This is a genomic window from Gardnerella sp. DNF01151, from assembly GCF_049244235.1.
GTDB lineage: Bacteria > Actinomycetota > Actinomycetes > Actinomycetales > Bifidobacteriaceae > Bifidobacterium > Bifidobacterium swidsinskii.
Map to the genome: position 1 here is coordinate 807,399 of NZ_CP058389.1, position 461,373 is coordinate 1,268,771.

Sequence of the window (461,373 nt, forward strand, 5' to 3'; positions counted from 1 at the left end):
AGCAGATGGTGCTGATGCTGCAGAAAGTATTATTTTCCATGGATTAGTAGCAACGCAGGAGAAGTTTAATGGCCGCTGATAGCAGGTCTAATATCAAAAATAACAAGAATGATAAGACTGATGATATTTCAGTAATAAGCTTGAGAGATATTCTTAATGATTTATCAACTAAGGACTCACTTTTTAAAGCTTTATCTGAATATGATCTTGATGCGATATCTGATTATTGTTGCGAAAGTGCAAATAAAAATCGTAAAGATTTAGATTCAATAAGTGAAGATTTAACAATTTCTTCTCCTATTGGAATTCGTTCTGCTATTGTTGCTGCATTAGCTAAGAAAAAGCCAGTTGTTGTTATTGTTCCATCGAGTAGAGATGCTGAAGATTTTATTGCGTCTGTGCGTGATTGGTACGATGGTGATGCTCAAGACGTTGCTAAATTAGAAGCGTGGGAAACGTTACCTCATGAAAGGCTTTCGCCTAGGGCAGATACTGTTGCTAGCAGGATTGCAGTGTTTCGTAGGCTTTGCCATCCTGAAAATAACACATCACTTTTTGGTCCGATTCGCGTGTTGGTTATGCCTGTGCGATCGCTTATTCAGCCTATAGTTGAAGGCATTGGTGATATAGATCCTCTGTTATTTGAGTGCGGAAAAGAATTAACTCTTGAATATGCTGTGAAACGTTTGGTAGAAAACGCATATACTCGTGTTGATTTGGTTATGGAACGCGGAGAGTTTGCTGTTCGCGGTGGAATTATTGACGTTTTTGCGCCAACGATGACACATCCTGTGAGAATTGAATTTTTTGGTGATGAAATTGATACTATAAAGCAATTTCATGCTTCTGATCAGCGCACTTATGGCAATAATATTGCAAGTATTTGGGCTACGCCTTGTCGTGAGCTTCAGATTACAGAAAAAATTTGCAAGCGTGCGCGTTCTCTTATTGGCTCAATTCCAAATGCTGACGATATGCTTGAATCAATCGCAAATTCTATACCTGTAGAAGGTATGGAGTCTTTGTTGCCTGCACTAGTTGATCGCATGGAATCAGTGCAAAATATGCTTCCAAAGGAATCTGTTATTATTCTATCTGATCCCGAAAAATGCCGTAGAGCTGCAGATGATGTAACTGCTACAGCTAACGAATTCTTAGCAGCTAGTTGGCATGTTGCTGCTTCTGGTCACGGTTCTGGAGCTCCAATAACATTCGATCAAGCTAATTTCTTGGATTTTGATGAAACGATTTCATCGTTAGAATTGTCTAATCATGACGTATGGAAATTAACATCTTTTGGTGTTGACAATCAAATTTATGGAAATATTACTTTGCCAGCATCGGCGCCACAAGAGTTTCGAGGAGATGAATCGAAAGTTTCTGGCGGCATCACTTCTCTTGTTGACAATGGTTTTGCTGTAACTATTACTGCAGCTGCTTCTGGTACTCTTGCACGCTTGAGGCGCGCTATATATGCGACTGGTGTACATGAATTTACTACAGTGCGCTCAAGTATTTCGGATGGCTTCATTGATAATGTTGCGCGTATCGCGATTCTTACAGAGCGTGATCTGACAGGTAAATCTTCTGCATCAGCTCAACTAAAAACTCCAAAACGCAGGCGCAAAGCAATCGACCTAATGGAACTAAAGCCTGGTGATTTCGTTGTGCACGAGCAGCATGGTATTGGACGTTTTGTTGGCATGAAACAACGTAATATTGCTGTTTCGGGTGGCAGTGCAACTCGCGAATATTTAGTCATTGAATATGCTCCTAGCAAACGTAACGCTCCTAACGATAAGCTTTTTATTCCAACTGATCAGCTTGATTTAGTGAGTAAATATATAGGTGCAGAAATACCAAAGCTTAACAAGCTCGGAGGTTCCGACTGGGCTCAAACTAAAGCAAAGGCTAAAAAGCATGTTCATGAAATTGCTGAAAATCTTATTAAACTTTATTCAGCACGGCAGCAATCTCGCGGATTTGCATTTAGTAAAGATACTCCTTGGCAAAAAGAGTTGGAAGACGCATTTCCTTATCAAGAAACTGCTGATCAGCTTACAACTATTGATGAAGTAAAAGCAGATATGGAAAACCCAATCCCAATGGATCGCTTAATTTGTGGAGATGTTGGTTTTGGTAAAACTGAAATTGCGTTACGTGCAGCTTTTAAAGCTGTGCAGGATTCCAAGCAAGTTGTTGTTTTAGTTCCAACGACCTTGCTTGTTCAGCAGCATTACGAGACTTTTACAAATCGCTTTGAAGGATTCCCTGTAAAAGTTGCTGCAATGAGTAGATTCCAAACTTCTAAAGAGATTGAAGAAACTTTAGCTGGATTGCAAGATGGAAGCATTGACGTTGTTATTGGAACGCATAAGCTTTTGAATCCTAGTATAAAGTTCAAAGATTTAGGTTTGGTTATTATTGACGAAGAGCAGCGTTTTGGTGTGGAACATAAGGAAACGCTTAAAGCTTTGCGCACAAACGTTGACGTATTAAGTCTTTCGGCAACGCCAATTCCTAGAACTCTTGAAATGGCTGTAACTGGGATTCGTGAAATGTCTACTCTTGCAACTCCTCCAGAAGATAGGCTTCCAGTGCTTACATACGTTGGTGCGTATGATAATTCTCAAGTTGCTGCATGCATTAAGCGTGAATTGTTGCGTGGGGGTCAGGTTTTTTACGTCCATAATCGCGTTGAAGATATTAGTTCTGTTGCAAGTAAGATTCAGGAGCTTGTGCCAGATGTTCGTGTTGCTATTGCTCATGGAAAAATGGGTGAGAAGCAGCTCGATGCTGTTATTCGTGATTTTTGGCATAGAGATATTGATGTGCTTGTTTGTACAACGATTATTGAAACAGGTCTTGATATTTCTAATGCGAATACACTTATTGTCGATCACGCAGATAGATTCGGTTTAAGCCAGTTGCATCAGCTTCGTGGTCGAGTAGGTAGAGGTCATGAGCGTGCTTACGCTTACTTTTTGTATGATCCGTCTAAGCCTATGACACAACAATCTCACGATAGGCTCTCAACAATTGCTCAGCATACTGCGCTTGGTTCTGGTTTTGATGTTGCGATGAAAGATTTGGAATTGCGCGGAACTGGAAATTTGCTTGGAGATGAGCAAAGTGGACACATTGAGGGTGTTGGATTTGATTTGTATGTTCGTATGGTTTCTGAAGCTGTTGAAAAATATAAGGAACCTGAAAGAGTTGAGCCTGTTTGCGTAACTATTGATCTTCCTGTTGAAGCTTCTCTTCCAGTTGATTATATTGCCTCTGACAAGCTTCGTTTGGAAGCGTACAGGAAGCTTGCTGCTGCTAAGGATAATAGTGATTTGCAAGAACTTCACGATGAGCTTCTTGATCGCTTTGGTAATCCACCTGAAGAGTTTGAGTCTTTGTGTGATGTTGCTCGTTTGCGTTTTAAAGCACGCGAGATTGGTATTACGCAAATCAGCTCTCAAGGAAAATCAGTGCGAGTTGTTGGCATCGATCCAAAAGAGTCTGTGATGATGCGTTTGAAGCGTATTTATAAAGGATTGCAGTATCGTCCTCTTACTCATATGCTTATTGTTCCAGCTCCTTTTGAATCTTCACTCGGGTCTGGTTCAATGAGTGAATCAGATATTCTTAAGTGGTCTAAGCAATTACTTGAAGACTTAGCGTGGTGATTTGTAATATCTGTTGCAATATAAGTGTTAAAAATATTTATTGCAATGCCATGCGTAGTTCGTCTTCTATTTCAACGTGATTATTTGGACGCTTTTGTGCATCAAGTTGGCTTCGATCAATATTCCAGTTTTTCTCAATAATTCCGTCTTTGATCATAAGAATTCTGTCAGAAAGTCTTACTGCTTCGGAAATATCGTGCGTGACCATTATCGTGGTCCAGCCATGTTTTTGCCTTAGATTATCAAGCAAATCTTGCATGTCTAAACGAGTTAAAGCGTCTAATGCTCCGAAAGGCTCGTCTAAAAGTAGTAATTCAGGATTATGAACTAAAGCTCTAGCTAATGAGACTCGTTGGGCTTGACCACCTGAAAGTTCTGATGGCCATTTCGAACCATAATTATTAAGTTGCATATCGTTAAGAGCTTTTTCTGCAATAGATTTTAGTTCTGATTTGTTTCCTTGCATGCCGAAAACTACGTTCTTACTTACTGTTAGCCATGGTATTAATCTTGCATCTTGGAAACCTATTGCTTGATGTTGTGTGACGTTTATTGTTCCAGAATCAGGTTTGATTAATCCTGAAATAACTTTAAGAAGAGTGGTTTTTCCGCATCCTGAGCGTCCTATTAGAGATACGAATTCGCCTTTTTTAATATTTAGATTTATATCTCGTAATATTTTAGCGTTATTTTTAAAAGTCACGCCAATATGTTCTAGAGTAACGCAGTAAGAGTTATCTTTAGTCTCATAGTTTTCTTCTATTTGAGTGTTCATATTTACTCCTACTGCGTTGCTTTAAATCATGTTTATATAATCTTGTTATATAACTTTGTTTTAATTTTGATTAATCAGTTATATATTATTTTATTTTGATATTTAATTTTGTTTTTTATGAATATGTGTTTTATGGATAAATGATAAATGAATTAATTTACTTTGCGCAATCCATTACAGAATCTTTCAAATTCTTTGGAGCTTGCTTAATTAAACCATATTTCACGTATTCTTTAGCCTGAGTTTCCATCATTTTCAAACCTTTTTCATCGATTGGACGAATAGTTGGATTGTCAAACTTTTCAATTTGCTTAATAATAGTTTCGCTTGCTCCGAGCTGCTTGTATGCGTTTCCAATAACATTGTTTTCTTTATGAGACTTTTCTGCTTCGCGAACAAGAGCCTTGTACATCTTCTTAACAAGATCTGGATGCTTTTTGGCAAAGCTCTTAGAAACAATGTGAATAGTAACGTTCATATTGCCGTACTTTTTAGCATTTACAAGCAATTTTGCGCCTGGAGTTGTCATTGCTGCAGCAAGATTCTGATCGAATGAGGAAATTGCGTCAATCTGTCCAGAAGTAAATGCTGCCTGGAAGTTCTTAGGGCTCATCTCAACTTTGTTAACTTTAGAAACGTCTAAACCGCTTTTATCAAATGCGCGGTGAAGCATGTAATCGCCAGTGTCGCCGTTGTGAATAATAGCAACTTTCTTACCATATAAGTCTTTTAGTGTTTTCACTCCGCTTTTTGCGGATGCAACGATTCCTTGAGAATCACCATTGTAATATTCGAGCGCAAAAGCTACCCATGGCTGTCCTTCAGCAATCAAATCAATGAAGCGTCCAGTTCCAGTAGTTGTAGCATCTGCATTTCCGCTCATCACAGCAGTAAGACCGTCAACTGGAGTGTAAGGACCAGTGTAAGTTACTTTAGATTTTCCAAATTCTTCTTGAAGGAATTTCTCATTTTTCAAAGTAGTTAGATAATTTGCTGTAGAAAGATAAGCAACTCTCATAGTTCCAGCATCTTCTTTTGAAGAAGCGTTTGATGATTTTTGTGAGCTTCCGCAAGCTGCAAGAGATACAGTTGCACAAGCAGCGCAGATTAACGCAATAATGCTCTTTTTAGAAAATCGCATTTTTAAATTGGCCATGATATACAGCTCCTTTTGTTTGTTGTTTTGTTTGTTGTTTTGTTTATCTGTTGTTTGTTTGGTTGTTATTGTTTGGTTGTTGAATCTAAATATTGACTAATTCTTAAAAAGCAATTTAATGCATTTTAAAAAGTAGTTAACTTTAGAAAAATGTTGATATTACTAGATTATTGGCGTGATTTTTTATTTAATCTGCGTTCAGGTATAAGAAGATACTCTAATATGTTTGCAGTAAGCTCAGATCCAAGACCTGCAATTGCGTACATAATAACGCATGCCATCATTTGATCTGGTCTAAAGAATTCTTGTGCTCTTGAAAGAATGTATCCAATTCCAATAGAAGAATTAACTGTTTCGCAAGTCACTAATGCAACCCATGCTACAGATATTGCAAATCGCAAACCTGTCATAAAACTTGGAAGTGTGCCGCGAAGCAAAATAGATATAAAAATAGTAGATTTTTTAACGTGATAAACCTGCGCTAATTCAAGAAGTTTTGAATCAATATTACGAACTCCGTCGCGAATATTAACGTACATAGGTCCAAAAACACCGACAGCTATAAGTGCTATTTTCATCGTTTCATCTATTCCGAGGAAAATTATTAATATTGGAGCTAAAGCCGGGAATGGGATTGACCTCAACATGTGGCTTGGTTTATCAACTACAATATTGCCAAGCTTACTGCCTCCTGCAAGTATTCCTGCTGGAACAGCAAAAATAATTCCTAACAAAAGTCCTAAAAGAACTCGTAAAATACTTATTCCTAAGGATTTTAATAATATGCCTTCGTTGTTTAAATCAATAAAAGCTTGTATTACTTCATATGGGGATGGCAAAGAACGGTCTTCGGTTGGAGAAAGAGTTGTGAAAAACCACAAAACCAAAATGAGGATAGTTGAAATCCACACTTTACATGAAGATACCGCTTTAAATGCAATCTTCAATATGTTCTTCGCTTTATTAGGCGAACTGTAAGTCATGCGACAATCCCTTCGATAGTTTTAGCTATATCAGGTTCAACGAGTGTATTCTCAGCGCAACACTATATGTATTGTTGTTTGGCACGATGTAGTTGCGCACCCCGTGTCTGAGGTCATTATCACTTAAGGGTATGGACAAGTATATTTTAAATCGATATTTATAAACAATATTGCTTAAAAATATACAATTGGCTCATATGACTCGAGTTGAATCAAAATATTGTGAACGTTCACGGCATAAATACGCTGGTATTCAATATAACGTCCATAAAACGCACTAATCTTAAAAGAGTCATCACAACCCATAGGTATAAAGGAGTAGTTGTGGCAGCTATTGAAAGCGTATATGCACGCGAAATTTTGGATTCTCGTGGAAATCCTACTGTTCAGGTTTATTTGGAGACCGAAGATGGCGCTCAGGGTATTGGTTTAGTGCCTTCTGGTGCTTCTACTGGTGAGGCTGAAGCTTGGGAACGTCGCGATGGCGACAAGTCCCGTTATCAAGGCAAGGGCACGTTGGAAGCTGTTAAGGCTGTCAACGAGGTAATTGCACCTAAGGTTATTGGCATGGATGCCACCGATCAGCGCGCTCTTGATGAGACGATGATTGAGCTTGATGGCACGCCAAACAAGGGCAAGCTTGGTGCTAACGCAATTCTCGGCGTTTCCCTCGCTGCTCTCTACGCTGCTGCTGAATCCGCTCAGCTTCCGTTGTACCGCTACATTGGCGGCACCAATGGTCACATTCTTCCAGTTCCAAACATGAACATCATGAACGGTGGTGCTCACGCTGATTTCGCAACCGATATTCAGGAGTACATGATTTCTCCTTACGGTTTCGCAACCTACAGCGATGCTTTGCGCGCTGGTGTTGAGGTTTATCACACCTTGAAGAATGTTTTGAAGAAGGAAGGCTTGGCTACTGGTCTTGGCGACGAAGGTGGCTTCGCTCCAAAGATGAAGTCCAATGAGGATTCCTTGAAGTACATCATGGATGCAATTGCAGCCGCTGGCTACGAGCCAGGCAAGCAGATTGGTATTTCTCTTGACGTTGCTTCTTCTGAGTTCTACAACAAGGAAACTGGTAAGTATCGTTTCGATGGCGAAGAGCGCGAATCTGCTTACATGCTTGATTACTACGAGAAGCTCATCAACGAGTATCCAATCGTTTCCATTGAAGATCCATTCCAGGAAGAAGGATGGGATGATTGGGCAGAAATCACCAAGCGTCTTGGTGATCGCTTGCAGTTCGTTGGCGATGACTTGCTCGTCACCAATCCAAAGCGTTTGGCTAAGGGTATTGAGCTTGGTGCAGCTAACTCCTTGCTCGTGAAGTTGAACCAGATTGGTTCCGTTACCGAAACCCTCGACGCTATTGAGCTTGCAACTAAGAACGGCTTCACTTCTATGGTTTCCCATCGTTCTGGCGAGACTCCAGATACCACCATTTCTGATCTTGCTGTTGCTAAGAACACTGGCCAAATCAAGACTGGTGCTCCTGCTCGTGGCGAGCGTATTGCTAAGTACAACCGCTTGCTTGAGATTGAGGAAGAGCTTGGTTCTACCGCTCAGTATGCTGGTTACAGCGCATTCAAGGCTTGCAAGAAGTATATGAAGTAACTTTTAGTTTTAAGTAACTTAGTGGCTTCTTGAGTCTTTGAGTTTTAACGGTCAGTCGTGTTTATGGCTGACCGTTTTTCGTATATTTTAGCGATTTTTTGAAAAAATATATAAATTTTTCTAACATTACTTTTATTCTCATCAAAATAGTGCTATTTTTTATGGAAAACTAAAAACGGAAGGAGATGTTTCATATGAGAAAAGTCGCAGTTATAGGCATGGGAAACGTTGGTGCAGCAGTAGCGCATCAACTTGTTGTTGGCGGTCACGCTGATGATTTGTACCTTTATGATACAAACGAGGCAAAGGTGAATGCCGACGCATTGGATTTTGAAGATTCAATGGATAATGTGCCTTTTAACGTTAATATTACGGTTAATGATTATGAAGCATTAAAAGACGTAGAGGTAATCGTAAGCGCCTTGGGTCACATAAAGCTTTTGGACGTTCCTCATCCAGATCGTTTTGCAGAGCTTAAGTATAATCGTAAGGAAGTTGCAGAAGTTGGTGCAAAGATTAAGGCTTCTGGATTCCACGGTGTTTTAATCGACATAACAAATCCTTGCGACGCTATTTGCCAGCTTTACAAGGAAGCTACTGGTCTTCCTTACGAAAAGATTATTGGAACTGGCACTTTGCTTGATTCTGCGCGCTTGCATCGTGCAGTAGGCAAGTTCTTTGGCGTGCATCCAAAGGCTGTTAAGGGATATAGCTTAGGAGAGCACGGTGATTCGCAATTCGTTGCGTGGTCTACTGTTAAAGTCTTTGAGCAGCCTATAACAGAGCTTATTAAAGAAAAGAACATGAATTTAGACGCTATTGATGAGGAAACTCGTGAAGGCGGTTTTACTGTGTTCTACGGAAAGAAGTACACAAACTACGGTATTGCTGCTGCTGCAGTTCGTTTAGTGGATGCAGTTCTTTCGGATTCTAAAGAGCAAATGCCTGTTTCAAACTATCGCGAAGAATACCATTCTTATCTTTCTTACCCAGCAATTGTTGGTAGAGAAGGAATTGTTAAACAATGCCAGCTTGATTTGACTCAAGAAGAGTTGCAAAAATTGCAACATTCTGCAGATACAATTTTGAGTAAAGCTCAAGCAGAATAGATAAGTCAAAAAATAAAATAACTAAAAAATACTACTTTTGAATCTAAAATATTTTACAGATTTTAGATAAAAGCGTATTGGAAAATGTCGTTGTAGGTTTGATTGCTCTTCAAGAGTATTGAATTTACAGCGACATTTTTGTTATAAAAATTTTTGATATTAGATTATTTATTGTTTGAATTCATAAAGTTGGCTAGTCCTAACTGTTCATGATATATACTTTTAACTATAAATTGAATTATTTTTTTTGGGGGAAATATGATTTCTAGTGCATACATAAGTGTTGGAAGTAATATAGGTGATAGATTACTTAATTTGCGTCAAGCTGTTTCGCTATTGAAGCAAAATTCGCATATAAGCAATATTATCGTTTCTTCAGTGTATGAAACTGAACCAGTTGGTGACGTAGTGCAAGACAGTTTTTATAACATTGCTTTACGCTTGGACACTGATTTAACAGCTTTTGAATTGCTTGATTTTATTCATGATATTGAACAGCGTCTTCACAGAAAGCGCATAGTTCGTTGGGGTCCTCGAACAATCGATTTAGATATTATTGATTTTGGTGGTCAAACTATAAAAAGTGAAAATCTTACGATTCCGCACAAAGAAAGAGATAATCGCAGATTCGTATTAGTTCCTTTGCTTGAAATAAGCGCAGACGATGCTAATTATCATGAGCTTATCCAAGATAAGCTTAATAAAACTAGCGACACTAATTGGATTAATATTATTGAAAGTAGCGAAGTTTTTAATTAGTTTGGAATATAAATTTAGTTTTAAATATGAGGTTTTAGAAAGAAAGAATACAAATGCGAATTATTGAAAGTAATTTGGAGAATGTATCTTCTAAAAATATTGCAGATATAGCGTTACTGCAGGATCTTTGCGTAAATCAAAAAATTTTATGCACGTGGGAAAATATTAGTGAAAACGATTTAAACAAAGTAGCTGATTTTCTCGATCATTTTGATACAGCTATCAAAGTTTCCGAGTCTTCTATTGACTTTATTTTGCCGCTTATTGCTCTTAAACCTTTTATGCAAGAGTGCGAAAAAGCATGGTACGAAGATCAAGAATTACTTGCAAGTTTGCGCTCGCTATTAAAGCAAAAAGCAATTGTGTGGAATGCAGGGCGATTCTGCTTTGATACACTTGACAAGCCGATAGTTTACGCGATTTTGAATATTACTCCTGACTCATTCTATGATGGTGGCAAGTACCAAAGTGAAGACGAGGTAAATAGCCATATTAAAGAAATAGTTGAAGCTGGTGCTGCTGTTATAGAAGTAGGCGGTCAAACTACAAAACCTGGCGGTTATTTAGAAATTACTCCAGAAGAGGAAATAAGGCGCGTTATACCTGCTATTAAGTATATTCACAAAAATTATCCTCAAATTGCTGTAGCAGTAGACACTTACAAGTTACCTGTAATGGAAGCTGCAATTGAAGCTGGCGTAGATATTATAAATGATGTTCGTGCGTTTGATTCTCCAGAAAAAGTAAAGCTTATGGCAGATTCTAACGTTGGATTAGTAACAATGCATAGCAATAGAGATACAGAATATGACAATTTAACAAAGGTTATGTGTCAATTCTTTAGTGATAATTTAAAAATGCTTGTTGATGGAGGAGTTGACTTAAATAGGATTATTCTTGATCAAGGAATTGGCTATGCAAAGGTTGCTGATGGTGAACAAGATTATGCAATGATGCGCAATATTAATCAATTGCATCGTTTTGGTCGACCAATACTGGTTGCGATTTCTAGAAAAGGCTTTGGTAAGAAGCTTTTTAATTTAGATAAAGAAGATCGTTTGCCTGTCACTTTAGTTGCAGAAACAGCGATGTTTATGGCTGGTGGACGTGTAATACGTGCTCATGATATTGCAGAAACAAAGCAATTAGTTGAAATGATCGATGTTATTAATAGAAATTACTGGTTTAAGTAGAAAAATTTGAATATTTTTTTTGCAGTTTTGTTCGTCAGTTTTTTTAATTTTAATAACGAATAAATGTGAGTTACTGTAAATGTAGCGTGACTGTAAATGTGGCACAACAGCATTTTGCATCTAAAAGCGCGTAAGATATTAGCGGAATGTATGATGTTTTCACGTCGAATACATCAAGTAATTTAGAGAGTATGGTTATGAAAAAGCGTCGTAAAACAGCATTAGGTGAAGATGTAGCACCATTGCAACAGCGTCGACTACTTTCAGGACCGCTCGTGTTTTTATTTATGGTTTTTGTAGTTACCGTTAGTTCAATTGAATGCATTTCAACAGTTAGAAATTATGCGTTAAGCTTGTCTGAGCTTCATGCACTTCAGCGTGAAGAAAGTGATTTACGTGAACAAAAACGTACGTTGGATAATAATATTGACCGATGGAAAGACAAAGCATACGTTACCGCTCAAGCTAGAGATCGTCTCGGCTTTATTTTTCCCGGTGAGCAGGCTGTTCGCGTAGAGCATCCTGAAGCAGTAACTGGAAAAGTTCCGAATGAATTTGCTCAAGAAAATAGCGAAACTAAGACTCATTCAGTCTTGCCTTGGTATAGTGACTTAATGTATGCAATACATAAAGCAGACAAACCAGATACTGTGCCATCCTTATAACATATAAACTGATAAAGTAAAAGATTATTTATTTGTAAAACAGCTTTAACAGGAGTAGAAACGCATGGCTAGCAGCCAAGAAAGTTCAGATAAAATGCAGAACAGTAATAAGAAATATATTCCAGAAGAAGCTGTGAAACGTTTATTTACTACACCTGCAAGTGATGCTGAGCGTACAATTGTTGAAAAGCAACTTGGAAGATTCCCTAGAGGAATGGTAGCTGTTGGTGCGCGTTGCGTTTGTGGTAGACCTCTTGCTGTTATTACTAGACCATGTTTAGAAGATGGCACACCATTCCCAACTACATGCTACCTTACCTGTCCTGAAGCTGTAAAAGCGGTGTCTCGCGTAGAAGCAGACGGTATTATGCGAGAATATAACGAGCTATTGCAATCGGACGAAGATCTGAAGAAACAATATGAGCGTGCGCATAAGTATTATTTGGAATTCCGTCATGAATTAGCTGTGTCTTTGGGGGATAGTGAAGAGCATATTAGTCAGATGAGCGCTGGTGGAATGCCAGTTCGTGCTAAATGCTTGCATGCTTTGCTTGCGCAAACATTGGTAATGGGCAAAGGTGTAAATCCTATTGGTGATATGGTGTTAGAGCGCATTAAAGATGAGTTTGATCCTAGCGTGTGCCGCTGTACTACTCCGTGGAGCGATGATGCATATGCTACTGAAACGGAAGTTGTTGTGGAAGACGAAACGGTTGCAAAAGATAAAACTGCAGAGGGCGAAGCTGTGAAAAGTGACACGACTACTTGTGCAGAAAAAACAGTACAGGTTGCCGCAATTGACTGTGGTACGAATTCTATTCGACTAAAAATTGCGCAAGTTTCTGAGCATGGAATGAAAGATATTGTGCCTCGTATGCTTCGCGTCGTTAGACTAGGTCAGGGAATTGACGAAACTCATCGTTTCGCAGATGACGCTTTGGAACGAGTGAGGGAGGCTGCGCACGAATTTGCGCAAGTTTTGAAAGAACATCCAGTTGATGCGATTCGTTTTGTGGCAACTTCAGCTACACGAGATGCTGAAAATCGTGAGATTTTTGAACAAATGATGATTGATGAGCTTGGTGTTCGTCCTGAAGTTATTAGTGGTACTGAAGAGGCAGCTCTTAGCTTCCTTGGTGCAACAAGCGTTGTGTCTCGCGATGAGTTGCAGCCACCGTATCTCGTAGTTGATTTAGGTGGAGGTTCTACTGAGTTAGTGCTTGGAGGGGATGGGGACTGCTTGCCAACGCACAAGGTTTCTGCGGCGTACTCCATGAATGTTGGTTCCGTTAGAATGACGGAAAGGCATTTGCATACTGATCCTCCTACTGAAGAGGAAATTCAAGCTGCGATTGAAGATATTGACAAGCATATTGATGATGCTTTCAAAGTTGTCCCTGCAGGGCGAGCTCGTACTATTATTGGCGTTTCTGGAACTGTGACAACTATGGCTGCTTTGACTATGGGATTACAGCATTATGATCATACTGCTGTCGATGGTGTGCGTATTGGGTTAGAGCAGGCTTATGCTGTTAATAATCGATTTTTGCGTATGCCTAGGGACTGCAGGCGCACGTATGCGACGATTCACCCAGGGCGTGTGGATGTTGTCGGCGGTGGAGCAGTGATTTGGAGCCGTGTGTTGGAGAGATTAGCAAAAGCTGCGTATGAGGATCACGGTGGGGTTTTGGATACGTTTGTTGCAAGTGAGCATGGTTTGCTTGACGGAATTACGATTGATTTGGGAAGAAAGTTACTCGCCACACGCTGAGCTTGTTCTTTGCTTAGATATATGGCATAATAAGTGATTGCTGCCTCTGTGGCGGAATTGGCATACGCATCAGACTTAAAATCTGACGCCCTTACGGGCTTGTGGGTCCGAGTCCCACCGGAGGCACAAACAAAGCGCTGCACAGTTTTTAGCTGTGTGGCGCTTTTGCTTTTCTGTTGGTTTTACCTATAACTCATAATGCATGCATGTTGACAGCTTGTGATTACATAGTCATAGACAAAGTAATTGATAATAGTGAACCCCGGCTTAGGCTGGGGTTCATTACGTATAAGGCAAAATGCGAATGATATTGAGAAACAATATCGTCCAAATATTTTAATATTTTAGGAGACTGGAAAGTGCATAATCATAACGATGTAATTCGAACTAGTGACACTGATTCACACTCAAGCAGTGCGAATGCAAATGCCAACTCTTTCGATACTAATTACAACAATGCCAACGCAGCTTCCCAAGCAGAAGCAATTCACGCAAGTCATGCGCATCAGCATCGTTTGCTTCTTACGCTTTCTCTTACTGCAATTGTGTTTTTTGCTGAGGTAATTGGTTCTTTCATAACCAATTCTTTGTCGCTGCTTATAGACGCAGGTCATATGCTTACAGACATTTCCGTTCTTGCAGCTTCAACAGTTACTGCAATTCTTATGCGTCGTCGTCCAAATAGTAAGCGCACGTGGGGTTGGGCGCGTCTTGAAGTTATTACAGCTGCTGCGGGAGCTCTTATTTTACTGCTTGTAGGAGTGTATGCTCTTGTTGAAGCTGGAATGCGTCTTTTTGGTAGTGGTCATCAAGGCATTCACGATGTAAATCAGCTGCTATTCTTTGGTATACTTGGTTTAGCTGCGAATTTAGGTTCTCTTGTAATTCTTATGTCTCAATCGCAAGACAATATGAATATGCGTGCTGCTTTTCTTGAGGTTATGAACGATGCTCTTGGATCTGTTGCAGTTGTAGTCTCAGCTATTGTAATGATGAGTACAGGTTGGGCAGGTTTTGATGCTTTAGCTGGCGGTATTATTGCGCTTCTTATGATTCCTCGTGCGTTAAAGCTTCTTAAGAATGCTGTTAAGGTTCTTCTTGAGCAGACTCCTGAAGGTCTTGATTTAAACAAAGTTCGTGAACATCTAGAGCATGTTCCTCATGTTCTTGCAGTTCATGATTTGCACGCTAGTACTGTCTCTACTGGTATGCCGATTTTTATGGCACATGTTGTTGTGGATCCTAATATGACAATGTCTCAATGCTCTCAGGTGCTTTCCCAGCTTCAGGACTGCTTGCGCGAGCATTTTCCTGTTTCTGTGTCTCACACTACTTTCCAGCTTGAGCCTAAGGGTTATACCACTTCTAGTGCTTCAGAGCATCATGAATAGAGTTTATAAGGTTTTGCTTATAAGTCTTGTTGCAAAGAACGTGACAAGTTTGCATAAATACGTGAATGCGTATTTCCTGTGTCGTAATTGTTTTTGAAGTAAAGTTATATTTATGCCGTTAAAAGAACTAATTGATAATACTCACAGTGAGCGCGTGCGCAGACTCGTTTCTTTAGGTCGCGCAAAGTCGCATGATTTGCAGCGTTTTTTAGTTGAAGGTCCGCAAAGTGTGCGCGAAGCTGTACGTTATGTAACAGATTCGTTATGTGATATTTATGTTACTAAAGATGCTTGTGAAGGTAATGAAAAGGAAAGTTCACAATTTTCTTCTTTGCGGGAAATAGTTAAAGAAGCTTTATCCCGATCTTGTTATGTTCATCCTGTTGAGTCGAATATTATGCAAAAAATTAGTGCTGATTCACAGGGAATTGTTGCGGTTGCTAATTCGAAATCTTTGGACGATATTTATTTTAGTGAGTTTAAAAATTTACAGCAATCAGCACAAGTAAAAGTAAAAAACGATTTTAAGCCTCTTCGTATTGCAGCTTGCTGGCAGGTAAGAGATCCTGGCAACGCTGGTGCTATTATTCGTGTTGCAGATGTTGCTGGATGCGATGCTGTTGTTTTTGTTGATGATTGCGTAAGTCGTTGGAATGCTAAGCTTGTGCGTTCGACTGCTGGCTCACTATTTCATCTTCCTGTAGTGCAATTAAGCGTTCAAGACTGGTTCGAATGCGCTGCAAAAGCAAATATTCGAGTTATTGCAGCTGATATTTACGGAACTGACAAGATTAAACCTGTGCCATTTCCAAAAATTTTAGTCAATTCCGAGGTTATTAGCAGTTCTTTGGCTATTTTATTTGGTAATGAAGCTAGAGGCTTACCTAAAGAAGTATTACAGCAGGTTGACGATATTTCAATAATTCCAATATATGGAAAAGCGGAATCAATGAACCTTGCAACAAGTGCAGCAGTAATGCTTATGGGCTTGGCTATGTCGAGTCATGAGCGAAAAATATAGCTTTGGGCAATATTTTGCAATAGCGTATATAAACAATGAATATACGTATAACACAGATAGGAAAGGTGCTGTGACCGATAATAAGCCATTCGATATTAAAGCTGTAAGTAAAGCAGTAAAAGAAGGTATTGCTAGCGTTACAGCTGCTCAAACTATGGAAGAGCTGAAGGCTGTTAAAACTAAGTATGCTGGCGCGCAGTCAGTGATGACTGTTGCAAGTAAAGCAATTGGTTCTTTGCTTGCGGATCAAAAGAAGGAAGTTGGCAAGGTGATGTCAACTTTGCGAGCTGATTTTGGTCGAGCTTTTGCAGAAGCTACAGAGCGAATTAAAGCTGTTGAAGAGGCTAACATGCTTTCTGCAGAAACTGTAGATATGACTCTTCCAATTAATCGTAAGCCTTTAGGTGCTCGTCATCCTATTGCTCGTATTATTGAGGATTTTGAAGACTTCTTTGTGTCTATGGGTTGGCAGATTTCTGCAGGTCCAGAAGTTGAAACTGAATGGTTTGATTTCGATGCATTGAACTTTGGTCCGGATCATCCTGCGCGTCAAATGCAAGATACTTTCTACGTTCAGGGTAATCAAGCCAAGGATGCTGCAGGCTTTGTCGGTTCAAATATGGTTTTGCGCACGCAAACTTCTTCTGATCAAGTACGTGCGTTAATTGAGCGTGGAGTTCCTCTGTATATTGCTTCTCCTGGTAGAGTGTTCCGCACTGATGAACTGGATGCAACGCATACTCCAGTTTTCCATCAATGTGAAGCTTTGGCTGTAGATAAGCATTTAACAATGGCTGATTTAAAGGGTGTTCTCGATCGTTTAGCTGTTGCGATGTTTGGTCCAGATGCAAAGAGCCGCTTGCGACCAAGCTACTTCCCATTTACTGAGCCTAGTGCTGAGCTGGATCTTTGGTTCCCAGATAAAAAGGGCGGTCCAGGCTGGATTGAATGGGGCGGTTGCGGAATGGTTAACCCTAATGTGTTGAAGTCTGCAGGTTTAGATCCACAAGTGTATACCGGTTTTGCTTTTGGTGTCGGCTTGGAGAGGACTCTGCTTCTTCGTCACGATATTAACGATATGCATGATTTGGTTGAAGGCGATAAGCGCTTCAGTGAACAGTTTGTAATGGGGGAGTAAAACTCATGCCAATGGTAGATATTGACTGGCTCAAAGATCATGTTGAAGTGCCAGAAGGTTTAACTTACGAACAGCTTGCTAAAGATTTAGTTCGTGTTGGTTTAGAGGAAGAAGAAATTCATACTTCTCAAGTTACCGGTCCAATTGTTGTCGGTTACGTAGTTGATGCAACTCCTGAACCGCAGAAAAATGGCAAAACTATTAATTGGTGCCATGTTGATGTTGGAGATAAATACAACGATGTTGACGAGAACGGCAAGAAAGTTCCTCGTGGCATTGTTTGCGGTGCTCCTAATATGGCTGCTGGTGAAAAGGTTGTTGTAACTCTTCCTGGTGCTGTTCTGCCTGGAGATTTTAAGATTGAGCCGCGTAAGACTTACGGTCATATTTCTGACGGTATGTGTGCTTCAGAGCGTGAGCTTGGTTTGGGAGATAGCCACAATGGCATTATTTTGTTGCGTGAATATGGCTTCTCTAAGGCTGAATACGATGAGTTGAAGTCTGGCGACGACGTAATGGAGTTGTTGCATCTTAATAAGCCGATTTTGGAGATTAACATAACACCTGATCGTGGATATGCTTTCTCTTATCGTGGTGTTGCTCGCGAATATCATCATTCAACTGGTGCTGTTTATACGGATCCTGTTTCAAAGTTGAATGAGCAGGTATCGCAAATTAATGATGAAGGTCACAAGACTTCAGATATTGACGTGAGTATTGAAGATACTAATCCAATTCATGGTGTACCTGGTTGTGATCGATATTATGCGCGTGCTGTACACGGTTTTGACTCCACTTGTGCAAGCCCACGTTGGATGCAGCGTCGTTTAACGCGTGCAGGTATGCGCAGTATCTCTCTTGCTGTTGATATCACTAATTATGTCATGCTTGATTTGGGTCAACCTCTTCATGCTTATGATTTAGACAAAATTGAAGGTCCAATTGTAGTTCGTCGTGCACATGAGGGCGAACATCTTACGACTTTGGATGGCAAAGATCATGAATTGCATGTTGAGGATTTAGTTATTTGCGATTCTCCTCGTGGAAACCATGGTTCACGCGTGCTTGGCTTGGCAGGTGTTATGGGCGGCATGTATGGCGAAGTTACGAGTGAAACGAAAAATATTTTGATTGAGGCAGCTCACTTTGATCCCGTTTCAATTGCTCGTACTGCTCGTCGTCATAAGATTCCTTCTGAGGCTTCTCGTCGTTTTGAGCGTGGCGTTGATACTCAATTGCAGCCAGCAGCTGCACAAATGGCTGCAAATCTTTTGGAACAGTTTGGTGGAGCTAAGTCATCTACATCGCCGTGTGATGTCAATAATACTCAGTCGCGAAATGTGATTGTGTTTAAAGCTAATGAAGTGCAGCGAGTTGCCGGTTTGGATGTTGATTTGAATCGCATTAGCGATATTCTTACCGATATTGGTTGCTCTGTTGCTGGTGGTGGAAATGGATCCTTCTCCGTTCTTCCTCCAACTTGGCGTCCTGATTTGAATGAGCCTTGCGATCTAGTAGAGGAAATTGCTCGACTTGTTGGATATGATGAGATTCCTGTTAAGGTTCCTGCTGTTCCTGTTACTGGTCGAACTGGCTTAACTGCGCAACAGCAAACTAGACGAGCTATTGCTTATGAGTTAGCGGAAACTGGTTTTGTTGAATCTTTAAGCTATCCATTTGTTGGTGAGGAAGATATTAAAGCTTTCCGTCAAAATGTGGATGAAGTTGCTGAAGTAAGTGTTCGTATTGCTAATCCTTTAGCTGGAGACAGGCCTTGGCTTCGTCGTTCTGTTTTGATGACTTTGGCTGGTACTGTTCGACGCAATCTTCATCGTGGTTTAACAGATATTTCCATGTATGAGCTTGGTCATGTGTACTTTAGCGATCCAAATGCTCCTGCAATTCCTGCATTACCTGGTTCTGTTAGACCTTCTAATGCTGAGCTTGCTGCGTTGGATGCTGGATTACCGGAACAACCTTTGCATGTTGCTGCTTTGCTAACTGGTCATGCTGAAGAAACTGGTTGGCTTGGTACTCATAGAGATGTTGATTGGAGCGATGCTGTTGAAGCACTCCAGCGAGTTGGTAAGAGAATTGGTGTTAAGTTCATTCTCGAACAGTTTAAAGCTCAAGATGCTCCATCTTCTTGGCATCCTGGTCGTAGTGCTCAAGTTTGTGTTCTTGCTGAAGATGGTTCAAGCGTCAATCTCGGTGTTGTTGGCGAATTGCATCCACATGTTTGTGAAGCATTAGATTTACCTAAGCATTCTGCAGCATTCGAGCTTGATTTAACTGAATTGTTTAAGAATATGCTTATGAAGCCTGTTCAAGCTAAACCAATTTCGACTTTCCCTCCTGTAAAGCAAGATTTCGCTTTCACTGCACCAATTGAGTTGAAAGCGAATGAATTGCAGTCTGCTATTGAAAAGTCTGCTGGAGATTTGCTTGAATCTGTTGAGTTGTTCGATGTGTATGAGGGTGAGCAGCTTGGAGAAGGCTTGCGTTCTCTTGCTTATTCCGTAACGTTCCGAGCAAATGATAGAACACTTTCTGGCGAAGAGATGGAAGAAGTTCGTAAGAAGATTACGGATGCTGCTGAAGTCTTGCACGCAACTTTGCGAGTGTAAAACATAATATATTTTAGTTAATGCGATTGTGCATACGTTCTAATAATAGTATGCATAATCGCATTTATTGTATTATTAACTCTTTTTCTTTTTATGTAAAGTAACATCTATTTTTTAAATAAAATATAGCATTTTCATGCATAATAGATATGTGTGACGAAGAACACACAAATAATTTTTTATGCATGTAGATATGTATACACATATTCGTATATATTTAATTGAAAATATGTTTATGAAAGGTTTTGATAAAACTATGATGAATCCAGAAACGGATGCAGAATCAAATAACGAAGTGTCAATAAAACAGCAACGTCCTGCAACAAAAGCAGCGCGTTTAAACGCTATTGAACAAGCGTTACTGGCAGAAGTGATTACTTCTCAATCTCAACTCGCTAAAGTGTTGGCGCGTCATGGTTTTAATGTTACTCAAGCTACTTTGAGCCGAGATTTAGATGAGTTAAATGCTGTTAAAATTCGATTAACGGATGGCAGGATTGCGTATGTGCTTGGCGATGGTACTGGCAATCGTCATGCTATGGATACTGTGCGAATTGATCAGCAAGTTGCTCGCACTTTAGCGGGTCTTGTCACTGAAGTTGGGCATGCAAATAATATTGTTGTTATTCATACTCCATCTGGTGCAGCACAGTACGTTGCAAGTGTTATAGATCGTCAGCCTTTGAAAGGTATTTTAGGATCAGTTGCTGGAGATGATACAGTTATTATGGTTTGCGTTTCAAATGAAGAAGCTGAAAATCGAGCAAATTGGATGCTTTCAGTAGCTTCTCGTTAAACAATTTATTAAAAAATATTGTGGCTATTTAATTAAATATTGTATTAAAAAAATAATTTTGCAGTAACGAAAAGATTTATACGCGTGCAGTGCATTGTTGAGCTGCGCGCGTTTTTATATGTATAACTATAATTGATATATTTTTTATATTTTATAATAACTCTTCGAAGATGGTAAAAATATAATAATTTTTTGGCGCATCTGTTGATTTTATTTTAGATGTATAATATGCTCTTTATTGTTTATTTATTCAATACATGACCTGGGAGGTCACAATGACTAATAAAAAACGTATTGTCTTGGCGTATTCAGGTGGTCTCGATACTTCGGTAGCAATTCCATACCTTAAAGAGCAAACAGGTCAAGACGTTGTAGCTGTGTCGCTAAACGTTGGTCAAGGCGGTGAAGCGCTTGAAGTAATTAAGAATCGTGCTTTGGCTTGTGGTGCAGTTGAAGCATATGTTGTCGATGCTCGCGAAGAATTCGCAGATAACTATTGCATGCTTGCATTAAAAGCTAACGCAATGTATGAAGACGTGTATCCATTGGTTTCTGCTCTTTCTAGGCCTTTGATTACTCGCCACTTAGTGAATGCAGCTCATCAATTTGATGCAGACACAATTGCGCATGGTTGCACCGGCAAAGGAAACGATCAGGTTCGTTTTGAAGTTGCAATCCAATCTTTGGATCCAGAATTAAAAGCTATTAGCCCAATTCGAGACTTGTCACTTACTCGTGATGTTGAAATAGAATTCGCTAACGAGCACAAGCTTCCAATTGAACAAAGCAAGAAAAGCCCATATTCGATTGACCAAAACGTGTGGGGTCGTGCAATTGAAACCGGTTTCCTAGAAGATCCATGGAATGCTCCGACTGAAGAGTGCTATTCTTATACGCAAAATCCTCTTGAATCTCAAGAACCGGATGAAGTTACAATTACTTTTGAAAAAGGTATTCCAGTCGCAATTGACGGTCATAGCGTAACGCCTTTGCAAGCAATTGAAGAAATGAATGCAAGAGCTGGAGCGCAAGGAATTGGACGAATCGATATTATTGAAGATCGTCTTGTAGGAATTAAATCTCGTGAATTGTACGAAGTTCCAGGTGCTCAAGCTTTAATTGTTGCACACCAAGAGCTTGAAAATTGCTGCCTGGAGCGTGAGCAGCATAGGTTAAAGCGTGCTCTTGATAAAAAGTGGGCTGAATTTGTCTATGATGGTCAGTGGTTCTCTCCAGTTGTGCGTTCTCTTAACGCATTTATTAATGAAACTCAAGAGCATGTTTCTGGAGAGATTCGAATGACTATGTATGCTGGCAAAGCTGTAGTTACTGGACGTCGTTCTGAGGAATCATTGTATGACTTTAATTTAGCAACGTATGATTCTTCAGATACATTTGATCAGCGTGCTTCCAATGGATTCATTGAAATCTACGGATTGTCTAGCAAGGTTGCAGCAGCAAGAGATATGCGCGTTGCAGACAACAACTAATACGATATATATAAAAAAGATATAAAGGTAATAAACTATGCACGATGCAACAAAAGCAGCAGCCGCAGAACTAGAAAATAATGAAAGTAATAATACTAATCACCCTATTGCATTGTGGGGTGGACGATTTAGTTCAGGTCCTTCAGCAGAGCTGGCGAAACTAAGCAAGTCCACACAATTTGATTGGCGATTAGCGGATGATGATATTGCTGGTTCTAGAGCTCATGCGCATGCGTTGCATCGTGCAGGTCTTCTTAACGAAAAAGAGTATGCTGATTTATCTTGTGCATTAGATGAATTGCAAAAGCGTGTAGATGATGAAACTTTTGCACCCATTGAGGAAGATGAAGATGAAGCTACAGCATTAGAGCGCGGTTTACTTGAAATTGCTGGAAATGAGCTTGGTGGAAAGCTTCGTGCAGGTCGATCTAGGAATGATCAAATTGCAGCTTTAATACGTATGTTTTTGCGTAGGCATGCGCGCGTTATTGCATCATTATTGTTGTCAGTTTGCCAAGCGTTGCTGAATCAATCAAAAAATGCAAAAGACGCGGTGATGCCGGGTCGCACTCACATGCAACATGCTCAACCAATTTTGCTTGCGCATCAGTTAATGGCACATGTTTGGCCGCTTTTACGAGATGTAAATCGCTTCATAGATTGGGATTTGCGTGCAGATGAAAGCCCTTATGGAGCAGGAGCTTTGGCAGGCAATACTCTTGGTCTTAATCCAGAAGAAGTAGCTAAAGAGCTTGGTTTTTCTAAAGTTTGCGCTAATTCTATAGACGCAACTGCAAGTAGAGACTTAGTCGCAGAATTTTCATTCATCGCAGCAATGATTGGCGTTGATATATCACGATTAAGTGAAGAAATTATTATTTGGAATACTCAAGAATTTGCATTTGTTCGTTTAGATGATGCTTATTCAACTGGCTCATCGATTATGCCTCAAAAAAAGAATCCAGATATTGCTGAACTTGCTCGCGGTAAAGCTGGTAGATTAATAGGCGATTTAACTGGTTTAATGGCAACTCTTAAAGGTCTTCCTACTGCTTATGCTCGCGATTTGCAAGAAGATAAAGAAGCTGTTTTTGATCAAATTAACACTTTAGAAGTGCTTCTTCCAGCTTTTGCTGGAATGGTAGAAACTATGAAATTTGATCTAAATAGACTTTATGAACAGTCTTCTACTGGTTTCGCTCTTGCTACAGATATTGCAGAATGGCTTGTAAAAAAGGGCGTTCCATTCCGTAACGCTCATACTTTGTCTGGTTTGTGTGTAAAGCGAGCTGAGGGAATTGGGGGAGATCTTGCTGATTTAAGCGATGATGATTTTTCAAATATTCTAAGCGGTTTTGTTGATAGCGCAGAAATTGCGAATATCAGAACAATATTGACTAGTGCTGGATCTGTGTCTGCCAGATGCGGTCGTGGCGGTACAGCCTTCGCGCGAGTTAAAGAGCAAATTGTAGAGGCTGAAAATGCAATGGATAATTATTATAAATTTGCAAATTCAAAAAGCGATGGTTCTGCTTATATCTCGCCTATAAAATAATTTTAAAATTAGATTATTAGCTGTCACGTTATAGTGCCAAATATTGTACTTTATAATATTTGGCACTTTTTTATTATGCGTGTCGCCATGTGCTGCAAAAATTGAAAGGCTTGTGGACGCGCAAAGCGCCCGATATTTATCGGTATTCTGTATTAAGGAGATACGAATGGCTCAGGTCAGGAACTACAAGGAAGCAGGTTTTGCTTCTTTGTTTGAAGAGCTTAAGTGGCGTGGATTAATTTCACAATCTACTGATGAGCAGCAGCTTGCTCAAGCGCTTGACGGAGAACCATTAACGTATTATTGCGGTTACGATCCTACTGCTGCTTCATTGCATATTGGTAATCTTGTGCAGCTTATTAATATGCGTCACTTGCAGGCTGCAGGTCATCATCCTATTGCTTTAGTTGGTGGTGCTACTGGTTTGATTGGTGACCCTCGTCAAAGCGGAGAACGCACTCTTAATTCTAAGGATATTGTGGCTGGCTGGGCTGAACGCTTGCGTAAGCAGATTGGTCGAATCTTGCCTCTTGATGGTGAAAATCCTGTTCGTTTTGTCAGCAATTACGACTGGGTTTCTAAGATGTCTGCTATCGACTTTTTGCGCGATGTTGGTAAGAACTTCCGAGTTGGAACAATGCTTTCTAAGGATATTGTGGCTCGTCGCTTAAATTCCGATGAAGGTATTTCTTTTGCTGAGTTTAGTTATCAAGTTTTGCAAGGCAACGACTTCTTGTACTTGTTTGATAATTACAACGTAACTTTGCAACTTGGCGGTTCGGATCAGTGGGGTAATCTCACTTCCGGCATGGATTTGATTCGTAAGGTTCGTGGCACATCCGTAAACGTGTTTACTAGCCCGATTATTACAGATAATCAAGGTCGTAAGTTTGGTAAGTCAGAAGGTAATGCCATGTGGCTTGATCCTTCTATGCTTAGCCCTTATCGCTTCTACCAGTTCTGGTTCAATCAGCCTGATGATGAAGTTGTTAAGTTGCTTAAGGTGTTCACTTTCTTGCCAAAAGATGAAATTGAGCGTTTAGCTCAGCAAATTCAGGATGATCCTGGAAGTCGTGAAGCTCAGCGCGTGCTTGCGTGGGAAGTTACAAGTTTCGTTCACGGTGAAGATTTAACAAACCAGGCTATTGAAGCTTCTTCCGCTTTGTTTGGACGTGGTGATCTTTGCAATATTGATGAGCAGACTCTTGAAGCTGCTTTAGATGGTGTTAAGGTTAAGGCTGAAGACGGTAGTTTAGATTTCGCTAAGGCTAAAGTTGCAGATCGTGTTGTTGAGGCTGCAGTTGCCGCTGGTCTGTTCCGCACTGTTTCTGAAGCTCGTCGTGCTATTGAAGCAGGCGGTTTGTATCTGAATAATGAACGTGTAAGTGGTGTCGACGATGTGTTAAGTGAGGGCTCTTTCTTGCACGGTCGTTTCGCTTTGCTTCGCCGTGGCAAGAAAGCTATCGGTGCCGTAGAGCGCGCTTAATAAATGTTTGTGATTTATTAAAAAATACATCTGTTGTAAGCTTGCTGCTTGATGTATGCTATAGCTTGCTTCAGCAGATGTTTAGTTGTTTTATGAATATAATTAAAATGTGATTTTGTAATAAAATTGCACATAGATGAGAGGTATGCCAGAATGGGCGAAGAACGCGAACACTCGCGGAGTGGTAAGAAATCTTTTGGTGAACGTGGTGGATTTGGTCATCGCAATGGTGGTAAAAGTAGCGAGCGTCGCGGTGGTTTCCATAAGGATGGTTTCCATAAAGGCGGTTTTAAGAAGGGTGGTTTCCGCCGTAATGATGATGACCGTGAAGAGAGCTTCCACTCTGGCGTAAAGCGTGATGGTGATCGTCGTTTTAACCGTCATGACGATCGTAAAGATGACCGTCGCGGTGGTTTTAAGAAGAATGGTTTTAAGAAGGACGGATTCCGCTCAGAGAATCGCGATAATGATCGTCGCTTTGATCGTAACCGTCATTTTGATCGTATAGATGATCGTAAAGATGACCGTCGCTCTAGAGATTTTGAACATTCTGGTGAAGAAGGTGGCAACCCACGCTACAAGAAGTTTGATGGTGAACATCGTTTTGATCGTCGTGACGATCGCAGGGATAGTCGTCGTGAGAACCATCGCAATGGCGATTTCCATAAAGATTTCCATAAAGGCTCTAAGGGTGGCTTCCGTGATGACCGCAGAGACGATCGTCGCGATGAGCGCAGAGATAATGAGCGTCGTTTTGATCGTCGTGACGATCGCAGAGATGATCGTCACGCAAATTCGCGTAGTAACTTCCGCTTTGAAGATGGTCCACGCCGCAATTCTGACGGAACTGTTTCTTATCCATCTCAAAATCCTTATACAGCACGTCGCCCTGGTGAACCTAAGATGCCAAAAGGTTTGGAATGGGCAATGCTTTCTAAAGAAGATCGCGAGCGTTTGCGCGGTCTTTCAAAGGAACACGCTGAAAATATTGGTCTTCATATTCTTGCAGCTTATACTTTGCAAGAAGAAAATCCTGAACTTGCATTAGAACATGCAAAGTGGGCTGCTAAGCAAGCTTCTCGTATTGATTTTGCTCGCGAAACTTTAGCTTTTGTGGCCTATCGTCAGGGCGATTACAAGCTTGCTTCTAAGGAATTCCGCACTGCAATGCGAATGAATGGTTACCTTGATTATTTGCCATTTATTGCCGATTGCGAGCGCGGTATGGGCAATCTAGATAAGGCTTTAGAAATTTGCATGTCAGATGAAGCAAAAACCTTAAGGGGAGAAGTAAAAGCCGAAATGTTCCTCGTTTATGCAGGCGTTTTGGCTGATACTGGTCATGCTGATAAGGCTATTGAATTGGTTCATGCAATGGGTCGTTCAAAGGGTCTTCCTGGGGAGTATCGTATGCGTGCAGTTCAAGCAGAACAATACTTCTTGGAAGAAGCTGGTCGTAGTGACGAAGCAATTGAATTAGAGTCTTTGCTTGATAAGCTTGAGCAACAGTATGCTGATGTTGATGACGAAGATATAAATCCTGATGATATTGTTATCGACTATGATTTAGAGCATTTGAATGATGACATGATGGATGAAATTGGCATGAGTGAAGATGATGCTCAATTTGCTCCTGATGAAGAATCTGATGAATATGCTGATGAAGAATCTGAAGCAACTGAAGATTCTGAAGATTTAGAAGACTCAGAAGACTCAGAAGAGACAAGTAACTCTGAGAATGCGGATAATACGGATACAATCGAGATGAGTGCTGTTCACGCTGACGAAGAGTAGTTCGTAACATTTGAATATTTGCGCCCGGCTGCTTTTAAGTAAGCCGGGCACTTGCTGCTTTGAGAGTTGATATTTATAAAATATATTTGAAAAATTTGAATCTAAATTAAGTGCAGTGTTTAGCAAACTTAAATGAGGTATAGTATGCAAGTTGAAACGAAAAAGAATTTTTCTTCATGTAATCGTCCGTTAAGCGATGCATTTCGTTTAGCACTGCTTGATTTAGATGGTGTTGTATATCGTGGTGGAAATGCTGTTGAATATGCGTCTGATTCCATTTTGTTTGCGCAAAAAAATGGAATGGCAATTGAATATACAACTAATAATTCTTCGCGTTTCCAATCTGTTGTTGCAAAACAACTGGAAAGTTTTGGCTTAAAAGTAGAACCATGGCAGATTATAACGTCTTCTGTTGTTGCAGCAAGGATGGTAGCTCGCAATGTTGAGAAAGGATCTCAAGTTCTTGTTCTCGGCACTGAACATTTGCGTCAAGAAGTGCAACGCGTAGGATTACAACTCGTAGATTCGTGCGAAGATAATCCTAAAGCTGTTATTCAAGGCTGGTATCCTCAAATGACTTGGCAAGAAATGGCGGAAGTTTCTTTCGCTGTTGAGCATGGTGCAAAATATTTCGTTACTAACCGCGACTTAACTATTCCAAGAGAGCATGGTATTGCTCCTGGATGCGGTTCCATGATTCAAGCTGTTATTAATGCTACGGGTGTAGAGCCTATTTCGTCTGCTGGAAAACCAGAATCTGCAATGTATGATGAAGCAAGGTTTTTGGTTGCTGCTAATGCTAAGCATGATGATTCTGAATGTGAAGAATACACTGAAAAAGACGAGTATGGGAATCCTGTAATTAGTATTGAGCATTCATTAGCAGTTGGAGATCGTTTAGATACTGATATTGAGGCTGGAACAAGAGGAGGCTATGCTTCATTACTTGTTCTTACTGGAGTTACAGATCCTCGCATGCTTATGCTTGCGCCAAAACATTTGCGTCCAAGTTTTGTTTCTAAAGACTTGCGAGGATTAAACGAATCTCATAACGCTCCTGAACGCGTTAACGGTAGTACTTTTACTTGTGAAGATGCTATAGCAAGAGTTGTGAATAATAATATTATTGAAGTTAATAACACTAACGATTGCAATGCTTTAAGAGCTGCTTGCGCGCTGGCATGGAGCTTGCAAGATTGCGGTGAAAATATGGGAAATTATACTCTTCCGGAGTTTTCCTTATGACTTTGAATGAGGATTTAAGTAAACTTTCAAATAGCAATATTTCACAACGCTTAGATTGCGCTTTGGTTAGTCGTGGTTTAGCAGAAAGTAGGACAACTGCTCAGCGTTTAATTCATGCTGGCGTAGTGAGTGTTGACAGTCGGAATATTACGAAATCCTCATTTTTAGTAAACGATTCACATACAATAACAATCGACGAATCAAAAAATACGCAATCTTGTATTAGATACGTTTCTCGTGGAGCACTTAAGTTAGAAGGTGCTTTCGAAGCGTTTTCTAAAAATGGTTTAACTACTTCCAAATCAACTAAAGCTCTAGATATAGGTGCATCAACGGGTGGTTTTTGCGACGTTCTTTTGCAAAGAGGTGTTCATTCTGTAATAGCTTTAGATGTTGGTCATGGTCAATTGCATCCAAAAATAGCTAACAATTCACATGTAATTGAAATGAGTGGCGTAAATATTCGAGATGTGTACGAAGAGAACTTGCCATATAAGCCAAATCTTATAGTTTCGGATGTTTCTTTTATTTCTCTAACGTTTGTTATTCCAGTAATTTCTAGAATAGCTCAATTGCATGCAGATATTGTGCTTTTAGTTAAGCCGCAATTTGAAGTAGGAAAAGGAAACCTTGGAAAAGGTGGAATAGTAACTGACGAGACTTTAAGAATTAAAGCTTTAGAAACAATAAAAAGTTGTGCAAATCAAAACGGTCTAAAGGTTATCTCCTCTTGCGAATCTCCTATTGAAGGAACGCATGGCAATACGGAGTATCTTCTTTATGTGCGTTACGAGAAGTAAGTTAATTATTGAATGTTTAGCATTTTTCAATATGTATCCTAACAATTACAATAGTAGTAGTTGTGTTTAAACAGTACGAAGGGGCTGTATATGCAGGAACATTTCGATACTAATTCCGCTTCGTCGGCTCGTCGTGCTCTTGTAGTTACTCACGCTAGAATCGATGTTCATAGTGATGTGGTAAATCAAGTCAAGACTCAACTTATTAAAGCTGGATTCGTTGTTGACGTATTCAACAGTGCTTCTGTGTCTGATTTTGCTAAAAAAACTACTCGTATAGTTGATGAAAATACGGAAATAGTTGTGGTGCTTGGGGGAGATGGCACCATGCTTCAGGCTGCTGAGTTAGTGCATTGTACTACTGTTCCAATTATCGGCATAAATCTTGGTCATGTTGGTTTTTTGGCAGAATTTGAAAGTTTTCAAATTAATGATGCTATTCGTAGGATTGCAAACAAGGATTACACTATTGACAGGAGAATGGAAGCTCATGTAGATGTGTGGCTTCCTGGCGAAAGTGAGCCTTTAAGTGATTGGGCGTTGAACGATATAACTCTTGATCGCGAAGACAGAGGTCGAATGGTAGAACTTTCAATACGAGTAGACGATGTTGAAATGTCATCTTTTGGTTGCGATGGTGTAATAGTTTCAACTCCTACTGGTTCCACAGCTTACGCATTTTCAGCAGGTGGATCAATCATGTGGCCAAATGTAGAGGCATTGCAATTAGTGCCATTAGCTGCTCATGCTCTTTTTGCGCGTCCTCTAATTATTGGTGCCGGTTCTACTTTTACTATTGACATTCTTAATGAATCGTCTTCTGGAGGTTGGATTTGTTGCGACGGTAGAAGACAGCGCGCTCTTCCTCAAGGATCAAGGATTCAAGTTCGTCAATCAAAAGATGAGCTATTATTAGCTAGACTTTCTGGTGCTCCTTTTACGAAGCGTTTAGTTACAAAATTTGATTTGCCAATAGTTGGGTGGCGTGAGCACAATAATAATTCTTTAAACTGAATTATTTAAGTAGAAAATAATATTAAATATAGCATTTATAAAACGAGGTACAGCGTGCTTGAAGAGTTAGAAATACGTAATCTTGGGCCAATTTCACATGCGCTTATTACTCCTTCGTCTCACATGACAGCTATTACGGGCGAAACAGGCGCTGGAAAGTCAATGCTTTTAAGTGCTATCAAGCTTATTTCTGGATCCAAAGCAGAAGTTGCAAGGATTTCTCCAAATGCTAAAGAAGCATGGGTTCAAGGCATATTTAGTATCCCTAAAACAAGTGAATTGATAGATGCTGTTGGAAAATCCGGTATTGAATTAGAGCCTTCAGAAAATGACGAAAATAAATCAGATATGTATGTTTCTAGAACAGTACCACAAGAAGGTCGTTCAAGAGCAACAATTTCTGGTTTCGCAGTACCAAAAACAGTTCTTGAACAAGTATGCTCACGATTGATAGTTATTCATGGACAAAGTGACCAATTACGTATAGCAACAAATTCAAAACAACGCGAATTGCTTGATACTGTATCTAAAAATAGTGAATTACTTAAGCAATACGCATGTGCGTATCAAGCGTGGAAAGATGCTAAAGAAACATGTAATCGACTAGAAAATCAAGCGTCTTCTTCGCGACAACGTGCAGATTACCTTAGAGAATCGTTAGCGAGAATACGAGATGTGAATCCGCTGCCTAATGAAGATAAGGAATTGCGTGCAAAAAGAGAAAGAATTGAGAATTCTGCTCAAATTGTTAAAGCAGTGAGCATTGCGCTCGCATCCCTTGATTCCAGTCAAATAGATTATGGTGCTTCAGAATCATCTGAAGATGCTTGTTTTCTTGTAGATAAAGCTTCTCAAGCATTACGAAATATTCGTGTAGATGATTCTTTCAATTCTATTGCAAATCAACTTGACGATATTCATGCTCAACTTGACGATATTGTAATGCAGCTTGCTCAACAGTTGGATATCGATGTAAGTGAAAAAGATTTAGATGATTTAAATTCTCGTATTCATGATCTTACTGATTTAACTCGTAGGTGGGGTCCAACATTAGATGACGTACTTGATTGGTCCGAAAAAGCTCAGTTTGAACTTGAAGATTTAGATGATTCTCCTGAAGCTATTGCCAAAGCGCGTGCTAAGTGTGCTCAACGATATGATGATGCTCTTAAACTTGCTGAAGAATTATATAAAACTCGTTTAAATGCAGCTCATGATTTTGGCACTTTAGTTAGTGAAGAATTACATTCTTTGGCTATGCCAGGTGCTCAATTAATTATCAGTGTAAATAGGCGTTGCGAAGATTTATCTGGTTCTATTCCGCTTGATTCTAACGGATGTGATGATGTAGAGTTTTTGTTCCGACCATTTCCTGCTTCTTCAGATTTGCCGATGAGCAAAAGTGCTTCTGGTGGTGAATTAAGTAGGCTTATGCTTGCAATTGAGCTTGTTGTTGCGAAGTTGACAGATTGCGACGAAGAAAATATGACATTTGTTTTCGACGAAGTAGATTCTGGTGTTGGTGGTGTTGCGGCAGTAGAACTCGGTAAACGTTTGGCTCAACTTTCTCAACATGCTCAAGTTATTGTTGTTACTCATTTAGCTCAGGTTGCTTCTTTTGCAGATGCACAATTTGCAGTACAAAAAAATCTTGTTGAGAATAGTGAGAATAGTTCTTCTGCTATAGTTGCGGATACTTCTGTTATTGAGCTTAATGATTTGATGCGTGAGCAAGAGATTGCTAGGATGCTTGATGGAAGTGAATCAAAAACTTCATTAGAACATGCTCGTGAGCTATTGAGTGCAAGTAGGAAGATCATTGATGGATTTACAAAATAATTCGTCTATTGTTGCAGCGATTTTTGATTTTGACGGCACATTACTTGATTCTTTAAGTGTTTGGGATGATATTGATCGAGTAAGTTTTGCGAAACGTGGTATGAGCGTTCCTTCAATTTTTGCGAATACGACTGCAATAATGAATCCTAGACAAATTGCAGAATATGTTATTAAAAATTACGGATTTACTGATGCTCCTGAAGATTTGATGAAGGAGTGGTCAGATATGGCTTTTGACGCTTATGCTAATCATCTTCCGCTAAGAAAAGGCGCGTATGAATATGTGTATTATTTGCGTTCTAATGGTATAAAGCTTTTTCTTGTTACAACTCTTTCTAAACGCTTGTGTATTCCAGCTTTAAAAAGAGTTGGCATTTTTAATTGTTTTGATTTTATTCATTTTGGAGAAGATTTATCTGAAAAAGGTAAGCATAGTCCTAAAACGTATATCGATATTGCTAATCAACTTAAAGTAGATCCAGCTAAATGTGTAGTTTTTGAAGATTCTGCTACAGCTTTATGTTCAGCTCAGCAAGCTGGTATGCAAACATGTGGGGTAGTTGATAATTCAAACGTAAAAATTGATTTAGATTCGTCGTTTAATAAATGCTTAGCAGTATTTTCTGATTTTTCTTTCGCTCCAAGAATCAGCGATATAAGTTGAAAATATGCTATTGGTTGAGTTGATGAGGTTTCACATACCCCGGGTTTTGTCGCATACACAAGTGCATGCGGATGGCCATCCATCTCGATTTGACGTTACCGCCAAACTCTAGCAGTCTACCCGAAGACTTGAGCGAGCAGCTCTAAAGCGTCTTCTGCTTGACCTTGCTCCCAATGAGGCTTGCCATGCGGCTTACTGTTACCAGAAGTCCGGTGGTCTCTTACACCGCCGTTTCACCCTTACCCGAACGAAACGTTCAGGCGGTCTATTCTCTGTTGCGCTATCTCTCAGGTCGCCCTGGGCGGACGTTATCCGCCATTGTGCTCTGTGGAGCCCGGAAGTTCCTCAGCCACTCCGAATGAACATTGTGACCGCGGCCATCGTGAAACCTCAACCTTCCCAATTATAGCAGATGATATTAATATCGTAAAAAATTCGTTATTTTATAAGAAATTCCGTAATAAACGTTAATTTTTTTATTTTAATTTAATAAATCGCTAGGTTTGTATGGATTTAGCAGATATAATAGAAGAACCGACGGCATCGTGGCAGTCGGGTTGTACAAATCGAGCTTAAGGTTCGAGTCTATATGGGGAGGTTTCGCATGGAAATCGTCATTACTGGTCGTCGTACGCAGATTAATCAAAGGTTCCGTGACGTTGTAGAAAGTAAGATGAATCGTGTGACCGCCATTGCGCCTGATGCGCAGCGCGTGCAAATCGTGTTGACTCATGAAGGCAATCCAAGGCAGGCTGACACAGCAAAGCGAGTTGAAATTACTGTTGTTGCAGGAAGCACAGTGATTCGCGCAGAAGCTTCTAGCACTGATCAATTTAGTGCATTAGATATGGCGCTTGATAAGTTGACGCTTCGTTTGCGTCGCACTCGCGATCGTCGTAAGGATCATCGTCGTGGATATACGGAAATGACTCCTGTAGACATGGGTGCTGTAGAGCCTGAGATTGAGACTACTGTTGAAGAGCCAGAAGAAAATGAGGTTAATAGCGCAGATGCTGCTGTTGCTTCCGATTTAGGTCCTGGTGAATCTGTGGAAGTAAGTGTTGGCGACACTCCTATTGTGATTCGTCGTAAGTTACATATTGCAGAGCCTATGAGCATAGATGAGGCTTTGTATGAGATGGAGCTTATCGGGCATGATTTCTTCTTGTTCGTAAACAAAGAAACTATGAGACCATCTGTAGTATATCGCAGACATGGTTGGAGCTATGGCGTATTTGAAATTGATACACCTGAAAATGTTGCTAAGCAAAAGTAATAATTAAAACACATCTAAAATGCGCGAATAAGTGCGCATGCCCGTCTAGCACAATGTTGGGCGGGCATTTTTATGTAGTAATCAGACTCGCTAACTTATAAAAATCGTAGCCGTCGCGTAATATAGGCACAGTTTACGTCTATGTTGGCTAGGCCGTCGTCATAGACATGACCTAAGGGAGCAAAACGTGGTAGATATCGTCGATAAAGCCTTGCGTATGGGTGAAGGCCATCAATTGAAGCGCCTTGAGAACGTAGCAAAGGCTGTGAATGCGTTGGAAGATGAAATTTCCGCGCTTTCCGATGAAGAATTGAAGGGTCAAACTGCTAAATTCAAGCAGCGTTTAGACAATGGTGCAAAGCTTGATGATTTGATGCCTGAAGCCTTCGCTACTGTGCGAGAGGTTTCAAAGCGTACGCTTGGCCAGCGTCATTTTGATGTGCAGCTTATGGGTGGCGCTGCATTGCATTGGGGCAATATTGCAGAAATGAAAACTGGTGAAGGTAAAACATTGGTTGCTACTTTGCCAAGCTATCTGAATGCTTTGGAAGGCAAAGGTGTGCACGTTGTCACAGTCAACGATTACCTTGCTAGCTACCAGAGCGAGCTTATGGGTCGTATTTATAGATTCCTTGGCATGAGTGTTGGATGCATTATTACAGACCAGCAGCCGCCAGAGCGTCGTAAGCAATACAATGCTGATATTACTTACGGTACAAATAATGAGTTTGGCTTCGATTACTTGCGTGATAACATGGCGTGGGAAAAGAGCGAGCTTGTGCAGCGCGGTCATCACTATGCAATTGTCGATGAGGTCGATTCCATTCTTATCGATGAGGCTCGTACGCCACTTATTATTTCAGGTCCTGCTGAAGGTGATGTAACTCATTGGTATCGTGAATTTGCAAAGCTTGTTTTGAAGCTTACTCGCGATGTTGATTACGAGATTGATGAAAAGAAGAAAACCGCAGGTATTCTTGATCCTGGCATCGCAAAAATTGAGGATTACTTGGGCATCGATAACCTTTATGAGCCAAGCAATACAGCTCTTATTGGTTATTTGAATAACGCTTTGAAAGCTAAGGAGCTTTTCCTTCTAGATCGTGACTATGTTGTTACAAACGGCGAAGTTTTGATTGTCGATGAGCATACTGGTCGTGTTCTTCCAGGTCGTCGTTATAGCGAGGGCTTGCATCAAGCAATTGAAGCTAAGGAAAACGTGGAAGTCAAGGCAGAAAATCAGACTTTTGCTACTATTACTTTGCAAAACTACTTCCGCATGTACGACAAGATTGCTGGTATGACTGGTACTGCTGAGACTGAAGCTGCAGAGTTCATGGGAACTTACAAGCTTGGTGTTCTTCCAATCCCTTCCAACCGTCCAGTAATTCGTAAAGATAAGGACGATTTGATCTTCCGCACAAAGAAAGAAAAGCTTACTGCTATTGTGCGAGATGTTGCTGAGCGTCATGCAAAGGGTCAGCCTGTGTTGCTTGGTACAGCTTCTGTTGAATCTTCTGAGATTCTTTCTTCGCTTCTTGACGTTGCTCGCATTCCTCACCAGGTTTTGAATGCTAAGCAGAATGCTAAGGAAGCTGCTGTTGTTGCTGTTGCAGGTCGTAAGGGTGCTGTAACTGTTGCTACTAACATGGCAGGTCGTGGTACCGATATTATGCTTGGCGGCAATGTTGAGTTCCTTGCAGATGCTAAGTTGAAGGCTGAAGGATATTCTCCAGACGATACTCCTGAAGAGTATGAGAAGCGTTGGCCAGGCGTTTTAGCTGAAGTTAAAGAGCAAGTTAAGGACGAGCACGAAGAAGTTAAGAATCTTGGTGGCTTGTATGTGCTTGGTACTGAGCGTCACGAATCTCGTCGTATTGATAACCAGCTTCGAGGTCGTTCTGGTCGCCAGGGTGATCCTGGCGAGTCCCGCTTCTACTTAAGTTTGGAAGATGATTTGATGCGCCTGTTCAACACTCAGCTTGTTGCTCGTGTTATGGCTAAGGGATTGCCAGAAGGCGAACCAATTGAGTCTAAGTACGTTTCTAACGGTGTGCGCACGGCACAGAAGACTGTTGAAGCTCGTAACTTTGAAATGCGTAAGAACGTTTTGAAGTATGACGATGTTATGAATAAGCAGCGTACTGTGATTTATGCAGAGCGTCAGATGGTTCTTAAGGGTGAAGATATTCACGAGGACATCTTGAAGTTCATCAGTGACACCGTAGAAAGTTATGTGCGTGGCGCAATGAACGGTTCTGATAAGCCAAAGAATTGGGATTTGGACGGCTTAAAAGATGCTCTTAACTCTGTAATGCCTGTACTTCTTGATTGGGATCAGGTGCGTGAAACGATTATCAATCTTAAGGGCGAAAAAGCTGTTTCTGCTTTGCGTGATTTGATTGTCGACAGTGTAGTAAAGGTTTACTCTCTCATCGAAGATCGTCTCGGCGCTGATCCACTTCGTCAAATTGAACGTCGCGTTGTTCTTTCTGTTCTCGATCGCAAGTGGCGTGAACATCTTTATGAGATGGATTATTTGAAGGATGGTATTGGTCTGCGTGGTATGGGTCAGCGTGATCCGCTCGTTGAATATCAGCGTGAAGGCTACCAGATGTACAATTCGATGATTGAGGCAATTAAGGAAGAAAGCATTCAGCTTCTATTCCACATTGATATCAATCAGATTGCTTCTACTGAAGATATTTCTTCTGACGATGAGCTTGATGAAGATGTTGCACAAGCTTCGTCTGAGGTAGATGCTGAAGATCAGGCTGCTGGTATTGTTGGTCCTGCACCTTTGAGTCATGCTGAGGGAGATGTTCCGTTGAGCATGCGACCAAAGAATGAAGAATGGAAGACTCCATGGTCTGATGGTCGTACATTCCCAGGAACAAATAAGAATGACGAGTGCCCATGTGGTTCTGGTCGTAAGTACAAGCTTTGCCATGGTCAAAACGAATCTGAAAATGAAGCTGAGTAACTTGAAAGCTTGCTAAGTAAAATAAATAAAAGGCGGTGTGATTATAATCATGCCGCCTTTTTATTATATTCGATTGATTATTAGCTATACTCGAGCACCATCTCCATAATCGCTGTAATCTTCTTTATACGGATCAGGTTTTTTGCGATTCATAAGTAATCCTGCTCCACTAAGTAGCATTAATAGGCCGCATATAATACCAACAATGTTTGCTATAGCAGGAATAAAAGCACTTACAATAACACCGAAGATACCTATAACAAATAGAATCCACAAAACCACATTAACTAAAGATACGTTATAAAATTGTGGATTTGGGGGCACAAAATCATCTCCATAGTCTTCCATAGTCTTATCTAAATCAAGCCAACTTGTGCGTGTATTATCCCGAGGACCTTTAGCAGTTATGATCGTGTGAGGGTCTTGCATTCTAGTAGGAATAATATAGGATTTATGGCTGCTTAGATTGTTTAAGCTAAATTTATTTTTTATAGCATTTTTTTGATTTTTAGAATTATTATCGCTTGCTATGCTGTTGTGATTTTTCTTTTTTTCTTCTTTCTGAGCGTGCTTTTCAAAGCTTTTTGCGCTACGTGAATTAGCAATATCATTCATATCGTCAGAATGCTCTGCAATAAAAGATGACCAATCGTCATCAAAATTTCTATTGTTTTGTTTTTGATTATTCTTTAATGATTCTGACGTTAACTCGTCATCACGGCGAGGGTCGTTGGTATTCTTAGAAGAAGTCATGAACTATACTGTAGCAAGTCTTCCTGATTCTATGCTTAAAATGTTCGAAATTGGACTTGCAAGAAAGGATATGGTATGTTGTACTGGTTCTTCGTGAAGGGACTTGGGGGTATTGCCTGCATGAGGATTCATCCATCAGCGCAAGGTGTTAAAAATGTTCCTAAAAAGGGTGGAGCTATTATTGCTGCAAATCATCTTGCTGTTATTGATGACGCGCTTCTGCCATTGACTTGTCCTCGTATGATTCACTTTATGGGTAAAGCAGAATATTTTGAAGGCAAAGGTTTAAAGGGTCGTTTCAAGAAGTGGTGGTTTACTTCTGTTGGCGTTTTTCCTGTAGATCGTTCTGGAGGCGCAAAATCGCTTGGCGCCTTGAATCATGCTCGTGAAATATTAGAAAAAGGTCAGCTTTTTGGTATTCATATTGAAGGTACAAGAAGTCCAGACGGTCGTTTATATCGCGGTCATACTGGTGCTGCACGTCTTGCTCTTGAAACAGGTTGCCCGATTATACCAGTTGCAATTATTGGAACTAGAGAATTGCAAGTGCATGGTCAAGTTATTCCTGCAAAAGGTAAAACTAAGGCGATTTATGGCGAGCCTATTCAAGTAGAGCGTGTTTGTGACGAAAGCGAGATTACCCACGAGCGTTTACGTGAAATTACAGATAAAGTAACTAAGTCTATTCAGCAAATGAGTGGTCAAGAATACGTTGATGAATATGCTCAAACTGTAAAAGAACGTATGCGTAAAAAACGTGAAGAAAGTAATGAAAATAAATAATATAATTCTAATGCTATTAGGCTAGCGTTATTAGATATTTAAATTTTATTTATATTCAAATATGTAAGTGGCGAAAGTCATTTAGCTTCCGCCGCTTTTATAATACTTAAAACACGCTTATATTACTGTAAGAGTGATAATAGAAGGATTTCCATTAGAATCCTTCAATGGTACTTCACTTCCAGCTCCAGGGGATTGGAAGCGCACTACGTGCATTAAATCACCAAGTGGAGCAGAAATACGAACTTTTAGCCCTAGATTTTCAATAATCCTTTTAGCTTCATTACTGTTCTTTCCGCAAACGTTTGGCAATGTAACAGTTTTTGGACCTTTTGAAACAACAACTTTAACACTATCGCCCCAATGTAAGTCAGAACCAGCTTCAACGGAAGCGCGGATAATCTTACCCTTTGCTACAGTATCGCTATTTTCTTCTTCGTACTTTACATCCAGCTTAGCGTCAGTTAAAGCTAAGTCAGCTTCACTCTTTGTTTTCCCAACAATATCTGGCATTTGCACAGGCTTAGGTCCCTTGGAAAGTAAAACACTTACTTCTTCGTTATGGTTCATGCGTGTGCCAGGTTTAGGGTTAATATCAATTAAGCTGCCAGCTGGTATGTCTATAGAATACGTGTCTCCTGACTTATCGTGAACAATGTTAGTAAATCCTGCTTTACGCAATGTTTTCAAAGGATTTTTGCCATTGTAAGTCTTTGGATCTGTAATATCGTCCGGGATTGTAGCCTTACGAATTCCACGCGAAATCACAACATTAAGAGTGCTATTATTGTGCTTTTGAATATGGCTGCCGACGACATCAGGATTTGTTGAAACTACTTTTCCTTCTGGCACATCGTCACTATAATCTTTTGAAACTTTGTAAGGAATTCCAGCAATTTTAAGCGTGTGCTCATATTGTTGCCAATTGACATCAGTTATTTTGCAAGATGCATAATTTTTGCATTGAAGGTCGTCGGGCTTAGGCAGCGTCCAATAACTGCCAGGACCTAAGAAATACCAAAAACCACCAATAGCAGCAATTGTCAATACTCCAGCTGCGCTTAAACCTACAATAAGGAAAACACGCTTTTTAGAAGAACGATTAGGCTTGTTTCCTAAGTTTTTTTCCTTATTTGACATGCCAAACGGTTTTGCTGCATTTAAGTTGTTGTTAAAATTGCGAGAGCTAATAGCAATTGTTGGCATATTGCTATCGTCAAATTCTTCTAAAGGATTATCTTGCGAATTGTATGACACATCTTCTGTATTAGTAGCATGCCATTGCATAGCTTGTGTTTTTTGAAGATTATTCGCATCGAAAGCACTGTCGGACTTCGCTAGTGAATTGTCTATTGCTACATTATTGACTTCAGGATTATGTAGATCATTATTTGTGTGTGAATCGAGTTCACTTACAGAATTATCTCTAGGTATTGCAACAGTTTCGTCTGTAGCATTTTGCAATAAAGAGTTGGAATTAGCAGAAAAATTAGAGCCTGAAGTATTTATTGCTCGTGTAGCATCTGAGTCATTATTAGGATTCAATTTGTCCGAATAATTTGCTTCAGGGGAAACACGCAAATTATTAATAGGAGAAAAGTCTGTTTCTTCTGAAAACTCTTGTGGTTCTTCTGCTTTGTATTGCCAATCTTCAGAGTTTAATTGTGTAGAAAGTGCACGTAATTTTGCTAATGCTTCACTTGCATCTTTAGGTCGTTCGTTCATGTCGCGAGCAGTGAGGTTTGCTATGAATTGTGCAACTTTTTCGCTAATTCCAGGGCAAGCTGTAGCAATTGAAGGAGTGTTTTCATGCACATGCTTGAAAACAAGCGTAACAGGATTATCTGCAGTAAAAGGCACTCTTCCTGCAAGCATTTCCCAAGCCATCATGCCTGCTGAATACAAATCACCTTGAGGAGTCGCAAGATTATGCTCAATAAGTTCAGGAGCAAGATAAGCTGCTGTGCCAAGAAGTAATCCTGTAGAAGATAGTGTTGCTTGCGAAATTGCTCTAGCTAAACCGAAATCAGTAATTTGAACATGACCTCGATCGTTAATTAAAATATTTTCCGGCTTAATATCTCTATGTACAACTCCAGCATTATGTGCAGAAGCGAGACCATCCAAAGTTTCTGCAAGTAGACGCAGCGTATCTCGCACACTGAATGTGCCTTGCATATTCATTTCATAACGCAAATTAACGCCATGAACATATTCCATTACGAGATAATCGAGCCCGTCATATTCGCCTGTATCATAAACTTGTACAATATGTGGATTTGCAATTGCTGCAGCAGAAGTCGCTTCTCTGCGGAATCTAGCAATAAATTGCTGGCGATGCACCCCTTGAGCAAGTTGAGTGTGCATGATTTTAATTGCTACAGGTCTATCAAGGCGTTCATCTTCTGCTTGATACACAGTAGCCATGCCACCCTGAGCTATTTTGCGCACAATGCGATAGCGATTTTCAATGCGCATACCTGGCTGCGCCTGCGTAGCTTCATCCATTGTCACAATCCTTATACGCGTAAAACCATTTTTACTACTTACGAGTGTACAAGCAAGATAGTAAAGAAAGCTAATTTCGAGCGTTATTTGCTAAATATTATTGTACATTACGCCATGCTTCAGGTATAAATCGTTTGCTAATTTCATGCAAAATAGCTTTTCCACTGTCGCTCAATGTACTTGATTCGATTGCTTGTTGTGAATCATTCCACAGATTCTCAATTCGCTTTTTTGATTTTTCAATAGCACCAGAAGTATGGTAAATCTGTATTATTTTATTTACATCATCTTCGCTTCGAGTACTACTCGTGTAAGCTTTTAATAGTATTTCTCTTTCATTATCGTTTCCGTATTGCAAAGCATCTGCAAGAAGAACCGCACGCTTACCTTCTCTAATATCACCGCCAATAGGCTTACCTGTAATCTTGCTATCCGAAACAATATCAAGCAAATCATCAGCAATTTGGAAAGCAACACCTAACGAATTGCCAATAGAATTAGCAAGATTGTATGCTTCAGTTGGTTGCATATTTGCTGCAAGAAAGCCGAGAGTTAATGGAGCAACAGTAGTGTAACTGGCTGTTTTCCATCTAAAAACATTCAAAGATGATTCCGCAAGTTGTATTGGATTATCTAGTTGCATCATTTCTATTGACAAATCCAATACTTGACCAATACCAACATTTCTTTGCATAGACGCAAATGCTGCTAACAATTCCTCGCCATAAGTAAAATTCTTCGCACGATTTCTTGCAATATCGAAACTTTCTGTGGCAAGTAGATCTCCCAGCATTAAACCTAAGCCTGTGCCAATATGCTTATTATTGCAAGCTTTACTTAATGCACAATACGCACTAGGCTTTCCACGTCTTAAATAAGATTCGTCAATAATATCATCATGAATTAATGCAGCTGTTTGAAATACTTCTAGAGCACAAGCTATGTCAAATACAGACTGTTCATGGATTTTTTGAATATTGGTTTCTTTTGATGCAGCGCAAAATGCTGAAATCGTAAGAAGAGCTCTAAGACGTTTTCCGCCTTCGCTTGAAACAATAGCTTGCTTTATTACTTGCTGTAGTATTTGCGCACATGTGGATGAAAGATTATTTTCTAATCCCGTATTAAATTGCTGAGAAATTAAAAAAGTAATTCTAGATTCAATATCGTTAAGACTGTAATTGTTGCCTATAAATGTGCTCATATTATGAAAGTTATCCACAGGGCTGAACATTACAAAACGCAGTTATTATTATGGTTTAATAAGCTTTTCACCGCGGAAATAGTTTTTTATTGAATGCTGACTCATATCTTGAGAAACTTCAATATATCAAAAATGCTATTGCATAGTTTGATTATCAAAATAAAAAATCATGTAAAAAATGAGGGGGAGTATGCATGGAAATTGTAGAGGATGATTTGAAAACGAAGATATCGCATAATTGTATTGATGACTTTGATATGCAAAGTCTTATGCAAATTTATGGTGAAAGTGCTAATTCTTTTAATGGTTGTTTAGATTTTGCAGGTTCAGAAGATTTTGAAAGTTTTGCTGGAAGAGAAATTTCAGATATTAATGGGACTATATATCCTTCCAAAGAGTGCAGCTTTTTTATGACTTTTTCTAAGGAATATATTTACAACAACTGTAGTGATAGTGCGCAATGGATTAAAGGATTAGAATATTGGGTTCCGGCAGTTTCGGAAGCTTTTATAGAAAATGTTGATCAAAATGGCAAGCAATATGCTATTAGAGATATTGCAAGCAGAGCACTTATGCGATGGTACAACATGTTTGCTTACGATGAAAAAATGTTTGGATATGATTTAGTAAATCTGCCAATAGCAATGTTGCATAATATTAATGTTCGTGATGCAATGCTTATTTCTATTCTGGATGAAAATCAAGAATGGTATGACGAAAAAACTTTGTCGGAATTTGCTTGGTGCCCTCATACACCTGAAGTATCTCGTAATTTGCGGCATTGTTTAGAAGCAAAATTCACTCAAACAAATAATAAGCCTGATATAAAGAGAGCTATTTTCGCGTGCAAAATTTTAAAATCTATGGCTATTATTACTAGAAGCATTCCAAAATTATCTGTGCAAGTTTACGCTTTGTTAGCTTATATCAGCTGGTGGTTTAGGCTCGGAGAAGTAAAATATTATTGTGATTGTGCATTGCGCATTGATCCTGATTGTTCTATGGCAAAAATAGTGTGTGGAGCATTCGAAAATGGTCTTGAGCCAGCATGGATTGAATAATTCGCCACGCCGCAAAAATTAGTTGTGGAATAATCGTCTTGCTTAAATGGTTTACTACTTAAGGTAAAACTTGCCCTTGCATGAACTATGCCTATATGCGTTACAAGGGGATAATACAGGAGGAACAGTTTGACGAGTGAAGTTGGATTAACGGTCGACAGCGACGAAATGCAAGATGATACTAAGCCTGTAAAAACTCGCAAGGCTAGCGCTGCGCGTAAAACCAGTACTCGAACTTCGTCAGCTGATAGCAAGACGCGCAGTTCTCGCTCAAAGAAAACTGAAGACAACAAGATTGATACTGAATCAGTATCGGCTGATGCTGAACATGACGAAACTGAAGATAGCGTAGACATTGAATCTCAAGATCAATTATCTATTCACGATCCTTTAGATGACGATTCACATCTTGATGTTGATGATGAACATTTGAATCTTGATGATTTGGACGATATTCAGCCAGAAGATATATCTGATGTTGACGATTTAAGCGATATTGACGTTGCAGATGATCTTGATGATGAAGAGTCTGAAGATCTTGATGAAATTGATGATCACGACGAAATTAAGCATGATGCTCCGCAAGTGCCACAAGCAAAAGGCGCATTTGTTGTACGTGATGATGACGATGACGATAATCTAACTCCATCTGGTAATCCTAAGCGTCGTGTAATTGCTACAGGTGCTACTGCGGATCCTGTTAAGGATTATTTAAAGCAGATAGGTAGAGTTAGTTTGCTTAATGCTGAGCAAGAAGTTGATTTGTCAGAGCGTATTGAAGCTGGATTGTATGCTCAGCATTTGCTTGATACTCAAATTGATCAAATGGAGTTTAAGCGTAAACGTGAGCTTAAGTGGGCTGCAGCAGATGGCAAGAAAGCTAAAGATCATCTTCTTGAAGCAAACTTGCGTCTTGTTGTTTCTCTTGCTAAGCGTTATACCGGTCGAGGCATGCTTTTCCTTGATTTAATTCAGGAAGGTAACCTTGGTTTGATTCGTGCAGTTGAAAAGTTCGACTGGAAGAAGGGCTTTAAGTTCTCAACCTACGCAACTTGGTGGATTCGCCAGGCTATTACGCGTGCTATGGCAGATCAGGCTCGTACTATTCGAGTTCCAGTGCATATGGTTGAGGTTATTAATAAGCTTTCTAGGGTTCAGCGTCAAATGCTTCAAGATTTAGGTCGTGAACCTACGCCGGATGAGCTTGCTCGCGAACTAGATATGCCAGTAGAAAAGGTTCAGGAAGTACAAAAATACGGTCGTGAGCCAATTTCTTTGCACACTCCTCTGGGCGAGGATGGCGATTCCGAGTTCGGTGATTTGATTGAAGATACTGACGCAATCGCACCGTCTGATGCTGTTGCGTTCTCGCTCCTTCAAGAACAGTTCAGGCAAGTTTTGGAAACTTTGGCTCCTAGGGAGGCTGGAGTTATTAAGATGCGCTACGGCTTGGAAGATGGTCAGCCAAAAACTTTAGACGATATTGGTCGCGTTTATGGTGTTACTCGTGAACGTATCCGTCAAATTGAGTCTAAAACAATGTCTAAGCTGCGTCATCCTTCTAGATCGCAAACTTTGCGTGACTTCTTAGATCAGTGATTGTGTGAAGTTATATTACAAAGTGTCGTATTGTTGCTTTTGCGATAGTACGACACTTATTGCTTAAAATAATCGGTTGTACGTTTAATAAGTGCAAGGGGTAGAAGTGGTCTCTCATAAAGAGCAATATGATGCTGATAGCTTGACTGTGCTTGAAGGCTTGGATGCTGTAAGAAAGCGTCCAGGCATGTATATTGGCACTACAGACAGTCAAGGCTTAATGCATTGCCTTTGGGAGATTATTGATAATGCGGTTGACGAGGCTTTGGCTGGTGCTTGTGACCATATTATTGTTACTCTTCACGATGATGGATCTATTGAAGTTGCAGATAACGGTCGTGGTATTCCAGTAGATGTTGAGCCAAAAACAAAGCTCACTGGCGTTGAAGTTGTTCTAACTAAGCTTCACGCTGGAGCAAAGTTTGGTAACGCTTCTTATAATGCTGCAGGCGGTTTGCATGGTGTTGGATCTTCTGTTGTAAACGCTTTAAGCTTGCGTTTAGATGTTGAAGTTGATAGAGACGGTAAAACGCATCATATGGCGTTCCATCAAGGGCATCCTGGTGTGTATAGCGATGCTGATCCAGAGCATCCATCTCCAGCCTCTCCATTTAAGCGTACGCGTAAGAACAAGCCTACTGAGCTTGAAATTATCGGCACTGTTTCGCCAAAAACTACCGGAACTCGTGTACGCTACTGGGCGGATCCAGAAATTTTTAATTCGACTGCGCATTTCAGCTATGAGCAGCTTATTGCTCGCGTGCGTCAAACAAGTTTCCTGGTTCCAGGCTTAAAAATTACTGTTATTGACGAGCATGTTCCTGAAGGCGAATCTGCAAATATTGAAGAAATTGATTCTACTAAAGATGATGTTGCAGAAGATAATCTTCTTGAAAACCAGTCTGATAATAGCGATAACTCTGTGTCTGAATTTGAAGAATTAGAATCTGAAACAACATTAGAAGATGAAGATGATTCTGAAGATAAGACTGAAAATATCGCGAATGAAGATGAGACTGAAGATGAGGTTGAAGATGCTGAATCTGAAGAATCAGTTGCACAATCTGTTGCAAATGCTCAGTCTGCTAACTCAATGCAAAATAAGCATCATCCTCGAGTAGTTGAATTTTTGCATAATGGTGGCGTTAAAGATTTCGTTGATTTTCTTTCAAAAGGTGAAGCAGTATCGGATATTTGGCGTATTTCTGGCGAAGATACATATGTAGAAGAAACGCAAGCTGTTGATTCTGCAGGAGATTTACACGCGCAGCAAGTAACTCGAAAATGCGGCGTTGACATTGCAATGCGTTGGGTAAACGGCTACGATTCAACGATTATTAGTTTCGTAAACGTTGTTGAAACTCCTGGCGGAGGTATGCACGTAGACGGATTCTTGCAAGGATTGACTAAGCAAATTCGTAAAGCTGTTGAAGACAACGCGCGCAAACTAAAAGTAAATCTTAAAGATTCGAATACGAAAATTGAGCGCGATGATATTACAGCAGGATTGGTAGCAGTCGTAACTGTTCGCATTGCTGAGCCTCAATTCCAAGGTCAAACTAAGGATGTTCTTGGAACTGCTCAAGTTAAGCCAATCGTTACCAAAATGACTGACGCTCAATTCGGTGAGATGATTACCGGTTCTAAGAGAGGATTCAAAGAGCAGTCTTCTAGAGTTTTGGAAAAAATTGTTTCCGAAATGCATGCGCGTATTCAAGCGCGTAAAACTAAGGAAGTTACCCGCAGAAAGAACGCTCTTGAGTCTGCTTCAATGCCGCCGAAACTTTCTGACTGCCAGCCTGGAAACGACGATGTTGCAGAACTTTTCATCGTCGAGGGCGATTCTGCACTTGGCACTGCAAAAGCTGCTAGAAACTCTGCTTTCCAAGCTCTTCTTCCAATTCGCGGTAAGATTTTGAACGTGCAAAAGGCAAGTCTTGCACAAATGCTTTCCAACAAAGAGTGCGCTGCAATTATTCAGGTTGTTGGAGCAGGATCTGGCGCAAGTTTCGATATTTCGCAAGCGCGTTATAACAAGATTGTTATGATGACTGATGCCGATGTTGACGGCGCGCACATTCGTATTTTGCTGCTGACGCTGTTCTATCGTTATATGCGTCCGCTTATTGAGCACGGTCATGTTTATGCTGCAGTGCCGCCTCTTCACAGAATTGCGCTCGCTGGAAAGCGCAAGGGCGAGTATATTTACACGTATTCAGACGACGAATTGGCTGGAAAGCTTGATGATTTGCAAGCTAAGGGCATTGATTTTAACAGCGATATTCAGCGTTACAAGGGCTTGGGTGAGATGGATGCAGATCAGCTTGCAGACACAACCATGGATCCTAGAACTCGCATGCTTCGAAGGATTCGTATGGAAGATGCTCAGCAAGCGAGTGAAGTATTTGATTTGCTAATGGGCGATGATGTTCCTCCGCGCAAGCAGTTTATTGTTGATAACGCAGACGACTTCGATCGTTCCAAAATCGATACCTGATATCGGCATGTTGTTTGCATTGCTTTATGTTGCCTTGTATATTTATATTCCTTTATATTGCTTTATAAAGTCGCGTTGGTATTACAAATATGAAGTACTAAGGTTGGGGAATTTTTATGGTTAACCTTCTTCTTGCTGTTATTTATCTTGCTTTTATAAGCTTGGGTTTGCCTGATGCTCTTCTTGGAGCTGCGTGGCCTACGATGAGTCATGATGTTGGTGCGCAAATTTCTTGGGCTGGCGGAATATCAATGGTTATTTCTGCAGGAACAATTGTTTCTGCGCTGCTATCTAATAGGTTTACGCATAAGTTTGGCCCTGGGAAGGTTACGCTTATTTCAGTTGCTTTAACAGCTTTAGCGTTACTAGGTTTTTCTTTTGCTCCGAATTATCTTGTGCTTATTTTTCTAGCTATACCATACGGTTTAGGTGCTGGAGGAGTGGATGCGGCTCTTAATAATTACGTTGCAATTCACTATGAAAGCTGGCACATGAGCTGGCTTCACTGCATGTGGGGAATTGGTGCTTCCGCAGGTCCTTATGTTATGGGTTTCGCACTTTCTCACGGTCAGTGTTGGCCTGCAGGCTACCAGTATATTGCTGTTATACAAATTGCTCTCACTCTTGTGTTATTCATAAGTTTGCCGCTGTGGAAAAATAATAATAAAAAGGCAGAGACGCATAATCTTACTGAGGTAAAGAAACAATCTTCTGGGATGCTATCTTATAAGGAAGTTTTGCGCATTCCAGGAGCTAAGAATATTCTTATTATGTTCTTTTGCTATTGTGCGTTGGAACAAACTGCAGGATTGTGGGCTAGTAGTTACATGGTTTTGCATGGAGGAGTTAGCCGCATTGTTGCGGCAGGTTGGGCAAGCTTGTTTTATGTTGGCATTACAGTTGGTCGTTTTATAAGCGGATTTCTTACTATGCGTTTTAACGATGCAACGATGATTCGTATTGGGCAGTGCGTAATGCTTATGGGCATTCTGGTATTGTTGCTGCCTTTGCCGAATCATATTGAGCTTATTGCAGGATTTGTAATTATTGGACTAGGCTGCGCTCCAGTTTACCCATGCATTATTCATTCCACGCCGCATTATTTTGGTGCAGATAAGTCTCAAGCTATTGTTGGCATGCAAATGGCAAGCGCATATATTGGGTCTATGGTAATGCCTGCGATTTTTGGACTAATTGCGCAGAATGTTTCTATGGTGCTTCTTCCGGCTTATTTGCTTATTCTTCTCGCTGTAATGACTTTTATGCACGTGCGCTTGCTTCGAACTTGCGTAACTCGAGTCTGAAAGTATTTGTGTGCGCGATTGCTTATATTTTTTTGATGTAGACTTGTGTTAGATGTGTTATGTGTGCTAGGTGTGTTAGAACTTGTTGTATACGCATTATCTAGTAGATGTATTTCTAATAATGTTTTTACAAAAGGAGGGGTTATGAATGATATTAAGCAAGAAGTCTTTGACAAAGATAAGCTTGATTTTGCAATATTTTGTATTGAAAATGTTGCTAAGAAGCTTAATCAAAACCCTCGCGATACGTATGATGCTTTGACTAAGAAGAGTAATATTCTTATGTCTTATATTGTTCCATCTTATGACGTTTTGCACACTCAAGGCAAAGAGTATATTACAAACGATATTATTTCCTTCATGCGCGAAAAAGGTGTAAAAGTATGATTGTTTATCACGGTTCTTTTATGCCTGTTGAATTTCCAGATGTATTGCATTCGCGTAAAGATGTTGATTTTGGCGCAGGATTCTACGTTACATCAATATGTAGCCAGGCTGATAATTGGGCGAAGAAATTTATTCGCAAGGACAAAGATGCTTTTGTTTCTTCTTATAATTTTGACAATAATGTTCTTAATGAATTATCTGTTCTTAAGTTTGATTCATATTCTGAAGAATGGCTTAATTTCATACTTAATGCTCGTTCTGGAAATGATGCAAGCAGTTTTGATGTAGTAATTGGCGGTGTAGCAAACGATAAGGTTTATAACACACTTGAATTGTTTTTTGATGATTTAATTACTAAGTCTGAAGCTTTAGGCAGACTAAAATATGAAAAACCTAATAATCAAATATGTTTTAGAAGTCAAAAAGCTATTGATTTGTGTCTTACATACATAAAAAGCGAGTGTGTAAATAGTAAGTTTTTAGGGGAGTGATGGATTTTGAAGGCGAATCCTATTTTGTTGCAAAAGAAGTATGCTAGGGTTGTAAGTCTTCTGGCTGAGCGTGCTGGGTTGAGTTATGAGCAGGCGCTTGACGTGTTTTACCATTCTGTTACTTACGATTTGATGCGTAATGGTATTTCGGATATGCATTGTATGAGCGACGGATATTTGGTTCAAGATTTGCTTGATGAGATGCATAATTCTAAAATGTGTGTTAATGCATGACTTTTGTAATAAATTAAACGATTGTGTGATATACCATGCTTGCATTTGTATTTCGACTATAAAGCGTACAATGTGTATACGTTTTTACATTATCTCGTTATCTATTTTTTAAGAGGGTAAATGAATAAGAGAACTGGTCTTATGTTGACTGCCACTATGATGGGTATTGCTACGGCTGCTTGTGCTTTCTGCATGGCGCAAAGTGCGAATGCTGCCGAAACTTCAGCTTCTTCTGGTGTTAATACGACTGTAAATTCTTCTACAAATAATTCTTTTACCACAGCTTCTAATACAGAAACTTCCTCTACAGAAGGTTCTTCTTCCGTAACTTCTTATAACGCAGCTTCTAATACACCCAATGGGGGGGTCTGCTTTAGATAGCACTTCCGCAAAACCTTCTGGAAATACTGTACCTTCCAAGTCTAGCGAAACTGCAAAAACTGCCGAAACCACAAAATCTACTAAATCTTCTAAAGCTTCTGAATCTGTAACTGATGCTGAAAATTCTGAAAATGCTAGACTTACACAAACTCTTATAGATGTAAGCAATACTAATCTTCAAACAAATAATCGTGAAGATAGAAGCGTACACGCATCTGCAGAATCTAAAGCAGCATCAACTGATTCGGGTACTACAGATGATGCATCTTTAACTTGGACGAAGGACGACTTTAACATTTCTGACGATGGTAAAACTATTGGAGGTAGGAAAAATGTTTATTATCCGGAGACCGGTCAAACGGTAAATGAGTATGTGGACGGACTTAGTGCCAAAGGCAAGGAGAAACTTAAGAAAAATCATCATGTTGTGATTCCTGAGGGTATTGAGGTAATTCATGAATGTGCTTTTACCGGTCAGGCTGACAAAGTCGGGAATAAGCATAAACACGTTGACGGCAAGACTTATATTGAGGGTGTCACTCTTCCGCAATCTCTTAGAATAATAGAATATGGAGCTTTTGGTTGGAATAAAATTAAAGGAACCGTTGTTATTCCAAAAAATGTGGCTTCAGTAAGCGATGCAGCCTTTGTTGCTAATGAAATTGAAAAAGTTGTGTTTGAAGGCGTGCTTGATGATAAGGGAAAAGAGCACGATACAGATACTAATCCGTATTATCTTGCTGGAGTTGGTAGTGTTGCTTTCCAAGGTAATAAAATTTCTGAAATTGTCGTAAAAGGTAATTTAGGACAATATAAGTTTCGCTCAGGGGAAAATGATTCACCGTTTGACAATCAAAATCCTGGACCTTTCACTATTGAAGTGGGAGAGGAATACAAAAGTCCTATCAAAATTACGCAAGAAAGCGCTGGTCATACAATCAGTGTTATGGAGGGTTTTGAGGAGAATGGAAATCCTGTAACGATTGACCTCTCACCATATTTTAAGAAAAATGCTGATGGCAAATATGTAGCTGTAAAAACTGGCACACTTGAAGGTCAGTGCATTTTTTATGACTTTGTTCAGCGTGTGCCTAGGATGATTGGTAGATCGCATTTTACGTACAACATTGTTCCTAAAGCTACGATTTACACAGTTACTTTTGTAAATGGCGCTAATTCTCATTATGCTTCTGTGCAAGTTAAGGAAGGCAAAAGCATAAACGATAAGAGTGTTGATAGTCAGTCTATGCCTAAAGATCCTACGAAGATTGGGTACACTTTTGAAGGGTGGAATGAAGATCAAGACGGTACTGGTGCAGTGTTCCTTGCCAGCACTAGTGTAAACAAAAATTTGAAAGTTTACTCTATTTTTAAGAATTACTTACCAGTTATTACAGTTCAGAATAAGACTATTACTGAGGGTGATTCACTCGATTTGAATAGTCTTGTTGTGTCTGTTAGTGATATTGAGGATAATTCTATAGCAACTAAGGTTAAGCGTATTAGTGACGGTGGTTTTAATAACAATGTTCCAGGTGTTTACACTATCACGTTTAGCGTAACGGACAATGGCGGTGCTACTGCAACAACAGTTGCAACAGTAACTGTTAATAAGAAGCCAACGCCTCTAATTCCACCAGCTCCTGCGCCGGAGCCGGAGCTAACTCCAACTCCTGTTCCACTTCCTGAGTCGTCGGCCCCTGTCGCTCCAGGTCCGATTCTGACACCCTCTGAGTCTGAGACAGAACCTGAGTCAGCTCCAGCTCTTTCGCAACCCGAGCAACCGGAAGCTAAGCGCGTTGTTAAGCATCTTCCTAAAACTGGCTCTTCAGTAGCTATGGTAATAAATTATTTGTTTGCATCTGTGACTGCAGGAATTTTTGCACTTGTAGAAGCTAGAAAATCACTTCGCAGATATTCCAAGCATGCTCGCAAAAACTAGCTTTAAAAAGTGTAAAACTAGCAAGCAAAAACATTACTACCCAATGTGCGCAATTGGGGAAACGAGTTCAGTTCCAGAAGCATCCCTACGCATATCTGGCTTAGGTAACTCAACATTGCTTCCGCCTTCTGTAACGGCTTGCAATGGATAGTATCCAACGTACGCGTGTATCAACGTATCTTGACCTTTAAGGAATCTTTGCGAGCGCACGCCACCAGTTGCGCGACCTTTTGTTGGGTACATGTCAAATGGAGTAATCTTTGCAGAACCGTTTTCGGTTCCAGGAAGAGCTTCACTGTCTCCAGCAACGGTGAATACAACTGTTCCAGAAGCGGAGAATAAACCATTTTCACCTTCTTCGTAATGCCACTCTATTGATTTTTCTGGCACTACTGCGAAGGTTGCAACTTTAGCACCTTCTGCTAAACGAATGCCTGCCATTCCGCCTGCTGTGCGCCCTTGAGGTCTAACTTGTTTAGCGTCAAAGGTAAGTAATGAAGAATCACTACTAATGAACACGAGTCTGTCGTTGTCTTTTGCTGGAGCTGCGGCAATAACGGTGTCGTCGTCTTTTAAGTCAATTATGCTCCATGAATCCATGGTAGTTGGAGCTTCAAAATTCCATCTTTTAACTACACCGTTTCGTGTTCCAATTGCAAGTGGAGTAGCGTTTTGTGAGGCATCAAATGCTATTGCTGAAACTACGCGTTCTCCTCTTACTGGATCCGTGCTTTGCGTGGAAGTTAGCAGTTCTTGTGCTTTTACTCCGTGGTTGAGCAGCGCAGGTTTTCCTTCTTCATAGTTAAGTTGTGGCAAATCTGCAACATGAGCTAGAACTAGTCGACCAGATGAAGTAACAAGAGCACAAGTTGAACGCGTTGTTGTTGCAAACATTGTTTTACAAGGAGTGTTAAATACGTTGTTGTTGTGCGAATTCCAATGTTCTAACACTGCAATGCTTGTTCTGGCAATTAACCCTGAAGTGCTTAATGCTACTGCGCAAGGTTCGTCACTTAATTGCATTGCAACAGAAGATGCGTCAGCTTCTCCAGTTTTACGAGCTGCATTAGCTGCTGCAGCCAAATCTGCTTGAGTTGAAGTAATTTTATTTGCTGATTGCACAGCTTTAATCGCAATATCCTCACTGTTTTTATTTATGCTGGAGGCTACTGGAGTAAAACTACCATCTTCATTTTCGTCAAGCAAAATTGTTCTGCGTGGAGTATCCCATTGTTTAACTGCAGAATCCATATCTGCTATTACGACGTTGTCGAGTTTAGCTTCAGAACTTAATATTTGATTTAGCTCTTCAATTTTTTTGAGCAAATCGTCGCGTTCAGCTTCGAGCTCTATTCGGCTCATTTTAGTAAGTCTGCGAAGACGTAAGTCAAGAATATACTGTGCTTGAATTTCATCAAGATCGAATACTTTAATTAACTTAGTTTTTGCACTATCTGCATCTTCAGATGAACGAATGACCTGAATTACTTCATCAATATCAAGAAGTGCAAGAAGCAAGCCATCAACCAAATGTAAGCGTTCTTGAGCTTTTTTGCGCCTAAATTCGCTGCGTCTGCGTACCACGGTTCTGCGGTGAGAAATCCAAACGTCTAATAGCTCTCGCAAGCCCATTGTGTGAGGTCTACCGTCAACAAGTGCAACATTGTTAATAGTAAAGCTCTCTTGCAAAGGAGTGTGCTTAAAAAGTTGAGCAAGCACAGCGTTAGGATCAAAACCTGTCTTAATCTCAATAACAATACGAGTTCCGTTATGTCGATCTGTTAAATCAATAGCACCTGAAATACCGTCTAATTTTCTTGATTTAACTCCTTGAGAAATTCTTTCCAAAACGCGCTCTGGGCCAACCATAAACGGAAGTTCTGTAACAATAATAGCTTTTTTGCGAGCAGTAATATTTTCGATATGTGTTGTAGATCTTGTAGTGAATGCTCCGCGACCTGTTGCGTAAGCTTCGCGAATGCCACTTCGACCAATGATAATTCCTCCGCTAGGCCAGTCAGGTCCTGGAACTAGTTTCATAAGATCATCTAGGGTTGCATCAGGATGTTTCATAACATATTTTGCTGCAGCAACTACTTCGCCTAGATTATGCGTTGCCATATTTGTTGCCATGCCTACAGCAATTCCAGAAGCGCCATTTACTAAAAGATTTGGAATAGCTGCAGGAAGCACAGTAGGTTCTTTTAGTTTATTGTCGTAATTTGGTACAAAATCAACTGTGTCTTCGTTGATATCCGCGTTCATACCTAGTGATGCAGGAGCTAAACGCGCTTCGGTGTATCGAGAAGCTGCTGGACCGTCGTCAAGAGAGCCAAAATTACCGTGTCCGTCAACAAGTGGCAAGCGTAGGGAAAATGGTTGAGCTAGACGAACCATTGCCTCATAGATTGCAGAATCACCGTGAGGATGAAGTTTACCCATTACTTCACCAACAACACGCGCTGATTTCATATAAGCATGATCAGGACTCAAATTCATATTGCCCATTTGATACACAATGCGTCGCTGCACTGGTTTCATTCCGTCTCGTGCGTCCGGTAAAGCTCGAGCATAAATAACTGAATAAGCATATTCCAAGAAGGATTTGCTCATTTCTTCGTTTAATGGTGTTTCAACAATATGCTCTTTAACTTTTCTTGGGTCGAAAGCTTGCTGTGTTGAGTGATGGCGTGAGGGCATATTTAGAACTCCTTGAATGACATTACGGCTATCAATCTTACCAATTTATATGCACAAACAGCATGTTTTTGCTGAATTTTTCAGCAATTTGACTAGTTATTTATATAAATATTTGTTATTCGCGTTTTGTTCAATGCAATATAAGTGGTTCAATAGTAAGTATGAGTGCTGAAATACCGTCTGAAAATGATCTTTTGCAATTTGTTGGTAATGTTAAGTACGGTGATTTTTCTAATTCCGCAGTTAATGAAAATTTTTCTTACGATTTTAATGAAAAAAATCTTGGTGGAGCGTTACATATATCTTCGGTTCTTCCAGCTTTAAGTGATGCAATAGATGCTCCTGTTAAAACAGCTATTCATAACGATCCACACGCTTTGCGAGAAAGTCTTGGTTTCCCTAAATCTAATTCTGCAATTGTAGTGTTAATAGATGGTTTAGGATACTGGAATATTCTTATGCGCAAAGGTCACGCTCCTTATTTACGATCCTTGCTTAACGAATCAATAAATCAACGACCAATTAGCACGTGCGTTCCAAGCACAACTGTTGCTGCAATGGCTACTTTTGGAACAGGCACATGTCCTGGTCTTACTTGCATGACCGGTTACACGCAAAAGAATTCTCAAACTGGTAAACTTGCGCAGCTTATTCAATTTAATGATGCGCCTGATCCGCTAGTTTTGCAGCAAGAGCCGACTATATTTGAAAGTTTAGTTTCTAATGGAGTCCGTGCAGATAGCGTGGGATTACCAAAGTTTGAAAATACTCCTCTTACCAAAGCTGCTTTTCGTGGAGCAAATTATATTACTGCTGGAACTCCTAGAGCTCGCATTCTTAAGGCTGCTAATAACAGTAAAACTCCAGGTTTAACTTATATGTATTTACGTGACGCTGATAAAACCGGTCATAATTATGGTTGGGATTCTCAGCAGTGGGTTTCTGTTTTTGAGCAAATTGACGAGCAGTTGCGTCTTTTGCGAGCAAATTGTGCTCCTGGAACATTAATTGTTATTACTGCAGATCATGGGATGATTAAATCCGATCCCAATAAGCGAATTGATATTGCTAAACATGATGAGCTGATAAAAGGCGTATCGATGGTTGGCGGTGAACCTCGTTCTGTAATGTTGTATGCTAACAGTGACGCAAATCCTGAAGATATTATTTACCGTTGGCGTGAATATTTTGGAACTAATGCAATTGTACGCAGTAAAAAACAAGCCATTGACGATGGTATTTTTGGTTTAGTAAACAACAGGGCAGAGGATGTTATTGGCGATGTTATTGTGCAAGCTTGTGGAGCTTACACAATTGTTGATTCTCGCATTCAATCTGATAAAGCTATGAGTTTACCTAGCGTTCATGGATCGATGACTCATATGGAAATGGATATTCCGTGCCTCATAGATTTAGTGTAAGCGATTTTTGCTTCTATTATTGAAAATATTTTATAAATCGTAACTTAGCAAATAAAATGTGTGACACTCAAATTTTACTAAGAGTGTCACACATATTGTTAATAAGCGAAAAATTTATTTTTAAACTTCTTATTTAGCTTTCGCCAAATAATATTTCATCCCAGCTTGGTACTGCTGCTCTTCCAGCTTTACGTTTATTGTGCTCAGAAGATGATTTTTCTTGGCCATTAGTATTAATTTCTTGATTATTTTTAGCAGAATTTTGATTACTTTCAGCAGCATTTTTTTGCAAATTCGTACTAACAATATCTGCTTTTTCAGCATTTTGAACTTTCGCAGCCAATGATTTTTGTGCTTCATTAGACGCATTGACGATTTTGCTATTCGTTTCGTTTCTATTAATAAATTCAGCATCTGGTTGTATTAGCGAAGTCTGCTGAGGATTATCTTCTTTAATAAATTGCGTATTTGTTTCAGTAGAACGCTTAGAATAGCCTTTTTCTAATACTTGCTGTATGTCAGAATTATTGTCCTGATTTTCGAAGGAAGATTGGGCTTGTGCATCTGCAAGTTTGTCACTGTTTCTAAGTTCCCATTGAGAAACAGCTCGTTCGATTCTGGCAGAACGAATAGAATTTCCTGGAAGCTCTTCAGTGTTGAATGGGAAATTAATGCTTACAGTGTCTCTATAAGCTCCACCATATGGAGATTGTTTAGAAGTATCCGCTGCATTAACATCTTCACCAAGCAATAATCTAGACGAAGGGTTCGCGCATGTAACAGAGTTGTCATGCATGTTCCATGTCCACTCAGCTTTAATAGTGCGAGTAGCAGTTTTGAAAGTAGCAGTAATTCGCCATGGCTCTAATCCTCTGCGCGTTGCTTTCCATTGCACTGTTTCCATGCCAATATGTGCTTTAGCTAATGTTCTTTCAATTAAATCTGCAATAGTGCGCATATTGCTTTGTTTAGGAGCAGGTACTAGAAGGAACTGCTCAATTGCATACTGCTTTTCGGTTTCAACGCCTGCAGAAAAACGCCTAACTTGTGCTTCACTAACGTTGTATCTTTGCGCCACATGTGAAGGTGCAACTCCTGCGCGAATCAATGCCTGAATTTGCGAAATAGGCAATGTTGCATTAGATTGTATAGAATTTGTGCCAGCATCTGCTGAGTTATGTTCATCGCTGTTTTTACTCGTAATTTTATGTGAACCAGCGATGGCGCGTTCCAGCGTGTCGTCCACTTGAATACGTAACGGCGTGTTTTCACAAATGAAAATCAAATTACCGTCTGCGTCAATATGGTCGAAACTCGCCTCTTTTGGCGGATTTTCAAGCATTATGCACCACTTTCTTCGCTTTTAACAATACTATTTATATACTTTAGTCCATACACTGCATTCTTTACCATTTTATTTAAAATAAAAAATGTGTAATATACGGGGTAGCATTCGTGTATGCTATGCGCGTAAGTAGCTTTAAAAACGAAAGGACCATAATGGCACAGGATTATGATTCTCCTCGTAGCAAAGATGAGGACGAAGAGTCGTTGGAAGCTTTGAGTAAAGGTTCTCAAAATTCAAACAGCGATATTGACGATGATGAAAATGCTATTGCTGAAGACTACGAGTTGCCAGGTGCTGATTTAAGTAACGAAGATGCATCCGTAACTGTTATCCCTATGCAAGGCGATGAATTTATTTGTTCTGAATGCTTCTTAGTTAAGCATCGCAGCCAGTTAGCTGAAACTAATGCTGATGGTCAGCCTGTTTGCAAGGAGTGCGCAGCTTAAATGGCATATGACGAGACCTATACTGGCCCCGAACAGGTTGAGGTATTAATTAAGTATCTCGATGATGAAACATCTACATTACAGCCGCTTTGCTACGCGCATGCAGGTGATGCAGGTGCCGATTTAAGAACTACCCAAGATTTTACTTTGCGTCCTTTCCAGAGAGCGCTTGTTCCTACTGGAGTTGCTATAGCTTTACCTGCAGGTTATGTTGCTTTAGTGCATCCTCGTTCTGGTTTAGCAGCAAAACAGGGTGTGACTGTGCTAAATGCACCTGGAACAGTTGATGCCGGGTATCGTGGTGAAATTAAGGTTCCTCTTATTAATTTAGATCCTGAGAACACAGTGCAATTCCATAAAGGTGATCGTATCGCTCAAATGGTTATACAACGTTATGTAGAAGCACGATTTATTCCCGCATCTAAATTACCTGAATCTGATCGCTCTGATAAAGGTTTTGGCTCCACTGGCGTACAATAATCTTTTTATAAATATCCGACCGGTTTTTAAAACTGAGTCGGATTTATTGTATGTATTTTTTGTTTTGGTAGTGTATTGAGCGAATTGCAGGTAGGATAGTAAAAAGTACCAGGAGGTGCCAAATGGGTGAACTTCAAGAGGATATAAAAGGATCCAATAGGCTCGGATGTGAAATCAGCGAAGATTCTCAAAATCCATTATTGCCAATATTGAGCATGTGCAAATGGCATCATCCTAATGAGGATATGAGCATTCTTCATAGAGCTTATGATCGTGCTGTAAAGCAGCATACAGGTCAAAGACGCAAATCTGGTGAGCCATACATTATTCATCCTCTTGCTGTAGCTCAAATTCTTGCAGATCTTGGAATGGGACCAATTGTTGTTGCTTCAGGATTATTACACGACACTGTAGAAGATACAGATTACACGCTAGAAGAATGTCGAGCTGAATTTGGCGATACTGTAGCAGGTCTTGTAGATGGTGTTACAAAAATATCCAACATGGAATATGGCGAAAGTGCTCAAGCAGAAACTATTCGTAAGATGGTTGTTGCAATGAGCCGCGATGTGCGAGTGCTTGTAGTAAAGCTTGCGGATCGTTTGCATAATGCTCGTACTTGGAGGTATGTTAAGCCATCAAGTTCACATAAAAAAGCAAGAGAAACTCTTGACGTATATGCGCCTCTTGCTAACCGTTTAGGCATGAATGCAATTAAAACTGAACTTGAAGAGCTGAGTTTTAAAGTATTGTATCCAAAAATTTATAATGAAATTGTTGTTTTAGTTGCTCGTAGAGCAGGTCAGCGTGAAGTTTATTTACGACAAATTCTCGAAGAAATTAATGCAGATCTTGCAGAACAACATGTTAAAGCATCGGTAAAAGGTCGACCAAAAGATTATTTCTCTATTTACCAAAAGATGATCGTTCGAGGTCATGATTTTGCTAATATTTACGATTTAGTTGGTGTGAGAATAATAGTCGATTCTATTCGTGACTGTTATGCAGCATTAGGTGCAGTGCATGCTCGATGGAGCCCTGTTCCAGGACGTTTTAAGGATTACATTGCAACTCCAAAGTTGAATATGTATCAAAGCTTGCATACTACAGTTGTAGGCCCTGGTGGAAAGCCAGTAGAGATTCAAATACGCACATGGGATATGCATAGGCGTGCTGAATTCGGCATCGCAGCTCATTGGAAGTACAAAGCTAATGGTCAGGCTGGTCGCGCTTTAAGTAAGCCTGATAATGATGATTTAAAACGCGAAAATAATATTGATGACAAAAAAGAGCTTAGCGAAGCAGATAATCTTAAGTGGATTCAACAGCTTGCTGATTGGACTAGTGAGACTCCAGATTCAGATGAATTCTTAGGTTCATTAAAACAAGATCTTGGTGCTTCTGAAGTTTATGTTTTTACTCCAAAGGGGAGTATTGTTGCGCTTCCGCAGGATGCAACTCCTGTTGATTTTGCATATTCTGTGCATACTGAAGTTGGTCACCGCATGATGGGTGCGCGTGTAAATGGACGCTTGGTTCCTCTTGATACGAAACTTTCAAACGGTGACACTGTAGAGGTGCTTACTTCAAAGTCGGATACAGCTGGACCATCTCGCGATTGGCTGAGTTTTGTAAAATCTCCTCGTGCTCGAAATAAAATACGTCAATGGTTTAGCAAGGAACGCCGCTCTGAGGCGATTGAAGAGGGCAAGGATGAGCTAACTCGCGCTATGCGTAAACGTAACTTGCCTTTAACTACTTTGATGACGCAGCAGGCATTAATTGGCGTTGCTGATGAATTGAATTTGCCTACTAATGTTGAGTCTTTATATGCGGCTATTGGCGAAGGTCAAGTTTCTACACAGAATGTTATTTCGCGTTTAGTAAAAGATGCGGGCGCTGATGAAGTTGCAGAAGAAGTAGAACAAGAAGCATTGCCTTTACGCCATGTTGAGCGCAGCCATAAGTCTAACGGTGCTTTGGGAGTATCAGTTAAGGGTGTTGGAGACGTTTGGGTCAAGCTTGCAAAATGTTGCATGCCAGTTCCAGGAGATATGATTATTGGTTTTATAACACGAAACCAAGGTGTGTCTGTGCATAGGACTGACTGCCAGAACATGCTCGATTTGCAAAAAACTCAATCAGAGCGCGTTATTCCTGTTCAATGGACTAGCGATAAAGGCTTGTTCTTGGTTAAGGTCCAAGTTGAAGCATTGGATCGACAACATCTTCTTTCGGATGTTACTCGCGTTCTTTCAGATCATGGAGTAAATATTCTTTCCGGAACTATTGCTACAGGCGATGACCGTGTTGCAACAAGTCAATTTACCTTTGAAATGGCAGATCCTCAGCACTTAGCAACTCTACTTGCTGCTATCCGTAAAATTGAAGGCGTTTTTGACGTTTACCGCATTACGGGAGCAAAAGATAGCGCAGAGCCGCGTTTGCGAAAAATGGAACGAGGAAATCTATAAAAGATGGGCACCCCAGCTTTGGAGTGCCCATCTTTGTTTTTGCGCAAATAGTATTTGTTTAATGTAATAAATACGAAAAACGCTTAATTTCAGGCAGTAACAGCCTTCTTCAACAAGGAGCCAGCGGAAATACGTACACCGTAAGAAGCTGGAATCTTGATGGTTTCACCGGTACGCGGGTTGCGGCCAGTGCGCTCAGCACGCTTTACGCGTTCTGCGGAGAACAGACCAGTAAGCTTCAAACCTTCACCGGACTGTAAAGCCTCAACGAACACATCCTGGAATGCGTTGACGGCGGCTTCGGCCTGTGCCTTGGTCAGGTTGGACTTCTGTGCGATCTTAGAAACGAGATCAGACTTGTTGTATGCCATGCAGCATCCTTTGTGTCAGGGGACCTTCTCTTCAAAGGTCACGTTCATACTAGATATTAGTACATTTTCCCTACAAATGTAGCCATTTTTGCATTTTTTCTTAATATTTTTTATTTATTTTTTGCTGTTTTTTATTTAAAACGCACTTGCATAGAAACAGATACGATATTTGCTAATAAAAATACACAAATGTTTGTAAATCTCACTTATATAAGCTCATTATTGCTGAGCCACTTCATTGCAAACGCGCCTAACGGAATTCTCAACCAGTAGAACATAAGCCTATACAGAAGAGTGGCAGACAAAGCAACTGTTGGAGGAACACCTACAGATGTAAATGCGAAAGTAAGAGAAGCTTCAACAGCACCCAAGCCGCCTGGCGTAGGCACTGCCGATCCAGCAGCGTTAGCAAGTAAGAATAGTAAGATTGTTTCCCAAGGATTTGCGTAATATCCAAATGCAAGCAAAGAAATCCAATAACCCAATCCAATGCATGAAACAAGCACAATAGCACCAAAAGAGCCTGCAATAAGTTGCATAGGATGTGAAATAAGTTCCTTAATTTGATGGCCGTAATCAGATAATATTGGCAAATAATGCTTTCGAATTGCTTTACGAGCGGACGGAATAACCATTAAAACACAAACTATAAGTGTGATTATTCCAATGAAAGTAATGAGCATATGAGTAGGAATCATTCCAGAAAGCACATTTTTACCAGTGAAAACGCCTATAGAAAGTAATACTAAAGTTGTCATTAATGCTTGAATAAGCCATACTGCACTAGTAATTGCTGTAGCTTGAGCTGAAGTGTACCCGCTTTTCTTTAATAATTGCATATTTACAAATGCAGGACCAACACCAGCAGGCATAGAAACTGCTGTGAAACCAGTAGCTGCTTGAGATGCAAACAAAACATGTGCAGAAGGTTTTTGATCATCCATGAATGAGCCGAGAGTAATTGCAGATCCAATCCAAGCAAACATGCTGCAAGCAAAGCACATAAATACCATTACATTATCTGCGTGACGCAAGGCAGCAAATACTTCCTGAGGATGCCACTGTGTAGCAATAACAGCGACAGCAACAATCGAAAGAACCAAGCTAACAAAGAAACGTATATTGAAGCGCGCTAAACGCACAGTATCATAATCTTCTTCATCTGTGTGTAAAGCAACTATTTGACTTAACTTATTGCAAAGATTTTGGAAAACTTTTTTATTCCAAGATGGCAAAGATCTCGTGGAAGCAGGAATAGCAGCTTTCTGCATAAAAGGCAATAGTGCAGATAACTTTTCTGCACCCCATGTGTTAATAGCAGCTTTAAGAGCAGTGTCAATATCTGTGCAAGATGCAATAAGCGTTAAAAGCTGAACTTTATCAAGTGCAATATTTGTATCATCGCTGGCAACGTCGCCGTTTTGCCAACCTGCAATAACTGGTGTTCCGTCTTCAAGCCTAGCAATAGTTTCAGGAGTGATGCGTCTATGCGTAATACCGCGAGTGTTAGCAGCATCTACATAACGCATTAATTTTGCTGCATCATCAATAGTTAAAGTGTTCAAATTGCAAGGCAGTAGAGCGTTAGAAGCGTGAAAAACCATTATTGAAGATTTATCACTGTCGCTTACTCCATAAACATTCGCTGTTGGCAAATGCATATTTCGTAAAACAAGAAGCATAGAAAGGTGGTGATGAACAGAATGTCTAGCAGAACGATCTCTACGAGTTGGTATATCTACTAAACGCACCCACTGCCATAATTGATTTAAATAACCTGGTAAATGAACTTGATTATCTAATACTGAAATTACATAACGTATGCCGTGGATGTCTGTTGCATCATACAATCTTGAATTTTCAATTAAATCGTCATCAAGACTTGAACGAAGAACTCCAGTATGATCAGCTTGCTGAGTTCTACGAGTTAATTGAGTAAGATTATCTATGCCAATATTTTTTAAAGCAAGAACAATATCGTCACCCCAAGCACCCTTACTGCGTGTGCCTTTTGCGAAACGAATAAGCGTACCAATTGCTCTTCCTAAGCAACATGATACAAGAATAGCAGAGTAGGAATCCCAAGATGAAAATAGAAGTATTGCTGTAACAATGAATAAAGCATTCCAGCCCCACATTACATGCTTATATTCGCGTCTAGGACCACTAACTGTAAGAAAAGCAACCAGAACAGCATACATGTCTGGAAGCAAATCAGCCCAAGTGTTATTAGACCGCATTTGTAAAGATTCAATCAAAGCTATATTGTGTGTAGAAAATATCGCAATAGATAACAGCCATACTGAACCATAACTTATAAACAGCGTAATAACAGAAATAGCGGTATCAATCCAACGCCTGTCAGAAACCGTGTGTGCAATAACTTCTGCAACAACAATAAGAGTAAGACCTTGCTGTATCAGAACAAATGAAAGATTATTAAAAGATAATCCTATAATTTGAGTAGCACTTCGTGCATCAATCTTCATAGCATCAGCCGTTGCTGATAAACACATTGACGACAACAAAGTAAAAACGCCAATTACAACTGATGATATTGCATACAACAAATCAGCCCAACTACGTACTAAGCTAGGCTGAGTATCTTCAATAACAAGATTTGGATTTATGCTAGATTGCATGGCTTTACCGTCTACTTAATCAATAAAGTCCACCAATTGTGAAGCAAATCCAGTGTAAGATTCTGGTGTCATTGCTTGCAAACGAGCTGCAGTATTGGCATCAAAGTTACGAGATTTAATGAATTCTTCTACGTCACTTTGTGAAATATGGTGACCACGCATTAATTCTTTTACTTGCTCATATGGTCGTTCCATACCAGGTACGCCAGCAATTTCTTCAGCACGCATTGCTGTTTGAATTGGCTCTCCAAGAACTTCCCAATTTTCGTCTAATTCTTTTGCCATAAATTCTTTATTAGGATGAATAGACTTCAAACCGCCTAAAAGATTATTCAAAGCAAGAAGAGCATAACCGAAAGCTGAGCCAACATTCCTTTGAGTAGTAGAATCTGTAAGATCACGCTGCCAGCGGCTTTCAGTAAGAGTTGCACATAATGTGTCAAACAGTGAGCAAGAAATCTCAAGATTAGCTTCAGCGTTCTCAAAACGAATAGGATTAACCTTATGAGGCATAGTAGAAGATCCTGTAGCTCCCTTCACAGGAACTTGCACAAAAATACCTCTAGAAATATACATCCATACGTCAACTGCAAGATTATGCAGAATATGGTTTATGTGACTTACAGTGCTATAAAGTTCAGCCTGCCAATCGTGGCTTTCAATTTGAGTCGTTAATGGATTCCATTGAAGACCCATTCTATTTTCAACAAACTCTTGAGATACGCTAATCCAATCAACTTCTGGGAAAGCAGCTAAATGAGCTCCAAAAGTTCCTGTAGCACCATTCAACTTTCCTAAATACTCTTGAGTATCAAGATGACGAAGTTGACGACGCAAACGATATGCAAACACTGCCAATTCCTTACCTAAAGTAGTTGGAGTAGCAGGCTGGCCATGAGTTAACGAAAGCATAGATAAATCTCTATATTCGTTAGCATTCTTAACTAAATAATCAACTATCGCTTCTAAATTCGGACGATAAACGTTTAAAACAGCTTGCTTTACGCAACGCGCAATAGAAAGATTATTAATATCTTCACTTGTGCATGAAAAATGTACTAAAGTTTTTAAATTTGAAAGCTCAGTAGCACGACCAAGCTTATTTTCTGCTTCGTCTAACGCATCGTCAATGTAGTATTCAACAGCTTTAACATCGTGATGAGTAATAGCCTCATGCGCAGCATGACGAGCAATTCCTTCAGCATCAAAATTTTCAGGAATAGAACGCAAATATGAGCATTCTTCATCAGTTAAAGGATTAACACCCTTAACAATTGGCTGGAATTGATTAGCTTCATAACCATTTGCGAGAAGAATCATCCACTCAACTTCTACACGCATGCGCTCGCGATTTAACGCAGGTTCGCTTAAATATTCAACGAGTGCGGATGTTTGATTATGATAACGCCCATCGAGAGGAGTCAGAGCTATTGCAGGAGAAATATCGGTAAGCTTCATAGTTTTAAGGTTACATCATGCTGCGAATTAGCTTAATTTTACTCAATAAGAATTTAATTATTTTATTTTTTCATTACTCCTTGCCACAATGTAGTACTTTGCAATTTGCCATTAATAGTATTCTGAAAATGTCGATCTTGCTCGCGCACACTTTTAGATCCGAGTTGAAGAGCATCTTCATAAGCTGCAGTATGGTAATGCAAATCATGAGTTAAAGTTCCTTCTTCTGGAACGTCATTAACGAATATTCCGTCATTATCGAATTTTTTAGTCGAATATTGTTTGCCAGAAAAACGCGTGACTCCAGGAGGTAAAGAACACTTAGATTCTTTAACATGAATTGCATGACCGTGAATAGTCACCCAATTATTTCTACGAGGATTCTCTTTGCCATCTAAAGAAGGCACAATCTCATCGTCCATCTCAATACTAGTAACCCAAGTTTTCTTAGGAATTGGATGATTTGCAATAGGAGATCCAGCAGTAACAACATGCTGTATGTTGTATTGCTTAGCGTAATCGCTTGCAATGCTTGCTGCAACAATACCTCCTTGAGAATGTCCTACTAAAGCAACAGGCTCGTTAGATTTAATTCCAGAACGTTTCATAGCTTCTACAACCATTCGAGTGCTATCAGCTTGTTTTCTAACTAAAGAACTATGACTCATTACTTCTGCGTTTTGTGCCCAACCAAAAGGAGAGTGTGCTTTACCGTCAGTTCCTGGAATTATTACTAACCATGACGAACTGCCATCGCTGCGCCTAAAACGTTGAATTGCAATAGTAGCAGCATCTGGATTAACAAGTGGTGGTCTAACGCCCAAATTTTCGCTTCCAAGTTCCGTTAAATTTTCTAAAGTTTCAAGCAGATTACGTCCAGGTCTAGCAAGAACAGATTCAGGTTTTCTCCACATCTCATTTACTTTAGTGAGAAGTAAATTATTACCTTGCTTTCGATCATTAATAGGCGCGCTTACGAAGCTAAGAGCACTAGAAATAAATGGAATAGCTTGTGATAAATATTTTTGAGCATTGGATAAAAAGTTTAGTGAGGTTTCACGCTCTTTTTTATTTATGGGGCCTTTCGCATTTCCGGCAATAAATATTGGCAAACTTGTAATAGGATTTAAAATAAGGTGCTGCGATAGACCTCGAATAATTCCTTGTTGTATATTCTTAGTTGCGTAGGACCATCTAGCAAGATTTTGGAAACCTGAATGATTTTTATTATCTTGATTAACGGCGAGACCTGCGGAGAATAAAACATGTAAAGCAAAAATAGGGTTTGCAAGAGCCAAGAAAGAAATTTTATTGTCTAACTCGTCTTTTGCACGAAATTCTGCATCTTCATACAAATTATTTGCTCTTGCAATAAGAAAAGCAAGATTTTCTAAATTTTGAGACATTAAATAACATTTATGAGCATATTCATGACATATGCTTTCAGTTAAAAATGATTGCGAAGAATCATGAATATATGCTCCTGATTCTTTTTGTATACCATAATTTTGACCGGCAATAACCATCGCTGCATTAAGCCATAAATTTTTTAGCGTAAGTAATTCTTTAGCAATATTATTGAGTTTTCTGGAAAAACTAATATACGCTTCTCTATCAGCAACGCTAAGCGTCATTCCACCTACAACAGAGGACTTAACTTTCCAAGACATACTATATTCCTCCGCGAATGTTATATAACGCATACGCTTGTGCAGAAATATTTTTCATACTATGACGAAAATGTTCGGCTGCAAGCCCTTGCCAATCTTCTAATTCAGTCGCTGCGGATTCTGCCATAACGCAGCGAACGCACTCTTGAGTGCGTTGTATAAGCCATTGCCATTCGTAATATGTGTGCATAATCGTTATTACACACGTTTATTAATGAAAAGTCACTAAAAAATATTCAATGTGGTTAAAAGGTTATTAATGCTTATTGCTTCGCTTATAGATAATCGTTGAAGATTTAATTACCAAGGCTTATTGCTGCTTTCATCAGTTTTAGTACGTTTTTCTGTCTTTTCTAAACCTTGCTGGTCTTCTTGATTCTGTGAAGATTGAGAATCCACATGATCGTTCTGTTTTAGCAAGTTTTCAACTTTATTGCGCTGAGTATTGTCCAACTGAGGCTTAGACGAATCTGACTGCTTTTTATCTTTAGAAGAATTGTTAGAATTATCGTTTTTAAAATGATTGTTATGCTTTTTCGGTTTCTGCTGCTTATTAGTATTGTTTTGATTCTGCTTTAATTTTTCTGTTAACTTTCGTGATAATTCAGCATTTTTGTCAATACTATTTCGAAGTTGAGGAAGCAGTATCATTTCTTGAGATTTAGCATCATCAAATTGCGCATCAGTTTGCTGTTGCTGAGTTAAAAGCACATTCTTGTCGCTATCTATACTCTTGGAAGATTTTATGTTGGAAATAAGGCTATCAGTAGCAGCATTATATGTGTATTGTGCTCTCCAATTTACGATAGCAAAATACGCTACGAATATCGCAATAATCAAGAATAAGAATGTAACAATGCGAATAATTGTGCGACTAGACATGTGCTTCATACTAATTTCCTTGAAGTTATAAACCACGACATTAATTCCCAAATTAAAAGTATCGACGCAAATATTGCAAACGGCCAAATAATTGGTTCAGGTCTCAAACGAGGTTTTGCTGTCTCGTTCATTCTCCATTGGTGTGAAAGAATTGGTTTTGCTTCGTCTCCAAATGTTACGTTTAAAGATGAGTGCATATACTTGCCGCTAAGCTCATCGGCAATATTTCGCAAGTTCTTTTCATCAAGCTTTGAAATTCCAGGATTTCCTGTAGCAGGATCAATAACCCATTGATTAGAGGTATTGTCTTCGCTGTAGTCGTCAAGTTGCAGCTGTGTTTTTTCCAAAGGTATTTTAGCTCCTTTAGATGAGCCTATTCCAATAACAAATGCGTTAGTAATATAAGCTCTGAGCGATGAAAATGTGCGGCGCTTTCGTTGTGTTGTTTCCTCACCATCGCTTAAAACATACAAAACTGTTGTATCATCTGGATGAGCATCATGTATAGCTTTTGCAGTAAGCAAAGTTTGATCTATAGGAGCGTCAAGACTAGTTCCAGTAGCTACGCTAGTTGGTTCAGTTCGTAAAGTATTTATCCAATTGTCAACTGCTCTAGCATCAGGCGTTAATGGAACATCGACAGACGTAGAAGCACCAAAAGAAATAGCAGCAAAACTTGAGTTAGCATAGGATTTTGTTATTTGACGAATAATATTCCTTGCTGCATCAATACGCTCAATCTTACTATTTTTTGCATAATCAGCGTCTTTTGCTCTCATTGAACCTGTTATATCTAGAGCAATAATCACGTTTGTTGCATTTACTGCTCTTTGTAAAGTTGAACGCATAATACTTGGAGATAGCACGCAAATTATTAGCATTATGCATATGCCAATACGTCTTAATCTCATGCAAAAAGTTTCATCACTTGATCCTGGTTTCCTACGTATAGGCACAATTTCAAAAAACATTGCTGCCAACAAAACTAATATTGCAATAATCGCAATAATCCAGCCATATGATGGAGAAAAAACCAACTGACCTGCTTGAGAAGTGTCAGAAGCTTCAATTTTAGCGTGTGCAAACAGTAGGGTAGTAGCAGAAAATAGTGTTGTTGTCATCGCTTCATCCTCTTTGCAATAGCTAGCCAAATCACAACGCTAAACACAGTAAGCAAAACCCAAAGACCAGGATCGTCGCTAAATGCAGACTGAGCAGCGCCTTGAGGAATTGCAGTATGTCTTTTTTCAATTTCTTTTACTAAATTAATAACAGAATCAGAATTGCGTTGAGAAAGGAAAATTCCGCCATGAGATTCAATAAGCTGTTTCATTTCTAACGTAGCATCATCATTCTCATTCTGTTTTGCGCCAGAATATAACCCGTCGACAGTAATTTTAGCTTGCTTTGTTAAATCTAAAGCTTGCTTTAATGAGTAAGTTTGTTTTCCAGAAACAACATTATCTGTAGCAAGAACAATGGAAGAACTTCTATTAAAACGGCTTTGTATTTTATGGTTATTATGAGCAGAACCATAAATAAAACCTGGAAGCATTGCTGCGCAACTAACTAAACCGTCTCCAATAAGAGATGTTGCGTTTTTGCGATTTTGAGTTCCTTCAAGCCAGTCAGAAATTTCCTGATATTGGCGTTGTTGTAAACGATTAATACGACTTTGCGATTGAACTCCGCCAAGCAAATTTGCAGCATATTGCAATTGTTTTTTAGCTAGTCGATAATCGTCAGTCAGTGGAAAAACTGTTCTAGATGTGGAGTTAAAAATGCTTAATCCAATGCGTTCACCCTGAAAATGCTCAATAAAATTAAGATACGCTTGAATTACTTCGCGATCATATGGTAAAGCAGAACCTGAAACGTCTAAGCATAAAACAATGTCTCTAGAACTAACTTGCTCGTTCGCATTAAACACTCGGGCTGGTCTAGAAGCAACAGCAAGCGAACTGCATAAAGATACTACCAATGCAGCCGCAGCAAACCTTCTAAACATTCGCCACATATACCATGAATGACTAGTAGTAGTTCCTTGTAGATCATTGTCAAAAGTAAAAGTATAGAATTTTCGCGTAATATTACTAGTTTGACTCTTATACTTCTTTTTTAAAATATTGCTACGAATGGAATCTAAAATTAGTAAGATAGCAAAAATTGATGCAGAAACAACAACGCCTGCAACAAAAAGCAAAGGCCATTGCCATCTCCATGGCCATATGTATTCCCAAACATTATTACTCATCAACGTTTGTCCTTCGTTTGCCAGCCTTCAAGCAATACTAAAACCCATTCAGCAGCCTGCTCAACAGTAGTATTTCGCGCTTGCTCGTTTGCTTTGCGATCAGCAAATTCTGGAGGATACAAAGCAGATATTGTTTGGCGTAACATATCAGCACCTTTTTTATTGCGCCATTTCAAACGCAAAGAAGCCAATTCTCCCAAAGTGTGAGTTTGAATATCTTCACCGCTCATCTTCGAAACATAAGATCTAGCAATAGAAGCCAATTCTGCACAAGCCTGATCTTTAGTAAGTTCATTGTTATGATACTTCTCAACAATCGCATCAATATCTTTACGCCAAGCTTGTTTGTTTACATTATGAACGTGAACTGCTTCTGTAGAGTTGCTACTTTCAGTTAATTTTTTTGGCTTTTTAAAAGAAAAATATAAAACCGCAAAAGCAATAAAGATAACAACAAGCGATGCAGAAAGTAGTATTAAAAAAAGCGTTTCATCATGTAAAGGCTTTTGAATATCTTCCAGGCTCATTCTATTCAACCTCCTTGTTAAATGAGTCAGCAAGATAATTTGTACGGCTCACTTTTTGTGCAGAAATATGGAAAACTTCTTCACTTGAAGAACCATAAATTATTGAAGATTGAACACCAAGCAGCATATCGTATAAAGCGTTTATTCTAAAATTTCTACGAGCTTCGACTTCATTTTTATTTGATTCTTTTTTCAAAAACGCCGGTACTTTACGTAAAGTAATTCCATCAAATATTTGCAAATCAATTGCAGAATCAAAAGGATTAATAGGAGAGACAACAATAACTACAAGCTTATGATTTTGCGTAATTTTACGCAAAGATTCAGAGTTATGAGCTTGTAATGCATACTCATCAGTTATTAAAACTACCAGACCATTATTGTCAATATTTTTTAGTAACGAAGTAAGCAACGCATCAATGTCTCTGGTATTCCTACGAGTATTAAGCAACGTATAATCTAGATTTCGCTCAAAATCAGAAAGATTACTAGCAGAATGAACATTGATAACGTTTTTTCCATCTGCACACAACAAAGAAACAGCATCATGACGTTTTAAACTCAAAGATGCAAAAAAGCATGCAGAGTTAGACGCAACTTCATACAGAGATTCTCCAGAAACACAAGCTCCATTCATATTGATGCTTGTATCTAAAGCAATCCAAGTATGAGAAGACGAAGTACGCTCTCTAGAAGACACCATAGGTTGTCCAGTTCGAGCACTCGCAGACCAATTCATCATGCGAGCTTCATCTCCTGGCTGCCACGCGTGTATGTCAATAACATCACCTGTGCCAAAACGTCTGTGCGAAGGATGGTCTCCCTCTAATAAGCCTAAAGCTTTACGCGCAATAGGCAAATCAATTCGCTGATCCAAAAGCTCAATTTTGCGACGCACGGCTTTAGCAGGTTCAGATAATACTAACCGCTTCGTACGCATCATGGCACAGGAACCGTCTTAACTAATGCATCAATTACTTGATCTGTAGTAATAGAATCAGCTAAAGCTTCAAAAGTTAAAAGTATGCGATGCCTTAACACTTCATGCGCAAACAATTTAATATCTTCAGGTATCACATAATCGCGTCCAGAAAGTAAAGCGTGAGCTTGAGCAATACGAATAAGTGCAATTGATGCACGCGGGCTAGCTCCCATACGAACCAATGAATTAATTGTAGGAAGTGGATGCGTACCTTCACCGCGAGAAGTTGCAACAAAATCAACTACATATTTCATAACTGCTTCAGAAACGTGTATGCGACGCGCTGCAGTACGCATAAAAACAACATCCTGCAAACTTATGCGTTGAGTATTTAGCTTTGAAGGATCAACGACATCCAATCCGCGTTGAGTAAGTAATTGCAGCATACGAACTTCCTCTTCAGGATTAGGGTAAGTCATAACTGCCTTTACCATAAAACGATCCATTTGGGCTTCTGGAAGATTAAATGTTCCTTCTTCCTCAATTGGATTTTGCGTAGCAATAACCATAAATGGTTGAGGCAGAGGAATTCTTTCGCCTCCAATAGTTGTTGCTCCTTCTGCCATAGCTTCAAGCATTGCAGATTGAGTTTTTGCATTTGAGCGATTAATCTCATCCAACAAAATAACATTTGCATGGATAGGACCAATTTGCGTAGTAAAATGTTGAGAAGCAAAATCAAAAACTTGAGTACCAACTAAATCTGCTGGCATTAAATCCGGAGTACACTGCACACGACGGAAACTACCTGACATAGCTGTTGCAAGAGTTTGAGCAGCAGTAGTTTTTGCGAGACCTGGTACTGATTCAATAAGAATGTGTCCGCCTGCAATAAGAGTAAGAATAAGAGACTCTCGTAAAGCGTCTTGACCGACTAAAGTTTGTGCAAAACGTGCGCGCAAAATATTTGCAATTTGCTGACAACGACGTATGTCATCACTCGAAATAGTTGCAGTGACTTGCGCACTTGCATTAGAAACAGCAGACGGTTGAGGTACAGCTGATCCAATGCCAAGCTTAGAAGCAATTGAAGTTTTATCGGTTAACGGTTTCTTCTGTGGTTGCGGTGGAAATAATGCCATAAGAGACATTTTAACCGATATGCAGTACTGACATGTTCAAAAATGGCATTTTTATTGTCTTTATAAGATAATTTGCAATATTTAAGACAATTAGATTTCTTGAGAATCTAGGGACCAATTAATTGGCGAAACTCCCATATTAATTAAGGCCTGATTAGCTCTTGAAAATGGATGCGATCCAAAGAATCCTCGCATTGCAGAAAGAGGACTTGGGTGCGCTGAAGTAATAAGAGTTGCATTCGTCAGCAAAGGAGCCAAACTTTGCGCATTACGACCCCATAAAATAGCTACAAGCGGCAATGGATTACCATTGCAATCAGTTCTATTGTTTAATGCTCGAATAGCTGCATCGGTTACAGGCTCCCAACCTTTTCCTTGGTGGCTATTTGCCTTACCGGCCTCAACAGTTAAACATCTGTTAAGAAGCATCACACCCTGCCTGGTCCACGGTGTTAGATCTCCACTTTTTGGAGTTTCTACACCTAAATCGTTTACTAATTCTTTATAAATGTTTATGAGACTTTTTGGCAGTGGGCGCACTTTTGCAGCTGTGCAAAAACTTAAGCCTACTGGATGGCCCGGCGTTGGATATGGATCCTGGCCAACAATTAAAACTTTAATGCTTTTTAGTGGAATAGAAAAAGCACGCAAAATGTTGTGGCTAGCAGGAAGAATATGATGTCCGCTTTCTATCTGCTCTCGCAAAAATACTCCCATTGCGCGTATTTGTGGCTCAACTGGCTTTAATGCTTCAGCCCAATCAGGATCCATTAGCTCGTTTAAAGGTTTAATATTTTGAGGATTCATATTGCTACTGTATGTCAAGGCATACCATAAAAGGAAACCAATCAAATTTTCTAAATTTGTGCTTTGTGCTAAGCATTAGATAGTATAGATTCATTATTGTTTAAATGATTTTATAAGGAGTGCAATTATGGCGCGAAATAATCAGAACGTGTCGTATACGCCTGATGCTTTTGATGAGCCACCAGAGGGACCGATTGGAGTTCATCGTGGAAATCCTGCGTGGTATGCCGTAATACTTCCTTATTTTGTTGCATTAATTGTTGCAGCGGTTGTTGGTGTTTTGGTTTGGGCTATCGCTTCTGGCGAAATCTCACATCTTCCGTTGCCTTGGAATCATCAGCAACAATCATCTCAATCAGCATCGCCTTCTAAGACTTCTGAAAACAAAAAGTCGGTTAAAAGCGACGAAGATAAATCTTCTGAAGGCGAAGATGACGACGATAATAAATCTGAAGAAAATAAATCAGATAGGAAAGATGCTGGTGACTCTAAGGATAATTCAGCAAATGATTCTAAGACGCAAACTTCACTAGATAAATCAGTTGCTGTGAAAGTTCTTAACGCAACCAAGATAAGCGGTCATGCTGCTGCTGGCGCAGATAAGTTAAAGCAAGCGGGATACGCAAATGTGACAGCTGGAAATCCAACTGGTAAAGTCCCAGGCGAGTCTGTTGTTTGGTATAAAGACGATTCACAAAAAGCTGCAGCTGAAGATATTGCAAAGACTTTAGGTATTAGTGCTGTCGAAAATGAAAAACAAATCGTTTCTCCGATTGTAGTTGTGCTTTGCAAGTAATATTTTTCGCATAAAAATAACCGGTTAGAATTATTTTCTAACCGGTTTTTATGTATAAACGCCAAAAAAGTTGGCACTCGGGTACATAGAGTGCTAATCTTCAAATTAGCACTCAAGCCTTGAGAGTGATAATAAGCAGCTGACGGCTTATTACTCAAGATTGCAGTGAAAAGTTCATAAATAACGTATGTGGAGGAACTATGGCAAAGATTATTGCCTACCAGGAAGACGCCCGCCAGGGTATGCTCGCCGGTTTGGATAAGCTTGCAGACACTGTTAAAGTTACACTTGGTCCAAAGGGTCGCAACGTTGTATTAGATAAGACTTACGGTGCACCAACTATCACAAATGATGGCGTTTCTATCGCTAAGGAAATCGATCTTGAAGATCCATACGAGCGTATTGGCGCCGAACTTGTTAAGGAAGTAGCTAAGAAGACTGATGATGTTGCAGGCGACGGTACTACAACTGCTACTGTTTTGGCACAGTCTTTGGTGCATGAAGGTTTGAAGAATGTTGTTGCAGGAAGCAACCCAATCGCTCTTCGCCGCGGCATCGAAAAGGCTGCTGAAGCAATCGTCAAGGAATTGCTTGCTTCTGCAAAGGATGTTGAGACCAAGGAACAGATTGCTGCTACTGCTACGATTTCTGCAGCTGATCCTGAAGTTGGCGAAAAGATTGCTGAAGCTTTGGATAAGGTCGGTCAGGATGGTGTTGTCACAGTTGAAGACAACAACAAGTTTGGTCTTGACTTGGACTTCACTGAAGGTATGCGCTTTGATAAGGGCTATATTTCCCCTTACTTCGTCACTAACGCTGACGATCAAACTGCTGTTCTTGAAGATCCATACATTTTGCTCACTTCTGGCAAGGTTTCAAGCCAGCAGGATATCGTCCACATCGCTGAGCTTGTTATGAAGTCTGGCAAGCCATTGCTTATTATTGCTGAAGATGTTGATGGTGAAGCATTGCCAACACTTGTTTTGAACAAGATTCGTGGCACTTTCAACACTGTTGCTGTTAAGGCTCCAGGATTCGGCGATCGTCGTAAGGCTATGCTTCAAGATATGGCTATTTTGACCGGTGCACAGGTTGTTTCTGACGACCTTGGCTTAAAGCTCGATTCTATCGACGCTTCTGTGTTTGGTCACGCAGCTAAGGTTATTGTTTCTAAGGATGAAACAACTATCGTTTCTGGTGCTGGATCTAAGGAAGATGTTGATGCTCGCGTGGCTCAGATTCGCGCAGAAATCGAGAACACTGATTCCGATTACGATCGCGAAAAGCTTCAGGAGCGTCTTGCTAAGCTTGCTGGCGGCGTTGCTGTTATTAAGGTTGGCGCTGCTACTGAAGTTGAAGCTAAGGAGCGTAAGCATCGTATTGAAGATGCAGTTCGTAACGCTAAGGCTGCTATTGAGGAAGGTTTGCTTCCAGGCGGTGGCGTAGCTTTGGTTCAGGCTGCTGCAAAGATTGAAAAGTCTCAAGCAATCACAGAGCTTAAGGGCGAAGAAGCGACGGGTGCTGCAATCGTGTTCCGCGCTGTAGAAGCTCCAATCAAGCAGATTGCTCAGAACTCTGGCGTTTCTGGAGATGTTGTGCTCAACAAGGTGCGTGAGCTTCCAGAAGGCGAAGGCTTCAACGCTGCAACCAACACTTACGAAGATTTGATGGCTGCTGGCGTTACTGACCCAGTTAAGGTAACTCGTTCTGCTCTACAGAACGCTGCTTCTATTGCAGGTTTGTTCTTAACCACTGAAGCTGTGGTTGCTAACAAGCCAGAAAAACCAGCTGCAGCACCACAAGCTGGTGCCGACATGGGCTACTAAATTAAAAGTTGTAAAAATTTTATAGCTGAATAGCTCATAGTAAATGGCGGTATGCTCACAAGTAAAGTATACCGCCATTTATATTTCATTAGATTATTCAGACTATTCAGCCCATTCCAAATAGGGAAGTAGCTTGAGCTTCCGCATCAAGATACACTCCTGACGCATGTTGCATAGCTTGCTGAATTGCTTCTAATGATTGTTCCATTTGTTGTTGCGCCGCTCGCCACTGCTGAGCGGTCGACGCAAATTGTGTAGCCGCCGATCCAGTCCACACGCTCTGCAATTGCTGTAAATTGGTATACATCCCGTTGACTGCATCTCTAATTGCACTAACCGAGGTTCCAACGGCTGCCGCAGCCTGCTGAATTTGCTCTGAATCAACTCGAAATTGTGCCATATTTCCCCTCCATTTGTTTTGCGTCTAAATAAACGCTTTTTATAAATTATTTTGCGAAACATTCCAAATAAATTAAGCAAGGATTTTTATAATGCTACTTTTACTTGTGTGATGTCACGCTATTATGAATATATGCCATCAAAAAACTACGAAAAAGATTCATGCACCAATGTGGTTAAAAGCTTAACTTGCACGCGTATTGCAAATTTTAACTACCAGCATTCTCATTCAAAACTATTTTTAGCTAAACGCGTATTGCTTTTATTAATGGCATTTTTATTTAGTTTTTCTTTTATTCTTCCAACTCTTCCAATAAATTCGCTCATATTTTTACCTTTAAATAGAGTAAATACAATTAATGCATATGCTGAAAGTAATGAGCAAAATTCTGGAATAGTTGCAACAGACTCAATAACAGACACAGAAAATTTGCTTGGGGATTCTGTCAGTAAAGTTGCTGACATGATTGAGACAACAAAAAAGCGTACAGGAGTAAATGTTAGGCTCTTATATTTGTCTACTTTTGGAAATACAAAAAATCCATCAAAATGGGCTAGTGATTTGTTGATTAGTACGCTTCCAGCTAAAAATACTGTGCTGCTTGCAGTAGCAACTCATGATGGAAGATTAGTTGTAGCTGTTTCGCCTAATTCCGATGAATGGCTCAAAAATAAAAATACTGTAGACTCGTTATCCGATGCAGCTTATAAGCCATTAGTAAGCACAACTGGAACGCATTGGGATCAATCTGCAATAATGATGATGAAACAAATAATGCGTGCAAAACGTACGTCAACAACTTCTTCTGCAAGTCTTATTTCTACAATTATTATGCTATTAATATTGTTGGCATTATTCTCAATAGTCGCGATTATTCTGTTTAGAAAGAATCGCATACAACGTCAAATACTTGCTGGTGTTAGAAAAGCTCGTAGAAGGCACGCTCGTCACAGGTAGACAAAAATATTCGATAACTTGTTTTATTTTCAGCAATTATTCAGGAAACATTCAGCTTGATAAGTGATGCTAATCAATATGAGTAAGAACGTTGAAGCATCTATTGTCGTGGTCGATGACGAGCCATCAATCCGTGAACTTTTGGTAGCATCTTTGCATTTTGCTGGGTTTGAAGTAGAAACTGCTGCATCCGGCTCAGAAGCTGTTGAAGTAATTGAACGAGTAAATCCAAATCTTATCGTTATGGATGTTATGCTCCCAGATATTGATGGTTTTACTGTTACGAGGCGTATTCGTCAAAATGGAATTAAAGTTCCTGTATTGTTCCTAACTGCAAGAGACGATACACAAGATAAAATTATGGGTCTAACCGTTGGTGGAGATGACTACGTTACAAAGCCATTCAGCTTGGAAGAAGTAGTGGCAAGAATACGAGCAATTCTTCGCAGAACACAAGAACCTGATGAAGAAACTCATATTATAAAAGTTGCGGATCTTGAGATTAACGAGGATTCTCATGACGTGACTCGATGTGGCGTGCCAATCGAACTTAGCCCAACTGAATACAAACTACTTCATTATCTTATGGACAATGAAGGTCGAGTTCTGTCAAAAAGCCAGATTTTGAATCACGTATGGCAGTACGATTGGGGCGGAGACGCAGCAATCGTTGAATCTTATATTTCTTATTTAAGAAAGAAGATTGATGGCATTGAAATTACTGATGATTCAGGAAAACAGCAAAAAGTAGTTCCTCTTATTGAAACTAAACGTGGCATCGGTTATATGATTCGAGAGCCTAAGGCAGGTCAAGCCTGATCATGCAATCTAGTAATAATAACTACAATAACGCTGAATCAACTATTAGCAACAGCACAAATAATAACTCTAAAGATGATTCAGATGTTAGAACTGCTGGAAAAAGTGTTGCGATAGAGCTAAGTGAAAATAACAAAAAAAACAAAAAGCCTCGTAAAACCTGCTGGCTACGTCGTCGCATAAATGCAATACCACTGAGTACGCGTTTAGTTGCATGTACTCTCGCTATTTTAACTGTAGCCGCTTTTTGCATATCACTATCAATTCAGCAGCTCGTAGGAAATTATTTGCTAGAAAAAACTGATGTACAATTAGCAAGTCAAGCGCAATTTGTTTATGACAATGTTGATTCATTGCGCATGAAAAACTCAAATCAATCTTCAGTAGGTCCAAATAATTACTTTATGCAAGTTAGAGATACGCATAATAAAATTATTTCTACTCCATTAATACCAATTAAAGGATCGGTTGTTTCGGTTCCTAAACTTCCTGCAGACGGTTTTGATAGTAAAAAAATTGTTACCCACAAGCCTTACACAGCACCTGCAATCGTCAAGGGGAATGCTAATAAAGTCGATGCAATCACTAAAAAGGCTGCAACAGCTCCATGGAGAGTTTTAGTATTAACGTGGGGTCAAAAAAATAGCTATAATTCAGAGTTAAGTGTTAGCGGTTATGTCTATATTGCTTTATCTCTTAGCGATCAAATTGATACCGTTAGCACACTTACTCGTTACTGTATAATGGTGAGTATTGCAGTTATTTTGTTTGGAGCAGTATTTTCAGCAATTATTATTCAATCAGCTTTAAGACCGTTAAAACGAATTGAAAAAACAGCTTCAAAAATTGCTTCTGGAGATTTAAGCAAACGAGTTCCATCTGCTCCTGAAAATACTGAGGTTGGATCTTTAGCAGCTTCTCTTAACTCTATGCTTGCTCGTATTGAAAGAGGATTTAATGAGCAAGAAGATATGACAGAAAAAATGAAGCGATTCGTTTCAGATGCAAGTCATGAATTACGTACTCCATTAGCTGCAATTCATGGATATGCTGAGTTATATACAATGTGGCGCAACATGCCAGGAGAGCAGGAGAGAGCAGATGACTCTATTGCCCACATTAAGGCTTCTAGCGAGAGAATGACTGAACTAGTAGAAGATTTGCTTTCTTTGGCGCGTTTTGATGAGGGTCGTGGAATTAATATTTCACAGCAAGTTAGCTTATCTCCAATACTTTCTGACGCGGCTAATGATCTACATGCTCTTGATCCTGCTAGATCCGTTCAACAAGGCTATTTAACTATTTCGGATGAGTGGAAGCTTATGAGTTGCACAAATTGCGATTTTGAGCGTAAGCTCCAATTCCATGTTGGTACACTTCCAACTGTTACGCTACTCGGTGATGGTGCTAGATTACGCCAAGTAATGACAAATATCGTAGGAAATATTCATAGATACACCCCTGTTGATTCTCCTGTAGAAATTGCAGTAGGAGTTATGAAGGCGTCTATAACTCCAAATGAATTATCTAAATTACCTTCTGTAAAAGAATCACTGAAGGAGTTTTTGGAAGCAGCGGAAGTCAGCCAATCTACTGATACGGGTCATAAGTATGCTGTAATTCGAGTTGTTGACCATGGCCCTGGAGTTCCAGAAGAATCATTGTCTAGAATTTTCGAGCGTTTCTATATTGCTGACCCATCAAGAGCTAGAGAAAAAGGTGGAACTGGCTTGGGTATGGCAATTGCGCAATCTGTAGTAAAAGCACATCATGGTTTTATTTGCGCAACTATATCTTCTCCATTAGAAGCATCGACCAATTCTAAAACTAATCTTGATGACACTATGGATGGGTCTGAGCAAATAGATGTTAAAGCTCATGGCCTAACTCTTACTGTAGTTCTGCCAGTTAATGAAATCGATGAGCCTTCTAAAATTGTTAGCGATTAAAATATTGGCATTAGCAACACTTGCGTAGGTTAAAAAATTTTATTGCCCGCGTGTATGCGCTACAATGTAATAAGGAAACAAGTAATAACAATATTTGGTACACTATCTATAAACCTATCGCATATGCTGATACTTTATGCCTTGTGCACTTCAGCGTGCGAAATGAGAATTATTTGGAGTGAGGTGTGTTATGCCCAATGGGCGCGTGCGTTGGTACGATACGCAGAAGGGGTACGGCTTTATTGTTGGAGATGATGGTAAGGATGTTTTCTTGCCAGCAGCAGCATTGCCAGTTACTGTAAAAAGTTTACACAAGGGTACACGAGTTGAGTTTTCTGTAATTGAAGGTCGCAAAGGACCACAGGCTATGGGCTTGAATGTTATTGCAACAGCACCATCGCTTGTAAAGGCTACTCGTCCTAAAGCCGAAGATATGGCAGCTATTGTAGAAGATCTTATTAAGCTTCTTGATTCTGCTGGTAATGGTTTGCGTCGACGTCATTACCCATCAACTGCTGAAAGCAAAAAACTTGCTACATTGTTGCGTGCAGTGGCAGATAATTTTGACGTTCAGGAATAGTGTCTGGAATATTATTTATGACTGATGAAGTGATGGATCCACAAGAACTAGCTAGAAGTATAGCTGTGGAAACTTCAGAACGTACTGATGCAGTAGGAGATTTTGTATCTTCTATAGAGCTTGGCAACGGAGTTACAGACTTTCGTTTCGTAAGCAATTTAGTTGGGTATGAAGGCTGGCAGTGGTCAGTTACGTTGTATCATGATGAAGAAACGCAACGTTGGACCGTGAACGAATCAACGCTTGTTCCTACTGAAAATTCTTTGCTTTCACCACCATGGATTCCGTGGAAAGACCGCTTGAAACCAAGTGATCTTTCTGTAATGGACTCTATTGGCACATCTGAAGACGATTCTCGACTAGAAGATGGCTTCCGTCAAGTAAATAATATTGATGATAATAATTCTGAAAAGAATATAGAATCAGCAAATTCAGATGATTATTCTGAGTCTAAAACTGAAGATGACGCTAAAGCTAATACTAGCGAAGAAGATGCAGACACAAACGCAAACGCAGAAAAAGATATTAATCAAAATCAAGAATCTTGCGATGCAAATAATGATTTTGACGAAGATCTTGAAGAAGCTGTTTCAACGCTAAGACTGTCTCGCAGACGAGTAATGACTGCGGAAGCAATTTCGCAAACAGCTAAACGCTGGTACGCAGGTCAACATGGCCCAAAGTCGTTATCTACAAAAATTGCCGATGGCAAAGCATGTTCATCATGCGGATTCCTCATTCCTCTAGCTGGAAGTTTAGGCTCTATGTTTGGCGTATGCGCAAACATGTGGAGCCCAGACGATGGGCGAGTTGTATCGCTTGATCATGCTTGTGGTGAGCATTCTGACATTGAACCACCTGAGCCATCGCAGCTTTGGATTCAATCTGAACCTGCATACGACGATTATCATATTGACATTTTGCAACAAGCTCCACGAGATGAGCGAGCAGACGTTGAGCTTATTGAGGAAGCAATCGAAGACAGTAAGATGCATCGTCGTAAGCGCAGAAAATTAGATTCAAAATTGCGCAACAAAAAAGAAGCCTCAACAGACAAAGATGAACAAAATAATTTATCTGAATCTGATTTAATAAACAATTCAACTATTGACGAAAAATCATATGAAAATAATGATGACAAAAATCGCGAAATTGAAGTTGAAAATCAAACTGAAAAAATTGAAGAGACTGTAGCTAATGAATCTGAAAAATTTGAAAAATCCCAAAAAGATACAGATTATCCTGATTCTTCAGAAGTAAACTTAGTAGACGAAAATTCTGTTACAGAAGAAATACCGTTAACAGGAAAAGTGGAAGAGTCACAAGAATCTGAAGACACTTCAAAAACTACAGCATCCACATCAATGCGATTATATAAAAGAAAATCTCGCAGACAACATAAGTAATTATGCAAGAAACGAGAATATGAATATTTAGGTTCATCATTCATGATTATTGTGATGCTATGGAATGCTGTACGAATGAATAAATATATACGACGCTTCGCGTCATGGCGACTCGTTACCATGGAATGAAAGAAAAGAACGGAAGGTAGTTATGTTTGAACGGTTCACTGATCGCGCACGACGCGTGATTGTGCTAGCTCAGGAAGAGGCTCGCTCACTTCAGCACAATTATATTGGTACTGAGCATATTTTGCTCGGGCTTATTCGCGAAGGTGAGGGCATTGCCGCGAAAGCGTTAAGCTCAAAAGGCGTAGGCCTAGAAGGCACTCGCAAACAGGTTGAAGAGATGATCGGCAAAGGCACTGTTTCGCCTGCTGGTCATATTCCTTTTACGCCTCACGCTAAGCAAGTGCTTGAACTGAGTTTGCGCGAAGCTCTTCAGCTTGGTCACAGTTATATTGGTACTGAGCATATTTTGCTAGGGCTTATACGCGAAGGCGAAGGTGTGGGCACGCAAGTACTTATAAAGATGGAAGTTGATCTTGGAGACTTGCGAAGCACTACTGTTGATTTAATTCGTGGAGATAATGCTCCTAATGGTAGCGAGAAGGGCGAGTTAGCTAATGCTGGAAGTGTGCAAGATAAGCGAAATCAATCCGGCTCTGCTCTTCTTGATCAATTTGGACGCAATTTAACATTTGAAGCTCAAGAAGGAAAGCTTGATCCTGTTATAGGTCGTTCTGAAGAAATTGAACGCGTTATGGTTGTACTTAGCCGACGCACGAAGAATAATCCTGTGCTTATTGGAGAGCCTGGAGTTGGTAAGACTGCAGTTGTAGAAGGTCTCGCACAGAAAATCGTTGAAGGCGATGTGCCGGAAACGTTAAAAAATAAGCAAGTTTATTCTCTAGACTTAGGTTCAATGATTGCAGGATCTCGCTACCGTGGCGATTTCGAAGAGCGCTTGAAAAAAGTGCTTAAAGAAATTAAAACACGCGGCGATATTGTGCTTTTTATTGATGAGATTCACACTATTGTTGGAGCAGGTTCTGCTGATGGAGCTCTTGGTGCATCCGATATGCTTAAACCAATGCTTGCGCGTGGAGAGCTACAGACAATTGGTGCTACTACTACTGACGAGTATCGCAAGTATATTGAAAAAGATGCTGCTTTGGAGCGTCGTTTCCAGCCGATTCAAGTTCCAGAACCTACAATTGCTGAAACTATCGAGATTCTTAAAGGATTGCGTTCTCGCTACGAAAATCACCATCATGTAACTATTACCGATGGAGCTTTACAGTCTTCTGCTGAGCTTTCTGATCGTTACATTCAAGATCGTCACCTTCCAGATAAGGCTATTGATCTTATTGATGAAGCTGGTGCGCGCTTGCGTATTAAGCGCTTGACTCAGCCGCCTGAGCTCAAAGAATTAAACCATAAGATTGCTAAGATTTCTGAAAAGAAAGATGAAGCAATCAAGCAGCAAGATTTTGAAGAAGCTGCCAATCTTCGCGACGATCAAGAAAAGCTTGAGAATGAAGCTGCAGAGAAGGAAAAGGCTTGGCGCGAAGGCGAGTCTAATGTCAAGATGGTTGTTGATGAAGACATGATTGCTTCCGTTGTTTCAAGCACTACAGGCATTCCTGTAGTAAAGCTTACTCAAGCGGAATCACAGAAGCTTCTTCAAATGGAATCTGAACTTCACAAGCGTATTGTTGGTCAAGATGAAGCTGTGTCTGCTTTAGCTCGCTCGATTCGTCGTGCTCGAGTTGGTTTGAAGGATCCTAAACGTCCTTCTGGATCGTTTATTTTTGCTGGTCCTACTGGAGTTGGTAAAACTGAGCTTGCCAAGGCGCTTGCAAACTTCTTGTTTGATGACGATAATGCCTTAATCAGAGTTGACATGTCAGAGTTTGCAGAAAAGTATGCTGCGTCTAGGCTTTTCGGTGCTCCTCCTGGATATGTTGGATATGAAGAAGGTGGCGAGCTTACTGAAAAAGTTCGCAGAAAGCCATTCTCTGTGGTGCTTTTCGACGAGATTGAAAAAGCTCATCCAGATATTTTCAACACGCTTTTGCAAGTACTCGATGACGGTCACTTAACAGACGGTCAGGGTAGAAAAGTGGACTTTAAGAATACGATTATTATTCTTACCACCAATCTTGGTACTCGCGATATTGCGAAGGCTGCAAATACTGGCTTTACACTTGGAAATAACGCTGATTCCACGTATCAGCGCATGAAAGATCAGGTTAATTCTGAGCTTAAGCGTCATTTCCGTCCAGAGTTCTTAAACCGTTTGGACGACACTATTGTGTTCCGTCAGCTTACGGAGCCAGAAGTTCGTCAAATTGTTGACATGGACGTGAAGTTGCTTAACGACAGGCTGTTTGATCGTCACATGTCTCTAGAAATTACGGATGCCGCTAAGAATTTGCTTGCACAGAAAGGCTTCGATCCTTTGCTTGGTGCACGTCCGTTGCGTCGCGTAATTCAGCGAGATATTGAGGATACTATTTCTGAAAAGATTTTGCTTGGTGAACTTTCTGACGGCGAACACATTAAGGTGGATGCTGAAGGCGAAGGATTGCTGGGGGAGTTCACAATTAAAGGCGAAAAGTTTGAGACAATAGACACAACTGCTGCTGTTGCTACTGAAGAAAATAAATCTGAGGATAATAAGTCTGAAGATAGCGAAAAAGAAGATAGCGCAGCTAAAGAAGATAGCAATAAGAATAAGTAAAGTTACACAATAACTAACTGAATACACTAAAAGCCCGGCGCGTAAACTCGTCGGGCTTTTGTTTGAATAAATTTTATAAAAACGTATAAATTACTTAGCAGTTATGTCAGACGCAGTGCACATTACATTAGCAGAAGTTCCAGTTGCGCTCTTATGAGACACTTCTTTGCCATCAACAGTAATTGAACATTCAACTTTGTAATTGTCTGCCGTTGGATTATCAACGTCTATTTTTGGCGATGCCATGATTGTCCAATCCTTTTGAGCATCCTTGCCAGTAAAGACTTTCTCCCAAACACCATTATTTGTGCTTTCATTGCTGTTAGAACCAGAAACTAATAAGTTAATATCAGTTGGAGCAGTGCCCTTAACTTGAATCTTCATCTCTTTAGCATTCTCATTGGCAATACCTTTTGCCATATTGTCTAGCTTTTTACTTGCTTTATCTAAGCCAGACTTAGCTTTATCTATAGAAGCACTAAAACTTGCTTGCATAGATAAAGTAATTACTATTGAAAGGATACCTAGAACAAGACCAGCGATTACCATTCCATGACCACGCTTGTGTCCTTTTTTACCAGTTGATTTCCAAGAGCATCCAGCAAAAACTATTGCTAGAACTCCCAACACTATGCACAAATTGTTAATAATTGGAACTACAGAAAATACAATGCTAATAATACCCAATACAAGCGCAGATACTCCAAGCCCACTCAAATGCTTGTTATTGTTATCATTATTCACTGGAGGCATTTCCATATTCTCCCCATTCATCTTTCTTCCTTTCTTAATTCGATTTGAAAATTATGCAAAATTAGAGTCAGCCCCAAAATTTGCATACATCACAATAAAGTTTATTCACTTAAAAAAAAAAGCAATATTTTTTTCGAACTATGAGGATAAAAGGTTCAGTTACGAGTTTCACAATTCAACTGCGTATTGTTTCAGAAGAATGAATATGCTAGAAGGTCACACAAAACTTGTGACCCTCTGCTAACAGCAATCAACACTTCTTAATATAAATCCTGACTTGTAGAAACTACAGATTTGTTTTTAGTTTTGTGGGTTTGTTTATATTAAATTCATTCCTTAGTCATGTGAATATAGGATTTGAAGAGAATTTCTAGGCGCTCGTCGTTATTAGTGCAAGGCTTTGTAGCACCAAAAGCAACATCTACTATTTTATCTAGCTCGTTGTGAGCTTTGCGCAAATCTGGAGGCATGTATGTTTGGTCTAGTTTCTTAACTCTTGTGTGCAATGAAACTTTTCTTTTTGTACTCTGAAACTATTGCTTTCTGTGTTATATATCCCAACACTCACCACGTCGAGACTGTCGTATTGATGTCAAAGGCTGATTAGGTGGGTGCATTTTTGCCCTTGTGTAGCAAGGCTTAGCGAGGGCTATCGTTAAAAGGTTTAATGCGTGGCAGTTTTAAGCTGGGTTCTTGCGGTCTTTGAGCGCAGTTTGGCTGTATGAGGGAAGATATCAACGCTCTGGGGTCGAGTGCACAGGATGTTAACGTTAAAAGGTGCACACACTTTGCACCCAGGGTGTGAAGTGGGAAAATAAGGTTTAGGCTAATTATCGAAGTGGTTCAATTACGATAATTATGCAAAACTATAGATCTGTTCTATCAGTCCACAGTTCACACTGAGTCATTACTGTTTTGACAGCATCCTTCATACCCTCAGGAGGATAGTGGTGCTGTTTAAGAAGTCTTTTAATCATCATGCGCATTTTAGCACGTGCGGAATCACGCTTTTGCCAATCAATCGTACGATTCTTACGAAGTGCTTCAGTAAGTTCTTTAGCGATGGCAATCAGTTCATCATTTTCATAGAAATCCTTAACAGCTTGTGGTCTAGTTAATGCGTCATAAAAGGCTAGCTCATCTTCAGAAAGGCCAAGTTCATCTCCAGCTTTGCGGGCATCTTGAATTTGCTGTGCCATTTTCAAAAGCTCTTCAATAACCTCTTCATTTGTCAGCATCCCATTAAGATATCGATTCATCACGCCTTGAATAATTTCGCTGAACTTCTCGGATTTGACTATATTTGATCGTCTATAGATTTGTATCTGCTCAGCAATCAACTTTTTCAAAAGTTCAACAGCAAGGTTTTTCTCCTTCATCTTTGAAATTTCCTCAAGAAATTTAGGATCAAATAGGGAGAATTCTTCTTTAACATCAGAGAACAAATTGATAACACCATCGCTCTTGATGCTGGATTTCAGAAGTTCATTGATACGAGCATTCATTTCAGGTAGAGATATTTTTTTACCTTCGCCCTGATTCATTAGGCGCATAACAAGCACGCGGACAGATTCAAAGAATGCTGCCTCTACTCGAAGGTCTCTTTCTACAAGTGATGAGCAGAGAGACAAAGCCTGATGCAATAGCAGTGCCTCTTTGATGAAGTCTTCACGTTCTCTTTCCTTGTCAGTGCCTACAATAAAGTTAACTGCACCGGTGATAGTCTTTGAGCGTTCAAGATCGGTACCATTTGTAAACTTGGAATAATCATATCCATGGAATAGATCACGGCAAATGGAAAGCTTTTCAAGGAACTTGGGATATGCAACTTTAGCAATATCGGTATCACCATAGTTCTTTTTATCGCGAGCTGTATAGTCATTCATTGCTTGCTTCAATGCTGACGCTATGCCCACGTAGTCAACAATCAAACCACCTTCTTTATCTTTAAAGACACGATTGACGCGGGCAATAGCTTGCATCAAGTTATAACCCTGCATTGGCTTATAGACATACATAGTTGCAAGCGAAGGAACATCAAATCCTGTAAGCCACATATCAACAACTATGGCGATTTTCATCTCGCTATTATTATCTTTGAATTCTTTAGCAAGCTCATCCCTGTGATGCTTATTTCCAATAACAGCACGCCACTCTTCAGGATCCTTATTACTCTCGGTCATTACGACCTTAACCTTTTTTTGCCAGCTTGGGCGGACCTCAAGCATACGCTTGTAAATTTTCATCGCTATTTCGCGAGAGTAGGCAACTATCATTGCTTTTCCGGTCAGCAGATTTTCTCGATAGTTTTCATAGTGGCTGATAATGTCATTAGTAAGAGAATCAATAGTAGCGTCATTGCCTAGAACAGCATCCATCTGGCTAAGCTCTTTCTTGCTTTTCTCAATCACTTCAGGGTCAGCATTATTTGCCATAATGTCGTATTCTTGATCGATTAGATGGAGTGTAGGCTCATCAAATTTCAGCTTAATAACACGGCTTTCGTAATAGACTGGTCTCGTAGCACCGTCTTCTACAGCTTGCGTCATATCGTAAATATCGATGTAGTCACCGAAAACTTCGCGGGTATTTCTATCCTTTGCGGCAATAGGTGTTCCAGTAAAACCAATATATGTAGCATTTGGAAGACTGTCACGGATGATACGTGCCGTTCCTGTTTTTATCTCACCAGTCTTAGCGTCAATTTTTTCTTTCAACCCATACTGGCTACGATGCGCTTCATCGGCCATAACGATGATGTTACGGCGCTTAGAAAGTGGCTCTGATGATTCTTCAAATTTTTGCATCGTTGTAAAAATGATGCCGTTTGCCTGCCTGCCTTCCAGCCAGTCCTTCAATCCGATATCATTCTTACTGGAAGTCTCTGTCAATTTCCTACAGGTAGCATGTACCGGATTCTGACGTAGAAAATCTTTGCACTTAGCAAACTGTCCGTAAAGCTGATCATCAAGATCGTTACGGTCTGTAATTACTACGATAGTTGGGCTATCCAATACTTCCTGCAGAAGATGAGCATAAAAAACCATAGATAGAGATTTTCCGCTGCCCTGTGTATGCCAGAATACGCCACCTTTACCATCGGTGACTGTTGCGTTTTTTGTAGATTCGATAGCCTTTCGAACTGCAAAATATTGGTGATAACCTGCCAGAATCTTAAATTTATTCAATCCGTCATTGGAGAAACAAATAAAGTTTTTGATGATGTCAAGTAAGCGCTCTTTTTCAAACATTCCCTCAAAGAATGTGTCAAACTGAGCGTATTGCGTATTCTCATAACTACCGTCTTTTGTTTTCCATTCCATGAAGCGATCTTCACCGGAAGTGATGGTTCCAGCTTTGCTAGTAAGATGATCGCTAATTACACAAATGCAGTTATAAATAAACATCGATGGTATTTCCTGCATGTAATTTCTAATCTGGAGATATCCCTCTGAAGCATCGGTTTCTTCACGAGATGGTGACTTCAGCTCAACAAGTACAACCGGCATGCCATTTAAGAACAGAATTACATCCGGGCGTTTATTGCTGTTTTCAATAAACGTCCACTGATTTGCTACAACAAAGGAGTTATTATCAGGGTTTTTATAGTCGACAACATATACGAGGCCGAAGCGTTCCTCGCCATCCACGAAGTACCTAACTTCAATTCCGTGTTGAAGATAGTCCATAAAGAGTTCATTCTTCTGGACAAGTTCAGCGTTTTCAAAATTTTTCAATTTGAACAGTGCATCAGTGATAGCATCTTCCGGCATTTTTGGATTTAGCCTATGTAACGCTGACAGTAATTCCTCTTCATATAATGGGCTACGAAAGTCACGCTCCAAATCTGGTGCATAAATATACCTGTATCCCATGTTTTGGAATAATTCTATTATCGAACTTTCATAGTCCGCTTCTGTATAAAATCCTGGCATGAGTTTTACTCCTTTATTTATCTCTTACATTATCCTCCTATTCGGAGTATTTTTCACTCATCTATACTCTGGTTCAAACAAGAATTTAGTGGCTTAAAGGTCGATATCTGAAACGTCTAGTTCGCCAGACATGAGGCGAGGAAGTAAAGAGTCTCGTACCGCCTGCAAACGGCAAATTTCATCATAATTATTGCGAATTGTAGCGTCCATAGGGGCAACTATCAGTTCAAATTTCTCAATTTGCTCATCGTCGGGAATAAGAATTGGCGTATCATTCAGCGAATTGCGATTGATAGAACCGAAAACTGTACCTTCGCCATTGAATACATCCAACTGCTTTTTGAGCGAGAACATCGTGTAAAGCACAAAAGACTGATGGTTAGTTTTAGAGTGAATAGCGGCAAGCCCGCGACCAATACAACAGTCGTTATGAGAAACATTAAGATCGCCAACCGGTGCTCGAACACTCATTAAGATGTCATTTGCATAAGCCATTCGCTTTGGCTCGGTGGTATAAAGGCGGATAGTTGGAAATCTGAAACCAAATTCAGCACGACCTTGAAAGAAGATTGTGCCTATTCCGTCCTCATTATAGCTACTGCCACTTGGAGATTGCCCCATAGTAATATTAGCGATGTCGCTTAGAGAGCCTTCAATACAATCAGGGTCAGGATTGTCGATAAACATTTGTTGATAAATTGCCTGAGCTTGTTGCTCTAAATTCTTGTTTATTGACTTATTAGCATCTATTTTTTGCTCAATGCTTGATAAAATACTTACTATCTGCTTTTGAGTTTTCTTATCAGGTAAATTTACTTTCATAGGAGCAAGTTCCGATGTGAAAGTTATCTGAGGGAAAGTCCCAGAACGAGTTTCGGCTAAATGTTGTAACTCTGCCAATATGTAATTTGATTTTAATATTGCATACAAATATTCTGGCAAAACTTTTTCATTATGTCGCAACACCATTAACTTTGTAGATGCAATATAATTTGATGTGTTCTCAAAATCAATAAATGCAAACCTCTTATTTGCTGGCCGAATTTCTGAAAACAGAATGTCATTTTTCCTAAATTTCTTTTTGAACTGACCTTTTAAATTTTTGTTCGGTACTTTGATATGATTTAATACTTTTCCTTCGAGAACATCAGATGTATTTACAAGGATAACCTTTTCATCATTTCCGTTATATGTGTCCGAAATAGTATCGCATAAATCTCCAATAGTGCATTCAACCCATTCAGTCATATTTTCACCGTCCTAACCTACATATTTCCTATGTGCTAATTTTACATTGCTTTGTTTTACCATTGCGTATTGCAGTGTAGTATCAATCCGCTTATGGCCAAGCAGTTGTTGCAATTGTTCGATCGGCATACCTTTGTCAATCGCCATCGTAGCAAGCGTGCGGCGGAACTTATGCGGATGAACTTTCGGAATACCCAGATGTTTACCCATTTCTCGCAGGCGTGATTCTATACCACCAATTTTAATTCTCTCATGCGGAGAACGCAAAGTGACGAATAGTGCCGGATTATCATCAGTGCGTTCTTGCAAGTAGTTAAGCAAATGAATCTTCGTTCGTGCATCAAAGTACACCATTCGCTCCTTACTACCTTTGCCGAACACCACACATTCCCGTTCCTCAAAGTTGATATCATTCCTGTTAAGGAGAACCAGCTCACCAACACGCATTCCCGTTGAGGCAAGCATATCTATTAGTGCCAGATCTCTTGCTTCTTCGCAATTATCGCGCATTTTCTCCAAGGCTTCATCGGTATATGTTTCTTTGATGGTCAAAGCCGCTTTAACCTTATGGATACGACGTGCTGGACTCTTTAGAATATAATTCTCATCCTCCAACCAAGAGAAGAAGCTCGATAGAATTCTTCTAATATTGTCCACAGTAACCTTGCTTGAGTTTTTCTCATGCTGATATTCTGTCAAATATGTACGCAGATCATCTGTTTCAATCTCTCGGACATTCTTTTTAATTCTTGTTGTCATACATTCAATTGTTGCCCGATAATAAGTCAACGACTTTTCAGAGCATCCCTCGATCCGCTTGGCTGCGAGAAAATTATTCAGAAACTGTTCATTTGTTAGCTCCGCATTGACTTCTTCCTTCGTTTCGCTTACTTGCTTATGGAACAATGCGTGTTCCAGCACTTCCTGCAGCTTTTCTAACTGCATATTGTTGAGGTAGCAGAGCATGCCCTGCATAACCTCATTGATCACTTTCTGTTTCATAGTCTATTCTCCTTTTCTATCGTAGAGAAAGACTACGGAGTGGCAATCCCTATTTTTCACTCTCGCCACTCGCAAGAGTTATAGTTTTACATTAAACAAGAATTTAGAGCAGCAGGCACAAGCTATCTTCAAGGCATGGTTTGTTGACTTTGAACCATTTGATGAAAAAATGCCAGCCAACTGGATAGTTTCCAAACTCGGAGATATTGCATCCATCAAAACTAATAGCTTTTCTCCTGTCAAAAATCCTGACGCACAGCTGGAGCATTATAGTATTCCAGCATATGACGAACAAAAATATCCTGTTTTTGAATCAGCTGAAGGTGTTAAAAGCAATAAATACATATTAAGCAAAAATTCAGTTATGATTTCCAAACTGAATCCTGACACAAAAAGAGCATGGCGTCCTATGTGTCTGTCAGATCTTGCAGTCAGTTCAACTGAATTTATTATCTTTGAAGCTTTTAATCCGGCATACAAAGATTTTGTATTTTCTATTATTGATAGTGCTGCTTTCTCCGATTGGATGTGTGCCCATACTACTGGATCTACAAACAGTCGACAACGAACCACTCCAAGTGCAACGCTGGAATTTCAAGTAGCACTGCCTGATGAGAAAACAATTACAGATTTTTGCTCTATTGTAACGCCGATGTACGATACCATTTCTGCAAACATCTGTGAAAATCAAAGGCTTGCACAACTCAGAGATTCTATCCTACCAAAGTTGATGTCCGGTGAATTGGATGTATCCAACATTGACATTTTAAGTTGCTAAATTCTTGTTTACCTCCTCATTCAGTTTTATTTTTTTATCAATAGGCTCAAGCACGGACAGTACCTTTCCTTGGTAATCAAGGCCTGGAATGTCAAACTTCAGCCGATTGAGCGTTTCTGTCCGTAGGCTTGGAATTGTTGTTCCTTCGTTATAGGAATCCAAATCAAGTAAGGACATGAGATAGTAGAGGTACTTCGGAATTACAAGTTTCTCATTTACCTTTGTATAAAACAGAGTATCTACTGTCCAGAACGGATGATCAACATAGTGGACCTTATTAATTGTCCCTTTTCTACCAATCAGTACCGAAGGCTTATCATATAATGCATCAGTAGCATATCCCATAAGGCCGCCTGTTCCATAGATTGGAATTGTCCCATCTTCAGACTGAACTTTTTTCTGATTTTTGCCATATTTTATTTTGACAAGCTCTCCGAGTGTGCAAAGTTTATATTTCATACCCAATTGCCCCCAACTTCTTACGAATCTCGTCTTCAAGCTCATGAGAGCGTTCGAACATGTCGGAAAGTTCTGATGTCAGTCTGGTCATTTTCTCATCAAACGGTTCACCATCATCTTCCTGCTCTTCAATACCAACATAGCGTCCCGGAGTCAAAACGTAATCCTGCTTTGCTATATCCTGAATCGTTGCTACAGAGCAGAAGCCTTTTTCGTCTTCAAGCGTGCCGTTCTGGAAAGCCTCAAATGTATCTGCGAGCTTTTGAATATCTTCTTCGGTAAAGTCTCGATGCTTACGGTCTACCATGTGTCCCATTTTTCGTGCATCGATAAAGACTGTTTTGCCTTTTTGTTTCTTGCCCTTTGTAATGAACCAAAGTGTCGCTGGGATAGTCACGCTATAGAAGAGTTGGGGAGGCATAGCGATGATACCTTCTATTAAGTCATCTTCGATGATCTTCTTTCTGATATCACCCTCGCCACCACTTTGGGAAGACAATGCTCCGTTTGCAAGAACCAACCCGATTTTTCCGTTCGGCGCAAGGTGATGAATCATATGTTGAATCCATGCAAAGTTAGCGTTATTTGCAGGAGGTACGCCATATTTCCAGCGAACGTCGTCCTTCAGATCTTCCTGTCCCCAAGGATTGTAATTGAACGGAGGATTTGCCAGAATGAAGTCTGCTTTCAGTGTAGGGTGCAGGTCATTTGTAAATGTGTCGGCATGATGATCCCCAAGGTTTGCATCAAGACCACGAATCGTAAGATTCATAATTGCCATTTTCCATGTATCCGGATTGGCTTCCTGACCATAAATTGAAATGGAACCTCTGTTACCGGCGTGTGCTTGAATAAACTTTGCACTTTGTACGAACATGCCGCCACTGCCACAGCAGCAGTCGTATACACGACAGTTTGAATACGGCTTCAAAATTGATACCAGCGTATTTACAATGCTTGACGGCGTATAGAATTCGCCACCACCTTTGCCTTCTTTTTCAGCAAATTGAGCGATGCAGTATTCGTAGGTTCTGCCGAGAACATCACGGTTGCCTTCCGTATCGCTCATATCCATGTTGGTAAAGAGGTCAACTACATTGCCGAGGATTTTCTTATCAAGATCTGGACTGGCATAATTCTTTGGAAGTACGTTCTTGAGTTTTTTATTATCGGCCTCGATTGCGCGCATAGCTTCATCAATAACTTTTCCAATTTCCGGCTCATGTGCTGCTTTTGCAATATTTTCCCAACGGGCATCCTCCGGTACGAAGAATACGTTATCTTCAAGATATGCATCCGGATCATTCTCAAATCCATCTCCTTCGGCAATAAGCTGTTGATATTTCCTGTCAAATGCCGTAGAAATGTACTTCAAGAAAATAAGTCCGATAATTACGTTTCTGTATTCTGATGCTGGGATGTGTCCCCACAGCACGCATGCTGCATCCCAGATTTGTTTCTCAAAGCCGAGAGTAGCTTTTGATTTGTCTGCCATTAAAATTTAATCTCCAATAGGTCATATTATGCAATATTCATACTGCTCAATTTTTGTTTTCTGTAACTGTCTCGAATAAATCTTCAACTTTGCAGTCAAGTGCAGTGGCTATTTTCATGAGTACGTCCATACGAACTACTTCGTTTTTACCTGTTTTACTTCGCAAATGTCTTTGATGTCGCATTCCAAGTATTGACAGATGCGTAGTAGTGTCTCTGTATTCACGTTTTCGCCTTTGCTAATTCTAGCTATGGAAGCTGATGATATTCCAGCATCACGTTTTAAGTCCTCTTTCTTTTTCTGCCTATCAATAAGCAGCTTCCACAAATGCGTGTAATCAAGTTCAATCTGTAATTGTTTTTTGTTAGTATTTGTCATATTATTTCTTTCCCCACTCTTTTCCGAATAATGCTTCTGCGTTGCTGTCAAGGCGTAGGCATCTGCTGTTTTTTATAATCTCTTTTGCATTACCGTTGTATTTGTCAATTTCATCAAGCGCGATGAAGATTTGCTTATTCTTAATCGTGTTATAGTGTGCGAGTATTCGATTTACAGCTTCTGTTTCTATTTGCTTAAACAGGAAAGAGTCCTCCATTATGACAGGTAGTTTTGAATGTTCTAACAACGCAAGATCGAAACTTAAAAGACTTCTATAACCTGAACCAGTACCAGTATCATCAGAAATCGCATAACTATACGAATCAATATTTTTCAGACTAAGTTTTGGGGGATTCCTTTTCTCATCAGTAAAACTTTCATCAACCTTTTTCAAGTAATTATTAATTGACCTTTCTATTTGATTAAGAAGATTTTTTGTGGTTTCTTCTACGATACCTTGAGTTTTTTTGAGAGTTTCTCTATTTTCTTCCTTTACCAAATAGTTTTTGTTCGCATTCTGAAGACTTGAAATTTCAGCTTTTAACTCATGGTAGGTTTGAGCAGTTGCTGCCGTAATGCTAGGAGCAGTAGTGATATTAATTATTTGCTCATCTAGATGGTTGAGCCTGGCGTTAACAATTGTCAATTTTTCTCTAGTAGCTTTGATTTCATCAGTTACTTGCTTAGTGAGTAGTTTCTTAATGCCAGCATGAAAACCTTCAATTTTAGTAAGATAATCAATGTCCAATTCAGGTACAAACTCTTTTAATTGTTCAAAGTCTGCTTTATTAAAACGTTCACTTCCAATAGCATGATTATTAATGAGAGCGTTTAACCGATTAGTTAAAATGGTTCGTTGCCTGTATATAGGTGTTTGTTCTCGTTTTAACTCAGCGACAATTTTTGCTTGTTCCTCGGTTAATTCTGATGGTAACTTTTCTCCAAAAGAATTCTGAACCTCTTTTAGTTGTTCTTCTAATTCCTGGATTTTTTTAGCATTGTTTTCAAAATCATTCTTACTAGAAGCAATATTCAACTGATAAACAGAAGATGCTGTTTTGGCTGCAGTGAGCGCATTTCTAGCGTTTTCTTCGTTTTCTAACGCATTTTTTACAGGAATTAAACTATCAAAAAGAGCTAGCAGTCTAACAATGCCGCTGCGGTGAGTGTCTGTCCTATGTCTTGACAGCGGAAGTGTGGGCTTGTCGTTATCTCTTTGCCAAATTCTAAATGTTGGGCTTACTGCGTCACGCCAGCTAATTCCTATTGAGTCTATTTCGTATGCGTGGGATAGCATTTCGCGATAGTCTCTGATTGACATAGAGTTCAACGGTTGATAATTTTCATTGCAAACTAATACCTCATTATGATCTTTTGTTCCACGAATGTAGTAGTGCTTTTTACCGTTGAAGTTAAAAGCGAAACTGAAACTATGATCACCTATATGGGTTTTAACGTCTTTGGAAAGGTTTAAGTAGTCATCTCCACCAAAAACGAAATCTAGAATCATTAGGAATGTGCTTTTGCCGATAGAGTTTGTAGCACCTTCAGTGCCGAGCACAACGTTAAGACCATTATTAAATCTAATCGGCTGTGGAGCGCTTTCCTTAAATTTGTCACAGTATAATTCAGTTAACACGATACAAAACTCCCAGTTTTTCGTCTAATTTAATCTTTCCTAAAGCATATAAGCAAATAAGTGTGTCAATATACTCATCTGTGGATGGTCGTTTATTTAGAGGAATTTTTGTGTAAAGACTCAACGGGGTGTATTGATGACCACCTAAAGCCGTTAGTATTGGTACGAAATATGAAAAAGTGGATTTTTCAAAAGGCACTGCCTTACTCGGATATTTCATCAAACACCTCACAATTCTGTACAAAAAACGCCGCAATAACTAATGCCTCTTGCGAGTTTTCAGATACCCCGGCATGCCTTGCAATCCAGTTTCTAATACCATAGAAAATTTGGCGTTGATCATCTGTTTTTTCAGCCAATTCTTTGTAACAAGAAGATACTTGATCACAAATTTTGCTAAACCGTCTAGTAGAACCGTTATCAAGGCTTTCAAAAACAGACTGCACATAAAAATAATATGTGTCAGCTAATGACTTGATGGATGTAGCCAGAACCCATTCTTCTTTTTTGATTTTTTGTGTAACCTTCTTTGGACTCCAGTTTTCAGGTCTATTCTCCTTTAATGTCTCATCCTTCGGTTTTTTTACGAGCTCATTAAGAACATCTTTTATTTGAGAAGCGAGATTATTGTTTTCAAAAACCTGTTCGATTTCTTGCTTCAACATGTAGTCTTTATAAATTTTTCTCAGCGTTTCCCAACTTTCTGGCTCTGAACCACCTTTTCCTTTTTTATAGTTTTCTTTTCGATAGCAAGTGACACAAATCAGTATTCGTTCCATTTCATTAGAATCGGGTGTTTCAGAAAACTCAACAGGATCATAGAGAGCAGTAGTACTTGTTCCGTAACCAATCGTTAAATTATTGGTATGGCAAATAGGGCAAGTGTTATCTGAAATGTGAATGAGCCATCCATCATTAGAATCTAAATCAACAGATCTTAGCTTATTTTTCAAACAGCACGCATATAGAAATGTGTTTGAAAGGAATTGAGCTAGAGTTTCTTTTTTGCATAGTAAAAGCAATTCATTCTTTTGTGCCGCAGAAACCTCGGGATCATCTTGAATAAGGTCATGCATTTCTTGGAGGAGGTCATTGACTTTATATTCTATGAGTTCTTTTTCTATATCTTTAAATTCAGCAAGTGCAGCATTGTCTAAATCGCCTTCTTGGATTCGTTTCACTATTACCGCATTCACTTCGACCGTTTGATTTATAAGCTTACTGGCAACACTATCATCGATGAAGAGAACTTTACCTTTGCGATCAGTAATATCATCTCTATCAATTAACCAGGATAACAATCTTAGTACTGTGTAATGCTGCCCAGCCATACTTTGCGTAGGAATCGTTTTATTTGTAGGCGTTAACGCAGTACCAACATGGTTATTCCACCAAGAAAGCTGTTCTTTTAGAGCATGTTGCATCGTAGCTGCAAATGTTCCAAAACAAAGCTGAGTCATATTTTTCCTCCTTCCGTACGCAAAATTTGAAAGTCTTCAACAAGACTCCAACAAGTCTCCGCTAAAGCCAATCGAAATCAGATTTTAGATAATTTAATTAACGAAACGGAGAGCTGTATTCGTGCATAAAGCACGTCTTTATTATACACGAATTGCTCTTAAAAGAGAACCTTTCGTTTCGTAAAAAGATGATGCGAAAAGGAGGTGATGAAAATGCATAAGAACAGTAAGCAAACCTCGAAGCTTGTAGCTTCTAAGGCTAGCAAAGTTTTGCGTGATGGACGCTATAGCAAGACAGCTAAGTCTGTAGCTGGTAGTGCTCTCGCACAAACAAAGAAGAACTGAAAGTAACCGTTTAAAAATTTAAACAATCGTTGCGGCTGATTTAACAATCCGCTGCAACAGAAACATGAATCAAAGCCTGATTAGCTATAGGGCGATGAGATACAGCATAGAGCTTCACGGATTTATTCCGTGGGGTGCTATGTGAAGTACCTCTATTTTCCTATGGCTATTTTCATGCCTTAAGAGCTGGTACTTCACAAAGTGCCAGCTCTTTTTGTATGCGTCTTCTCATCGCTCCAACCGCTGCAGGCGGAAAGGAGCGAGTATGAAGACTCGTAAAACTAGTAGCAACGATCGAGCAACATATAAGTATACAAGTTGTGTTCGTAATGAAGATGGTAGTTATAGTGAAGAAACTATCGAAATCAAGCCAGGCGAAAATGGTGTCACTGAAGCGGATATTAAGATGCTTCACTCAATGGATGATAGCGAGGTTTACTACAACAATAAGAATCTGCGTCCAGGTAGAACTGCTGAAGAAAAAGCTGAAATTAAGGCGTGGAAAGAAGAATATATCCGGAGTTTTAATCTTAAGCATGGTTATGAGCCTAACAAGGATGACGTGGAGTATGCTGCTGAAGAGCATTTCCCATCCAACTATAATTTCTCGCTCGATTTTGACGATGAAGGTGAGCTTGAAGTAGATAAAAGTCATCTTGCTGAAGCTCTCAGTACTACTGATGATTATGGTTTTAGTGCTGATGATCATGGTTTTGAAATGTCAGAGAGAACAGAATCCATGCTTTCAGTGCTGACAGATAAGCAGAGTCAAGTAGTAAAACTGATGTTTTTTGGAGGATACACTCAGTCAGAGATTGCAAGCATGCTTGGTATCTCGTCTGCTGGCGTGAAAAAGCATCTTGATAAGGCTCTCGAAAAGCTTAGAAAAACGCGTTAAAAAAATTCTAGAAATTTTTTAGGAGGAGGTTAAAAACTCCTCCTTTTTCTTTGCCTGTGATGTGTAAGGAAGAAACCCCTTATAGAAAGGAGGCAAACCATGAAACACAAGATCGTTATTAACGTCACCGGTGAAAACGGTGAGAAGAAACAGGTTCTACGTGGAGCTGTGATGCGATTACCTCAACGGTTTATCCGCTGGCTGTTTGGTGATTACTCGCAAGTCTACCTATTAGATCCTGGGAAGAGTGTTCAGTCAGTTGATGTCAAAGAAGTTTAAGGAGGAAAAACCGTGAAAAACGAAATCATGAAAGAAGTCATCAAAGACTTGGAAAACTTAACAGCTCATCTTAAAGCACTGTTTGATGAGCCTAGCGTTGGTAAGGAAAAACCATCTAAACCAGTAGAGAAACCAAAGCAGAATACAGTCAGTCTTGAGCAGGTGCGAGCGGTTTTAGCAAAGCTTAGCCAACATGGTAAAACCGCGGAAGTAAAAGCGCTTATCGTCAAGTTCGGAGCTAACAAGCTTTCAGAACTTGATGAAAGTAAGTACGCTGAGCTTCTTGAAGAGGCGAAAGGTATGACAAGTGACTAAGCATGCTTTACTTTCCCCATCTTCTGCTCATAGGTGGATTAAGTGTACTCCGAGTGCTGTTTTAGAAGAAAAGTTTGAAAACACTACTTCTGTGGCGGCTGAGGAAGGAACGGCGGCACACGCGTGGTGTGAGTACAAGCTGAATAAGCTTCTTAACCGTCCGTGTGAAAAACCGTCAACAGAGTATGACTCAAACGAGATGCAGGAATGCTCGGATGCTTACGTGGATTTCGTAATGGAAAAATACGAGCAGGCAAAACTTAACTGCCAAGATCCTATCCTTCTCATAGAGCAGAAAGTTGATTTTTCAGCTTACGTGCCTAGTGGGTTTGGTACAGCGGACTGCATTATTGTAGGCGAAAAAACTCTGCAGGTTATCGACTTTAAGTACGGTCAAGGCGTGCTGGTTGATGCTTACGAGAATCCTCAGATGAAATGCTACGCTCTTGGAGCTTTAACGCTTTTCGACAGCTTGTACGAGATTCAAACTGTTGAGATGAGTATTTTTCAGCCAAGACGTGACAACGTATCAACTTTCACACTACCTGTCGCGGAGCTTATTTCTTGGGCTGAAAGCGTGCTTAAACCTAAAGCAGAGCTTGCTATTAAAGGCGAAGGTGAATTTGAAGCCGGTGACTGGTGCAGGTTTTGCAGGGCAAAAGCCACGTGCCGTAAACGGGCGGAAGAAAACCTTAAACTTGCAGAATTTGAGTTCAAACCGCCTTCTGTTTTAACAGATAGTGAGATTGAAGAAGTACTCACGCTTATCCCACAGTTAACTAAGTGGGCTGATGATGTTTTAGCGTACGCCACAGATTCCGCTATAAACCATGGTAAAGAGTGGAGCGGTTTCAAACTCGTGGAAGGACGTTCAGTTCGCAAGTTTAAGGATGAGACAGCTGTTATTGAGAAAGCGAAAGCTCATGGCTTTACCGACATTTTCAAAACTAGTCTTATCGGTTTAACGGAAATGCAAAAGCTGATGGGCAAGAAAAAATTTGAGGATATTCTGGGCGACCTCGTTATAAAACCGTCTGGAAAACTTACGCTCGTACCCGATTCGGATAAGCGGGCAAAAGTCAATGTAACAAATGTAAATCAAGAATTCAAAAAGGAGAATTAGTACTATGTCTAAATTAAATAACACGAAGGTTATCACTGGTAAGAACACGCGTCTTTCCTATTTCAATGGTTGGGAGCCAAAGTCTATTAACGGCGGCCCTGAAAAATATAGTGTTTCACTGCTTATCCCTAAAAGTGATGTTGAAACAGTAAACGCTATTGAGAAAGCTATTGATGCTGCGATTGAGGAAGGTGTCGGCAAGTTCGGCGGTAAGAAACCAAACAAGGCTGCTCTTAAAACACCACTGAGGGACGGGGATATTGAGCGTGATGATGAAGCGTATAAAGGACATTACTTCATTAACGCGAACTCAACCACGGCTCCGCAGATTGTAGACAAACAGGTAAAACCAATCATGGACCGTAGTGAAGTGTATTCAGGCTGCTATGCGAGGGTTTCCATCAACTTCTACGCTTTTAACTCTAACGGTAATAAGGGTATCGCTTGCGGTCTTGGCAATATTCAAAAAATTCGAGACGGTGAGCCGCTCGGCGGACGTAGTCTCGCAACTGATGATTTTACGACTTTAGAAGATGATGATTTTCTAGCATAAGGAGCGTGAGTTAATTATGGAAATTGTTATAGCGGTTTTTATTTCAGTGTTTATAGGAGTATTACTTCTTGATTTCACGGTAAAGAAACTCGTGAGTCTTTACGTTGATATTAAACACATTCTAAATAGGAATTAGAAGATTCCTGAAAATAGGATTTAGAAGATTCTATAAGTGGGGTGGCAGGTTTTCTGTCACCTCTTTTATAAGCTTGGAGGTGATGTAATTTGGAAAATTTGAGTGTGGATTTGGAAACGTTTTCGAGTGTAAATCTTGGTAAATGTGGGGTTTACAAGTACGCAGAATCAGAGGATTTTGAAATACTGCTCTTTGGCTACAGTGTGGACGGTAGTGAAGTTCAGGTCGTTGACTTAGCACAAGGTGAAACCATACCCGAGGTTGTGCTTTCTGCTTTAACGGATGAAACGGTGACCAAGTGGGCGTTTAACGCTCAGTTTGAAAGAGTCTGCCTATCACGCTACCTGCGAGATAAAGGCATCAATGTTAACCCTGGTAAGACAGTGAAAAGTGAAGGCTTGTTTTTAAACCCCTGCTCCTGGCATTGCACAATGATCTGGTCAGCCACACTGGGACTTCCCATGTCGCTTGAAAACGTGGGAACAGTACTGGGGCTTGATAAGCAGAAACTAACTTCGGGTAAGAATCTTATTAAATACTTCTGCCTGCCGTGTAATCCTACGAAAGTAAACGGTGGAAGAACAAGAAACAAGTATTTCCACGATAAGGAAAAATGGGAGCAGTTTAAATCGTATAACAAGCGTGATGTGGAAGTTGAGATGAGTATTCAAGAAAAGCTCTCACGCTTTCCCGTGCCAGACTTTTTATGGCAGGAGTTTTATCTCGACCAAACTATTAACGATCGTGGGATTGAAATAGATTCTCTTTTCGTTGATTCAGCTATAAAACTCGACCAGGAGGTGAAAACGCATCTCGTGAGTGAGATTAAACATGTTACAGGTTTAGAAAACCCGAATTCAGTGTTACAAATGCGCTCTTGGCTTAAAAAGCATGGTCTTGAAATGGAGTCGCTTGGTAAAAAAGAAGTCGCTAAAGAGCTTAAAACAGTGGGTAAAGAGTTGGCGGAAGTGTTGCGGCTTCGTCAGCAGCTTGCTAAATCATCGGTGAAAAAGTATACGGTGATGAAAAACGCTGCATGCATGGATTATCGGGAGCGTGGCATGTTTCGCTTCTATGGTGCAAACCGTACAGGAAGGTTTGCGGGAAGGCTCGTGCAATTACAAAACCTGCCACAAAACCATTTTCCTGATCTAGCGGAGGCTAGAAGTCTTGTTAAACAAGGAAATGTTGAAGCGTTGGAAATGCTTTATGAGGATATTCCGGATACTTTATCCCAGCTTATTCGCACTGCTTTTATTCCACGCACGGGATTTAAGTTTATTGTCGCGGACTTTTCAGCGATCGAAGCGAGAGTCTTGGCTTGGCTTGCAGGTGAAAAATGGCGTATGCGAGTATTCGAGGAAGGTAAAGACATTTACTGCTCGTCAGCCTCTCAAATGTTTGGCGTACCTGTTGAAAAGCATGGAGTAAACGGGCATTTGCGGCAGAAAGGTAAGATAGCGGAACTTGCTTGTATTGCTGAAGGTGAACTTGTACTCACAGATGAAGGGCTTGTTCCAATTGAAGAAGTCACTACAAAACAAAAAGTGTGGGACGGAGAAAACTGGGTCAACCATAACGGAGTTGTTTTTAAGGGTGTAAAGGAGGTAATCGAGTATGAAGGACTTAGAGCAACACCGGACCATCTCGTCTGGGTTAAAGGGAAACCGAAGCCAATACGGTTTATTGAATCCGCCATCTGCAAAACACATCTCATACAAACCGGAGATGGTCGGAGAACAATACGGCTGGGTGAAAATCATCAGTGCAGAGAAACACTGGAATCAAAAGCAAAACCACTGTTATGTATTGACACAATGCGTAGGGTGCGGAAGCGTTCAATGGCAGGACTTAAACAGTCTAAAGTCGGGCAAATCAAAAGGGTGTCAAGCTTGCTCGCAGCCGAAACAAATACCAATATGGCTAGAAAAGCGGCTAAGTGCTGCGAAACAGCGATGCATCAATCCAAGAGATCCAAATTACAAAAACTATGGTGCAAGAGGGATAAAGTGGTGCTTCCATTCTGTTTTAGAAGCAGGCTTGTGGATTTTACAAGAGGTAGACAATGTGCAAAAAGACTGGGAATTAGATCGGATAAATACAAACGGCAACTACGAAAAAGGAAATATCCGCTTTGTTCCAAGAATAGTCAATCAAAACAACAAGCAGAACGCTATCCTAACACGGTGGGAGCAACAATATTGGCCATACGCAAGATCGGTAGTTACAAGAATGTTATCGAAAGGAATGGGCAGAGAAGAAATCATATCAAGAGCAAATACAGCTGTAGTGCAACACAGAAAAAACTGGCGTTTAATCGAAGCAAGGCTCGAGTTTATGACATACGAAATGCCGGACCAAATCATCGTTTTACCGTATCGGGAAAGCTCGTGCATAACTGTGGCTACGGTGGTGCAGTAGGAGCATTAAAGGCAATGGGTGCTCTTGATATGGGTTTACATGAAGATGATTTGCAACAGTTAGTTAATGATTGGAGATCTGCTAATCCACATATTGTTTCATTGTGGTGGGATGTGGACAGAGCGGTAAAACAGTGCGTACACGAACACGCATCTGTTCGAACACACAATATTATGTTCACTTACAAAAGTGGGTTTCTTATCATCAAACTGCCTTCAAAAAGATGCCTTTACTATGTGAAACCACGTGTGGAAGAAAACAAGTACGGTGGCGAATCGGTCACCTATGAGGGTGTGGGATCTACTAAAAAATGGGAGCGGCTGGAAAGCTACGGGCCTAAATTCGTAGAAAACATTACGCAAGCTATAGCTCGTGACATTCTACTTTACGCCATGCAAACACTGAAAGAATATCGCATCGTCGCGCACGTGCATGATGAAGCCATTATCGAAACCGATAAAAGCGTGAGTGTTCAAAGCGTGTGTGAGCTAATGGGAAGAACACCACCTTGGGCAGAAGGTTTACTTCTTAGAGCTGACGGCTACGAGTGCGAGTTTTACAAAAAAGATTAAAAAAATTTTAGGAGCAGGGTTAAAAACCTGCTCTTTTTCTTTGCCTGTGATTTAGAAGGTAATACCGCCTTCAGAAAAAATCATAGGAGGTAATTTTATGAATGAATTACAAGTATTTAAGAATGTAGAGCTTGGCTCTGTTCGCACAACAGTAGTAGATGGTATCCCATATTTCGTGGGCAAGGACGTGGCTGAGATTCTTGGTTATCGTGATACATCTGATGCACTGAAAAGGCATGTAGATGAAGATGATAAGCTGACTCGGTGTTTCACCGACTCAGGTCAGAACCGAGAAATGTATGTTATTAACGAGTCTGGTTTATACAGTCTTATTCTTAGAAGTCAGCTCCCTAAAGCGTGTCAGTTTAAACGATGGGTTACATCACAGGTTCTTCCAAGTATCCGTAAGCACGGCATGTATGCGACAGATGAGCTTATCAACAATCCTGATATGGCTATCGCTGTTTTTAACGCATTGAAAGAAGAGCGTTCTAAAAGAGAAGCGTTAGAGCTTACGACTGCTGTGCAAAAACAGCAGATAGCTGAGCTTAAGCCGAAAGCCAGCTATTACGATGTTGTGCTTAAATGCAAAGACATAATCTCTATGCGTGTGATTGCAAAAGATTATGGCAAGTCAGCACAGTGGATGAATAACTTTTTGCATGAACTCGGTGTGCAGTATAAGCAGTCTGATATCTGGCTTTTATATCAAAAGTATGCCAATCAGGAATATACGAAATCTCGCACAAATACATACGAGGATTCTAATGGTGTTACACACTCAAAAATGCATACTTATTGGACTCAGAAAGGCAGGCTTTTCATCTATCACCTCATGACACAACACGGTATCTACCCGTTGATTGAACAGGAGGCTAAAGATGAGTAAGTCTTATAAAAAACATTTAGAAACAACACCGAATTTTAAGCCTATCGTCTACATTTGTGCTCCCTACCGTGGAGATAAGGAAAGAAACGTTAAGCATGCTATCCGGTGTGCGGCTTACGCGTATTTGCATGGAGCAATCCCTATCACTCCACACCTGCTTTTCCCGTTTATGGATGATGAGAATCAAAAGCATAGAGGGGATGCGATGTTTATGGACATTATTCTCTTAGGCAAGTGCAACGAGCTGTGGGTGTTCGGGGAGAAAATCACAGGCGGCATGCAAGTAGAAATCAATCTGGCTGAAAAACGCAAGCAGCCGATTAAGTATTTTACGGATAAGGATTTGGAGGTGAATGTTGATGCTTGAGTGCAAAATTTATACAGCTTCCTGTGTTGGAAACAGTAGTAACTGCTTGTATCCTGACGAAGTAAAAGTCTGTGATCGAGATAGTTTTAATAAGGCTATCTCTTTTGACCATGTCACAGCACAGTTTACTAACAGTTATAGGTCTAAAGATAATTTCATTTCATCTACCTGTATTCCGATGGACTGTGATAACGACCATTCTGATGTTGGTAAAGACTGGGTGACACCTTTTGATGTTGCTTTAGCGTTTCCGAACGTGTGCTTTTACGCGTCTTATAGTAGAAACCACATGAAAGACAAGCATGGGAAGTGTGCAAGACCACGTTTTCACGTTTATTTTCCAATTGAAGAAGTAAGCGATGCTAAAGCTTATGTGGAGCTTAAAACAAGGATTCAATCAGTATTCCCGTATTTTGACAGTAATGCTCTTGATGCTGCACGTTTTCTCTACGGTGTTAAAACTCCGCTGGTAGAACTTTATGAGGGTGAAAAAACAGTCGTTGATTTTCTCTCGGAAGAAGCTTTTGGTGAATTTGATGCAGGAACAGAAGAAATACCATCAGGGCAGAGAAACTCTAGGCTTAGTCATATTGCAGGAAAACTCATCAAACGTTATGGTGCGACAGATGAAGCGCATGAGAAGTTTTTGAGGGAAGCTGAGCGGTGTAATCCTCCTTTGCCTGATGCAGAATTATCTAAAATCTGGTATTCGGCTAAAAAGTTCGGGCTTAAAGTAGCAAGTCAGGAAGGTTATATTCCGCCTAGCGAGTATGGCAAAAGCTATGAGGAGTATAAGCCGGATGATTTAACGGATATTGCGATGGCTGAGGTTTTTGCCAAACATAACAAGAATAAGGCTGTTTATACGATGTCTGCAGGCTGGCTTTACTGGACGGGCAAAAAGTGGGAAGCGTCTGAGCTTAAAGTTATGAAACTTTACATGCTTATTGCTAAAAAGGTTTTGAAGAATGCCGGTGTTGAGTTTAAGACAGCTTACGAACAGTTCATTCAAGCCGAATCATCAGGTGATAAAGAGCAGGCGGATAAAGCAAAGAGTGAAGTGAATCGAGCAAAACAGTATCTTTCGTTTGCTAAGAAGATGAATGATCACAGTAAAGTGTCCGGAATATTAAAGCTTGCTAAATCCATGCTGGAAGTTGCAAACGAAGAACTGGACCGTGATGCTTTCATTCTAAACACGCCTTGCGGAATCGTGGATTTAAAGACTGGAGAGCTAAAAGCACATGATCCGTGTTCGTACTGCACGAAAATGACCGCTGTTTGCCCTTCACGGGACAACGTGGGATTGTGGCAGACAACGCTTGATATGGTTACCGCAGGTGATAAAGAGTTTCAAACATTTCTTCAAAGCCATGCGGGTAGTACGCTTATAGGTCAAGTGTTTGAAGAATCGCTTTTGCTAGTGTACGGGTCAGGCGGTAACGGTAAGTCGACCGTGTTTAACGCGGAAGCACATGTGCTTGGAGATTATGCGGGGAAAATACCTGCAGAGTCTTTAACCACTCGGGCTAAAAACGTGAAAGTGGATTTAGCGGAGCTTTGCGGTAAAAGGTTTATTCTTGCCTCTGAAACTGAGGAAGGACAAAGGCTTTCTATTTCCATGCTGAAACAGATAGCAAGCGTGGATGATATTTCAGCTGAGAGGAAATATTATGCTCCTTTTACGTTTACACCAAGTCACTCAACTATTCTCTACACGAACCATCTGCCGAAAGTCGGTTCGAACGATAAGGGAACGTGGCGGAGAATCTTTGTCGCACCGTTTACGAAAGAAATCAAGAATCCGAAAACAGACTATGTTGATGAACTTTTGCAAAAAGCGGGTGGTGCAATACTTCAATGGATGATTGAAGGAGCCAAGCTTTATATCCAAAACAGTTATAAATTCCCTACTTGTAAGGTGGTAGAGCAGGCTAAGGACGCTTATCGGGCTGAAAACGACTGGATAGGCCATTTCATCACTGATTATTGCATTAAGGGCGTGAATGAAACGGAGATGAGTAGGAGTCTTTACTTGTCTTACCGTCAGTGGGCAAACCTTAACGGTGAATATGTTAGAAACGATAGGGATTTTTCTAAGGCTTTACTGTTAGCGGGTTATAGCAAAAAGCGGACGGGTAAAGGCTATCAGTGGTGTGGGCTTTCCATTAATCCGAATTTGCAGGCACAGGAGGATTTTCTTTGATGTAAAGCACGGTAAAACTGAAAGATACTTCCTGAAAAATGTATTGGCGTGTAGGCAAATGTTTCGTATGGTAAAAACCGGGTTCAGAGAAAAATGTTCTATAGGATTTTTTCATACACGAAAATAGTCTTTGCCTACACGCTACCATGCACGTTTTCAAGAAAGAAAAGCCTGATAAATAGGGGTTTTGTATTGTAGTGTACCCTTTTTCTTTACTTTTTATATAAGAAGAAAAAAATAAAAGAAATATAAGTATATATAGAGAAAAGTAAAAGATGGGTCTAAAGCATACATGGCTACACAAATAACATTCGCCTGATGTAAACGGGCAAAACCAACGAATGAAACAACACTATCCAATAAATGAAAAATAAGATTTGAGAAAGGTGGAATAAACCATGATTAACAAACAAGAGAGAACAGTAGAAACCTACAAGCAAGCAGGAGCAGCAATGCGACTGACTAAGAGTCTGATTAACCAATTAGTGGTTGATATCAGTCCGCTGCTTTTAGCGAAAGATCAAGACAGACTGTTAAAAGCCATGAACATGATTGATGAAGTATCTTCGCATGCTGAGGACAACATGTTCAAAGATCACCCACAGTTAAACAATCACTATATTGACGTGTTTTACGGTGATGTTTCCGATGAGCCGAGAAACGAAGTTGATAAGAAAATAATTGAGATGGCAAAAGAGGTATCTGATGGGCTTTTTACGAGAAAAGGAAACTGAGCGAAAACTCGTCCGTGATGTTAAAGCTGCGGGAGGACTTTGTTTAAAGCTTACGAGTCCTTCTGTTGACGGGCTTCCTGACAGGCTGGTTTTACTCAACGGCGGCAAGATTGGTTTTGTAGAGCTTAAAGCACCAGGTAAAAAGCCTAGAGTTTTACAGCTGAAACGGATGAAGGATTTACAGGCTTTAGGTTTTAAGGTTTTCGTGGTTGATGAGACAAGTCAGATTGGAGGTATGATTGATGCGATACGAGCCACATGAGTATCAAAAGTATGCGACTGATTTTATTATCACACACCCAGTGTCAGCGGTTTTGCTTGAAATGGGACTTGGTAAGAGTGTGATAAGTCTTACAGCGATTAACGACCTGATGCTTGACTCGTTTGATGTTTCTAGCACACTGGTTATCGCTCCTCTTAGGGTTGCAAACACTACATGGCCTTTAGAATTAGAAAAGTGGGAGCATTTAAAACACCTGACTTATTCTATTGTGACGGGCAGTGAGAAGGAGCGGATTCAAGCACTAAAAACGCCTGCTCACGTTTATATTATTAACCGTGAAAACGTGGAGTGGCTGATAATGAAAAGCGGCCTGCCGTTTAATTTCGACATGGTTGTGATAGATGAGCTTTCAAGTTTTAAATCGTACCAGGCGAAACGTTTCAAAGCATTACTGAAGGCTAGGCCGAAAGTTAAAAGGATTGTAGGTCTTACAGGCACGCCTTCTTCTAACGGGCTGATGGATTTGTGGGCTGAGTTTAGGCTGCTTGATATGGGTCAAAGGCTAGGCCGTTATATTACGTATTATCGGCAGAACTTTTTTAATCCTGATAAGCGTAACCAGCACATGATTTTTTCCTACAAGCCTAAAGATGGTGCTGAGAGTTTAATCTATAAGCAGATAGCTGATATTACGATTTCGATGAAGTCAAAAGACTATTTGAAAATGCCAGCGTGTGTGATAAACGAGGTGAAAGTAGAGTTATCCGGTAAGGAGCGAAAACTCTATGATGAGCTGAAACAGGATATGGTGGTGTCGTTGGAGGGTAAAGAGATTGATGCGATTAACGCAGCGTCTCTTTCAAATAAGCTTCTTCAAATGGCAGGCGGCGCGGTTTATAACGAGAAAAAAGAAAGCGTTCATATTCATGATCGTAAGCTTGATGCTTTAGAGGATTTAATCGAGGCTGCTAACGGTAAACCGGTGCTTGTAGCTTACTGGTTTAAGCATGATCTTGAGCGGATTAAGAATCGTTTTAACGTGCGTGAGATTAAAACGAGTGCTGATATTGCTGACTGGAATGCCGGCATGATTCCTGTGGCGTTGATTCACCCGGCTTCTGCAGGTCATGGTCTTAACCTACAGGCTGGCGGTTCAACTCTTATCTGGTTTTCCCTGACTTGGAGTTTGGAACTTTACCAACAAACAAACGCCAGGCTTAACCGTCAGGGTCAAACCGACACGGTTGTAATCCATCACATCATCACTAAGAACACGATTGATGAGGATGTGATGAGGGCTTTAAGCATGAAGGCTAAAGTGCAGGATGCTTTAATCGAGTCGGTTAAAGCAAGACTATCAATTAACGAAGTGAGGGAAAGGGGTTCTAGAGAGAACTTACCTCAAAATGGAGGTAAGAATGAACAAAAAAGAATACTTACGGCAAGCCTATCTTCTTGATAAGCGGATTAAAGCTGACATGGATGAGGTAGTAAGACTGCGTGAGCTTGCTACAAGTGTTTCTTCATTAAGATACGACCGAGAGTATGTGCAGACGACTCGAAGCGTGGAAGCTCCGTTTGTGAAAGCTCTTATAAGGGTTATGGATTTAGAAGCAAAGATTAACATGGAGATCACGCTGCTTATCAGTTTGAAAGAGCAGATTTTGGATGTGATTTCTAAACTTGAAAGCGTGGATGAGCAGATGATTTTACGCTACCGTTACATGAGTAACATGACGTGGGAGGATATTGGTAAAGAACTCCATGCTAGCAGAATGACGATTATAAGAGGGCATGGGAAAGCGTTAGAGCACATAGTTTTACCAGATAATCTAATCCAAATCTGAAAAAATGGTACGGTTTGGTACGCTCTGATACGAGATGTTACAGCCTTCTATATGGTAGTATATAGTTAGCAAAAACTGTAAATACTAAGCCTTGAAAGAGTAATCTTTCAGGGCTTTTTTCATGCCTAAAAGGAGGGCACAACATGGATCAGATGGTATTGCAAACACAGCAATGGTTAAACAAAACCTATGGTGATAAGCCTGGGTTTGGTTCAGTTATTACTGATGGGAATACTGGTTGGGATACAATTAATGGGCTTATTCGTGCTTTGCAGATTGAGCTTGGTATAACAGCAACAGCAAATAATTTTGGTGCTGATACAACACGGAAATTTAACGAACGTTATCCGCACGGTGTTAAACAACAAGATGATAGTGATGAGTCGAAAAGTAATGTTTACTCTATTATTCAGGGTGCTTTATGGTGTAAGGGTTATTCGACAAGTAATAATATTACGCAACACTTTTATAGTGGAACGGGGCGTGCTGTTAAAGAGTTGAAGAATGATATGGGTATTGGTGGTGATTCTACAGTCACAATTGATGTAATGAAAGCTCTTCTTTCTATGCAACAGTTTGTTTTACTAAATCGTTACGGTGGTACTGGCGTTGTTAGAATTATTCAACAAACTGTTAATCGAACCTATAAGGATTATACTGGTATCATTCCTTGTGACGGCTTGTATGGTCGAGAAATGAACACTGCACTTATTCAGATTTTACAGTCGTTAGAGGGTTATTCGCCTGATGATGCCACGGGCAATTTTGGACATGGTACACGACGTAATTTGAAAACTATTAGCAGGCAAAACGCTTCTTCCTATGGTAAGTGGGTGTGGTTAGCAAAAGCTGTACTTAATTGTATTAGATATGATTGTCTTCAAAATGAGAATTGGGATGATGATTTTGCTGAGCAACTCACCAAATTCCAGAAAGACTATAAGCTTCCAGTCAGCGGAGCACTTGATGTTAACACGTGGATGTCATTGTTAACTAGTAAAGGCAATCCAGACAGAAAAGCAAAAGCATGCGACACACGTTTTGAAATTACTTCGGAATTACTCAATACTCTTAAACGTGATGGATATGAAATTGTTGGACGTTATTTAACAGGTGGCTCGTTTAAAGAAATCCGTGAAGGTGAGCTGAAACGTATTGTTGACGGAGGCTTGAAATATTTCCCTATTTTCCAAGAAAATGGTCGTAACCTTAGCGACTTTACGTATCAAAAAGGTCTTGAACACGGTAAGAAAGCTAGTGAAGCAGCATTATCTAAAGGCGTACCAGCAACAGTAATCTATTTTGCGGTAGACATGGATATTTATGATTATCAGATTGATAGTAACATTATTCCTTATTTTAAAGGTATTAATGAAACTATTGATTCTCGTTACTCAGTGGGCATTTATGCGTCACGTAATGTGTGTACAAGGATATCTAATGTAGGGTTGTCTGTTTCTAGTTTCGTATCAGATATGTCTACTGGTTTTAGTGGCAATCTGGGATTCCCAATTCCTAAAAACTGGAACTATGATCAATTCCATGAAATCTCAGGATATGGCGGTAAATGGGACTTAGACAAAGTTGCTTACAATGGGAAAATACCAGCCTGTAATAGTGTGCTATCATCTCAGAAATATCAGCAAGACGAAACTCAATTTATTAAATGGGTGACTACAACAGAAAAAGAGTGTTTGAAAGCGTTTGAAGGTATTTTTAACCCATTGATTGCATATCGATTTGCGGTTGGCCAATATATTCTTGAATACCTGCGAAAACCAGAATATTGGGGTGACAAATACTTTGGATTGTGGAGGCTTTACACTCCAGAACCTAATATCGACAAAAACGATATGGAGTCTCGGTCTGTATGTCATGCTGTATGTTCAAAACAGCCTTCTATTAAGGACAAAGTATCAACTATAGATATTGCTCATATGGCTGCTACTGCCTTAGGCTATATTTGCTGGGGAATACCAGAAAATAAAGGTGATTACAGCTTAGGTGATTTAGGTGGATGGTCGTTAGATTTACTACAAATGTTTGGAAATTATAGGAGGGTTGCCAAAGATCAAGATTTATCGGAGTGGTTAAAGGAGCATTTGGGTAGCAAAACTGATGGACAAGGATTTGGTTACGATGACGTGGTTGCAGACGCAGATGCCTATCTCATTGTTTCTTCCATGAAGAAAGATAATAGTGATACAAGGTTTTCAAAATCTATATCACAGCTATATCAGCATAGTAAGCGTGAAAGAATCAAGATGTTTTATCAAGAACGATTTAATTCGTCTAAAGATAATGTCATTAGTGCCTTCAAGAAACTAGCTGATGGTATAGATTTTGGCCCGTTAAAAAATGTAAATAAAGACCTTTTGAAACAAGCTGCTAAAACTGATGTTTTGCCTACGGTGACGGAAGCCAAGATATTAGGTCAAATGTATGCGGAGTTTATGGCAAGCTAATTATCATATTTCTATAGGCAGAAGGAGTTCATAGCATTTTAATGCTGTGAACTCCTTCTTATTTTGAGTTACTTATTGCGGAGTATTAAAATCAACAACTAAAACTAGGAAGGAAAAGAAAGCAAATAATAAGGAGAAGGCAATTATGAGCAGTGTGAAAATGACTGCTACTACTTTTAATGAGATAAGTATGATCTTTATATATATTGGCTTGTTAGTTTGAGGCAGTTTCTTTGTTGATGTAGCGGTAACGATTTTAAGAACTAGTGATATGCCTAAAAGAAGATAGCCTATACAGCAAATGGATAGCGTTAGCGTATTGGATAGGTTAATTTGCTCTGTAGTTGTAGGCTTATGGACTGAGTATATGGGAAGAAAATGCGTAATGTTTCTTTCTTCTAAAATCACTAAAAGTAATGAGAAAACGCCTAATGCCCAAAGGATATTTGCTACGGTTTTACATTTTTTCATAACAACTACCTGTAAACTATTTTATTTTAACAATTGTATCACAAGTGTAAGCTTCCCGAAGGGAGGATGAGTCTTGCCAAGAAAACCTAAAAGACCGTGTTCTTATCAAGGCTGTCCGAACCTAACTGACGGCAGGTTTTGTGAGAAACACTTAAAACAAGAGAACCGGCGCTACGAAAAATACGAGCGTCCTTATGATGCTCACAAGCGTTACGGCAGAGCATGGCAGAAAGTCAGGGATTCTTATGTGAGAGAGCATCCTTTCTGTGAGCTTTGCTTTAAGAACCATATGCTTGTGCCTGTTGAGCAGGTTCATCATATTAAACCGATTGCTGAAGGCGGAACGCATGAGAGGAATAATCTTATTTCTCTATGCAAATCCTGTCATTCTAAAATTCACGCTAAGCGTGGAGATCGCTGGCATAACAAATAACCCACCCCCTAGGGGGGTTTAAATCTCTACGAGCCTACCCCATGGGGAACGGGCGCAGGGTATTTTGCGTAAAAACAGCGAAATCAAAAGGGCAATAGGGAAAATCAGACACGAAATTTTTTAGTAGTTAAAACTCACGTGGGAAGGAGGCGGAAAGTTTGCCTACAAAATCAAATAATATCGGCGGTCGTGGCGGCAGACGCGTGGGTGCCGGGCGTAAAAAGAAAGCGGTTGTTGAAAAAGCGAGTGAAGGAAACCCTGGTGGCAGGCCTTTAAGCGTTCTTGATATTCCGGAGCTTGAAGGTGCTGAAATGCCTCAGCCTCACGAGTTTTTATCCGCCACGCAAAAAGACGGTACTCAGCTTCAGGCTAGAGAAATTTTCGCTGAAACGTGGAAGTGGCTAAAAGACATTGGTGTTAGCAGTAAAGTCCCGTCTCCTCTTATTGAACGGTATGCGATGAGTTGTGCTCGTTGGATTCAATGTGAGGAAGTAACCAGTAAACTCGGGTTTCTTTCCAAGCATCCGACCACAGGTAAACCGATACCATCGCCTTTTATCAATATTGGTATTAACTACATGAATCAAGCGGTCAGGCTTTGGAATGAGATTTTCCAAATTGTGAAAGAAAACTGTTCGACTGAGTTTGATGGCGTTTCACCCCAAAACGATTTAATGGAACGCCTGCTTATTACACGTAAAAACTTATAAGGAGAAAAATTATGATAGAAAAAGTAAACCCAAGTCACCCGGACAAGATTGCGGATCGTATTGCTGGAGCAATTGTTGATCTGGCTTACAAGCTGGATGAGAATCCGAAGATTGCTGTTGAAGTGATGCTCGGGCATGGTAAGTGTGCCGTGTGTATTGAAAGCACGGTGATGTTTAAGTTTAAGGATATTAAAAATATTATCCACCGTTTAAGCCCTGGGAAAGTAAAGATTGATATTACGGTCGTGCCGCAGGATAAGCATTTAAGCCGAAACCAGGATGGTATGGTTCGCTGCGCTGATAACGGGATTTTTAAAGGCGTACCACTAACAGGCGAGCAGAAGAAACTTTCTGCTATTGCTCGAAAGGTTTATGAAAAGTATCCGTATGACGGCAAGTATGTTCTTGATGGTGAAAAGCTTATCATCTGCCAGTCTCACGCTAAACGAGAAGACTTATTGAAAGAGTATCCGAATGCGTTTGTTAATCCTTTAGGCGACTGGACGGGCGGTATCAACGTGGATACGGGAGCGGTTAACCGAAAACTCGGGTCAGATATGGCTGATGCTGTTACGGGCGGCGGTCTTCATGGTAAGGATCTTACGAAAGCTGATGTGTCGGTTAATATTTACGCGTTTTTGAAAGCGCAGGAGACCGGTCGGGTGGTTGAGTTTTCTTGTGCTATCGGGGATGAAATGGTTGATGGTAAACCGTATGCGCAGATTGTGAAAATTGCGAAAGATTATATTGACTCGGTGGGTGGTTTTGAAAAGCTGGCTTGCTGGGGTCTTTTCTAACGGGAGGAAAGCTTATGGAAAAAGAAATGCAGTATTATTTGGCTGACGTAAGTGAGCTTATCCCGTATGTGAGAAACGCTCGCACTCACTCTGAGGCGCAGGTAGCTCAGATAGCGGCAAGTATTCGCGAGTTTGGTTTTCTATCCCCGATTCTAGTGGCTGAGGATAATACGATTCTCGCAGGGCATGGCAGGCTTGCCGCGGCATTAAAACTGGGTCTTAAAAAAGTTCCGTGTGTGAAAGAAAATCATTTAACTGAAACACAAAAGCGTGCTTATATTATTGCGGATAATAAGCTTTCACTTAACGCAGGCTGGGACAATGAGCTATTAGCTGTTGAGTTGTCGGAGCTCGAAGGAGCTGATTTTAATCTTGATCTTCTCGGGTTTGACGAGGCGGAGCTTTCCAGTATTTTCGATGCTGATAAAGACGTGAGTGATGATGATTTTGATGTTGAAAAAGAGCTGGAAGAACCGTGTTTTTCTAAAACGGGTGACATGTGGACGCTTGGTAAGCATCATGTTATTTGCGGTGATGCTACTAAGTTAGAAACATTTAAGACGCTTCTTGAGGATACTAAAGTGAATCTGGTGGTTACTGATCCGCCTTATAACGTGAACTATGAGGGTTCTGCTGGGAAAATCAAAAACGATAATATGGAGGATGATAAGTTTTACCAGTTTCTTTTCAACTCGTTCGTGAACATGGAGCAGGCGATGGCAGATGATGCGTCTATCTACGTGTTTCATGCTGACACGGAGGGGTTGAATTTTAGAAAAGCATTCCAGGACGCGGGGTTTTATCTTTCAGGTTGTTGTATTTGGAAGAAACCGTCTCTGGTGTTGGGTAGAAGCCCTTACCAGTGGCAGCATGAACCATGTTTGTATGGGTGGAAGAAAAAAGGTAAACACAAGTGGTACGCGGGTAGGAAAGAAACTTCAGTTTGGGAGTTTGAAAAGCCTAAGAAAAACGCTGATCATCCAACCATGAAACCAATAGCTCTTTTAGCGTATCCGATTAAAAACTCGAGTATGACGAACTCGCTTGTGTTAGATCCGTTTGCTGGAAGTGGTAGCACGCTTATAGCCTGCGAGCAGACGGGTAGAATCTGCTACGCTATCGAGCTTGACGAGAAATATTGTGACGTGATCGTGAAACGTTATATTGAGCAGGTTGGAAATGATAAGAGTGTGAAAGTTTTAAGAGGCGGTAAAGAATACTCGTTTACTGAAGTATTTACTAACAAGTAAGACTCGTATTTTATATGAAAAATAGTTTGCAAACGCTTGCTAAAAACCTTCTTTAGAGTGATTTATATATGTACCCGAAAAAATCTAAAGGAGGCAAAATGGAATTAAAATACGGGTTAAAAGGAAAAGATAGGCAGCCGCTTATTAAAGCTATAGAGGATTCTACGGGAGTAAAGGCTGTTTACTTAAAAACTCCGAGTATGTCTTACAAGATAGGTGTTTTCAACATTAGTAAAGATGGTACGGTCACGTGTAGTAGTGAAGAAAATTTAGATGATTTAAAAAACATGTTAGACGCTGACTATGGTATAAGTCTTCCAGTCTGCGCGTGTGATGGTACGCAATGTTTTAGTGTTGAGTTTCCTAAAGATAAGGCTGATGTGGTAAAGCTTAGGAAAATTCTTGATAATAAGGGTGATCTTATTAAAAAAGCGTTAGGAGTGAACAGTCTTAATATTAAGGAAGAAGATGATAAGCTTATTTTTCCTTGGTTTGAGCAGGCTAACCAACCAGGCTTGGCATCCTATGCGAAGTTTATAAACAGTCTTTGTAAAATGAGCGTGGAAATTAAACGCGTAAATAATAGTAAGCATAAGCAGGTTAACGATAAGTATGCTTTCAGATGTTTTCTTCTTAGACTCGGGTTTATAGGAGACGAGTTTAAACAAGACAGGAAAATTATGCTTTCCCGTTTAGAAGGCTCCTGCGCTTTTAGAAACGGGGGTGAGCGTAATGCTGTATGCGAGTGAAGACCAGGCGTACGAGTTGAGTGAAGACTGTCCTACGGGTTCTTTGGTTGAAGAAATTTTCGCGATTTTAGAGCAAGAGAACGAGGTTTTTGTAAAAGCATGTTTGACTGTAGTAGATGATTTTTGGGTGATTATTATTTCCGCATGATTTTAGAAACATTTTAACGGTTTTTAAGAGTAAAAAAATTAGCGAAAACTGGTGGGGAAAAACGTGTAAATACCCGGTGTTTCTTGGCTTAAAAGCTTGCTATTGCGCGCTTTTAGAGTGATATATAGTATCAGCAAAAACACGTGCGCAAAGGAGAAAACCTGTGAAAAAAGAAATTTTACAAAACCTCGCAAACGAAGTTAAAACATGCAGACGCTACGCGCTAAACGCGGTCAAAAAAGCTGAAGAAGGGAAAATTAGTTCGGCTATCAGCATGCTCGATATTGCGCAAACAGCAAAAACCTGCGCCAGTAAAGCTCACGAGGAGCTTTGGAAGGTAAGCGGAGGAAAACTAAACGATACGGAGTTTGAACTGTTTGCGGATGCTGAAACCTTGGACAAGGATATTCAGAAAGCTTATCAAGCGATTCAACAAGCAAGAAGCTAAAAGAAGGGGGGATAGTCAGCCATAGGGTTGGAAGGCTGGAGAAAAATCGTGGAATTATCCGCGATTTTTTCTCGTTTATGGCTTGCTATTGCGTGCTTTTAGAGTGATATATAGTATCAGCAAAAAACACAGAAAAAGGAGAAAAAATCATGTGGGAACAAGATACGCTTAAAGTTGAAGATCAGGTTGTAAGCTACAGTATGAAGGTTTTTGAAGAGCCAAGCGAATATGGGATTAACCAGGGAAGAATTTCCAAGCTTACTTTGAAAAACAATAACAAGGTTATCGCAAACTACGATAGAGGCTGGGACATGATGCCAACAAGCAAGCTTGCAAACGAGGCTTTAGAAATGATCCTCGACGCTAGAAACTAAAAACTTTAAGTTTAGTTAAAAGTAGCAGGGCTTTTAGGCCCTGTTTCTCGTTAAGAAAAACTAAGAAATGATGTGGACGCAAGTAAGCGTCTTTTTTTATGCCTAAAGAAAGGAGGAGCTTAAGTTGGAAAAATACGAGGTTACTAAGTTTAAAAAAGAAGATTCAACGTATAGTAAGGATTTAGCGGATTATGCTGTAAGTTTTATCGAATGTTTAACACACACGAAAGGAACGTGGGCTGGTAAGCCTTTTAAGCTCCTTGACTGGCAGGAGCAGATTATTAGGGACTTGTTTGGCGTGGTGAAACCGAATGGTTACCGTCAGTTTAATACCGCGTATATTGAAATACCTAAGAAAATGGGTAAAAGTGAGCTTGCCGCGGCAGTAGCCTTGCTTTTATGCTGTGGGGATAATGAGGAGCGAGCGGAAGTTTATGGTTGTGCGGCGGACCGTCAGCAGGCAACGATCGTGTTTGATGTGGCGGCTGACATGGTTAGAATGTGTCCGGCTCTTAACCGTAGGGTTAAAATTTTAGCTTCGCAAAAACGTATTATTTTCCTACCAACTAACAGTTTCTACCAAGTATTGTCTGCTGAAGCGTACTCTAAACACGGGTTTAACATTCACGGTGTCGTGTTTGATGAGCTTCACACGCAGCCAAACCGTAAACTTTTTGACGTGATGACTAAAGGCTCCGGGGACGCTCGCATGCAGCCACTGTATTTTCTGATTACCACGGCTGGTACGGATACGCATTCGATCTGCTATGAGACGCATCAGAAAGCAGTGGATATTCTCGAGGGCAGGAAAATTGATCCAACTTTTTACCCCGTGATTTATGGTGCAAAAGATTCGGATGATTGGACGGATCCTAAGGTGTGGAAGAAAGCTAATCCTTCTCTTGGAGTGACGGTTCAAATGGAGAAAGTTAAAGCTGCTTTCGAGTCAGCCCGGCAAAATCCTGGTGAAGAGAATGCTTTCCGTCAGCTTCGTCTTAACCAGTGGGTGAAACAGTCTATTCGTTGGATGCCGATGGAAAAATGGGATGCTTGCGGTTTTCAGGTGAACGAGGAAGAACTTGAGGGCAGGGTTTGCTACGGGGGTCTTGACCTTTCAAGCACTACCGATCTTACGGCTTTTTCGCTTGTGTTTCCGCCTTTAGATGAGTCGGATAAGTTTCGTATCCTACCTTATTTTTGGGTGCCTGAAGACACACTTACCCTTCGAGTGAATCGTGATCATGTGCCTTATGACGTGTGGGAAAAACAAGGGTTTATTAAGACTACGGAAGGAAACGTTGTTCACTATGGGTTTATTGAAAAATTCATCGAAACTTTAGGTGAACGTTTCAATATTCGTGAGATTGCTTTCGACCGTTGGGGTGCGGTGCAAATGGTGCAAAACCTTGAAAACATGGGGTTTACCGTGGTTCCGTTCGGACAAGGGTTCAAGGATATGAGTCCGCCTACCAAGGAGCTTATGAAGCTTGTGCTCGAGCAGAAAATCGCACACGCAGGGCATCCGGTGCTTCGCTGGAATATGGATAACATTTTCATCCGCACCGATCCTGCAGGAAACATTAAGGCAGATAAGGAAAAATCAACCGAGAAAATAGACGGTGCTATCGCAACCATCATGGCACTTGACCGTGCCATCAGATGCGGTAACGCGAACACGGAGAGTGTGTATGACGCTCGAGGAATCCTATTCATGTAAGGAGGTGGGTCGTGAATATTTTTAGTAAAATTTTTAAGAGCAGAGATAAGCCTGAAAACAAGATGTTAGGCGGCGGTTATCGTTTCTTAATGGGCGCGTCCTCGTCCGGTAAGAGGGTGAATGAGCGTTCGGCGATGCAGATGACGGCTGTCTACTCGTGTGTGCGTATCCTGTCTGAGGCGGTGGCGAGCCTGCCGCTTCACGTGTATGAGCGCACGAGTACGGGTACGGCTAAAGCGGTTAAACATCCTTTGTATAAGGTGCTTCATGATGAGCCGAATCTTGAAATGACAAGCTTCGTGTTTAGAGAAACCTTGATGACGCATCTACTGTTATGGGGTAATGCTTACGCACAGATTATTCGAAACGGTAAAGGCGAGGTTTTAGGCTTATACCCTTTAATGCCTGATCGTATGAGAGTTGACCGTGATGAGAGTGGTCAAATTTTTTACGAGTATACGTTAAATGATAGTGATGTTTTAGCGGGTAAAGAAACGAGTGTGAAACTTAAACCTTTTGACGTGCTTCATATTCCCGGTCTTGGTTTTGACGGTCTTGTTGGCTATTCGCCTATTGCGATGGCAAAAAACGCTATCGGTATGGCGATAGCTACGGAAGAGTATGGTGCATCGTTTTTCGCTAACGGTGCTACACCAAGCGGAATCTTGGAATACCCCGGGACAGTAAAAGATCCGTCTGGTATGAGGGATAGTTGGAATAAGGGGTTCTCGGGTTCTAACTCGCATAAGATAGCGATTTTAGAGGAAGGCATGAAGTATACGCCTATTTCTATTTCGCCTAACGAAGCACAGTTTCTTGAAACTCGTAAGTTTCAGATTAACGAGATCGCTCGTATTTTTAGAGTCCCGCCACACATGGTTGGTGATTTGGAAAAATCGAGTTTTTCTAATATTGAGCAGCAGTCGCTGGAGTTTGTTAAATACACGCTGGATCCTTGGGTGGCTCGTTTTGAACAGTCTATTACGAGGCGGCTTTTTACTGATAAGGAGAAAGAAACCTATTATGTGAAGTTTAACGTGGATGGTCTTCTTCGAGGAGACTATCAGAGTCGTATGAATGGTTATGCTACCGCTCGTCAAAACGGTTGGATGAGCGCAAACGATATTAGACAGTTAGAAAACTTGGATAAGATTCCCGCCTGTGAGGGTGGTGACTTGTATTTGATTAACGGTAACATGCTCCCGCTTAACCGTGCTGGAGCGTTCACTGTAATTGGTAGAAATAAGTTAGGTGATTAAGATGAATTTGTGTCTTGATAATATTAATATAACATGTTATATTAATATTATTATAGTATAACTGTTTAGACAGTGGATGAATCATTTAGGCAACGAAGACATAACGAATTATCTTAACGTTAAGCGAAAAATAGAATTTAATCTCTATGGATACTTAGCTAAGATAATATCCTACACTATGAGAGTATACAACAAATTAATAATAGCAGAAAGGATGGAATAATTTATGTGACATTATAAAAAAATCATAAAATGTACAAGAATAGTGATCATTCGAGATAAAATCTGATTAATCTCAATCTTAGTTAAAGATGTTGTTTTTAAGGAGGTGCTTACAAATGATTAGAAAAAGAAAGATGTTATCAGCAATAACCACTTATGTAATGGTTGTTGGAATGTTGTTTTTCACATCCAATTCTGTTGCTTATGCGTATACTTTATCTCAACCAAAATCGTTTTATGATAGTATTTCATGGACATGGTTTTATAGCGATAAGGCTACGCCAGCATATAATTGTCTAGGATTTGCAACTGGTAGTATGACGTACGAATGGCCTAGTGACTTTGGTGATGATGGTGCTACTAAAGCGCAATTGGATAATTATCTGGCAAAGAAAGGTTATAGACCTTATAAATATGATCCATTTATTCTAGCGTATGGTCATTCTCCTGATAAAATTGTTCATTTTGCAAAGGTTACTGGTCTTAAGTGGTGCCGTGCTAAATGGGGACAATTGGAGCTGTTTAACCATGGTAGTCATGATCCTTATTACCCTAATTCTGTTTATGGTTCTTTGCAACACAAATACACTGCGAATTAGAATTCTAGGAGGTGTAATACTATGTCTAAGAAAAAAATGTATATTTCGCTAGGAACTTTACTTTTATTGGTTCTATTTGTATTTACTGGAATTTTTATTATTGGAAATAATCCAGCATCAAAGAATAGTGGGAATATAGCTCATAAATTGATGCCAGTAAACGTAGCTTATGCTGAAACGTTAGATGATATAAAGGGATCCATGAATAAGTTGATGGTGGAATTAGAAACTGAGACGAAGACTAATCCACAAGTGGCTATGCAGGCACATCCAGGAAAGTTTATTAGGAATTCTAAAAACTATCAAAGAATATTGAAACTGGGACTGAAGGCAATTAAACCTCTTTACGATGCTATTTATGATAGTAGAGATGCTGGATGCTATGAATATATTCTAGCTATGGCTATTGAAGACATAACTGGCGAAAAGTTTGTTTACAATTCTGACTATGGTTGGAAAAATTCGTTAGAGTTTAGGATGGCTTATGACGAAAAAGTAAACAATACAAGGTTTAATGTTGAAAGAATCAGTAATAATGAAACTTTGAATGATCATGACCGAACTCAGAAATTTAAGGAATTAGGGATTTTTGCAGTTTCTGATTTAATTAAAGAGTATAGGAAAAGTGATTCCAAAGTTTCTAAACCATCGATATTAGAAGCTGTTAAGGGAATTACTAGTAAGTATAAAGAACTTGCAATAACGGAAAGAACTCCAACTGAGAGTATTCTAGATGAAACACAATTATTTGATTCTCTAGTTTCCTTAAATGGAAGAGCATACAAGTAAGGTGGATTATTTAACTGTAAAGCTAGTTCTTTAGGTATTATATGAGTGTTATACGAACATGAAGCGACCAAGAAAATCTTGGTCGCTTCTTTATATAAGAGAGGAGGAAAAAGGTAATGAGGAAGTTTTGGCAGTGGAAAAACCAAAAGGAAAACAATGAGACTAATGAGAATAATGAGATTTTTGAGAGGACACTGTTTCTTAACGGTACGATTGCTGAAGAATCATGGTTTGATGATGATATTACACCACAACTTTTTAAAGACGAGTTAAACGCTGGTAGTGGAAATATTACCGTGTGGATTAACTCACCTGGCGGCGATTGTGTGGCTGCGGCACAAATCTATAACATGCTCATGGATTACAAGGGTTGTGTGACGGTCAAGATTGACGGGATTGCTGCGTCAGCGGCATCGGTTATTGCGATGGCTGGCACAAAGGTTTATATGAGTCCGGTGTCAATGCTTATGATTCATAATCCTATGACTGTTGCTTTTGGCAACAGAAGCGAAATGGAAAAAGCAATATCAATGCTTGATGAGGTAAAAGAGTCCATTATTAACGCTTACGAGATTAAAACAGGGCTTAACCGTGTGAAACTGTCGCATTTAATGGATTCGGAAACATGGATGGATGCTAACAAGGCGGTAGAACTCGGGTTCGCGGACGGTGTTTTAACTAGAGGTGAAACCGCTGATATTGGCATACCGCAGGTTTCAACATTGTATTCGAAATTAAGCGTGCAAAACACGTTATTGGAAAAAATATGTAAAGCCTGCCGGATAAGCGGTAAGGAAACAAACAATATTAGTGCAGACGATCTTATGGATCGTCTTTTTTTAATCAAAAATTGGAGGTAAACATGATGAACACTATTTCAAACATGGTTGAGAAACGTAATAAGGCTTGGCAGGGTGCAAAAGCTTTCCTTGAGTCTAAACGTGACAAGGACGGGCTTATTTCAGAAGAAGACGCGAAAACCTATGATGAGATGGAAGCGAAAGTGAAAGCTTACAGTAAGGAAATTGAACGCTTGGAACAGATGGAAAAAATGGATAAGGAGCTTTCAAAACCAACATCTGAGGCGATTGTTGCAAAACCTATGAAAACAGGTGTGAACCTTGAAAAACAAGGTCGTGCGCGTGACGAGTATAAGCAGGCGATGCTTACAGCTCTTAGAAGTAATTTTAAACGAGTCGATAACGTGTTGCAGGAAGGCGTGGACGCTGACGGCGGGTATCTTGTGCCGGAAGAGTACGATAATCGTCTGATTGAAACGTTGAAAGAAGAAAACATTATTCGCTCTCTTGCTACCACGATTACCACTAGTGGAGAGCATAAGATTAATGTTGCGATGAGTGATCCTGCAGCAGCTTGGATTGAAGAAGGCGCAAGCCTTAACTTTGGGGATTCCAAGTTCGCGCAAATCCTGCTTGACGCTCATAAGCTTCACGTTGCAGTAAAAGTTACTGAAGAACTCTTGCATGATAATGCGTTTAACCTCGAGAATCATCTTCTCACATCCTTCGGCATGGCGCTGGCTAACGCTGAGGAAGACGCTTTTCTTAACGGGGATGGCGTTGGAAAACCAACTGGTATTTTCAACAAGAAAGACGGCGGCACGTTCCTTAAAGAAACTACCAGTATTAAAACTGATGATCTGATTGATCTTATTCACGCTTTGAGGCGACCATACCGTAAAAACGCGAGTTTTATTATGAACGATAAAACAGTCGCGAGCATACGAAAACTTAAAGACAATAATGGCGCGTACGTTTGGCAGCCTTCATACCAGGATGATGAGCCGAACAGGATTCTCGGATACCCGGTATACACGTCTGCTTACGCGCCTGAAAACATGGTGGCTTTTGGCGACTACTCGTACTACAACATTGGCGACCGTGGTTCACGCTCGTTTAAAGAACTTACCGAACTTTTCGCTGGAAACGGCATGATAGGTTTCGTCGCTAAAGAGCGTGTAGACGGCAAACTCGTGCTTAAAGAAGCAGTACAGATTCTGCCTGTTAAAACAAGCGTAGCAGCTTAAAAGACGACTAAAAGTTAAGGAGGGGTGTTGATGATAGTTACAGTCGAGGAAGCAAAAAACTATCTTAGGGTGGATAGTAAAGAAGATGATGAGCTTATCAACACCCTTATTCATTCTGCTGAAAAACTCTGCCAGGGAGTAGCTCGTAAAAACGATACTAGTTTGATTAGTGAAAACTTTGACGAGTATCGGCTCGCAGTCTTATACGCTACAGGCTACTTGTATGAGCATCGGGAAGAAGCAGACCATCACGCGCTAACTCTCACCTTACGTTCGATGCTTTTTACTGTTAGAAAAACGGGGTTTTAAATGAGAATAAGTTTATTAAACGAGCGTATTGTGCTGCTTAAAAACAGTGTAGAGGTTGATGAGGTTGGTAATCATAAGATTAAGTGGAGTAAATATTACGAGTGTTACGCTACGGTGAGTGCTGAAAGCCCATCTGAGCAGACTAATGCAGGAAACGTGTGGGATGAGTCAAAAATAGATTTTACTATCCGATATTCGAAAGAAACCGCTGTAGTCTCATCGCTTGGTTACAGGATTGTTTTCCGTGATACGGTTTATGAGATTTTAGGTGTTGACCACATGAATTATAAGAAGAAAAGCCTGAAACTTCACTGTAAGAGGTGTAAAAAGTGAGCAAAGTAAGTATTGGAAGCCTCTCTAAAGAAGTTATTAGAGAGCTTAAAACTTACGCGAAAGTTACAACCGGGAAAGTAAAAGAAGCAGTAAAAAACGCTGGTAAAACAGCAAAAGAAGAAATTAACATGACAGCTCCTAAACGAACTGGAGCGTATGCGAAAAGTTGGGCTGTTAAAACATTAAACGAAACAGGCAGCAGACTAGTTCTCGTAGTGCATTCTAGAAACAAGTATCAGCTTACACACTTGTTAGAGTACGGTCATGCTAAACGAGGCGGCGGACGCGTGGAAGCTAGAGCACACATTGCTGAGGCTGAAAGTAAAGCAGTACGAAGTTTTGAAAAAGAAATAGAGGAGGCGGTTAAAAATGGGTAATCTTTTAAACATTATGAGGGAGATAGGTTTTCCTTTCGCTTACCATCATTTTGCTGAAGGAGAATCACCTAATCCGCCTTTCCTCCTGTTTCTTACGCCTGCGAGCAGTAATTTTTCTGCAGACGGGAAAGCGTATTTTAAAGCAAACGAAGTTCATATTGAACTATACGCGGACTATAAGAACCCCGTGCTGGAAGAACAAGTTGAGGCCGTGCTTGACAGGCACGGCATTTTTTATAACAAAACAGAAGCGTTCATAGAGTCGGAACAGCTTTATGAAACACTCTACATTTTTGAAATGGAGGTAACAATAAATGGGAAACAAGGTTAAATACAATCTTAAAAACGTGTACGCGGCAAAACTTAAAAAAGATTCGAGTGGTTTCTCCTACGATGAGCCTAAGCCGATTCCGGGGGCGGTGAGTATAAGCCTTGAGGCTGAGGGTGAATCCTCACCGTTTTACGCTGACGGGATTGTTTACTTCAGGTCGACTGCTAACAACGGTTACAGTGGCGACTTGGAAATTGCTCTTATACCTGAATGGTTTAGGACGGAAATACTACGAGAAGAACTAGATAAAAACGGTGTGCTGGTTGAAAACGCGAAGATTAGTGAAACAGAAAAATTCGCGCTCCTGTTTGAGTTTGATGGTGACGTGAACGCGATCAGACACGTTTTATATAACTGTTCAGCAACACGACCGTCTATCGAGTCAGAAACTAAGGAAGACACTATAGAACCGGGTACGGAAACTTTGTCGCTTACGGCTGATCCTAGAGAAGATGGTTTAGTGAAATCTAGGAGTGGTGACACTACTTCAAAAGAAACCTATGAGAAATGGTATAAGAGCGTGTACGTTCCGCAAGTTAACACGGAAATCAAATAAGTTTTAAAGGGGTAAAAGTGTTAGAAAAAACAGTAAAAGTAAATGGTAAAGACGTGAAGTTTCGTTCTTCCGCCACTATTCCAAGACTGTATCGTATTAAATTCAAGCGTGATATTTTCAAAGACCTGTCAAAATTAGAGCAGTCTTTCAAAATCAACGAGGGTGTTTTTGAAATATCGGATCTTGAAATTTTTGAAAACGTAGCCTATATCATGGCTTACCATGCGGATAATAGTATTCCAGCAAGTATTGATGAGTGGCTTGACGAGTTTGAAATGTTTTCTATCTACGAGATTCTTCCTGAAATTCTAGAACTTTGGGGAGCAAACTTGGAAACTGAAGTAAAATCTAAAAAAATTTAAAGCAACAACACGGCAAATGACAACCGCGTTGTTTCTTCTTAGATGCACCGAAATTGGGATTAGTATTGGCGAACTGGATCTTTTAACCATCGGCATGGTTTTAGACATGTGGACGGAGAAAGCAAACGATAGTGTGAAATACGATAAGCTCGCAAGCCAAACAGAATTTGATAGGTTCTAAACGAGAACCAAACGTTCTTATACCTGACGTTAAAATATCTATTTTTTCACGCGTAAATTAAGAGAAAAAGGGAGGTGAAGTTATGGCAAACAGGATTAAAGGTATTACTGTTGAAATTGGTGGGGATACTACAGGCTTAGATAAGTCTTTACAACAGGTGAATTCGACTATTCGCTCAACCGAGCAGTCGCTTCGTGATGTTAATAGGCTTTTGAAACTTGATCCGACAAGCACGCAGCTTTTAAGCCAAAAGCAGGCTTTTTTGCAGAAAGAAATCCAAGAAACGTCTAATAAGCTTAACGTTTTGAAACAGGCGGATAAGCAGGCTAAAGTACAGTTGGAAAACGGGGAGCTTGGCAGAGACAAGTATGATGCGTTGCAGCGTGAGATTGTTGAGACAGAAAATAATCTTGATAGTTTAAAAGAAAAATTAAAACAGGTAGGTAGTGTTAGTTTAACCAAGCTTAGTAGCCAGTTTGATAGTACGAGCAAAAAGATAAAGAAACTAGGAGATGGTATGTCATCTCTTGGTCAAAGTTTAAGCACGAAAGTTACGCTGCCGATTGCTGCTATTGGTACTGCTGGTTTTACTGCTGCAGCAGACTTACAGGATGCTATGGGGGCTACAGAGCAGATTTACGGTAAGTCTGCTAACAGAATGCTTAAATGGTCAGGAAGTTTGAAATCCTATTATGGTATTGCTCAAGGTCAAGCTTTAGAGTATGCGAATACTATGGGCGCGATGTTGAAAAATATTGGTGGGAAAAGTGATGCTGAAGCAGCTGAGATGAGTCAGAAGCTGGTTGCTCTTGCAGGCGACTTGTCTGCTATGTTTGGTGGCACAACCGAGTCTGCTGTTCTTGCTTTAACAGGCGCGCTTAAAGGTAATAATGCGATGCTTGACAATTATGGTATGGGTGTTAACGAGGCGACTATTAAAGCTAAAGCTCTTGCCATGGGTTTGCATGATGGTAGAGGCGCGATGAGCTTGCAAGCGAAACAGGCTGCTACTTTGGCTCTTATTATGGAGCAGACTGCTGACGCTCAAGGGCAGGCTGGGCGTGAAGCTGCGGGCGCTTCGGGTTCTATGAAGATTCTAAAAACAGAGTTGCAGAATATTGCTGCGACTATTGGTAATGTTTTACTTCCCGTCATAACACCATTAATGCAGAAAATTTCAGCATGGCTTTCTAAATTTAAACAGCTTTCTCCAGAAAGCCAAAAACTTATAGTGACACTTGGGCTGATTGCTGCGGCAGTCGGCCCTTTTTTAGTGGTTCTTGGAACGTGTATTTCTAAAATAGGTGTTGCTATACAAGGGTTTTCTAAACTAGCTTTGTTTATAGGTAAAATGTTCGCAAGTTTTACTTCCGGCTCTAGTATTCTTGAAGGGTTAGGCGCTGTTTTAGGTGGAGTATCTGCGCCAATACTCGCGGTTGTTGCGGTTATTGGTGTTCTGGTAGCAGCTTTTGTAACCTTATGGAACACGAATGAAGAGTTTAGAAACAGTGTTATTGCTGTTTGGGAGAAAATTAAGGAAACTTTCACCGGTTTTGTTAATGGTGTTAAAGAAAAACTGTCAAGCCTTGGTATTGATTTTACGAGTATTGTTGAAGGTCTTAAAACAGTGTGGAATGGTTTGTGTGCTATTCTAGCTCCACTGTTTGAAGGCGCTTTAAATTTAAGTTTTACTAGTTTCAAAACTGTTCTTGATTTAATCACAGGCGTTTTAGACGTTTTTATAGGCTTGTTTACCGGTAACTGGTCTCAGCTTTGGGATGGTGTAAAAGAAATTTTTACTGCTGTTTGGAACGCGGTTAAAAACACGTTCATGACAGTATTGAACACGTTAAAAAATGTTTTTAACGTGTTTTTGTCTTTCTTTGGCACTAGTTGGAACAAACTGTGGTTGAGTGTGAAAAACTTTTTCATGAATGTTTGGAATAGTATCGTATCGTTTTTCACTAACGTTTTAAACGGTATTAAAAACACGGCAACAAGTGTTTGGAATGGTATTAAAACTGCGATCATGAGCGTGGTAAACGGTATTAAAACAAGCATTTCAACAGTGTTTAATTCAGTAGCAAACATGGTTAAGTCTGTGTTTAACGGTATTAAAAACACGGTTGTGTCAGTTTGGAATGGTATTAAAAACGCTATCATCACTCCGATAGAAGCGGCGAAAAACAAGGTTAAAGCAGTAATCGACGCTATAACAGGGTTTTTCTCTGGCATAAAACTTAGTCTTCCTCATATTAAACTGCCGCATTTTAGTATTAAAGGACAATTCTCTCTTACGCCACCGTCTGTACCGTATCTTGCTATCGACTGGTATAAGAAAGCAATGAACAAGCCGATGCTGTTAAACGGGGCGACTATTTTCGGTGAGAAAAACGGGCGTATGCTTGGCGGCGGTGAGAAAGGTCCGGAAGTGATTATGGGGCTTGATACTTTGCAGAATATGAGCGCGGGAGCGAACACGCAAATGCTTAGTGTTATGAACCAGATTCTAGCGATTATGGACGCGTATTTCCCACAGTTTTCCAACCAGAGTATTGTGCTCGACACTGGCGAACTAGTGGGTGGTATCGCGCACAGGATGGACAGTGAGCTTTTCAAGCTTCAAACAAGAAAAGCAAGGGGGTGGTAAAAGTGTATGGGATGCTAATAAACGGGTTGCATAGTTTTAACGATCTAGGGCTTGTTGCTACAAGCCGTCCACTAGTTCAACTTCCAGAACCTAAATTAGAGTATTTGCAAATACCAGGCAGGCAGGAAAGTATTGATATTAGTGAAAGTCTTGCCGGTGAAGTGTTATACGAGATGCGTGAAGGCTGTTTTGAATTCATTGTCGCAAACAAAAACAAGTGGAGTGAAACATGCCATAGTGTTAAAACGTTAATCCACGGCAAGAGTGTGAAACTGTCTCTTGATGATGAACCATTGTTCTACTATCAGGGTCGAGTGTGGGTTAGTGATTTTAAATCGGATAAAAACTATTCAACTCTCACACTCAACTATAAGCTGCAACCATATAAGTATAGTGTAGATGATTCGGATGGGGTTCACACAATATGGGGTGTGCAAGTAGATGATAAGCGTGAAATAACACTCGTTCACGATTTTGACATGACGCTGATTCCAGAATTTAACAACCTGTCATCTAACAGTATGCTACTGGATTCTAATGGTAAAAACTATGAGATTAAAACAGGTGTTAACCGTTTCCCACAGCTTCGTTCAAAAATAAACATGAGTTTAACATTCGTTGGAAACGGGATGGTAAATATTTCCTATAAAAGGGGGTGGTTGTGAGTGTACAGGATCATGCTTGATAATAATACGATTTACTATCCAAATGATGACAAAGCGGTACTTGATGATATTACGTTAAACTTGGAACTTAATACTGCAGGAACGTTAACGTTTACTTGCCCTAGTCAAAACCCTTGCTATGAGCTTATTAAAAACCGGAAATCAATAGTAAGCGTGTGGCGTGACGATGAGGAGATTTTCTTCGGCGAGGTTAGAGAACAAGTAAAAGACTTGTATGGTAGTAAGAAAGTAACTTGCGTAGGGTTGTTAACTTACTTAGCTGATAGTATTCAACCTCAGAAAGAATACCATGATCAGAGTTCCTACCAGCTTTTAGAAAAACTTTTACAAGCTCATAACAGTCAGGTAGATGATTATAAGAAAATAAGAATTGGTTTCGTCACAGTATCTGACTCGAATGATTCACTCTACAGGTTTACTAATTTTGAAACCACGCTTGAAGCGATTATGGGAAAAATGGTTGAAAAACTTGGCGGATATTTGCGGCTTAGAAAAGAAGACGGGAAACTTTACTTAGACTACCTACGTTTAGAAGAAATAGGTAAAGCTACAAGCCAGCATATTAGTTTCGGCTTGAACCTGCTTGAATACGCGGAAAACCTTTCAGCAGAGGATGTTACTACAGCGGTTATTCCTCTCGGCAAAGAGTTGGAAAACGAGAATGGTGAAAACGAGGTTCTTAAAAAGCATGTTGATATTACTTCAATAAACAATGGAAAAAACTATATAGTATCTCGTGAAGCACAAAAAACATTCGGCTGGGTTTGTAAAGTTGTTAATTTCAATAATGTGACAGTTCCAACTAATCTTATGCGTAAAGCTGTTAAATGGTTACAGGATAACCAGTTTGAGCATGTAGAAATAAGCCTTAGCGCGGTTGACTTATCCGAGTTAGGTTTATATTATGCGACGATTGAGTGTGGGGATAGGGTTCGTTGTCTCGCTCCACAATTTGGCATGGATCGTGTGTTTCCTGTAGTAAAACAGACTATACCGATTCAAAAACCAGGCGAAGTTAGAATCGTGCTTGCGAGCAGGATTTCTAAAGGGTATGTGCAAAACGTGTCGCATGCTGTTCAAACGTTAAAAGAAGAAGCGGTTGAAGCTAGAAAAATTGATAACGAGCGTGTTAAAGCTGCGATCGATAATATTAAAGCGCAAATGGGTAATTCTCAAAGCGGCTATAAGATAAGCGAATACGATAGTAAAGGCATGTGGGTTCGTGACCTTTACATGGATACGCCTGATAAGAACACTGCTACGAAAGTTTTACAGGTTAACATGAATGGTATTGCTGGAAGCCATAACGGTTTTTCAGGCCCTTACAGTACTGCGATGACTCTTGACGGCATGGTGTATGGTGACAGGATTATCGGGCATTCGATTGACGCGGAAAAACTTTCAGTTTCTTACACTTCCCAGGTAGAAAAGCAGATTAGTAAAGCAAAAAACGAGGCTATAAAAGACACTGGTAGGAGGCTTGAAAACTATTACACGATAAGTGAAATCAACACGAAACTGAATGTTACAGACGGTAAGATTGAGGCTGGTGTTGAAAGCGTTAACCATAGTCTTAAACAGAAAAACGGTAACTATTACGGCTCGTATACTCCAAGCCATTTTAACGCTCCTATGAGCTTGTGGCTGACTGATAGTGAAAAAATGCAGCATGTTGGTGATTTTTTCTACGACACGTCAACCGGCTACGCTTACAGGCTTATTGTTAAGCAGGAAAGTTTAGCCGTAAAATTTAATGAGAAGTCGCACACGGAATCAGCTTTTGACGATTTTGTAGACATTTTTTACAAGCATGAGGATAAAATTTACGCTATACCGGGTTTAACTGGTGAAAAAATTTCTGGCGCAACAGTGTTTATTCCATCAAGTGAGTTTTGGCTACATTTTAGAACTAACTGGTCTCCGTTTGACAATTATGGTTTTAAGATTGATAGCATTAAAAAAGAGTATTCAGGAGAAATTTCAGGATACGTGTCTAAACTGCCTGAAGATATTAACATTATTGAGGTTGAAGGTGAAAATTATCCTGAGTCTGAACACCCGTATAAAGGTGGAACAAGCAAACTATGGCATTACGTTTCAGCTGACAGTATAAGTAGTTTTAGAACGTTCGATTGGCTGAGAGTTAAAGATAAAGACATTGAGGCTGCTAAATCCACGGCTGATAAGGCTATTTCTAAACTAACCATAGTAGAAGATTCCATATCTTCAATGGTTAAAAAAGGTGATTTTGGTAGTTTCATGCAGCAAAACTATAACAGTTTCCTTCTCGGGTTTAACCATTCGAGTAAATACGTGCAAATAACACCCGGGCAGATAGAGCTTTACGATGGTGAAGTTGATGAGGATCATAAAAGAGCTGTTTTTGATAAAAATGGGAACAACTTCTACCGTAACGGCGTGTATATTGGCTATGTTGGAACTGGCGAGTGGGAAGAAGATAATTCTCACAAGGGTCTAGTTTTTCATCTTACTAACGACGGAAAGTATATGGCTTTCGCGCAACGTAAAACGGCTGATGAAGAAACATACGCTACTATGCTGTGTTTTTCACGTTCGCAAAGCATTTATAAAGAGTATGGTATTCACGCTGGATGCAACTTTTACATGCATGGTAACAAGATTATAGATCCTGTTTGGCAAGATGGTGCAGGAGTAGACGCGGATATTAACTATGTGCAGATTATTGAGATGAACCAGGATGGGAAAGCTTCAAAATGGGGTTCTAACGCTCACATGGTGTTTAAAAACGGGATACTCATGAAAGTTAAATACTATTAAAAACGCGGAAGTGAAGCGCGGAAGTGAACGTGGTGGAAGCGTTGATGGAAGCGTGGAAGTGAACGTTGGCGGAGAATTTGTTATAGGGAGAATAAAGGGAGAATTTGTTATGGAGAAACTAATTATTCACACAAACAAAATAGTGGCTAATAAGGGTACGCGCTTAAAAGATGTGACAGAAAGTATTACAACGCCTGTAGTTGATAATACGAAAATTTTATGCGAAATCAGCCACAAGCTGGATATTATTCTAAAAAGATTGGAGGAGAGTAGTGGTAAAACCGACAATTAGCTACGCGGTAGCTGTGCAAAAATATAAGGCTGAGTTAAACGAAAAAATAGTCGAGTTGAATAAGCAAATACCAATACCTACTTACATGATAGAAGGCATTGTTGCAAGCGTATTATCTGATATGCGTTCGGCGGTGATCGCGGAAAACTCGATGGAATATGAAGCGTATGTGAAACAGTTAGAAGACTATTTTAACTCTAGAGAACGCGAACTTAACGACGAAATTTTGAAAATAAAAGCCGAAAAAACTGAAAAAACTGAAACGGCTGGGAAAGGTGAAGATGCTGAAGAATGTGTTAAGTAGCAGTCATGTGTTGAAAAAATAATATCAGTTGAAATACTGAAAAGCTGAAATGCTGAAATGCTGAAATGTTAGGGCAGGTGTGGGTTAAACCATGCCTGCCATTTTTTATTACTTTTTATTTTTTGTTTTTATAAGAGTACTGGCAAATGTTAGGAAAACTTGTAAGGAGAATTATGAGAGGATTTTGGAATAGTGCTCAACTGGCTTTCACACTAGTAGGCGGCTGGCTGGGATACTTTTTAGGCGGGTGCGACGGGCTTATCCTCGCACTCGTTTTATTTGTGGTTGCGGATTATATTACAGGCGTGATGTGTGCGGTCACGGATAAGAAACTGTCTAGCAGCATTGGTTTTAAGGGCATCTTTAGAAAGGTGCTCATTTTTATGCTTGTTGGCATAGCAAACATTATAGATTTTCATGTTTTAAAGCAAGGAAGCGTGATTAGAACCGCAGTAATTTTCTTCTACCTATCTAACGAAGGATTATCTTTAACCGAAAACGCGTCTCACCTGGGGCTTCCCGTGCCTGAGAAATTAAAAAACGTTTTAGAACAATTACACGACAAGAACAGGAAGGACAATACTCATGAGTAAAAAAGGAATAGACGTATCAGTTTGGCAGGGTGACATTGATTTCAACGCGGTGAAAGCATCCGGCATTGAGTTTGTGATCATTCGAGCAGGATACGGTATCGGATGCAAAGACAAGTGGTTTGAACAGAACTATCGTAAAGCAAAAACAGCTGGTCTTGACGTGGGAGCCTACTGGTATTCGTACGCAAACTCCAGTTCTGAGGCGGCTTTAGAGGCTCAAAGCTGTGCGAACATGCTTTCAGGTAAGAGTTTTGAGTATCCTGTTTACTTTGATTTGGAAGAAAAAAGCCAGCTTAACCGTGGGCGAGCTTTCTGCGATTCGCTAATTACAAGCTTTTGCAGCAAACTGGAAGCTTGCGGGTATTATGCAGGTTTTTACACTTCGCTTTCAACTGCTAATAATCTTGTGTCATCTCATGTTAGAAACCGTTACGCTTTGTGGATAGCACAGTGGAACACGCACTGCAGTTATCAAGGCTCGTATGGTCTTTGGCAATACTCGTCAAACGGCAGCGTTCCTGGAGTAGCCGGCAGAGTTGACATGGACTATGCTTACAAGGATTATCCGAGCATTATTAAAAACGCTGGATTAAACGGATGTAAAAACGGCGGCTCTGACCAAGCTACGCGCACCTCGAGTATTGATGAGGTGGCGCGAGAAGTTATTAACGGCGCTTGGGGTAACGGAAATGAGCGTAAACAGCGTTTAACTTCAGCCGGATACGATTATGCGAGCGTGCAAAATAAAGTTAATAAGCTTCTTGGTGTTAAGACTCGTAGAAAGTCAGTTGATGAGCTTGCACGTGAAGTAATCCGAGGCACGTGGGGTAACGGTAGCACGCGTAAACAGCGTTTAACTTCTGCTGGATACGATTATGATACGGTACAAAAACGAGTAAACGAACTCTTGTAAAACAGTTTGAAACAATTATAAAGCCCGAGGCTTGTTCCTACATTGGAGCAATCCTCGGGCTTTTTTTATTTTTAAGGTTAAATTGTCAAGCCAAGAGGTTAAAAAACACTGTTTTTTTCTTTGCCTGTGATGTAAGGAGGCACAGGCAAATGAATGTGGAAGAAAAACAGCAAGTAATGAAACTTCGTAGTGAAGGCTTGGGTTATACGAAAATAGCTAAACAGTTAAATCTTTCAGTTGATACGGTTAAAAGCTACTGTAAGCGCAACAATCTTGGCGGCGTAAATGTTGGCAATAGCGTTCAATTATGTGATTTATGCGCTAAGCCTGTTAAACAGAATGCTGGTCGTAAAGTTAAACGTTTCTGCTCTGACGCGTGTAGAAACACGTGGTGGAGTAAGCATACACAGTTGGTAAAAAGACAGGCAAACTATGAGTGTGCTTGTCTTAACTGCAAAAATTCTTTTATCTCTTACGGTAATAAAACCAGAAAATACTGCTGCCACGCCTGCTATATAGAACATCGTTTTGGAGGTGAGCATCATGCAAATAAGTAATGATGTTCACGGGCTAAAGGATGTTAAAGCTAGAGATTGGACAAAAGAGAGTATGCAGGCGGATTTTCGTTTTGAAATAGCCGAAAAACTTACCGCTTCACTCTTTGAAAAAGGGCTTATCAGCGAGCAAGAAAAAGAAAAAATAAGCCGTCTTAACAGGGAAAAATTTCACCCGTTTTACAAGGAATTATTGGGCTAAAAGCTTGATAAACACTGCTTTTAGAGTGATGAATAGTATTAGCTGAAAGTGAGGGGGAATAGTGAAAGAAATAATAAAAATAGACTCTACAATGCGAAAAACTGGTTTTGAGAAAAAGACGCGGGTTGCAGCGTATGCGAGAGTTTCTAGTGATAGTGATGAGCAGCTTCTCAGTCTAGAAGTGCAAAAGGAGCATTACGAAAACTATATTAAGTCTAATCCCTGCTGGGAGTATGCGGGGCTTTACTTTGACGAGGGTATTAGCGGCACGAAAATCGGTAAGCGTGAAAGTCTTAAACAACTGCTTAAAGACTGTCAGAGCGGTCAGATAGACAGGATTATTACAAAGTCTATTAGTAGGCTTGCAAGAAACACGGTTGACTGTCTTGAAATAGTTAGAAAACTTACCGGTCTTGGTATTTATTTGTATTTTGAGAAAGAAAACATTGATACCGAGCATATGAGTTCGGAGCTTATGCTTTCTATTCTGAGTTCTATTGCGCAAAGCGAGTCAAGATCCATCTCGGAAAACAGCATGTGGTCAATTCAAAAAAGGTTCGAAAATGGAAGCTTCGTCATTTCCTGCCCTGCGTATGGGTATAAAAACGAGAATAAGAAAATGATTATAGTTCCCGAGCAAGCCAGGGTAGTAAAAGAAATTTTCAACATGGCTCTTTCCGGCATGGGTGGAGAAGCAATAGCACGAGTATTGACCGATAAAAAGATTCCAACTAAAAAGGGCGGAAGTTGGACTTCAAGTACCGTGAATGCTATTTTGACTAATAAAACATACACAGGTGATGTCATATTTCAGAAAACATACACGGATGATAGTTTTAACCGCCATAAAAACTGTGGCGAGAAAAAACAGTATGTTATTGAAAACCATCACGAGGCTATCATCAGTCATGAAACTTTTAATCTTGTAAAAGAGATTATCGCGTGGAGAAGAAGTGAAAATAACATAGTATGTGGTAGTGGTAAGTACAATAAGCTTTATGCGTTTTCAGGTAAAATTCGTTGTGGTGAGTGTGGAAGCAAGTGTAAAAGACGAATAATTTATCAACATAATAAGGCGTATGGCATATGGGTTTGTATAACGCATCTTGAAGATATTCATGCTTGTTCACAAAAGTCTGTTATGGAAAGTTATCTTAAAATTTCCTTCCTGCAAATGTTAAACAAGTTAAAAGCAGGATACGTTCAAATGTTGACTCCTCTCGTAGAAAGTTTGAGAGGTGTGAATAATAAAGACGGTTTGAACAAAGTTATCGAACTCGAAGAAAAAAAGCTTAAGCTGCAAGAACAAGAGCAAGTACTCAGTAAGCTTTTAGCCGGTGGATACATTGAGATGGATTCCTACTATCTAGAAAGCAATCAGCTTAAAACGGAAATAGATACTTGTCTTAAGGAAAAACTTAAGCTTTCCAACAGTTTAAACGGTAACTTAACGCACTTAAACGAGGCACAAAAACTTCAACGGTTCGTAAGCGTCACAGAAGTATTTAGCGAGTTTAAGGATGAGGATTTTCTGGATTTTGTAGACGATGTCGTAGTTAAAAGCAGAACAAGATTTCTTTTTATTTTGAAATGCGGATTGGAATTAGAAGAAGAGGTGAAAGAAACATGGCACGCATCCCATATGGTTACAGAATAGTAGACGGTAAAGCGGTTATAGATGAAGTAAAAGCTCAAGAAGTAAGAGAGTTTTTTCGTTTCTATCTTGAATTTAAAAATATTTCTCAAGCTGCTAAAAAATCAGGTATAAAAAGGGCTTGGCCAGTCACGGGCAAAATTCTTAGCAAGAAATTGTATTTAGGAACAGAGTTTTATCCTCAGATTATCGATGAGGATATGTTTAGACAAGTGCAACAAATAAGGCATGAGAATGCTATCAGGAATCATCGTTATAAAGAGCCTAAGCCAATAAAGGAAATTCGGCTTATTACAAGCTACCAGTTAGAAAAGGTAGAAAAGAAATACGATGATCCTTATCGTCAAGCAGTATACGCGTACAGTCAAATCAAGGAGGTGTAAAATGAATGCCAACGTTACAATTATTCCACCAAGAAAAATAGCGGGGAATACGGTAGATAAGCATAAAGATAAGCCGAAGTTAAGAGTAGTAGCGTATTGTCGTGTCAGTACTGACAGTGAAGAACAGGCAACAAGTTATGACACGCAAGTTCAGCATTATACGGATTATATTTCGAGAAATCCTCTCTGGGAGTTTGCCGGTATTTACGCTGATGACGGTATTTCAGGAACCAGCACGAAAAAACGTGTCGGTTTCAACGACATGATCCACGATTGCATGAGTGGCAAAGTAGACATGGTTATCACTAAGTCGATTAGCCGTTTTGCGAGAAACACTATCGACTGTTTAAAATTTGTTAGACAGTTGAAAGACAAAAACATTCCGATCATTTTTGAAAAAGAAAACATCAACACCATGGAAGCAAGCGGAGAACTATTGCTTACTATCATGGCTTCTTTAGCTCAACAGGAATCCGCGTCGCTTTCTCAGAATGTGAAGCTTGGACTTAAGTTCCGCTACCAGGAAGGCAAAGTGCAAATCAACCATAACTGGTTTTTAGGATACACAAAAGACGATGAAGGGAATCTTGTAATTCTTGAACAGGAAGCAAAAGTCGTAAGAAGAATTTATAGAGAATATTTAGAAGGAGCAAGTCTTAGAGACATAGCGGAGGGCCTTGAAAAAGACGGCATTAAAAACGGTGCCGGGCATTTAAAATGGCACTTGTCTAATATTAAAACCATTTTGCAAAACGAAAAATATATTGGTGATGCTCTTTTACAAAAAACTATTACGACAGATTTTATTAACCATGTTCGTATAAAAAATGATGGAACAGAACCACAGTATTATGTCAAAGATAGTCACGCGTCTATTATTCCAAGAGATATTTTCTTTAAAGTTCAAGAAGAAATGTTAAGACGAGCCAACATGTTTAGCGGTGAGGAGAATAAAAAAAGGAGAGTTTATTCCAGTAAGTACGCTCTATCCAGCCTATGTGTTTGTGCTAAATGCGGGGATGTTTACAGAAGAATTGCTTGGAACAACCGAGGAGTGCATTCTGTTGTCTGGCGTTGTTGCACCAGAGTGGAAAATGGTCCTAGTGCTTGCGATGCTCCGACAGTACAAGAGAACGAACTGCAATCTGCCATAGTGAAAGCCATAAACAAGGTGTTTAGTATATCGGATGAAGTATTGGATACGTTGAAGAATAATATTAGAGAAATTATCGCGGGCAATAACTTAAACGAGATTGAAACGGTTGATAAAAAAATCGCAGACAAACAAGCGATACTATTAACCTTGCTTAAAGCTAAAAAAGACTACACGAAAACTGCCAACGAGATTGATGAGCTTAAGGTTAAGAAACAGCAGCTTCTTATAGAAAAAGCAGGTCAAGAAGATGCTAAAAGACGAATCAGAGAAATGGAAGATTTTCTGAAAAGTGAGCGTCACGATATTAGTGAGTATGACGAGAAGCTGGTAAGAAAGTACATCAAGAAAATAAAAGTTTACGAGGACAGGTTCAGCGTAACTTTTAAATCAGAGATTAGTGTGAATATTGAAAGAGCATCATAAAAACCAAAAGAATGTGAGCATTTGAAATGTTACAAAAGTCAGCCTAGGGGGGGGGGGGGATCATCTCTAGGCTGTTTTTTATGCTAAACTCAAGCTATTAAGCAAACGTAAACCTTTTAACGATAGCTTTTCCTATCGTTAAAAAGTGCACACACTATCCATAGTGTGCACTCAAAAAAGTGTAGCTATACTACCCGTTCTCTCAATCCACGTCGAGAGTGTTGTATTGATGTCTAGGGCTTAATAGGTGGGTGCATTTTTGCCCTTGTGTAGCAGGGGTTCGCGAGGGCTATCGTTAAAAGGTTTAATGCGAAGCAGCTTTAAGCTGGGTTCTTGCGGTTTTTGAGTGCGATTTTGCTGTTTGAGGAAACATATCAACGCTCTAGGGTCGAGTGCACAGGATGGATAACGTTAAAAAGTGCACCCACTTAGGGGCATTCACTTAGGGATTTAATTCCTAAAAAATTATCGGCGTAATCGGTATTACTACCGGCTACGCCGATTTTACTTATGGAGTGGAATATCAACTGCACCTATGTAATTCCACTGTATCCATATGGTTTGTTTCTTGGTTCTTGTACCTGCTACCTTTTCAGATTTTTCAACATAAATCTTATCTACAAAGGTTCGAATGATCTCTGCATTAAGTTCTTGTATATCTGTGTATTGTCGTACTAATTTCAAGAAAGAATCCACGTTGAGACATTCCTCTTGCGCTTTAGAAATAAAGGCTTCAAGGGATTCAATCTTGCTTTTCAGTTCAGCTTGTTCCTTGTCGTAGGACTCAGACATGCTCTTAAATCGTTCATCAGAAATTTTACCGTCTAAGTTGTCTTCATAGAGATGCTGAACAATTGTGTCAAGTTTGCTAATTCTTGCTTTTGCTTGCTCGAGTTCCCTATTAGAGGACTTTAACTTTTGGGTTAGTTCTTTCTCGCTTTTCTTCATCACAAGTCCCACGAACTCTTCTTCGTGCTGTTTGGCAAATGAAGTAATCATTCGTAGCTCGTGAAGCAGTATTGCTTCGATCTGAATATTTCTAATTTGATGTGATGAGCATTTGCCTTTTTGCTTACGATATGTAGCACAGACAAAGTATTCTTTATCATGGCTCCAACCTTTTCCTCGAACCTGATAAAGCTTGTTACCACAATCCGCACAAAATAGCATTCCCGATAACACCGGCATCTCTCCAAGATTGGTACGCACTCGTCTACCATCTCTTATACGTTGAACAATATCAAAAGTTTCCTGGTCAATAATTGCTTCGTGTGTGTTTTTGAAAATTAGCCAGTCTTCTTTGGGATTCAATAATGTTTTCTTGCACTTGTACGATTTCTTTCTTGTTTTGAAATTGACCGTATGCCCAAGATATTCTTGCTTTTCAAGCATATTAGAGATAGTTTTTTGATTCCAGACTCCCTTAATCTCCGATTTCGCGGAAGGAATTTTAATACCAAGAGAGAAAAAATGCTCAGAAGGTGTTGGAATATTCCTTTTGATTAGCTCATTGGCAATCTGGCTAGGCCCATACCCATTAACGCAGAGTCTAAAGATTTCACGCACTACACTGGCAGCTTCTTCATCTACAATCCAATGATTTTTATCTTCAGGATCCTTAAGATATCCGTAAGGAGGATTGATGCAGAGCGGCTTCCCACTTTGTCCTTTTGCTTTAAACACAGCTTTTATTTTTCTGCTTGTGTCTTTAGCATAAAACTCATTGAAGATGTTGATGAAAGGTGTCATGTCGTTGTCTGACTGATTATTGCTATCTACGCCGTTATTTATTGCAATAAAGCGAATATCAGCGTTAGGGAATACCATCTCTGTATACATACCAACTTGCAGATAATCTCTACCCAAGCGTGACATGTCCTTGACGATAATGGTTCCAATCTTTCCTTCGTCAATGAGAGCAGTTAATTTAAGCCAATCAGGTCGCTGGAAATTAGTACCCGAGTAGCCATCGTCTACAAAGAACATAAGATTGTTGAAATGATTATCCTCGGCATACTTTTTCAGCATGCTCTTTTGATTGATAATGGAATTGCTGTCACCTTGTAATTCATCGTCTTTGGATAAACGGCAGTAAAGTGCCGTTATCTTGCCTACATTATCTAGAGTATAAGAAGGCTGTCTATTTAGTTTATTCATCTGTTTTTCCTCCTTTCCGACAGCCTTCAAGCGGTCAGTATATATTCCCGTATAACTCAGAATTTATCAAGTTATTTAGCTTCTATTACATGGTTTAAATTGCTTAAAATAAGGTGTTTGATTAGGTCTTTGACACCTTTCTGAGCACTCTTGCTTTCAAGAGAGTTAACCGTAAATTCAGTATTTCCGATTCTTAACACTTCGGTTTTTACCGGTGTATCCTTAATTTGTTCATCCATGCATTTTGACCTCCTTGTTTAAGAAAGTTGCAATACTTTAATTGCTTCAGGATGTACCAGTTTCCCATCCAAATACTCAAAAGAGAGGTAACCTATCTGGTCTATAAGAGAAAATATTTCGTTTAGAACCTTGATGGTTGGGTTATGGCGTTCGATAATCCAATAGTTGGAAAAATCACCAAAGGCGATAACTTTTGCTCCCTTTTGCGAAGAAGGCATGGCATTGTCAATGACCACAGGTCTGCCCATTAAGTTGCCATCAAAATCAGGTAGGATGTATGCTCCGGTAGTGTCCTTTAAGGTTTGAAGATAAAGAGCAGTTTCATCATTCATAAGCCACGTGGCATTTTCTCGATACTTACTATCTAGCGAGAAGAATAAATGTTTGATGGTATCTGCGGAAATCTCTTTTGCTTGCACAGCAACCTCAGCACCTGATGTATCTGATAAAATTCCTGTCGGCTTAGTTATCCCATCGCCATTTATAAAAGCTTCCGACTCACTCAATGTAAATTGCTTTGTCAGTTCGCTTGTGATGAACTCTTCGATATCAAAGTCAAGATCAGCTGTAAAATCCGTACCCAAACGAATAAGGTTAACTAGGGTATAATCCGTTACATCAATACGCTTAAAGCCATCTTTAATAGGCATATGCGTAATGATATTCGCATCATAATCTTTCATCCATTTAGTGAACGGTGTACCTTCATAGATGAACAATTTGCTTGATTGCGAGTGTGCTTTTACCACTGTACACAGTTTTCTAAGATTACTTTTGTTTGCAAGTTTTGCTTCGAGTTTTGCTAGAGAAGAAGTCGGCAAATCATAGGCACCTGTATGAATGTGGCGCAGTTTTCCTGCAATATTGTTCGCATTACCATTTGCGTCGCGCAGTACGTTCCAAAACGTGTTGTGGTAGTCCTGACTTGCTAGTTTCATTTCTTTTTCAATATCTCTGTTAATCATAATTGTTAGTTCCTTTCATTACTGTTTTCTGCAATTACTGCAGTAATTTGCTTGATTTTGCCCATTTACCCTTTTGAATTCGCTGTTTTTGCACGCAAGACCCTGCGCCCGTTCCCGAAGGGGTACTCTTTAGAGATTTGACCCCCCCTAGGGGGTTAGGTTCAGAAAGTAGTATGCGAATAAATTTCTAACAGCACAGTACCTAGGCAGGTTTTCTTTCTTCAATGTTGTCAAAAAGCTGAAATCATTTCAGTATTTTGATTTGTGCATGATAGTATTTCTTCTTCATGTTCAACACAGGTTTGCGATACGAATTACGCAATCATAGGCACCACCTCCTTAAACGTGGCATGATGTGGCAGTTAAATTTCGTTATTGCCTTATAGGGTTATATGGGGATATAGGTTATTAACTGCCACTAGTTGCCACTTAAAAAATCGCTAAACTCACTTTTAAGCCTGTAGCCTTTAAGAAGCGTGGTTTTTTCTCCGCCTGTCTTGGGACGCTTTCTTACAACCTCGGCAAATTTTCTTAATTCCTGATTGAAGTTTCTGCTGTTCTCAGAAAAACAGCCGTTATCAATGCACCACTTCTTGTAGTGGTCGTATACAACTGCCGTTCGAATCTCAGAGCTCTGGTCTTTAACGAGTACATCTTCAGCAAACTGTGCCATCTTGTCACTGTCGTGGGCATAACTAAAAATGGCATCAAGAACGCTATTAGGCGGCTTAAAGCCTTCATCTCGGAGGTGGGTAAAGCCTTCAAGAAGCCAGTTTAAAATGGCACTTTGCACCTCTTTTTTAGAAAACTCCGCCTTTAAGGTTTTATCCTGTTCCCACGCTTCAAAATGCCTGTTAAAGGGAATAATCTGCATGCGGTCGCTACTAAACACTGTCATATCGCTGATGACGGGCAGATAATTGGTGTTCACGTACAGTTTGAACTGTGGTTTAAAGTCAAAACTGTTCTCATGCAGGAATCGAGCGTTTAAGGTATCACTTCCCGTCATGTATTTAACTTGGGCTGAATTAAGGAATAGTCCTCGGCTCGGCTCAGATATATTGGCAAAGCGAACACCGGCAAGGCGTGCTACATCCTCGGTCGGCTGTGAGCTATTAGGGTTCTTCTTTAGAGCAATGGTTTCCGCGCGTACCGCTTTTCCGTAATCGCCCATCACAGACAGAACGCTTTCCATGAGTGTGCCTTTACCGTTTCTTGTGCTTTCTCCAAAAAGAAAGAACATGCACTCATAGCGTGTATCACCGCTTAACGCATAGCCTAATGACTTTTGAAGATACAAGGCTTTCTCACAATCTCCGCTCATAATTTCATCGACAAACTGGCGAAAACGTTCACTTCTTGCCTTCGGGTCATAAAACACAGGTGATACTTTGGTAATAAGATCTGTTGCTAAGTGCTTGCGAAATACACCGTGCTGAAGGTCTAAAGTTCCGTTTTGGCAGTTAAATAGATAAATGTTCTTATCGAACGCTTCCATCGAAATGGGGTAAACGCTTTGAGCTTCCTTGATATAAATCTCACGGTTACGACGGCTGCTCCATTTGTTCCAATACTCAACAAGCATGGAACGGGTTCTCTCGTCTTTAATGACACCAGCATAACGTATAAGAGAAAGAGCTAAATCCTTGCATAGTTCCATCGTTTTAAGCGTTCCAATATCGCAAGTCCAACGTACACCATCGAAGATGAACCACATTTTGCGCTCCGGTACATAGTGCAGAATGTTTTGGAAAATATCAGCAAACAATCTGCCATTACCTAAATCACCGTTGCGATATCGTATATTTTCATCAGGCTTTAGTTCCTGTAATTTAGATAAGAGATCATCAAAGTCTTCCTCAGCACTTGCATTATGGAAAGGCTCATAGAAGGTATGACATTTAGAAACAGCTTTCTGAATGGTTGTGTTGCCATAAGTATCCGCGCCACGGTGTTCATCCCACTTAGGACGGAATAAAGCAGACTTACGAAAAAGTCGGTCTATTTGCTCCTTGTTACCGCCACAGTAAAAGGCAAGAATAGACACAAGCGCGGCATCTGCTTCGCTATGAGAAGGGTAAGCCGAAATGTCACCATGCCAAAGTGCTGTAAATTTAGCTCCATTTATGGCGTTGCCAGCTTTTTCAATAACAGATGTATCGCTTAAATATGACCTTGTACACGCGTTATTTTCTTTTTCATGAGTGTTTATGTTTCGCTTCATGTACGTGTCTAAAAGCCACATGATGGCTTCATCGTCTTCTAAAAGCTCGCCTTCCTGATACACGTCGCCCGTAACTGTTAGATAGCGATTCGTAGCTAGAGCGCTGTAAACCTCAATATCCCCATGCTTGATGTAATAAGACTTTTTATCGTATGCGCCGTTAAACAGAAGCAAGATATGAAAGCCATGCTTACTTGGGCTGTATTCGATATAAGCGTGCTTGAAATGGGCAATAATCTCTTTTGCCCAGTCTTTAATGATGCCATTATCGATGCAGTGGTCTAAATCGATGCCTAAGAGGTTATCAACAAGCTTTATACCAATTCCGTCGTATTGGTCTTTTACTTTCATGGCATCATCAAGCGAGGTGAAATCGCTTAAGTTGTCTGTAGCTGCTTTCTTTCCCGTTATGGGGTTATAAGGCGGCTTAGTGAGCCTACCGTTTTCTTGCTGCTCGTACTTCCATGAACAAAAGATATTCTTGTTCTTTAGTGCTTTTGGCAGTTTCTCTAGATCCATATTTGATCCTCCTTTTCTAGAAGGCTTATCCCTTCTACATCACAGGCAAAAGAAAAAGCCGACTTTTTAACCTGTCTTAAAAAGTTTTTTTGGTCTTCTACTTGGTAGCCATGAAAGAGGGTGTAATCTGACGGTTTTAGAAAAAATTTTTGACAATAAAAATCTCCTAAGCATTCATTAGGCATTTGCCTTGAATGAATAGCAAAGGAGACTTTTTTAATCTGCTATATTCCGGAGTGGCTAGCTCTTTATATCGTTGATATACTCACAGAATCGTGATAATATTTAACTATTAAAATAAGGAGGGAATTATGGCTGTTAGTTATAAAAAACTATTACATCGCATGATTGAAGAAGATATTTCCAATCAGGACTTAATGAGAATGAGCAATATTTCCGCCAACATTATTACGAAACTACGCACTGGGCAATATATATCACTGGAAAAAGTGGAAGGTATCTGCACAGCTTTACACTGCACGCCCAACGATATTTTGGAATTTATAGCGGAGGATGAAAAGTAATGGCTAATAATCAAAAACTGGAACTTACGTGGCTTGGTAAGGATAAAGAAATCAAAATAGAGCCTAGGATTCTAGTTGAGGATAAAGAAAAATCAAACTGCAAAAATGATCCTAATACAGAAAACATGCTCATACATGGAGATAACCTACTCGCACTAAAAGCGTTAGAAAACAAATATGCAGGTAACCGCGATCACTTCTTCATATTTGAAGTAAGTACCGTAGATGAGAATCCGCTAATCTATCATTATACATATAAGAAAACTACAATATATTTAGCAGAAAAATAGGAGCAGTTCAATTGACTGTTCCTATTTTTAATATTCATAAAATCTAAAGTCTTTATACTCTTTAACAATGGAGTCGCCAACCAGAACAGACTATACTGACCAGCGACTACCTTAAATTTAATGTTTCAGATTTATTTTCTTATCTCTAATTTCATAAACTACATCTGCTACATTTTCGAGTAATCGTTTATCGTGGGTGATAAACACGATAGTTCCGGTGTACTCCTTCATTAGTATTTCCAAAGCCTCTAAACTTGGTATGTCAAGGAAGTTACTGGGTTCATCCATTATTAGGATGTTATATCTACCCATGAGCATTTTAGCAAGCAACAATTTTATAATTTCTCCACCGCTTAAAACAGATAAACTTTTTCCAATATCGTTCTGTTTGAACCCCATAGATGCTAGCACTGAACGAATTTCTGATATATTGTAGTCACAATCCTTCTGCATAAACTCCATAACATTCTGATTACTGTTGTACTTGTAACCATTCTGTGCAAAGTAACCTATTTTTGCCTTAGGCGAAATAGAAATTCCTTCTTCATGGTTTAAGATCATTTGGATTAAAGTTGTTTTTCCGATTCCATTACCACCAGTTAACGCCACTTTTGCTCCTAACGGAATTTGAAAAGATGCATTTTCAAACAGAGCCTTATCCCCAAATACTTTATTAATTTCTGCACCGACTATAGGGTATGGATTATGGAGCTCCAATGCTTTACTTTGCCTGAAACGAATTCTGCGAATGCCTTCCGGAGCTTCTACTTTTCCTAAGGCCGCAATCCTGTGCTCTAGGGTTTTAGCAGCATTATACATCTTTTTTTCCTTACTTCCTATTGATTTTTGATGAGCTAAACGCCCTCCGTCTTCAGTACTTTTTTTCTTTGAAGAACCTTTTGCCTTCTGTTCTATTTTACGAGCCTGTTTTCGCTTTTCCTCCGCAGCCCTTTCCAATCGGGCACGTTCCGCAATAAATTGTTCGTATTCTGCAGCTTGGCTCTTACGTTCTTCCTCTTTCTGACGAAGATAATCAGAATAGTTTCCCCAATACTCAGTGATTTTGCCATCTTTCAGTTCCCATATTTTATCTACTATTTCATCAAGAAAATAGCGGTCATGGCTAATAACTAACAGTGCACCTGTAAAATATTTTAGCTGTCCTATTAGAAAATCAATTCCTTCACGGTCTAAATGGCTCGTAGGTTCATCCGCTAAAATACCATGAACCTGTGCCGATAAGGCCTGTGCTATTTTAAGCCTTGTTTCTTCACCACCGCTCATAGTCTGTATATTTAATTGCTCAACACCTAGCTTGCCTACAAGTGCAAAATCTTTTTCCTCCTGCAGAGTTACTTCGTCCAACTGGGGAATATAGGCAAGTTCACCCAGACGATTCATTTTACATCCTGGGGGAGTTAATTCTCCTAAAAGTACCCTGAGTAAAGTGCTTTTTCCAGCACCATTTGCTCCTACTAAACCAATACGGTCATAATCATATACTTCTAATTCATTTATATCTAAAACATCGCGTCCTTTGAATTCCACACGAATGTCTTTTGCTTTTAATATTAATTCCATAACATTTCCTCCTGTCTATAATCGCATGCTTTCATTTGCTTGTATGCAGGGAAAACCCTGCGATTTTAGCAGGAAGAGTTACATGAAAATAAGATACATAAATATTCCTCCAATATTGTTTATTTTAAATCTAATTTTCTAACCTCAGTTATCATTTGGCAAACTATAGCAATGCCAATAATTAAAATACCTGATAGTAAAAACCAATGATTTACACCGATTTTATCAGCAAAGAATCCAGAAAGAATTAACCCAATTGGCATAGCAAGTGACATGATACTTCCGATCAAAGAAAATACACGTCCTAAATATTCAGGCTTAATTTTCTCCTGAAAAAGAGCTGTTTGCACACCGCTATAAAATGGCACCGAAAGCCCCATTATTGCACAGCAAACTACGAATATTACAAATCCATTTGGAGGAAGTATTCCCGAAACGGCTAAACTGGTCCCCATTATAAAAAATGAACTTGTTATTAGTAATACATGCTTTTCGAAGCCCCCTAATCTTCCTAATAATAAGCCTCCTGCTAGCATCCCAAATGCAAAGGAAATTTCCGTAATAGAAATATGCACAGGCGTTCCATTAAAGTGTTCCATGCTTATTAAAGGAAATAGTGCATTGATTGGCATATAAACAAAAGTATATAGTGTTCCTAAGAGTAATAAGGCAAACAATCCTTTGTTTTGTCTCAGAACCACAACTCCTTCTTTCATCTCCCTTATGAAATTTGGTTCTAAACTTTGCACTTGATTACCCAGCTTAGGTATACGTACAATTGCTACCGTAATAGATGCAATCACAGCACCCAATACGTCGATGGCAATAATAGCATTTAAATCCCAAACGGAGTATAAGAGTGCTGCAACTGCCGGACTAACAATATAGCTTATAGACTGCAAAGACTGACTATAGCCTGCGCATTTCGTTAGCTGTTCTTCTGGTACTAAAAGTGGTGTAACCGCATTGAGTGCTGGGGTATGAAAAGCTGTTCCAATGCTACGGATAAACAATACTATCATAATCATCCAGACAGGTAGCTCCATACAGAATGCAACAATAGCAAGCACTGCACCAGCTGCTGCGATAATTAAATCGGCACCAATCATTATCTTCTTCCTATCATGACGATCCACTAGCACACCAATGGCAGGTCCCAAAATCGCATAGGGTAAAAAACCTACTAATGAAGCCATAGACAAGACCATCGCAGATCCTGTTTTTTCTGTAAGGTAAAAAATAATCGCCATTTGCAGGATGGCACTAGTGATTAATGATACTGCTTGCCCTGCCCATATTGCATAAAATTTTCGTTTCCAATTGTTGTATTTTTCCATTTATATTATCTCCTGCATATTATTTTGCTTGAATTTCTATTTTGAATAGCATTCTAGGCAATAAAAAATGCAGGCCAAACCCCACAATGTGGCTTTTGGTCTGCATACATACAATTTGGAAACATTCATATTAAAGACATAGTTAAATAAAGGTATAGTTAAATAACCAATATCCTCACCGTAACTAATGAATGCTCAATATCGTATAAATAAGCACAACAAAAAAGCCTATCATCGGGTATAGATTCTGCTTTTTTTATTGCCAGCTTATCTTAAACGCATTGAGGCTGTCATAGTTTCGGTTCCTCCTACATCTTTGTTTATATCAATTTATAGTATAACACAACAAGATGATATGTTCAATATAAAAGTTATGGAATGAGACTCATACTTCCAATTCGATGCCAGATTTAAAGGATATGACGAAGTTTTCTTCATAGACTGTAACGCTCTGGATTATCTTCCTTAGTAGCAAGCGATTAGCTTTCACAAAATCTTCTGTTTGTAGTTTTAAAAATTCATCAGGATTTTCTAACTCAACCTCAAAATATTTCATTTTACATTCCCTCATTTCATTTATTGATAAATTGAGTTTGCAAAAAAGAGTGGACAATTTTTGTCTACTCTTAACCTTTAAAATAGTTTTTTTTTTAATCGATTTGAAGTTGCCTAAATTATTACTTATTCGGTAAAATGAAGTATTGCTTTCAACAGATTTCCTTCAACTACACTTCACTTGATTCAAACAAGGTGGGTACATTTCTATTCCCACAAACTCCTTGTCAATGGAAACAAACACGTACCCACAGGGTAAATGGAAATAGAAACTGATAATTTCTAGCTATCACTTCTACTCATTCCAAAAATTTTCTCACTCTGATACTTACCCACCATAAAGCAAAAAGCCTTGCAATCAAGGCTTTCATTATCCCTTTCGTTCAAAGGTTTCTAAGCTTTTACGAGCAGAGCGACACACTCAGCGGTTCGCTATCTCCGTTCTGTCTGCGTGCTAGCACTTGTCAATCACGGACAGCTATCGCATGGGCGGAAGTAAATGCTAATCTTCGTCGTTTTACTCCTTGACTAGCAAACTTACCGCCTCAACATGCTACGTTTGTAGGTTTCACAGGAACTCCTATTGCCGAAACATATCAGACCTTTGGTCAGGAAATTGATAGATACACTATGGATCAGGCGGTCGCAGATGGACTAACTGTTTCTATTAAGTATCATCCTCGTATTGCCAAGGTGTTACTTGATAAGACCAAAGCTAAAGAAATTGAAAATTACTATAAAAAGTGTGCCGATGATGGTGCAACGTATGATGATATTGAAGCCAGTAAACGTGCAATGAGTTCTATGGAAGTTATCCTTGGCGAGCCTTCTCGCTTGGAGAGGCTTGCTATAGATATTCATGACCATTATATTTCATCTTGTGATAGTGACCCAGATAGAATTCAGAAAGCAATGATTGTCTGCTCTAGCAGAAAAATTGCATATTCACTTCTTTTGAAATTCAAGGATAAATATCCGGAATGGTTTGAAGAAAAGAAAACTCCTGACGGAGTTACTGCAACAGATGAAGAACTTAAAGAATTAAAGCCTATGCCATTTATGGCTATGGTATCGAGTGTTGGAAGTAATGATGAAGCTGAGATGTATAACTATCTTGGTGGAGTTAAAAATGATAAACGTTGCGAAGAACTGGATGCAGCCTTTAAACAGGAAAAGTCTAATTTCCATATTGTTATCGTAGTTGATATGTGGATTACGGGATTTGATGTTCCGTCACTTACATATTTATATAACGATAAGCCTTTGAAGAAGCACTTGCTGATTCAAACTATCAGTCGTGTAAACAGAAAATATCCCGGCAAAGAATATGGTATGGTTATCGACTATATTGGCATTCGCGATAATATGCGTGAGGCCATGAAGGTTTACGGTGGTGATACATCAGTTGCTCCCACATCGGATGACGTTGAGCAGGCTACCTCTGCATTCAGGGAGGAGATTGAAATACTTAAAGCACTGTTTACAGATTATGACTTAGCTCCATTCCTTAATACGAAATGTGACCCTGTTGAAAGATATAAATTACTTTCCAAAGCGGCTGAGTATGTCTTTACATCAGCACAGGTCTTGCAGACAGAAGGAAACGGAAAAACTAATCAGGTCTCATTTAAGACATATTTCTTAAAGTCTGTTAAGAGAATGAGAAGTGCTTTTGATATTTGCCAACCTTCTGGAAATCTGGGCGAAGAAGAATCTGCGCTTGCACAGTGCTTTATGGCTATAGCAGGCTTCGTTCGTAAAATGAGTGGAACCAGCGATGTTGATGCTGAAACTATGAATCTTGTGGTATCAAAGATGGTTGAAGAGGCATTAAAATACAATAAGGTAGAAAGTGTTCTTGAAAGTGGCGAGGAAGAAGATATCTTCTCTCCTGAATACTTTGAAAAATTATCAGATGTAGAAATGCCTGCTACAAAGTTAGAATTACTTATCAAAATGCTCCGTAAGCAAATAAAGGAATATGGCAGGGTTAACCAATTAGCAGCGAAATCTTTCCAAGAAATGATTGAAAAGACTATTGATGAGTACCATGAAAGACGTAAGCACCTTACTGCTGAAGAAGCCGGGGCAACACAGGAAGCTGCCTCAGAAGATATTATTAAGGCTGCAACTGAACAAGCTTTAGTGATACTTCGTCAGATGAACGAAAATCGTGAGAGTTTCCGTAAAATAGGATTAACCTTTGAAGAAAAGGCATTCTATGATATTTTGATTGCTCTTCGTGACCAGTATAAGTTTGAATATGGCATTGACAAAGAAGTTAACGGTGTTGTGATAAACGATAAATGCAAGACACTTGCTAAAAAAGTTAAGGAAATAATAGATACCGAGTCTTCATTTGTGGACTGGCTCAACAATCAGAATGTGCGTAATCAGTTAAAATTGAAGATAAAGATTTGTTTGGTTAAGAACGGCTATCCGCCACAGTATAGTCCTGAAGTGTTCACAAAGGTGATGGAGCAGGTAGAAAATTTTGAGGAGCATTCTGAAACAACTTCAGAAAGTTAGATTATTCCTTTTCCTTATTGCTTCTATGTGAAGAACTATGATGTTTGCTGAGAATAGTGCCCTATATGGTAGAAAGAAGGATGGTGAATAACATGGGAAGTATTGTTTTAGAATTACAGAATGAAATTGTGTCATCAAATTGCGATGTTGTTAATATATTACGCAAAGCACATTTGATTGCATCAAAATTAAAGCTTGCTGATTTTGATCAATGGATTCAACACGAATTAAATGGTTATCCTGACCCAGAATCTTGCCCTGAGTATAGAAAGGTTCGTGGAAGTTTAAAAACTTTCAATCCTTATCGCGGTTGGATTCCAACCTCAATACAGGATAATGAATACGAAAAAAAGATTTGTGAAAGAAAGTTAGTAAATTCAATTTCTGAAATCATTTCTTTATGTCAGTCCTCAGGAAATGTATTAACTTTAGATTTTTCAGGCGAACAACTTGCATTGTTTGATAAAATGGCTGATTCGCTACTTCCAATGGATTATGCATTACATGTACCTACAACTGCAGTTAAAGACATTGAAGAAAAAGTCAAAAATACTATTTTAGAATGGACATTGAAATTAGAATCGGAAGGTATTGTAGGGGAAAATATGGTTTTCTCTGAGACTGAAAAAGAATCCGCAGTGAACATGCCGCAAACCGTGAATAATTATTACGGGAATACAAGTGTGATCAATTCGCCATCCGATAATGTACAGATAGTGTCTGGAAGTGAGAATACAGTTACATTTTCCTATGATAAAGTTAAGGATGTAGTTGATGCCGTTGAAAAAAGTATTAGTGAATCTGATTTATCAAAAGAGGATATAGAAACCGCAACAGAATTATTAGCTGACATCAAATTAAAAATTGAAGAAGAGAAGAAACCGCATATTTTAAAATCAGCATTGGTTGGACTAAAAGACTTTTTAATTAATACAGGTGCCAGCGTTACTGCAGTGTTAATACAAGCTCAAATACAAGGTTTGTTCTAAAAATCTCAAATACTATTTCGGTATCTGAGTATAAGAAAACGGCCACACAGAGTATCTCTACTCTTGTATGGTCGTTTTATTTCTTATGTTCCCGCTTAAAGGCTTTCAGTTGGTTTTCTTTTAATCCCTTACTGAACACTCCTTTTGCACCCACCCTGCACCCACCTTGTGGAGTGGGAAAATAAGGTTTAGGCTAATTATCATGGAGAAGAAATTTAGGTTTCGTTAGTCTAATAATAAGGAGAGATGGCTATGGATAAGATAGATGAGCTAAATAAAGATGTGATAGTCATCAAACCTAAGCGGGTTGTTAAGGATTATGCGGTTGGGGTTTATGCTCGTGTGAGCACAAATCGTAAAGAGCAGCTGGATAGTCTTTCGACTCAAGTGTCTGGTCTTACTCGTCTTGCTGCTTCTCACATGACTTGGTTTGTTGCTGATATTTTTCTTGATGTTGCTTCAGCTAAGGTTGGATCTTCAAGAAACGAGTTTAATCGAATGATTGATGAGTGTGAGAAAGGTAATCTTGATATTATTCTTACGAAAAGTGTGAGCCGTTTTGGTCGTGATACGAAAGAAGGCTTAGAGGCTATTAGAAAGATTCGATCGTGTGGTACAAGGATTATTTTTGAGGCTGATAAGATTGATACAGAAACTGTCGATGATGAACTTTTAATCAGTGTGGTTCAGGCTTGTAGTCAAGCAGAGAATGATTGGCGTAGTGAAAATATACGCTTTGGCTTAAAACATAGAGCTGAAGATGGCACGTCAGGTCTTTATAGTAGGGCTTGTTATGGTTATAAAAAAGATAAGCATGGAATGCTTATTATTGATGAAGAGCAAGCGAAGGTAGTGAGAGCTATCTTTGATTGGTATCTGGAAGGTTTAAGCGTTGTTGGAATTATTGAAAGATTAAAAAGTAAAGGTGTTAAGTCTCCAAAGGGAAAAGATATTTGGAGTAAACGGGCTGTTGAGAGCACTTTGACTAGGCGTAAATATACAGGTGATGTGGCTATAGCTGATTCAGGCGGTTCTGACAGGCAATATTTGTATTCGGATCATCATTCCGGAATTATTTCTAAAGAGAAGTTTGAAGCCGTTGAGCTTGAGATGGCGGCTCGCAGTAATTTGGAAGTTGGAGAGGACGGAACGGTTAAACGCAAGTCTAAGAAATATAGCTCAAAAGGTAAAATGAAATCTGATTGTTAGTATGTGCACGAGGAGGTTTTTAAGGAATGGATAATAAGAAGTTTATCGCAGAGACGAAAGATGTTCGTTTAACGGTGAAACGTGCTGATACTTTTGGCGTGAGCTTTGTTAACTGTGAACAAGATATATTGAGGGTTGAGGAATCGCAAAATGTTATAAGGCTTATTCAAACTAAAAAAGTCTCAGCTTCGAATTGGCTGAGGTGGCTTACTCAGGGTATGCCTGAAATTGTTGTGAGTTTGCCACATGATGTGGAAGTTTGTGAGGTTGAATCTGACTCTAATCAAGTGCTCATCACGGATATTGAGATTGGTAAGCTTTATGTAGAAGTGAACAATGGCAAGGTAGAAGTTGTTAATTTGAAAGCGGATGATGTCTTTCTTAAATGTTATAATGGGTTGGCTTCAGCAACAAACGTAGAAGTAACTCATGTTTGTACGCTTGATACGTTAAATGGCATGAGTATTTTAGAAGGAACAATCACCAAGGATGCAAGCCTTGAAGTAGATTGTGAGAATGGTGTCACCGAGGTTTCAGATAAGAAGAAGGTAAACTGTAAAAACGATGGATTTGCGCATTACATGGTGCACTGCCTTAATGGGAAAGCTATTGCAAAGTAGCAGACATATAGATCAAAAAAGAAGCAATAAAACTTGATATAAGTTGGAATTAGAGCGTATATAGACATACCGATAAAGGAGGAAGCCGTATATGCTCTATGTAAAATTTGATGATTTCGAAGATGTTAGCGTCATGGGAAATGAGAAAGACCATGGAATGTTTATTCCAATTAAGGATGGAAATGTGTATGCTGAGTGCGAACGGTGCGGTGTGGTTGAAAGGATCACCTCACCATGCGAATTCATTGCTAGCACATTTAGGTCAAGAGTGAACTTCAATGAAGGTTATGAACTTTGCGAGAAGTGCTTGCAAGAGGTTGAGTTTGTTACTGTCGCTTTGAGAACTGGAAAATTACCTAATCGAGAATTGAAATAACTGAAAAAGCAAAGCAGTGATAAGCGTAGTAATACAGGGAAAACTAAACGTTAAAAGGTGCACTCACTTTGTACCCGGGCGGTAAATGATAATTTAGGGAGGCGTTTTATGTCAGTAATTAAAATTGAAAACCTCACTTTCTCATATTATGGATATGTAAAACCGATATTTAAAAATGTATCGTTTTCCTTTGATACAAACTGGAAAACGGGTTTGATAGGAAGAAATGGAATTGGTAAATCAACTCTATTTAAGTTACTTTTAAATCAAGAAACTTATCAAGGTAAAATAAGCAAGGATGTTGAATTTATTAAATTTCCACCAAATATAAGCGATACTTCAAAATTAGGAATTGAGTTATATAAAGAACTAATATCAGATGAGGAAGAATGGAAATTATTTAGAGAACTTAATTTGCTAAATGTAGATGAGAACCTTGTTTACAGAGAGTTTGAGACGCTTTCTAAAGGGGAACAAACAAAAATCCTTTTAGCTATTTTGTTTACAAGAGAAGATGGCTTTTTACTTATTGATGAACCAACAAACCATTTAGATATGGACGGAAGAAAAATTGTAAGTGAATATCTGAAAAGTAAAAAAGGATTTTTGCTTATATCTCATGATAGAGATTTTTTAGATGGTTGTATCAATCATGTTATTTCTATTAACAGGAATTCTATTGATATCCAATCGGGAAATTTTACATCATGGTATGAAAACAAAGTGATGAAAGACCAATTTGAAATTAGTCAAAATGAGAGATTAAGAAAAGATATTAAACGATTAAAAGAGGCTGCAAGACAAAGTCAAATTTGGTCTGATAAAATTGAGAATACTAAAAATGGTGTGAAAGTATCAGGTGTAAAACCAGACAAAGGACATATAGGTCATCAATCAGCCAAGATGATGAAAAAATCTAAGAATTTGGAGAATAGACAAAACAAGGCAATAGAAGAAAAACAGAGTTTACTAAAAGATATCGAAATAAAGGAAAGCCTATTACTGCATCCGCTACATCATCATAAAAATCCTCTAATATCGGTTAGCAATTTATCATCATGCTATGGAGAGAGACAGATATTAAGCAATGTAAGTTTTGAGATAAAGCAAGGCGATATAGTGGCTATATATGGGGGTAATGGTAGCGGAAAATCAACCTTGATTAAAATTTTATTAGGTATAAATCACGAGTATACAGGTGAGATAAAATTAGCAGGTAATTTAAAAATCTCGTATATTCCTCAAGATACATCTAATTTAACAGGTAGCCTAAATGAATATATTCACAAGCAAGATGTTGATGAAACATTGTGTAAAACAATTCTAAGAAAATTAGATTTTTCAAGAGAATTATTTGAAATGGATATGAAGAATTATAGTGATGGACAAAAAAAGAAAGTTTTAATTGCTGTAAGTTTCTCAAAGCCAGCTCATATGTTTGTTTGGGACGAACCACTGAATTATATAGATGTAATATCAAGAATACAGATTGAGGAAATTATAAAAGAAGCAAAGCCTACACTCATATTTGTGGAACACGATAAGCGATTTGTAGAAGATATCGCTAATAAAATAATACAATTTTAAGTAAAATCCAAATCCCAGTTTGTAGTGCCTTAGACTTTTATCATCATACGACATTCCCCTTGCCAGTTTCTCTCCTGCAATGAACGTTAAGGCTCTTTTATTGATGCATGGTTATCATCAGGGTAGTCTTGATACACGTGAGACTGTCGTATTGATGTCAAGGGCTGATTAGGTGGGTGCAAGTTTGCCCTTGTGTAACAGGGTTTAGCGAGGGCTATTGTTAAAAGGTTTAATGCGAAGCAGCTTTAAGCTGTGTTCTCGTGATTTTTGAGTGCGAGTTTTCTGTATGAGGGAAGATATCAACGCTCTAGGGTCGAGTGCACAGGATGTTAACGTTAAAAAGTGCACCCACTTTGCACCCAGCTGATGAAGTGGGGTTTTATAATTCTTCATGCTGAATTATTCTTTTCTTTTTTGAAATAATGGTGTTCAAAAAAGGAGTAGATAATAAGTATGCGCTATGGGTATGCGAGGGTGTCTACAAAGGATCAGTGTGTAGACAGACAGTTTAAGGCCTTGGAAGACAATGGCATTAGAAAAGGCTGTATTTATGTTGACAAGGCATCAGGGAAGGATTTCAACCGTAGAAATTATTTGAGATTGTTTAGACGTTTGAGATCTGGTGATGAGTTGTTTGTGAAGTCGATTGACCGTTTAGGTAGAAACTATGATGAGATTATTGAGCAGTGGAACAAAATCACGAAAGAAAAAGAAGCAAATATTGTAGTGTTGGATTGTCCTTTGCTGGATACGAGAAAACATGTAAATGGTGTAACAGGTAAGTTTATTGCCGATCTTGTATTGCAGATTTTATCGTATGTTGCTCAAGTTGAGCGAGAAAATATTCATCAAAGACAGATGGAAGGGATTCGTGTTGCCAGACAAAGAGGTGTGGTGTTTGGTAGGGCAAAGATTGAGCTTCCTGATGATTTTTATGCTGTGGCGACTAGGTGGCAGCGTGGACAGGTAAATTTGCGTGAGGGTGCAGAAATGCTTTCTGTTTCGCATACTACCTTTTCTAAGTGGCTACATGCAAGAAAAATTGAAAAAATTTGTAAATAAATCTAGGAATTAATTTACAAATAAATATTGCAAATCAACCCTACCTTTTCCTTGATTTTACTACGCTTGCTGACAAAAAGCCACTGTGTAAATTAAACCCTACTTTAGTTGCCATCAACATGAAAATGCGGGGTGAATAAATATGACAGCAAGAATAATAAAAAAATGGATGATCCTATTACTGGCGGTGGTCATGCTTATAAGCATGGCTCCATTAAATGTGAGTGCAAGTGCAAGTGCAAGTGAAACTGATAAGACTTATCAGGCATATGATGCTAGTCAGCATAGAAAAGTTATAAGTGAAAATGGGACAACAGATTCAGAATGGTCCTTATGTATGGATCATCATAAACAATCTCCAGGAAAAACCGATAAAGCCACAGGGAAATATTCAAAAAACGAAAATGCTACGAATGATACGTATGCTAGTAACGGTGGAAAAGGAGATTTTCAGAAAATCAAAAGGATGCTATTTTATAAATTAAAACATCCGCAACTTAATTATACAGTCTTACAAAATGAATATTACTATCAGCAAGACAATAAAAAAATTTATGATACAGATTATAGTCAAATCCCAGAATTGAACAAGCAAAAACAAGACTTAAGAACTTTTGCTGAGGATTCTTCTCATGATGATGAGATTAATAGCACAATGGAAGTTTTTATTTATAAATCAAAAAACCCAGAGATGCAAAATTTAATTAGCGCGAAGCTGAAAGAAGTTCCAACACCAACAAAAGTTAAGTTTTCTAAGAAAGCATTAACAGAGAATGGAGAAGATCTTAAGGGCGCAACTATCCAATTGACAAAAGCAGATGGAAGCTTAGTCAAAAAATGGGTAACAGATGGAACGGTAACAGAGTTTGAATTAAAAGACGGTAAGTACACATTCACAGAAACATCTGCACCAGCTAAATATCAAGTAGCGACAGCAATAACATTTGAAGTAAAAAATGGAAAAGCAATAGTGAAAGGTATAGCTGTAACAGGAAATACGATAGTGATGGTAGACAAACTGAAAGAAGTTCCAACACCAACAAAAGTTAAGTTTTCTAAGAAAGCATTAACAGAGAATGGAGAAGATCTTAAGGGCGCAACTATCCAATTGACAAAAGCAGATGGAAGCTTAGTCAAAAAATGGGTAACAGATGGAACGGTAACAGAGTTTGAATTAAAAGACGGTAAGTACACATTCACAGAAACATCTGCACCAGCTAAATATCAAGTAGCGACAGCAATAACATTTGAAGTAAAAAATGGAAAAGCAATAGTGAAAGGTATAGCTGTAACAGGAAATACGATAGTGATGGTAGACAAACTGAAAGAAGTTCCAACACCACCATCAACATTACCTAAGACTGGTGAATCCAGCTCTCTTGGCGCATTTCTTTCTGCATTGGGACTATCTTTAGCTGGTCTTGGAGTACTTTACAAAAAAATGAAGGCTTGTGAATAACGTCTTAGCATAAAAGGTTGGCAAGCCATGAAAAGACTGACAAAATCCTTGACAGATAAACAGACAGACAGCATAACTCTGTCTATTTTCACGTAGAATTTTTTAATTTGCAGAATTATATACCTGATGGATAGGTATGTGTTTCTGCCTATTTTTATGCAGTTTTTTCAAAGTAATAAAAAGAACATTTTTAGATTAATAAGGAAATGTGAATAAGATGAAATTGTTAGCAAAAAAGACAATGGGGCTACTGCTGGCAACATTAGTAGCATTTGGCGTAGTAGCTGGAACTACGCAGGCATTTGCTGGTGGCGATGCGGTAGCATCTAAGCAAGCCGACAAATATACGGAAATAGACATGCAGGAACCGTATATAAAAGACGCAGAGCTGCATGTTTATTCTGTAAAAGACGATAACGGCTCGCCTGCAGCCGCGATAACTATCACTCACAAAAATTCGGGTGGAGTTGACCCTCAGCTTACAGGCGTAAGGGAGTACACTGCCGCTGCAAAAGAAGGTTGGGTTTTTAAGAATTGGACGTACGAGCAGTTTTTTAAAGACAAGGACTACGGAAACTACAAAGGTGTTTTCTATTCATTTTCGAAAGATCACAACAACAAGAGCATTCCTTATACATCGGGAAATGTGATTTCCGTAAACAGAACGGGGACTATAGGAGAATCAACATTAATTAAGCGAATTTATAAGGTCTATGCAAACCTTAATCCTACTATCACGGCAACTGCCGGTGAAGGCGGATCGATAACTCCTGCCGGAAAGACAGAAGTCACATACGGAGAAAATCAGAAATACAATTTTACAGCCAACAAAGGATACATAATAGCTTCGCTGAAGATAGACGGAGTAGAACAGACCGTCGAACATACAGCTTCGGGTTCATATGAATTCAAGGCTGTAAAATCGCCTCACACTATAGAAGTAAGCTTTGTAAGAGAATACACGATAACTTATACTGATGGCGTTGACAACGAAGCAATTTTTACCGATCAGGTTTACAAAGCTGCTTCGGGTTCCGATACTCCTGCTTTTGAGGGAACCGCTCCAAGCAGAACAGATTATGTTTTTACAGGCTGGACTCCTACCGTTGCGAATAAGGTAACTCGTGACGTAACATACGTCGCTCAGTGGAAGGACGACAAGAACAACAATGGCACTCCTGATGATCAGGAAGATCACTTCACAGTTACTTATACCGACGGTGTTGAGGGAGAAGAAATCTTCCAAGACCAGGTACATCAAAACATACTCGTCGACATGCCTACTCCTGCTTTTGAGGGAACCGCTCCAAGCAGAACAGATTATGTTTTTACAGGCTGGACTCCTACCGTTGCAGATAAGGTGACTGCTAACGTAACATACGTCGCTCAGTGGAAGCGGATTCAAAGAACAGTTACTTTCAAGGATGGCAATAAGACTCGTGCAAAAGTGAAAGTGGAAACTGGTAAGGCTATTAATACTGATGCGTTGACTAATGAGTCCATGCCGAAGAATCCAACGAAGGACGGTTATACCTTCAAGGAGTGGAATACGAAGGAAAATGGTAAGGGTAAGACGTTTACGGGAGAAAGCGTAGTTAATGGTGATATGACTGTGTATGCCATTTACGCGAAAGATTCTGCACCAACTCCAACACCGGCTCCAACACCAACTCCGACACCGGCTCCAACTCCAACACCGACGCCAGCTCCTAAGCCGCAGCCTGAAAAGCGTATTGGCATGATTCCTAAGACGGGTGAATCGGCGTCGTTTGCAGGCTTGCTTGCAGCACTTGGTTTCTCGATTGCCGGACTTGCAATTCTTCTTAAGAAGAAAATGACGGAAGAAAACAATAAGTAAGCACGCTTGTTTTAAGTAACTAGCATTGTTTATTAGAAGATGGCCCTAGCGATATGTTAGAGCCATCTTTTTGTATGCTATTTTTTAAGTGTTATTTGAGATATAAGCTTTCTTATTCTCAATAAAAAACAGTATGGTGCTCCAAGCTCTAAAGTTTCAGAGTTCAAAGTTAAAGTTTCAGAGTACAGAGCAATAGTTTCAGAGTTCAAGGTCAAGGTTTCATTGTATCCAACACGTAATGAAACTAGAAGTAACTCATGTTTGTACACTTGATACGTTAAATGGCATGAGTATTTTAGAAGGAACAATCACCAAGGATGCAAGCCTTGAAGTAGTTTGTGAGAATTGTGTCACCGAGGTTTCTGATAAGAAGAAGGTAAATTGTAAAAACGATGGGTTTGCGCATTACATGGTGCACTGTCTTAATGGGAAAGCTGTAGTGAAGTAATACTGTTGTGGTGTTTTATGTCCGCTACTTTGACCAATCGCACGAAATAGAGTTTGGCATGTTCTAAAAATGCTTCGGAATGTTGGAGTATTAGGCTTGGTGGTTTTTAATCCAAGTGTAAAGGTCATTTTCATTTGCTTTGCCTGATGCAACTTTGAGAATAATATCAATCAGTTCTTCATCTTTATAAGACAACATAATGTTGTTGAGTGCTAGAAAGATTAGCATGATATGTGTGCAGATACGCTTGTTTCAATCAGAGCTTGGTGAAGTTTAATCACTTGTTCTCGCTTTAAATACTTCATTTGGCAAGTTCCTCATAGACTTTTTTGTTCTTTTTTATGAACATGTTGGATAAAGCCATAACTTCATCGTCTGTTGGAACAGTAACTTTTTCAGTTTTGGCTTTCGGGAATTTTAAAATTACGTAGCGAGGAGCGTTGTTTTTCAAAATAACAGCTGATCCGTATGTGTCAACAAGTCGCGCAACTTTAGAAAAGTTTTGATTTGCTTCGGAAATAGAAACAAGTGTGTCTGTATTTACATTCATAACGATAGCCTCCATTTTTAGGAGGATTATAGCATATATTTTAGGATAAATAAATCCTAAGTATTTCAAATCTACGTCATAACTATTAACTCAGAAAAGATGTGGCAGGTGTCAATCGGAACTCATGGTTTGTCGATTGAAGCTGTATAAATACAACAGTCTTAGGTTGAGCATTAGACGACAACGCTAGTAAAAAATACTTGACTAAAATACTTGACTATGACGTTGCGTAATACTTTATTCTAGTGATAAGGAAGGAGGTGAGATAGTGAAAACAGTGAATGAAGTCAGCAAGATAGCAGGAATTAGTATTCGTACTCTTCAGTATTACGACAAAATCGGTTTGTTAAAACCGTCCGCTTATTCGGAGTCAGGATATAGGTTGTATGGTGATGAGGATCTAAAGGTACTACAATCCATTTTGCTGTTTAAAGCTTTGGAATTTCCGCTCAAAGAAATTAAAGAAATAATAACCAGTGAGCATTTCGACAAAGATTTAGCGCTGGAACAACAAATCAAATTATTAATCCTGAAAAAAGAGCATTTGGAAAATTTAATTCTTTTTGCAAAGGGATTAAAAGCATTAGGAGGTAACTATATGAACTTTACAGCATTTGACACAAGCAAAATTGATGAGTATGCCAAACAGGCAAAAGAGTATTGGGGAGATACACCGGAATTCAAGGAATTTGAAGCTAAAGAACAAAGGAGAAACAGCGAGGAAACAAAAATGCTCCATCAACAACTCATGCTGATTTTTGCAGAATTTGCCAAAGTAAAATCACAACCCAGCGATTCAGTTGAAGTTCAGGCTTTGGTAAAGAAACTGCAGGACTTTATTACAGCTAATTTCTATAAGTGCTCGAATGAGATTTTATACGGACTTGGGAAGACGTATGCTTCTGGTGGTGATTTTACGAAAAATATAGATGCGTTTGCAGGCGAAGGGACATCAGTATTTGTCAACAAGGCAATCGAATATTATTGCAAGTAAGTTTTATAATCGAATTATTGATTAAAAACACCTAATTAACTAATGTAATGCTCCCAAAAGTTGGACCAAAAATCTAACTTTTGGGATCATTGCAAAAAGGTGCTTTAATTTTCTACCAGAATAAAAAATTGTTTTGTAGAAAATAGATTCTTAAACTTTTTAACGATAGCTTTTCCTATCGTTAAAAGGTGCACCCACTATCCATAGTGTGCACTCAAAAAAGTGTAGATATACTACCCGTTCTCTCAATCCATACAGAATCAGTGGCGCTCCTTTACAAATCGTGACTGTTTCAAGATATCGTTTTGATGACACCTACTTGCGTATAGTCTAGTTCCTGAGTTTAAGAAGTTGCTTGTTGAGTATTATGAGGGTGAAGATTTGCAGGTGATTGCTTCGTTTATGAGGGAATATTGTTGGAAGCATTAAACGCTCGCGATGATATTGGTTCTTCTGTTTCTTCGAATCTTGCTATTTATGAAAGAGTATAGTTTGCTAGTAAGTGAAGAGATTAGCGTCGATAGTATAGACAAATTAATAAAAAAAATAGAATATTTATTAAGATTATTACAGTAATCAGAGAGAATGGGAGATCTTGTTTACTTAATAATCTGTTTTATGATCATTTGATACAGAGTCGTGTTATAGAAAAGGAAGGTAATGGTGTTATGAGAAGTAAAATTATTTTTTGTAAAAACATTTTTCAAAGTTGTCTTGTTATGCTTCTGCTGCTAGGCTCTCTCTTTTCTCTTTCTGCATGTGCTGACGATAAGGAGAAGGCGGCGCTTGCGTCGTATCATTGGGAAACGGTGGCGGTGTCTCGGGAAGAGTTTCGTATACCAGATAACTATATGAATAAGGATGAGTTGTATCTCTTTGTGTCACGAGATATTCTGGATTCTCATTATGATTTGTCTAAAGTTACTCTTGGAGATAAGCCAATCAAATTAGTTGACTCACAGTTTAATTTGCCTAGTTCAGGACTTAAAGCTTTATTTTTAGTTGGGAAATTTGATTTAAAAGACAAGTCAAGCTCTTGTGTTCTTAAAGTACCAGGTATTGATAAAACAGGTAATGTTGCTATAGGTTATAAGAAGAAATAGTAGTATTTTGCGCTAAATGCTTAGTGTGAATGTTGAAAGTGTTTATATCAGTCGAGGAATCCTATTCATGTAAATTGTGTTGCAATATGCGACACAGTATTTTATGGTGTGTTTATGGAGGTTGGTTGATATGGCAGTTACTAAAAGTGCGAATGTGAATGTGAGAATACAAGAAAATATTAAGCAGCAGGCGGAGAAGATTTTGGAAACTATTGGAATTTCTAGGGCTACTGCTATTGACATGTTTTATCGTCAAATCATTCTTAATAAGGGTATTCCGTTTTCGCTTACTATTCCGAAGTCGCTTCCGGCACAAGATGATATGGATGAGAAAACGTTTAACGCGTTGATGGCTAAAGGTTATGATCAGGCGGTTCAAAGTGATAGTTATTCGATAGATGAGGTTTTTGAAGAGCTTGAACGTTGATTGGAAGCTGTGGGGGTAAAGCTGGGTTTTAGAAGAATACGCGTAAAAAATTATTACGTTTATTTTTGTGTTGATTAGAAAGGAGAAATCAATGAGCTTAGATGAATTGAGGAATGATATCATCATAAAGCAGAAAAAAGGTCTGCCGTTTATTCTTACCTCCGTCGTAATATGGTTATTGATTACGGTTGTCGCAGCATTGGATATAAATATTGCGATGAAAAATATCTTGGTGTTTTGTTGTTCAACGCCTATGCTTCCGCTGTCATGGCTGATAGGGAAGAAAATTGGCGTGGATATATTTTCAAAGGACAACGAGCTGGGAAATTTAGGGTTTTTATTTACAATGAATCAGATTTTATATCTTCTCATTGTAATATGGGTGTTTAACACCGTACCTGATAAAATGATTATGGTGTATGCAATGGTCTTTGGCGCACATTTACTGCCGTATTCATGGCTGTACACATCAAAAGCCTACCGGGTTTTCGCAATTATCATTCCTGTTTTATCGCTTGTTTTAGGAAATTTTTTTGGTGGATTTGTTGTTGCAGGAACAGCTGCAGCTGTCGAAATTGCCTTTGTCTTTATTTTGCGAAATGAACTGAATGGTATATAGATAAGTAAATGGAATTCTTTATTGAATATGTTCACAAACGCAATAAATACGAAAAGGACACATTTAGCATATGATGAAAGAGAAAACAGACAGAGTCTTAAGCATAATCATTTCATGCATAGCAATCAGTGCTGCTGCTTTCGGTTTATTTTATTCAAATGCAGGTGAAGCTTTCTGGGTAAAGAACTTATACGACCAACAAGTGGAACTGTATGGAAACGGAATATATGCCTACAATTCTTGGATAAAATTCTAAAAACTGCTTGTGCCTTTGCCAATAACTATATGAACAATGAGATAGGCTTGTTGTTTGTTGGTATTGAAGAAGTCGATGATAAAGAAACGGGAGAAAAAGCAATTCCTAAAAGACCGATTGAAGGGATAAAGGAAGCAAAGTTAGAGGGAATTGAAAATGAAATTAAATCACTCCTTGCCGATATCCATCCTAAAATCAACTATCACATTATTACGAATCAAATTGATGATAAATACTATATCGTAGTTGTGGTAGAAAGTAGTAGTAACGATCCGTTTCAAACAAGTGAAAAGGCAGAAAAAGATAAAGATATTCGATTAAAGGCAGGAAGATATATTAGAGTCGGTAGAGATTCAAGACTTCCAAATCCAACCGAAGAATTTGAATTTTTGAAGAAATTTGCAAACTTTTCTTTTAGCTCAAACTTGAACGATACAGCTACCATAGATGATTTAAGCTATGAATATATGAAAGAATATCTGCTTCAAACAGGAGCAAAGAAATATATTAGGGAAATGTCTAAGCTGGATATAGCAAAGAGTATGGGGCTTATCAGTGAAAGTGAGTATGGTGGTTATAGAGCTAAAAATTTTGCTGTGCTGATGTTTGTAGATACACCAAATAAATTTATTCCAAATGCCCATGTTGAAATCATAAGAGAAATTGATGGAACTGATAAAATGGAATCAAAGAAATTTGATGGTTCGGTTTGGATACAGGCAAAGCAAGTCAGCAAATATTTTGAAGATAATATTATGGCTTCATATACCATAAGGGAAGCGGATAAAATCGAGCATAAGATTGTCTATAACTATCCTCTTACAGCATTTGAGGAACTTGCTACAAATGCCATTTTGCATAAGGAATACGATACGCCTGAATATGTCGGGATATAACATTTACAAGGACAGAATTTCTTTTATGAATCATAATAGGTCGCTCCCTCCTGTAACCATTGAGACTCTTAACAGGGACAGAAGTTTTGATAGAAGGCAGTATCTTAACAAAGAACTTAAAGATATGTTCTTTTCTCTTAACTTAATAGAGTCTTATTCAGGTATAAGGCGTGCAAAGGATGCACTATTGGAAAATGGTTCTCCTGAGCTTAAGTTTTATCCGGATATGAAGAAGATAACTATACCAATGCAGTTATGGGTGTGAATAAAGAATTTTTGAAAGAGTTTAATGGTAGTAATGATGAAAAAACTACCACGAAAACTACTATGAAACAGGAAGAGATTATTAAGATAATAGCTGAAATCCTCACATAAGCGCGAAAGAAATGGCAGAAAAATTAAACCTTACTGTTGATGATGTACGTTATCATTTAAACAAAATGAGGAAAGCAGGACTTATTCGATATGAAGGCTCAACAAAATTAGGTCAGTGGGTAATTATGAAATAGTGGTAAGTTGCAATACACAGAATTAAAAAGTGATTAGAGTAAAATCTAACCGCCTTTTTTGTTTGGAAAAAACGAAGGAGGTAAAAATGCGAATAAATGATTTTCATAACATTTTGGAGCTTGTAAAACAAGATATTTTGCAAAGCAAAGTAGAATATCTGAAGCTCTTAAAGGTTGTCGGAAATAATCAAAGATACAATTTTAAAAGTCAATTAAGTATATATGACAAAAATCCTGAAGCGACAGCCTGTGCCAAGTTTGATTGCTGGAGGGAACGCTTTAATCGAACAGTAATGCGAGGACAGAAGGATATCCCCATTTTAGAGAACTATGGCACATACAAAAAAGTGGACTATATTTTTGATATAGGTCGGACAGTTTCAAGAAATAGAGATTTCAATGAAGTAAATCGAAGGTTGTAAAACGAATTTTCAGAGAGTACCTAGAGGGTGCAAGTTTTAGGGATATTGCAAATTGACTGGAAAAAGACAAAATAAGGACTGGGCGCAAAAGATATAAATGGCATATAAGCACAATTCGAGGGATACTTAGAAATGAAAAGTACATTGACGATGCACTTTTACAAAAGGCAATCACAACAGACTTCATTGAGAAAATACGAATCAAGAATGATGGAACAGTGCCACAACATTATGTAAAGGATACTCAGGAGCCAATCGTAGCTAGGGATATATTCATGTTCGTGCAGGAAGAAATGGTCAGAAGGGCGAACCTAACAAGAAGAGTAGGCAGCAAAAAGAAAAGAGTCTATTCCAGTAAATATGCCCTCTCAAGTATTTGTACCTGCACAAAATGCGGTGATGTTTTTAGGAGAATTGCATGGAATAACAGAGGAAAGAAATCTACAGTATGGAGGTGTTGCACCAGAGTAGAGCATGGTCCATCAGCCTGTGATGCTCCTACCATTCAAGAGTCGGAATTGCAAGTTGCAACAGTCAAGTCAATCAATCAGATCCTAAGATGTTCGGATAGTATGATGCAAATTCTGAAAGAAAATATAGCCATGGTTATTTCAGATGATAATTCAGAGGAGATGGAAAAGCTAAAGGTTATCCTTAAGGAAAAACAGAAGGAACAGGTAAAGCCTGCTCATGCTAAGAAAGATTACTTTATACTAGCTGATGAGATTGATATTCTTAGAGATAAGAAGCAGGAACTTTTGGTAAAAAGAGCAGAGACAGAAGGTATGAAAAAACGAATAGAAAAATTAATAAACTTTCTTCAAAGGAAAAAATCATCACTTGACAGAATATGATGAGGGGATGGTGAGAGAATACATTGAGGAGATAAGAGTATATGAGGACAAGCTTACGATTTGTTTCAAGTCAAAACTTGAAGTTGAGATAATTAGATAAATACTGTGATGTAAGGCAGGATCTTAGTTCTGCCTTTTTTGTGGTTTTTGGGCTTTAAGGAATATATTATAATAAGTAAGCAGAAATCAGTTTGATAAATTTAGATTGACCTACGGTCAAGAAGATATGTGGTATATAATTCCTGTTTGTCGAGATAATGCATTGTATTGGCTATATAAAAGATGTACAGGAACCAGTAGATAAATACAATAAAGAACGGAAAGAATATAAAAATAATATGAGGTGATTATATGGCTGAAATTAGATTTAAAAATCTACCTAAGTTGTTAAGTAGTATGGAGAAGAAAGCATGGATTATTGATAGCTTTTTATTCAAGTATAAAAATGAGAATTATGTTGTAATATTAAAGCTATATAGTGATATAGAAAGAAAGCCATCTAAATATGCTAAGGTAAAATTAGAATTCATTAGGGCTAATAATACCAATGAATCTATACAAGCGTATGCGGATTTTTACGAGGTTCACTTCCATTCTTTAGATGAATTTGCGAATTTCTTTAAGATAAAAAGAGGTAATGCAAATAGAGATTTATTTGTAGATTTCTCTGAAATTTTTTCAAAATTTATACCAGATGAAAAGCATGAGGAAAAGCAAGGTTTGATTCGACAGCTTCAAGGTTCAAGATGTGAGGAAAACAATCCTAATGCAATATACTGCTATGATGTAAGAAGGAATGGAGAGACTGATGGAAGAAAAAATATCAGATCAAAGGCGAATAGTAATAAGGCTTATACTCTAAGAAAAAGTTTGTATGAAAAATATAAAGAAGATAAAAATCTTAGTTTCATCTTTTCTGATAAATCAGAAGATGAAAGAACTGATGAGGAAATAATAAATCAAGTTGCTGCTAGACACTGATTTGTTATATATGGATTAAACAATTTAACGATAGCCCTCCCTATCGTTAAAAAGTGCACCCACTATTCATAGTGTGCACTCAAAAAAGTGTAGATATACTAGGAGTTCTCTCAATCCATACAGAATCAGTAGCGCTTCTTTGCAAATCTCACTGAATCGCAATAGCGTTTTGATGATTTCTACTGTGCCTGCAGCCTGTTGTAGCGTTTTCGTTCTGACATTTATTTGTGTTCATAAAGGTGAGTGTAAGACTAAATAATCTTGTTAGAAAGAAAAATTTGTTTTAGTTTGCAATATTTAATAAAATACTCTCATTGGTGTAGCATACGCAAATAACAGTACCCGACGCGCATCTTAACAATGCGGATCAATTCGGGTTTTCTGATTTTTGAGGAGAGAGAATGATGCGTAAAGCAATGAAAATGTTATCTGTACCGATTGTTAGTGTCTCACTAGTATTGTGTTCAGCTGAAGTGTCTTCCGCTAACACATTGACAGAGCGCGGTAACTTCACATATGCTGCTGGTAGCCTATCTTCTACTACAACTATGACAGATGCAGACTTGGATGCGTTGATCCGTGCATTTGAATCAGTGCCTGCTGATTTGCAGTATGCTAATCCACGTACAACTTCAAATTATGAAGCACGCTTAAATGCAGCATTGCATGGCTTAACGTTTAAGTCACTGATGCGTAGGAATAGGGTTTCTATGTTTGGACATTATGCACCGATGGTTAATTGGGTCGGATGTGCATTAGCGATAGCTTCATTTGTATTTCAATATGGTGTGTCTATTGCTAAGGCACTTGGTTGGCTGAAGCGAGCGAAGCAAATATATGGAACTGTGTCGGCTATCTGGAAAGCATTTAAGCGAGGAGAGCTTCTAGCTCATCTTGGTTCTGATGGAGCTAAGTTTTTGGAAAGTATTCTCGGTATCGAGCCAATTACTCGTAATTGCCTTTCCTAGGGTTAGATGATGAGTGAGATGAATGTAAGGCCAGTGCTTTTCAAGCATGCTTTTTGGGGTCATGTGATTACAGAAACTGTTGCTGGTATTTGCACGCTTATTATTGCGCTGCTCGTACAACAGTTCGTAGGGCACCGCGTACTAGGTTGGGAAACTGTGGTCATACTCGCGCTGAGTGTTGTGGTGTTTTCGCTGCTAAGCACAGCGTATCTGCAGTGGGACAGGCATCGTAGACCAGATGACAGGTCTGGTGATTTGCTCATCGGAATCATCGATTTTGTGCTCAGGCTTCTGGTGACCTCTGGTATTGCTTCATTGCTTGTTTCCAATACTACGCTGCTAAGCATTATTATTGGCGCAGCGATTACTAGTGTGTTGCTGTTTGTTTTTGAAAAGTCTTGGCAGCCAGGTATGACGGATGCGCAATTACAGGAAGCTTCAAAGAAATCGGTTGAGCTTGGCGTTCAAATGCTTGAAGAAGAGCGCGTAAAGCGCGCCGAGGCGAGAAACATGATTGCATTACAGCATGCGAGCGCAGGTAAAACAGGCACTCCTAGAAGTACGTCTTTAACATTCTCCTCGTTAATCGTTGCGAATATGCTGATGGAAGCAGTATGCGATGTTGTCACATTTTTGCTTGCATTGATACTGCAATGGTGGATGCTTTGTACTATCGATGGCTGGCGCACGCTACTCGTCATATTCTTGGGCAATATGCTATTTTCTTGCGTGGCGGCTGCGGTTATGGTTCTGATGGGTGCATTGAAGGCTGATCAACAGAAATGCCTAACAAAAAGTTTGCCTTTCTTGGTTATTGTTGTACTGCTTCGGCTGCTGATTTTCGGTGTTCTCGCTTGGCTTCTTACGCCGAGTTTGGCATGGGTAAGCGTAGTTGTTGGTATTGTGCTTACCGATATTGTTCTCGTTATCAAGCAGCACCCATGGAAAAGAACCGCAGTAGCAGCATAAGATTTTATAAGACTGTTTTCTTCTCTTTTGAGCAAAGGGCTCTACGTACGTTGAGAGTGTTGTATAGTATTGATGTCAAAGACTAGTATCGAAACGAGCTGAGTGTACAAGATTGATGTAAGAAAAATGCACACCCTTTGCACCTGGCTTTGCAACCGCTTTTTACGCAGAAGGAAAGAGAGTTTATTATGGGTAATGGTAGTTCGAAAGAAGAGTTAGCTGCTGACATAAATAATGCTAGAGAAGCATATTCTGAGATAAAAACATTGAATAAGTATTTAAGTAAATTTAAAACAATTAAAAATAAAATTAAGATGCGTAGAGGTAGAGGAAAATTATTAAAAAATTTATATTGGTGGGAAATAGAACTAAAAAATAATGTGGATATTTACGAGATTAAATATAACAAAATTCTTTTAATGCCATATACTTTTGGACTTACAGAAGATGATTTAAATACAAATACAAGTACGGAAATAAATTTGAAAAATTATGAAGAAGATGATTTCTTGGGAGATAATCGCTTATTTGATATCATAAGTAAGGAAAATAGAAAAGAAAAATATAAAAAAGCTAAAATACATTCTAACAATTATAACGTAGATATAACTACAGGTAATTTTCACCCGCATGATGCTTTGAAGGTAGTAATAAAAGGAAAAGAAATTAAACAGATCATGCTAGTAAGAAATACCTATACCTACAAAAAGGGGTCTCACTACGGAGTTTTATACGACAATAATTGCCCTAAAGGCGAAGAAAAAAATTTCATAATTTTAAGAGATGAAGCCAATAAATTACGCTACATTCCTAAAAAATGCATAAAACCAGTAAAAGAAAACGAAGAACTAGGAAAAACACTTATTGATTTTTTAAATTCCATAGGAGTTGAATAAATAATATTACTTAGAACTAAGAAATAGTTATCAGATGTAAATGTGATGTACCCCACAAAAAAGTTAGACTTTTGTGTTTGAAAAAATAGGGGGTATTTGATAATTTTACGTAAGAAAATAAGTAAAGCTGCTATAGGCTATAAGAAAAAATAATATTTGTATATCCCTATTTTTCATATTCGTGTATAACACGTTTTATAAGAGCGTCTTTACCAGAGCCTGGTTCAATCATTGATAAGAAATGACGGGATGAAATTGTGGTCATCAGATCAATTAGATATCTCACGCTTTCATCAGACCCAAGAATAGTATCTTCTTTGTCAATATGTTTAAGTATGTAATGCTTGTAGTATTTAGCCGTACTATTGGGTTTCCAACCATTTTCTTTTAGTTCGTTGTATAATTTGTCAAGATCTAAAGTAATGGTGACCTTCGTAGGTAAAGTAATATTTTCATTTTTATCCATAAATTTGCACCTCCTATTGCTGATAACATACTTCAATGTAGAAACAAAGGCAACAAGTAGGTATGTGGAAGGCGCGAGTGGATGGGAAAATGATTGAGGGGTTGCTAAAATGTTGGAAGTATTAAAGCTGTAGATTTAATTTGCAATTGTATTGAAGATCGTAACAAGAATCTATCTATTTGATGAGAAAAGTTTATAGAAACGGTTTTTGAGGTTTATTTTCTTAAGGTAGATTGTTTTATAAGACCTTGAGTGATGCGAACTTAAGGTGAGTTGAATGATTAACTGGAAAATGGTATTACCGAGGTTTCTGATAAGAATAAAGTAAATCTTGGTTGCATAATATTGTGTGCAAAACAGATGGATGTGCTCACTGCGTTGTGCACTGTTCAATGTGTAGAATTATGTGATAAAAAACACTAAAATATGTATAATTATGTGATTAAATGCACCAAAACATGTGATACACGATAAAAGATAACGCAAAATATAACAGAACAGCAGTGAAACTAAGCGTAGAAACAGCCGAGCGTTAATACGGCTGCAATATCTAATAGTGTAATGCAAGATGAAAGGTGAGTAATCATGAAAAGGCTGATTATACAGATAAACTTATAGAACTTGCGCTGAAGGAGAATAATTGAGAAAGAAAGATAATCTACAAGGGGGAAGAGAGAAAGAGAAAGAAAAGCAGGAACATACTCCCACAGATGAGAAAAATCCTCTATATTGTGAATCACATGAGCAAATATGTGAAAACCTTAACAGTGCAAATAAGGAATTATCCAAGTATAAGGTTTTGCAGCCGAGTGCGGAAATCTTTTCCATCTTAATGATTATTGGAACTGTTTTTATGGCATCCAATAAGCTACAGCTTTTTGGATGGATCACCTATTGTTTTGCAATTCTGCTTCTTGTTGTAGTTTCTCTTATTTGGGTTATTGGTGTTATTTGGCAGCGCAATATACACAGCCGTTTTAGTAGTGCAAATGTAGAGCGTAACAAATCTTTTCTTAGCTATGGCAAGCAACAGTGGAAGGGTAGAATCTCGCTGGTTCTTTATTGCTTTTTTGTGTTAAGTGGTATTCTAACTGCATTCTTTGGAATAACTGCAGTACGTCTTCCAAATCAGTGGCTTTTGCAGACTTGGGTATATGTTATATGCGCGGCAATGCCAGTTGTTTGGATGATTACGATTGCTCTTGTATGTGTCTTCTATAATCTCTATCTTATTTCGCGTGTACGGAAGATAGGTATAAGAATTGTACTTCGTTGTCTACATGTTCTGCTTTGTGTATTGATTATCTTAGGTCTTGGATTTTTTGACGTTTTGTTTATTGTTGGCAGATATTCTGTGAAACAAAATGATAATGGTACATACACAGAGCACGTGGACGATATGTATGCTCCTTTTGAGTATTATCTTTATAAGTCTGAAGGCCCGTTTTTCCTTAAGTATCTTCGACCAATGAAAGATTCAACTGATACTGATCCAAAAATAAGTGAATCTGAGTGGTATAGCAGAATTGATCGTAATAACAGGAAAGATACAAGATTAAAAGATACAAGATTAAAGGTTGAAGAGCCAGATAAAAATTACGATTTGCATGATTCCGCTGAGCATGATTTAGAATCAAAGAAGGAAAGAAATGCAGCGCTTAAGATATTTGATAAGTATTTTGCGGCGAAAGGCTTTGCGTTCAAGGAGAACTATACCGCCAAGGGAGATATGTACTTTGTTCTGAGTGAAAGCCGTTCGGACATTACTTATCTGCAGTATAACAGGGACTCTCAGGATGGAAAATGTGGTCTTTATATTCTGTTTAAGGCTTCAAAATCTTCAAATGGAAGCTGGTCGCCGAGTGATGCTCATATGCAGAGCACCTACACGTATGAATATAGCACTGGAGTAATTGCAGAGAGCAGTAGGGCATATTGGTAGTGGGGCAGAGTGGTTATATGTAGGAATATAAGACTATCGGAAGATTGCCAGATAGTAGCATCCATAGTTGTGTACTCTAGTTGCTTATGTTTTGGAGAACAAAACGGTGTAAAAATTGTAAAAAAGTTCTCTACATTATTTGATTTCTCATGGCAGGGGCTTGTTGGTTATTCCAGAAAATAAGGTTCCTGAGTTTAAGAAGTTGCTTGTTGAGTATTATGAGTGTGAAGATTTGCATGTGATTGCTTCGTTTATGAGGGAATGTTGTTGGAGGCGTTAAACGCGCGCGATGATATTGGTTCTTCTGTTTCTGTAAATCTTGCTGTTTATGAAAGAGTATAGTTTGCTAGTGAATGAAGAGATTAGCGTTGATAATAGTTTTAGTATTGCTTGTAAGTATGTTAAAAGTTTAGGCTTGCAGTCTGTGACGAATGCGTTTGCTTGCGTTCGTGAAGATGATTGGAAAGCACGGTATGTGAAATACATGTTATCGAGTCATAAAGGGCAAGATATTTAGTGCGTGTGAAGTAATTTTTGCTGCGTGTTTTTACGTGTTTTTATGCTCAGCATTGCTCAATGCGTATAATTATGTGATAAAAAACACTAAAATACGTATAATAATGTGATTAAATGCACCAAAACGTATATAATAATGTGATATACGATAAAAGATACCGCAAAATATAACAGAACAACAGTGCAACTCGCGTAGAAATAGTCAAGCGTTAATACGGTTGCAATATTTAATAGCGTAGCGTCAAGCGAAAGGTGGTAGTCATGAAAAGGCTGATTATGAGTAAACTTTTAGCATGGAAGAACTCACCGTATCGTAAACCGTTGATATTAAAAGGTGTGCGACAAGTTGGTAAAACTTGGGTATTAAAAGAATTTGGTAAGCTTTACTACAAAAATATTGCTTATTTTAACTTCGATGAAAACAAAGAATATAAGCAATTCTTTGAAACCACTAAAAACGTGGAGCGAATTTTACAAAATCTAATGCTTGCAAGTGGTCAAAAAATCGAAGCAGAAAACACGTTGGTTATATTTGATGAGGTTCAGGATTGCCCAGAAGTAATAAACTCGATGAAATATTTTTGTGAAAACGCTCCGCAATATCATATTGCTTGCGCTGGATCGTTGCTTGGAATAACGCTTGCAAAACCATCTTCATTCCCAGTTGGAAAAGTTAATTTTATGCAAATAAACCCAATGAATTTCACGGAGTTTTTGCTTGCTAATGGAGATGAAAATCTAGCGAAGTATATTGAACAAATCGATAAAATAGAACAGATTCCAGACGCATTTTTTAATCCTCTATACGAGAAATTAAAAATGTATTATGTTACGGGGGGAATGCCTGAATCGGTTTTAATGTGGACTAAAGCGCGAGATGTAAACGCAATGCAAGAAACGTTGTTTGAGATCATAACAGCTTATGAACGAGATTTTGCGAAACATCCTAGTGTTGGTGAGTTTCCTAAAATATCAATGATTTGGAATTCTATTCCGTCTCAACTTGCGCGTGAAAACAAAAAATTCTTGTATAAAGTTGTTAAAAATGGTGCGCGAGCAAGAGAATATGAAGATGCTTTGCAATGGTTGGTATCAGCACAATTGGTGTATAAAATTTATAGAAATACTGCGCCGAGTTTACCTATTGCTGCTTATGATGATGTATCTGCTTTTAAGATTTATTTGGCAGATGTTGGTTTGTTAAGGCGATTATCTCAACTTGCTCCGACTGCGTTTGCGGAAGGCAATAGACTGTTTACTGAGTTTAAGGGTGCTTTAACAGAAAATTATGTTTTGCAAGCGCTGCTTACTCAATTTGAAGTGATGCCTAGATACTGGTCTCAAACGAATCCGCCGTATGAAGTGGATTTTCTTATTCAACGAGAAAATGATATTTTCCCTATTGAAGTTAAATCTGAAGCAAATATTAATAGTAGAAGTTTGAAAAAGTTTAAAGAATTATTCCCTAATCAAACGAAATTACGTATACGATTCTCGCTGAATAATCTCAAACTAGACGATGATATGTTGAATATTCCGTTATTTATGGCTGATTACACGGATAAGCTTATAGAACTTGCTCTGAAAGAGAACGATTGATAAAGAAAGATAATTAAAAAAGTGAACGATTAGAAGATATAGAAATAAACTAGGGCAAAAGTTAAATGAGTGTCAATCGACGAAACGTTGCAACCAGCCTAGGAGGGCTTCTAGGCTGGTTGCATTCCCAAAAATCAAGCTATTAAGTCAATCTTAAACCTTTTTGCGATATTTTCCTATCGTTAAAAAGTGCACCCAATATCCATAGTGTGCACTAAAAAGTGTGAATACGTTGCCAGTACTTTTCTATCCCAAATCGCGCATTAATTGTTTGAGTCGTTAACAATGTTTTCAATATTTCTGCCTGAGTAGAAGATACGAATAACTGTTACAGTCATTTGGTTTTCGTCTACTTGGTAAAAAACTGTGTAGTTATCTATGGGAACTCTGCGTATTCCTTTAGAACACCACGGATCCCAATTAACAAGTGTATATCGTATAGGCATAGTCTCAAGAGAACGTATAGCATGCTTAATGCGGTTGACTTGTTTTTCCGCCGTTCTTGGAACTTGTAATGTAAAACAAATGTATTCGTATAGCTCTGTAAGATCAAGGAACGCTTGCGGAGAATAGATGATGTTATAAGTTGTACTCATGCACCATATTCCTTTGCAAAGAACTGATCTACTTCATCTGCACTATATTGTTTGCCAGTCGAAATAGAGTCGATGCCTTTTTGCAATTCCTTATCCAACTCATCTCTTGTTAAGCTGCCTAAAGCAAGCGGCTTTTCTTGCTTATTAGTTGGCAAGCGAAGTTCAAATGGCATGCCTTTTTGTAAAACAATCTGGCTGTAAAGCATTTGAATCGCAGAAGACGGTGTTATGCCAAGCTGGTTCAATATGCTTTCAGCGTTTTCTTTAAGATTTGTATCGATTCTTGCATATACAGCATTCGTATTTGACATTGTGTTCGCATCCTTTCTGTGCTTATTTTACAAAATAGTTGCAAGCATACGCAAGCAGATGAAAGCAAAAGTTTAATCACCTGTTCTCGTGTTAAATACTTCATTTGGCAAATTCCTCATAGACTTTATTGGAGATTTGGAGATAAGGAATTTATGAGGTTGCTTAGCCTTGTAATAAGTAGTAAATAGGCAGGTCTAGTTTCTTAACTCTTGTATGCAATGAAACTTTTCCTTTTGCACTCTGAAACTATTGCTTTCTGTATTATATGTTTCGCAAGTATCACGCTACTTGAGACTTTTGTTAACACGTTAAAAATTGCAGTGGGGTAGTACAAAAGAATTACATATCAGTTTTTGTCTCAACAAATTCGTACGTACGTTGTTTCTATTAAATTATTTTCATAATCTGTACGCACTTTTAATGAGGAGAGTGTTTAGTTATGGGATCTTCAGTTACACAACGCATTAAGAGCATTAAACAACCTTATGGTGGATATTTGCCACGAAAAGATTTTGTTGAAAAATCATTAGGTGAAGGAATAGAAGACTTATATGATAAAGGGAACATTCACCCAAGTTTAGTTGGTATAGTAGTTGACTACATGACTCGTTTAATGTCTGGATCGAGTGCAATAGACGCGTTTAAAATTTCTTTACTGGGCGCAATGATTATAAACGAACGCGATAATGCGTTGAAACTTATGTCCGGCATTAAAGGACTTAGCGATGAAGATATAGTTAACGCCGTCAAACTTGTTGGATTCGACGTATGCTTTAGATATGATCCTATTGGCTACAGGCCTTTTGATGAAATCAATCCCGATGAGCACACAATCCAAAACATCAGAGTTATGGTTCAGCGCTCGCTTCATTTTCTTGAGTGTTACGGTCCGAAAGTGCTTGACGGTTTTACGCTAGAGGGCGGTTACACTAATACGGTAAGTGCTGGTGATGGTGATTTTATAACAGCTGATACTTTGTGGGATTTTAAAGTTTCTAAAGAAAAGTTGGATAAGAATCAGACTCTTCAACTGCTTATGTATTGGCGTATGGGTTTGCATTCTATTCATCCAGAGTTTCAGAATATTAAGTACTTGGGTATTTATAATCCTCGCATGAATAAGGTCTATCGTATTGCTGTTGAAAACATATCCGAGGACGTTATACGCGAAGTTGAGAAAGATGTGATTGGGTATTAGGATCAGACGGTTTTGCGTGCTTTAGGCTGTTGTTCGTACTTAGTGAAGACTATCGCTAAAAAGTTTAGTGCACTGCGGCTTTAAGCTGGTTGATTCAGAAAGCAGTATGTAGCAATCGTTAGACACCGTTATTTTCTCAGTTCGTTGACCGAGTTAGTAACGGTGTTTAGATCTTGGATTATATCCCCGGATATTCACAAGCTTTTCTCTACACATTTTGCCGATTACTCATGATTCATGTGCTATAAGCCAAAAAATAATGGAGACCGCACAACACCTAAGGTGAGTAAATCAGCCGACGGCGTGAAGCCGACTTTCAACTAAATATATCAAATATTTAGAACACATTGATTATTCACACAACAATTACAATATTCAATCTTCAGAACTAACAAAATTAGATTAATTTCATTGTTTATTTTCAGAAAATAAGATAGATTTGGCATTTTTATATATCTTTCAAAACAAAGGGTTCTTTATATTTAATTTTGGCGTAGGAATGTTATTAGGAAAAATTTTTGGCATTTTTTATTTCAAGATTTTGTCTATAAAATTTAGCAAATGCTTCAGTTATTGCACTAAATGATTTATTATCCAAATGAATCATATCGCTTATTGAAGCGGAAATATTTTTTACAGCTTCTTTAGATAATGAATTTGAAATTTCACTCAAAGCGGGCGAAACAGCTTTGATAAAATGCTCATTGATTCTATTCGTTTGAATGATTCTAGTAAACGAAGATAAAACATTTTCTAAATCTGTAACGCTCAAATGCTTTCTGTTCTCAAAATCAGCAACGGCAATATCTAACTTCTTTATATATTGCTTAAGTATATTTCTATATTTGCAAAATTCAGTATCAGAAATTTCTTTGTTGTGCACTACTTTGTTTCTTATTTTTCTAATTTCATCAAGACTATTTCTAGTTAAATCTATATTTCTTTTACTAAAAAGTCTTTCCCATAATGATATCTTTTCACCCTTATTTAATATATTAATAATATTATTTGAAGATTCCCGTTTTTTCAAAGCTAATTTTGCATCTTCAATTACCTCATTTGCATCTTCAATAGATTGTTCCTTAAATAAATAATCAATATAATTTTGAAAAGTAAAACAATCTAAAGCAATCTCAATATAACGATTTTTATTCCTTATATTCTCTGCAACATCATTCTTAATTTCTTCGTCGACTAAAGTTTTTTTAGTCCATTCTGTACCATATGCGCTTAACACAGTAAGGTATACAAATTGTCTTAATTTCCTTTCAAATGTGAATATATACTTAGACAGGTTATTGCAGTAATAATCTGAAGCTCCATCAAAAATGACAACAACGTTATATTTGCATCTTAGATTATTTTTTATAAAAGCGAACTTCAAAGACTCGATTGAAATTGCTTCTTTTCTTGTAGTTTTCTTATTAATAGTTAAAATTTTTAGCCTAATTTCTTCGCCTATTTTCTGAATATTATAATTAAATTCTTGATCATCGTTGTGTAAGCATAATGTTTTTTCTTTAAAAGAAATCAGGTCTGCGAAATTTTCCTTAAATGAATCAATATCATTTTCGCTATCCTTATTTTTTAGCATAAATACAAGGTCAATAAACATAAGTCACTTCGATTCAGATTTTACTTTTCCATTTGTTATACAATCTACTTCTAACAACACGTATATTGGGATTAATGCCTTTTGCAAAATACACTAATTCTTGATAATCAAATTCTTCCATCATTGGGCCGCATATCAATTCCATGTCGTCAAAATATTTACCATCAATGTTAAAGTCTGCATAATGAACGATGGGTTGATTATTTGATAATAAATCATTAACAATTTCTTGACCAACATTAGCACTATATTTCTCATCCCTAAGAAATTTTATTTGATCAAATGGAATATACATTACTGAATATCTCCATTCTTTTTGGAACTCCCACTCAGTACTTTTATATTTCCCTAACACATTCGCGTCAAAACAAAAAAATTCACCATCCTGTCTCAAACATCTAGGATAGATAAGTGATTCATCGTCTGTATATGTTACTTTTGCATTTAAGCGCTGGGTAAGAATGTCTCTATCTTTGTCACTTATAATAAATTGCGGCATTAGCTTAAATCTACATCCAAAACAATATTGCGCAGGTACTATAAAAGTTTCATCCGTTGACTTTTCCGATGGTTGATCTTCTTTATTAATGCAATGCTCAACGTAATCATCATAATTATTTTTTAAAAGGAAAACTTCTTAATTTTATGCAAACGCCTCTGCTAGAATCTCCATACATAGACCATTGTGGTATGCTGTCTCTATTCTCACTCCAGCAGCTTGAAAAAATAAATTTCCCCAAATTGCGACCTTCACCGGTAATTGCTTCAGTTTTATCATCCATACATTCAAGTGAAGTTAGTCTCAAAGTTTTATTCATTAAAATTAGCTTTGCCGATTTCAAACTAGTGTAATGATATAAATATTCTGGTATTCCTTCAACTATTTGCATAATAAACTTCCTTATCCTCCCCTATATTTCTTTTAGCACAGCAAAATCTCTTTTTTATCATTTAATTTATTATCAAGTAGAGCCCATTTTAGATATATTTCACCATTTTCAATCACTTCAATTCTAGCAGGACATGCAGTATTTGACTGTCAAGTTAAACAATAAGCACATAATCCCTAGCAAGTTAGATAATATACTCATGAATATTGCAGATCAGCACAAAAAGGCAGCAGAGTTTATTGAGCGCTGGCAAGGTCGCGGCGATGAAAAGCAGGAAACGCAGAAGTTTTGGCTTGAACCTTATGCAAAACGTTTTGGGCATTCCAGACGCAATAAACAATACCGAGTTTGAGTATCGTACCGCTAACCGTGGGTACATTGACATGTTGTGCCCTGATTCTCGTTTTCTTGTTGAGCAAAAAAGTAAGAATGTTGATCTTGATAAGCCTGAAGAACGTCAAGGTGATTCTGTTACTCCAGCTGAGCAAGCCGTAAGATATTCCGACAATCTTCCGCTTCCAGAGCTTACAAGTGATATGCGAGAGAAAGTTATTGAAGCAGGTAAAGCCATACTTAAAGCGCGTGCGAATCACCCAGGCCAATCTCTAGCAGACTTGTATGATCCAAAATGCATGCCTCAAGATTTGCGCAAAGCTCATGACGAGCTAGATAAAGTAGTAGATGTTGCTTTTGGTTCTGCAAAGCCTTGCTCTAATAACGACGAACGTCTAGAAATTCTTTTCAAATCCTATATTCGCATGACTAAGGAATGAATTTAATATAAGCAAACCTATAAAACGAAAAACCAATCTGTAGTTTCTACAAGTCAGGATTTATATTAGGAAGCGTTGATTGCTGTTAGCAGAGGGTCACAAGTTTTGTGCGACCCTCTAGCATATTTACATTAGAAAATGTCGTTTTGTATAAGATGCTTCATTGGGAAATATACACCACTGTTACAAATAATATCGTCAATTATATGAGCTGTTTTTAATACTGCTTTATCTCCACGAGAAAGTTGAGATGATTCTAATGATTTATCAATCATTGCAGCGCGCGAAGCGATAAATAATGCCATATCAATCATTTGCAATCCAAAGTATTGTCTTGAATCTTCCCAATGGAATGGCATCACAATATGAGAAAGATTTGAATTATAAAAACCCTCTGTATTACCATTATTCTGATATTGCTTAATGCGACCTTCATGTGCTTCAGGATCAGCCACTTTATCAGCAACAATAGTTATATCAGTTCTATATAATTCAGCAATAAAATTAACTCTCTCGAGACAATATTGAAGTGCAACATCGTGAGGTGTATGAGCATGTTCTTTATATCGTTGTTTTAATTCAGTAGCAGCAACACCGCGAATAATAACTTTTGCACATGATTTTGCCAATATACGCATTGCAGATCTATAAATACCAGTGGATTGTGTATATAGCCCATTCATGCATTTCCAATCACCCTTAAACTGGAACATACAATGACCATGAAATTCAACATTACTTGGAACATTAAATTTTTGTATAACGCTTTCTTTTAATTTTGCAAGCTCATGTTCTATAAATTCTTTTTGCTGCTCGTCAACAATTAACGCACCAATATAATATATATCTCCGCCAATTTTTCTATCTACAGGCGAATGAGATTCATCAATATAAGCAGTTAACATAGAATTATTATCACACATAATTATTCCAACCATCGAACTAGAAAAATAATGTGCATAACTAATATGAATTACTTCTCTATTTACTACAAATTGTTGCATAAAATATTAACGATATTAAAAACAACTTCATATTCGTGCTAAAATATGGCGAATATATTCTTCTATGTTTATAACATGTTTTTGTATTCAAAAATTATCAATGCAACACGTAGTCCTAAAATTTGTAAAAATAACCAAATTTGTATATTCTTGTATGTACGACAAGCTCACTTCACTATAGGAAGTGTTGATTGCTGTTAGCAGAGGGTCGCGGTTTTGTGCGACCCTCTAGCATATTTACTTTCCCAAAACAATGCGCATTAAGGATAAGCGGCAATTTAGGTTTATTTCCCAAAATGTGGGGTAAGCGGCAAAAAGTGGGGTAGTGGCAAGACATCTATTATTAACATGGCAATATCTGAGATTCCAATAAACGAAGACAAAGCCAAAAGAGTAGAGAAAGAAAAATGGTATTCAAAAGTATACAAAAGAATCAAAAAAATTTTTACTTCACAAAAAACTGAAGAAGAAGATCAATGTCATTATCCAATAGTTATTAAATTCTCACCATGGAATTATTCCGACAAGAACAATTTAATCAGTTTGTTCTTTTATGAATTGAAGAATAAATTAGGTGTAGCTAAGGGGGAGGGACATAAACTATGTATTCTAATGCATCCAATAAGATGGACAGTAAAAAGAGAAATGAAAAAACTATCATACATGCAGAAAATTTATTATTATATGTACGAGAAACTTCGCCCTTATGATAATAAATACATGGATAAAACTATAAAATGAGACAACTACTCTAATTATCTCGCAGGATAAACATTACTAGTAGTTGGTATGGCATTTGAATAATAATCTTTATTATGATAGTCATTGCACGAATTGAACAGAAAAACAAGACATATCGCAACAAACATTAAAGTCAACATAAAGTGTACATAAGATTTGGAATTCAATTCATCAGATTTCTTATTACTACTAGGTGGCATCCTGTGAACCTCAAATGGCAGATACCCTGTTAAACATTTTTCTGAATCAATTTTTTTGTTTATCAATACATTGCGCTTACGTTTTTTATCAACTTTATTTTGAACATGTAACGTAGCTTTACAATCCTCTAACGCATCATGCGCATTATAAGAAAATTTACACTCTTCGGCAGCCCATTTTAACGCAATTGTTTTTGAACCATAGAAAGTTTCGGCATATTCACGCATAGTATCAGTAACTTTGTTCCTGTTAAGGCGTATACCAATCTCAGCGAGAAAAGCCAAATCAAACTTAGCATTGAATGCACATATTTCTCTAGCTCTATTAATGATATTTTGTATAGCCTCCACATCTTTAGTAATACATTCACATTTTCTAACATCAAAAGGATTTATATGATTTATTGCTTCAGCTTGAGGCCAATGAGTAACATATTCTGGTTTATATAGCTTATTCCATAAGACATTGCCATTCCCATCAATTATAGACAACTGCAGTATTTCATCATATTCAGGATCCAAACCTGTAGTTTCTGTATCCAAAACAATTCTTGGAATTATATCTTCACATGGAATGCTAACAGTATTCATCTCAACCTTTAAACTAAATTGAATCAAACTAGAACTGCTATTAGAAGACGTTTTGGGCTTGTAAGAAAAATATTCTAGTCTATTACCTACTAATGGCATTAATACATTGTTAGCTTCTGTTAATACATTTTTTGTCTCAAAAATTATATTTCCATAACCATTTTTTACAATTATATATTTTTCTTCATCTTTACATTCAGTTGTAACAATGCAATTCTTAAAGCTATGAGACCTTGAGATATCAATAGAATCTGCAACAAAACGCGAATCAGCATAAAAAGAGTACTTACCAGATAATTTCATGAGACTTCGCATAAAATGATTTTTTACCAAAGCTTCCTTCTTCTCAAATATGTCTGCTGCGCAATCATCTGCTCTCTATATAAGTCTAATAAGAACTAAAGATTTAAGTTTAAGTATGGGTCATTATGCTTACCCATACTTTTTGCCTTTTACAACAAGACATTTGATTAATAAACACAATTTTTGTCTATAACACAATTCATTAGCCTTAAACATTTAGAAGATATTGAAAAAATTTATGCGGCAAAAATTAAATACATTTCAAAATCCGAAGATATATTAAGTTCTTACCAATTTCGTATAGCATTTTACGTATGGAAATGTATTAATAAGAAAGCTGCTCTCACGTATGTTACAAATCTATTCAATAATGAGACAAATAAGCTTAGATTCTTATGTGTAACAACATACAATAAACTAACAAACTGGAAATTTTATTCAGAAAATTGCTTTAATCTAACCGCAAAATATTTAAAGACATCACACACCCGCGTATCAAAACTGTTTCCTTAACGCAACAATTTTGATACACTTGCGTTATATCTATTTTTGTGAATGATACTCTTCTTAAGCATTAAACATCTACATCTGCTTTACTTTTGTAAGAGTTATACCACTTTGAACAATTTTAAATTTATACTACAAACGGATTAACCGAATGCGTACAAGATCTAGATTAAAGGAATCACAATAACAATGCTGTTGATGTATAATCGCTTTTGATAGAGCTTCCCGCATGCGCGGGTGTGATCCTTCTGTGTTTCGTGTTCTATCGTCTTTCTCGCATTGGCGAGGCAATTATTTGGGCTTCAAATGCATGCAATACGTTTGAAGCCCAATTAGTTTAGTAACGAATATGCAACACAATCTTTCTTAAAGCTCTTATTGAGAGTATATTTACCATTATTTAGTAATCATTGTGGATTAAGGGGATAGTAGGTATGAATTGTAATCATATTATTAATCCTGCATTATGGGGTAAAAAGAGAGAAGTCAATGGTACTATGCAATGGCTTCCTCTTGCTCAACACCTTGAAGATACTGGAAATGTTATTGGTCAATTATGGGATCATTGGCTTAGTGATGGTCAGCGAAGATTAATTGAATTCTCATTAAGTAAACATGTTGATGCAAAAAAATTATCTCAATTTTTAGGATGCATACATGATATTGGTAAGGCTACTCCCGTTTTTCAGTTTCGAAAATCGTATTCAAATTCAGAAGATTTAGATATTGCGTTAAAAAATAAGTTAGCTACTGTTGGTTTTACAAATATCGATGATTTTATTCTTAAGGCAACAGATTGCTCAAGTAGTCATCACACTATAACAGGTCAAGCTATTCTTTCTAAGGCTGGAGTTCCTGAAGGAATTTGTGCAATCGTTGGCGCTCATCATGGTAGGCCTTTAGATGATGATTCTGTTTATAAAAATAATATGTCTAAATATATTGATCATTATTATCAAAGTGAATCTGAGAGTGAAAATAGTAAATTATGGCAAAAATTGCAGAATGATATTTTAGGCTGGGCTTTAGAAAGGAATGATTTTTCTAATGTGAATGATCTTCCTGAAATAAGTGAACCTGCGCAAGTTTTGTTGTGCGGATTAGTAATTATGGCTGATTGGATTGCTAGTAATGAAAACTATTTTCCGCTTATTCCAATAGAGAAAGATTTGATTGAGAATCAGGAAGAAAGATATAAAAAAGGCTGGGAAAAGTGGTTACAGCATGGTTCTAAAGACGTATGGGAATCATTAAATTGTTGTAGCAGTGTTTCAGAACTATATAAGCATCATTTTGGTTTTTTGCCAAATGATGTTCAGATAGCGTTGTACGACGTAATTTCTCAATCTAAAGAGCCTGGAATTTTTATTCTTGAATCGGCAATGGGTTCAGGTAAAACAGAAGCTTCTTTAATTGCTGCTGAGCAATTGGCAAATCTAACTGGAAGAAGCGGAGTGTTCTTTGGTCTTCCTACTCAAGCCACTTCTAACGGAATGTTTAGGCGAGTTGAGAATTGGCTTAAAAGTGTGAATAGTGATTTTCAGGGCGAAATTGGTTTACGTTTAGTTCATGGTAAAGCTGAACTGAATGCAGATTATGCCCATTTGCCTCGTGGAATGCAAAATATGAATGATGGTTGTGAAAGTACTTCAAGTAATAACGATGCAAATAACAATGGAGTAATACTTAATGATTGGTTTACGGGGCGAAAAACCGCAATGTTGGATGATTTTGTAGTTGGTACAGTAGATCAATTTTTGTTAGCTTCTCTAAAACAAAAACATCTTATGCTTCGTCATTTGGGTTTAAGTAAAAAAGTTGTAATTATTGACGAAGTGCACGCATATGACGCTTATATGAATAAGTATCTTGAAGAATCTCTTATTTGGATGGCAGCATATGGTGTTCCTGTAGTGTTGCTTTCTGCCACCTTACCTGCAAAGCGTAGAAAAGAACTTATAAAATCTTATCTGCTGCGCGGGTTGGGATTTAAATGGAGTGAATGCAATAAGTCTAATGTTGATTTTGAAACAAATGGTTATCCTTTAATTACATACAGTGATAAAAACTGTGTAAAACAAAAATTTATTGAAAATGATAAAAGTGATAATAAATCTATTTCTGTAAGAAAAATAACAGACGATAACTTACATGAATCGCTTGTTAGTAAGCTTAAATCTTTGTTAAATAATGGCGGTATTGCTGGAATTATAGTAAACACCGTTAAGAGAGCGCAAGAAATTTATAATGCTTGCGTTGATGAATTTAGTGATGACGAAGTTATACTTGTTCATTCGCAATTTATTGCTACTGATAGAGTTAGAAAAGAACAGCAGATTTGTAATATGATTGGCAAGAATGCTCATAGACCTGCTTGTGCAATAATTATTGGTACGCAAGTATTAGAACAGTCACTTGATATTGATTTTGATGTTTTGTTTACTGATCTTGCTCCTATAGATTTATTACTTCAGCGTGCTGGTAGATTACACAGGCATACGATAGAACGCCCAGAAAATTTCACAGAGCCAATTTTATATGTGTTGGGAACCAACGATCGTTATGAATTTGATAAAGGTTCAGAGTCTATTTACAGCAAATATTTACTTATGAGAACCCAATACTATTTGCCAGATGTTATAAACATGCCTAAAGATATTTCTCGATTAGTGCAAATAGTTTATGGCGATAATCCTTTAGAGTTACAAGAAGATTTGAAAGATGTGTATGCTGTTGCAAAAAGAGAACATGATTCAGTAAGAAATAGTAATGAAAGTGCTGCAAAAACATATAGAATTGAAAATCCAGAATCAGAAATTGGTGAAAGATCTATTGTCGGCTTGTTGAAGAATCCAATTACAAATGAATCTGATGAATTTGCATGTGCTCAAGTTCGCAATAGTGGTGAATCTATAGAAGTTATTGCTGTGAAAAAAGTTGGGTTTGGTTATGGAACTTTCCATGATTGTGAAGATATTTCACAAAATATTGATGATGCGGAAGTTGCAATAAAACTTGCTCAAGAAACAGTAGGATTGCCGTGGATGTTTACACTAAACAGCAATCGTGTTGATGAAACAATTGCAGAGCTGGAAAGAATACGAAAACAAAAGCAATTCAAAGACTGGGATAATCAGCCTTGGTTGCGAGGTTCTTTGGTGCTTCTATTCGATGAAAATAATATTTGCGAATTATCGAAATACAGAGTTGCGTATTCTGAGAAAAGTGGTATTGTGTGTATTAAGAGTTCAGAAGAAGACAGAAAGGAATAAAGGGTGAGCAGATTTAATTTATTAGATGAGCCTTGGATTTCCGTCATTGTAGACGAAAAAGGCCACAATAAACTCGTATCAATTACAGACGTGTTTAATCATGCATCAGAATATAAAGCTCTTGCGGGAGATATGAAAACACAGGATTTTGCATTGCTTCGCATTTTGCTTGCTGTGCTTCATACTGTTTTTTCTAGGTACGATATTCATGGAAATTCTCGTGAATTTGATTCAGGTGAAGATGATGAATATTATTTCAATAAAGAAACAATGAATATTTGGCGCGAAGTTTGGAATTCAAAAAGTTTCCAGACGCAGTTTTCAAATATTTAGAACAATGGCATGATCGTTTCTACCTTTTTGATGACAAGTATCCATTTTTGCAAGTACTTAAACAAGATATAGATAGTAAAAAGCTTGGTGGCAAATCTCCTAGTGAGATATCTGGTAAAAATATAAATCGATTGATTTCTGAAAGTAACAATAAAATAGCTGTATTTTCTCCAAAAGATAATGTTGATAACAACAAATCGTCACTTACTGAAGCACAATTAGCAAGATGGATTATTGTGTTACAGTCATACGTTGGATTGGCAGATAAGACCATTTTTGGTACGGAAAAATATAAAGCTTCTAAAGGATGGCTTTTTGACCTTGGTGGCATTTACATAGAAGGCGAAAACCTATTTGAAACTCTTATGCTCAACTGTGTACTTGTTGGCGAAATGCAATCTCCTGAGAAAAAACAAAAACCATGTTGGGAATATTCAGGAGCGGAAAATATTGAAAATTCGTTTTATGAAACATTTATTGACAATATTTCTCAACTTTACACTCGATGGAGTAGAGCAATATATATAAATCCTGATATTAGCATTGATAAGCCAATATCGGTTTCTATAGTGAAACTTCCTGATATTAATCATCAAAATGCTTTTATTGAGCCAATGACAGTATGGCAGTACAACAAGGAACGTGAAAACAAGGACAAATACACTCCAAGGAAGCATAAAGTAGAAGAATCTATGTGGAGATCATTTGGGTTACTTACATTGCAAGAATCAGATGATGGGATCCTAAAAAATCACAAACCATGCATTATGGAATGGTTAAACAAAATTAGTAAAGATATTGAAGGTTCTTCTATTTCATTACAGGCTGTGAGTATGAAAGATGATGGTAATGCTACATCTTGGGTTCCTACAGATGAAATATGCGATACTCTGCATATTGATGAAGTTGTAGTAACTGATAATTCTGACAACGGATGGGTGGGCAGAATTAACAATGAAGTCGAGTATACAAGATCTGCCATAGGATTTATTTACAGGCAATTTCTTCTAGACATATGTGAAATACGTAATAGAAATAAAGATGATGCAACTAAATATGCTGATAAGTGTATTAGTCATATTTATTTCTTAGTCGATAAGCCGTTTAGACAATGGTTAGCAAATATTAAACCAAAAGATTTAATGAATGAACGATGTACTCAATGGAGAAATACTTTGCATAGCATACTTATAAATGAAGCAAAAGGCATGTTGGAAAATGCTACATTGCGTGATTTTACAGGTAGGTCTGCTATGCAAAGTGAGAAAGAAACTACAAAAAATATAGTTACGGCTTACAGCATTTTTACTAGTCGCTTAAAAAAATTATCAAAAAAATAAAGACATAGAAAGGAGGCTATTATGGCTGAAAATCAAAGCAAATCTGTTGAAGTATCTAATGCTGTTAGAAAAATTATCAATCAATTTTTGAATGGCTCAGATATTGCATCAAGGCGAGCTATGCTTGCTCAACTGCGTCACACAATTGGTAAGCCATTAAGTCAGTCTGTAGAAATATGGCCATGGATACTAAGCAATGTTCCAGAAAGCTTTATCAATAAATATGGTGAAGTTAGCTATCAAATGCGATCTGTTATAAATACTTTGCAAATATACGCATTGTATGAACAAGGTAGTGTAGAAAAATCAAGTTATAAGGATTTGAACAAATCTGAAGATTCAGAAAATGAAAAATCTTATAACAATATGGGAACAGCTTTAAGAGCACTAAGAAGTGACGAAGGTGTGCGTGGAGCGATGGATAGACGCTTTAGTGTTATGATTACTGCAAGCGATTACGAAAGTTTTTACTATTACCTTCGTCAACTAGTTCGACTACTAAAAAGCAGAACAAAAGAAAATCAACAAGCGATTGATTATTCTAAACTAGCAGGCGATTTATATTTGCTTCAGTTTGAAGATTCAGAAAAAGTAAGACTTTCCTGGGCGCAAGAATATTATCGCTTAAGCAAGTAGCAATAACTTTTTAGCAATATCACATATTTTAAAAATTACATATTTCAAAAACAACGTTATTAAACAATTAACTAAAATTTAGAAAGGCAAAACAATGAACACTCATTTATTCTTAGATATTCAAGCAATCCAAGCTGTTCCACCATGCAATATTAATCGCGATGATGCAGGTAGTCCAAAAACTGCTCAATATGGCGGTGTAACTAGAGCTAGAGTAAGCTCTCAATGCTGGAAGCACTCAATGCGCGAATATTTCAAAGAACACAGCGGAGATTCTAATGTTGGAATACGAAGCAAAAACATTGTTAAGTACGTTGCAGATAAAGTTATTGCATTAAAACCAGAATTATCTGAGCAAGAAGCATTAGATTTAGCAAATAAAACGTTAAATAATGCTGGCGTTAAAACTAAAAAAGATAATGATGAAATAGTTCCTACAGCAAAAGCTTTATTCTTCTTAGGAGAGACTCAAGCAAATTCTCTAGCGCAAGCAGCAATCAATAATGTTACTGACAAGAAGCAACTGCAAGAAATCTTGAAAGATAATCCACCTATTGATATTGCTTTATTTGGTCGCATGCTTGCAGACGATCCATCGCTTAATGAGGATGCTTCTTCTCAAGTTGCTCACGCAATTTCCACTCACGCTGTTCGTGCTGAATTTGATTACTATACTGCTGTTGATGATTTATCTGCGGATGATAATGCTGGAGCTGGGATGCTGGGCACAATAGAATATAATTCTTCAACACTGTATCGTTATGCAAATGTTGCAATACATGAATTTAGTCATCAGTTGAGTGATAACAAAGAATCTACAATTAATGCTCTTAAACTTTTTATTGAAGCTTTCGCTAATGCTATGCCTATTGGAAAAGCAAATACTTTTGCGAATCAAACTTTGCCGCAAATGCTTGTAGTAACTTTGAGAGATGACAGACCAGTGAATTTAGTTAGCGCATTTGAAGATCCAGTAAAAGCAAAAGACGGATATGTTTCAAAATCTATTGAGAAATTATCTCAAGAATACGAGAAAGTTCAAAAATTTGTTCATAAGCCGCTTGCATCATTCTATGTGACAACGGATTCTTCAAATGAGGAGATTAAATTAGGAGTGGAAGAGCAAAGTATGCAGCAATTATTGGATGATTTTTCTTCCAAAGTCTCCGAATTGCTTCAGTAAATTTCTTAATAAATAACACTTATTGGTTGATGTTTAGTGTTTAACAGTTAGGAAGCTTATGAAAAGTTTATTACTGAAGTTCGCTGGACCTTTGCAATCATGGGGTACAGATTCTCATTTTGAAACTCGTCACACAGACTACTATCCATCTAAAAGTGCGGTAGTAGGCATGATTGCTGCAGCTTTTGGATATAGAAGAAGCGCAGATTGTGATGAAGAGATTGCAAAGCTTAATGATTTAGACTTTGCAGTACGAATAGATCAGCAAGGAAATTTGCTTAGAGATTATCATATTGCTGCAAAATATAAGTCTAACGGTGACTTTGAAAAAAATTACGTTACAAATCGTTACTATCTAGAAGATGCCATATTCTTAGTTGCAATAGGATCCGATAATGAGAAACTTATCGATAGCATTAACGATGTTTTGCGCTCGCCATATTTTCAATCTAGTTTGGGTAGAAGATCGCTGCCTCCTACAGCTGATTTTATTTTAGGCGTAGAAGATTGCGGAGTAATTCAAGCATCATTAAAGTATAAGTGGCTTGCAAGAAAAGCAGGTAAAAACCAAGTACAAGTTTCTAAATTATCTATGCTCTCGCAATCTTCTAATGAATCATGTAATGCAGGATTTATATCTTTATATGCTGATTCAGATTTAGTAGATAAAGCAGAATGCGAATTAGCTAAAGATAATACTTATACTTATAAAATTCAGTCGTATGTTCGTAAGCTACGAAAGGATTACGTTAATTCTTTCTCAAATAAGGAAAGAAAATTTGGATTTCGATACGAGTCAAAAATGGAAATTCCTATTGAGAAGATTTCGCACAATAATTCGGATTCAGAAAGCAGCAAATCAGATAGTGAACATCTAAAAGATTCTGAAACTTTTAGTTTTGAGCATGATGCTTTTTCTGGATTGGAGGATTAAATGTCTTATTTGAGTAGAGTTGAAATTGATTATAAAAAACCTAAATCGCAGCTAGATCTTAAATCTGTAGGAGCTTTTCATAACTGGGTTGAACAAAGTTTTCCAGATGAATGGATAAATCATGAGCGAAGCAGAAAATTGTGGAGAATAGATTCTTTGAATGGGAAACATTACTTACTTATAGTGAGTGATTCAGAACCTAATTTACAACGTTTAGAGATGTATGGAGTTGCTGGAACAGCTTCAAGCAAGAATTATGATAAGTTCTTGTCGTCTTTAAAAAATGGTATGAAAATGCAATTTAGAGTAACTCTTAATCCTGTTGTTTCTATTTCTGATACTTCTGAAACTCGCACTACTAGAGGTAGGGTAGTACCACATGTTACTTATGATCAGCAGATGAATTTTTTGCTTAATCGTGCGCAAAAATTAGGTTTTTCATTGAATGAAAGTGAATTTACTATTGTTGAGCGCGGGTATAGCTTATTCACAAAGTCAAAAAAACCTATTCGTTTGAGTAAAGCTGTTTATCAAGGCGTTTTAACAATTAGTGATGAGGATGTTATGCGTAAAACTTTACTAGACGGTATCGGTAAAAAGAAAGCATATGGTTTCGGAATGATGACTGTTATTCCATTGGAATAGCTTGAGTTAATGAATCTTTTGTGTCAAAGGCTGTAGGAGTATGAAGAAGAAGTGTGGTGCTAAGAAGGCTGAAATTCAAGAGCTTCCGCGCATAAGTGATAGAGTAAGCTTTATATACATAGAGCATGCAAAAATCAATCGTCTTGATAGTGCTATTACAGTCTTTGATGCAAACGGAACTGTGAGAGTTCCCGCTGCAATGATTGGCGTTTTACTTTTAGGACCTGGCACTGAGATTACTCATAGAGCTATGGAATTACTTGGAGATGTTGGCGCAAGCATAGTTTGGGTTGGCGAGCATGGTGTTCGCAATTATGCTCATAGTAGAGCATTGTCAAGGAGCTCAAGATTGTTGGAAAAACAGGCAAAACTTGTTACTAATAGTAGATCAAGATTGAGCGTTGCAAGAAAAATGTATCAAATGCGTTTCCCTAATGAAGATGTATCCTCATATACTATGCAACAATTAAGAGGTCGAGAAGGAGCTCGCGTAAGAAGCATATATAGGGAGATGTCTAATAAATACAATGTCCAATGGAATGGTCGCGATTATAAAGTCGATGATTTTGAAAGTGGTACTGTCGTTAATCAAGCATTGTCTGTAGGCAACGTATGTCTTTACGGTTTAGTTCATAGCGTAATATCTGCCTTAGGTTTAGCACCTGGATTAGGTTTCGTGCATACTGGACATGATCTTTCTCTTGTATACGATATTGCAGACTTATATAAAGCTGAATTAACTATTCCTGCATCTTTTGAAATTGCCGCTCGGTGTGAATCCAACGATGACATTGAACAGTTAATGCGTTTGAAGATGCGCGATTGCTTCGCAAATTGCAACATAATGTCTCGTATCGTTAATGATATACAAAATCTTCTTGAAATCCCGATTGACAACCAAATTACTGTTGATGTAATACATCTTTGGGACGATAAGGAACTTCTAGTAGCTTCTGGCGTAAATTACAGTGAGGTGAATTGATATGCCGTTAACTGTGATTACGATGACTAATTGCCCATTATCTTTAAGAGGTGATTTAACCAAGTGGATGCAAGAAATCGCTACAGGCGTTTACGTCGGCAATTTCAATAGTAAAGTTCGAGAGGAATTATGGAAGCGTATAGAAGACAGTGTTGGAAATGGTGCTGTAACAATGAGTTTTTCTTCCAGAAATGAAATTGGCTATGATTTTAAGACTATACATTCGCATCGTGAGGTGGTTTATTCGGATGGATTACCTCTGGTACGTATTCCAACAGTTGATACATTAGAAAACGATATTAAACATGGATTTAGCGATGCTGCTAAGTTTCATAATGCAAGGAAATTTTCAAATGATAGTAGTAGAAAAAATATTAATACTTCTTCTAATTTAATTGAAAATGATTTAGTAAATGAAAATATTAGTTCTGTAAGTTCTGATAATTCTATGCAATCTACGATATTGTCCGTGAATGATGAAGAAATTACTTGTAATGACTATTGGAAAGATTATATAGGCAAAACAAGTAAAAAATTTGTTGTGTTAGATTGTGAAACTACAGGTTTAGATAGCAAAGTTGATAAAATTATTGAAATTGGGGCTGTCAAGTTTATAGATGGAAGAATTGAAGAATTTCAGACTTTAATAAATATTAATGATTGCAACAATAATATTTGTAGAAAAAATAATATAATTCCCAATGAAATTACCGAGTTAACTGGTATTACGTGCGACATGCTTGAGTCTAATGGCGTAAGTTTAGACTTAGCATTAAAAGAATTTATCGATTTTATAGGGAAATTACCACTATTAGGATATAACGTATCGTTTGATATTGGTTTTTTTAATTCGGCTTTATTCTCATTAGGTGAGAAGTTCAGCAGCGCTTTTTCTATTAATAAAGTTATTGATATTTCACGTTTTGTGAAGCATGATAGGAGATTTTTGAAAAATTATCAGTTGAAGACGGTTCTTCAGGAGTACAACATTTCTGAGTCAGTTCCTCATAGAGCTCTCATAGATGCTAGGCTAACGGCGCGTCTTGTTTTTCACTTGAAAGGATTGTTAAAATTTATTTCATAAAAATAAAGCACTATTGTACTACTCTATGTGATAGTTTGAATTTGAAAAGTAAATGAGATTTGACTGTTTCTGTTATAGAAATGGCCATTTTATTAGGATTTTTAAGTGTCTTTCCCGCATACGCGGGGGTGATCCTCAAAGTGCTAGACGAACAGTCACAGAAAGACAGTCTTTCCCGCATACGCGGGGGTGATCCTGCAAAGGATGCAAAGCACACAAAGGATTATGCGTCTTTCCCGCATACGCGGGGGTGATCCCCAACAAAGGGGACGGCACCAACACCGTCCCCTGTCTTTCCCGCATACGCGGGGGTGATCCCGCTTTGTGTTTCATGCGCGCATTATGCAAAAGGTCTTTCCCGCATACGCGGGGGTGATCCTGCAGCTGAGTACACCAATTGGGTTGAAAGCTGGTCTTTCCCGCATACGCGGGGGTGATCCTTAAAGAGTTTTCCAAACCACGAACAGACAGCAGTCTTTCCCGCATACGCGGGGGTGATCCCAGTCTCCTAGTCCGCAAACCAAACAAAAACAAGTCTTTCCCGCATACGCGGGGGTGATCCCGATATTCGAGGTTCCTGGGCACGCGTTAAACAGTCTTTCCCGCATACGCGGGGGTGATCCCAAGCAGTAAACAACATGCACATGCCAATAGTAGTCTTTCCCGCATACGCGGGGGTGATCCTGGGTACCGGTTAATTTTGGCTTTAGAAATGGCGTCTTTCCCGCATACGCGGGGGTGATCCTTTATGGACATATGCACCCTTGTTGCGAGAATGGTCTTTCCCGCATACGCGGGGGTGATCCTGGGTACCGGTTAATTTTGGCTTTAGAAATGGCGTCTTTCCCGCATACGCGGGGGTGATCCTTTATGGACATATGCACCCTTGTTGCGAGAATGGTCTTTCCCGCATACGCGGGGGTGATCCCATGATTAACCGTGTGCAAGGTCAAACAGCAACGTCTTTCCCGCATACGCGGGGGTGATCCTGTTATTTCCCTTAAAAGATCCGTAAGTTTCAGGTCTTTCCCGCATACGCGGGGGTGATCCTTTCTGTATCAACATCATTATACTGTTTTAATTGTCTTTCCCGCATACGCGGGGGTGATCCTAGTCCCACAACCACAACGGTTCACCCCAAACAGTCTTTCCCGCATACGCGGGGGTGATCCCTTTTCTATTACATTATGTAGAAGATAAAGAGTGTCTTTCCCGCATACGCGGGGGTGATCCTAGCCTTTGCTTCAGGCGCGCACACTTTAGTAGGTCTTTCCCGCATACGCGGGGGTGATCCCAAAACGCAAGTGTTTTTTTAAGTAATCGCGTAGTCTTTCCCGCATACGCGGGGGTGATCCCATCTTCTACAAAATAGCAATATTTGTAAATTCGTCTTTCCCGCATACGCGGGGGTGATCCTGGAAAAATATTAACACCACTGATATTAGAAAAGTCTTTCCCGCATACGCGGGGGTGATCCCAATGTCACCTTTTTTCACACCTTGCAAACGATGTCTTTCCCGCATACGCGGGGGTGATCCCACCGGCTCGATGTGGGGTGAACTCACAGCCGCGTCTTTCCCGCATACGCGGGGGTGATCCTAATATTGCGAACACTACTAAAAATAACGCTAGGTCTTTCCCGCATACGCGGGGGTGATCCTAAACATTGCGTGCGATGAGAAGTAGCGTATCAGTCTTTCCCGCATACGCGGGGGTGATCCTAATCCTTGGTGTTGGACATCGCACGCGCTAAAACAATGGCAAGATACAGTAAATAAAAGCATCGAAGAGTACAATAAGAAGAGCATCAATAAACAGAAAGAAAGGAACAGCTCATGATGGGCACAATAATGGTAATCAGCATAATACTATTCATTGCAATGTTGATATTTGGATTTGCGGCTTGGATCTATGACTTGCTCCATTGCAAACCACACAGTGAACTCGGGCAACGTATCCTACGACTCGATGAAAACAATAATCCAATTGAAGATAAGAAAAAATAGTAAAGGAAACGAATGCACGATAGTAGCGTCTTTCCCGCATACGCGGGGGTGATCCTCACTGTTTACTTCTGCTAGTAGAGTACACAAGGTCTTTCCCGCATACGCGGGGGTGATCCCCTACACATGCAGCAAGTGCGGTTGCAGTAGTAGTCTTTCCCACATACGCGGGGTGATATCAACACCATAAGGGTTTTTATTAAAAAATTTCATTTCTACATTTTCTATGATATACTAAAGGAAAGCACAGAGCGTAGGGGCTAGCTACGCTCCATGCAATCCGCTACTTGCCTTTCTTTATGGCATATAGTGCGACCATTGAAGTAATTATGACGCCAATAATTGCGAATATTTTATAAGTGACGTCAATAATTGTGAGTATGGTCTTTCACGCATTGCTGAGCGCTATGACATAACTGAATAGTTAAAGCATAGCTCGCGAAGGCAATGCGTGTCTTATAGCGAGCGTAATAAAGTGCGAACACTTTAACAATTACTGTAAAACACAACATATAAATCTCAAACACTATACGACCTGCTTGAGCGATTATTCCTCACGGCTTCGTAGCGGCTGATTTGGGAGCTTGCAATCCCATTGATTTCAAGCTCCTGCAAAGCACGCGAAAGCACTTTAGAATGCCGAGCGTGCTCAAAGTCGAAAGCACAGTGCGCTTTCAATGCAAGCGAGGACTGACTTCGTAAAACTAACAAAGTCAGTTGTTCTACACAAAGATTTATGCAAATGTGTTTACATTCGATATGTATAGTGATAGCCTAGCAAAGCCGTGACGCAAGGGCGGTTTTCCTTTTCATCCTCTTGACAATGACGCGCCATGGCACTTTAGATCCTTTCTGAATATGTGTGTGATTCCTAGAAGTTATAGCCATCTAGGTTGACTGGAATCGTCTTTTTCACCTATGGGGTGATCTTAATGCGCGTGTGATCCTCGACAACCAGCTTTTAAGACTGGAACATTAGTCTGAGGAGTACCATTTTCAATATTTTCTTCAAAGGTTGAATGAAGAAAAGAAAAAGTGTGCGTGTTAATACTGCGTTCACAGTTGTAGAAGATAAGAGAGGAGTCAAAAGCTGATGAACATGATGAAATTTGTTATGACATGGTTGAGAAACTTCGACCTTATGCTGAGCCATACATGGATAAACTTTGCAAAGAAGCTGCTAGTAATGCTACATGCGCAGGAGAGCCTTATGAAGCGTTAGCAGATTACTTAAGCTTTGCATGGGAACACCAAAATACTCCTCGCAAACTTATTATTGAAGCATACAATCTTATTGACGATGACTATCTTGATTCATATAACGAAATGGCAGATAAACTAGGGATTCCGCGTCGCCAACATTCTGCAGACTACGACGAAGATGAATAAATATTATATTAAAACGAGGGTTCCAACCAATTGTGCTGGCTAGAACCCCTAGTCCTCAATCTTTCCACACGATTATAAGCAAAGCAAGAGCATTAGTCGTTATTCCGTCAATATGCGTTATTAAAGCTGCAACAAACGCTATCCTGCAAGTAGTACCATTCACTAGTATTAGATTCACTCTAGCCACTGGCATCGCTGGCTTAACAGGCAACAGTAAGAAAAAATAAAGTAGCCTATTATGTCAGGCTAAAACAGGAAAATTAACTATTACAAAAGAGCTGGTCATTCCCCCAAACCTACCCCGTGAAGGGTCAAGGGTAGGGGGAGCCCCAGCTCTCAATTCGGTTCTATCATATATATGGGCGCCTTCCTTATACGCAAAGAGTCACCCATATTCTTGTTATTGTTTAGCTAGATTTATCATACGCAATAAGCGCGTATCAAAACTGTTTCCTTAACGCAACAATTTTGATACAAGATATAAATAAAAAAACGACTGAAATAAACTACATCTTCTATATTTATACTTATTTTTTCAATAAAAAATTATTAGTACAATTTATGTTACAGGTATAATATTTTGCAGTATTTACTATTTTGGTGAATACAAAATATGAGAGTTGGGAAGCATGACATGGAGAAATTAAAGGTTATGGCGTAAAAGTCTATCCAGAAAAGGAACCTTATTGATTGAGCGAGAATAAAAAGCAAAAAGCTCTAGGCATAACACCTAAAGCTTTCGCTGACCGAGTACTCCCAATCCATTTGTTCCATCATTGTATCATATATAATCTTATTTACTAAATTATTTAATTTAAAAATGTAGGGTAATCAGAAAGAGTCCGTAAAGATAATCTTGTGAATACTCTGGTCTATAAGCCACAATCCAAACACTGTTAAAAACTTAGTAAAGTATCGGAGAAAGTAACTGTAATCACCCAAACACTGTTAAAAACTCAGCTAACAAACTGGGAAAGTAACACTTGCGCTCGCAAATGCTCCAATACCATACGCATAACAAACTTCCAACCAACACGCGCAAACACCACAAAACGACACGCCAAATAGGCGAAGGCTTGCATTTGAGAATATTTCGGGTATAGTAGTTACTCGTGCTTCGGCGCTGACATTGTTCAGTAAAGTTGCATTGCGGACATAGCTTAGTTGGTAAAGCGCAACCTTGCCAAGGTTGAGACCGCGGGTTCGAGTCCCGTTGTCCGCTCTAGGTCCGATGAGTTATTCGACCTTACGGTGGGTTAGCCAAGCGGTTAGGCAGCGGCCTGCAAAGCCGTATAGATGAGTTCGACTCTCGTACCCACCTCGATTAAGCTTCAAGCTTAATTAACAACCTGGGCGGTTGGCGCAGTGGTAGCGCACTTCCCTGACACGGAAGGGGTCACAAGTTCGAACCTTGTATCGCCCACTCGAAAGGATTGCCTTTCACGCATAATTAAAAAATTTTGGGTGATTGGCGCAGCGGCTAGCGCACTTCCTTCACACGGAAGGGGTCATAGGTTCGATTCCTATATCACCCACAATATGTTCGCAGTGTAGAAGCACTGCGTTTTTTGTTATCTGGCTATTTTTTATTTGCTAACCTTCATATGAAAATTTTTCGCAGCCGAACACACATGCAACCACAAATGGAAGCAATATCTCATAGCAGTCAACCAATCAGTCAACCAACCAATCATTTCTTCACAGAAACACACATGATAATGTTCATTTTGAGTTCATTTAATATCGTGCTATACTCATCCGAGTACAAGTGAAAATTGCAGGGGTACTGGAAACAGTTGAGAAACACCCTTTGAACCTGTTTTGTTAAGACATGCGTAGGGAGCAATTACAGTAAGTGATTTCTTTCTATCACGATTTTCGTGATATCTTGCGTTGCCACAAAGTAGTAGCAATTACACGAGTATCAACTAAACAATTAAAAAAAACTAAACAACCAAAACCAAAACCAAAAAATATCCGCCTGAATGTCACTTTTGGGGAAACTTGCACAAGTGAGGAGGAATACTGCAGATGATTAATAGCAGCATAAGTGCTGAAACTATAGAATCAGCCATAAGCTGGCTTGCAGGATTCACAGAAAAACCAGGAGAACAAGGAGTTACTCGACCTCTTTACACAAAATCTTGGAAACAGGCTCTTTTTGCTCTTCGTCAACGATTTGAAAAACTCGGTATGACTGTAGAATTCGACCAAGTTGGAAACCTAATTGCAACTGTTGAAGGATGCGAAAAGCCAGAAAGCATAATAGCTTGTGGATCGCATATTGACACAGTTTCAAGAGGAGGTCGTTTTGACGGTCAACTTGGAATAGTTGCAGCATATTTAGCAATTAAGAATTTACTTACTAGATATGGAAAGCCAAAGAAAAGTCTTCGCATTATCTGCTTAGCAGAAGAGGAAGGCTCACGTTTCCCATACGTATTCTGGGGTTCAAAGAATTTCTTCGGACTAGCCAAAAAAGAGGACGTAGAAAATATTTGCGACAGTGAAGGTGTTCCTTTCGAAACAGCAATGCGTGAAGCTGGGTTCAATTATCAAACAACTCAACCTAAGTTCGCAAATCTTGAAGCCTGGATTGAGCTACACATTGAGCAGGGACCAACGCTTTACAGCAATCACGAAGATTTAGGTATTATCACTAGCATTGCTGGTCAGCATCGTTGGGATATTCATCTTAAAGGCGTACAAAATCACGCTGGCACAACAATGATGTCCTACAGGCACGATGCAGTAGATTGCATGTCTCATATAATCGCCAAGAATCTTGACAAAGCTAAGCAAGCAGGCGACCCACTGGTACTTACTTTCGGTAGAATCAGCGTAGTTCCAAATCAAGTAAATATTGTTCCTGGAGAAGTTACTTTTTCAATGAACTGCCGTCATACAGATAAAGCTTTTCTTGATAAATTCTTGCAGGAACTCGACGAGGACATTCACGAAACTGCCAAGTCTTATGGCATTACAGCGCAGATTGATAAGTGGATGTCTGACGATCCTACACCACTTAGCGACGATATTATTAATCTTTTGAAAGATCAAGCTAATAAGCAAGGTTATGCATACAGGGTCATGCATTCAGGTGCTGGTCAAGATACGCAAATTTTTGCTCCGTTTGTAAAATCCGGAATGATTTTCGTTCCTTCGAAAGATGGTATTAGTCACGCTCCAGAAGAGTACACAGATCCACAAGACGCTGTTCACGGGGTAAAGCTTTTACGAGATGCTCTGCATAGTTTGGCTTATGAGGACTAACGAAAACCAACTAAAAGATAACGAAAACCAAACGAAAACCAAAAAGAAATGGAAATTTAGGAAGGACGCAAAAGGCATATACTATGCAAACTTCACTGCTTAGTTAACCGCAGCGAAGAAAAGTGAATATCGAATGAGAGTACAACGCTTATTCACGAATAAGAGGCTGATACGAAGGGGCGCACCACCACGGGTACGACATCCTTTCGTATCTTTTTTATTTTTGAGCAAAGTTGCGATTATTACTTTCAAAAAACTCAAAACACAAAACACAAAAAAGAATCAAATTTACAAACAAGAAAAGTAAGGAGGTGCGCATGCAAATTAGTAAACTGCTAAAAGATGAGCCAGTAGATAGTAAAAACTTGGAATGTTACCGCGAGCGCGGCTACACTAATGAAGATTTACTGCCAAAGCCGCAAGAAAAACGCACAATGAGTGCTCTTAATTTTTGCACTTTGTGGATGCAGTCTGTACACAATATTCCTAATTATGCTGCAGTTGGCGCGTTCCTTTTGATGGGATACTCTCCAATTTACGTAATGATTGGTATCATGCTTGGCGCAATTCTTACAGCAATTGTCATGGTTGCTAACGGTGTTGTAGGTTCCAAATACGGCATACCGTTTTCTATGCATTTGCGCGCAACATACGGAAAAGCAGGCGCTCAGCTACCAGGATTCCTTAGGGGAGTAGTTGCTGCAATCTGCTGGTATGGCATTCAAACATATATAGGTGCGAAAGCTTTAGAGGTTCTAGTTGGCAAAATTTGCCCTGAGTTTCTTACGTTTGGAAGCAAAATACCATTTGTTGGTTCGCACATACCTATTATTATTTCCTTCGCAATATTTTGGTTGCTTAATTTGGCGATTGGCTTAGGTGGAGGAAAGACTCTTAATAAGCTAACTGTAGTATTAAGCCCGCTTATTTACGTTGTTTTTGGTTGCATGAGCGTATGGGCTATTAGCTGTGCTGGTGGTTTATCTGCAATCATGCAATATCATGCTACTGTTCAAGCTCCAACTAATTACGGTCTTGGGCTTTTCATGATGATGGCTGTAAATTCTGTGCTGGGTGTTTGGGCTGCTCCTGCCGTTTCTATTGCTGATTTTACGCAAAACGCAAAGTCAACTATGGCTCAACTAAAAGGTCAAATTGCTAGCTTCTTGCTGAGTTACGCGCTTTTTGCTTTTACGAGCGTAGTTATTTTAGTAGGCGGATCGCTTTTTTACCATGAAACCATTACAGATGTTCTTGTTATCATAAACAAGTGGGATAGTCTTCCTGCAATTGCAATAGCTACTGGGTTGCTTCTACTTACTACAGTTTGTACAAATGCTACTGGCAATATTGTTCCTGCAGCATACCAGCTAACTGCTTTAGCTCCGCGATTTGTAAATTATAAGCGTGGCGTAGTTATTGCAGCTCTTGTAAGCACTGTGTTAATGCCGTGGAAGTTTATGGCTAATATTACAGGCTTCTTGAATCTTATTGGTATGCTTTTAGGCCCTATTGCAGGTGTTCTACTTGCTGACTATTACGTAGTAAAGCGCACGCATATTGATCTTGATCAAATTTATTACGATACAAATAGTTCATCAAAATCTGCTTATTCTGGAACTAACTGGATATCTTATACTTCTACGATACTTGGACTTTTATTTGCTCTTTCCGGGCAGATAATTCCTCTACTTTCACCGCTTACTCAAATCTCATGGATTGTGGGATGCGCTGTAGGTTTCGTGTGTCAAATATTACTATCAAAAGTTTTTCAGCCAACAATGGCTAAAGAAAGGAAATAATATGAACTACGATGTAGTAATCACAAATGGTTTGGTTGTATTCGATAATGAAGCAACCAAAGCCGATATAGCAATTAAAGACGGCAAGTTTGCCGCTTTTGGAAGCAACTTTGCAGCAGAAAAAACTATTGACGCAACTGATTTAATAGTTGTTCCTGGAAAAGTTGATTCTCATGTTCATATTAACGCTCCAGGCGGCGGCGTTCGCGACGATTGGGAAGGTTTTGTAACCGCAACTTCTGCCGGTGCAAAAGGCGGTATTACTACAATGCTGCAAATGCCTTGCAATCAAATTCCTGCTACTACTGATGGAAAATCATTTGAGGCAGTTTTAAAAGAGGCTGAAGGAAAACTAAAAGTTGACGTTGGTCAAACTGGTGGTTTGGAGCCACAAAATCTAAACGGTGGAATATGCGAGCAAGATAAGCAAGGTGTTGTTAATTACAAGGCATTCCTTGGAACTACAGGCGACAAGGATTTGCAAGTTGATTTATACAATTGCGACGATTACTCCTTGTATACAGGTATGCAGCAGATTGCTAAAACAGGCAAAATTTTGATTATGCATTGCGAAAACGCTCCTATTACAGATCAGCTTGGAAAGAAAGCTCATCAAATGGGAGCTAGAAAACTTTCTGAGTTCGTAGCAACCAGACCTGTTTTCACTGAAGTTGAAGCTATTGAGCGCGCTTGTCTTTTTGCTAAAGAAACTGGATGCAGAATTCATATTGTTCATGTTTCTTCACCAGAAGGTGCTCAAGCTGTTGCTGACGCTCGTAAGAATGGCGTTGACGTAAGCTGCGAAACTTGCAACCATTACCTGTATTTCGACACTTCTGAGCTTGACGAGATTGGAAATATCGCTAAGTGCACTCCGCCAATTCGTGACAAGGAAAACCAGAATGGCTTGTGGGAAAAGGTTTTTGACGGTTCTATTAACTTCATTGTTTCCGACCATTCGCCAGCTCCTTTGAGTTTGAAGCAAACTGATGATGCTTTCACAGCTTGGGGTGGTATTGGTAGCGTTCAAAACGATGTTGATGTGTTCTTTGATGAAGCTGTGCAAAAGCGCGGAATGTCATTAACTCAATTTGTGGCATTGAATTCTAGCAATTCTGCAAAACGCTTCGATTTGAAAGGAAAAGGCAGCATACGTTTGGGTTACGACGCAGATCTTGCATTCATTAAGCCAAACGCTCCTTATGTTCTTAAAGCTGAAGACCTTGAGTATCGAAACAAGTTCAGCCCATACGTTGGTCGCACTATTGGCTGCCAGGTGGTAAGAACTTTGCTTCGCGGCGAAGAAATTTACAGCCAAGAAAATGGCGTTTGCAAAGGCTTCAAGGGCAAGTTTATTCTTCATCCAGCTAAGGATTAGGTAGAATCTTTAAACGTAATATTTAAAACTTAAAGCATATTCTACAGAAAGGAGGTAAGTGTGCTGAAACTTAATCACGATACTGTGGATTATGTTGAGAACGAGAATTTACTTGAACTACTTAAGCGCGAAGGCTACGACAGTACTTTTGTTGCAATAGAAGTTGATGGTGAATTAGTAAAACGCAAAGATTTTGAAACTTTCATAATTAAAGATAACGCAAAAATTGAAGTATTTAGCATTATGGGAGGAGGATGAATGGAAAGTGACGATATTCGCGCAAAAGTTCTTAAACGTCAGCTAAAGGAAGATAATGATTTGTTTGCTCAACAATCAGTTTCAATACTTGGCTGCGGCGGTTTGGGATCAAATATCGCGTTGATGCTTGCGCGAGCCGGCGTAAAAAAGTTGTACATTTACGATTTTGACAGTATCGAGTATTCGAATTTAAACCGTCAAAATTATACGATTAACGAAATTGGACAACACAAAGTATCTGCTACTAAAGCACGGCTTAATGAAACTTTGCCGTACGTTGAAGTAGAAGCTTTCGTACAAAAAGTTACGCCGGAATCGTTAGATGAGATTGCTGAGCGCTCCGACTTGTTTATTGAAGCATTCGACAATCGCGAATCGAAAGCAATGGTTCTTGACTATTTCATGAATCATCCTAACAAATATGTTATTACCGCTTCTGGCTTATCTGGACTAGGAGATATTAAGAACGTAAAAATTAAGCATCTTTCAAACGTGTGCTTAGTAGGTGATTTTAAGTCTTCTCCTGAAGAAGGCTTGTATTTGCCTTATGTTTCGATTATCGCAAGTTTAGAAGCGTTAGAAGCGTTGAAATGGATAAAAAATGGAGGAAATTATGGAGAATGAAGATTATTTAGAATTAGGTGGTAAGAAGTTTACTTCTCGATACATTTTGGGTTCTGGAAAGTATTCTGAGGAGCTTATTGATGCCGCAGTAAATAGTGCTAAAGCTGAAATGATTACTGTAGCAATTCGCTATAGCGAGAAAGCTGCAGGAATTTTAAAGCATATTCCAGAAGGCGTTACCATTTTGCCTAATACTAGCGGATGCGTAACTGTAGAGGAAGCAGTTAACACTGCACATATTGCTCGCGAAATGGGTTGCGGAAACTTCATCAAGCTTGAGATTATTCCTGATCGCAAGTATTTGTTGCCAAACAATGAAGCTACTTTGCAAGCAACAAAGATTTTGGCTGACGAAGGTTTTACTGTTCTTCCTTACATGTATCCAGATTTGTACTTTGCTAAGGCAATGCGCGACGCTGGAGCTGCCGCAATTATGCCTCTCGGCTCTTTGATTGGCTCTAACAAGGGTCTTGAAACTAAGAAGTTTATTCAGCTTATTATCGACGAAATCGATCTTCCTGTTATTGTCGATGCCGGCATTGGCGTTCCAAGCCAGGCTGCTGAAGCAATGGAAATGGGTGCTGCAGCTGTAATGGCAAATACTGGAGTTGCTACTGCAAACGATATTGTGCTTATGGCTAAAGCTTTCAAGCTTGGTATTGAGGCAGGCCGCGCAGCTTATCTTGCAGGCCCTGGTCGAGTGCTTGAAAAGGGTGCAACACCATCTTCTCCAAAGCGCGATGACGAAAGCAAGTAAGCAAACAAATAAAATAAGTCTTCAACTTAAAACACTGAAAATCTGAAACAAGTAAGCCTTACAAGTACAGCCAGTACTTGTAAGGCTTGCGACATACCTAATTTGCACTTTTTATGAAAATGATATAAGGTATTCACTTGTTTGCGGACATAGCTTAGTTGGTAAAGCGCAACCTTGCCAAGGTTGAGACCGCGGGTTCGAGTCCCGTTGTCCGCTCCATTTTTTCTCAATATTCGAAGCCGTCGTATTCTCTTATTAGCAATCTATTGATGAAATAATTTCGATAAATAATGTCGCGCATTTTATAACATGCATAATTTCTTATATACTAAAATAATGTGATTAAACGCCACATTATGTGCGCTAAAAATATAAAACAAAAACTCACATGCCACAAAGCAAAGTGAAAGAATGGGGATTATGACTAACAACATGCAAACTACTGAAAATTCAGAATCTCAGGAAGATAGTATGTTGCAACTACAAGAATCTCTTAACTCGTTGTGGTCAGAAGGCAATCCAATAGATATTTCGTCGCGCGCTAAAAAGTACGTTATTAAAGATTTTCCACAAACAAATATCAACAATCAATTAGGCTGGGTTCAACTTAACAAGAAAAAAGAATACACGTCAATTGGATTATTTAAAGAAGACGGAAGAAAATTCCTTCAACTAGCAGTAGCAGATTCAGAAGGGCGAATATTTCTCGGCAGCAAACTTAGCTACGAAGATATTCAAGACATGAGACCGCAACTTTCATTTGTAGAAAAAAATAATTCTTCACTGAAAGATTTACACCGTTTTTATGGAAAACAATATAAAAAAACAAAAATTACTCTAAAATGTGCATTTTCGGAAGCGTTTGACGAAACATACACCAAACATACAGACTATGATATGGATAATATCGTAGAATCCTATTTAAATGGCGACGCAACCGTAGAAGATTTTCTCGCTTCTTTAGAAAGCAGTAAGTCTAAAAGCGCGTTAAAACCAGAACAACGCTCTAAAACTTTTGCCGGAAAAATAAACCACTTTTCTAAAACTTTTTCAAAAATTAGAAAAGAAAACGTATTTTGCGTATCAAACGGAGACTTAGTTTTACAACTTTCAGAAGATGACGGTTTAATTAAAATCGGATCATGGATCTCACACGGGTTCGGAACTAAAAAAACTTATACTCTCGAAGAGTTACGAACTAAACTTCCAGAAAACTTACGATGCAATCTTACATACAGAAATGCAATAACAATAGCATTCTTTGCAGCATTATTCATTCCAGACATGCACAAGTCTTTAACTGGATTTGGTTACAGCAATGTACTTCGCAGACTAGAACACGAAGCACCTTTAGGAGCAATACGAAGAAGTGTAGAAGACATAAAAATAGCGAAAAAAGAAAATTTAAGAGTTTCAGGTTTAGAAGAATATTTCGAAAAATTAATGCGCTCAACTGGAGCTTTAGAAACAGAACGCAGCCTGGAAGCAGTGCATGGTGCAGAACGCCTACACATGCAAAAATCTCAGCAAACAGAAGCAAACTACTTACTTTGGGATGATGCTTTGGAACCAAATGCTGCACTCAAAGTACTTAAAATAGAAGGCGCTATTAACCGTTTATATTCAATTTATGATTGTCTGCAAATTAACTCCATTATGGGAGGAAAAACTTGCGAAAATACTATAAAAGAAGAGCAGGCATCACAAATCGACATGGCAATGATTAAAGATATTGCTTTTGCAGCAAGCGGTTCAATAGGTATGCAATTTTTTGGCAATCCTCTGATGGACGACAAAATAAGACCTATTTTGCACATGTGGAGAAGAGCAAAGCAGGTAAAAAATAACGATAAGTATTTCAATAAGATAGATAACGACAGTGAATGGTCCTATAGGCAGCGTCTTTCTAATCTTATTAGAAGCGTATATTTGCCGTTCCGTTTTGACGCGGAATTCCGATCTAATTTAGAAGATGGTAACGTGGCAATAAACCTTACTACAGCTGGAGCTGCACTTATGCCATCTGTAGCTTACGCTAATGAGGATAAATCTTGGAAAAATCTGAACGACGACGATAAAGAAAAACTAGCTACAAACTACAATCTTCAAGTTGGAATGATAATGTCTACTCTAGCTTTTGGAGCAAGCGGTAAAGTAAAAAATGTTTCTATACGCTTAGATTCAATAGGCTTAGAAGAGATGGTTACAGCACAAAACAATGCTATGAACAATCTTGTAAATCGTACTCTTAATGCGCTTAACGTTATGAATAGTGACGCTGCAAATAATGATTCATCCAAGCCAAAAGGAGATCCAAAAGACGGTGACATTCATGGAGACCCGTCTAAATTGCAAGAAATGCAGCAGACTAATATTAGTAACGCAAACAAGACAAACAATAATGTCATATCAATACATGCGAGCGCAAGCAGCCAAGAATTAAACTCAGAAACAGACACAAACGCAGATTCTAACGAAAATCAACTGTCCGAAAACAGCATGGATAAGTCTAAAGAAGAAAATTCATTTGCAGCTTTTACTACAGCACCATCCATACGAGCTCTAACTACAGTTACGTTTAGCAGAGACAGATTTATAAAACTTATTCACCAAAACGGATTAAATAATCCTATAAAAACATACGAAAAATTTAATGCCAAATTAAACATTGATTCTCATGGAAAATTAAATACCATCGAACCAGATTTTGATGTTCACAGTAGCCGCTTTTCTCCTCATGGATCACAAGAAGAACCTGAATTTTCTGACAAAATTTTTACAGCAGATCAGGAAAGCATACTGGGAACACAATACGCACAAGGGCTTTCTATACAACGTGAAGATCTTCTGCAACAAGCTGTTGCCGACTTCCATCATATTGCTTCAGAACTTATGCCAACAACTGCACAAAAAGCTCACGAAGCTATGAGTATTATTGAAAGCATTGACGATCCTGAACTTAACGCTCAAGCAGATTCAATAACGCGAGCACTAATTGACGAAACAGATTTACCCAATCTTTCATTTACTACAGCAAAACGTATAAGAGATATTCGCACAAAAGCTCACGAACAGTTTATGAATGGGGACCTTAGCGAGGCTTTAAAAGAGTACGAAAATTCTGTAGCACAATTCGATACTATGTTTACTAGCAGCGAAGCTGTACCAAGATACTTTAATTCCTACGCTGAGAGAGTAATTTATAATCATCTATTTGCAACTAAAGAAGAACGAACAAGACTTATTCCTGACGGTCTTTTCTACGCGCATATGGAACTTGCTGATTTACTTTCGCAATTAAACCAACATGACGAAGCTTTACGCCATTTAAATATTATGGTTTCGTACGCTCCTACTTACGCTCTTTCTCATTTAAGATTAGCTGATATACTTGCGCAAAAAGAGGATTGGTCATCTGTTATTGCAGCTTGCATTAACGCTTTGAATGTGTCTCTCGATAGGGATGACGCTGCTTTTGCTTACTATAAGCTCGCTTATGCGGAATGGATGCAGAATAATTTCCTCATTGCTGCATCTTCATATAGAATGGCACAATACTTAGCTCCAGGAAAGATTGAGCCGCTAGAAATGGAACTTGATGAGCTTCTTTCTAGAATGAGATCGCAGTGCAAGCTAATACCGAGCAATATACATGAAGCACAGATGGCTCTTCTTTCTGAAGACGTACCAGCTTGGCCTGATATTGAAGCAGAAGAGATTATTGATAAAGCAGCAAAATTAACTGTGAACGATGGAATGTTTGTAATTGCAAGAACTTTATGTGTTGCAAATATTCGAATGACTTCTAACGAAGATCTAAGTAGCACAGTACAAACACAGTTCTTAAGATCTTTAAACGCTTAAGAAATAGAGCAAGCAGTTTTAAAATTTATTAGCTTAATACTCAATACATCATTGAATAGTTTTTACTGTGCTTATACAGTCTTATTAGATACTGTTTATAGGCATTAGTAAAACGTAGCTGAAGGGAATATTCATGAGTGAAAATAGTATTCGCGAAGAGTCAACAGAGAGCGAACAGTTATCGCTTTTTTACGATTTTGACGAGCAAACTATATCTCATGAAGCGCCAAAAAACGAAACTAATAGCATAAGTACAGTTAAAACAGGGACTGTTACTCAGGCTGATAGCAAAACTGATAACAAAACTGACATGTATGAAGCGAATGAGTGGAACTCTACAATAGACACCGAAAAGTGGATTGCAAACTTGAAACCAACAGACACTGATGCGTTGACTCTTGGAAACTTGCAGCCAGCGACGCTTACTATAGAGCAAGCTGCGAAACTTTGGGCGAAATTGGCAGCTTGGGCACAATCTGATCAAATTGCTTATTACGTAGAAGATTCTCCGACTAGTTCAGACGCAGCATATGATGCAAGAATGCGAGCGCTAAGCGCTTTAGAAGCTGCCTTCCCAACTTTAGACACACCTCAATCTCCAACACATCGCGTAGGTGGAACTTTTTCTAACGATTTTACTTCTGTAAAGCATCCGTCTCGAATGATGAGTTTGGATGACGTATTTTCAATTGAAGAATTACATGATTGGTATAACAGCGTAATTCGCGATTTACAATGGGATGAGTCTAAGCCTCTTCCTATGACTTGCGAAGTAAAAATTGATGGTCTTGCTTTAAATCTTATTTATCGCAACGGTACTCTTGAACAAGGTCTTACTAGAGGCGATGGCGTAACTGGCGAGGATATTACATTAAACGTAAGAACGATTGAAGCAATACCAACACAGCTTCATTCTGATAATCCTGACGATATTCCTGAGTTCGTGGAAATTCGTGGCGAAGTTTTTATGAAATGGGAAGACTTTAGAAAATTAAATGATGAACAAGAAAATGCTGGACGAGTTGCTTTTGCAAACCCTCGTAACGCTGCAGCTGGCTCTTTGCGCCAAAAAGACCCACGAATTACAGCCACGCGTCGATTAAGCTTTTTTGCACACGGACTAGGTGAGCTTCGTTGGAAAGAAAATACAAGCCATAACAATAGTGAAACAAAATTTAATCAGTCTGACGCATATAAGCTCTATCAACAGTGGGGAATACCTGTTTCTCCGTACACAAGAAAAGTCACAAATTTTTCTGAAATAGAAGAAATGATTGACTATTACGGAAAGCATAGAGCAAATATTTTGCACGCTTTAGACGGCATAGTTGTAAAAGTTGATGACAGAGCATTACAGCATCAACTAGGAGCTACTTCTAGAGCTCCACGATGGGCTATTGCATACAAGTATCCTCCTGAAGAAGTTAATACTTATTTGAAGGATATTATTGTCCAGGTTGGAAGAACTGGAAGAGTAACTCCTGTAGCTGTTCTTGAACCTGTTACTGTAGCAGGATCGACAATTTCTCGCACAACTCTTCATAATGCTTACGAAGTTGAACATAAAGGTGTGCTAATTGGCGATACTGTCGTAGTTCGTAAAGCTGGGGATGTTATTCCAGAATTAGTCGGACCGGTACTTAAAGCTAGGGAAGGGCGAGAAAATGAACTTAGAAAGTTTGTTATGCCAGAATACTGCCCATCTTGTGGAACTAAGCTAGCTCCTGCAAAAGAGGGAGATAAAGACATTCGTTGCCCAAATGTAGAAAACTGCCCAGCTCAACTTACAGAACGAATAATTCACTTGGCTTCCAGACAAGCTTTTGATATTGAAAATTTGGGCGATAACGCTGCGCTAGCTCTTACAAATCCTGAGGATTGCAGGCCTACAACTGCAGAAGTTTACTGCCCAGATATGGATAAAATTATAATTCAGCGAGGAGCAACTCAACAATCATATATACCGGCACCAGATTTAACGCTACCTGAACCACAAACTCCAGTACTTAGAAATGAAGCTGGATTATTTAGTATTACTGCCGACGATTTGCAAAATGTAATGGTTTGGAAAGAAATTCCTCTTGTTGAAGAGTGGAAAGAAGTTAGTAAAGACGGTAGCTTTAAAAAGCGTACACGCAAAATAGGCGGATCTGGTCTTTGGCATCAAGTTAGAGCATTTTGGACTCGCACAATCGAAGCAAAGTTATCTACAAATTACGAAGCAGAAGGAACTCCCGAAAAAACTACTTCACCAAACGAACAATGGGATCCTCAATATCCTAAATTCCAAGTTCCAATTGACGCTAAAGTGGTACTTTGGAAAAATAAGCGCATTACTAGAAATGCTAAAACTAGCGACAACGCTAAAGAAACAATAAATGTGCCATGGTATACAAGACCTTCTGAAACTACTCGTAGCATGCTTGAAGAAATAGCTCAAAAAGGCAAAAATGCAGCACTGTGGCGAGTTTTGGTTGCTTTATCTATTCGTAGACTAGGTCCACCAACTGCACGTCTTATAGCGGCAAATTTTGGATCTTTAGACAATATTTCCAAAGCATCTATTGAAGAACTTACACAAATTGATGGAGTTGGTCCTGAAATTGCGCAAGCAGTATACAACTGGTTCCAGCAAGCTAAAGACCCTGCTAATTGGCAATTTGAAGTATTAAAATCGTGGCAAGAAGCAGGTGTAGTAGGGAAAGTTGAAACATCATCTTTCGCTCAAACATTAGTAGGTAAAACAATAGTTGTTACAGGATCTTTGCAAGGATTTACACGAGACAGCGCAAAAGAGGCTATAGTCTCAAGAGGCGGCAAAGCATCAGGATCAGTAAGCAAGAACACATATTGCGTTATTCTAGGCGAAAATGCAGGATCCAAGGCAACTAAAGCGCAAGAACTCGGCATTCCTATGCTTAACGAACAACAGTTTAATGCTCTTTTAAAAACTGGGAACTTAGAAGAAATACTACAAATTGCAAATAATACTGTGTCAAATCTCATTGCTGAGGAATCATAACGCATGAATACAAGTGAACTCGAAAAACAAGTTTACGATTTGCTGGGTAGCGTTATTGATCCAGAATTAGGTCGCTCTGTTACCGAATTAAATATGGTAACTGGAGTGCATGTGATAAAAAAAGCTGAAACTATTGATGCAACAAAGTTTGCTTATGATGTAGAAATAAATCTTGAACTTACTGTGCCAAATTGCCCTCTTGCAGAAGTGATTACAGGACGAGTTCAAGAAGCTATATCTAAATATCCTCAAGCAATACTCATACCGCACGTTAACGCTACTGCAATGAGTAAAACTAAATTAGAAAAGTTAGTTGCAGATTTAAAAGCTGAACGCAAAGAAAATCCATTTAATAAAGCTGGCACTCGCACGAGAATTTTTGCTATAGCTTCTGGGAAAGGCGGAGTGGGAAAATCTTCTATAACTGCTAATTTAGCTGCAACTTTTGCAGCATTAGGTTACGATACTGCAGCTATCGACGCCGATATTTACGGCTTTTCTTTACCGCGAATGTTTGGAGTTAATTCTCAACCAACAAATTTAAACGGAATGCTTATGCCTGTAGTTGCTTGGGGAGTAAAGCTTATTTCTATTGGAATGTTTGCTGGAACCGATCGTGCTATTTTGTGGAGAGGACCACGATTACAACGTTCTTTAGAACAGTTTCTTTCCGATGTTTGGTGGGGCAACCCCGATGTTTTACTTCTTGATTTAGCTCCAGGCACAGGAGATATGGCATTAGCTGTAGCACAATCCTTACCAAATGTAGAGCTTGTTGTAGTAACAACTCCACAGCCTAGTGCATCAGATGTGGCAGTTAGATCAGGTCTTATGGCTTTGCAAATTCCTGTAAAAGTTCGCGGAGTTGTTGAGAACATGAGCTGGTTTGAAAATAACGGCGAGCGCTTAGAATTGTTTGGTTCAGGAGGAGGAAAGAGAGTAAGCGAACAACTTTGTAACGCTCTTGACACTAATGTGCCTCTTTTAGCTCAACTTCCTTTAGATCCTGCGCTTAGAGAAACTGGTGAAGCAGGGCGACCTGCTGTTCTAACCGAAGATGGAAAATTGGCAGATTCTAATTTAGCTAATACTTTTATTCATTTAGCTAAATCTTTAATAAAAAACTCTTAAAAGCAAATAAATCTTAAAATACAGCCGAAAAATAAGTATGGGGTCGCTTGATTTTTAAGCAACCCCATACTTTTAATTAGTTATAAAACTAATTTACTTAACAGCGTTAAGCCACTGCTCTTTAGTAGCCTTTTCAGCTTCCAACTTAGCTTTACGCTTATTATCGGTTTCCTTAGCAATAGCAGCGTTAAGCTCTTCGAGTTGCGCTTCCAACTGTAAAGCAAAACTGGATTTACGAGCATTAGCTTCAGGATCAGCCTCACGCCAAGCAGCGTCTTCAACAGCCTTAATCTTTTTATCAACGTCGTTCAAGCGAGACTCAATACGACGCATATCTTCACGAGGAACGAAACCAATAGCATCCCATTCTTCCTGAATCTGAGACAAAGCCTTACGAGCCTTCTTAGCAGCTTCTTCATTTTCTACTGGCAACAAAGCCTCTGCTTTTACGAGCAAAGCTTCCTTCTTAGCAAGATTTTCGTGTTCTCCAGCATTAACCTTTTCACGGTCATTTTGACGAGCATGATAGAAAGCATCAGCAGCTTCGCGGAACTTAGTCCACAAAGCATCATCGTGCTGACGACCAGCATTGCCAGCTTTCTTCCAACGATCCATCAAAGCATTGAACTTCATAGAAGTTTCACGCCAATCTTTTGAATCTTTTAAGCTTTCAGCTTCTGCAATAATAGCTTCCTTAAGCTGCTTAGCAGTATTACGCACGTGCTCACGTTCTTTAACCCAAGAGTTACGAGCCTGAGAGAATGCAGAACGAGCCTTTGAAAAACGCTGCCACAAAGCATCGGCATCAGACTTATTTAAGTGAATAGTAGTACGCTGATGCTCCTGCCATTCGTCAAATAAAGCACGTAACTTATCGTTTAATTCACGCCAGTTTGTAGATTCATTCATTTGTGCTACTAACGATTCTGCACGTTCTACAATATTTGTACGTTCTTTCAAAGCTTTTTCTAGAGCTTCTTTTCGAGCTTTAGCGATTGCTTCTTTCTTTTTATTACCTTTTGCAGTCAATTCGGCGTGTCGCGCACGTAAAGCAGCAATATCGCCTACGGCAGCAGGATTTTCCAATTCAGCTTTCAAAGTATTAAGCGTTTCGTCAATTTCTTTTGCTTTTACATTGGAAGCTTCCAAGCGCTTAGCGAAAAGATCAAGCTTAATCTTCAAATCAAGATAACGATGAATATAGAAAGTCAACGCTTCTTCAGGAGTGCCAGTGGAGTATTGACCAACCTCACGCTCAGCACCGTTTTCAGTAACGTAAACAGTGCCATTTTCATCAACACGGCCAAAGGTTTTTGCGGCTTTAATATCCTCTTCACTATAAGAAATGGTTGGTGCTTGAGCAACAACACGAGTCTTATGCGCGAAGCTTGCTGGAGATGGAGCAACTGGCTTTGGCGCGGTAGTAGTTTTAGTAGTTTCTTCAGGTTTAGTCTGTTCGGTCACGGGACGACTCCTTACAGCAGATGCACGGTAACATTGTTACGAATAAGTATGACGGTAAGCCATGATTTTTCCGCAACACCACCTATTATAGTGGACATGGTACAAGGCTCATCAATATCGGGTTTCCCTGAATGGCTTCCTAGTGAACGCGCTGTTGAACAGCAAGTAATTGACACACTAAGAGAAGTGTTTGAACTCAACGGTTTTATTGGAATTGAAACACGTGCAGTAGAACAGGGTTCAAGCTTATTAAAAAAAGGCGAAACCAGTAAAGAAATTTATTTATTGTCGCGTTTACAAGAAGTTGGTCACGAATCCGACACTCCTGTAGAAGAACGCATTGGTTTACATTTCGATTTAACAGTTCCGCTCAGCCGTTACGTCGTTGAGCATACTGGTGATTTGACGTTCCCATTTAAGCGCTGGCAAATGCAAAAAGTTTGGCGAGGGGAGCGTCCACAAGAAGGTCGTTTCCGTGAGTTTGTTCAAGCAGATATCGATGTAGTAGGAAATGGCGAATTACCTTCACACTACGAAGTTGAACTTCCACTTGTTATGGTTGAAGCTCTTGAACGTTTACGTAAATTTGGTCTTCCTAAGGCAACTGTTCATGCTAACAATCGAAAGCTTTCTGAAGGTTTTTATCGCGGTATTGGATTAAGCGATATTGAGGGAGTTCTTCGAGAAATCGATAAGCTAGACAAAATTGGTGCTGAAGAAGTATCTAAGCTTTTGGTAAAAGAATGCGGCGCTACGGCTTCTCAAGCTGATGCATGCTTAGAATTAGCTGAACTTACTGCTGAAACAGGAGATGAGTTGAAGTCTCGTTTCGACGAATTATGCGATAAGCATAATATTTCTCGAAGCGATGATAACGAGTCTTACGTTTTAGCTTCTCAAGGTGTTGAAACTCTTGCGATGATTGTAGACGAAGCAGCACGTATCCGTCCAGGTGCTGTTGTTGCTGATTTGAAGATTGCTCGTGGACTTGACTACTATACTGGTTCTGTTTACGAAACTTTCCTTGACAACGCAGAATCTCTTGGTTCAATTTGCTCTGGCGGTCGTTACGATAATTTAGTTTCACAAGGCAAGAAGAAGTATCCAGGCGTAGGACTTTCAATCGGCATGTCTCGACTGCTTTCTTATATGCTTCACACTGCAGGTGCTACTGTTTCTCGAGTTTCTCCTGCTGCAGTACTTGTTGCAGTTTGGAATGAAGAAGATCGCCCTGCATGCAATGCTATTGCTAAAACTTTACGAGATCGAGGCATTGCAGCAGATGTTGCTCCTAGCGCAGCAAAGCTTGGTAAGCAAATAAAATATGCTGACAAGCTCGGCATTCCTTATGTGTGGTTCCCTGCTGATAGCACTGAATCAGAGTCATCTCACGATGAAGTAAAAAATATTATTACTGGCGAACAGGAAACCGCGGATGCCACGTCTTGGCAACCGGATACTGTTTATGCCCGGCAGACAGTTTCTTGCGCTAAATAATGTCTTGCAAATTTGCTTGAATATTGTGCGCAAAATCATGTCAATAGAAACAAATGAATATCAATTAGATTGTAGAGGAAGTGGACTTATGAGCCAGACGGCGTATCGCACACATCATGCCGTTGAAGTGACTGAAGAATTAGTCGGGCAAAAAGTAACCATCGCTGGTTGGGTTGATCGTCGCCGCGATCATGGTGGAGTTGCCTTTGTTGATGTCCGTGATAACACAGGCTTAGTGCAAGTTGTTATTTACGATGAAGAAACTGCACGACCATTGCGTAGTGAATTCGTTGTGCAAGTGACCGGCGAAGTTCGCTTGCGCCCAGATGGCAACGAAAACGATCATTTAGCAACCGGTAAAATTGAGATTGTTGCAGAAACTGTTACTATTCTCGCAAAGTCAGACGCTTTGCCATTCCAGGTTTCAACAGCTTTGGAAAACGAGTCCGAGAACAAGCTTCCAAGCGAAGATGTTCGTTTGAAATATCGTTACCTTGATTTGCGTCGCCCATCTATGCAGCGCAATTTGAAGCTTCGCTCTGATATGGCTAAGGCTGCCCGCCATGCTTTGGAAGACATGAACTTTACTGAAGTTGAAACACCAACTTTCATTAAGTCAACTCCTGAAGGTGCTCGCGACTTCGTTGTTCCAGCACGATTGGTTCCAGGCTCTTGGTACGCACTTCCACAGTCTCCTCAGCTTCTAAAGCAGTTGCTCATGGTTTCTGGCGTCGAGCGCTACTATCAGCTTGCTCGTTGCTATCGCGACGAAGACTTCCGTGCAGATCGTCAGCCTGAGTTCACTCAGCTTGATATGGAAATGAGCTTTGCAAGTCAGGAAGACGTTATGGCTATGGCAGAGCGCGTTATTGCCGCTATTTGGAAGGAAGCCGGTCACGAGATTACTCTTCCTTTGCCTCGTATTACTTGGCAGGAAGCAATGGATAAGTATGGTTCCGATAAGCCTGATTTGCGTTTTGGAAACCCACTTATTGAGTTGACTGACTACTTTAAGAACACTCCATTCCGCGTGTTCCAAGCTTCATACGTTGGCGCTGTGCTCTTTAAGGGCGGTGCTGCAACTCCTCGTCGCCAATTTGACGCTTGGCAGGATTGGGCTAAGCAGCGCGGAGCTAAAGGTTTGGCTTACGTTGTGTTTGGTGAAGATGGCGAGTTAAAGGGTCCTGTTGCTAAGAATCTTAGTGAAGAAGAGCGCGCAGGTCTTAAGGAAGCTGTTGGAGCAGAAGATGGCGATGCAGTGTTCTTCGCAGCAGGTTCTCGCGAGTCTTCGCAGCTTTTGCTCGGCGCAGTGCGCGTTGAACTTGCTAACCGCGCAGGATTGCTTCACCCAGATGAGTTTGCTTTCACTTGGGTTGTTGACTTCCCACTATTTAAGCGCACTGATGATCCAGATGATGACGACGTCGCCGTTGGCCACTCAAAGTGGACTTCTATGCACCATCCGTTTACAATGCCATCTGCTGATTGGATCGATAAGTTTGATAAAGATCCAGAGCACGCTATGAGCGATTCTTACGATATTGTGTGCAACGGTAATGAAATGGGCGGCGGATCCGTTCGTATTCACCGCGACGATATCCAAGACCGCGTTCTTAACGTTCTTGGAATCGACAAGGCTGAAGCTGACGAAAAGTTCGGCTTCTTGCTTGAAGCTTTCAAGTACGGTGCTCCACCTCACGCTGGTATTGCTTTGGGTTGGGATCGTACTGCTGCAATTTTGGCAGGTGCAAGCTCAATCCGCGACGTAATCGCATTCCCTAAGGCTGGCGGCGGTAGAGACCCTCTAACCGGTGCTCCTGCTCCAATTTCTGACGAGCAGCGTGCTGAAACTGGTGTTGATTATGATCCAGAAGAAGACGAGTAAATAAAAATACTTGTAAAAAATGTTATTGATAAGCCGTTGATTGTTGATTTTATAATCACAATCAACGGCTTTTTTGTAACGTAAGAGTTACAAAACGTAACGATAGTGATAAATAGCTGTAACACAGATTAGCTAAACTTCTTGTTATGGATAAGCAAGTATCAAAGTCAAATCCAAACGCCGAGGATATGACTAATCGCACTATTTCAGTGCAAAAAGCGGCAAATCCCCTCGTAGAACTAAGTCATGTCGAAAAGCATTATGGAAAACTTCATGTGCTTAAAGACATCAATCTGACTGTTAACAAAGGCGAAGTACTAGTTATTATCGGTCCATCTGGTTCTGGTAAATCGACAATGTGTCGCACAATTAACCGTCTCGAAACTATTGATTCAGGTGACATACGTATTGACGGTGAGCCACTTCCTCAAGAAGGAAAAGAACTTGCAGCTTTGCGAGCAGAAGTTGGTATGGTATTCCAGTCCTTTAATCTTTTCGCTAACAAGACTATTTTGGAAAATGTTACTCTTGCTCCAATGAAAGTGCGCCATATGGATCAGCAAAGTGCTGAATCTCTTGCTATGGAATTGCTCACTCGAGTCGGAGTTGATAATCAAGCAAACAAAATGCCTTCACAACTTTCCGGCGGCCAGCAGCAGCGTGTTGCAATTGCTCGAGCTCTTGCTATGCAGCCAAAAGTTATGCTTTTTGACGAGCCTACATCTGCACTAGATCCGGAAATGGTTAATGAAGTTCTTGATGTCATGGTTGAGCTTGCAAAAGAAGGCATGACTATGATTTGTGTTACCCACGAAATGGGATTTGCACGCAAGGCAGCTGACAGAATTGTATTTATGGCAGATGGTCAAATTCTTGAACAAGGCACTCCTGAAGAATTCTTTGAACATCCAAAAACTGATCGTGCAAAAGATTTCCTTTCCAAGATTCTTACGCATTAATCTGCTTTTTTGTTTTATCTTTCAGTAAAAATTCTGAAACTTTAAAACAGTTCTTACGAAGGGAAAAGATATGAAAATATTACAAAATCGCATTTTTCGTGCGATACTAGCGATGCTTTGTACCGTATGCTGCGTTATGCCGCTTACAGCTTGCGATCGTAGCGATGGTAAAAAAGTCATACGCATTGGTATTAAATTCGATCAGCCTGGTATGGGTTTCAAAAAATCAGGAACTTACGTTGGATTCGACGTTGATGTTGCTAAGTACGTTGCCAAAAAGCTCGGCTATTCAGAAGATCAAATCGTATGGAAAGAATCACCATCTAAACAGCGTGAAACAATGCTTCAAAACGGTGATGTAGATATGATTGTTGCAACATATTCCATTACTGACGCTCGCAAGAAAATGGTTTCGTTTGCAGGACCTTACTTTATTGCCGGTCAGGATTTGCTAATTCGAAAAGATGAGCATAAAGTAAGCGGTCCAAATGATTTGGACGGAAAGCGTTTATGCTCAGTTTCAGGCTCAACATCTGCAATTGCTATTAAGGAGCGTTACTCTTCAAAAGTACAGCTTATGCAACAGCCTGGTTATGCAGAATGTGCAACTGCATTATTCTCAGGAATTGTAGATGCTGTAACTACCGACGACATTATTCTTGCTGGTTTAGCAACCGCTTCTCGAGGTCGTTTAAAGCTTGTAAACAAGCCATTTACCGCAGAATATTACGGAATTGGCATTAAAAAAGGAAATACAGGCTTAGCTAAGAAAATTAATGCAGCCTTAAAAGACATGATTCGTAACGGATCATGGAAAAGAGCTCTAGACGACAATTTACGAGGCACTGGCTTTAAGCCGAACGCAAAGTATAATCCGCCAATTCCTCAAGAAGGAGAGAAGTAATATGCAAGATTTTATGCAGCTATTTACCTCCTACAATATTCCAGGAGCATTCTTGGTTAATATTGAAATAACTTTATGGAGTGTACTTTTTTCATCAATTATTGGCGTAATTCTTGTTACTATGCGCATTTGCCCTGTTTCATCATTACGCATGATTGCTACAGTTTATGTTGAATTGTTTAAAAACATGCCACTTACCATCATTATGGTTTTCATGGTTTTAGGCGTTTACGCTCAGCTTAAGATAGGATTCTCCTCAATTTTTGAAGTGAATTTCTTCTGGCTGGCAGTTGCTGGATTGTCGCTTTATACTGCAGCATTTGTTTGCGAATCTTTGAGATCTGGTCTTAATACCGTACCTGTTGGTCAAGCAGAAGCTTGCCGCGCCCTTGGATTAAATTTCTTCCAATCTGCAACACAAGTAATTCTTCCACAAACTTTCTGCGGTTCAGTAGCACCATTAGGTAATACATTTATTGCTTTGCTTAAGAATTCTACAGTTGCTGCTGCTGCATCAGTTGCCACTGAGACTTCAACAATGATGAGCGAAATGATTGAGAAACATGCAGATTTGATTGTTCCAATCTTCTTAATTTTCGCTTGCGGATACATTATGCTCATCATTCCTATCGGCATTTTGACTACTTATTTGTCAAATAAACTTGCTGTGAGAAGGTGATAACAATGGCTAAACAACGTGAACAATCATTATTATTCGATGCTCCAGGTCCAAAAGCTCTTAAGAAAATTCGCATAGCTAATATTATTGCCGGTTGCATTTTTGTTATTTGCATTATTGCTATTCTCGTTCGTTTGAGCAATCCTCCAGAGGGAGAAAACCAACTTTCTTGGACGCTTTGGAATCCTGCACTCGAATCTGAGGCCTGGGTTGATTTTTATCTTCCTGGATTATGGATGACACTAAAAGCATCGTTACTTGCAGTAGTTGGTTCTATTGTATTTGGCTTATTCTTCGGACTTTGCCGTTTACTACCTAATTTTATTATTCGTAGTATTTCCGCAATAGTAGTAGAATTTTGCCGCGCAGTACCAGTATTGATGCTTATGATTTTCTTGTGGAGAGCATTCGCACTTTCTGGTATGAAAGAATCATCATACTGGGCTGTTGTTTTGGCACTGATTATGTATAACGGTTCTGTTGTTGCAGAACTTGTTAGATCAGGTGTTGGCAACTTGCCAAACGGTCAAAGAGAAGCTTCACTTGCATTAGGATTGAGCGAGTACCAATCATTGACACAAATTGAAATGCCTCAGGCAATTATTGCTATGATGCCTGCAGCAGTAACTCAGCTTGTAGTTGTTTTGAAGGATACTGCACTTGGTTCAATTATTATGTACACTGATTTGCTTCAGGAATCGCGCAGACTCGGATCAATGTACTTTAATATTTTGCAAACATTAAGTGTTGCAGCAGTAATATATTTCCTTATTTGCTTGGCATTGTCTTGGTTTGCACAATGGTTGCCATCGCACTTGAAGAATCGAACTGCCGCTCCAACAGAACCAGAGCCTGTTGCTCCAATTGCTATTATGGATCCTTCTAATGTGAACCAAATGGCAGTTGCTAGCGAAGTTAAAGAGCTTCCTTATGGCGGTACTCCACGTAAGTATCACGTACATCATCGCGGTACGAACGCTTCTATTCACCATTGGCGCCACACTCGTTACTTGCAAGGCTACGACGAGCATCATCTAAAAACTGGCGATGAACCGGAAGAAAATGATGACAACAATGCAGAAAATAACTAAATTTCATATTTAGTGGTGTTTAGTAGCAAATTTTCTCATAAGCGCAGTCGGTATTTATTATTGGCTGCGCTTATTATTTTCTATCTTGCAATTTCTAACTTTGGTAGAATCATAATAGTATTTCAAAATAACCGTTAAAAGCAATATTTGCGCAGCAACGCACAAATCGCTAAACTATTAAGGTCACATGCATACGAGGAGGCTTTTACATGGATGACGCGTTTGAGTTGTCCGCTGCAAAGATGCGCGAACAAGGCATGAGCGAAATTGCTATTGAACAATTTAAACACTTATATAATGCTTGGAATTTAGATAAATCAGGGGATAAGTCTGCGGAGTTTATTCGCGAGAGCACGGTTGAGCCTATTAAAAGCGTTCCAACTTTCCACGAAATTTACGAAACTATTGATCACGACAAAGCTGTTAACGCATTCGCAAAAACTGCTTTTATTAAATTAAATGGCGGTTTGGGAACATCTATGGGCTTGTCTTGCGCAAAATCTTTACTACCAGTTCGTAGGCATAAAGCTCGCCAAATGCGCTTTATTGATATTATTATTGGACAAGTTCTTACAGCTCGTCAGCGATTAGGAGTTAATCTTCCGCTTATTTTCATGAATTCTTTCCGCACGTCTCATGATACTTTGCAAGTACTAAAACGCAATCGCAAGTTTGTGCAAGACAATATTCCTGTAGAAATTATTCAACATCAAGAACCAAAATTAGCAGAGGAAACTGGAGAACCGGTTTCTCACAAGGAAGATCGATCTCTTGAATGGTGTCCTCCAGGTCACGGCGATATTTTTTCAACTCTGTGGGAATCTGATTTATTGCATACTCTTAAAGAAAATGGAATTGAGTATTTGTTTATTTCAAATTCTGACAATTTAGGTGCTAGACCGTCGCGCACTCTTGCTCAACATTTTGAAAATACTGGCGCACCTATCATGATTGAGGTTGCGAAGCGAACTCAAGCAGATCGTAAGGGCGGTCACATTGTTAGGGACGCGAAAACAGGAAGACTAATGCTACGAGAAATGACACAGGTTCATCCTGAGGATCGTAGAAGCGCACAAAGCATTAAAAAACATCCATACTTCAACACAAATAATATTTGGGTTCGTGTAGATGCTCTAGAAAAAAAGTTAAAAGAGCACAAAGGGATTTTGCCTTTGCCTGTTATTTTTAATCACAAAACTGTTGACCCAACTGACGAAAGCAGCACTCCGGTAGTGCAATTGGAAACAGCAATGGGAGCAATAGCTTCACTTTTCGATGACGCAATTTGCGTAGAAGTTGATCGCATGCGTTTCTTGCCTGTTAAAACAACCAATGACTTATTTATTATGCGATCAGATAGATTCCATCTTACTGATTCATATGAAATGGAAGATGGTAACTATATATTTCCTGATATTGATTTGGATCCACGTTATTACAAAAACATCAATGATTTCAACGAAAGATTCCCATATTCTGTTCCAGCTTTAGCTGCTGCAAAATCAGTAACTATTAGGGGAGATTGGACATTTGGAAACCAAGTTTCAATGTTTGCTGACGCTGTTTTAGAAGATACAGGAGAACCAAGTTATGTGCCAAATGGAGAATTCGTGGGACCGCAAGGAATTGAACCAGACTCTTGGGTTTAAAGCAGATTTCTTGCAAATATGCGATTTTTATTGATAGTAAATAAAATTATCTATAAAAAATTATATGGCGTGTCGCGAAAAAATGGCGTATTTTCAACGTTGTTGATGTTCGTGTGAATAAAAAATATATAATTATTAGAAGTTTTTTAAAAAAATGTCCACACGTACCGCAAAACACCATTAAAATAGAAAAGGTGTGCGCAATATTGCAACACAAGTTTTGCTGCATTTCGTAGTCGCTTGTATGCAAGGCGCATAAGTAAATTGATACAAACATGATACGTGAGGACTAATGGTAGAAGGAAGCAACGGAAGGCGACGTTTTTCCGACAAATGGGGCAAACACGAGTTAGATGTACTCGCTGTATTGTCTTCCGCATTCCCGCAATGGCTGACTTCGCGTCAAATTGCACAGCGCGTAAAGGCATATGCAGATTCATACGGTGAGCTTGCAGATCAAGCAGCTAAAGCAGCATTCGCAAAACAGTTCCAGCGAGATCGCGCAAAGCTTGCTGCTATGGGTATTGCAATAGAGTCTAGGCAGCCAGAATATTCTTCGAAGTCCGAAGGTCAAGACTTTGCGTCTTATCGTTTGCAATTAGGCGATGAGCCTCGCGTACGTTTACGTTTCGACCAATCTGAATTACCAGTTTTAGCTGCAGCAAATTATCTTGCTCGTTCAATGTCTATTTCTTCTCTTGATTCAGGTCAACACGAGCAACAGCGCACTTCTCGCACTGCTCCTAGAGTTCCACAAACTCCTATTCCTGGCTTAGGATTAGATTCAATCGCACCTGGTCTTGGAACACAAATGCTACCTGATTCATTGGTAAAAGTTATTGATTCTCGCAGATTTGCCGCAACTGTGGATGTCGATGGTGAACATTTAAACGTTGCTTATACTGATGCTGACGATTTAGCGATGTTTGTACTAGAACATCCTGGATCTAGCGTAGTAAGCCCTCAAGAAGCAGTTGATGCTTTCCATCGCCGTTTGCACGCAGCAGTTAATTTTGCTCAATATGACGAAAATGAGCAAAAAGATGAAGAAGGTGCTATACAAGAAGCGCAAAATATTGAAGAACAAAATAGCAACACTGATAAATCGCATACCAAAAAAGGCTCTTCATTCCAAACTGGAAGTGAAGTAGATCGTAGGCTTCGATTGATGCTTTTCTTGTCTGCTCATCTTGGAGAGGAATTCCCATTAGACGAGCTTGCTGAGCGTTTTATTGGTAGACCAAAAAGCGATGATGAACTTCGTCGATTTGTTACAATTCTTCACAAGGATATAAATACTCTTACTACTGTTTCTGACGATGGGGAAATGGCCGGAAGCCAATTCTTTGATATAGATTGGACTCTTCTTGAGAACGAGGGAATTGTTTCTGCTACTAACTCTTTAGGATTGGAAAGACTTGCTGGAATTTCACAGCAATATTTGAGCATGCTTACTGCGTCTGCTAATTATTTGGCGCATTCCTTGCTTTTGCCTATTGAACAGCGCACACAAGCTGAATCCTTGTATAAGCGTCTTCGCCGTCATGTTCTTCCTGGTCAAACTCCATGGCTGAGTTTAACAGGTTACGAAATTGAGCCTCGAAATTGTTCTATTGTTCGCAGTGCTATTAACTCTGGATCTTTACTAGATATGGAATACACTGACGGGGCAGGACGTATTCGTCGCAAGATTGTTGCACCGTCGAAGATTTACGTTGATGAAGGCGTTTACTATGTTGCAGTATGGACTGATGTAGAGCAGCAAACACCAGAAGATAAACGTGAATTTGTTGCTAAAGATACGACAATTAATAAAGCGAATGGATTGCCTCGCATTTGGCAAGTTCTTCGCGTAGCACGTATTGAACGTGCAGAAGTTGTAGAGCCTGTATCTCAAGTTAAAATTCCAGATGTGCCAGTTAGTGAACTTCGCAAGTGGAGCTTTGATAACGGAACTGAAACTTGCTTCATTACCGATGAAACAGAATTGAACTTTTTGAAGAATCTTTCTGGAGCCACTATGGAAACTTGTGGCAGCGGAGTAAAAGTCCATCTTACTGTTTCTTCTGATTCATGGTTCGTTGCTTTTTGCATTGCTCACGCACGTCATATTACAGCTGTTGCTCCTGAAACATTGCGCAGTATGATTATTGCTCGCGCTCAACGTGAATTAAGCGTTAATCACGCTGATAATGCGAATACAGAGGAATAACAATGCCTTGGTGGATTTGGCTACTCATAACAGTTTTTATGCTGATAATGGTAGCGCTAGGAGTTGTTATTGTCATTTTAAGCGCAATAAAAATAGCTAAGGTCTGTTTTGGTATTTCCGAAGACGTTTCTTCTAGATTTGAACGTTTGCACGAACCAAATAAAGAAGATAATGAAAATCCTCGAGATCCATTATTTACACTTCCTATTAAAGATGCAACGAATCGATATGAGCGAACGCACACAAAAGTTATTGAGCGTCATCAAAAAATTCGCGAAAATCACCGTAAAATATGGCAGCATTGGGATAAAAAATCTCTTCGCGAAGAAGACATTCAGCTATAGCATATAAGAAAGCGACTAATACTTTTTATGTCTCATTTATCACAGAAAAAAGACTGCAAAAATAAATCAGGCAATCCAACTGACTGCAATGAGAATGATGTAGTATTATCTCCTTCACAACGTTTCGCAGCTTTTAAAAATACAATGAAGCACGAGCGTTCAATGGCATCTAAATTTGAGCGTTCTTTGTCTTTTGAACTTGATGATTTTCAACTTGAAGCTATTGATGCACTAGAAAATGGCAATAATGTTTTAGTTGCTGCTCCTACTGGAGCTGGTAAAACTGTTGTTGCGGATTTTGCTGTATTTCTTGCGCAAAATCGTAATGTAAAAGCTTTTTACACAACGCCTATTAAAGCTTTAAGTAATCAAAAATATCACGATTTCTGCGAACTATACGGCTCAGACAGAGTAGGGTTATTAACTGGAGATACTTCTGTAAATCCTGAAGCAGACATTGTTGTAATGACTACTGAAGTTTTAAGAAATATGCTTTACGAGCATTCGATTACGTTGCAATCCTTAGGTTTTGTCGTTCTTGACGAAATTCATTATCTTGCAGATAAATTCCGCGGAGCTGTGTGGGAGGAAGTTATTATTCACCTTCCGAAATCGGTGAAAATTATTGGGTTGTCTGCAACTGTTTCAAATGTTGAAGATTTTTCTGCATGGCTAGAATCAGTGCGTGGAGAAACTCATTTGATTGTCGACGAACACAGACCTGTGCCTTTAGAAAGACATGTTGTTGTTCAAGAGGATTCTGCAACTGAGCCTGAGTTACTCGATTTATACGACCATGACAATAATGGAAACGTAACTAAGCGCGTTAACCCTGCATTGACTAGGAAACTTAATGAATTTGAGTACCGAGCTCGTCGCCGTAAAGAATCTTACAGCGATAGCAAATACCGTTACAGAAAAGGTAAGAAACACAGAGTTAACGGGGGAGTTGCACAGTTAGATAAATGCGCGAAACGACATACTCCTCGCCGCTGGGCTGTTATTGACGAATTAGATTACCTAGGAATGCTGCCAGGAATTTATTTTATCTTCTCTCGTTCCGGATGCGATCAAGCTGTTCAACAATGTTTAAACGCAGGATTAATACTTACCTCTGATGAAGAAATGTACGAAATACGTAAAATTGTCGACAGTATGGTTGCAAATCAACTTTCTAAAGAAGATTTACACGCTTTAAGCTTTGAACGTTTTCGTTTTGCTCTCGAACAAGGATTTGCAGCACATCATGCCGGTATGATTGCATTATTCCGTCACATTGTTGAAACACTATTTGAACGCGGACTTATTAAAGTTGTTTTTGCAACAGAAACACTTGCTTTAGGCTTAAATATGCCAGCTCGAAGCGTTGTTGTAGAAAAGCTAGTAAAATTTGACGGCACTGGGCATGTACCTCTTACGCCTGGAGAATTTACGCAACTTACAGGTCGTGCTGGAAGACGTGGAATTGACGATATTGGTTACGCAATTCTTGTAGATCATGCTGATTTCGTCCCTCAACAAGCTGCAGCACTTTCTAGTAAACGCGTATACCCGCTACATTCCAGCTTCGTTCCTACGTTTAATATGGCAGTTAATTTGCTGAACTCAAGCGATGCAGACACTGCTAGAACAACACTAGATCGTTCTTTTGCTCAATGGGAAGCTAATGCTTCTGCTGAACGTTTACATAATCGCATGAACGAACTTGAAACAGCTCTTAAAGGCTATGAAGAAGCATTCCACTGCGAACATGGGGATTTTGCTGAATTCTTACAATTACGTATGAAGCTTAAAGAAGCTCAACACGATCAACGCCGTAAACTTAAACATACTTTATTCCGCACAGATGCAGAACGCACAGCAGCGTTTAAAGCGTTGGATGATGTTATTGCAAATCTTAGAGAAGCTGAGCGAACGAATCCGTGTGCAGGTTGTGCAGATATTCAACAACATTTGCGTTGGGGCTACCATTGGATTAGAGAACATAAGGAACTTGATCAAGTACGTGAACGCTACGAATCTCGTACTGGTTCTGTTGCTAGAACTTTTGACCATATTTGTGACGTATTGTACAGTTTGGATTATTTACAATCTGAAGATTCTTCACAAAACCAAATTTTGCACCTTACTGAGCGCGGTCAATTGTTAAGAAGGTTGTATAACGAACTAGACATTGTATTTGCTGAAGCTATTTGCGAAGGAATTTTTAATGATCTTTCGCCGCTTGAATTATTATCGTGCTTGTCTGCATTAGTTTATGAATCTAGAGGACCTGCAGGGGGAGAACCTAGACGATATCCAGGCGGCAAGGATGGCGCGATATTTAATACAGTATTGCGAATGAAAGAATTATTTATGCGTACTAGCGCATTATGCGCAGACGCTCATTTGCCAGCGTTAAGACCGCTTGAATTTGGTGCTGTAGATATTATGTACGATTGGGCTAATGGTGCTGATCTAGCTGAAATTTTGCGCAATACCGACAGCACTGGAGGAGATTTTGTGCGTCAAACTAAACGTCTTATTGATTTACTTACTCAACTTTTTGCAACAGGAGAATATTTACAAGCTATAGATGGCGTAGATAAAAATCTTGCTTCATGCGCTTATGAAGCTGCAAAACTATTAAACCGTGGAGTTGTAGCATACTCAGATGTATAAGTATGAGCGTATACAAATAAAACGCATGTATTTTGTATATATAAATCGTTTTTATATATATAGTCCGTGCAATTCGGTAATTTTATAAAGTACTACACAAGGAGATACTATGGCAGAACGCAGTTTACGCGGTATGAGCATTGGTGCGAAATCATTGGAATCTGACGATAATGTAGATTTCGCTGCACGAAATGATGTTGTGTATGTGTGCCCAAAGGGGCATCGCACGATTCTTCCTTTTGCTCAAGGCGCAGAAATTCCTGAAGAGTGGGAATGCCGCTGCGGCACGATTGCACATCGCGAAGGCGACGATGATCGCCCAGATGATGATTTCAACAAGCCGTCTAGGACGCATTGGGATATGCTGCTTGAACGTCGTAGTGAAGAAGAATTAAAAACTTTACTAGACAAGCGTCTAAAAATGCATCATGAGGGCTGGATTCCTGACTATGAGTGAATTCTCAGTGTCTTCAGGATGTACTAGTCGTCACATTATTCTGCTTGATCTTGATGGCACATTAACAAAGTCAGATGCTGGTATTATTACTTGCGCAAAGCTTGCATTGAAAGAGTTGAAACAGCCTATTCCGGACGATGCTGAAATGCACCGTTTTATAGGTCCTTCAATTTTAGAATCTCTTCAACGCAATAATGTGCCTGAATCGCTGCTAGCAAAGGGACTTGCTACGTATCGCAAGTATTATTCTGAAGTAGCAACTTTTGATGATCCTAATAATCCTGGTACAAAAATTTCAGGATGCCTACTTAACAAAGTATACGATGGAATACTTGAGCAACTCACAAAACTTCGTGAAGCTGGATATTATTTAGCAACCGCATCTTGCAAGCCAGAATATCAAGTAAAGCCTATTTGCGATTATTTTGGTTTAACGAAGTATCTTGACGGAATTTATGGCGCGAGTAAAGATATGTCGCGTATTAGCAAAACTCAAGTTATTCGTTATGTTTTTGATGTGATTGATTACAATCCAGAAAAAGGCGACAGAGCTTTGATGGTTGGAGACCGCTGGACTGATGCTGACGGAGCAAAAGATTGCGGCTTGGATTGCTTGGGATGCGCTTGGGGCTATGCTGAGCCTGGCGAGCTTGAAGCACACGGATCTTACAGAATTATTGATAGCGTAAACGAATTAAACACTGCAATTTGCGAATATTTCGCTTAATCTAATCAGAATTTTTGTCGTAACGGCTTTTTCTTTACACCCTCGTAAAGTTTCGGTCGTTTTTTAGTGAGAAAACGACAGTTTCTTTACAACGCTGCACAGTTTCTGCCGGTTGAGCTTATTATTTGACTAGATTTACTTGATATTTATCCGATAATGTACGTTATGTCAAATTAGAGATAATAATCAAACGCAACCAACAAAGTCTCACACTACTATCAAATAATATCCCTACGATACTTCTTGCTAAATAATCTAAGACTTGCAACTTCGGTACGCACAAAATAGCATTGCAAAAATATTAGCAAAAATAAGCGCGATAATAATCGCATATGACGCAATCAGCGTTGATCTCATTAATAACCAATAATCATCACAAACAAATCCAAAATCGCGAACAATATGCAAAAGCATGTATGCAAGCATTGCGCAAGGAAGCCCACAACAATGCGTAATAACAATACTCCAAGGCATTAAACCAATAGAACTTCTCTTATTACTATTGCTAATACTATTTGATTTCAAATAAGCATTTTTTCGAAATTTTACTAAAAAACGCACACAAGTAAATGTACTATACAAAAACAATGATACTGAAGCAAACCAGCAAATAACAGCGATAATAACAACTACGAACATGCCATTATCCCCACGTTTCCTGAACAAGACTCCATGAGTTTGAAGATGTATGAGAAGTAGGTTTTGAATAAGATTTGTGAGTAGACTTACTACTTTTTTCTTCAACTTGCGTAGCATCAACAGAATTTTCAGAAGATAAGTCCTCTTCCACTCTAGAAACAATGCGACCAACAGCAATAGCAAATACTGCTAAACCAGAAGCAAGCATACGACGCATATTATCTTGATTCTCATCGCACTCTTGAACAGATTGACCATCACAAATAATAGTCATATTTCTTAAGCGTTCTTCTGAGTATCGATTAAGAAAAATAATAGCCGTAGTAACATTAACTAAATTAACGCCAGCATCAAGCAGCCTTTTAGCTACAGCCATAATCGCAATGTCCTTAAAAGAATACAAACGACGAGAACCAGAACCGCTAGATGCATGAATTGAAGGCTCTATAATGCTTTTACGAGCCCAATAATCGAGTTGCCGGTAAGTAATACCGGCAACCTTCATAGCGACACTACCACGGTATCCTGAAGCGTGATCAGCAGACAAGGAAAAGTTAAAAAGCTCCCCCTGTACTGCATTAATCACATTATCGGACTGTGACTGCGTCATGTGCGAAAAATACCAGTCTGAATTTGCCAATCATAATTTCATCGCCATTATGCAGCACTGATTTATCAACACGTTCACGATTTACATACGTACCGTTTAGGCTTCCAGAATCTGAAATGCTAAACACGCCATTATGGCGCTTAAACACTGCATGCGCACGCGAAACAGTAGAATCGTCTAACAAAATATCAGCATGCGAATCACGTCCAACTGTTACTAAATCTTCATCGAGAAGATAGCGAGAACCAGACACTGCTCCCCTAGTTGAAATCAACAACGCAGTACCAGGAAGTAATTTCGCTATAGTATCAAAATCATCCTGCTGCATAGGACGATCTGAAGTTGTATTCATTGGAATATGAATAGCTGGCATACCAATAATAGTGGTTTCGCCAGCTGTAGGAATCGGTTCAGTCATACTTGCTATTCTACCTTGTTACTCGACTGGTTTTGCATATTCGTACTGTTTTGGTTCGCGTGTCGAAGTAATTTCTACTTCATCAGGCACTGAAACCATTACAGAAGAACCAAATTTAATTTTTAAACGCGACCCAACACCGCCTGCAATATTAACAGCATTTTGCAAATTCTGAGGGTCACCAATTGCTTTCACAATATAAGGAGGATCAATTATAATATTGTCGCATATAAGACCATGTTTAGTTTGCGAAATATAGCTTGAAGTAACTATTCTTACATCGTTAATAGACATAACTTCTACGCCAGCATTTCGCAATTCCTCTATTAGCTGAAACATCGTAGCGGCATCAATATTCTCTTTTTCACCTGCAGTAATGTGAACTACAATACCTTTACCTACTGCCGGCAGACGTCCAGAAATAAGACCATTTGCTTGAGCATTCTGCTGAGCAATACGACGAGCTTCATCTTGTTTATCTACTGCTTCACGCAACGAATTAAGCTGACCTGTTAATTCACTTTTTCGGCTTTCCAAACTCTGAATTTGAGAATGAGTTTCTGTAATAAGACGAGTCAATTCTTCTTCGCTCATTGTTTCATACAAAAGTGAGTTGCTACGATTAACTTGAATCATGTACGCAAAACCTAATAAAGCGCAGAGCAACATCATTAAAAAGCCCGTAAATATACGCGCTCGAGTAACGTGACCGCTTAGTGAAGATTTTACTTTACGATGAACTGCTGGGAAAGATCCAGTTTGAGTTTCATCACTTTCACGATCATGCGATTTTTGACGACGCATTTTATGAAGAATATCATCATCTTGTGGAGAATGAGAAAACATTGAAACCATATGCTAACTCCTGAAGATGAAACGACGAATTGCAGAAACGTTAGAGAAAATACGAATTCCTAAAACAACGATAACTGCAGTTTGTAATTGCGCACCTACGCCAAGCTGATTTCCAAGCAAAACAAGCAACGTAGCTGCTATAACGTTTGAGAAGAATGAAATAACAAAAACTTTATCCGAAAAGTTTCTTTCAAAATATGCACGTGCAGCACCAAGCAACGCATCTAGTGCTGCAACGACCATAATAGGTAAATAAGGTTGAATGACAATCGGAATATCTGGATGAACAACAACTCCAATTAATACTCCCAAAATTAATCCAAAAATCGCTGCCATGCTTATCTCCTAATTCTCTCATTGGCAAAACTAATATCGCCTGTGTTTGCTGCACTGAGTCGTATAACTCTCGAAGGTGAAACCTGTGGATTAATGCCTGCATTAACTAAAGATGCGTACCATTTCATGCGTTTCATATCATTACATTGTTTAATTAAATCATCAGAATCGCCAATAACTTCAATAACATATGGACTTTGAGTTTGATTAACTCCAATAAGAATAGTTTGACCAGCAACACGAATAGAAGTTTGCGCTCCAAGTCTATGCCCGTTAACAGAAATAGCTTCAGCACCTGCTTCCCACAATAATGACACAAATTGTTGAATATCACGATCTGTAACTAATCGCATTCTTGCGCCATTACTTTCGCGAGGTAAAGAACCGCTATTCACATCGCTCGAAGCAGAAATAGGATTAGCAATAGTCAAAGTAATCCCAGAACCTTCTACAGCATGAGTGCCATTAACCATATCATCTGATTTACTAACTTCATCCTCTTCAGGCGTAGTAATTTTTTGCGACTCATGATCTACGTTATTTCTCAATGACGTTACTTCTTCTACAAGCTTATCGAAACGAGACGTATAGCCAGACAACTCATTAGCTAATGAAGAACGTATTGCTTTTCTAGGATCAGTGTGCAATTTGCGAACAAACTGGCTCCCAACAGTACCAATAGAAACACACAATAAAAATACTATAGCTCTAGTGAACCACAGATTAAACGGTTTAACAGGTTGTTTACTTAATCTTGCATCCATAAACATTGGATCAACTGGACGATTAGTTAAATCATCAATAAGACGCAAAGCATAATCGTCAATATAACGTCTACGATCATGATTGTGAGCAAAACCACTGGAAGACATTACAACATGATGCGTTGAAATACCAGTAAATGAGTGCGAAAATAATGCCCTACGCCTAGTCAGCGACATCCCATCAGGAGCAGCAAAAGACATTGGCATAGTGCTTTTATGAGACGTATGTTTTACATCTAAATCTTTGATACTATCTTTTAAACTAACAAATTCATCTTGCTTAGTCATATGTGCGTACACGCCTTATTTAGTTTTTGTTGACTTAGCAAGTAACAAATAAGCTTGCATATAGTAAAGCAGACCAGCATACCAATATAGAGCAATACCCCACACTCCACATGCAAGTGCAGCAGCATAAAGTACGAGCATAGACTCAGTAGGTACAGCATAAACAATCATTAAAGAAACAATTGAAAGCATAAGAAGTGCTGTGCCAGCTTTACCTACAAAGTTAACAGGCAAAGGACCATAATCTCTTTGCGCAAGTACTATTACAAGTACAGCCATAATAGCATCACGCAATACTACTAATAAAAGTGCCCACCAAGGGATAATCATTGCAACAGCTAAAGCTAACGTACTGCAAAAAATTAATAGACGATCAGCTATAGGATCAAGAATTTGACCCAACTTACTAACTTGATTCAAAGTACGAGCAATATAACCATCAAGACAATCAGAAAACGCAGATATTGCTAAAACAATAAGAGCAAAAGTCATCTGTTGCTGTGTAATAAGCCAAGCAATATAGGGAATTGAACATATGCGCAAAAAACTGATTAGATTAGGTATTGTCAAAACTCGATTCATTGCTTCAGGACTATATTCCTGATTAATAACGAACTTAGTCATAATATCTTCCTCATACGAAATCACACAATTAATCAGCATATATTCGCATCAAAAAAACTCGCTTGTTGTGCAATACTTAATATGTTGGGGACATATTTCATGCCCCCAACATACATCTAATATTTATTCACGCCAAGCAGCTTTTGCAGTATTGCGAATAGCTTCAATCGCTTCTTTAGGACTTTCTGCTCCATAAACTGCAGAACCTGCAACAAGCACATCAGCACCAGCTTCAGCAACTATTGCTGCAGTTGAAGGGCTAACTCCTCCATCAACCTGAATATGAGTATTGAGACCACGACGAGTAATTTCGTCACGTAAACGGCGAACCTTATTCATTTGATTAGCTAAGAACTTCTGTCCACCGAAACCAGGCTCAACAGTCATAATAAGAACCATATCGAATTCATCAAGAATATCGAAAATAGGTTCAACTGGTTCCGCAGGGCGCACAGCAAAGCAAGCTTTACAACCCATATCGCGAAGCTGACGAGCTAATCTCACTGGAGCATGAGTAGCACCCATATGAAAACTCACAGAAGCAGCTCCAAGTCTAGCATATTCTGGAGCCCAACGATCTGGATCCTCAATCATCAAATGTACGTCAACTGGAAGTTTAGTAACCTCACAAATTCGCTTAACAATTGGTTCACCCAAAGTCAAGTTAGGTACAAAGTGATGATCCATTACATCGACATGAACAAGATCCGCATTAGATATTGCATCGAGGTCACGCTCAAGATTGCAAAAATCTGCGGAAAGAATGCTAGGTGCTATTTGTATATTCATGTGTACTATTCTAGAAAATGCAAGCGACTAGTTTTATAAAAACAAGATTTTTAAAATTGCTTTTTCAAATACTTGAATCTTACTTACTAGAAGTGTTCTGAGACTCACGTTCTCTTTCGTCTGAAGTTATATCTATAAGTCGTTCAACAAGAGACTCACGAGTACTAGTACTCTTTTGCAGCAAAGCAAAAACAATAGTTGCACACATGAATACGATAATAGAAACCCAAACATTAATGCGCACACCTAAGAAAACATGTGAAAAATCAATTCGCAATGCCTCAATCCACACGCGTCCAATTGTGTACCACATAACATAAAGTGCGAATACGGAACCGGCTTTTAACTTCTTAGCTATAACTTTGCCAAAATAAATAAGCAATGCAGCACCGATGAAATTCCAAATCATCTCATATAAAAATGTTGGATGAAATAATGTGCCTTCTGGGCACGTTAACCCATCATAACATCTTTCACTATGACCTATTGCTTGAGTAGTATCATAATTTAACTTCAAACCCCACGGCAAGTTAGTAGGAGCTCCGTAAAGTTCTTGATTAAACCAATTCCCCAATCTTCCTATACCTTGAGCAATAAGCACAGCAGGAGCTGCACAATCAGCTAGTAATCCAATAGGATATTTACGATACTTGCATAATACACAAGCAGCCAATGCGCCTAAGAATATACCGCCCCAAATTCCTAGACCACCATTCCAAATTCTAAAAATTTCTAAAAAATCACCATTAGAGCCAAAAAACTTTTCTGGAGTTGTAATAACGTGATACAAACGCGCGCCAATTATTCCAGCAGGAAGACTGACTAAAACAAGATCAAGTATCTGGTTAAAATCTCCTCCAAGACGCTTCCATCGACGCGTAGTAATCCACATTGCCATCAAAATACCGGCAAGAATACTAAGAGCGTAAAACTTTATGTTTACAAAGCCAAGAGAAAATTGCGAAATACTTGGCGACGGAATAAAACAGACTGTCATGGCGTCGATATTAGTCTAAGCCCACGATTGCGACAGATAAATTCAGAAATGAGCAAGTTGCAAAAGCACAAGCAGCACAGGACCGCACAGCAAAATAGAATCTACTCGGTCAAGAACACCACCATGACCTTTTAGCAAATGTCCCATGTCTTTAATACCAATATCTCTTTTAAGCATAGAAGCACACAAGTCACCGAATGTGCCAATAATTCCAGAAGAAATACCCATGACTAATGGCATCCACCAGAAATTGAACCAAGAGGAACCATAAAAACCTGCAATAATTGCATATGCTCCTATAATTGCAAAAAGCATTGAGCCTATTAAGCCTTCTACAGACTTCTTAGGAGAGATTCGCGGAGAAAGCTTATGTTTGCCCAACCATGCACCAGCAAATAATCCGCCAGTGTCACTTAATGCAGGTAAAAATACCAAAAGCATAGCGTGAGCAACTGCGTATTTTGTATTTGTAAGAGCTAATACGATGCAAGAAGCTAAAAGTGGAATGTACAACACCACGAATAGCGAAACAGACGTATTCGTAAATAAAGTATGTTCGTATGATGAGCGGTTAGAACCATCGAGCTTTTTTTCTACAGCTTGCATCGTTCTATCTGAAATAGTACTGCTAAGAGTCGCACAAATTACTGTAAGAAGCAAAGATGCAGTAATTCCACTAGCCATAGCAACAGCATGCCATTTTGCATAGTATGTTGCAAAAATAGTTACAAGCGAACATATTGATAACGTCACGAAAGGAATACGCAAACCGAGAGTTGCAAAATCAACATGTAATTCCCACAATGCCAGAACCATAAAAATGGCCATAAGCACGATAAAGACATCAATGCTAATAATTAAGCAAGAAACAATTGCAACAACTAGTATTGCGGCGGTAGCAACTGCCTGAGGCATATTCCTGCCTGTGCGACGATTAATATCACTTAAAGTTTCATGGGTGCCATGTGTAGCAGTATCTGCTTTGTCAGAAGACAATCCTACTTCTGATGCAGTTTTTTCAGCATTTGCTTTACTGACTTCATTGACAAAATTATGCTGTTTTATTTGACTCATACGGCACCCATTCAGTTTGAAACTACAAAAATCTCAGACTTCCATAATTTCTTTTTGCTTACCTTCAAGCAAAACGTCTAAAGAATCAGTAACTTGCTTAGTTACTTTATCAAGCTCTTTTTGTAAACGATCGCCTTCATCTTCGCCAAGTTCACCATCTTTAACAGACTTGTCAATAGATTCCTTAGCTTTGCGACGAATATTGCGAACTGCAACTTTGCCTTCTTCTGCTTTATTCTTAGCAAGCTTGACGTATTCCTTGCGACGCTCTTCCGTGAGCTCTGGCATAGTAACACGAATAACATTGCCATCACGATTAGGGCTTACACCTAAATCAGAATCGCGAATAGCCTTTTCAACAGCATTCGCTTGAGAAGCGTCAAAAGGCGTAACTGAAAGAGTTCTAGGCTCTGGAACACCAATAGATGCAACAGCTTTAATTGGAGTTGGAGCACCATAATAATCAACCATAATTCCGTTTAGCAAAGCAGGATTAGCACGACCGGTGCGAATACCCATAAAATTCTCTTTAGTAGCTTCAACAGACTTATTCATCTGTTCACGGGCTTGATCAATTATTGCTGACATGTGTTCTCCTTTATAATATTTAAGCAAATGTTGGCTCTGCATTAGACACTAATGTGCCAATAGATTCTCCAACAAGAGCACTAGTTACGTTACCTTCGCCCTCAAGACCAAACACACGAATTTTTTGATTATTATCGCGAGCCATAGAAAGCGCAGACGCATCCATAACAGCTAAACCATCAACGATAGCGCGCTTGTAGTTTAATGTTAAGAACTTACGAGCAGTAGAATCTTTACGAGGATCAGCACTATATACGCCATCCACACCATTCTTGCCCATAAGAACTTCATCGCAATGAATTTCCAATGAACGTTGAATAGAAACAGTATCAGTAGAAAAATATGGCATTCCGGCACCAGCACCAAAAATAACCACACGACCCTTTTCAAGGTGACGAATTGCTTTCAACGGAATATAAGGTTCTGCAACCTGACCCATTGTAATAGCAGTTTGTACGCGAGTTGCTTGCCCTGCTTGCTCAAGAAAATCCTGAAGAGCCAAGCAGTTCATTACAGTGCCCAACATACCCATATAATCACCACGGCTACGATCAATACCTGCTTGCTGCAGTTCTGCTCCCCTAAAGAAGTTACCGCCGCCGACAACAATAGCAACCTGAACGCCTTGATTCACTGCAGCTACTATTTCGCCAGCAATCCTACGAATGACATGAGTATCAATACCAACAGCACCACCACCGAATGCTTCTCCAGAAAGCTTTAATAAAACCCTACGGGACTTTCCTTCATCCGTTTGTGCAATAGCCATACAGATTCCTCCAGTCATAACGGCGAATGAGGTATATCTTTGTCAGTTTATCTATCAATAACGACACTCAAAACGCACGTTAAGCTGGACAATGAATATAAAAATGGGTTGCGCACAACTTGTGCACGCAACCCTATATACAAGAACAAAAATAAATTCTCATATAATTAGTGCTTATTCAGCAGCACCTTTGCCAACCTCAACGCGAGCAAAGGCAAGAGCGGTGCCGCCAACTTCCTTGAACAAGTCACCAACGCTCTTGGATGGATCCTTAACGTATGCCTGCTCGAGAAGTACAGTTTCCTTGAAGAAGGCGTTCATACGTCCTTCAACAATCTTTGGAACAATCTTCTCTGGCTTGCCTTCAGCTAAGGACTTCTCGGTTGCAACGCGACGCTCAGATTCCAAAACTTCTTCTGGAACATCTTCACGGCGAAGCCACTGCGCACCCATAGCGGAAATCTGCAAAGCAGCTTCGTGAGCAACCTTTGCACCAGCTTCGTCAGTAGCAATCATGGAAACGATGCTTGGAGGCAATTCCACAGACTTCTTGTGAGCGTAAATCTCAACGTGTGGACCGCTTACCTTAGCAACCTGACCAACCTTGACATGCTCGCCGAACAAAGCTGCTGCTTCTTCAACAGATTCCTTAACAGTTGCACCATCAGCTGGGGCTGCAAGTACTTCTTCAGCAGTAGAAGCATTAGCTTCAACAGCATGGTCAAGAACAGTGTTTGAGAATTCCACAAACTTTGGTGTCTTTGCCACAAAGTCAGTTTCAGAATTCAACTCAACTGCGTAACCAGTTTCGCCTTCAGCAGACTTAACAACCTTAGAAGCGATGGTACCTTCCTGAGCCTTACGACCTTCACGCTTACCAGCTGCCTGAATACCCTTAGCACGGATGATTTCCTTAGCGCGGGCAACGTCGCCTTCAGCTTCAGTAAGAGCCTTTTTAACGTCCATCATGCCGGCGCCAGTTTCTTCGCGCACCTGCTTAATCAACGCTGCAGTAATTGCTGCCATTTTGTTCTCCTCGTATCAATATGATTCTTAAAAGCTGCAAAAAGCAAAATCAATTGGATTTTGCAGCTTCTAAATAAGAATCTGGTTGCAAATTAGCTTATCAGGCGTTTGCCTCAGTATTTTCTTCCTTGGCAGGCTTAGCTTCAGCTTCGCCTTCCTTGGTGAGCAATTCCTTCTCCCAAGCTGCCATTGGCTGAGCATCATTACCTTCAGACTTAGCGCCCTTACCGGCATGCTCAAGCAAACCTTCAGCTACAGCATCAGCCATCAAGCTAGTCAATAACTCAATGCCACGAATAGCATCGTCGTTGGCAGGAATTGGATACTCAACAGCCTCAGGATCAGTGTTGGTATCAACAATTGCTACAACTGGGATACCAAGCTTATGAGCTTCTTCAACAGCCAAAGCTTCCTTGTTAATATCAACAACGAACATGGCGGATGGAGTGCGGTTCATGTTGCGAATACCACCGAGCTGCTTGGAAAGCTTGTCCTTCTCGCGCTCGAGAAGCAAAAGTTCCTTCTTAGTCAAGCCGGATCCACGAACATCGCTGAAGTCCATTTCCTCAAGTTCCTTCAAGCGCTTTACGCGAGTAGAAACAGTCTGGAAATTAGTCAACATACCGCCAAGCCAACGCTCGCAAACATAAGGCATGTTTACGCGAGTTGCCTGATTCTGTACAGCTTCCTGAGCCTGCTTCTTAGTGCCCACGAAGAGAACAGTGCCGTTGTGAGCAACAGTCTGCTTGATGAAGTCATAAGCCTTGTCGATCATGTCGAGAGACTTGAACAAATTGATGATATGAATACCATTGCGCTGGGTAAGAATGAACTGCTTCATCTTTGGGTTCCAGCGACGAGTCTGATGACCGAAGTGCAAACCAGCCTTCAGCATTTCGCTCATGGTAATCTGTGCCATATCTATATACCTTTCTTGTCGGTTATTTCCTGGCCATGTCTGTTCGCATGCAACTTGGTTAACACATGTCTAAATCCAAGCCGACCGACACGAACGGACGCGTACATGGCGCGTATTTGCGAATCCGTGTAGACAATAAAAAGCGAGCAATCATACAACGCGGCAATACTCATGCTCAAAATGGACACGCAAAGAGCGATTATATCAGATGCTCAATACTAAAAATCGGCATTCTTGTAGCAATAAAAGCAACAAAAACGCCGATAATTTTTAAAAAATTATTTACACATAAAGCATAAAAACTAAAACTTAGTTACGCATATTATTGCGCAACTCACGCAACGCTTGACGGCGCACGTCCTTTTCAAGTCTATCTAAATAAATATGACCATCTAAATGATCACACTCATGCTGAATCATTCTAGCCATAAGACCTTCACCTTCAAGCACTACAGTCTTACCATCTAAATCAATTCCACAAGCTCTAGCATAATTTGCACGCCTAGTTTTGTACCATAATCCCGGAACAGAAAGGCAACCCTCGTCGTCGTACTGTTCACCTTTTAGCTCTTCAATTACGGGATTTAAAATATAGCCGATTCGACCATTTATATTGTAAGAAAAAGCTCTAAAACTTACACCAATCTGATTAGCAGACAATCCAGCTCTACCTGGGTCATTTACCGTTTCCAATAAATCATCAACTAAATGTTTCACAGCTGGCGTAATTTCACGAATCTCATCACAAGGAGTTCGCAATACGGGATCCGGAACAATACGAATTTTTCTAATAGACACTCGATTACTCTTTCTTTTATGTAAGTAGGAATAACGAAAAACAACTACAAATGTGTAAGCTTTTTACTCGACATGTTCATTATGATCACTATGCGATGTCGAAGAGGAATCTGATGAAGATTCTTCACCAAAACGCTTCAAATGATTCGCAGCTTGATCGATAGCTTGACGTACTCGAGGAGTTACAGCTTCCTGAGCTTGCTTAACAGTCTCCTGTGCTTGCTTAACAGTCTCAGTAGTTTTATCGAGAATCTTTACAGTTGCTGGCAAAGGACGAGTATTAGGCTTTGGAGCATACAATTGCGTTTCGATAATATCAGCATAGCGAGCAAGAATCTTCGGACGAACAATCTTCATACTTGGAGTCAAGGTTCCAGCATCTTGAGTAAATTCATCTTGCAAAATAACAAACTTACGAACAGACTCAGCGCGAGAAACAGTACTATTAGCTTGGTCAATAAATTGCTGAATTACTGAACGCACTGCTTCGTTAGTAGCAATCTCACTCATAGTAAGGTTAACATCCATACCCTTATTCTTTAGCCAAGAACGAACCATATCTGAATCAAGCTCAATTAAAGCAGAAACGAATGGCTTACCATCGCCCACTACTACAGCATGAGAAACTAATGGGCATTGAGCAATAATACCTTCCATAGGAGCAGGACTTATATTCTTGCCACCGGCAGTAATAATAATATCTTTTTTGCGACCAGTAATAGACAAGAATCCTTCATCATCTATTGAGCCAAGATCGCCTGAATGCAACCATCCATCTTCGTCAATAACTTCTGCAGTAAGCTCAGGCTTATTGAAATATCCCATAAATACGTTAGGACCTTTAATAAGCACTTCATCGTCGTCAGCAAGACGGATAGCTATACCAGGACCAGGTCGACCTACAGATCCAACTTGATTTGCATGCTCAAAATTAACTACACAAGGAGCGGCAGTTTCAGTCATTCCATAGCCTTGAATAAAAGTAATGCCATCAAGACCATTAAAGAAATGAGCTAAATCAGCATCCATTGGAGCTCCACCGCAGGCCAACCATGAAAGATTAGGGCCTAAAGCTGAGCGAATAGACGAGCCAACTGTTTTCATATACATCGCATGATTCATGCGTGCAGCAAGAGAATGAGTTTTACCTTCAACATTGTCACGAGACCATTGAATGAAATGTTTTACAGCTTTAGCAAAGATACGACCCTTTATACCAGCACCAGCTTTTTGTGAGGCAGCATTATAAACTTTTTCAAAAACTCTAGGCACGCCGAGTAAATACGTAGGCTTAAAACTACGCAAATCAGCCAAAAGATGCTTAGCATTAGGCACATATCCAATAACACCGTGAGCACCAATAGCAACATATTGAATGTACCGAGCAAAACAATGCGCCAATGGAAGGAATAAAAGCAAACGATTTGGCTTGCATAGCATATCGTTAAGAACATCATAACCAGCAAAAACAATATGCGTAAAATTACGATTTGAAAGCATTGCGCCTTTAGGTCTACCAGTCGAACCAGAAGTGTAAACAATAGTAGCTAAATCATCTGCCTTAACAGCATCAACAGCTTTATTAAGCTCATCATCAGTAGTAGATTTACCAAAATCAACAACGGCTTCCAAGCCGCCAGCTTTGAAATTAAATACGGTTTTCAAAGTTATATGTTTATGATCCTGACGAACACGCTCTAAGCATTGAGCATGCGCATCGTCTCCAGCAAAAGCAATAACTGGCTTAACTTCATCGATAATGTCAGCTGCCTGCAATGCTGAATCTGTTTCATAAATAGGAATGCTTACAGCACCAATACATGCACAAGCAAAATCGACAACACCCCACTCATAGCATGTAGCAGAGTAAATAACAACTTTGGAGCCATGCTGAACTCCGAGCGCTATTAAGCCTCGAGCTACTGCACGAACTTTCGCGAGCATTTCAGATGAAGTAACATCATGCCAACGACGAGTTTCATCGTCTTGCCATTGAGCAACCAAGTCTTGTGGGCTACGCATAGCACGATTGGCGAGTAAGGAATAAATGGTATCACCGTCTTGAGTTGGGTGAATGGCTTCTACAGCAAATTCTCGGAGCATATTATTTATTGTACTTGATAACAGAATCGACACGACTGCATGAAGTACAAAAAATAATACTTAATATTGTCATTTACAAACAAACACTGAAAAAAACTTAGATTCTACAAGTTGTACAAGTTAGAATGTTTAATCTTACAAAAGTGAACCCCTTTATTGCTAAAAATTGTTGAAAAATCAGCAAATCAAGCAATAAGGGGCTCATATTTTTTTGAATATATGTACATAAGTCTTCAAACGCATTATCATAGATGTCTTATTTCAGCTACCTACTATAAGCGACGATTTTATCCTAGATCTGCATACGTGCAAATCCAACGATTATTTTTCAATTCCAAAGATAACGACGCCCAGTATTTCACAGGTCCTGCACAAATGCGCACAACACCTTCAAAATGATTCGGGCTGACTAACATTCCATTAAACAAACTCGGAACTGCAGGAAAACTACGCACAGCAGAGCGAGTTTCCGAATCGTTATTATCAGTGAAATACTCATCCATCAGTTTCCACATGTTAGTTAATTTAGTAATACAACTTTTTGTTAGAAGCTGCGACATTGCTGGAGAAATAGGCCTACCTCTCGAAATATCTGCAGCTATACAAGCAATTTGACAAGTTTTTAAAGCTAAATTAACAAAAGCCTGCTCATCTCTACTGTCGAAATAACACATTCCAACATGGTATTTCAAGCATTCACGAGAAAAACCAACACTAACTTCACCCTCATATACAGGCAAGCTAATACGAGGTCTACAGAAAACATGTGGAGGATCCTCGTCATTGTTTTTCTTAGTCTTTGAGGACTTATCTTTCAGCTCATCATCACTGTAATCGTTATCATCCATGCCATAGGCATCAGCAAAATCTATCTTCATATTTCTCTCCTGTTTTAACAATTATTTAAAACTGTTGTTATTTAAAACTTGTTAAGCTTATATTTCTACAAACTAAACGAGTTTAGATAAAAGCTTACAACGTAATTTTTCTCTAACTGCGTAATTAATAAAAATGTGGATAAATTACAAAATATTCGTCGTTTTCATTGAAAATAAACGATTTTATGCGTGTTGAATTATACACATTACGGTTTAAGAGAATAGCAAATATAGCTAAAAATCATATTTATGCATAAATCAATAGAATGTTCATATAGATATAACAATTTTGAAAACAAAAATGGCGGCTCAGAACAAATTACTGAACCGCCATATTTTATGCAATAAGCATCATACTTATAACACTAACGAATATCCTGATGGAATGGGTTAAATACTACGCTACAACGCTGGAAGCTCTTAACATCAACATAACCTGTAGAAGCCATTGTTCTGCGCAATGCACCAACAAAGTTTGTAGTACCATCTGCTTCATGACTTGGGCCAAAAAGAATATTCTCTAACGGAGCCACAGTGCCAACATTTGAACGCATCCCGCGAGGAAGTGATGAATGACGAGCCTCAGCACCCCAATGAGTGCCATGACCAGGAGCCTCAGTTGCGCGAGCTAATGGAGTACCAAGCATAACTGCGTCAGCTCCAACTGCAAGAGCCTTAATAAAGCTGCCGGAATTACCCATTCCTCCATCAGCAATAATTTGCACGTAACGGCCGCCGGATTCATCCATATAATCCCTACGAGCTTCAGCAACATCCGCAATAGCAGTAGCCATAGGTGCTTGCACACCTAAAGTATTCATGGTTGCGGATACTGCTCCGCCGCCAAATCCAACTAAAATACCTGCAGCTCCAGTTCTCATCAAATGAAGAGCAGAAGTATAATCTGCGCAACCTCCAACAATAACAGGAACATCGAGATCGTAAATAAACTTCTTTAAATCAAGAGGTTCATGATCTTTAGAAACATGTTCCGCAGATACTGCTGTTCCGCGAATCACGAATAAATCAACACCAGCTTCTAGAACAGTGTTATATAATTCTTGCGTGCGTTGTGGAGAAAGAGCTCCTGCTACTGTCACTCCAGCATCTCTGATTGTATGCAAACGCTTTGCAATCAATTCTGGTTTGATCGGCTCAGTATAAATCTCCTGAATGCGGCGGGTTGCAATGTTTGACGGCAACTCAGCTATTTCTTTTAACAAAGGTTCTGGATTCTCATATCGAGTCCATAAACCTTCTAGATCAAGAACTCCAAGACCACCCATTTGACCAATTGCAATCGCAGTATCCGGGCTAGTAACCGAATCCATCGGAGCAGCAATAATTGGGATATCAAACGTATAAGCATCTACTTGCCATGCAGTAGATACAGCTTGAGGATCACGCGAGCGACGCGAAGGAACAATAGCAATATCGTCAAGCGAATATGCAACTCGGGCTTTTTTGCCCAAACCAATTTCAATTTCCTGAGACATACTTCTTAGGCTAGTGCCCTATGCTGACGAGTTGCGACTCATAGTAATTCATCATTATTTTTACGCAAAGCACTGTATATAGCTTTTGCTTTATTCTCACCAATTCCAGGCACTTTTTGCAAATCTTCTAATGAAGCATTTTTCAAAGATTTTATTGAACCAAAAAATGCAAGCAAACGTTTACGATACACTGATCCAATTCCAGGAATAGCATCAAAAGTAGAATGCAATGAACCTTTTCTTCGCAATTTACGATGATACGAAATAGCAAAACGATGAGACTCATCTCTAGCGCGCTGCAATAAATACAATCCTTCTGAGCTTCTCTTAAAAATGATTGGATAATCTTCGTCAGGAAGCCACACTTCTTCAAGCTTCTTAGCTAAACCACAAACAGTAATATCACTTACGCCAGCATCTTCCATAGCTCTTTTAGCAGCTTTTGCTTGTTCTTTTCCTCCATCGACAATAATTAATTGAGGCTTATAAGCAAAATGCCGCGCACTAGTCAACGAATTACCTGAAAAATGCTTATTAGAAATACTGTTGGAATCACAAATATTAATGTCAGATGAGTCAGATGTATCTGATGCATCTAATGTATCAAGCTTATCTTCTGCATAAACATCTTTATGCTTAAACCTTCGCAATAATGTTTCATAAACAGCACTTAAATCATCTGTTTTACCATCACCGTGTTCACCTCGAACCGCAAAATGACGGTACTCACTAGGACGAGCAACACCATCTTCAAAAACAACCATAGAAGCAACTTGATAACTGCCATCAACTGTATTTGAGATATCATAACATTCAATTCGCAAAGGAGATTTACTCATTCCAAGCACTTTTGCTATTTCATTCATAGCTTCTGTTCTCATATCTATGCTGTTGATACGACTAGATTTTATTCGTTTCAATTCCTGACTAGCATTATCGTTTGCACGATCCATAAGAGCACGTTTTTCTCCGCGCTCTGCAACTCTAATACTTACTTGAGAACCACGAATATTGCTAAGCCACAATTCAAGCTCTTGCTTACGTTCATCAGAAATTTTAATTGGAACTATAATCTCACGAGGAACAGGCGAAATAGGAGCAAGTAAATCCTCACGACCTGTTCTCTCTTGACGTTCACGACGAGTTTTAGTAGCTTGTGCTCGCAATATTACATCAGTTGCAGTAGCTTGTTGCGTAGAGCTAACAGCGTCGCGAACTTTCTTAATGCTAATAGTATCTTCATGGTTTTGTGTGTAATTTTGCTCATATTCTGCGTATACGCGAGTTAATAAATCAGCTATAAGATCACTGTCACTGATATGCTCATTTCGTTCTACTGACCAATTTTTCTCTCCACGAATCATTCCAGCTCTGACAAAAAATACATGAATTGACGCTTCAAGCTCATCTCCGCAGAATCCAAAAACATCTGCTTCTACATCATTGTCAAACACAACTGCATTTTGTTGCAAAATAGTGTTCAAAACAGCAATCTCGTCACGCAATTTAGCTGCACGCTCAAATTCTAGCTCTTCACTTGCTTCTTTCATCTCGTTCTTAATTTGTGAAATATAAGACTCTCCAACACTGCCTGTAAGTATGCCAACTACATGTTCTACCATCTTGCGATGTTCGCTAGGATCTATGTTTCCTATACAAGGAGCTGAACATTTACCAATCGAAGCAAATAAGCAAGGCCTACCAGTCCTATGAGCTTTGTTAAAAACAGAGGATGAGCATGTGCGAATAGGAAAAGTTTTAAGTAAAGAATCTAAACTATGACGAAGAGGCCACACTTTTGCATACGGACCAAAATATCTAGCATGCCGCGCACTACGATTTCTAGTAATCCATACTCTTGGAAAAGTTTCTTCTAGCGAAACTGCAACATAAGGATATGTTTTATCGTCACGAAAAACTACATTAAACCTAGGATTAAAAGCTTTAATCCAAGTATATTCAAGTGTAAGAGCCTCAAATTCAGTGCTTACAACAGTCCATTCCAAACTGCGAGCTGTAAGAACCATAGATTGAGTTCTAGGATGAAGTTGGTAAAGAGGTTGAAAATAATTCGCTAAACGATTGCGTAAATTTTTTGCTTTTCCAACGTAAATAACTCGCCCCTCGCCATCACGCCACTTGTATACTCCAGGTTGCGCTGGAATATCACGAGAAGCTGGACGGAATAAATCACGAGTATCACCAAGCAATGGAGCTCCTAATGCATTTACTCTTTCATTATCAAATGATGAATCTTTCGAAAACTGTTCATCTATCATTTCTTGCGTTTTACGCCATTTTTCACTATCTCTCATCCTATTTCCTTCTTGCAAATCATATGCTTTATGAGAATTTTTATTAAGATCATTATCTTTCATTTTCACCTCCTTTCCTAAACAAGATTTATGCAACTATTCATAAGATTTGTCGAATAAATTTCTAAGTTCGCAAATTACAAATCGGTAACTTTTTTGAACGCTTAATGTAACATTTGCTTAAGGAATTTACCTGTCCAACTCTCGCCATTACGCGCTACGCTCTCAGGACTACCTTCCGCAACTAAGGTTCCGCCTTTATCTCCTCCTTCTGGACCTAAATCAATAATCCAATCTGCAGATTTGACAACATCAAGATTATGTTCAATTACAATAACACTGTTGCCTTTATCTACAAGAGATTGCAAAACCGCTAGAAGTTTCCTAACATCTTCAAAATGTAGTCCAGTAGTAGGTTCATCAAGAATATAAATTGTTTTACCAGTAGATCTTCTCTGTAGCTCTGTAGCAAGCTTTACTCGTTGAGACTCACCGCCAGAAAGTGTTGTTGCGCTTTGACCAAGACGAATATAGCCCAAGCCAACTTTTACTAAAGTATCTAAATACCGAGAAATAGAAGGATATGCTTTGAAAAATATTGCAGCTTCACAAATAGGCATATTAAGAACATCTGCAACAGACTTTCCGTTATATGTAACTTCCAAAGTTTCACGGTTATAACGTTTACCATGACAAACTTCGCACTCTACGTATACGTCAGGCAAAAAGTTCATTTCTATTTTTAAAGTACCGTCGCCATGGCATGCTTCACATCTGCCTCCTTTAACATTAAACGAGAAGCGACCAGGACCATAGCCACGAACTTTTGCTTCTGGAGTCTGAGCAAACAATGAACGTATTTTATCCCAAACACCAGTGTAAGTTGCTGGATTAGAACGAGGAGTTCTTCCTATAGGATTCTGATTGACATGCACTACTTTGTCACAAAGCTCAATACCATCAATACATTTGTGTTTTCCTGGCACAATTCGAGCACCATTTAGTTTGTCTGCAAGAACTGGATACAAAATTGAGTTTATAAGTGTTGATTTACCAGATCCAGATACACCCGTTATGCATGTGAATACTCCCAAAGGTATGCTTATATCAATATTTTTTAAATTATGCTCATGGGCATTAATTATATGAAGCATACGATTTTCGTCTACACTACGACGTTGTTTTGGCACATCTATTGAGCGTCTGTGAGCAATATAATCTCCAGTAATTGAACGCTGAGCTTTAATAATTCCATCAGACGGACCTGAATATACTACTTCTCCTCCATGCTCACCAGCTTCTGGACCAATATCAACAAGCCAATCAGACTGACGAATAGTATCTTCATCATGCTCAACAACAATAAGCGTATTACCAAGATTTCGCAGATGATGCAATGTTGCAATCAAACGCTCATTATCTCTTTGATGCAATCCAATAGACGGCTCATCAAGCACGTACATAACACCAACTAAACCTGATCCAATTTGAGTAGCTAAACGAATACGTTGAGCCTCTCCACCAGACAAAGTTTTTGCAGCTCTTGAAAGAGTAAGATAGCTTAAACCCACATCGTTCAAAAAACCAAGTCGAGCACGAATCTCTTTTAATATTTCTGTTGCAATTACTGCTTGAGAACCATCCAAATGCAAAGCATTTACCCATGCTAGACTTCGCTCTACTGGCATATCGCAAACTTCAGCTATGGAAGTATTAGATACTGTAACCGCAAGAACTTCTGGGCGTAAACGCTTTCCATTACATTTTTGGCATGGAACTTCACGCATATACGACTCATAATATTGACGCATTTGATCAGAATCAGTTTCGTCATGTTTGCGCATAAGCGTACGAACTACACCTTCAAAGCCAGTAGAATATTCACGCTGACGCCCCCACCTATTTGTGTAGGAAACTTGAACCGTGAAATCATGACCATACATGATGTCATGTTTAACGTCTTCCGCTAGATCCTTCCACGGAGTATTCATATCAAAATGCAAATCTTTAGCAAGTCCTGAAAGTATGTGCTGATAATACATTCCAGCTGACTTATTCATTGCCCACGGCTCAATAGCTCCTTGCGCAAGAGATTTGTCTGGATCCGGGATAACAAGTTCAGGATCAATTTCGAGATTGTATCCAATGCCAGAACATTCAGAGCAAGCACCATAAGGAGCATTGAATGAAAATGTTCTAGGCTCGATCTCATCAAGCTCTAATTGATGATTATTTGGACATGCACGATGTTCCGAAAATGATTTACGACGCGTTTGCGAGTCTTCTGGTTCGTCAACAAAATCAGCAATTACTACTCCTTTAGATAGTTTTAATGCTGTTTCAATCGAATCAGTTAATCGAACACGAATGCCATCTTTAATAACTAAACGATCTACTACTACTTCAATTGTATGTTTCTTCTGTTTAGTAAGAGTAATATCTTCAGAAAGCTCATGCATTTGTCCGTCAATAATCGCACGAGCATAACCATCTGAGCGCAAAAGCTCAAGCGTGTCTTTAAATTCTCCTTTACGTCCACGAACTACTGGAGCAAGAATTTGTAACCTCGTACGTTCTGGCATAGCAAGCAACGAATCAGTCATTTGCTGAGGAGTTTGAGAGCTTACTATTTGACCACATTCAGGACAGTGAGGCACACCAATCCTAGCAAACAATAATCGCAAATAATCATATATTTCTGTAATAGTTCCAACAGTAGAACGAGGATTACGATTCGTAGTTTTTTGATCAATAGAAACAGCAGGACTTAGGCCCTCAATAAAATCAACATCAGGCTTATCCATACGTCCTAAAAATTGGCGAGCATAAGCACTAAGCGACTCAACATAGCGTCGCTGACCTTCTGCAAAAAGCGTATCAAACGCAAGCGAGGACTTACCAGATCCAGAAAGACCAGTAAAAACAACCATACGATTCCTAGGAATCGATAAACTTACATTTTTTAGATTATGCTCTCTAGCACCCTGGATAGTTATTTTCCATTCAGAAGGAATACTAGATAAATCAGCTATAAAAGTACCGTTGTTAGCGCTCATAGGAGCATTATCAAGCAATTCTTGCAACGAGTCATTTTGTTCATTCGCCTGTTTTGACACAATTACCTCCACACTTCCCCATAATCACTTGAATATTCCCAACCAATACCCAATTTTATTACTAACAAGAAAATTATAGAACAAGTGTTCGAAAAAGTAAAGTATTTGACTATCAACCACATGCTGTATTCGTTACCAGTAAGCAGTATAATGGTGAGTTTGGTTATGACTTTTATAAGTAATAAATACTAACAGCCTAAATTTTGGGGAACGGAACAGACATTATGCCTATTGACGCACAAGCTTTAACCATTCAGATTGGTGCGCGAACGCTGTTAAATCCTACCGATTTTCACGTCACAAAGGGAGATAAGATCGGTTTAGTCGGCAGAAACGGCGCAGGCAAAACTACGCTTACTCGCGTTATTACAGGAGACATGCTGCCAGCAGGAGGCTCGGTTAGAGTTAGTGGAGGTTTAGGCTACTTACCTCAAGACACGCACGCAGCAGACCCAGAGCAAAGTGTTATAGATCGCATTATGAGTGCTCGAGATATTGCTTCTATCGTTTCGCGTATTCGCAAAGCGGAAAAAGAAATGACAGATCCAGATCCAGACATAATGACTAAAGCTATGAACCGCTACGACAAAGCAATGCAAGATTTTGAAAAAGCAGGCGGTTATTCAGTGCAATCTGAAGCAATATCGATGGCAACAAGCTTGGGACTTCCACAAGAAGTTATGCAACAAGCTTTAGGAACACTTTCAGGTGGTCAACGTCGCCGCATAGAACTTGCTAGAATTCTGTTTTCTGACGCAGATACATTAATTCTCGATGAGCCTACAAACCACTTAGACGCAGACTCAATAATATGGTTGCGCAATTATCTTAAACGATTTGAAGGCGGATTCCTAGTAATTTCTCACTCCACAGAATTACTAGACGAAGTAGTCAACAAAGTATGGCATTTAGATGCGCAACTTGCAAAAATAGACATGTACTCAATGGGTTGGAAAGCATACTTGCATCAGCGCGTAGTAGACGAAGAAAGACGTCGTCGCGAACGAGAAGTTGCAGAAAAGAAAGCTGAACGCCTTATGAAACAAGGCATTCGCTTGCATGCTAAAGCTACAAAAGCAGTTGCTGCTCAAAACATGATGCGAAGAGCTGAACGCCTATTAAGCGAAACAAGTGAAGCTCAAAAACAAGAAAAAGTTGCAGATATTCGTTTTCCAGAACCAGCTGCATGCGGAAAAACTCCAATTATGGCAAAAGATATTTCCAAAGCGTATGGTTCTAATATTGTTTTCGCTGGAATTAATCTTGCTATAGACAAAGGTTCACGCGTTGTCATTCTAGGCTATAACGGTGCTGGAAAAACAACAACATTACGCATTTTGGCAGGAGAAGAAACAGCAGATACTGGTGAAGTTCAATACGGACACGGATGCAAAATCGGTTATTTTGCACAGGAACACGATACATTAGACTTGGATTCTACAGTTTTGGAAAACCTTCAGCATGTTGCACCAAACCTGGATGACACGCAAGCACGTTCTATGCTTGGCAGCTTCCTGTTTTCCGGCGACGACGCAATGAAGCCTGCAAGAGTGCTTTCAGGTGGCGAAAAAACGCGTCTAGCACTTGCAACACTAGTCACTTCCAAGGCCAATGTGCTACTACTAGACGAACCTACTAACAACTTAGACCCAGCATCTCGAGATGAAATACTTAAAGCTATTGCAAAGTATGAGGGAGCAATTGTTCTTGTTACACACGATGAGGGTGCAGTTCAAGCCTTACAACCTGAGCGAGTGCTACTCATGCCTGATGGCGACGAAGACTTGTGGAATGACGAATATCTCGATTTAGTTGCCGAAGAGTAAAATGTTGAACTGAATTACTTGAATTGTGCAATAGAATGGTTAAGCAGTGATTTCAACGTACGCGTCTAAGACTTTGCCAAATACGGCAAATAGTGACAACAGTCGTATAAGCAATCAAATTGACAAACATTGCATAAAACGTACGCTACATTTTTTGCGAATACCATTCATCGTAATAATTCTTATAACCTTATTTGAATGTTCTATTGGAAATCTGCCATTTTGGAGTAGTGTTACAGGAAGCACAGATAGCATTTCTGCACACAACGATATAGGTTCTGGAATTAGACGCTTAGCTTCCGGCGGCATTCTTATAACGGATCCTTCAGAAGCATATTTAGAAGTAACATCCGATGGAAGTTCGCCTTATATTCGCTTAGAGCCTGCGATTATTAAAAAGAAAAGCAAAAATAATAATCTTATTTCAAACATCAATGTTTTAGTTGAAGCAAACAAATACTTAAGCAAACCTCAAAGCACAAACACTGCTTCTCTAAACCCATCTTTGCTTAAACTTCCAAAACAAGCAGTAGGAAAATCTTGCATTGTTAGGGTGTGGCTGCAACATCCAATAGGATCAATATTAAATATTGAAGACTCAAGAGCAAACGTTCGAGTGCCTTTTAGGTGGTCATGGGGTCGCGTATTAATACTTGCTATTTTTGCATTTCTTGTTACGCTTTGGAATCCTTGGTCCAAGCTTTGGAAAATTAAACTCAACACTCATAGTCTTATTCAACGTTGCTGCTTTGCTGCTTCTCTTCTTCCATTTATTGCTGTTGGTTTAATAACTATTTTTTGGAATTTACGAAACGCAACTCCTATGCATTTTTACACAAACGGTAATTATGCATATGATTTTGATCAATATGCCCACACTGCAGACGCATTGTTAAAAGGTCAAGTGCATTTAAATCTTCCTGTTCCTAATGAGTTAGAACACTTGCAAAATCCTTACGACCCTACGGCTAGAAATAATTTGTTAAACCACTCAGTACAGCATATGTATTGGGATTACGCATACTACAAAGGTCACTGGTATTCCTACTTCGGAGTTCTTCCAGCAATATTGCTATTTTTGCCTTATCGCATTATTTCAAGACTATGGACTCCAGAAGGCTCTATGCTTCCAACAACAGTAGCTACGATAATATTCTTAATTGGTTTTCTTATCGCAGGCTCCCTATTGGTTATTCGAATTATTGAGCAGACTTCAAAAAAAGTATCTTTAGGAACGACATCCATTGTTCTTGCTTTATTCTTCATTACTTCAAATACAGTGTATTTGTGGTTTAGAACGTCATTTTATTCCGTACCTATGGCAGCCTCACTTTTCTTCACATCTCTTGGATTGTGGTGCTACCTAGGTTTTAATAAAACACACTCTTTGCTAAATATTGTTTTAGGTTCTTTCTTTATCGCATTAAATCTAGGATGTAGACCTACTTTTTCTATAGCCGTTCTTTTTGCACTTCCTGCAATTTATTCGCATATAGAAAAAGATTTACCAAATATTTTGCGCAACTGGAAACAAGTTTCTTCATGGCATAAGCCTTTTAAATATTTTGCAGCTTGGATACTGCCATGCGTAATTACTGCAATTCCATTTGGCATTTATAATCTTTTGCGCTTTGGCTCACCGTTAAATTTTGGCAATGAGTATCAAATAACTATTACTGACATGACGACTATGCGTTTGCCGTCACAAAATATTTTGCCGTCTATTTTCAGCTATATTGCGCTACCTTTGCGTTTTATTCCAACTTTTCCTTGGATTGGTATTCAGCCTATCGCATTTGACCGTTGGCAATACGCAGAGCCTATGATTGGCGGAATGTTTACACTTTCACCATTGGCATTAGTTGGCATAATATGCGTATTTATTATGAAAAAACGCTGCCGCACGCATATTGCTTGGCGCACAAGCGTAATAGCTATAATAGTTGGGCTTGTTCTTATTGTTTTTGACAGCTTAAAAGCTGGTATCGGATGGAGATATATTGCTGATTTTGCGTGGTCTTTTGCTATAGCTGCCGCAATTGGAATTAGCTTGCTTTTAGAATATGCATCCACCTTGCAATCAGAAAATTCTTTACATAAAAAAACTATTGCTTACACAATACGCTTACTTGTAGCAGTATTGCTATTTGCTTCTATTGCTATCGCTGTACTCAGTTGGTTTGTTACAGGACGTGAAGACAGCACGCTTCGTTTTAACCCAAACTTATGGTTCGCGTTTAGAAGTTGGATGACATTGTTTTAAATAATTATTTATATAATTACTATTCTTCTAACAATGCATCTACAGTTCGAAGAAGCGCATGCAATCCGCTAATAAACTGTTGCGGCTCTGGCAATAATGACAATGCTAAATACCCATTAACTGGCATATCGAAATAATATCCAGGTTGAGAAACTAAATTATAATCTTTCATCAATCTCAAAGCTAATACATCATCGTCAATGCAAGATGGTACACGCAATAAAATATTCCATCCGCCTTCTGCACGCAACGCGCTAACACAGCATTTAGGCGTGGATGCCAACGTTTCTCGAAGCGTATGCAGATTATTAATAATACGATTTCGTACAATAGCGCTTTGAGAAGATGCATATTGCAATAATTCTGGTATTCGCTCAGAAACAGTATTACCAATAGGCAAAAAATCATCCGCTATAACGTCAAGCCTTTTTTGTGCTTCATAAACATCATCTTTAGGACCTGAAACTTCAATCCAACCAACTTTTGCGTGAGGAGCAGCAAGCATTTTGGAGAATCCATCAAGCGCAAAAACTAAAGTAGAAGATTCTCCAGCAAGACGAGCATTTCCAGCAAAAGGTTCAAGCGAATATTCATAAAATACTTCGTCTGCAATAATCGCAACACCATTATCACGACATAATTGCAATAGTATTTCACGTTCTTCAGGCTTAACATATGAGCCTGTAGGATTATTTGGATTAATAAGCACAAGAGCTTTAATACGCAAAGACGCATCTTCTAAAAGTTCTCTAACACGCGCAATATCAATAGTCCAAGAACCATCATAGTGCAAAGGATACGGTATTGCATTCACGCATTGCAAGCGTGCAATAGACTCTATAAGAGGATATCCAGGAGTTGGTCCCATAACAGCATCCCCTGCATCGCATAAAAGCATCATAAGCCATGCGTAAGCTTGAGAAGTTGAAGAAAGCACATAAAGCTGATCTGGATTAAGCTTTGGTGGAACAGACTTTTCAGTGCGGTTATCTCGCTTATTGATGAAGTTTGAAAGAATATCGCGAATTTCCTTAGGACCTCTAGGGTCTGCTGTGTAACATCCGCTTAAACATTTAGGCGCTAAGCCGTGAGACGTTGGATTGGAATCGTTTAATTTAGTAAGCTTTACGCCATTAAAAATAGCTTTTCGCTGAGCTAAAATAATAGGATTTGGCTCACTCACATCTACTCTAGAAGAAAATCGCACGAAACTACCCTAACACTTGGCATAACAAAAGCTGGGCTGCAGCATAAACTGCTCACCCAGCTCAATAGATAACAAATAATATTTAGTTATTTTTTAGTTTTGCTGCATTTTTTGCATTGCATAGTAAGCTGCACCAATAATTCCAGCCTCATTATGCAATGTTGCAACAACAATAGGAGTTTTAATATCGATATGCGGCAAGAACTTTTCGCTTACGCGGCTAACACCACCACCGACAACAAACAAATCTGGGTTGAAATACTTTTCCATCAAGCCGTAGTACTTAGTCAAACGCTTAGCCCACTTCTTATAGCCCATATCCAACTTTTCACGAACAGAAGAAGCAGCGTACTTTTCAGCATCGCCTTTACCTTTTTCAAGCTGAATATGACCAAGCTCAGTGTTTGGAATAAGCACACCGTTGTAAATCAAAGCCGTGCCAATACCAGTGCCCAGAGTAGTAGCAATAACCAAGCCATCCTTGTCTTTTGCTGCACCAAAACGCTGCTCAGCTAAACCAGCAGCATCGGCATCGTTAACTACTGTTACAGGACGACCACAAGCCTCGCTAAAGACTTCAGTAACATCAACACCAATCCAAGACTGGTCAAGATTTGCCATAAAATCAAGCTTCTTACCAGGCTTAATTGGAGCAGGGAACGCAATTCCAACAGGAACATCTGCAGGTACTTCAAAATGTTCAAGCTGCTGACGAACAATATCTGCAACTGCTTGAGGCGTAGAAACCGCAGGAGTGAGAATTTTGTATCGAGGTTCTGCGAACTCTCCCTTTTCCAAATTTACTGGAGCAGCCTTAATACCGGATCCACCAATATCGACGCCAAATGCTTGTGCAGTGTCAATCATTTCACTAACACTCCCCTCTGAATGTGTGCTGTATGGACAATTACCAGTATTCTATCGTATATCTGATACGACACGCTTACTGTTTACTAACTTCTACTTCAACGAAGGCATAGGTTTCCAGTCTTGATCGTGCAAAATTTTTCGAGAATCAATCCAACCGGTAAACAATTTACCAATACCCGAAATAATATGCTCACGATCGACAGCAATCAAACGAATAATCTCTTTAGCAGCTGTTAAAGCAGTTCCAAGCGCAAACATAAACGGACGAAAATCACCATAAACCATAAAGTAGCGAGCCATAAAGCCTCTATTTCGCATAATATGATAACGATTCATGTCCGATGTTGAATTTAGCTGACGCACTCCTGCAATATCCCAATTAGGAATATCACGAGTGCGACGAAGAATAATATCCGGAACAACAATAGGGTTCGTAACCTTACTCGCAAGATACCCGTAAGTAGTATCATCCCAGTAAATAAAGTAGCGCGAATCCGGGAAGCCGATTTTTTCAACTATATCTCGACGAATCAAGCCGCCCTCAAAACACATCGTATTCATAACTTTGTATCCAGCTCTGCCGAAAGCAGCAGGAGCAATAGGATTTGGAATACCAAGCGGAACCAAAAAATCATACTGCCAGTAGAAATTACCGCCGTCGTAATCTAAACGACTTCCTTGAACAACAGCGTGACGCTTAGTCCAAGGAGCAAGACGCTCAATAGATTCAGGCACTGTTTCAACATCGTCATCCATAACCCAGAACCACTTAGCTCCAAGTTCATAAGCTTTTTTAACACCAGCACTAAAACCGCCAGCACCACCAAGATTTTCATCTTGCGGAGCATACACAACATGAAGTTCATTGCCTTCACAATCTTTTTGAGCTTTACCCCAACGATTAGTTAAAGAAGCTTCAAGACGAGCAACCATTTCGCCGGTTTTGTCACTGCACTCATTGTCAACAACGACAATACGCCAAGGGCATTCTTTTAAACATTCAAACGAATGGAATAAATTCTCCAAAAGCTCTTGACGCTTATAAGTGACAACAACAATAGCTAATTTATCAATGCTAGTTGCGTTATTAGTACTAATTTTTTTTGATGCACTCGTATTGCTCATACTTGTATTCTCGCACCTACCCTCGCCACACAATTATCACAACAATGTTCTTAGCATGAGATACAAAAGAATAGTTAGTTTCAGGGAAGGTGAAAATCCTTACTGGCGGTAACAAAATACGTGTTTCATGCGTTTTTGAAGCCCGCGAGCAGCTTACAAGCTGCTGATTCGGTTAAATTCCGAAGCCAACGGTTACAGTCCGGATGAAAGAAACGGAGACCCATCATGGGCATTTCTAATACAAATAATCACCAAACTTATGCAAAGAATTCTAACTGGTCTAGTGAAAAAATAGCAAAATACGCTCTATTCGTGGCGCTTTCAATGGCGGTAAGTTTCATAGAATTCCCGCTTATTCCAGACCTCAGCTATCTTAAATACGATCCTTCTGGAATCGTGTGTCTCGTAGCAGGATTCGCGTATGGTCCTGCAGCTGCAGCAATCGTAAGCATACTCGGCTTTGCACCACACTTATTTACCAATCCACTCGGCACAGTTATGGCAGTGCTAGTATCTTTAGGAGCTAGCGTTACAGCAGCAATCGTATACAAAAAAATGCATACCAAAAAAGGCGCAATCATTGCACTTTTGGCAGGCTCGATTGTTGCTATTGCTCTTGCAATAGGTGGAAATCTTGTTATTACTCCTCTTTACGCTCACATAACTGTTTCGCAGGTTGCGGCTCTTATTCTTCCAGCATTACTGCCATTTAATATTATTAAACTTGCTTTGCACGTAGTAGTAACTATGCTTATTTACAAACCAATTTCTAACCTGCTACACGAAAATAAATAATTATCCCAAACGGAATAGTTATGCATAATATCAGCACAAGTAATAGCATGAACGAAGCTAAGAAGCACATGATTGAAAACAATTCGCAAGTAGTGTTGCGAAATATTTGCTTTAGCTACGATGATGGAAAAACTTGGACGCTTAATAATTTAAGTCTTACAATTAATCCTGGCGAACGCGTGGCAATTGTGGGATTAAACGGTTCTGGTAAATCAACCTTAGCAAAAATTATTGCAGGTTTAACAGCTCCAGATAGCGGTTATGTTACATTGTGCGACGAAAAAGTTTTTGAAAATACTACTGCTTGTGCTGAATCATATAAAAATGCACGAAAATATATTGGTGCACTTTTCCAAAGTCCTGAAGACCAGATTATTACCACAATTACTGAAGAAGATGTTGCTTTTGGACTAGAAAATTTGCAATTCCCTCAAAAAGCAATGTATAAGCGTATCAGTGAAGCTTTAAAAACTGTTCATATGGAAGATAAACGTTACGCTGACCCTAGCACTATGAGCGGCGGACAGCAGCAACGAGTAGCTTTAGCAAGTGCTATTGCTATGAATTCTAAACTGCTTGTTCTTGACGAACCTACTTCTATGCTCGACTCGTTCGCACGTAAAGACGTTGATGCTTTATTTGATAATTTGCACAAAAATGGCACTACTATCGTTCAAATTACACATAATTTTGAGGAATGCAAACGCGCAAATCGCATACTTTTACTAGAAAATGGTAACCTGAAAGAAATAAGCTTTAATGGTTTAAAAACTTACTTTTCTAATATTGAATTAGCAAATAATCATGTAACTAAAATTAGCGAGAACAAGAACTTAACAGATAGCAGATTCAAAGAAAATAAGTCAGATATCGCTGTAGAAATTTCCGGACTAACTGTTCAATATGATAAAACTTCTCCAGCTGTTATTGACGATTATTCACTAACTGTTAAAAGCGGCGAAACAGTTGCAATAATGGGCGAAAACGGCTGCGGTAAATCAACTCTTGCTAAAACAATGTGTGGATTGTTAAAAGCCAATTCAGGAAATATAACAGTACATGGCATATCTGTTAAAGGTAAAACATCTAGAATAATACGACAAAAACTACATCAAACAATTGGCTACGTTATGCAACTGCCAGAACAACAGCTTTTTGCTGATACAGTACGGAACGATGTCGCTTATGGGCCAAAAAATTTTGGGCTAAAAGACAGTGCTCTTAAAGAACGTGTGGATGAAACACTACGCTTACTGAACCTTGAGAATTTGGCTGAAAAATCACCTTTTGCGCTTTCTGGAGGTCAGCAGCGTCTTGTTGCAATAGCTGGCGTTTTAGCTTGCAAGCCACGCGTACTCGTACTGGATGAGCCAACAGCTGGATTAGATTTTGAAGCTGCGTTACGTATCCGAAAAATTCTTGGAATGCTACATAATCAAGGCGTAACCATAATACTTATTACGCATAATCTTCAAGAAGCAGAAAATTTAGGCGCAAGACTAGTAACATTAAAAACAAGGAATAAAGCAAGCAATAAAGAATGCAGCACAGCAAAAAATATTGAAAATACCAAAAACAAAGAAAGTTCCACAAAAGCAAAAACAACTTCGTTACTTCAATCTTTTGACCCACGCGCAACGCTTCTATCATGCTTTATTCTTATGCTAAGTGCTTTTAGTATTACTAACTACATACAGTTAGCTATTCTTGCTTTTGTAACATTTACTCTAACTGTTGCTGCAAAAATACCATTCGTTAAACTTATTGCTTCGTTGCACATGATTATTGCAATATTTGTTTTCTCCGGACTACTTAATATTCTCGCAGTGCGAACCGGCACAGTGCTAGCAAATATTGCAACTATTCCTATTACAACCGATGGAATTAACTATGCAATACTTTTTGCAACACGATTCTCGCTTGTTATTATCATTGGAGCAGTTCTAGTACTAACAATGAGCCAAACAACGCTTAACGAATCTTGCACACGATTACTATCACCACTTCGACATATTGGAATACCAACGCAAGAAATAGCACTTATTATGAGCCTAGCGCTACGATTCTTACCAACGCTTAGCGCAGAAGCGCACTCTGTGGCACTAGCGCAAATCGCTCGCGGAAGTAGCATTCGCGATGGTTCTTTTAAACAACGAGTACACGCTATAACAGCTTTAATTGTGCCAGGTTTTGCAGGAGTAATTCGCCATGCTGACATTCTTGCGCTCGCATTAGATGCACGCTGTTACACGCCTGGAGCTGAAAGAACTCACTTGCACTCATGGAAAATGCGTATAAAAGATGTACTGCTATTAGTAGTTACTCTTTGTGTTGTAAGCGCGATTATTGTGTGCAAAATGCTACCTTTGTAATAAAAAATTTTGAAAATATTTCACCTTTTGCAGCAAGCGCAATAAATACGGAATAACTACGGAATAAATGCGCAATAAATAAATTTGTATTATCACATGCAACAATGCGCAATATACTGTATAATCCGTTAAGCACTATGTAATTTATGTAATATTTGCGTTATAAAACTTGCATTTGAAAGGACTCCTTATGGCATTGACAAAGAAGCAGATTAAGCAACTTCGCGCGCTCGCTAATACGCTTAGCCCACTTTTATACGTTGGCAAGAACGATATTACTGATGCAGCTGTGAAGCAAGCAGACGAAACCATGCAGTACCACGAGCTCATGAAGTGTGCTGTGCAAGATGGTTCCGGATTAAGCGCCAAAGAAGCTGCTGATGCACTTGCTCAAAAGCTCGGTGCCGAAGTCGTGCAAGTAATCGGCAATCGTTTTGTTTTGTTCCGCGTATCCCCATTAGACAGCGTTGAACACATTATGCTTGTGCGTGAATAAATAAATAAAACATTTACGAATTAGTTTTATTATTTTTATTTTCAGAATTGTGAAGAATGGCACGGATTTGAGATAAGCGTTGAGTAAGCTCATGCTCGTAGCCACGATTCGACGGCTGATAGTATTCGCGACCAACTAGCTCATCTGGCATATACTGTTGCGATGCCACAGCACCCGGATAATCGTGAGCATACTTGTACCCATCATGGTTTCCCCAACTTTTCATCAAAGCAGTCGGGGCGTTTCGCAAATGAAGAGGCACTTGACCAATATTTCCAGCATCAACATCTTGCAAAGCCTGATTAATAGCATTATAGCTTGCGTTTGATTTAGGAGCGGTTGCTACAGCAATTACAGCTTCCGAAAGAATAATGCGTGCTTCCGGCATTCCTATTAAAGCAACAGCTTGAGCTGCAGCAACAGTTACTTGCAAAATTTGCGGAGCTGCCATGCCAACTTCTTCTGCAGCAGCAATCATAATTCGTCTGGCAATAAAACGCGGGTCTTCCCCAGCTCTAAGCATTCGCGCTAAGTAATGCAAGGACGCGTCAACATCACTTCCGCGCATCGACTTAATAAAAGCAGAAATCACATCGTAATGATCGTCGCCGTCTTTGTCATAGCGAACTGTGGTAGTGTCCATTACGTTAGAAACAACATCGGCAGTAATAACAGGTTTCTTTTTGCCATGCTGTAACGCAACATCTCCTGTTACTGCCCCTGCAGCCGCCTCTAAAATAGTGAGAGTTTTGCGAGTATCTCCCCCACTTAAGCGAATAATAGAATCAATAGCGTCATCGTCGATTTTAAGCTGATTATTAAGACCATTTTCGCTAGTTAGTGCACGTTCTATAAGAGTGTGTAAATCTTCAACGCTAAGTGACTCAAGTTTAACAACTATTGATCTGCTAAGTAGCGGCTTAATGATTGAAAAGCTCGGGTTTTCAGTAGTAGCACCAATAAAAGTTACGTCGCGATTTTCAACGCTTGGAAGCAAAGCATCTTGTTGAGATTTAGAAAAACGGTGAACTTCGTCAATAAATAAAACTGTTTCTTGACCATTACTAACTAAACGCTCATGCGCGCGATCAAGTACCGCTCGAACGTCTTTAACTCCAGAAGTTACAGCAGAAAGCTCTTCAAACACGCGACCAGACTGACGAGCAACAATATAAGCGAGCGTAGTTTTGCCAACTCCCGGAGGACCAAACAACACAACAGAACTTGGAGCAGTAAGAGAACCTTTAGATTGCGGATTTGCAAGCCTGCGCAAAGGAGAACCTTCTTTTAGAGCATGCGACTGCCCTAGCACGTCTTCAATACTGCTCGGGCGCATACGCACTGCCAACGGACGAGTTACATCACTCGGCGCGCTACTTGCTGCAAATAAATCCTGCTCCATAAATACCAGCTTACACTACATATAGAACAAACGTTCGATTGCATTTTGCGTCTTGCATTTCGTATTCTGTTAACACATTTTTAAAAATCACACGTGCGAAACTTGGTAATCAAAGAACACAACTTCACCTTCGTCTTGAGTTGTATCTAAATCGACAACGCCAGTAATAGCCCAATTATGATCCCCATCTGAATCGTCAATAATCTGCCGAACTTTCCACGAATGTTCACTTTTCTCAAGCGAATCATCCAAAATAAACAAGTCGCCACTTCGAGCCTTAGCATCTATTCCAACATACTCGTGCTCATCGTAATAGTCGTCAAGCACATCATTCCACTCGTGAACGCCATAACCCCAAGCTTTGTCAAGCTCTCCTAAAGTATCCGCATCTTCCAAATCCATAAGTTGCACACGTCGGAACATTGCATTCCTAATCAACACAATAAGTCCACGACGATCCTCAACCACAGACTCAGAAGTTCCAGGCGCAGCCGTAGTTACAGCATTAGCTTCAGCGTCCGAACCTCCTGCACTCTCCCACTCGTCAACAAGACTAGAATCAATAGAGCGCACAACAAGACGAAGCCACGAAATAATATCACGCAATTCTTCGTTAAGCATGTCTTCTGGCACAGTGCGAGCGAGCGAACGGTAAGCGTCCGAAAGGTAGCGAAGAAGCGTTCCCTCACTTCTAGCAATGCCATAACGAGAAATGTATCCAGTAAAATCAGAGACGGTTTCAACCATGTCTCGAAGCACAGATTTAGGCTTTAGCCAGTAGTCGTTTGCCCACGGCACGTCCTTGCGGTATTGCGCAAAAGCAGGAGCTAGCAAATCCTCAAGAGGCTTAGGATAGCTAACTTCAGCTAAGCGTTCCATGCGCTCCTCGTAATCAATGCCATCATCCTTCATACCAGCCATTGCAGCATCGCGAGCCTTACGCTCCTGCGCGCGAAGAACAGGCTTAGGGTCATCTAAAGTTGCTTCAACCATAGAAATTACGTCAAGCGCATAGCTTTGAGATTCTGGGTCAAGAAGTTCCAAAGCTGCGAGCAAGAACGGAGAAAGCGGCTGATCCAGCGCAAAGCCTTCAGGCATTGCAACATCAAGCTCATAATCGCAAGAACCGTTCGCGCGCTTTTTAGATTCAATAACTTGAGTATCGAGCAGAGTTTGGAAAATATCGTTGCAACGCTCAAGCAATTTCTCTTTATCTTGCGGCTTTTGCGCACTATCTTCAATAAGTTTTTCAACGCGTGCTCTAGCGTCTCCGCCTTGCGTAACTTCGTTCAAAATCATTGAATGCGTTACAACCATATGAGGATTCAAAGTTTCTGGAGCACTTTCAATAAGCTTAGTAAACGTTGGTTCGCCCCAAACAACAAAGCCCTCTGGAGCCTTCTTACGCTTAACTTTTTTAAGCTTCTTAGGGTCATTGCCAGCTTTTGCAACAGCGCGCGCGTTTTCAATCTCGAACTCTGGAGCCTCTGCAACTACTAAGCCCTCTGTATCAAACCCCATTCTGCCTGCACGACCTGCAATTTGATGAAACTCGCGAGCGCGAAGCTTGCGACTACGATTCCCATCAAACTTTGTTAGCGCTGTAAGCACAACAGAGTGAATTGGCACGTTAATACCAACGCCAAGAGTGTCTGTGCCGCAAATAACGGGCAACAATCCTTGCTGAGCTAGCTGTTCAACAAGCCTGCGGTAGCGCGGAAGCATGCCAGCGTGATGTACGCCAACGCCTGTGCGCAGTAGCCTTTGCAAAATTTTGCCGAAGCCTGTAGTAAATTTAGTGCCTTTAATCGCTTGAGCAATTTTGTCTCGCTGCTCTTTGCTAGAAACTCCCGTACTAGCTAGCGCTTGAGCTGTTTCTAGAGCTGCGTCTTGCGAAAAATGAACTACGTAGATTGGCGTTAAACCCTTGTTAAATAAGAGTTCTACAGTTGTGGCAAGTGGCTTATCTGTGTACTCATATTCGAGTGGGATTGGTCTTGGAGCGTCTGCAATAATATCGACGTTTCTTTTTGTTGATTTTTCTAAGCGTTCCGCAATATCCGTTACGTCTCCAAGAGTTGCACTCATAAGTAAGAATTGCGTATTTGGAAGTGTAAGCAGCGGAACTTGCCAAGCCCATCCACGCTCTGGATCACCATAGTAGTGGAATTCGTCCATTGCAACGCAATCAACTTCAGCATTTACGCCTTCACGTAAAGCTTGATTTGCTAAGATTTCCGCCGTGCAGCAGATTATTGGAGCATCCGCATTAATATGCGAGTCGCCTGTAATCATACCAACGTTGTCACGCCCAAAAATAGCTACTAAATCGAAGAATTTTTCGGATACGAGAGCTTTAATTGGCGCAGTATAGTAGGAGCGTCTGCCGGTGGCGAGTGCTGTGAAATGCATGCCGAGTGCTACTAGAGATTTTCCAGAACCTGTTGGAGTGTTTAAAATAACGTGGTCTCCTGCAAGCAAATCCATGATGGATTCTTCTTGATGCGGCCACAAATCTACATGTTTGTTATCTTTAACCCAATCAACAAATGCTTGAAAAATCTCATCTTCGCTAGCATGATGCAAATCGAAAGCTAACTCGCTCAAACCAGCCATATACGCTCCTACTTTACTTAACACCAACTTACTTGTGACTTAATCGCGCTTTATTTGCGCTTCTTCTTATCTCGTACTTTTACGGAGATTTGAATAGGAGTTCCCTCGAATCCAAATTCTTCTCGAAGTGATCGCTCAATAAAGCGACGGTATCCGTGCTCTAAGAAGCCAGTTGTAAATATTACAAAACGCGGTGGGCGCGTAGAAGCTTGCGTGGCAAACAAGATTCTCGCTTGCTTTCCGCCTCGCAAAGGATGCGGATGAGCAGACTGAATACGCCCTAAGAAAGCGTTGAGCTTGCCTGTAGGAATGCGCTTATCCCAGCTGTCTAAAGCTGTTCGCATAGCGCGCGCAAGACGATTCGTATGCCATCCTGTTTTTGCAGAAAGATTTACGCGCTCAGCCCAAGTTACGCGCTCAAACTCAGTTTTCCATAAGCGTTCCATGCGCTGTCTGGAAAATTCGTCCATCAAATCCCACTTGTTAAACACAAGTACGATTGCGCGACCTGCATCCACAGCCTGGCTCATAACTTTCAAATCCTGCTCTGCAATAGGCTGGGAAGAATCGAAAAGAATCAAAGCAAGTTCCGAGCGTTCAATCGCAGCTTGCGTACGAAGTGAAGAATAGTATTCAGCACCCGTAAGCTTGTGCTGCCTGCGCTTAATACCAGCAGTGTCAATAAACAGCCAATCCTCGCCGTCAACTCGCACAACCTCATCAACAGGGTCACGAGTAGTTCCAGCCAAATCGTTTACAACAGATCGCTCTTCATGAGCTAAATGATTCAAAAGCGAAGACTTACCAACGTTTGGACGACCTACTAAAGCAACTCTGCGAAGTCCTTCTGGAGTTAAGAATCCTGAAGTTTTATTCGCTTTCTTCAAAGAATTGAGAGCTGCATCAAGCAAATCTCCAACGCCTCTGCCGTGCATTGCAGAAATTCCGTAAGGCTCACCCATTCCGAGCTTCCAAAACTCTGCAGTCAAATACTCGCTTCTAGCATCGTCAACCTTGTTAACTGCCAGAGTAATAGGCTTACCTGCAGCACGAAGCATTGAAACAATACGCTCGTCTGTAGCTGTTAAACCAACTTGACCATCTACTAGGAAAATCACAGCGTCGCTTAAACGCACTGCTATTTGCGCTTGTTGAGCAATAGAAGAATCAATGCCTTCAACATCTGCTTCCCAGCCGCCAGTGTCAACCAGCTTAAAGTTAGTTCCAGCCCACTCAGCGTCGTAGCTTACGCGATCTCTCGTAACACCTGGAGTATCTTCTACAACAGCTACACGATGGCCCAAAATACGATTGACAAGCGTTGATTTTCCAACGTTTGGTCGACCTATAATGGCGATTACTCCAACAGCTTTAGAGTCTTTTGCATCGTCTTGACTTACTTCGTCGCCTCGAAGAAGCGCACGGTCTTCATCGTCAAGATCGTAGCCTTCAAGATTAGCAGCATAGCGGTCGTACTCATCTTGCTCGATAGCAGCGTCAACCATTTCAACAAGAGCATCGAGAGTCTGCTCAAAAGTCAAATCAGAATTATCTAGCGTTGTAACACCGTCTGCTGCTTGAAGAAAATGCGTAACTTTAGCATCTTTAGCGTCACGAGCGTGAATATCGTCTTCTTCAGATTCATTATTTTTAGATTCATTATTTTGCAAATTTTCTTGCGCAATATTCTGCTTGTTTCTGCGAGCTTGACGCACTTCTTCGCGTGCAGTAAGAAGCACTCGAACTTGAGCATTAGGAGCAACAACAGTAGTAATATCGCGTCCTTCTGCAACTATTCCCTCTCCGCCTGAGAAAGAATCTTCATCTGACTCTGAAGCAATATACGCTCGCTGAGCAGCAATAAGCATACGGCGAACTGCAGGAATCGAAGATACAGTAGACACATGCGAAGAAACTTCGCTGGAACGCAATTCTTCGCTAATATCCTCACCTTCGACAGTCACTACAGGATTCTTAGGATCAACACTAAAGTCAGCGTCACTTTCAGTAAATAAGGCTCCAACAGCTTCAATAATTTGATTAAAACGTTCAGTATCCGCTGGATTTACAGGATTTCCTTCTTCATCCAATTCAAGCTTCGTGCTTAAATCAATACCTTGTTTCAAGCACCACCAAGCAGCAGCTCTATACATTGCACCCGTATCTAAATACGCAAAACCGTAGTATTGTGCTAAAGCACGAGAAGTAGAAGACTTACCTACTCCTGCTGGTCCATCAATTGCTACACAAATCACAGGCCAACCTCCTTAGAAAGCGAACGCACTTCTGTTTGAGAAAGCACGCGATACGATCCAGCTTTTAAGTCGCCCAATTTAATAGGGCCAATTTGCGTACGAACAAGACGCTTTACAGGGAAACCAACGGCTCCAAAAATCCTGCGAACAATACGATTTTTGCCAGAATGCAACACAATTTTTACCATGGTTGTGTCGTGATTCTGGTCGATTATTGCGCAACGGTCGAGCTTAATCCAACCATCTTCAAGATTCACGCCTTGCGAAACCAAGCGGCGGCAAACCATACCGTTGATTTTGCCTTCAACAGTTGCAATATAAGTTTTCTCAACCTCATACTTTGGGTGCATTACGTGCTGGCTTAGCTCGCCATCGTTGGTCATTAAAATAAGACCTTCAGAATCGTAATCCAAGCGTCCCATGTGGAAAATTCGCTCGTACTTGTCTCCAACAATATCTCTTAAAGTAAAGCGACCTTTTGGATCGTCCATTGCGCTAAGAACTCGCTTAGGCTTATGCAATGCGAGCGTTACTAGCTTTGTGTTGAACTTTACGCGAGATCCATCAACGCGCACTTTTTGACGTTTTGGATCTACTCGAGTACCAAGTGTTGTAACCAATTCGTCGTCTACTTCAACACGCCCGTCAAGAATAATCTCTTCACACTTGCGTCTTGAACCAAATCCCGCTTCAGCAAGCAGCTTTTGCAGTCGAATGGCGTTGTTGTCATCTGAATGCGCCTGATTGGCGCGGGAATATGCGTTTGGCATCGTTCTCCCAACGTGACCTAAAGAATTACATACATACTTGCGCCAGAATTTACTTAAGAATACGCAGTATAAGCAATTCATTACTCATTAACTTACTAATTTATGTGGCAATTTATTAAATTTGCAATAAATCAAAAAACACCACGTCTTCCTATGTTACCGTATGGCATAGCCGTGATAGTATAGCCTAGGTTTCATTGTGTTGCAATCATTAACAAAGCGGCACAACTAAAATTAAGGAAAGTTATGATTAAAACTACAGATACACCGTGCAGCACAACTAAAACTGCTGCGCCACTTATTGTTCGTATTGGTACTGAATTTATTGCTACAGCTTTAGCGATGTTCGTTGTTTACACTTTTTATTCTCTTACTACTGTAATGTACGGAATCAATGTTTTAATGATTGCCGCCGGCACTGGTATCGCTTATGCTGCAGCGACATATATTGCATCTAAAGTTTCTGGAGGCCATCTTAACCCTGCAGTAACAGTTGCTTCGATGCTTACTGGACGCACTTCATACACTGCAGGATTATGCTACATTGTTGCCCAAGTTCTTGGTGCTATTGCAGCTGCAGGATTGTTTATTCTTATTATTCCTCAGCAGAATTCAAGCATTAATCCATCACAAGTTGGCCAAGGCTCAGGTTTTGACAAAAAGTATTGGTTTGTTTCAATAGTAAACGGATTCGAAAAGGCATCTCTTTCTGCACGTCAACTAAAAGAAATAAACTTGTCTTTCGGAATAGTATCTGCGTTATTAGTTGAAGTTATTGCTGTTATTTTGATTGTTGCCACTGCATTGCGCAGCACAGACCATGAAGGTAATACTAAATGCGGTTATGCAACACACATCGGTATTGCATACGCAGCTGGTGCTTTCATTACATATCAAATTACAGGAGCTGGTTTGAATCCTGCTCGTTCTACCGGCATTGCATTATTCGCAAACTCTCATGATTTGGAAGTTAAACCACTAAGTCAATTGTGGGTATTCTGGATTGCTCCAATTTTTGCTGCAGCGCTTGTTAGCCTAGTTTTGCTATTAACAAAGCTTCTTTCAAACTCAGCACAAAAACCTGCTGTATCAAATGAAACAAATCCTGCACCAATACAAAACTTTGCAGACACAAAAGCAGATGCTCCTGTAGCACCAGATATGAGCTATGAATACGTTCAAAACGTATCTGACAATAACGTTGCGAACAATCTTTAAGAATAAAATTATAGCAAAAATATAATTGAAGCGTATGTTATAAGCAAACCTATGCCGAGCGTAATACTGATGAAAGAATCAAAGCCAACTGAGCGAACTTTCCAAGGGCTACGCTGACGCATAATTAAGCGCATAACTCCTAGAAGTACAGCCGTCACAGAAATAACAACTGTGGCGGCTTTTACATATCCTATAAATGCCAATAATGCGCAAAGTCCAATAATAATTGCTACAATCCATTCAGCATAAGGTTTACCCTCACGTTTTTCCGACACGTACGGATGTTCCGTTTTAGTGCTTCTAGTCTGATGCTCACTATCTGTCATACTTGTATCATACCTGCTCCGCGATAAGAAAACATGAGTTGTTTTAGGTACTAACACAAAGATGCAGCGCTTGAAGTACACAAACGCTGCATCCATAATATTGATTAATTTATTTGTCTATGAATCTTAGCTAAAGCAATTTTAGTGGAAGAAGTGACGAGTACCGGTAGTGTACATCGTTACACCAGATTTGCGCGCAGCTTCGAACACTTCTTCGTCGCGAATAGAGCCACCAGGCTGCACGATTGCGCGAACGCCAGCTTCAATCAAAATTTGCGGACCGTCAGCGAATGGGAAGAAAGCATCCGAAGCCGCAACAGCTCCACGAGCACGTTCAGCACCATCAGCCAAAGTATTCGCACGTTCAACAGCCAAATGGCACGAATCCACGCGATTAACCTGCCCCATACCAATGCCAACAGTAGCATTATCATGCGCAAGTAGAATTGCGTTAGACTTTACACAACGAAGCGAACGCCAGGCAAATTGCAAATCGCGCAAAGTATCAGCATCAGCAGGATCTCCAGAAACAAGCGTCCAGTTTTCAGGATTATCACCAACTGCATCAATCTTATCTGCAGACTGAACTAAAGCACCGCCGTCAATAGGATGAACTTGCAAACCTAAAACTGGCGGAGTTGCAACCTTCAAAATGCGGAGGTTCTTTTTTTTAGTGCGAAGCAATTCCAAAGCTTCAGGCTCATAGTCTGGAGCCACAATAACCTCTGTGAAAATTGGACGCACACTTTCTGCCATTTCTAAAGTGACTGTAGTATTTGAAGCAATCACACCACCGTAAGCACTTACAGGATCGCAAGCGTGAGCTTTCTTGTGAGCTTCAGCTGCATTAGTTCCAATAGCTAAACCGCATGGATTATTATGCTTGCAAACAGCAACTGCAATTTGTGGAGCAAAATCCCAAACCGCACGCCAAGCAGCATCCGCATCCACATAATTGTTGTAGCTCATAGGTTTTCCGCCAAGAAGCTCAGCTTGAGCTAAACCGCCCTTATGCAGAGGATCTAAATACAATCCTGCTTGCTGATGAGGGTTCTCGCCATATCGAAGCGTATGCTCTAAGCTCCAAGTGCGCGTGTAGTTTGCAGGAAGCTTTACAGATTCAGCATTTTTACTATCTTCTTCATCATTTGTGTTCAAACTTTCAGGCTTCTGCCATGCTTTACTTGTCCACTCAGATATAGAAGCATCGTAAGCTGCTGTATGAGCAAATGCTTTACCAGCCAAATATTCGCGCTCTTGCAAATTAAAGCCTTCACCTGAAACGATTCTATTAGCTAAAAGCTGGTAATCTGCAGGATCTGTAATAACGGCAACAGACTTATGATTCTTTGCTGCAGCACGAATCATAGAAGGTCCACCAATATCAATTTTTTCAATAATTGCGTCACTATCAGCACCGCTCATTACAGTGTCTACGAACGGATACAAATTAACTACTACAGCATCAAACGGCTTTATGTTTAGCTTTTCAAGTTGCTTTACATGATCAGCATTACTCATATCTGCAAGAATTCCAGCGTGAATATGCGGATCTAAAGTCTTCACCCTTCCATCAAGACTTTCTGGGAAACCAGTAACGTCAGAAACTTCAGTAACACGAACGCCAAGTTCCGCCAATTTAGCAGCAGTAGAGCCGGTTGAAACTACTTCAGTATCAGCCTTTCTAAATGCTTCAGCTAATATTTCAAGTCCTTCTTTATGAAAAACTGAAACAAGAACTCTACGAATTTGCTTTTCACCTGTGGTTATCAGCACATTTGCGTTTGATTCTTTGCTCTGTGTCTGTTGCACGGCGGCCTTCCTTCCCAAAATAGTAGTGAGGAATTATTTTCTTTTAGCCTTCGATGAAACCGTCCTAGGAGCGGCTTTTTTCAAAGGCAAAGGTTGATTATTTTTATTACTAGCCTTATTTTCGATTAATTCTGCAAATTTTACAGGTTTATTCGACTTACTAGCAGCAATAAGATTTAAGCAATATCTCGCACCACAAATAAGTAGAATACTAAAAATTGAAATAACCAATGCTACAGCAGAAGCGTATAGAGTAAGATGACCAACAGCTCTAGTACTTTCAATAATGTCAACTCCAATATAAGAAAGTCGACATTCCCCTAATGAACCATTTGCTATTGAAAAAACAACAGTCCACATAATTGTAATTAAAGCGGATACGCCAACACTATCAGTTGCAGCTTCTATAGCGTTCAACATAAAAGACTCACGCTCAGTTTTATCAATAATATTTTTTATGCGCAAGCCACAGCCGCTTTTATGCAATAAAGCTACAAGCATTACAATAAAGCATAAAGTTGGAACTATAGAGTAAAAAACAGTGCGATGCACAACGTCAATAACAGCATCAGGAAATATTCCAAAAACCGGAATAGGCGGCAAAGATTTACGTTGAGAAACTGTTAAAGTAAATTGTGCAACAGATCCAATATTAAATCCAGATCCACAAATCCAAGATAATGCCCAAATAGCAACATTAGGCAACCAAACTAAGCAAGCAATAGTTGTAAGAATACGCGAACCATTTTGCATGCCTAATTTATTGAAATATGAATTAACATAACCAAAATTTGTACAAGCCCAAACCACAACAGTTATTAGTGCAACAAAAGCATATAAACCGAACAAAATTACCGCAGTTCGCTTAGTAATACGAATATTTTTTTGAATATACTCAGGACATATTTGCTTATAACGCTGCTTAGCAGATACAAACAGTGAGCTGCTTGGAAAAACCGCTATAAGTAACGAAATTAAATAAACACAAGAAGATTTACAAGCAACAATAAAAGTAGAATCAAGTAAAGTAACATGCGTATTTTGAGAAAGTATCGCATTAATAGCAGCCCAGACTACAAGCCCAGTAAAATATGCTATATTCCCACCTTTAATACGACGAATTAAGCATACAAGCGTTGAAATAAGTAGAAAAGTAAGGCCTAAAGGAATAATCGTAAGAATGCAATTTCCAAAAGTAAGACCCACGCCTTGAGCAAACATAAACACAGCCCAAGTCATAGACATTGCAGATTCAGAAAGATTACCTGTTCCTTCTTCGATAGAAACCACAAGAAGTGTGAGAGATAAGAAAAGACCTATCGTAAGAGAAAAAATAAGAATAACAATAACAGGAGTTATTACACCTTTAGACATGTTTATTAAGGATGACTTAAGCTTTTCAACCATGCCTTTTCCTTTCAATTCTTTTAGGTGCAAAACCAATATATTGTTTTAAATAGGATATTACTTTAATAATAAGCGATAATAATAAACTTTTAAGCTGGCATAGTAATTAAACTGCTGCAAGGATAATCGCATAATTCACTCATTCCACTAATACCAGTAAGTTCAATAACAAAACTAAAACCTGCAACTATTCCTTGAGCGCGCTTGACAATATTTGCAGCAGCTTTTGCAGTGCCTCCAGTTGCAATAAGATCGTCAACAATAAGCACACGTTGACCTGGCTTAATAGCGTCGCTTTCAATTTCAATACTTGCCTGACCATACTCAAGCATGTATGACTCAGTAATAACTGGAGGAGGTAGCTTACCAGCTTTACGAATAGCAAGAAAACCTTTGCCTAACCGAGATGCCAATAATGGTCCAAAAAGAAAGCCTCGAGCTTCAAGCCCAGCAATCAAATCAATTGAATCAGCTGGCACAGGCAAGGCATCAATCAAAGAATCAATAAGAATTCGCGAAGAGCGCGCATTTGAAAATATAGGAAGAAAATCACGGAATATAATACTAGGATTGGGGAATCCTGGAACGGTACGAATCAAAGAAGCAAGATAAGCGGCATCATCGTTGCTTACTGTTTTCAACGTTTTCACTGTAATATCCGTTGCTGTCATAATCCTAACGTTCTTTTCTTCACAAGACTTGTTATTGGAATATGGAAAGAATGTCACATATTCGCGTGATGCGTGAGACATGTGCTGACTCACACATCACGACTTAAGTATTAAATTATAAATTTATGAGATAAAAGTTATTACTTTTCAGAAGCTGCAGATTCTGATACTGGCTCGTTATCTTCGTTTACAGATTTATTTGCATCATCTTGCTTAGCTTCTTCAGCTTGTGCAGCTTCTTCTGCTTCTTCATCGCTAATAAATGCTGGACGCACATACAATCTGTTCACAGCGCGGAAAGATACTCGCATCAAGCTACCTTCTGAATCGATAACAATCTCTTCATATTGAGTATCTACGCTTACAATCTTGCCGATAATGCCGCCGATTGTAATAATTTCAGTACCTGGTTCCAAAGATTCATGGAAGGAACGCATTTCAGCTTGACGCTTCTTAGCATTGCGAGTCTGGAACATCATCATGCAAACCATTGCTACAACGAGAATAATAAGCATGCCATACTGCTGGAAAAATTGAGGCAAAGTAAACTCCTTAAGTATCCAACCCTAAGACGGTCGAAATGCCGTCCAATTTAATTATTTTAGGCTAGCTCACTGACATTACTAGGCTCTTTAAAGCCCAAATGTTTCCAAGCTTTACTAGTTGCAACACGACCTTTAGGAGTGCGAATTAAGAATCCTTCACGCACTAGATATGGTTCACATACTGTTTCAACAGTTTCAGCTTCTTCACCAACCATTGCAGCTAGATTATTAAGACCAACCGGTCCACCGTTAAACTGACAAACCATAGCCTTCAAAACTGCAATATCAAGTCGATCAAGACCTTGTGTATCAATCTGGTATAAAGCTAACGCTTCAACAACAGCTTCATGATTTACTTCTGACAAATCATGCACAATAGCCCAATCTCTGACACGTCTCAACAAGCGATTCGCTATACGAGGAGTGCCACGAGAGCGTAACGATAGCTCTTTAGCAGCTTGATCTATAAGGCGAATTCCTAAGACTTTAGCAGATCGCTCAATAAGTTTTTCAAGCTCTTCGTGAGGATAAAAATCAAGGTGAGCAGTAAAACCAAAACGAGCGCGCAATGGAGAAGGCAACATTCCTTCCCTAGTGGTAGCTCCAACTACAGTAAAACGAGGAAGAGTTAGCGGTATTGATGAGGCACCAGGACCTTTGCCGACCATAACGTCAACGCGAAAATCTTCCATAGCAATATAAAGCAACTCTTCTGCAGCACGAGGCAAACGATGGATTTCGTCAATAAACAACACCTCACCTGCGTCAAGCGCGCTTAGTATAGAAGCTAAATCTCCAGCATGCTGGATAGCAGGACCTGAAGTAATTCGAATAGGAACTTGCAATTCATTAGCAACAATCATTGCTAATGTAGTTTTTCCCAATCCAGGAGGGCCAGCCAATAACATATGGTCAGGCGCAACATCACGCTTTTTAGCAGCATCTAAAAACAGTTGCAATTGCGCTTTTAAAACTGGTTGACCAATAAAACCTTCTAATGCGCGAGGACGAAGTTCCTCATCACTGAGTTGCTCATTTCCTAAAGGCGTTGAAGAAACCATGCGTAAGGATTCTTCAGCAACACCAGTATTTAGCGCAGAAGTATACTCTTCACTCACTTCAACTCCCCCAATACTAGATTCTTTACAAACATGATTACCTACCCCTATCAAGTGAAGCTAATGCCATTCGTAAAACATTAGGCAAATCTGCATCAGATATAGGAATTGAAATATTATTCTCTGCACAAACTTGCTCAACTGCTCTTTGAGCGTCAACTTGTCTCCAACCCAATGAAACAAGACCCTCTATTACGCATTGCACGCTAGAATCAACAATCTGCTTATTAGATTGAGTAGAATCATTAGAACTATCTGCCAGTATTGAAGAATCAAGAGAACCCTTCAATTCCAAAATAATCTTCTGCGCACCCTTTTTCCCTAAACCAGGAGCAGAAGAAAGAGAAGTTACATCTCCCTCAGAAATAGCTTGTAAAAGACGATCAACATTCAAAGTTGAAAGCATAGAAAGAGCAACTTTAGGACCAATTCCACTAACTTTTTGCACTTGCAAAAACATTCGTTTAGCAGCTTGAGTTGTAAAACCATAAAGAGTTAAAGCATCTTGCGAAACTTGAAGCGACGTATAAACGCGAACTTCCTGGCCTTCATGCAAAGAAGACAAATCTTGAGAAGGCATATAAGTCTCATAGCCAACTCCAGAAACAACAATAAGAGCAGAACGAGCATCAATTGACGCAACTTGTCCAACAAGCATTCCAATCATAAACTCACTCCCACTTAACAAAAACTCATAGCTTAAAGCACATAAAGTCAAATACAATTATAATAGAACATCTGTTCTATTAATATCCTACATGCCTCGAACGACAGAAGAAGATTTACGCGCCTGAGCTTGAGCTAAAGCCCACTGTTTCTGCGCAGCAGTTAGATGCTGCTCGCGCTCGCCACCTTGTAAAGCACCAGAAGGACGAAGAGCATGACAAATAGCTTGAGCTAAAGCGTCGGCAGCATCAGCAGGAGTAGGCAAAACATTAAGTCCAAGTAGTCGCGCGACCATGCGCTCTACTTGAGGTTTTTGAGCTTTTCCGTTTCCAGCTACAGCAAGTTTAACTTCAGTAGGAGTGTGTAAAGCAACAGGAATATTGCGCTGAGCTGCAGCAAGCATTGCAATACCTGCAACCTGTGCAGTGCCAAGAACAGTATTTCGATTTTCTTGCGCAAAAACACGTTCAATAGACACAGTATCAGGCGAAAAACGCTCAATTTTTTCAACTAATCCATTATAAATCTTTAAAAGTCGCAAATCTTGCGAAAGATCAGGCTCAGACCTCAACACATCGACGTGAATAAAAGAAAGCCGACGCGAGACGCCGGCTTCAATCACGCCGACCCCGCAGCGAGTAAGCCCGGGGTCAACGCCCAAAATCATCATAGGAGACTATTCAGCTTCCTCAAGCTGAGCCATAACTTCATCTGAAGCGGTCCAGTTGCTGTAAATATTCTGAACATCGTCCAAGTCATCGAGATTATCGATTAAGCGAGAAACCTTTTGAGCATCTTCGAAGCTCAATTCAACCTCATTATTTGGATGCATAATAATATCTGCAGAATCATAGTCGAAACCAGCTTCCTGCAAAGCCTTACGCACAGTTACCAAATCACTGGAATTGGTGTAAACAGAATAAACATCGCCATCATCAGCAACATCTTCAGCTCCAGCTTCAGCTGCAACTTCGAAAAGCTTATCGTAGTCAACACCTTCGGATGGAACTTCAATCAAACCTTTACGTTCGAAGTTGAAGCTCACGGAACCGCTTGTTGCCAAAGAACCGTTGCCCTTAGTAAGAGTTGAACGCACATCAGCAGCAGCACGATTACGGTTATCAGTAAGGCATTCAATAATCAATCCAACACCTGCAGGAGCGTAACCTTCGTAAACAATCTCTTCATAGTTTGCGCCGCCAGCTTCTTCACCAGAACCACGCTTTACAGCGCGCTTGATATTGTCAGCAGGCATGGAAGCCTTCTTAGCTTTAACGATGGCATCGTACAGCGTAGGGTTACCATCAGGATCGCCACCACCCAAACGTGCAGCAATTTCAATGTTCTTAATAAGCTTGGCAAAAAGCTTGCCACGCTTTGCGTCGATAGCGGCCTTCTTGTGCTTTGTAGTCGCCCACTTGGAATGACCTGACATGATACTCCTAAAACGTACAGTTAATCAAACGAAACGATTTTATTGCGCTTTCGCGACAAATTTTATTTATCTTTTATATCAAGCCCATGCTTTACTTCAAAAATACGCTGGAAAACTGTAATAATACCGCCAATAGCAAGCAGAATCATAGCAAAACTTAACCAAAAAAGTTGATTTGTAAGACCAACAAGCCCCATAGCAACAAGAATCACAGCAACTCTATCTGCACGAGTTATTAAACCTTTTTTAGGATCTACATTTATTGACTGACCGCGAGCGCGAGTGTATGAAGTTACGAAAGCTGCCATAAGAGCAACCAAACAGCTTAATAATCCCACACACTTTATTGCATTGCCATTCAAAGTTGAAATCCAAGTGCACATATCTTTTTCGTGAGCTTCATACAAACAAATGCATACAGAGGAAAATAATGACCAGTCTGCAATGCGATCGAGAGTTGAGTCAAGAAATGCACCAAATTTTGTGCCGCCTGTTGTCAAAGCAGCAACAGAACCATCTAAACTGTCTGCAAGCACAAAAATAGTTAAAAATATAGTGCCAACAACAAACTGTTTAGTAAAAGCAGTAACAAAAGCAATAATAACTACAGCTATTGTGCCGACAATTGTTACACAGTTAGCACTTATGCCTAATCGGACTAGCAATTTTGCAATTGGAGAAATAGTGCGCTTAAACCCGCTGCGTAATGATTCCAACATTGAATGCAACCTTCCTAGCGTAATCAAGCAAATAAAACTTGGATTCAATAAACAATCCCATATTAGTCAACCATACTATCCAAGCGACTGTAAGAAGATAGTAAAAACCCACACAACGCTAAGAAGTGTGGGCTTTTTATTTACGATTCAGCTTACATTTAGATTTAGGCTAGCCAGCTTAAATCACTTAGTGTAACGCTCGAAATCTTCTGCAGTATTGACCTGAACGCGCTGCTTAATGATGGACAAAATCCACTCTTTAGCTTGCGAAACAGGAACGCCATTCAATTGGCTGCCATCGCGGAAGCGGAAGCTCACAGCATTGTTGTTCACATCCTCTTCTCCAGCAATCAAAGTGAAAGGCACCTTAGACTTAGAAGCGTTACGAATCTTCTTGCCGAAGCGATCGTCAGAGTTGTCCATTTCGCAACGAACCATATTCTCTTCCAAATCGCTAATCAATTTTTGCAAGTGTGGAGCGAACTCGTCTGCAACAGGAACGCCAGTTACTTGAACTGGAGCCAACCATGCTGGGAATGCACCTGCATAATGCTCAAGCAAAATAGCGAAGAAACGCTCAATAGAGCCAAAGAGTGCGCGGTGAATCATCACAGGACGCTGGTGGCTACCGTCAGCCGCAATGTACTCCAACTTAAAGCGCTCAGGCAAGTTGAAGTCGAGCTGAATAGTAGAAACCTGCCAAGTGCGACCGATTGCATCGCGAGCTTGCACGGAAATCTTCGGGCCGTAGAATGCAGCTCCACCTGGATCGTCCACGAGTTCCAAACCAGACTCTTTAGCAACCTCTGCCAAAGTATTAGTTGCTTCTTCCCAAATCTCGTCGGAACCGACGAACTTATGCTCATCCTTAGTGGAAAGCTCCAAGTAGAAGTCGTTCAAACCGAAGTCTTTAAGAAGACCAAGCACAAAGTTAAGCAAGCTCTTCAGCTCATCGCGCATCTGCTCGCGAGTGCAATAAATGTGCGAATCATCCTGAGTCAATCCACGAACACGAGTTAAACCATGCACAACGCCAGACTTTTCGTAGCGATACACAGTACCAAACTCAAACAAGCGCAAAGGAAGCTCGCGATAAGAACGCTGGCGAGACTTGAAGATCAAGTTATGCATTGGGCAATTCATTGGCTTCAAGTAGTAGTCAGCACCTTGGCGAGTTACGTTACCATTTTCGTCGCGCTCTTCGTCAAGCTTCATTGGAGGATACATGCCATCCTTGTACCACTGCAAGTGGCCGGAAGTCTCATATAAGCCACCCTTAGTAATGTGCGGAGTTTGTACGAAGCTGTAGTGATGCTTTCTGTGCTGCTCGCGCGAATAATCTTCCATTGCGTTAATAATTGCAGCACCCTTTGGATGGAATACGGCTAAGCCTGGGCCAATCTCGTCTGGGAAGGAGAACAAATCCATCTCTTGACCAAGCTTGCGGTGATCGCGCTTAGCAGCTTCTTCCATGCGAGTTGTGTAAGCTTTAAGTTCTTCCTTGCTAGGCCAAGCAGTGCCGTAAATGCGCTGAAGCATAGGATTCTGCTCCGAGCCACGCCAGTAAGCTGCAGCCACACGCTCAAGCTTAAAAGCCTTAATGTAACGCGTGTTTGGAAGGTGAGGTCCGCGGCACAAATCGCTCCAAACCTTGTTTCCTTCGCGATCTACATTGTCGTACATGCTAAGCTCATGCTTGCTGATTTCGCCAGAGGCAGCAGGATCAAGAGCTGCTTCCTTATCCCCAATCAACTCCAACTTATAAGGTTGATTTGCTTCTTCTTCGCGCGCTTCGTCCTCTGTTACAACGCGACGACGGAAGCTTTGAGACTCTTTAATAATGCGCTGCATATGCTTTTCGATTTGCTTCAAATCGTCTGGCGTAAATGGAGTATCAACATCGAAATCGTAGTAGAAGCCGTCTTTAATTACAGGACCTACGCCCAACTTTGCGTCTGGTCGAATTTCTTGAACAGCTTGAGCCATCACGTGAGTAGCGGAATGACGCATGATTGCGATGCCATCTTCACTATCAAGGGCCACTGATTCCACGGTATCGCCGTCATGAAGAGACGTGTACAAATCACGCAACTCGCCATTTAAACGCACGGCAATAATATTTTTATCTTCCGCGAAAAGTTCAACGCCAGTGAAGCTTGCATCCACCTCCTTGCGTTCCTCGTTTACGGTGATGGAGATGGTATTTTCAGCCATAATTGTCCTTTTCTATCGGGGTCTTGCGTTACTAATGTGCAGACCTGGACTTGTGTGGCGTCGATAAACTTACGCGATTAAACAATCAACAAAACGCGCAAAAACGACGTCAATCGCGCGCATTTTTCACGCGCAATTCGTTGACATTTTAGGACAACAGAGCGACTTTTAAAACTCTTTTGCTAAATAGCGTTTTCGGCTACTTTTTCTCGCCTTGCATGCAATCTTGATGAAAAATCATTAATTTTTATAAAAATGCTTTCGCCAATCTTGACTATTAAGAAGAAAGCTCCAGCGCAAATAGCAATAGTGCCACCGGCAGAAAGCTTCAGTATTACAGCTAAAGCTAGTCCAATTAAAGCAATCGAAACAGCAGTAATTACGCATGCAAGTACGAATTTATTTATAGAAGCAATTCTTCCCTTTAATGCTGCAGCAGGAGCAGCAATAAGAGATACTGAAACAACTGTACCAACTGCTGGAATAATGACGGAAACAGTAATAATAATCAAAGCAAGAACCATGCCTTGTATAAAACCTGATCTTCCGCCTGCAGCACGGTAATTAATAGGGTCAAACGAGCAATGCACAAGATTAGCAGAATTAAAAATCCATAATCCCAAAACAAGCAAGAAAGCAACAGATGCTGAAATCACGTCTGCAGGAGTGCAATTAAGCAATGATCCAGTTAAAAATCCCTCAATACGCAATGGCAATGGAGCAAACCACTTATTTAAAAAGTATCCACTAGCAAAGCCGACAGTTAAAGTAATACCAGCTGCAGCTTGCGAAGAAATGCCCTTAAGATGCGAAAGTGCATACATTACTAAGGAAAGTACAACGCACGCAACAGCAGCACCGACAAAAAGCCCAAGCGACAAAATATTTTGATCTATTGTATAAGCAGAAGTTAAAACTACACCTAATACTGCTCCAGGAAAAGCTGCATGAGTAATAGATTCAGTAAAGAATATTCGCTGGTTAAGAAGCGCAAGAGAGCCAACGAAACCGCATAGAGCACCTACAACAATTGCTTCAACTATAGGTAGAGCGATAATTTGCCAAATACTTACCATCTATTCCCTACCTTTATAAGATTTTGCTAAAACTTTTATATCGCTACCGCCTGTATGAGTTTTATGCGCAAAAACTATAGATGAAATAACTTGGAACAGCCAGCGCACAATAAGCACAACTACGAACATTGCACACATGCTTAATGCAATTGCTGCTTGAGGAGAAATAGGATGATCAAGCTCCAAATTCATAACGTACATACCAAGAACAACTCCAGCAATACCAACAAAGATACCAACTGCAACCATACGCCCAACTGTTCTAGACACTAAACGAGCACTAGCTCCTGGAATAATAAGGTACCCGATCACAAGAAGAACACCAACAGCTGAAGATGCAGAAACAACAACCGCAGCAATGCCAACGTTAAGAACAATATCGACAAAAAGAGTATGCACTCCCATTAATGGAGCACTTGCTCGATCGAAAGCAACAATAATCTGCTGTTTCCAAGTTGCCAAAAGCACAATAATTGCAAACAAGCAAATCCACATTGCTTGAGTCATTCGCTCATCAGTGACATCAAGCAGCCTACCAAACATCAATGCCTCGAGCTGACCTGACATATCACCTTTTTTTAGTGAAATTACTACGCCAAGAGCAAAGAAAGTAGTTAAAACAGTTGCGATAATCGATTCATTTATGCGAGTTGAACGAGAAGCCCACACTAATGCAGCAACTAAAAATACTGAACAAATTGCAGCACCAGGAATAATTTGATCTATGCCACCGTATAAAGCGCCTACAACAATTCCAGGAAATATGCCGTGCACAATAGCTTCCGCATTAAATTCAGTACATCTCAAGTTCACAAATACACCAACGATTCCGCTAGCTATAGATAGAACTATAAGTAAGCAGAACGGGCGAAAAATATAAGGAGCAGAAGCAATAAAATCAAAACCAGGAATTGGTTCCAGAACTTTTCTTAATGACTCAACTAATTGGGCAAGCATTGAAAATCAGCCTTCCGCAATTTCCGAAAAAGTAAGACCTGCAGAAGCAGCAGGCATGCTTCCACCATATGCGCGAGTAATATTTTCTTTAGTCATTACTTCTTTAAGCGCGCCAAAAGCAATCTGCTTACCAGCTAAAAGTAGCGCTTTTTCACAAATAGCATCTGCAATAACTAAATCGTGCGTAGACACAACAAAAGCAATACCTTCTTGCTTTGCTGATTTCATAATATTAAGAAGTTCTCGGCGATTCGGTTCATCAAGACCATTAAAAGGTTCGTCAAGCAAAATAAGCGTTGGCTTTGCAACAATCGCGCGCGCAAGAAGAATGCGCTGGCGCTGACCGCCAGAAAGGTCACCAAATCGCACATCTGCGCGATTTAATAAACCAACATGATTAAGAGCATCCTCAACAGCTTTTTTCTGATCTTTTTTAAGCAATCCAAGAAAACCTGTCTGTCTACTTAAGCCCATTGCAACAACTTGCCGTGCAGTAATCGGGAACGTTAAATCCAAATCAACCTGCTGTGGAACATATCCAATAGACAAAGCCTTAGGCATTTTCAGTTCACCGCGACTTACGCGCACGATACCAATAATAGCCTGCAAAAACGTTGTTTTCCCAGAACCATTTGGACCTATTAAAGCCAAAGCTTCCCCGGCTTGCACACTGCCATTAATACCAGTCACTACAGTTTTATAACCGTATGCCAGGTCGCAATTTTTCATTGCAAGGACGCTCTTATTCACTATATTTCCAGTCTTTTCAGTTTATTAATAAGTATTCGTAACAGTAACTTCTTGCTTTCGCTATTAAACTTTCGCTATTAAAGTTACTGTTACGATACTATTATTTTTACTGTTATTTATATGTTACTTCTTCAATGCAGTCTTAACTGAATCTGGAAGTTCAGGAACATTACCATTCCAAGCTTTCACCAATGTTTCAACATTGTGAACAATCGAACCGATGTAAGTTTCGCCTGCAGATCCGACTGGTCCAAGCGAATCTCCATAAAGTGCGTCGTCGCCAATAACAGCCTTTACTCCTGCTGCTGCAGCAACAGCCTTGATAGACTTGGAATTGTTAGAATTCTCAGCAAAAATCGCAACAGCTCCGGACTTCTTGACATCTTCTGCAGCTTTCTGAATATGATCTGCAGTAGCATCCTGCTGGCTGTTGAAATCAGAAAGTGCTGCACCAATGAACTTCACATTGTAGTCACGAGAGAAGTAACCGAATGCATCGTGAGAAGTGAAGAGAACACGATGCTTTTGTGGCACACTATTCAAAGCTTTAGTTGCCCAAGCATCCAAATCAGTCAAAGACTTAACGAACTTTTCAACATGCTCATCGAAAATAGATTTGCTCTTAGGAAGAGCTTTTCCGAGGAAATAACCGATATTCTTAACCTGAATCATCGTGTTCTTCGTGCTGGTCCAAATATGTGGATCGTACTGGAATTCAGGCTCCTTCTCGCCTTCTTCTGGAGGGAATGGCCACTTTTCAGCATGCACCTTAGCGATACCGCGATCAACCTTGTATGGAAGATCCTTTTCCTTAGCAGTCTCAGCCTTTGGATCCTTGATTTCGTCAGCAGTGAGAATACCGGAAGTTACACCCATAGTGCCCTTAAAACCGGTAGCTTTCACAGCTTGATCCAAGAAGTGCTCGAGATCTACACCAGAAACAAGCATCAAATCAGCCTTAGAAAGAGCTTTAGATTGAGCTGGAGTCATTTCATGCTCATGAGCAGAAGCGTTTGGCGCAAGCAAACAGGTCAAATTAATTGTTGACTTTGCTTTGTCTTGAGGAGCTCCGATTACAGACTTCTTGCCCTGAGAATCAGTCTTATTGAGGCTCAATCCAGATTTTGCGTCAGCAGTTGAAGCGATTTGAGTTACGTAATCGCAAATTTGAGTTGTAGTTGCCACTACATTTACTTGATTGCCCTTCGCCTTATTTTCGGCATTTTTTGCAGAGCCGCAAGCACCCATAGAAGTTGCTAATAATGCAACCGCAGCTGCAGTTGCGAAAATTCGTGAAGTTTTCACACTCGTTCCTTTCGGGAATCTTTAACTGTTATTGCATGGGTTGATTGTGAGAGGTACTCATGAAAGCTATTCATGAAAAAAATAATCATTCGCAATAACGCTTATAGCATAAGAAAAATATACGTGACGGTCAATAAAAAATGTGAAAAAATATAATTATTTTTGCAAAAATGCGTTTTGTGAATTTTTCATCTGCTATAATGCAAAATTTCAAAAAAGACCATGCTGCTTTCTGCTTTATCTTGCATTAAAAAACGTTAATATACCAACGAAAAAATAAATATGATTATAACATTTGGACAAATTTATTAATCAGGCATTTTTGTTTATTTTTTACGCAAAAACTAGTAGCGACACGCCATAATACTCACGACACGCAGAATAACAAAAAAATTACAAATATTTTCAAAATGTTTACAAATTGTAACAATACATAAGTTTAGACAGTAATACACATGTTTAGCCAACTCTGCATGTGCTTAACGACGATTACACTTAATACTATGTTTGGCAATACAGATGGTATGAATTACATTGCAAAACCTGACAGTTCGCACACTGACGATAAAAACTCTGCAAATAATGAAATATCAGTAGATATTCATCTTGCTTCCACACCATTGCGCACGCCTCATGCAAGCGATAATAAATATTCAAGAGGCGTTCTAGGCGTAATTACCGGTTCAAACGACTATCCCGGAGCAGCAGTGTTAAGCACAAGCGCTGCAATACATGCAAATATTGGAATGGTCCGTTATTCAGGTCCTCTTCGTGCACAAAATTTAGTATTGCAAGCATCCCCTGAAGTAGTAGCATACGAACAATTAAACGGAAAAATCGACGCAATAACAGTTGGATGCGGCATACCAGACGAAAGCCATTGCAACGACGAAACGGCTTTATCTCAAAGAAAATACATTGCTAGCATACTTGCAAAATACTCCAACGAAAACGAAAACGACAACAAAAACGACAACGCTGAAACGCAATTAAATAACAATCTTCCGCCAATATGCGTAGATGCTGGAGCATTAGACTTACTACCAAAACAAGTTTGCGAAAAAGTAGTTCTCACACCTCACGCAGGAGAATTAAGCTCGCTTTTTACTAGATACGATTTAGAAGTAAGCGCACAACAAATAGCCAGCAACCCAACACACTACGCTCAAAAAGCAGCCGATCTTACTGGAGCAACTGTGTTAGTTAAAGGCGCAACAACAGCAGTTGCATCACCATCAAAATTGCACTCTCCTATTTATATTGCACAATACGCTCCATCCTGGCTAGCAACTGCAGGTTCAGGAGATGTTCTAGCAGGAATTTTAGGAGCATTGCTGGCTCAGCACGAAAAAGATAACGAAAACAACGCGAACAACAACGAGAAAAACAATGCGAACAACAAAAATTACGCACTTATTGCAGCGAGCGCAGCTGTGATTCATGGAGTTTGCGCAGTATTTGCGTCACGCAGTAGCGGAGGAAACAATTACACTCAACTAGTGCAAGACATAGTGAAATCAAAGCGTGCTTTAACTTTGGAACATCCAATTGTGGCAAGCGACATTATAAATGCATTACCGCATGTTCTTGGGATTCTTATTAATATAAAGTAGCGCGCGGAATAATATCAGCAGTGTACAAAATTAACGCATGAAACAAAATACGCGAATTTAAAATAACGTATGAAACAAAATAGAAGGAGTAGAAATAAATGACTAACGCACAAAATATTGAGATCCATGACGTCATGTTTGATTATTGCAGAGTTCTACTCGAATGGAATTGCCGAAACTGTTTGCAAAACCAGTTCCCGAATTTAGTTGATACTATTTGCCCTAATGGAAGCTTTGGAAAGAACGATTTAGCCGGGTTCTATGAATTTGAGGACCGCATGGATGGCGGCGAGCTTTTGAAAGATCTTATGCCTGAATACGAACGTCGCTTTGGAAGCGAACTTGCTGAAGCTTTCCGTTGGTATTGCGCTCATTATGACCAAGTTTTGACACGAATGATGCCTGGAATGGTTGATTTATTGCATGATTTACGTAAAGCTGGATACGGCGTATGGGGCTTAACAAATTGGTCTAAAGAAACTTTCCCACTTGCGTTACGCAAATTCCCAGAACTTTCTACTCTTTTGCAAGGAACCATTATTTCCGGTGTTGAGCATTTGCATAAGCCAGAACCGGAAATTTTTGAACTTGCTATAAGTAGATTTGGATTAAATCCGCAAACAACTGTTTTCTTCGACGATAAGCCAGCAAATATTGATGGAGCTCATAGAGTTGGCATGCATGGATTTGTTTTTACAACTGCAGAGCAAGCGCGTAAGGATTTAGCTTCAATAGGAGTAAATCTTTAATAATTGCTTAAATATTTAGCTTATACTACTAAGATTATATATAAAACTATGGTTATGTGGAACTATGGTTATGACAACTAAGAATTAGGTTATGCCTATACCTTTTGCTAGATTCGTTAGCGGCTCATTTATGTGATTTTTGATGATTATCGTAACTTTTAGCTCACGAAAGAAGCTCGTATGACTTTGCTACAACTGAAGTATATTGTAAAAATCGTTGACTGCGGTTCAATGAATGAAGCAGCACGAGCACTATATATTTCACAACCAGCATTGAGCTCTTCTGTAAAAGAGCTTGAAAGAGAACTTAACATTGAAATTTTCACTAGATCCACTCAAGGAATTGCATTAACAGCTGATGGAGCTGAGTTTTTGACGTACGCTCGACAAGTAATTGAGCAGGCGGATCTTCTTGAAGAACGATACAAAAGTACGAAGCCTCGCCCACAATTATGCAGCGTTGCAACACAACACTACATGTTTGCTGTTGAAGCATTCGTCGATATGATTCGCAGTATTCATTCTAACGAATACGAGTTTTCAATTCGCGAGACGCGCACAAAAAATATCATTAAGCAAGTAAGCGATATGCGCGCAGACCTTGGAATTCTTTATCTTTCTGACTACAACAAGGATGTAATCGGCAAGCTGCTTCGTGAAAAACATTTGGAATTCCACCCGCTTTTCCGAGCAAAATTGCATGTTTTTCTTTCTAGAAATAATCCGCTTGCAGTGCGAAAAAGCTTGAGCTTGGAAGATTTGAAACCGTATCCGTTTATTCAATACGAACAGGGAGAAGAAGGAAGTTTCTTCTTCGCAGAAGAAGCGGTTTGGCCTACTCGCCCACCGAAAAAGATCAACGTTTCTGACCGCGCTACCATTTTAAACTTTATTATTGGGTTGAATGGTTACACTGTTTGCACTGGAATAGATAACGGCGATTTAAACAATGAAAAAATTGTCACTATTCCGCTTGAATGTGATGACACTATGCTTGTTGGCTGGATTACCAACGAGCGCACGAAGCTTTCAAGAGCTTCACTCGCTTATCTTACGCAACTTAAATCTGTGCTTGTAAGACATGGCTACGCGCTTATAGATTCACGAAATTAGTTTATTAACTTACTCGCTTATTAACTTATTGCATGTTGAACTATTAAATGATTAGTTCGCAAAACAACAATCAAATAAGTTGAACTTGCAAAATAACACAAACTAAAAAATAACTCATAATACAAGTTGTCCACATTTCTTTAATCGAATTGACGCTCACTTTTTCCATTCATAAAATCGCTATTAATTTGTTGCAAAGAAAAAGGAGATGCGTGATGGGCATTATTAATGTAGCGGCAAAAATATTGGAAATTATGGGACCAATGACAACTATGAAGCTGCAGAAGCTTGTGTATTATTCTCAAGCGCACAGCTTAGCTACAACTGGATTGTCACTATTTCCGGAAGATTTTGAAGCTTGGACGAACGGTCCGGTTTCATTGGAATTATTTAACAGGCATCGAGGAAGATTCACAATTCGCAAAGAAGAACTACTGATTTCTCTTCCAGAAAGATGCGCAACTTTAGAATATGAGCAGGTCAAGATTATAGAGGAAGTGTGCGCAAAACTTGGAAATCTTACAGGAAATCAGCTCAGCGAAAGAACGCATAAAGAAGATCCGTGGATTCGCGCGAGAATCGGCATATCTGCAAATCAAGGCAGCGAGGAAATAATTTCCAAGAAGTCAATGCGAGATTACTACATTAAGCATCCTATTGTGTAAATGCGCGAATGTCCGAAGAGCGCCAACTAGAGACCGTAACGCAGTATGCGCTCGCGCGCTTTGGCCGAGCTTGAAATCAACAGGATTTCAAGCTCTTTCAAAGCGTGATTTGGCTCAATTGTGAAGCACGGTGTGCTTCACATGCCAAATCAGCCGAACGGCTACCAATAGCCGTGAGGAATAAGCGCTCGCTTACGAAACTCGCGTTGGAAGTCCACTGGACTTCCAACTTAAGCGAGTTTCCGCTCCGAGTTGCTTTCGCGCGCTACGCTCTAAGCGCGAAAGCAGGTCGGAGCGCACACAAATAACTAAGGCGAGCACGTTGTTATTAGCAAGTGCCCACCTTAATCATTAAAAAACATTCTTATTTTATAAGTACATCTAAATCGCAGTGCCGTGCTCGTCAAGGCGCGGATTCTGCCTAGAATTACTAAAGCTAAAGAACAAGCCAAACACGCCTAATGCAAACAAAACGGAAACTACCACAACAAGCACAATAGGCTGGCTAGGAAGCCACATAATCACCAAGAAAGCAAGCGCGGAAAGCAAAATCACAGCCCAGGAAAACACTCCGACAACTTTACGAACAACATTCCAAGTATCATCGCCCACCTGAGATCGCTTAACATTGCGAGCCAGTCTCTCCTCCTCAGCTGTCACGTTAGAAGTTGGCTTCCAAGGACCAGTTCCCCTCTCTTGAAGTCTTCTAGAGCGTTCTTGTAAATTGTATTCGTCAATCATGCCTCCGCGAGCGCGACCTTTTGTTTCATCATATTGAGAAGGAATCCCCTTGCGGCTCTGCCTTTCCTTCGCGCGACGCTCTTTGCGGTTTGCCATGATTGTTCCTTTCTACATTGAATTTTCGTATATCAAGCATTTATGACACAATACGCACTATTTTAGCACGGTAAGGCCTTCTTCACACGCGTCGACAATTCTTTCTATTAATAAATCGTTGAGCAGCCTACCTTTGCGTGTTGCGATAATGCGATTTTCGTGCAACACTGCCAAATCTTCCTTACACACTTCGCGTAACACTTTTTGCAAATGCGAATCATCGAACACCTTATTAGTTTCGCGCATCTTTTCGCACAATTGCAAAATATTAAGACCTTCTTTAATGCGAAGCCCAAGCATTACTTCTTCAATAAGCGCATCTTCAGCATTTATACACTCGTAGTTTTGCCACGGCACATTTCCAAGATTTATAGCATGCGCCCATCGTTTTGGGTGCAAAATATCCCATGAGCGAAGGTTATAAAACTCGTTTGGATTAGCTAAAGAAGCACTATCATCCATGCTTTGTTTACTAATACGATTGGCAGCATTGTAGTGCGAATGTGCTCCAGGACCAATTCCAGCCCAATCAATATTTCGCCAGTAGCCAAGATTATGTTGAGATTCAAAACCCGGACGCGCCCAATTAGAAATCTCGTACCATTGTAATCCAGCAGAGTTAAAAAGTTCGTCTGCCAACTCGTATTTTTGAGCTTCATCATCGTCGTTTGGCGCTTGAATAGTGCCAGCAGCGATTTGACGACCCATTTTTGTGCGCGGCTCTACCGTTAGCGCATATGCAGAAATATGGTTAACACCTAGGCTTAAAGCCATTTCTACTGACTCTCGCCAATCGTCTAGACTCTCTCCCGGAGCGCCATAAATCAAGTCAACACTTGAACGCAAACCACATGCGTTTGCTGCTTTTACACCGCGAGTTACGTTTTCTGGAGTATGCGTGCGGTCAAGAGTTTTAAGAACATGCGGCACTGCTGATTGCATTCCGAAAGATATTCGCGTAAATCCGCCTTCTGCAAGCGTTTCAATATACTTTTCGTCTGCAGTATCCGGATTTGCTTCAGTAGTTATTTCCGCGTCTTTATTAAACCCCCACAAGTTGCGTATTTCTTGCAAAATTCGCACTAAATCTTGCGCTTTAAGAACTGTTGGAGTGCCTCCACCGAAGAAAACAGATTGCGCTTTAGGTTCGAAAATTCCGTGATATTCCTGCCATTTTTTTACAAGACGCATCTCTTGAATCGCAACATCCGCATAACCTTCGCGACTTGCACCTTCACCCAAATCGCGAGCAGTATACGTGTTAAAATCGCAATAACCGCAGCGGCGCAAGCAAAACGGCACGTGCACGTACACTTCAAAAGGCATACTTTCAGTTTGCATAGCTGATTTATTTAATTCAGCATCCAACTCTAAACTCATCCTTCAGACTTTTGCGCTGCGCGAATCTTATCTTTAGTATCGCGATCGTTTGCGCTCTCGTCTGTAGCCAAAGCCGCAACAAATGCTTCCTGCGGAACTTCAACATGTCCGAGCATCTTCATGCGCTTCTTACCAGCCTTCTGCTTTTCAAGAAGCTTACGTTTACGCGTAATATCGCCGCCGTAGCATTTAGCGAGCACGTCTTTTCGAAGAGCGCTAATAGTTTCACGAGCAATAATTCTAGAGCCAATTGCAGCCTGAATTGGAATTTCAAACTGCTGACGAGGAATAAGTCCACGAAGCTTCTTAGTCATCATAACGCCGTAAGAATAAGCCTTATCTCGGTGCACAATCGCACTAAAAGCGTCAACCTTATCTCCCTGAATAAGAATATCAACTTTCACTAAATCGGCAGCTTGCTCGCCATCTTCGTGGTAGTCAAGAGAAGCATAGCCTTTTGTGCGGCTTTTAAGCTGATCAAAGAAGTCAAAAACGATTTCTGCAAGAGGAATCCTGTAATGCATTTCCACGCGGTCTGCACTAATGTATTCCATTGTGCCCATTTCTCCGCGATGATCCTGGCACAAATCCATTACAGCACCAATAAATTCTTTCGGCGTAATAATATCTGCAGCAACCATTGGCTCAATAATGCGCTTAATCTTGCCTTCTGGAAACTCGCTAGGATTTGTTACGTGATGTTCTTTACCATCTTCGCTAGTGACGTCATAAGTTACGTTAGGAGCAGTGGAAATAAGATCCAAGCCAAACTCGCGGCTTAAGCGCTCTGAAACAATCTCCATGTGTAGAAGACCTAAGAATCCACAACGGAAACCAAAGCCCAACGCAACAGACGTTTCTGGCTCGTAAATAAGAGCTGCATCATTAAGTTTTAGCTTGTCGAGAGCATCTCGAAGATCTGGGAATTGAGCGTTATCAATTGGGAAAAGACCTGCGTAAACCATAGGTTTAGGGTCGCGGTAGCCATCCAAAGGCTCAGATGCAGGATTTACGGCGCTAGTAATAGTGTCTCCGACTTTAGATTGACTCACGTCTTTTGCGCCTGTAATTACGTAGCCGACTTCGCCAGCTCCAAGCGCCTTTGTTGGAGTCATATCTGGGCTAATAACGCCGATTTCAATAGGATCGTGCGTCATGCCGATTCCCATCATATGCAATTTTTCGCGCGACTTAAGTTCGCCATCAACCATACGAATATAGGTGACAATTCCGCGATACGAATCGTAGACTGAATCAAAAATGAGCGCGCGAGCAGGAGAATCAGGATTTCCGCTTGGGGCTGGAACTTCCAGCACAATTTGATCAAGTAAGTCTTTAACACCTTCGCCGGTTTTACCAGAAACGCGCAACACGTCCTCCGGCTTGCAACCAATTAATCCAGCTATTTCTTCAGCATGCTTGTCTGGCTCTGCGCTTGGCAAGTCGATTTTGTTAAGCACAGGAATAATCGTCAAATTGTGGTCGATTGCCATATAAAGATTAGAAAGCGTTTGCGCTTCAATGCCCTGAGTTGCGTCAACAAGCAGCACCGCACCTTCGCATGCTGCCAGCGCGCGTGAAACCTCGTAAGTAAAATCGACGTGACCAGGAGTATCAATCATGCCAAGCGAATACTCTTTGCCTTCAAAAGTCCACGGCACTCGAACAGCCTGAGATTTAATAGTAATACCGCGCTCTTGCTCAATATCCATGCGATCCAAGAAACGGTCTCGCATTTCACGCTCTGGCACGATTCCTGAAAGTTGTAAAATGCGGTCAGCTACAGTAGACTTGCCGTGATCGATATGCGCAATAATGCAGAAATTGCGTATCAACGATTGATCCGTAAATCCTGGCTGGTTATGCGGTGTAATCAAGGCAAATATCTCCTTTTAAGAATGCGAATACATGAAAACATGCAAACATAAATCAAGCACTATAACTAATCAATATTAGCAAATCTACTACCTTAGCGTAAAGTGCAAAATACGAAAGTTATTTATTAAATAGCATATTCAATAAGTTTTTAATTAAACCAACAATAACAAATTAATTATATAAACTACTATATTTATCTAATAAGCATGATACACTTATCATTTGTATGTCCTTATATAGCAAACGTCGTTTGGAGTAACAGTGGCAAACATTAAGTCGCAGAAAAAGCGTGTTCTCACTAACGAGAAAGCACATAAGCGTAACGTAGCAGTAAAGTCTGCTTTGAAGACTGCTATTCGTGCTACTCGTGAAGCCATCACCGCTGGTGATAAGGCTGCAGCGCAGGCCGCTTTCGCAGTAGCCGCTAAGAAGCTTGACAAGGCTGCAGGTCGTGGCGTGATTCATAAGAATCAGGCTGCAAACCGCAAGTCTGGTCTTGCTGTAGCGATTAACGCTCTGTGAAGTTTGTGCAGGTAACTGCATAACACAGCATGTAAGGAAAATCCCCAGTACCAATCGGTGCTGGGGATTATTTATATCACTCTATCGGCAACGTAATTTAGACGATATACGCCAATACGAGTACCACTACGAGTATAACTGCCACGGCAGCAGCAAACACCACGTAATCCATAGGCTTCACATGGTGATGCTGCAACAATGCATGGCATACAAACGCTGCGATCAGCAAGATTACCCCTGAAATAGCATTGGCATACCAAGGTAAATGATTGATGCACGAGAAAACAACACTCGTCAGCCAAATGGTAGCAAACGAAGCAAGCCATGACCGATGCCCTGTTGTGGCATGCTTCTTCGAAATAGTTGCATCATCCATATTAACACCCCAATGCTGCTGTCAAAGTGCCACCTGCAGCGCTACAAGCTATATCAGCCGAAACACCAGCAATTGGTGACGCCAATCCAGAAATACCAAGTGATAATGGAGTACAAACTGTTGCATCCCATAAAACATTCCATCCCACACCAATCCATTTAGGAATACAATGATGTTTCTTTCCACCACGTTCTAAAGCTGTCTCTAAGGAAACAGTAGGAGCAATCCTATGAAGAACTTTGCTATAACCAAAATCAACATGCTGCCCGTCATGAACTGTTAAATTGATAGTTGCTATAGTATGATTTGTTGCATCTCTCCAAGTAGCTATATTATTCTTTACTACGATAGTATCACCAGCTAGCGTATGCACATTCAATCCTTGTCCAGATACTGGAACAATTGAACGTCGACCATCTGGAGAACGCAATCCTCTCATTTCAGACTTAAAATTCCCATATTGTGATGTTGATTGAACTGCAAAAGATGGAGTTGCAAACACCATACTTCCAAGTAATGATGCTGCAGCTAGTAACAATGAACTAACTTTCTTCATCATAAGATGACCTCTCTAATATTGGCCTTATCAATTAGTGAGTAAGCGTATTCCAGTAAACAGCATGTTGGCCAAACATGTGGTGAGTGACTCACGTTGTTATGCTCACAAGGCGATAATATAATACTTGATTGATAGAAATGCCGTCATAATCAGGTAAGCGGCAAAAGTGTGTCTGTAAACGTGTTTATTCAGGCGTGTCGTTAGTGTAGTGTTCCTTTTCTAATTGATATATCTGGGTAGTAATCTGCCCTACATAAGTCAAAGCTTGTATCGAAACCCGAAGACCCAATTGATTGCTGGTCATCAATAATTTTCTTTGTTACACCATTGCAAAGCAATAACTTTACCCTTGCTTGCCGCGGTTAATAAACACCACCCGTATGGAAGGTATGTTCCATCGATTTGAACATAGTCATAAATTTCGCCTGTCTCGGGTAATTCTGGTTTAACATTCCAATACCATTCAATCCGATATCGCCATGTTCTATCAGAACCACTAGGACAGGCTTCACATTGAGTCTGGTTTCCCATAATCCAATGAATGAATTTATCAAATTGTGCTACATGTGTAATATCTTCACGTTTCCTTGTAAAAGACATTCCACATGCAGTACATCTCCAATGGATAGCACCTTTACGTGTTCTACCATTTCTCTTCATTGAATGAGAGCATATTGGGCAGCGTTTACTACTTAATCTAGGCATGTATTAAGCACATCGCACGCCTTATACCTCTATTTGTTTTCAATGTCAAGTAATACTAAATGTTAAGCTTTTTAGCTTAATGACAGCGAGCTTCCCTTGGTATTTCAACGAAAACTCGGGTTTTTAGACACACTTTTTTGCCGCTTACCCAATATTAACGATGACGACGATTATTAATACGACGAATACGAGGACGTCTAACCTTAATAGGTTCCGTGCGGTTCATTGCTCCAAATAAAGTTAAATCTAGTTTCACAGACAACAAACGCATTGCAACAACAAGAGCAACAATAAGGATATCAAGCAATATTTCAACAGTTAAACCAAAATAACCTGCATACCTTGCTTTTACAACACAAACGGTTAGTATACATCCCACTGAAGCAGGGAAAGCATACCAATGCTTATCCCGCACAATAACAGGAACTTGATTCAAAATCATGTCGCGAATCAAACCACCTCCTAAAGCAGTTGCCATTCCTAAAAATACTGAAGCCATACCAGACATGTGGAAGTCCAAACCTTTTGCTGTGCCATTCACAGCAAACAGGCCCAACGCCAAGGCATCAAGCGTAAGCATAAACCAACGCCATTTATCAATCTCAGGGTGAGCAACAGCCACAATAACACCAGAAAGCAGACCTGTAATAACAAAACCACGATCAGCAATACCAACAGGTGGCAATGCTCCAAGCAACACATCACGAACAATACCGCCACCCAATGCAGTTATCCAAGACGTAGTAATAATCGCAAAAACATCATAATTCTTACGAATAGCCCACATGCCGCCAACCATGCCACAACATCCCATAGCAACATACTCAACTATAAGAAAAAAGATGTTATCCCCTAACGCACCTTCCAAAGCATTTCCCTTCAAATAAATTCACCAAAACACTGCGCGCATAACAAACAAACGCGTTGTACTCTATACGATATCTAAATATATAGAGTACAACGCGCCATAAGCAACATTAGATTAGATAATATTAACTAACTTATATAAATCAGTCGCAAACTTTCCACATCCAGTTATGCTTATCTTCGACATCACCGAGCTGAATGCCAAGTAACTCATCGCGCAAAGCCTGAGTTAACTCACCAACGCCACCATCGGCAACCTTAAGATCGAATTCATCGGACTTAAAGCGACCAATTGGCGTAATGATTGCAGCAGTACCGCAAGCAAAGACTTCAGTAACCTCGCCAGAACGAATGTCGTCAAGCAACCCTTGAAGAGGAATCATGGTTTCAACAACCTTATGTCCTGCTTCCTCAGCAAGCTGAATCAAAGAACGACGCGTAACGCCAGGAAGAATACTGCCAGTAAGAGATGGAGTTTCCAAATGGCCATCCTTGTGGAGTGCGAACATATTCATGCCACCAAGCTCTTCCAAATAAGTCTTAGTTGCAGCATCGACGAAGCACACCTGCTCGCAACCGTGCTCAATACCCTTGTATTCACCAAGCAAGGAAGCAGCGTAATTTCCACCGCACTTAGCAAAACCAGTACCACCAGGACCAGTACGGAACCACTGATCTTCAACCCAAATGCTAACAGGCTTCAAACCACCCTTGAAGTATGGGCCGGATGGAGAAGCGATAACACAGTATTCAACTTCGTGAGCTTCGCGCACACCGAGGAACGGCTCGGAAGCAAACATGAATGGACGCATGTAAAGCGTATACTCTCGACGGCTCGGAACCCATTGCTTATCTCGCTTTACCAAGGCTGCAACCGATCCAATAAAATCATCAATAGAGAGTTCCGGCAAATACAAACGCTTAGCAGAATTTTGGAAACGAGCAGCATTAATATCTGGGCGGAAAAGCCAAATAGAGCCGTCGGCGCGCTTATAAGCCTTCAAACCTTCAAAGCACTCCTGAGCATAGTGCAACACAGATGCACCTGGATCCATTTTCAATGGACCATAAGGCTCTACACGACGATCAGACCATCCTTCGCCTTTAGTCCAAGACATATGAACCATATTGTCGGAGAAAATCTGACCGAAAGCAGGCTTATCAATAAGTTCGTTGCGCTTTGCGTCCGAAACTGGATTATCATTCGGCAGAACTTCAAAGTTGCCAGCCAATTTGTTCAACAGAGTTGTATCGCTATGATCATAAGACTCATAAGCGTCAGAAAACTCTGGAGCTACTTCTAAATCAGCCATTATGTCTCTTTTCTATGTGGATTATTTCTACTTGCCTTTTACCGCAATTAACGTATAGAATAATACGATTCTTGTTTTTCGCAAAACTTACACGCCAAAATATCTTAAGAAATATTTCAAAAAATATGCTTTAAAGTAAAAATTATTTAGCAAATTTGTTGATTTTATATGAAAAAAGCCGCATAAGAACTGACTTATGCGGCTTAAAATTTTAAACTATTTTATAAGTTATAAGTGAATACGTTAACTTACTTTTCTTCTGCAGCAGGAGCAGCAGCTGGAGCGGCGGCAGCAGCATCTGCAGCAGGAGCAGCAGCTTCGGCTGTAGCAGCATCTTCAGGAACAGTGACGCTCACAACGGATTCTTCGCCATCCATATCGAGCTCAACACCCTCAGGAAGCTTGACATCCTTAGCAAACACCTTGATGCCGTCGGTCAAACCATCAACGTTAACAACCAAACGCTCTGGCAAGTTAGCAACGTCTGCGCGAACCTTGAGCTCCTGGACATCCACGAATGCAACTGCAGCACCCTTTGGAGTGCCTTCAACGAAGACTGGAACTTCAACGTCAATCTTTTCGCCAGCCTTAACTTCGTAGAAGTCAATGTGTTCTACAATGCGCTTAACAGGGTTACGCTGAACATCCTTAACAACTGCAATGCGAGATTCCTTGCCAAACTTAATAGTGAACAAAGCATTAGCGTGACGCAAAGCCAAAGTGGTTTCGCGCATTGGAAGAGTAACATGCACTGGTTCAGCACCGCCAGCATAAAGGCTTGCTGGAATCAGCTTAGCTACGCGCAAACGACGAGCAACACCCTTACCAAACTCAGTGCGCAATTCGCCTTCAAGAGTAATTTTTGTAGCCATATCGGTCTCCTTATGGTCTGGATAGTTTAGTTTGTTAATCCAGCTTCAGGCGCACCGACGCGCCGAAAACCATAAGAGGCTATCAGCCCAGTCGATAACGGAACTCTGCCACAAAGCTAGCGGCATATTCCCTCGCCAAAGCAACTTTGCTATTCTAACGACAGGCTACGACTTATGGCAAATACAAAATTATTACTAATCAAATCGAATATAACTGCTACTTGAGCATACGAACGATTATTATAGTTAATAGTATGCAAGTGCATAGCATGATACTATGATGTGCGCTTAATCCGCAAGCCGTTTGGCATAATGAAGGAGCAAATGTGTCCGTTTTTAATGCACTCCAACAGCAAGCGTTTAATCTTGCCCGTAAAGCATTGCGTATTGGCAGTAACTTCGCGCACCCAGTCAGCGATGACCGTGCAGGCGAACCAGACTACCTTAATACGGATCAAGAAAACACAAATACTTTACTTTCACAAAAGCAACGCCTTCCACACGTAGAAGAGTGGGGCGCGCAAATGCCAACAACGACGTTTATCGATCCGGAAACAGGCTTGCTGACCACAAAAACCGAAAGCGCAGCACCTCTTGACGAAGGCACAAGCATTTATGACTTATATGCAGATCGCGCAGCACGTATGGGTGACGATCCGCTTTACACTTATAAAGAAAACGATAAGTGGGTCACAAAAACAGCTAATCAGTTCCTTCAAGAAGTACGCGATGCTGCAAAAGGTTTGATGCACTACGGATTGCGCAAAGGCGACGCCGTTGCCCTTATGTGCAAAACATCATATGAGTGGGACGTCACCGACGCAGCAGTTATGGCTTGTGGTGGTGTTCTTGCAACTATTTATGACACGGATTCAGCTGAGCAAATTCGCAATATTGTGAATAATTCCGACTCGCGTTTCCTTATTGTTGAAACAACTGACATGCGAGATAAAGCTGATGGAGCTATTGAAGAATGCCCAAGCTTGGAACGCATTATTTGCATTGAAACAGGCGGTTTAGCAGAACTTCAAGCTTTCGGATACGCTGTTAGCGATGAGGAACTAGATGCTCGCATTGATTCTGTAAAGAAAACAGACTTGTGCTCTATTGTTTACACTTCTGGTTCCACAGCTGCACCTAAAGGCGTGGAAATGACTCACGAACACTATTGCACTACAGCGTTGAATTTGCCTGTTTACTTGCCAAATTTGCTTAGCGAAAAAGACGGTTCTGTGCTTTTGTTCCTTCCTCAAGCACACTCTTTTGCAAGAGCAATTAACTATATTGTTGTTGCAAGTACGTTGCGCATTTATATTGCTCAAGGTATTCCTACTTTGATTTCTGATTTGCAAGTTGCAAAACCTACGGTTATGATCGTTGTCCCTCGAGTTCTTGAGAAGGTTTATAACGCAGCTTCGCAGAAGGCTGGTCACGGTGCTAAAGGCTTGGCTTTCCAGGGTGCTGTTGTGACGGCTCAACAGTATATGAAGGAAGTTCAGGAATTTGGTGATGCTAAAGCTCTTACTAAAGCTCGCCGCACTGCTTACGATCCGCTTGTTTATCGTCCACTTCGTCAAGCTCTTGGCGGTCGCGCACGCTGGATTGTTGCAGGTGGAGCTCCTCTAGATCCTGAATTGCTTTCATTCTTCCGCGGAGCAGGAGTTCCTGTCTACGAAGGTTATGGTCTTACAGAAACTACTGCACCATGCGCGTTTACTCCTATTGGAGTTCCATTCCGAGAAGGTTCTGTTGGCATCGCATTCCCAGCTTTTACTTTGCGAATCGCATCCGACGGCGAAGTTCAAATTAAAGGCACTTGCGTATTCCATAAGTATCACAAAAACGATGAAGCAACAGAAACTTCATTTACTAAAGACGGATGGTATGCAACAGGCGATTTGGGACGAATTGACGACGATGGCATGCTTTATATTACCGGACGTAAGAAGGATTTGATTATTACTGCTGGCGGTAAGAATGTTGCTCCTGGACCTATTGAAGAGATGATTAAGAGATGCGAACTTGTGTCTCAAGCTCTCGTTCTTGGAGATAAGCGTCCGTTTATTTCTGCACTTGTTACTTTAGACGAAGAAACTTTACGAAATTGGCTTAAACTCAAGGGTCTTGACGCCACTATGAGCATGGAAGAGGCTGCTAATAATGCTGTTGTTCGTGCTGAAGTGCAAAAATTTATAGATCTTGCCAATGAAGGCGTGTCACGCGCAGAATCTGTGCGAAAGTTCATTATTTTGCCAGAAGAGTTTACGCAAGAAAACGGCTTAATGACTGCGTCTATGAAGATTATTCGTCCACGAGTTATTAAGCGTTACACTACTTTACTTAATACACAAATGTATACGACGCGCAAAAAGTAGTTTGTTTAAATTAACTTAACTAAGTGCATATCGCAAAACCGCGGCTTAACTTGTTTTATTCAACTTGCTCGCCGCGGTTTTGCATTAATTTACGACAATTTTGTGCAAACACATTAGGCTTAAGGCACAATAAAATTAAGTAATTGTCCAATAATATCGAAATAAGCAAAATATGCTCTACTAGAACCCTAAACGCTCAAGCTTCTTAGGGTCGCTCTGCCATCCTTTTGCAACTTTCACGTGCAATTCAAGCACAGCTTTTGTTCCAGTAATACGATTTACCGCCGTGCGCAAACGCTTCTTTACGCGCACTAAATGCTCCGCACGATGACCAATAATAATCGGCTTTTGAGAATCACGCTCAACATAAACAGATACAAGCACATGCGCTTTGTTGTCTTCGTATTGAGTATCTTCGCCATCCCCCGGATACACAATATCGTCAACTACAACAGCTAAAGAATGAGGCAACTCGTCGTCCAACTCTTCCAAAAATGCGCCGCGAATAAGCTCCGAAATCATGCTTTCTGTGCTTTCCTCACTAAGCTGATCCGCCGGATACATTTGCGGACCTTCCGGCAAGTTTTGAATCAAAACATTCTTAACTTCGTCAACATTGTCACGTTCCAACGCACTCACAGGCACAATATCCGTAAAATCAGCAAACTGCTGAATTTGAAGCAAATGCGTAACTAACTCACTGCGACTAAGCGTATCGATTTTCGTAACAATACCGATAAGCGGAACTTTCCAAGTCCAATTGCCCTTCTCATCTTTTTTAGCAAAATCAGAGCGAAGACGGCTTAAAATTCGCCTATCTCCTGGTCCTATTTCCTGGTCTGCTGGGAGCAAAAATGCAATCGCGTCAACATCTGCAAGCGACTCGTCAACAATATCGTTCAAACGCTGACCAAGAAGCGTACGAGGACGGTGAATACCAGGAGTATCAACCAACACCATTTGTGCATTATCGGTAGTAACAATCCCTCGAATAGCCTTACGCGTAGTTTCCGGACGAGAAGACGCAATAGCAATTTGCGTACCAATAAGAGCATTCATAAGCGTAGACTTACCAACGTTTGGTCTACCAACTACAGCTACGAAACCGGAACGATAACCGTGAAAATCAGGAGTAGAAATCGTTGCGCAAGTTGAAGCGTCTAGATTTGCAAACATCTCGTCGTCAAAGTCATCAGTGTCATCGAAGTCATCAGTATCGTCAAAGTTGTTAATATTATTCACGTTATTCTTACCGTCCAGTTCTTTATTTCAGCATATTCGTTTGTTTCATAGTACTAGCTTGCTTCAAAGCATTGGTTTGTTTGCTTTCAGCAGATTTTTCGGAAGAGCTAATGTCATTTTGATTATCCTTAGACTCTTCCAAAACTTGCGCATCTCGTTCTACTAAAATAGTAGATACTTTCTTTCGCCTACCAGCTGAATCTACAGCAGTTAATTTTAGTCCTCTTGTAATAGCACTGGAACCAACAATCGGCACATTACCAATCAACTTCGTAAGCAAACCAAACACAGTATCCACATCGTCTTCGTCAATATGAACTTCAAAAATATCTTCCAAATCTGCGATTGACGTTCGAGCAGGCATCTTCCACACGCCGTCACGTATTTCTTCCGGATCTGCATGCTGAGTGCGATCGTGCTCATCTTCCAACTCGCCAACAATTTGCTCAATAGCATCCTCAATAGTAACCAAACCAGCAATTCCACCATATTCGTCAACCACTACTGCCACATGCTGGCGAATTCGCTGCATTTCGTGGAATAAATCGTCAACCGGCTTCGACTCAGGAACAAGCATAGGGTCTCGGCTAATTGTTTCAACTGCTCTAGAAGATGCTGCAGGATTAAACACAGTAGCGCGTACAGCATCCTTCAAATAAGCAACACCTACTAAATCATCTACAGAATCTCCAATGACGGGAACTCGAGAAAATCCTGAGCGAGAGCATAATTTAAGGAAATTTTCCAGCGTTTCGTCGCTTTTTACGCAAATCATATCGGTTCTAGGTACCATTATTTCGCGAGTCAAAGTATCTGAAAGCGTGAGCACATTGCGCATCATTTCCGAAACTTCCGGATCGAAATCATTCGCTTCAACAAGTCGGTCAATACTAGCCTTTGCTTGATCCAGCTGAATATCTTCCAAAGCTTCATCATCTGACGGATCAACATGCTTTTTCCTAGAAGTGACGTCAACATCGCTAGCAATATGCACTAAAGGATTAATCGCAATAGCAATAGACACAATGCGAGAAAGCCGCATCAACTTTGCTACAGGTTGAGCCGCACCAACCGAACGTGGGCGAACAAGAATAGAAATCACAGCTACAACTACTGAAACAACAACACCAATAATAAGAGTTACCCATAAAGGCGAGCCGAAAAATGCAGCTAAAGAAGCAAACAAAACTCCATCTAAAACGTTACATAGCACACGCACAAAAGCGCATGCTCCAGAAGTTGTATAACGGTCAGCAATCAGTTTTTTTACACGATGGATTCTAGCAATTCGACGCATACGCACTATGGCACTAGTTTCATCATCATGCGTTTGCGCTTCAATCATAAGATTATTTAAGCTTGCACGAGTAACTCTAGGCACTGCACCTTCTGCAGCAGCCATCGCAAGCGAAAGCCATACAAGCAGCATTGCCAGCACAAGCAATGCGGCTAAACCAATCCAGACATGCAACGGCAATTGCGGAACTGATATGCTAGAAAATATTCGTTTAATATATTCCATAATTATGCTCTTAATGCGCTTTAATGCTGTTTTTTATTTTTATTTTTATTTTTGACGCTACTCGCTTCATGCTCAGCATCGTAACGCTCAAGCTCGTTTATTGCACCTTCCGGCAACGTAGCATCATACAATTCTCCAGATCGAGCAGCGAAAAAAGTAAGCATTAGTTGACGTTGCAAACCAAACATTTGCTTTTCTTCTTCCGGAGTAGTGTGATCATAGCCAAGCAAATGCAAAATACCGTGAATAGTTAGCAACAACATTTCTTCCATAGTACTGTGCCCAGCTGCGAGCGCCTGCTGTTGAGCAACCCACGGGCAAATCACCAAGTCTCCAAGCATTCCTTCAGAAACTTTTTCATCGCTTCCAGGAGTAAGCTCGTCCATTGGAAAACTCATAACATCCGTTGGGCCTTCTAGGTTCATCCAACGTTCATGCAAACAGGCAATTGGCTCTGGATCAACAAAAGTAATCGATAAATCCGAATGCGTACTTACTTTCATTTGTTGAAGAACCCACATTCCAAGATCTGAGAAGATTTTAGCGTCAATATTCCACACTGTTTCATTCATGACTTCAATGCTCATGATTTATCTGTTATTCCTCTCAGTAGATTCTTTAGTACGTTCACGTTTTTTACGCTCAAGCATTGCATCGTAATTTTCGTATGCTTCCACAATACGACCAACCAAAGCATGACGCACAACGTCTTCTGCTTGCAAATGCACAAAAGCAATATCTTTAACTTCGCCCAAAATCTTCTCAATAGAAACAAGACCAGAACGCACAACTGCTAAATCAACCTGCGTACTATCTCCTGTAATCACCATGGTTGTATTAAAACCGAGTCGAGTTAGGAACATTTTTAATTGCTGAACAGTCGCATTTTGCGCTTCATCAAGAATAACAAAAGCATCGTTTAATGTGCGACCTCGCATATAAGCAAGAGGAGCAACTTCAACAACATTCTCGTCAAGATAGCGTTTTAATTGTGCAGATCCAAGCATATCAGAAAGTGCATCATAGAGTGGACGCAAATATGGATCAACCTTATCGTTTAAAGTACCAGGCAAGAATCCTAAGTTTTCGCCAGCTTCAACAGCAGGACGAGTAAGAACAATTCTGCGGACTCTTCCATCTTCCAATGCACGAACAGCTTTAGCAACTGCTAAATACGTTTTTCCAGTACCAGCAGGACCAATTCCAAACGTTACAATATTGCAATCCATTGCTTGCACATACGCTGTTTGACCAGCAGTTTTTGCGCGAACAGGATTTCCTCCAGCAAACGTAATCACGCCTTTACTCATTCGAGCTCTTCTGCTCATAGCACGGCGATGAGCTTCTTCACTAGAAGGCAACAGCTCACTTGAATCTCTTGAAAACTCATTTTCAGCGCGCGAAACAGAATTATTAATTGCATACGACGAAGAAATAATACTATTCCCAAGCACTCCATCATCATGACCGATACGGTTTATACGCACATTGTGTTCATCGTTATGCAAAATATCACGCTCAAGCATGCGTCTTACTTCGTACGCATCCATAGGTTGCTCGTAAGCTGCATCAATCATGCGCCTAAACGCATACTCAGCTTTAGCTGCATCTTCATCTGCTCTAGCTGAACGAGCAACAATTTGAACATCTTTGCCTCGCACAGTAATATCTGCTTCTGGAAAAGCATGTTCTACTTCACGCAAACCAGCATCTGCAGCACCTAAAACTGCAACCGAGCTTAATTCGCTAGGAATTTGCACAAAACGCGTAGTACTTTTCGTCACGGTTTACAAGCTACCTTCTACAAGTTTTTCGCCAGTCAATACGTGAGCATGAACATGAAACACTGTTTGACCAGCATCAATACCAGTATTAAATACGAGTCGATAATCACCGTTGAATTCATCATCAGCAATTTTTTGCGCAACACCAGCAATATGAGCCAAAGTTTCAGGAGCCTTACTAGCAAGCTCAGCAACATTCTTATAGTGATTGCGCGGCACAATCAGCACATGCACTTTTGCTTGCGGATTAATATCTTTAAAAGCAACTACCGAATCGTCTTCATAAACTCTGCTGCTCGGTATTTCTCCAGCAACAATTTTACAAAAAATGCAATCAGCATCAGTATTGTAAGTGATACCACTCATGGTTTCTCCCCTATTTGTTACTAAATGAAATCAATGCCTTAAACCAAAAGCAATCGACATGCTTCTTACTATTTTACACAATTATGAGCACTTTTAGATACGATTTATGCGATTATTCGTAACGTCCTAAAGCGCGCGAAAGAAGAGAAAGAGCTACAGGTCCTGCAGTAGATGCGCGAAGAATATTACTGCCTAAAACGCAGCTTTTAGCACCAGCATCAATAAACATTGACACTTCGTCATCACTAATACCACCTTCTGGCCCAACTAAAACGTAAACAGTGCGCTCTTTACCATCCTCCAAACAGCGCTCGCTAAGAGTATTTACTGCTTGTTCTATTTGATTCCAGCAATCAGTTGCGTCTTGATGCAATACAATTACGAGATTTCCGTAAACGCACGCACGCCTACATATTGCCACTATTTGCTTGCTTGAAACACATTCTTGAAGTTCAGGCATCCATGCGCGACGAGATTGCTCTGTAGCAGACTGTAAAACTTGGCTCCAACGCTTATCTGTGCGACCAGGTTTCCACTTTGCAATTGAACGATCCGCACACCAAGGGATTACTTCATCCACACCAATTTGCGTAGCCATATCAATTGCTTGCTCATCGTGCCCTGTTTTTGCCAAAGCTTGAACAAGTGCAAGTCTAGTCATGCGAGGAGCTTCCCTAGTAAACGCTTCTACACGAACTAAGCCATTTTCAACATCCGTCACCTTTGCATGAATGCGCAAGCCTTTGCCGTCAGAAAGTTGCAAAGCATCGCCTTCTAATAGTCGCATGGCAGATATAGCGTGACGTTTTACTTGCGATGGAAGCGTAATCGTCCACCCTTCTTCGATTCCTTCTGCAAGCACAGGAGCATTATCGTGATCAGTATCAAGCAAAAATAAAGCGTCAGTCATAGTTCAAGCCTAACGTGAGGATGCGCCAAGTACTAAAAAATGTTTCTGTGCAAGTATTGTGGCAAACTAGAACAGTACGTATTGGAGGTTTGCAATGAGTAATGAGCTTGGTGATAACACTGCGCTTGTTACTTTGCGTATTTCACGCTTTACTCCATGTAATAAATCTGAAGATGATTCAAACAGTAAACAGACAGAGCGCAAGCGCAGAGAAAGTCCTTTTGCGCGCAGAAAGCGCAGTAACCCTTTCGCAAAACTAGATTCTTCAAAAAATAACATAAATAATTCTTCCGAATCTAGTGAATCCAGAATATCTAGTGAATCCGGTGAACCTTACAAATCTTCTCCAAAACGAATTCAAGGTAAGCATTGGGTTCAAGATTACAGTTTACGCGTTCATTCTACTGACACTATTCTTGACTGTTTACTGACTATTAAACGCACAATCGACCCAACTTTAGCTTTCCGCTACTCATGCGGTCACGGCGTTTGCGGTTCCGACGCTGCAAACGTAAATGGCATGCCAACATTACTATGCAGTGCAACTATTGGTGCAAACGCACGTCCTGAAAGCACAAATAGCGTGCAATCTCGAGGCTTTAGAAAAACTGGCACTACTAACAGCTCCTCACAGTCGACAAAATCGCCAACTCTACAGCAAAAATCTAAAGAGACTACCACTTTGCAAAATGGCACTTTTGGTGTTATTGAGCTTGCTCCACTTTCAGGATTTGCAGTTCAGCGAGATCTTATTTGCGATATTTCGCCTATGATTTCGCAAATAAAACGCTTAGAACCTTATTTGCAAGCATCTAACGTTTCTACGAGAAATATTGAAGGGAAACTCCAGCTTATTGAGTTTTTGCAACATCCTGAGGAACTTAAAAAATTTGAGCTTTTGAGCAATTGCATTATGTGCGGTGCTTGCGAAGGAATTTGCCCAATTTATGCAGGCGGAGAAGCCTTTATTGGGCCTGCAGCATTGGTTAACGCGGCTCGTTTTATTTACGATTCCAGAGACAACGCAACAGAGCATCGCCTTGATCTAATAGACAGCAGTGACGGTATTAACGCATGCCAGTCAGTTAGAGCATGTTCAAGACAGTGCCCTCGCGGAATTGATATTGGCGAAGAAATTTGGCAGCTTACAACGCTTGTAAACGAGCGCAAAAACTCTTAGATTATTCAATTCCAGATGCTATGCGCACCGCCTCTATTGGGTCGTCTGTAACAGCAAACAAGTGCGGATCGAGTGAAGAAATAAAACCTCGTTGAGTTACTGTAGACTTCAGCCAGTCAATCAAACCATTCCAGTACGAAGTACCGAAAAGAACAACAGGCACGCGCGCAACCTTATGCGTTTGCACTAAAGTCAAAGCTTCAAACATTTCATCCATTGTGCCAAAACCGCCAGGGCACACAATAATTCCAGAAGAATACTTCATAAACATTGTTTTACGCACGAAAAAATACCGAAATTGCATGCCAAGATTAATCCATTTATTCAAACCCTGCTCATGAGGAAGCTCAATCCCCAATCCTACAGACGTACCACCAGCTTCTGCAGCACCACGGTTTGCAGCTTCCATAATTCCAGGACCGCCACCTGTAATAACAGCAAAACCACGTATTGCAAGCTCTGAACCCATAGTACGAGCTAAAGAATACTCAGAATCATCTTCTTTTATTCGAGCAGAACCAAAAATACTAACAGCTTTACCTAACGATGCAAGCGCGTCAAAACCATCAACAAACTCAGCTTGAATACGAAGCGCACGCCACGGATCCGCACTACGCCAATCCCATCTTTTATCTACTTCTACACCAACTCCAGAAACAAGCTGCTGATTGTTATCGTTACGAAGAAGCGTCTCTGTAGTGCTCTCCTTAGGAATCATAGAACCGCGCATCACAACAGAACCACGATGATACGTGTTATTCCAAGGTGAAACATCTACTGAAAAATCCTCTTTACTATTAGACATAATTACTCCATTAGAAACTTACTTGCAAAGATGTTAAGAATAATAATTGAAATTAGTCTTCAACTTCATCTAATTCTTCTTCCATATGCTTTGATTGCATAGAAAGTAAGAATCCAGAAACTCCTGCAGCAATAATAGAAGCAACAAGAACACCAAAACGTGCTTCAGCAGACAAATCTGCGTCAGAATACGCAAGAGAAGCAATAAGAAGAGAAACAGTGAAACCAATTCCACAGGCACATGCTGTAGGCATTAAGTCTACTACTCGAAGACCATCAGGAACTTTCAAGCCCAGAACACGCTTTGATATCCAAGCAGTTACCATAATTCCAACAGGTTTACCAACAACAAGAGCAATAGTGATAGCAATCAAAATTGGCGAGAAGAACAACTCCCAAGTCAATGTTTCAAAATGCACTCCTGTAGCAAAAAGAGCGAAAATTGGAAGAGCCAGCAGCGCAGAAACAGGCTGAATTTTTTCACGATAGCGTTCAGCACGAAGCGTTTGTTCACCATGAACTAAATGCGCCGGAGTTAGCAAACCCACCATTACTCCAGCTAAAGTTGGATGCACACCAGCTTCATACATCATAATCCATGCCATAATTCCTACTATTACAACCAACGGCCACGGAACACGCTTTAAACGCACTAAAGTAGTCCAAACCAAACCACAAGCAACTACTCCAGCAAACCAATACCATGCGTTAAGAGACGAGAAGAACACAGCAATAAGTGCTATTCCAAGCAAATCGTCTACTGTAGCAAGAGTCATAAGAAATGCGCGCAAAGCATGTGGCAAAGTTTTTGCAAATAAAGCAAGAACAGCAAGAGAGAAAGCTATATCCGTTGCCGTAGGTATTGCCCACCCGTCACGAACCATATCAAGCGAAGGTAAAGCGCCAGAAGTAAGACGCATAATCTCCTGCCCGGCATGCAATTCAGAAAATACAGTTACTGTAGCAACAAACAGTAAAGGAGGCACAATCATTCCACCAACAGCACAAATCATTGGCATTGCAGCTGCACGAGGATCAGAAAGCGAACCAGCAATAAGTTCGTGTTTTAAATCTAAACCAACTGACAGGAAGAAAATAGTAAGCACGCCGTCTTGCACCCAATGGCCAATTGACATATGTATATTCGTCCACGGAATGCCTACATGAGTATGCGATATAGCTTCAAATATTGGCGCTGTTAAAGGAATGTTTGCAAGCAATAAGCCAGTAAGAGCAAAACCAAGCATAATTAATCCAGAAATTCGCTCATTATTTGCAATATTGCAAGCTATTCTCCAACTGCGTCGTATCATATTGTAAATATTTCCTCCACTAAATGCATTTATAGCATTTATAGCGTTTATACGTTTATAACGTTTTATAGTGCAAAATATGTGATTCGCACTTTTAAGTATAACTGAGAGGCATAAACCGAGCGAGTTGCATACGAATTAAAAAAAAACGCGGAGCAAAAGCTTCGCGTTTCATTTGTGCGCCAGACAGGATTCGAACCTGCAACCTTCTGATCCGTAGTCAGATGCTCTAATCCGTTGGGCTACTGGCGCATGTTTCCAGTCTCAAAAACCATGTCCTTGTTTCCGGCAACTTGACTAATATACAACTATCCGCACTAAAACACAAACCCCGGCGTGTCGACCAGGGTTTGTTGTTAAAAATACTGATATTGATAAATATCCGCTAAGTTGTAAAGATTGAATTATGCTCTACGCTCAAGCACTTCGTCAACCATTCCATAAGCTTTGGCTTCTGAAGCAGTCAAAATAGTATCAACTTCAATATCTTTACGAATACGCTCAATATCTTGACCAGTATGTTTTGCAAGAGTTGATTCTAACCAAGAACGCAAACGCAACATTTCCTTAGCCTGAAGCTCAATTTCAGTAGCTTTACCAAAATCTTGGCCCATTGCAGGCTGATGAATAAGCACACGCGCATTTGGTAAAATCATGCGCTTACCAGCAGCTCCAGCAGCAAGAATAATAGCAGCAGCAGAAGCAGCCTGACCCAAGCAAACAGTTTGAACATCTGGATTAATGTACTGCATGGTGTCATAAATCGCAGTCATAGCAGTCATCGAACCACCAGGTGAATTAATGTACATCATCACATCGCGATCAGAATCCATGCTCTCCAAAACAAGCAACTGAGCCATAATGTCATCAGCAGAAGTGTCATCTACTTGCACACCCATGAAAATAATGCGATCTTCAAACAGCTTAGTGTAAGGATCCTGAGTTTTCATGCCGTATGGAGTTTGCTCGCCAAACTGAGGCAATACGTAACGATTAGTAATGCGCTGAGCAGAAGTAACACCGCCAAAACCAGCTAAACGCTCGGCACGCGCAACAAACTTTGCTTCTTCACTTGCCATAATTACTCCTCACCGCGCATAGAAGCAGGAGTGGTCACAATCTTATCTACGAAACCATACTCCAAAGCTTGCTGAGCTGTAAACCAGTGATCGTATTCATTATCTCGGTAAATTTCCTCTACCGTATGACCAGTCTGCTTTGCAGTCAATTCAGAAAGCGTTTTTTTCATATCCATAATAAGCTCTGCATTAATTCGTACATCTGTAGCAGTACCACCGACACCGCCAGAAGGTTGATGCATAAGCACACGCGCATGCGAGGTAATATAACGCTTACCAGGAGTGCCAGAACTAAGCAAGAACTGACCCATAGATGCAGCCATGCCAACAGCAATAGTCGCAACATCTGGCTCAATTAATTGCATAGTATCGTAAATTGCCATACCAGCAGTAATTGAACCTCCAGGCGAATTAATATACAGCCAAATATCCTTCTTAGGATCTTCCGCAGCAAGCATTAACATTTGTGCGCAAATAACATTGGCATTCTCGTCTTTTACTTCAGATCCCAACCAAATAATGCGATCTTTTAGCAATCGATTAAAAATAGAATCAGTTGATGTAGACGCTTCAGCCTGTTCCATCACAGGAGAAGCTGTAAAAAGCTCAGTCACTATATCTCCTTGTTACCACGTAATTATTTCTACATTACCTTGTGCGCATGACCACATAGAAAATATTGCGAATATGATTTGAATTGAATGTTTTACACCAAATTTCTAGAATTTTATTCATATCAACAGATGTAATTTTTACTTATTATCCTACACTAGTATGCATTATTGAGTATATTTTTATCGGATTATCAATTCATTATAAGGAGTAATTATGGATTCTAACCAATTGCCAGATAACAACTACTCGCCTGCTCCGATGCCAAATAACGAGTATCCAAATAATGGTTACCAAAATAATACATACCCAAATAATGTAAATCCAAATAACGGATACCCAAACAATGGTTATGAAAACAATGAGTATCAAAACAACGTATACCCAAATAACGGATACCAGAACAACAATTACCCTAATAATGTAAATCTAAATAATGGTTACCAACCAAACGTATATCAGAATAATCAACAACCAGTCAACAACTATCCTGCAAACGCTTATCCAAATGCAACAAATACAAGTGCTCATAAGTCAAAATACACTTGGCTTATTGTTGTCATAGTAGTAGCAATAGTTGCAGTAGGTGGCTACGTAATTTCAAAACCACATTACAATTCAACTAATCTTAAGCCACATTACAATTGCTCTGCACCTAAAAGCGCAAATATTGAAGAATACGTACATTGCCATTCAGAAGAAGCTAAAAAACTCACTAATGGATTTAATGATGCCACTAGCAGCTCACCATTCAACATAACGTTTGCCACTAAAGGTGATCAGCTCAATATAAATGCAAAGTTCAAAAAGCACCTATCTGATTTAGAAATTACAGCGTTAAAGACTGGAATGCAAACATACGGCGATAGCCTCTCGAACTTGATGCCACAATCAGCATCGGATGAAATGAAAGAAAAAATTATTGCACCAGTGCGCATACATTTCTCCTTCTCAAACGATGATGGAACTTTTATTGCAGATAAAGAATTCAGTTCTAATAATTAATTAAAAAATAACTAAAATAACCAACATAACTAAAAAAATATTTACTAATAACAAATGCGCCTTTGCTAATACTGAACTAGCATAGGCGCATTTATTTTGCATATATTGTATTTTCTATACTAAAAAAATTTAAACATTATTTGCGGCTAAAAATTTTGGTATCATCGTTATGCTTCTAGATACAGCACAAGAAACAACCATTGGAATAATCATAATCATAGGCAAATTCACTAATTGTGCTACCAAAAAAAGCGCAAACCACAATGACTTTCGACTTGCAGTTAGCATACTTGCAGCACCAAAAATAGCAGCTATTACCAATATTTTGGGCTGACTTGATAACATGCCACCAACAACTGGAATGTTCATACTTATAAAACCTATAATCAGCCCTACGCAAGCTCCAGACGACATACTCGGCTGAAGCACACCACCACTTGCGCCAGCTCGAAGAGTGCAACTTGTTAAAATTATTTTTGCAACAACCAGTAGAAGCAAAGTTACCAAAGAGTTTTTGTCAATTGCAATACTTGTTTTTGCAATGTTATATGCGTATTGCGCTAAAGCTCGACCATTGCCCATAATGGCTGGATTCCATGATGCAACTAATCCTGTTACTAAGCCCATTAATGGCAAAAAATATAAAATTTGGTAATTGCGAGCACACTTAGAGCGAGCCCAACGAATCATCTTATGGAAAAGAGTGCCAACAATACCACAAGGAATGCCAACTATAATTGCAAGCAGCAACACAGTCGTATTGACAATATGGATGTCATCAAGACTTGACAAACAATAGTAAGGCTCATACCCAAGCACAAAAATAGTAGTCAATGATGCAATTTCACTTATACATAACGCAATAGCAAAAATACTAAATTTTTGTATAAGCCAATACCATTTCAAACGCTTTAAAGAAGATTTCGAGTCATGAGAAAAACGTGGAATTGCAACCAAACCTAGCGTCATAATCGCACCCGCTATTGGAGCGCGATAAACTCCAGCTAAACCAGCACCAGCAGCACTTGCAACCAAAACGCGAGCTTGAAATTCACTGACTCGGATAAAGCAGAGTAACTTCTGAGTAAGCATTGCAGCCAATTCTCGAGGCGCAACTTCCCTACCTAAACTTGCGCCAGAAGCAACTATAAAAATTTGTAAACATACATGGATAATCGTTGTATGCCATGGCATTGATTGACCACGAACAGCATGAGCTATATCGACAATACGATTAGAAGATTTTGTCCATAACCACATCCAAATAATTGCAGCAACAGACATGACAATTAATACAACAGCAACGTAGTGCAATACTGGCAATCCAACTGGCGAAGGTTTAAGAGCAGATTCTGAAAATCCGAACATTACATTTTGCACAGCATGTAGTAACAGAGTTAATAATATTGCACCAACCCCAGCCATAACTGCAACAAAAAAAGCAATAAGACTTAATCGTAAACATGTAAAAACATAGCTCAAACACTTACTAGGTTTTTTACTGCCTACTATTTGCAAATTGCGTTTTTCCATTAGCGGCAGCCTTCCTTATGTTATTTGTTTTTCATTTTATTTGTTTTTCACTTTCTTTAAAGTATAACAACAACACAAAAACCCAGAGCAAAAGCCCTGGGTTTTTAGCGAATATGAGAAAGTATAAACTTTTTCTTGTTTGAAAAATACTACTTAGAAAGTTCGTCAGCAACTTCTGCAGCAGCAGAAGCAGCCTTCACGCTTTCGTCTTCGTCATCATCCTCAGACAAGAATGCACTCAAGTCAAGAGCTTCTCCGCCAGAAACGAACTTTACAGCACGCATACCAGCAAGCAAGCCCTTAGAGCGAGCAACTTCCTGCACAGCAGAACCAAGCTGACCGTTGTTAACGATTGCGTTAATGAACTGGTTTGGATCCATACCGTACTGCTGAGCAACAGAAACCAAGAAGTTGGTGACATCAGCCTGGGAAACAGTCACATCCATCTGTTCAGCTAAAGCGTCAAGAACCATTTGGTCGCGAAGTTCCTTCTCAGCAGCCTGCTGCGCTTCGTCCTTCTGCTTCTTGGTAGCTTTTTCAGGATCAGGGGTCATGCCCTTCAAATGCTCTGAAACAGCCTTATCCAAAACACCCTTTGGTACAGGAATTTCAACTTCTTCTTGAAGCTTAACAAGGAATGCGTCACGGGCATTAGTTGCCTGACGACCTTCAGCAGCCTGCTCGCAAGCCTTGCGAATATCTGCCTTCAAATCCTTCAAAGTATCAAACTCGGAAGCTTCCTGAGCAAAATCATCATCAAGCTCTGGCAATTCCTGAGTCTTTACGGAATTAACCTTAACCTTGATTTGAGCCTTCTCGCCCTTATGCTTGCCGGACTCGAGAGTACCTTCAAAGGTGGTTTCTTCGCCAGCAGAAAGGCTATCCAAAGCCTCATCCAAACCGTCAAGCAACACACCGGAACCGATTTCGTAGCTTACGCCCTCTTGTGCATCAACTACTTCGTCATCGATACGAGCTTCCAAATCAATGTTAGTGTAATCACCCTTAGCTGCAGGACGGTCAACACCAACCAAAGTAGCAAAACGCTGACGGAGACTTTCCAAGCGCTCCTTGACATCCTTGTCGGAAACCTTTGGCTTCTCAACTTCAATCTCAACGCCCTTGAACTTGTTCAACTTGAAATCTGGACGACGCTCAACTGTTGCTACAAACTTAAGACTTGCATCTGCATCAGTCGACGTTGGAACTTCCTGAACGTCAAATTCTGGCTGATCCATTGGGCGAATCTTCTTTTCTTCCAAAGCCTTGGAATAAAGCTCTGGTACAGCGGAATTTACGGCTTCGCCGGCAACAGCTGCGAAACCGACGCGCTGATCTACAATCTTGCCTGGCACATGTCCCTTACGGAAACCTGGCACGTTAATTTGCTTAGCAATCTCCTTACGAGCTTCTTCCAAGAATGGCTTGAAGTCTTCGAGATCTGCGGTAATGGTGAGCTTAACTTTAGTTGGCTCAAGATTCCTGACGCTGATTTTCACGCTTGCGCTCCTGAAATTACGTTTTTTCTAGCTTCTGCCGTATGGCACAACCGTTACATGATAGCGCGAGTTACGGACTCAGCTACCAATCGGGTTTGCCATTCGCGAGCACCATGCTCACTTAAGAATGTTTTAACATCAATATCTTGCGCATCATCATGCCAGCAAAGATTACGAATAATCTGTGGTTTGATAATAATTTCTGCAGGAGTATGAGTGTATTCAGAAATTTGATTTAACTCAGCTTTTACTCTTTGTAAACGCTCGTAACGCTTAGGGTGATGTTCTCGCCAATATTTCATAGATCTAGGAGCGCTTTGGAAATCTTGCATATCCTGCAAGTACTGCGAATCCGATAAATCATGGCAATCCTGACAATCATTAGAACCTTGCGACTCGTCAGTATCTGTTGACTTAAGTACGTTCGTTTTACGAGATTCGCGCGAATTAAGTTGAATAGCTCCATTCGGTAATACTTGATGCACATCATCCATAGCCGTTTCACCAGATTTAGCGCGCAAAATAGCATTCTCTATAACGTTTTTCCAAATAGATGGTTTAACTTTGCGCTGAATTGGAGCGTAACGCTCGAACATTTTGTCTTGCTCACTGCCAGTGTGCATTCGCACTCGCTCATTCAAAGAACGAATAGCACGAAACGCACGCGCATTACTAGGTTTACGCTTACCAGCTTCAATAATCGCAGCGTCAGAAAGTAGCAGAGTTGGCGCAATATCATATTCACGCGCTAAAGCATCTCGCTTTTGCCACAATGCTTTCGCAATAACTAAACCAACACGATCGTGCATAAGTACGCTAATATGCGATATTTTAAGCCATGGACGTGGATGCGGAGCTTTCTTTTGTGCACCCTTACTAAGTAAGTGTTTAAATTCTTCTTCCGCCCAAGAAAGTTTACCTTGCTTTTTAAGTTCGACGCGCATTACTTCTTCTAGCTCAATAAGTAATTCAACATCTAAAGCTGCGTAATTTCGCCAATCTCTAGGAAGTGGGCGGTAAGACCAATCTGCTGCAGAATGTTCTTTTGCAAGAGTAAGACCCAAATAATATTCAGTTACAGAGCTTAAACCAAAGCGCTTTCTGCCAAGTAATTTAGCTGCGATTTCGGTATCAAATAATGCAAGTGGGCGCAAACCAATATTGAAAAATCCTGGCAAATCTTGCATCGAATCGTGAATAATCCAAGGCACATCCCCTACTGCCTTGTTAAATTCGTTCCAATCAGCTCCAAGTTTTGTAAGTTCTATAGGATCTAATAATCCAATTCCTGCACCCTTACGTTTGAACTGAATCAACCAATCTTCATGACTGTAGCGGAAACCGGAAGCTCGCTCAGCGTCTGCAGCTAAAGGACCGGAGCCTGCCGCCAACAAGCTGCAATAATCTTTATATGCTTCAAGCGTATCAATGACTTCTGGAACTCCTTCTCTAGGCTCTTTTAAAAGCTTTGGTTCCTCGTTCAAGTACGCCTCCCGATTGCATGCTTTACCCAAATTCTTACGCTTTTTGCAACTTATTCTGTACTTTTTGCAAAATATCCGTAAAAAATATTTAAGCCGTGTTACAGATTATGCATCTTTAACACGGCTTCAACTTTCGCACACAACTACGACTATTCAAAAATAAAAAATCAAATAAATAATCAATTAAATAATCAATCTGTTTTATTGTTTGCTACTTCGTCATTTATGCGCTTAACAAGCCTAGTTTTAAGGAATCTAGTAAGAGTAAATGCGACTGCCGAAGCTAAAACTGTTGGAACAACGTAGCCAGCATGTAAACCTAAATCCGAAAAGTTGACTATTGGAAAAGTGACAAGTTCTGTAACAACAGCTATAACAATAGATATTATTGGCACTTCAATAAGAAGTTTCTTATCGAAAGATGCAACAATGTTTATTGGCAATAAAATTATTGGCAAAATAACGAAAATAGTAAGCGCTGTAGCAAAACCAAACTGATCGTTACACCGCACAAAAACAGCTAACGCTAATGTAAAAGCTAATGCAATCCAACAACCTATTCTGCGCTTCATTGCGTATCCTTTCTCTAAAAAAGAGTATTTGTATAATTATACAAAAATCCTTCAAAAAAAAACAATACGATACGCAAAGATTGCCTAAATTACAGTTACATTTTTGACGCAATTTAAATGCAGTCTAAATGCAATCTAAACGCAGTCTAGTACACAACAAAACCGTGATCTTTGAACTGGTTTACAACTCGTTCTTTAAGTGCTCTAGAAGGCCCTTTTTGATTCTCAAGAGGGTACGGAATCCTAAGCTCATGCCACTTTGGACGTCCTAGTTGATGGAATCCAAGCACGTCAATATGCTCAACAGCATCACCAAACGAATCGCAAATCTCGGCAACTTTTTCAACGTTTTCTTCACTGGAAGTCAAACCTGGAACAAGCACAAAACGCACCCAAATCTTCTTACCAGCCTTCGCCAAGCGCTGACCAAAGTCAATAGTTGGCTGAAGCAAGCCGCCGGTTACTTTTTTATACGTTTCTTCAGTTCCTGATTTAACGTCAAGCAAGCAAAGATCAATGTCGTCAATCATTTCATCTGTATAATTGCGATTCAAAAAGCCCGAAGTATCTAAGCAAGTATGAACGCCCATCTCTTTTGCAGCGCGAAATACTCTAGATACAAAAGCTGGCTGCATCATGGACTCGCCGCCAGAAAATGTGATTCCTCCACCTGTTGCTTTAAAAAGACTTTGATAGCGGTCAACTTTTTTAATCATTGCATCCAAATAGACTGGCTTGCCGTCACGCATTTTCCAAGTATCAGGATTTTGGCAATACTGGCAACGAAGTGGACAACCGCTCATAAACACCGTCATACGAGTTCCAGGACCATCAACAGAAGTATTGATATCCCACGAATGCACAAATCCAATATCGCCAGTTTTAAGAGCAACTAAGCGATCTTTACGATCCAGCCCAATTGGCGACTCAAATCCAGAAAGTCCACCCATTAAAGTTTGGCGAGCATACTCTTTTGACTCCTTCAACATATGCTGAGTTGTGGTACGAAACGCTGTGTTTTCAGCCATCTAACTACCCTCCAAACTATTTATAAATAAATAATAAATAATATACGCAATTAACAAAAGCCGGGAGCGAAACTAGCCTCGCTCCCGGCGGTGTTTACTAATCAACCAAATCAGTCAGTAACTGAACCCTGGTGGAATGTACGAGAAATAACGTCGAGCTGCTGCTCCTTAGTGAGCTTTACAAAGTTCACTGCGTAGCCGGAAACTCGAACCGTCAAATGCGGATACTTTTCTGGGTGCTCAACAGCATCTTCAAGCTGTTCCTTACGCAACACGTTGATGTTTGCGTGGTACAAGCCGTGACCGTTGCCAGCATCCAAAATGCCAACCAAGTTGCTGATGCGCTCGTCTTCGTCACGACCCAAACCGTCAGGAGTAATGGTGTTCGTAAGCGAAATGCCGTCAAGAGCATCATCGTAATCAATCTTTCCAACGGAGAACATCGAAGGAAGCATACCGTGCGAATCCATGCCGTTTTCTGGGTTTGCGCCTGGAGCGTACGGAGTACCCTTCTTGTGACCGGATGGGAAGGAACCAGTGTTCTTGCCATACTCAACGTTAGAAGTAATAGTCAAGATGGACTGAGTTGGAACAGCATTACGGTACACAGGCAAACGCTTTACCTGACCCATAACAGTGCTTACAACCCACTTTGCTAAGTCGTCTGCACGATCGTCGTCGTTACCGTAAACTGGGAACTCGCCAACAGTCTTGTAGCCAACGATTAAGTCGTCGTCGCCGCCCTCGATGTACTCGTACTCGTGGCCTTCAGTGGTCTTAGCATCCTTGTTGTAGATTGGGTAAACCTTTGCATACTTCAAAGCAGCCAAGGAATCTGCAGCAATAGACAAGCCGGACATGCCGCAACCAAGCGTACGGTAGACTTCCCTATCATGCAAAGCCATTTCGATGGACTCGTAAGCGTACTTATCGTGCATGTAGTGGATGATATTCAAAGCCTCAATATAAGTCTCGGAAAGCCATTCCAAAGCCTTCTCGTAGTTAGCCTTAACCTTCTCGTAGTCGAGAGTGCCGTCAGCTTCTGGCTTGATTGGGTCAATAACACCCTTATCGATAACTTGCATGCCGGTCATTTCATCGCGGCCGCCGTTAATAGCGTAAAGCAAAGCTTTTGCAGAGTTCACGCGAGCTGCGAAGAACTGCATTTGCTTACCGACGCGCATTGGAGAAACGCAGCAAGCAATAGCAGCGTCGTCACCCCAGTGCTCACGAATGTCTTTATCGGACTCGTACTGGATTGCAGAAGTGTCGATAGAAATTCGTGCGCAGAAACGCTTATAAGCTTCTGGAAGCTTTGGATCCCAGAAAATAGTGATATTTGGCTCAGGACCAGGTCCCAAATGCTCAAGAGTCAAAGTGTTGAGCAAACGGAACGAAGTCTTGGTTACGAAAGTGCGGCCATCCTCGCTGAAGCCTGCATCGGACCAAGTTGCCCAGTAAGGATCACCAGAGAAGATTGCGTCGTAATCCTTAGTACGCAAGAAGCGCACAATACGAAGCTTCATAACAAGAGCGTCAATAATTTCCTGAGCGTCGGTTTCGTTAATTAAACCTGCCTTCAAATCGCGCTCAAAGTAGCAATCGAAGAATGCGGAAACGCGACCGAAGCTCATTGCAGCGCCATCCTGGCTCTTAACAGAAGCAAGATAGCCCATGTAAGTCCACTGAACAGCTTCCTTAGCGGTCTTAGCTGGACGAGTCAAATCCAAACCGTACTCGTTACCCAAGTTAATAAGCTGCTTCAAAGCCTTAATCTGCTCGTCATGCTCTTCGCGGAAGCGAATCCAATGCTCAATTTCGGTCTCGGTAAAATCGTTACGGTATGGAATCGAATCCTTGTCGCGCTTCTTAAACTCAATAAGCATGTTCACGCCGTAAAGAGCAACACGACGATAATCGCCAATAATACGACCGCGGCCGTAAGCATCTGGCAAACCGGTCAAAATCTTGTTGTGGCGAGCAATCTTAATATTCTTGGTGTAAACGCCAAACACGCCATCGTTATGAGTCTTACGGTAGACGGTGAAAATCTTCTTGATTTGAGGATCTACTTCCTTGCCAGCTTCTTTAATAGCTTGCTCAACCATGCGCCAACCGCCGTTTGGCATCATAGCGCGCTTGCAAGGCTCATCAGTTTGCAAACCGACGATTACGTTATCTACTTCTGGGCTTTCAATGTAGCCTGCTGGCATTGCGTCAATACCTGCTGGGATATGAGTTTCAACATCATAAACACGACGCTCACGTTCAACAGCTAAGTAGTTGTCGTCGAGATACTTCCACATGTGCTTCGTTTTTTCAGTGGCATTTGCCAAGAAACTTTCGTCACCTTCATATGGCGTATAGTTCTTTATTATAAAGTCGCGTACGTCAATGTCTTTCTTCCAATTGCCGTCAGTAAAACCATTCCACGCTTCGGTACGAAGATCCTCTTCACTGAGAACTGGCGCATCAACTGATGTCATGTTTAGACTCCTTTTGTACCCGCAACGCATCTTCACGCTGCCTTAATAACAATGTTAGAGCATAAGTAAACGCATACACGAGTAGTTTTGCAAAAAATCTAGTGAAATATATCACATTTATTCACGAAAAGCTGTGGTAACAGGCATTCTGCGATCCCTGCCAAAAGCAATAGCACTTACTTTTGGTCCAAGCGGATACTGCCTGCGCTTCCATTCTGCGCGATCAACTAAACGCATAACCGTGTCAACAGTATGCTCGTCAAAACCATCTTCAAGCAAATCCGCTCTACCATGAGCAAGCTCAATATGAGCCTCTAAAACACGATCAAGCAAATCGTACTCAGGTAAAGAATCAGAATCCTTTTGCCCTGGACGCAACTCTGCACTCGGAGGCTTAATAATAGAATTAACCGGAATAAGCACACCATCTTGCGGAGCTTTCGCTTTCGTAACTTCTGTTTGCTCAGAATCCTCATATCCAACAATTGGCAGCATACCAATGCCTACTCCAGCATTCGCAGCGCGATTCCTCCAACGAGAAAGTGCCCAAACGCGCGTCTTAAACAAATCCTTAATAGGAGCATACCCTCCTACCGCATCGCCATAGATAGTAGAATATCCGCAAGCAAGCTCCGATTTATTACCAGTTGCGAGCGCCAAAACACCGCGCGAATTCGAGTAAGCCATTACGATTACGCCACGAACGCGAGCTTGCAAGTTTTCTGCTGCAACACCTTCTAATGAAAGTTGCGATTGGAAAGCTTTAAAAAGCGGTTCAATTGGTTGCACATCATAGTGAGCGCCAATTCGCTCTGCTAAATCGCGCGCATCGTCTTTAGAACCGTCCGAAGAGTACATGCTTGGCATAGAAATGCCATACACATTTGCTCCACCGCAAGCATCGGCAGCCATAGTAGCTACTAAAGCAGAATCAATTCCTCCAGAAAGTCCTAAGCACACACCCTTAAAACCATTCTTACGCATGTAATCTCTAAGACCTACAACACACGCACAATACACTTCTTCGTCTGCGTCAAGTTTTGGAGCAATGCTTGAAACTTTCTGCTTTTTCAGCGAGTTATCAAAATCAACAAACGACAAATCTTCATCAAACATTGCCGAGCGTTCAAGTAAAGTTCCGTCAGCATCAACAACAAAACTTCCACCGTCAAAAACCAAATCATCTTGGCCGCCGACTTGGTTCACATATACGACTGGCGCATTGACTTCAACAGCGCGCTTTTGAGCCAAACTCAAGCGCACATGAGTTTTACCTTCCTCATATGGAGAACCGTTCATAGTTATTAGCGCATCGATACCAAGTTTTGCCAAACGCGCAACAGGACCGCCGTCTTGCCAAATATCTTCGCAAATAGCAAAACCTAGACGCATTCCATCTACTTCCAGCAGCTCACACTTATTGCCAGAAGAGAAAATACGAAACTCGTCAAAAACACCATAATTTGGCAAGAAATGCTTGTCGTATTGCAACACAGATTTACCTTCATGCAATACGAGAAGCCTGTTTCGAGGCTTTCCAGCAGACTCGTCAAAGCCAACAGTTCCAACTACTACGTAAAGCTCCCCCAAGCCTTCTTCCGCAAGTTTTGTTGCAAGCAAGTCTGCAGCTTTTTGTGCAGTTGTGCGGAACGTGGCACGCAAGGCGAGGTCTTCAATAGGATACCCAGTCAAAGTCATCTCAGGAAACACAACCATGCGAGCACCCGACTGCTTTGCGCGCGCAGCATACTTCAAAACTTTTTCAACGTTGCTATCAATGTTCCCAACGCAGGTATCTATCTGCGCTAACGCCAATCGCAAAAAACTCATACATTACAGTCTAGTAGATAGCTTCATTGCAAGTAAGCGACGTGTTGAAAAACTTATTTTTTCTCTTTCCACACTGCAAGTATGCGAATTATTAACACGTCATAAATAATACTAATAAGCAAAGTGTAGAATTATTGATTTTTCTCGCCTATATTGATAATTCGTTACTCGCGAAGGGGATTTAACTTTAAACAAATTTCACCGAACAAGGAGCAGGAAATATGCGAAAAATTAAAGTTATTGCATCAATTACAGCACTGGCAGCATTAGCGACTTTCACTTTAAGTGGCTGCGGTAGCTCAAAAGCAGGCGCAAAGGATGACAAGACCATTACTGTTGCAGCTTCACCTACCCCGCATTCTGAAATCTTAAATAAAGTTGTAAAGCCAATCTTGCAAAAAGAAGGCTACAAGCTAGTAGTAAAGGAATTTACTGACTACGTGCAGCCAAATACAGCTACTGAAGAAGGCGAAGTTGACGCAAACTACTATCAGCATTTGCCTTATCTTGACAACTTTAATAAGGAAAAGGGAACTCACCTTGTTTCAGTAGGTGGAATTCATTTTGAACCATTTGGATTGTATCCAGGAAAAACCAAGACGATTAAAGCATTAGCAAACGGAGCAACTGTTGCAGTTCCAAATGATCCTACTAATGAGGCTCGCGCATTGCTTCTTTTGCAAGATGCCGGATTGATTAAGTTGAAGAATCCAAAGGATATTAACGCTACTACAAAAGATATTACTGAGAATCCTAAGAATTTGAAGTTTAAAGAACTTGAAGCGGCAACAGTTCCTACTGCCATTAAGGATGTGGATCTTGCTGCCATGAACGGCAATTACGCTATTCAAGCTGGTTTTAACCCAACTAAAGACCCACTTACTTCAGAAAAAGTTGGAGGCATTGCGGCTAAAACTTATGAAAATATTATTGTAGTAAAGAAGGGCTCTGAAAAGTTTGCAAAAATCAAAGCCTTACTCAAAGCTTTGAAGACAAGCGAAGTGCGCGACTATATTACTAAAACTTACAAAGGCGCTGTGCTCCCTGTTTTCTAAAAAATACTCACAATGTAGCCACCTAATGCCGCATGTGTATGCTTCGTGTATGCTTTGCGGCATTATTTTATAAGCGTGTAATATACGTAATGTGCGTGCTAGTTAATAATCTAGTTAATGACGCTAGTTAGTAACTCTAGTTAGTAACTCTAGTTAGTAACGAAGTATATTTCACACAGAAAGCAATAATCTGTTAAGGAAAAGCATGATTCAGATCGAACATCTTCACAAAAGCTACGGCAAAGGTAGCAAAGCGAACGAAGCATTACACGACATTAATCTGACTATTGAATCGGGAGAAGTATTCGGAATCCTTGGTTCTTCTGGTGCAGGAAAGTCTTCGCTAGTTCGTTGCATGAATCTGCTTGAGCGACCAACTTCCGGCAAAATTATTATTGACGGAAATGATATTAGCGAAGTAAAAGATAAAGAACTTGCAAAAGTACGCACTAATATTGGCATGATTTTCCAGAATTTTAGCCTTTTCCAGCAGCGTACAGTATTGCGAAACGTCACTTTCCCATTAGAGCTGAATCACACTGCAAAAAAGGAACGAGAAGAACGCGCAAACTACTTACTTGACTTAGTTGGTTTACAAGATTTTGCAAACCGCTACCCTAGCCAGCTTTCAGGCGGACAGCAGCAGCGCGTAGCAATTGCACGAGCATTGGCGAATAATCCGTCGATTATGCTTTGCGACGAAGCAACAAGCGCACTTGACTCCACAACTACTGCGCAAATCCTTGATTTATTGAGCCGAATTAACCGCGAACTCAACGTAACGCTTGTTATTATTACGCATTCGCTGGCTGTAGCACGAAATATTTGCGACCGAGTTGCAATGATTGATGGCGGACGCATTGTGGAATTAGGTGACACTGATACGCTTTTTGCAAATCCACAAAGCGATATTTTGCGAACTCTTATTGCAGATGAAAAACAGGAAAATCATCGCGCTAAAATTACAAGCACGATTGCAAGCGAGCTTAACAATAAGCCAGAAAACGCACAAACAGACGAACAAACAAACGCGCTTACCAACGAGGTGAAATAACAATGTTAGAAGCTGCTACACAATTTTTTAACGACTACGGCAACTTACTTATTGAAGGCGTGCAAGACACACTCGTAATGACATCAGTTGCAACACTTTTTGCATACCTTATTGGACTTCCAGTTGGCGTACTTCTCATTACATCAAACAAAAAAGGCATTTGCCCCAACGCGCCAATTAACGCAGTTCTAGGCTGGATTGTTAACATCGTGCGTTCTGTGCCGTTTATTATTTTATTAGTTGCAATAATTCCTTTCACTCGTCTCATAGTTGGCACTTCTTTGGGAGTTCCTGGGGCTATTGTGCCTCTGGTGATTACGGCTGCACCATTCGTTGCTAGAGTAGTTGAACAATCTTTAGCCGAAGTTGACGGAAGCTTAATTGAAGCAGCACAAAGCTTTGGAGCAAGCAAATTGCAAATTGTTTGCAAAGTGTTGCTGTGGGAAGCTTTACCTTCGCTAATTCGCGGAGCTGCGCTTACATTTATTACGCTTTTTGGATTCTCCGCAATGGCTGGAACAGTTGGCGCAGGCGGACTCGGAGATATTGCAATACGATACGGATACCAGCGTTATCAATACGATGTGATGACAGTTGCTGTTATCCTTTGTATTATTCTCGTGCAGATTGTGCAAAGCTTGGGAGATTTTATTTCACGCGCAATCAATCATCACGAACGCTAAAGAAATTCGCAACATACCCACCACCAATTAAATGCACATAATCGTGTAAACTTGCTGGTAATTCGACATTTTGCAGGGGTGCTTTCGAAAGAAGGCTGAGATGGTATTAGTTTGCCTAACCCTTCGAACCTGTTAGTTAATACAACGTAGGGAGCAACGATTTTAGTATGACATCGAATTATCCGTACGCATCAATGCGTAATCAATTTAATCTAAGCGCCTGCTTTATTGCAGACCCACAAGCTTGTAATAATCGTCCGCTTACCGATATTGTCGATGATGCTTTGCGCGCTGGAGCGACTTTTATTCGTCTTCATTGCAACAATGAAAACGCTAAAGAAATCACTACTATTGCACGCGATATTGCACAAATCATCGAAGACAATAACAAATGCGATTCTGTAACTTTTGTTATCGACGAGCGTGTTGATGTCGTTTGGCAAGCTCGCAATCAAAGCATCAAAGTTGACGGAGTGCATTTAGCACAAAGCGACATGGAGCCTAGAGAGGCTCGCGCTCTTCTTGGCGAAGATGCTGTAATCGGCTTATCTGTTGAAACCGAAAGCTTAGTTAAAGTAATAAACGAACTTCCAGATGGATGCATTGATTACATTTGCGTAACAGCAATGCGCAATCCTGAAGAAGGATGCGAAAGCACTACTGCCGCTTACGAATTGGAAGCAAATCACACAACGCTGGACGAAGCGAAAATTAATACGATTTGTTCCGCAAGTGATTTTCCAGTTCTAGTTGGCGGAAGAACTGCACTCGACGATATCGATACAATCGCTCACACCAAGGCTGCAGGATGGTTCGTTTCTGAAGCATTGTATTCTTCAGAAACACCAGAATCAACTATGCGTGAATTTGTTGAACATTGGAAAGCTGTGCGAGGTGAAGAAAAGCACGGCTACGCTAAGCGAGTGATAGTTGCAGAAAATTCTGAATCAAAATCTTCAGAAACTCAAGAAAAGAAGCCAACTTTTATTAATGCGAAAGAAGCAAAGGATGCTGCGAAATTAGCTAAACAACAGCGAGTTGACATTGCAGCTCGCGGATGCACTCAGCGCGATAAAGCTCATATTCGCAAAACAACTCCAATTCATTTTGAGTATGAATATGGTTCTTATGATTTGGAAGTTCCTTATACGGAAATTAAGCTTTCGGATACTCCTGGCGTAGGTCCTAACCCGCCTTTTAAGGATTACAATACAGAAGGTCCAAAGTGCGATCCGAAGGAAGGTTTGGCTCCGCTTCGCCTTGACTGGATTCGCGACCGCGGTGACGTTGTGGAATATGAGGGTCGCAGGCGCAATCTTCAAGACGACGGCAAGCGCGCAATTAAGCGAGGCAAAGCTTCTAAAGAATGGCGTGGACGCACGCATAAGCCAATGAAGGGCGCGGATCATCCGATTACACAAATGTGGTACGCTCGCCACGGAATCACTACTCCGGAAATGCAATATGTTGCAACGCGCGAAAATTGCGATGTAGAGCTGGTTCGCGAAGAAGTTGCAGCCGGACGTGCTGTAATTCCTTGCAATATTAACCATCCTGAAGCTGAACCTATGATTATTGGCTCGCGCTTCTTGACTAAGCTCAACGCAAACATGGGTAATTCTGCTGTTACGTCATCTATCGACGAAGAAGTAGAAAAGCTTACGTGGGCCACGAAGTGGGGTGCGGATACCGTTATGGATCTTTCCACCGGTAACGATATTCACACAACGCGCGAATGGATTTTGCGCAACTCCCCTGTGCCAATTGGAACAGTGCCAATGTATCAGGCTTTGGAAAAGGTTGAGGATGATGCTTCTAAGCTCAGCTGGGAGCTTTTCCGCGACACTGTTATTGAGCAGTGCGAGCAGGGCGTTGACTACATGACTATTCACGCTGGCGTGCTTCTTCGCTACGTGCCGCTTACTGCAAACCGCGTAACCGGTATTGTTTCTCGTGGTGGCTCAATTATGGCTGAATGGTGCTTGCAACATCATCAAGAGAGCTTCTTGTATACGCACTTTGAAGAATTATGCGAGATTTTCGCAAAGTACGATGTTGCATTCTCTTTGGGTGATGGTTTGCGTCCAGGTAGCTTGGCTGATGCTAACGATGCGGCTCAGCTTTCCGAGCTTATGACGCTTGGCGAGCTTACGAAGATCGCTTGGAAGCATGACGTACAGGTGATGATTGAAGGTCCTGGTCACGTGCCATTCGACACTGTGCGTATGAATATTGAGATGGAAAAGGCAATTTGCCAGAATGCTCCATTCTATACGCTTGGTCCTTTGACTACGGATACCGCACCTGGCTATGACCACATTACTTCCGCAATTGGTGGCGTGGAGATTGCGCGATACGGCACCGCAATGCTTTGCTATGTGACTCCTAAGGAACATTTGGGGTTGCCTAACAAGGATGACGTGAAGCAAGGCGTGATTGCGTATAAGATCGCTTGCCACGCAGCTGATCTTGCTAAGCATCATCCACATGCTATGGATCGCGACAACGCAATCAGTAAGGCTCGCTTTGAGTTCCGCTGGTTGGATCAGTTCAACTTAAGCTATGATCCAGATACCGCAATCGCCTTCCACGACGAAACACTTCCTGCAGAACCGGCAAAAATGGCGCACTTCTGCTCGATGTGCGGACCAAAGTTCTGCTCGATGGCTATTTCGCAAAATATTCGTAAGCGTTTTGGCGGAGCAGCTCAGCAGGAGCAGCTCGTTGAAGAAGCACGCAGTCAGGCAATTGCCGATGGTATGAAAGAGATGAGCAAAAAGTTCCAAGAATCCGGCTCATCGTTGTATCAAAGCGTGAAAGCATAAAATGATGAGGTACGGAAGTGCGGAAGCAAAAACTGAATTGCAAGTGCTTCAATAACAATACTTACAACGAATAATAATAGAAGAAGGTTGATATGAACCAAAGCGAGTTTTATAGTGAGCTATTATGCTTGCTATAAGACTCGCTTTCTTTATATCCGCATTTAAATTCTATTAATACAACCTTTCCGTTGCATGCGTTGTAAAGTTTCTGCCGCCTTACAGCAAAAATCCGACATTTTCTGTACACAAGCGTATAGAAAATGTCGGATTAGCAATTAAGAACTTTAGTACTAAAGAATATTAAAGAGTATTAAATCAAATAACGTTTAATCACAAAACTTCAATAGAAATAATACCTACAAGCTCAAGAGGAGCATCAGATCGATCCGTTGCGACAGCCTCGAGCTTATCGACAACCGCCTTCGATTCATCGTCAGCAACTTCGCCGAAAATTGTATGGTGGTCATCAAGCCATGGAGTTGGCACAGTTGTAATGAAGAACTGCGAACCGTTAGTGCCATGCAAACGACCGTCACGACCGCGACGCTTTCCAGCATTTGCCATAGCGAGCAAATAAGGCTTATCGAACTTCAAGGATGCGTCAATTTCATCGTCAAACTCGTATCCAGGACCGCCAGTTCCATTGCCGAGTGGGCAGCCACCCTGAATCATGAAATCCTTAATGATGCGGTGGAAAGTTAAACCATCGTAGAATGGCTCATGCGAAGGTTTTCCACTGAATGAGTCAAGCCACTCGCGCTCACCAGTAGCTAAGCCAACAAAATTTTTGACGGTTTCAGGCGCTTTACTGTCAAACAAATTGATTTTTATATCGCCTTCAGAAGTATACATAATAACTGTAGTCATGTGGTAATTCTCCCATATTTTCACGACTGTTTCAATTCGTGTTAGATAAAAATATTCGCATACAAAAATGCCTCACTTTGCGTAGTAAAGAAAGACGCAAAGTGAGACACTTTTACATTAACTTCATTATGCTGATTAACTCAATACTCAGCAAACTTACTGAATACAATTAAGCAAACATTAAGCAGTTCTAAAACTAGCTGATCTGCAATAACCAGACCAGCTAGCAAATATTTTACTTACTACTGTGACGAGAAGTACCACGACGCTTAGTTGAGAAAAGCGCAGCACCAGCAGCACTAAGAGTTGCAGCAAACAAGCCAAACACAGACACGTCACTACCAGTCTTACTAAGCTGAGCAACACTACCACTCTTCAACACCTGAGCGCGCACAGAAGCACGAACCTCAGCCGCATGAGCCTTAGCAGACGCCAAAGCCTTACGAGCAGCAGAAAGCTTCTTAGCCGCAGCATCAACCTGAGCCTGAGTTGCGTTAGGATCAGCAGCAACCTTCTTAGCCTCAGCCAAAGCAGCATCCAAAGCCGCCTGAGCCTTAGAAACTTTAGTATCCGCCTGCTTCACAGCAGGATTATTCTCAACAGCAGCGTTCACAGCAGCAGAACTTGCGCCATTAGCATTATTAGCGTTAGCGTTGGCAGCATTGGTGTTAGCAGCGTTACCTGCATTACCCGAGTTTACGCCAGCACCAGCGTTATCATTACCAGCATTTCCAGGCTGTGAATCAGACTCAGCACCCTGAATCTGAACATTCAACTCACCCTTATCCACAGTAGTAGGCGCATTATCATTCACACCATAACCAGCTTCAGAACCAGAACCAGGAGTTGGTTTCTTACCGTCAAGAGCCTCTTCAGCTGTCTTAAGCTTTGCAAGAGCATCATCAACAAGCTTCTGCTTTTCAGCTTGAGTCTTAGTTGTTACATCTTCCTCGCCTGCAGCAGCCTTCTTCGTACCAGTTAGCTTATCGATAAGATCCTTAGCATCTTGAAGAGCCTTATCAAACGCAGTCTTCTTTTCCGTCGTAGTAGAATACGTATACCTATCTGAGTTCTTAACGTTGCTATCCTTATCAATCTCATCTTGCAACGGCTTGGTATCAACACCATCAAGCGCCTTACGCGCATTTTCAAGCTTCTGAAGTGCGTCGTCTACCGCTTGTTGATCTTTAGCCTCTTGCTCGGGAGTGCGCGGAGTAGAGTCTAGATTCTTATCGTTTTCGTTATCTTCTTTAGCTTTCTTCAATGCCGCTTCCGCGTCAGAGAGTGCCTTGTCAAATGCTTCTTTCTTCTCCTTAGAAGCGGTCGTGTACAGAGGATCGCCAGGTGTAGCCGGCTTAGTGGAATCGTTAGGATCAGCTGGCGTTGGCTTAAGCTTAGAATCGTTATCTACTTCAGCCTGAAGTAAATCAGTGCTTACGCCCGCACCCTTAACTTTGTCATCAATCGCCTGCATTGCCTTAAGAAGATCCTTATACAGCTCATTAACCTGATCCGCATCCTTAGGATCGCCATTAGCTTTGTCTAGCACGGCTCCAGCAGCAGTAGCAGCATCGTCAAACGCTTTCTTTTGCTCATTGCCTTCTTGCAGACCCTTATACTTGTCGCCCTTAGCGAACTTATCAGCGATCTCTTTCAGCTTTTCAAGACGAGCCATGGCAGTATCGGTTGCAGTAGCATTGGCAAGCGCGTCGTCGATGTCGTCAGAAGTTGTACCGTCAGCGTTCTTGTGATCAGAAGCATCAGTATCTTCAATAATCTTCTTGAAAGCTTCCTTCTGCGCATTGTTCAAATGATCAAGCGCAGCAATCTGCTTCTTAGCATCCTCTATCTTCTTAGCCTTCAAAGCGCGATTAGCAATAGCAGTTGGGTCGCCAATCTTCTTTGCATCATTGATGTCATCAATAGCCTTCTGCTTTTCAGCATCTGGAAGATCACTATCTTGAATGCGTTTCTTCTGATCTTCCTTTTCTTTATTAAGTACAGACTGATCATCGTATGTGTTCTGAGAAATATCGCGCTTGCCCTTAGCATCTTCGATTGCCTTGTTTGCGTCATCAAACGAAGTTTTCACGCCATCAACAGCATCCTTGATTTCAGAAGGCTTTGTTGCACTGTTAACAGTGTTCTTGGCATCATCGATTGCCTTAGTGGCAGCTTCATACTTATCTTTAGCTTTTGCTTTCTGCTCATCATTCAACGCCTTGTATGCTGCATCAAGTTCTGCCTTCTTAGCATCAAGCTTGGCAATACCAGCATTCTTAGCATTCTGCTCGTTAATCGCATTCTGGCGCTTGGCTGCGTCAAGATCATTCTTAATCTCTTCTGCAGTAGCAGCAGGATCCTTCTTTGCAAGAGCATCTTCCAAAGCAGTGAGTGCTGCATCCTTCTTGCTTGGATCAGAACCAATTAACTCCTTAAGAGCCTTATCGTCCTCGCTACTAGAATTGCCGTGGCTTAGGAACGGAAGCGCGCCAGCACTAACATCCTTGTGCGCTTCATTAAGATTATTAGCTTCATCTAAAATCTGCTGAACTTCTTCAGGAGTCTTAGCACCAGGCTTGGTAGCATCCCCACTCTTTCCATTCAGCTTTTCCTTGAGCTTATCCTTTTCATCTTGAGTCAGATTGCCAAGACCATCAATTGCATCAGAAGCTTTCTTTTTCTTATCCTGTAGCTCTTGCTTCTTCTGGTCCTCCTGCTTTTTATCTTCCTCTTTTTTCTGCTCTTTTTCCTTATTTTCTTTGTCTTTCTTTTCTTTTTCCTTTAACTGTTCAGGAGTTACATTATTCTTGCCAGCCTGCTCGTTGGCCTTCTTAAGAATATTCTGAATATCATCAGCACCTTTAGCATTATCAATCTCATTCTTATACTGGGTTTTTTGCTCCTCAGTAAGCTTTGGATTGCGGTCGATAAGCTTCTTCGCATCATCCTTCATCTGCTGGAGTTGCTTATCATCAGGCTTTGGAGTTGGCTTGGTTTCCTCCTTACTATAGGTAATAGGAACAGTGAAGAGCTGCTTGCCATTCTGATCCTTAAAGACGATTGACTTATAGTCTTTCGCCCCACTGGTTTCGCTGGAAGTAACTGACTTGATATTATCGTCAGCAATCTCCATGTAAATAGTGTCAGACTTTGGCTTAAGATCAGAAGCAGATGGAAGGTAAGGAATATTCATGCTTTCCGTTTTTATTTGGAAGTTATTCTGCCCATCATAGTTAGCGTCAAAGAATGCCTTAACAGCCTTCTTGAAATCTTCTTCAGTAGGCTTATTCGGATCTTTAACCTTAATTGCAGCAGGTTCGTTATACTTGCGCTCAGCTTTCTTGGCATCAGTAAGCTTGCGAATAAGGTCGCGAAGAGCCTTTTCATCCATACCATTGATGGCGTTATCCAACTTATCTGCATCGGTGATTCCAGCGCGCTTCAAGTCGTCATTGGTAAGCCCATCATCTTGACGCTGCTTCAGCAAAGCTTTTGCTTGCTCTTTGAGCTTATCAATTGTATTATCCTGAGATGGTTGAGTATTTCCCTTTTTAACATACAAATCTTTGGCTTGGATGGTAAACAGAGTCCCTTCCATGTCAGCAGCCCAATCGCCTGCACTACCATCATCTTCCATCCACTGGTGACCATGAACTGTAATAGCGTAACCGTTAGTATTATCTATACTAAATGAAGTCATTGGTCCATCATTCTTACCAGATGCACCGTAAGGACCCATATTCTCAGTACCGGCTTTTGGAGTCCAAGTTGTTTTAACAGCAACATCGCTCGTAACAGCTTGCAAATCAGAATCAGATACATTATCGTAATTGTCTTTTACAAACTGCTTTAAAGCCTTTACAGCCTCTTGAACAGTTGGTGTATCGCCTTCAGTCTCCGTCTTTGTAACATTATACTTAAAGGTAATTTTCTGATTATCTGGATCGTTATATGTCTTAGTTTCCGTAGAAGGCGTCTGAGACGTTTGCGTATTTGCTGTCTGCTTGAAGAACACGCTCATGGGATAAGTAGCGTCTTTATAGCCATCCGCCTTAAACGTAATGTAACCTTTACCGTCTTTCACGCTATACGAAACATCAGTAATAGTTACATCTGAATTATCTTTAGAATCCTTACCCTTAACCTTCATTAAGGCTTTTTTATTTGCATCAAGAGCTTGGCTGTTAGTTGTTAAATCTGCTTCTTTCATATTGAATGGATCAAATTTAACTCTTGTTTGGGTTGCAGGCGCTTCAACGATGAACTCTTTTTCAGCAGCAGGAGTTGGAGCAGGCGGCTTTGGAGTTGGATTTTCCTCAGCAGCCTTTTGCTTTAAGAATTGCCAGGAAGGAATCTCTGTTGTTGAACCGTCTGCCCAAGTGATGATGGCGTTCTTGAAGTCTTTATCGAAGCTTACAGGAGTTTTGCCATCCTTCTTGGCTGCATTATAAACATCCAAGTCAGCGTTTGCTGCGTCGAAGGCATCGGTTACTTTCTTTTGTTCATCTGCATCTAATTTTGCAGGATCTTTAACCTCAATCGCGTCCGGCACAACATACGGCGCCCAATCGGAGATTTTTGGCCCTTGGAACACAAGCTCAGACGCAGGAATCGTAGCCTTTGAGCCATCTTCGTAAGTCACAACAAGGTTCTTGCCGTCTTTATCGAAAGCAATAGCATTATCCTTGGCAAGATGCTTGCTAAATTCGCTGCTATCAGGGTTCGCCTTCTTGAACGCATCAATAACAGCCTTTTTATCATCATCACTTAACGAATCAGGCTTTACAACAGGTATGCGATCTGGCATAACTGGCTTATATCTGTCGCTGTCGGATTCATCTTGTGCAACAAGAAGGCTTGCAGGAATCGTGCGAGTCGTCTTGTCTTTGAAAGTGATAGTTGCAGAGCCATCCTTATTTACCACAACACCATTATCAGCAACTAATTCCTTGAAGTACTTGGTGTTTTCATTCGCTTTTTCAATTTTTTCTTTAATAGCCTTTTGCTCGGCTTCACTCAAATCGTTAGTCTTCTTAACCTTTGTAACCTCTGGATACGCAAGCGTCAAATGATCCGCAATCTTTGGCGTATTGTGCTTTTGACCTACTGCATAATGCCAATTACCTGCAAAACGGTAAACGCCAGCGGCAAAACGAAGCGGATTGATGTCACGCTCTTTCCATGCATTGTCTTCCATCTCGGAAACGTAAGTCATGTCATACCAACGCTGACCAGCAGACTCCCAGTCTACGAAAATACCCTTAAGGCCTTGAGTTTGCTTTTGGTATTCTTCCCATTGTTGTGCGGTATTGCCCGCATTATCGTAGCCTTTATTGTCTTTGGTACCCAAGCCCATAAGCTGTTTCCAGCCTTTGCTGGCAAGAATATTTTCGTCACTAAAATAATAATTAGAAATATTAGTCCATTCCTTAGGACTATTAAAATGTTTGTCAGAAACAACGCCATAACCGTTTGCGTCGGTTGTAATATATTGCGAAGAACCAGCAGGTTTAACCTGCTCCTTGCCATTTTTTGTTAACTTTTCAATACGCTTAAATTGAATATCTTGAGGATCTTTCAAACCAGCAGGAACACCAAACCACCACATTGGACGGAATCGCCAATCGTCAGCTGTAGCATTGTTGTGGCAATTAGAAAGATAATGAACGCGAACAAATTTACCAAGAGGGTCTATGCCTTCAGTACCGCCAGCTTTGGCGTGCTCAAAGGTATCGTAATATTCAACGTCAATGTTGAAATGAGCCTCGGCATATTTTGCATCAGTTTTGAAACCGTAATAAACATTGTTGCCAGTGCCGTCTACATAACCGTCAGCATAGGCAGGCGAGGAAACGAATACCCCCCCCCCGAGCACCATAGCACCTGCGAGCATAGCTGCGCACACGCTCTTAGAAAGTGGCGCGTAAATAACGCTGTTACTCGACTTTTGCATAGACTTTTGCAAATCGGCAAGATGCTTCGCACTCATAATCTTCTTCGTCATTATTCCTCACTTCAATAATGTGTATTCTTTATGTTTCTGCTTATGCATAACTTGTAATATGCAATAATGCAGCAGCCAAACAAATTAGCATTCGCCTCTTTGTTTCATACCAATTTGCTATTTACACAACGCTTCATACTCTCTTAATACGTTTCAAGCATGCATAAAAATGTGCAAACTGACATTCGTACAAGTTATATGGTACTCAACTATTCATACATTGCAAACCTTTTCATGCAATAATTTGTGTAGCGTAAATCACATAATTCGCAAATCACGCATGAATACGTATAAATTACATGTTAAGACGTCATAATATTTATGAAAAAAAAATTACGATACGCCGCAAGATAATTGAATGCTTACGCAAGGCTACGAGTTACTTGCGTAATGTTATTGACTGCTTACGTAAGACTATTAACTACTTACGCAAGAATATTAGTTACTTACGCAAGAATATTGCTTATTTAAGATACGGCTTTAACTCGTTAATAAGCAAACCGTTAGAAGCAACTACGTCATTTTCGCGTCGCCAATGAATAGGGTTTCCATCCCACTGGCAAACCTGACCCTGCGCTTCTAGCACAACCACGGCACCAGCAGAAACAGCTGGAATATCCCAATGATGCAAGTGAGGCTCAAAATAAGCGTCATAAGTGCCATCTGCCACCTTGCACAAGTCGAGCGACGCAGGTCCAATACGCTTAATATCCGCAGGGCAGCCCTCTTCAACAGAAGCGACTACGTCAAGCGCGCGCTTAGATTCACCAGGTATATAAGACATTCCATAACAAACCACAGATCCTTGCAAAGTAGAAGTTGTGGAAGGCGTAATCTTCTCACGCTTCTCTCCTTGCGGAGTTCTACGAATACGAATAGCACCCTGACCCTTTGCAGCCAAATAAGTCAATCCCAACGCAGGAGCGTGCACAACGCCAAGAACCGGACGAGCGGAGCCTTCATCGTTAAACTCAAAAAGCGAAACCGTAAGAGTCCACTCAGCCATATCGCGATTAAAATTAATAGCACCGTCAACGTTTCCAACGCACCAAAAACGTTCTCCTGGATTGCACTGCTCCGGCTTAGTTTGCCAAAAACCTTGGAAAGGATTCACATAAGTCAAACGATTTTGAATAAAACGCACGAGCTTATCGCCAAAACCAGATTCAGATTTATTAGGATCACCCAACGCAATCGACGTCATATCTTGAGGGCTTAATTGATCCTGATACGCATGTTTACCAACATCTTCCAAAATACGCGCAACTTCAAGCGCAACTTCTCGTAAATTCAACTTACACTCCCTACCCTAAATGCATAAATTCCCGTATTTATGCACACTCTCTCTCCCATAAATTAACTTTATTTTACTCAACAATAGAAAGATTCACCAACACATTTAAGCTCTGCGGTTAAAAGATACAGAACTTTCACAAAAAATTTAATCATTAATCTTTAATCATCATTCGCAATTTTACATTGCCTACGTACATTACTCAACTTTTACTTTTAAAAACGTATTAATTCGCATTCAAAAAACGTAAGACAGCGCTTAAATCGCGAGTAAGAATGCAGTAAGGAGTAGCCGCTTGAACTGTTGGTTTTGCGCAAAAAGCTACGCCTAATCCAGCGAATTTAATCATTGAAATATCGTTCGCTCCATCCCCCACTACAACAGTTTGTTCGCGATCAATTCCAAGATTAGTTGCCCAAGTTCTAAGCGCTTCAACTTTTGCATTAGCATTAACAATATTTCCAAGTACGTTGCCAGTAAGCTTGCCGTCAATAGACTCTAAATGGTGAGCCGCCCAAAAATCAATATTCAAACTCGGCAAAAATTCGTCCAAAATCTCATGAAAACCGCCAGAAACTGCGCCAACTTTCCATCCGTGCGCATGAAGCGTGTCAATTAAAACATTCGCGCCTTTAGTTACATGAATTTTAGAAATAATACGCTTTTTGCACTCGTCAATATTCAAATCGCGAAGCATACTCACGCGCGAACGCAAGGAAGTATCGAAAGTAATTTCGCCACGCATTGCTCGCGCTGTAATCGCAGAAAGCTCATCGCCGCATCCAGCTTCTGCACCGAGCAAATCGATAACTTCTTCCTCAATAAGCGTTGCATCAACATCCATAACCAAAAGCCCTGGTTTAGACAAAGTTGGCAACATCGAAGAAAAGTTCATAATCATAATTTTATGCGCAGTAAGCTGCTGCCGAAAGCCTAGCTCCGCGCGCCCAGTCTGCCGCTTTCATAGCTTTCTTTCCCTGCGCTTTTACTTCCAAAAGTTCAAGTACGCCGCTTAAAGTACCAACCCAAACTTGCTTCTTGCCAGCAAGCAATTTTCCAGGATCAAGCTTCATCAATTCCTCACCATGCGGATCGTTAGCATCTGCCGGAACTGCACGTAAAACATGCAAAGTAATCGGATCCGCATTATGTTCATCGTCCGCATGAAGCTCGCACCACGCGCCCGGATTTGGCGTACAAGCGCGAATTTGACGATCGACTGCAAAAGCTGGCACATGAAAATCAATATGAGCATCTTCAACAGTGATTTTTTGCGCAACTTCTTGAGGAGTTTGATCTTGCTCAACCGGCACAATTTCACCAGTTTCCATGCCACGAAGAGATGCTGCAAGAAGCGGCGCGCCGTCGTTTGCAAGTCGTGCAAGAAGATCGCCAGAATTTTCGTGAGACTCAATTTTTGTAGTAAACTGCGCCAAAATAGGCCCACAATCCATGCCGCGCGTAATGCGAAAAACCGTAGCACCTGTAATATCATCCCCAGCCCAAATTGCGCGCTGCACAGGAGCTGCACCTCGCCATTGCGGAAGAAGCGAAAAATGAAGATTATACCAGCCGAGCGGCAACGCGTCTAAAACATTCTGTCGCAAAATCTTGCCGTATGCTACAACTGCTGCAGCTTTTGCACCGGTTGCCGCAAGCTGTTCAAGAAACACATCTTCATTTTTAGGATCCGACTCAAGCACTGGCAAGCCGAGCTCAAGAGCAGCCTGTTTCACAGGGCTTGGCACAAGCTTTCTACCGCGACCAGTCGGAGCGTCCGGTCGCGTAAGAACAGCGCGAACATCAAAATGCTCACTATCTTTAGTTAACTCGCGAAGAGACGGAACCGCAACTTCCGGAGTTCCAGCAAACAATATTGGTAATGCCATATTTCCCCACTATTTTAAATTAAAGCAGTAAATTAAATCCGTAAAATCAGCCGGCAAAAGCTTCCTTTAATTTACTAAAGAAACCTTTACGCTCACTCGACTGCTCACTTAACGAATGCTGCTGCACTTGCTTCATAGAACTATCATGCAATTTAGCAAATTTTTCAATCAAAGCACGCTCTTCATCATTCAACTTAGAAGGCGTTTGCACTAGCACATGAACCACGATATTTCCGCGATCTTTAGAACGAAGCTTCGTCACACCAAGATTTGGCAAAGTAATAGTGTCTTCATTTTGGCAGCCTGCAGGAATCGTTATTTTCTGAGCACCATCAAAAGTGTCGATTTCAAGACTACGACCAAGAACAGCCCAGCTCATAGGAACTGTAATCCAACAATGCAAATCATCCTCGTTACGAGTAAATTGCTTATCTGCACGAATATGAATATCAACGTACAAATCGCCGGCAGGACCGCCGCACTCACCAACGCTTCCTTGGGAAGCTAAGCGCAAACGACTACCGTCACGAATTCCAGCCGGCACGTTCACTCCAACTTCACGAATTGAACGCACACGACCATGACCGTGGCAGTTTTGGCAAATATTCTTAATAATCGTGCCATGACCTTCGCAATGCTCACAAGGCATCGAAGACATCATTTGACCGAGCATAGTGCGCACAACTTTTTGGCAGAAGCCAGAACCGTGACACACAGAGCACTGTTCTGGAGCGGAATTGTCGGCAGAACCGGAACCAGAGCAATCCTTGCAAACGCCAAAAGTAGTTAACCGTACGCTAACATTTCCGCCAAAAATAGCGGTTTTCAAATCAATACGAGCCTCAGCTAACGCATCATCGCCAGGCTGCACACGCGAAATTGGTCCTTGCGAATTACCGAAAGAACCGCCAAAGAACTGGCTGAAAATGTCGCCCATGCCCATATCTGCAAAACCAGCACCTGAAGCTCCGGCACTTCCTGCAGAAGGATCGTTAGGATCAACACCCATGTCTACCATTCGACGCTTTTCAGGATTAGAAAGCACGTCGTAGGCAGCATTTACTTCCTTAAACTTTTCTTCAAACTCAGCGCCTGCAATATCAGGATGATATTTGCGGCTCATCTTGCGATAGGCTTTGCGAATTTCGTCGTCGCTAGCATTGTGATCAACGCCTAGAACTTTGTAGTAATCAGTCAATTAATTCCCCTTTTACCTTTTTCTAAAATCATTCTTGCATAAGGCACAGCCAGACATAAGCCGAATAACCAGCCATAAACCAGCCACGTTTTATGAATTTTCGGATATAAACGAATTAAGGTAGCGCGCAACAGCCTTAACAGCAGTCATCGTTGCAGCATAATCCATATGCGTAGGACCAATTGATCCAATAAACGCAGAGTCAGAATCAGCATTGTATCCGTAAGTGCTTGTTACAACAGAAGCGTTAAGCAAACCAGGAGTGTGCGTTTCCGAGCCGATTGCAACACTAACACCACTTGCACAATCGCTTGCTTCCTCACTTAACGAAGTCATCAGTCGCATAATAACAGCCTGTTCTTCGAGTGCGTCAAAAAGTGAAGCAAAATCAACAATACTTTGTCTATGCGCAAGTTGAGAAGCTCCAGCCATATATAAGTCGTGAGTATGCTCACCGTCATGCATATCTTCTAAAGCGTTAGCAAGTTGACTAATAATTTGCAAAGCTGACGCTAAATCCTTGCGATTTGCGAGCGCATAAACGCGTTGTGAAGCAGATGAAAGAGATAGCCCAATGCAGCACTCATTAACCATATTAGTTAGATGCAATAAGTCATTTGAATTTATAGTAGTTGCTTGAATCATGTGCTGAGCTACGCCTCCAGTATCTGTAATCACAACAACCAAAAGCGTAGAAGACGATACTTGAACAATCTCAATTCTTTTTACTTTTGACTTAGACAATGCTGGAGATGCTACGAGAGCGACTTGACCCGTAATACTTGCAAGAAGACGCGCGGAACGTTGCAAAGTATCTTGCAAACTAACAGATCCGCTTAAAAAGTTACGTATAGCGCGACGCTGCGGTTCAGAAAGCGGAATAACAGAAGCCAAACCGTCAACAAAGTAGCGATAGCCTTTTTCAGTAGGAATACGACCTGCAGAAGTGTGCGGTTGAACAAGGTATCCCTCCTCTTCCAAAGCCGACATATCGTTACGAATAGTAGCTGAACTCACACCAAGCTGATGATGCTTTGCAAGAGCCGCAGAACCAACAGGCTCTTGAGAACGAATATAATCCTCAACAACTGCGCGCAAAATCATCATGCGTCGTGACTGCATTACCACTCCTTACAAACACTCTAAATACTATATTCCTATAGTAGTCTATTTCTTAGCACGCAACAGAACATAAAAGCAAACTTTTGACACACTTTGTAACATATTCGTCGCGCGCGAAAGATAGGATTGAAGGGCAATGAGAGGGTAAAAAGCCAGCGTAAGCTGTGCTTAAAAACCCGGATTATTGGAAGGAAAGTAGATCACATGACCGATTTCAACTGGTCTGCATTAGACGAGCGCGCCGTAAAAATGGCGAAGGTTCTCTCGGCTGATGCTGTTGAGCGAGCAGGACACGGACATCCTGGCTCCCCTGTTTCATTAGCACCGATTGCGTACACATTGTACCAGCATTTCATTAAGCACGATCCAGCTGACCCAAAGTGGGCTGGCCGCGATCGTTTTATTCTTTCTGGCGGTCACGCTTCGCTTACGCAATACGTGCAGTTGTTCTTCTCTGGATACGGCTTGACTCTTGACGATCTCAAGTATTTCCGTGGCGGTGCAGACACGCGTACTCCAGGTCACCCAGAATACGGCTTGACTCCAGGCATCGAAATGACTACTGGCCCACTCGGTCAGGGTCTTGCTTCTGCTGTTGGTTTCGCTTACGGCCAGCGCTTTGAGCGCGGTCTTCTTGATCCAGAAGCTCCAGCAGGCACTTCCCCATTCGATCACAAGGTTTGGGTTATCTGCGGCGAAGGCGACGTTGAGGAAGGCGTTTCTTCTGAAGCTGCTTCCTTGGCTGGAAACCAGAAGCTTGGCAATTTGACTGTAATCTTCGATGCAAACCACATTCAGATTGAAGGTGACACTAAGCTCACCTTCTCTGAGGATATTCTTGCTCGTTACCGTGCATACGGTTGGTACACCGATGAAGTTAGCTTCATCCAGCCAGACGGCTCCTACAAGGAAGACGTTCAGGCTTTGGCTGCAGCTATTGAAAAGGCTCAGGAAGTTACCGATAAGCCTCACTTCATTAAGGTTAATACTTTGATTGCTTGGCCAACCCCAGGCAAGACCAACAACGAAGCTTCCCACGGCTCCAAGCTTGGCGAGGAAGCTGTGAAGGGCTTGAAGGAACTTTGCGGTTTCGACCCAGAAGTTTCGTTCCCAATCGACGAAGAAGCTTTGGCTCACGCTCGCAAGGTTGCAGAGCGCGGCTTGGCTGCTCACAAGGCTTGGGACGAAGCTCTTGCAAAATGGGCTGCTGCCAACCCAGATAAGGCTGCTCTTTACGAGCGTCTTAAGGCTGGCAAGCTTCCAGAAGGCTTCGACAAGGCTATTGACGACTTGGTTGCTGGCTTCGAAGTTGGATCTAAGGTTGCTACTCGTAAGGCTTCCGGCGCAGTTCTTAACGCAATTGCTGCTGTTATGCCAGAACTTTGGGGTGGTTCCGCTGATTTGGGCGGCTCCAACAACACCAACATTAAGGGTGCTGACTCCTTCGGCCCATCCGAGGATGCAACTCGCACTTGGCCAAACGTTTCCGAGTACGGTCGTCAGCTTCACTTCGGTGTGCGTGAGTTCGCAATGGGTGCTATTACCAACGGTATTTTGCTTGGTTCTGACACTCGCCCATTCAACGGCACCTTCTTCCAGTTCTCTGACTACGAGCGCCCAGCAGTTCGCTTGGCTGCTTTGATGGAGATTCCAAACCTCTACGTTTGGACCCACGATTCCGTAGCTTTGGGCGAAGATGGTCCAACTCACCAGCCAATCGAACACTTGGCTGCTTTCCGCGCTATTCCTCAGCTTGAGGTTGTGCGCCCTGCAGATGAGTATGAGACTGCTGAAGCTTACCGCTACTTCTTCGAGAAGAAGAACAGCTACCCAACCGCTATGATTTTGACTCGTCAGGGTGTTCCAACCCTTGCCGAGACTGCTGAAAAGGCTCGCGAAGGCGTAAAGCACGGCGCTTACGTTTTGGTTGATTGCGAAGGCACTCCAGACGTAATCCTCATGGCAACCGGTTCTGAAGTTCAGTGGGCTGTTGCTGCTGCCAAGACTTTGGCTGCAGAAGGCGTTAAGGCTCGCGTTCTTTCTATGCCATCTCTCGAATGGTTCGAAGAGCAGGACGAAGAGTACAAGGAAGCAATCCTTCCAAAGTCCGTCAAGGCTCGTGTTTCCATCGAAGCTGGCTTGGCATTGCCTTGGTACAAGTATCTTGGCGATTGCGGCAAGGCTGTTTCTATCGAACAGTACGGCTTGCAGGGTGACGGCGGTCAGAACATGATCGACTTGGGCATTACTGCTGAGCACGTAGTAGAAGCTGCTAAGGCTTCTATCGAAGAAGCTCGCGCCTAAGATAGCAAGGCAAAAGCAAGTAAGCAAAATAAAGCTTGATGTATCAAAATAAAATTGGTATGTCACAAAACTAGAAGTGCTAATTTAGCTACTTCACAGGAAACAGCGATGGCGTGTTGATGCCGAGCTACCGTTGGTTCTGCATCAACCGCTGTTTCTTGTAAAAACGCCAAAATACCGACGTGCCCCAATTGGTGGAGCACAGTGTTAAGGAGATAACATGACTGAAGCAACGCAGCGCACCAGCGATTCCGGCGTTTCTATTTGGTTGGACGATTTGTCCCGTACCCGCATTGAGTCCGGTTCTTTGCAGGATTTGATTGCTAATAAGAATGTTGTTGGCGTTACCACCAACCCATCCATCTTCCAGAAGGCTTTGAGCCAGGTTGGCCCATACGATGCACAGCTTAAGGAACTCGGCAAGGTCGACGTTGAAACCGCTATCCGCGAGTTGACCACCACCGACGTTCGTAACGCAACCGATATCTTCCGCGAGATCGCTGAAAAGACCGACTTCGTTGACGGCCGCGTCTCCATCGAAGTTGACCCACGCTTGGCTCACGATACTGCTAACACTGAGAAGCAGGCTGAAGAGCTTTGGGCAAAGGTTGATCGTCCAAACGTTATGATTAAGATTCCAGCAACTTTGGAAGGTCTTCCAGCTATCACCGCTACCCTTGCTAAGGGTATTTCTGTGAACGTAACCTTGATCTTCTCCCTCGAGCGCTACGAGCAGGTTATCGACGCCTTCATCGAAGGTATCGCTCAGGCTGCCGCTAACGGCCACGACTTGAAGCACATTGGTTCCGTAGCTTCCTTCTTCGTCTCCCGCGTTGATACCGCTGTTGACAAGCTCCTCGAAGCTAACGGTTCTGAAGAAGCTAAGGCTCTTGAAGGCAAGGCTGCTGTTGCTAATGCTCGCTTGGCTTACGAACTCTTCGAGAAGAAGTTCGCAGCTGATCCACGTTGGGCTGAGCTTGAAGCCAAGGGTGCTAAGAAGCAGCGTCCACTTTGGGCTTCTACTGGCACCAAGAACGCAGCTTACTCCGATTGCAAGTATGTTGACGAGTTGGTTGCTGAGCATGTTGTTAACACCATGCCAGAAAAGACTTTGAACGCTCTTGCTGATCACGGCAACGGCGCTGCTTCCGTTAAGGGCACTTACGAAGAGAGCCACGCTGTTATGAACAAGCTCGCTGAGCTTGGCATCAGCATCAAGGACGTTACCGACAAGCTTGAGGCTGACGGTGTTGCCGCCTTCATCAAGTCTTGGGATTCCGTGATTGCTGACGTGCAGTCCGGCATCGATCGCGTAAACGCCTGATTTTGCTAATCATCTGATAGCGAAACTGCTAATCAGCGAAACTGCTAAATAACATAAACCGCACATGTTCGTGGATTAATTCACACATGTGCGGTTTTTGTTTTACGTTTTTATCAATCGTAATAAAATAATCTACCCACTATTACTTTCTCAGCTAATAAACTGAGAAAGTAACAGTAATAACCAAAACACTGTTAAAAACTCAGCTAACCAACTGAGAAAATAACGGTGATAAGCACAACACTGTTACTAACTCAGCTAACGAACTGAGAAAATAACGGTGATTACTTGCCAGAAAGAGTTCGCCAGCGAGATTTGGTTAAAACGTTGCGATGGCGCACGCGAGTTTCGTAAGCGAGCGCTTAGAGCGCGAGCATCATCTCGCATTTGGAGGGTTGCGGAGGGTTAGACGCTCCAAACGCGAGGAAATTTCCCCACAATTGAAGCGCTCGACGTATGACTCCGCCCAACTGCGCCAGTAACGAAAAAAGGTAAAGCGTGCGCGCTTTAAGCGCTCGATATTATCCAACGCGCATAATCCGCGGCACGCCAGCCTCAACAAGCTTCCGCTCAAGATTCTTAACGCCAACAACATCCGCAAAATTAAAGCGCACAATCTTACTCACTCCGCACTCCCTAAAAAGCACCGACTCGCGCTCCGCCTGCCTATCAATATTGCGATTAATAGCGGCCTGATTGTAGGAATTACGCAACATTTGAGTATCAGACGAAGAATTGAAGTTGATATTCGCATGCGTAGAATTAGTCGAATCAACAAAATACTTCCCATACCCATCAAGCTCACCAACAATCAGACCACCGCCCGAAACCCGCCACAAAAAATCACACCTATACTTAACCCTAGAATTTGACGCAACAAACTCATGCTGCAACTCAGGCACCATAAACCCAAGATCAATCATCGTGCCGCGCGCAAAAGACTCGCCGCCATTCTCACTTAAACCATTCTTAAAAAGGCAAAGGCGGCGCAGCATAAGAAGCGAATATTCCTTACTCCCATATTTTCCGAACCCGCCGCCAACGAATGCATTCGCAAACGACTCCGCAGAATTAGCAGTAACTACACTCTTCTCACGAGTACGCAAATCTTCATACTCTTCATTGAATGAATCGTACTCATCATAAACGTCGTCCGCGTATTGCAACTTATTAGCGCAACCATTTCTATGTCCGCCAGCAGAAGTCCCGTATCTTCTTCCGCAAATCTCAAGAACCTTGTTAAAATTCACGTTATCGCGCGCAGCAGAATCAAAAATCGGCAGCGCTGTCCTAAAATTCACAGTATTCGCAACATCAAAAAGCATCGTGCTCTTGTCAACAATATGACTTCTAATCTCATAACTTACCCTGTCACTTGAATGCGGAAGCGTAACGAGACGTCTACCATGATTTCGACTCGGCTGCACAATGCGCACGTCATCACTTGTACCATCCTGTTCTTTGCATGTTCGCATAATCCTATGCAAATACGGATTATCGTTAGCAGACTTGTGCACAGAACTACGAATATAAATCTTCGTTGAACTTACAGAAGAACTGAAGTTGCGCTGAATATTATCACTGCCATCTTCTACATCATCATAATTTTCCACAATATCATAGCCAAGTAGCGCAGCAGCAGTAGGACCAGTGAACTTCCATTCTGGATAAATCTCCATTAAAGAAATAGCTATGTGACGCATTTTTTCAGACGGATATAGCTTCTGCCAATACTCAGTTCGCGCGTAAAGATTGCGGAAAGTGCGCACAAAAGTGCCTTTCTTCACGCACCTATACGCATACTGCTTTTGCGCACCAGTAATTGGTCGTATGCACTGATGATTACTTTCTGCATTTTCGATCATGCGTATTATTTCGTTACTAGTATTGCTCATACAAATTATTATTCAAAGATACAATATTTGCGCAATAAATTTTGAGCGTTGTGGATAAGAGGTATTACAGGAAGGTAGTGAGCGTTACTAACTCAGCTAACGAACTGAGAAAATAACGGTGATAAGCTCAACACTGTTACTAACTCAGTCAACAAACTGAGAAAATAACGGTAATAAGCTCAACACCGTTACTAACTCAGTCAACCAACTGAGAAAATAACAGTGATAAGCAAGACACTGTTAAAAACTCAGTCAAGTATCTGAGAAAATAACGGTAATAAGCAAGACACCGTTACTAACTCAGCTAACGAACTGAGAAAATAACGGTGATTACTTGCCAGAAAGAGTTCGCCAGCGAGATTTGGTTAAAACGTTGCGATGGCGCACGCGAGTTTCGTAAGCGAGCGCTTAGAGCGCGAGCATCATCTCGCATTTGGAGGGTTGCGGAGGGTTAGACGCTCCAAACGCGAGGAAATTTCCCCACAATTGGAGCGCTCGACGTATGACTCCGCCCAACTGCGCCAGTAACGAAAAAAGGTTGGTTATTCACAATCTAGTAAAAAGGGTTGAATGAAGCCAGCTGGCAACACCGTCGTCATTGTTGGAATCGCAAACTTCGTCCGCAATCGCAAGCAAACGCGGATTACTATTCGCCACCGCTACCCCATAACCACCGGCATGGAACATGTCGATATCTATAATATCGTCTCCAAAAACGACTGTGCGACTAGGCTTTACACCCAAACGATTGCAAATAACGTTCAAAGCATGCCCCTTGTTCGCAAGGGGATTCGTAAGCATCCACAAAACATCTTCGCTAATATGCAAGGAAAAATCATCCGGAATAATACGCTGAAGCTGTTCCTTCTCGCAATCTCGCGGCACAATAATGATTTTGTCTGCTATGCCACTTGGAACATTGGAAAAATCTGTAATAATAAAATCCTGCTCGTTCCAAAGCATACGAACATCAAAATTAGTGTAACGAACGTCGTTCATCACAATACCAAGACGGAGCGTAGGTATTTTATCAAGCAATCGCAGGCAAACATCAGCAGCAAGATTAGAGTCAAAACCAAAGCGAGTAAGAGTATCAATGCTTCGCTGCGAAGTAAGTTCAGAAATAGTGCTGTGAACGCAATCAAAATCAATAAGCGCACCGTTTAGATACGCGCAAACTTGAGCTTTTAAATCGTGAACAAAATCAAAAGCGCTTCCAACAGGACGAGCCGTAATAATAGCAAGCGGAATACCAGATTCGTGCAAACGCTCAGCAGCCTGCACAGTTTCGCTGCTTAAAAAGCGGCCTTCAAAAGTATCGGAATCATGAAGCATTGTGCCGTCAAGATCAGCAATTACTAAAGAAGGAGAAAAACGAAGCATTATAGTTACCCACTATTTTTAATGTGCATAATGAATTTGTAAATCGCACAAATGCAAGCGCGTACGCAAGATCACACACAAGCCCATAAATTTTGATTTATAAAATAAAAAGCGCGCAATCTTTCGACTACGCGCTTAAAAGAATACTTAGATAAGTGAGAACTTAGTCATAAGGTTCAAGGCAACAATAACAGCCACCCAAATCAACGCTATAATAACCGTCCAACGATTTAAGTTCTTTTCTGCAACACCAGAGCTACCAGCGTTCTTCGTTAAACCGCCGCCGAACATGTCGGAAAGGCCGCCGCCCTTGCCCTTGTGCATCAAAATTAACAATGTGAGCAAAATGCTAGTGAGCACAAGCAACACCTGCAAAATAATCTTCACAGTGGACACAACCAACCTCCTGTTTTACAGTACTCAATTAAGTTTAATAATAACCTTTGACCGCTTAAGCTTATTTAGTCTCTAAACGTGTTTGCGCAGCCGTTAGTCGCACAATATTAGCAAGTTCTTGCGCATCAAGAGAAGCACCACCAATTAAGAATCCATCGACATCTGGCTCCGCGATAAGACTTGAAGCATTAGAAGAAGTTACAGATCCGCCGTAAAGAATACGAACAGTATCTGCAACATCGTCACCGAACGTAACGCGCAAGTCTTCACGAATAGCCAATGCAGCTTCCTGAGCTGAGTTAGCAGTGGCAACCATACCCGTACCAATTGCCCAAACTGGCTCGTACGCAATAATTAAACGCTTAGCTTGCTTCGCATCCAAATCGCGCGTTACATCATGCACTTGCCCTACAGCAAAATCCAGCGCAACACCCTGTTGACGTTCTTTAAGACTTTCACCAACGCAAAGAATTGGCTGCATTCCTGCGGCAAGAACAGCTCGAACTTGATCAACTATATTTGCATCATCTTCAGGATGATACTTGCGTCTTTCAGAATGACCAACAATAACCATTGAACATCCAAGACTTGCAAGCATATCTGCAGAAACATCACCAGTAAAAGCACCTTGAGCAGTAACAGAAACAGCTTGAGCTCCGTACAATATTGGCAAATGGTCAGACTCAACAAGAACTTGCACGCTTCTTATTGAAGTAAAAGAAGGCATAAGTGCAATTTCACAATCGTGATAGTCGTAATGCGCGTCACGCAGTAGCCACGCAAATTTTTGTATAAAATGCGTTGCTTCGCGGTGATTGAAGTTCATTTTCCAATTACCTGCGACTAGCGGCTTTCTTTTAACAACCATAATCACCCTTAAAAATTGAGGATTGAAGATTAATAGTATTGCGCAAATTAGTGTTATGCCGACCTCGATTTACAAAACGGATTCATAAAATCGAAAGTCGGCATAAGCGGAAATATTTAGTTTATACTTGCTCGCGTAAATACTACTTACTCAAGCAATATTACTTACTCAAGCACACTCAAACCTGGAAGAGTCTTGCCTTCCAAGAACTCGAGAGAAGCGCCGCCGCCAGTAGAAATGTGCGAGAAGCCATCTTCTGGGAATCCAAGGTTGCGCACTGCAGAAGCAGAATCACCACCGCCGACTATAGTGAAAGTGCCGTTCTTAGTTGCATCGACCAAGCCCTGAGCTACAGCGCGAGTACCGGCTGCAAACTCTGGAACCTCGAACACACCCATAGGACCGTTCCAAACAACAGTCTTGGAGTCAACAATCTTGTCGTGGAAAAGCTTCTGAGAGTCAGAACCAATATCCAAGCCCATCTTGTCTGCAGGAATAGCGTCTGCTGGAACTACTTCTGGAGCAACTGGAGTATCCCCTGCTGGGAAGCCAGCATTCACAACAATATCAGTTGGAAGCACAAGCTCAACGCCATTCTTCTTAGCGGTTTCAATGTATCCCTTAACCTTCTCGAGTTGATCCTCTTCAAGCAAAGAAGTACCAACTTCGTGACCCAAAGCCTTGAGGAATGTGAACACCATACCGCCGCCAATAACAAGACGATCAGCCTTAGAAAGCAAGTTTTCAATAACGCCGAGCTTGTCGGAAACCTTAGAGCCGCCGAGAACAACAGTCAAAGGACGCTCTGGGTTTTCAGTTGCGCGAGAAAGTGCCTTAACTTCCTTTTCAACAAGCAAGCCTGCAGCTGCTGGAAGATCGGCAGCAACATCGTAATTTGAACCCTGAGCGCGGTGCACAACACCAAAGCCGTCGGAAACAAACACTTCGCCAAGAGAAGCAATCTTCTTAGCGTAAGCTGCGCGCTCGGAAGCATCCTTGCTGGTTTCTTCCGCGTTGAAGCGCACATTTTCAAGCAAAACAACGTCGCCATTATTCATGGCAGCTACCTTAGCTTGAGCATCTTCGCCGTAAGTGTCTGCAGCCAAAACAACATTTGTGCCGAGCAATTCACCCAAACGCTGCGCAACTGGAGCCAAGGAAAGCTCTGGAACAACCTGACCCTTTGGACGACCAAGGTGAGCCATCAAAATCACCTTAGCACCCTGCTCACGCAAAGCCTTAATGGTTGGTAAAGCAGCACGAATACGACCATCATCAGTAATCGTCGTACCCTTGAGAGGAACGTTAAAATCAGCGCGAACCAATACGCGCTTACCACTCAAATCTCCCAAATCTTTCAGTGTCTTCATTGGTATCCTTTCCAAACCATATTGGCTTACCATATTTGACTTACATACTGGCTTACCGTGCCGGCTTACTTCGTTCAACAAAACGCAAAATCAGCCTCAAACATCAACACATTGCCGGGTGCAATTATACCGCACATCTTCAACAATCCCTATGAACAACGCAGCTTTGCACCAGTGCTCTGCTGACGTTGCGTCTGTAGCTTTGCAGTAATGCTTCTGCGAAAAGTGGTTTTGTAGCTTTGCAGTTGCGCTTTGCAAACGTTGCGTCTGAAGCTTTGCAGTAATGCTTTGCAAACGTCGACTATATGTTGCTTAGTGAACTTTGACATTAATGCTCTGCAGACGTTGAGTATTTATTGCTTGGCGAACACTAACATCGGTGCTGCTGCACACTCCACACCAATCACTCTTCCTACCACACCAAAAACAACTGCGATTGGAATTAACGAGTGAGGGGTGGGTGTTGCTTGGTCGAGCAATATAAAAGCGGAACGATAGTAATAATCTTGTTGACGAATACTATTTTTGCAGAGAAAGTAAGTAAAAAACTAAACTTAACTACGCAACCGCTAAGTCCAAGTAAGGTATAAGAGCGGAGCGCTGCGAGACAAGTAACACCCGCCGCTCACAGCCACATAAAAAAACCCGCCAGCCAATACAGCTACAAACCACGCAAAATCAGCATTAAAGCTGCTGCATACGCGACTTCTCAACCTTCGCTGAAAGCTGCAAAAGTCTACGAATTCGCCCTGCAATCGCATCCTTTGTAATAGGAGGATCAGCCAAGTGACCAAGCTCTTCCAAACTTGCGTCGCTATGCTCAAGACGAAGCTTTCCAGCCATCAACAAATTATCTGGAATATCGTCGCCCAAAATATCGAATGCGTGACGAACCTTTTCGCATGCCTCAGCAGCAGCCTTAGCACTACGACGCATATTCGCATCGTCAAAATTAGCCAAACGGTTTGCTTTTCCGCGAGCTTCACCGTCCGAACGCTTACCGGTCCATTCGCGAGCAGAACGAGGAGCACCAATCAAAATCAACATTCGCTCAATTGCGTCAGAATCGCGCAACGTCACTCGCTCAGAGCTACGAACCTGACGAGCCTTGGCGCTAATGCCAAGTCGCGCCGCCATAGTTTGCAAAGCATTTGCAGCCTCATGAGTTGGGCAAACAACTTCCAAATAGCTAGCTTTGCCAGGGTCGGAAATAGCACCGTGAGCCAAGAAAGCACCACGCCAAGCTGCTTTGATTTGGGCGATACTTCCACCAACAATCTCAGGTGCAAGACCTGCAACAATTCTCATACGTCGATCAAGAAGACCAGATTGCAAAGCCAGTGCTGCAGCACCACGCTCAACTACCACGTCATAGCGAACTACAGTGCCCGTAGGAGTTTGCCGAGAAACTTGAGCAATTGTTGCTTCCCTCTGGAAATAAGTTTTCAATACCTCAACAAGCCACTGAGCTGCGCGCTGAGAATCCAACTGAGCGCGAATAACAGCTTGATTATTTACTGGCCTTAAGCCGCCAGCAAAGCGCATCATTGCTGCAGCTTGAGCCATAATGACAGTCGGGAGCTCATTGTTGTTTGAAACGAGTTCATTTTTGACGTCGTCAAGAAGAGCCAAGGGACAACCTCCTACTTTTGTTCTTCTTAAAATATGAGTGCTGTTGGGTACTTGCATGATGCTGTGGCACACGACATGCCCGGCTTTCTGTGATACAGAATACGTTGGACATTTTACCGGTTTTTGCACATGCTTTACATGCTTTTAGTACAAGATTTTTTATATTTTATATAATTTACACAATTTTTATTTAATTTTTTAATTAATTTTAATTGATTAGTTTCATAATCGCATTTCACTACTTTACTTTTTCACTACTTTACTTTTTGCTACTTTACTTCTCCACTTATTATGATCTTCTCTGTAGCTCTCTTGCAGATACTGTAACTTGCAAACCGTGCAATCTCAAACGTCTAGCAAGCTCAATACTTACGGCAACAGAACGATGCTGACCGCCAGTACATCCTACAGCAATAGTCACGTAATGCTTGTCTTCTTTAGCAAATCCGTCGATAGCTGTAAGAAGCGCATTTTCGTAAGAATCTAAGAATGTAATTGCCGCAGAATTCGATAAAACATAATCTTGCACAGCTTGATCCTTACCTGTAAGCTCCCTTAATTCAGGAACCCAGAAAGGATTCGGCAAAAATCGCATATCGGCAACAAAATCAGCGTCCATTGGCATGCCGTATTTAAATCCAAAGCTGAAAATATGCACAGAAACAGTAGAAGAGCCTTTTCCAAGCAATCCTTCGTAAAGCTTTGTAGAAAGTTGGTGAATACTAAGTGCAGAAGTATCGATAATAATATTTGCGCAATCTTTCAGATGACTGAGCAGCTCTCGCTCTTCTAGAATACCGTCAATAAGTCTGCCACCGCGCTGCAAAGGATGCGGTCTACGCACAGACTCGTAACGCTTGATAAGCACAGCATCTGAAGCATCTAGAAACAGAATTCGCGTTTTTACACCAAGGTCATCAATATGCGCAAGAACTGCAAACAGGTCGTCGAAATATCCTCTAGAACGCACGTCAATAACAGCAGCAAGCTTATGCACTTTAGAACCGGATGAAGTCATCATATCTACTAGCGGTATGAGCAGTTTTGGCGGAAGATTATCGATAACATACCATCCCATATCTTCCAACGCGTTAGCAGCGTGCGAGCGCCCAGCTCCGCTCATGCCTGTAATTAGCATAACTTCAAATCTGTCAGATAGTTGCATACTAGTCGACGCGGAACGTTGCGTAGTATGTTGCGCATCACGTTGCACATCACTTTGCGTAGTATGTTGCGTATTATCGCTCATAATGCCTCCTGTAAGGCTTTTCGCATGAGACTACTTAAGTCATCGTAATATCTAGCCTTGTCAGCACTAGGTTTATAACCAAGCTCAGAACCAGTCTCAGCACAATCCTCAGCGCCAGTCTTAGCACAATTCCCAAAATTTTCTTTAGATTGCCTGTACTCAATCGTCATAAGACTTACTTGTGCTAAAGCTTGTTGCAAAAGCATTTCTTCTCCGCCAATAGCGCAACCGTATTGTTGCCATACACTAAGTAGCATGCTTGGGCGAGGATCGTAAACTACGTCAAGCAATGTTCCTAATTTCGTTTGATTATTCGCACTATCTTGACAGTACGCTTTCAACGCAAGCGCAATTGGATCTGCTACATGCGCTGGAACTGTGCTTATGACTATGTCTGCTTCTGCGATTGCACGAACAGCTTCGAGTGAATTTAAAGATTTCAAAATGAGAGATTTATCACATTCTGACAATTTTTCTGCACTCAATTTTTCTGCGCTATAGTCTGCAAATTTTGAAAATACTTCTTCGCTTATTGTTGGGAACTCAATACCTTGCACAGGCTCATACATAGCGTCATTTTCTTCGCTTTTATTATTTTGACCTATGCTTATTTTATTTGGAAAATCAGCGCAATACTTTTGTATAAGATTATTAAAACGTTCAACGCCTTTTACACTACCGTCATCTTCAGTTCTAGCAACAACTTGCACTTGCTCAAGCTTTGCTACTTGCGCAATTTCAATTAAAGCTGCCAATGCAGAGGACGCAGTGTTGCCACTGCCAATAATAACAGCCTTTTTTACTTCGCATATACGCTCATGTAATGCTTGCATAAATGTTATTAATATGCCACTTACGTCAGTGTTGTATAGCTTTATTTGCGATTGCGAAGCGGTTGCTGGGTTGCTAGTAAAAACTGCAGTATTTGCCACGTTAAGCGCGCGCGACCAGTAGTCGCAAGGTGTACCGAGTTTCATTACGGTTTTTTTAAGCGGCATAGTAAGGCTTAAGCCTTTCCAAGAATCGTCAAGATGCGCAATAAAATCGCGAAGCTCTGTTTCGCTTACTTTTTCCTTACTATATTGCCAATTTGTAAGACCTAAAACCTTATAAGCCGTGTTGTGAAGCACAGGAGACAGCGAATGCGAAATAGGATCTCCCAAAACTGCGCAATGATATGTTTTTAACATTTTTCTCTCCCCTATTAGTAAGTTAGTACGCTAATAAATCTTTTGGATCAACACAAAAACGCAACTCTCCTGCAGCACGTGTTGCTACGTGACGAGCTACTTCCTTGTGCAATCGGTTCACTAATTCTTGTCTTAAATAAAGCGGAACTCTTACTACAGCTTTTACACGGTCGTAAATATCGTCAAAATGCTGGTATCTGTCTGTAACAGGCGGATGCATTGGAACAATTCCTAATAATGGAGAAATTGCTGAAAAATCAGCATCTTGACTACTTTCGCACCCAAGATTTTCTTGCATTGCACCAATGTTTTCAAGCGCACGCATAACCGCATCACGAGCACCCCATACGCATGCTGCAGTTACACAAGGCGGCAATATTGCTTGAGCTCTTTCTGAAAGCTCATTGCAAGAAAGTTGAGTCGTATCCCACAATGTAAGCGCACGCGCAAGAACAGGATACGTTTCGCCAATCAAAAGCACACTTCCTCCGCGCGCTCTAGGAGCACATAAAGCAGAAGCTTTCATCCACGAATTAAGTGTATCTATTCGCGCATCAAGCCCCGAAGCGTACAAACTTACCCACGTATCGAGTATTGCTACAACACCATATTCTCCGTTACAATTTGCGTCTTGCGTTTGTACGCGAGGCTCACATCCAGGAGTTGCAACAACAATTACAGGTTTTTCATCAATACACTGGATAATTCCGTTCGGTTGGTGTTGTGACGAAATAATAATAGGCACGTTGCGAAATAGTTTAGATAATTCTTCTGCAACACCAGCAGCGCCAACTTGTATAACTCGCATATTGCTACTGCCACAATTAGAACAAGACCAATTTATTGCACTAGCACCACACCACGAGCAACGTGCTGTTTGCTGACTATTTGCAACATCGAGAGGCCCGGTACATCGTCTACAGCGCGCTTGACGTTTGCAAGAAGAGCATATAGCCGATTGCGTCACATCATCTTGCGCAATAGAAAGCAGCACAGGCTTACCATCCGAAAGAGCATCATTAATAGCTCTTACTGCGCTATGCGGTATGCGAGCGCCAATACTTGGGTCAGCTAATTTCAATAAAGCTTCACGATTAAGCCAACGAACCCACGGAACTAACTTTTCGCGAGCAAGTTTACTCGCACTTACAGGGATGCTAGATCCGCTTATTGTTTCAGCAGTTTTAGCAGATTGAGTAGTTTGAATAACTTTAGTAGTTTGAACAGATTGCTCACCTTGCGCATCTTGCGCATTCGACATATAGCAGTCTACTTCACTTTGACTAAGCGCGCTTCTGGAATACGACATTGACACAAATACGCCGCCATGCCTTTTCGCACGAAGCCGCATAACTCCACGCGCTTGAGCATACGGCATCATGCCATCAGCATATTGGTACGCGCAATCTTCAACAATCGCAAATAAAGCATCTCCCTCAACTGGAGCATACATTGCAGCTCTAGTGCCAAGAACGCAAGGAACTATTCCGGACGCGATTGCACGCCAAGCTCTATATCTATCAGCTGGAGGATCCGCAGCACAAAGTCGAGCTACATCGCCATCAAAACTTCCAGCAGAAAAACCACGATGATTCTCACTGACGCGCTTATATGGCTTTAATCCGTAAACCATTAGCGCGCGCATTACATCATTTACTTCTCTTAGCGTCGGCAAAACTACAACAGCTTGCTTACACGCGCTTAAAGCAGTGACAATCATCCACGCTAAATCTTGTGCAAGTCGGCAAGAACCTGGTAAAGCGTCTACAATAAAAGATTGAGAAGAATTATTTTCTGCTTGCTTGACTAATTGATTTTCTGTTTTATTTTCACTAAAACTTGCGTCAATAGATTTTTTGATTAATGCATTGTATAAAATATTTGCATTTTCGTAATCATAAATCATGCGAGAAGTTGTAGCGTAACCTGGGTTTGTATTGTTATCGTTTTGCAAACGCTTCTTAAGATTTTCACGCCACTGTTTTCTGCGTTGCAAGCGTATGTTGTCAAAAACTTCCTCATGCTCAACACGAGCTACGCGTTGAGGCACAGCAAGACGCAAAATATTTGAGCTAGTTCCACCATAAGCTTTAGCTATGGCGTCAATATCGTCTCGCAAAGATTTAGAAAGCAAAACATCTGAAGGAAACACGCGCTCTAAAAATCTTAAAGCAGTATGAGGGGTGTCTGTATGCGAAGAACGAGACCAAATAACTCCAGTGAGCTTTTGTGCTCCAAAACGAACGCGTACAAACGCCCCAGGCTGAGCAGATTCATCTTGATCTTGCGATATCAAGTAATCAAAAGTACGACCTAAATGTGAAGCTTGAACATCAAGCATCACATGCGCAATAGGGCATTCATTAGCAGGCACTAAAGAAACAGCATTGCGCTTACGTCTTGTTTTACGCGCTAAGCCGTCTAGCGAAGGTTGCTCTGCCATAAATAACCCTTAGTTTTACTTGAATTACATCACATAATTACTGTTATTTTACAGCAAAATTTATCAATAAAACTACTTTTTTAGCGCATCTTTCAATTGCTCAATACGATTCGTTTCTTCCCAAGGGAATTTGACATCCGTACGACCAAAATGACCATAAGCTGCGGTTGGAGCATAAATTGGCTTAAGCAAGTTAAGCTCATCAATAATCGCAGCTGGACGCAAATCAAATACTTCACGGACAGCACGCGCAATATCTGCACGCGTAATACCTTCAGCTTCAGTTCCGAAAGTTTCTACGTTTACGCTTACAGGATCAGCAATACCAATAGCATAAGCAACTTGAACTTCTGCCTTATGAGCTAAACCAGCTGCCACAATATTTTTTGCAACCCAGCGAGCTGCATAAGCTGCAGAACGGTCAACTTTGCTAGGATCCTTACCGGAAAAAGCTCCACCACCATGATGAGCAGCACCACCATAAGTGTCAACAATAATTTTTCGACCAGTTAAGCCCGAATCAGCTGCAGGACCTCCCAAAACGAAGGAGCCAGTAGGGTTTACAAGCATACGGTACGAATCGTGCGCAACTTTTTGAGCAAGAACTTCGTCCAACACAGGATTAACAACATGTTCAACAAGCTGATCTTGTAACCAGTCTCTAGAAACTTCTGGGTCATGCTGAGTAGAAATAAGCACAGTATCCAAACGTTTAGGCGATCCTTTTGAATCATACTCAATCGTTACTTGAGTTTTCCCATCTGGACGCAAATGCGCAACAGTGCCATCTTTACGAACTTTAGCAAGCTTTTGAGCTAAACGATGAGCAAGATAAATCGGCAAAGGCATTAAAGTATCTGTTTCGTCGCTAGCGTAACCAAACATAACACCTTGATCGCCTGCACCTTGAGCAGCGTAGCGCTCCTCACGAGAAGATGCACTCTCGCAAGAAGCATCCAACCTAGCAACACCTTGATTAATTTCTGCACTTTGCTCAGTTAAAGAAACCATAACACCACAAGAATCAGCATCAAGACCAATTGTGGAGCTCGTGTAGCCAACATTACGAACAACTTGACGCACGATTCCCGGAATATCGCTATAAACTTCACCACGCACTTCGCCAAAAACCACAAACTGACCAACGGAAGCACAAACCTCTACAGCAACATGCGCATGAGAATCCTGACGAAGCATATCGTCCAATATAGCGTCAGCAATTTGATCGCATAACTTGTCAGGATGACCTTCAGTTACAGATTCTGCAGAAATTAATTTACGTTCTTCCACATTTCCCCCTTACGTTTATAGTCGATAAGGCTAAATACAGGCTAAATAAAGTGAAAAACGCAGCCGTGCATCCGCTTTATTGAGCACGGATGATACGCGACTGCGAATACCCATAAAGACGTTTATTAGCAAGGCTTATTAATTACCTTCGCTTAAATCGTCCTCACCAAGAGTCTCTTCAAGCAATCCAGCATTAATTTCGCGGAAAGCAATAGCTAAAGGCTTTTCTTGATTTTGATACTCAACTAGTGGGCCAACATTTTGAAGCAAACCTTCATTAAGCTGAGTAAAATAAGCATTAATTTGACGTGCTCGTTTTGCAGCAAATAAGGCAAGCGCATACTTGGAATCCGCATGTTGCATTAAATCATCAATCGGTGGATTCGCAAGACCAGTAGGTGTTGGCTGAGTGCCTAATGCCATAATATTCTCCAAATTCTATGGCGCCACAATAGTTCCAAAAGGCTTATTATATGCTATCGATTGGATATTGCGTAAGTTTTAACTATAAGTCGTATTCGCTTGCAATAACATTCCACAGTTCATCTGCGGCACGCTCAGCATTATCGTTCACAATAACAACATCAAACTCTTTAGCTGCAGCAATCTCAACTTTAGCGGTTTCCAAACGTTTTGCTTGCTGCTCAGGAGTTTCAGTACCACGACCAATAAGACGACGCTTAAGCTCTTCAAAGCTCGGAGGCGCAATGAACACGTACACGACTTCTAATCCAAGACGAGCTGCCTCTTGTTTTACACGCCTAGCTCCTTGCAAATCTATTTCCAACAAAGTAGGAATATCTTGCGTAAGATGATCCAAAACAGGCTGAAGAAGGGTGCCATAATGAGCCATGCCATGAACCAGCGCAGTTTCCAAGAATTCGCCATTACGCTTACGACGCTCAAATTCTTCTTCATCTAAGAACCAATAGTGAATACCATTAAATTCACCAGGTCTAGGCGCACGAGTGGTAGCAGAAACAGATAGCCAAATATGTGGATGCTTCTCACGAAGTATGCCTTCTACTGTGCCTTTACCAGCCGCAGTAGGACCCGTTAATACGATTAATCGACGTCTAGACTGCGAAACTGCAGTCTCATCCGTGGCACCCATTTGTTTACCTCTCGTTTACACACATTCGCCTGAATCAACAAGAGCCTGACGAATATCCAATGCTATGCGTTCAGTTGCAGCCGAAAGTTCACCAATATTTGGACCATGCGACGCAATCGAACGCGAAACAGTTACCAATACATTACCATGTGTACCAGCAAAAACACGCTTTAAATCGTCAGCTTCTGCACCTTGCCACCCATAACCAGGAGAAAGAATTGGACCAGTAAAACTGGTTACGTCAATTCCACCACCGTTCATCCAGTCGCCAATAGTCGCTCCAACAATTAAACCAACAGAACCCATTCCTTTAGTTTTATTGTTAAAACTTTGAGCCGTTTGAGCAATTCCGTGAGCTACAGTAGTTCCGCGGTAAGTTCCGCTTTGCCTAATAGCAGTTTGCAAACTTGCGCCTTCGCGATTAGAAGTTAGAGACGCAATAAAAACACCGCGACCGTTATTAAGAGCTTCGTTAATTAAGCCGCCCATAGAACGTGCGCCATAATAAGGAAGCAAAGTAATAGCATCAGCAAGAAGCGGAGCTCCAGGCTTAAAATATGCGTCTGCAAGCGCAGAAATAGTAGTAGACAATCCTCCATGACCGCAATCAACAATAGTAATAATATCCATTTGACGAGCGGCATACAGCACACGCTCAAGCGCTGCGAAACCCTTAGAACCATAGCGCTCAAACATGCTGGATTGGAATTTAACTGCCGCTGCCCTACCATTCATAGCTTGCAGCATGCGCATAGAAAAAAGTTCAGCTCCAAGAGCATCCATGTTGTATCCCCAATTAAGCAGCATTTTGCGATGAGGATCGATTCCAACACACAATGGTCCATATTTTGCCATAGCGTTCTTCAAACGCAAACCAAAATCGGATCGTTGCGCCTGCACTTCTTGATCACGAATGCTCTCGGTCATGTATTAAGCCCGACTTTCTTGACTTTCTGCCTGTTCAATTGCAAACAACTGCTGAGCATGTTCTTGTATGCTCATCACCTGATAATCGTTGTTCTTAACAGCTTCAATAGCCATTAATACTGGTGCGAATTCGGTAATAGTAGTGAATTGCGGAAGATCAGCTGCTACAGCTGCTGCACGAATGGCATAACCATCAGTGCGCGATCCCCTTGAATTCGGCGTATTCAATACCATATCAATCTTACCATTTTCGATAAGCTCTACAACATTCTTACCGATTCTTTCATGTGCTTTCTCACTATTTGGCATATCCTTCGCCGTGTCGCCCTGACTAGAAAGCTTATCGACAATCACGGAATCAATACCATAACGACGAAGCACAGAAGCTGTACCTTCAGTAGCCCAAATCGTAAAACCAAGCTCCACTAATCGCACTGCAAGAAGCGGAAGTTGACGCTTATCTGCATCACTTACAGACACAAACACGTTGCCGCTGGTAGGCAAACCACCCTTGTATGCTGCAAGCTGGCTCTTAGCAAAAGCATGTGGGAAGTCACGATCGAAGCCCATAACTTCGCCGGTAGAACGCATTTCTGGTCCGAGCAAAATATCAACCGTACGACCAACAGGAGTGCGGAAACGCTTGAACGGCAGCACAGAAGCTTTAATAGCAACTTGCTGACCTGGATGAATATCACCACCATCGCCTTGCGGAAGAAGAAGTCCACGCTTGCGCTGCTGTGCAATTGTTTCACCAGCCATAATTCGAGCAGCAGCTTTAGCAAGAGCAACACCAGTAGCTTTAGAAGCAAACGGAACAGTACGAGACGCTCGAGGATTTGCTTCAATTACATACAAAGTGTTTGCCATAAAAGCGTACTGCACGTTAATCAGACCGCGAACTGAGCAGCCGCGCGCAATCGAAAGCGTGCCTTCGCGAAGGCGGCGAATTTGATCGTCCGAAAGCGTGCTTGGAGGAAGAGTACAAGCAGCGTCACCAGAGTGCACGCCAGCTTCCTCAACATGCTCCATAATGCCGCCAATATAAAGCTCGTTGCCGTCGTAAAGCGCGTCAACATCAATTTCAATAGCGTCCTGAAGGAACTTATCAATCAAAAGCGGCGAAGGCAAGCGGCCAGAAACAACAGTGTCTGCTCGAGCTTCATCCAATGCGCGATCAACATACTTTGCAAGCTGAGCGTCGTCGTACACAATCTCCATTCCGCGACCGCCGAGTACGTAGCTTGGACGCACAAGAACCGGGTAGCCGATTGCGTGAGCTGCATCTTTTGCTTCCTCAAGGCTTAAAGCTGTGCCGTATCGAGGAGCGTTCATGCCTTCTTGACGAAGAACTTCGCCGAAAAGCTCACGATTTTCAGCCAAATCGATAGCCTCAGGAGTCGTTCCCAAAATTGGAACTCCTGCAGCTTTAAGACGAGCAGCAAGCGAAAGTGGCGTTTGGCCACCAAGCTGCACAATCACGCCCTTAACAGGTCCAAGCTTCTTTTCTGCTTCGTAAATTTCAAGCACATCTTCGAAAGTAAGAGGCTCAAAGTAAAGGCGGTCAGACATGTCGTAATCTGTAGAAACTGTTTCAGGATTGCAATTAACCATAATGGTGTCGTAATCCTTGCCCAATTCCTGAACAGCGTGAACGCAAGTGTAATCAAACTCAATACCCTGGCCGATTCTGTTTGGACCAGAGCCAAGGATAATCACAGCTTCGCGATCGCGCTTCTTCAACTCGCTTTCGTCAGCGTAGCAAGAATAGTAGTACGGAGTTGCTGCGTCGAACTCAGCTGCGCAAGTGTCAACAGTCTTGTAAACAGGGCGCAAACCGTAAGCCCAACGAAGCTCACGAACCATGTTTTCGCCTTCGTCGCCAAGATTACGCAAATGCGCAATCTGCACGTCCGAAAGACCAGCAAGCTTAGCACGCTTCAAAACTTTAGGAGTTAAGGTTTCAGCTTCACGAACTGCGAGCGCAGTTTCGTTAATTTGAGCCAGCTGCTCTACAAACCAAGGGTCGATTTTTGTTGCTACAAAAATTTGATCTGGCGTTGCTCCACCCCAAAGCGCGCGCTGGATTTGCAAGTAGCGATGCTCGGTTGGAGTATGCATTTCTTCAAGAAGCTTATTAACTTCTTCCTTGCTTGGACGCTCGCCATCCCAGCTAAAGCACGCGTGACGCTTGTCGATTGAGCGCATTGCTTTTCCAAGGGATTCCTGGAAGTTTCCAGCCAAAGCCATTGCTTCGCCAACCGACTTCATAGAAGTTGTAAGCGTGGTGTCTGCTCCTGGGAACTTTTCGAAAGCAAAGCGCGGAATCTTCGTTACAACATAGTCGATTGTTGGCTCGAAGCTTGCAGGAGTTGAACGCGTAATATCGTTTTGAATTTCATCCAAAGTGTAGCCTAAAGCAAGTTTCGTTGCGATTTTTGCGATTGGGAAGCCAGTTGCTTTAGATGCGAGCGCGGAAGAACGAGACACACGCGGGTTCATTTCGATTACGATAATGCGACCAGTTTGAGGGTTGATTGCGAACTGAATATTGCAACCGCCGGTATCGACGCCAACGCCTCGAATAATAGCGATACCGATATCGCGCATCTTTTGATACTCTCGGTCGGTAAGCGTAAAGCAAGGAGCTACTGTAATCGAGTCGCCAGTGTGCACGCCTACAGGATCGACGTTTTCGATTGGGCAAACAACTACGACGTTATCTTTTGCGTCGCGCATAAGTTCAAGCTCAAACTCTTTCCAGCCTTCAATGCCTTCTTCAATAAGCACTTCGTTTGTTGGAGAATAGTGAATGCCGGCTCCTGCAATGCGGTGAAGCTCTTCTTCGTTATGAGCAATACCAGAGCCCAAGCCGCCCATTGTGAAGCTTGGACGTACTACTACCGGGTATCCTAAAGTTTCAACAATTTTGTCTACTTCTTCAATCGAGTGAGCAATAAAGGATTTTGCTGACTCAGCTCCGGCTTTTTCAACGACTTTTTTGAAAAGCTCTCGGTCTTCACCGCGGTCGATTGCTTCCAAAGAAGCGCCAATAAGCTCAACGTTATATTTTTCTAGGATTCCTGCACGACCCAAATCCATTGCAGCATTAAGTGCAGTTTGACCACCAAGCGTTGGAAGAAGCGCATCCGGACGCTCCTTTGCAATAATTCGCTCCAAAATCGAAGTGTCAATTGGCTCAATATATGTTGCGTCCGCAAGTTCCGGGTCGGTCATAATCGTAGCCGGGTTAGAGTTGACCAAAATTACGCGAATGCCTTCTTCGCGAAGAACTCGGCAAGCCTGCGTTCCGGAATAATCAAACTCTGCAGCCTGACCAATAACAATCGGGCCGGAACCAATTACCATAACCGACTTAATATCAGTACGTTTTGGCATAGTAAACTTCTCTTTCCGTAAATCTTAAAATCTTACTTGCTTTTTCGAGTGTTTTCGCGCATCAATTGCACAAAACGGTCAAATAGATAGGAAGCATCGTGCGGGCCTGCTGCAGCTTCCGGATGATATTGCACTGAGAACGCTGGAATATCAAGGCATTGCAAGCCTTCTACAACATTGTCGTTCAAGTCAATATGCGAAACTAGCACGCGACCAAAGTGACCGTTTCCATAAGGAGATTGGACAGGACCGTCAAGAGGAGCGTCCACTGCAAAGCCGTGATTATGAGCTGTAACTTCCACTTTTCCGGTTGTAACGTCTTTTACAGGCTGATTAATACCGCGGTGACCAAACTTCAGCTTGTAAGTGCCAAAGCCGAGCGCGCGACCAAGCAACTGGTTTCCAAAGCAGATACCAAAGAACGGGTAGCCCGCATCCAAAACTTTACGCAAAAGCTCAACTTCACGATTTGCTTGGCCAGGATCTCCAGGACCATTCGAGAAGAATACACCGTCTGCGTTAAGAGCTTGCAGCGATTCGAAGCTTATTGAGGAGCTCACGACGTGCACACGGCAGCCGCGCTCAGCCAAACGGTGAGGAGTCATGGATTTAATACCAAAGTCAACTGCTACAACCGTGTAAAGCGGATCTTTTCCTTCAAAATCACCGCAAGGCTCAATCGTATACGTTTCTTTAGTGCTGACTTCATCCGTTAAGCGCAAGCCTTGCATTTGAGGAGTCTGCTTAATTTCGTCAACGAAAGAAGCAACGGTACGAAAAGCCCCGGTTGACGGATCAACCAGGGCCTTATTAGAAAAAATGCCGGCACGCATAACGCCTACCGAGCGTAAATGACGTACCAGCTTTCGAGTATCAATACCACTAATGCCAACGATACCTTGCTTTTGTAAATCGTCTTCCAAGGAACCTTCAGATCGCCAATTGCTAACTACTGGGCTTGGCTCCTTAACCACGTAACCTGCAACCCAAATGTGGGCAGATTCTGGATCTTCATGATTCATTCCCGTATTACCTATATGTGGGAATGTTTGAACTACGATTTGTTGATCATAACTTGGATCAGTTAATGTTTCTTGATAACCAGTCATGCCCGTGGAGAACACAATCTCAGCGCGCGTAGAACCTTGCGCACCAAAAGGCTTACCAACGTAAACCTGACCATCCTCCAACACCAATACTGCATCATCACTGCCGAATCCGGCAAAGGTGTCGTTGTAATCCACCTTAACCCCCTTATGGCTTTAGGATATTCGTGGTAAGTCTACTCAGCTTGGCGGACGGGCGACGCGCCGGCAATAAGTTATTGCGCGTTATGTGTTCTTGAGTATCGTCTATGAGTTTTGTAACTGATTTAGTTTTTTGGTTTTGACGAGGCTGGAAAAATTGTGTTTGCGTGCGTTCCGTCCTTCGTGCGCTCTGGTTGCTAAAGACGCTTATTGTGTTCGCCTATATTTAAAGAATGTAGCTTCTCAGTCCTCTTTTAGCACTGAACACAATTTTTCCAGCCTCTCAACACACTAACCAACAACACAAAACTCATAGACTCGTGCAAAAAGTTACGCAAAGTGCGTGGAATAGCGCAATAACTTACACTTTGTCTTGTAATTGATAGGAATGTTTAGCGTGGCGTAAGCAGAGCATTAATGCTAGTGTTACCCAATCAACAGAAATCGATGTCTGCGAAAATACTAACTCAACTACTCCTGAGTGTCAGCAGTAGGTTCCGCAGCCTCGTCGCTAGAGTCTTGAGATTCGCCATTAAACTTTGCCAAGCAAGCATCTTTATCTGCCATAATCGCGCTTAGTAAGCCGTGAATAAACGCAATAGCTTCGTCATCGCTATACATTTTTGCGAGCGCAATCGCCTCGTCAATAGCAACTTTATCTGGAATCTCATCGTTAAGAAGCATTTCCCACACCGCAATGCGCAAAATATTGCGATCGATAACAGCCATTCTGCCAACTTTCCAGCCAGTCGAATAGCGGTTTAGCGTCTTGTCGATTCTGTTACGTCGCTCTCCTACGCCTCGAACAATCTCAATAGCGTACTCTGGGAGCGGAGTTTGAGCGCCAGGCTCCTTAACTCGCTCCTCAAGCAAAGAAAGAATATGCTGATTCTTCTCATCCGCCTCATACAGCGTATTCAAAGCCCTTTTACGAGCGGTAGAACGTGCCATCGTAACGCCCTTCTGTGTAACGTATAAAAATTACTTAATAAAGTTGTATCAAAAAATTACGCGACCCAGCAACGAATAATCGCCACCGGGTCACTCTATAAAAATTATTGAGAAATAAATAGCTAATTTAATTAGATAACTAATTATTTTAATTAGATAATTAATTCTTTAGTTTTCACGACCAAGATAAGAGCCGTCACGAGTGTCGACCTTCACCTTTTCGCCTTCACCCACAAAGAGTGGAACCTGGATTTCAGCACCGGTTTCCACTGTTGCAGGCTTAGTACCAGCGTTAGAACGGTTGCCTTGCAAGCCTGGCTCAGTGTGAGTAATAGTCAAAATCACTGAAGCTGGAAGCTCAACGCTCAAAGGAGTACCGTCATGGAAGCTTACGATGCAGTCGGTGCCCTCAAGCAAATACTTGCTCTGCTCGCCAACTAAAACCTTAGGAATATAAACCTGGTCGTAAGTGGTCATATCCATAAAGACGAAGTTGTCGCCATCTTCGTATGAATATTGCAACGTGCGGTTATCAACGGTCTCGAACTCCATCTTCATGCCGGCATTAAAAGTCTTGTCGACAATCTTGCCCGAGAGCACGTTCTTAATGGTGGTACGCACAAAAGCAGGACCCTTGCCTGGCTTCACGTGCTGGAACTTAACGACGGTCCAAAGCTGACCGTCAAGGTTCAAAACCGATCCATTCTTAATATCATTGGTAGTCTGTGCCACGAGTTACCCGTTTCTTTCGCTAATAGGCTGCAAATTAAGCAGCTAAGAAATAAACCTTGCTTATTATGCCACAAAGTGTCAACTTATGCATTCGTGTACCGATAGCAGCGAAATTATATACTTAATAATATGAAACTTCTTGGCAATATTGTGTGGCTGATATTCGGCGGTCTCTTCATTGCTGCAAGCTGGTTACTTATAAGTTTCCTTCTTTGCATAACCGTTATTGGCGTACCATTCGGTATTCAAGCATTCAAAATGGCAAAGCTCACACTCACGCCATTTGGAAAACACGTTATTTACCGAGGCGGCACTAGCACAATTTGGAACATATTATGGATTGTATTTTTCATTGGGCCAATGCTTGCATTAGGTTATATCGTTTCAGGATTCATTTGCTGCTGCACAATTGTTGGCATTCCATTTGGCATACAATCTTTCAAAATGGCAAAACTTGCGTTGTGGCCGTTTGGTTCCGAAATTGTAGAAGATAGTTACGCACCATACATACGCAAGTAATCTGCAGCGCGCGAAGCTAATTCCTCATCCATAACTGGCTTACCGTCACTATTAGTGAGTTTTTGAGCTGCAGCGAAAATTTCGCGCACATTTGCAATTGGCAAAACTGGGAATCCAAACTCCTGCTCTACTGCTTTTACTGCAGAAAGCTCACTGTCTTTCGTGCGTTCCATTCTGTCTACTGCCAAAATCAAGCCAACAACTTGCACATTTGCTTCCGCTTTAAGCTTTGGCAAAGTTTCGCGAACTGCAGTTCCAGCAGTCATCACGTCGTCAACTAACAGAACTTTCATGCCGTCTTTTAACGGTTTTCCAACCATCATTCCGCCGTCGCCATGATCTTTTCGCTCTTTTCTATCAAAAGTAAAACCGACTGGCATATTGTGATTATTCGTTAAAGCCATAGACGTAGAAACTGCCAACGGAATGCCCTTATAAGCAGGACCGAAAACAGTGTCGATATCTTGCGGAAGTTTGCCGTCTTCGATTGCTGCAACAACGCGCTGAGCATAGTACGCGCCTAAGCTCGCGATTTTCATGCCGTCGTCAAAAGCGCCAGCGTTAATAAAATAAGGTGATTGACGACCAGATTTCAGTGTAAAGTCACCAAATTTAAGCGCGCCTGAATCAAGCAAAAACTTTGTAAAACGTTCGTCTAATTCTGCCATAATTAGCTCTCTTTCTTAAAATATTTTTAAATACTTTCTAAATAATTTCTTAAATATTTTCTAAATACTTTTTAACTACCTTTTAAATACTTAATTTCAGCGCCAAGTCTTTCCTTCGGCAAGTAAAAACGCAAGCTTTGGACGAGAATCAAGCAAATCATCAAGCTCGCGAGCAATGCGAATAGGAGCAGTAGGATCCACCAAAGCGGCAGCACCAACTTCTACAGCATTAGCGCCAGCATACAAGTATTCCAAAGCTTTTTCGCCGGAATCAATGCCGCCAATGCCAATAATTGGAATATCTGGCATAGCTTGACGAACTCTCCACACAAATCCAAGTCCAATCGGGAAGATTGCAGGGCCGGAAACGCCGCCCGTACGGTTTGCAATAATCGGCTCGCCGGTTCGAATATCAATTCGCAAACCAACAAGCGTGTTAATCATGCTAAGAGCATCCGCACCAGCGTCAACAGCAGCTTTGCAAATCGAAACAATATCCGTCACATTTGGCGTCATTTTTACAATCATTGGCTTATCTGTCATTGCGCGAAGTCGCTTAATTAAGCGGTGAAGCGCCACAGGATCCGTGCCAACGCTCATTCCGCCGTGAGTTACGTTTGGGCAGCTTACGTTAATTTCAAGCATGTCTGCAGCAGAATCTGCAAGCTTTTCAACAACTTGCGCATAATCGTCGTCACTGTGCCCTGCAACATTAGTAATAACAAGCGCTCCCATTTTCTTTAGTTTCGGAAGCTCGTCTACTAAGTAGTGGTCAACGCCAGGATTTTGCAATCCAACTGCGTTTACCATTCCAGAAGGAGACTCTGCAGTGCGCGGAGAAGGATTTCCTTCCCACGGAACAGGTGAAACGCCTTTTGTGCAAATTGCGCCGAGTTGGCTTACGTCGTAAAAGCGTCGGCAAGCTGCAAGCTGGAAAGTTCCAGAAGCTGTACCAACCATGTTTTTCCACTTAACGCCTGCAACTTGAGTTGGATGTTTCCAAACGTGGCTAGTGTCAAAGCCAAAAGTTTCAGCGGAATTTGTTGCAGAATTTGCGTTATTTACAGAATTATTTTCGGCATTATTTACAGCACTCATATTTTTTACTCCCAACCCAAACGATTCGCATCAAAAACAGGACCGTCGTTGCAAACTTTCAGCCTGCCTTCCAAAGTGTCAACAACGCAAGCAACGCAAGTTCCGTATCCGCAGCCCATACGCGCTTCTAAACTGAGCTGGCACTCAATATTTCTTTCATGCGCCCAGTGAGCTACAGCTTTCATCATAGGCAAAGGTCCGCAAGACAAAATAACCGTTGGCAAATCGTCTCCAAAATTAAGATGCTGACTTTCTTCAAGTTCGTCAAGAAGTGTAATAACAGTTCCTTCAGCATTTGTAATACTGTGTACGTCTGAAATATATTCTTTCATTAAATCATCCGCAAAACGCTTGTTACGGTAGCCAAGCACTGCCGTTACGCTAGAATCTTCACGCTTTGAAAGCGTTTGAGCAGCACACAAAATAGGTGGCACGCCCAAGCCGCCACTGACCAACAGATAATGTGCAGGTTTGGAAATATTAAAGCCAAGTCCTAAAGGTCCAAGAGCGTCAATGCTATCTCCTGGCTTAAGCTCAGCAAACTTAGCAGTGCCTTTGCCAATCACAGCAAAAATCAAAGTAAAAGTATCGCCTTCTACGCTTGCAACTCCAAAAGGACGCGGAAGCATAGCAGTCGGGTCAGGGGAATACAAGTTCACAAATTGCGCAGGAGCAGCTTTTTTAGCAATCTCAGAATCTCGCAAAGTCAAACGGTACACGCCTTCGTCTAGCTTCTCATTATTGAGTACTTCTACAGCTCTACGCCCCCAAAGGCGCGAATATTTTGCATTATTGCTTTCGTCTGCAGAACTTGAGCCGGAAGAATCAAAAGCGTCTTCACGTAACGTAATTATGGCGTTTCCAGAGGCTTTTCGCGTTGGAATAAACATGCCATCACTCATGTGGTTTCCCCTACCCTTGTATGTGTTTTGTACCGTTGCGTTTTATTTTTAATTTTAATTATATTTTTAGTTATATTTATTTTAGTTATACATTCTAGCGATACACTGCATTTCTCAAGTCGTCACGCATATTTTTCGCAGCAACAGCTGCAGAATCACGCACAATATCAAGAATGTCATCGAAAGACATGTGCCCTTGATTTTTAGCGTAATCTTCAGACTTTTTCCAAGCACCAATAATACCGCGCGAAGAATTGACAATAGCACCTTCAGAATTTGCATCAAACATTCCAGCAACATCTTGAGCAGTACCGCCTTGAGCACCATAGCCTGGAACCAAGAAGAAAGTGTGCGGCATAATCTCGCGCAAATGCTTGCCCTCCTGCGGATGCGTGGCACCTACAACTGCACCAACTCTTGAATAACCGTGCTTACCAATGCTTGAAGCACCCCAGTTCTCAATCAAATCAGCCATATGCTCATACACTGGCTTGCCATCTTGCAAAATAAGCTCCTGCAGCTCTTTGCTAGAAGGATTCGAAGTGCGAAGCAGCACAAAAATGCTTTTATCGTGCGCTACCGCTTCATCGATAAAAGGCTTCACGCCATCCGAACCCATATAAGGGTTTACTGTAAGCGAATCTTCATGCCAAACGTCAAGATTTTTAGAGCTTTTTAGAAGATTTTTAAGAGATTGAGGAAGCGCGTTACCAGTAGCATTTTCGTCTTCAAAATATGAAGAAAGATTAGCGAAACCGCTTAAATGAGCAGCATACTGACCAGCTGTAGAGCCAATATCTCCGCGCTTTGCGTCACCTATTACAACTAATCCTTGCGATTTTGCGTATTCGCAAGTCATTGCGTACGTGTCCATTCCAGCGGAACCTAGTGCTTCGTACATCGCAATTTGCGGCTTTACAGCCGGCACAAAATCTGCAACCGCGTCGATAATAGCGCGATTAAACTCAAAATAAGCTGTAGCTAAAAGCGTTGGCAGCGCATCCTCGCCTTCTACTTCTTGCAAAACTTCGTCCGCAAGAGAGCTAATAATTTCGGCTGGTACAATACCTGGCTTAGGGTCCAAGCCCACAACACTAGGATTTTGCTTGGCTGCAATCGCTTCAATAAGTTCGTCCATAATTTACTACCATTCCAAATTTATATTTAATCAATCACATTCTCGAGAAAGCAATTTCTGAACCAATAATCGTCGCAACAGGTCTGCCTGTAAGTTGCCATCCCTCAAAAGGAGTGTTTCGAGCTTTTGAATGGAACGAATTTGCGTCAACCGCCCAATTTTCGCGCATATTAATCAGCACTAAATCAACGTTTTCAGGGTGCTCAGTAATACTTAAACGCAGCGTTCGCTTGTTTGCGCATCGCGAAGAAACGTTAAGCAAAGCCGCAATATCAGTAGGTCTTCTGCTCATCAATTGCATTGGATTTACTGCCATCAATTCGATTAAATGCTTATCGTCCGTATATCCTGCATCAACAAGCACTTTGCGGCACACACCATACGCGCACTCAAGCCCAATAATTCCGTTAGGAGTGCTTGCAAAATCTCCTGACTTTTCTTCCGCAGTGTGAGGCGCGTGATCTGTTGCAATCATGTCAATTGTGCCATCCGCAATAGCAGCGAGCGTTGCTTGCCTGTCCACTTTTGAACGAAGAGGAGGATTCATCTTAGCCATAGCACCATATCGCAAAACATCCTCATCACATAAAGCTAAATAGTGAGGCGCAGTTTCGCATGTAATTGGCAATCCCTCTTTCTTCGCTTTACGAATCGCCTCAAAAGCAGCAGCAGTGCTCACATGCTGGAAATGCACGTGTACGCCAGTTTCGCGGGAAGCATCAATATCTCGCTGAACAATTGCAAGCTCAGTAGAAGCTGGAATTCCACCAACACCAAGCATTTTTGCAATCGGACCCTCGTTTACAGCTCCCGTATCATGATGCTCACAATGCTCCACGAATGGCAAACCAGTTTGTTTTGCCATAGCTAACACATCTCGCAAAATTGGCTCAGGCACTGCAGAACCGTCGTCGCTTATGGCAGTAATTGGATGCTTTTTCATTGGAGACGTTTTTTCTGCGTCTTCAATTCCAGCAACATACTTTTTCCAAAGCTCAATATTGCTTGGTTTTAAGCCTTTACGACCCAAAGATGCGCACACGCTTAAATCGTAGCGAACCGGCAATTTTACGCCGTAAATGCAGCCGTAACGCTGCAAATAGTCGATTACGTTTTCTACATCAAAAGGAGCGTCATTCCAAGGCTCACCGTCTACCGCAGGAACAGTATTTGGCATAATCAAAACTTGCGTATAACCGCCAGCCGCAGCAGCCTCACTGCCTGTCATCATTGTTTCTTTTGCGGTTTGCCCTGGATCTCTAAAATGTACATGCGGATCTGCAAAGCCAGGAGCAACAACCCAATCGCTTGCGTCAATGTCGCCAGTAACGCGCGCATTCTGCTCTATAAGGGCATCCTGACGAACGCCATCAACAATAAGATCAATACGTTCGCCAGTATCCCACACAGAGATATTGCGCAAAGTTAAGGTGCCTGATTCGTTCATTTCACTCCTGGTTTTGCGTAATTTTTACAGTTATATAATAATATTATTAAATTTTTTACTTAGTTTCTGCTTCTTCGTCGCAATACATGCAGCGATACTCGTGCCTTACGGAATCAGCTTTGTAGAACTTGCGTTTAAGAGTTAGTTCGCTGTTTGTTATGCAACGAGGATTCGGGCATGTAAGAGTTTCAGGCGCATTCTCGTCGGTTGTGTGAACGCGAGGATCCGTTAATGAAATTCCGTGTGCATCAACCGCTTGCAATTCGTCTTCTGGAACGTTCACAAAATCAGTTGGCCCGTAGCCGCAAAGCTCGTCGCCAAGAACGGAACTTTCCAAAGCCATACGCATAAGCATACCGTTTTTAACCTGCTCAAAGTATGCTGCGCGCGGATCGTCGTCAACATCAACAGCAATCTCGTTAATTCGAGGAAGCGGATGCAGCACAGGCATATGCGACTTTGCTTTTTGCAATTTTTCTTCAGTCAAAATGTACGTGTCACGAAGTCGCAAGTATTGCTCGCGATCCGTAAAACGTTCTTCTTGCACGCGAGTCATGTAAAGCACGTCAAGCTTGCCAATAACTTCCATCAAGTCGCGAGTTTCTTCATAAGTGCACGAAGGAGTGTCAATAATACGGTCGATTACGTACTGCGGAGTTTTAAGCTCATCCGGGCTAATCAGCACAAAATGAACGTTTCCAAAGCGGCACAAAGTTTCAATAAGCGAGTGAACCGTGCGACCATATGTTAAGTCGCCGCACAAGCCGACAGTGAGATTATTAAGGCGGCCGAAACGCGCAAGAATCGTTGCCAAGTCTGCAAGAGTTTGAGTTGGGTGCATGTGACCGCCGTCGCCAGCGTTAATAATAGGCGTGCTCACAGCTTGCGTTGCAACAAAAGCAGCACCCTCCTTTGGGTGACGCATTGCAACAACATCGACATAGTTAGACACGACTTTCAAAGTATCGTTTACAGTCTCACCTTTGCTCGCGCTGGAAAGTTGCGCACCTGCAAAACCGATTACTTTTCCGCCTAAACGCAGCATTGCTGTTTCGAAGCTTAAGCGAGTGCGCGTGCTCGGCTCATAAAAAAGAGTGGCCAACACTCTGCCATCGCAAGTGTGAGCCACTTCTTTACGGTGCGAATCAATGTATCGCGCTTTGTCTAAAAGCATTCGTATTTGCGCAGTTGAAATATCGTCTAATGTAACAACACTTTTGCCAGCTAGAGAATTTGCAATTGTGCTTAGAGAAAAAGTTTGATGTAAAGAACTAGAAATTGCGTTCGTCATAATAAGTACCGCTCACCTTCCGTCAATTGGCAAACGGTCGCAACCACACGCGACCTACGTAATTTTACTGATTAGCGTTGACGAATCCCCCACCCCCGGAGTGGCGGAGAACTATAACTTATTATGCAACATTTAATAAGTACTTAATCCAATAAATCTATTTGTTCCAATACAGTTTGTTGATTACGTTTACCATAAGTAACCTTCAAAATATAAACTGTATTTTCTTCTAAAACAACTCTGTAATAAACAAGAAAATTCTTTACAATAATACGACGCACACCAAGTGAATTCCAAGGCTCATACTTAACTACAGGTGCAAACTGAGGAAAAAGAGACAGTCTTTCGATACTAGATTTAATAAAATTAATAAATTCTTACGGAAGTTTTCTTAGAGATATTAGATGCAATATAGTCTCTTATATTTTTTAAATCGTTTTCTGCATCTTGAGTAACAAGAATATCAAAGGAACTCATTACAAGCCCTTTTCTAACTCAGCAAAAACATCCGCATACGGACGCACTAAACCAGAAACTGACTGCTTATAACTATGCATAAGTTTTGCAGCAAAACCAGTAGATAATAATTCGTCATTTTCTTCTAAATTTTCACCACTGACTGCTTGTTTTATAGGCGCAGAAACATCAGCATAAAAAACTGAAGTGTTGGCTCTTTCTTTTACATTATTACTCATTACTGCATTTTTCATTAAAATCACCTCCCGTCCTGCAATTATAACCTAAAGAAGAGAATGCAACAATAAATGTGAAGCGACTAAAGATTGAGAAATTAGCGAGCGTAGAAAAGACGAGACATGATTTCACGGCACTGACGCATAGTTGCTAAAAGATCGTTTTCAAAAACGCGGCCCTGGTTCGGCTCGTAGCCAAGGTAAGTTGCAATTCCGCCCAAAGAATACGAGTCAGTTGGAATAATATCTGCGCGAGCCATTGAGCCAGACCACAAGAAGTTTGCGTTGCGCACCGCGGAACACATATGCCAGCAGCGGCTTAAAACTTCAGCATCCTCGTCGCTTATAAAATGCTCAGATTGCAATGCTTTCAACGCTTGCATAGTTCCAACTACTCGTAAAGACTCATGCTTTGAAGCATATTGCAATTGCATCAATTGCACAGTCCACTCAACATCGCTTAAACCGCCACGACCAAGCTTCAAATGCCTGTCCCTACTCACACCTCGAGGCAAACGCTCCGCTTCCATGCGAGCTTTAAGCTTACGAATTTCAGCAAGCTGAGATTCACTAAGAGGATTTGCAGCGTAACGCAATTCGTTTACAACTCCGTTAAGCAAAGCATCCGCCAACTCCTTAGAACCTGCAGCAAAACGCGCTCGCAACAACGCTTGATGCTCCCAAGTGCTAGCCCATTGACGATAATACTTTTCGCAAGATTCTAGCGAGCGAACAAGCGGACCGTCTTTTCCTTCCGGACGCAAATCCAAATCGACCATGATTTTTGGTTCAAGTGTAAGAGGACCTTGCAAAATATTACGCAAAATATCTACAGTTTTTTGCGCAAAGCGGTGAGCTGCGTTTAAATCGCAATCTTCACCAACCGGCTTGTAAATTACCATAATATCTGCGTCAGAACAGAAGTTTACTTCTTTACCACCGTAGCGACCTAAAGCAATAATAGCAATTTCAGCTTGAGGAGCATTCAAATTCATGACTGACACAGCTTCACGCATGGACCATTGCAAAGTCGCATCTAAAATAGCATCAAACACATCACTCATTGCAAGCATAGAAGTATCGTCATCAATTAGACCACACATCCAAGCTAAAGCAACTCGCTCAATTTCCTGCCGGCGAAGCGCGCGCAAAGACTGCGCAAAATCCTCAATATTACTTGCATAACGCGCAACCATAGCACTAGTTTGCATGTCGAGACTTGCCCTATCGCGAGCAGATAACGCTTCGTCGTCACCAAGCCAAGTAATAGACTGCATCGACTGCATCATAGCGTCGCCAAGATAGCGCGAATCCGCCAAAACGTGGCAAAGACGCTGAGCTGCAGAAGGAGAATCACGCAAAAAACCAAGATACGTGTTCTTTCCGCCAAAACGCTCAGCAAGACGCCGCCACGCAAGCAAACCCATATCTGGATTCTGCCCATCGCCAAGCCACTTCAACACTGCTGGAAGCAAAATTCTGTGAATTTTAGCAGCCCTAGAAAGCCCCTCCGTAAGCGCTTCAACATGCAACTGTGCTGCACGAGCATCCGCAAAACCAATAGAAGCAAAGCGCGCGCGAGCAGCCTCCGGCGAAAGCACAATAGGATCCGCATCCGTTTGAGCGTTAATAGGAAGCATCGGACGGTAGTAAATATCCTTATGCAAGTGCCGAATTTCACGACGAGCTTTATCAAAACGCGCAACTAACTCTTCCGGACGAAGCCGCACAGCACGAGCAAGACGGCAAATCTGCTCATTATTATTAAGCTGCTCTGTAGAAATTGTGCGCGCACGATCCAAGCCGCCGTTTCCTTGCGCACCCAAATCTGGGAACAAATGCGTGCGATGCATACTCCACATTTGCTGACGATGCTCAAGAACACGCTCAAAACGGTAGTGTTCTGCCAAAAGCGCCGCCTGAGACCTAGAGACGTAGCCACCTTGAGCCAACGTTTGCAAAGCGGAAATAGTATCCCTTACTCGAAGCAACTCATCCTCACTTCCGTGCACAAGCTGCAACATTTGCACAGTAAACTCCACGTCACGCAAGCCGCCGCGACCAAGCTTCATATCCAAATCGCGTTGAGAAGCCGGAATAAGCGACTCCACACGCTGACGCATATGCTGACAGTCAGCTACAAAATGCTCACGACCAGAAGCCTTCCAAATAAACGGCTCGACCATATCGCGATAAGCTTTTCCAAGATCCGCATCCCCTGCTGCAGGGCGCGACTTCAAAAGCGCTTGAAACTCCCAGCTACTCGCCCACTTCTCATAATATTCCCTATGAGAATCAAGCCTACGAACAAGAGGGCCATCCTTACCTTCCGGGCGAAGCGCAGTATCAATCTGCCAAAGTGGAGGCTCCACAGAGCCCATAACCACCGACTGGCATACTTTTTGCAAAACCATCGCCATAGAAGCACCAACACGCAAAGCAGCATCCTGGTTCTGCTTGTTGCTTAAATCCGCAGGCTCCACAACGTAAATCAAATCAATATCGGAAACGTAGTTAATTTCTTGCGCGCCAAGCTTACCCATAGCAATAATCGCAAATCTGCATGCGGAAGAACCAGTAACCTGTCCGCGCGAAATAGACAACGCTGCCTCTAAAACAGCATCGGCAGCGTCGGAAAGCTTACGACTAATATCTGGCTGCACTTCAACAGGGTCAGTGCTCGCTAAATCAGCTGCCATAATTGCAGCAACATGCTCACGGTAGCGCGCACGAAGCGCAGAAACTGCTTGCGCAAAGCCGAGTGATGTTAAGTAAATTGTGTTGGAATTGCTGCTTTCAGAAGAAACAACTGTTGCAGTATACGCTTGTATTGCCTCGAGTAAGTCTTTTACACGCTCTTCCCTAGTCATTGCAAAAAGATGATTCGGGTCGTTTGCAGCGGCTTTTATAAGATTAGGTCTTGTGCGCATAAGCATTGCCAACGCGTTAGACGCACCTAATACTTGCATTAGGCTTGTTAATGAGTCAGATACTTGCGAATTTGAAGTTGAAATATTATTTATTATTTCGGGGTATGCTTCACTTAAATCTTGCAATGAAAGCAATGCAGAATCTGGATCTTCAACTGTAAGCGCGCTTCTTAGTAGTGTTTCAAAAGATATTTTATTGCAGTTTTTGCATATTGCTATCATTGCGCAACGTGCGGCATCCGGGCGAGAAAAACCGGCTTTAATAAGGCTTCTTGAGGTGAGTGCGGAAGAGTTTGTGCAGCTTTCGTTGCAGTTGGTTTCAGTAGTTGCACTATCTGTTATGTTCGCACTTTCCATACCGCAACTTTACATTGTGGTGGTGTACAAGGCTGCGAAACTACCTGCTTTCGCGCTCATAGCGTGGCGAGTTTTAGGCATCATTCTTAACGTGGCGCAAGTTTTGGGGGATTTCTCTCCTCGCACGTCCCGTCCTTCAGTCGCTTTGGCTGTTAAAGACTCTCATGCATACTTTGTTCTCTACGAACGTTGCTCCATCAGTCCTCTTTTAGTGCTCGTAAAGAAATCCCCCAAACTCTGCGTATTTAATCGTTAATAACCGTGTCTATCGCAGAGATTTTTCGATTTTTCTTCTTCGCTTGGCGAATCAGCAGCCTGCGGCTCTGACGTTCGCCGCGCTCAGTGCGAAAAATCTCAAATCTCACCACGCTAATATTCCTGCAACTAAGCTGATGCGGAGTGTGTAGTATGAGTGCCTGGCGTGATGTGTGCGACGACCTGCTTTCGCGCTGCGATTTAGCGCGCGAAGGCAACTCGGAGCGGAAACTCGCTTAAGTTGGAAGTCCAGTGGACTTCCAACGCGAGTTTCGTAGCGAGCGCGTTACCCGCGCGAGCATGTCTTCGCTCAGCACGGACGCTAGTGTTCTTTAAGCAACAAATAGTCACCGTTTGCAAAGCACTGGCGCAAAGCTACAGGAACAGCATGTGCAGCAGCATGAAGAAACAAAAATCCCTCGCGGATTATCGGAAGATAACCTGCGAGGGATTTTAGTTACGCGATAGACTACTCGTTAGAGTGCTTACGACGGCGAGAAGCTACGCCAGCAGCACCAAGACCGGAGAAGATTGCAGCAAGACTTGCAAACAAGCCAGTTGCAGCACCCGTCTTAGCAAGACCACTAGCATTAGCAGAAGCATTACGCCACGCAGCCTTAGCGTTCTTAAGATTCCTCAAAGCGGCATCAACCTGAGTCTGAGTAGCATTCTTATCAGCAAGCACACGCTTAGCCTCAGCCAAAGCACTCACATAAGCTCTAGCAGCAGCAGTATTCGCCTTAGACGCAGCAGAAGAATCTGCTTCAGAATTATTAACCTCAACTCTCAAAGCAGTCTTATCAACCGAAGCACTCTGAGAATCACTAGCATCAGCATCATAGCCGCTACCGCTTCCAACACCACTGCCTATGCCAAACGGGTGATTAATCTTATACTTAGCCGCCTGAAGCTTCTTCAAAGCCGCGTCAACCTCAGCCTGAGTAGCATTCGGATCCTTAAGCACACTGTTAGCCTCAGCCAAAGCCTTGTTATAGGCGTCAATATCCTCAGTCATTCCAATCATAAAGAATACAGAATCACGGAACTTAGCATCAGCATCTGCTTCTGTTTTCAGCTTGGAAGAATCAGTCTTGTAATCATCGGCAATCTTCTTCTTGGCGGCTTGGAGATCCTTTAGAGCATCGTCAAGTTGCTTTTGAGTTGGGACTTTAGTACCATCTGGAAGATCAGTCTTTGGCTTTCCAGTAGTGCGATCAAACTTATCAAGAAGATCCTTGGCAGCCTTGAGCTTCTTGTTATAGTCGTCAAGAGCTTTCTTAGCAGCGTCATCACCCTTAGCAGTCGCATTCTTGAACTCTGGAGTATTCTCGAACACGTCGGTTCTGGTGTCAGTATCTCCGCCCTTCGACTTATCAACTTCTTCTTGCAAGTCATGCGGGCTGGTGACGTAGTTCTTAGTAATCTTATCCTTAATTTCCTTCAGATTCTTAAGAGCCTCGTCAACTTCTTGCTGAGTTGGGAGTTGCTTTCCAGCTGGAATGTTGGCTTTTGGATTGCCACTCTCGTCGAATAGATCAAGAAGTTCATTGGCTTTCGCTAAAGCGTCATTGTACGCTTGTATGTCTGCGTTATCCTTGCTGTCAGCACCCTTCTTGGCAAGAGCATTCTGGTACTCGGTAGACTTTTCGAACTTCTCGGTGTCTGGCTTAGCTCCGCCGTCGTCCTTAAGCTCTTTCGTTTCTTTCTTAAGAGCGTCGACTTTGGTCTTGAAGTTGTCGTCGATATCCTTCTTGGCCTTCTTCAAAGCCGCAAGAGCATCATCAACCTGCTTCTGAGTTGGACGATCTTCTGGCTTTGCGTTTGGATCAGGATTCTTGACCTTTTCAATAAGCTCGTTTGCTTTAGCAAGCTTCTCGGCATAAGCTTTAAGCTTTTCCGTTGCAGTAGCGTCACCAGCGTTCTTCTTTTCAAGCGCATTCTTGTACTCAACCGACGCCTCGAATGGAGGTGTTACAGGTTGACCCTGTGCGTCCTTATCGCCGACTTCGTTTTCAAGAAGCTTTGCATCAGTCTTGTAGTTGTTAGCAATCTTGTCTTGAGCTGCTTGCAGTTTCTTTAGCAAGTTGTTTACAGACTTCTGAGTTGCTGTCTTCTTCCAGTTATCATCATTAAGCTTCTGCTTGATTTGATTGAGAACATTCTCGAAGCCAGTGTCTTTGCCAGTTTCACCCAAGTCATTTGTAGCACCTGGATCACCAGCAGTCTTCTTAGCAAGAGCATTCTTGTACTCAGGCGTCTTCTTGAAGCCATCATCTGCAAAGTCTTTGGCAGAAGTCAACGCTTCAAAATTCGTCTTGTAGTTGTCAGTAATTTGCTTCTTAGCTGCAGTAAGAGCATCGAACGCATCGTTAATCTGCTGTTGCGTTGGACGTTCGCTGTTCTTCTTGTTTGTATCCTTTGCATCACTTACTAACTTGCGAGCATTTGCAAGAGCATTCTTGTAAGCAGTAACGTCTGCATTTTCATTACCATCGCTTGTCTTAGCTTGAGCATTCTTGAACTCTGGAGTAGCTTCAAAGTCGCCTTCAGTAACAGCAGGAGCATGTTCAGCAGTAGACTTGTTAATTTCTGTCTCAAGACCAGTAGTAACAGTCTTATAGTTATCCTCAAGCTTCTTGCGAGCTTCGTCAAGAGTCTTCAGTGCGTCGTCGATTTCTTTTTGAGTTGGCTGCGCGTCTAGTGGCGTGTCTTTATCATCATGCTTCTTCAAAAGCTCCTGAGCTTTTGTTAAAGCTTCATCATACTCCTTCTTAGCCGCTTTGGCATCATCATTTTTCTTAGTATCAGGCTTGCCATCAGCAGTTAAGAAGTGAGGATCAGACGCATTGCGATACGCATCAGAAGTTTGCGTGCCTTCCGTAGGCGCAGGACCCTCTGTAGAACCGTGCTTTTTTACGCTTTCCGCAAGCTTGGTGGTGTCGGTGTTGTACTTGTCAAGCTCTTTGCGAGCGTCGTCAAGCTTCTTCAACGCATCATTGACTTCCTTTTGCGTAGCATCAGGCTTCTTGAGCAAGTCTTTGGCTTCGTTGAGTGCTTTGCCGTAGGCATCTGCTGCCGCTTTAGCAGCAGCGTTCTTGGCATCATCCGGTCCCGAGCCATCAGGCTTTTGGAAGCTTGGCTGCGACGCGTTCTTAAACGCAGGGCTTGGATGAGTGGTTGCGTCCTCGTTAATCGACTTAATCAGCTCGTCGGTCTTAGTCGCAAACTTATCCAGCGCCTTCGCTGCTTCGTTCATTTCCTTAAGGATTGTGTCAACATCCCTGTTCAGCGGCTCACCGTTTTTGTGCGCCTGAATGTCTTTCAGGTAGTCCTTATCGTTAGGGTCGCCATCTTCCTTTGGGATAATGTTATCAGGAATATCATGACCATTTGCTTGATCCTTCGGAAGCGTGTTAGTAAGCGCAGCTGTTAGTTTCGCTGCTGCCTTTTCATACGCTTCCTTAGCCTTTTTAGCAGCTTCTACCTTAGCTTTTTCTTCTTCACTAGGATTTTGCTTTTCGGCAAGTTCTTTCAAATTCGCGTAGGCTGGGCTGTGTTGTATTGCAAAGTCATTAAGCGCAGCAGCCGAAAGTCTGCTGGTGTCGGTTGCGTAGGTGTCAATAATCTTGCGAGCAGCGATTAGCTGCTCTTTAACCGCATCAACCTTTTTCTGATCTACGGTGCTCCCAGGCTTATTTAATTCATCCATCAAGTCTTTTGCAGCGTGATAAGCGTCGTTATAGGCTTTGAAGTCTTTCTTAGCCTGCTCGTCGCCTGCTTGCGCTTTATCAAACGCGTTGAAGTAGGCTGGCATCAAATAACCGCTGAAGTTGTCCGCAATAGCTTTACCAAGATCGGTTTTATCGGTAGAGTATTTGTCGGCATGAAGTGCTGCTTCAGCGTCTTCAAGCGCTTTCTTAGCGTCCTCAACGTCTTTCTTGGTAGCGTTTTTGTCTGCGAGGACGTCTTTAGCTTTCTTTAGCGCGTTGTCATAATTTGTGACAGCTTGCTGAGCAGCAGAATCGTTAGTCTTAGCCTTAGCGTTCTTGTAGAACACACTTTGCTTGGTAGCATCGTTTGGATCAGGATTATCGAAGCTCTTTTGCACCGCAGCGGCAAGAGGAGCCTTGTCGGTTGCGTTGGCATCAAGCGCTGCCTTAGCTTTCTTAAGATCATCAATAGCCTTGTTTACTTCTTTTTGAGAAGCGTTTGGATCCTTGGAGACCTTATCTGCTTCTGCTACAGCGTCGTCGTAGGCTTTGCGCTCTGTCTCGTTAGAGTTCTGGTAAGTTGGGTCGGCGGTCTTAAGCTTCTCGTCGCCTCGCTTAGACGCATCGCCCGTGTTCACCTTACCATGCTGAGCGATGGCATTATTCAACTCATCCTTGTTGGTGGTAAAGTCGTTAAGCTTTTCGCGCGCAGCATCAAGCTTAGCCTTAGCGTCGTCAACAGCCTTCTGCGTGGCGTTCTTGTCTTCCTTTACCTTATTAGCTTCCTCAAGAGCCTTGTCGTAATCTGTCTTTGCCTTCTTAGCAGCTTCGTTTCTGTCCTTATCATCAGAACCGTCTGCCTTCTTGAAGTCAGGGTCGCTTACGTTCTTGAACTGGTTCGTTGCTTGTGTACCAGTTGCGGCAGTACTACCTTCAGCGGCCTTGCCGTTGGCTTCAATCGAGGCGTTCAGCCCGTCCTTGTTGGTGTCAGGACCATCAAGCTCGGCGCGTGCCTTATTAAGGTTAATCGTAGCGTTATCGATTTGCGCCTTCTGCTCTTCGGTAAGGTCTTTTTCTTGCTTGTCCTTAACAGTTGCAAGCAAGTCTGTTGCAGTCTTTAATGCCTTTTCATATGCCTCTTTCTTATCAGCAGACGCGTTGTAATACTTCGACTGTGTTGGAACATCCTTGCCCTCAACGTTTTCGGTCTTGTGCTCGCCAATCGAATCCGAAAGGTCTTTCGTCTTATGATTCGTCTGCGGCACAAAGATAACGTTAATTGCTTTTGCTGTATTGCCTGGATTGCGGCCTTGCTCCAGATAAACATGCTTATAGTATGTCATTGCATACGGCTCAACAAACAGACGCGCCTTGAAAATCTTGTCCTTTTTGCCAGCTACCGTTACAGAGCCAGCCTCTGTATCCCATGAATACGAACCAGCTATTGATAAATTATCACCGAGGTCTACGTCAGAATTAGAAACTTTCTGATTCCCAGACCAATAAGCGCCACCCATATTGCCAAGCGTAAGCTCGCCCGTTGGCTCGCCATCTTTATTAAGCGCATAGTTCATGTGCGACTTGCGCGAATGAGTACTTGTACCTTCATAGGCAAGCGTCTCGCCGCCTGTAAGGTCGCGCAAACCAGACTTTGGATCCTTTGGTTTAGCTTTCAGCAAACCAAGAATCTTTGTTGTATCAAATTCTTCTGCTTTAGTTGGATCGTAACGGTAGATAATAGTGGTTTTCTGATCATTACTCCAAGAAATACCTTCGTCGGTATCGCGACCATCAATCTTAGTCTTAGTCCAAGTAACGTCGTAATCCTTGCGGATGTCTGGAAGCTTGGTGAGCTTGCTCTCTTTTACATTAGATGTAAACTCAGCAACTGACTTGTCAGTCTTGATCTTAACGGTAATCTTGTTTTCCGCCTGACCATTAGAGATACCCTTATTAGCATCACCAGATGCAGTAAGATCGCCAGTAAGGTACGAAAGCGAAATCTGATCTGTGCTGGTAAGACCAAGCTCTTTATTGCCTTTATTAGCTTCAAAAATAGCTGTTTTAATTCGGTCAAGTTCGGCATTGGAGTACCCAAGTGGATTAGCAACAAAGACTGCCTTATCGCCAGTTGGAACAGTAACATCCTTTTCTTCAAGCTTCTTCAACACAAGGTCACGCAAAGCAATCTTAGGAGCGTCCTTTTCATCAACACCATCAAAGTGGATTACAGCTTCGCCTTTGTCGTTGATACTTACCTTGTCTTGGGCAACATTGTTAAGCGCCGCAAGTTTTTTGATGATGTCGGTTTTTACTTCTTGCGAAACGTTAGTTGGATCTTCAACAGTTGGCTTGTCGATACGCGTGTCGTAGCGCGCAACCGTAAGCGGAATAGCTTGCGACTTAAAGCCCAAATCCGTAACCATATAGGTGTTAAGCGTCTTCGCGCCAGCTACGTAAGTCTTATCCGTTGCGCCTTGAGCTGAGGTTTCCTTATTAATAGCCTCAAATGCAGTCTTGTCGTAAGCACCATCAGCTTTTACGTTAATATTTTCTGTAAATTTATCAGAAAGCTGATTATTTACAGACTTCTTATCACTACGCGCTGTCTCAATATTGCCAGCGGCAGTAATTGCTGATTGAACCTTTTCAGGAGTAAGCTGCTCGTTATACTTAAGCACCACAGAGCCGGAAGTTTTTGGCGGCACAAGCGTTACAGCACGGAATACGTTTGTTTTATAAGCAACAGTTTCGTTATTATCTTTAGTTACGTACACGAAAATAGAGCGACTGGCTGTATACTTCTCAGCGCCTCCATTAAGGTTACCATCCCTAAAAAGAGTTGTCATCTTAAGGTCAGCAGAACCATCATTATTCGCAGTAAACTCATATTCGCCAGAATAAGCTTGGTGTTTACCTGAATTTTTCGAGTAAAAATCAATACCTCTCTCACTTTTCTCATTATTGAAACCATTCGTCTTAGCAGGGAAAATAGCGATACTGGTAATATTGCCATCTTTTGGCTTTGCAAAATGGAAAGTAATAGTATGCTTTTCACCATCTACGCTGTATGTATTGTCTGAGCTTCCCCAGCCATACACGTTCGGCATAGTGTCAGCGTTATTCTCGTCAATATCAATCTTGGTATTAGAGGTATCCGTTGTGTCTGGATTAATTTTATTAGGATCTTGACCTGCTGAACCATCAGAAGCGCGATCTTGATTTTCAGTTGCAGTCTCGTCGGTTGGCTGAGCATCAGGCAACGAGCGCTTACCACGAATCTTTACAACAGTCGATTTATTTTCAGTACCATCAGTATTTACAGTATTCTCGGATTTCTGCTCAGCCTGCTTATTGGTATTCTCAGCCTTATACCCAGCCTCTTTATTAGCTTCAGTCTGATTCTTATCGCCAGCTTCAGCCTTCTTACCAGTCCCAGCATTCTCACCAGCAGTCACAGGCGTCTGAGCTACATCCGGCTTAGTATCAGGAGTACCACTCACCTCCGCCGCCATTGCCGGAGTTGCACCAAAAGCGAACGACGCACCAGCTAACACGCCTGCAGCGCCAACCGTAAACGCCGCCACCTTGCGAGCATCCACAGCCTTCGCAATCGCGTTACTTACTGCAGCATCCAATGTAACCTTGCGTGCGTGCTTTCCGGAATTTGAATTTATCATAATGATATCTCCTTAATATCGATTCTCTCTGAATAAGTCTTTATGAATTTATTAGTGAAGAGCTTTATGTAGTAATCAAACGCTGATTGAACTACAATCAGATACATATAAAACTTCCACTCAGCTTTCAAAAGCACGAATCCCTTGTTGAGATTTATGTTCAATAATACCTAATATATGAATATTTTGCAATGTATCTGTTATGATGCATAGCCTACTAACCCCCCCCCGCGAGACTTTATTTCAACGTTTTCGGCAGGTTTTTGCGGTCAAAATTAATATAGCAAATGTAAGCTAGATTACATTTTTAACGTCGATTCTAAACACATGTTTAGAATAAATTGCATTTATTTTGTGCATATATACATAGATATACATTTATATACACTCACACACTCTATGTTAAATTTCAATACTCACTGCCCTTCAGTCGTGTGGATATTAGCGTGGTAGAGATTTGAGATTTTTCGCACTGAGCGAGGACGCATGCACGTTTATGAAGTTTTGCAGTTGCGCTCTGTGCAGACGCTGATTCCTGTTGATTAGTGAACACTAACATCCGTGCTACTGCATGTGCCACTCCAAGCACTCTTCCCACCACAACAAAAACAATTGTGAGTGAATTAACGTGTGAGTGATAGGAATTGCTTAGTCGAGCAATATAAAAGCGGAACGATAGTAATAATATTATTGACGAATACTATTTTTGCAGAAAAAGTAAGTAAAAAACTAAACTTAACTACACAACCGCTAAGTCCAAATAAGGTATAAGAGCGTAGCGCTGCGAGACAAGTAATTCCTATCACTCACCTTTGCATAAAATAAAACCGCAAATAAAGAAATCCCCCAAAACTCGCAAACGCTACCACCTACCCAATCTTCGTAAAAAGCGGCTTCACATTCGCCCAAATCCTTCGCGCAATACCCGGATGATTCATGGTATACAAGTGAATACCATCCACACCTTCAGCAATTAAATCGTTAATCTGCTGAGAAGCAAAAATACTGCCAGCATCGCGCAAGCAATCAGCATTACTCCCCCAACGATCCATCATTGCGGAAACTTGCGAAGTAATGCGAGACGCACACAAACTCGTCATGCGCTTAACTTGCGAAGCGTTCGCAACAGGCATCACTCCAGCCTCAATCGGCACATTAATGCCTGCCGCACGCGCCAAATCACGGAAGCGCAAAAAATCCTCGTTATCGTAAAAAAGTTGCGAAATTAAATGCGTAACACCCGCATCAACCTTGCGCTTCAAATTATCAATATCCGCTTGCAAACTTTCCGCTTCCGGATGCTTCTCCGGGTAGCAAGCACCCAAAATCGGCAAATCCGGGTGCTTTGAACGAATATAATAAACCAAGTCACTAGCGTGCTCAAAAACGCCTGCCGATTCCTGGCCCGCAATCACGTCGCCGCGCAAAGCCAAAACCCCGGAAACACCAGCATTATCAAACATTTCCAAAGCTTCATCAACAGCATCATAATCAAGGTATCGAGCAGTCAAATGAGCAACCGCGTCAATACCATATTCGGAGCGAATCGTATTCGCAATACGCGCAGTAGCAGTACGATCCTGCAGCTTTCCAGTGCCGTAAGTAACCGAAATAAAATCCGGGTCAAGGCCTTTCAACCCATCCAAAGTATCATAAATCGTACCGATAGGAGATGTGCGCTTAGGTGGGAAAACTTCCAGCGAAAACTTTGGTTTATATGGCATAACTCACCCCTTGCACTGAGAATTGCACTGCTGATTGCTTAGCTTGTTAGCTTGCAATTGCGCGCGAACCTCTTTAGCTGCAGAAACAAGATTCTCCAAGCTTGGCCAAGTTTCAGCGTCACCTCGAGTTTTAAGACCGCAATCCGGGTTAATCCACAGCTTCTCGGCAAGCATCTTGCGCAAAATCTCGTGAATACGCTCCACAAGCTCCGTCTTACCAGGCACGCGAGGAGAATGGATGTCGTAAACGCCAGGGCCAGCCTCAGTCTCAAAATGCGCGTCGTGAATAGCGTCAAGCACAACCAAGTCACCGCGAGAAGCCTCAAAAGAAATCACATCCGCATCCATAGCGTCAATGTCACGAATAATGTCATTAAACTCCGAATAGCACATATGCGTGTGAATTTGCGTAGTCGCAGCCACAGCAGAATGAACAAGGCGGAAAGCAGCAATAGCCCAATCCAAATACTTCTTATGCCAATCAGAACGACGAAGCGGCAACTTTTCACGCAAAGCAGCCTCATCAATCTGAATCACACGAATACCAGCTCGCTCCAAATCCAACACCTCATCGCGAATAGCAAGAGCCAACTGCTGAGTCTGCTCCTCGTGCGTAATATCCTCGCGAGGCCAAGACCAGTTAAGAATCGTCACAGGACCTGTAAGCATGCCCTTAACAATATGCTTCGTGCAGCTTTGAGCATAAGCGCTCCACGACACAGTAATTGCAGACTCGCGAGAAACATCCGACCACACGATTGGAGGCTTCACGCAGCGAGTGCCATAAGACTGCACCCAAGCGTTCTTCGTAAACTTAAAGCCGCGCAAATGCTGGCCAAAATATTCAACCATGTCGTTTCGCTCAAACTCGCCGTGAACAAGCACATCCAAGCCGATTTGCTCCTGATGCTCAATGCACTGAGCAATGCGATTGCGCATAAACTCGTCGTAAGCTTCGCGAGTAATTTCGCCCTTACGAAGATCAGCACGAGCGTTACGAATATCCTTAGTTTGTGGGAAGGATCCAATAGTTGTCGTTGGCAAATCCGGCAAGCCAAGCGATTCCTTTTGCAGACGCTGACGCTCCGCCCTCTTAGGCAATCGCACAAAATCAGAATCTTTAAGATTCGCAAGACGATTAGCAACAGCAACATCCGCTTTCACGCGTGAACCGTCAAACAAAGCCTGATTTTTAGCCAAAACGTTACTAGATTTGCGGCTTTCGTCGCCTTCTGCAGAAAGATTGGCAATATCGCGAATCTCTTGCAACTTTTCAACAGCAAAAGCAAAATGTTGCAACACATCCGCACCCAAAGCATCCTCACCAACAGTGCTAAAAGGCACGTGAAGAAGCGAGCAAGCAGTAGAAACAGCTACGCGATCCGTAATATTCTCGCGCAAAGCATCAACCAAACCAAGGCTTACAGCATAATCGTTGCGCCAAATATTACGGCCGTTCACAACGCCTGCAAAAAGCGTAGTTTTTTCGTTCACACCATAACGCTCAATGGCTGCAAGATTTTCTTCCTTGCCTTCCACTAAATCAACGCCAACGCCGTCAAAACCAAGATTATTCACAGTTTCGTAAGCGTCAGCAATATTGCCAAAATACGTGTTAAGAAGAAGCTTAACTTCCGCACTCCTGACTTCAAGCAAAGGCTTATACAAAGCTTCAAAAAGCTCCAAATCGCCTTGCTCTTTATCCAACGCCAAATAAGGCTCATCAAATTGCAACCAAGTTGCGTGAAGCTCGCCAAAACGCTTAACAATACTCGCATAAGCAAAAGCCAGAGCCGAAATCACAGACTCTGTTACTTCCAACTCCTGAGCTTCAGGAGTACGAGCCAACTTCAAAAAAGTGTAAGGACCAATCAACACAGGCTTCGTTTCCAAACCCTGCGCGCGAGCCTCCAAAAACTCGTCAAAAGGCTTAGTTCCAGCCAAATGCAAGCCTTCCGGATTCTCAACTTCCGGAACAATATAGTGGTAGTTCGTAGTAAACCACTTCTTCATTGGCAACGCCGTCACATCGCCGCGCTCACCCTGATAGCCGCGCGCAATAGCAAAAAGCGTATCCTCAGCATGCTCAAAATTCAATTTACGATAACGCTCAGGCACAGCACCCAGCAAAATAGCAGTATCGAGCATTTGATCATAGTAGCTAAAATCGTTACTTGGAATTAAATCAATCCCAGCTTCAGCTTGCAAACGCCAATGCTTAGCTCGCAAAGACTGAGCAACTTCACGCACTTCATCCAAAGAAGCATCCTGCTTCCAGTAACGTTCAATAATCTTCTTCAACTCACGATTAGCGCCAATACGTGGAAAACCGGAAACCGAAGTAAAAACCGTAGACATACATCCTCCAAAAAATTTCTTTGACTCGCTTTAGCCTAGCAAAGAAATGCTTGAATGCGGTCATTCAAGAACTTGGGGTGTCGTTATAAGATTAATTTATATGCTTAATTGCGTGCGCGTTTCTTTTCCTTGGCGAAATGTGAGCAATGGAAATTACTTGTCTCGCAGCGCTACGCTCTTATACCTTATTTAGACTTAAAGGTTGCATAGTTAAGTTTAGTTTTTTACTTACTTTCTTTCAAAAATAGTTATTTATCAAAAAGATATTACTATCGCTCCGCTTTTATATTGCTCGACCAAGCAATTTCCATTGCTCACAACAAACCAATCAAAATAACATAAACTATGCAATTAAGCTACGGGTGGGTGCGCAGCGGGGGGATTATTTTTTGGCGTGGTGTGGGCGGCAGCACTGATGCTAGTGTGCCTTGAACAACAGAAATCAGCGCATTCTTAGCTAGGCAAAGGATTTGGGCGTAAGGATTGCGAGGGCCGTGGCGCCGCGCAAGCCGCAAGTCGCGAATGGACGATCAGACACAAGCACCACAACCGACGCATTAGCAAGCCCCAAACGCATCGCCCCAAGCACATCCGGATCCGAATCAGGCGAAGAAAGCCACTGCGCAGCCATCGACATCGTCGGCTCATGCCCAACAATCATCGTCGTATGAACATCGCCTCGAATCGCTTGCAACTCGTCCATAACAGATTGCATGCCGCCATCATAAAGACTTTTGCGCGACTCAACCACAGGAGAGTCGCCAAAACGCTTCAACATGCGTTTCAAAGTTTGCTCAGTGCGATTCGCACTAGAACACACAATATAATTCGGCACAAGCTTCAAAGATTCCAAGCCTTTTGCCATAATTTTCGCCTGCTTCAAGCCCTTATCAGTAAGACCACGACCCCAGTCGTCGCCCATTTCAGGAGCTTCAGCCTTCGCATGACGCATCAGCAACAAAACGTACTTACTATGATGTGCTTTCTTCATAAGCTTTTTCATTGGTGATGCCATAATGCTCTCCTACTTAGCTTGATTATGCGCTGATTGTTGTGCAGACTGCGAATCTTGCAAATCTTGCGACTGCGAATCTTCCGGCAATTGCGCAAGTTGCACGTCTAAATCACGTAAAACTTTACGCAATTTACGATCCGAAATATCGCGCAAAGACAAGTCTTCCAACTGTTCAGCGCGCTCTTCTGCTGTCATATCGTCAATATCGCTCACAGTATCTTTAGTACCGTGTTCACGCTTCTTCAAAGCACTAAAACCTTCAGCCATTGCGCGTGAAACAATCAAAAATCCAGTGTGACCAATCATCGCGTGATCCGGGCGCACAGCCAAACCTTGAGCTTTCCAAGTGCGCTCCAATGTTTCTTGAATTTCTGGCTCAGTCCACATGCCACTTTCTCGCAAAGCTTCAGCCATGCGAGACATTTGCGTAGTAGTCGTAACATACGCAATAAGCACGCCTCCAGGCACAATAACGCGATGTGCTTGTTCAAGGCGATTCCAAGGGTCAAGCATGTCTAGCATAATGCGATCCACGCTGTGCGCATCTAAGGTTTTTGCAACAGAATCAAAATCGCCAGTAAGCAAATTCCACCATTCTGGTCGCTTTCCGTAGTACAAAGTTGCGTTAGATTCAGCAATTCGTGCAAAATCCGGGCGAAGCTCAATCGTAGTAAGCTTTCCGCACTCCCCAACTGCGTCCAAAAGGCTTAAGCTCATCGCGCCAGAGCCTGCCCCCGACTCCAAAACGCGCATGCCAGAACGAATATCTCCTAAAGCGATTACTTGCGCAATATCTTTCGGATACATAATTTGCGCACCCCTAGGCATAGAAAGCACGTAGTCAACCATGCGCGGCCGCATAACTACATAATCCCAGCCACCAATAGCGCGCGCCGCCTTCCAAGGTTTGTTGGACGATTTAGAAGGATCAACAATAGTTTGTTGCGTTTCGCGCTTTGCGCTAACAGTAGTAATTACAACGCCTTCGCTTTGACCAATCACGTCGTCGTGACAAATAAGACCGTGCTCAGTTTGCGTAACCCCGCCTGCAACAAGCTGTGCAGTAATTCGCTTACCTTTACGATCGGTGAACTGAATCTTCTCACCTACTCGTAACACTCCACTACGCGAATTAACTGACTGCACAAAACACCTCACTTATTTTTAGAGCACGATTTCTTAGCGCGACTTTTATTATTTCTACTATTATAAGCTCACCGTCGTAAGCGGCATAGCAGAATCGATTGCAAAATCAGGAGCAGAAGGACGAACCCCTGCTTCTACCAAATTCACGCCTAGCATTGCAACCATCGCACCGTTATCCGTGCAAAGCTTAAGCTCTGGCAAACGCACTTCAATTCCATGCTCCTTGCCGCAAGCCAACAAATGCTCGCGAAGCTGCGAATTAGCGGAGAATCCGCCACCAATCATAAGCGTTTTAGAACCGTACTGCTCGCAGCCCATCATAGCTTTTCTAGAAAGCACTTCCGCCACAGAATTAGCCAAAGAAGCACACACGTCATCAACTGGAATTTCAAGACCCTGAGCTTCACGCGCTTCAACCCAACGAGCAACAGCAGTTTTTACACCCGAGAAGCTGAAATCGTACGGATGCTCTTTGCCGGAACGACCTTGCGTTAAACCTTGCGGAACTTTCAAAGTATTCGGATTTCCAAGCCTTCCATGCCTATCAATATGAGGACCACCCGGGTATGGGAATCCAAGCAATCGCGCAACCTTATCAAAGCACTCGCCGGCAGCATCGTCCAAAGTTGTGCCAACAACGTCAATACTTTTAGCAATATCGTTCACGTGAAGAAGCGAAGTGTGACCGCCGGAAACAATTAAAGCAAGTACATCTTCCGGCACATCGCCGAATTGCAATTGCGTTACTGCAATATGCCCAATTACATGATTAATACCATAAATCGGCTTATTTGCAGCCCAAGCTAATGCTTTAGCTCCCGAAACTCCCACAGCTAAGCAGCCAGCAAGACCAGGACCTGCGCTTACTGCAATCGCGTCAACATCGCTTAAATCCATGTTTGCGTCTGCTAAAGCTTTAGAAACAACCGGCACAAAAGCTTCAGCGTGCGCACGAGAAGCAATTTCTGGAATCACACCGCCGTAGCGCGCATGCTCTTGCATTGAAGATGCCACCACATTTGACACCAGCGTGCGTCCGCGCACAATAGCTGCGGCAGTTTCGTCACAAGTTGATTCAATTCCCAATACGATTGCTTCGCTCATTTTATTCCTCGTTATTCCTCGTTATTCCTCAGTTCCGTTATTTTTTGCGGTTAGATTAGCGCACATTGTGTACGCATCCACACCTTCCGGCTGATAGTAACGTTTTCGCAAACCCATTTTCTTAAAACCAAAACGTTCATACAACGCGAGCGCAGGAACATTGTCAACTCGCACTTCTAGCAGCATGCGTTTGGCACCAATTTTTTCTGCGGTTTTGATCATAGTTGATAAAAGTTCCGCCGCTAAGCCTTTTCTTTGATATTTTTTCGCAACGCCAATTGTCATTATTTGCGCGTCGTCGCCGTCAAACCAGTAGCCAGCATACCCGCATAACGTATGCGTATTTTCGTCGATTTGAGCGTAATACGCGCGCATAGGAGCTTGTAATTCTTGCGAAATCATGCTCTCATTCCATGAGCCTTTGCCAAACAAGTCAGCTTCAATAGGCGCTATTTTTTGCGCTAACTCATCGCAAGTAAAATCGCACTTTGGAACTATATTGCAATTCTCGGCTACTGCTGGAAATTGAGAACGCGTTATATCAACAATCATAATTACTCAAATCGTTAAAACGCTTCTATTTCTCTTTTGCCTTATTCGCTTCGCCAGAGCCAAGCACATGCTTAAGCGGATTTGGCACAGACACGTCCGGACGGCGCAAATACAGCGGTTCAACAGCTTTTACGTACTCATCTTTATTTGCACATTCCAAAGAGCATTGCTCGAAAATTTGCAAACCTTGCACACCCAAGTCAAGCGCGCAAACTTCAGCAATAACGCCAACATTGGCAATATTGCGCCAATCTTCAACGTATTTTTTAGCACCGTGACCGAGCACATCCACGCAATAATTTTCGCAATTTTTGCTTGCTAAATACTCATTCACACGAGCCACAACATTTTGCGGATAGTCAATATCCATATTTATCAGCGCATTGCCTTCGCCGTCATACAAGGACATGTACACTTGGCGACGGCGCGCATCATTTAGTGAAAGCACGTAGTGACGAATATTAGAGTCGCAAAAATCCACAGAATCCGGAATATTTAGTAGCAAATCCTTGCAAATAACGCCATTTTTGCGAGCTTTTTCAAACGCACCAGAGCGCATCATCAAACTTTGAGGAAGAAGACTATCACACCCCAAAATTTCAGCATTATTTGCAAACGCGATCGCTTTCGCTGCAACCAATCCCGCGCGAAGACCAGTAAAAGGAGCAGGACCTACGCCCACAACCACGCGATCAATATCCGAAGGCTTAAGCCCTGCGTCCTCCACAACTTTCGCAATATTTACTTGTAAACGCTCCACGTGAGTGCGCGAGTCGGTTTCAACAATCGGCTCATGACCCACAATTCCGACAGTAGAGCCAAATGATGTGTCAATAATCAGCGTATTACTCATGTTCATTCCTCGAAATCACGTACCAGACTAGCTTACTCGCTTAGCACAACTTGCGTTATTTATTGCGATATTTACTTATGTATTACTCGCGTATTACTCTGCCTATTTCTTAATTACAATTTTGCAAGTCGATTAAGCCAATCCTTGCCGACAGCTTTCAAAGTTACGATTCGCTCACCGTCGCTAGTAAAATCGTCTACTTGCGAAGAATCAATAGGTCTTGCAATATGAACTTCTAAACGCTCAGCAGCAAGCACTCCAGCCATTTGCTCACCCCACTCCATAAGCACAACAGTGCCGTCTCCCGGCTCTTCCAAAGCTTCGTCAAGCCCCAAAGATTCAAGCTCGTCAAGCAAACGCGAAACAGTATCTTGACCCGGAGCAAAATCTTCGCCACCCAAACGGTAAGCGTCAACGTGAATTAAAGTCGCAGGCTTGCCATCCGCAAAAGTGCCATGCAATTCTCGCGCAATCGTAAAAGTTGGAGACACAATCGGCTCACTAATTGAAAGCCCTGCGCCAAAACCTTGCGCAAACGTTGTTTTACCAGCTCCAAGAGGGCCAGAAAGCAGCAGAACGTCGCCTTCTTTAACTAGTTTTGCCACAGCTTTGCCAAGCTCACGCATATCAGCATCCGTAGGCACAGTACAAACTTTTTGCTGTTCTGACACCGTTTCTTCTTTCATACTTAACACAATCTTTCTAATTTGCAGTTATTAATTTACGATTTTTAATTTACGTTTCCTATTTACGATTCCTATTTGCGATTCTTAATTACGATTCTTAATTTACGCTTTCTAATTTCCTCGAGCCGCAATGAGCATAATACATTTTTCAAGCGCATAATTCGCGTCACTAGATCCGCCTTTGCACTGCTCATCCGCCCAAGCTAAAGATTGTAAACATTGAGAAACACCTGCACTATTCCATCCAGCAAGCTGACGCATTGCCATTTTAAGCGCCCACGGGTTTACTTTCGCTTCAGCACTAGAAATCGTGCCGTTGCGAATTGCCATTGCGAGCGCAATTACGCGTACTTTTGCAGCCAAAGCACCTATTAATGCTATGGCGTCAACTCCTTGAGCAATTGCAGTTCTTGCTGCAAGCACAGCAGAACCTGCATGACCTGCAACAGCTTTATCCGCAACAAAAAAGCCGGTAACTTGCGGATCTGCAATCAAGTATCGATCGACAATATCAAGCGTTATTGGATTATCATCATAATCGAAGCATAATTGCGAGCATAATGCTGCAAGCTCTCCTGTTTTACTTCCCAAAACTGACACAAGACGTTGTGCTGCTTGAGGCTCAACGCTTCGATTGTGACGCTCAAATATGCTCATAACAAAGTTGAGTTTTGCATCGTCTTTTTTAAGATCCGGCACTGTAATTGTGTTTGCGCCAGCTTTCGTTAGGCGCGTAATAATAGACTTTCCTTTAAGCCCACCTTCGTGACGTGCAATAACCCAAGTTGCAGAAGAGTCTACAAAATTATTTTCACTATTTTGCGCTTGTTTGCAGAAATTTTCGATTGCGTCTACTAAAGACTCGTCTGCTTGTTGCAAATTATTTATTATTACAATCGTTCCGTCACCGAAAAGCGAAGGACCTACAGCTTCGTCAAATGCGTACTGATCCGCAGTTGACGCATCGAGTTCAATAATTTCAGCATCCGGAGCACTTTCTTGAACTTTTTCACGCACAGTTCGAGCATTAAGCTCGTTTAAGTAAGCGTCACCTCCAACTACCAGCGTAACTGGCATAACGCGTTGCGCGCGCTTATTATTTGCTGCCATAATGCTCCTTAAACCAACCAACTCTTAACCATCATAATATTGCATTCGAATATGCGTGCGTGTTTGCTACTCTTCGAAAATTTTCTCTGCTTCTCGTAGCGTTCGCTTTGCAGAAGCAGACCACAGTTGACCAATTATGTTAGCTCTTTGAACATAATACTTATTGCGAAAAGCTCGCAAAGTTAGCATAGACAAAGCCAATATCACAAATTCTGCGCACAACATTGCCCACGCTCCTGCTGCACCTTTTATCCATGGAAACACGCCAAAAGATACTTCATCGCACCAACACGCACACTTTTGCATAAAGCTTGTTCCAATTGATGAAGCTCTCGCAAAAATAAGCGATAATCCATCGTTAAAGCTCGCACAAACTAGCGAAATTAAGCCGAACACTGTTGCCCAATCCATAAGAGGCGCAACTATTAAGTTAGCTGGCACAGACATAAAAGACACTTCCGGTTGCATAAGAATTTGCACTGGCATAGTCCAAAATTGTGCAGAAAGCGTTATAGCTAGCGCAGAAGCAACACAAGATGGCATATATTTTGCAAACGTTTTAGAAATCGGCACTCCCATAACAACAATTCCCAAAGTTGCTGCGGAAGAAAGAGCAAAAGCATAGTCCCAAGCGTATGAGGGATTTACCACAAGCACGCCTATAACAGTCCAACTTAAAGCACTAGCTGACTGGTATGGTCGTTTACAACACCATGCAACAGCGGATATTATTCCCATAATTAACGCTCGAAGCACAGATGCAGAAGGGTAAACTATTGCAGCCAAAGCAATTTGCAACGTAATTTGTATTAAAGATGTAGACCAACGAGGCAACAGTAATCGTGCGCAAAACTTGCGAATAATCATACTAAGTAGCAAAAAGTGCCCACCTGAAACTGCCATAACATGCATGATTCCAGCATGTTGAAAATGTTGACGCGTCATATTCGCATAAGTTTCGTCGACCGGCTCAAGTGAACTTGCATCCTCTACTGGCACATATTCTTGTCCAAGCATGCCAACAGTTACTCCAGGAACCAACATTCTGCCTTGCATATCGAGCTTATTTGTTACGTCATAAAACGATTTCCACAAATTACTAACAGCTTTATGCCAAAAGTCTGAGTCTTGTACAACATGCAAGTTTCGTTGAGTTTTTTCTACATGCAATTCAGGCTTACTACTATCAAATCTCGAAGCTTTCACGCTAACAGGAACGCTTAGGCTCGAACCATAGCTAAGTTGCTTGCATATTGGCGAATACGCATACAGTCGCGCTTGAACGTAACTTTTTTGCGCATCAAACTTATGCACTTGAACATTAGCTTGGCAATCTCCTTTAAAACTTCTAGACGAGCGCACAGGAGCAACTACTGTAAATTCTGCAAATCGCGCGCGCTCGGCATTATTTCCTTGAAAATACAGTGCTTTAGTAGGATTATTGCCGCGTATTTCTCGCATAATAACGTCACCAGATATCACATATTGAGTTATGTACGAAAGCATGCACGCAGCTACAAAAACGTTTATTATTACTAAAACTGTTCTGCGCCATATAAAAAACTTAAATTTTTTGCAAAATATAAAAATCGAAACTATAGTTGCATTGAATAAAACTATTGAAATGCAATAAATTATAGTAAAATTGCATAAGAATTTTCCAATTAAGCACCCAGCCCAGCACGCTGCAGCAACAGGAATCATACGAAAGTCACGACTTCCAGAAACTTTTTCTACTTTTTCTACGTTTTCTACTATCTCTACGTTTTCTCGCATAATTCACCTATTTGACGTCAACATTCCCACGGAATTTATTCAAGGTTTTAGGCCCGATTCCTTTAATTTGCATCAAATCTTCTAAACTGCGAAAATAACCAACTCTTTTACGTTGAGCAATAATGCGCGCAGCAGTTTTGGGTCCGATTCCTTTTAAGGTTTGTAGTTGATCAAGCGTTGCAGTGTTTATATTGATTCTGCCAGTGTTACTTTGATGAGAAGCAGTATTTTCGTTGCTTCTGTCGCTTTTGTTGCTTCCACTGTCGCCTTTACTGTCGTTGTTGCCTTTACTTACATCACCTCCGTCGCTTCCGTCACCTCCGTTGTTTCCGTCACCTCCACTGTTTTCGTCGCTTTCATTACTTACGCTTTTTTCTTCATCATCATTTTTATTCTTATCTTTTACATTATTAAAAGAAGACTTTTCGCGACTAGTATCGTCGTTTTCTATTGCAAACGCGCCTGCTTTTTCGTTCTGAACTCGTTGATATGTTAAGGATTGAGAAATGAGCATTGTCAGGCTTGCACAAAGAGCTGCAACTAGTATCAGCATTAAAGCAAGCGTATGTACAGGCTTCATGTGAAATCTAGGAGAAGTTTTGCTACTTATAATTTCTTCATCAAAAGAATTACAAGCTTTTTCGCAATAGTCGTCACTAAAATTTTTACCAACATTGCTGTTAGAAAATTCTTCTAAAGACGTTGCAATTCGTCTCCGAGGCAAATCAGACGCAGGCTTATTAAACCTAAAATTATGCGCATAATTCTGCCCAAAATTCTGCCCAAAGTCTTCCATAAATCCCCCAACTCTTAAAGTTCTTAACTTAACTATTGGGCAACTTATAACACTTCGCAACAAAAATACGCGCCTGTGGTTAAAACCTTTAACAGCCAAAGCGACTGAAGGAACGCTCGCGCGGTTAACGCGCTCGCTACGAAACTCGCGTTGGAAGTCCACTGGACTTCCAACTTAAGCGAGTTTCCGCATTGAAATGCCTACGCGCGCTACGCTTTGAGCGCTCCGGCAAGTCAATGCGCAGCTTAATTAAGCGACTTTAGTTGCACTTAGTAAACCACGCACTTTACGTAACTTTCTGCACGAGTCTATGAGTTTTGTGTTGACGGTTAGCGTGTTGAGAGGCTGGAAAAATTGTGTTCAGTGCTAAAAGAGGACTGAGAAGCTACATTCTTTAAATATAGGCGAACACAATAAGCGTCTTTAGCAACCAGAGCGCACGAAGGACGGAACGCACGCAAACACAAATTTTCCAGCCTCGTCAAAACCAAAAAACTAAATCAGTTACAAAACTCATAGACGAAACCCAAGAATAACAAAAAATGCTGTAAAGCGCGAAAAATCGCGCAATACAGCATTAATTAAGCCGAATCTTACCTCTCGTCTGGTACAATAGACACAATCTTCGGAGCCTTCACAATCACCTTGCGCGGAGCCTTACCGCCCAAGCGATCAGCTACAGCTTCTAGCGCAAGCTTTTCAAGCTCAGAAGCGTCAATATTTGGATCAACTTCAAGCTTTGCACGAACCTTGCCCTTTATTTGCACAACGGCAGTAACAGTATCCTCACCAACGTAACGAGCATCTGCAACAGGCCAATCTGCGTGAGCAATAGACTTATCATGCCCAAGCTTGCTCCACATTTCTTCGCAAATATGCGGCGCAATTGGAGCCAACATAAGAACCAGCGGCTCAACAGCTGCTCTCGGCACGTGAGGAAGCGAAGTCAAGTGGTTGTTAAGCACAATCAGCTTAGCAATTGCAGTATTTGGACGCATTGCTTCCATTTCCACAGTCACTTCTGCAATTGTGTTGTTAAGAATCTTCAACGTCTTCTCATCCAAAGCGTCGTCAGTTACCACGCAAGCTCCGGTTTCTTCGTTCACAACGTTACGCCACAAGCGCTGCAAGAATCGCATGCCACCAACAACGTTACGCGTGTTCCACGGACGAGACTCAGAGAGCGGACCCATGCTCATTTCGTACAAGCGGAACGTATCTGCACCGTAGTTTTCGTACATGTAGTCTGGGGTCACAATATTCTTTAAGCTCTTGCCCATTTTGCCGAACTCGCGGTTCACAGTTTCGCCATGCCACGTAAAGGTTGGCTCGCCAGTGCCGTTTGAAGCACCTTCTTCAACCTCGTCAGCAGGAACGTACTGTCCGCGCTCATCCGTATAAGCGTAAGCCTGAATCATGCCCTGGTTAAACAAGCGGTGGAATGGCTCAGCAGAATCCACGTAACCCAAGTCGTAAAGCGCCTTATGCCAGAACCTGGAGTAAAGCAAGTGCAAAACTGCGTGCTCTACACCACCAACGTAAAGGTCAACGCCGCCAGAAACATGCTCTTTGCCTGGACGGTTTGTGCCCATCCAGTAGTCATATTCATCGCTGTCAACCATATGCTCAGCGTCGTTTGGATCCAAGTAGCGCATGTAATACCAGCAAGAACCAGCCCAGTTTGGCATAGTGTTGGTGTCGCGATAGTAGGTTTTTACGCCGTCACCAAGGTCGAGCTGAACTTTTACCCAATCCTCGTTTCGGCTCAAAGGTGCTTCAGGCTCAGAATTTGCGTCGTCTGGAGCGTAAGTTTTTGGCTGATAATCAGGAACGTCCGGCAATGCAATTGGAAGCTCACTATCTGGCACTAAGTGAGCAACACCGTCCTCATCGTAAACGATTGGGAATGGTTCACCCCAGTAGCGCTGACGAGAGAACAGCCAGTCGCGAAGTCGGTAAGAAACTCTACCTTTTCCTACGCCTGCAGCTTCAAGCCAAGTCGTCACCTTTTTAATAGCTTCATCTACACGCAAACCGTTAATAGACAAAGCATCGCCAAGCTTATGAGTATGTTCTACTGCTGAATTAATAACAATTCCGTCGTGAGAAACAAACGGAGCTTTACCCTCGTAATCCTCCAACTTTTCTTCGGAATCAGGCAAAGGCTCAACAGTGTAAATTACTGGCAAACCGAATGCTTTTGCGAAATCATAATCGCGCTGGTCGCCGCCAGGAACTGCCATAATTGCACCTGTGCCGTAGCCCATAAGCACGTAGTCAGCAGCAAACAGTGGAAGCTTTGCTCCAGTTACAGGATTAATTGCATAAAGACCCGTAAACAAGCCTGTTTTTGCTCCTGCGTCTTCCGTGCGATCTTTAGCAGTCTTCGCGCGAGCTTGAGCTTGATACTCTGCCAAGCCTTCTTTAAGACTTGCGTAACCGCCCTTCCAGCCTTCTGGAACGTCCGCACCCCAAGCTTCTGGAACATGCTCAAGAATTGGGTGATCCACAGAAACAACAGCAAAAGTTGTGCCAAAAAGCGTGTCTGGACGAGTAGTGTACACTTCCAAATCGCGCGTTTCGTCATCCGCACATGGCACTTCAAAGTGCACAGATGCACCGTGAGATTCGCCAATCCAGTTTCGCTGCATAAGCTTAACTTTTTCTGGCCAATCAATAGTGTTCAAATCTTCCACCAAGCGGTGTCCATAATCGGTAATTCGCATGGACCACTGGCGAAGGTTGCGCTGGAATACTGGGAAGTTTCCGCGTTCAGACTTACCTTCTGCAGTAACTTCTTCGTTTGCGAGCACAGTTCCCAAGCCTGGGCACCAATTTACAGGAGATTTAGAAATATAAGCAATACGGAAATTGTTTAATACATCCGCTTGCTCTACTTTATTAAGCTCTTCCCACTTTTTGCCTGCAAAACCAGGAATTTCGCGCTTTCCGCTCTTAAACTCATCAACAAGCTCAGCAATTGGTCGAGCAGAACCTTTTCCGCCGTCTTTGCGCACAAAATCAGGGTTGTACCAAGCGTCATAAAGCTTGGAGAAAATCCACTGCGTCCAACGCACATAATTCGTATCAATAGTTGCAAAAGACCTACGATCATCAAAGCTCAAGCCCATGCGGTGCAGCTGCCTGCGCATATTAGCAATATTCGCTTCGGTAGTAATGCGAGGGTGCTGACCAGTTTGCACAGCGTACTGTTCAGCCGGCAAACCAAAAGCGTCATAACCCATTGCATGAAGAACATTCTCACCCTTCATGCGATGGTAGCGGCTTACAACATCCGTTGCCAAATATCCAAGAGGATGTCCAACGTGTAAGCCTTTGCCGGAAGGATACGGGAACATGTCCATTGCAAAGAAAGAAGGACGACCGTCAGCATTCCTGCCTTCGCCATCCTTCAAATTGCCCTTAACATTAGCGGCCCAAAATGTGCCCTGCTCGTCCCAGGTTTTTTGCCAGCGCTGCTCAATATCTTGTGCGAGCTGCGCGTTGTAACGAAAAGCTGGCTCAGCAATAGTAGCTTTGTTGTCAGCTGTTGCATACTGTTGATCGTTGTCGTTCATACCCTAGGACTATAGCGTCTAATATCGTCATTACGCAACACTTTTTACAAGTTTTGTTAAGAAAAATATGCTTTTTACGAAAGTTTTACTGTTTAATGCAATAAATTTATGCAAACAAGCTTTTTCATAAAATCCATTATTACAATAGTAAACAAAACAATAGTAAACAAATTATTATTAAATAACTTTTTAATACAAGAGGTTAAGAATTGAAAGTACCGAAGAATACACTACTACTTATTGCTTGTTTAGTTTGGGCAGCAGCAGGCTTTAATATTCTCAATATTGGGTTGTTAGCATACCAAAATTATTTGCAACCACTTAATTATGCTTTGTCTATTCTTGTTTTTGGCATATTCCAATTCCTAATTTTTGGCAAACTCGTAAAAAAGCATACTCAAAGAATTAACGGCTATGCTGAAGAAAAGCAGTTTTTCCTTAAATTCTTTGACGTAAAATCCTTCATAATTATGGCTTTTATGATGACAGGCGGAATTGCTTTGCGCGCAACTAACGCAGCTCCAGAACAGTTTATTGCAGTGTTCTACACAGGCTTAGGAACTGCACTATTTTTAGCAGGATTACTTTTTGGTTATCAATTTGCAAAAACGCTCTGCCCTGCACTTAAACACAAAGCATCTGATTGTGCTAATACTTCAGTAAAATAGTGAGTTTGGGAATAAATTAATAAATATTTTATTAAGTATGTAGCGCATGTTTCGTATGCGCTACTACGTTAAGAAGGCTTCTATGAACAACGCTGTATATAAGAAAAGTAGATTATATGCTCCTGAGCGTTTCTTTGAATGCGAAGGTAAAGGCTTAAAATGGCTTTCTGAAGCTCACAAATATGGCGGTCCTAGAGTGGCTGAAGTATTTGATTGGAGAAACGGTTACCTTAATATTGAGCGCATTGACACTCACTCAGCAACACCAATGGCTGCATTTGAGTTTGGTGCATCGCTCGCTCATATGCACGATTACGGTGCAAAATATTTTGGTGAGGCACCAGCAGATTACGATGGAAAATGCTATTTTGGACCTTTAAGCGATCCAGTTGAAATGCCAACTGGCACTTGGAGTAATGTTATTGACTACCTTGCGGACGGACGATTGCGTCCTATGGTTGAGCTTGGTATTGCTCGCGGAGAGCTTACTCAAAGCGATTTAGATCTTACAAACGAAGTTATTGATGCGCTGCCTGATTTATTAGGAAAAGCTGCAGAAGATAAGCCTGCTCGAGTTCACGGAGACTTGTGGAGTGGAAACGTGTTATGGACTAAAAGTTCAGACGGCGAACACACTGAAGCTGTTCTTATCGACCCTGCAGCACATGGTGGACACCGCGAAGAAGATTTAGCTATGCTTCATCTGTTTGGAATCAGCTATTTTAAGCAGATTTTAGACGGCTATCAGTCTGTTCATCCACTTAAAGCAGGTTTTGAGCAGCGCATGATTATTTGGCAGCTCTACCCTATTGCAGGACATTGCGTGTTCTTTGGTGGAGGTTACGTGAGCGAATACCGTAATATGTGCGAAAGTCTTATAAAAAGTTCTATAAGATAATTTTGCTCACTAAAATAGCAATGTAAGTATTTAGCACATGGCTATATACAATGTTAGAAGATAGTTACAAGTAGATCACATATAGACAGCAACAGATAGACCACGAAACGAGAGGTCACTACTATGATTCGTTTGTGCAACAGAACTATGCATCGTTCTTTAGTTATGCTGGCAGCATTAGTTACGATGCTTTTTGTTGTTAGCTCGTGCGCAAGTTCAACAAAAACTTCTTTAAAATCTGAAAATAAAGAACAAGCGAATCACGGTAACGTTATTGTTTTTACTCCATCAGACGGATTAGCAATAACACGTAATAAGCCTCTAAGCACGTGGGACATATTGGTTCCAGAATTAATAAAATCGTTAAAAGATAAGGGATTTGACGATAATTCTATTACTACTAAAACTTCTTCTAGCCTTTCAGAACAAAGCCGCGATGTGCAAGATTATGTAGTAAATTTGCTAAGCTCATTGAACAATGCAAAACAGAATAATTCAGGAAAGCACAATTCTGTTTCTGAAAATTCAAAAATCAAAAAACAATTAAGTAAAACGACAATTGTTATAGCTCCATGGACTAGCAAAAACGGCAATAATAACTATGGAGATTATGCAACGTTGCCTGCGTCTAATTCTGAAAATACACAAAAATCAAATACTCAGGACTTAAATTTACAAAACGACGATAACTCTCAATCATCTAAAGATGAGCTTAATGCAGAAAAACGATTGGCATCCTCACTTCGCCTAGCAAAAAAGGCGGGAATCCACGTTGTTATGCTCTCACGGAATGTTAGCGGTTTCAAACCTGATGTGATGTTCCATTTATCTGACGCAAGAACCATTGGCGAAATTCAAGCAACAACTCTGATACAAAAAATCGCTCTAGATCGTGCAACTAAAGAAAATCCACGCTATATTGAAGTTCTTTTGCCATGTCACAATCAAAAAAATATTAATGCAAACAATAATAATCAACAAAATAACAGCGACGAAGCAAGCGAAGATGATGATTCTAACAACAATACGCATGCAAATAGCGAAACAGCATTCCATGATGATTTTGCTGAAGAAGCATTCGCTGGCATTTGGAAAGTTTTGAGACCATATTTTGCTTCTGGAACATTAATAAGCACTTCTGGAAGATTGAATGTGAATAGTAGCGAAAAAGACTGGACCAATGTTGCTTTCGACGCAGATGTAGCTGACTCTGTGAAAAATGAGTTAACAAAACGAATTACGAAAAGTACAAGTCTTTTTTCACACTCAAGGCATCGCGTTGATGGAATTATTGCGCTCGATGATCAAATTGCTTTACAAGCCGTACAAGCACTAAACAATCTCGGTTATGAAGGAAGCGCAGCAGATATAAACCCATCTTTCAATTTGCCGGACGTTATCGGAAACTTCATAGGGAAACGAGATCTTAATAAAAGACCAGTTCCTGCTCCAAAAGATTCTGCAAAGAAATCCGAAAAAGAATTACGACAACAGCAGAAAAAAGATGAGGAAGAAGAATCAGAAGCAAAGAAATGGCCAGTAATAACTGGTTATGGCGCGTACAAAAATATTATGCCAAACATTGTGAGCGGAAAGCAATGGATGACAACTATAGAAAATCATAAGCAGATTGTTCAAGATCTTACTGCTACTTGTTATTCTTTGAACAGAAACGGTAAACTTGACAAAAAAATCGCTACAGTGCAAACAAAAATTGAACACGGGGAAACTGTCCCTACTGTTAACGAGCGACTAGTGGCAGTAAGCGCAACAAATCTAAAGTCACGTTTAATTGACCCAGGTTACGTATCATTAGCAGACGCAGGCTTGTAAATACAATTTTTGAACGCAAGTTATGGAACGCAAGTTGTGAAATATAAGTTGTGGAACGCAATCTGCAGCTTGAATATAGCTTCAAGCTATAGTCAAGCTATATTCCACGAATTTACACACAGCTAACGTTTGCGTGGAGCATAAATAACGTGTTCGATAAGGTCGTTATAACGCTCTACAACAACTTGACGACGCGCCTTTAAACTTGGCGTAATCAAACCGTTTGCTTGAGTAAACTCATCTGGAACTATTTCGAACTTGCGAATAGACTCAGCTCTAGAAACTAGCTCATTTGCTTTGCTAACAGCACGTTCAACTTCTGCTCGCACAATACCGTTATGTGAAGCTTCTTTTAAAGACCGTACGGGGCATGCACCACGCGAAGAAAGCCAAGTATTTACTTCTGATAAATCGAGCGCAATAATTGCTGAAACAAACGGCTTCCTGTCTCCGATAACAACAGCTTGAGAAATAATAGGTGAAGACATTAATGAAGCTTCTAACGCATTTGGAGATAAGTTCTTACCACCAGCAGTAATAATAAGATCTTTCTTTCTGCCTGTAATACGCACAAAACCGTCATCGTCTAAAGATCCAAAATCTCCAGTATGCAACCAGCCATTTACAATCTGCTGTTTGGTAAGCTCAGGATTATTATGGTAGCCTTTGCACACTGCAGGACTTTTAATACACAATTCACCATCATCAGCAATAGCAACAGATACACCCTTTACAGGCAAACCAACGGTACCAATGCGATAACCTGTCGTAGGATTCACCATAGAAGGAGCACAAGTTTCTGTCATTCCATAGCCTTCTAGAAGAGGCAAACCAATGCCATTAAAGAAGTGTGCAATCGACAAATCTAAAGGAGCACCGCCCGAAATAGCGTATGAAACAGAGTCTCCAAATACGTGTAGTAGTGGAGCATACACTAATTTTTTACATATTGAATGGCTAAGAGCGAGCATTGGAGGAACCATTGAACTAGACTGCTGAGCGCGAGACCATTCGCGAGCAACCTTAGATGCATAAGCAAAAATAAAACCTTTTACTCCTCTGCCTGCTTTTTGAGAAGCAGCATTGTAAATCTTCTCAAAAATGCGTGGAACCCCAAGAATAAATGTTGGTTTAAAAGTTTGAAAATCAGACAATACAGTTTTCAAATTACTCGTCAAACCAAGAGTTATATTTCCAGCAAAGCAGAACAATTGCATAAACCTAGCAAAAACGTGCGCAAGAGGCAAGAACAGCAAAAGACGCGGGCTGCCTTTTAACGCAATGTCTGGCATAGAAATAACACCTGATTTAGCAATAAAGACAAAATTGCTATGAGTAAGTTCAATTCCTTTTGGCTCACCAGTTGAACCTGAAGTGTACACAATTGTTGCTATGTCACTTCCATTAACAGCGTGCACTCGCTCATAAAATTCAGCATCAGTTACTGCTTTACCGTATTCAATGCACGCGTCGATAGCACCACGATTCATCACATATACGTCGTGAAGAGTAGGACATTCTTCCTGAACAGCCTCTACTTTTGGCAACATTTCAGGAGACTCCACAAATATTGAACATACTTGAGAATCTTGAACAATATGTTGTATTTGCAACGAAGAGCTTGTTTCATAAATTGGCACTGTCAATGCGCCTATAGACATAATAGCCATATCAAGAATTGTCCATTGCCATGAAGTGTGAGCAATAATTGACACAGCGTCACCAGGCATTACCCCTCTAGCAATAAAGCCTTTAGCGACAGCTATTACTGTATCTCTAAATTCTTGAGCAGTATATGACTTCCAAACGCCGTCAGCTCCAACGTATTCAACCAAAGAACCATTAGGATTGCGCTCTGCTCGCTCTTCTAGCAGTGAGAAAACATTAACATCTGTATCAATAGACTCATCAAGTGGACGAGAATATTCTTGCATATTAGCTCCTCTATCTGCTGAATTGACGTATATCTTTACTATACGCGATTTGCAAGCCTTCGCATATGCGAATATCTACAAGATTGTAATAAATTTTGTTCATTTATCTACAAATATCTACGATATAAATATAGTATTTTGCTTATTCCACAGGCTTAAGCACAATGCGACGCTTAACAGTCATTCTTTCAGGATTAGCATATGTACGATTTTTACGTTTTAAACCCCACTGCACACAAGTTGTGCCGCAATGGTCCGAACCTCCTTCGACATGTGCAAAATTCTGGCCTCTTTTCACAAAAACACCAACGCTAAACTTTGTTACAGCAGGCTCAAAAGTGGATGTCAGTTCACCATGCCTAATAGTCACAACTGATTTACCAGCGACTTTACCAGCAAAACTAATAACGCCATCTGCAGGCGCAAATAAAGGAGTCCCTGTGCTTGCAGCTAAATCTACGCCGCGATGCCCAGCCATCCAAGGTTTAGGCGGAGGATTAAAAGCTTTTACTATTCGTGCAGGTTTTACAGGCCATTGCATAGCTGACTTGCATGTTTTTTCGCTATAAGCGCCTTTAGAAAGAGCACACTTGTGGCAACATGTCACAGCAGATTCTACAACATAATATTTAAGATGATGACTATTTTGCGAAATTTCGGGTTGTAAAAACAGCGTATCTAATAAAATAACTGAGATTATAAAAATCCCCAAACAGGCAGATATTTTGTAATATAATTCATAATTTTTGCGAATACACATATATTCCCCATCCGTATTTTTATAAAACGACTTTTATAAAAGTTTTGCAGCTAATTTGCAAAAATCATAAGCTTTTAAAGCATTGTGGATAAAACATATGCTTATAATCACTGTTTCGACACGCCAAAACACGCCATATTTGCATCTTTGAAAATTACGTGTAATATAAATGTCTTGTGCACAGCGCTTAGTTGAGTACAAGATATTCCTGCGTAGCTCAGTTGGCAGAGCGTTCGACTGTTAATCGAATGGTCGCTGGTTCAAGCCCAGCCGCAGGAGCCATGAAGCCACTGGTTTTCCAGTGGCTTTTTGCGTTAAATATTACGACTTGTATCCACAAGCAAAATCTTGATTGTTTAGCGCTCATGAGCGTGGCTAACATAAACATTTTGGCGTATTATATAAACAAGTTGCGTATTCAAATGCGCTAATGTTGAGCAGCAATAGATAACAGAGGACAAATATGAATCAACATAGCTCCGATAGTGTTGAAAAGAGTCAAAAGAAAAAGCTCATTATTCTCATTGTGGGAATTGTTGTGCTAGCTTTAGCTCTTGGCGCAGTTGGCACACTTTGGTATATGAAGCAGACTGAACGCACTAAAGCAGCTCGCAAACAGTGCGAAATAAAAGTTGCACAAATTTCTAAAGCCAAAGCCGTATGGAAAAGTTTAGTACACAACAGCGTAATAACAGATCTCACAAAAGGTGACTCTGATAACGCAAAAGAACTTGCTAAAATCATGAGCGAAAAGGTTCCTGACGCAGTATCTTGCACAGCAAACTCTCCTGAAGAACTTGGTTCCCAAAGCGTAGAAGCTTTAGCTGCTTCTGAATGGTATGCAGTCAAAGCAAAAAGAGTGCGCGAGTTGGCTGTTACATTAATCGATGAAAATAACAAAAAAGATAAAGACAAAGACAAGCAAGACGAAGAAACAAAGAAGCAAGAGATAAATGAATCGACTGGAATTGTAATTCAGCGTTCAAATGTTGTCCCACCAAAGCCAAAGCCAACACCAGCGCCGACGACAAATACTCAAGACACTAAGAAACAGAAGACTGAGAAGAATAAGAATAAAGACAAAGACAAGAACAAAGACAAGAACAAAGATAAGGAAAAAGAACAGGAAAAGAACAAAGAAAAAGATAAGGATACAAAAGGCAGCGAAGACGGATCTGGCGACGGAAACCATAAAGGAAATGATGGTCAAGAAGATCCGAATGATAAAGCAAAAAAGGGCGACCAAGATCCCTCTGCTAAAGCGGACCTAATAGGACCTCCACCATCTTCAGAATCTCCACAAAAACCATAAAACATATTCCTCTGTTATCTAACTCAATAATAAAAGCTCCCAGCGTATATCACTGGGAGCTTTTACATTATCTAACTCTACATCGTAAACGATGTTGAACTTTATAAACTATTCGTTCATTTTGCTACTCGAACATGAGTTAAATCGACTTCCTCAAGAGGAATTACTCGAGTATGATTTTTAATCTTGTAGCCAATGTATAGAACGATAAATAGCGGCACAGACATGTACGTGATTCCAATAGCCTGCCAGTTAAGCGTTGCAAATGAATGCAAATCCTGACCAACAATAACAAGAATGCATAAGAAGAACGCAACAATAGGACCAAACGGATACCACTTTGCTCGATAAACTAATTCATCTAAGGAATGACCTTGAGCCAAGTATGCTTTACGGAAGCGATAATGAGCTGCAGCAATACCAGCCCAAGCAATAAAACCAGTCAAACCACTTGCAGCAACCAGGAACATGTAAATTTGCGAACCAAAAATACTCATAAAGAAAGTAAATAAAGCAACTACAAATGTAGCAATCAACGCAGGAACAGGAATACCACGAAGACCTACCTTGCCAAATACTTTTGGAGCATTATCTTCTTTTGCGAGCGAATAAAGCATTCTTGTTGAAGCATACATGCCGGAATTTGCTGCAGAAATAACAGAAGTCAGAATCACTGCATTCATAACTGCCGCTGCAGCTGCAAGCCCTGCACGTTGGAACACAAGCGTAAACGGACTAATAGCAATATCAGTTACATCAGAACCAAGTAAGTTCTTGTCAGTATAAGGAATAATGCAAGCAATAACGAAAATTGCAAGAATGTAGAAGAGAAGAATACGCCAGAACACTTGCTTTACAGCTTTTGGAATACTCTTTTCAGGAGTTGCAGACTCTCCAGCAGTAATACCAATAAGCTCAGTTCCTTGGAAAGAGAAGCCTGCAATAGCGAACGCACACAACACTGCAGGAACACCGCCTGCAAATGGAGCGTCCTTATGAGTGAAGTTTTGCAAGAATGGCGCTTTGCCACCAACAATGCCAACAATCGTAAGCGAACCGATAACAAGGAATACGATTACTGCCAACACTTTAATAATAGAAAGCCAATACTCAGTTTCTCCAAAGCACTTAACTGTAAGCACATTGATAACCAAAATAAGCATAAGAACCGACAGTGAGAAAATCCATATTGGCACTGTTGGGAACCAATATTGCAGAACTATTGCTGCAGTACTAACGTCCACCGCAACCGTAATAGCCCAATTAAACCAATAGTTCCAGCCCATTGCGAAACCTAGTGCAGGATCAATAAAACGTCCAGAATACGATGCAAACGATCCACTAATAGGCATAAATGTTGCCATTTCACCAAGGGAAGTCATAAGGAAGTACACCATAATGCCAATCGCACCATAAGCAAGCAAAGCACCACCAGGACCAGCCATATGGATTGTTGCACCACTAGCAACAAATAAGCCGGTGCCAATGCTGCCACCTAAAGCAATCATGGAAATATGTCGGGTTTTTAATCCTCGATGGACATCGTTATTTTGATGAGTATTCTGCTGAGTATTCTGTGCAGCAGTAGATGATAATGAGCTACTCATTTTTCCTCCTTTCATGACAATCAGAGGCAAAACAAGCAAGCAAAAGCAAGCGTGTCGATAGCTCTCCGCAGCGGATGCCAAATCACTGCGACAGTCCTTGGTATATTAAGCCAAGTCCCAGCTCACTACTTTTGGGATTAAGCAGTAAACTTCGGCGCTCTCCCCTTTTGTAAGCAATTAACGCTTTCCCTGGCTCATGCTTACTACTCTTGTCGAGCGCAACCTCTGGTCGATGGTGTTCATTATTAGTACGACTTGCAGACAAACAGTAAAAAATACGGCGTGGCGCATAAAAATTAAAAAATAATAACAAAAAACGCCACCCCAAAAAGAGGTGACGTTTAAAATTTGTGGAGCTAGGGGGATTCGAACCCCCGACCCCCTCCATGCCATGGAGATGCGCTACCAGCTGCGCCATAGCCCCGTTTTTACTTATGCCGTTCAAACGAACCTTTGATAGGTTACAACAAATAGCCGTTCTATCCAAATGCGGCGTGTCGAATTCAACTTACAAATTCCAAAAATCCTGCGAATTCTACTAACAATTTAGTCGCCAATTCGGCAAACCAATTCAAGAACCAATTCGAAAATTAGTTACCATTGGCACTTCCAGATTGGTCACCATTACCAGGAGAAGTTACATTGTTTGAAGAACCAGTAGATCCCGAAGATCCAGCAGATCCAGCACCTGCATCAGAACTATCAGCACCCGATCCACTATTCCCACTAGCAGCATCACCTGAATTCGTTCCTGAATCATTGTTAGTGTCACTACCTAAATCATTATCGGAATGACCACCTGTTGAACTATCTGCATTTTCATTGCCATGCTCATCATTTTCGTCTTCATTACCATCTTTACTATTAGAATCATCATGAGATTTCTTATGGTCTTGATTAGTATTCGTATTAAGACGTTGCTTAGGTTGTGGTTGATTTTGCTGTTGCTCATGACTAATTTCTTCAGGCTTATCAATATTGTCTGTGCCTTTTCCTTGTGTAAACAAAAGAACAGCACCTGCAGTAACAATAACAGCTATAAGAGCACTTATAACAGCAACAACAATTGTTGTACGATGATCGTTTCTATTTTGGTAAGATCCAGAAGAGTAACCGTAGTTTTCACTAACAACCTTAGATAACGGCACCGGCTCTGGAATTGTGCCTTCCGACAGTTCCATGTCTTCTTCATGCTGTTCACGTAATTTCGACAATTCCAAAATACGCGTATTTTCTAATTCTGGATTACGGACTTGCGAACTAACAGTGCGTCCAAATCTTGCATCTTGAACAGCCATATTTTTGTCATCTGAAGGATCAGTATTACATTGCAACGAATTTGATGAATATTGCATATGAATATCATCTCCAATTCTTTTAGAATCAACATTCTCTAAACCATTTGAACGCACGCTAGAATCTGACACATTACTAAAATTAGACTGTTCTGTAGAAGTATTCGGATTTACTTCCGAAAGTTTACGCGATGAAGCGTGAATAACATTCTGATACAACTGTGATGCTACTGCTGAGACAATAGAACCAATAGCTACGCCAATAACTGAACCAGCAATACCAATTTTCGAAGCAAGTAAAAACGAAGTCACTGCAGCGAGCGATCCAGCTAATACTTGCGTAAACGATATGCCTTTGAAGAAATTCTTCACTTATGCACCTTAACTATTTATGCGAATATAATGCCAAAATGCATGGCAAATATGCAAATTCCACTACCAACATTATTACAACAATGATGGTATCACTCTACGCAAAAATTGCACAGTATTGCCAGAGCATTCTTACAACAAAATCACAAGTCTTATATACATAAAACTTAGCTACACAAAACTGAAATGCCTAAGACTTAGCAACCTCAAAATCTCTATCTTTATAAGAAAGCTCACAATTCGCTTTTTTATCACAATAATGCTCACCTAAGCTTGCAGTAATAATTGCAGCAAATATTAAAGCAAATCCCACAAAAGCCATGTTAGAAACATGCTCATGAAAAAGAACAGTAGAGAATAAAAGCGTGAACAAACTTTCAGTGCACATAATCACAGAAGCGTTTGCAGTAGAAAGATTCACCAAACTATAGTTTTGCATAATTTGTGCAACTACTGTTACTACTACTGTAAGGTAGAACATATTAGCAAAAATAGAGAAATGATCAGCAGCGTTAAAGTTTGGCAAAGGCTCACAAATAAGCGCACCAGCTACAAAAAGTACGCCTGAAACAACAAATTGCCCAAAAGTTAACGTAACTGGATTATATTTACGAGAATAATACGCAAGGAACGTAAGATTAAAAGCAAAAATTGCAGCACATAATAGAGTAAGAAAATCTCCATAAGACAATGTGAGCACAAGCATCCCAGGTTTTAATGCCACAAAACCTACTCCAGCAACGCACATAACTGCAGCAACTAATCCTAAAAGAGTTGGCTTTTTCTTGACGATTAACCAAGCAGAAAATGGCGTAATTACGCAATATGCTGCTGTCAAAAACGCGCTACGACCTGGATCAATTGAACGTAACCCTTCAGTTTGCAAAATTAAAGTAGCATAATACGTAATTCCAGTTAGTAAAGAAGGAACAATAAGCTTTTTTGTAAAAGTTTTACGAAGCGTACCGAAAAAAATAACAGCCATAATCGTGCAAGCGCCAACCATACGAACGCCCATAAGCCATTGCACAGGAAACACTTCAAGAGCATATTTTGAAGAAACATAGCTGCCACCCCAAATAGCAGCACAAATCAACAACATAATCTGAGCAGTATGAACACTTTTGCCTTGAGGCATGCCCGATTTATCCGAAAGCGGTTCAGCTATAGATTTAGCTGTTTCATATTTCACCTTCATAATATTCCCCTTCAACTATAAAAGTTGATTCTTTAAAATTTTTCTTTTATAAAGCGTTTTAGCTTATAAAATAGACAGAATAACCGTAAAATCGTGAAAAGTACAACTTTCTGGCGTTCCTTCGTAAAATTTCCGATATACGCTTCAGAAAACAGTGGCAATCAAGTATTTTGCTGTATAAATTTCGCCCACGAAACTATTGAAGAATTGGGTGATTTATATCACAACTTACAATTTTTTTACGCTACACGCTCGTATACACTTTTAAATCAGCGTAATGTAGCAATGTAGGCTTATAAATTGCGTACGAAGAAAGTGCGCAATCTTGTTAGGAAAGGAATATTATGGCAACTCTTAGCGCAGATATGAAAGAATTTATTGCGAATAATTTGGCTTGGATTGCAACAGTGAGCAAAGATGGCGAGCTTGATTTGGGACCAAAAATGTCTATGTTCGTACTCGACGACAACCACCTTGCCTACCACGAGCGCACTGCAGGTCAGCATTATAAGAACTTGCAAGACGGCAGCCAGCTGGTTGTAGCAGTTGCTAATTTGGCAGAAAAGAAGGGCTATCGCTTCCGCGGAACCGTTACCCTTCACACTGATGACGCGATTTACGAAGAGCAAGTGCGTGTGGCTGAAGAAAAAGGTACGAAGAAGCCGGCTGCAGTTCCAGTTATGGAAATCACTGAGATTCAGGACTTGACTTCTGGAGCTACTGCCGGCAAAACTATTGCAAAAGATTAGTGCATAGTTATTCAGTCGTGTGGATATTAGTGTGGTAGAGATTTGAGATTTTTCGCACTGAACGAAGGACGCTCGCTCGGTTAACGCGCTCGCTACGCTCTGAGCGCGAAAGCAGGTCGGAGCGCAAAACGCCGAATTAGTACGTCTATAGTAGGCGTCATACAATATCGAGTGGCGTTCGTCCTCAACGGCGAAGATGAACACCACTCAATTCTTTACTTGATTATTTAGTTGTAACTATTTTACTTGCTTTCTTTACGCAATGCTTGCAGTCTAGTGTTCATTTCTTCCGCTTTCTTCTTCTCGAAGTAATAAATTATTGCAGCAATCGCAATCGGGAAAATAACAGTGAACGCAATCCATCCGCAAATCACAGCTGGCTCATCTTTGAACGAAATCCACCCAACAATCACCGATACAATAAATTGAATAGCAATTGGTGGTACTAGTGCAAAAACGAACTTTGCAAGATTTGACATACGCTCATTCGACCAAAAAATAGCGAATACTCCATAGCTTATGCCTATAACAAACGTTGCTACAGCATAAGATGCAATTCTGTTTCCAACCGCAGTATTTGCTAACAAGCTCGACACAAAACTGATTGCAGTAAAAATAGTGCACCCTATGCCAATGCCATTAACAATGTTTTTTACCATTGTTTTACCAAAAGTTGTAACTTGCTTTTCCATAATAATCGTTTCCTTTTTAAGTATTAAAATCTTGTATTAAAAATTAGTATTAAAAAATTTTGATAGTTTTATATTCGACTACGCTTAAAACTACATTCCTAAGCGCTTTTTGAACCCTGCTAAGCATCTGCGACTAATCCACTCAACGCTTCCGTCGTCCATTTTTACGCTCATACTTCCGCCGAATCCTGGATCGACTCGAACAATGCGATTCAAGTTCACGATTGCGGATTTAGATATGCGCACAAACGACGCGAATTGCGGATTGTCGAAATCCATTAGGCGCTTGTAAGAAACGCACTCACCTTTATCACTGTGAATGATTACGCGCGAATTTTCAACGCAAATCATAATCACATCCGGCTCGTGCATAACAATAATCGAATCGTTAATATAACCGTATATGAATGGATTATTATTGCTTAATTTATCTGAAGTATTAATTTCAGTATTATTTTCAGCACTTCTTACATTTGCATCATTTGAGTCAATGCTTTGTAACTGAGCGATAATGCGCTTAAGCTCATCGTCAATATTGTGAATTGACAACTGAACTGACTGCTCTTCCTCAGGCGGAACAATAGCAATAGTTACTTTCATCAAGCCTCCTTTCCGTGCACTACTGTTAGCGTTTGTTAGCTTTTTGTTTTGTAATTTTGACTATACGGCACTGTAAATAGTCTGTCTTTACAAAATCGCTAAACGGTAGCTTTCGGTAATTAAGCGGTAAAAAGGAGATATTACGCAGATTAAGCCGCTCCCCAAATGCGAATAAGACGCTGGCTTGTAGGGTCAGCTGCAGGACCTTGATCATAAGCATCCAAACGCCAATGAATCGAACCATCCGCGTTAAGACTTGGAATTAAGCGCGCCCAGCGACCATTTCCCATGCCACCAATCGTTTTGTAAGAAGGATCTACTTTATCTAATCCAAGCAGCTTATGAACAGTTTGCGAAAGGCAAGAGCCATGCGAAAACACTAGCAAATCGCGGTCTGCGCCAGTTTTGCGAGTCCAATCTTCTACTGCAGTAGCAGCGCGCTCTCCTACTTCCTGCTTAGCTTCAGCACCATGACGAAGCTCCCCGCCTTTACCTTCGACCCAAGCTTTGAAATCTTCCGGCCACTGTTCGCTAATCTGCTGGCGATTCAAACCTTCCCACTCGCCAAAGAAACGCTCGCGCACACCATTTTCAACTTGCACATGAAGCCCAATCTTATCTGCAAAAGCATGAGCTGTCTGCTGCGCGCGAATAAGCGGAGAAGCAATCGCCACAAAACTCGCGTCCGCTTCTTCCGCTGTAATGCGCACATGCTCAGCGCTGTTCGGATCCTTTGGATCTTCTAAGTCAGAAGCACCAAAAAGCACGCGCAAAGCTTTTCCAGAGCGAGTTACCTGATCCATTCCAGACTCATCCAAAGCAATATCAATCATGCCTTGCAAACGGAACTGTGCATTATACGGAGTTTGACCGTGGCGAATAAGCATAACAGAGCGAGCAATTCCTTCGTGCGCACTATTAATGGAATTATTTACGTTACTCGCAACATTTTCTACGAAATCAACCATGGTTCGTACCGTACTTTCTTCTTATTATTCAGTTTTGCTAGAATCTTCAGTTTCGATAGCATCTCCAGTTTCGCTAGCATGCTCTGGCAGTTGCAAATCGATTGCTGGGCAATCATTCCACAGGCGTTCCAAGCGGTAAAATGCTCGTGCTTCCTCATGCATTACATGAACCACAAAATCGCCAAAATCAAGCAAAATCCACTGTGCTAATTCCAAGCCTTCACGAGATAAAGCCTTGCGCTTGTTGTCTTTCAAGTACAAGTCTTTTTCGATTTCTTCTGCAACAGCCAATACTTGACGCTCGTTTGAAGCAGAAACAACTAACATAGCATCCGTAATACCAAGCAAATCGCTTACATCAAAAGCCTGCTCGTTCGTTGCTTTCAAACGGTCTGCAGCAGCGGCAGCAATACGAATTGCACTAATTGAGCTTTCTAAAGCTGTCATAACGTTACTACTCCTTAATTCTCCAACAAACGCTTTTTAGCGTTCCCAAGCTGGCTTCCAATTTTCGACTACATGCTGAGTATTTTCAGAGTACACCATAGAATCAGCCGGAACATCGTGACGTACCACCGATCCAGCGCCGGTAGTAACATCATCTCCCACAGTAACCGGTGCTACAAACAGGTTTCCTGCACCGACGTGAGCACCAGAACCAATCGTAGTATGATTCTTATGCACTCCGTCATAATTTGCAGTAATCGTACCGCCGCCAATATTCGTATGCTCACCCAAATCAGCATCGCCAATATAGCTTAAATGAGGTACTTTAGTGCCATTTCCAATATGAGCTTTCTTCATTTCTACGAAAGCTCCTGCCTTACTTTCCTCACCAAGTACGTTTCCTGCACGCAAATACGTCCAAGGACCAATGTTTGCAGCTCTACAAATATGCGATTCCTGTACGCGCGAACGTTCAACCACAGCATCCTCATCAATTTGCGCATCAATAAGAGTCGTGTAAGGACCAACTACAGCACCACTTGCAACCGTAGTACGACCTTGAAGGAAGCATCCAGGAAGCACAGTAACATCTTGTGCGAGCGTAACACTATCTTCAATCCAAGTAGTATCAGGGTCAAGAATAGTTACACCTTCAAGCATCCATTTTTCGCACACACGCTTATTATGTGCTTTTGCGAGCGCAGCTAATTGCACACGATTATTTACGCCCTCTACAGTAAGCGGATCTGGAGCAGACATTGCACCAACATGACCAAACTTTCGAGCATGTTCCAAAGCATCAGTCAAATAGAACTCACCTTGAGCATTTTGAGAGTTAAGATCTGCAATTGCGTCACATAATACAGTCGCATCGAATACATATACAGAAGTGTTCACTTCATGAATAGCAAGCTCTCCAGCATTTGCATCCTTATGCTCAACAATACGCAAAACGTCACCGTTTGCTTCGCGCACAATACGACCGTATCCAGTTGCATCGTCTAATACTGCTGTAAGAACTGTTGCCACATTGTTATTATTATTGTGAAAATCAACTAAAGACTGCAAAGTTTGCGTATCAAGTAGCGGCATATCGCTTGCGGCAATCAGCACAGCTCCTTTTAATGCTTCACCAGTTTCGTTTTTAGCAATTTCGTTAAGATCTTTAATAGCACATTGCACTGCTCTGCCGGTTCCAGGAGTTTCGTCCTGATTTACAATATGCACATTTTCGTTATAGCTAATAGCAGCAGCAGCTACGCGTTCAGCTTGAGCATGCACAACTACAGCTAGTTTTTTAGGATTTACGCCATTCATGGCATCCATAACACGATTGAGAAATGTTTTACCAGCAAATGGATGTAGTACTTTCGGAGTTTCTGAACGCATACGCGTCCCATCGCCTGCTGCCAAAATTATTGCCGCAGTTACATCATGCTTTTCCACGCATACGCTCCTTATACTATTTTAATAAATTTCGCTGTATGTAATTCTATTACTTATTAGCAGCGTTCAAAACAAAAAACGCCACTCGATTCAACGAGTAGCGCTTCAAGTAAGCTCCCTCACCTGGATTCGAACCAAGACAAAGGGTTCCAAAGACCCGTGTGCTGCCATTACACCATGAGGGAACGGCGGAAAAACCGCCAAGTCACTATTATGCCATAATATCGAAAAACGTCAAATTGGCGTGCCGAAAAGCAAACCGTACGAAATCAATACTTAAGCAAATAAGAATCCTTGTCCGTGATGCTCAGGATAAGTGTCGAAAAGCTTAGCAACCGAACCATCCTCAAACACTGCTTTAATAGCGCTTGCAAGAAGCGGAGCAATTGAAAGAACAGTCAAACCATCCCAACGCTTCTCTTCTGGAATTGGCACAGTATCAGTCAAAACAACTTCCCTAGCACCACAAGACTTCAAACGCTCGACTGCGGGACCAGAAAGCACGCCGTGAGTTGCAACAACTGTAACAGACTTAGCTCCAGCTTCCTTCAACACATTGCAAGCTCCTGCAATAGTTCCTGCAGTATCGATCAAGTCGTCAACCATAACGCAATCGCGTCCAGCAACGTCACCAACGACGCGATTTGCAACCGTCTTATTAGGGCAAGTGATATCGCGAGTTTTGTGCACAAAAGCCAAAGGACCGCCACCTAAGCGCTGAGCCCACTGTTCTGCTACGCGAATACGACCAGCATCAGGAGACACAACAGTTACGTTTGCAAGATCATCGCGGAAACGATCACGTACGTAATCAACCAAAACTGGCATAGCAATCAAGTGATCAACAGGACCGTCGAAGAATCCTTGAGACTGAGCTGCATGCAAATCGACGCTCATAATGCGATCAGCACCAGCAGTCTTTAGCAAATCAAACATCAAGCGGCAAGAAATAGGTTCGCGACCGCGATGCTTTTTATCTTGTCGAGAATAACCAAGCAACGGGCATACTGCAGTAATTGAACGAGCAGAAGCCCTCTTCAAAGCGTCAATCATAATTAACTGTTCCATAATGGACTTGTTAACAGGATCACTGTGGCTTTGAAGCACGAATACATCTGTACCACGCACAGATTGCGTATAGCGAACATACATTTCACCATTAGCAAAATCGTATGCCGTAGTTTCAAGTACATCAATTCCAAGCTGATCAGCTACATCACGAGCAAGCTTCGGATGTGCGCGACCGGTAACGAGAACAAGGTTTTTATCTGGCTTTCCTTCAAGGACGATGCTCACCATATCTCCAAACATTAGTTCGCTTTAATTCGCGAAATGAACATAATCAATACTAACTTTTTGCACAGACGATAAACGACAAGCCTACAAAATCAATAATTACGCACGATATAAACCATGCTTAACTATGTATTGAACTACTCCATCTGGAACTAAATACCACACCGGCTCACCATGCTCAGCTCGACGACGAACATCAGTAGAAGAAATAGACAACGCTGGAATCTCTAAAATATCAACCGGCAAATGCGTAGAATCACAATGAACCATATCGTCACGATTCGCCGCAATACCAGTATCATTCGTATGCATTTGGCGAGGCATTAACGGAGAATTAGAATCTGCTAGCTTTTCTGGTCTCGAATAGCCAGGACGAGTAACAGCCACAAATCGAGCCAAATTCCACATTTCGCGCGCATTTTTCCATTGCATTATTTCAGCAATAGCGTCAGCTCCAGTAATAAAGAAAAGCTCAGCATCCGGATGCTGCGCGTGAATATCTTTCAAAGTATCAATAGTATAAGTAACTCCAGGGCGATCAATATCAACCCTAGAAACAGTGAACTTTGGATTTGATGCTGTTGCAATAACAGTCATTAAATAACGATCTTCTGCATTCGTAACTTTTTTATCAAGCTTAAAAACAGGCCTACCGGTAGGAACGAAAATAACTTCGTCAAGATCATAAACCCAAGCAACTTCTGAAGCAGCAACCAAGTGGCCATTGTGTATTGGATCGAATGTGCCGCCCATAATTCCAATGCGCTGACGTTCATGCACATTGCCACGAGCAGAAGTACGTTTATGAACTGAATTCACAACCGCAGGAGGAGCCGCTTCTTTACCAGTAAACGCGCCATGAAATAGGTCAGACATGCGACGTTCTGCATCTTCGTGAATTTCAGGACTCATTCGCTTCAGATTCCTTGTCTTCCACTTGAGTTTCATTCACTAACCCAGATGCAACATTTGCGCTATCCGGATTAATATTGCCCATTTCTTCATCCCACTCATCTTTTACGACACGCTGGATTTCGGCAAAAGTTGGAAGAGGGAAATCTGGTTGATATGCACCACGAATTTTCGCTACAGATTCCGAAATTTTAGCAAGCATGGATGTCATGCCATCAATATCATGATCACGTTCTAATTCGCTAAACTTAATAATATTCTTTTCCATATTGCGAACATTTTTAAGAACATTATTAAACGAAGTTTCATCAGGAATAGTCACATCATTCGAATCAGAATCTGGCCAGCCCATCAACACTGCGTCAGCATACTCAAGCGATGAACGTTGCAATGCAGAAGCAATACCATCTTCAATTTGCACCAAAAAAACATATCGCACAATGGACAAACGTTCAGCAGCAATATCAAGCGCTTCAGCTGTACTCAAATTCACGTCATTATTAGGCATACTCTTACCTTACCGCCACGTAACTATTAAAACCAGTACTACTCGCGTATCTGCCCATCTCCGTAGCCGATCCATTTGGTTGTTGTCATTTCAAGCAAACCCATAGGGCCTCTCGCATGCAATTTTTGCGTAGAAATACCAAGTTCTGCGCCGAAACCAAATTCGCCACCATCCGTAAAGCGCGTTGAAGCATTTACCATAACTACAGCGGAATCAACACTTGCAATAAAACTTTGAATAGTTGAATAATCTTCAGCAATAATGGTTTCAGTATGGCCAGTAGAATATTTCGCAATATGAGAAGCTGCATCAGTATAATCATCTACAACTTTCACACCCATATTCAGCGACAAATATTCTCGCTTCCAATCTTCCTCAGTGGCACACTCAAGCTGCAATCTTTGAATATTAGCGGATTGCAAAATATCGTAAGATTTATCGTCTGCATGTAAAATTACATTATGCTCAGCTAAAGCAGCAGCGATTTTTGGCAAAAATTCTTGCGCAACAGCTTTATGCACTAATAATTTTTCAGCAGTATTGCACACGCCCACTCGTTGCGTTTTTGCATTAATAATAATAGGTATAGCTTTTTTAATATCAGCGCTTTTATCTACATAAATATGTACGTTTCCAGCTCCAGTCTCAATAACAGGGACCGTAGATTCTTGAACAACTGCTGCAATAAGATTTGCGCTACCTCTAGGCACAAGCACATCAATATGACCGTGAGCATGCATCATTGACGTAGCTCCGTCTCTTCCTAAATCATCAACAGACTGAATCAAATCAGCACTAAAGTTAGAATTTTTAAGAACCGATTGTATAACTTCAATACTCGCCTGATTCGTATGGAGAGCCGCGCTTCCACCACGCAAAATCGCAGCATTTCCAGATTTAATACACAAAGCAGCTACATCAATAGTTACGTTTGGACGAGCTTCGTAAATCATTCCCATAACGCCCATTGGAACTCGAATTTGCGAAAGTTTAATGCCATTAGGAAGAGTGTATCCGCGAACAACCTCTCCTACAGGATCTTGCAATTGTGCAATTTTTCGCACGCTTTTTGCAGAAGCTTGGATTCGCTCTTCGTCAAATTTAAGCCTGTCGAGCTTTCCAGCATCCATTCCTTTAGCTTCAGCTTCTTTAAGATCTTTTTTGTTAGCCTCAGCAATATTTGAAGCTGAAGATTCTAAGGCATCTGCCATTTTTTCGAGAAGCGCATTTTTTGCGCGAGTGTCTGCATGAGCAAAATTACGCCACGCTTTGCGCGCACAATCCGCACGAGCATTCACTAAATCATCAACAGACAACGTTTCCCCCCTATAGATTATTTGCCTAATCGCCAATTAATTAATAGTAAAACAAAAGCATTTATACATATGAGATTAGCACACGCCCATTCGCCCAGCACTTCAGGTACCATAATTTGATATAAGTTGTGTAAATAATTTACATAAATAATCTATGTAAGTAAAAAATATTCTCTATAAACAGACGGTTACGGAGTTATTATGGCATCAGATACAACTATTTTCCATAGCACTCGTTCGCTTAAGCCAACATGCACTTCAAAAGAAGCAATACGTAAAGGAATTGCTGAAGATGGCGGATTATTTGTAGCCGATAGCCTTGGTAGCGAGCGTTACGATATTTCTAAATTGCAAGGCAAATCGTATCAAGAAATTGCGCAAGATATTTTACAACTGTTACTGCCAGATTATACTTCAGAAGAGCTTTCTTCTTGCATTAAACTGGCATACGGCAATCAATGGGCTAATAACGCTATTACTCCACTCCAGCAGCTTGGAAACACTCGCGATTTTGTGATGGAACTTTTCCATGGTCCTACATGCGCGTTTAAAGACGTTGCTTTGCAAATGTTGCCACAATTAATGTCTCGCACTAAAACTCAACACGAAAACGAATCTGATATTGAAAAAAGCGTTATGATTCTAACTGCAACTTCTGGAGATACAGGTAAAGCTGCTTTGGCTGGTTTTGCTGATGTTCCAGGCACTTCTATGGTTACTTTTTATCCAGAAGGAAAAGTTAGCCGCGTTCAAGAATTGCAAATGACTACGCAGGTGGGCGAAAATGTGAAAGTTTGCGCAGTTCGAGGCAATTTTGACGATGCTCAAACTGGCGTAAAACAGATTTTCACCAATAGTGAGCTTAATAAAAATATTGAAGAATCTGCGAATACTGAATTGTCTTCTGCTAATTCAATAAATGTTGGACGACTCGTGCCGCAAGTCGTGTACTATTTTGCGGCTTATAAGCAACTTGTTGAGCGTAAAGCAATAGCTCTTGGAGACGAAGTTGAGTTTTGCGTACCAACCGGCAATTTTGGCGATATTCTTGCTGGATATTACGCAAAAATGCTTGGTCTTCCTGTAAAACATCTTATTGTTGCAAGCAATAGCAATAATGTTTTGTTTGATTTTTTGGTAAGCGGCACTTATAACCGTCAGCGCTCATTCCATCACACTGTTGCTCCTTCTATGGATATTTTGGTTTCTTCTAATTTGGAACGAATGCTTTATTACATGTGCGATAAAGACACGCGTTTAATACAAATGCTTATGAACGATTTACAGCAGTGGGGCGCTTTTGAGATTCCAGAAAATGTGCTTGCAAAGATTCGCTCACTGTTTGGCTGCGGTTGGGCAAATGAAGATCAAATTCGCGAAGCTATTTATGACTGCTGGAACAAGTACAAGTATGTGATCGACCCACATACTGCTTGCGGATTCTTCGTTATGCAAAATATTCCACATGACGAAAGCACACCTAGAGTATTGCTAAGCACTGCAAGCCCATACAAATTCCCTCGCGTTGTTGCTGAAGCTTTGAATATTGAGCATGTGCAAGATATGAATGATTTCAAATGCATGGACGCTCTTAGTAAAGCTACAGGAACTAAAGCTCCAAGCATGCTTAGAAATCTTGAAAATAAAACTCCACGCTTTAATGATGTTATTAATGTTGAAGATATGCCTGAGTATGTTTTAGCTCAAGCGCATAATTTCGCAAAATAATCATAAAGTTTTAAGCGAAAGAGGCTGGTTTACTTGTATAATCCAGCCTCTTTTACTATTCATTCGTTATTACTTTCGAATAAAGCTGCATACACTTCGTTAATAACGTTTAAATCATGACCTTTTCTTGCAGCTGCTGCGAAAAATCTTCGTCTTCGAACTAAAGGCTCAAGATTTCTCGTGCGCGAAGCTGTTTTGCGACCGAGTTCCCACGCTGCTTCAGTGAATACTCCAGAGTTTTGAGCAGAAGCTACGTTTTGTGAAATAACAGCAGGATCAACATTTTTACGCTGCAATTCCATTCGAGTAGCTCTAGCACCAAGAAGCCTCACTGCGCAAGAGCGAATCACCATTTGAGCGTATTGATTGTCATCAAGAAGATGCAATTCAAGCAAACGATGAATAACCGCGTCAACAGCAACTTCCGTGTAACCTTTTTCTTTAAGCCTTTTGCGCATGTTCATCACAGAGCGAGGAGCATAATCTAAAAGCCTTAAAGCAGCTTCCCTGCAATCATCTTCACTACTATTGCAAAGTTCGTCGCTTAAATCACTTACTTTAGCGTTTTTTACATACGGCATGTTTTTTGTATTATTTTTTGCGCTTAAAAGTACTGACTTATGCGATATTTTTTTGCGAGTATGTGTCACTACACTATTACTTTCGTCATTTTCTTCAGCACGCTCTACTGGATGATCGCGAAGAAAATTCTCTACACTAATAGGCATATTGCATTCGCTTTACACTGTAATCTTATTATTACTTCGATTCGGATGACTTTTGTGCAGAATTTTTAGCTACAGAATCATCATCGAATTGATCTAGTTCAGAATCTTCAGCGAATTGATCTTCAGGATGCATTAAACCTAACGAAGCTTTGACTTTTTCGCTAATTTCTTCAGTAATAGCTGGATTATCTTTCAAGAATTTACGGACGTTTTCACGACCTTGTCCAAGCTGCTCACCTTCATAAGTAAACCAAGAACCAGATTTCTTAATAACTTCAGCTTGCAGCCCCATATCGATAACAGAACCTTCAGTCGAGATACCTTCTCCGTAAAGAACATCAAACTCAGCAGTTTTGAAAGGCGGAGCCATTTTATTCTTGACAATCTTAACTTTAGTTCGGTTGCCAACAGCTTCTTCGCCCTCTTTAATAGTAGAAACTCTGCGAATATCCATACGCACAGACGCATAGAACTTCAAAGCTTTACCACCAGTGGTAGTTTCAGGATTACCGAAGAATACGCCAATTTTTTCACGAAGCTGATTAATAAAAATAGCAGTAGTGCCAGCTTGTGAAAGAGCACCAGTCATCTTACGCAACGCCTGACTCATTAAGCGAGCTTGTAAGCCCACATGACTATCTCCCATATCGCCATCGATTTCAGCTTTAGGAACTAATGCCGCTACAGAATCAACAACAATAACATCTAACGCACCAGAACGAATAAGCATATCAGCAATTTCCAATGCCTGCTCACCATTATCTGGCTGAGAAACAATAAGAGCATCCGTGTCTACTCCAAGCTTTCGCGCATAGACAGGATCCAACGCATGCTCAGCATCAATAAATGCCGCTACCCCACCATTTTTTTGAGCATTTGCAACAATATGCAAAGCAAGAGTTGTTTTACCAGAAGACTCAGGACCGTAGACTTCAACTATTCGCCCTCTAGGAACACCGCCAATCCCCAAAGCAGTGTCCAACGCTAATGAACCAGTAGGAATAACTTCTACATCTTGCATAGGTCTATCACCTAAGCGCATTGCAGAACCTTTTCCATATTGTCGTTCAACATTGGCTAAAGCAGTTTCTAACGCTGCTTGGCGACGTGGATCTGTTTTATCCGCATCAATAAGGCGATTAACACTGCCTTTACTTTTTGTTTGCGCCATGTATGCTACTCCTTTCGCATGCCGTTATGTATCGAACGACCTTAGTTCCATACTAGATTCAAGTACAAGCATTTTTGTGCAATGTGGATAAAACATTTAATCCAAGCACTTAAACACTTAACTCAGCTTAAATCATCTCGACAAACATAAGTATACTACATATGCGAACATTTGTTCGATAGCGCGTGTCTTGATTACACCCCAACTACTTACAATCTTCGACATAAGCAATCAAGTCATTGGCTATTCTCAATAACTGAAATACAGTAGATTCGCGAACTTCTTGACGACTGCCAGATAATCTCAATTCAAAAACAAAAGCAGCACTTGATGGCGCAATTTTAGTTACGCTTTGACTTTCGATTTGAGCAAAATCATAATCATAGACGTTACTCACACAGCCATTTTCAAGTTCTTTACGAGCTACATCTTTAACAGAATCCATAACATCACTAACTTGAGGCAAAAATATTCCAACATAAACTAAACCTGCTGGTTTATTACCATCAGGACCAGGACCTGCAACACCAGTTGTAGACAAGCCAATAATAGGAAAATTTGCACAACACTCACAATCTTCCTCATACGCCCATCCACTGCCACGATATATTTGAGCAGCTCCAATCGCCATTTGAAAAGCAACATCCTGGTAAACCGCGCCTTCAGATTGTAAAAGATTAGAATTTACGCCAAGAATTTTGGATTTAGCATGAATATCATAAGTGACAGCAGATCCACAAAAAACTCGTGACGCACCAGGAACAGAAACAAAAGCATCAGCCAAAAGCCCGCCAGTTAATGACTCTGCTGAAGCAATATGCATTCCTTTAATAAAACTTTTTTCCAATAGATTCGCAGCTAAAGAAACTGTATTAAAACCTGAAGAATTATTCATAATACGCTCGATATGATTGTAGCTTACGATTTTCCAAAACATAAACCCTTTAGGGATAATCTATGAAAAACCGTAAGCTACAAACAAGAAGTTTAACTCGTTATATTTTATTTACTTCACAGGAGACAAAGGCACTGCATTTTTTGCATCATCAACTTGAGATTCGCTATTTGAAGAACCCTCAAAGAAAGCACTATAGACATACAAAACTGCAGAATAGAAAGCAAAGCCCAAAGAAATACCAAGCAAGCCGAAAGCAACTGCATAGTAAGAAACCATCCAAGAAGGCAATGGATTAGCATGAAGAGTTGCAACAAGAGGTGCAATAATCATTGCAATACCAATCGACTGCGTAAGAGTCTTATATTTTCCTGCAGAGGATGCAGCAATTACCCTTCCACGAACATGAACAACATAAATTCGCACAAGAGTAATGGCAATTTCGCGAATCATGAACAAGATGGTTATCCACCAATAAATTTCGCCGAAAACAGAAGCAATAATAAGCGCAGCTAAAATAAGAATTTTATCCGCAATTGGATCAAGCAACTTACCTAATTCTGTAACCTTATGATATTTACGAGCCATCCACCCGTCAAGCTTATCCGTAGAAGCAGCTACAACAAACAGCACAAACGCAGCCCAACGCAACGAAACTGAATCAAAACCCCATATACCTGCTTTCAAATATAAAACAATAAAAACAAGCGAAAGCAAAATACGGATATAAGTCACAATATTCGGAGCATAATTCCAGCCAACAAAAAATGATGACTTAGCTTTTTTCTTCATACACATAACCTTCATTCTACTGCAAAGTAAAAACTTCTAGCACATCACACAACTTGGTACTGCACATAACAATACAATATCTTATAACGAATCTGACTCACCACGAATAAAAGCCAAAACTTTTGGCAAATCTTCCGGCTGAACCAAAACTTCGCGAGCTTTAGAACCTTCAGAAGGTCCCACTACTCCTCGAGATTCAAGCAAATCCATCAATCGACCTGCCTTTGCAAAGCCAACGCGCAACTTGCGCTGAAGCATTGAAGTAGAGCCAAATTGCGAGCTAACAACAAGCTCTGCAGCCTGAAGCAACTCATCCATATCGTCGCCAATATCGCTAGTTTTAAGCTTGCTTTGAGCTTGAGCATCAGCTTTTTGAGCCATTTGCTCAATATCTTCACGATACTTTGGCTTGCGCTGCGTGCGAACATACTCAACAGCCTTACGAATTTCAGATTCACTCACCCACGAACCCTGCACACGCTGAGGCTTAGCAGCACCCATTGGAAGGAACAAAGCGTCACCTTGACCAATCAAAGTTTCCGCACCAACAGTATCGAGAATAACCCTGGAATCCGTTGCAGATGAAGTAGCAAAAGCCAAGCGAGAAGGAATATTTGCTTTAATCAGGCCTGTTACAACATCAACAGATGGACGCTGAGTAGCGAGAACTAAATGCACACCTGCAGCTCGAGCAAGCTGAGTAATACGCTGAATAGAACTTTCCACATCGTTCTTAGCAACCATCATCAAATCAGCCATCTCATCTACAACCACAAGTAAATACGGGTATGGAGCAACTTTTCGCTCAGATCCAGCCGGAGCATGAACCTTTCCTTCACGAACAGCCTTGTTGAAATCTTTAACATGACGGAAACCAAAGAATTGCAAGTCATCGTAACGAGCATCCATCTCTTTAACAACCCATTCAAGAGCCTGCGCAGCCTTCTTAGGATCTGTAATAATCGGAGTAAGCAAATGCGGAATGCCAGCATAAGCAGAAAGCTCCACGCGCTTAGGATCGACCATAATCATGCGAACTTGTTCAGGAGTTGCTCTCATAATAATCGAAGTAAGCATTGAATTAATGAAACTCGACTTACCAGAACCAGTAGCACCAGCAACAAGCAAATGCGGCATTTTATCGAGAGCTGCCGTTACGAAATGACCTTCAACATCTTTTCCAACGCCTGTAAGCATAGGATTAGGGTCATTCATAGCTTTTTGCGAGCGCAGAACATCTCCCAAATGCACAATTTCGCGGTCGACGTTTGGAATTTCAATACCAATAGCAGACTTTCCTGGGATTGGCGACAAAATACGCACATCCGTACTAGCTACAGCGTATGCAATATTTTTTTGCAAATTCGTAACTTTTTCAACTTTTACACCAGGACCAAGCTCAACCTCGTACTGCGTAACAGATGGGCCTCTAAGGAATCCAATAACGTGAGCGTCAACGTCAAACTGTTCGAAAGTAGAAGTTAACGCGCGAATAACGTTATCGTTTGCTGGAGTTCTCGCAGCATGAGGCTTGCCATGAGCTAAAAGATTCAAATCAGGGAGCTTGTAAGGTTCAGAGGAAGAATCAAAAGAAGGCTCATTATTATTGCCAGCACCACTTTCACTGCCGGCAGCATTTTCATCATCTGAATCTTCTTGATCCCTGCGATATTGATCCATACGTTCAGCTGGAATACTTGACCACGGATCGCTTGCAGATAAAGAGGAATCACTCATAGGAGCTTTTGGCAATATTTCTTCAGGAACAGGCTTTGATGAAGATGAAACACTTCTAGGTGTAAGTCGACTCGAATTATTATCAGCATTTTCAAATTGAGAATTATTTGCAGCATTATTGTCTGAAGAGCTGCTCACAGTTCTTGCTTTACGAGGTTCAACTCTTTCAGGATTATCTGCACTATTACCGTGAGAAGCAGCATGCGAAAATGCGTCATCTCCAGCATATTCGTCAAGCAATTCCCCATTATTATTGCTGTTTTTACGCTTAAAGAATGATTTAAACAGTTTCAATACAGAAGACATTTGAGAAGATCCGCTATTATTTTTAGACGATTCTTCATTGTGAGTTGGCACGCCATCTGCAAATTCCAAAGAATTGGTTTTGCTTTCAGAATTATCTTCTTCAGAGTTTCCTAAATCTTCAGAAGACTTTTTACTGTTATATTTAGCAAAAATAGTAACAACACTTTGAGCTATATCAGTTACATGAAGGTGAGCAATCATTAATATCGAAAAAATAGCAGCTACTACAAAAATAATAATTGCAAAAATACGAGAAAGACCCCACGATAGCGGAGATCCGAGCACAAATCCTAATAACCCACCTGACTTCTGTACAGTGTCTAAATTAAACGCTTTTCCGCGAGGTGCAGAAGAAATATCAAGAATTGAGCAAACAGACAACAATAGAATAATAAATCCGCTAATAACACGAGGATTACCAGAGCCAGCTCCACTGTTACGCATCAACCTAAAAGCAACAACGCTTAACCACACAGGCAGAACAACGCTCATAATTCCAAGCAAACTAGAAGACACAAAATGGAGACCTACTCCAATAAATCCACTAACTCTAAACCATTCTGATGCGCAGAACAAAATCGCAAGAACAAGCATAACGAAGCACAAACCATCCCTGCGATATGCCTCATCGTATTCTCCAACACCAAAAAACGAGCGCACTAACTTTCCTAAAGTTCTAGGCACAAACAGGAGAATTGTCTCCCACAATGGTTCACTAGGTGAAGCCTTACCAGCCATAAATACTCCTTCTGTGCATTACTTCATTGCGCACGCACAATTTAAGTCGGGAAACACCCTAACCATATCAGTTTACCCTATGTACTGTTTGGCTTGAAGGGTTACAAAACTAACAAAAAACGGCTGGTCAATTACCAGCCGTTTAAGTGGGGTGGCTAACGCGGCTTGAACGCGCGACCTTCTGAACCACAATCAGATGCTCTACCGACTGAGCTATAGCCACCATGCGCGTGAAAACATACATAATCACACAACAAAGGGATATTATACACGATTTTCTAGATTTCCGCCAGAGCAACACACTTCGGCGCGTCGTAGTAACAACATCAATTATTCGACAATGGCAAATGCAACAATGGGTGTATGAGTTTTTCTGAGCAAAATCAGCGCATTTTTGGCGTAACTGCAAATAGCAACAACACGACAGCACTTCTTCTTGGCTCAGGCGAGCTTGGTAAGGAAATTGCGATTGAGCTTATGCGATTAGGCGTGCTAGTATGCGCTGCCGATAGCTACAAAAACGCTCCTGCAATGCAAATAGCTCACGAATACCACGTGCTAGATATGTCGAATCCGCAAGAATTGCAAGAACTTATTTCCAATGTGAATCCTGACATTATTATTCCAGAAGTTGAAGCTATTGCTACTGAAGTTTTGAAAGATGCTGCTAAAAAGAATATTCAAGTCGTTCCTAGCTCAGATATTGCCGCGATTGCAATGGATCGCGAGCGCTTGCGTAGAATTGCGCACGAAGATTTAGGACTGCCTACTACACCGTATTGTTTCGCTTCATCTTATGAAGAGTTAGAGGATGGAGCTAAAAAAGTTGGCTATCCTTGTGTAGTTAAACCTGTTATGAGCTCTTCTGGTCATGGTCAGTCAATAGTTCGTAGTTCTGAAAATTTGCTCGCAGCTTGGAATGAAGCTCAGCATGGCAGGCGTGCAGCAGCTGAGCATGAAAATGAGTGTTCACGCGTTATTGTTGAAGCTTTAGCTCCGCTTGATTATGAGCTTACAGTACTTACAATAAGCTCTTGCGCAGGAATTACTACTTGTGAGCCGATCGCTCAGTGTCAGCAAGACGGAGACTATAGAGAATCTTGGCAGCCTGCAAATATTCCTGAATCGATCCGCACTAATGCGAAAGATATTGCAAAGCGTGCTGTAGAAAGTTTGACTGATATTGCGCAAGAAGCTGGCGAAACAGGTTGGGGCATTTATGGAGTCGAACTATTTGTATTAAAAGATGGCTCACTGTTATTTAACGAGCTTTCACCTCGCCCACACGATACTGGCATGGTAACTATGATTTCACAGCACTACAGTGAATTCGCATTACACGCATTGGCTATTTTGGGAGTCCCAATTACAGCTAACTATACTGAACTTTCTTTGAAAAATAATGAAGTTGCAGCAAGTCACGCCATTGTTATTAAAGCGGAAGGATCTGTTGGTTTTACGAATATTGCTCAAGCTTTGCAATCTGGCGAAAATCATCGATGCAACTTGCGTATTTTTGCTAAGCCTTCTGTACATGGTCACAGACGAATGGCAGTTTCTTTAGCTACTGGATTAACGCAGGAAGAAGCTAGAGAAAATGCGACACGCATCGCTATGTCGCTAAAAACTATACAAACGAATGCTTAGATACATTGAAAATTAAGGCATAAGAGTTAAAAAAGATAATAATTTACAGTATGTACGAAGGGAAATTTTGTAGGTAACAATTGTTACGCTAATCGTGCTGGCAAAGGTCAGGTAAACCTACAAATATTGTTGGTTTGCGCCTACAACTGTGAATGCACATAAGAGAGGGCATATCATGGAAAAACTTGAGAAGTTGTACGAAGGCAAAGCCAAAAAACTGTATGCTACCGATGACACCAATGTGCTATGGGTTGAATACATGAACCAGGCAACAGCTGGTAACGGTCTGAAGAAAGCTCAGATTGCAGGTAAAGGCAGTTTAAATAACCGGATTACTTCGTTACTATTCCATTTACTTGAGGCGCGCGGCGTAAAAAGCCACTTCCTCGGACGAATTTCCGATACTGAACAACTTGTAAAGCGTATGCGCATGTTCCCACTGGAAATTATTATGCGAAATACTGCTGCAGGTTCTTTTGCAAAACGTTATAACGTTAAAGAAGGAACACCTTTAAAGAAGCCATTGTTGGAGTTCTGCGTAAAGTCCGACGAGCTTGGTGATCCATTTATCAATCCAGAAGGCGTTGTGGCTCTTGGATTAGCAACAGATGAAGAAATGACGGAAGTCACTCGTCAAGCTCATGCTGTTAACAATGCTTTGTTGGATATTTTCTCCAAGATTGATGTTCAGCTTGTTGACTTCAAGATTGAAGAGGGCGTAGACGCGCAAGGTAATATTCTTCTCGCTGATGAAATAACTCCTGATACTTGCAGACTTTGGGATAAGCGCAATGCTGGTACGAATGAGGTAAGCCATTTGGACAAGGACTTGTTCAGACGCGATTTAGGCGACATCATTCCTGCTTATGAAGAGATTTACGATAGGCTTGCATCTTTAGCTCAAAGCGAAGGCTTGGATGTCTCTGTGCGCAAACCTGACGATTGCGTAGAACGATAATGATTGTTGTGGCTCGTACCTTTAGGGGTGCGAGCCACATGCATTCTTAATGTGATTTTGAATAATTTAATATTTATAATTTAAAACCAATACAACAATAAACACTGCATTCATACCGCACATTCAACAAGGTAGGTTTCTCGTGGTATTTCGCGTATATGTGGAAAAACGCACTGGTTTTGACGTTCAAGCGCAACAGCTTTTACATGAGCTTAGGGAGATTCTTGGCATAAGCGCGATTACTTCCGCAAGAATTATTAACCGTTATGACGTTGAAGGTATCAGCAAAGATTTATTCGACAATGCTGTGCAAACAGTATTAAGCGAACCTCCAGTTGATAATACTTACGATTACTTGCCTATTGAAACCGACGAGCACGTATTTGCTGTAGAATTTTTGCCTGGTCAATTCGATCAGCGTGCGCAATCTGCTAGCGAATGCATTCAACTTATTAGTCAAGGCGAACGTCCAACAGTGCGCACTGCTAGAGTAATCGCTTTAAAAGGTGATCTTGACGAAAAAGCACTAAACGATATTAAACACTACGTTATTAATCCTGTTGAAGCGCGAGAAGCTTCACTTGATGAGGTAAAAAGTTTACAGCGAGAAGCAGTTGTACCATCTGATGTAGAAGTAATTAGCTCATTTAACGATTTAGACGAAGCTGGATTACAAGACTTTATTAATACTCGCGGTTTGGCAATGGATTTGGCTGACGCAAAGTTCTGCCAGAAATATTTCTGTGAAGAACATAGAAATCCTACTATTACAGAAATTCGCGTTATTGATACGTACTGGTCCGACCACTGCCGTCACACGACTTTTGGCACCGAGCTTACAGATATTTCTATTGACGATAACACTGTTCAAGAAGCGTTTAGCCGTTATCTTGATTTGCGAAAAGAACTAAATCGCGAAAATAAGCCTGTTTGCCTTATGGATATGGCAACTATTGGCGCAAAATACTTAAAGCATACTGGCGAGCTTAAAAATTTGGACGAGTCAGAAGAAATCAACGCTTGCACAGTAAAAGTTAAAGTGGACGTAAACGGTCACGACGAAGATTGGCTATTCCTGTTTAAAAACGAAACACATAATCATCCTACAGAGATTGAGCCTTTCGGTGGAGCTGCAACGTGCATTGGTGGCTGCATCCGCGATCCTCTTTCTGGACGCTCTTACGTGTATCAAGCAATGCGCGTAACTGGTGCTGCAGATCCACGCACGCCTATTAGCGAGACTTTAAACGGTAAGCTTCCACAGCGAAAAATCGTAACTTCTGCCGCCGCAGGATACTCTTCTTACGGAAATCAAATTGGTTTAGCTACTGGCGAAGTGCATGAACTTTATCATCCGGGTTATGTTGCAAAACGTATGGAGGTTGGTGCGGTTGTTGCCGCTACCCCAGCCGACCATGTGCGCAGAGAAACTCCAGCTCCTGGCGATGTGATTATTCTTCTTGGTGGACGCACTGGCAGAGATGGCATTGGTGGTGCTACCGGCGCTTCTAAAGCTCAAGATGTTGAAAGTATTGAAGAGTGCGGAGCTGAAGTTCAAAAAGGTAATGCTCCTATTGAGCGAAAACTCCAACGACTTTTCCGACGCAAGGATGCTTGCCAACTTATTAAGCGTTGCAACGATTTTGGCGCTGGCGGCGTTTCTGTCGCAACTGGCGAAATTGCCGACGGCTTAACTATTAATCTCGACAAAGTTTCTAAAAAGTATGAAGGTCTCGATGGCACTGAGCTTGCTATTTCTGAATCTCAAGAGCGCATGGCTGTCGACGTTGCGTCAAGTGATGCTGAAGAATTTTTGAAGTATGCTCGTGAAGAAAATCTTGAAGCAGAAATAATAGCGACTGTTACTGAAGAAGCGCGAATGCGAATGACTTGGCGTGGAAAAACCATTGTTGACTTAAGCAGAGCATTCTTAGCTTCTAATGGCGCTCCAAAACAGCAGATACTGCATATTGAAAGTGGAGAATCTTACGAAACTCCATGGCAGAATCAGTCAAATTTGCCGTTAGAAAAGCGCATGCATAACTTAGTTTCGGATATTAATATTGCTTCAAATAAAGGCTTATCTGAACGATTTGATTCTACTATTGGCGCTGCTACTGTGCTTATGCCTTTTGGCGGTCGCCGTCAGCTTACTCCTGCTCAAGCTATGGTTGCTAAATTCCCAGTATTTGGCGAAACAAACACAGCTTCCGCAATGGCTTGGGGCTTTAATCCGTATTTAATGGAAAAAAACCAATTCACTGGTGCCTATGTTGCTGTTGTTGAATCATTGGCAAAGCTAGCAGCTAGCGGTTTCACGCGCGAACGTGCTTACTTGAGTTTGCAAGAATATTTTGGCAAGCCTCACGATATTCCAGAGCGTTGGGGAAAGCCAGCTGCAGCAGTTCTTGGTGCTTTAAGTGCACAGCTTGATTTTGGAGTTGGTGCTATTGGCGGCAAAGATTCTATGAGCGGCAGTTTTGAGAATCTGGATGTGCCACCAACTTTGATTTCGTTTGCTGTTTCTACCGGAGACGCACGTTTAACTGTTTCACCTGAATTTAAGGGTGTAAATCATAAAGTTATACGTATTGCTCCAAAGTATAAATCCGACGGAATCACTCCAGAAAAAGAAAGCTTCCTGAAAGCACTAGAAATTGTAGAAAATATTACGAAAAACAAGCAAGCTCTTGCTATATCTACTCCTGGCTACGGTGCTAGCGCAGAAAGCTTATTCAAAATGACGCTTGGAAATCATATTGGTCTTAAATTATTCAACAATTTAAGCGACGATGATTTATTTAAGCCAGCATATGGAAGCTTCTACGTTGAACTCAAGGAAGACGCTGAAGTTCCATCTTTAGCTAATACAAGCTTGGTTGACGTTGAGATTGTTGGCGAAACAACTGAAAATTACGCAATTACTTCATCAAATAGCGAAGAAATTGATTTAAGTGATTTGCAAAAGGTTTGGGAAAGCGAACTTTCCTCAATCTTCCCGTACAAAAAGCCTGGCGAGATTGTAGAAACTATTAATAACAAAACTAATGTTTCTACTACAAATCACATGCACATAGGAAAACTAAAGCCGCTTTCGCATCCTCGCGTTATTATCCCGGTTTTCCCTGGAAATAATTGCGAATACGATACGCAAGCTGCTTTTGAAAAAGCTGGAGCAGACGCTCATACGCTTATTATTAATAATTTAAGCGCAAAAGATATTGCACAATCAGCTGAGAAATTGGTTGAAGAGATTAAAAAGAGTCAAATTGTAATGATTCCGGGAGGCTTCTCCGGAGGCGATGAGCCGGACGGTTCTGCGAAATTCATTACAGCATTCTTTAGGAATCCAGCAGTAACAGACGCAGTTCGTGACTTGCTTAATAATCGTGACGGTTTAATGCTTGGAATTTGCAATGGCTTCCAAGCGCTTATTAAGCTGGGCTTGGTTCCTTTTGGAGATATTGTTCCTATGGATTCTAACTGCCCAACTCTTACCTACAACACTATTGGCAGACACCAAAGTAGGATTGTTCGCACTAGAGTTGCTTCAAATCTTTCACCATGGTTAGCAAATACGCAAGTTGGAGACATGCATACTGTTGCAATTTCTCATGGAGAAGGTCGCTTTATTGCTACTAACGAAGTTATGGAAAAGCTTATTAAAAACGGTCAAATAGCTACACAATATGTTGACAGCAATGGCGTACCAAGTATGAGCTTAAACGTAAATCCTAACGGCTCAATGATGTCAGTAGAAGGTATTACAAGCCCAGACGGTCGAGTTTTTGGAAAAATGGGACATTGCGAGCGCGCAGGTCGTGACTTGTATGTCAATATTCCTGATTTCCATGAGCAACCATTGTTTGAAGCTGGCGTTGAATATTTCACTGCATGAGCTTTAGTTTACAGTTGCAAAACTTGTATCAAAATAACTACAAATTCGACGATTACAATCATCGATTATTAGGGGGTATGAATGTCTGCAGAACTTGAAGATATTCACGAAGAATGCGGCGTATTTGGTGTGTGGGGTCATCAAGATGCAGCTAGGCTGACATATTTTGGACTTCATGCGCTACAGCATCGAGGACAAGAAGGTGCCGGCATTGTATCTAACGACAATGGCAAACTGCATGGGTATCGCGGATTGGGATTGCTAACTCAAGTATTTAGCAATGAACAAGTTATGGATCGTCTTACTGGAAACAGGGCTATCGGTCACGTGCGATATGCTACTGCAGGTTCTGGAAGCGTTGATAACATTCAGCCTTTCCTATTCCGTTTCCACGATGGAGACGTAGCTCTTGCTCATAACGGAAATTTGACAAATTGCACTAGCCTACGTAATTCCTTGGAAGATAAAGGCTCAATATTCCACTCAAATTCTGATACTGAAATATTGATGCATTTGATTCGCCACTCCAGTAAAGCAACTTTTATGGATCGCCTAAAAGAAGCTTTACAAACTGTTCATGGCGGTTTTGCTTACTTATTACTTACTCAAGATGCACTAATCGGAGCGACTGATCCAAATGGTTTCCGCCCTCTTTCGCTTGGTCGTATGAAGAACGGCGCATACGTGCTCGCTTCTGAAACTTGTGCGCTTGATATTGTGCGAGCAGAGTTTATTCGCGATATTGAGCCTGGCGAAATCATTGTTATTAATGACGATGGCTACACTATTGAGCAATATACGAAGCATGTACAGCATGCAGTATGCTCAATGGAATTTATTTATTTCGCTCGCCCAGATTCTAATATTTACGGTATTAATGTTCATTCTGTGCGAAAGCGTATGGGTGCGCGTTTGGCTAAAGAATCTCCTGTTGAAGCAGATATGGTTATTGGAGTACCTAATTCTTCACTTTCTGCTGCTGCAGGATACGCTGAAACAAGCGGAATTCCAAACGAAATGGGATTGATTAAAAACCAATATGTTGCACGCACTTTTATTCAACCGACACAAGAATTACGCGAGCAAGGCGTTCGTATGAAACTTTCTGCTGTTCGTGGTGTGGTTGCAGGAAAACGCGTTATCGTTATTGACGATTCGATTGTTCGCGGAACTACTTCTAAGCGCATTGTGCAATTGCTTCGAGAAGCTGGCGCTAAAGAAGTGCATATGCGTATTTCTTCCCCTCCGCTTAAATATCCTTGCTTCTACGGTATCGATATTCAAACTACGAAGGAACTTATTGCAGCAAAGCATTCAGTTGAAGAAATTCGCGAGTATATCGATGCTGATTCCTTAGCATTTTTGTCTTTAGATGGATTAGTCGAGTCGATTGGATTAAAAAAGCCTGCTCCTTATGGCGGTTTGTGCGTTGCTTACTTTAATGGCGACTACCCTACTGCACTAGACGATTATGGCGAAGAATTCTTGGCTTCCCTTACTCCTGAAGAACGCGAACATTTGCAAGAAGTAAGGAAGCACAGTAAATATTCACACGAAAATCTTATATAACTTAATAACTTGATTATTTATTAATTAAATTGTTCATTGCAATTTATAAATAAAACTTAAGAAAATACTTATAACATTGTTACGAAAGGAACCAATATGCCACACGCATATGAAGAAGCTGGCGTAAGCGTAGAAGCAGGATACGAAGTAGTACGTCGTATTAAATCTCATGTAAATCGCACAAAGCGCCCAGGCGTTGTAGGTGGCATTGGCGGATTTGGCGGCTTATTTGATTTGGCATCTCTTGGTTACAAAGAGCCAGTGCTGATTTCTGGCACGGATGGCGTTGGAACCAAGCTTGTGATTGCAAAAATGATGAATAAGCATAACACTATTGGCATTGATTGCGTTGCAATGTGCGTAAACGATATTGCAGCTCAAGGTGCCGAGCCGCTTTTCTTCCTCGATTATATTGCATGCGGAAAAAACAATCCTGAAATACTTGAGCAGGTAGTTTCAGGCGTTGCAGATGGTTGCGTGCAATCTGAAGCAGGTTTAATTGGCGGCGAAACTGCTGAAATGCCTGGAATGTATGACGAAGACGAGTACGATCTTGCAGGTTTTGCAGTAGGCGTTGCAGAACGTTCGAATATTGTTGACGGCTCCACTATTACTGCCGGCGACGTGCTTATCGGACTTCCTTCTTCAGGAGTTCATTCAAATGGATTCTCTCTTGTTCGCAAAGCTTTGTTTGAAGAAGCAGGTTTTAGCGTTGACACCAAGCTAGATGAGCTTGGCGGCAAGACACTTGGCGAAGTTCTTCTTGAACCTACTCGAATCTACGTAAAAGCTTTAAAGCCACTTTTTGCAGAACATCTTATTAAGGGAGTTGCTCATATTACAGGCGGCGGATTTATTGAAAATGTTCCACGCATGTACGCAGATGATTTGGCTGCAAAAATTGATACCACTAGCTGGAGCGTTCCACCTATTTTTGGAGTTATTGAAAAAGCTGGAAAAGTTGCTCACGCTGAAATGTTCAACGTTTTTAATATGGGTATTGGCATGGTTTTGGCAGTTGACGAAAACAAAGCAGACGAGGCAATGCGAATACTAGACGAGCATAACGAAACAGCTTATATTATTGGCAAAATGGCTAAGCGCGAAAACGTTGCAGTCGAATTGTTGTAATCCACAAAACAGCAAAATATAAAGCTGCAAAACAGTAGACAGCGAAATCTTAAAGCAATAAAGGATTAAAAATGAAAGTTTTAGTAGTTGGTTCTGGCGCTCGCGAACACGCTATTGCACACGCGCTACTTAAAGGAGAAAGCGTTGAAGAAGTAACTGTTGCTCCTGGAAATCCTGGTATTGCAGCAGATGGCATTCAAACTGCAAACATAAGTCAATCAGATCATGACGCTCTTATTAAGTTCGTTAAAGACAATAACTACGATTTTGCGTTCATTGGTCCTGAAGTTCCCCTTATGAATGGCATTGTTGACGATTTTGAAGCGCATGGAATTGCCGCTTTTGGTCCAAACAAAGCCGCAGCTCAAATTGAAGGCTCTAAAGATTTCGCAAAAAAGCTTATGGCTCGTCACAACGTTCCAACTGCCTCCTACAAAACATTTGACGCTTTGGAGCCGGCACGCGCATACGTTCTTGAGCATGGTGCTCCAATTGTTATTAAAGCGGATGGTTTGGCTGCTGGAAAAGGCGTTACTGTTGCTATGGATGAGCAAACAGCAATTGATGCTTTGGATGATATCTTCGTAGATCATCGTTTTGGTCAAGCTGGAGCAAAAGTTGTTATTGAAGAATTTTTGCAAGGTCAAGAGTTTTCGCTTATGAGTTTTGTAAGCGGAACTGATTTTTGGGTTATGCCTATTTCTCAAGATCACAAGCGTGCTTATGACGGAGACAAAGGACCAAATACTGGAGGCATGGGAGCTTATAGCCCTGTGCCGCAAATTAGCGACGAAACAGTTCAGCGTGCTATCGACGAAATTGTGCGCCCAACTGTTGAAGGACTAGCTAAAGAGGGTACGCCTTTTACTGGCGTGCTTTATGCTGGCTTAATTGATACAGCAACAGGTCCTAAAGTTATTGAGTTTAATGCTCGTTTTGGAGACCCAGAAACAGAAGTTGTGCTTCCTCGCCTTACTTCAGATTTTGGTGCAGCTATATGGAATATTTTGCGACATAAAAGCCCAACTTTTACTTGGAAAAATAACGGTGTTACGCTCGGCGTAATTATTGCAAGCGAAGGCTACCCTGGCACTTTAGTTACCGGAACTCCCTTTCCTCAAATTCCTGTTGACGAAAATCAAGGTCAGCACGTGTATTATGCAGGAGTAAAAAGCGATGAAGAAAGCGGCAAACTTCTTACTTCTTCAGGTAGAGTAGCTCTTGTGCAAGTGCATGGAGATGACGTAAAAGACGCTCAAAACAACGTCTACAGCATATTAAATAAGCTTAATCTTCCACACATGTTCTTTAGACATGATATCGCATCTAAAGCCTTAAAATAGTTTGTTAATTGATATAGTTTTCATTAACAAATTGCAAATCAATAAGCCCCTCGCTATTTGAAACATACTATGTATCAAATACAAACGAGGGGCATTGTAATAATCAAACTAGCTTTTAGCGCGGTAATTTCAGAAAATCAGTATTACGCAAATAATGCTTTCCAGCAGTAATATCGTATTGTATTAAGCGATAGTCATGAAGAAGTTGACGTGACTTCTTATCCATCTTAGACAAAATCATAGGATTACCATCGTTATCCAAATAAATTGATTGTCCCTCAGGAATTCTATCCCAGCCTTGAATAGTATTTACAACAGGAGGCTCCATAGCGCTCACATGCTCATGTAAACAAGTTAAGAAAGCAAGATACGGAGAAACTTTAGCGTTCATATGTAAAGCAGCCTGAGAAATAAAGAAGTTAGGCGAAGAATACTTATTAGTATGATCTACATCTTTATTTGTATTAGAATGCTCTACATTTTTGTTTGAAGATTTTTTCTCACTACGCTCTTTACGCTCCAAAGCAACCTTATTTGACCAAATAAAATAATCAGTCAAATGCAAAGACAATGAATTCTTTTCATCTGAACTTGCAGTGCCGTAAATTCCTGGCAAATGGTCACCATAAAACATAACAGTAATAGGCTTATTTAGTTTATCTAAACTCTTCAAAAACGCTTGTGTTGCCTCATCAGTGTGTTGCACACCCTTAGCATACGTTTCAATAGAAGTTTTTTCATCATCACCAAGATCAGCAGCACCATCTTTAGGAGACGCTTCGAATTCATTATTCGCATACCAATCCCTATAAGGCATATGGTTTTGCATAGTAACAATTTGTACGAACCTAGGTTGCTTATGCTCTTTAATCTTTTCTAACGCACTCTTATATGCTGATGCGTCAGAAACATACGGTGATTTATCTATAACATCACGGTGAGCAATAACATCAGGTCCTTGCAATGCGTAAAACTTACTAAATCCAAACTTTTTGTAATTAGTAGCGCGCAAATACATGCTCGGCTCATACGGGTGGAAAGCTATAGATTTAATAGAATTACGAGAATCATCCCAATATTGATTAATAGTTGGAGACCATTGAGCATTAGGAACCAACTGCTGATACGGGCTAGTCATTGAAGGATCAAAATTAGCCATGCTCAAACCAGTTAAAGACATGTACTCTAGATTTGCAGTACCGCCACCATAACCAGAAGAAAGCATCAAACCACTATCCGTATGCTTCTTTAAATTGCTAATAAATGGTATTGGATTCTTGTTCAACTTCAAACCAGGAACACGAGTAGGATCAGAGAACGATTCAGACAAGATAAGAATAAAAGTATTATCGTTCATATTTGTTGTACGAGAACGATTTATACGTTTAGCTTCATCGTTATAACGCTTGTATACAGCCTTCATAGTTTCTTCACTGTAATCAGCCGGTTTATCCATAATTTTAGGATTTACATTACGCAAAAATGCCACAATAGCACCATTGCGTTGAGCGTCATAAACAGAATCCCACATAGCAGGACTGTCACCAAGCATTTTAGAAAAAACATTAGCCGAAGAGTCAACTGTGCCAACGCCGCCAATATACCAGCTTAAATTCCCTATTAAAATCAACGCAATTGCAACACGAATACCAGCAGAATAACGCCAATCTTTAAAACGCACAATCTTTCCATGATTTGTATCAAATATGTGTAAGCAAACAGTTGTAACTAAAAGCAAAATAAAAACGCCTAAAGCAACACCAATGACCATAGGAGCATTATCTGGCAAAAATGAAGCGACATTACCAGTGTTACTTTTTAAAAAGTTTAAGTCCGCAGGAAGAATAGTTTCATAACGAACATTTACTTTCATATATTCAATAACAGCAATAAGCAATGAAACACTTAGAACTATCGCACTTGATATCCAAAATCGGTTACTAATCAAAAGAATTAAACCGTATATCATCGCAACAACGAGCGCACTAAGAACAATAACAAAATTAAGCTCTCTCCAAGTTTTAGTTATTAATCCCCAACGTCCACCAGACATTGCAGAAGTCATCTCAACTCTTCCAGCGCGCTGCACACCCATTTGCACAATAATTACCGACATGCCGTCAATAACAAAGAAAAGAAATGCATACAGCCAATACGGAACTTTCAAGCGCAAAAATGACTTCATACTATCCTCAATAAATCACACACGTACTAATTATTACTAATAATGTGCAAGTCTACTTATTGCTATCGTCATAAATTTTTAACAATGCATTGAAACAAGAAAAAAATAGCAATTTTAATACTTAGGACTGATTACAATATATGTTTCGATATTTATTATTTAAATAGAATAAATAATAAAAAATAAAACAAATATTGAGGAAAATTTCAGATACTAGCATTACATTACTAGGTTGGGCAATTACTGTGCGTATATGTCGCTTAGATTAGTAACTGGTACGCAAATTAGACTAGAAAGTATAGGAGTCAAACATGCTGCAATTGGCAAAAGTGAGTCTTTTGCAAGGATGGCTACCAGTAAGCCTTTTTAGCGTAAATGGTATTTCTTTAGTCTTGTTGCTTTTTATGAAAACAAAACGCGGCAAGAAAATGTTCCACTTACTAATACAACTTGCAATAGGTGTCATAACATTTTTTGTCGGTGGAATAATTGCTTGGCTTATTTCTGACGTGTTTCTTGTATTCGAAGTAAGTCTTGGATGGCTCGTTATTTTTTCTATTGCATGCGGCTTCGGGCTTATAGGTTTTGCAGCAACAGCATTTGTTTTCTTACACAAATGGAGAAAACTAGTTGCAGTAATAGCTATTATCTTGACGTTAGCAAGCACAGCTCTTCATGTAGACATGATTTATGGGGAATACACGACAATAGGTTCAATATTTGGAATGGGCGGTTTTCCAAAACTAGAAGTTAATAAGCAAAAATCCGCATCCTCTAGTATTAAACAATGGAGAGAGTTAGCAGCACAACAAAAACTGCCAAAACTGCCTAAAAAAGGTATTGTTCGTTCAGTTTATATCCCTAACACTGCTTCACATTTCAATGCCAGAATAGCAAACGTATACTTGCCACCTGCTGCACTTGTTAAAAAACCACCAAAACTGCCAGTTATGGTCATGTTTGCAGGACAACCTGGTAGCCCTAATCACTTTTTTGCAGCAAGCGATATTGCAAATACTTTAGACAATTACGCGAAAAATCACTACGGTCTTGCACCTATTGTTGTAGCCCCTGACCAAAATGGTGAATCTTCGCATAATTCTCTGTGTGCGGATACACATGTGTTCGGCAAAGCAGAAACATATTTAATTAATGATGTTCCTAAATGGATACGCAAACATTTGCCAGTAAGCAAAGATCCTAAAATGTGGCTTATGGGCGGCTTCTCACAAGGAGGCACTTGCTCAACGCAACTAGTTCCATCTCACCCTGATATATTTGGAAACATTTTTTCTGCCGGAGGGGAACTAGAACCAACATATAAGAATCGCCAAGAAACAATTAATCATTATTTCAATGGAAACACATCAGAATATGAGCGACATATACCTAGAGTGATAATGCGTAAAAATGCTCCTTTGAAACAAAATTATTACGCTATTGCGGGCTCATGGGATACTAAATCTCAAGCGAATCAGGCAACCATCGCACTAAGCGCACATCGCGCTGGAATGAATGTTATAACCATGCTTTCTCAAGGCAATGGTCATGATTGGCACACAGTAAAAGCTGGATTAAAAATAGCAATTGATCAATTCTGCAAAAAAACAGGTATTTCAAGCACTGCACCAAAACTTAATACCTACCAAAATGTACAAATTCTTATCAACCAGCAAGTGAATCGAGACTAATATGATGCTGTCTTTCTTTCATAAACGTTGTAAGAAAAATGATTCTGATTCTAAACATTCAGCAATTCGGCATACAAAAATATTGATGCACGATTTCATAACCTGGATGCAACATAAAGTTTTTGCATTAACGCTTACATGCATTTTTATTGTTATAAATTGCATACACTGGCTCGTATTAGCACTTATGCATTTTTATACTTATGGCACAAGCGCTACTCTTGCACAATTGTTTATGCGACATCATCATTCAAAAGGTCCAAGCCTATTCTTCGGGCACGGAAACGTCACAGAGCTGCTGATAAAAGTGTGCCATTCGCTTATTTTCGTAAATAATATGCCATCTCTTATGGTTAATTGTTTACTTGTTGCCGTACTTATTGGCGTTGCAGAAACTCGTATAAGTAGACTTAATATTATTTATATTGCAATATTTAGCACACTTGTTGGCATAATTGTAGGATTAACAATCATAGGTAATCTTTCAATCATTATTCGAAACATGCATTGGATTACCAAGATTCCTATTCGACTATCTCCATTCACACTGTTTATTGGCGCTTTTATGGCTTCTGCATCTTACGAATCTATTTTGTGGCGCAGAAGAACTTTAGTAATTGGATACGCTACTACTTCAGCAATGCTTCTTTATAGTGGAAATCCAGGCGATTATTGCACTATTATTGCAGCCCTTACAGGACACATCATCGGCAATATTATGAGCAAAACAAAAGGCGTTAGACGAAGTGTAAACTGGTGGGAAGGTACAGATTACGAAATTCGTAGGCTTTTTGCAGTAGCTCAGAGCATTATTGCATTAGGTCCAGTGTTGGCATTATCTTCACGCTCTCACGCAGGAATTCTTACTACTCTTGGTTTGTTTATGTCACCGCAACTAGGCTCTAAGACATGGCTTACGCGATGCATGACAAATTACAGCACAAATAATTGTTTTCTTCATTCAGGTCTACATCACGCTGCAATTGGCGAATTATGGATTCGCATTCTATTACCAAGCATCACACTGATGATTATTGCGTGGGGAATGTTACGAGGGCGTAGACTAGCTGCATTAACTTCTATATTTATAAACGCACTGACTGTGCTATATGCAGGAATGTATTTCACTGTTTTGCCTTTAATTGCCACAAAACAAAATATTTTGGAACATCAACATAATGCTGTTGCTGTTGCTTTTATGCTTACCGCTCTCCCACCATTATTGCTTACTATTTTGTTGATAATTAATTTAAAGCATTTTTCTGTTCATACGAGCAAACTACAGGCACGTTTGGGACTAATAGCAATTTTTATAGCATTGTATATAACTGGTGCTGGATATGTTGCTTTTGGTCTTATGATACCTGAAGAATTTACTCCATCTGCTGATATTTACCACTTATTGCGAGATTTACCAGGGCGCTGGATGCCTATGGGATTTGGAAACAGATCTAACGCAATGCTTCGCACTGAAACACCCCTATCTTCTTTACTAGCACAAAGCGTGGGCGTGATATTCTGGACAATATTGTTTATTGTCTGCTTTACGTGGTTCCGCAGCAGCATCTCTACAAACGAAAACGATAGAAAAAAAGCAAGCTCATTAGTAGAACTTGGTGGAAACACAATGAGCTTTATGACAACTTGGGCGAATAACCATTATTGGTTCTCTCAAAGCGGGCAATCTGCAATTGCCTATAGACTAAATTACGGTATTGCGCTCACTCTTACAGAACCTTTTGGAGATGAAAAAGAGTATTCACAAGATATTCGAGGATTTATTAAATTCTGCGAACAAAATTCGTGGTCTCCAGCATTCTATGCTGTGCACGATAAAACGCGTCAAGAACTAGAAAAACTTGGATTTACTTCTATTAAAGTCGGAACAGACATGCTAGTAGACCCTAATACTTGGCAGACGCGAGGGAAAAAATGGCAAGATATTCGTACAGCTATAAACAAAGCAAAACGAGATGGAATTGCCGACGTACTTACAACTTATAACGAAGCCTCTTGGGACGTACGGCAACAAATTGTAGAAATTTCAGAAGAATGGGCAGAGTTAAAAGCTCTTCCAGAAATGAAATTTACTCTCGGAGGACTTGACGAACTTCAAGATAGCCGCGTCAAAATTTTATACGCTATTAATGAAGACGGCAGGGTACTTGGAGTAACAAGCTGGATGCCAACGTATAGAAATAATCGAATTATTGGTTGGACACTTGATTTTATGCGTCACCGCACAGATAGTCCTAATGGGATTATGGAATTATTAATTGCTAGAATGGCAGAACGTTTAAGAGATGAAGGATTAGAAAACCCAGACTGTTCTGTAGAATTTATGAGCCTTTCTGCAGCACCTCTAGCTGGCATAAACGAAGACATATTGAACGAAAATGGTCAAAAATCTTCTAACGTTATTAATCATGCGCTAGAAATGATGTCTGACATTTTGGAACCAGCTTATGGGTTCAAATCGCTATATTTCTTCAAGAAAAAATTCCAGCCATCCGCAAGTTCCGTATATGTTTGCTATATGGATTCTGCAAAATTAGCTCAGATTTCACTAGCTGTAACTCACGCCTATTTACCGGAAGCTAATCCTAAACAAATACTAGAAATGGTAAAATCGTTGCGACCAAAAAGCAATGAAGCGAACAAATAATTTGTTAAGTTTTAGATAAACTTCGGCGAGTTCTCCCTAGTGTTGCGTAAAGTAACAAGTGCACGTCAGGGAGGTTCATCGTGTCAGAAGTAAAGCCAACCGTCGCTGTCGTAATGGGATCCTCAAGTGATTGGGAAACCATGCGTCATGCTTGTGAAATTCTAGATAAATTCCAAGTTCCGTATATGAAACGAGTTATTTCCGCACATCGTACACCGGAATTAATGGCAGATTTTGCGCATAATGCTCGCTCAAACGGTTTCCACATTATTATTGCTGGAGCCGGCGGAGCCGCCCACTTGCCTGGCATGATTGCGGCACAAACCACGCTTCCTGTTATTGGAGTGCCAGTACGCTCGCATGCGCTATCAGGCTGGGATTCATTGCTTTCAATAGTACAAATGCCAGGAGGTATTCCTGTTGCAACTACTGCAGTTGGAAACTCTGGTGCGACAAATGCTGGATTGCTTGCTGTAAGCATTCTAAGTACAACTGATAATCGTCTTGCTAAAGAACTAGCAGAATATCGCAATGAGCTAAAAGAAAAAGTCGAGGAATCAAATGCCAACCTTATCTGAAGTAACTAATGGCGCTGTTGAACGTTTAATGCCAGGATCCACTATTGGAATTATTGGCGGCGGCCAGTTAGGGCGCATGATGGCTATTGCAGCTCGCCATATGGGTTTTCGTATTGGTGTTCTTGACCCTACGCTTGACTGCCCTGTGTTCCAAGTAGCAGATTTGCAGGTTGAAGCTAATTACGACGATCCTGAAGGCTTGCGTGAGCTTGCTGAACGTTGCGATGTATTAACCTACGAATTTGAAAATGTTAACGCAGACGCACTTGATAAAGTTCGTCATTTAACCGCAATCCCACAAGGAACTGACCTGTTACGCGTAACTCAAGATCGCGTCAGTGAAAAAACGTTCATTAATAGTCATAAAATCAAAACAGCTCCGTGGCGTGAAGTAAATAATTTGGACGACTTAGATGCTGCTATTGACGAAATAGGCTTGCCAGCAATTCTTAAAACTCGTCGCGGCGGCTACGACGGTCATGGTCAAGATGTTTTGCGCACAGAAGAAGACGTTGCTAACATTCACCATCGCTCGGATCGCGGAGGAAAATTCCCTCCTTCAATTCTCGAGGGTTTCGTCGATTTTGCTTTTGAAGCATCAATCTTGGTTTCTGGAAATGGTAAGGATTTCGTAACTTATCCTCTAGTAAAAAACGTGCATCACAATAGTATTTTGCACATGACTTTAGCTCCTGCAGTAGTTGATCCTGAAGTTGAAAAAACAGCTCACGAATTAGCTTTGCGCTTAGCTAAAGGATTCGAACTAGCAGGAACATTAGGAATCGAGCTTTTCATCACTAAAGATAATCGCGTAGTAGTAAACGAACTTGCTCCTCGCCCTCACAATTCCGGGCATTATACGATTGAAGCTTGCGATATGGATCAATTTGAAGCACATATTCGCGGTATTGTTGGTTGGCCTTTAAAGAAGCCTAAGCTACTTTCCCCTGCTGTTATGGTAAATGTTCTTGGGCAACATGTGGCTCCTACACGTTCGCTGATTTTGGAACATCCAGAATGGCATATACATGATTATGGAAAAGCTGAAGTTCGTAAGAATCGCAAAATGGGTCATATTACTGTGCTATGCGATAATCCTGTTGACGCTGCTGCAGCATTAGATGCAACAGGCTGCTGGGACGACGAGCTAGACTAAAAACGACGAAAGGATGCGAAATGTCTAGTGAGCCTATGCGTAGACATACAAAACAAAAAGAAATAGTACTCTCCTACTTACGCGAGTCTCGTAATTTTGTTTCTGCACAAGATTTGCACCGAATACTCGCCAAAGACGGGGAGATTATTGGCTTAGCAACAGTGTATCGTCAACTTAATTCTTTAACTCAAAGCGGCGAAGTAGATACCGTGCGCTTTAATGGACAGCAATTATTCCGTATTTGCGATGAAAATACTCATCACCATCATTTAGTGTGCGAACGTTGCGGAAAAACCGTCGACATTGAGCCGCCTGACGACGAAGGATGGATTCATAAAGTAGCTGAATCTCACGGGTACACTGTGGTGGATCATACGCTAGAAGTATTTGGCTTATGCGAAAGCTGCCGCGAAGAAGATAAGTAACCTGTACGCGTCTTTAAGACACGTACAGGTTGGTTTCTGCGCTAGTAACGCTCAATGACGTTTTTTCGTTACTGACGCAGTCAGCGTACTGCACAAGTAACACTCAATACCGTTCTTTCGTTACTCCTGCAGATTACGTTCTGCGCGAATAACGTATTTTTACGTTCTTGTCGTTACTGGCGCAGATGAGTACTCTCACATCACCCTTTATTCCACATATTCATTTTTTAATTTTATTAATAAACAAATAATCCTCAATTTTATTGAAACTATGCTTTTGTAGCTTATTATATTCTGTTGCATTCAACTTAAATTTTGTATATGACTTTTACTTGCTATTTTTTAAAAATAAACCCTCTCGTTTTCCTATGTGCAAAAGCGTTTTCTTCAAACTTTTTGGAGTAATCTTTTTGATGGAATTAAATAGCAATTCTTTTTCTTCATCACTAATTGTCAAATCCGTACAATCATTTATAAGAGACTTCTTTTTAAAAATAGCTTTCACGATGTTCAAAGTATTATCATTTTTCTTAGCTTCTTCTAAAGATTTATTGACATCTTCATCCCTATAAATGATAGACAATGCACTCAAATCACTTCCTATAGTTCCAACGATTTTAACCATGTGCTCATACTCATCTTTATTGTATGGATATAATCTGCAGAGATACTTACAAGCTCCAATTATTGTTGCGTGATTACCTATAGCCTTAGCTCTTGCCAATAAACTTCTAAGTTTTCTTTTTGCACGTTTCTTTAAAAATGGAATTTTACAGTCTATTGCCAAAGACCTAAGTTCACATTCTTGTGCAATGACTTCGTTACTCTTATACAATTCTTCATCACGAATAAACATGCTATTCACAAGTGCAAAACGAATCCTAACTAAAAGCAATAAACCGTATTTTCTTCTTAATAACGGAACTTTTAAAGAAAGGCTCGATGGAACACGCATTTGCAACGAAGACACATATTCGATTTTTGAATCTGCTAAATATTGGCGCCTGTCTATAGATGACAATCCGTATTTCTTTGCTGTTTTCTTTAGTTCTTTCGCAAGTTGACGATATTTATCAAAATCCGCACTTTCTCTTGCAAGGGAAATCCTCGCTTTTAGCAATATAATTCTTTCTTTACTAGTTAATGAATTACAATCATCATCATCGTATTTTTCAGACAACTTTTCAATCATACATTTCAAATCTTTATTTTGCCCAGTTCTTTGCAAAAGCAACATCCAGAATATTTCTTTATTAAAAGATATATTTTTCGCATCAATGTTTGACTCAATTTCTTTTAAAAATTTTTCTTTTTCTTCTGTAGAAACTGAGCTGTCCTTAGTTAGTTCACGAATATGATCAACAATATCACTGCCGCCATCAAAAGTTGATAACACATTCATCAACTCATCTTTCATATTGGATGGATATCCTGTTATCTTGACTACATTATGCAATGATGAAGCATTTTCTTCTGTTAGCTTATCAATTTCAGATTCTTTAGGATTTCCAACCGTCCAGAAAAATTTTCTGTCCTCATAATGACTATTTCGCAAAATCGGAAAATAATCCACATCTCTTCCGCTATATCCCCAAATACACACGTCATGCGTCTTAATATTACTTTTTACATAATCTGCAAAATCGCTTTTTTTGGAAATACCTGGCATTGTTGTTGCAATATCATCTCTTGTTACTGCATTCCCTGAATTTTCTCTTAAATTTCCATGCAATTTACAGATTACTACTTGTGATTCAAGTGATTCATCAGTTGGACAATCAACATAAACAAGATGGGGCAGTCTAAGCTTTTCGCAAGATGATTCGAACATTTTATCATAATTCATGGTAAAAATTGGAACCTTTGCAAAATATGAATAAGCTACTATGAAATAATGTATTATATTTGGTTGCGGTTCATAGTCCTTCGTGAAATGATCTTTTTTAAGACAATTCCACATCTCTAAAACACGGTCATCCCCTGTACATTCCAGTAGTACTGAATAAAATAGCTCTGGTTGAACTATTTCACAAATATAATCTTTACGAGACATTTCTTTTTTGGGGACACACGTATAACATTTATCAAATCCCACCAAGAATTTATTACAAGTATGTTGTAAGACATCATCAACTTTTGCAACCCCAGATTCAATGCTGATTCCTGATCCAGTAAAAAATAAACCTCTTTCTTTCATCAAACAATCAAGCAATTCTTCTTTATCTTTTTTATTACTATCTTCAAATACGCTATCATTCACCATCACAATCTCCTTTGAGAAAATTTTGACAATAATCTAAATATTTTAATTTTTATGAAGAATACAAAATCTATAAAAACCTCAATGTTACATATCTAAAACGTGAATTATACTCACTACTTTATTTTTCGCAAACGTTTATATATTTATATATGTATTACAACAATGTTTGGGCTGTGCCTTATAACACAGAATATCTAGAAGCTCAGCTTTACACACTTTTGGAGTTATAGCCCAAGCTCGGTTATAAACCAAAGGTGTGTAAAAAATCTTGTCTTAGACCTTGTAATGCAAGCGTTTTGCTGTAATCGAATCTGTTTTCTGCACATTCGCCGCTAGGAAAAATGTTTTCCAAATCTGCGAAAAGCGACAGAAACTTTACAGCGTTGTAAAGAAAAATGTCGGAAAATCCCCGGCAAATGTTCCACAAAATGTCCGATAAGGCAGACTAAGCTTGCGTTGAAAGCACACAGTGCTTTCAACCATAAGCAAGCTCGGCACTCTGAAAAATCTTGAAATGCACTATGCTATTTCAAGATTTCATCGTGCCCCCGACGCGACTCGAACGCGCAACCAACGGATTAGAAGGCCGTTGCTCTATCCTTTGAGCTACAGAGGCAAACAAATGGTTATTATACCAAAAAACTGTTATCAACGCGCCATAAAATTATAAATATCAAACGTTTATATAAAAATTGTTATTCAATAATCCACGCAAGTGACATCAACACTGCAAGGAAGAACACATTGACAATAGTATACGTGAGCAAATAACGCCCACGGTAATGCGAATACTGGTGTGTAATTCCCTTATAAGAAATAAGCGAAGCCATAGAAGCAATCAAAGTACCCATTCCACCAAGATTCGTGCCAATAATAAGAAGCTTCCACTGATCACAGAATCCAGAAAGCAGAATCGTCGTTGGTACATTACTAATAAATTGGCTTGAAGCAATAGAAACTTCCATCGGATGCGCACCAACCCACATTTGCGCAAGATCGCTAAATCCAGAAACTCGGCGCATATTGCCAATAAAAACAAAGAACATAATAAACGTGAGTGGCAAAGCCCAATCTAAAACACGGAATACGTGGCGGTCGCAAACAAGAAAAGCTGCAACCATAATAAGCACCATAATCCAGTCAGGAATCCATCCACTAACACCACACAAGCAAACGACAAACAGCAAACTATAAACAGTAACACGCCAGCGAGTAAAACTCATACCATAGCCCATAACACGAATTTCATCAGGCTGCGGATGGCCATGCGAAGGAGCCAACACGCTTTGCTCAATATCGTCACCGTGCAAACCTGCAAACTGGTCAACTGTGCGCGACTTAAAGAATACGAATGCAAACACGATCATCAACAGTGCTGCTGTAATCGTATAAGGAGCCATAATCTTCAAAAAATCTTGCGTAGACATATGAGTCAACGCCTTTAAATACAGATTGTGAGCATTGCCAATAGGAGTGAGCATACTTCCAACATTGGCACCAATGGTCATAAGCGTAATTACAAGAATTGACTGCTTTTCAGCATTCGCCATTACGAGCACAGATAGCGCAAAAGGCACAAAAGTAACCAAAGCAACGTCGTTCGTGATCCACATTGCTGAAAAGAATGTTAACGACATAAGCACGAGCACCAAGCCGCGCTCAGTGCGCACATGCCTTAGCAAACGCGCACCAATAGATCGAAACACACCAATGCGCTGGAACCCGCACACAACCATCATAAGACACACTAATTGCGAAATAGTGTTGACATGAATATAACTCAAATATTGCGGATCTGGAGGTACAAAAAAACAAGAAATAACCGCTAAAATTGCGGCAACAATAAGAATGGTTTCACACTTGACCAGATTCAACAGCCAGCGCTTCATCATTCCTCCGTAACGCAATAGACACAATGGTTCTATTGTACTAGAAACCCAGTCCTACAATCGGGTTAAATTCCCGACAAAATCGTTGCAATAACAATAAATTAGCAACTATTAATAGCGTGATTTAGCCTAAAGTAGCTAACACAAAATTCCGCCCTTTTTTATGACACGCGCATTGCAAAAATTGCGTTTAAAGACAAGATTGCGTATATCATATTAAAACAAAGAATTTGTTGTCTACACAAGAAGCGAATTATGGCAGAAATAAACAAAACAGAAGATCAGAAGCTTGAACAAAAACTTGCTCGTCAAAAGCATCTTCGTGAAAACCACAAGCGCAATACTGCAGATTTAGTTGTTGAATGCTTGGTAAACGAAGGCGTTGAAGTAGTATTCGGTATTCCAGGTGAGGAAAATATTCCGCTTCTTGAAGCAATTGAGCGCGATGGACGAATTCGTTTTGTGCTTACTCGCCACGAGCAGGGCGCTGGTTTTATGGCAGCAACATACGCTCATATTACTGGAAAACCGGGCGTATGCTTGGCAACTCTAGGTCCTGGCGCATTGAATTTAACGCTTCCTGTAGCTCAAGCAAACGCAAGCACTACACCGCTTGTAGCGATTTGCGCACAAGGTAATGTTTCTAGGCTTTATAAGGAATCTCACCAAATTATTGATTTGGTTGCGCTCTTCCAGCCAATTACGCAATGGTCTTCTATGATGCTTGCTCCAGAATCTGCGCCGGAAATGGTCAGAAAAGCTTTCTCTATTGCCGGTCGCAACCGTCCGGGAGCCACGTGCCTTGTTATTCCGGAAGATATTAGCGAAATGCCAGCACCTGACGACGCAAAGTCTCTTCCACTTCCTCATCCTCTGCATATTATGCCAGCGCCCGACACTATTGAAGAAGCTGCAAAAATTATTAGTCAAGCAAAGCAACCTATTATTTTGGCTGGAAACGGCGTTGCGCGCTCTCACGCTGAGGCTCAGCTTCTTGCGTTTGCTGAGCAGCTTAATGTGCCAGTTGCAACTACTTTCGAAGGAAAGGGCGTTTTCCCAGATAATCATCCGAATGCACTTGGCGTAGTCGGCTTCATGCATCGCGATTACGAGAACTTCGCGTTTGATACTGCTGATTTGATTATTGCTGTCGGCTTCTCAATTCAGCAGTTCGACCCGAAGAAAATCAACCCAAATATTGATAAAACTATTATTCACATCAATACTTTTGTGGAAGATACCGACGCGCACTACCCTACTGCGCTGAATATTATGGCGAATATTGGCCAAACGCTTAAAACTCTTACAGAAGTATTAAAGACACGCAACATCACTTTCGACGTAAGCCACCCACGTATTCGACAACTGCTTACGGAAGAATTACATTCTTGCGAAAACGACGAAAGCATGCCAATGAAACCGCAGCGCGTAGTTTACGATATTCGCCGCGCTGTTCCTGAAGGCACGAAGGTACTTGTAGATACAGGCGCTTTGAAAATGTGGATGGCACGCTTGTACCCAACTATGCACCCGAATACTTGCATAATCGACAACAGTCTTTCAACTATGGCTTGGACGCTTCCGGGAGCTGTTGGAGCTTCGTTTATTCGCGATAATTCCGGCAAAATTAACACGAAACCGGTTTTGGCTGTGATGGGCGACGGAAGCTTTATGATGAACGTGCAGGAAATTGAAACTGCAGTGCGCGTTGGCAGCCGAATGGTAGTTCTTGTTTGGGAAGATAACGCTTATGGCTTAATTAAGTGGAAGATGGAACTTCATGCAGGCGAGCACGAATACGTTGATTTCCATAATCCGGATGTGCCAAAACTAGCTGAAAGCTTTGGCGCGCGCGGTCATGCTGTTAAAAAGCCGGAGGATTTGTACAACATGCTGCGTGAAGCACTGGATCAGAAAAACGGTGTCGATGTGATTTCCTGCCCAGTTGATTACAGCGAGAATATGAAGCTTATTGAAAAACTCGGCGATATTGACTTTAGTAACTAAAATATATTTATACTGAAAAAATATACGCATTAATTTATACGCATTAAATATAAATACGACCGAGAAAGTTTGTGAACAACCATAAACAAACCCGGTCGTATTTAAATGTTATTTCAATATAGAAAGCATGTTGGTAAAAATAAATTTTGCTAATCTACAACATGCAAAGTACGATAAATGTAATTTTTATATTTTTCGGGATTAAGCCTACTACATATTTCAACATTCGGAGTTTTACCAGAGAAGAAATTAGCATCAACAAGAACTGAGCCATAACTTGGTCCAGGAGTTGCATCAACTTGGCAATAATATTTTGTGCACTCGCTTATACATTCAGGATATAACGCAGCGGCAACAGCAGATGGATCAGCCATATCTAGATAAGCATCCCCAAAACGGCTAACATTCATTTCCATTAATTCCCTATTACAATCAATGACAAACTTACCGAGTTCTCCACTTTTGCGAATATTAGCAATTTCTTGTGGATTCAGCATACATTCTCCCAAGCATGCGTCCCATCCAACAAACATAATATTTTTAAGACCAGAATCAACTAATATCTTTGCAGCTTCTGCATCTTGCCAAATATTAAATTCTGCTACAGGAGAAACATTTCCACGACCTAAACCAGCAGATCCCATAACGACTATGCGACCAACTTTTTTCATCGCTTCATAATCAACCTTAATAGCTAGAGCAATGTTAGTTAATGGTCCTAATGCAATAATATCTATTTCACCATCTTCACTGTTTCTCAAAGTTTCGATCATTTTCAAAACAGCATTACCATTACTTTCTTTCAAACGATGAGGAACTAGACCAATATCACCCATTCCATCTCTACCATGAGTTTCATGAGCATAAGCCAAATCGCGTAACAGCATGCTTCTGCTTCCTTTATATACAGGTGGCTCATATGAACCAGCATGCTCGATAGTAGTAAGCGTATTAATAGTCGCTTGTTCCATGCACACGTTTCCTGATACAGTGCAAAACATTAATATCTCATATCTAGGATCATTTAAAGC

At 40.7% G+C, this 461,373-nt stretch carries 376 protein-coding genes, 12 tRNA genes, 1 other RNA gene, 7 pseudogenes, 1 CRISPR repeat array and 5 riboswitches (2 of these 402 running past the window's edge); of the genes and pseudogenes, 202 read left to right on the forward strand and 194 right to left on the reverse strand.

The genetic code is table 11. The features are described from left to right. Nucleotides 1-79, forward strand: partial view of an aminoacyl-tRNA hydrolase gene (gene pth, locus HXT37_RS03395; protein ID WP_103013991.1) — the 3' end only. Its footprint begins 521 nt before the window's first position; only the last 79 of its 600 coding nucleotides appear in the window; its start codon lies off the left edge, out of view; its stop codon occupies nt 77-79. After that, entirely contained in the window at nt 69-3,677 is a 3,609-nt protein-coding gene (mfd, locus tag HXT37_RS03400; protein ID WP_421779763.1) for a transcription-repair coupling factor, read from the forward strand. Before pth ends, mfd begins: the two co-directional genes overlap by 11 nt. 37 nt (nt 3,678-3,714) lie before the next feature. On the opposite strand, the gene HXT37_RS03405 is transcribed toward mfd, so the two are convergent. From HXT37_RS03405 to HXT37_RS03415, 3 genes are all read right to left on the reverse strand, one after another. Next, nucleotides 3,715-4,452, reverse strand: coding sequence for an ABC transporter ATP-binding protein (locus tag HXT37_RS03405; protein ID WP_012914090.1), 738 nt, complete (start codon nt 4,450-4,452; stop codon nt 3,715-3,717). 157 nt (nt 4,453-4,609) lie between these two features. Continuing rightward, the gene (locus HXT37_RS03410) at nt 4,610-5,608 is read right to left on the reverse strand and encodes an ABC transporter substrate-binding protein (RefSeq protein ID WP_033888757.1); all 999 of its coding nucleotides are present in this window, start codon (nt 5,606-5,608) and stop codon (nt 4,610-4,612) included. Nucleotides 5,609-5,775: 167 nt separating this feature from the next. Next, nucleotides 5,776-6,591: an ABC transporter permease gene (locus HXT37_RS03415; RefSeq protein WP_004111408.1), complete on the reverse strand. Its 816-nt coding sequence runs from the start codon at nt 6,589-6,591 to the stop codon at nt 5,776-5,778. Beyond that, nucleotides 6,581-6,705: riboswitch (TPP riboswitch) on the reverse strand. Its footprint overlaps the gene before it by 11 nt. Nucleotides 6,706-6,915: 210 nt before the next feature. Here HXT37_RS03415 and eno point away from each other — a divergent pair. The 21 genes from eno (at nt 6,916) to HXT37_RS03520 (ending at nt 32,568) form a co-directional block, all read left to right on the forward strand. Continuing rightward, entirely contained in the window at nt 6,916-8,211 is a 1,296-nt protein-coding gene (gene eno, locus HXT37_RS03420) for a phosphopyruvate hydratase (RefSeq protein ID WP_004111411.1), read from the forward strand. Between the two features lie 194 nt (nt 8,212-8,405). Beyond that, entirely contained in the window at nt 8,406-9,320 is a 915-nt protein-coding gene (locus HXT37_RS03425; RefSeq protein WP_033888758.1) for an L-lactate dehydrogenase, read from the forward strand. Between the two features lie 258 nt (nt 9,321-9,578). Further along, entirely contained in the window at nt 9,579-10,079 is a 501-nt protein-coding gene (gene folK, locus HXT37_RS03430; RefSeq protein WP_004119382.1) for a 2-amino-4-hydroxy-6-hydroxymethyldihydropteridine diphosphokinase, read from the forward strand. Nucleotides 10,080-10,132: 53 nt separating this feature from the next. Continuing rightward, nucleotides 10,133-11,272, forward strand: a complete 1,140-nt coding sequence (gene folP, locus HXT37_RS03435; protein ID WP_288231115.1) for a dihydropteroate synthase — start codon at nt 10,133-10,135, stop codon at nt 11,270-11,272. 191 nt (nt 11,273-11,463) lie between these two features. Further along, nucleotides 11,464-11,937: an FtsB family cell division protein gene (locus HXT37_RS03440; RefSeq protein ID WP_076002800.1), complete on the forward strand. Its 474-nt coding sequence runs from the start codon at nt 11,464-11,466 to the stop codon at nt 11,935-11,937. 94 nt (nt 11,938-12,031) lie between these two features. Then, nucleotides 12,032-13,708, forward strand: coding sequence for a DUF501 domain-containing protein (locus HXT37_RS03445; protein WP_421779787.1), 1,677 nt, complete (start codon nt 12,032-12,034; stop codon nt 13,706-13,708). Between the two features lie 42 nt (nt 13,709-13,750). After that, a tRNA-Leu gene (locus tag HXT37_RS03450) sits at nt 13,751-13,834 on the forward strand. A gap of 233 nt (nt 13,835-14,067) precedes the next feature. Continuing rightward, a complete protein-coding gene (locus HXT37_RS03455) occupies nt 14,068-15,099 on the forward strand; it encodes a cation diffusion facilitator family transporter (RefSeq protein ID WP_421779766.1) in 1,032 nt (343 codons plus the stop codon). Between the two features lie 112 nt (nt 15,100-15,211). After that, the gene (locus HXT37_RS03460) at nt 15,212-16,120 is read left to right on the forward strand and encodes a TrmH family RNA methyltransferase (RefSeq protein ID WP_421779768.1); all 909 of its coding nucleotides are present in this window, start codon (nt 15,212-15,214) and stop codon (nt 16,118-16,120) included. Nucleotides 16,121-16,190: 70 nt separating this feature from the next. Beyond that, complete coding sequence (gene pheS / locus HXT37_RS03465) at nt 16,191-17,258, forward strand: phenylalanine--tRNA ligase subunit alpha (RefSeq protein ID WP_041160572.1); 1,068 nt, start codon at nt 16,191-16,193, stop codon at nt 17,256-17,258. 5 nt (nt 17,259-17,263) lie between these two features. Then, entirely contained in the window at nt 17,264-19,885 is a 2,622-nt protein-coding gene (gene pheT, locus HXT37_RS03470; protein ID WP_421779770.1) for a phenylalanine--tRNA ligase subunit beta, read from the forward strand. 256 nt (nt 19,886-20,141) lie between these two features. Continuing rightward, on the forward strand, nt 20,142-20,681 hold the full coding sequence (locus HXT37_RS03475; protein ID WP_032842537.1) for an arginine repressor: 540 nt from the start codon (nt 20,142-20,144) through the stop codon (nt 20,679-20,681). Nucleotides 20,682-20,956: 275 nt separating this feature from the next. Continuing rightward, entirely contained in the window at nt 20,957-22,171 is a 1,215-nt protein-coding gene (locus HXT37_RS03480; protein WP_103014002.1) for an argininosuccinate synthase, read from the forward strand. 37 nt (nt 22,172-22,208) lie between these two features. Next, nucleotides 22,209-23,726 (forward strand): argininosuccinate lyase, encoded by a 1,518-nt coding sequence (argH, locus tag HXT37_RS03485; RefSeq protein ID WP_103014003.1) that lies wholly within the window; start codon nt 22,209-22,211, stop codon nt 23,724-23,726. A gap of 166 nt (nt 23,727-23,892) precedes the next feature. Further along, nucleotides 23,893-25,212: a tyrosine--tRNA ligase gene (gene tyrS / locus HXT37_RS03490; RefSeq protein ID WP_076002805.1), complete on the forward strand. Its 1,320-nt coding sequence runs from the start codon at nt 23,893-23,895 to the stop codon at nt 25,210-25,212. Nucleotides 25,213-25,365: 153 nt separating this feature from the next. Beyond that, nucleotides 25,366-27,006, forward strand: coding sequence for a hypothetical protein (locus HXT37_RS03495; RefSeq protein WP_103014005.1), 1,641 nt, complete (start codon nt 25,366-25,368; stop codon nt 27,004-27,006). A 144-nt stretch (nt 27,007-27,150) separates the two neighbouring features. Then, complete coding sequence (locus HXT37_RS03500; protein WP_004111441.1) at nt 27,151-28,251, forward strand: HAD-IIA family hydrolase; 1,101 nt, start codon at nt 27,151-27,153, stop codon at nt 28,249-28,251. Then, on the forward strand, nt 28,248-29,051 hold the full coding sequence (locus tag HXT37_RS03505; protein ID WP_421779261.1) for a TlyA family RNA methyltransferase: 804 nt from the start codon (nt 28,248-28,250) through the stop codon (nt 29,049-29,051). The genes HXT37_RS03500 and HXT37_RS03505 overlap by 4 nt, the downstream gene beginning before the upstream one ends. 90 nt (nt 29,052-29,141) lie before the next feature. Further along, on the forward strand, nt 29,142-30,065 hold the full coding sequence (locus HXT37_RS03510) for an NAD kinase (protein ID WP_004111445.1): 924 nt from the start codon (nt 29,142-29,144) through the stop codon (nt 30,063-30,065). A 54-nt stretch (nt 30,066-30,119) separates the two neighbouring features. Continuing rightward, complete coding sequence (gene recN / locus HXT37_RS03515) at nt 30,120-31,904, forward strand: DNA repair protein RecN (RefSeq protein ID WP_004111446.1); 1,785 nt, start codon at nt 30,120-30,122, stop codon at nt 31,902-31,904. After that, a complete protein-coding gene (locus tag HXT37_RS03520; RefSeq protein WP_410309479.1) occupies nt 31,888-32,568 on the forward strand; it encodes an HAD family hydrolase in 681 nt (226 codons plus the stop codon). Before recN ends, HXT37_RS03520 begins: the two co-directional genes overlap by 17 nt. Before the next feature lie 19 nt (nt 32,569-32,587). Here HXT37_RS03520 and rnpB read toward each other — a convergent pair. Next, nucleotides 32,588-32,961: RNase P RNA component class A (rnpB, locus tag HXT37_RS03525), an RNA gene on the reverse strand. A 211-nt stretch (nt 32,962-33,172) separates the two neighbouring features. Between rnpB and hpf the strand changes: the two genes are divergently transcribed. Continuing rightward, complete coding sequence (gene hpf, locus HXT37_RS03530; protein ID WP_421779262.1) at nt 33,173-33,844, forward strand: ribosome hibernation-promoting factor, HPF/YfiA family; 672 nt, start codon at nt 33,173-33,175, stop codon at nt 33,842-33,844. A 187-nt stretch (nt 33,845-34,031) separates the two neighbouring features. Continuing rightward, a complete protein-coding gene (secA, locus tag HXT37_RS03535) occupies nt 34,032-36,827 on the forward strand; it encodes a preprotein translocase subunit SecA (protein ID WP_421779263.1) in 2,796 nt (931 codons plus the stop codon). Nucleotides 36,828-36,911: 84 nt separating this feature from the next. On the opposite strand, the gene HXT37_RS03540 is transcribed toward secA, so the two are convergent. Continuing rightward, entirely contained in the window at nt 36,912-37,580 is a 669-nt protein-coding gene (locus HXT37_RS03540) for a hypothetical protein (RefSeq protein WP_285089357.1), read from the reverse strand. A 75-nt stretch (nt 37,581-37,655) separates the two neighbouring features. On the opposite strand from HXT37_RS03540, the gene HXT37_RS03545 reads away from it, so the two are divergent. Continuing rightward, nucleotides 37,656-38,363 carry a lysophospholipid acyltransferase family protein gene (locus HXT37_RS03545; RefSeq protein ID WP_012914113.1) on the forward strand — a complete coding sequence of 236 codons (708 nt, stop codon included), beginning with the start codon at nt 37,656-37,658 and terminating at the stop codon, nt 38,361-38,363. A gap of 117 nt (nt 38,364-38,480) precedes the next feature. On the opposite strand, the gene HXT37_RS03550 is transcribed toward HXT37_RS03545, so the two are convergent. Then, nucleotides 38,481-40,871 (reverse strand): protein kinase domain-containing protein, encoded by a 2,391-nt coding sequence (locus tag HXT37_RS03550; RefSeq protein ID WP_421779264.1) that lies wholly within the window; start codon nt 40,869-40,871, stop codon nt 38,481-38,483. A 97-nt stretch (nt 40,872-40,968) separates the two neighbouring features. Then, complete coding sequence (locus tag HXT37_RS03555; protein ID WP_421779265.1) at nt 40,969-42,075, reverse strand: polyprenyl synthetase family protein; 1,107 nt, start codon at nt 42,073-42,075, stop codon at nt 40,969-40,971. A 194-nt stretch (nt 42,076-42,269) separates the two neighbouring features. On the opposite strand from HXT37_RS03555, the gene HXT37_RS03560 reads away from it, so the two are divergent. The 8 genes and pseudogenes from HXT37_RS03560 to HXT37_RS03595 all read left to right on the forward strand — a co-directional run bounded on the left by HXT37_RS03560 (nt 42,270) and on the right by HXT37_RS03595 (nt 51,971). Further along, a complete protein-coding gene (locus HXT37_RS03560; protein ID WP_012914115.1) occupies nt 42,270-43,136 on the forward strand; it encodes a hypothetical protein in 867 nt (288 codons plus the stop codon). Between the two features lie 129 nt (nt 43,137-43,265). Continuing rightward, the gene (locus HXT37_RS03565) at nt 43,266-44,735 is read left to right on the forward strand and encodes an RNA polymerase sigma factor (protein WP_174182808.1); all 1,470 of its coding nucleotides are present in this window, start codon (nt 43,266-43,268) and stop codon (nt 44,733-44,735) included. Nucleotides 44,736-44,841: 106 nt separating this feature from the next. Then, nucleotides 44,842-47,232 carry a DNA gyrase/topoisomerase IV subunit B gene (locus HXT37_RS03570; protein ID WP_004111468.1) on the forward strand — a complete coding sequence of 797 codons (2,391 nt, stop codon included), beginning with the start codon at nt 44,842-44,844 and terminating at the stop codon, nt 47,230-47,232. A 116-nt stretch (nt 47,233-47,348) separates the two neighbouring features. Beyond that, nucleotides 47,349-48,536, forward strand: coding sequence for an MFS transporter (locus HXT37_RS03575; protein ID WP_421779266.1), 1,188 nt, complete (start codon nt 47,349-47,351; stop codon nt 48,534-48,536). Between the two features lie 144 nt (nt 48,537-48,680). Then, complete coding sequence (locus tag HXT37_RS03580; RefSeq protein WP_012914119.1) at nt 48,681-48,923, forward strand: DUF3791 domain-containing protein; 243 nt, start codon at nt 48,681-48,683, stop codon at nt 48,921-48,923. Continuing rightward, the gene (locus HXT37_RS03585; RefSeq protein WP_102155217.1) at nt 48,920-49,414 is read left to right on the forward strand and encodes a DUF3990 domain-containing protein; all 495 of its coding nucleotides are present in this window, start codon (nt 48,920-48,922) and stop codon (nt 49,412-49,414) included. The genes HXT37_RS03580 and HXT37_RS03585 overlap by 4 nt, the downstream gene beginning before the upstream one ends. A 6-nt stretch (nt 49,415-49,420) precedes the next feature. Further along, on the forward strand, nt 49,421-49,648 hold the full coding sequence (locus HXT37_RS03590) for a DUF3791 domain-containing protein (RefSeq protein WP_004111475.1): 228 nt from the start codon (nt 49,421-49,423) through the stop codon (nt 49,646-49,648). A gap of 120 nt (nt 49,649-49,768) precedes the next feature. Continuing rightward, nucleotides 49,769-51,971 (forward strand): annotated as a pseudogene (locus HXT37_RS03595) (InlB B-repeat-containing protein). 36 nt (nt 51,972-52,007) lie between these two features. Here HXT37_RS03595 and HXT37_RS03600 read toward each other — a convergent pair. Next, nucleotides 52,008-54,671, reverse strand: coding sequence for a DNA gyrase/topoisomerase IV subunit A (locus tag HXT37_RS03600; RefSeq protein WP_004111478.1), 2,664 nt, complete (start codon nt 54,669-54,671; stop codon nt 52,008-52,010). A gap of 161 nt (nt 54,672-54,832) precedes the next feature. On the opposite strand from HXT37_RS03600, the gene HXT37_RS03605 reads away from it, so the two are divergent. After that, on the forward strand, nt 54,833-56,092 hold the full coding sequence (locus HXT37_RS03605; protein WP_004111479.1) for an alkaline phosphatase family protein: 1,260 nt from the start codon (nt 54,833-54,835) through the stop codon (nt 56,090-56,092). 133 nt (nt 56,093-56,225) lie between these two features. On the opposite strand, the gene sepH is transcribed toward HXT37_RS03605, so the two are convergent. Further along, nucleotides 56,226-57,434: a septation protein SepH gene (sepH, locus tag HXT37_RS03610; protein ID WP_004111481.1), complete on the reverse strand. Its 1,209-nt coding sequence runs from the start codon at nt 57,432-57,434 to the stop codon at nt 56,226-56,228. Between the two features lie 158 nt (nt 57,435-57,592). Between sepH and HXT37_RS03615 the strand changes: the two genes are divergently transcribed. From HXT37_RS03615 to HXT37_RS03625, 3 genes are all read left to right on the forward strand, one after another. Next, nucleotides 57,593-57,886 (forward strand): DUF4193 domain-containing protein, encoded by a 294-nt coding sequence (locus tag HXT37_RS03615; RefSeq protein WP_004111484.1) that lies wholly within the window; start codon nt 57,593-57,595, stop codon nt 57,884-57,886. Next, complete coding sequence (gene dut, locus HXT37_RS03620) at nt 57,887-58,366, forward strand: dUTP diphosphatase (RefSeq protein ID WP_004111486.1); 480 nt, start codon at nt 57,887-57,889, stop codon at nt 58,364-58,366. It begins immediately after the preceding gene. A gap of 122 nt (nt 58,367-58,488) precedes the next feature. Next, the gene (locus HXT37_RS03625; protein WP_103014015.1) at nt 58,489-60,840 is read left to right on the forward strand and encodes a RelA/SpoT family protein; all 2,352 of its coding nucleotides are present in this window, start codon (nt 58,489-58,491) and stop codon (nt 60,838-60,840) included. Between the two features lie 89 nt (nt 60,841-60,929). Here the strand turns inward: HXT37_RS03625 and HXT37_RS03630 are convergent, their stop codons facing one another. The 12 genes from HXT37_RS03630 to HXT37_RS03685 all read right to left on the reverse strand — a co-directional run bounded on the left by HXT37_RS03630 (nt 60,930) and on the right by HXT37_RS03685 (nt 73,515). Beyond that, nucleotides 60,930-61,211, reverse strand: coding sequence for an HU family DNA-binding protein (locus tag HXT37_RS03630; RefSeq protein WP_004119480.1), 282 nt, complete (start codon nt 61,209-61,211; stop codon nt 60,930-60,932). A gap of 206 nt (nt 61,212-61,417) precedes the next feature. Next, on the reverse strand, nt 61,418-63,853 hold the full coding sequence (locus tag HXT37_RS03635) for a lysylphosphatidylglycerol synthase transmembrane domain-containing protein (RefSeq protein ID WP_421779267.1): 2,436 nt from the start codon (nt 63,851-63,853) through the stop codon (nt 61,418-61,420). 15 nt (nt 63,854-63,868) lie between these two features. Then, nucleotides 63,869-65,311 carry an adenylosuccinate lyase gene (gene purB, locus HXT37_RS03640; RefSeq protein ID WP_004111491.1) on the reverse strand — a complete coding sequence of 481 codons (1,443 nt, stop codon included), beginning with the start codon at nt 65,309-65,311 and terminating at the stop codon, nt 63,869-63,871. A 62-nt stretch (nt 65,312-65,373) separates the two neighbouring features. Further along, the gene (locus tag HXT37_RS03645; RefSeq protein ID WP_004111495.1) at nt 65,374-66,981 is read right to left on the reverse strand and encodes a hypothetical protein; all 1,608 of its coding nucleotides are present in this window, start codon (nt 66,979-66,981) and stop codon (nt 65,374-65,376) included. A 1-nt stretch (nt 66,982) separates the two neighbouring features. Beyond that, nucleotides 66,983-67,171 carry a hypothetical protein gene (locus tag HXT37_RS03650; protein ID WP_004111497.1) on the reverse strand — a complete coding sequence of 63 codons (189 nt, stop codon included), beginning with the start codon at nt 67,169-67,171 and terminating at the stop codon, nt 66,983-66,985. Between the two features lie 110 nt (nt 67,172-67,281). Then, nucleotides 67,282-67,872 (reverse strand): DUF6466 family protein, encoded by a 591-nt coding sequence (locus tag HXT37_RS03655; RefSeq protein WP_033888760.1) that lies wholly within the window; start codon nt 67,870-67,872, stop codon nt 67,282-67,284. Continuing rightward, nucleotides 67,869-68,984 carry a vWA domain-containing protein gene (locus tag HXT37_RS03660; protein ID WP_004111501.1) on the reverse strand — a complete coding sequence of 372 codons (1,116 nt, stop codon included), beginning with the start codon at nt 68,982-68,984 and terminating at the stop codon, nt 67,869-67,871. The genes HXT37_RS03655 and HXT37_RS03660 overlap by 4 nt, the downstream gene beginning before the upstream one ends. Then, nucleotides 68,981-70,117: a vWA domain-containing protein gene (locus HXT37_RS03665; protein ID WP_421779268.1), complete on the reverse strand. Its 1,137-nt coding sequence runs from the start codon at nt 70,115-70,117 to the stop codon at nt 68,981-68,983. The genes HXT37_RS03660 and HXT37_RS03665 overlap by 4 nt, the downstream gene beginning before the upstream one ends. Then, a complete protein-coding gene (locus tag HXT37_RS03670) occupies nt 70,117-70,644 on the reverse strand; it encodes a hypothetical protein (RefSeq protein ID WP_004111504.1) in 528 nt (175 codons plus the stop codon). The genes HXT37_RS03665 and HXT37_RS03670 overlap by 1 nt, the downstream gene beginning before the upstream one ends. A gap of 1 nt (nt 70,645) precedes the next feature. Further along, nucleotides 70,646-71,587 carry a DUF58 domain-containing protein gene (locus HXT37_RS03675; RefSeq protein ID WP_004111506.1) on the reverse strand — a complete coding sequence of 314 codons (942 nt, stop codon included), beginning with the start codon at nt 71,585-71,587 and terminating at the stop codon, nt 70,646-70,648. Beyond that, nucleotides 71,584-72,708 (reverse strand): AAA family ATPase, encoded by a 1,125-nt coding sequence (locus HXT37_RS03680; RefSeq protein ID WP_033888761.1) that lies wholly within the window; start codon nt 72,706-72,708, stop codon nt 71,584-71,586. The genes HXT37_RS03675 and HXT37_RS03680 overlap by 4 nt, the downstream gene beginning before the upstream one ends. Nucleotides 72,709-72,798: 90 nt before the next feature. Beyond that, a complete protein-coding gene (locus HXT37_RS03685) occupies nt 72,799-73,515 on the reverse strand; it encodes a uracil-DNA glycosylase (protein ID WP_004106746.1) in 717 nt (238 codons plus the stop codon). A gap of 127 nt (nt 73,516-73,642) precedes the next feature. On the opposite strand from HXT37_RS03685, the gene HXT37_RS03690 reads away from it, so the two are divergent. Together HXT37_RS03690 and groL are read left to right on the forward strand one after the other, a co-directional pair. Then, on the forward strand, nt 73,643-74,311 hold the full coding sequence (locus tag HXT37_RS03690) for a LytR C-terminal domain-containing protein (protein ID WP_102703072.1): 669 nt from the start codon (nt 73,643-73,645) through the stop codon (nt 74,309-74,311). Nucleotides 74,312-74,511: 200 nt separating this feature from the next. Further along, the gene (groL, locus tag HXT37_RS03695; protein ID WP_012914136.1) at nt 74,512-76,137 is read left to right on the forward strand and encodes a chaperonin GroEL; all 1,626 of its coding nucleotides are present in this window, start codon (nt 74,512-74,514) and stop codon (nt 76,135-76,137) included. A 106-nt stretch (nt 76,138-76,243) separates the two neighbouring features. Here groL and HXT37_RS03700 read toward each other — a convergent pair whose 3' ends face one another. Beyond that, a complete protein-coding gene (locus tag HXT37_RS03700) occupies nt 76,244-76,537 on the reverse strand; it encodes a WXG100 family type VII secretion target (RefSeq protein WP_004111519.1) in 294 nt (97 codons plus the stop codon). 51 nt (nt 76,538-76,588) lie between these two features. Here HXT37_RS03700 and HXT37_RS03705 point away from each other — a divergent pair, with 51 nt between their 5' ends. The 6 genes from HXT37_RS03705 (at nt 76,589) to HXT37_RS03730 (ending at nt 84,991) form a co-directional block, all read left to right on the forward strand. Beyond that, nucleotides 76,589-77,494: a hypothetical protein gene (locus HXT37_RS03705; RefSeq protein ID WP_102703073.1), complete on the forward strand. Its 906-nt coding sequence runs from the start codon at nt 76,589-76,591 to the stop codon at nt 77,492-77,494. A gap of 78 nt (nt 77,495-77,572) precedes the next feature. Further along, nucleotides 77,573-78,313 (forward strand): response regulator transcription factor, encoded by a 741-nt coding sequence (locus HXT37_RS03710; protein ID WP_004111521.1) that lies wholly within the window; start codon nt 77,573-77,575, stop codon nt 78,311-78,313. Between the two features lie 2 nt (nt 78,314-78,315). Continuing rightward, nucleotides 78,316-80,262: a sensor histidine kinase gene (locus tag HXT37_RS03715; RefSeq protein WP_421779269.1), complete on the forward strand. Its 1,947-nt coding sequence runs from the start codon at nt 78,316-78,318 to the stop codon at nt 80,260-80,262. A gap of 190 nt (nt 80,263-80,452) precedes the next feature. Then, the gene (locus HXT37_RS03720) at nt 80,453-80,842 is read left to right on the forward strand and encodes a cold-shock protein (protein WP_012914139.1); all 390 of its coding nucleotides are present in this window, start codon (nt 80,453-80,455) and stop codon (nt 80,840-80,842) included. 17 nt (nt 80,843-80,859) lie between these two features. Next, entirely contained in the window at nt 80,860-82,248 is a 1,389-nt protein-coding gene (locus tag HXT37_RS03725) for a DUF3027 domain-containing protein (protein WP_421779270.1), read from the forward strand. A 151-nt stretch (nt 82,249-82,399) separates the two neighbouring features. Further along, entirely contained in the window at nt 82,400-84,991 is a 2,592-nt protein-coding gene (locus tag HXT37_RS03730) for an ATP-dependent Clp protease ATP-binding subunit (RefSeq protein WP_033888763.1), read from the forward strand. A 90-nt stretch (nt 84,992-85,081) separates the two neighbouring features. On the opposite strand, the gene HXT37_RS03735 is transcribed toward HXT37_RS03730, so the two are convergent. From HXT37_RS03735 to xerA, 5 genes are all read right to left on the reverse strand, one after another. Continuing rightward, nucleotides 85,082-85,765: a DUF4190 domain-containing protein gene (locus HXT37_RS03735; protein ID WP_421779271.1), complete on the reverse strand. Its 684-nt coding sequence runs from the start codon at nt 85,763-85,765 to the stop codon at nt 85,082-85,084. A gap of 308 nt (nt 85,766-86,073) precedes the next feature. Further along, the gene (locus tag HXT37_RS03740) at nt 86,074-86,250 is read right to left on the reverse strand and encodes a type IIL restriction-modification enzyme MmeI (RefSeq protein WP_415705294.1); all 177 of its coding nucleotides are present in this window, start codon (nt 86,248-86,250) and stop codon (nt 86,074-86,076) included. Between the two features lie 360 nt (nt 86,251-86,610). Continuing rightward, nucleotides 86,611-89,679 (reverse strand): type I restriction endonuclease subunit R, encoded by a 3,069-nt coding sequence (locus tag HXT37_RS03745; protein WP_421779272.1) that lies wholly within the window; start codon nt 89,677-89,679, stop codon nt 86,611-86,613. 93 nt (nt 89,680-89,772) lie between these two features. Continuing rightward, entirely contained in the window at nt 89,773-90,927 is a 1,155-nt protein-coding gene (locus tag HXT37_RS03750) for a restriction endonuclease subunit S (protein WP_421779273.1), read from the reverse strand. Between the two features lie 12 nt (nt 90,928-90,939). Continuing rightward, on the reverse strand, nt 90,940-91,929 hold the full coding sequence (xerA, locus tag HXT37_RS03755) for a site-specific tyrosine recombinase/integron integrase (protein WP_421779274.1): 990 nt from the start codon (nt 91,927-91,929) through the stop codon (nt 90,940-90,942). 169 nt (nt 91,930-92,098) lie between these two features. Here xerA and HXT37_RS03760 point away from each other — a divergent pair, with 169 nt between their 5' ends. Beyond that, nucleotides 92,099-92,707 carry a restriction endonuclease subunit S gene (locus tag HXT37_RS03760; RefSeq protein WP_421779275.1) on the forward strand — a complete coding sequence of 203 codons (609 nt, stop codon included), beginning with the start codon at nt 92,099-92,101 and terminating at the stop codon, nt 92,705-92,707. On the opposite strand, the gene HXT37_RS03765 is transcribed toward HXT37_RS03760, so the two are convergent. Genes HXT37_RS03765 through HXT37_RS03795 form a run of 7 tightly spaced genes read right to left on the reverse strand, consistent with a single transcriptional unit; the run spans nt 92,696 to nt 98,138 of the window. Further along, nucleotides 92,696-93,166, reverse strand: coding sequence for a restriction endonuclease subunit S (locus HXT37_RS03765; protein WP_421779276.1), 471 nt, complete (start codon nt 93,164-93,166; stop codon nt 92,696-92,698). The genes HXT37_RS03760 and HXT37_RS03765 overlap by 12 nt on opposite strands. Further along, a complete protein-coding gene (locus tag HXT37_RS03770) occupies nt 93,156-94,661 on the reverse strand; it encodes an N-6 DNA methylase (RefSeq protein ID WP_421779277.1) in 1,506 nt (501 codons plus the stop codon). Before HXT37_RS03770 ends, HXT37_RS03765 begins: the two co-directional genes overlap by 11 nt. A gap of 46 nt (nt 94,662-94,707) precedes the next feature. Further along, on the reverse strand, nt 94,708-94,845 hold the full coding sequence (locus HXT37_RS03775) for a helix-turn-helix domain-containing protein (protein ID WP_421779278.1): 138 nt from the start codon (nt 94,843-94,845) through the stop codon (nt 94,708-94,710). Further along, entirely contained in the window at nt 94,797-95,039 is a 243-nt protein-coding gene (locus HXT37_RS03780) for a helix-turn-helix domain-containing protein (protein ID WP_421779279.1), read from the reverse strand. Before HXT37_RS03780 ends, HXT37_RS03775 begins: the two co-directional genes overlap by 49 nt. Before the next feature lies 1 nt (nt 95,040). After that, entirely contained in the window at nt 95,041-96,678 is a 1,638-nt protein-coding gene (locus HXT37_RS03785; RefSeq protein WP_421779280.1) for a DUF2326 domain-containing protein, read from the reverse strand. Further along, complete coding sequence (locus HXT37_RS03790; RefSeq protein WP_421779281.1) at nt 96,668-96,898, reverse strand: ABC-three component system middle component 7; 231 nt, start codon at nt 96,896-96,898, stop codon at nt 96,668-96,670. Before HXT37_RS03790 ends, HXT37_RS03785 begins: the two co-directional genes overlap by 11 nt. After that, nucleotides 96,882-98,138 (reverse strand): ABC-three component system protein, encoded by a 1,257-nt coding sequence (locus tag HXT37_RS03795; RefSeq protein ID WP_421779282.1) that lies wholly within the window; start codon nt 98,136-98,138, stop codon nt 96,882-96,884. Before HXT37_RS03795 ends, HXT37_RS03790 begins: the two co-directional genes overlap by 17 nt. 213 nt (nt 98,139-98,351) lie before the next feature. Here HXT37_RS03795 and HXT37_RS03800 point away from each other — a divergent pair, with 213 nt between their 5' ends. The 15 genes from HXT37_RS03800 to HXT37_RS03870 all read left to right on the forward strand — a co-directional run bounded on the left by HXT37_RS03800 (nt 98,352) and on the right by HXT37_RS03870 (nt 113,511). Then, on the forward strand, nt 98,352-98,483 hold the full coding sequence (locus tag HXT37_RS03800) for a hypothetical protein (protein WP_421779283.1): 132 nt from the start codon (nt 98,352-98,354) through the stop codon (nt 98,481-98,483). A gap of 265 nt (nt 98,484-98,748) precedes the next feature. Then, the gene (locus HXT37_RS03805; protein WP_421779284.1) at nt 98,749-99,381 is read left to right on the forward strand and encodes a sigma factor-like helix-turn-helix DNA-binding protein; all 633 of its coding nucleotides are present in this window, start codon (nt 98,749-98,751) and stop codon (nt 99,379-99,381) included. Between the two features lie 99 nt (nt 99,382-99,480). After that, nucleotides 99,481-99,660, forward strand: a complete 180-nt coding sequence (locus tag HXT37_RS03810) for a hypothetical protein (protein WP_004114712.1) — start codon at nt 99,481-99,483, stop codon at nt 99,658-99,660. 12 nt (nt 99,661-99,672) lie between these two features. Then, complete coding sequence (locus tag HXT37_RS03815) at nt 99,673-99,975, forward strand: hypothetical protein (RefSeq protein WP_421779285.1); 303 nt, start codon at nt 99,673-99,675, stop codon at nt 99,973-99,975. Beyond that, nucleotides 99,968-101,098, forward strand: a complete 1,131-nt coding sequence (locus HXT37_RS03820; protein ID WP_421779286.1) for a DUF2800 domain-containing protein — start codon at nt 99,968-99,970, stop codon at nt 101,096-101,098. The genes HXT37_RS03815 and HXT37_RS03820 overlap by 8 nt, the downstream gene beginning before the upstream one ends. Nucleotides 101,099-101,102: 4 nt before the next feature. After that, nucleotides 101,103-101,651, forward strand: a complete 549-nt coding sequence (locus HXT37_RS03825; protein WP_004117141.1) for a DUF2815 family protein — start codon at nt 101,103-101,105, stop codon at nt 101,649-101,651. Between the two features lie 225 nt (nt 101,652-101,876). Continuing rightward, a complete protein-coding gene (locus HXT37_RS03830; RefSeq protein WP_421779287.1) occupies nt 101,877-104,780 on the forward strand; it encodes a DNA polymerase in 2,904 nt (967 codons plus the stop codon). A 97-nt stretch (nt 104,781-104,877) separates the two neighbouring features. Then, complete coding sequence (locus HXT37_RS03835) at nt 104,878-105,669, forward strand: phage antirepressor (protein ID WP_065189430.1); 792 nt, start codon at nt 104,878-104,880, stop codon at nt 105,667-105,669. Beyond that, nucleotides 105,662-106,036 carry a hypothetical protein gene (locus HXT37_RS03840; RefSeq protein ID WP_421779288.1) on the forward strand — a complete coding sequence of 125 codons (375 nt, stop codon included), beginning with the start codon at nt 105,662-105,664 and terminating at the stop codon, nt 106,034-106,036. Before HXT37_RS03835 ends, HXT37_RS03840 begins: the two co-directional genes overlap by 8 nt. Next, complete coding sequence (locus tag HXT37_RS03845; protein WP_421779289.1) at nt 106,023-108,242, forward strand: phage/plasmid primase, P4 family; 2,220 nt, start codon at nt 106,023-106,025, stop codon at nt 108,240-108,242. The genes HXT37_RS03840 and HXT37_RS03845 overlap by 14 nt, the downstream gene beginning before the upstream one ends. Before the next feature lie 398 nt (nt 108,243-108,640). After that, nucleotides 108,641-108,976 (forward strand): hypothetical protein, encoded by a 336-nt coding sequence (locus tag HXT37_RS03850; protein WP_020758835.1) that lies wholly within the window; start codon nt 108,641-108,643, stop codon nt 108,974-108,976. Further along, on the forward strand, nt 108,948-109,238 hold the full coding sequence (locus HXT37_RS03855) for a VRR-NUC domain-containing protein (RefSeq protein ID WP_421779290.1): 291 nt from the start codon (nt 108,948-108,950) through the stop codon (nt 109,236-109,238). The genes HXT37_RS03850 and HXT37_RS03855 overlap by 29 nt, the downstream gene beginning before the upstream one ends. Beyond that, nucleotides 109,219-110,658 (forward strand): SNF2-related protein, encoded by a 1,440-nt coding sequence (locus HXT37_RS03860; RefSeq protein ID WP_421779291.1) that lies wholly within the window; start codon nt 109,219-109,221, stop codon nt 110,656-110,658. Before HXT37_RS03855 ends, HXT37_RS03860 begins: the two co-directional genes overlap by 20 nt. Then, nucleotides 110,618-111,046: a sigma factor-like helix-turn-helix DNA-binding protein gene (locus tag HXT37_RS03865; RefSeq protein ID WP_421779789.1), complete on the forward strand. Its 429-nt coding sequence runs from the start codon at nt 110,618-110,620 to the stop codon at nt 111,044-111,046. Before HXT37_RS03860 ends, HXT37_RS03865 begins: the two co-directional genes overlap by 41 nt. 143 nt (nt 111,047-111,189) lie before the next feature. Then, nucleotides 111,190-113,511, forward strand: a complete 2,322-nt coding sequence (locus HXT37_RS03870) for a glycoside hydrolase domain-containing protein (protein WP_421779292.1) — start codon at nt 111,190-111,192, stop codon at nt 113,509-113,511. Nucleotides 113,512-113,583: 72 nt separating this feature from the next. Here HXT37_RS03870 and HXT37_RS03875 read toward each other — a convergent pair whose 3' ends face one another. Next, a complete protein-coding gene (locus HXT37_RS03875; protein WP_032842297.1) occupies nt 113,584-113,982 on the reverse strand; it encodes a hypothetical protein in 399 nt (132 codons plus the stop codon). A 73-nt stretch (nt 113,983-114,055) separates the two neighbouring features. Here HXT37_RS03875 and HXT37_RS03880 point away from each other — a divergent pair, with 73 nt between their 5' ends. From HXT37_RS03880 to HXT37_RS04035, 32 genes are all read left to right on the forward strand, one after another. Next, on the forward strand, nt 114,056-114,415 hold the full coding sequence (locus HXT37_RS03880) for an HNH endonuclease (RefSeq protein WP_033888731.1): 360 nt from the start codon (nt 114,056-114,058) through the stop codon (nt 114,413-114,415). 158 nt (nt 114,416-114,573) lie between these two features. Next, nucleotides 114,574-115,125, forward strand: a complete 552-nt coding sequence (locus tag HXT37_RS03885; RefSeq protein ID WP_421779293.1) for a P27 family phage terminase small subunit — start codon at nt 114,574-114,576, stop codon at nt 115,123-115,125. Nucleotides 115,126-115,136: 11 nt separating this feature from the next. Beyond that, the gene (locus HXT37_RS03890; RefSeq protein WP_421779294.1) at nt 115,137-115,922 is read left to right on the forward strand and encodes an S-adenosylmethionine synthetase N-terminal domain-containing protein; all 786 of its coding nucleotides are present in this window, start codon (nt 115,137-115,139) and stop codon (nt 115,920-115,922) included. 14 nt (nt 115,923-115,936) lie between these two features. Then, on the forward strand, nt 115,937-117,172 hold the full coding sequence (locus HXT37_RS03895) for a site-specific DNA-methyltransferase (protein ID WP_421779295.1): 1,236 nt from the start codon (nt 115,937-115,939) through the stop codon (nt 117,170-117,172). A 98-nt stretch (nt 117,173-117,270) separates the two neighbouring features. Beyond that, nucleotides 117,271-117,921 (forward strand): virulence protein, encoded by a 651-nt coding sequence (locus HXT37_RS03900; RefSeq protein WP_421779296.1) that lies wholly within the window; start codon nt 117,271-117,273, stop codon nt 117,919-117,921. Next, the gene (locus HXT37_RS03905) at nt 117,905-118,069 is read left to right on the forward strand and encodes a hypothetical protein (protein ID WP_421779297.1); all 165 of its coding nucleotides are present in this window, start codon (nt 117,905-117,907) and stop codon (nt 118,067-118,069) included. Before HXT37_RS03900 ends, HXT37_RS03905 begins: the two co-directional genes overlap by 17 nt. 163 nt (nt 118,070-118,232) lie before the next feature. Beyond that, on the forward strand, nt 118,233-118,517 hold the full coding sequence (locus HXT37_RS03910; RefSeq protein WP_032839407.1) for a hypothetical protein: 285 nt from the start codon (nt 118,233-118,235) through the stop codon (nt 118,515-118,517). A 149-nt stretch (nt 118,518-118,666) separates the two neighbouring features. Further along, nucleotides 118,667-118,891 (forward strand): DUF7678 domain-containing protein, encoded by a 225-nt coding sequence (locus HXT37_RS03915; RefSeq protein WP_075523004.1) that lies wholly within the window; start codon nt 118,667-118,669, stop codon nt 118,889-118,891. Nucleotides 118,892-119,015: 124 nt separating this feature from the next. Then, a complete protein-coding gene (locus tag HXT37_RS03920) occupies nt 119,016-120,608 on the forward strand; it encodes a terminase large subunit (protein WP_421779298.1) in 1,593 nt (530 codons plus the stop codon). A gap of 11 nt (nt 120,609-120,619) precedes the next feature. Beyond that, nucleotides 120,620-121,867 (forward strand): phage portal protein, encoded by a 1,248-nt coding sequence (locus HXT37_RS03925; protein ID WP_421779299.1) that lies wholly within the window; start codon nt 120,620-120,622, stop codon nt 121,865-121,867. Nucleotides 121,868-122,205: 338 nt separating this feature from the next. Beyond that, entirely contained in the window at nt 122,206-122,688 is a 483-nt protein-coding gene (locus tag HXT37_RS03930; protein ID WP_016815963.1) for a DUF7689 domain-containing protein, read from the forward strand. A 21-nt stretch (nt 122,689-122,709) separates the two neighbouring features. Further along, on the forward strand, nt 122,710-123,477 hold the full coding sequence (locus tag HXT37_RS03935; RefSeq protein ID WP_004104990.1) for a hypothetical protein: 768 nt from the start codon (nt 122,710-122,712) through the stop codon (nt 123,475-123,477). 116 nt (nt 123,478-123,593) lie between these two features. Continuing rightward, nucleotides 123,594-124,337 carry a head maturation protease, ClpP-related gene (locus HXT37_RS03940; protein ID WP_016815964.1) on the forward strand — a complete coding sequence of 248 codons (744 nt, stop codon included), beginning with the start codon at nt 123,594-123,596 and terminating at the stop codon, nt 124,335-124,337. A 2-nt stretch (nt 124,338-124,339) separates the two neighbouring features. After that, nucleotides 124,340-125,524, forward strand: a complete 1,185-nt coding sequence (locus HXT37_RS03945; RefSeq protein ID WP_016815966.1) for a phage major capsid protein — start codon at nt 124,340-124,342, stop codon at nt 125,522-125,524. A 30-nt stretch (nt 125,525-125,554) separates the two neighbouring features. After that, nucleotides 125,555-125,833, forward strand: a complete 279-nt coding sequence (locus tag HXT37_RS03950) for a head-tail connector protein (protein WP_016815967.1) — start codon at nt 125,555-125,557, stop codon at nt 125,831-125,833. Then, nucleotides 125,834-126,166 (forward strand): phage head closure protein, encoded by a 333-nt coding sequence (locus tag HXT37_RS03955; protein ID WP_016815968.1) that lies wholly within the window; start codon nt 125,834-125,836, stop codon nt 126,164-126,166. Further along, a complete protein-coding gene (locus HXT37_RS03960; RefSeq protein ID WP_004104983.1) occupies nt 126,163-126,543 on the forward strand; it encodes an HK97 gp10 family phage protein in 381 nt (126 codons plus the stop codon). The genes HXT37_RS03955 and HXT37_RS03960 overlap by 4 nt, the downstream gene beginning before the upstream one ends. After that, nucleotides 126,536-126,874: a hypothetical protein gene (locus tag HXT37_RS03965; RefSeq protein ID WP_016815973.1), complete on the forward strand. Its 339-nt coding sequence runs from the start codon at nt 126,536-126,538 to the stop codon at nt 126,872-126,874. The genes HXT37_RS03960 and HXT37_RS03965 overlap by 8 nt, the downstream gene beginning before the upstream one ends. After that, on the forward strand, nt 126,858-127,430 hold the full coding sequence (locus HXT37_RS03970) for a major tail protein (protein ID WP_014554473.1): 573 nt from the start codon (nt 126,858-126,860) through the stop codon (nt 127,428-127,430). Before HXT37_RS03965 ends, HXT37_RS03970 begins: the two co-directional genes overlap by 17 nt. Before the next feature lie 17 nt (nt 127,431-127,447). Then, a complete protein-coding gene (locus tag HXT37_RS03975) occupies nt 127,448-127,792 on the forward strand; it encodes a hypothetical protein (RefSeq protein ID WP_421779300.1) in 345 nt (114 codons plus the stop codon). 263 nt (nt 127,793-128,055) lie between these two features. Further along, nucleotides 128,056-130,623, forward strand: coding sequence for a hypothetical protein (locus HXT37_RS03980; RefSeq protein ID WP_421779301.1), 2,568 nt, complete (start codon nt 128,056-128,058; stop codon nt 130,621-130,623). Between the two features lie 11 nt (nt 130,624-130,634). Beyond that, entirely contained in the window at nt 130,635-131,288 is a 654-nt protein-coding gene (locus HXT37_RS03985) for a hypothetical protein (RefSeq protein ID WP_421779302.1), read from the forward strand. A 12-nt stretch (nt 131,289-131,300) separates the two neighbouring features. After that, the gene (locus HXT37_RS03990; protein WP_421779790.1) at nt 131,301-134,108 is read left to right on the forward strand and encodes a phage tail spike protein; all 2,808 of its coding nucleotides are present in this window, start codon (nt 131,301-131,303) and stop codon (nt 134,106-134,108) included. A 10-nt stretch (nt 134,109-134,118) separates the two neighbouring features. Beyond that, complete coding sequence (locus tag HXT37_RS03995) at nt 134,119-134,400, forward strand: hypothetical protein (RefSeq protein ID WP_233186371.1); 282 nt, start codon at nt 134,119-134,121, stop codon at nt 134,398-134,400. Beyond that, complete coding sequence (locus tag HXT37_RS04000) at nt 134,381-134,704, forward strand: toxin (RefSeq protein ID WP_119527814.1); 324 nt, start codon at nt 134,381-134,383, stop codon at nt 134,702-134,704. Before HXT37_RS03995 ends, HXT37_RS04000 begins: the two co-directional genes overlap by 20 nt. Nucleotides 134,705-134,877: 173 nt before the next feature. Then, the gene (locus tag HXT37_RS04005) at nt 134,878-135,297 is read left to right on the forward strand and encodes a phage holin family protein (protein WP_192382053.1); all 420 of its coding nucleotides are present in this window, start codon (nt 134,878-134,880) and stop codon (nt 135,295-135,297) included. Continuing rightward, entirely contained in the window at nt 135,290-136,210 is a 921-nt protein-coding gene (locus HXT37_RS04010; protein WP_421779303.1) for a GH25 family lysozyme, read from the forward strand. Before HXT37_RS04005 ends, HXT37_RS04010 begins: the two co-directional genes overlap by 8 nt. 149 nt (nt 136,211-136,359) lie before the next feature. Next, on the forward strand, nt 136,360-136,767 hold the full coding sequence (locus HXT37_RS04015; RefSeq protein ID WP_020758809.1) for a LuxR C-terminal-related transcriptional regulator: 408 nt from the start codon (nt 136,360-136,362) through the stop codon (nt 136,765-136,767). Further along, nucleotides 136,754-136,966: an SHOCT domain-containing protein gene (locus HXT37_RS04020; protein WP_421779304.1), complete on the forward strand. Its 213-nt coding sequence runs from the start codon at nt 136,754-136,756 to the stop codon at nt 136,964-136,966. The genes HXT37_RS04015 and HXT37_RS04020 overlap by 14 nt, the downstream gene beginning before the upstream one ends. A gap of 61 nt (nt 136,967-137,027) precedes the next feature. Continuing rightward, the gene (locus tag HXT37_RS04025; protein WP_421779305.1) at nt 137,028-138,623 is read left to right on the forward strand and encodes a recombinase family protein; all 1,596 of its coding nucleotides are present in this window, start codon (nt 137,028-137,030) and stop codon (nt 138,621-138,623) included. Beyond that, entirely contained in the window at nt 138,593-139,003 is a 411-nt protein-coding gene (locus tag HXT37_RS04030) for a hypothetical protein (RefSeq protein ID WP_020760681.1), read from the forward strand. The genes HXT37_RS04025 and HXT37_RS04030 overlap by 31 nt, the downstream gene beginning before the upstream one ends. Nucleotide 139,004: 1 nt before the next feature. Then, a complete protein-coding gene (locus HXT37_RS04035; RefSeq protein WP_421779306.1) occupies nt 139,005-140,582 on the forward strand; it encodes a recombinase family protein in 1,578 nt (525 codons plus the stop codon). Between the two features lie 504 nt (nt 140,583-141,086). On the opposite strand, the gene HXT37_RS04040 is transcribed toward HXT37_RS04035, so the two are convergent. The 4 genes from HXT37_RS04040 to HXT37_RS04055 form a co-directional block, all read right to left on the reverse strand. Next, the gene (locus HXT37_RS04040) at nt 141,087-142,739 is read right to left on the reverse strand and encodes a recombinase family protein (RefSeq protein ID WP_050567752.1); all 1,653 of its coding nucleotides are present in this window, start codon (nt 142,737-142,739) and stop codon (nt 141,087-141,089) included. Nucleotides 142,740-142,810: 71 nt separating this feature from the next. Next, on the reverse strand, nt 142,811-142,978 hold the full coding sequence (locus HXT37_RS04045; protein WP_004121940.1) for a hypothetical protein: 168 nt from the start codon (nt 142,976-142,978) through the stop codon (nt 142,811-142,813). An 18-nt stretch (nt 142,979-142,996) separates the two neighbouring features. After that, nucleotides 142,997-143,944, reverse strand: a complete 948-nt coding sequence (locus tag HXT37_RS04050; protein WP_004121942.1) for a phage major capsid protein — start codon at nt 143,942-143,944, stop codon at nt 142,997-142,999. A gap of 418 nt (nt 143,945-144,362) precedes the next feature. Then, nucleotides 144,363-146,687, reverse strand: a complete 2,325-nt coding sequence (locus HXT37_RS04055) for a phage/plasmid primase, P4 family (protein WP_004121944.1) — start codon at nt 146,685-146,687, stop codon at nt 144,363-144,365. A 311-nt stretch (nt 146,688-146,998) separates the two neighbouring features. Here HXT37_RS04055 and HXT37_RS04060 point away from each other — a divergent pair, with 311 nt between their 5' ends. After that, nucleotides 146,999-147,211 carry a helix-turn-helix domain-containing protein gene (locus HXT37_RS04060; RefSeq protein WP_004121956.1) on the forward strand — a complete coding sequence of 71 codons (213 nt, stop codon included), beginning with the start codon at nt 146,999-147,001 and terminating at the stop codon, nt 147,209-147,211. Further along, complete coding sequence (locus tag HXT37_RS04065; RefSeq protein WP_004121959.1) at nt 147,211-147,501, forward strand: DUF5960 family protein; 291 nt, start codon at nt 147,211-147,213, stop codon at nt 147,499-147,501. Before HXT37_RS04060 ends, HXT37_RS04065 begins: the two co-directional genes overlap by 1 nt. 117 nt (nt 147,502-147,618) lie before the next feature. Here HXT37_RS04065 and msr(D) read toward each other — a convergent pair whose 3' ends face one another. From msr(D) to HXT37_RS04080, 3 genes are all read right to left on the reverse strand, one after another. Continuing rightward, entirely contained in the window at nt 147,619-149,082 is a 1,464-nt protein-coding gene (msr(D), locus tag HXT37_RS04070; protein WP_000420313.1) for an ABC-F type ribosomal protection protein Msr(D), read from the reverse strand. Nucleotides 149,083-149,201: 119 nt separating this feature from the next. After that, nucleotides 149,202-150,419 carry a macrolide efflux MFS transporter Mef(A) gene (gene mef(A), locus HXT37_RS04075; protein ID WP_000417519.1) on the reverse strand — a complete coding sequence of 406 codons (1,218 nt, stop codon included), beginning with the start codon at nt 150,417-150,419 and terminating at the stop codon, nt 149,202-149,204. A 385-nt stretch (nt 150,420-150,804) separates the two neighbouring features. Continuing rightward, the gene (locus HXT37_RS04080; protein WP_000873143.1) at nt 150,805-150,975 is read right to left on the reverse strand and encodes a hypothetical protein; all 171 of its coding nucleotides are present in this window, start codon (nt 150,973-150,975) and stop codon (nt 150,805-150,807) included. Nucleotides 150,976-151,556: 581 nt separating this feature from the next. On the opposite strand from HXT37_RS04080, the gene HXT37_RS04085 reads away from it, so the two are divergent. The 10 genes and pseudogenes from HXT37_RS04085 to HXT37_RS04130 all read left to right on the forward strand — a co-directional run. Next, on the forward strand, nt 151,557-153,503 hold the full coding sequence (locus HXT37_RS04085) for a type I restriction enzyme endonuclease domain-containing protein (protein WP_225791482.1): 1,947 nt from the start codon (nt 151,557-151,559) through the stop codon (nt 153,501-153,503). Nucleotides 153,504-153,595: 92 nt separating this feature from the next. Continuing rightward, nucleotides 153,596-154,492, forward strand: coding sequence for a hypothetical protein (locus tag HXT37_RS04090; protein ID WP_004122116.1), 897 nt, complete (start codon nt 153,596-153,598; stop codon nt 154,490-154,492). Nucleotides 154,493-154,744: 252 nt separating this feature from the next. Next, nucleotides 154,745-155,701 carry a recombinase family protein gene (locus tag HXT37_RS04095; RefSeq protein WP_421779307.1) on the forward strand — a complete coding sequence of 319 codons (957 nt, stop codon included), beginning with the start codon at nt 154,745-154,747 and terminating at the stop codon, nt 155,699-155,701. A gap of 26 nt (nt 155,702-155,727) precedes the next feature. Then, complete coding sequence (locus HXT37_RS04100) at nt 155,728-156,321, forward strand: DUF4097 family beta strand repeat-containing protein (RefSeq protein WP_102703086.1); 594 nt, start codon at nt 155,728-155,730, stop codon at nt 156,319-156,321. 91 nt (nt 156,322-156,412) lie between these two features. Next, nucleotides 156,413-156,697 carry a hypothetical protein gene (locus HXT37_RS04105; protein WP_004114737.1) on the forward strand — a complete coding sequence of 95 codons (285 nt, stop codon included), beginning with the start codon at nt 156,413-156,415 and terminating at the stop codon, nt 156,695-156,697. A 108-nt stretch (nt 156,698-156,805) separates the two neighbouring features. Further along, a complete protein-coding gene (locus tag HXT37_RS04110) occupies nt 156,806-158,284 on the forward strand; it encodes an Lsa family ABC-F type ribosomal protection protein (RefSeq protein WP_016823495.1) in 1,479 nt (492 codons plus the stop codon). A gap of 453 nt (nt 158,285-158,737) precedes the next feature. Beyond that, the gene (locus HXT37_RS04115) at nt 158,738-159,346 is read left to right on the forward strand and encodes a recombinase family protein (RefSeq protein ID WP_004128639.1); all 609 of its coding nucleotides are present in this window, start codon (nt 158,738-158,740) and stop codon (nt 159,344-159,346) included. A 142-nt stretch (nt 159,347-159,488) separates the two neighbouring features. Then, nucleotides 159,489-160,805, forward strand: a complete 1,317-nt coding sequence (locus HXT37_RS04120) for a SpaA isopeptide-forming pilin-related protein (protein WP_421779308.1) — start codon at nt 159,489-159,491, stop codon at nt 160,803-160,805. A gap of 217 nt (nt 160,806-161,022) precedes the next feature. Then, on the forward strand, nt 161,023-162,663 hold the full coding sequence (locus HXT37_RS04125; protein WP_102703087.1) for an InlB B-repeat-containing protein: 1,641 nt from the start codon (nt 161,023-161,025) through the stop codon (nt 162,661-162,663). A 244-nt stretch (nt 162,664-162,907) separates the two neighbouring features. Then, a pseudogene (locus HXT37_RS04130) lies at nt 162,908-163,111 on the forward strand (hypothetical protein); the annotation flags it as partial. Between the two features lie 301 nt (nt 163,112-163,412). Here the strand turns inward: HXT37_RS04130 and HXT37_RS04135 are convergent. Continuing rightward, nucleotides 163,413-163,661, reverse strand: a complete 249-nt coding sequence (locus HXT37_RS04135; RefSeq protein WP_102703089.1) for a prevent-host-death protein — start codon at nt 163,659-163,661, stop codon at nt 163,413-163,415. 268 nt (nt 163,662-163,929) lie between these two features. Between HXT37_RS04135 and HXT37_RS04140 the strand changes: the two genes are divergently transcribed. The 14 genes and pseudogenes from HXT37_RS04140 (at nt 163,930) to HXT37_RS04205 (ending at nt 173,555) form a co-directional block, all read left to right on the forward strand. Further along, nucleotides 163,930-164,655 carry a MerR family transcriptional regulator gene (locus HXT37_RS04140; protein WP_102703090.1) on the forward strand — a complete coding sequence of 242 codons (726 nt, stop codon included), beginning with the start codon at nt 163,930-163,932 and terminating at the stop codon, nt 164,653-164,655. Between the two features lie 668 nt (nt 164,656-165,323). Continuing rightward, nucleotides 165,324-165,758: a hypothetical protein gene (locus tag HXT37_RS04145; RefSeq protein ID WP_421779309.1), complete on the forward strand. Its 435-nt coding sequence runs from the start codon at nt 165,324-165,326 to the stop codon at nt 165,756-165,758. Nucleotides 165,759-165,888: 130 nt separating this feature from the next. After that, nucleotides 165,889-166,185, forward strand: coding sequence for a type II toxin-antitoxin system RelB/DinJ family antitoxin (locus HXT37_RS04150; protein WP_165845964.1), 297 nt, complete (start codon nt 165,889-165,891; stop codon nt 166,183-166,185). 91 nt (nt 166,186-166,276) lie between these two features. Next, nucleotides 166,277-166,804 carry a DUF7010 family protein gene (locus tag HXT37_RS04155; protein ID WP_102703093.1) on the forward strand — a complete coding sequence of 176 codons (528 nt, stop codon included), beginning with the start codon at nt 166,277-166,279 and terminating at the stop codon, nt 166,802-166,804. A gap of 240 nt (nt 166,805-167,044) precedes the next feature. Beyond that, nucleotides 167,045-167,956, forward strand: coding sequence for a helix-turn-helix domain-containing protein (locus HXT37_RS04160; protein ID WP_205727496.1), 912 nt, complete (start codon nt 167,045-167,047; stop codon nt 167,954-167,956). 25 nt (nt 167,957-167,981) lie between these two features. Then, the gene (locus HXT37_RS04165) at nt 167,982-168,221 is read left to right on the forward strand and encodes a hypothetical protein (RefSeq protein WP_199172895.1); all 240 of its coding nucleotides are present in this window, start codon (nt 167,982-167,984) and stop codon (nt 168,219-168,221) included. 121 nt (nt 168,222-168,342) lie between these two features. Next, nucleotides 168,343-168,465 (forward strand): ArsR family transcriptional regulator, encoded by a 123-nt coding sequence (locus HXT37_RS04170; protein WP_199172894.1) that lies wholly within the window; start codon nt 168,343-168,345, stop codon nt 168,463-168,465. 86 nt (nt 168,466-168,551) lie between these two features. Then, nucleotides 168,552-168,875, forward strand: a pseudogene (locus tag HXT37_RS04175) (hypothetical protein); the annotation flags it as partial. Between the two features lie 56 nt (nt 168,876-168,931). Next, nucleotides 168,932-169,129 (forward strand): annotated as a pseudogene (locus HXT37_RS04180) (recombinase family protein); the annotation flags it as partial. Nucleotides 169,130-169,180: 51 nt separating this feature from the next. Beyond that, nucleotides 169,181-169,741 carry a zinc ribbon domain-containing protein gene (locus tag HXT37_RS04185; RefSeq protein WP_304529123.1) on the forward strand — a complete coding sequence of 187 codons (561 nt, stop codon included), beginning with the start codon at nt 169,181-169,183 and terminating at the stop codon, nt 169,739-169,741. Between the two features lie 351 nt (nt 169,742-170,092). Next, nucleotides 170,093-170,722: a DUF6037 family protein gene (locus HXT37_RS04190; RefSeq protein ID WP_102703095.1), complete on the forward strand. Its 630-nt coding sequence runs from the start codon at nt 170,093-170,095 to the stop codon at nt 170,720-170,722. Nucleotides 170,723-171,123: 401 nt separating this feature from the next. Further along, the gene (locus HXT37_RS04195) at nt 171,124-171,690 is read left to right on the forward strand and encodes a hypothetical protein (protein WP_421779310.1); all 567 of its coding nucleotides are present in this window, start codon (nt 171,124-171,126) and stop codon (nt 171,688-171,690) included. Between the two features lie 9 nt (nt 171,691-171,699). Then, nucleotides 171,700-172,659: a hypothetical protein gene (locus tag HXT37_RS04200; protein ID WP_180963722.1), complete on the forward strand. Its 960-nt coding sequence runs from the start codon at nt 171,700-171,702 to the stop codon at nt 172,657-172,659. A 188-nt stretch (nt 172,660-172,847) separates the two neighbouring features. After that, on the forward strand, nt 172,848-173,555 hold the full coding sequence (locus HXT37_RS04205) for a hypothetical protein (protein ID WP_199172893.1): 708 nt from the start codon (nt 172,848-172,850) through the stop codon (nt 173,553-173,555). 166 nt (nt 173,556-173,721) lie between these two features. Here HXT37_RS04205 and HXT37_RS04210 read toward each other — a convergent pair whose 3' ends face one another. Further along, nucleotides 173,722-174,021, reverse strand: a complete 300-nt coding sequence (locus tag HXT37_RS04210; RefSeq protein WP_033888427.1) for a hypothetical protein — start codon at nt 174,019-174,021, stop codon at nt 173,722-173,724. Nucleotides 174,022-174,661: 640 nt separating this feature from the next. Between HXT37_RS04210 and HXT37_RS04215 the strand changes: the two genes are divergently transcribed. From HXT37_RS04215 to HXT37_RS04230, 4 genes are all read left to right on the forward strand, one after another. Continuing rightward, on the forward strand, nt 174,662-175,963 hold the full coding sequence (locus HXT37_RS04215) for a YcxB family protein (RefSeq protein WP_421779311.1): 1,302 nt from the start codon (nt 174,662-174,664) through the stop codon (nt 175,961-175,963). Nucleotides 175,964-176,102: 139 nt separating this feature from the next. Next, entirely contained in the window at nt 176,103-176,243 is a 141-nt protein-coding gene (locus HXT37_RS04220; RefSeq protein WP_004109059.1) for a hypothetical protein, read from the forward strand. A 69-nt stretch (nt 176,244-176,312) separates the two neighbouring features. Then, complete coding sequence (locus HXT37_RS04225; RefSeq protein WP_012914158.1) at nt 176,313-176,480, forward strand: hypothetical protein; 168 nt, start codon at nt 176,313-176,315, stop codon at nt 176,478-176,480. Nucleotides 176,481-176,740: 260 nt separating this feature from the next. Then, nucleotides 176,741-178,078 carry an ATP-binding protein gene (locus HXT37_RS04230; RefSeq protein WP_415693264.1) on the forward strand — a complete coding sequence of 446 codons (1,338 nt, stop codon included), beginning with the start codon at nt 176,741-176,743 and terminating at the stop codon, nt 178,076-178,078. Nucleotides 178,079-178,341: 263 nt separating this feature from the next. On the opposite strand, the gene HXT37_RS04235 is transcribed toward HXT37_RS04230, so the two are convergent. Together HXT37_RS04235 and HXT37_RS04240 are read right to left on the reverse strand one after the other, a co-directional pair. Beyond that, nucleotides 178,342-178,674, reverse strand: a complete 333-nt coding sequence (locus tag HXT37_RS04235) for a type II toxin-antitoxin system RelE/ParE family toxin (RefSeq protein ID WP_103013870.1) — start codon at nt 178,672-178,674, stop codon at nt 178,342-178,344. Then, nucleotides 178,671-178,985, reverse strand: a complete 315-nt coding sequence (locus tag HXT37_RS04240) for a type II toxin-antitoxin system RelB/DinJ family antitoxin (RefSeq protein ID WP_076002873.1) — start codon at nt 178,983-178,985, stop codon at nt 178,671-178,673. The genes HXT37_RS04235 and HXT37_RS04240 overlap by 4 nt, the downstream gene beginning before the upstream one ends. 440 nt (nt 178,986-179,425) lie before the next feature. Between HXT37_RS04240 and HXT37_RS04245 the strand changes: the two genes are divergently transcribed. Beyond that, nucleotides 179,426-180,184, forward strand: coding sequence for a hypothetical protein (locus tag HXT37_RS04245; RefSeq protein WP_102703101.1), 759 nt, complete (start codon nt 179,426-179,428; stop codon nt 180,182-180,184). A gap of 505 nt (nt 180,185-180,689) precedes the next feature. Here the strand turns inward: HXT37_RS04245 and HXT37_RS04250 are convergent. From HXT37_RS04250 to HXT37_RS04260, 3 genes are all read right to left on the reverse strand, one after another. Next, a complete protein-coding gene (locus tag HXT37_RS04250) occupies nt 180,690-181,799 on the reverse strand; it encodes a hypothetical protein (RefSeq protein WP_102703102.1) in 1,110 nt (369 codons plus the stop codon). Between the two features lie 13 nt (nt 181,800-181,812). Next, entirely contained in the window at nt 181,813-182,298 is a 486-nt protein-coding gene (locus tag HXT37_RS04255; protein WP_102703103.1) for a hypothetical protein, read from the reverse strand. Nucleotides 182,299-182,413: 115 nt separating this feature from the next. Next, nucleotides 182,414-182,689: a hypothetical protein gene (locus tag HXT37_RS04260; protein WP_102703104.1), complete on the reverse strand. Its 276-nt coding sequence runs from the start codon at nt 182,687-182,689 to the stop codon at nt 182,414-182,416. Nucleotides 182,690-182,952: 263 nt separating this feature from the next. Between HXT37_RS04260 and HXT37_RS04265 the strand changes: the two genes are divergently transcribed. Next, a complete protein-coding gene (locus tag HXT37_RS04265; RefSeq protein ID WP_180963723.1) occupies nt 182,953-183,462 on the forward strand; it encodes a type IIL restriction-modification enzyme MmeI in 510 nt (169 codons plus the stop codon). A 131-nt stretch (nt 183,463-183,593) separates the two neighbouring features. On the opposite strand, the gene HXT37_RS04270 is transcribed toward HXT37_RS04265, so the two are convergent. After that, complete coding sequence (locus HXT37_RS04270; RefSeq protein ID WP_158245253.1) at nt 183,594-184,385, reverse strand: DUF3800 domain-containing protein; 792 nt, start codon at nt 184,383-184,385, stop codon at nt 183,594-183,596. Between the two features lie 429 nt (nt 184,386-184,814). On the opposite strand from HXT37_RS04270, the gene HXT37_RS04275 reads away from it, so the two are divergent. Beyond that, nucleotides 184,815-185,207: a hypothetical protein gene (locus HXT37_RS04275; protein WP_233186346.1), complete on the forward strand. Its 393-nt coding sequence runs from the start codon at nt 184,815-184,817 to the stop codon at nt 185,205-185,207. A 14-nt stretch (nt 185,208-185,221) separates the two neighbouring features. On the opposite strand, the gene HXT37_RS04280 is transcribed toward HXT37_RS04275, so the two are convergent. Then, nucleotides 185,222-186,301: a 3'-5' exonuclease gene (locus HXT37_RS04280; protein WP_158245252.1), complete on the reverse strand. Its 1,080-nt coding sequence runs from the start codon at nt 186,299-186,301 to the stop codon at nt 185,222-185,224. Between the two features lie 941 nt (nt 186,302-187,242). Between HXT37_RS04280 and HXT37_RS04285 the strand changes: the two genes are divergently transcribed. From HXT37_RS04285 to HXT37_RS04395, 23 genes and pseudogenes are all read left to right on the forward strand, one after another. Beyond that, nucleotides 187,243-190,080: a CRISPR-associated helicase/endonuclease Cas3 gene (locus HXT37_RS04285; protein WP_102703108.1), complete on the forward strand. Its 2,838-nt coding sequence runs from the start codon at nt 187,243-187,245 to the stop codon at nt 190,078-190,080. A 3-nt stretch (nt 190,081-190,083) separates the two neighbouring features. Further along, nucleotides 190,084-191,753: pseudogene (gene casA / locus HXT37_RS04290) on the forward strand (type I-E CRISPR-associated protein Cse1/CasA). A gap of 21 nt (nt 191,754-191,774) precedes the next feature. Next, complete coding sequence (gene casB / locus HXT37_RS04295; RefSeq protein WP_102703110.1) at nt 191,775-192,389, forward strand: type I-E CRISPR-associated protein Cse2/CasB; 615 nt, start codon at nt 191,775-191,777, stop codon at nt 192,387-192,389. 94 nt (nt 192,390-192,483) lie between these two features. After that, complete coding sequence (cas7e, locus tag HXT37_RS04300) at nt 192,484-193,572, forward strand: type I-E CRISPR-associated protein Cas7/Cse4/CasC (RefSeq protein ID WP_102703111.1); 1,089 nt, start codon at nt 192,484-192,486, stop codon at nt 193,570-193,572. A 58-nt stretch (nt 193,573-193,630) separates the two neighbouring features. Continuing rightward, nucleotides 193,631-194,506, forward strand: coding sequence for a type I-E CRISPR-associated protein Cas5/CasD (cas5e, locus tag HXT37_RS04305; protein WP_102703112.1), 876 nt, complete (start codon nt 193,631-193,633; stop codon nt 194,504-194,506). Then, a complete protein-coding gene (gene cas6e, locus HXT37_RS04310) occupies nt 194,507-195,151 on the forward strand; it encodes a type I-E CRISPR-associated protein Cas6/Cse3/CasE (protein WP_102703113.1) in 645 nt (214 codons plus the stop codon). Nucleotides 195,152-195,191: 40 nt separating this feature from the next. Beyond that, nucleotides 195,192-196,133 (forward strand): type I-E CRISPR-associated endonuclease Cas1e, encoded by a 942-nt coding sequence (gene cas1e / locus HXT37_RS04315; RefSeq protein WP_102703114.1) that lies wholly within the window; start codon nt 195,192-195,194, stop codon nt 196,131-196,133. Nucleotide 196,134: 1 nt separating this feature from the next. After that, nucleotides 196,135-197,217, forward strand: a complete 1,083-nt coding sequence (cas2e, locus tag HXT37_RS04320) for a type I-E CRISPR-associated endoribonuclease Cas2e (RefSeq protein ID WP_102703115.1) — start codon at nt 196,135-196,137, stop codon at nt 197,215-197,217. 107 nt (nt 197,218-197,324) lie between these two features. Then, a CRISPR array of direct repeats spans nt 197,325-198,939; the repeat unit is 28 nt; unit sequence GTCTTTCCCGCATACGCGGGGGTGATCC. Nucleotides 198,940-200,339: 1,400 nt separating this feature from the next. Beyond that, nucleotides 200,340-200,609 (forward strand): hypothetical protein, encoded by a 270-nt coding sequence (locus HXT37_RS04325; protein ID WP_102703117.1) that lies wholly within the window; start codon nt 200,340-200,342, stop codon nt 200,607-200,609. Between the two features lie 1,149 nt (nt 200,610-201,758). Then, nucleotides 201,759-201,831, forward strand: a tRNA-Gly gene (locus HXT37_RS04330). Between the two features lie 28 nt (nt 201,832-201,859). After that, nucleotides 201,860-201,930 (forward strand) — tRNA-Cys (locus HXT37_RS04335). Between the two features lie 30 nt (nt 201,931-201,960). Further along, nucleotides 201,961-202,032: transfer RNA gene (locus HXT37_RS04340), tRNA-Val, on the forward strand. 39 nt (nt 202,033-202,071) lie between these two features. Beyond that, nucleotides 202,072-202,144: transfer RNA gene (locus HXT37_RS04345), tRNA-Val, on the forward strand. 234 nt (nt 202,145-202,378) lie between these two features. Continuing rightward, nucleotides 202,379-202,468: riboswitch (TPP riboswitch) on the forward strand. 172 nt (nt 202,469-202,640) lie between these two features. Further along, on the forward strand, nt 202,641-203,882 hold the full coding sequence (locus HXT37_RS04350; RefSeq protein ID WP_004108971.1) for a hydantoinase/carbamoylase family amidase: 1,242 nt from the start codon (nt 202,641-202,643) through the stop codon (nt 203,880-203,882). 317 nt (nt 203,883-204,199) lie between these two features. After that, nucleotides 204,200-205,684, forward strand: a complete 1,485-nt coding sequence (gene allW, locus HXT37_RS04355) for an allantoin permease (RefSeq protein WP_116773730.1) — start codon at nt 204,200-204,202, stop codon at nt 205,682-205,684. 1 nt (nt 205,685) lies between these two features. Continuing rightward, a complete protein-coding gene (allB, locus tag HXT37_RS04360; RefSeq protein WP_421779318.1) occupies nt 205,686-207,062 on the forward strand; it encodes an allantoinase AllB in 1,377 nt (458 codons plus the stop codon). A 60-nt stretch (nt 207,063-207,122) separates the two neighbouring features. Further along, entirely contained in the window at nt 207,123-207,320 is a 198-nt protein-coding gene (thiS, locus tag HXT37_RS04365) for a sulfur carrier protein ThiS (protein ID WP_004574242.1), read from the forward strand. Then, nucleotides 207,321-207,944 (forward strand): sulfur carrier protein ThiS adenylyltransferase ThiF, encoded by a 624-nt coding sequence (thiF, locus tag HXT37_RS04370; RefSeq protein ID WP_004106663.1) that lies wholly within the window; start codon nt 207,321-207,323, stop codon nt 207,942-207,944. It abuts the gene before it with no gap. Next, nucleotides 207,934-208,701, forward strand: a complete 768-nt coding sequence (locus HXT37_RS04375; protein ID WP_004108959.1) for a thiazole synthase — start codon at nt 207,934-207,936, stop codon at nt 208,699-208,701. The genes thiF and HXT37_RS04375 overlap by 11 nt, the downstream gene beginning before the upstream one ends. Nucleotides 208,702-208,844: 143 nt before the next feature. Further along, a tRNA-Gly gene (locus tag HXT37_RS04380) sits at nt 208,845-208,920 on the forward strand. A gap of 201 nt (nt 208,921-209,121) precedes the next feature. Beyond that, a complete protein-coding gene (locus HXT37_RS04385; protein WP_421779320.1) occupies nt 209,122-212,565 on the forward strand; it encodes a tetratricopeptide repeat protein in 3,444 nt (1,147 codons plus the stop codon). Between the two features lie 310 nt (nt 212,566-212,875). After that, nucleotides 212,876-215,587: an NAD-dependent DNA ligase LigA gene (ligA, locus tag HXT37_RS04390; protein WP_415705432.1), complete on the forward strand. Its 2,712-nt coding sequence runs from the start codon at nt 212,876-212,878 to the stop codon at nt 215,585-215,587. A gap of 3 nt (nt 215,588-215,590) precedes the next feature. Next, on the forward strand, nt 215,591-216,718 hold the full coding sequence (locus tag HXT37_RS04395) for an Mrp/NBP35 family ATP-binding protein (RefSeq protein WP_004108951.1): 1,128 nt from the start codon (nt 215,591-215,593) through the stop codon (nt 216,716-216,718). 93 nt (nt 216,719-216,811) lie between these two features. Here HXT37_RS04395 and HXT37_RS04400 read toward each other — a convergent pair whose 3' ends face one another. Further along, nucleotides 216,812-218,182: a DUF349 domain-containing protein gene (locus tag HXT37_RS04400; protein WP_004108949.1), complete on the reverse strand. Its 1,371-nt coding sequence runs from the start codon at nt 218,180-218,182 to the stop codon at nt 216,812-216,814. 96 nt (nt 218,183-218,278) lie between these two features. Here HXT37_RS04400 and hisS point away from each other — a divergent pair, with 96 nt between their 5' ends. The 12 genes from hisS to HXT37_RS04460 all read left to right on the forward strand — a co-directional run bounded on the left by hisS (nt 218,279) and on the right by HXT37_RS04460 (nt 233,247). Next, nucleotides 218,279-219,679, forward strand: coding sequence for a histidine--tRNA ligase (gene hisS, locus HXT37_RS04405; RefSeq protein WP_004108947.1), 1,401 nt, complete (start codon nt 218,279-218,281; stop codon nt 219,677-219,679). 88 nt (nt 219,680-219,767) lie between these two features. Continuing rightward, nucleotides 219,768-221,564, forward strand: a complete 1,797-nt coding sequence (gene aspS, locus HXT37_RS04410) for an aspartate--tRNA ligase (protein ID WP_103013868.1) — start codon at nt 219,768-219,770, stop codon at nt 221,562-221,564. A 146-nt stretch (nt 221,565-221,710) separates the two neighbouring features. Beyond that, nucleotides 221,711-222,523 carry an amino acid ABC transporter ATP-binding protein gene (locus tag HXT37_RS04415; protein ID WP_012914189.1) on the forward strand — a complete coding sequence of 271 codons (813 nt, stop codon included), beginning with the start codon at nt 221,711-221,713 and terminating at the stop codon, nt 222,521-222,523. Nucleotides 222,524-222,593: 70 nt separating this feature from the next. Further along, on the forward strand, nt 222,594-223,427 hold the full coding sequence (locus HXT37_RS04420) for a glutamate ABC transporter substrate-binding protein (RefSeq protein ID WP_102155150.1): 834 nt from the start codon (nt 222,594-222,596) through the stop codon (nt 223,425-223,427). Nucleotide 223,428: 1 nt separating this feature from the next. Continuing rightward, nucleotides 223,429-224,106 (forward strand): ABC transporter permease subunit, encoded by a 678-nt coding sequence (locus tag HXT37_RS04425; protein WP_004108938.1) that lies wholly within the window; start codon nt 223,429-223,431, stop codon nt 224,104-224,106. 5 nt (nt 224,107-224,111) lie between these two features. Further along, nucleotides 224,112-225,197, forward strand: a complete 1,086-nt coding sequence (locus tag HXT37_RS04430) for an amino acid ABC transporter permease (RefSeq protein WP_004108936.1) — start codon at nt 224,112-224,114, stop codon at nt 225,195-225,197. Between the two features lie 209 nt (nt 225,198-225,406). Next, the gene (locus tag HXT37_RS04435) at nt 225,407-226,846 is read left to right on the forward strand and encodes a UTP--glucose-1-phosphate uridylyltransferase (RefSeq protein ID WP_064621583.1); all 1,440 of its coding nucleotides are present in this window, start codon (nt 225,407-225,409) and stop codon (nt 226,844-226,846) included. Nucleotides 226,847-227,138: 292 nt separating this feature from the next. Then, on the forward strand, nt 227,139-229,058 hold the full coding sequence (locus tag HXT37_RS04440) for a helix-turn-helix transcriptional regulator (RefSeq protein WP_004108930.1): 1,920 nt from the start codon (nt 227,139-227,141) through the stop codon (nt 229,056-229,058). A 2-nt stretch (nt 229,059-229,060) separates the two neighbouring features. Then, on the forward strand, nt 229,061-229,402 hold the full coding sequence (locus tag HXT37_RS04445; protein WP_064622067.1) for a hypothetical protein: 342 nt from the start codon (nt 229,061-229,063) through the stop codon (nt 229,400-229,402). A 27-nt stretch (nt 229,403-229,429) separates the two neighbouring features. Beyond that, nucleotides 229,430-232,063, forward strand: coding sequence for a DEAD/DEAH box helicase (locus HXT37_RS04450; RefSeq protein ID WP_421779324.1), 2,634 nt, complete (start codon nt 229,430-229,432; stop codon nt 232,061-232,063). A 109-nt stretch (nt 232,064-232,172) separates the two neighbouring features. Beyond that, nucleotides 232,173-232,520, forward strand: coding sequence for an RNA polymerase-binding protein RbpA (locus tag HXT37_RS04455; RefSeq protein ID WP_004106625.1), 348 nt, complete (start codon nt 232,173-232,175; stop codon nt 232,518-232,520). Beyond that, on the forward strand, nt 232,513-233,247 hold the full coding sequence (locus HXT37_RS04460; RefSeq protein WP_421779326.1) for an HAD hydrolase-like protein: 735 nt from the start codon (nt 232,513-232,515) through the stop codon (nt 233,245-233,247). The genes HXT37_RS04455 and HXT37_RS04460 overlap by 8 nt, the downstream gene beginning before the upstream one ends. 255 nt (nt 233,248-233,502) lie before the next feature. On the opposite strand, the gene HXT37_RS04465 is transcribed toward HXT37_RS04460, so the two are convergent. From HXT37_RS04465 to uvrA, 20 genes are all read right to left on the reverse strand, one after another. Beyond that, nucleotides 233,503-233,772: a hypothetical protein gene (locus HXT37_RS04465; RefSeq protein ID WP_410310383.1), complete on the reverse strand. Its 270-nt coding sequence runs from the start codon at nt 233,770-233,772 to the stop codon at nt 233,503-233,505. Between the two features lie 118 nt (nt 233,773-233,890). Then, entirely contained in the window at nt 233,891-234,496 is a 606-nt protein-coding gene (locus HXT37_RS04470; RefSeq protein ID WP_102155140.1) for a MerR family transcriptional regulator, read from the reverse strand. After that, entirely contained in the window at nt 234,474-234,914 is a 441-nt protein-coding gene (locus HXT37_RS04475) for an FHA domain-containing protein (RefSeq protein WP_102155138.1), read from the reverse strand. The genes HXT37_RS04470 and HXT37_RS04475 overlap by 23 nt, the downstream gene beginning before the upstream one ends. Nucleotides 234,915-234,932: 18 nt before the next feature. Continuing rightward, nucleotides 234,933-235,769 (reverse strand): DUF881 domain-containing protein, encoded by an 837-nt coding sequence (locus HXT37_RS04480; RefSeq protein WP_004108919.1) that lies wholly within the window; start codon nt 235,767-235,769, stop codon nt 234,933-234,935. 3 nt (nt 235,770-235,772) lie between these two features. Then, nucleotides 235,773-236,105 carry a small basic family protein gene (locus tag HXT37_RS04485; protein ID WP_004106615.1) on the reverse strand — a complete coding sequence of 111 codons (333 nt, stop codon included), beginning with the start codon at nt 236,103-236,105 and terminating at the stop codon, nt 235,773-235,775. Between the two features lie 2 nt (nt 236,106-236,107). Beyond that, on the reverse strand, nt 236,108-237,157 hold the full coding sequence (locus HXT37_RS04490) for a DUF881 domain-containing protein (RefSeq protein ID WP_081378935.1): 1,050 nt from the start codon (nt 237,155-237,157) through the stop codon (nt 236,108-236,110). 15 nt (nt 237,158-237,172) lie between these two features. After that, nucleotides 237,173-237,781: a CDP-alcohol phosphatidyltransferase family protein gene (locus tag HXT37_RS04495; protein WP_064621630.1), complete on the reverse strand. Its 609-nt coding sequence runs from the start codon at nt 237,779-237,781 to the stop codon at nt 237,173-237,175. Between the two features lie 123 nt (nt 237,782-237,904). Then, nucleotides 237,905-238,570: a ribulose-phosphate 3-epimerase gene (gene rpe / locus HXT37_RS04500; protein ID WP_004108916.1), complete on the reverse strand. Its 666-nt coding sequence runs from the start codon at nt 238,568-238,570 to the stop codon at nt 237,905-237,907. 79 nt (nt 238,571-238,649) lie between these two features. Further along, the gene (gene lgt, locus HXT37_RS04505; protein ID WP_004108913.1) at nt 238,650-239,567 is read right to left on the reverse strand and encodes a prolipoprotein diacylglyceryl transferase; all 918 of its coding nucleotides are present in this window, start codon (nt 239,565-239,567) and stop codon (nt 238,650-238,652) included. A 42-nt stretch (nt 239,568-239,609) separates the two neighbouring features. Beyond that, a complete protein-coding gene (locus HXT37_RS04510) occupies nt 239,610-240,641 on the reverse strand; it encodes a phosphatidate cytidylyltransferase (RefSeq protein ID WP_004108908.1) in 1,032 nt (343 codons plus the stop codon). Between the two features lie 33 nt (nt 240,642-240,674). Next, on the reverse strand, nt 240,675-241,229 hold the full coding sequence (frr, locus tag HXT37_RS04515) for a ribosome recycling factor (protein ID WP_004106603.1): 555 nt from the start codon (nt 241,227-241,229) through the stop codon (nt 240,675-240,677). A 19-nt stretch (nt 241,230-241,248) separates the two neighbouring features. Then, nucleotides 241,249-241,998, reverse strand: coding sequence for a UMP kinase (pyrH, locus tag HXT37_RS04520; RefSeq protein WP_004108906.1), 750 nt, complete (start codon nt 241,996-241,998; stop codon nt 241,249-241,251). A gap of 174 nt (nt 241,999-242,172) precedes the next feature. Then, nucleotides 242,173-243,024 carry a translation elongation factor Ts gene (gene tsf / locus HXT37_RS04525; RefSeq protein WP_004106601.1) on the reverse strand — a complete coding sequence of 284 codons (852 nt, stop codon included), beginning with the start codon at nt 243,022-243,024 and terminating at the stop codon, nt 242,173-242,175. A gap of 100 nt (nt 243,025-243,124) precedes the next feature. After that, nucleotides 243,125-243,943 carry a 30S ribosomal protein S2 gene (gene rpsB, locus HXT37_RS04530; RefSeq protein WP_032842488.1) on the reverse strand — a complete coding sequence of 273 codons (819 nt, stop codon included), beginning with the start codon at nt 243,941-243,943 and terminating at the stop codon, nt 243,125-243,127. A gap of 309 nt (nt 243,944-244,252) precedes the next feature. Further along, entirely contained in the window at nt 244,253-244,741 is a 489-nt protein-coding gene (locus tag HXT37_RS04535) for a peptide deformylase (protein ID WP_004108893.1), read from the reverse strand. A gap of 63 nt (nt 244,742-244,804) precedes the next feature. Further along, nucleotides 244,805-246,844, reverse strand: a complete 2,040-nt coding sequence (locus HXT37_RS04540) for an AMP-dependent synthetase/ligase (RefSeq protein WP_033888437.1) — start codon at nt 246,842-246,844, stop codon at nt 244,805-244,807. 287 nt (nt 246,845-247,131) lie between these two features. Further along, nucleotides 247,132-247,722, reverse strand: a complete 591-nt coding sequence (locus HXT37_RS04545) for a hypothetical protein (protein ID WP_004108888.1) — start codon at nt 247,720-247,722, stop codon at nt 247,132-247,134. A 365-nt stretch (nt 247,723-248,087) separates the two neighbouring features. Beyond that, on the reverse strand, nt 248,088-249,218 hold the full coding sequence (locus HXT37_RS04550; RefSeq protein ID WP_064622111.1) for a GuaB3 family IMP dehydrogenase-related protein: 1,131 nt from the start codon (nt 249,216-249,218) through the stop codon (nt 248,088-248,090). 38 nt (nt 249,219-249,256) lie between these two features. Further along, on the reverse strand, nt 249,257-251,596 hold the full coding sequence (gene uvrC / locus HXT37_RS04555; RefSeq protein WP_102703130.1) for an excinuclease ABC subunit UvrC: 2,340 nt from the start codon (nt 251,594-251,596) through the stop codon (nt 249,257-249,259). A gap of 101 nt (nt 251,597-251,697) precedes the next feature. After that, nucleotides 251,698-254,589 (reverse strand): excinuclease ABC subunit UvrA, encoded by a 2,892-nt coding sequence (gene uvrA, locus HXT37_RS04560; RefSeq protein WP_421779793.1) that lies wholly within the window; start codon nt 254,587-254,589, stop codon nt 251,698-251,700. A 284-nt stretch (nt 254,590-254,873) separates the two neighbouring features. Here uvrA and HXT37_RS04565 point away from each other — a divergent pair, with 284 nt between their 5' ends. Further along, complete coding sequence (locus tag HXT37_RS04565) at nt 254,874-256,475, forward strand: ABC-F family ATP-binding cassette domain-containing protein (protein ID WP_012914200.1); 1,602 nt, start codon at nt 254,874-254,876, stop codon at nt 256,473-256,475. 46 nt (nt 256,476-256,521) lie between these two features. Further along, nucleotides 256,522-258,738, forward strand: a complete 2,217-nt coding sequence (locus HXT37_RS04570; RefSeq protein ID WP_421779332.1) for a beta-carotene 15,15'-monooxygenase — start codon at nt 256,522-256,524, stop codon at nt 258,736-258,738. A gap of 19 nt (nt 258,739-258,757) precedes the next feature. Here the strand turns inward: HXT37_RS04570 and HXT37_RS04575 are convergent, their stop codons facing one another. The 3 genes from HXT37_RS04575 to HXT37_RS04585 all read right to left on the reverse strand — a co-directional run bounded on the left by HXT37_RS04575 (nt 258,758) and on the right by HXT37_RS04585 (nt 261,940). Beyond that, nucleotides 258,758-259,945 carry a pyridoxal phosphate-dependent aminotransferase gene (locus tag HXT37_RS04575; RefSeq protein WP_421779334.1) on the reverse strand — a complete coding sequence of 396 codons (1,188 nt, stop codon included), beginning with the start codon at nt 259,943-259,945 and terminating at the stop codon, nt 258,758-258,760. 93 nt (nt 259,946-260,038) lie between these two features. After that, complete coding sequence (gene ppgK / locus HXT37_RS04580; protein ID WP_004108876.1) at nt 260,039-260,812, reverse strand: polyphosphate--glucose phosphotransferase; 774 nt, start codon at nt 260,810-260,812, stop codon at nt 260,039-260,041. Between the two features lie 93 nt (nt 260,813-260,905). Beyond that, nucleotides 260,906-261,940, reverse strand: a complete 1,035-nt coding sequence (locus HXT37_RS04585) for a glycosyltransferase (RefSeq protein ID WP_004108875.1) — start codon at nt 261,938-261,940, stop codon at nt 260,906-260,908. A gap of 72 nt (nt 261,941-262,012) precedes the next feature. Further along, nucleotides 262,013-262,159, forward strand: a riboswitch (FMN riboswitch). Between the two features lie 6 nt (nt 262,160-262,165). Here HXT37_RS04585 and HXT37_RS04590 point away from each other — a divergent pair. The 3 genes from HXT37_RS04590 to HXT37_RS04600 all read left to right on the forward strand — a co-directional run bounded on the left by HXT37_RS04590 (nt 262,166) and on the right by HXT37_RS04600 (nt 265,603). Continuing rightward, complete coding sequence (locus HXT37_RS04590; protein ID WP_004108872.1) at nt 262,166-262,735, forward strand: ECF transporter S component; 570 nt, start codon at nt 262,166-262,168, stop codon at nt 262,733-262,735. 47 nt (nt 262,736-262,782) lie between these two features. Further along, the gene (locus HXT37_RS04595) at nt 262,783-265,107 is read left to right on the forward strand and encodes an energy-coupling factor transporter ATPase (RefSeq protein WP_416091195.1); all 2,325 of its coding nucleotides are present in this window, start codon (nt 262,783-262,785) and stop codon (nt 265,105-265,107) included. A gap of 190 nt (nt 265,108-265,297) precedes the next feature. After that, nucleotides 265,298-265,603: a YhbY family RNA-binding protein gene (locus HXT37_RS04600; protein WP_004108863.1), complete on the forward strand. Its 306-nt coding sequence runs from the start codon at nt 265,298-265,300 to the stop codon at nt 265,601-265,603. Between the two features lie 13 nt (nt 265,604-265,616). On the opposite strand, the gene HXT37_RS04605 is transcribed toward HXT37_RS04600, so the two are convergent. The 4 genes from HXT37_RS04605 to HXT37_RS04620 all read right to left on the reverse strand — a co-directional run bounded on the left by HXT37_RS04605 (nt 265,617) and on the right by HXT37_RS04620 (nt 272,646). Next, the gene (locus tag HXT37_RS04605) at nt 265,617-267,005 is read right to left on the reverse strand and encodes a replication-associated recombination protein A (RefSeq protein ID WP_102703135.1); all 1,389 of its coding nucleotides are present in this window, start codon (nt 267,003-267,005) and stop codon (nt 265,617-265,619) included. 87 nt (nt 267,006-267,092) lie between these two features. After that, a complete protein-coding gene (locus HXT37_RS04610) occupies nt 267,093-269,621 on the reverse strand; it encodes a DEAD/DEAH box helicase (protein ID WP_103013862.1) in 2,529 nt (842 codons plus the stop codon). A gap of 50 nt (nt 269,622-269,671) precedes the next feature. Then, on the reverse strand, nt 269,672-271,876 hold the full coding sequence (gene der / locus HXT37_RS04615; RefSeq protein WP_102155121.1) for a bifunctional cytidylate kinase/GTPase Der: 2,205 nt from the start codon (nt 271,874-271,876) through the stop codon (nt 269,672-269,674). After that, nucleotides 271,873-272,646 carry a pseudouridine synthase gene (locus HXT37_RS04620; RefSeq protein WP_041160499.1) on the reverse strand — a complete coding sequence of 258 codons (774 nt, stop codon included), beginning with the start codon at nt 272,644-272,646 and terminating at the stop codon, nt 271,873-271,875. Before HXT37_RS04620 ends, der begins: the two co-directional genes overlap by 4 nt. Nucleotides 272,647-272,892: 246 nt before the next feature. Here HXT37_RS04620 and HXT37_RS04625 point away from each other — a divergent pair, with 246 nt between their 5' ends. Continuing rightward, nucleotides 272,893-273,864 (forward strand): MIP/aquaporin family protein, encoded by a 972-nt coding sequence (locus HXT37_RS04625; RefSeq protein ID WP_004108851.1) that lies wholly within the window; start codon nt 272,893-272,895, stop codon nt 273,862-273,864. Nucleotides 273,865-273,872: 8 nt separating this feature from the next. On the opposite strand, the gene HXT37_RS04630 is transcribed toward HXT37_RS04625, so the two are convergent. From HXT37_RS04630 to HXT37_RS04700, 15 genes are all read right to left on the reverse strand, one after another. After that, complete coding sequence (locus HXT37_RS04630) at nt 273,873-274,190, reverse strand: hypothetical protein (RefSeq protein WP_012914210.1); 318 nt, start codon at nt 274,188-274,190, stop codon at nt 273,873-273,875. A gap of 141 nt (nt 274,191-274,331) precedes the next feature. After that, the gene (purH, locus tag HXT37_RS04635; protein WP_103013861.1) at nt 274,332-276,002 is read right to left on the reverse strand and encodes a bifunctional phosphoribosylaminoimidazolecarboxamide formyltransferase/IMP cyclohydrolase; all 1,671 of its coding nucleotides are present in this window, start codon (nt 276,000-276,002) and stop codon (nt 274,332-274,334) included. Nucleotides 276,003-276,035: 33 nt separating this feature from the next. Then, nucleotides 276,036-277,409: a DUF6350 family protein gene (locus tag HXT37_RS04640; protein WP_102703138.1), complete on the reverse strand. Its 1,374-nt coding sequence runs from the start codon at nt 277,407-277,409 to the stop codon at nt 276,036-276,038. Between the two features lie 89 nt (nt 277,410-277,498). Continuing rightward, nucleotides 277,499-278,080, reverse strand: a complete 582-nt coding sequence (locus HXT37_RS04645) for an adenine phosphoribosyltransferase (RefSeq protein ID WP_012914213.1) — start codon at nt 278,078-278,080, stop codon at nt 277,499-277,501. Between the two features lie 140 nt (nt 278,081-278,220). Continuing rightward, entirely contained in the window at nt 278,221-278,622 is a 402-nt protein-coding gene (yajC, locus tag HXT37_RS04650; protein ID WP_004108823.1) for a preprotein translocase subunit YajC, read from the reverse strand. Nucleotides 278,623-278,681: 59 nt separating this feature from the next. Further along, entirely contained in the window at nt 278,682-279,686 is a 1,005-nt protein-coding gene (ruvB, locus tag HXT37_RS04655) for a Holliday junction branch migration DNA helicase RuvB (RefSeq protein WP_217431467.1), read from the reverse strand. 94 nt (nt 279,687-279,780) lie between these two features. Beyond that, on the reverse strand, nt 279,781-280,410 hold the full coding sequence (gene ruvA / locus HXT37_RS04660; RefSeq protein ID WP_004108817.1) for a Holliday junction branch migration protein RuvA: 630 nt from the start codon (nt 280,408-280,410) through the stop codon (nt 279,781-279,783). An 87-nt stretch (nt 280,411-280,497) separates the two neighbouring features. Continuing rightward, nucleotides 280,498-281,079 carry a crossover junction endodeoxyribonuclease RuvC gene (ruvC, locus tag HXT37_RS04665; RefSeq protein WP_012914216.1) on the reverse strand — a complete coding sequence of 194 codons (582 nt, stop codon included), beginning with the start codon at nt 281,077-281,079 and terminating at the stop codon, nt 280,498-280,500. Nucleotides 281,080-281,085: 6 nt separating this feature from the next. Next, complete coding sequence (locus HXT37_RS04670; RefSeq protein ID WP_004108813.1) at nt 281,086-281,844, reverse strand: YebC/PmpR family DNA-binding transcriptional regulator; 759 nt, start codon at nt 281,842-281,844, stop codon at nt 281,086-281,088. 62 nt (nt 281,845-281,906) lie between these two features. Then, complete coding sequence (locus HXT37_RS04675; RefSeq protein ID WP_004108811.1) at nt 281,907-282,563, reverse strand: CDP-alcohol phosphatidyltransferase family protein; 657 nt, start codon at nt 282,561-282,563, stop codon at nt 281,907-281,909. Nucleotides 282,564-282,746: 183 nt separating this feature from the next. Continuing rightward, nucleotides 282,747-284,777, reverse strand: coding sequence for a threonine--tRNA ligase (gene thrS / locus HXT37_RS04680; protein WP_033888440.1), 2,031 nt, complete (start codon nt 284,775-284,777; stop codon nt 282,747-282,749). Nucleotides 284,778-284,959: 182 nt separating this feature from the next. Continuing rightward, entirely contained in the window at nt 284,960-285,853 is an 894-nt protein-coding gene (locus tag HXT37_RS04685; protein ID WP_004108805.1) for a metal ABC transporter permease, read from the reverse strand. Then, a complete protein-coding gene (locus tag HXT37_RS04690) occupies nt 285,854-286,810 on the reverse strand; it encodes a metal ABC transporter permease (protein WP_004108802.1) in 957 nt (318 codons plus the stop codon). 6 nt (nt 286,811-286,816) lie between these two features. Then, nucleotides 286,817-287,539, reverse strand: coding sequence for a metal ABC transporter ATP-binding protein (locus HXT37_RS04695; protein WP_004574322.1), 723 nt, complete (start codon nt 287,537-287,539; stop codon nt 286,817-286,819). A gap of 144 nt (nt 287,540-287,683) precedes the next feature. Then, nucleotides 287,684-288,865 (reverse strand): metal ABC transporter substrate-binding protein, encoded by a 1,182-nt coding sequence (locus tag HXT37_RS04700; protein WP_004108796.1) that lies wholly within the window; start codon nt 288,863-288,865, stop codon nt 287,684-287,686. Nucleotides 288,866-289,338: 473 nt separating this feature from the next. Between HXT37_RS04700 and HXT37_RS04705 the strand changes: the two genes are divergently transcribed. The 4 genes from HXT37_RS04705 to HXT37_RS04720 all read left to right on the forward strand — a co-directional run bounded on the left by HXT37_RS04705 (nt 289,339) and on the right by HXT37_RS04720 (nt 293,005). Beyond that, on the forward strand, nt 289,339-290,478 hold the full coding sequence (locus HXT37_RS04705; protein WP_103013859.1) for an ADP-dependent NAD(P)H-hydrate dehydratase: 1,140 nt from the start codon (nt 289,339-289,341) through the stop codon (nt 290,476-290,478). Between the two features lie 98 nt (nt 290,479-290,576). Continuing rightward, entirely contained in the window at nt 290,577-291,227 is a 651-nt protein-coding gene (locus HXT37_RS04710) for an HAD family hydrolase (protein ID WP_012914222.1), read from the forward strand. 180 nt (nt 291,228-291,407) lie between these two features. Further along, the gene (locus HXT37_RS04715) at nt 291,408-292,340 is read left to right on the forward strand and encodes a LysR family transcriptional regulator (RefSeq protein WP_012914223.1); all 933 of its coding nucleotides are present in this window, start codon (nt 291,408-291,410) and stop codon (nt 292,338-292,340) included. A gap of 215 nt (nt 292,341-292,555) precedes the next feature. Beyond that, a complete protein-coding gene (locus HXT37_RS04720) occupies nt 292,556-293,005 on the forward strand; it encodes a Panacea domain-containing protein (protein WP_064340324.1) in 450 nt (149 codons plus the stop codon). 381 nt (nt 293,006-293,386) lie between these two features. Here the strand turns inward: HXT37_RS04720 and HXT37_RS04725 are convergent, their stop codons facing one another. The 3 genes from HXT37_RS04725 to lepA are packed head-to-tail and all read right to left on the reverse strand — an operon-like array spanning nt 293,387 to nt 297,099. Beyond that, nucleotides 293,387-293,842, reverse strand: coding sequence for a hypothetical protein (locus HXT37_RS04725; protein ID WP_004108771.1), 456 nt, complete (start codon nt 293,840-293,842; stop codon nt 293,387-293,389). Between the two features lie 57 nt (nt 293,843-293,899). Continuing rightward, nucleotides 293,900-295,222 carry a radical SAM family heme chaperone HemW gene (gene hemW / locus HXT37_RS04730; RefSeq protein ID WP_004108768.1) on the reverse strand — a complete coding sequence of 441 codons (1,323 nt, stop codon included), beginning with the start codon at nt 295,220-295,222 and terminating at the stop codon, nt 293,900-293,902. Then, the gene (gene lepA / locus HXT37_RS04735) at nt 295,219-297,099 is read right to left on the reverse strand and encodes a translation elongation factor 4 (protein ID WP_012914227.1); all 1,881 of its coding nucleotides are present in this window, start codon (nt 297,097-297,099) and stop codon (nt 295,219-295,221) included. The genes hemW and lepA overlap by 4 nt, the downstream gene beginning before the upstream one ends. 262 nt (nt 297,100-297,361) lie before the next feature. Here lepA and rpsT point away from each other — a divergent pair, with 262 nt between their 5' ends. After that, nucleotides 297,362-297,622 carry a 30S ribosomal protein S20 gene (gene rpsT, locus HXT37_RS04740; RefSeq protein WP_004106518.1) on the forward strand — a complete coding sequence of 87 codons (261 nt, stop codon included), beginning with the start codon at nt 297,362-297,364 and terminating at the stop codon, nt 297,620-297,622. Between the two features lie 97 nt (nt 297,623-297,719). Here rpsT and HXT37_RS04745 read toward each other — a convergent pair whose 3' ends face one another. From HXT37_RS04745 to HXT37_RS04770, 6 genes and pseudogenes are all read right to left on the reverse strand, one after another. Further along, the gene (locus tag HXT37_RS04745) at nt 297,720-297,998 is read right to left on the reverse strand and encodes a hypothetical protein (RefSeq protein ID WP_033888441.1); all 279 of its coding nucleotides are present in this window, start codon (nt 297,996-297,998) and stop codon (nt 297,720-297,722) included. A gap of 1 nt (nt 297,999) precedes the next feature. After that, on the reverse strand, nt 298,000-298,557 hold the full coding sequence (locus HXT37_RS04750; RefSeq protein ID WP_102703143.1) for a hypothetical protein: 558 nt from the start codon (nt 298,555-298,557) through the stop codon (nt 298,000-298,002). Nucleotides 298,558-298,866: 309 nt separating this feature from the next. After that, nucleotides 298,867-299,262, reverse strand: a pseudogene (locus tag HXT37_RS04755) (transposase-like zinc-binding domain-containing protein); the annotation flags it as partial. A 154-nt stretch (nt 299,263-299,416) separates the two neighbouring features. After that, complete coding sequence (locus HXT37_RS04760; RefSeq protein ID WP_102703144.1) at nt 299,417-300,130, reverse strand: trimeric intracellular cation channel family protein; 714 nt, start codon at nt 300,128-300,130, stop codon at nt 299,417-299,419. Nucleotides 300,131-300,272: 142 nt separating this feature from the next. Next, nucleotides 300,273-301,442 (reverse strand): branched-chain amino acid aminotransferase, encoded by a 1,170-nt coding sequence (locus HXT37_RS04765; RefSeq protein WP_004108753.1) that lies wholly within the window; start codon nt 301,440-301,442, stop codon nt 300,273-300,275. Between the two features lie 248 nt (nt 301,443-301,690). After that, nucleotides 301,691-302,314 (reverse strand): 50S ribosomal protein L25/general stress protein Ctc, encoded by a 624-nt coding sequence (locus HXT37_RS04770; protein ID WP_012914231.1) that lies wholly within the window; start codon nt 302,312-302,314, stop codon nt 301,691-301,693. Nucleotides 302,315-302,640: 326 nt separating this feature from the next. Here HXT37_RS04770 and HXT37_RS04775 point away from each other — a divergent pair, with 326 nt between their 5' ends. Then, nucleotides 302,641-304,689 carry an AMP-dependent synthetase/ligase gene (locus HXT37_RS04775; protein WP_012914232.1) on the forward strand — a complete coding sequence of 683 codons (2,049 nt, stop codon included), beginning with the start codon at nt 302,641-302,643 and terminating at the stop codon, nt 304,687-304,689. A gap of 180 nt (nt 304,690-304,869) precedes the next feature. On the opposite strand, the gene era is transcribed toward HXT37_RS04775, so the two are convergent. From era to HXT37_RS04805, 6 genes are all read right to left on the reverse strand, one after another. Continuing rightward, nucleotides 304,870-305,931, reverse strand: a complete 1,062-nt coding sequence (era, locus tag HXT37_RS04780; RefSeq protein ID WP_004108744.1) for a GTPase Era — start codon at nt 305,929-305,931, stop codon at nt 304,870-304,872. A gap of 22 nt (nt 305,932-305,953) precedes the next feature. Further along, entirely contained in the window at nt 305,954-307,453 is a 1,500-nt protein-coding gene (locus HXT37_RS04785) for a hemolysin family protein (protein WP_004108742.1), read from the reverse strand. Between the two features lie 20 nt (nt 307,454-307,473). Next, nucleotides 307,474-308,040, reverse strand: coding sequence for an rRNA maturation RNase YbeY (gene ybeY, locus HXT37_RS04790; protein WP_004108739.1), 567 nt, complete (start codon nt 308,038-308,040; stop codon nt 307,474-307,476). 3 nt (nt 308,041-308,043) lie between these two features. Beyond that, entirely contained in the window at nt 308,044-309,237 is a 1,194-nt protein-coding gene (locus tag HXT37_RS04795; protein WP_421779342.1) for a PhoH family protein, read from the reverse strand. Between the two features lie 3 nt (nt 309,238-309,240). Beyond that, complete coding sequence (locus HXT37_RS04800) at nt 309,241-309,603, reverse strand: histidine triad nucleotide-binding protein (RefSeq protein ID WP_004108733.1); 363 nt, start codon at nt 309,601-309,603, stop codon at nt 309,241-309,243. Between the two features lie 112 nt (nt 309,604-309,715). Next, nucleotides 309,716-310,513, reverse strand: a complete 798-nt coding sequence (locus tag HXT37_RS04805; protein WP_004108731.1) for a 16S rRNA (uracil(1498)-N(3))-methyltransferase — start codon at nt 310,511-310,513, stop codon at nt 309,716-309,718. A gap of 94 nt (nt 310,514-310,607) precedes the next feature. On the opposite strand from HXT37_RS04805, the gene HXT37_RS04810 reads away from it, so the two are divergent. Further along, on the forward strand, nt 310,608-311,693 hold the full coding sequence (locus HXT37_RS04810) for a succinate dehydrogenase/fumarate reductase iron-sulfur subunit (protein ID WP_421779344.1): 1,086 nt from the start codon (nt 310,608-310,610) through the stop codon (nt 311,691-311,693). Nucleotide 311,694: 1 nt separating this feature from the next. On the opposite strand, the gene HXT37_RS04815 is transcribed toward HXT37_RS04810, so the two are convergent. From HXT37_RS04815 to HXT37_RS04835, 5 genes and pseudogenes are all read right to left on the reverse strand, one after another. Further along, nucleotides 311,695-312,498, reverse strand: a complete 804-nt coding sequence (locus tag HXT37_RS04815; protein WP_102703147.1) for a TIGR00730 family Rossman fold protein — start codon at nt 312,496-312,498, stop codon at nt 311,695-311,697. Nucleotides 312,499-312,571: 73 nt separating this feature from the next. Further along, nucleotides 312,572-313,810, reverse strand: a pseudogene (locus tag HXT37_RS04820) (Na+/H+ antiporter NhaA); the annotation flags it as partial. Between the two features lie 178 nt (nt 313,811-313,988). Continuing rightward, nucleotides 313,989-314,062: transfer RNA gene (locus HXT37_RS04825), tRNA-Arg, on the reverse strand. 152 nt (nt 314,063-314,214) lie between these two features. Further along, nucleotides 314,215-314,889, reverse strand: a complete 675-nt coding sequence (locus HXT37_RS04830; RefSeq protein WP_004108705.1) for an ATP-dependent Clp protease proteolytic subunit — start codon at nt 314,887-314,889, stop codon at nt 314,215-314,217. 2 nt (nt 314,890-314,891) lie between these two features. Then, nucleotides 314,892-315,503 (reverse strand): ATP-dependent Clp protease proteolytic subunit, encoded by a 612-nt coding sequence (locus HXT37_RS04835; protein ID WP_004108703.1) that lies wholly within the window; start codon nt 315,501-315,503, stop codon nt 314,892-314,894. A 214-nt stretch (nt 315,504-315,717) separates the two neighbouring features. Here HXT37_RS04835 and HXT37_RS04840 point away from each other — a divergent pair, with 214 nt between their 5' ends. Further along, the gene (locus HXT37_RS04840) at nt 315,718-316,506 is read left to right on the forward strand and encodes a hypothetical protein (RefSeq protein ID WP_004108702.1); all 789 of its coding nucleotides are present in this window, start codon (nt 315,718-315,720) and stop codon (nt 316,504-316,506) included. 129 nt (nt 316,507-316,635) lie between these two features. Here HXT37_RS04840 and HXT37_RS04845 read toward each other — a convergent pair whose 3' ends face one another. From HXT37_RS04845 to HXT37_RS04875, 7 genes are all read right to left on the reverse strand, one after another. Then, nucleotides 316,636-318,039, reverse strand: coding sequence for a chloride channel protein (locus HXT37_RS04845; RefSeq protein ID WP_102703148.1), 1,404 nt, complete (start codon nt 318,037-318,039; stop codon nt 316,636-316,638). 149 nt (nt 318,040-318,188) lie between these two features. After that, nucleotides 318,189-319,538, reverse strand: a complete 1,350-nt coding sequence (gene tig, locus HXT37_RS04850) for a trigger factor (RefSeq protein WP_012914242.1) — start codon at nt 319,536-319,538, stop codon at nt 318,189-318,191. Between the two features lie 53 nt (nt 319,539-319,591). Further along, nucleotides 319,592-321,022, reverse strand: coding sequence for an HRDC domain-containing protein (locus HXT37_RS04855; protein ID WP_102703149.1), 1,431 nt, complete (start codon nt 321,020-321,022; stop codon nt 319,592-319,594). Nucleotides 321,023-321,213: 191 nt separating this feature from the next. After that, nucleotides 321,214-321,594 (reverse strand): hypothetical protein, encoded by a 381-nt coding sequence (locus tag HXT37_RS04860; protein WP_012914244.1) that lies wholly within the window; start codon nt 321,592-321,594, stop codon nt 321,214-321,216. Nucleotides 321,595-321,740: 146 nt separating this feature from the next. Further along, nucleotides 321,741-322,622, reverse strand: coding sequence for a pyruvate formate-lyase-activating protein (gene pflA / locus HXT37_RS04865; protein WP_004108692.1), 882 nt, complete (start codon nt 322,620-322,622; stop codon nt 321,741-321,743). Nucleotides 322,623-322,732: 110 nt separating this feature from the next. Then, entirely contained in the window at nt 322,733-325,108 is a 2,376-nt protein-coding gene (pflB, locus tag HXT37_RS04870) for a formate C-acetyltransferase (protein ID WP_004108690.1), read from the reverse strand. Nucleotides 325,109-325,225: 117 nt separating this feature from the next. Then, nucleotides 325,226-326,938, reverse strand: coding sequence for an NAD+ synthase (locus tag HXT37_RS04875; RefSeq protein ID WP_004108689.1), 1,713 nt, complete (start codon nt 326,936-326,938; stop codon nt 325,226-325,228). Between the two features lie 221 nt (nt 326,939-327,159). On the opposite strand from HXT37_RS04875, the gene HXT37_RS04880 reads away from it, so the two are divergent. From HXT37_RS04880 to thiC, 4 genes are all read left to right on the forward strand, one after another. Then, the gene (locus HXT37_RS04880; RefSeq protein ID WP_004106340.1) at nt 327,160-327,993 is read left to right on the forward strand and encodes a MetQ/NlpA family ABC transporter substrate-binding protein; all 834 of its coding nucleotides are present in this window, start codon (nt 327,160-327,162) and stop codon (nt 327,991-327,993) included. A gap of 205 nt (nt 327,994-328,198) precedes the next feature. Further along, nucleotides 328,199-329,047, forward strand: a complete 849-nt coding sequence (locus HXT37_RS04885) for a methionine ABC transporter ATP-binding protein (RefSeq protein WP_004108686.1) — start codon at nt 328,199-328,201, stop codon at nt 329,045-329,047. A gap of 2 nt (nt 329,048-329,049) precedes the next feature. Then, the gene (locus tag HXT37_RS04890; protein ID WP_004108684.1) at nt 329,050-329,730 is read left to right on the forward strand and encodes a methionine ABC transporter permease; all 681 of its coding nucleotides are present in this window, start codon (nt 329,050-329,052) and stop codon (nt 329,728-329,730) included. Between the two features lie 64 nt (nt 329,731-329,794). After that, a riboswitch (TPP riboswitch) is annotated at nt 329,795-329,900 on the forward strand. Further along, the gene (thiC, locus tag HXT37_RS04895; RefSeq protein ID WP_012914246.1) at nt 329,898-332,555 is read left to right on the forward strand and encodes a phosphomethylpyrimidine synthase ThiC; all 2,658 of its coding nucleotides are present in this window, start codon (nt 329,898-329,900) and stop codon (nt 332,553-332,555) included. Its footprint overlaps the riboswitch before it by 3 nt. 330 nt (nt 332,556-332,885) lie before the next feature. Here thiC and HXT37_RS04900 read toward each other — a convergent pair whose 3' ends face one another. The 7 genes from HXT37_RS04900 to hrcA form a co-directional block, all read right to left on the reverse strand. After that, complete coding sequence (locus tag HXT37_RS04900; protein ID WP_421779348.1) at nt 332,886-333,422, reverse strand: peptidylprolyl isomerase; 537 nt, start codon at nt 333,420-333,422, stop codon at nt 332,886-332,888. A gap of 235 nt (nt 333,423-333,657) precedes the next feature. Further along, on the reverse strand, nt 333,658-339,429 hold the full coding sequence (locus tag HXT37_RS04905; RefSeq protein ID WP_421779350.1) for a GA module: 5,772 nt from the start codon (nt 339,427-339,429) through the stop codon (nt 333,658-333,660). Between the two features lie 463 nt (nt 339,430-339,892). Continuing rightward, nucleotides 339,893-340,723: an inositol monophosphatase family protein gene (locus tag HXT37_RS04910; RefSeq protein ID WP_004108666.1), complete on the reverse strand. Its 831-nt coding sequence runs from the start codon at nt 340,721-340,723 to the stop codon at nt 339,893-339,895. Nucleotides 340,724-340,949: 226 nt separating this feature from the next. Further along, on the reverse strand, nt 340,950-341,603 hold the full coding sequence (serB, locus tag HXT37_RS04915; protein WP_082915496.1) for a phosphoserine phosphatase SerB: 654 nt from the start codon (nt 341,601-341,603) through the stop codon (nt 340,950-340,952). Between the two features lie 25 nt (nt 341,604-341,628). Beyond that, nucleotides 341,629-342,612, reverse strand: coding sequence for a methionyl-tRNA formyltransferase (gene fmt / locus HXT37_RS04920; protein ID WP_012914250.1), 984 nt, complete (start codon nt 342,610-342,612; stop codon nt 341,629-341,631). A 46-nt stretch (nt 342,613-342,658) separates the two neighbouring features. Next, entirely contained in the window at nt 342,659-343,810 is a 1,152-nt protein-coding gene (dnaJ, locus tag HXT37_RS04925; protein WP_004108655.1) for a molecular chaperone DnaJ, read from the reverse strand. Nucleotides 343,811-343,900: 90 nt separating this feature from the next. Beyond that, entirely contained in the window at nt 343,901-344,917 is a 1,017-nt protein-coding gene (gene hrcA / locus HXT37_RS04930) for a heat-inducible transcriptional repressor HrcA (protein ID WP_165845982.1), read from the reverse strand. A gap of 219 nt (nt 344,918-345,136) precedes the next feature. Between hrcA and tkt the strand changes: the two genes are divergently transcribed. Both tkt and tal read left to right on the forward strand, forming a co-directional pair. Continuing rightward, nucleotides 345,137-347,236, forward strand: a complete 2,100-nt coding sequence (tkt, locus tag HXT37_RS04935) for a transketolase (protein ID WP_410311117.1) — start codon at nt 345,137-345,139, stop codon at nt 347,234-347,236. A gap of 220 nt (nt 347,237-347,456) precedes the next feature. Next, nucleotides 347,457-348,560 carry a transaldolase gene (gene tal / locus HXT37_RS04940; RefSeq protein WP_116994688.1) on the forward strand — a complete coding sequence of 368 codons (1,104 nt, stop codon included), beginning with the start codon at nt 347,457-347,459 and terminating at the stop codon, nt 348,558-348,560. 521 nt (nt 348,561-349,081) lie between these two features. Here the strand turns inward: tal and HXT37_RS04945 are convergent. The 17 genes from HXT37_RS04945 to efp all read right to left on the reverse strand — a co-directional run bounded on the left by HXT37_RS04945 (nt 349,082) and on the right by efp (nt 370,646). Then, nucleotides 349,082-350,455, reverse strand: a complete 1,374-nt coding sequence (locus HXT37_RS04945; protein ID WP_369827456.1) for an AMP-dependent synthetase — start codon at nt 350,453-350,455, stop codon at nt 349,082-349,084. 546 nt (nt 350,456-351,001) lie between these two features. Next, complete coding sequence (locus tag HXT37_RS04950) at nt 351,002-351,838, reverse strand: HAD hydrolase family protein (protein WP_103013852.1); 837 nt, start codon at nt 351,836-351,838, stop codon at nt 351,002-351,004. 147 nt (nt 351,839-351,985) lie between these two features. Further along, nucleotides 351,986-352,234, reverse strand: a complete 249-nt coding sequence (gene secG, locus HXT37_RS04955) for a preprotein translocase subunit SecG (protein WP_004119067.1) — start codon at nt 352,232-352,234, stop codon at nt 351,986-351,988. A 61-nt stretch (nt 352,235-352,295) separates the two neighbouring features. Then, nucleotides 352,296-353,102: a triose-phosphate isomerase gene (gene tpiA / locus HXT37_RS04960; RefSeq protein WP_004108638.1), complete on the reverse strand. Its 807-nt coding sequence runs from the start codon at nt 353,100-353,102 to the stop codon at nt 352,296-352,298. A gap of 164 nt (nt 353,103-353,266) precedes the next feature. Beyond that, nucleotides 353,267-354,472 (reverse strand): phosphoglycerate kinase, encoded by a 1,206-nt coding sequence (locus tag HXT37_RS04965; RefSeq protein WP_004108635.1) that lies wholly within the window; start codon nt 354,470-354,472, stop codon nt 353,267-353,269. 684 nt (nt 354,473-355,156) lie between these two features. Continuing rightward, the gene (gene whiA, locus HXT37_RS04970; RefSeq protein ID WP_012914259.1) at nt 355,157-356,104 is read right to left on the reverse strand and encodes a DNA-binding protein WhiA; all 948 of its coding nucleotides are present in this window, start codon (nt 356,102-356,104) and stop codon (nt 355,157-355,159) included. 289 nt (nt 356,105-356,393) lie between these two features. Continuing rightward, on the reverse strand, nt 356,394-357,269 hold the full coding sequence (gene rapZ, locus HXT37_RS04975) for an RNase adapter RapZ (RefSeq protein WP_100066708.1): 876 nt from the start codon (nt 357,267-357,269) through the stop codon (nt 356,394-356,396). A gap of 80 nt (nt 357,270-357,349) precedes the next feature. After that, nucleotides 357,350-358,543 (reverse strand): shikimate dehydrogenase family protein, encoded by a 1,194-nt coding sequence (locus HXT37_RS04980; protein WP_076002916.1) that lies wholly within the window; start codon nt 358,541-358,543, stop codon nt 357,350-357,352. Between the two features lie 22 nt (nt 358,544-358,565). Next, nucleotides 358,566-360,986, reverse strand: a complete 2,421-nt coding sequence (locus HXT37_RS04985) for a primosomal protein N' (protein WP_103013851.1) — start codon at nt 360,984-360,986, stop codon at nt 358,566-358,568. Between the two features lie 72 nt (nt 360,987-361,058). Then, nucleotides 361,059-362,276, reverse strand: a complete 1,218-nt coding sequence (gene metK, locus HXT37_RS04990; RefSeq protein WP_102703158.1) for a methionine adenosyltransferase — start codon at nt 362,274-362,276, stop codon at nt 361,059-361,061. Between the two features lie 138 nt (nt 362,277-362,414). Then, entirely contained in the window at nt 362,415-362,699 is a 285-nt protein-coding gene (gene rpoZ / locus HXT37_RS04995) for a DNA-directed RNA polymerase subunit omega (RefSeq protein WP_004108619.1), read from the reverse strand. Between the two features lie 82 nt (nt 362,700-362,781). Beyond that, a complete protein-coding gene (gene gmk, locus HXT37_RS05000) occupies nt 362,782-363,390 on the reverse strand; it encodes a guanylate kinase (protein ID WP_012914263.1) in 609 nt (202 codons plus the stop codon). Nucleotides 363,391-363,405: 15 nt separating this feature from the next. Beyond that, entirely contained in the window at nt 363,406-364,317 is a 912-nt protein-coding gene (gene pyrF, locus HXT37_RS05005) for an orotidine-5'-phosphate decarboxylase (protein WP_004106386.1), read from the reverse strand. 3 nt (nt 364,318-364,320) lie between these two features. After that, entirely contained in the window at nt 364,321-367,716 is a 3,396-nt protein-coding gene (gene carB / locus HXT37_RS05010; protein ID WP_076002918.1) for a carbamoyl-phosphate synthase large subunit, read from the reverse strand. A gap of 32 nt (nt 367,717-367,748) precedes the next feature. Beyond that, the gene (gene carA, locus HXT37_RS05015) at nt 367,749-368,960 is read right to left on the reverse strand and encodes a glutamine-hydrolyzing carbamoyl-phosphate synthase small subunit (RefSeq protein ID WP_102703159.1); all 1,212 of its coding nucleotides are present in this window, start codon (nt 368,958-368,960) and stop codon (nt 367,749-367,751) included. 474 nt (nt 368,961-369,434) lie between these two features. Then, nucleotides 369,435-369,914, reverse strand: coding sequence for a transcription antitermination factor NusB (gene nusB, locus HXT37_RS05020; RefSeq protein WP_102155096.1), 480 nt, complete (start codon nt 369,912-369,914; stop codon nt 369,435-369,437). Nucleotides 369,915-370,082: 168 nt separating this feature from the next. Further along, nucleotides 370,083-370,646 (reverse strand): elongation factor P, encoded by a 564-nt coding sequence (efp, locus tag HXT37_RS05025; protein WP_004111770.1) that lies wholly within the window; start codon nt 370,644-370,646, stop codon nt 370,083-370,085. A 129-nt stretch (nt 370,647-370,775) separates the two neighbouring features. Here efp and HXT37_RS05030 point away from each other — a divergent pair, with 129 nt between their 5' ends. Further along, on the forward strand, nt 370,776-371,165 hold the full coding sequence (locus HXT37_RS05030) for a YccF domain-containing protein (RefSeq protein WP_102703160.1): 390 nt from the start codon (nt 370,776-370,778) through the stop codon (nt 371,163-371,165). On the opposite strand, the gene pyrE is transcribed toward HXT37_RS05030, so the two are convergent. The 22 genes from pyrE to leuS form a co-directional block, all read right to left on the reverse strand. After that, nucleotides 371,141-371,833, reverse strand: coding sequence for an orotate phosphoribosyltransferase (pyrE, locus tag HXT37_RS05035; protein WP_102703161.1), 693 nt, complete (start codon nt 371,831-371,833; stop codon nt 371,141-371,143). The two genes, HXT37_RS05030 and pyrE, sit on opposite strands and share 25 nt — an antisense overlap. 96 nt (nt 371,834-371,929) lie before the next feature. Further along, complete coding sequence (locus tag HXT37_RS05040) at nt 371,930-372,931, reverse strand: dihydroorotate dehydrogenase (RefSeq protein ID WP_102703162.1); 1,002 nt, start codon at nt 372,929-372,931, stop codon at nt 371,930-371,932. Nucleotides 372,932-372,936: 5 nt separating this feature from the next. Beyond that, the gene (locus tag HXT37_RS05045) at nt 372,937-373,833 is read right to left on the reverse strand and encodes a dihydroorotate dehydrogenase electron transfer subunit (protein WP_102703163.1); all 897 of its coding nucleotides are present in this window, start codon (nt 373,831-373,833) and stop codon (nt 372,937-372,939) included. 94 nt (nt 373,834-373,927) lie between these two features. Next, nucleotides 373,928-374,971 carry an orotidine-5'-phosphate decarboxylase gene (pyrF, locus tag HXT37_RS05050; RefSeq protein WP_421779358.1) on the reverse strand — a complete coding sequence of 348 codons (1,044 nt, stop codon included), beginning with the start codon at nt 374,969-374,971 and terminating at the stop codon, nt 373,928-373,930. Nucleotides 374,972-375,005: 34 nt separating this feature from the next. Continuing rightward, nucleotides 375,006-376,418 carry a dihydroorotase gene (locus HXT37_RS05055; RefSeq protein ID WP_012914271.1) on the reverse strand — a complete coding sequence of 471 codons (1,413 nt, stop codon included), beginning with the start codon at nt 376,416-376,418 and terminating at the stop codon, nt 375,006-375,008. Between the two features lie 55 nt (nt 376,419-376,473). Beyond that, nucleotides 376,474-377,709 carry an aspartate carbamoyltransferase gene (gene pyrB / locus HXT37_RS05060; protein ID WP_421779360.1) on the reverse strand — a complete coding sequence of 412 codons (1,236 nt, stop codon included), beginning with the start codon at nt 377,707-377,709 and terminating at the stop codon, nt 376,474-376,476. A 143-nt stretch (nt 377,710-377,852) separates the two neighbouring features. Continuing rightward, entirely contained in the window at nt 377,853-378,080 is a 228-nt protein-coding gene (locus HXT37_RS05065; protein ID WP_318255951.1) for a type II toxin-antitoxin system RelE/ParE family toxin, read from the reverse strand. Nucleotides 378,081-378,185: 105 nt separating this feature from the next. Further along, nucleotides 378,186-378,419 carry a hypothetical protein gene (locus tag HXT37_RS05070; RefSeq protein ID WP_004108587.1) on the reverse strand — a complete coding sequence of 78 codons (234 nt, stop codon included), beginning with the start codon at nt 378,417-378,419 and terminating at the stop codon, nt 378,186-378,188. Nucleotides 378,420-378,499: 80 nt separating this feature from the next. Continuing rightward, nucleotides 378,500-381,688 (reverse strand): bifunctional [glutamine synthetase] adenylyltransferase/[glutamine synthetase]-adenylyl-L-tyrosine phosphorylase, encoded by a 3,189-nt coding sequence (locus HXT37_RS05075; protein WP_102703165.1) that lies wholly within the window; start codon nt 381,686-381,688, stop codon nt 378,500-378,502. Nucleotides 381,689-382,412: 724 nt separating this feature from the next. Beyond that, the gene (locus tag HXT37_RS05080) at nt 382,413-389,333 is read right to left on the reverse strand and encodes a peptidase (RefSeq protein ID WP_421779363.1); all 6,921 of its coding nucleotides are present in this window, start codon (nt 389,331-389,333) and stop codon (nt 382,413-382,415) included. Between the two features lie 869 nt (nt 389,334-390,202). Continuing rightward, nucleotides 390,203-391,057 carry a methylenetetrahydrofolate reductase [NAD(P)H] gene (gene metF, locus HXT37_RS05085; RefSeq protein ID WP_004108239.1) on the reverse strand — a complete coding sequence of 285 codons (855 nt, stop codon included), beginning with the start codon at nt 391,055-391,057 and terminating at the stop codon, nt 390,203-390,205. Between the two features lie 3 nt (nt 391,058-391,060). Then, a complete protein-coding gene (gene metE / locus HXT37_RS05090; RefSeq protein ID WP_421779365.1) occupies nt 391,061-393,415 on the reverse strand; it encodes a 5-methyltetrahydropteroyltriglutamate--homocysteine S-methyltransferase in 2,355 nt (784 codons plus the stop codon). A 457-nt stretch (nt 393,416-393,872) separates the two neighbouring features. Then, the gene (locus tag HXT37_RS05095) at nt 393,873-394,430 is read right to left on the reverse strand and encodes a SixA phosphatase family protein (protein ID WP_004108244.1); all 558 of its coding nucleotides are present in this window, start codon (nt 394,428-394,430) and stop codon (nt 393,873-393,875) included. A 9-nt stretch (nt 394,431-394,439) separates the two neighbouring features. Beyond that, nucleotides 394,440-395,576, reverse strand: coding sequence for a tRNA (adenine-N1)-methyltransferase (locus HXT37_RS05100; protein WP_076002925.1), 1,137 nt, complete (start codon nt 395,574-395,576; stop codon nt 394,440-394,442). 60 nt (nt 395,577-395,636) lie between these two features. Beyond that, nucleotides 395,637-396,680, reverse strand: coding sequence for a tRNA (adenosine(37)-N6)-threonylcarbamoyltransferase complex transferase subunit TsaD (tsaD, locus tag HXT37_RS05105; RefSeq protein WP_076002926.1), 1,044 nt, complete (start codon nt 396,678-396,680; stop codon nt 395,637-395,639). A 21-nt stretch (nt 396,681-396,701) separates the two neighbouring features. Continuing rightward, on the reverse strand, nt 396,702-397,232 hold the full coding sequence (gene rimI / locus HXT37_RS05110) for a ribosomal protein S18-alanine N-acetyltransferase (protein WP_102703168.1): 531 nt from the start codon (nt 397,230-397,232) through the stop codon (nt 396,702-396,704). A gap of 25 nt (nt 397,233-397,257) precedes the next feature. Beyond that, nucleotides 397,258-398,085, reverse strand: a complete 828-nt coding sequence (gene tsaB, locus HXT37_RS05115) for a tRNA (adenosine(37)-N6)-threonylcarbamoyltransferase complex dimerization subunit type 1 TsaB (protein WP_004108251.1) — start codon at nt 398,083-398,085, stop codon at nt 397,258-397,260. Nucleotides 398,086-398,198: 113 nt separating this feature from the next. Next, nucleotides 398,199-398,771: a tRNA (adenosine(37)-N6)-threonylcarbamoyltransferase complex ATPase subunit type 1 TsaE gene (gene tsaE / locus HXT37_RS05120; RefSeq protein WP_102703169.1), complete on the reverse strand. Its 573-nt coding sequence runs from the start codon at nt 398,769-398,771 to the stop codon at nt 398,199-398,201. 111 nt (nt 398,772-398,882) lie between these two features. Further along, on the reverse strand, nt 398,883-399,881 hold the full coding sequence (gene holA / locus HXT37_RS05125) for a DNA polymerase III subunit delta (protein WP_102703170.1): 999 nt from the start codon (nt 399,879-399,881) through the stop codon (nt 398,883-398,885). Between the two features lie 66 nt (nt 399,882-399,947). After that, complete coding sequence (locus tag HXT37_RS05130) at nt 399,948-401,657, reverse strand: ComEC/Rec2 family competence protein (RefSeq protein WP_233186344.1); 1,710 nt, start codon at nt 401,655-401,657, stop codon at nt 399,948-399,950. 7 nt (nt 401,658-401,664) lie between these two features. Next, on the reverse strand, nt 401,665-402,453 hold the full coding sequence (locus HXT37_RS05135; RefSeq protein WP_102703452.1) for a ComEA family DNA-binding protein: 789 nt from the start codon (nt 402,451-402,453) through the stop codon (nt 401,665-401,667). Nucleotides 402,454-403,046: 593 nt separating this feature from the next. Beyond that, nucleotides 403,047-406,031, reverse strand: coding sequence for a leucine--tRNA ligase (leuS, locus tag HXT37_RS05140; RefSeq protein ID WP_004108262.1), 2,985 nt, complete (start codon nt 406,029-406,031; stop codon nt 403,047-403,049). A gap of 209 nt (nt 406,032-406,240) precedes the next feature. Between leuS and HXT37_RS05145 the strand changes: the two genes are divergently transcribed. The 3 genes from HXT37_RS05145 (at nt 406,241) to HXT37_RS05155 (ending at nt 409,430) form a co-directional block, all read left to right on the forward strand. Then, complete coding sequence (locus HXT37_RS05145) at nt 406,241-406,699, forward strand: hypothetical protein (RefSeq protein ID WP_102703171.1); 459 nt, start codon at nt 406,241-406,243, stop codon at nt 406,697-406,699. Between the two features lie 82 nt (nt 406,700-406,781). Next, nucleotides 406,782-407,597, forward strand: coding sequence for a fructosamine kinase family protein (locus tag HXT37_RS05150; protein ID WP_033888453.1), 816 nt, complete (start codon nt 406,782-406,784; stop codon nt 407,595-407,597). 123 nt (nt 407,598-407,720) lie between these two features. After that, nucleotides 407,721-409,430, forward strand: coding sequence for a hypothetical protein (locus HXT37_RS05155; RefSeq protein ID WP_004108269.1), 1,710 nt, complete (start codon nt 407,721-407,723; stop codon nt 409,428-409,430). Nucleotides 409,431-409,552: 122 nt separating this feature from the next. Here the strand turns inward: HXT37_RS05155 and HXT37_RS05160 are convergent, their stop codons facing one another. After that, nucleotides 409,553-411,364 (reverse strand): AMP-dependent synthetase/ligase, encoded by a 1,812-nt coding sequence (locus HXT37_RS05160; RefSeq protein WP_102703172.1) that lies wholly within the window; start codon nt 411,362-411,364, stop codon nt 409,553-409,555. A 142-nt stretch (nt 411,365-411,506) separates the two neighbouring features. After that, nucleotides 411,507-412,124 (reverse strand): M23 family metallopeptidase, encoded by a 618-nt coding sequence (locus HXT37_RS05165; protein ID WP_233186343.1) that lies wholly within the window; start codon nt 412,122-412,124, stop codon nt 411,507-411,509. Nucleotides 412,125-412,330: 206 nt separating this feature from the next. Here HXT37_RS05165 and HXT37_RS05170 point away from each other — a divergent pair. Further along, a tRNA-Asn gene (locus tag HXT37_RS05170) sits at nt 412,331-412,406 on the forward strand. A gap of 181 nt (nt 412,407-412,587) precedes the next feature. Further along, on the forward strand, nt 412,588-413,436 hold the full coding sequence (locus HXT37_RS05175) for an ATPase (RefSeq protein WP_102703173.1): 849 nt from the start codon (nt 412,588-412,590) through the stop codon (nt 413,434-413,436). Between the two features lie 116 nt (nt 413,437-413,552). On the opposite strand, the gene HXT37_RS05180 is transcribed toward HXT37_RS05175, so the two are convergent. The 4 genes from HXT37_RS05180 to HXT37_RS05195 all read right to left on the reverse strand — a co-directional run bounded on the left by HXT37_RS05180 (nt 413,553) and on the right by HXT37_RS05195 (nt 417,908). Beyond that, the gene (locus HXT37_RS05180; RefSeq protein WP_421779797.1) at nt 413,553-414,944 is read right to left on the reverse strand and encodes an amino acid permease; all 1,392 of its coding nucleotides are present in this window, start codon (nt 414,942-414,944) and stop codon (nt 413,553-413,555) included. Nucleotides 414,945-415,093: 149 nt separating this feature from the next. Next, nucleotides 415,094-415,280, reverse strand: a riboswitch (Lysine riboswitch). Nucleotides 415,281-415,394: 114 nt separating this feature from the next. Continuing rightward, nucleotides 415,395-415,467 (reverse strand) — tRNA-Ala (locus HXT37_RS05185). Nucleotides 415,468-415,633: 166 nt separating this feature from the next. After that, nucleotides 415,634-416,710: an ATPase gene (locus HXT37_RS05190; RefSeq protein WP_102703174.1), complete on the reverse strand. Its 1,077-nt coding sequence runs from the start codon at nt 416,708-416,710 to the stop codon at nt 415,634-415,636. 190 nt (nt 416,711-416,900) lie between these two features. Beyond that, the gene (locus tag HXT37_RS05195) at nt 416,901-417,908 is read right to left on the reverse strand and encodes a DMT family transporter (protein ID WP_004108292.1); all 1,008 of its coding nucleotides are present in this window, start codon (nt 417,906-417,908) and stop codon (nt 416,901-416,903) included. A gap of 344 nt (nt 417,909-418,252) precedes the next feature. On the opposite strand from HXT37_RS05195, the gene HXT37_RS05200 reads away from it, so the two are divergent. Next, nucleotides 418,253-418,657, forward strand: coding sequence for a pyridoxamine 5'-phosphate oxidase family protein (locus HXT37_RS05200; RefSeq protein ID WP_004106472.1), 405 nt, complete (start codon nt 418,253-418,255; stop codon nt 418,655-418,657). Nucleotides 418,658-418,899: 242 nt separating this feature from the next. On the opposite strand, the gene HXT37_RS05205 is transcribed toward HXT37_RS05200, so the two are convergent. The 10 genes from HXT37_RS05205 to HXT37_RS05250 form a co-directional block, all read right to left on the reverse strand. Then, nucleotides 418,900-419,349, reverse strand: a complete 450-nt coding sequence (locus HXT37_RS05205; protein WP_004108296.1) for a DUF3021 family protein — start codon at nt 419,347-419,349, stop codon at nt 418,900-418,902. Nucleotides 419,350-419,439: 90 nt separating this feature from the next. Then, nucleotides 419,440-419,949 (reverse strand): LytTR family DNA-binding domain-containing protein, encoded by a 510-nt coding sequence (locus HXT37_RS05210; RefSeq protein WP_004108298.1) that lies wholly within the window; start codon nt 419,947-419,949, stop codon nt 419,440-419,442. Between the two features lie 149 nt (nt 419,950-420,098). Continuing rightward, the gene (locus HXT37_RS05215; protein WP_064621533.1) at nt 420,099-420,917 is read right to left on the reverse strand and encodes a histidine phosphatase family protein; all 819 of its coding nucleotides are present in this window, start codon (nt 420,915-420,917) and stop codon (nt 420,099-420,101) included. Between the two features lie 24 nt (nt 420,918-420,941). Further along, nucleotides 420,942-421,364 carry a ribosome silencing factor gene (gene rsfS / locus HXT37_RS05220; RefSeq protein WP_102703175.1) on the reverse strand — a complete coding sequence of 141 codons (423 nt, stop codon included), beginning with the start codon at nt 421,362-421,364 and terminating at the stop codon, nt 420,942-420,944. A 36-nt stretch (nt 421,365-421,400) separates the two neighbouring features. Beyond that, nucleotides 421,401-422,810 carry a bifunctional UDP-N-acetylglucosamine diphosphorylase/glucosamine-1-phosphate N-acetyltransferase GlmU gene (gene glmU / locus HXT37_RS05225; protein WP_102703176.1) on the reverse strand — a complete coding sequence of 470 codons (1,410 nt, stop codon included), beginning with the start codon at nt 422,808-422,810 and terminating at the stop codon, nt 421,401-421,403. A 114-nt stretch (nt 422,811-422,924) separates the two neighbouring features. Then, nucleotides 422,925-422,995: transfer RNA gene (locus HXT37_RS05230), tRNA-Gln, on the reverse strand. Between the two features lie 91 nt (nt 422,996-423,086). Next, nucleotides 423,087-424,109 (reverse strand): ribose-phosphate diphosphokinase, encoded by a 1,023-nt coding sequence (locus HXT37_RS05235; protein WP_032837849.1) that lies wholly within the window; start codon nt 424,107-424,109, stop codon nt 423,087-423,089. 96 nt (nt 424,110-424,205) lie between these two features. Further along, nucleotides 424,206-425,018, reverse strand: a complete 813-nt coding sequence (gene nadD, locus HXT37_RS05240) for a nicotinate-nucleotide adenylyltransferase (RefSeq protein WP_004108320.1) — start codon at nt 425,016-425,018, stop codon at nt 424,206-424,208. Then, nucleotides 425,008-425,526: a phosphoribosylglycinamide synthetase gene (locus HXT37_RS05245; protein WP_102703177.1), complete on the reverse strand. Its 519-nt coding sequence runs from the start codon at nt 425,524-425,526 to the stop codon at nt 425,008-425,010. The genes nadD and HXT37_RS05245 overlap by 11 nt, the downstream gene beginning before the upstream one ends. Nucleotides 425,527-425,564: 38 nt before the next feature. Continuing rightward, nucleotides 425,565-426,842 carry a glutamate-5-semialdehyde dehydrogenase gene (locus HXT37_RS05250; protein WP_103013846.1) on the reverse strand — a complete coding sequence of 426 codons (1,278 nt, stop codon included), beginning with the start codon at nt 426,840-426,842 and terminating at the stop codon, nt 425,565-425,567. Between the two features lie 201 nt (nt 426,843-427,043). Between HXT37_RS05250 and thrC the strand changes: the two genes are divergently transcribed. Next, nucleotides 427,044-428,570 carry a threonine synthase gene (gene thrC, locus HXT37_RS05255; protein ID WP_102703179.1) on the forward strand — a complete coding sequence of 509 codons (1,527 nt, stop codon included), beginning with the start codon at nt 427,044-427,046 and terminating at the stop codon, nt 428,568-428,570. A gap of 59 nt (nt 428,571-428,629) precedes the next feature. On the opposite strand, the gene HXT37_RS05260 is transcribed toward thrC, so the two are convergent. The 6 genes from HXT37_RS05260 to HXT37_RS05285 all read right to left on the reverse strand — a co-directional run bounded on the left by HXT37_RS05260 (nt 428,630) and on the right by HXT37_RS05285 (nt 435,160). Next, a complete protein-coding gene (locus HXT37_RS05260) occupies nt 428,630-429,298 on the reverse strand; it encodes a regulatory protein RecX (protein WP_102703180.1) in 669 nt (222 codons plus the stop codon). Nucleotides 429,299-429,329: 31 nt separating this feature from the next. Continuing rightward, complete coding sequence (gene recA / locus HXT37_RS05265; RefSeq protein ID WP_076002941.1) at nt 429,330-430,469, reverse strand: recombinase RecA; 1,140 nt, start codon at nt 430,467-430,469, stop codon at nt 429,330-429,332. Nucleotides 430,470-430,674: 205 nt separating this feature from the next. After that, nucleotides 430,675-431,364, reverse strand: a complete 690-nt coding sequence (locus HXT37_RS05270) for a CinA family protein (protein ID WP_076002942.1) — start codon at nt 431,362-431,364, stop codon at nt 430,675-430,677. A gap of 111 nt (nt 431,365-431,475) precedes the next feature. Then, entirely contained in the window at nt 431,476-432,156 is a 681-nt protein-coding gene (gene pgsA / locus HXT37_RS05275; RefSeq protein ID WP_165845962.1) for a CDP-diacylglycerol--glycerol-3-phosphate 3-phosphatidyltransferase, read from the reverse strand. 81 nt (nt 432,157-432,237) lie between these two features. After that, nucleotides 432,238-434,937, reverse strand: a complete 2,700-nt coding sequence (locus tag HXT37_RS05280) for a DNA translocase FtsK (protein WP_076002944.1) — start codon at nt 434,935-434,937, stop codon at nt 432,238-432,240. Between the two features lie 147 nt (nt 434,938-435,084). Then, nucleotides 435,085-435,160, reverse strand: a tRNA-His gene (locus HXT37_RS05285). Between the two features lie 140 nt (nt 435,161-435,300). Between HXT37_RS05285 and purT the strand changes: the two genes are divergently transcribed. The 6 genes from purT (at nt 435,301) to purD (ending at nt 445,483) form a co-directional block, all read left to right on the forward strand. Then, a complete protein-coding gene (gene purT / locus HXT37_RS05290; RefSeq protein ID WP_102155059.1) occupies nt 435,301-436,584 on the forward strand; it encodes a formate-dependent phosphoribosylglycinamide formyltransferase in 1,284 nt (427 codons plus the stop codon). A 175-nt stretch (nt 436,585-436,759) separates the two neighbouring features. Further along, entirely contained in the window at nt 436,760-437,542 is a 783-nt protein-coding gene (gene purC / locus HXT37_RS05295; RefSeq protein WP_064621603.1) for a phosphoribosylaminoimidazolesuccinocarboxamide synthase, read from the forward strand. 142 nt (nt 437,543-437,684) lie between these two features. Then, complete coding sequence (locus HXT37_RS05300) at nt 437,685-441,440, forward strand: phosphoribosylformylglycinamidine synthase (RefSeq protein ID WP_116971114.1); 3,756 nt, start codon at nt 437,685-437,687, stop codon at nt 441,438-441,440. A gap of 81 nt (nt 441,441-441,521) precedes the next feature. Beyond that, entirely contained in the window at nt 441,522-443,009 is a 1,488-nt protein-coding gene (gene purF / locus HXT37_RS05305) for an amidophosphoribosyltransferase (RefSeq protein ID WP_004105975.1), read from the forward strand. A 96-nt stretch (nt 443,010-443,105) separates the two neighbouring features. Continuing rightward, nucleotides 443,106-444,140: a phosphoribosylformylglycinamidine cyclo-ligase gene (gene purM, locus HXT37_RS05310; RefSeq protein WP_421779375.1), complete on the forward strand. Its 1,035-nt coding sequence runs from the start codon at nt 443,106-443,108 to the stop codon at nt 444,138-444,140. A gap of 71 nt (nt 444,141-444,211) precedes the next feature. Next, the gene (gene purD / locus HXT37_RS05315; protein WP_421779377.1) at nt 444,212-445,483 is read left to right on the forward strand and encodes a phosphoribosylamine--glycine ligase; all 1,272 of its coding nucleotides are present in this window, start codon (nt 444,212-444,214) and stop codon (nt 445,481-445,483) included. A 115-nt stretch (nt 445,484-445,598) separates the two neighbouring features. On the opposite strand, the gene HXT37_RS05320 is transcribed toward purD, so the two are convergent. Continuing rightward, the gene (locus HXT37_RS05320) at nt 445,599-447,668 is read right to left on the reverse strand and encodes an LTA synthase family protein (RefSeq protein WP_421779379.1); all 2,070 of its coding nucleotides are present in this window, start codon (nt 447,666-447,668) and stop codon (nt 445,599-445,601) included. 311 nt (nt 447,669-447,979) lie between these two features. On the opposite strand from HXT37_RS05320, the gene HXT37_RS05325 reads away from it, so the two are divergent. From HXT37_RS05325 to HXT37_RS05345, 5 genes are all read left to right on the forward strand, one after another. Further along, a complete protein-coding gene (locus HXT37_RS05325; protein ID WP_421779380.1) occupies nt 447,980-449,359 on the forward strand; it encodes an alpha/beta hydrolase in 1,380 nt (459 codons plus the stop codon). A gap of 1 nt (nt 449,360) precedes the next feature. Continuing rightward, nucleotides 449,361-452,024 (forward strand): bifunctional lysylphosphatidylglycerol flippase/synthetase MprF, encoded by a 2,664-nt coding sequence (locus HXT37_RS05330; RefSeq protein WP_410309270.1) that lies wholly within the window; start codon nt 449,361-449,363, stop codon nt 452,022-452,024. A gap of 113 nt (nt 452,025-452,137) precedes the next feature. Continuing rightward, on the forward strand, nt 452,138-452,602 hold the full coding sequence (purE, locus tag HXT37_RS05335) for a 5-(carboxyamino)imidazole ribonucleotide mutase (RefSeq protein WP_004108375.1): 465 nt from the start codon (nt 452,138-452,140) through the stop codon (nt 452,600-452,602). Continuing rightward, a complete protein-coding gene (purK, locus tag HXT37_RS05340; protein WP_116431601.1) occupies nt 452,586-453,758 on the forward strand; it encodes a 5-(carboxyamino)imidazole ribonucleotide synthase in 1,173 nt (390 codons plus the stop codon). The genes purE and purK overlap by 17 nt, the downstream gene beginning before the upstream one ends. A gap of 20 nt (nt 453,759-453,778) precedes the next feature. Beyond that, entirely contained in the window at nt 453,779-454,183 is a 405-nt protein-coding gene (locus HXT37_RS05345; RefSeq protein ID WP_004106002.1) for a Fur family transcriptional regulator, read from the forward strand. Between the two features lie 328 nt (nt 454,184-454,511). On the opposite strand, the gene HXT37_RS05350 is transcribed toward HXT37_RS05345, so the two are convergent. From HXT37_RS05350 to HXT37_RS05360, 3 genes are all read right to left on the reverse strand, one after another. After that, a complete protein-coding gene (locus HXT37_RS05350) occupies nt 454,512-456,446 on the reverse strand; it encodes an SIR2 family protein (RefSeq protein ID WP_421779383.1) in 1,935 nt (644 codons plus the stop codon). A gap of 543 nt (nt 456,447-456,989) precedes the next feature. Beyond that, nucleotides 456,990-457,062: transfer RNA gene (locus tag HXT37_RS05355), tRNA-Arg, on the reverse strand. A gap of 79 nt (nt 457,063-457,141) precedes the next feature. Next, entirely contained in the window at nt 457,142-458,335 is a 1,194-nt protein-coding gene (locus HXT37_RS05360; protein ID WP_102703190.1) for an SLC13 family permease, read from the reverse strand. Between the two features lie 255 nt (nt 458,336-458,590). Between HXT37_RS05360 and HXT37_RS05365 the strand changes: the two genes are divergently transcribed. Beyond that, on the forward strand, nt 458,591-460,342 hold the full coding sequence (locus HXT37_RS05365) for an acetolactate synthase large subunit (RefSeq protein ID WP_076002955.1): 1,752 nt from the start codon (nt 458,591-458,593) through the stop codon (nt 460,340-460,342). Between the two features lie 149 nt (nt 460,343-460,491). Here HXT37_RS05365 and HXT37_RS05370 read toward each other — a convergent pair whose 3' ends face one another. Continuing rightward, nucleotides 460,492-461,373, reverse strand: partial view of a nucleoside hydrolase gene (locus tag HXT37_RS05370; protein ID WP_012914360.1) — the 3' portion only. The gene runs 84 nt beyond the window's last position; the window shows 882 of its 966 coding nt (coding positions 85-966); its start codon lies off the right edge, out of view — the gene reads right to left on this strand; the stop codon is at nt 460,492-460,494.

Bases quoted from the DNA above. Each gene is read 5' to 3' on its own strand.
- mfd (WP_421779763.1), top strand. From the start codon at position 69: ATGGCCGCTGATAGCAGGTCTAATATCAAAAATAACAAGAATGATAAG.
- HXT37_RS03405 (WP_012914090.1), bottom strand. From the start codon at position 4,452: ATGAACACTCAAATAGAAGAAAACTATGAGACTAAAGATAACTCTTAC.
- HXT37_RS03410 (WP_033888757.1), bottom strand. From the start codon at position 5,608: ATGGCCAATTTAAAAATGCGATTTTCTAAAAAGAGCATTATTGCGTTA.
- HXT37_RS03415 (WP_004111408.1), bottom strand. From the start codon at position 6,591: ATGACTTACAGTTCGCCTAATAAAGCGAAGAACATATTGAAGATTGCA.
- HXT37_RS03425 (WP_033888758.1), top strand. From the start codon at position 8,406: ATGAGAAAAGTCGCAGTTATAGGCATGGGAAACGTTGGTGCAGCAGTA.
- folK (WP_004119382.1), top strand. From the start codon at position 9,579: ATGATTTCTAGTGCATACATAAGTGTTGGAAGTAATATAGGTGATAGA.
- folP (WP_288231115.1), top strand. From the start codon at position 10,133: ATGCGAATTATTGAAAGTAATTTGGAGAATGTATCTTCTAAAAATATT.
- HXT37_RS03440 (WP_076002800.1), top strand. From the start codon at position 11,464: ATGGTTATGAAAAAGCGTCGTAAAACAGCATTAGGTGAAGATGTAGCA.
- HXT37_RS03445 (WP_421779787.1), top strand. From the start codon at position 12,032: ATGCAGAACAGTAATAAGAAATATATTCCAGAAGAAGCTGTGAAACGT.
- HXT37_RS03460 (WP_421779768.1), top strand. From the start codon at position 15,212: ATGCCGTTAAAAGAACTAATTGATAATACTCACAGTGAGCGCGTGCGC.
- pheT (WP_421779770.1), top strand. From the start codon at position 17,264: ATGCCAATGGTAGATATTGACTGGCTCAAAGATCATGTTGAAGTGCCA.
- HXT37_RS03475 (WP_032842537.1), top strand. From the start codon at position 20,142: ATGATGAATCCAGAAACGGATGCAGAATCAAATAACGAAGTGTCAATA.
- HXT37_RS03480 (WP_103014002.1), top strand. From the start codon at position 20,957: ATGACTAATAAAAAACGTATTGTCTTGGCGTATTCAGGTGGTCTCGAT.
- argH (WP_103014003.1), top strand. From the start codon at position 22,209: ATGCACGATGCAACAAAAGCAGCAGCCGCAGAACTAGAAAATAATGAA.
- tyrS (WP_076002805.1), top strand. From the start codon at position 23,893: ATGGCTCAGGTCAGGAACTACAAGGAAGCAGGTTTTGCTTCTTTGTTT.
- HXT37_RS03495 (WP_103014005.1), top strand. From the start codon at position 25,366: ATGGGCGAAGAACGCGAACACTCGCGGAGTGGTAAGAAATCTTTTGGT.
- HXT37_RS03500 (WP_004111441.1), top strand. From the start codon at position 27,151: ATGCAAGTTGAAACGAAAAAGAATTTTTCTTCATGTAATCGTCCGTTA.
- HXT37_RS03505 (WP_421779261.1), top strand. From the start codon at position 28,248: ATGACTTTGAATGAGGATTTAAGTAAACTTTCAAATAGCAATATTTCA.
- HXT37_RS03510 (WP_004111445.1), top strand. From the start codon at position 29,142: ATGCAGGAACATTTCGATACTAATTCCGCTTCGTCGGCTCGTCGTGCT.
- HXT37_RS03520 (WP_410309479.1), top strand. From the start codon at position 31,888: ATGGATTTACAAAATAATTCGTCTATTGTTGCAGCGATTTTTGATTTT.
- hpf (WP_421779262.1), top strand. From the start codon at position 33,173: ATGGAAATCGTCATTACTGGTCGTCGTACGCAGATTAATCAAAGGTTC.
- HXT37_RS03540 (WP_285089357.1), bottom strand. From the start codon at position 37,580: ATGACTTCTTCTAAGAATACCAACGACCCTCGCCGTGATGACGAGTTA.
- HXT37_RS03545 (WP_012914113.1), top strand. From the start codon at position 37,656: ATGTTGTACTGGTTCTTCGTGAAGGGACTTGGGGGTATTGCCTGCATG.
- HXT37_RS03550 (WP_421779264.1), bottom strand. From the start codon at position 40,871: ATGGATGAAGCTACGCAGGCGCAGCCAGGTATGCGCATTGAAAATCGC.
- HXT37_RS03555 (WP_421779265.1), bottom strand. From the start codon at position 42,075: ATGAGCACATTTATAGGCAACAATTACAGTCTTAACGATATTGAATCT.
- HXT37_RS03560 (WP_012914115.1), top strand. From the start codon at position 42,270: ATGGAAATTGTAGAGGATGATTTGAAAACGAAGATATCGCATAATTGT.
- HXT37_RS03575 (WP_421779266.1), top strand. From the start codon at position 47,349: ATGGTTAACCTTCTTCTTGCTGTTATTTATCTTGCTTTTATAAGCTTG.
- HXT37_RS03580 (WP_012914119.1), top strand. From the start codon at position 48,681: ATGAATGATATTAAGCAAGAAGTCTTTGACAAAGATAAGCTTGATTTT.
- HXT37_RS03585 (WP_102155217.1), top strand. From the start codon at position 48,920: ATGATTGTTTATCACGGTTCTTTTATGCCTGTTGAATTTCCAGATGTA.
- HXT37_RS03600 (WP_004111478.1), bottom strand. From the start codon at position 54,671: ATGCCCTCACGCCATCACTCAACACAGCAAGCTTTCGACCCAAGAAAA.
- HXT37_RS03605 (WP_004111479.1), top strand. From the start codon at position 54,833: ATGAGTGCTGAAATACCGTCTGAAAATGATCTTTTGCAATTTGTTGGT.
- sepH (WP_004111481.1), bottom strand. From the start codon at position 57,434: ATGCTTGAAAATCCGCCAAAAGAGGCGAGTTTCGACCATATTGACGCA.
- HXT37_RS03615 (WP_004111484.1), top strand. From the start codon at position 57,593: ATGGCACAGGATTATGATTCTCCTCGTAGCAAAGATGAGGACGAAGAG.
- dut (WP_004111486.1), top strand. From the start codon at position 57,887: ATGGCATATGACGAGACCTATACTGGCCCCGAACAGGTTGAGGTATTA.
- HXT37_RS03625 (WP_103014015.1), top strand. From the start codon at position 58,489: ATGGGTGAACTTCAAGAGGATATAAAAGGATCCAATAGGCTCGGATGT.
- HXT37_RS03630 (WP_004119480.1), bottom strand. From the start codon at position 61,211: ATGGCATACAACAAGTCTGATCTCGTTTCTAAGATCGCACAGAAGTCC.
- HXT37_RS03635 (WP_421779267.1), bottom strand. From the start codon at position 63,853: ATGCAATCTAGCATAAATCCAAATCTTGTTATTGAAGATACTCAGCCT.
- purB (WP_004111491.1), bottom strand. From the start codon at position 65,311: ATGAAGCTTACCGATATTTCTCCTGCAATAGCTCTGACTCCTCTCGAT.
- HXT37_RS03645 (WP_004111495.1), bottom strand. From the start codon at position 66,981: ATGTCTTGGAAAGTTAAGTCCTCTGTTGTAGGTGGAATGACGCTTAGC.
- HXT37_RS03650 (WP_004111497.1), bottom strand. From the start codon at position 67,171: ATGCACACATATTACGAATGGCAATGGCTTATACAACGCACTCAAGAG.
- HXT37_RS03655 (WP_033888760.1), bottom strand. From the start codon at position 67,872: ATGAAGCACATGTCTAGTCGCACAATTATTCGCATTGTTACATTCTTA.
- HXT37_RS03660 (WP_004111501.1), bottom strand. From the start codon at position 68,984: ATGACAACAACACTATTTTCTGCTACTACCCTACTGTTTGCACACGCT.
- HXT37_RS03665 (WP_421779268.1), bottom strand. From the start codon at position 70,117: ATGAGTAATAATGTTTGGGAATACATATGGCCATGGAGATGGCAATGG.
- HXT37_RS03670 (WP_004111504.1), bottom strand. From the start codon at position 70,644: ATGAGCCTGGAAGATATTCAAAAGCCTTTACATGATGAAACGCTTTTT.
- HXT37_RS03675 (WP_004111506.1), bottom strand. From the start codon at position 71,587: ATGATGCGTACGAAGCGGTTAGTATTATCTGAACCTGCTAAAGCCGTG.
- HXT37_RS03680 (WP_033888761.1), bottom strand. From the start codon at position 72,708: ATGGCATTATTTCCACCGCAACCACAGAAGAAACCGTTAACCGATAAA.
- HXT37_RS03685 (WP_004106746.1), bottom strand. From the start codon at position 73,515: ATGAATCCTCAAAATATTAAACCTTTAAACGAGCTAATGGATCCTGAT.
- HXT37_RS03690 (WP_102703072.1), top strand. From the start codon at position 73,643: ATGGCGCGAAATAATCAGAACGTGTCGTATACGCCTGATGCTTTTGAT.
- groL (WP_012914136.1), top strand. From the start codon at position 74,512: ATGGCAAAGATTATTGCCTACCAGGAAGACGCCCGCCAGGGTATGCTC.
- HXT37_RS03700 (WP_004111519.1), bottom strand. From the start codon at position 76,537: ATGGCACAATTTCGAGTTGATTCAGAGCAAATTCAGCAGGCTGCGGCA.
- HXT37_RS03710 (WP_004111521.1), top strand. From the start codon at position 77,573: ATGAGTAAGAACGTTGAAGCATCTATTGTCGTGGTCGATGACGAGCCA.
- HXT37_RS03715 (WP_421779269.1), top strand. From the start codon at position 78,316: ATGCAATCTAGTAATAATAACTACAATAACGCTGAATCAACTATTAGC.
- HXT37_RS03720 (WP_012914139.1), top strand. From the start codon at position 80,453: ATGCCCAATGGGCGCGTGCGTTGGTACGATACGCAGAAGGGGTACGGC.
- HXT37_RS03725 (WP_421779270.1), top strand. From the start codon at position 80,860: ATGACTGATGAAGTGATGGATCCACAAGAACTAGCTAGAAGTATAGCT.
- HXT37_RS03730 (WP_033888763.1), top strand. From the start codon at position 82,400: ATGTTTGAACGGTTCACTGATCGCGCACGACGCGTGATTGTGCTAGCT.
- HXT37_RS03735 (WP_421779271.1), bottom strand. From the start codon at position 85,765: ATGAATGGGGAGAATATGGAAATGCCTCCAGTGAATAATGATAACAAT.
- HXT37_RS03745 (WP_421779272.1), bottom strand. From the start codon at position 89,679: ATGCCAGGATTTTATACAGAAGCGGACTATGAAAGTTCGATAATAGAA.
- HXT37_RS03750 (WP_421779273.1), bottom strand. From the start codon at position 90,927: ATGACTGAATGGGTTGAATGCACTATTGGAGATTTATGCGATACTATT.
- xerA (WP_421779274.1), bottom strand. From the start codon at position 91,929: ATGAAACAGAAAGTGATCAATGAGGTTATGCAGGGCATGCTCTGCTAC.
- HXT37_RS03760 (WP_421779275.1), top strand. From the start codon at position 92,099: ATGCCAGCCAACTGGATAGTTTCCAAACTCGGAGATATTGCATCCATC.
- HXT37_RS03765 (WP_421779276.1), bottom strand. From the start codon at position 93,166: ATGAAATATAAACTTTGCACACTCGGAGAGCTTGTCAAAATAAAATAT.
- HXT37_RS03770 (WP_421779277.1), bottom strand. From the start codon at position 94,661: ATGGCAGACAAATCAAAAGCTACTCTCGGCTTTGAGAAACAAATCTGG.
- HXT37_RS03775 (WP_421779278.1), bottom strand. From the start codon at position 94,845: ATGCGACATCAAAGACATTTGCGAAGTAAAACAGGTAAAAACGAAGTA.
- HXT37_RS03780 (WP_421779279.1), bottom strand. From the start codon at position 95,039: ATGACAAATACTAACAAAAAACAATTACAGATTGAACTTGATTACACG.
- HXT37_RS03790 (WP_421779281.1), bottom strand. From the start codon at position 96,898: ATGAAATATCCGAGTAAGGCAGTGCCTTTTGAAAAATCCACTTTTTCA.
- HXT37_RS03795 (WP_421779282.1), bottom strand. From the start codon at position 98,138: ATGACTCAGCTTTGTTTTGGAACATTTGCAGCTACGATGCAACATGCT.
- HXT37_RS03800 (WP_421779283.1), top strand. From the start codon at position 98,352: ATGCATAAGAACAGTAAGCAAACCTCGAAGCTTGTAGCTTCTAAGGCT.
- HXT37_RS03805 (WP_421779284.1), top strand. From the start codon at position 98,749: ATGAAGACTCGTAAAACTAGTAGCAACGATCGAGCAACATATAAGTAT.
- HXT37_RS03810 (WP_004114712.1), top strand. From the start codon at position 99,481: ATGAAACACAAGATCGTTATTAACGTCACCGGTGAAAACGGTGAGAAG.
- HXT37_RS03825 (WP_004117141.1), top strand. From the start codon at position 101,103: ATGTCTAAATTAAATAACACGAAGGTTATCACTGGTAAGAACACGCGT.
- HXT37_RS03835 (WP_065189430.1), top strand. From the start codon at position 104,878: ATGAATGAATTACAAGTATTTAAGAATGTAGAGCTTGGCTCTGTTCGC.
- HXT37_RS03840 (WP_421779288.1), top strand. From the start codon at position 105,662: ATGAGTAAGTCTTATAAAAAACATTTAGAAACAACACCGAATTTTAAG.
- HXT37_RS03845 (WP_421779289.1), top strand. From the start codon at position 106,023: ATGTTGATGCTTGAGTGCAAAATTTATACAGCTTCCTGTGTTGGAAAC.
- HXT37_RS03850 (WP_020758835.1), top strand. From the start codon at position 108,641: ATGATTAACAAACAAGAGAGAACAGTAGAAACCTACAAGCAAGCAGGA.
- HXT37_RS03855 (WP_421779290.1), top strand. From the start codon at position 108,948: ATGGGCTTTTTACGAGAAAAGGAAACTGAGCGAAAACTCGTCCGTGAT.
- HXT37_RS03860 (WP_421779291.1), top strand. From the start codon at position 109,219: ATGCGATACGAGCCACATGAGTATCAAAAGTATGCGACTGATTTTATT.
- HXT37_RS03865 (WP_421779789.1), top strand. From the start codon at position 110,618: ATGAACAAAAAAGAATACTTACGGCAAGCCTATCTTCTTGATAAGCGG.
- HXT37_RS03870 (WP_421779292.1), top strand. From the start codon at position 111,190: ATGGATCAGATGGTATTGCAAACACAGCAATGGTTAAACAAAACCTAT.
- HXT37_RS03875 (WP_032842297.1), bottom strand. From the start codon at position 113,982: ATGAAAAAATGTAAAACCGTAGCAAATATCCTTTGGGCATTAGGCGTT.
- HXT37_RS03890 (WP_421779294.1), top strand. From the start codon at position 115,137: ATGATAGAAAAAGTAAACCCAAGTCACCCGGACAAGATTGCGGATCGT.
- HXT37_RS03895 (WP_421779295.1), top strand. From the start codon at position 115,937: ATGGAAAAAGAAATGCAGTATTATTTGGCTGACGTAAGTGAGCTTATC.
- HXT37_RS03900 (WP_421779296.1), top strand. From the start codon at position 117,271: ATGGAATTAAAATACGGGTTAAAAGGAAAAGATAGGCAGCCGCTTATT.
- HXT37_RS03905 (WP_421779297.1), top strand. From the start codon at position 117,905: ATGCTGTATGCGAGTGAAGACCAGGCGTACGAGTTGAGTGAAGACTGT.
- HXT37_RS03915 (WP_075523004.1), top strand. From the start codon at position 118,667: ATGTGGGAACAAGATACGCTTAAAGTTGAAGATCAGGTTGTAAGCTAC.
- HXT37_RS03930 (WP_016815963.1), top strand. From the start codon at position 122,206: ATGATTAGAAAAAGAAAGATGTTATCAGCAATAACCACTTATGTAATG.
- HXT37_RS03935 (WP_004104990.1), top strand. From the start codon at position 122,710: ATGTCTAAGAAAAAAATGTATATTTCGCTAGGAACTTTACTTTTATTG.
- HXT37_RS03940 (WP_016815964.1), top strand. From the start codon at position 123,594: ATGAGGAAGTTTTGGCAGTGGAAAAACCAAAAGGAAAACAATGAGACT.
- HXT37_RS03945 (WP_016815966.1), top strand. From the start codon at position 124,340: ATGATGAACACTATTTCAAACATGGTTGAGAAACGTAATAAGGCTTGG.
- HXT37_RS03950 (WP_016815967.1), top strand. From the start codon at position 125,555: ATGATAGTTACAGTCGAGGAAGCAAAAAACTATCTTAGGGTGGATAGT.
- HXT37_RS03955 (WP_016815968.1), top strand. From the start codon at position 125,834: ATGAGAATAAGTTTATTAAACGAGCGTATTGTGCTGCTTAAAAACAGT.
- HXT37_RS03965 (WP_016815973.1), top strand. From the start codon at position 126,536: ATGGGTAATCTTTTAAACATTATGAGGGAGATAGGTTTTCCTTTCGCT.
- HXT37_RS03970 (WP_014554473.1), top strand. From the start codon at position 126,858: ATGGGAAACAAGGTTAAATACAATCTTAAAAACGTGTACGCGGCAAAA.
- HXT37_RS03980 (WP_421779301.1), top strand. From the start codon at position 128,056: ATGGCAAACAGGATTAAAGGTATTACTGTTGAAATTGGTGGGGATACT.
- HXT37_RS03985 (WP_421779302.1), top strand. From the start codon at position 130,635: ATGCTAATAAACGGGTTGCATAGTTTTAACGATCTAGGGCTTGTTGCT.
- HXT37_RS03990 (WP_421779790.1), top strand. From the start codon at position 131,301: ATGCTTGATAATAATACGATTTACTATCCAAATGATGACAAAGCGGTA.
- HXT37_RS04005 (WP_192382053.1), top strand. From the start codon at position 134,878: ATGAGAGGATTTTGGAATAGTGCTCAACTGGCTTTCACACTAGTAGGC.
- HXT37_RS04010 (WP_421779303.1), top strand. From the start codon at position 135,290: ATGAGTAAAAAAGGAATAGACGTATCAGTTTGGCAGGGTGACATTGAT.
- HXT37_RS04015 (WP_020758809.1), top strand. From the start codon at position 136,360: ATGAATGTGGAAGAAAAACAGCAAGTAATGAAACTTCGTAGTGAAGGC.
- HXT37_RS04020 (WP_421779304.1), top strand. From the start codon at position 136,754: ATGCAAATAAGTAATGATGTTCACGGGCTAAAGGATGTTAAAGCTAGA.
- HXT37_RS04030 (WP_020760681.1), top strand. From the start codon at position 138,593: ATGGCACGCATCCCATATGGTTACAGAATAGTAGACGGTAAAGCGGTT.
- HXT37_RS04035 (WP_421779306.1), top strand. From the start codon at position 139,005: ATGAATGCCAACGTTACAATTATTCCACCAAGAAAAATAGCGGGGAAT.
- HXT37_RS04040 (WP_050567752.1), bottom strand. From the start codon at position 142,739: ATGAATAAACTAAATAGACAGCCTTCTTATACTCTAGATAATGTAGGC.
- HXT37_RS04045 (WP_004121940.1), bottom strand. From the start codon at position 142,978: ATGGATGAACAAATTAAGGATACACCGGTAAAAACCGAAGTGTTAAGA.
- HXT37_RS04050 (WP_004121942.1), bottom strand. From the start codon at position 143,944: ATGATTAACAGAGATATTGAAAAAGAAATGAAACTAGCAAGTCAGGAC.
- HXT37_RS04055 (WP_004121944.1), bottom strand. From the start codon at position 146,687: ATGGATCTAGAGAAACTGCCAAAAGCACTAAAGAACAAGAATATCTTT.
- HXT37_RS04060 (WP_004121956.1), top strand. From the start codon at position 146,999: ATGGCTGTTAGTTATAAAAAACTATTACATCGCATGATTGAAGAAGAT.
- HXT37_RS04065 (WP_004121959.1), top strand. From the start codon at position 147,211: ATGGCTAATAATCAAAAACTGGAACTTACGTGGCTTGGTAAGGATAAA.
- HXT37_RS04080 (WP_000873143.1), bottom strand. From the start codon at position 150,975: ATGAAATATTTTGAGGTTGAGTTAGAAAATCCTGATGAATTTTTAAAA.
- HXT37_RS04090 (WP_004122116.1), top strand. From the start codon at position 153,596: ATGGGAAGTATTGTTTTAGAATTACAGAATGAAATTGTGTCATCAAAT.
- HXT37_RS04095 (WP_421779307.1), top strand. From the start codon at position 154,745: ATGGATAAGATAGATGAGCTAAATAAAGATGTGATAGTCATCAAACCT.
- HXT37_RS04100 (WP_102703086.1), top strand. From the start codon at position 155,728: ATGGATAATAAGAAGTTTATCGCAGAGACGAAAGATGTTCGTTTAACG.
- HXT37_RS04105 (WP_004114737.1), top strand. From the start codon at position 156,413: ATGCTCTATGTAAAATTTGATGATTTCGAAGATGTTAGCGTCATGGGA.
- HXT37_RS04110 (WP_016823495.1), top strand. From the start codon at position 156,806: ATGTCAGTAATTAAAATTGAAAACCTCACTTTCTCATATTATGGATAT.
- HXT37_RS04115 (WP_004128639.1), top strand. From the start codon at position 158,738: ATGCGCTATGGGTATGCGAGGGTGTCTACAAAGGATCAGTGTGTAGAC.
- HXT37_RS04120 (WP_421779308.1), top strand. From the start codon at position 159,489: ATGACAGCAAGAATAATAAAAAAATGGATGATCCTATTACTGGCGGTG.
- HXT37_RS04125 (WP_102703087.1), top strand. From the start codon at position 161,023: ATGAAATTGTTAGCAAAAAAGACAATGGGGCTACTGCTGGCAACATTA.
- HXT37_RS04135 (WP_102703089.1), bottom strand. From the start codon at position 163,661: ATGAATGTAAATACAGACACACTTGTTTCTATTTCCGAAGCAAATCAA.
- HXT37_RS04145 (WP_421779309.1), top strand. From the start codon at position 165,324: ATGAGAAGTAAAATTATTTTTTGTAAAAACATTTTTCAAAGTTGTCTT.
- HXT37_RS04150 (WP_165845964.1), top strand. From the start codon at position 165,889: ATGGCAGTTACTAAAAGTGCGAATGTGAATGTGAGAATACAAGAAAAT.
- HXT37_RS04155 (WP_102703093.1), top strand. From the start codon at position 166,277: ATGAGCTTAGATGAATTGAGGAATGATATCATCATAAAGCAGAAAAAA.
- HXT37_RS04165 (WP_199172895.1), top strand. From the start codon at position 167,982: ATGAATCATAATAGGTCGCTCCCTCCTGTAACCATTGAGACTCTTAAC.
- HXT37_RS04170 (WP_199172894.1), top strand. From the start codon at position 168,343: ATGGCAGAAAAATTAAACCTTACTGTTGATGATGTACGTTATCATTTA.
- HXT37_RS04185 (WP_304529123.1), top strand. From the start codon at position 169,181: ATGGTCAGAAGGGCGAACCTAACAAGAAGAGTAGGCAGCAAAAAGAAA.
- HXT37_RS04190 (WP_102703095.1), top strand. From the start codon at position 170,093: ATGGCTGAAATTAGATTTAAAAATCTACCTAAGTTGTTAAGTAGTATG.
- HXT37_RS04195 (WP_421779310.1), top strand. From the start codon at position 171,124: ATGATGCGTAAAGCAATGAAAATGTTATCTGTACCGATTGTTAGTGTC.
- HXT37_RS04200 (WP_180963722.1), top strand. From the start codon at position 171,700: ATGAGTGAGATGAATGTAAGGCCAGTGCTTTTCAAGCATGCTTTTTGG.
- HXT37_RS04205 (WP_199172893.1), top strand. From the start codon at position 172,848: ATGGGTAATGGTAGTTCGAAAGAAGAGTTAGCTGCTGACATAAATAAT.
- HXT37_RS04210 (WP_033888427.1), bottom strand. From the start codon at position 174,021: ATGGATAAAAATGAAAATATTACTTTACCTACGAAGGTCACCATTACT.
- HXT37_RS04230 (WP_415693264.1), top strand. From the start codon at position 176,741: ATGAAAAGGCTGATTATGAGTAAACTTTTAGCATGGAAGAACTCACCG.
- HXT37_RS04235 (WP_103013870.1), bottom strand. From the start codon at position 178,674: ATGAGTACAACTTATAACATCATCTATTCTCCGCAAGCGTTCCTTGAT.
- HXT37_RS04240 (WP_076002873.1), bottom strand. From the start codon at position 178,985: ATGTCAAATACGAATGCTGTATATGCAAGAATCGATACAAATCTTAAA.
- HXT37_RS04245 (WP_102703101.1), top strand. From the start codon at position 179,426: ATGGGATCTTCAGTTACACAACGCATTAAGAGCATTAAACAACCTTAT.
- HXT37_RS04250 (WP_102703102.1), bottom strand. From the start codon at position 181,799: ATGTTTATTGACCTTGTATTTATGCTAAAAAATAAGGATAGCGAAAAT.
- HXT37_RS04255 (WP_102703103.1), bottom strand. From the start codon at position 182,298: ATGCCGCAATTTATTATAAGTGACAAAGATAGAGACATTCTTACCCAG.
- HXT37_RS04260 (WP_102703104.1), bottom strand. From the start codon at position 182,689: ATGCAAATAGTTGAAGGAATACCAGAATATTTATATCATTACACTAGT.
- HXT37_RS04265 (WP_180963723.1), top strand. From the start codon at position 182,953: ATGAAAAGCAGGAAACGCAGAAGTTTTGGCTTGAACCTTATGCAAAAC.
- HXT37_RS04270 (WP_158245253.1), bottom strand. From the start codon at position 184,385: ATGTGTGATAATAATTCTATGTTAACTGCTTATATTGATGAATCTCAT.
- HXT37_RS04275 (WP_233186346.1), top strand. From the start codon at position 184,815: ATGGCAATATCTGAGATTCCAATAAACGAAGACAAAGCCAAAAGAGTA.
- HXT37_RS04280 (WP_158245252.1), bottom strand. From the start codon at position 186,301: ATGAAATTATCTGGTAAGTACTCTTTTTATGCTGATTCGCGTTTTGTT.
- HXT37_RS04285 (WP_102703108.1), top strand. From the start codon at position 187,243: ATGAATTGTAATCATATTATTAATCCTGCATTATGGGGTAAAAAGAGA.
- casB (WP_102703110.1), top strand. From the start codon at position 191,775: ATGGCTGAAAATCAAAGCAAATCTGTTGAAGTATCTAATGCTGTTAGA.
- cas7e (WP_102703111.1), top strand. From the start codon at position 192,484: ATGAACACTCATTTATTCTTAGATATTCAAGCAATCCAAGCTGTTCCA.
- cas5e (WP_102703112.1), top strand. From the start codon at position 193,631: ATGAAAAGTTTATTACTGAAGTTCGCTGGACCTTTGCAATCATGGGGT.
- cas6e (WP_102703113.1), top strand. From the start codon at position 194,507: ATGTCTTATTTGAGTAGAGTTGAAATTGATTATAAAAAACCTAAATCG.
- cas1e (WP_102703114.1), top strand. From the start codon at position 195,192: ATGAAGAAGAAGTGTGGTGCTAAGAAGGCTGAAATTCAAGAGCTTCCG.
- cas2e (WP_102703115.1), top strand. From the start codon at position 196,135: ATGCCGTTAACTGTGATTACGATGACTAATTGCCCATTATCTTTAAGA.
- HXT37_RS04325 (WP_102703117.1), top strand. From the start codon at position 200,340: ATGGTTGAGAAACTTCGACCTTATGCTGAGCCATACATGGATAAACTT.
- HXT37_RS04350 (WP_004108971.1), top strand. From the start codon at position 202,641: ATGATTAATAGCAGCATAAGTGCTGAAACTATAGAATCAGCCATAAGC.
- allW (WP_116773730.1), top strand. From the start codon at position 204,200: ATGCAAATTAGTAAACTGCTAAAAGATGAGCCAGTAGATAGTAAAAAC.
- allB (WP_421779318.1), top strand. From the start codon at position 205,686: ATGAACTACGATGTAGTAATCACAAATGGTTTGGTTGTATTCGATAAT.
- thiF (WP_004106663.1), top strand. From the start codon at position 207,321: ATGGAAAGTGACGATATTCGCGCAAAAGTTCTTAAACGTCAGCTAAAG.
- HXT37_RS04375 (WP_004108959.1), top strand. From the start codon at position 207,934: ATGGAGAATGAAGATTATTTAGAATTAGGTGGTAAGAAGTTTACTTCT.
- HXT37_RS04385 (WP_421779320.1), top strand. From the start codon at position 209,122: ATGACTAACAACATGCAAACTACTGAAAATTCAGAATCTCAGGAAGAT.
- ligA (WP_415705432.1), top strand. From the start codon at position 212,876: ATGTATGAAGCGAATGAGTGGAACTCTACAATAGACACCGAAAAGTGG.
- HXT37_RS04395 (WP_004108951.1), top strand. From the start codon at position 215,591: ATGAATACAAGTGAACTCGAAAAACAAGTTTACGATTTGCTGGGTAGC.
- hisS (WP_004108947.1), top strand. From the start codon at position 218,279: ATGGTACAAGGCTCATCAATATCGGGTTTCCCTGAATGGCTTCCTAGT.
- aspS (WP_103013868.1), top strand. From the start codon at position 219,768: ATGAGCCAGACGGCGTATCGCACACATCATGCCGTTGAAGTGACTGAA.
- HXT37_RS04415 (WP_012914189.1), top strand. From the start codon at position 221,711: ATGGATAAGCAAGTATCAAAGTCAAATCCAAACGCCGAGGATATGACT.
- HXT37_RS04420 (WP_102155150.1), top strand. From the start codon at position 222,594: ATGAAAATATTACAAAATCGCATTTTTCGTGCGATACTAGCGATGCTT.
- HXT37_RS04425 (WP_004108938.1), top strand. From the start codon at position 223,429: ATGCAAGATTTTATGCAGCTATTTACCTCCTACAATATTCCAGGAGCA.
- HXT37_RS04430 (WP_004108936.1), top strand. From the start codon at position 224,112: ATGGCTAAACAACGTGAACAATCATTATTATTCGATGCTCCAGGTCCA.
- HXT37_RS04435 (WP_064621583.1), top strand. From the start codon at position 225,407: ATGGATGACGCGTTTGAGTTGTCCGCTGCAAAGATGCGCGAACAAGGC.
- HXT37_RS04440 (WP_004108930.1), top strand. From the start codon at position 227,139: ATGGTAGAAGGAAGCAACGGAAGGCGACGTTTTTCCGACAAATGGGGC.
- HXT37_RS04445 (WP_064622067.1), top strand. From the start codon at position 229,061: ATGCCTTGGTGGATTTGGCTACTCATAACAGTTTTTATGCTGATAATG.
- HXT37_RS04450 (WP_421779324.1), top strand. From the start codon at position 229,430: ATGTCTCATTTATCACAGAAAAAAGACTGCAAAAATAAATCAGGCAAT.
- HXT37_RS04455 (WP_004106625.1), top strand. From the start codon at position 232,173: ATGGCAGAACGCAGTTTACGCGGTATGAGCATTGGTGCGAAATCATTG.
- HXT37_RS04460 (WP_421779326.1), top strand. From the start codon at position 232,513: ATGAGTGAATTCTCAGTGTCTTCAGGATGTACTAGTCGTCACATTATT.
- HXT37_RS04470 (WP_102155140.1), bottom strand. From the start codon at position 234,496: ATGACGCAGTCACAGTCCGATAATGTGATTAATGCAGTACAGGGGGAG.
- HXT37_RS04475 (WP_102155138.1), bottom strand. From the start codon at position 234,914: ATGACTGAACCGATTCCTACAGCTGGCGAAACCACTATTATTGGTATG.
- HXT37_RS04480 (WP_004108919.1), bottom strand. From the start codon at position 235,769: ATGGTTTCAATGTTTTCTCATTCTCCACAAGATGATGATATTCTTCAT.
- HXT37_RS04485 (WP_004106615.1), bottom strand. From the start codon at position 236,105: ATGGCAGCGATTTTTGGATTAATTTTGGGAGTATTAATTGGAGTTGTT.
- HXT37_RS04490 (WP_081378935.1), bottom strand. From the start codon at position 237,157: ATGACTAAGCAAGATGAATTTGTTAGTTTAAAAGATAGTATCAAAGAT.
- HXT37_RS04495 (WP_064621630.1), bottom strand. From the start codon at position 237,781: ATGACTAAGTTCGTTATTAATCAGGAATATAGTCCTGAAGCAATGAAT.
- rpe (WP_004108916.1), bottom strand. From the start codon at position 238,570: ATGAATATACAAATAGCACCTAGCATTCTTTCCGCAGATTTTTGCAAT.
- lgt (WP_004108913.1), bottom strand. From the start codon at position 239,567: ATGACAGTCTGTTTTATTCCGTCGCCAAGTATTTCGCAATTTTCTCTT.
- HXT37_RS04510 (WP_004108908.1), bottom strand. From the start codon at position 240,641: ATGAGTCAAATAAAACAGCATAATTTTGTCAATGAAGTCAGTAAAGCA.
- frr (WP_004106603.1), bottom strand. From the start codon at position 241,229: ATGTCAGCAATAATTGATCAAGCCCGTGAACAGATGAATAAGTCTGTT.
- pyrH (WP_004108906.1), bottom strand. From the start codon at position 241,998: ATGGCTATTGCACAAACGGATGAAGGAAAGTCCCGTAGGGTTTTATTA.
- tsf (WP_004106601.1), bottom strand. From the start codon at position 243,024: ATGGCAGCAATTACTGCAGCGTTGATTAAGCAGGTGCGCGAAGAAACT.
- rpsB (WP_032842488.1), bottom strand. From the start codon at position 243,943: ATGGCACAGATTACCATGAGCGAAATGCTGAAGGCTGGTTTGCACTTC.
- HXT37_RS04540 (WP_033888437.1), bottom strand. From the start codon at position 246,844: ATGCTCCGAGAATTTGCTGTAGAAGCCATTCACCCAACTCAAGACGGT.
- HXT37_RS04545 (WP_004108888.1), bottom strand. From the start codon at position 247,722: ATGAAGATAGATTTTGCTGATGCCTATGGCATGGATGATAACGATTAC.
- HXT37_RS04550 (WP_064622111.1), bottom strand. From the start codon at position 249,218: ATGTCTCAGGAAATTGAAATTGGTTTGGGCAAAAAAGCCCGAGTTGCA.
- uvrC (WP_102703130.1), bottom strand. From the start codon at position 251,596: ATGAAAGATAATGATCTTAATAAAAATTCTCATAAAGCATATGATTTG.
- uvrA (WP_421779793.1), bottom strand. From the start codon at position 254,589: ATGAGCGCTAACAACGGTACTTTTATAGCTGATTTATCTAGTATTCCT.
- HXT37_RS04565 (WP_012914200.1), top strand. From the start codon at position 254,874: ATGCCTATTGACGCACAAGCTTTAACCATTCAGATTGGTGCGCGAACG.
- ppgK (WP_004108876.1), bottom strand. From the start codon at position 260,812: ATGATTGACACTGCACAAGCATTTGGCGTCGATATTGGTGGATCCGGT.
- HXT37_RS04585 (WP_004108875.1), bottom strand. From the start codon at position 261,940: ATGAGCAATACGAGTGCATCAAAAAAAATTAGTACTAATAACGCAACT.
- HXT37_RS04590 (WP_004108872.1), top strand. From the start codon at position 262,166: ATGGGCATTTCTAATACAAATAATCACCAAACTTATGCAAAGAATTCT.
- HXT37_RS04595 (WP_416091195.1), top strand. From the start codon at position 262,783: ATGAACGAAGCTAAGAAGCACATGATTGAAAACAATTCGCAAGTAGTG.
- HXT37_RS04600 (WP_004108863.1), top strand. From the start codon at position 265,298: ATGGCATTGACAAAGAAGCAGATTAAGCAACTTCGCGCGCTCGCTAAT.
- HXT37_RS04605 (WP_102703135.1), bottom strand. From the start codon at position 267,005: ATGGAGCAGGATTTATTTGCAGCAAGTAGCGCGCCGAGTGATGTAACT.
- HXT37_RS04610 (WP_103013862.1), bottom strand. From the start codon at position 269,621: ATGGCTGGTTTGAGCGAGTTAGCTTTCGATTTGCATCATGCTAGCGAA.
- HXT37_RS04620 (WP_041160499.1), bottom strand. From the start codon at position 272,646: ATGCCAAACGCATATTCCCGCGCCAATCAGGCGCATTCAGATGACAAC.
- HXT37_RS04625 (WP_004108851.1), top strand. From the start codon at position 272,893: ATGATTAAAACTACAGATACACCGTGCAGCACAACTAAAACTGCTGCG.
- HXT37_RS04630 (WP_012914210.1), bottom strand. From the start codon at position 274,190: ATGACAGATAGTGAGCATCAGACTAGAAGCACTAAAACGGAACATCCG.
- HXT37_RS04640 (WP_102703138.1), bottom strand. From the start codon at position 277,409: ATGGTTGAAAAGCTTAAGTCATCCTTAATAAACATGTCTAAAGGTGTA.
- HXT37_RS04645 (WP_012914213.1), bottom strand. From the start codon at position 278,080: ATGACAGCAACGGATATTACAGTGAAAACGTTGAAAACAGTAAGCAAC.
- ruvB (WP_217431467.1), bottom strand. From the start codon at position 279,686: ATGGTTTCTTCAACGCCTTTAGGAAATGAGCAACTCAGTGATGAGGAA.
- ruvA (WP_004108817.1), bottom strand. From the start codon at position 280,410: ATGATTGGAATGCTTGTTGGACAAGTTGCGTCAATTGATGCTCGTTCT.
- ruvC (WP_012914216.1), bottom strand. From the start codon at position 281,079: ATGATGATTTTGGGCGTTGACCCCGGGCTTACTCGCTGCGGGGTCGGC.
- HXT37_RS04670 (WP_004108813.1), bottom strand. From the start codon at position 281,844: ATGTCAGGTCATTCCAAGTGGGCGACTACAAAGCACAAGAAGGCCGCT.
- HXT37_RS04675 (WP_004108811.1), bottom strand. From the start codon at position 282,563: ATGTTGGAATCATTACGCAGCGGGTTTAAGCGCACTATTTCTCCAATT.
- thrS (WP_033888440.1), bottom strand. From the start codon at position 284,777: ATGGCTGAAAATACCATCTCCATCACCGTAAACGAGGAACGCAAGGAG.
- HXT37_RS04685 (WP_004108805.1), bottom strand. From the start codon at position 285,853: ATGGTAAGTATTTGGCAAATTATCGCTCTACCTATAGTTGAAGCAATT.
- HXT37_RS04690 (WP_004108802.1), bottom strand. From the start codon at position 286,810: ATGCTTGCCCAATTAGTTGAGTCATTAAGAAAAGTTCTGGAACCAATT.
- HXT37_RS04695 (WP_004574322.1), bottom strand. From the start codon at position 287,539: ATGAAAAATTGCGACCTGGCATACGGTTATAAAACTGTAGTGACTGGT.
- HXT37_RS04705 (WP_103013859.1), top strand. From the start codon at position 289,339: ATGTGCTTAACGACGATTACACTTAATACTATGTTTGGCAATACAGAT.
- HXT37_RS04710 (WP_012914222.1), top strand. From the start codon at position 290,577: ATGACTAACGCACAAAATATTGAGATCCATGACGTCATGTTTGATTAT.
- HXT37_RS04715 (WP_012914223.1), top strand. From the start codon at position 291,408: ATGACTTTGCTACAACTGAAGTATATTGTAAAAATCGTTGACTGCGGT.
- HXT37_RS04720 (WP_064340324.1), top strand. From the start codon at position 292,556: ATGGGCATTATTAATGTAGCGGCAAAAATATTGGAAATTATGGGACCA.
- HXT37_RS04725 (WP_004108771.1), bottom strand. From the start codon at position 293,842: ATGGCAAACCGCAAAGAGCGTCGCGCGAAGGAAAGGCAGAGCCGCAAG.
- hemW (WP_004108768.1), bottom strand. From the start codon at position 295,222: ATGAGTTTAGAGTTGGATGCTGAATTAAATAAATCAGCTATGCAAACT.
- HXT37_RS04745 (WP_033888441.1), bottom strand. From the start codon at position 297,998: ATGGATGATGCAACTATTTCGAAGAAGCATGCCACAACAGGGCATCGG.
- HXT37_RS04750 (WP_102703143.1), bottom strand. From the start codon at position 298,557: ATGATGAAGAAAGTTAGTTCATTGTTACTAGCTGCAGCATCATTACTT.
- HXT37_RS04765 (WP_004108753.1), bottom strand. From the start codon at position 301,442: ATGGCTGATTTAGAAGTAGCTCCAGAGTTTTCTGACGCTTATGAGTCT.
- HXT37_RS04770 (WP_012914231.1), bottom strand. From the start codon at position 302,314: ATGGCTACAAAAATTACTCTTGAAGGCGAATTGCGCACTGAGTTTGGT.
- HXT37_RS04785 (WP_004108742.1), bottom strand. From the start codon at position 307,453: ATGGAATATATTAAACGAATATTTTCTAGCATATCAGTTCCGCAATTG.
- ybeY (WP_004108739.1), bottom strand. From the start codon at position 308,040: ATGAGCATTGAAGTCATGAATGAAACAGTGTGGAATATTGACGCTAAA.
- HXT37_RS04800 (WP_004108733.1), bottom strand. From the start codon at position 309,603: ATGAGTGGTATCACTTACAATACTGATGCTGATTGCATTTTTTGTAAA.
- HXT37_RS04805 (WP_004108731.1), bottom strand. From the start codon at position 310,513: ATGACTGACGCTTTATTTTTGCTTGATACTGATCACGATAATGCTCCT.
- HXT37_RS04810 (WP_421779344.1), top strand. From the start codon at position 310,608: ATGAGTAATGAGCTTGGTGATAACACTGCGCTTGTTACTTTGCGTATT.
- HXT37_RS04815 (WP_102703147.1), bottom strand. From the start codon at position 312,498: ATGTCTAATAGTAAAGAGGATTTTTCAGTAGATGTTTCACCTTGGAAT.
- HXT37_RS04830 (WP_004108705.1), bottom strand. From the start codon at position 314,889: ATGGCAAGTGAAGAAGCAAAGTTTGTTGCGCGTGCCGAGCGTTTAGCT.
- HXT37_RS04840 (WP_004108702.1), top strand. From the start codon at position 315,718: ATGGATTCTAACCAATTGCCAGATAACAACTACTCGCCTGCTCCGATG.
- HXT37_RS04845 (WP_102703148.1), bottom strand. From the start codon at position 318,039: ATGGAAAAACGCAATTTGCAAATAGTAGGCAGTAAAAAACCTAGTAAG.
- HXT37_RS04860 (WP_012914244.1), bottom strand. From the start codon at position 321,594: ATGAAGCGCAGAATAGGTTGTTGGATTGCATTAGCTTTTACATTAGCG.
- pflA (WP_004108692.1), bottom strand. From the start codon at position 322,622: ATGGCTGAAAACACAGCGTTTCGTACCACAACTCAGCATATGTTGAAG.
- pflB (WP_004108690.1), bottom strand. From the start codon at position 325,108: ATGACATCAGTTGATGCGCCAGTTCTCAGTGAAGAGGATCTTCGTACC.
- HXT37_RS04875 (WP_004108689.1), bottom strand. From the start codon at position 326,938: ATGAGTTTTTTGCGATTGGCGTTAGCGCAGATAGATACCTGCGTTGGG.
- HXT37_RS04880 (WP_004106340.1), top strand. From the start codon at position 327,160: ATGCGAAAAATTAAAGTTATTGCATCAATTACAGCACTGGCAGCATTA.
- HXT37_RS04885 (WP_004108686.1), top strand. From the start codon at position 328,199: ATGATTCAGATCGAACATCTTCACAAAAGCTACGGCAAAGGTAGCAAA.
- HXT37_RS04890 (WP_004108684.1), top strand. From the start codon at position 329,050: ATGTTAGAAGCTGCTACACAATTTTTTAACGACTACGGCAACTTACTT.
- thiC (WP_012914246.1), top strand. From the start codon at position 329,898: ATGACATCGAATTATCCGTACGCATCAATGCGTAATCAATTTAATCTA.
- HXT37_RS04900 (WP_421779348.1), bottom strand. From the start codon at position 333,422: ATGACTACAGTTATTATGTATACTTCTGAAGGCGATATAAAAATCAAT.
- HXT37_RS04905 (WP_421779350.1), bottom strand. From the start codon at position 339,429: ATGACGAAGAAGATTATGAGTGCGAAGCATCTTGCCGATTTGCAAAAG.
- serB (WP_082915496.1), bottom strand. From the start codon at position 341,603: ATGTTGCCAACTTTGTCTAAACCAGGGCTTTTGGTTATGGATGTTGAT.
- fmt (WP_012914250.1), bottom strand. From the start codon at position 342,612: ATGGCATTACCAATATTGTTTGCTGGAACTCCGGAAGTTGCGGTTCCG.
- hrcA (WP_165845982.1), bottom strand. From the start codon at position 344,917: ATGATGATTTTGCGCGCAGTTGTTGAGGATTATATTCGTTCTCAAGAG.
- tkt (WP_410311117.1), top strand. From the start codon at position 345,137: ATGACCGATTTCAACTGGTCTGCATTAGACGAGCGCGCCGTAAAAATG.
- tal (WP_116994688.1), top strand. From the start codon at position 347,457: ATGACTGAAGCAACGCAGCGCACCAGCGATTCCGGCGTTTCTATTTGG.
- HXT37_RS04945 (WP_369827456.1), bottom strand. From the start codon at position 350,455: ATGAGCAATACTAGTAACGAAATAATACGCATGATCGAAAATGCAGAA.
- HXT37_RS04950 (WP_103013852.1), bottom strand. From the start codon at position 351,838: ATGCTTCGTTTTTCTCCTTCTTTAGTAATTGCTGATCTTGACGGCACA.
- tpiA (WP_004108638.1), bottom strand. From the start codon at position 353,102: ATGGTTGTTAAAAGAAAGCCGCTAGTCGCAGGTAATTGGAAAATGAAC.
- HXT37_RS04965 (WP_004108635.1), bottom strand. From the start codon at position 354,472: ATGAAGACACTGAAAGATTTGGGAGATTTGAGTGGTAAGCGCGTATTG.
- rapZ (WP_100066708.1), bottom strand. From the start codon at position 357,269: ATGCAACTATCTGACAGATTTGAAGTTATGCTAATTACAGGCATGAGC.
- HXT37_RS04980 (WP_076002916.1), bottom strand. From the start codon at position 358,543: ATGTTAAAAACATATCATTGCGCAGTTTTGGGAGATCCTATTTCGCAT.
- HXT37_RS04985 (WP_103013851.1), bottom strand. From the start codon at position 360,986: ATGGCAGAGCAACCTTCGCTAGACGGCTTAGCGCGTAAAACAAGACGT.
- rpoZ (WP_004108619.1), bottom strand. From the start codon at position 362,699: ATGGCATTAGGCACTCAGCCAACACCTACTGGTCTTGCGAATCCACCG.
- gmk (WP_012914263.1), bottom strand. From the start codon at position 363,390: ATGGGTGCCACGGATGAGACTGCAGTTTCGCAGTCTAGACGTCGATTA.
- pyrF (WP_004106386.1), bottom strand. From the start codon at position 364,317: ATGACCGAGAGCATTCGTGATCAAGAAGTGCAGGCGCAACGATCCGAT.
- carB (WP_076002918.1), bottom strand. From the start codon at position 367,716: ATGCCAAAACGTACTGATATTAAGTCGGTTATGGTAATTGGTTCCGGC.
- nusB (WP_102155096.1), bottom strand. From the start codon at position 369,914: ATGGCACGTTCTACCGCTCGTAAAAGGGCTTTGAATACGCTGTATGAG.
- HXT37_RS05030 (WP_102703160.1), top strand. From the start codon at position 370,776: ATGAAACTTCTTGGCAATATTGTGTGGCTGATATTCGGCGGTCTCTTC.
- pyrE (WP_102703161.1), bottom strand. From the start codon at position 371,833: ATGGCAGAATTAGACGAACGTTTTACAAAGTTTTTGCTTGATTCAGGC.
- HXT37_RS05040 (WP_102703162.1), bottom strand. From the start codon at position 372,931: ATGAGTGCTGTAAATAATGCCGAAAATAATTCTGTAAATAACGCAAAT.
- HXT37_RS05045 (WP_102703163.1), bottom strand. From the start codon at position 373,833: ATGAGTGATGGCATGTTTATTCCAACGCGAAAAGCCTCTGGAAACGCC.
- pyrF (WP_421779358.1), bottom strand. From the start codon at position 374,971: ATGGACGAACTTATTGAAGCGATTGCAGCCAAGCAAAATCCTAGTGTT.
- HXT37_RS05055 (WP_012914271.1), bottom strand. From the start codon at position 376,418: ATGAACGAATCAGGCACCTTAACTTTGCGCAATATCTCTGTGTGGGAT.
- pyrB (WP_421779360.1), bottom strand. From the start codon at position 377,709: ATGACGAACGCAATTTCTAGTTCTTTACATCAAACTTTTTCTCTAAGC.
- HXT37_RS05070 (WP_004108587.1), bottom strand. From the start codon at position 378,419: ATGAAAAATGCAGTAATGAGTAATAATGTAAAAGAAAGAGCCAACACT.
- HXT37_RS05075 (WP_102703165.1), bottom strand. From the start codon at position 381,688: ATGGAAAGTGCGAACATAACAGATAGTGCAACTACTGAAACCAACTGC.
- HXT37_RS05080 (WP_421779363.1), bottom strand. From the start codon at position 389,333: ATGATAAATTCAAATTCCGGAAAGCACGCACGCAAGGTTACATTGGAT.
- metF (WP_004108239.1), bottom strand. From the start codon at position 391,057: ATGCCATATAAACCAAAGTTTTCGCTGGAAGTTTTCCCACCTAAGCGC.
- metE (WP_421779365.1), bottom strand. From the start codon at position 393,415: ATGTCTACGGTTTTTACTTCGGTTTCCGGTTTTCCACGTATTGGCGCT.
- HXT37_RS05095 (WP_004108244.1), bottom strand. From the start codon at position 394,430: ATGGCATCACCAATGAAAAAGCTTATGAAGAAAGCACATCATAGTAAG.
- tsaD (WP_076002926.1), bottom strand. From the start codon at position 396,680: ATGAGCGAAGCAATCGTATTGGGAATTGAATCAACTTGTGACGAAACT.
- rimI (WP_102703168.1), bottom strand. From the start codon at position 397,232: ATGATTGTTGATATAACGCGTTCTCAATTTCCAGCAGTAGCCGAGAAT.
- tsaB (WP_004108251.1), bottom strand. From the start codon at position 398,085: ATGAGTAATACGCTGATTATTGACACATCATTTGGCTCTACTGTCGGA.
- tsaE (WP_102703169.1), bottom strand. From the start codon at position 398,771: ATGAAAGAAGAAACGGTGTCAGAACAGCAAAAAGTTTGTACTGTGCCT.
- holA (WP_102703170.1), bottom strand. From the start codon at position 399,881: ATGGCAGCAAATAATAAGCGCGCGCAACGCGTTATGCCAGTTACGCTG.
- HXT37_RS05130 (WP_233186344.1), bottom strand. From the start codon at position 401,657: ATGCGAGAAAACGTAGAGATAGTAGAAAACGTAGAAAAAGTAGAAAAA.
- HXT37_RS05135 (WP_102703452.1), bottom strand. From the start codon at position 402,453: ATGGAAGACTTTGGGCAGAATTTTGGGCAGAATTATGCGCATAATTTT.
- leuS (WP_004108262.1), bottom strand. From the start codon at position 406,031: ATGAACGACAACGATCAACAGTATGCAACAGCTGACAACAAAGCTACT.
- HXT37_RS05150 (WP_033888453.1), top strand. From the start codon at position 406,782: ATGAACAACGCTGTATATAAGAAAAGTAGATTATATGCTCCTGAGCGT.
- HXT37_RS05155 (WP_004108269.1), top strand. From the start codon at position 407,721: ATGATTCGTTTGTGCAACAGAACTATGCATCGTTCTTTAGTTATGCTG.
- HXT37_RS05160 (WP_102703172.1), bottom strand. From the start codon at position 411,364: ATGCAAGAATATTCTCGTCCACTTGATGAGTCTATTGATACAGATGTT.
- HXT37_RS05165 (WP_233186343.1), bottom strand. From the start codon at position 412,124: ATGTGTATTCGCAAAAATTATGAATTATATTACAAAATATCTGCCTGT.
- HXT37_RS05175 (WP_102703173.1), top strand. From the start codon at position 412,588: ATGAATCAACATAGCTCCGATAGTGTTGAAAAGAGTCAAAAGAAAAAG.
- HXT37_RS05180 (WP_421779797.1), bottom strand. From the start codon at position 414,944: ATGATTGCTTTAGGTGGCAGCATTGGCACCGGCTTATTTGTTGCTAGT.
- HXT37_RS05195 (WP_004108292.1), bottom strand. From the start codon at position 417,908: ATGAAGGTGAAATATGAAACAGCTAAATCTATAGCTGAACCGCTTTCG.
- HXT37_RS05200 (WP_004106472.1), top strand. From the start codon at position 418,253: ATGGCAACTCTTAGCGCAGATATGAAAGAATTTATTGCGAATAATTTG.
- HXT37_RS05205 (WP_004108296.1), bottom strand. From the start codon at position 419,349: ATGGAAAAGCAAGTTACAACTTTTGGTAAAACAATGGTAAAAAACATT.
- HXT37_RS05210 (WP_004108298.1), bottom strand. From the start codon at position 419,949: ATGAAAGTAACTATTGCTATTGTTCCGCCTGAGGAAGAGCAGTCAGTT.
- HXT37_RS05215 (WP_064621533.1), bottom strand. From the start codon at position 420,917: ATGGTTGATTTCGTAGAAAATGTTGCGAGTAACGTAAATAATTCCATT.
- rsfS (WP_102703175.1), bottom strand. From the start codon at position 421,364: ATGACAGCTTTAGAAAGCTCAATTAGTGCAATTCGTATTGCTGCCGCT.
- HXT37_RS05235 (WP_032837849.1), bottom strand. From the start codon at position 424,109: ATGGTGAGCATCGTCCTTGAAGGAAAGCCAGATAAAAACCTTGTTCTC.
- nadD (WP_004108320.1), bottom strand. From the start codon at position 425,018: ATGAGTCCTGAAATTCACGAAGATGCAGAACGTCGCATGTCTGACCTA.
- HXT37_RS05245 (WP_102703177.1), bottom strand. From the start codon at position 425,526: ATGCCTAATAATGACGTGAATTTGAGTACAGCTGAAGCGCTTGATATT.
- thrC (WP_102703179.1), top strand. From the start codon at position 427,044: ATGGCATCAGATACAACTATTTTCCATAGCACTCGTTCGCTTAAGCCA.
- HXT37_RS05260 (WP_102703180.1), bottom strand. From the start codon at position 429,298: ATGCCTATTAGTGTAGAGAATTTTCTTCGCGATCATCCAGTAGAGCGT.
- recA (WP_076002941.1), bottom strand. From the start codon at position 430,469: ATGGCGCAAACAAAAAGTAAAGGCAGTGTTAATCGCCTTATTGATGCG.
- HXT37_RS05270 (WP_076002942.1), bottom strand. From the start codon at position 431,364: ATGAATAATTCTTCAGGTTTTAATACAGTTTCTTTAGCTGCGAATCTA.
- pgsA (WP_165845962.1), bottom strand. From the start codon at position 432,156: ATGAAGAAAAAAGCTAAGTCATCATTTTTTGTTGGCTGGAATTATGCT.
- HXT37_RS05280 (WP_076002944.1), bottom strand. From the start codon at position 434,937: ATGGCTGGTAAGGCTTCACCTAGTGAACCATTGTGGGAGACAATTCTC.
- purT (WP_102155059.1), top strand. From the start codon at position 435,301: ATGAGTTTTTCTGAGCAAAATCAGCGCATTTTTGGCGTAACTGCAAAT.
- purC (WP_064621603.1), top strand. From the start codon at position 436,760: ATGGAAAAACTTGAGAAGTTGTACGAAGGCAAAGCCAAAAAACTGTAT.
- purF (WP_004105975.1), top strand. From the start codon at position 441,522: ATGTCTGCAGAACTTGAAGATATTCACGAAGAATGCGGCGTATTTGGT.
- purM (WP_421779375.1), top strand. From the start codon at position 443,106: ATGCCACACGCATATGAAGAAGCTGGCGTAAGCGTAGAAGCAGGATAC.
- purD (WP_421779377.1), top strand. From the start codon at position 444,212: ATGAAAGTTTTAGTAGTTGGTTCTGGCGCTCGCGAACACGCTATTGCA.
- HXT37_RS05320 (WP_421779379.1), bottom strand. From the start codon at position 447,668: ATGAAGTCATTTTTGCGCTTGAAAGTTCCGTATTGGCTGTATGCATTT.
- HXT37_RS05325 (WP_421779380.1), top strand. From the start codon at position 447,980: ATGCTGCAATTGGCAAAAGTGAGTCTTTTGCAAGGATGGCTACCAGTA.
- HXT37_RS05330 (WP_410309270.1), top strand. From the start codon at position 449,361: ATGATGCTGTCTTTCTTTCATAAACGTTGTAAGAAAAATGATTCTGAT.
- purE (WP_004108375.1), top strand. From the start codon at position 452,138: ATGGGATCCTCAAGTGATTGGGAAACCATGCGTCATGCTTGTGAAATT.
- purK (WP_116431601.1), top strand. From the start codon at position 452,586: ATGCCAACCTTATCTGAAGTAACTAATGGCGCTGTTGAACGTTTAATG.
- HXT37_RS05345 (WP_004106002.1), top strand. From the start codon at position 453,779: ATGTCTAGTGAGCCTATGCGTAGACATACAAAACAAAAAGAAATAGTA.
- HXT37_RS05350 (WP_421779383.1), bottom strand. From the start codon at position 456,446: ATGGTGAATGATAGCGTATTTGAAGATAGTAATAAAAAAGATAAAGAA.
- HXT37_RS05360 (WP_102703190.1), bottom strand. From the start codon at position 458,335: ATGAAGCGCTGGCTGTTGAATCTGGTCAAGTGTGAAACCATTCTTATT.
- HXT37_RS05365 (WP_076002955.1), top strand. From the start codon at position 458,591: ATGGCAGAAATAAACAAAACAGAAGATCAGAAGCTTGAACAAAAACTT.